General features: G+C 49.1%; 388 protein-coding genes, 4 tRNA genes and 4 pseudogenes (1 of these 396 running past the window's edge). 173 read left to right on the forward strand and 223 right to left on the reverse strand.

Annotated elements, in window-relative coordinates:
* The 12 genes and pseudogenes from DWY89_RS00365 to DWY89_RS00415 form a co-directional block, all read left to right on the forward strand.
* Positions 1-5,261, forward strand: the 3' portion of a protein-coding gene (locus tag DWY89_RS00365; protein ID WP_118524263.1) for a phage tail tape measure protein. Its footprint begins 649 nt before the window's first position; the window shows 5,261 of its 5,910 coding nt (coding positions 650-5,910); the start codon falls outside the window, past its left edge; its stop codon occupies positions 5,259-5,261.
* Between the two features lie 14 nt (positions 5,262-5,275).
* Positions 5,276-6,052, forward strand: a complete 777-nt coding sequence (locus DWY89_RS00370) for a hypothetical protein (protein ID WP_118524264.1) — start codon at positions 5,276-5,278, stop codon at positions 6,050-6,052.
* Positions 6,053-6,068: 16 nt separating this feature from the next.
* A complete protein-coding gene (locus tag DWY89_RS00375; protein ID WP_118524265.1) occupies positions 6,069-8,024 on the forward strand; it encodes a phage tail spike protein in 1,956 nt (651 codons plus the stop codon).
* Positions 8,024-8,692 carry a hypothetical protein gene (locus DWY89_RS00380; protein ID WP_118524266.1) on the forward strand — a complete coding sequence of 223 codons (669 nt, stop codon included), beginning with the start codon at positions 8,024-8,026 and terminating at the stop codon, positions 8,690-8,692. The genes DWY89_RS00375 and DWY89_RS00380 overlap by 1 nt, the downstream gene beginning before the upstream one ends.
* A 22-nt stretch (positions 8,693-8,714) precedes the next feature.
* Positions 8,715-12,014 carry an SGNH/GDSL hydrolase family protein gene (locus tag DWY89_RS00385; protein WP_118524267.1) on the forward strand — a complete coding sequence of 1,100 codons (3,300 nt, stop codon included), beginning with the start codon at positions 8,715-8,717 and terminating at the stop codon, positions 12,012-12,014.
* A gap of 130 nt (positions 12,015-12,144) precedes the next feature.
* Positions 12,145-12,558 (forward strand): phage holin family protein, encoded by a 414-nt coding sequence (locus tag DWY89_RS00390; RefSeq protein WP_118524268.1) that lies wholly within the window; start codon positions 12,145-12,147, stop codon positions 12,556-12,558.
* Between the two features lie 53 nt (positions 12,559-12,611).
* The gene (locus DWY89_RS14475; protein WP_118524269.1) at positions 12,612-13,316 is read left to right on the forward strand and encodes a LysM peptidoglycan-binding domain-containing protein; all 705 of its coding nucleotides are present in this window, start codon (positions 12,612-12,614) and stop codon (positions 13,314-13,316) included.
* 71 nt (positions 13,317-13,387) lie between these two features.
* Positions 13,388-13,939, forward strand: a pseudogene (locus DWY89_RS14770) (N-acetylmuramoyl-L-alanine amidase); the annotation flags it as partial.
* Positions 13,940-14,014: 75 nt separating this feature from the next.
* Positions 14,015-14,854 (forward strand): annotated as a pseudogene (locus DWY89_RS14775) (glucosaminidase domain-containing protein); the annotation flags it as partial.
* 170 nt (positions 14,855-15,024) lie between these two features.
* Positions 15,025-17,385: a recombinase family protein gene (locus DWY89_RS00405; protein ID WP_118524271.1), complete on the forward strand. Its 2,361-nt coding sequence runs from the start codon at positions 15,025-15,027 to the stop codon at positions 17,383-17,385.
* A gap of 34 nt (positions 17,386-17,419) precedes the next feature.
* Positions 17,420-19,720 (forward strand): recombinase family protein, encoded by a 2,301-nt coding sequence (locus DWY89_RS00410; RefSeq protein WP_118524272.1) that lies wholly within the window; start codon positions 17,420-17,422, stop codon positions 19,718-19,720.
* 216 nt (positions 19,721-19,936) lie between these two features.
* Entirely contained in the window at positions 19,937-20,332 is a 396-nt protein-coding gene (locus tag DWY89_RS00415) for a hypothetical protein (protein WP_118524273.1), read from the forward strand.
* A 234-nt stretch (positions 20,333-20,566) separates the two neighbouring features.
* On the opposite strand, the gene DWY89_RS00420 is transcribed toward DWY89_RS00415, so the two are convergent.
* A complete protein-coding gene (locus DWY89_RS00420) occupies positions 20,567-20,908 on the reverse strand; it encodes a helix-turn-helix transcriptional regulator (RefSeq protein WP_118524274.1) in 342 nt (113 codons plus the stop codon).
* Between the two features lie 249 nt (positions 20,909-21,157).
* Between DWY89_RS00420 and DWY89_RS00425 the strand changes: the two genes are divergently transcribed.
* From DWY89_RS00425 to DWY89_RS00450, 6 genes and pseudogenes are all read left to right on the forward strand, one after another.
* Entirely contained in the window at positions 21,158-22,138 is a 981-nt protein-coding gene (locus tag DWY89_RS00425; RefSeq protein ID WP_118524275.1) for an AAA family ATPase, read from the forward strand.
* A 10-nt stretch (positions 22,139-22,148) separates the two neighbouring features.
* Positions 22,149-23,990: a recombinase family protein gene (locus tag DWY89_RS00430; RefSeq protein WP_118524276.1), complete on the forward strand. Its 1,842-nt coding sequence runs from the start codon at positions 22,149-22,151 to the stop codon at positions 23,988-23,990.
* On the forward strand, positions 23,983-24,675 hold the full coding sequence (locus DWY89_RS00435; RefSeq protein ID WP_118524277.1) for a hypothetical protein: 693 nt from the start codon (positions 23,983-23,985) through the stop codon (positions 24,673-24,675). The genes DWY89_RS00430 and DWY89_RS00435 overlap by 8 nt, the downstream gene beginning before the upstream one ends.
* A gap of 56 nt (positions 24,676-24,731) precedes the next feature.
* Positions 24,732-25,208: a hypothetical protein gene (locus DWY89_RS00440; protein WP_118524278.1), complete on the forward strand. Its 477-nt coding sequence runs from the start codon at positions 24,732-24,734 to the stop codon at positions 25,206-25,208.
* 543 nt (positions 25,209-25,751) lie between these two features.
* Positions 25,752-25,889: pseudogene (locus DWY89_RS14480) on the forward strand (UDP-glucose 6-dehydrogenase); the annotation flags it as partial.
* A 7-nt stretch (positions 25,890-25,896) separates the two neighbouring features.
* Positions 25,897-26,154, forward strand: a complete 258-nt coding sequence (locus DWY89_RS00450) for a hypothetical protein (RefSeq protein WP_243022638.1) — start codon at positions 25,897-25,899, stop codon at positions 26,152-26,154.
* Between the two features lie 347 nt (positions 26,155-26,501).
* Here the strand turns inward: DWY89_RS00450 and upp are convergent, their stop codons facing one another.
* Positions 26,502-27,131: a uracil phosphoribosyltransferase gene (gene upp, locus DWY89_RS00455; protein ID WP_022358719.1), complete on the reverse strand. Its 630-nt coding sequence runs from the start codon at positions 27,129-27,131 to the stop codon at positions 26,502-26,504.
* A 579-nt stretch (positions 27,132-27,710) separates the two neighbouring features.
* On the opposite strand from upp, the gene DWY89_RS00460 reads away from it, so the two are divergent.
* Both DWY89_RS00460 and DWY89_RS00465 read left to right on the forward strand, forming a co-directional pair.
* Positions 27,711-28,424 (forward strand): IMP cyclohydrolase, encoded by a 714-nt coding sequence (locus DWY89_RS00460; protein ID WP_117795557.1) that lies wholly within the window; start codon positions 27,711-27,713, stop codon positions 28,422-28,424.
* A gap of 206 nt (positions 28,425-28,630) precedes the next feature.
* Positions 28,631-29,809, forward strand: coding sequence for a phosphoribosylaminoimidazolecarboxamide formyltransferase (locus tag DWY89_RS00465; protein ID WP_118524279.1), 1,179 nt, complete (start codon positions 28,631-28,633; stop codon positions 29,807-29,809).
* A 66-nt stretch (positions 29,810-29,875) separates the two neighbouring features.
* Here DWY89_RS00465 and DWY89_RS00470 read toward each other — a convergent pair whose 3' ends face one another.
* Positions 29,876-31,291: an alanine/glycine:cation symporter family protein gene (locus DWY89_RS00470; RefSeq protein WP_118524280.1), complete on the reverse strand. Its 1,416-nt coding sequence runs from the start codon at positions 31,289-31,291 to the stop codon at positions 29,876-29,878.
* A 128-nt stretch (positions 31,292-31,419) separates the two neighbouring features.
* Here DWY89_RS00470 and DWY89_RS00475 point away from each other — a divergent pair, with 128 nt between their 5' ends.
* From DWY89_RS00475 to serS, 34 genes are all read left to right on the forward strand, one after another.
* Entirely contained in the window at positions 31,420-31,653 is a 234-nt protein-coding gene (locus tag DWY89_RS00475; RefSeq protein WP_022358715.1) for a hypothetical protein, read from the forward strand.
* 323 nt (positions 31,654-31,976) lie between these two features.
* Complete coding sequence (gene cbiD / locus DWY89_RS00480) at positions 31,977-33,209, forward strand: cobalt-precorrin-5B (C(1))-methyltransferase CbiD (RefSeq protein WP_118523387.1); 1,233 nt, start codon at positions 31,977-31,979, stop codon at positions 33,207-33,209.
* Between the two features lie 23 nt (positions 33,210-33,232).
* The gene (cobM, locus tag DWY89_RS00485; protein ID WP_118523386.1) at positions 33,233-34,006 is read left to right on the forward strand and encodes a precorrin-4 C(11)-methyltransferase; all 774 of its coding nucleotides are present in this window, start codon (positions 33,233-33,235) and stop codon (positions 34,004-34,006) included.
* A 19-nt stretch (positions 34,007-34,025) separates the two neighbouring features.
* Positions 34,026-35,369, forward strand: a complete 1,344-nt coding sequence (locus tag DWY89_RS00490) for a cobalamin biosynthesis protein (RefSeq protein ID WP_118524281.1) — start codon at positions 34,026-34,028, stop codon at positions 35,367-35,369.
* Positions 35,370-35,398: 29 nt separating this feature from the next.
* The gene (cobJ, locus tag DWY89_RS00495; protein ID WP_118524356.1) at positions 35,399-36,082 is read left to right on the forward strand and encodes a precorrin-3B C(17)-methyltransferase; all 684 of its coding nucleotides are present in this window, start codon (positions 35,399-35,401) and stop codon (positions 36,080-36,082) included.
* Positions 36,075-39,146, forward strand: a complete 3,072-nt coding sequence (locus DWY89_RS00500) for a cobyrinate a,c-diamide synthase (protein ID WP_118524282.1) — start codon at positions 36,075-36,077, stop codon at positions 39,144-39,146. Before cobJ ends, DWY89_RS00500 begins: the two co-directional genes overlap by 8 nt.
* 39 nt (positions 39,147-39,185) lie before the next feature.
* A complete protein-coding gene (cbiT, locus tag DWY89_RS00505; RefSeq protein WP_117795550.1) occupies positions 39,186-39,752 on the forward strand; it encodes a precorrin-6Y C5,15-methyltransferase (decarboxylating) subunit CbiT in 567 nt (188 codons plus the stop codon).
* 5 nt (positions 39,753-39,757) lie between these two features.
* Positions 39,758-40,858 carry a tRNA-dihydrouridine synthase family protein gene (locus DWY89_RS00510; protein ID WP_118524357.1) on the forward strand — a complete coding sequence of 367 codons (1,101 nt, stop codon included), beginning with the start codon at positions 39,758-39,760 and terminating at the stop codon, positions 40,856-40,858.
* A gap of 166 nt (positions 40,859-41,024) precedes the next feature.
* Positions 41,025-42,698: a Na/Pi cotransporter family protein gene (locus tag DWY89_RS00515; RefSeq protein ID WP_106999976.1), complete on the forward strand. Its 1,674-nt coding sequence runs from the start codon at positions 41,025-41,027 to the stop codon at positions 42,696-42,698.
* Positions 42,698-43,426 carry a response regulator transcription factor gene (locus DWY89_RS00520; RefSeq protein ID WP_118524283.1) on the forward strand — a complete coding sequence of 243 codons (729 nt, stop codon included), beginning with the start codon at positions 42,698-42,700 and terminating at the stop codon, positions 43,424-43,426. Before DWY89_RS00515 ends, DWY89_RS00520 begins: the two co-directional genes overlap by 1 nt.
* A gap of 7 nt (positions 43,427-43,433) precedes the next feature.
* Positions 43,434-44,834: an ATP-binding protein gene (locus tag DWY89_RS00525; protein ID WP_106999974.1), complete on the forward strand. Its 1,401-nt coding sequence runs from the start codon at positions 43,434-43,436 to the stop codon at positions 44,832-44,834.
* A gap of 182 nt (positions 44,835-45,016) precedes the next feature.
* Complete coding sequence (locus tag DWY89_RS00530) at positions 45,017-46,039, forward strand: ABC transporter substrate-binding protein (protein ID WP_106999973.1); 1,023 nt, start codon at positions 45,017-45,019, stop codon at positions 46,037-46,039.
* A gap of 130 nt (positions 46,040-46,169) precedes the next feature.
* The gene (locus tag DWY89_RS00535) at positions 46,170-47,087 is read left to right on the forward strand and encodes an ABC transporter permease (RefSeq protein WP_117795544.1); all 918 of its coding nucleotides are present in this window, start codon (positions 46,170-46,172) and stop codon (positions 47,085-47,087) included.
* On the forward strand, positions 47,087-47,884 hold the full coding sequence (locus tag DWY89_RS00540; RefSeq protein ID WP_117795542.1) for an ABC transporter ATP-binding protein: 798 nt from the start codon (positions 47,087-47,089) through the stop codon (positions 47,882-47,884). Before DWY89_RS00535 ends, DWY89_RS00540 begins: the two co-directional genes overlap by 1 nt.
* Positions 47,885-48,263: 379 nt before the next feature.
* On the forward strand, positions 48,264-49,943 hold the full coding sequence (locus DWY89_RS00545) for a C40 family peptidase (protein WP_022358700.1): 1,680 nt from the start codon (positions 48,264-48,266) through the stop codon (positions 49,941-49,943).
* A gap of 15 nt (positions 49,944-49,958) precedes the next feature.
* Positions 49,959-51,638, forward strand: a complete 1,680-nt coding sequence (locus tag DWY89_RS00550; protein WP_118524284.1) for an SH3 domain-containing protein — start codon at positions 49,959-49,961, stop codon at positions 51,636-51,638.
* A 326-nt stretch (positions 51,639-51,964) separates the two neighbouring features.
* Positions 51,965-52,771, forward strand: coding sequence for an ATP-dependent Clp protease proteolytic subunit (locus DWY89_RS00555; RefSeq protein WP_118468813.1), 807 nt, complete (start codon positions 51,965-51,967; stop codon positions 52,769-52,771).
* A gap of 139 nt (positions 52,772-52,910) precedes the next feature.
* Positions 52,911-56,210, forward strand: coding sequence for a DNA translocase FtsK (locus DWY89_RS00560; RefSeq protein ID WP_243022640.1), 3,300 nt, complete (start codon positions 52,911-52,913; stop codon positions 56,208-56,210).
* Between the two features lie 42 nt (positions 56,211-56,252).
* On the forward strand, positions 56,253-57,716 hold the full coding sequence (locus DWY89_RS00565) for a UDP-N-acetylmuramoyl-L-alanyl-D-glutamate--2,6-diaminopimelate ligase (protein ID WP_118523381.1): 1,464 nt from the start codon (positions 56,253-56,255) through the stop codon (positions 57,714-57,716).
* Between the two features lie 18 nt (positions 57,717-57,734).
* Entirely contained in the window at positions 57,735-59,144 is a 1,410-nt protein-coding gene (gene murF, locus DWY89_RS00570; protein WP_118523380.1) for a UDP-N-acetylmuramoyl-tripeptide--D-alanyl-D-alanine ligase, read from the forward strand.
* 161 nt (positions 59,145-59,305) lie between these two features.
* Positions 59,306-61,522, forward strand: a complete 2,217-nt coding sequence (priA, locus tag DWY89_RS00575; RefSeq protein WP_182434460.1) for a primosomal protein N' — start codon at positions 59,306-59,308, stop codon at positions 61,520-61,522.
* Between the two features lie 18 nt (positions 61,523-61,540).
* Positions 61,541-62,014 (forward strand): peptide deformylase, encoded by a 474-nt coding sequence (def, locus tag DWY89_RS00580; RefSeq protein ID WP_118293195.1) that lies wholly within the window; start codon positions 61,541-61,543, stop codon positions 62,012-62,014.
* A 49-nt stretch (positions 62,015-62,063) separates the two neighbouring features.
* On the forward strand, positions 62,064-63,008 hold the full coding sequence (fmt, locus tag DWY89_RS00585; protein ID WP_118523378.1) for a methionyl-tRNA formyltransferase: 945 nt from the start codon (positions 62,064-62,066) through the stop codon (positions 63,006-63,008).
* A 65-nt stretch (positions 63,009-63,073) separates the two neighbouring features.
* Positions 63,074-63,784: a zinc metallopeptidase gene (locus DWY89_RS00590; protein WP_118468657.1), complete on the forward strand. Its 711-nt coding sequence runs from the start codon at positions 63,074-63,076 to the stop codon at positions 63,782-63,784.
* Positions 63,777-65,108: a 16S rRNA (cytosine(967)-C(5))-methyltransferase RsmB gene (rsmB, locus tag DWY89_RS00595; RefSeq protein ID WP_118523377.1), complete on the forward strand. Its 1,332-nt coding sequence runs from the start codon at positions 63,777-63,779 to the stop codon at positions 65,106-65,108. The genes DWY89_RS00590 and rsmB overlap by 8 nt, the downstream gene beginning before the upstream one ends.
* Before the next feature lie 71 nt (positions 65,109-65,179).
* Positions 65,180-66,244, forward strand: coding sequence for a 23S rRNA (adenine(2503)-C(2))-methyltransferase RlmN (rlmN, locus tag DWY89_RS00600; protein WP_022358690.1), 1,065 nt, complete (start codon positions 65,180-65,182; stop codon positions 66,242-66,244).
* Positions 66,241-66,987, forward strand: a complete 747-nt coding sequence (locus DWY89_RS00605; protein WP_118523376.1) for a Stp1/IreP family PP2C-type Ser/Thr phosphatase — start codon at positions 66,241-66,243, stop codon at positions 66,985-66,987. The genes rlmN and DWY89_RS00605 overlap by 4 nt, the downstream gene beginning before the upstream one ends.
* Positions 66,984-69,230, forward strand: coding sequence for a Stk1 family PASTA domain-containing Ser/Thr kinase (gene pknB, locus DWY89_RS00610; protein ID WP_118523375.1), 2,247 nt, complete (start codon positions 66,984-66,986; stop codon positions 69,228-69,230). The genes DWY89_RS00605 and pknB overlap by 4 nt, the downstream gene beginning before the upstream one ends.
* Positions 69,231-69,255: 25 nt before the next feature.
* Positions 69,256-70,149 (forward strand): ribosome small subunit-dependent GTPase A, encoded by an 894-nt coding sequence (gene rsgA / locus DWY89_RS00615; RefSeq protein WP_118293191.1) that lies wholly within the window; start codon positions 69,256-69,258, stop codon positions 70,147-70,149.
* Between the two features lie 23 nt (positions 70,150-70,172).
* Positions 70,173-70,838: a ribulose-phosphate 3-epimerase gene (rpe, locus tag DWY89_RS00620; RefSeq protein ID WP_118523374.1), complete on the forward strand. Its 666-nt coding sequence runs from the start codon at positions 70,173-70,175 to the stop codon at positions 70,836-70,838.
* A 5-nt stretch (positions 70,839-70,843) separates the two neighbouring features.
* Positions 70,844-71,494 carry a thiamine diphosphokinase gene (locus tag DWY89_RS00625; protein WP_107000407.1) on the forward strand — a complete coding sequence of 217 codons (651 nt, stop codon included), beginning with the start codon at positions 70,844-70,846 and terminating at the stop codon, positions 71,492-71,494.
* A 117-nt stretch (positions 71,495-71,611) separates the two neighbouring features.
* Complete coding sequence (locus DWY89_RS00630) at positions 71,612-72,214, forward strand: ECF transporter S component (RefSeq protein ID WP_022360276.1); 603 nt, start codon at positions 71,612-71,614, stop codon at positions 72,212-72,214.
* A gap of 461 nt (positions 72,215-72,675) precedes the next feature.
* The gene (locus DWY89_RS00635) at positions 72,676-73,512 is read left to right on the forward strand and encodes a pyridoxamine kinase (protein WP_118472671.1); all 837 of its coding nucleotides are present in this window, start codon (positions 72,676-72,678) and stop codon (positions 73,510-73,512) included.
* Between the two features lie 280 nt (positions 73,513-73,792).
* On the forward strand, positions 73,793-75,070 hold the full coding sequence (gene serS / locus DWY89_RS00640; RefSeq protein ID WP_022360274.1) for a serine--tRNA ligase: 1,278 nt from the start codon (positions 73,793-73,795) through the stop codon (positions 75,068-75,070).
* A gap of 109 nt (positions 75,071-75,179) precedes the next feature.
* On the opposite strand, the gene DWY89_RS00645 is transcribed toward serS, so the two are convergent.
* On the reverse strand, positions 75,180-76,922 hold the full coding sequence (locus DWY89_RS00645) for an NFACT RNA binding domain-containing protein (protein WP_118293189.1): 1,743 nt from the start codon (positions 76,920-76,922) through the stop codon (positions 75,180-75,182).
* Positions 76,923-77,066: 144 nt separating this feature from the next.
* Between DWY89_RS00645 and DWY89_RS00650 the strand changes: the two genes are divergently transcribed.
* From DWY89_RS00650 to DWY89_RS00690, 9 genes are all read left to right on the forward strand, one after another.
* Positions 77,067-77,945 (forward strand): YicC/YloC family endoribonuclease, encoded by an 879-nt coding sequence (locus DWY89_RS00650; RefSeq protein WP_118468641.1) that lies wholly within the window; start codon positions 77,067-77,069, stop codon positions 77,943-77,945.
* A 108-nt stretch (positions 77,946-78,053) separates the two neighbouring features.
* Positions 78,054-78,674, forward strand: coding sequence for a guanylate kinase (gene gmk, locus DWY89_RS00655; protein WP_022360271.1), 621 nt, complete (start codon positions 78,054-78,056; stop codon positions 78,672-78,674).
* A gap of 17 nt (positions 78,675-78,691) precedes the next feature.
* Positions 78,692-78,946, forward strand: coding sequence for a DNA-directed RNA polymerase subunit omega (gene rpoZ, locus DWY89_RS00660; protein ID WP_022360270.1), 255 nt, complete (start codon positions 78,692-78,694; stop codon positions 78,944-78,946).
* A gap of 274 nt (positions 78,947-79,220) precedes the next feature.
* On the forward strand, positions 79,221-80,564 hold the full coding sequence (gene rimO / locus DWY89_RS00665) for a 30S ribosomal protein S12 methylthiotransferase RimO (protein WP_118523373.1): 1,344 nt from the start codon (positions 79,221-79,223) through the stop codon (positions 80,562-80,564).
* Entirely contained in the window at positions 80,548-81,090 is a 543-nt protein-coding gene (pgsA, locus tag DWY89_RS00670; protein WP_117795511.1) for a CDP-diacylglycerol--glycerol-3-phosphate 3-phosphatidyltransferase, read from the forward strand. Before rimO ends, pgsA begins: the two co-directional genes overlap by 17 nt.
* Before the next feature lies 1 nt (position 81,091).
* Entirely contained in the window at positions 81,092-82,345 is a 1,254-nt protein-coding gene (locus DWY89_RS00675; RefSeq protein ID WP_106999954.1) for a competence/damage-inducible protein A, read from the forward strand.
* Positions 82,346-82,448: 103 nt separating this feature from the next.
* Complete coding sequence (locus DWY89_RS00680) at positions 82,449-82,787, forward strand: hypothetical protein (RefSeq protein WP_118524285.1); 339 nt, start codon at positions 82,449-82,451, stop codon at positions 82,785-82,787.
* 122 nt (positions 82,788-82,909) lie between these two features.
* The gene (locus DWY89_RS00685; protein ID WP_118524286.1) at positions 82,910-84,007 is read left to right on the forward strand and encodes a hypothetical protein; all 1,098 of its coding nucleotides are present in this window, start codon (positions 82,910-82,912) and stop codon (positions 84,005-84,007) included.
* Between the two features lies 1 nt (position 84,008).
* Positions 84,009-84,413 (forward strand): GerW family sporulation protein, encoded by a 405-nt coding sequence (locus DWY89_RS00690; RefSeq protein ID WP_022360264.1) that lies wholly within the window; start codon positions 84,009-84,011, stop codon positions 84,411-84,413.
* A gap of 268 nt (positions 84,414-84,681) precedes the next feature.
* Here DWY89_RS00690 and DWY89_RS00695 read toward each other — a convergent pair whose 3' ends face one another.
* Both DWY89_RS00695 and DWY89_RS00700 read right to left on the reverse strand, forming a co-directional pair.
* Entirely contained in the window at positions 84,682-85,749 is a 1,068-nt protein-coding gene (locus tag DWY89_RS00695; protein ID WP_118293186.1) for a HAMP domain-containing sensor histidine kinase, read from the reverse strand.
* Positions 85,746-86,423: a response regulator transcription factor gene (locus DWY89_RS00700; protein ID WP_022360261.1), complete on the reverse strand. Its 678-nt coding sequence runs from the start codon at positions 86,421-86,423 to the stop codon at positions 85,746-85,748. The genes DWY89_RS00695 and DWY89_RS00700 overlap by 4 nt, the downstream gene beginning before the upstream one ends.
* Positions 86,424-86,630: 207 nt before the next feature.
* Between DWY89_RS00700 and DWY89_RS00705 the strand changes: the two genes are divergently transcribed.
* From DWY89_RS00705 to DWY89_RS00760, 12 genes are all read left to right on the forward strand, one after another.
* Positions 86,631-87,923: an efflux RND transporter periplasmic adaptor subunit gene (locus DWY89_RS00705; RefSeq protein ID WP_243022642.1), complete on the forward strand. Its 1,293-nt coding sequence runs from the start codon at positions 86,631-86,633 to the stop codon at positions 87,921-87,923.
* Positions 87,924-87,942: 19 nt separating this feature from the next.
* A complete protein-coding gene (locus tag DWY89_RS00710; protein WP_118524287.1) occupies positions 87,943-90,951 on the forward strand; it encodes an efflux RND transporter permease subunit in 3,009 nt (1,002 codons plus the stop codon).
* Positions 90,952-91,037: 86 nt separating this feature from the next.
* Positions 91,038-92,228: a TolC family protein gene (locus tag DWY89_RS00715; protein WP_118524288.1), complete on the forward strand. Its 1,191-nt coding sequence runs from the start codon at positions 91,038-91,040 to the stop codon at positions 92,226-92,228.
* A gap of 14 nt (positions 92,229-92,242) precedes the next feature.
* Positions 92,243-93,619, forward strand: coding sequence for a TolC family protein (locus tag DWY89_RS00720; protein ID WP_118524289.1), 1,377 nt, complete (start codon positions 92,243-92,245; stop codon positions 93,617-93,619).
* A gap of 264 nt (positions 93,620-93,883) precedes the next feature.
* Positions 93,884-95,026: a nicotinate-nucleotide--dimethylbenzimidazole phosphoribosyltransferase gene (cobT, locus tag DWY89_RS00725; protein ID WP_118524290.1), complete on the forward strand. Its 1,143-nt coding sequence runs from the start codon at positions 93,884-93,886 to the stop codon at positions 95,024-95,026.
* A gap of 87 nt (positions 95,027-95,113) precedes the next feature.
* Complete coding sequence (locus DWY89_RS00730) at positions 95,114-95,731, forward strand: bifunctional adenosylcobinamide kinase/adenosylcobinamide-phosphate guanylyltransferase (RefSeq protein ID WP_118468622.1); 618 nt, start codon at positions 95,114-95,116, stop codon at positions 95,729-95,731.
* A 61-nt stretch (positions 95,732-95,792) separates the two neighbouring features.
* Entirely contained in the window at positions 95,793-96,578 is a 786-nt protein-coding gene (locus tag DWY89_RS00735) for an adenosylcobinamide-GDP ribazoletransferase (RefSeq protein WP_118523370.1), read from the forward strand.
* Positions 96,579-96,593: 15 nt separating this feature from the next.
* Positions 96,594-97,052 (forward strand): bifunctional adenosylcobinamide kinase/adenosylcobinamide-phosphate guanylyltransferase, encoded by a 459-nt coding sequence (locus tag DWY89_RS00740; protein ID WP_118523369.1) that lies wholly within the window; start codon positions 96,594-96,596, stop codon positions 97,050-97,052.
* Between the two features lie 23 nt (positions 97,053-97,075).
* Positions 97,076-98,092 carry an adenosylcobinamide-phosphate synthase CbiB gene (cbiB, locus tag DWY89_RS00745; RefSeq protein WP_243022644.1) on the forward strand — a complete coding sequence of 339 codons (1,017 nt, stop codon included), beginning with the start codon at positions 97,076-97,078 and terminating at the stop codon, positions 98,090-98,092.
* A 156-nt stretch (positions 98,093-98,248) separates the two neighbouring features.
* Positions 98,249-99,436, forward strand: coding sequence for an aminotransferase class I/II-fold pyridoxal phosphate-dependent enzyme (locus DWY89_RS00750; RefSeq protein ID WP_118523367.1), 1,188 nt, complete (start codon positions 98,249-98,251; stop codon positions 99,434-99,436).
* A 148-nt stretch (positions 99,437-99,584) separates the two neighbouring features.
* Positions 99,585-101,198: a cobyric acid synthase gene (locus DWY89_RS00755; RefSeq protein WP_106999939.1), complete on the forward strand. Its 1,614-nt coding sequence runs from the start codon at positions 99,585-99,587 to the stop codon at positions 101,196-101,198.
* Between the two features lie 16 nt (positions 101,199-101,214).
* The gene (locus DWY89_RS00760) at positions 101,215-101,850 is read left to right on the forward strand and encodes a precorrin-8X methylmutase (RefSeq protein WP_118523407.1); all 636 of its coding nucleotides are present in this window, start codon (positions 101,215-101,217) and stop codon (positions 101,848-101,850) included.
* A gap of 82 nt (positions 101,851-101,932) precedes the next feature.
* On the opposite strand, the gene DWY89_RS00765 is transcribed toward DWY89_RS00760, so the two are convergent.
* Positions 101,933-102,184 (reverse strand): hypothetical protein, encoded by a 252-nt coding sequence (locus DWY89_RS00765; protein WP_022359551.1) that lies wholly within the window; start codon positions 102,182-102,184, stop codon positions 101,933-101,935.
* Between the two features lie 207 nt (positions 102,185-102,391).
* Here DWY89_RS00765 and DWY89_RS00770 point away from each other — a divergent pair, with 207 nt between their 5' ends.
* Positions 102,392-103,558, forward strand: a complete 1,167-nt coding sequence (locus tag DWY89_RS00770; protein WP_118523366.1) for an alanyl-tRNA editing protein — start codon at positions 102,392-102,394, stop codon at positions 103,556-103,558.
* A gap of 202 nt (positions 103,559-103,760) precedes the next feature.
* Here DWY89_RS00770 and DWY89_RS00775 read toward each other — a convergent pair whose 3' ends face one another.
* Both DWY89_RS00775 and DWY89_RS00780 read right to left on the reverse strand, forming a co-directional pair.
* Complete coding sequence (locus DWY89_RS00775; protein ID WP_022359553.1) at positions 103,761-103,997, reverse strand: hypothetical protein; 237 nt, start codon at positions 103,995-103,997, stop codon at positions 103,761-103,763.
* Positions 103,998-104,182: 185 nt separating this feature from the next.
* The gene (locus tag DWY89_RS00780) at positions 104,183-104,440 is read right to left on the reverse strand and encodes a hypothetical protein (protein ID WP_118523365.1); all 258 of its coding nucleotides are present in this window, start codon (positions 104,438-104,440) and stop codon (positions 104,183-104,185) included.
* A 494-nt stretch (positions 104,441-104,934) separates the two neighbouring features.
* Here DWY89_RS00780 and DWY89_RS00785 point away from each other — a divergent pair, with 494 nt between their 5' ends.
* Entirely contained in the window at positions 104,935-105,417 is a 483-nt protein-coding gene (locus tag DWY89_RS00785; RefSeq protein ID WP_117795481.1) for a bifunctional precorrin-2 dehydrogenase/sirohydrochlorin ferrochelatase, read from the forward strand.
* A gap of 25 nt (positions 105,418-105,442) precedes the next feature.
* Positions 105,443-107,869 carry a hydroxymethylbilane synthase gene (gene hemC, locus DWY89_RS00790; RefSeq protein WP_118524291.1) on the forward strand — a complete coding sequence of 809 codons (2,427 nt, stop codon included), beginning with the start codon at positions 105,443-105,445 and terminating at the stop codon, positions 107,867-107,869.
* A gap of 108 nt (positions 107,870-107,977) precedes the next feature.
* Here the strand turns inward: hemC and DWY89_RS00795 are convergent, their stop codons facing one another.
* Positions 107,978-108,832, reverse strand: a complete 855-nt coding sequence (locus DWY89_RS00795; protein ID WP_117795479.1) for a PHP domain-containing protein — start codon at positions 108,830-108,832, stop codon at positions 107,978-107,980.
* Between the two features lie 331 nt (positions 108,833-109,163).
* Here DWY89_RS00795 and DWY89_RS00800 point away from each other — a divergent pair, with 331 nt between their 5' ends.
* The 4 genes from DWY89_RS00800 to DWY89_RS00815 all read left to right on the forward strand — a co-directional run bounded on the left by DWY89_RS00800 (position 109,164) and on the right by DWY89_RS00815 (position 117,604).
* Positions 109,164-110,966, forward strand: coding sequence for a VanW family protein (locus DWY89_RS00800; RefSeq protein ID WP_182434462.1), 1,803 nt, complete (start codon positions 109,164-109,166; stop codon positions 110,964-110,966).
* A 346-nt stretch (positions 110,967-111,312) separates the two neighbouring features.
* Entirely contained in the window at positions 111,313-114,849 is a 3,537-nt protein-coding gene (gene nifJ / locus DWY89_RS00805) for a pyruvate:ferredoxin (flavodoxin) oxidoreductase (RefSeq protein ID WP_106999935.1), read from the forward strand.
* A gap of 288 nt (positions 114,850-115,137) precedes the next feature.
* Positions 115,138-116,061 carry an alpha/beta hydrolase gene (locus DWY89_RS00810; protein WP_118523363.1) on the forward strand — a complete coding sequence of 308 codons (924 nt, stop codon included), beginning with the start codon at positions 115,138-115,140 and terminating at the stop codon, positions 116,059-116,061.
* A 145-nt stretch (positions 116,062-116,206) separates the two neighbouring features.
* The gene (locus tag DWY89_RS00815; RefSeq protein ID WP_118523362.1) at positions 116,207-117,604 is read left to right on the forward strand and encodes a nucleobase:cation symporter-2 family protein; all 1,398 of its coding nucleotides are present in this window, start codon (positions 116,207-116,209) and stop codon (positions 117,602-117,604) included.
* Positions 117,605-117,750: 146 nt separating this feature from the next.
* Here DWY89_RS00815 and DWY89_RS00820 read toward each other — a convergent pair whose 3' ends face one another.
* Entirely contained in the window at positions 117,751-118,875 is a 1,125-nt protein-coding gene (locus DWY89_RS00820; RefSeq protein WP_118524292.1) for an NTP transferase domain-containing protein, read from the reverse strand.
* Between the two features lie 147 nt (positions 118,876-119,022).
* Between DWY89_RS00820 and DWY89_RS00825 the strand changes: the two genes are divergently transcribed.
* The 7 genes from DWY89_RS00825 (at position 119,023) to codY (ending at position 129,336) form a co-directional block, all read left to right on the forward strand.
* Complete coding sequence (locus DWY89_RS00825) at positions 119,023-119,886, forward strand: FAD binding domain-containing protein (protein WP_118468606.1); 864 nt, start codon at positions 119,023-119,025, stop codon at positions 119,884-119,886.
* A 59-nt stretch (positions 119,887-119,945) separates the two neighbouring features.
* Complete coding sequence (locus tag DWY89_RS00830) at positions 119,946-120,422, forward strand: (2Fe-2S)-binding protein (RefSeq protein WP_107000403.1); 477 nt, start codon at positions 119,946-119,948, stop codon at positions 120,420-120,422.
* Positions 120,419-122,731, forward strand: coding sequence for a molybdopterin cofactor-binding domain-containing protein (locus DWY89_RS00835; protein WP_118468604.1), 2,313 nt, complete (start codon positions 120,419-120,421; stop codon positions 122,729-122,731). The genes DWY89_RS00830 and DWY89_RS00835 overlap by 4 nt, the downstream gene beginning before the upstream one ends.
* Positions 122,732-123,158: 427 nt before the next feature.
* Positions 123,159-124,802 carry a YifB family Mg chelatase-like AAA ATPase gene (locus DWY89_RS00840; protein ID WP_118524293.1) on the forward strand — a complete coding sequence of 548 codons (1,644 nt, stop codon included), beginning with the start codon at positions 123,159-123,161 and terminating at the stop codon, positions 124,800-124,802.
* Positions 124,803-125,080: 278 nt separating this feature from the next.
* Complete coding sequence (dprA, locus tag DWY89_RS00845; RefSeq protein ID WP_243022652.1) at positions 125,081-126,313, forward strand: DNA-processing protein DprA; 1,233 nt, start codon at positions 125,081-125,083, stop codon at positions 126,311-126,313.
* 9 nt (positions 126,314-126,322) lie between these two features.
* On the forward strand, positions 126,323-128,392 hold the full coding sequence (gene topA, locus DWY89_RS00850) for a type I DNA topoisomerase (protein ID WP_106999929.1): 2,070 nt from the start codon (positions 126,323-126,325) through the stop codon (positions 128,390-128,392).
* Positions 128,393-128,535: 143 nt separating this feature from the next.
* A complete protein-coding gene (codY, locus tag DWY89_RS00855) occupies positions 128,536-129,336 on the forward strand; it encodes a GTP-sensing pleiotropic transcriptional regulator CodY (protein ID WP_117795465.1) in 801 nt (266 codons plus the stop codon).
* Positions 129,337-130,115: 779 nt separating this feature from the next.
* On the opposite strand, the gene purF is transcribed toward codY, so the two are convergent.
* Both purF and DWY89_RS00865 read right to left on the reverse strand, forming a co-directional pair.
* Positions 130,116-131,540: an amidophosphoribosyltransferase gene (gene purF, locus DWY89_RS00860; RefSeq protein ID WP_118293519.1), complete on the reverse strand. Its 1,425-nt coding sequence runs from the start codon at positions 131,538-131,540 to the stop codon at positions 130,116-130,118.
* 174 nt (positions 131,541-131,714) lie between these two features.
* Entirely contained in the window at positions 131,715-133,814 is a 2,100-nt protein-coding gene (locus DWY89_RS00865) for a glutamine synthetase III (protein ID WP_118467731.1), read from the reverse strand.
* A gap of 909 nt (positions 133,815-134,723) precedes the next feature.
* Between DWY89_RS00865 and aspS the strand changes: the two genes are divergently transcribed.
* The 4 genes from aspS (at position 134,724) to gatB (ending at position 139,377) form a co-directional block, all read left to right on the forward strand.
* The gene (gene aspS, locus DWY89_RS00870) at positions 134,724-136,055 is read left to right on the forward strand and encodes an aspartate--tRNA(Asn) ligase (RefSeq protein WP_118523361.1); all 1,332 of its coding nucleotides are present in this window, start codon (positions 134,724-134,726) and stop codon (positions 136,053-136,055) included.
* Between the two features lie 73 nt (positions 136,056-136,128).
* Complete coding sequence (gene gatC / locus DWY89_RS00875; protein ID WP_106999925.1) at positions 136,129-136,422, forward strand: Asp-tRNA(Asn)/Glu-tRNA(Gln) amidotransferase subunit GatC; 294 nt, start codon at positions 136,129-136,131, stop codon at positions 136,420-136,422.
* A gap of 41 nt (positions 136,423-136,463) precedes the next feature.
* Positions 136,464-137,939, forward strand: coding sequence for an Asp-tRNA(Asn)/Glu-tRNA(Gln) amidotransferase subunit GatA (gene gatA / locus DWY89_RS00880; protein ID WP_118524294.1), 1,476 nt, complete (start codon positions 136,464-136,466; stop codon positions 137,937-137,939).
* Position 137,940: 1 nt separating this feature from the next.
* Positions 137,941-139,377: an Asp-tRNA(Asn)/Glu-tRNA(Gln) amidotransferase subunit GatB gene (gatB, locus tag DWY89_RS00885; protein WP_118523360.1), complete on the forward strand. Its 1,437-nt coding sequence runs from the start codon at positions 137,941-137,943 to the stop codon at positions 139,375-139,377.
* A 170-nt stretch (positions 139,378-139,547) separates the two neighbouring features.
* Here gatB and DWY89_RS00890 read toward each other — a convergent pair whose 3' ends face one another.
* Positions 139,548-140,627 carry a Xaa-Pro peptidase family protein gene (locus DWY89_RS00890; protein WP_118293514.1) on the reverse strand — a complete coding sequence of 360 codons (1,080 nt, stop codon included), beginning with the start codon at positions 140,625-140,627 and terminating at the stop codon, positions 139,548-139,550.
* Positions 140,628-140,845: 218 nt separating this feature from the next.
* Here DWY89_RS00890 and DWY89_RS00895 point away from each other — a divergent pair, with 218 nt between their 5' ends.
* The 13 genes from DWY89_RS00895 to pgeF all read left to right on the forward strand — a co-directional run bounded on the left by DWY89_RS00895 (position 140,846) and on the right by pgeF (position 150,349).
* Complete coding sequence (locus DWY89_RS00895; RefSeq protein WP_118523403.1) at positions 140,846-142,210, forward strand: MATE family efflux transporter; 1,365 nt, start codon at positions 140,846-140,848, stop codon at positions 142,208-142,210.
* 160 nt (positions 142,211-142,370) lie between these two features.
* Positions 142,371-142,712 (forward strand): YlxM family DNA-binding protein, encoded by a 342-nt coding sequence (ylxM, locus tag DWY89_RS00900; RefSeq protein ID WP_118482387.1) that lies wholly within the window; start codon positions 142,371-142,373, stop codon positions 142,710-142,712.
* Positions 142,713-142,727: 15 nt separating this feature from the next.
* Entirely contained in the window at positions 142,728-144,095 is a 1,368-nt protein-coding gene (gene ffh, locus DWY89_RS00905; RefSeq protein ID WP_118293513.1) for a signal recognition particle protein, read from the forward strand.
* An 81-nt stretch (positions 144,096-144,176) separates the two neighbouring features.
* Entirely contained in the window at positions 144,177-144,416 is a 240-nt protein-coding gene (gene rpsP / locus DWY89_RS00910) for a 30S ribosomal protein S16 (RefSeq protein ID WP_106999919.1), read from the forward strand.
* 32 nt (positions 144,417-144,448) lie between these two features.
* The gene (locus tag DWY89_RS00915; RefSeq protein ID WP_022360235.1) at positions 144,449-144,676 is read left to right on the forward strand and encodes a KH domain-containing protein; all 228 of its coding nucleotides are present in this window, start codon (positions 144,449-144,451) and stop codon (positions 144,674-144,676) included.
* A 112-nt stretch (positions 144,677-144,788) separates the two neighbouring features.
* Positions 144,789-145,301 (forward strand): ribosome maturation factor RimM, encoded by a 513-nt coding sequence (rimM, locus tag DWY89_RS00920; protein ID WP_118524295.1) that lies wholly within the window; start codon positions 144,789-144,791, stop codon positions 145,299-145,301.
* 65 nt (positions 145,302-145,366) lie between these two features.
* Positions 145,367-146,125, forward strand: coding sequence for a tRNA (guanosine(37)-N1)-methyltransferase TrmD (gene trmD, locus DWY89_RS00925; RefSeq protein WP_022360233.1), 759 nt, complete (start codon positions 145,367-145,369; stop codon positions 146,123-146,125).
* A gap of 154 nt (positions 146,126-146,279) precedes the next feature.
* Positions 146,280-146,627: a 50S ribosomal protein L19 gene (gene rplS, locus DWY89_RS00930; protein WP_022360232.1), complete on the forward strand. Its 348-nt coding sequence runs from the start codon at positions 146,280-146,282 to the stop codon at positions 146,625-146,627.
* A gap of 235 nt (positions 146,628-146,862) precedes the next feature.
* Positions 146,863-147,408: a signal peptidase I gene (gene lepB / locus DWY89_RS00935; protein WP_106999916.1), complete on the forward strand. Its 546-nt coding sequence runs from the start codon at positions 146,863-146,865 to the stop codon at positions 147,406-147,408.
* A gap of 24 nt (positions 147,409-147,432) precedes the next feature.
* Entirely contained in the window at positions 147,433-148,308 is an 876-nt protein-coding gene (ylqF, locus tag DWY89_RS00940) for a ribosome biogenesis GTPase YlqF (RefSeq protein WP_118523359.1), read from the forward strand.
* Positions 148,309-148,314: 6 nt separating this feature from the next.
* Entirely contained in the window at positions 148,315-148,986 is a 672-nt protein-coding gene (locus tag DWY89_RS00945) for a ribonuclease HII (RefSeq protein WP_118524296.1), read from the forward strand.
* Between the two features lie 15 nt (positions 148,987-149,001).
* A complete protein-coding gene (locus DWY89_RS00950) occupies positions 149,002-149,388 on the forward strand; it encodes a YraN family protein (RefSeq protein ID WP_118523357.1) in 387 nt (128 codons plus the stop codon).
* A 70-nt stretch (positions 149,389-149,458) separates the two neighbouring features.
* The gene (gene pgeF, locus DWY89_RS00955) at positions 149,459-150,349 is read left to right on the forward strand and encodes a peptidoglycan editing factor PgeF (RefSeq protein WP_118293508.1); all 891 of its coding nucleotides are present in this window, start codon (positions 149,459-149,461) and stop codon (positions 150,347-150,349) included.
* A 154-nt stretch (positions 150,350-150,503) separates the two neighbouring features.
* Here the strand turns inward: pgeF and DWY89_RS00960 are convergent, their stop codons facing one another.
* Positions 150,504-150,713, reverse strand: coding sequence for an alpha/beta-type small acid-soluble spore protein (locus tag DWY89_RS00960; protein WP_022358773.1), 210 nt, complete (start codon positions 150,711-150,713; stop codon positions 150,504-150,506).
* Between the two features lie 314 nt (positions 150,714-151,027).
* Between DWY89_RS00960 and rsmD the strand changes: the two genes are divergently transcribed.
* The 3 genes from rsmD to DWY89_RS00975 are packed head-to-tail and all read left to right on the forward strand — an operon-like array spanning position 151,028 to position 152,735.
* Positions 151,028-151,582 (forward strand): 16S rRNA (guanine(966)-N(2))-methyltransferase RsmD, encoded by a 555-nt coding sequence (gene rsmD, locus DWY89_RS00965; protein WP_022358774.1) that lies wholly within the window; start codon positions 151,028-151,030, stop codon positions 151,580-151,582.
* Positions 151,583-151,602: 20 nt separating this feature from the next.
* Positions 151,603-152,106, forward strand: coding sequence for a pantetheine-phosphate adenylyltransferase (coaD, locus tag DWY89_RS00970; RefSeq protein ID WP_022358775.1), 504 nt, complete (start codon positions 151,603-151,605; stop codon positions 152,104-152,106).
* Positions 152,107-152,117: 11 nt separating this feature from the next.
* A complete protein-coding gene (locus DWY89_RS00975) occupies positions 152,118-152,735 on the forward strand; it encodes a hypothetical protein (protein WP_022358776.1) in 618 nt (205 codons plus the stop codon).
* On the opposite strand, the gene DWY89_RS00980 is transcribed toward DWY89_RS00975, so the two are convergent.
* A complete protein-coding gene (locus DWY89_RS00980; RefSeq protein WP_243022654.1) occupies positions 152,701-153,699 on the reverse strand; it encodes a nucleoside recognition protein in 999 nt (332 codons plus the stop codon). The two genes, DWY89_RS00975 and DWY89_RS00980, sit on opposite strands and share 35 nt — an antisense overlap.
* Before the next feature lie 197 nt (positions 153,700-153,896).
* On the opposite strand from DWY89_RS00980, the gene DWY89_RS00985 reads away from it, so the two are divergent.
* The 34 genes from DWY89_RS00985 (at position 153,897) to fliB (ending at position 185,947) form a co-directional block, all read left to right on the forward strand.
* A complete protein-coding gene (locus DWY89_RS00985) occupies positions 153,897-155,423 on the forward strand; it encodes an RsmB/NOP family class I SAM-dependent RNA methyltransferase (RefSeq protein WP_118467713.1) in 1,527 nt (508 codons plus the stop codon).
* Complete coding sequence (locus DWY89_RS14780) at positions 155,423-156,892, forward strand: pseudouridine synthase (protein ID WP_118467711.1); 1,470 nt, start codon at positions 155,423-155,425, stop codon at positions 156,890-156,892. The genes DWY89_RS00985 and DWY89_RS14780 overlap by 1 nt, the downstream gene beginning before the upstream one ends.
* A gap of 1 nt (position 156,893) precedes the next feature.
* The gene (locus tag DWY89_RS00995; protein WP_227589510.1) at positions 156,894-158,936 is read left to right on the forward strand and encodes a YgiQ family radical SAM protein; all 2,043 of its coding nucleotides are present in this window, start codon (positions 156,894-156,896) and stop codon (positions 158,934-158,936) included.
* A 67-nt stretch (positions 158,937-159,003) separates the two neighbouring features.
* A complete protein-coding gene (locus DWY89_RS01000) occupies positions 159,004-159,768 on the forward strand; it encodes an SDR family NAD(P)-dependent oxidoreductase (protein ID WP_106999908.1) in 765 nt (254 codons plus the stop codon).
* A gap of 57 nt (positions 159,769-159,825) precedes the next feature.
* Positions 159,826-160,395, forward strand: coding sequence for an O-linked GlcNAc transferase-like protein (locus DWY89_RS01005; protein WP_118523355.1), 570 nt, complete (start codon positions 159,826-159,828; stop codon positions 160,393-160,395).
* Between the two features lie 18 nt (positions 160,396-160,413).
* Positions 160,414-161,412 (forward strand): RluA family pseudouridine synthase, encoded by a 999-nt coding sequence (locus DWY89_RS01010; RefSeq protein WP_118523354.1) that lies wholly within the window; start codon positions 160,414-160,416, stop codon positions 161,410-161,412.
* Between the two features lie 48 nt (positions 161,413-161,460).
* Positions 161,461-162,006 carry a Holliday junction resolvase RecU gene (locus DWY89_RS01015; protein ID WP_022358599.1) on the forward strand — a complete coding sequence of 182 codons (546 nt, stop codon included), beginning with the start codon at positions 161,461-161,463 and terminating at the stop codon, positions 162,004-162,006.
* Positions 162,003-163,283 carry a peptidase T gene (pepT, locus tag DWY89_RS01020; RefSeq protein ID WP_118472361.1) on the forward strand — a complete coding sequence of 427 codons (1,281 nt, stop codon included), beginning with the start codon at positions 162,003-162,005 and terminating at the stop codon, positions 163,281-163,283. Before DWY89_RS01015 ends, pepT begins: the two co-directional genes overlap by 4 nt.
* 157 nt (positions 163,284-163,440) lie before the next feature.
* Complete coding sequence (locus tag DWY89_RS01025) at positions 163,441-163,983, forward strand: hypothetical protein (RefSeq protein ID WP_118472360.1); 543 nt, start codon at positions 163,441-163,443, stop codon at positions 163,981-163,983.
* Positions 163,984-164,348: 365 nt separating this feature from the next.
* Positions 164,349-165,215, forward strand: a complete 867-nt coding sequence (locus DWY89_RS01030; RefSeq protein ID WP_118472359.1) for a transposase — start codon at positions 164,349-164,351, stop codon at positions 165,213-165,215.
* A 139-nt stretch (positions 165,216-165,354) separates the two neighbouring features.
* Entirely contained in the window at positions 165,355-165,663 is a 309-nt protein-coding gene (gene rplU / locus DWY89_RS01035) for a 50S ribosomal protein L21 (RefSeq protein WP_106999905.1), read from the forward strand.
* 5 nt (positions 165,664-165,668) lie between these two features.
* Positions 165,669-165,998 (forward strand): ribosomal-processing cysteine protease Prp, encoded by a 330-nt coding sequence (locus DWY89_RS01040; RefSeq protein WP_022359434.1) that lies wholly within the window; start codon positions 165,669-165,671, stop codon positions 165,996-165,998.
* A 3-nt stretch (positions 165,999-166,001) separates the two neighbouring features.
* Positions 166,002-166,292, forward strand: coding sequence for a 50S ribosomal protein L27 (gene rpmA, locus DWY89_RS01045; protein WP_022359433.1), 291 nt, complete (start codon positions 166,002-166,004; stop codon positions 166,290-166,292).
* Between the two features lie 59 nt (positions 166,293-166,351).
* Positions 166,352-167,644: a GTPase ObgE gene (gene obgE, locus DWY89_RS01050; protein WP_106999904.1), complete on the forward strand. Its 1,293-nt coding sequence runs from the start codon at positions 166,352-166,354 to the stop codon at positions 167,642-167,644.
* A gap of 215 nt (positions 167,645-167,859) precedes the next feature.
* The gene (gene yhbY / locus DWY89_RS01055) at positions 167,860-168,156 is read left to right on the forward strand and encodes a ribosome assembly RNA-binding protein YhbY (RefSeq protein WP_022359431.1); all 297 of its coding nucleotides are present in this window, start codon (positions 167,860-167,862) and stop codon (positions 168,154-168,156) included.
* A gap of 50 nt (positions 168,157-168,206) precedes the next feature.
* A complete protein-coding gene (gene nadD, locus DWY89_RS01060) occupies positions 168,207-168,833 on the forward strand; it encodes a nicotinate-nucleotide adenylyltransferase (RefSeq protein WP_107000399.1) in 627 nt (208 codons plus the stop codon).
* Positions 168,833-169,414, forward strand: coding sequence for a bis(5'-nucleosyl)-tetraphosphatase (symmetrical) YqeK (yqeK, locus tag DWY89_RS01065; RefSeq protein ID WP_022359429.1), 582 nt, complete (start codon positions 168,833-168,835; stop codon positions 169,412-169,414). The genes nadD and yqeK overlap by 1 nt, the downstream gene beginning before the upstream one ends.
* 27 nt (positions 169,415-169,441) lie before the next feature.
* Entirely contained in the window at positions 169,442-169,810 is a 369-nt protein-coding gene (gene rsfS, locus DWY89_RS01070) for a ribosome silencing factor (RefSeq protein WP_106999903.1), read from the forward strand.
* Between the two features lie 449 nt (positions 169,811-170,259).
* Positions 170,260-170,577 carry a helix-turn-helix transcriptional regulator gene (locus tag DWY89_RS01080; RefSeq protein WP_106999901.1) on the forward strand — a complete coding sequence of 106 codons (318 nt, stop codon included), beginning with the start codon at positions 170,260-170,262 and terminating at the stop codon, positions 170,575-170,577.
* A gap of 21 nt (positions 170,578-170,598) precedes the next feature.
* Complete coding sequence (locus DWY89_RS01085) at positions 170,599-171,252, forward strand: hypothetical protein (protein WP_106999900.1); 654 nt, start codon at positions 170,599-170,601, stop codon at positions 171,250-171,252.
* A gap of 47 nt (positions 171,253-171,299) precedes the next feature.
* Complete coding sequence (locus tag DWY89_RS01090; protein ID WP_106999899.1) at positions 171,300-171,815, forward strand: hypothetical protein; 516 nt, start codon at positions 171,300-171,302, stop codon at positions 171,813-171,815.
* 531 nt (positions 171,816-172,346) lie between these two features.
* Positions 172,347-172,523 (forward strand): hypothetical protein, encoded by a 177-nt coding sequence (locus tag DWY89_RS14280; RefSeq protein WP_181357143.1) that lies wholly within the window; start codon positions 172,347-172,349, stop codon positions 172,521-172,523.
* 456 nt (positions 172,524-172,979) lie between these two features.
* Positions 172,980-174,293: a hypothetical protein gene (locus DWY89_RS01095; RefSeq protein ID WP_106999898.1), complete on the forward strand. Its 1,314-nt coding sequence runs from the start codon at positions 172,980-172,982 to the stop codon at positions 174,291-174,293.
* A gap of 1 nt (position 174,294) precedes the next feature.
* Positions 174,295-175,107, forward strand: a complete 813-nt coding sequence (locus tag DWY89_RS01100; RefSeq protein ID WP_106999897.1) for a DeoR/GlpR family DNA-binding transcription regulator — start codon at positions 174,295-174,297, stop codon at positions 175,105-175,107.
* 4 nt (positions 175,108-175,111) lie between these two features.
* Complete coding sequence (locus tag DWY89_RS01105; RefSeq protein WP_107000398.1) at positions 175,112-175,723, forward strand: class II aldolase/adducin family protein; 612 nt, start codon at positions 175,112-175,114, stop codon at positions 175,721-175,723.
* 1 nt (position 175,724) lies between these two features.
* Positions 175,725-176,558: a purine-nucleoside phosphorylase gene (locus tag DWY89_RS01110; protein WP_106999896.1), complete on the forward strand. Its 834-nt coding sequence runs from the start codon at positions 175,725-175,727 to the stop codon at positions 176,556-176,558.
* Positions 176,559-176,589: 31 nt separating this feature from the next.
* Positions 176,590-177,663, forward strand: a complete 1,074-nt coding sequence (gene mtnA, locus DWY89_RS01115) for an S-methyl-5-thioribose-1-phosphate isomerase (RefSeq protein WP_233430147.1) — start codon at positions 176,590-176,592, stop codon at positions 177,661-177,663.
* A gap of 13 nt (positions 177,664-177,676) precedes the next feature.
* Positions 177,677-178,849, forward strand: coding sequence for a BMP family ABC transporter substrate-binding protein (locus tag DWY89_RS01120; RefSeq protein WP_117795415.1), 1,173 nt, complete (start codon positions 177,677-177,679; stop codon positions 178,847-178,849).
* Between the two features lie 32 nt (positions 178,850-178,881).
* On the forward strand, positions 178,882-180,423 hold the full coding sequence (locus DWY89_RS01125; RefSeq protein WP_117795413.1) for an ABC transporter ATP-binding protein: 1,542 nt from the start codon (positions 178,882-178,884) through the stop codon (positions 180,421-180,423).
* Positions 180,410-181,558, forward strand: a complete 1,149-nt coding sequence (locus DWY89_RS01130; protein WP_117795411.1) for an ABC transporter permease — start codon at positions 180,410-180,412, stop codon at positions 181,556-181,558. The genes DWY89_RS01125 and DWY89_RS01130 overlap by 14 nt, the downstream gene beginning before the upstream one ends.
* Positions 181,558-182,517 (forward strand): ABC transporter permease, encoded by a 960-nt coding sequence (locus DWY89_RS01135; RefSeq protein ID WP_106999892.1) that lies wholly within the window; start codon positions 181,558-181,560, stop codon positions 182,515-182,517. Before DWY89_RS01130 ends, DWY89_RS01135 begins: the two co-directional genes overlap by 1 nt.
* Positions 182,518-182,520: 3 nt before the next feature.
* Positions 182,521-183,795, forward strand: a complete 1,275-nt coding sequence (locus DWY89_RS01140) for an amidohydrolase (RefSeq protein WP_118472349.1) — start codon at positions 182,521-182,523, stop codon at positions 183,793-183,795.
* Between the two features lie 314 nt (positions 183,796-184,109).
* Positions 184,110-184,805 (forward strand): TMEM165/GDT1 family protein, encoded by a 696-nt coding sequence (locus tag DWY89_RS01145; protein ID WP_118467698.1) that lies wholly within the window; start codon positions 184,110-184,112, stop codon positions 184,803-184,805.
* The gene (gene fliB, locus DWY89_RS01150; protein ID WP_118472348.1) at positions 184,793-185,947 is read left to right on the forward strand and encodes a flagellin lysine-N-methylase; all 1,155 of its coding nucleotides are present in this window, start codon (positions 184,793-184,795) and stop codon (positions 185,945-185,947) included. The genes DWY89_RS01145 and fliB overlap by 13 nt, the downstream gene beginning before the upstream one ends.
* Before the next feature lie 186 nt (positions 185,948-186,133).
* On the opposite strand, the gene lexA is transcribed toward fliB, so the two are convergent.
* On the reverse strand, positions 186,134-186,751 hold the full coding sequence (gene lexA / locus DWY89_RS01155; protein WP_022359416.1) for a transcriptional repressor LexA: 618 nt from the start codon (positions 186,749-186,751) through the stop codon (positions 186,134-186,136).
* Positions 186,752-186,933: 182 nt separating this feature from the next.
* Entirely contained in the window at positions 186,934-187,848 is a 915-nt protein-coding gene (locus DWY89_RS01160) for a hypothetical protein (RefSeq protein WP_118472347.1), read from the reverse strand.
* A gap of 977 nt (positions 187,849-188,825) precedes the next feature.
* Between DWY89_RS01160 and DWY89_RS01165 the strand changes: the two genes are divergently transcribed.
* Both DWY89_RS01165 and DWY89_RS01170 read left to right on the forward strand, forming a co-directional pair.
* The gene (locus tag DWY89_RS01165; RefSeq protein WP_242995699.1) at positions 188,826-189,128 is read left to right on the forward strand and encodes a LysM peptidoglycan-binding domain-containing protein; all 303 of its coding nucleotides are present in this window, start codon (positions 188,826-188,828) and stop codon (positions 189,126-189,128) included.
* A 183-nt stretch (positions 189,129-189,311) separates the two neighbouring features.
* Complete coding sequence (locus DWY89_RS01170; protein WP_117795401.1) at positions 189,312-191,561, forward strand: alpha-galactosidase; 2,250 nt, start codon at positions 189,312-189,314, stop codon at positions 191,559-191,561.
* Between the two features lie 206 nt (positions 191,562-191,767).
* Here DWY89_RS01170 and DWY89_RS01175 read toward each other — a convergent pair whose 3' ends face one another.
* The 4 genes from DWY89_RS01175 to cobI are packed head-to-tail and all read right to left on the reverse strand — an operon-like array spanning position 191,768 to position 194,608.
* Positions 191,768-192,319, reverse strand: coding sequence for a hypothetical protein (locus DWY89_RS01175; protein ID WP_117795399.1), 552 nt, complete (start codon positions 192,317-192,319; stop codon positions 191,768-191,770).
* A 24-nt stretch (positions 192,320-192,343) separates the two neighbouring features.
* A complete protein-coding gene (locus DWY89_RS01180; protein ID WP_243022655.1) occupies positions 192,344-193,087 on the reverse strand; it encodes an ABC transporter permease in 744 nt (247 codons plus the stop codon).
* Complete coding sequence (locus DWY89_RS01185; RefSeq protein ID WP_117795395.1) at positions 193,078-193,920, reverse strand: ABC transporter ATP-binding protein; 843 nt, start codon at positions 193,918-193,920, stop codon at positions 193,078-193,080. Before DWY89_RS01185 ends, DWY89_RS01180 begins: the two co-directional genes overlap by 10 nt.
* Positions 193,913-194,608: a precorrin-2 C(20)-methyltransferase gene (gene cobI, locus DWY89_RS01190; RefSeq protein ID WP_329750926.1), complete on the reverse strand. Its 696-nt coding sequence runs from the start codon at positions 194,606-194,608 to the stop codon at positions 193,913-193,915. Before cobI ends, DWY89_RS01185 begins: the two co-directional genes overlap by 8 nt.
* 673 nt (positions 194,609-195,281) lie before the next feature.
* Between cobI and DWY89_RS01200 the strand changes: the two genes are divergently transcribed.
* From DWY89_RS01200 to DWY89_RS01210, 3 genes are read left to right on the forward strand one after another with little or no spacing between them, the layout of a single operon-like run.
* Positions 195,282-196,082, forward strand: coding sequence for a PfkB family carbohydrate kinase (locus DWY89_RS01200; protein WP_118491397.1), 801 nt, complete (start codon positions 195,282-195,284; stop codon positions 196,080-196,082).
* A gap of 33 nt (positions 196,083-196,115) precedes the next feature.
* Positions 196,116-196,982 carry an amidohydrolase family protein gene (locus DWY89_RS01205; RefSeq protein ID WP_106999877.1) on the forward strand — a complete coding sequence of 289 codons (867 nt, stop codon included), beginning with the start codon at positions 196,116-196,118 and terminating at the stop codon, positions 196,980-196,982.
* Positions 196,972-197,403, forward strand: a complete 432-nt coding sequence (locus tag DWY89_RS01210) for a secondary thiamine-phosphate synthase enzyme YjbQ (protein WP_106999876.1) — start codon at positions 196,972-196,974, stop codon at positions 197,401-197,403. The genes DWY89_RS01205 and DWY89_RS01210 overlap by 11 nt, the downstream gene beginning before the upstream one ends.
* A gap of 366 nt (positions 197,404-197,769) precedes the next feature.
* Here the strand turns inward: DWY89_RS01210 and DWY89_RS01215 are convergent, their stop codons facing one another.
* Positions 197,770-197,952, reverse strand: coding sequence for a helix-turn-helix domain-containing protein (locus tag DWY89_RS01215; protein ID WP_333491415.1), 183 nt, complete (start codon positions 197,950-197,952; stop codon positions 197,770-197,772).
* On the opposite strand from DWY89_RS01215, the pseudogene DWY89_RS01220 reads away from it, so the two are divergent.
* The 7 genes and pseudogenes from DWY89_RS01220 to DWY89_RS01260 all read left to right on the forward strand — a co-directional run.
* Positions 197,940-198,050: pseudogene (locus tag DWY89_RS01220) on the forward strand (AraC family transcriptional regulator); the annotation flags it as partial. The gene DWY89_RS01215 and the pseudogene DWY89_RS01220 overlap by 13 nt on opposite strands.
* 132 nt (positions 198,051-198,182) lie before the next feature.
* Positions 198,183-198,320, forward strand: a complete 138-nt coding sequence (locus tag DWY89_RS14285; RefSeq protein ID WP_181357141.1) for a hypothetical protein — start codon at positions 198,183-198,185, stop codon at positions 198,318-198,320.
* Positions 198,321-198,590: 270 nt separating this feature from the next.
* Positions 198,591-199,193 (forward strand): Type 1 glutamine amidotransferase-like domain-containing protein, encoded by a 603-nt coding sequence (locus DWY89_RS01230; RefSeq protein ID WP_007888235.1) that lies wholly within the window; start codon positions 198,591-198,593, stop codon positions 199,191-199,193.
* Between the two features lie 288 nt (positions 199,194-199,481).
* The gene (locus DWY89_RS01240; RefSeq protein ID WP_118523348.1) at positions 199,482-199,853 is read left to right on the forward strand and encodes a DUF2500 domain-containing protein; all 372 of its coding nucleotides are present in this window, start codon (positions 199,482-199,484) and stop codon (positions 199,851-199,853) included.
* A 548-nt stretch (positions 199,854-200,401) separates the two neighbouring features.
* Positions 200,402-200,677 (forward strand): Ada metal-binding domain-containing protein, encoded by a 276-nt coding sequence (locus DWY89_RS01250; RefSeq protein ID WP_233430145.1) that lies wholly within the window; start codon positions 200,402-200,404, stop codon positions 200,675-200,677.
* 175 nt (positions 200,678-200,852) lie between these two features.
* The gene (locus DWY89_RS01255) at positions 200,853-201,140 is read left to right on the forward strand and encodes a DUF4491 family protein (RefSeq protein WP_110436407.1); all 288 of its coding nucleotides are present in this window, start codon (positions 200,853-200,855) and stop codon (positions 201,138-201,140) included.
* Between the two features lie 277 nt (positions 201,141-201,417).
* Positions 201,418-201,780, forward strand: coding sequence for a helix-turn-helix transcriptional regulator (locus tag DWY89_RS01260; RefSeq protein WP_118523346.1), 363 nt, complete (start codon positions 201,418-201,420; stop codon positions 201,778-201,780).
* Positions 201,781-202,042: 262 nt separating this feature from the next.
* On the opposite strand, the gene DWY89_RS01265 is transcribed toward DWY89_RS01260, so the two are convergent.
* The 65 genes from DWY89_RS01265 to DWY89_RS01585 all read right to left on the reverse strand — a co-directional run bounded on the left by DWY89_RS01265 (position 202,043) and on the right by DWY89_RS01585 (position 275,577).
* Positions 202,043-203,098 (reverse strand): tyrosine-type recombinase/integrase, encoded by a 1,056-nt coding sequence (locus tag DWY89_RS01265; RefSeq protein ID WP_117795383.1) that lies wholly within the window; start codon positions 203,096-203,098, stop codon positions 202,043-202,045.
* A 1-nt stretch (position 203,099) separates the two neighbouring features.
* Entirely contained in the window at positions 203,100-203,939 is an 840-nt protein-coding gene (locus DWY89_RS01270; RefSeq protein WP_117795381.1) for a tRNA 2-thiocytidine biosynthesis TtcA family protein, read from the reverse strand.
* A 333-nt stretch (positions 203,940-204,272) separates the two neighbouring features.
* Positions 204,273-206,129 (reverse strand): NlpC/P60 family protein, encoded by a 1,857-nt coding sequence (locus DWY89_RS01275; protein WP_118524298.1) that lies wholly within the window; start codon positions 206,127-206,129, stop codon positions 204,273-204,275.
* 144 nt (positions 206,130-206,273) lie between these two features.
* A complete protein-coding gene (locus DWY89_RS01280) occupies positions 206,274-206,921 on the reverse strand; it encodes a cytidylate kinase-like family protein (RefSeq protein ID WP_022358645.1) in 648 nt (215 codons plus the stop codon).
* Positions 206,922-207,082: 161 nt separating this feature from the next.
* Entirely contained in the window at positions 207,083-208,006 is a 924-nt protein-coding gene (locus tag DWY89_RS01285; protein WP_106999864.1) for an RluA family pseudouridine synthase, read from the reverse strand.
* Positions 208,003-208,527, reverse strand: a complete 525-nt coding sequence (gene lspA, locus DWY89_RS01290; protein WP_106999863.1) for a signal peptidase II — start codon at positions 208,525-208,527, stop codon at positions 208,003-208,005. The genes DWY89_RS01285 and lspA overlap by 4 nt, the downstream gene beginning before the upstream one ends.
* 22 nt (positions 208,528-208,549) lie before the next feature.
* Complete coding sequence (gene aroB / locus DWY89_RS01295) at positions 208,550-209,659, reverse strand: 3-dehydroquinate synthase (RefSeq protein WP_118523343.1); 1,110 nt, start codon at positions 209,657-209,659, stop codon at positions 208,550-208,552.
* A gap of 21 nt (positions 209,660-209,680) precedes the next feature.
* Positions 209,681-210,439, reverse strand: coding sequence for a YlmH/Sll1252 family protein (locus DWY89_RS01300; RefSeq protein WP_022358649.1), 759 nt, complete (start codon positions 210,437-210,439; stop codon positions 209,681-209,683).
* A 149-nt stretch (positions 210,440-210,588) separates the two neighbouring features.
* Positions 210,589-211,098, reverse strand: coding sequence for a cell division protein SepF (locus tag DWY89_RS01305; protein WP_022358650.1), 510 nt, complete (start codon positions 211,096-211,098; stop codon positions 210,589-210,591).
* A 4-nt stretch (positions 211,099-211,102) separates the two neighbouring features.
* Positions 211,103-211,801, reverse strand: coding sequence for a YggS family pyridoxal phosphate-dependent enzyme (locus DWY89_RS01310; protein ID WP_106999861.1), 699 nt, complete (start codon positions 211,799-211,801; stop codon positions 211,103-211,105).
* Positions 211,802-211,842: 41 nt separating this feature from the next.
* Positions 211,843-213,246, reverse strand: a complete 1,404-nt coding sequence (locus DWY89_RS01315) for an HlyD family efflux transporter periplasmic adaptor subunit (protein WP_106999860.1) — start codon at positions 213,244-213,246, stop codon at positions 211,843-211,845.
* Positions 213,247-213,435: 189 nt separating this feature from the next.
* Positions 213,436-213,999 carry a cupin domain-containing protein gene (locus DWY89_RS01320; RefSeq protein ID WP_106999859.1) on the reverse strand — a complete coding sequence of 188 codons (564 nt, stop codon included), beginning with the start codon at positions 213,997-213,999 and terminating at the stop codon, positions 213,436-213,438.
* 45 nt (positions 214,000-214,044) lie between these two features.
* A complete protein-coding gene (locus DWY89_RS01325) occupies positions 214,045-215,226 on the reverse strand; it encodes a MalY/PatB family protein (protein WP_117795364.1) in 1,182 nt (393 codons plus the stop codon).
* 332 nt (positions 215,227-215,558) lie between these two features.
* Positions 215,559-216,533, reverse strand: coding sequence for an oligopeptide/dipeptide ABC transporter ATP-binding protein (locus DWY89_RS01330; protein ID WP_106999857.1), 975 nt, complete (start codon positions 216,531-216,533; stop codon positions 215,559-215,561).
* Entirely contained in the window at positions 216,517-217,608 is a 1,092-nt protein-coding gene (locus DWY89_RS01335) for an ABC transporter ATP-binding protein (RefSeq protein WP_022358656.1), read from the reverse strand. Before DWY89_RS01335 ends, DWY89_RS01330 begins: the two co-directional genes overlap by 17 nt.
* 13 nt (positions 217,609-217,621) lie before the next feature.
* A complete protein-coding gene (locus DWY89_RS01340; protein ID WP_233430143.1) occupies positions 217,622-218,632 on the reverse strand; it encodes an ABC transporter permease in 1,011 nt (336 codons plus the stop codon).
* A gap of 8 nt (positions 218,633-218,640) precedes the next feature.
* A complete protein-coding gene (locus DWY89_RS01345; protein WP_022358658.1) occupies positions 218,641-219,561 on the reverse strand; it encodes an ABC transporter permease in 921 nt (306 codons plus the stop codon).
* Positions 219,562-219,755: 194 nt separating this feature from the next.
* Positions 219,756-221,417: a peptide ABC transporter substrate-binding protein gene (locus DWY89_RS01350; RefSeq protein WP_106999856.1), complete on the reverse strand. Its 1,662-nt coding sequence runs from the start codon at positions 221,415-221,417 to the stop codon at positions 219,756-219,758.
* A 24-nt stretch (positions 221,418-221,441) separates the two neighbouring features.
* Positions 221,442-222,503 (reverse strand): Xaa-Pro peptidase family protein, encoded by a 1,062-nt coding sequence (locus tag DWY89_RS01355; RefSeq protein WP_106999855.1) that lies wholly within the window; start codon positions 222,501-222,503, stop codon positions 221,442-221,444.
* 2 nt (positions 222,504-222,505) lie between these two features.
* Entirely contained in the window at positions 222,506-223,747 is a 1,242-nt protein-coding gene (locus DWY89_RS01360; protein ID WP_106999854.1) for an aminopeptidase P N-terminal domain-containing protein, read from the reverse strand.
* A gap of 409 nt (positions 223,748-224,156) precedes the next feature.
* The gene (locus DWY89_RS01365; protein WP_022359521.1) at positions 224,157-224,576 is read right to left on the reverse strand and encodes a hypothetical protein; all 420 of its coding nucleotides are present in this window, start codon (positions 224,574-224,576) and stop codon (positions 224,157-224,159) included.
* A gap of 87 nt (positions 224,577-224,663) precedes the next feature.
* A complete protein-coding gene (locus DWY89_RS01370; RefSeq protein ID WP_181986192.1) occupies positions 224,664-225,641 on the reverse strand; it encodes a serine hydrolase in 978 nt (325 codons plus the stop codon).
* A complete protein-coding gene (locus DWY89_RS01375; RefSeq protein WP_022359519.1) occupies positions 225,638-226,033 on the reverse strand; it encodes a methylglyoxal synthase in 396 nt (131 codons plus the stop codon). Before DWY89_RS01375 ends, DWY89_RS01370 begins: the two co-directional genes overlap by 4 nt.
* A gap of 82 nt (positions 226,034-226,115) precedes the next feature.
* Positions 226,116-227,192: an FtsW/RodA/SpoVE family cell cycle protein gene (locus DWY89_RS01380; protein WP_338108838.1), complete on the reverse strand. Its 1,077-nt coding sequence runs from the start codon at positions 227,190-227,192 to the stop codon at positions 226,116-226,118.
* Between the two features lie 28 nt (positions 227,193-227,220).
* Positions 227,221-227,520 (reverse strand): cell division topological specificity factor MinE, encoded by a 300-nt coding sequence (gene minE, locus DWY89_RS01385; RefSeq protein WP_243022656.1) that lies wholly within the window; start codon positions 227,518-227,520, stop codon positions 227,221-227,223.
* An 11-nt stretch (positions 227,521-227,531) separates the two neighbouring features.
* A complete protein-coding gene (gene minD / locus DWY89_RS01390; RefSeq protein WP_022359515.1) occupies positions 227,532-228,323 on the reverse strand; it encodes a septum site-determining protein MinD in 792 nt (263 codons plus the stop codon).
* Between the two features lie 84 nt (positions 228,324-228,407).
* Positions 228,408-229,073 carry a septum site-determining protein MinC gene (locus DWY89_RS01395; protein WP_118522581.1) on the reverse strand — a complete coding sequence of 222 codons (666 nt, stop codon included), beginning with the start codon at positions 229,071-229,073 and terminating at the stop codon, positions 228,408-228,410.
* Between the two features lie 14 nt (positions 229,074-229,087).
* Positions 229,088-231,988, reverse strand: a complete 2,901-nt coding sequence (locus DWY89_RS01400) for a penicillin-binding transpeptidase domain-containing protein (RefSeq protein WP_118524299.1) — start codon at positions 231,986-231,988, stop codon at positions 229,088-229,090.
* Positions 231,981-232,499, reverse strand: coding sequence for a rod shape-determining protein MreD (gene mreD / locus DWY89_RS01405; RefSeq protein ID WP_022359512.1), 519 nt, complete (start codon positions 232,497-232,499; stop codon positions 231,981-231,983). The genes DWY89_RS01400 and mreD overlap by 8 nt, the downstream gene beginning before the upstream one ends.
* Positions 232,480-233,334, reverse strand: coding sequence for a rod shape-determining protein MreC (mreC, locus tag DWY89_RS01410; protein ID WP_106999850.1), 855 nt, complete (start codon positions 233,332-233,334; stop codon positions 232,480-232,482). The genes mreD and mreC overlap by 20 nt, the downstream gene beginning before the upstream one ends.
* The gene (gene radC / locus DWY89_RS01415; RefSeq protein WP_118467658.1) at positions 233,331-234,077 is read right to left on the reverse strand and encodes a DNA repair protein RadC; all 747 of its coding nucleotides are present in this window, start codon (positions 234,075-234,077) and stop codon (positions 233,331-233,333) included. The genes mreC and radC overlap by 4 nt, the downstream gene beginning before the upstream one ends.
* A 67-nt stretch (positions 234,078-234,144) precedes the next feature.
* Entirely contained in the window at positions 234,145-234,399 is a 255-nt protein-coding gene (locus DWY89_RS01420; RefSeq protein WP_106999848.1) for a DUF4321 domain-containing protein, read from the reverse strand.
* A 135-nt stretch (positions 234,400-234,534) separates the two neighbouring features.
* Entirely contained in the window at positions 234,535-235,833 is a 1,299-nt protein-coding gene (locus tag DWY89_RS01425; RefSeq protein ID WP_118523341.1) for a methionine gamma-lyase family protein, read from the reverse strand.
* 241 nt (positions 235,834-236,074) lie between these two features.
* On the reverse strand, positions 236,075-237,058 hold the full coding sequence (gene miaA / locus DWY89_RS01430; protein ID WP_118467655.1) for a tRNA (adenosine(37)-N6)-dimethylallyltransferase MiaA: 984 nt from the start codon (positions 237,056-237,058) through the stop codon (positions 236,075-236,077).
* Positions 237,059-237,082: 24 nt separating this feature from the next.
* The gene (gene mutL / locus DWY89_RS01435) at positions 237,083-239,179 is read right to left on the reverse strand and encodes a DNA mismatch repair endonuclease MutL (RefSeq protein WP_118467653.1); all 2,097 of its coding nucleotides are present in this window, start codon (positions 239,177-239,179) and stop codon (positions 237,083-237,085) included.
* A gap of 32 nt (positions 239,180-239,211) precedes the next feature.
* Positions 239,212-241,854, reverse strand: a complete 2,643-nt coding sequence (gene mutS / locus DWY89_RS01440) for a DNA mismatch repair protein MutS (protein WP_106999844.1) — start codon at positions 241,852-241,854, stop codon at positions 239,212-239,214.
* Between the two features lie 102 nt (positions 241,855-241,956).
* Positions 241,957-243,234: a L,D-transpeptidase family protein gene (locus tag DWY89_RS01445; RefSeq protein WP_118467651.1), complete on the reverse strand. Its 1,278-nt coding sequence runs from the start codon at positions 243,232-243,234 to the stop codon at positions 241,957-241,959.
* A gap of 13 nt (positions 243,235-243,247) precedes the next feature.
* On the reverse strand, positions 243,248-244,615 hold the full coding sequence (gene miaB, locus DWY89_RS01450) for a tRNA (N6-isopentenyl adenosine(37)-C2)-methylthiotransferase MiaB (protein WP_333491416.1): 1,368 nt from the start codon (positions 244,613-244,615) through the stop codon (positions 243,248-243,250).
* A 355-nt stretch (positions 244,616-244,970) separates the two neighbouring features.
* Positions 244,971-245,549: a 5-formyltetrahydrofolate cyclo-ligase gene (locus DWY89_RS01455; protein ID WP_117795338.1), complete on the reverse strand. Its 579-nt coding sequence runs from the start codon at positions 245,547-245,549 to the stop codon at positions 244,971-244,973.
* 16 nt (positions 245,550-245,565) lie between these two features.
* On the reverse strand, positions 245,566-245,793 hold the full coding sequence (locus tag DWY89_RS01460; protein ID WP_022359502.1) for a DUF896 domain-containing protein: 228 nt from the start codon (positions 245,791-245,793) through the stop codon (positions 245,566-245,568).
* A gap of 90 nt (positions 245,794-245,883) precedes the next feature.
* Entirely contained in the window at positions 245,884-247,524 is a 1,641-nt protein-coding gene (locus tag DWY89_RS01465) for an FAD-dependent protein (protein WP_118467647.1), read from the reverse strand.
* Entirely contained in the window at positions 247,521-248,765 is a 1,245-nt protein-coding gene (locus tag DWY89_RS01470) for an NAD(P)/FAD-dependent oxidoreductase (protein WP_118467645.1), read from the reverse strand. Before DWY89_RS01470 ends, DWY89_RS01465 begins: the two co-directional genes overlap by 4 nt.
* Positions 248,766-248,849: 84 nt before the next feature.
* Positions 248,850-249,227, reverse strand: a complete 378-nt coding sequence (locus DWY89_RS01475; protein WP_117795332.1) for a hypothetical protein — start codon at positions 249,225-249,227, stop codon at positions 248,850-248,852.
* A gap of 75 nt (positions 249,228-249,302) precedes the next feature.
* On the reverse strand, positions 249,303-251,114 hold the full coding sequence (locus DWY89_RS01480; RefSeq protein ID WP_227589503.1) for a polysaccharide biosynthesis protein: 1,812 nt from the start codon (positions 251,112-251,114) through the stop codon (positions 249,303-249,305).
* Positions 251,095-252,219, reverse strand: coding sequence for a DUF3048 domain-containing protein (locus DWY89_RS01485; protein WP_118467643.1), 1,125 nt, complete (start codon positions 252,217-252,219; stop codon positions 251,095-251,097). Before DWY89_RS01485 ends, DWY89_RS01480 begins: the two co-directional genes overlap by 20 nt.
* Before the next feature lie 82 nt (positions 252,220-252,301).
* Positions 252,302-252,799: an rRNA maturation RNase YbeY gene (gene ybeY, locus DWY89_RS01490; protein WP_118467641.1), complete on the reverse strand. Its 498-nt coding sequence runs from the start codon at positions 252,797-252,799 to the stop codon at positions 252,302-252,304.
* Positions 252,796-253,830 (reverse strand): PhoH family protein, encoded by a 1,035-nt coding sequence (locus tag DWY89_RS01495; protein WP_227589501.1) that lies wholly within the window; start codon positions 253,828-253,830, stop codon positions 252,796-252,798. The genes ybeY and DWY89_RS01495 overlap by 4 nt, the downstream gene beginning before the upstream one ends.
* Positions 253,805-255,094: a sporulation protein YqfD gene (locus DWY89_RS01500; protein WP_182426623.1), complete on the reverse strand. Its 1,290-nt coding sequence runs from the start codon at positions 255,092-255,094 to the stop codon at positions 253,805-253,807. Before DWY89_RS01500 ends, DWY89_RS01495 begins: the two co-directional genes overlap by 26 nt.
* A gap of 9 nt (positions 255,095-255,103) precedes the next feature.
* The gene (locus tag DWY89_RS01505; protein ID WP_106999834.1) at positions 255,104-255,376 is read right to left on the reverse strand and encodes a YabP/YqfC family sporulation protein; all 273 of its coding nucleotides are present in this window, start codon (positions 255,374-255,376) and stop codon (positions 255,104-255,106) included.
* A 65-nt stretch (positions 255,377-255,441) separates the two neighbouring features.
* Entirely contained in the window at positions 255,442-257,316 is a 1,875-nt protein-coding gene (locus DWY89_RS01510) for a DUF6020 family protein (protein ID WP_118467637.1), read from the reverse strand.
* A gap of 97 nt (positions 257,317-257,413) precedes the next feature.
* Positions 257,414-257,590, reverse strand: coding sequence for a 30S ribosomal protein S21 (rpsU, locus tag DWY89_RS01515; protein ID WP_003504099.1), 177 nt, complete (start codon positions 257,588-257,590; stop codon positions 257,414-257,416).
* Positions 257,591-257,727: 137 nt separating this feature from the next.
* Positions 257,728-260,337, reverse strand: coding sequence for an alanine--tRNA ligase (alaS, locus tag DWY89_RS01520; RefSeq protein WP_227589512.1), 2,610 nt, complete (start codon positions 260,335-260,337; stop codon positions 257,728-257,730).
* A 203-nt stretch (positions 260,338-260,540) separates the two neighbouring features.
* On the reverse strand, positions 260,541-261,383 hold the full coding sequence (locus DWY89_RS01525; protein ID WP_118523336.1) for a lysozyme inhibitor LprI family protein: 843 nt from the start codon (positions 261,381-261,383) through the stop codon (positions 260,541-260,543).
* 252 nt (positions 261,384-261,635) lie between these two features.
* Positions 261,636-262,109: a ribonuclease HI gene (gene rnhA / locus DWY89_RS01530; protein WP_022359619.1), complete on the reverse strand. Its 474-nt coding sequence runs from the start codon at positions 262,107-262,109 to the stop codon at positions 261,636-261,638.
* Positions 262,110-262,142: 33 nt separating this feature from the next.
* Positions 262,143-263,750 (reverse strand): MBL fold metallo-hydrolase, encoded by a 1,608-nt coding sequence (locus tag DWY89_RS01535; protein WP_106999831.1) that lies wholly within the window; start codon positions 263,748-263,750, stop codon positions 262,143-262,145.
* 208 nt (positions 263,751-263,958) lie between these two features.
* Entirely contained in the window at positions 263,959-265,434 is a 1,476-nt protein-coding gene (gene spoIVA, locus DWY89_RS01540) for a stage IV sporulation protein A (protein ID WP_106999830.1), read from the reverse strand.
* Positions 265,435-265,528: 94 nt separating this feature from the next.
* Positions 265,529-266,239, reverse strand: coding sequence for an ABC transporter ATP-binding protein (locus DWY89_RS01545; RefSeq protein ID WP_022359704.1), 711 nt, complete (start codon positions 266,237-266,239; stop codon positions 265,529-265,531).
* Positions 266,240-266,252: 13 nt separating this feature from the next.
* Entirely contained in the window at positions 266,253-267,011 is a 759-nt protein-coding gene (locus DWY89_RS01550) for an ABC transporter ATP-binding protein (RefSeq protein WP_022359705.1), read from the reverse strand.
* Between the two features lie 3 nt (positions 267,012-267,014).
* Positions 267,015-268,079 carry a branched-chain amino acid ABC transporter permease gene (locus DWY89_RS01555; protein WP_118523335.1) on the reverse strand — a complete coding sequence of 355 codons (1,065 nt, stop codon included), beginning with the start codon at positions 268,077-268,079 and terminating at the stop codon, positions 267,015-267,017.
* Positions 268,080-268,191: 112 nt separating this feature from the next.
* A complete protein-coding gene (locus DWY89_RS01560; protein ID WP_117795313.1) occupies positions 268,192-269,073 on the reverse strand; it encodes a branched-chain amino acid ABC transporter permease in 882 nt (293 codons plus the stop codon).
* A 290-nt stretch (positions 269,074-269,363) separates the two neighbouring features.
* Positions 269,364-270,557 carry an ABC transporter substrate-binding protein gene (locus tag DWY89_RS01565; protein WP_118467631.1) on the reverse strand — a complete coding sequence of 398 codons (1,194 nt, stop codon included), beginning with the start codon at positions 270,555-270,557 and terminating at the stop codon, positions 269,364-269,366.
* 322 nt (positions 270,558-270,879) lie between these two features.
* Positions 270,880-271,890, reverse strand: coding sequence for an NAD(P)H-dependent glycerol-3-phosphate dehydrogenase (locus tag DWY89_RS01570; RefSeq protein ID WP_118467629.1), 1,011 nt, complete (start codon positions 271,888-271,890; stop codon positions 270,880-270,882).
* A gap of 37 nt (positions 271,891-271,927) precedes the next feature.
* The gene (gene plsY / locus DWY89_RS01575; RefSeq protein WP_022359710.1) at positions 271,928-272,560 is read right to left on the reverse strand and encodes a glycerol-3-phosphate 1-O-acyltransferase PlsY; all 633 of its coding nucleotides are present in this window, start codon (positions 272,558-272,560) and stop codon (positions 271,928-271,930) included.
* The gene (gene der, locus DWY89_RS01580) at positions 272,560-273,891 is read right to left on the reverse strand and encodes a ribosome biogenesis GTPase Der (protein WP_118293679.1); all 1,332 of its coding nucleotides are present in this window, start codon (positions 273,889-273,891) and stop codon (positions 272,560-272,562) included. Before der ends, plsY begins: the two co-directional genes overlap by 1 nt.
* 231 nt (positions 273,892-274,122) lie before the next feature.
* Positions 274,123-275,577: a DUF512 domain-containing protein gene (locus DWY89_RS01585; RefSeq protein WP_118467626.1), complete on the reverse strand. Its 1,455-nt coding sequence runs from the start codon at positions 275,575-275,577 to the stop codon at positions 274,123-274,125.
* A 279-nt stretch (positions 275,578-275,856) separates the two neighbouring features.
* Between DWY89_RS01585 and DWY89_RS01590 the strand changes: the two genes are divergently transcribed.
* A complete protein-coding gene (locus tag DWY89_RS01590; protein WP_022359714.1) occupies positions 275,857-277,044 on the forward strand; it encodes a ribose-phosphate pyrophosphokinase in 1,188 nt (395 codons plus the stop codon).
* A 136-nt stretch (positions 277,045-277,180) separates the two neighbouring features.
* Here DWY89_RS01590 and recG read toward each other — a convergent pair whose 3' ends face one another.
* The 3 genes from recG to DWY89_RS01605 all read right to left on the reverse strand — a co-directional run bounded on the left by recG (position 277,181) and on the right by DWY89_RS01605 (position 281,583).
* The gene (gene recG / locus DWY89_RS01595; protein WP_118524300.1) at positions 277,181-279,238 is read right to left on the reverse strand and encodes an ATP-dependent DNA helicase RecG; all 2,058 of its coding nucleotides are present in this window, start codon (positions 279,236-279,238) and stop codon (positions 277,181-277,183) included.
* A 278-nt stretch (positions 279,239-279,516) separates the two neighbouring features.
* Positions 279,517-281,211, reverse strand: a complete 1,695-nt coding sequence (locus tag DWY89_RS01600) for a DAK2 domain-containing protein (protein ID WP_118491344.1) — start codon at positions 281,209-281,211, stop codon at positions 279,517-279,519.
* 15 nt (positions 281,212-281,226) lie between these two features.
* Positions 281,227-281,583, reverse strand: coding sequence for an Asp23/Gls24 family envelope stress response protein (locus tag DWY89_RS01605; RefSeq protein WP_022359718.1), 357 nt, complete (start codon positions 281,581-281,583; stop codon positions 281,227-281,229).
* A gap of 619 nt (positions 281,584-282,202) precedes the next feature.
* Between DWY89_RS01605 and rpmB the strand changes: the two genes are divergently transcribed.
* The gene (gene rpmB, locus DWY89_RS01610) at positions 282,203-282,388 is read left to right on the forward strand and encodes a 50S ribosomal protein L28 (RefSeq protein WP_003504147.1); all 186 of its coding nucleotides are present in this window, start codon (positions 282,203-282,205) and stop codon (positions 282,386-282,388) included.
* A gap of 136 nt (positions 282,389-282,524) precedes the next feature.
* Here rpmB and DWY89_RS01615 read toward each other — a convergent pair whose 3' ends face one another.
* The 12 genes from DWY89_RS01615 to pyrH form a co-directional block, all read right to left on the reverse strand.
* Positions 282,525-283,976 (reverse strand): DNA/RNA helicase domain-containing protein, encoded by a 1,452-nt coding sequence (locus DWY89_RS01615; RefSeq protein ID WP_118524108.1) that lies wholly within the window; start codon positions 283,974-283,976, stop codon positions 282,525-282,527.
* Positions 283,977-284,107: 131 nt separating this feature from the next.
* On the reverse strand, positions 284,108-284,668 hold the full coding sequence (locus DWY89_RS01620; RefSeq protein ID WP_118524107.1) for a DNA-3-methyladenine glycosylase I: 561 nt from the start codon (positions 284,666-284,668) through the stop codon (positions 284,108-284,110).
* Positions 284,669-284,684: 16 nt separating this feature from the next.
* Entirely contained in the window at positions 284,685-286,247 is a 1,563-nt protein-coding gene (cls, locus tag DWY89_RS01625; protein WP_022360469.1) for a cardiolipin synthase, read from the reverse strand.
* 241 nt (positions 286,248-286,488) lie between these two features.
* On the reverse strand, positions 286,489-287,763 hold the full coding sequence (locus tag DWY89_RS01630; protein ID WP_117795288.1) for an aminotransferase class I/II-fold pyridoxal phosphate-dependent enzyme: 1,275 nt from the start codon (positions 287,761-287,763) through the stop codon (positions 286,489-286,491).
* A gap of 72 nt (positions 287,764-287,835) precedes the next feature.
* Complete coding sequence (locus DWY89_RS01635; protein WP_118472297.1) at positions 287,836-292,362, reverse strand: PolC-type DNA polymerase III; 4,527 nt, start codon at positions 292,360-292,362, stop codon at positions 287,836-287,838.
* Between the two features lie 4 nt (positions 292,363-292,366).
* Positions 292,367-293,443, reverse strand: a complete 1,077-nt coding sequence (gene ispG, locus DWY89_RS01640; protein WP_118524301.1) for a flavodoxin-dependent (E)-4-hydroxy-3-methylbut-2-enyl-diphosphate synthase — start codon at positions 293,441-293,443, stop codon at positions 292,367-292,369.
* A gap of 228 nt (positions 293,444-293,671) precedes the next feature.
* Complete coding sequence (gene rseP / locus DWY89_RS01645) at positions 293,672-294,799, reverse strand: RIP metalloprotease RseP (RefSeq protein ID WP_118522369.1); 1,128 nt, start codon at positions 294,797-294,799, stop codon at positions 293,672-293,674.
* A 1-nt stretch (position 294,800) separates the two neighbouring features.
* A complete protein-coding gene (locus DWY89_RS01650; protein ID WP_118467607.1) occupies positions 294,801-295,943 on the reverse strand; it encodes a 1-deoxy-D-xylulose-5-phosphate reductoisomerase in 1,143 nt (380 codons plus the stop codon).
* 42 nt (positions 295,944-295,985) lie between these two features.
* Complete coding sequence (locus DWY89_RS01655) at positions 295,986-296,786, reverse strand: phosphatidate cytidylyltransferase (RefSeq protein ID WP_106999776.1); 801 nt, start codon at positions 296,784-296,786, stop codon at positions 295,986-295,988.
* A 12-nt stretch (positions 296,787-296,798) separates the two neighbouring features.
* Positions 296,799-297,524: an isoprenyl transferase gene (locus DWY89_RS01660; protein ID WP_117795278.1), complete on the reverse strand. Its 726-nt coding sequence runs from the start codon at positions 297,522-297,524 to the stop codon at positions 296,799-296,801.
* A 125-nt stretch (positions 297,525-297,649) separates the two neighbouring features.
* Positions 297,650-298,204: a ribosome recycling factor gene (gene frr, locus DWY89_RS01665; protein ID WP_022360460.1), complete on the reverse strand. Its 555-nt coding sequence runs from the start codon at positions 298,202-298,204 to the stop codon at positions 297,650-297,652.
* Between the two features lie 13 nt (positions 298,205-298,217).
* Complete coding sequence (gene pyrH / locus DWY89_RS01670; protein WP_106999774.1) at positions 298,218-298,919, reverse strand: UMP kinase; 702 nt, start codon at positions 298,917-298,919, stop codon at positions 298,218-298,220.
* A gap of 529 nt (positions 298,920-299,448) precedes the next feature.
* Here pyrH and DWY89_RS01680 point away from each other — a divergent pair.
* Complete coding sequence (locus DWY89_RS01680; RefSeq protein WP_022360458.1) at positions 299,449-299,742, forward strand: helix-turn-helix transcriptional regulator; 294 nt, start codon at positions 299,449-299,451, stop codon at positions 299,740-299,742.
* 128 nt (positions 299,743-299,870) lie between these two features.
* On the opposite strand, the gene DWY89_RS01685 is transcribed toward DWY89_RS01680, so the two are convergent.
* From DWY89_RS01685 to pta, 15 genes are all read right to left on the reverse strand, one after another.
* Positions 299,871-301,124, reverse strand: coding sequence for a chloride channel protein (locus DWY89_RS01685; protein ID WP_118524106.1), 1,254 nt, complete (start codon positions 301,122-301,124; stop codon positions 299,871-299,873).
* A gap of 48 nt (positions 301,125-301,172) precedes the next feature.
* Positions 301,173-302,450, reverse strand: a complete 1,278-nt coding sequence (gene ilvA / locus DWY89_RS01690; protein WP_118524360.1) for a threonine ammonia-lyase — start codon at positions 302,448-302,450, stop codon at positions 301,173-301,175.
* A 168-nt stretch (positions 302,451-302,618) separates the two neighbouring features.
* Positions 302,619-303,569 (reverse strand): signal recognition particle-docking protein FtsY, encoded by a 951-nt coding sequence (gene ftsY / locus DWY89_RS01695; protein WP_118524105.1) that lies wholly within the window; start codon positions 303,567-303,569, stop codon positions 302,619-302,621.
* Between the two features lie 40 nt (positions 303,570-303,609).
* Complete coding sequence (gene smc, locus DWY89_RS01700; RefSeq protein ID WP_118524104.1) at positions 303,610-307,191, reverse strand: chromosome segregation protein SMC; 3,582 nt, start codon at positions 307,189-307,191, stop codon at positions 303,610-303,612.
* 2 nt (positions 307,192-307,193) lie between these two features.
* Positions 307,194-307,886 (reverse strand): ribonuclease III, encoded by a 693-nt coding sequence (gene rnc, locus DWY89_RS01705; protein WP_107000387.1) that lies wholly within the window; start codon positions 307,884-307,886, stop codon positions 307,194-307,196.
* A 185-nt stretch (positions 307,887-308,071) separates the two neighbouring features.
* Positions 308,072-308,302: an acyl carrier protein gene (gene acpP, locus DWY89_RS01710; RefSeq protein ID WP_022360452.1), complete on the reverse strand. Its 231-nt coding sequence runs from the start codon at positions 308,300-308,302 to the stop codon at positions 308,072-308,074.
* 101 nt (positions 308,303-308,403) lie between these two features.
* Entirely contained in the window at positions 308,404-309,393 is a 990-nt protein-coding gene (plsX, locus tag DWY89_RS01715) for a phosphate acyltransferase PlsX (RefSeq protein ID WP_106999768.1), read from the reverse strand.
* 176 nt (positions 309,394-309,569) lie between these two features.
* Entirely contained in the window at positions 309,570-310,436 is an 867-nt protein-coding gene (locus DWY89_RS01720; RefSeq protein ID WP_106999767.1) for a patatin family protein, read from the reverse strand.
* Between the two features lie 326 nt (positions 310,437-310,762).
* Complete coding sequence (locus tag DWY89_RS01725; RefSeq protein ID WP_106999766.1) at positions 310,763-311,377, reverse strand: cytidylate kinase-like family protein; 615 nt, start codon at positions 311,375-311,377, stop codon at positions 310,763-310,765.
* Between the two features lie 12 nt (positions 311,378-311,389).
* Positions 311,390-312,742, reverse strand: coding sequence for an SLC13 family permease (locus DWY89_RS01730; protein WP_118524103.1), 1,353 nt, complete (start codon positions 312,740-312,742; stop codon positions 311,390-311,392).
* Between the two features lie 409 nt (positions 312,743-313,151).
* A complete protein-coding gene (locus tag DWY89_RS01735; RefSeq protein ID WP_118524102.1) occupies positions 313,152-314,153 on the reverse strand; it encodes a hypothetical protein in 1,002 nt (333 codons plus the stop codon).
* A 786-nt stretch (positions 314,154-314,939) separates the two neighbouring features.
* Positions 314,940-315,122, reverse strand: coding sequence for a 50S ribosomal protein L32 (rpmF, locus tag DWY89_RS01740; RefSeq protein ID WP_003499726.1), 183 nt, complete (start codon positions 315,120-315,122; stop codon positions 314,940-314,942).
* Between the two features lie 2 nt (positions 315,123-315,124).
* Positions 315,125-315,643: a DUF177 domain-containing protein gene (locus DWY89_RS01745; protein WP_022360443.1), complete on the reverse strand. Its 519-nt coding sequence runs from the start codon at positions 315,641-315,643 to the stop codon at positions 315,125-315,127.
* 98 nt (positions 315,644-315,741) lie between these two features.
* Positions 315,742-316,932: an acetate kinase gene (locus DWY89_RS01750; protein WP_022360442.1), complete on the reverse strand. Its 1,191-nt coding sequence runs from the start codon at positions 316,930-316,932 to the stop codon at positions 315,742-315,744.
* Between the two features lie 233 nt (positions 316,933-317,165).
* Positions 317,166-318,161, reverse strand: coding sequence for a phosphate acetyltransferase (gene pta, locus DWY89_RS01755; RefSeq protein WP_022360441.1), 996 nt, complete (start codon positions 318,159-318,161; stop codon positions 317,166-317,168).
* A 298-nt stretch (positions 318,162-318,459) separates the two neighbouring features.
* Between pta and DWY89_RS01760 the strand changes: the two genes are divergently transcribed.
* Positions 318,460-319,743, forward strand: coding sequence for a nucleotidyltransferase family protein (locus DWY89_RS01760; RefSeq protein ID WP_118524302.1), 1,284 nt, complete (start codon positions 318,460-318,462; stop codon positions 319,741-319,743).
* Between the two features lie 218 nt (positions 319,744-319,961).
* Positions 319,962-320,597 (forward strand): uridine kinase, encoded by a 636-nt coding sequence (gene udk, locus DWY89_RS01765; protein ID WP_243022658.1) that lies wholly within the window; start codon positions 319,962-319,964, stop codon positions 320,595-320,597.
* A gap of 223 nt (positions 320,598-320,820) precedes the next feature.
* Here udk and DWY89_RS01770 read toward each other — a convergent pair whose 3' ends face one another.
* From DWY89_RS01770 to yedE, 3 genes are read right to left on the reverse strand one after another with little or no spacing between them, the layout of a single operon-like run.
* Complete coding sequence (locus tag DWY89_RS01770) at positions 320,821-321,057, reverse strand: DUF3343 domain-containing protein (protein ID WP_118524304.1); 237 nt, start codon at positions 321,055-321,057, stop codon at positions 320,821-320,823.
* A 32-nt stretch (positions 321,058-321,089) separates the two neighbouring features.
* Entirely contained in the window at positions 321,090-321,311 is a 222-nt protein-coding gene (locus DWY89_RS01775) for a sulfurtransferase TusA family protein (protein ID WP_118481752.1), read from the reverse strand.
* A gap of 19 nt (positions 321,312-321,330) precedes the next feature.
* Complete coding sequence (gene yedE, locus DWY89_RS01780; protein WP_270224039.1) at positions 321,331-322,479, reverse strand: YedE family putative selenium transporter; 1,149 nt, start codon at positions 322,477-322,479, stop codon at positions 321,331-321,333.
* 341 nt (positions 322,480-322,820) lie between these two features.
* Between yedE and DWY89_RS01785 the strand changes: the two genes are divergently transcribed.
* Positions 322,821-323,714, forward strand: coding sequence for a selenium metabolism-associated LysR family transcriptional regulator (locus tag DWY89_RS01785; RefSeq protein WP_147353321.1), 894 nt, complete (start codon positions 322,821-322,823; stop codon positions 323,712-323,714).
* Between the two features lie 44 nt (positions 323,715-323,758).
* Here the strand turns inward: DWY89_RS01785 and DWY89_RS01790 are convergent, their stop codons facing one another.
* The 7 genes from DWY89_RS01790 to DWY89_RS01820 all read right to left on the reverse strand — a co-directional run bounded on the left by DWY89_RS01790 (position 323,759) and on the right by DWY89_RS01820 (position 331,568).
* Positions 323,759-325,171, reverse strand: a complete 1,413-nt coding sequence (locus tag DWY89_RS01790; RefSeq protein ID WP_243022660.1) for an SAM-dependent methyltransferase — start codon at positions 325,169-325,171, stop codon at positions 323,759-323,761.
* Between the two features lie 12 nt (positions 325,172-325,183).
* Positions 325,184-326,548, reverse strand: coding sequence for a PFL family protein (locus tag DWY89_RS01795; RefSeq protein ID WP_106999746.1), 1,365 nt, complete (start codon positions 326,546-326,548; stop codon positions 325,184-325,186).
* Positions 326,549-326,578: 30 nt separating this feature from the next.
* On the reverse strand, positions 326,579-326,851 hold the full coding sequence (locus tag DWY89_RS01800) for an ACT domain-containing protein (protein ID WP_022360436.1): 273 nt from the start codon (positions 326,849-326,851) through the stop codon (positions 326,579-326,581).
* Positions 326,852-327,112: 261 nt separating this feature from the next.
* Positions 327,113-327,910 carry an MBL fold metallo-hydrolase gene (locus DWY89_RS01805; RefSeq protein ID WP_022360435.1) on the reverse strand — a complete coding sequence of 266 codons (798 nt, stop codon included), beginning with the start codon at positions 327,908-327,910 and terminating at the stop codon, positions 327,113-327,115.
* Between the two features lie 7 nt (positions 327,911-327,917).
* Entirely contained in the window at positions 327,918-328,499 is a 582-nt protein-coding gene (coaE, locus tag DWY89_RS01810; RefSeq protein ID WP_118524129.1) for a dephospho-CoA kinase, read from the reverse strand.
* Positions 328,500-328,518: 19 nt separating this feature from the next.
* Positions 328,519-331,191 carry a DNA polymerase I gene (gene polA / locus DWY89_RS01815; protein ID WP_118524124.1) on the reverse strand — a complete coding sequence of 891 codons (2,673 nt, stop codon included), beginning with the start codon at positions 331,189-331,191 and terminating at the stop codon, positions 328,519-328,521.
* 38 nt (positions 331,192-331,229) lie between these two features.
* The gene (locus DWY89_RS01820; RefSeq protein ID WP_022360432.1) at positions 331,230-331,568 is read right to left on the reverse strand and encodes a zf-HC2 domain-containing protein; all 339 of its coding nucleotides are present in this window, start codon (positions 331,566-331,568) and stop codon (positions 331,230-331,232) included.
* Between the two features lie 207 nt (positions 331,569-331,775).
* On the opposite strand from DWY89_RS01820, the gene DWY89_RS01825 reads away from it, so the two are divergent.
* Positions 331,776-331,858, forward strand: a tRNA-Leu gene (locus DWY89_RS01825).
* Positions 331,859-332,009: 151 nt separating this feature from the next.
* Here the strand turns inward: DWY89_RS01825 and DWY89_RS01830 are convergent.
* The 45 genes from DWY89_RS01830 to DWY89_RS02060 form a co-directional block, all read right to left on the reverse strand.
* Entirely contained in the window at positions 332,010-332,858 is an 849-nt protein-coding gene (locus DWY89_RS01830) for a M15 family metallopeptidase (RefSeq protein ID WP_118524307.1), read from the reverse strand.
* A gap of 465 nt (positions 332,859-333,323) precedes the next feature.
* A complete protein-coding gene (locus tag DWY89_RS01840) occupies positions 333,324-333,614 on the reverse strand; it encodes a phage holin family protein (protein WP_118524308.1) in 291 nt (96 codons plus the stop codon).
* A 3-nt stretch (positions 333,615-333,617) separates the two neighbouring features.
* Positions 333,618-333,863, reverse strand: a complete 246-nt coding sequence (locus DWY89_RS01845; RefSeq protein WP_118491550.1) for a hypothetical protein — start codon at positions 333,861-333,863, stop codon at positions 333,618-333,620.
* 1 nt (position 333,864) lies between these two features.
* Complete coding sequence (locus tag DWY89_RS14705; protein ID WP_270224226.1) at positions 333,865-333,978, reverse strand: CD1375 family protein; 114 nt, start codon at positions 333,976-333,978, stop codon at positions 333,865-333,867.
* On the reverse strand, positions 333,978-334,355 hold the full coding sequence (locus DWY89_RS01850; RefSeq protein WP_118524309.1) for a hypothetical protein: 378 nt from the start codon (positions 334,353-334,355) through the stop codon (positions 333,978-333,980). Before DWY89_RS01850 ends, DWY89_RS14705 begins: the two co-directional genes overlap by 1 nt.
* A gap of 491 nt (positions 334,356-334,846) precedes the next feature.
* The gene (locus tag DWY89_RS01855) at positions 334,847-335,869 is read right to left on the reverse strand and encodes a tyrosine-type recombinase/integrase (protein ID WP_118524310.1); all 1,023 of its coding nucleotides are present in this window, start codon (positions 335,867-335,869) and stop codon (positions 334,847-334,849) included.
* Between the two features lie 1,175 nt (positions 335,870-337,044).
* On the reverse strand, positions 337,045-337,998 hold the full coding sequence (locus DWY89_RS01860) for a pyocin knob domain-containing protein (protein ID WP_118524311.1): 954 nt from the start codon (positions 337,996-337,998) through the stop codon (positions 337,045-337,047).
* A 2-nt stretch (positions 337,999-338,000) separates the two neighbouring features.
* Entirely contained in the window at positions 338,001-338,204 is a 204-nt protein-coding gene (locus tag DWY89_RS01865) for a hypothetical protein (RefSeq protein WP_118472278.1), read from the reverse strand.
* Positions 338,201-340,423 (reverse strand): phage tail spike protein, encoded by a 2,223-nt coding sequence (locus tag DWY89_RS01870; protein ID WP_118524312.1) that lies wholly within the window; start codon positions 340,421-340,423, stop codon positions 338,201-338,203. Before DWY89_RS01870 ends, DWY89_RS01865 begins: the two co-directional genes overlap by 4 nt.
* Positions 340,424-341,122, reverse strand: a complete 699-nt coding sequence (locus tag DWY89_RS01875; protein ID WP_118524313.1) for a mtfA protein — start codon at positions 341,120-341,122, stop codon at positions 340,424-340,426.
* Positions 341,119-343,674 carry a phage tail tape measure protein gene (locus DWY89_RS01880; RefSeq protein ID WP_243022662.1) on the reverse strand — a complete coding sequence of 852 codons (2,556 nt, stop codon included), beginning with the start codon at positions 343,672-343,674 and terminating at the stop codon, positions 341,119-341,121. The genes DWY89_RS01875 and DWY89_RS01880 overlap by 4 nt, the downstream gene beginning before the upstream one ends.
* 189 nt (positions 343,675-343,863) lie before the next feature.
* Positions 343,864-344,493 (reverse strand): Gp15 family bacteriophage protein, encoded by a 630-nt coding sequence (locus tag DWY89_RS01885; protein WP_118524314.1) that lies wholly within the window; start codon positions 344,491-344,493, stop codon positions 343,864-343,866.
* Positions 344,490-344,795, reverse strand: coding sequence for a hypothetical protein (locus DWY89_RS01890; protein ID WP_118524315.1), 306 nt, complete (start codon positions 344,793-344,795; stop codon positions 344,490-344,492). Before DWY89_RS01890 ends, DWY89_RS01885 begins: the two co-directional genes overlap by 4 nt.
* 11 nt (positions 344,796-344,806) lie before the next feature.
* Positions 344,807-345,313, reverse strand: coding sequence for a hypothetical protein (locus DWY89_RS01895; RefSeq protein WP_118524316.1), 507 nt, complete (start codon positions 345,311-345,313; stop codon positions 344,807-344,809).
* Positions 345,310-345,747 (reverse strand): hypothetical protein, encoded by a 438-nt coding sequence (locus tag DWY89_RS01900; protein ID WP_118472271.1) that lies wholly within the window; start codon positions 345,745-345,747, stop codon positions 345,310-345,312. Before DWY89_RS01900 ends, DWY89_RS01895 begins: the two co-directional genes overlap by 4 nt.
* Before the next feature lies 1 nt (position 345,748).
* Positions 345,749-346,183, reverse strand: coding sequence for a minor capsid protein (locus DWY89_RS01905; RefSeq protein ID WP_118524317.1), 435 nt, complete (start codon positions 346,181-346,183; stop codon positions 345,749-345,751).
* Positions 346,183-346,542 carry a DUF6751 family protein gene (locus DWY89_RS01910; RefSeq protein WP_118522340.1) on the reverse strand — a complete coding sequence of 120 codons (360 nt, stop codon included), beginning with the start codon at positions 346,540-346,542 and terminating at the stop codon, positions 346,183-346,185. Before DWY89_RS01910 ends, DWY89_RS01905 begins: the two co-directional genes overlap by 1 nt.
* Before the next feature lie 2 nt (positions 346,543-346,544).
* Positions 346,545-346,937: a hypothetical protein gene (locus DWY89_RS01915; protein ID WP_118524318.1), complete on the reverse strand. Its 393-nt coding sequence runs from the start codon at positions 346,935-346,937 to the stop codon at positions 346,545-346,547.
* A gap of 15 nt (positions 346,938-346,952) precedes the next feature.
* Positions 346,953-348,149 carry a phage major capsid protein gene (locus tag DWY89_RS01920; protein ID WP_118524319.1) on the reverse strand — a complete coding sequence of 399 codons (1,197 nt, stop codon included), beginning with the start codon at positions 348,147-348,149 and terminating at the stop codon, positions 346,953-346,955.
* A gap of 3 nt (positions 348,150-348,152) precedes the next feature.
* Positions 348,153-348,698, reverse strand: coding sequence for a phage scaffolding protein (locus tag DWY89_RS01925; protein WP_182434335.1), 546 nt, complete (start codon positions 348,696-348,698; stop codon positions 348,153-348,155).
* Positions 348,699-349,223: 525 nt separating this feature from the next.
* Positions 349,224-350,762 carry a phage minor capsid protein gene (locus DWY89_RS01940; RefSeq protein ID WP_118524321.1) on the reverse strand — a complete coding sequence of 513 codons (1,539 nt, stop codon included), beginning with the start codon at positions 350,760-350,762 and terminating at the stop codon, positions 349,224-349,226.
* The gene (locus DWY89_RS01945) at positions 350,759-352,126 is read right to left on the reverse strand and encodes a phage portal protein (RefSeq protein ID WP_118524322.1); all 1,368 of its coding nucleotides are present in this window, start codon (positions 352,124-352,126) and stop codon (positions 350,759-350,761) included. Before DWY89_RS01945 ends, DWY89_RS01940 begins: the two co-directional genes overlap by 4 nt.
* Before the next feature lie 6 nt (positions 352,127-352,132).
* Positions 352,133-353,506 carry a PBSX family phage terminase large subunit gene (locus DWY89_RS01950; protein ID WP_118524323.1) on the reverse strand — a complete coding sequence of 458 codons (1,374 nt, stop codon included), beginning with the start codon at positions 353,504-353,506 and terminating at the stop codon, positions 352,133-352,135.
* Positions 353,496-354,353: a terminase small subunit gene (locus DWY89_RS01955; RefSeq protein ID WP_118524324.1), complete on the reverse strand. Its 858-nt coding sequence runs from the start codon at positions 354,351-354,353 to the stop codon at positions 353,496-353,498. Before DWY89_RS01955 ends, DWY89_RS01950 begins: the two co-directional genes overlap by 11 nt.
* 230 nt (positions 354,354-354,583) lie before the next feature.
* Positions 354,584-354,656: transfer RNA gene (locus DWY89_RS01960), tRNA-Ile, on the reverse strand.
* A gap of 144 nt (positions 354,657-354,800) precedes the next feature.
* Positions 354,801-355,253, reverse strand: a complete 453-nt coding sequence (locus DWY89_RS01965; protein WP_182434464.1) for a hypothetical protein — start codon at positions 355,251-355,253, stop codon at positions 354,801-354,803.
* A 262-nt stretch (positions 355,254-355,515) separates the two neighbouring features.
* Positions 355,516-357,015, reverse strand: a complete 1,500-nt coding sequence (locus DWY89_RS01975) for a DNA cytosine methyltransferase (protein WP_118524326.1) — start codon at positions 357,013-357,015, stop codon at positions 355,516-355,518.
* Positions 357,016-357,030: 15 nt separating this feature from the next.
* Complete coding sequence (locus DWY89_RS01980) at positions 357,031-358,173, reverse strand: sarcolemmal membrane-associated protein (RefSeq protein ID WP_243022664.1); 1,143 nt, start codon at positions 358,171-358,173, stop codon at positions 357,031-357,033.
* A 367-nt stretch (positions 358,174-358,540) separates the two neighbouring features.
* On the reverse strand, positions 358,541-358,891 hold the full coding sequence (locus DWY89_RS01990) for a hypothetical protein (RefSeq protein ID WP_118522327.1): 351 nt from the start codon (positions 358,889-358,891) through the stop codon (positions 358,541-358,543).
* 8 nt (positions 358,892-358,899) lie between these two features.
* On the reverse strand, positions 358,900-359,304 hold the full coding sequence (locus DWY89_RS01995; RefSeq protein ID WP_118522326.1) for a hypothetical protein: 405 nt from the start codon (positions 359,302-359,304) through the stop codon (positions 358,900-358,902).
* Between the two features lie 15 nt (positions 359,305-359,319).
* Positions 359,320-359,838 carry a hypothetical protein gene (locus DWY89_RS02000; RefSeq protein ID WP_118524327.1) on the reverse strand — a complete coding sequence of 173 codons (519 nt, stop codon included), beginning with the start codon at positions 359,836-359,838 and terminating at the stop codon, positions 359,320-359,322.
* 16 nt (positions 359,839-359,854) lie between these two features.
* Complete coding sequence (locus DWY89_RS02005; RefSeq protein ID WP_118524328.1) at positions 359,855-360,583, reverse strand: DUF6291 domain-containing protein; 729 nt, start codon at positions 360,581-360,583, stop codon at positions 359,855-359,857.
* Positions 360,573-360,995, reverse strand: coding sequence for a hypothetical protein (locus tag DWY89_RS02010; protein WP_347474710.1), 423 nt, complete (start codon positions 360,993-360,995; stop codon positions 360,573-360,575). Before DWY89_RS02010 ends, DWY89_RS02005 begins: the two co-directional genes overlap by 11 nt.
* A 19-nt stretch (positions 360,996-361,014) precedes the next feature.
* Positions 361,015-361,395 carry a hypothetical protein gene (locus DWY89_RS02015; RefSeq protein ID WP_118524329.1) on the reverse strand — a complete coding sequence of 127 codons (381 nt, stop codon included), beginning with the start codon at positions 361,393-361,395 and terminating at the stop codon, positions 361,015-361,017.
* A gap of 148 nt (positions 361,396-361,543) precedes the next feature.
* A complete protein-coding gene (locus DWY89_RS02020; protein ID WP_118524330.1) occupies positions 361,544-361,831 on the reverse strand; it encodes a phosphoenolpyruvate carboxykinase in 288 nt (95 codons plus the stop codon).
* Positions 361,815-362,396 (reverse strand): hypothetical protein, encoded by a 582-nt coding sequence (locus DWY89_RS02025; protein WP_118524331.1) that lies wholly within the window; start codon positions 362,394-362,396, stop codon positions 361,815-361,817. Before DWY89_RS02025 ends, DWY89_RS02020 begins: the two co-directional genes overlap by 17 nt.
* A 2-nt stretch (positions 362,397-362,398) precedes the next feature.
* Complete coding sequence (locus DWY89_RS02030; protein ID WP_118524332.1) at positions 362,399-363,016, reverse strand: DUF1071 domain-containing protein; 618 nt, start codon at positions 363,014-363,016, stop codon at positions 362,399-362,401.
* The gene (locus DWY89_RS14290; protein WP_182430754.1) at positions 363,000-363,176 is read right to left on the reverse strand and encodes a hypothetical protein; all 177 of its coding nucleotides are present in this window, start codon (positions 363,174-363,176) and stop codon (positions 363,000-363,002) included. Before DWY89_RS14290 ends, DWY89_RS02030 begins: the two co-directional genes overlap by 17 nt.
* 32 nt (positions 363,177-363,208) lie before the next feature.
* Positions 363,209-363,529: a hypothetical protein gene (locus tag DWY89_RS02040; RefSeq protein ID WP_118524334.1), complete on the reverse strand. Its 321-nt coding sequence runs from the start codon at positions 363,527-363,529 to the stop codon at positions 363,209-363,211.
* Positions 363,501-363,800 (reverse strand): hypothetical protein, encoded by a 300-nt coding sequence (locus DWY89_RS02045; protein WP_118524335.1) that lies wholly within the window; start codon positions 363,798-363,800, stop codon positions 363,501-363,503. Before DWY89_RS02045 ends, DWY89_RS02040 begins: the two co-directional genes overlap by 29 nt.
* Positions 363,781-363,969, reverse strand: a complete 189-nt coding sequence (locus DWY89_RS14215; protein WP_147353323.1) for a hypothetical protein — start codon at positions 363,967-363,969, stop codon at positions 363,781-363,783. Before DWY89_RS14215 ends, DWY89_RS02045 begins: the two co-directional genes overlap by 20 nt.
* A gap of 10 nt (positions 363,970-363,979) precedes the next feature.
* The gene (locus DWY89_RS02050; protein WP_118524336.1) at positions 363,980-364,240 is read right to left on the reverse strand and encodes a hypothetical protein; all 261 of its coding nucleotides are present in this window, start codon (positions 364,238-364,240) and stop codon (positions 363,980-363,982) included.
* 13 nt (positions 364,241-364,253) lie between these two features.
* Positions 364,254-364,445, reverse strand: coding sequence for a hypothetical protein (locus tag DWY89_RS14295; RefSeq protein ID WP_118523740.1), 192 nt, complete (start codon positions 364,443-364,445; stop codon positions 364,254-364,256).
* Positions 364,446-364,528: 83 nt separating this feature from the next.
* On the reverse strand, positions 364,529-364,774 hold the full coding sequence (locus DWY89_RS02055) for a hypothetical protein (protein ID WP_118524337.1): 246 nt from the start codon (positions 364,772-364,774) through the stop codon (positions 364,529-364,531).
* Positions 364,775-364,841: 67 nt separating this feature from the next.
* Positions 364,842-365,345, reverse strand: a complete 504-nt coding sequence (locus tag DWY89_RS02060) for a helix-turn-helix transcriptional regulator (protein WP_118524338.1) — start codon at positions 365,343-365,345, stop codon at positions 364,842-364,844.
* Between the two features lie 132 nt (positions 365,346-365,477).
* Here DWY89_RS02060 and DWY89_RS02065 point away from each other — a divergent pair, with 132 nt between their 5' ends.
* On the forward strand, positions 365,478-366,401 hold the full coding sequence (locus DWY89_RS02065) for a hypothetical protein (RefSeq protein ID WP_118524339.1): 924 nt from the start codon (positions 365,478-365,480) through the stop codon (positions 366,399-366,401).
* 109 nt (positions 366,402-366,510) lie between these two features.
* Here the strand turns inward: DWY89_RS02065 and DWY89_RS02070 are convergent, their stop codons facing one another.
* On the reverse strand, positions 366,511-366,711 hold the full coding sequence (locus tag DWY89_RS02070) for a helix-turn-helix transcriptional regulator (RefSeq protein WP_347474711.1): 201 nt from the start codon (positions 366,709-366,711) through the stop codon (positions 366,511-366,513).
* Positions 366,712-366,910: 199 nt separating this feature from the next.
* On the opposite strand from DWY89_RS02070, the gene DWY89_RS02075 reads away from it, so the two are divergent.
* The 5 genes from DWY89_RS02075 to DWY89_RS02095 all read left to right on the forward strand — a co-directional run bounded on the left by DWY89_RS02075 (position 366,911) and on the right by DWY89_RS02095 (position 370,313).
* On the forward strand, positions 366,911-367,339 hold the full coding sequence (locus DWY89_RS02075) for a helix-turn-helix transcriptional regulator (protein WP_118524340.1): 429 nt from the start codon (positions 366,911-366,913) through the stop codon (positions 367,337-367,339).
* Between the two features lie 10 nt (positions 367,340-367,349).
* Complete coding sequence (locus tag DWY89_RS02080; RefSeq protein ID WP_243022667.1) at positions 367,350-367,784, forward strand: ImmA/IrrE family metallo-endopeptidase; 435 nt, start codon at positions 367,350-367,352, stop codon at positions 367,782-367,784.
* Between the two features lie 38 nt (positions 367,785-367,822).
* Positions 367,823-368,263, forward strand: coding sequence for a hypothetical protein (locus DWY89_RS02085; RefSeq protein WP_118524341.1), 441 nt, complete (start codon positions 367,823-367,825; stop codon positions 368,261-368,263).
* Between the two features lie 21 nt (positions 368,264-368,284).
* Positions 368,285-369,043 carry a DUF1829 domain-containing protein gene (locus DWY89_RS02090; protein WP_118524342.1) on the forward strand — a complete coding sequence of 253 codons (759 nt, stop codon included), beginning with the start codon at positions 368,285-368,287 and terminating at the stop codon, positions 369,041-369,043.
* 205 nt (positions 369,044-369,248) lie between these two features.
* Positions 369,249-370,313: a site-specific integrase gene (locus tag DWY89_RS02095; protein WP_118524343.1), complete on the forward strand. Its 1,065-nt coding sequence runs from the start codon at positions 369,249-369,251 to the stop codon at positions 370,311-370,313.
* 109 nt (positions 370,314-370,422) lie between these two features.
* On the opposite strand, the gene DWY89_RS02100 is transcribed toward DWY89_RS02095, so the two are convergent.
* The 15 genes from DWY89_RS02100 to DWY89_RS02170 all read right to left on the reverse strand — a co-directional run bounded on the left by DWY89_RS02100 (position 370,423) and on the right by DWY89_RS02170 (position 385,819).
* A complete protein-coding gene (locus tag DWY89_RS02100) occupies positions 370,423-370,620 on the reverse strand; it encodes a small, acid-soluble spore protein, alpha/beta type (RefSeq protein WP_117795244.1) in 198 nt (65 codons plus the stop codon).
* A 57-nt stretch (positions 370,621-370,677) separates the two neighbouring features.
* A complete protein-coding gene (locus DWY89_RS02105) occupies positions 370,678-370,938 on the reverse strand; it encodes a hypothetical protein (protein ID WP_117795242.1) in 261 nt (86 codons plus the stop codon).
* A 12-nt stretch (positions 370,939-370,950) separates the two neighbouring features.
* Positions 370,951-371,772 carry a DUF1700 domain-containing protein gene (locus DWY89_RS02110; RefSeq protein ID WP_118467560.1) on the reverse strand — a complete coding sequence of 274 codons (822 nt, stop codon included), beginning with the start codon at positions 371,770-371,772 and terminating at the stop codon, positions 370,951-370,953.
* Positions 371,773-371,785: 13 nt separating this feature from the next.
* The gene (locus DWY89_RS02115; RefSeq protein ID WP_022360428.1) at positions 371,786-372,100 is read right to left on the reverse strand and encodes a PadR family transcriptional regulator; all 315 of its coding nucleotides are present in this window, start codon (positions 372,098-372,100) and stop codon (positions 371,786-371,788) included.
* Between the two features lie 465 nt (positions 372,101-372,565).
* Positions 372,566-372,715 (reverse strand): hypothetical protein, encoded by a 150-nt coding sequence (locus DWY89_RS14785; RefSeq protein ID WP_182434468.1) that lies wholly within the window; start codon positions 372,713-372,715, stop codon positions 372,566-372,568.
* Positions 372,716-372,767: 52 nt separating this feature from the next.
* The gene (rpsA, locus tag DWY89_RS02125) at positions 372,768-373,850 is read right to left on the reverse strand and encodes a 30S ribosomal protein S1 (protein WP_118524344.1); all 1,083 of its coding nucleotides are present in this window, start codon (positions 373,848-373,850) and stop codon (positions 372,768-372,770) included.
* Positions 373,831-374,682, reverse strand: coding sequence for a 4-hydroxy-3-methylbut-2-enyl diphosphate reductase (gene ispH / locus DWY89_RS02130; protein ID WP_118523767.1), 852 nt, complete (start codon positions 374,680-374,682; stop codon positions 373,831-373,833). Before ispH ends, rpsA begins: the two co-directional genes overlap by 20 nt.
* A 300-nt stretch (positions 374,683-374,982) precedes the next feature.
* A complete protein-coding gene (locus DWY89_RS02135) occupies positions 374,983-375,969 on the reverse strand; it encodes a LysR family transcriptional regulator (RefSeq protein WP_118491219.1) in 987 nt (328 codons plus the stop codon).
* 518 nt (positions 375,970-376,487) lie between these two features.
* Entirely contained in the window at positions 376,488-377,504 is a 1,017-nt protein-coding gene (locus DWY89_RS02140) for an aminopeptidase (RefSeq protein ID WP_118524345.1), read from the reverse strand.
* Positions 377,505-378,019: 515 nt separating this feature from the next.
* Positions 378,020-379,036, reverse strand: coding sequence for an aminopeptidase (locus tag DWY89_RS02145; protein ID WP_118524346.1), 1,017 nt, complete (start codon positions 379,034-379,036; stop codon positions 378,020-378,022).
* A gap of 250 nt (positions 379,037-379,286) precedes the next feature.
* Positions 379,287-380,585, reverse strand: a complete 1,299-nt coding sequence (locus DWY89_RS02150; protein WP_118472905.1) for a dicarboxylate/amino acid:cation symporter — start codon at positions 380,583-380,585, stop codon at positions 379,287-379,289.
* A 368-nt stretch (positions 380,586-380,953) separates the two neighbouring features.
* Entirely contained in the window at positions 380,954-381,946 is a 993-nt protein-coding gene (locus DWY89_RS02155; protein ID WP_118472906.1) for an FAD-binding protein, read from the reverse strand.
* Positions 381,947-382,100: 154 nt separating this feature from the next.
* On the reverse strand, positions 382,101-383,504 hold the full coding sequence (gene pepV, locus DWY89_RS02160; RefSeq protein ID WP_118523755.1) for a dipeptidase PepV: 1,404 nt from the start codon (positions 383,502-383,504) through the stop codon (positions 382,101-382,103).
* Positions 383,505-383,536: 32 nt separating this feature from the next.
* Positions 383,537-383,986, reverse strand: a complete 450-nt coding sequence (locus DWY89_RS02165; protein WP_022360228.1) for a GatB/YqeY domain-containing protein — start codon at positions 383,984-383,986, stop codon at positions 383,537-383,539.
* Between the two features lie 243 nt (positions 383,987-384,229).
* Positions 384,230-385,819, reverse strand: coding sequence for a peptide chain release factor 3 (locus tag DWY89_RS02170; protein WP_106999734.1), 1,590 nt, complete (start codon positions 385,817-385,819; stop codon positions 384,230-384,232).
* Between the two features lie 309 nt (positions 385,820-386,128).
* On the opposite strand from DWY89_RS02170, the gene DWY89_RS02175 reads away from it, so the two are divergent.
* Positions 386,129-386,902 (forward strand): type III pantothenate kinase, encoded by a 774-nt coding sequence (locus tag DWY89_RS02175; RefSeq protein WP_106999733.1) that lies wholly within the window; start codon positions 386,129-386,131, stop codon positions 386,900-386,902.
* A gap of 119 nt (positions 386,903-387,021) precedes the next feature.
* On the opposite strand, the gene DWY89_RS02180 is transcribed toward DWY89_RS02175, so the two are convergent.
* Positions 387,022-387,810 carry an SseB family protein gene (locus DWY89_RS02180; RefSeq protein ID WP_106999732.1) on the reverse strand — a complete coding sequence of 263 codons (789 nt, stop codon included), beginning with the start codon at positions 387,808-387,810 and terminating at the stop codon, positions 387,022-387,024.
* A gap of 451 nt (positions 387,811-388,261) precedes the next feature.
* The gene (gene sigG / locus DWY89_RS02190; protein ID WP_106999731.1) at positions 388,262-389,038 is read right to left on the reverse strand and encodes an RNA polymerase sporulation sigma factor SigG; all 777 of its coding nucleotides are present in this window, start codon (positions 389,036-389,038) and stop codon (positions 388,262-388,264) included.
* Positions 389,039-389,280: 242 nt separating this feature from the next.
* Here sigG and DWY89_RS02195 point away from each other — a divergent pair, with 242 nt between their 5' ends.
* Positions 389,281-390,348, forward strand: a complete 1,068-nt coding sequence (locus tag DWY89_RS02195; RefSeq protein ID WP_022360223.1) for an acyltransferase family protein — start codon at positions 389,281-389,283, stop codon at positions 390,346-390,348.
* Here DWY89_RS02195 and sigE read toward each other — a convergent pair.
* The 25 genes from sigE to DWY89_RS02325 all read right to left on the reverse strand — a co-directional run bounded on the left by sigE (position 390,302) and on the right by DWY89_RS02325 (position 421,064).
* Complete coding sequence (gene sigE / locus DWY89_RS02200) at positions 390,302-391,060, reverse strand: RNA polymerase sporulation sigma factor SigE (protein WP_106999729.1); 759 nt, start codon at positions 391,058-391,060, stop codon at positions 390,302-390,304. The two genes, DWY89_RS02195 and sigE, sit on opposite strands and share 47 nt — an antisense overlap.
* A gap of 53 nt (positions 391,061-391,113) precedes the next feature.
* Positions 391,114-391,902 carry a sigma-E processing peptidase SpoIIGA gene (locus DWY89_RS02205; protein ID WP_182431329.1) on the reverse strand — a complete coding sequence of 263 codons (789 nt, stop codon included), beginning with the start codon at positions 391,900-391,902 and terminating at the stop codon, positions 391,114-391,116.
* 337 nt (positions 391,903-392,239) lie between these two features.
* Complete coding sequence (gene ftsZ, locus DWY89_RS02210) at positions 392,240-393,466, reverse strand: cell division protein FtsZ (RefSeq protein WP_022360220.1); 1,227 nt, start codon at positions 393,464-393,466, stop codon at positions 392,240-392,242.
* Between the two features lie 200 nt (positions 393,467-393,666).
* Complete coding sequence (locus tag DWY89_RS02215) at positions 393,667-394,440, reverse strand: cell division protein FtsQ (RefSeq protein ID WP_242995691.1); 774 nt, start codon at positions 394,438-394,440, stop codon at positions 393,667-393,669.
* Positions 394,412-395,695, reverse strand: a complete 1,284-nt coding sequence (gene murA, locus DWY89_RS02220) for a UDP-N-acetylglucosamine 1-carboxyvinyltransferase (RefSeq protein WP_118293738.1) — start codon at positions 395,693-395,695, stop codon at positions 394,412-394,414. Before murA ends, DWY89_RS02215 begins: the two co-directional genes overlap by 29 nt.
* 106 nt (positions 395,696-395,801) lie before the next feature.
* Complete coding sequence (locus DWY89_RS02225) at positions 395,802-396,956, reverse strand: putative peptidoglycan glycosyltransferase FtsW (RefSeq protein WP_117795227.1); 1,155 nt, start codon at positions 396,954-396,956, stop codon at positions 395,802-395,804.
* A gap of 170 nt (positions 396,957-397,126) precedes the next feature.
* Positions 397,127-398,476: a UDP-N-acetylmuramoyl-L-alanine--D-glutamate ligase gene (gene murD, locus DWY89_RS02230; protein WP_118523756.1), complete on the reverse strand. Its 1,350-nt coding sequence runs from the start codon at positions 398,474-398,476 to the stop codon at positions 397,127-397,129.
* A gap of 10 nt (positions 398,477-398,486) precedes the next feature.
* Positions 398,487-399,443 (reverse strand): phospho-N-acetylmuramoyl-pentapeptide-transferase, encoded by a 957-nt coding sequence (gene mraY / locus DWY89_RS02235; RefSeq protein WP_022360215.1) that lies wholly within the window; start codon positions 399,441-399,443, stop codon positions 398,487-398,489.
* A gap of 88 nt (positions 399,444-399,531) precedes the next feature.
* Entirely contained in the window at positions 399,532-401,313 is a 1,782-nt protein-coding gene (locus DWY89_RS02240) for a penicillin-binding transpeptidase domain-containing protein (RefSeq protein ID WP_118523757.1), read from the reverse strand.
* A 245-nt stretch (positions 401,314-401,558) separates the two neighbouring features.
* The gene (locus tag DWY89_RS02245) at positions 401,559-403,682 is read right to left on the reverse strand and encodes a penicillin-binding protein 2 (RefSeq protein ID WP_118523758.1); all 2,124 of its coding nucleotides are present in this window, start codon (positions 403,680-403,682) and stop codon (positions 401,559-401,561) included.
* A gap of 25 nt (positions 403,683-403,707) precedes the next feature.
* The gene (locus tag DWY89_RS02250; RefSeq protein WP_022360212.1) at positions 403,708-404,187 is read right to left on the reverse strand and encodes a hypothetical protein; all 480 of its coding nucleotides are present in this window, start codon (positions 404,185-404,187) and stop codon (positions 403,708-403,710) included.
* A 91-nt stretch (positions 404,188-404,278) separates the two neighbouring features.
* A complete protein-coding gene (gene rsmH, locus DWY89_RS02255; RefSeq protein ID WP_022360211.1) occupies positions 404,279-405,217 on the reverse strand; it encodes a 16S rRNA (cytosine(1402)-N(4))-methyltransferase RsmH in 939 nt (312 codons plus the stop codon).
* Positions 405,214-405,639, reverse strand: a complete 426-nt coding sequence (gene mraZ / locus DWY89_RS02260; protein ID WP_022360210.1) for a division/cell wall cluster transcriptional repressor MraZ — start codon at positions 405,637-405,639, stop codon at positions 405,214-405,216. The genes rsmH and mraZ overlap by 4 nt, the downstream gene beginning before the upstream one ends.
* Before the next feature lie 230 nt (positions 405,640-405,869).
* Positions 405,870-406,046 carry an aspartyl-phosphate phosphatase Spo0E family protein gene (locus tag DWY89_RS02265; protein WP_233430133.1) on the reverse strand — a complete coding sequence of 59 codons (177 nt, stop codon included), beginning with the start codon at positions 406,044-406,046 and terminating at the stop codon, positions 405,870-405,872.
* Positions 406,047-406,397: 351 nt separating this feature from the next.
* On the reverse strand, positions 406,398-407,549 hold the full coding sequence (locus tag DWY89_RS02270; RefSeq protein ID WP_022360208.1) for a sodium ion-translocating decarboxylase subunit beta: 1,152 nt from the start codon (positions 407,547-407,549) through the stop codon (positions 406,398-406,400).
* A 63-nt stretch (positions 407,550-407,612) separates the two neighbouring features.
* Positions 407,613-407,969 carry a biotin/lipoyl-containing protein gene (locus DWY89_RS02275; RefSeq protein ID WP_106999722.1) on the reverse strand — a complete coding sequence of 119 codons (357 nt, stop codon included), beginning with the start codon at positions 407,967-407,969 and terminating at the stop codon, positions 407,613-407,615.
* A 28-nt stretch (positions 407,970-407,997) separates the two neighbouring features.
* Positions 407,998-408,798, reverse strand: coding sequence for an OadG family transporter subunit (locus DWY89_RS02280; RefSeq protein ID WP_106999721.1), 801 nt, complete (start codon positions 408,796-408,798; stop codon positions 407,998-408,000).
* Between the two features lie 964 nt (positions 408,799-409,762).
* On the reverse strand, positions 409,763-411,361 hold the full coding sequence (locus DWY89_RS02290) for a GH25 family lysozyme (RefSeq protein ID WP_243022669.1): 1,599 nt from the start codon (positions 411,359-411,361) through the stop codon (positions 409,763-409,765).
* 415 nt (positions 411,362-411,776) lie between these two features.
* Positions 411,777-412,487: a Bax inhibitor-1/YccA family protein gene (locus tag DWY89_RS02295; protein ID WP_107000382.1), complete on the reverse strand. Its 711-nt coding sequence runs from the start codon at positions 412,485-412,487 to the stop codon at positions 411,777-411,779.
* A 199-nt stretch (positions 412,488-412,686) separates the two neighbouring features.
* On the reverse strand, positions 412,687-414,117 hold the full coding sequence (locus DWY89_RS02300; protein WP_118524347.1) for an MATE family efflux transporter: 1,431 nt from the start codon (positions 414,115-414,117) through the stop codon (positions 412,687-412,689).
* A gap of 123 nt (positions 414,118-414,240) precedes the next feature.
* Positions 414,241-415,518, reverse strand: a complete 1,278-nt coding sequence (locus DWY89_RS02305; protein ID WP_270224416.1) for a peptidoglycan-binding protein — start codon at positions 415,516-415,518, stop codon at positions 414,241-414,243.
* A 121-nt stretch (positions 415,519-415,639) separates the two neighbouring features.
* Positions 415,640-417,436: an aminopeptidase P family N-terminal domain-containing protein gene (locus DWY89_RS02310; RefSeq protein WP_118523760.1), complete on the reverse strand. Its 1,797-nt coding sequence runs from the start codon at positions 417,434-417,436 to the stop codon at positions 415,640-415,642.
* Between the two features lie 25 nt (positions 417,437-417,461).
* Entirely contained in the window at positions 417,462-418,883 is a 1,422-nt protein-coding gene (gene lpdA, locus DWY89_RS02315) for a dihydrolipoyl dehydrogenase (protein ID WP_117795214.1), read from the reverse strand.
* Between the two features lie 151 nt (positions 418,884-419,034).
* Positions 419,035-420,045, reverse strand: a complete 1,011-nt coding sequence (gene asnA / locus DWY89_RS02320; protein ID WP_022360200.1) for an aspartate--ammonia ligase — start codon at positions 420,043-420,045, stop codon at positions 419,035-419,037.
* A gap of 242 nt (positions 420,046-420,287) precedes the next feature.
* Complete coding sequence (locus DWY89_RS02325; RefSeq protein ID WP_022360199.1) at positions 420,288-421,064, reverse strand: HAD family hydrolase; 777 nt, start codon at positions 421,062-421,064, stop codon at positions 420,288-420,290.
* A gap of 332 nt (positions 421,065-421,396) precedes the next feature.
* Here DWY89_RS02325 and DWY89_RS02330 point away from each other — a divergent pair.
* Positions 421,397-421,470: transfer RNA gene (locus DWY89_RS02330), tRNA-Pro, on the forward strand.
* A gap of 113 nt (positions 421,471-421,583) precedes the next feature.
* On the opposite strand, the gene DWY89_RS02335 is transcribed toward DWY89_RS02330, so the two are convergent.
* The 4 genes from DWY89_RS02335 to trkA all read right to left on the reverse strand — a co-directional run bounded on the left by DWY89_RS02335 (position 421,584) and on the right by trkA (position 425,125).
* Positions 421,584-421,808, reverse strand: coding sequence for a hypothetical protein (locus DWY89_RS02335; RefSeq protein WP_118481733.1), 225 nt, complete (start codon positions 421,806-421,808; stop codon positions 421,584-421,586).
* 203 nt (positions 421,809-422,011) lie between these two features.
* On the reverse strand, positions 422,012-422,302 hold the full coding sequence (locus DWY89_RS02340; RefSeq protein ID WP_022359095.1) for a hypothetical protein: 291 nt from the start codon (positions 422,300-422,302) through the stop codon (positions 422,012-422,014).
* A 15-nt stretch (positions 422,303-422,317) separates the two neighbouring features.
* Positions 422,318-423,757, reverse strand: coding sequence for a TrkH family potassium uptake protein (locus DWY89_RS02345; protein WP_118523761.1), 1,440 nt, complete (start codon positions 423,755-423,757; stop codon positions 422,318-422,320).
* A 9-nt stretch (positions 423,758-423,766) separates the two neighbouring features.
* Positions 423,767-425,125 (reverse strand): Trk system potassium transporter TrkA, encoded by a 1,359-nt coding sequence (gene trkA / locus DWY89_RS02350; protein WP_022359093.1) that lies wholly within the window; start codon positions 425,123-425,125, stop codon positions 423,767-423,769.
* A 328-nt stretch (positions 425,126-425,453) separates the two neighbouring features.
* Between trkA and DWY89_RS02355 the strand changes: the two genes are divergently transcribed.
* Positions 425,454-425,524, forward strand: a tRNA-Gly gene (locus tag DWY89_RS02355).
* Between the two features lie 227 nt (positions 425,525-425,751).
* Here the strand turns inward: DWY89_RS02355 and DWY89_RS02360 are convergent.
* Positions 425,752-426,621 (reverse strand): M15 family metallopeptidase, encoded by an 870-nt coding sequence (locus tag DWY89_RS02360; protein WP_118523762.1) that lies wholly within the window; start codon positions 426,619-426,621, stop codon positions 425,752-425,754.
* A 472-nt stretch (positions 426,622-427,093) separates the two neighbouring features.
* On the reverse strand, positions 427,094-427,384 hold the full coding sequence (locus tag DWY89_RS02365; RefSeq protein ID WP_022359091.1) for a phage holin family protein: 291 nt from the start codon (positions 427,382-427,384) through the stop codon (positions 427,094-427,096).
* A 126-nt stretch (positions 427,385-427,510) separates the two neighbouring features.
* On the opposite strand from DWY89_RS02365, the gene DWY89_RS14305 reads away from it, so the two are divergent.
* Positions 427,511-427,723: a hypothetical protein gene (locus tag DWY89_RS14305; protein WP_182434470.1), complete on the forward strand. Its 213-nt coding sequence runs from the start codon at positions 427,511-427,513 to the stop codon at positions 427,721-427,723.
* 88 nt (positions 427,724-427,811) lie between these two features.
* Here the strand turns inward: DWY89_RS14305 and DWY89_RS14505 are convergent.
* Positions 427,812-429,056: IS200/IS605 family element transposase accessory protein TnpB (locus tag DWY89_RS14505; protein WP_147353324.1), on the reverse strand; the 1,245-nt coding region annotated here is incomplete at its 5' end.

Raw genomic sequence — 429,056 nt, forward strand, 5'->3', positions numbered from 1 at the left:
TGGCCGGATGGAAAACGGGGGATATGCTAGGCGGTATCGAGGGTATCATGAACCTCGCGGCGGCGTCCGGTGAAGACCTCGCCACGACTTCGGATATCGTCACGGATGCCCTCACAGCTTTTGGTTTGTCTGCTGCGGATTCCGGGCATTTTGCAGATATCCTTGCAGCCGCTTCCTCCAATGCGAATACCAACGTCAGCTTGATGGGCGAGACGTTCAAGTACTGTGCGCCTATCGCCGGTGCGTTTGGGTTCTCGGCAGAGGATACCGCAGAAGCCATCGGTCTGATGGCAAATAGTGGTATCAAGGCTTCGCAGGCTGGTACGTCCCTTCGTACCATCATGAACAACCTTTCCGGTGAAGTGACCTTTGCAGGCAAGAACATCGGTGAGGTTACGATTGCCACCAGCAATGCAGATGGCAGTATGAGGAGCCTGAACGATATCCTCGCAGACTGCCGTGTAGCATTCTCCGGCTTGACCGAATCTGAAAAAGCATCCAATGCAGAGGCACTGGTCGGCAAGAATGCGATGTCCGGTTTCCTTGCCCTGATGAATTCCAGCGAGACGGACATCAACAAACTGCGTGGTGCCATTGAAAACTGCGATGGCGCATCCGAGAGCATGGCAGAGACCATGCAGGACAATTTAAATGGTCAGCTCACCATCCTGAAATCTCAGCTGGAGGAGCTGGCTATTTCTTTTGGCGATATCCTGATGCCTACCATCCGCAAGATCGTATCTGCCGTGCAGCAGTTCGTGGACAAGCTCAACAGCATGGATGAAAGTACCAGGGAAACGATCATCAAGATCGGACTCCTGGCGGCATCCATTGGCCCGCTGCTCATTGTGCTTGGTAAGACCATATCGACCATCGGCACAGCGATGCGGGGTTTCAGTTCTCTTGCAAAGTGTGTCCGGCTTCTCATCACCCATGTGGGCAGTGCCAGCGGTGTGTTCAGCAAGCTGGGGGTGGTTCTGGGTGGTCTGTCCGGGCCGGTCGTAGCCGTGGTGGCGGTCATCGGTACGCTGGTGGCGGCTTTTATGAATCTCTGGAACACCAACGAGGAGTTCCGTACTGCCATTACCGGCATCTGGAACGACATCGTTTCCAAGGTGAAAGGCTTCTGCGACCAGCTGACACAGCGGATCAATGGGCTGGGCTTTGATTTTAAGGATGTCACTGAGGTACTGAAAGCTGTCTGGGATGGCTTCTGTCAGGTGCTTGCACCGCTGTTTGAGGGAGCATTCCAGAATATTTCGACCATCCTCGGTGTCGTTCTGGATACATTGCTTGGCCTGTTCGATGTCTTTTCCAATGTGTTCTCCGGCAACTGGAGCGGCGCATGGGAAGCGGCAAAGGGCATCTTCTCCAGTATCTGGGATGGCGTGAAGTCCATTTTCTCCACGACCCTTACTGCTCTGAAGAGTGCGCTGGATGTGTTCCTTGGTCTGTTCGGTACGGACTGGCAGACTGTCTGGGGCAGTATCAAGAACTTCTTCGAGACCGTGTGGAACGGAATCAGCAGCTTCTTCTCAAACACAGTTTCTGCTATCCAGAGTGTGGCGACGACTGTGTTCACTGCGGTTTCGAGCTTTTTTACGACTGTCCTTACGAGTATCCAGACGACCTTCAGCACCATCTGGACGGCCATTTCCACAGCAGTTTCGTCTGTGCTGAATACGATCAATACCACGGTGACAACTGTGTGGACGGCGATCTCGACCGCGATCTCTACGGTCATGAACACCATCAGCACGACGATCACTTCGGTGTGGAACGGCATCTACAACACCATGAAACCTTTGTTGGATGCGTTCCAATATCTGTTTGAGACCATCTGGCAGGCAATCCAGATCCTGATCGGCGCAGCACTGACCGCGATCCAGACGAAGATCACTTCCATCTGGAACGCCATCGTCGCCTTTGTGACTCCGATCCTGACTGGATTGCAGACGACTTTCTCTACGGTTTGGTCCGCAATCCAGACAGCCATCTCCACGGTGCTGACAGCAATCCAGACCGCAGTGACGACGGTATGGAATGCCATTGTATCGTTCTTGACTCCGCTGCTGACTGGCATTCAGACCCGGATGAGTACGGCATGGAATGCGATCAAGACGGTCATTTCGACTGTCCTTTCTGCGATCCAGTCTACGGTTTCTTCCATCTGGAGCGCCATCAGCAGCAAGATCTCCGGTGTGGTAAATGGTATCAAATCGGTGGTTTCTTCCGGCTGGAATGCCATGAAATCCACAGTATCGTCCCTCAGTAACAGCATCAAAAGTGCGGCGACCACAGCTTTTAACTCCATGAAATCCGGGATTTCCTCTACGATCTCCGGTATCAAGACCACCATCACGAACGGCTTTAACAGTGCAGTTTCCTTTATCAAGGGTCTGGCTGGACAGGCATTCTCGTGGGGCTCTGACATGATCGGCAACATTGTGTCCGGTATCCAGTCGAGGATTCAGGATGTGGCAAGTGCCGTATCGGGAGTGGCAGACCGTATCCGTTCCTTCCTGCACTTCTCTGTGCCGGATGAAGGACCTCTGGCAGATATGGAAAGCTGGATGCCGGATTTCATGCAGGGTCTGGCAAACGGTATCACGACCAACACCAGCCTTGTGACTGCGGCGGCGGAGAACCTGTCCACCACGCTGTCTACCTCCATCACCAACTCCATGAGGGGTGTGGAGCAGGCATACAGTAAGAGCTGGGCAGCCATTAGCCAGACGGTGAAAACCGGAACGGCAGGTGTAAGTGCCGCGATGAAATCTGCATGGAGTTCCATTACGACCAGTACTGCCAGCACATGGAACAGCATCAAGACCACCATCCAGACCAGCTTTGCGGCGGTGAAGACCAATGTGACCTCTGCGACAGCAGCAGTGAAAACGTCCATGACCAGTGCATGGAATGCAGTGAAGTCGCTGACAACGACCAGCTGGAACGGCATTAAAACGGTCATTACCACAGCGTGGAACGGGATCAAGTCCCTTACTACTTCTGCGACTGCTTCTGTAAAATCCTCCATGACAAGCGCATGGAATGCGGTGAAAACTCTGACGAACACCAGCTGGAATGGTATCAAGACGGTGATTACGACAGCGTGGAACAGTATCAAGTCTCTTACAACTTCCTCTGTATCCGCAGTTCGCAGTACGGTCACAAGCAGCTGGAACACACTGAAATCCACCACGACCTCTGCTTTCAATAGCATCAAGTCCACAGTGTCTTCGGCAATGTCCAGTCTGCGCAGCACGGTTTCTTCCGGTGTTGCAAGTATCAGGAGCAGCTTTAACTCGCTCGGTTCGATTGCTTCTTCGGCATACCGTTGGGGCGCAGATATCTGTTCCCAGATGGCGGCAGGTGTCCGGGCAGCAGCCGGTTCCGTGATCGCAGCGGCAGAAAATGTCGCAAGCAGGGTTAGAAGTCTGCTGCATTTCTCTGTGCCAGACGAAGGTCCTCTGTCCGATGCAGACACCTATATGCCGGACTTCATGAAACTGCTGGCGACCGGAATTAAGAAAAATGTCAAGAGCGTGGTCAAAGCCGTGAAAGGATTAGCCGGCTCCATGAGCGATAACCTCACGACACCGGTCGATTCTCTTGGAAACTGGATGGATTCTGTGGTCGGCAGTTTTGCCACCACGATCAAGAGAAGCCAGAGCGGTATCGGCAGTGCTGCAAGGGGTGTGGGAAGCGGTATCCAGTCCCAGCTGATGTCCGGGTTTTCCGGGCTGAAAACACAGTTCCAGGCAATCTGGACGGATTTGCAGGGAATCACCAAAGCAGCAGTCGGTGGCATGAGCGATGAGGTAAAGCAGGGTTTTGCGGATATGAAGGATTCCATTGGAGAGCTGAGTTCTCAGACCAGTTCCCTTGGAAATGGAATTCGCAGCCTTGGCGATACTTTCAACTCGGATTTTCTAAAGAGTCTGGGCAATGGCATCAGCAAGGTTGGTGACACGGTCAATACGGTCACCGGTCTTGTGGACAAGCTCGGTTCCATGAAGAACACCATCGGAAACCTCGGAAGTACGTTGCAGAACCTCGGCAATGTTCTTGGCTCCGAAAACGGAGGCGGTCTGCTGTCCAACATCGGCAGTTTCCTGTCGAAGATCGGCAGCGCAGATGGCGGTCAGATCGTGTCGAACTTTGGCAACCTGATCTCCGGGCTGACCTCCAAAATGGGCGGTCTGGGAGAGGGAATCTCCGGTATCATCTCGAAGCTGGGAAGCCTTGGCTCCAGCGGTGGGGGAATCCTGTCGAATCTGGGCGGGCTGCTTTCCGGTGTAGTGACGAAGATCGGCGGCTTAGGCGGCAGTCTTTCTGGGCTTCTGTCTGGTGTGGGTTCCACATTGGGCGGAATTGCTGGTTCTGCCGGCTCCGCAATCGCAGGACTGTTCGGCTCGGTTGGCACGGCCGTATCTGGTCTGGCGGCAGGTGCGGGTACGGCTCTTGCAGGCGTAGCAAGCTCCGCAGGTGGTTTCCTCGCATCCGCAGGCACAGCACTTGCTGGTCTGGCGGGTCCTGCAGGTATCGCAGTGGCGGCCGTTGGCGGCATCGGTCTTGGACTGACCGCTCTCTGGAAAAACTGCGATGGCTTCCGGGAAGGAGTCACGAATATCTGGAACAAGGTCACTTCGGTATTCTCGAATGGAGTAAATGCCATCAAGAACGGTATCTCCAATGCGGCTTCTGCCATCGGCAACGTGGCATCGTCCATCTGGGGCGGTATCAAGAACGTGGCTTCCTCGGCAGTCAGCTGGGGCAAGGATATCGTTGGCGGTATTGCAGGAGGCATCAAGAAGGGTGTGAGCTGGGTCGGCAGTGCGGTCAAGAGTGTGGCAAGCGGTATCCGTTCGTTCCTGCACTTCTCTGTGCCGGATGAAGGACCTCTGGCAGATGCGGACACCTATATGCCAGACTTTATGAAGCTGCTTTCCGGCGGCATCAAGAAAGGCGAGGGCGAACTAATCAGCCAGATCAAGTCGATGGCAGCAAAGGTGCAGCAGGGTATGGAGGGCATCAGTTCCTTCAGTCTGCCGGAACTGACCCTGCCGCACTTCGATGGCTCTGGCTGGAACTTCCCGCAGGCGGCTCTGGCCGGAGGCGGTACCACCCGGACGACCAACCTTGGTGGCGTATATATCACGGTCAACGGCTACAATGCCCGGAACGATGATGAACTCGCACAGACCGTTGCCGATAAGATCAACGGCATGATCCACGAGGATGATTCGGTCTTCAAGTAAAGGAGGAGATGCGTATGGGCTATAACACCCCAAAGCAGACAGTATCACAGTTTCAGCTCAAAGGCAGATATGCCAGACAGTATCTGTCCTTTGCCGGGAAGTCCAGCAAGGACTTCCTTTTATATTTGTCTGGCCCCGGTGTGTATGATTCCCCGGCTGCGGATGTGGAGAGCACCTCCGTACCCGGCAGGAACGGGGACATCATCACCGAGAATGCAAGGACAGGCAGGCGTAGGTATCAGAACGTGGATATCAAGTATAAGGCATTTTTCTTCAACGGTCTGCCTGCCAAGACCGCAGCGGTCAAGGCATGGCTGTTATCTCCGATCGGGTATCAGAAATTGCAGGACACCTACGACCCGGATTTCTTCCGGATGGCAGTCTGCAAGGACGCCCTGGAATTTGATGTGACAGCCCAGAAAGCCGCTGAGATGGAGCTGACATTCAACTGTAAGCCCCAGCGTTGGAGCGTGGATGGGCAGAGGGTGATCCGGCTGGATGGCAGGTCGACCTTAAAGAACCCCTTCGCTTTTCCGGCACAGCCTATCTTCAAGATCTACGGGGATTCTGGCGGCGAACTGTATGTGGGTGAGGAGAAGATCACCATCCACAGCATCAAGGACTACGTGCTGCTCAATTGTGAAACGCACAACGCTTACAACGCTTCCGGCTTCTGCAATGAGACCATCCTTTCGGATGATTTCCCGGAACTGCCGGAGGGAAAGACACAAATCGCATGGACAGGCGGCATCACGGCGGTGGAGGTGACTCCACGCTGGTGGACGCTGTAAGAGGGAGGTGCAGCCAGTGATCCCATGTTTATATGCATCAACAGAGATGAAGTTCAATCATAACGGTATTGGAAAGCTGGCAGATGCACAGTCTTGTACCGTAACGGAAAAGAGAAACGGAAGCTATGAACTGAAGCTGGTCTGTCCGGCAGATGGCATCCATGCAGAGATGCTGGAGGAGGGGAATATCATCCTTGCCAAGCCATCCGATACCATGCAGTCTCAGCCGTTCCGCATCTACAAGATCACGACCCCGATAGATGGCAAGCTGGAAGTGCAGGCACGGCATATTTCCTACCAGCTCAACTTTATCACGGTATCACCATTTTCAGTGACCGGATGTGGCGGGGCAATGCAGGGGCTGAAAAGCCATGCGGCTTCCGACTGTCCTTTCGATGTCTGGACAGATGTGGAAACCAGCGCGACTTTTACGCTGGGGGTTCCATCTTCCTTCCGAAACTGCCTCGGAGGTATGGCCGGATCAGTTCTGGACGTTTTTGGCGGTGAATTCGAGTGGGACCGGTATACGGTCAAGTTCCATAAGGCAAGAGGTGCTGACCATAACGTCCACATCATCTACGGTAAGAACCTGACGGATTTCAAGATGGAAAAATCCATCGAGAACACCATCACGGGTGTACATCCGTACTGGGTAGACAACGAAACGCAGGCGGTCATGGAACTGCCGGAGAAGGTAGTGCTGCAAAGCAAACGGTCAATTCCTTACCAGAAGGTCACCGTGCTGGACTGTACCAGCAATTTTCAGGAAAAGCCGAGCGAAGCGGCACTCCGGGAATACGCACAGAACTATATCGACACCACGGACTTAACGGAGCCGGAGATCGATATCAAGATCGACTTTTTACAACTCTGGAATACACCGGGGTATGAGGACATCGTGGAAGCAGAGCGTGTTTCCCTTTGCGATACGGTCCATGTGTTTATCTCAAAGCTGGGAATCGAAGTCAGTTCCAAAGTCACCGAAACCGAGTATGATGCGCTGCTGGAACGCTATAACAGCATCACGCTGTCAAACTCCACGGTCAGCAGCCGGAATTCTTCTCTGACCGGTTCGCTCAACAGCATCCGGAATACAGCGACGATTGCCTATGATACGGCAGTCCGTGCGGAAACGGCGGTGGGAGAGCAGGTCGGTGGGATCACAGCATCCATCATTTATGACGGTGCGCTTTTTGCTGCGCTGTTTGGCCTTCATTATAAAAATGAAACTGACAGTAAGGGAAATACGACCCGATATGCATTCAATGCGGCGACTTTGAAACAGTCAACGGTCGCATGGAAGAACAGCGCTGCCGGGTTGTTTGTATCCACGGATGGCGGTAAGACGTGGGGTTATGGCTGGGAGGCGGATGACACCGCAGTCAGGACAGCGATCCTGCTGGAACAGACCCTCAAAGAACTGGATGACCGCTATAAGAAAGCCACGGAGCTTTCTGAGGAGCTGCTGAAGGAACTGGATGAACGGTACAAAACAGCGGCTGCTATCTCCGCCGAACTTCAGAAAACACTCGACCAGCGGTACGAAACTGCCAAAAAGCTTTCCAAAGAGTTGTATGAGGAACTGGATAAGCGGTATGGCACCTTTACGAAAATCCCAGAAGATCTGCAGAAGGAGTTGGATGAGAGATACAGCGTGGCGAAGAAGCTGTCGGAAGATGTCGAAAAAGAACTGGATAAAAAGTACCAGCCGAGTATCCCGGTATCGGAAAACGCACCGAAGACCCCGGCGGCAGATACGCTCTGGGTCGATAAGAAAAATCTGCGGTTAAAGCTCTGGGATGGAGAACAGTGGCAGACCATCGGCTATGAGCCGGAACAGCCAACGGAACCGACCACACCGACGGAACCGGAAAAGCCGGAGCCGGAAAACCCGGACACCGAAGAAAAAGATAATGGGGGCAAAGAAGAAACAGATGACAAGAAGACCGATCAGGAAGGAGGGAGCGCGTAATGATCACAAGCATTTATCAGGAAGTGGAACTGTCGCTGACGGAGAATCTGATCCCGGTGACAGTTCCGGTCAAGCAGTATGACAACAGGGCACGGAAAGTCAGATGTGTCCTGTATAACAACTCGGTTCAGTATTCTGTACCACAGGACTGCATCGTTGCCTGTTCCGGTACCAGACCGGACGGCACGATCTTCCACTACACCAGCGAGACGGCATCCGACCTTGTGTTTGTTGAAAATGGGGCGGTCGTCTTTACAATCACGACCTTCATGACCGCACAGGCCGGGCGGTTTCCGCTGGATGTTGTTATGCTCAGCGCAGCAGGGGATGTCCTTGGGTCGTTCTCTCTCACATTGAAGGTGGAGCGGGCAGCCATCAACAACGGCAAGATCGCCACTTATACCTACGCTGGCGTGGTGGAAGCCATCCGCAAGGGACTGCTGGAAGTGTATATCACGGATGATGGCTATTTTGCCGTTGTGTCGGAGGATGGACTCGGCTTCAGTGACAAGTCGGAATCCAGCACCATCCAGAAATTCATCGAAAATCTTTTGAACTGTACGGTTACGGATGACGGTTATCTTGCCTTCACCACCGAGGATGGTCTGAAGCTCATCTTTTCAATGGATGGTGACGGACGCTTGATCGTAGAGTTTGCAAACGGCTGATGCAGCCGGGAAAGGGGAAAATATGTCGGAATATATCGGCAACCGAATCGTCCCTCGCCATGATGGTGTCTGGGACAAAGCAAAAGAATATGAACCTCTTACCATTGTGTATGAGGAATCCACAGGCGACAGCTATATGAGCCGGAAACCTGTGCCGGCCGGAACGCTTCTGTCACAGGAGGAATACTGGGCGATGTGTTCCCGGTTCTCGGAGCAGATGGCTCTGTACCGTCAGAATACGGCAGAAGAAGTGGAGCAGTTCCGCAAGGATACTGCGGCAGATGTAGAGCAGCTTCGTACAGATACTGCATCAGATGTGGCAGTCCTGCGCAAGATGACCGCACAGGATGTAGCGGATATCACTCAGAAAGTCGATGCAGCGAACAGTGCAGTTGCAGCCAGTAAGTCCGAGATGGATAAGACTGCAGAAACACTGAAAGCCCAGATCAATGCCAACGTCAAGGCATCTACGGACAAAAATGCCAACTATGCGCAGGAGCTGGTAGATGCCCGTGTGGATGATGAGGGAAAGACTTATCCCACAGTCGGTGACAATATCCGTGCAGTCGGCAGGGTGCGTTCCATGCAGAATATCATGAAGAACTGGGTGATTAAAAATGGTTTTGTAAACCAGAATGGAAATCTTTTAGCCTCAGAGGACTGGCGGGCGGCATATATGGTCCCTGTCAGTGGCGGGGCAATTCTGGTGGACGGTCCGTTCGGCTACATGAGTGGCCGGGATGACTATAATAACGTGGTCTGTTATGACATGGACCGTAAGTTCCTCGGTGGCTGTTTCCGGGCAGAGAGCGGCAAGGTCTATGACAACTATGTGATCACACTGCTTCCGAATACCCGTTTTATCTCTGTCACCACCAATGCGAAACTGCAGTCGAAACTCTCTGTGTATTTTTACGACAACATGCTCCCACTGAGATTGCTGTCAAATTATGCAACTGGTTGGCAGTGGATGAACGGCAGCGTGGATATCAGGTTCACGGGCAGCAAGGTGACAGTCACATTCCCGGAGGGGAAGGACGTATATGTCTGCCGCCGTACAAATGGTACACAGTATGAGCAGACGAAACTGGGGGCAGAGAACAGTACTTCGGTTGATTTTACTGCGAAAGGCTGGTGGGCAATCTATTACGATGGAATGGAAGTATCTGCTGATGAAACGGGAGAAAAGATTGAACTGCCGGTCATCAAAGTGGAAAACACGGTCGGTGACTGGGGCGGTTTGTTTACAAGGAACCGTTTTGTGTTTGCGATCCTTTATCAAGCAAATGTTGTATATGCGGCTCCTTCGAACAGCGGTACCGTCATCAACGGAATCGATTATGGAAATCCGGCGAAAGCGGCGTATAATTCGATGACCTGGCACAAGTACCGTTCAGCAAAGATGTTCCTCGCTACAGGCCAGTTTGCGATCGATATGGTCAACCGCACCATTCAGGTCACGAAACGTATCCTGGCGGTTGTCGATAACGGTGCTTACTACTGGATCAGTGCTAGTGAGGAGCCGGTACCGATGTTGGATAGTACGGAAGCAGAAAAGCATCACATGCTGATCCTTGCCTATGACTCGTCCATAGATCAGATCAATCTTTATAACACTGCACAGTTCCGGGCATTGGGAGTAAACGGCTACTATATCGCTGCATGGTATGAAAACCATTTCTGGTATCCGCACATGGGTTCCTCTTTCAGCATTGTGCTGGATGGCACGACTTATAAGGCCGGTGAGCTTTTCGATGAAGAACGGCGTGATTCCTATATCGAAAAGAAGTATGAGGACCGCTTCCAGCAGCTCCGCACGGATCTTGCCGGTAAGGATTCCCGCCATATGTATCTGGCAAGCGGCGGTATTACCATTGACCAGGATGGCGGTACGATCCAGGTCAGTACCAAGTGTCTGGGTGTTCCGGATACGTTCCACTATGAGTGGATCATGGCAGGCGATCCGGTAGAGATGGCATTTAACACACCCAGCTCGACATTTGGTATGCCGATGCGCATCCTCGCTTATGATGCCGGTACGAAAACCATCAATCTGTACGACACCAGCCTGTTCCGAAAGCTGGGTACGAATGGTTTCTATATTGCATCCTGGTATCAGAGCAAGCTGTATAATCCGCACATTCACCCGGATGTGAAGTTCATTGTGGGCGGTAAGGAATACAAAGCGGGTGATCTCTTCGCAGATAACGCGGCATCTTTCATCCCGAAGCGTATCACGGATTATGTGCAGAAAGCCATTACTCCGGCTGTAGAGGATGATATCGTGACTCCGTCCCACTGGGACTGCATGGAGGGTCGCCAGCTTTCCATCTTCTTTGACTGTCTTTCCCGCCACGATGGCAAGGAAAATCTGTATGTGCTCGCCAGAGGCACGAATGCACCGAGCCTGACCCGGAACGAGTATTGCATGAACTACACGCCGACGAAGGACAGCACGGATTTTGCACTGACCGTCCGCCGTCTGGATGAAGATGACTGCCATACGGTATCGTCCAAACCTGTGCAGGTCAGGGTCCACCATAAGCTGAAGGACAAGCTCACGAAGAATATCTGCATCTGTGGAGACTCTCTTGTGGACAATGGTTCTGTGGCAACGGAAGTGTACCGTCTGCTGGCAGAGGATAATGACTGCGTGATCCACCAACTGGGAACGAGAGGACCGTCTGGCGGCAAGCACGAAGGACGCGGCAGCTGGACATTTGCCCGGTATCTGGCAGACACGGATTACGCCGGCAAAACGAATGCGTTCTGGGACAAGATCAAAGGCCGTCTGGATTTCCAGAAATACTGCGAGACCAACGGCTACGAGGGTATCGACTACTTCCTGATCGCACTCGGCACCAATGACGTGTCACAGGGAACAACACTTTACCGCACGGAGGCAGAGGTGCAGAAGTTCGTGGATCAGGCAAAACAGTTCATTGATGCGCTGCTGGATAAGGAAACGGGCTTCCCGAACTGCAAGATCGGTATCGGCCTTTGCGGACCCGGCTCGGATTATTCTTATCAGTGCGGTTCCAGCATGGGTATCTTTCATATGAGCATCAACACGCTGAACCTTGCACTGATTAAGGCATTCGATGCTGGCAAGTACCGCAAAAACGTGACTTGTTTTGCCCACGGTCTTCGCACGGACCGCCGTCTGGCATTTCCGTATTCGGACAAGTCGGTGACGAACCGGTTCACGGAAACCAGCCGGACGCTGACCAACAGCATCCACCCGTCCGGAAGAGGCTATCAGGCATGGGCAGACGGCTATTACTGCCAGATCCGTGCATGGCTGACGGAGGACAGCAAATAAATTTCCACCGTCCCTGACAGACATACCTCCAAAATGTCTGTGAAACGGTGTTCATTATAGAAGGAGTATACACAAGGCGGCATCGACCGTCTATTTTTTATGCCCGGATTGGGCAGGAAAGGACAAGATTATGCAGAATGTGATCGACAAGATTGAATGGATGTTTGCAGGTCTGGGTGGTTTCCTGGGCTGGTTCTTCGGCGGGTTTGACGGCTTCCTGTATGCACTTGTAGTGTTCGTGGTCTGCGACTACTTCACCGGAGTGCTGGCGGCAGCGATCAAGCATGAGCTTTCTTCTGAAGTTGGCTTTAAGGGCATCGCCAAGAAGGTGTGTATCTTTGTACTGGTCGGCATTGCCAACATCATTGACACACAGATCCTTCAGAATGGGGCCGCCATCCGTACTGCAGTGGTGTTCTTCTATTTGGCGAATGAGGGCCTGAGCTGCCTCGAAAACGCAGCAGTCATTGGTCTTCCGGTGCCGGAGAAGCTCAAGGAGATGCTGGCACAGCTGAAGGAAGAAAAGGAGAATAAGGACGAGTAATCAGTGGGGAGAGGTGTAACAGCCTCTCCCTCAATTTTTAGGAGGTAAGCAATATGAGTAAGAAAGAGTATCCCGCAAAACTGACGACTGGTTATTACCGCGTGCGTGAAGTCTGGGAAGATGAGGCATCCCAGTTTGGCGCGTACCGTCTGTTGGCGAATGCAAAAGCCAAGTGCGATGAGAACCCCGGCAGCCGCGTGTTCGACAATGACGGCAACGTGATCTATCCGGAAGAGGCTGTCCCGGATACCGGCGCAGATGAGAGTGAAGAGAAAGCAGTCGTGGACGATATCCCGGAAGATAAGCCGGAAACCACACCCCCTGTGGAGGATACCCCGGCAGAGAAAGAAGCCGAAGACGAAGTGGATGAGAATGAGTTCCCGACTGCGGAGGAGCTTCCGGCGACCATTGCCTACGGCAAGCTCAAGACCCTCATGAACATCCGTAAAAAGCCGAGTCTGGAAGCGGAGGTCGTAGCGGTCTACAAGAAGAATGCCCTTGTGGAAGTCGTGCAGTTCTGTGATGGCTGGCTGAAGATCAAGTGTGCCGAAGCAGAGGCTGGTGTCGCATATGTCCTGAACAGTGCGGACACCTATGCGTTCACAGCTGGCAGGATCTATACCGTTGTTCCCGGTGATAATCTCTGGAAGATCGCGGAAAAGGAACTGGGAAGCGGCAGCCGCTGTGCAGATATCTGTGTGCTGAATGGTCTGACTTCCAATGCCATCCGGGTCGGCATGAAACTGCTGATCCCGTAACAACAGAATAACCACAGCGCGAGGTTCAGAGTGATCTGGGCCTCAATTTTTTTTAGCAGGAGGAAATCATTATGGGATATACCAATAGTCCACTCGTTGTTTATACAAAATTCTCCCCAAACCATTCCGGGCAGAGGACACACAGCATCGACCGTATCACACCGCATTGTGTGGTTGGTCAGCTTTCTGCGGAAAGCATCTGCGGCTGCTTCACCAGCACAAGCCGTCAGGCAAGCTGCAACTACGGCATCGGCACAGACGGCCGTGTGTCGCTTTGTGTCGAAGAAAAGAACCGCAGCTGGTGTTCGTCCAGCAATGCCAATGACCAGAGGGCGGTCACCATCGAATGCGCCAGCGACATGAATGAGCCGTATGCCATGAACAGTGCCGTATATGACTCTCTTGTCAAGCTCTGCATTGATATCTGCAAGCGTAACGGGAAGAAGAAGCTCCTGTGGCTGGGTGATAAAAATAAGACACTCAACTATGCTCCGGCGGCAGATGAAATGGTGCTGACCGTTCACCGCTGGTTTGCGAATAAAAGCTGCCCTGGAAACTGGCTGTATGCCCGCCTGGGTGATCTGGCCGCAAGGGTAACTGCAGCACTGGGCGGTTCATCCTCATCCGGCATGCAGGCTTCTTCGCTGAAAAATCTCTCGGAAGCAGAAGCAGTTGCAAAGATCGGTCCGCTGTTTACTGCGAACCAGAAAACCACGGGCATCCTTGCCTGCGTGTCGATGGCACAGTTCATTCTGGAATCCGGCTACGGTAAATCTGAGCTGGCACAGAATGCCAATAACTGCTTCGGTATGAAGACTTCGCTTTCCGGGAACAGCTGGAGCGGCAGTAGTTGGGATGGCAAGTCTGTCTATACCAAGAAAACACAGGAGCAGAATACCGATGGCAGTTATGTGACGATCACTGCTGACTTCCGCAAGTACGCTTGTGTGGAAGACTCTATTGCCGATCATGCGGCATATCTGCTCGGTGCGATGAGCGGCAGCAGGAAACGCTATGAGGGTCTGGCAGGCTGTACCGATTACAAGAAAGCGGCACAGATCATCAAGGCTGGTGGCTATGCTACCAGCCACACTTATGTGCAGAGCCTCTGCAGTATCATCGAGCGTTGGAACCTGACGCAGTATAATGCGACCTCCGGCAGCCATACCACCATTTCCGGCTGGTATCGTGTCCGTAAGAGCTGGCAGAATGCCGCTTCCCAGAAAGGTGCGTTCCACGACCTCACCTATGCAAAGCAGTGCGCGGATAAGAATCCTGGCTATTATGTTTTTGATCCGGCGGGTAAAGCCGTCTACCCGGAACCGAAGTCTTCAGTCCCGTATACTGTGCGTGTGTCCATTAAAGACCTCAACATCCGCAAGGGTCCAGGAACAAATTACGGTAAGACCGGTTATTACACCGGGAAAGGCGTGTTTACTATCGTGGCAGAATCTGCCGGTGCTGGCTCTGCGAAGGGCTGGGGCAAGCTGAAATCCGGTGCAGGGTGGATCGCACTTGACTTTGCGGCCCGTATCTAAAAACAGTCCCCGTCCTCCTTGGGCGGGGCATACATATGGTGCAGATAAGACAATAATCCACCAGATTATTCTCCGTCTTTCTGCATCGGAATTACTTGATAATATCACGAAACAGAGGGAATATGTGACTGCTCAAAGAGAAGAAAACGGGCAGGAAAGGAGCGAAAACTATGAGTACTGGTACGGATTTCCTTGCAAATCTGCAGAAAAAGACTGTGAAGAATACAGTACAGCAGAAACAGCAGAAGAGAGTAAATGCATCTGCTGTGGATGTCTCGGCTTTACTGGAAGCCGCTCTTGGGAAAAAGAAACCTGTGGAAGCTGTGGCAGATGTTCGTCAAAGTACGGATGCTGCCACAGCTTCTTTTTTAACACTGGCTGATACGCACCAAGGCAGGTCTACTCAACAAAAACCAAAAAACGCATCAGATAAAAAACAGACACCCCAAAAATCAAAAGACATCGTGGACGCCGGTATCACAGCTCTTATCCAGAAAGCTCTGGATGCCAAAAAGGTCATGGCAGAGCCGGACATTGCAGAACGGCTGCAGAGCAGTATGGAAAGTGAGTTTACGAAGCTCTTCACACCGGAAGAACCGCAGGATAACAAGTTCGTTTCGACGGCGACCTTCCGGGCTACCAAAAAGAAAGCCGGAACCCTTAATGTGGCAGCTTACATCCGCGTTTCTACGGACATGAGCGACCAGGAGAACTCCTATGAAACGCAGGAAAAATACTTTAACCAGCTGATTGAAAATAATCCGGCATGGAATGCAGTCGGTGTGTACTCCGATTACGGCATCTCCGGCACTTCCAAGGAAAAGAGAACCGGATTCCGCCGACTGATGCGTCATTGTAAGGACGGGAAGATCGACCGCATTGTGTGCAAGTCCATATCACGATTTGCCCGAAACACGGCTGACTTTATGAGTGCACTGGATGTCCTGCATGACTGCGGGGTAACGATTCTGTTCGAGAAAGAAAATCTGGATACGGCAGACCCGACCAGCGACTTCATCCTTACGACACTGGCAGCCATTGCACAGGAAGAAAGCCGCAGCATTTCCAGTAACATCCGGCTGGGGCAGAAGATGCGCTTTCCGAAGGGGGATGTTCCAAACAAGATCATGTACGGATACCGCTACAATGGGAAGATGGTTACCTCCGAGAGCGGATATGAGTATAAAGATATTGAGATCGTTGAGGAAGAAGCCAGGGTCGTCCGGCGCATTTTCCATGAAGTCGTGGAAGGGAAAGCCTATACGGAGATTGCGCGGGGACTGAACATGGACAAGATTCCGGCTCCTGTCACCGACGCAGTGAGAGTAAGAAAGAAAAAATCCAAGAAAGGGCAGTTAAACAGTGATCTGCTGGATGGATGGACAGGCGGGAATATCACGCGGATCGTCCGCGCCGAGCGGTACATGGGTGCAGTCCTTATCCAGAAGAAGTTCACATCGGATTATCTGACACATGAAGTACGGGACAACAAAGGCGAAGTTCCTCAGTATTTTGTCCGGAACCATCATCCGGCAATCGTTGACGAGGACCTGTTTGAAAAGGCACAGGAAGTCGTAAAAGTAAACAGCGATTTATATAACAGGACAAGATCCGGCAAGAAGCCGAGAGCGTTTTCCCAAAGACTAATCTGCGGGGAGTGCGGTCGCTTTTTCCATGTGACAAACGGAAATGGGAACTATCCCATCTGGCGGTGCCCGACGAGCAGCCGGACGACAGGAAAACGTATCTGCCATGCAGAAAAAGTATACGAGGAACAGATTGTCCGAGCCTTCCGTAAAGCAGTCCTGGAGAGGTTCCGGCTGACGCTTAAGCCCATCCATGACAACGTGGCTGTGGCAGACATCATGAGCGGACGGTTCAAAGAGCAGTATGACAACTTCACCCCGGAAGCAGATTCTTTTGTAAGCCAGATGCTTGCACGGCTGGAGAGCATTCAGAAGCTGGATTTTATGGAACGCGACCGTGCTTTTTATAAAAAACAGATTGCCGCAGCCCACACCAGTGTGGAAAGCACCAGTAAGAAGATCCGGCTCCTGAAAAGTCAGGTGGATGTGATGCAGACCCGTCTGGAACTTCTCGGTGACGAGATGATCGACCCTGCTTCTATTGAGGAGAAGAAAAAGCTCATTGAGAAACTGGAGCGTGATATTCAGAAGGACACGGACACTGAGCAGAAGCTGACCGAACAGCTCGACTATATGGAAGACTACTGGGAAGAACTGGAGGGCGACTATGAACGAAGGGAAAAGGCAATCGAGTGGATGAAGCAACTTCCGGCGGGGCGGGATGGTACGGTGGCCTTTCTAAATGGAGTGACCGAAGAACACTGCAAGGCCTTCCTCCTCTCCATCACGATCCATTCACCGCTGAAGTTTACGGTCCACTGGTTCGATGACACCAAGACCGAGGTAGAGATGGATTCCAATATTGAAGATTACCGCAATACCGCAAGCTATTATGACGGGCATACGATGCGCGACGGCAGCCAGCGGAAGAGGCATGTAAGATAAGACCAGTTGCAAGGCTGGAAGAAAGGAGCAGATTATGACAAGACAAAAAGTGGATGTGATCCCCGCCAGTGTGCGCTCGGTACAGAACGGCGGGCAGCTGAAAAGCCAGAGCAACATCCGTGTGGCGGCTTACTGCCGTGTTTCCACGGGAGATGAGAGTCAGCAGACTTCCTACACGACACAGAAAGCATTCTACAAAGACCTCATCACCCGGAAGCCCGGCTGGATTTTTGCCGGCATCTACGCGGATGAAGCAAAATCTGGTACGAACCGGGAACATCGAGAGGAATTCAACCGCATGATAAAAGATGCGATGGATGGAAAGCTGGACTACATCGTTACAAAGTCCATTTCCCGATTTGCACGAAACACTATTGACTCCCTGACCTGTACCCGTGAGCTTCGGCAGCTGAAGCCGCCCGTGGGTATCTATTTCGAGAAAGAGAACATCGACACACTGGATGCCAAAGGTGAGCTGATCCTTACGATTCTTTCTGCACTGGCACAGGATGAGAGCCGTTCCATTTCCGATAACATCCGATGGAGCATCCAGAAGAAGTTCCAGTCTGGTGTCCCGCATATCAATCTGAAACGGATGCTGGGATATGAGCTTGGGGCAAATAAGCAGTGGGTCATCGTGCCGGAGCAGGCAGAGATCATCCGGTACATTTTTGACCGCTTCGTGAAAGGCCAGACGGCGAATAAGATCGCACTGGAGCTGAACCAGATGGAAAAGTTCACGGTCAACGGAAAGAAATGGAGTGCCAGCTCGATCCTGATCGTCCTGCGGAATGAGAAGTATGTGGGCGACATCGAGATGCAGAAGACCATCACCAAAGACTTCCTTACCCACCGTTCAAGCATCAACAAGGGCGAAGCACCCCGCTACTATGTGAAGAACCATCATGTGGGTATCATCGACCGTGTGACTTGGGACAAAGTGCAGACCATGCTGTTCGAGAAGCCGAGGGCAGACATGACGAAAGGCCCCGGCAAGAAAAAGGTAAAGAGCATTAAGGGTTCTCCGTTTGGAAACCTGCGCTGCGGTGCGATCCTGGAGAATGGGCCGGATGCCGGAAAACCCTGCGGGGAAGGATTCTTCCGTACAACCTACACGGGTGTGGCAAATGGTTACAGCGATGAGCGGAGTCTTAAGGCGACTGGTGAGGATACCGGAGAGTATCTGGAAAAATACGCTTATTCGTATCCCGTTTGGCGGTGCAAGCGTAAGGTCGGGGAGCGGGACGGTGAGCCGCCGAAGAACGGTTCTCCCGACCAGAAAGCGTATTGCCGGAGCAAGAAAGGCTGCATGTCAGATGAGGAAAAGGAAGCTGCAAACAAGCGCTGCCCCTCAGAACGCTACCATGAGTGTGCGCTGGAGCAGAGTTTCATGGAACTGCTCTACAGCATGAAGCGTGATTTTGAACAACACGGAGATGCCTCCATGATCGTGACGATGTTTGACAATGCCTATGAGCAGGCTGTCCGGCTGGCGAATAACAACAGCATCTCGGTGCAGAGGATGGCAACGGTGGAAAATCAGATCAAGGAGATGGAAGAACGCCTGCAGGATGCCATCAGCCATCAGGTGGCGGCGCTTCGGGAAGCTGCACTGGAACAGAATGTGGAACTGAATGAAGCCCTTTCCAACGGGGAGGTGACTATTGACGACATCGACCTGGACATCCGAAGCGGACTGACACCAGGAAGCATCGGAGTAAGCTTCTATGGGACAGAAACGGAGGAAGGCTCGGAAGCCCAGATTTATACAGAGCTTGTGAACGACCTGCAGGAACGGCTGAAAACACTCCAACAGGAAAGGCAGACGATAGAGGAAGAACAGGGCGTGCTGGCGATCATGAAAAAGAACTTTGAATATTTCCTTGCCTGCCTGAAAGAACTGCCGGATACCAATGCAGGCGGAATGCCGTTAAGAGTCAACGGCCTGGATGTACAGGGAAGTCTTCTGAGAGATGTAGACGGCAAGCCCATCGAGGGCCGGGTGTCTGCCGTGACCAGGGGCAGGCTCAAGCTGACTCCTGAGCGGATCGCAGAAGCACCAGATATGCTCCACTTTGAAAAAGGCATCTACTGTGCTTTTGTTGAGAGCGGAGTACTGCAGGGGGATGTGGCAACCTATAAGACAAACTTCGGTGTGACACTGACCTCAAAGGGCAACCGCAGAACGCTTGACAGCTTCATGGGCTATAAGCGGAGTGACATGGACGGCAATGTGGTCTATGTGGACGCTCCTTATAAGGTGTACGGATTCAGCATTCAGTACCGCAGATACCTGACAACTGCAGCGAAGCGCGAGAGGGAAGAAGCGGTGTGATGGAAGGAGACAGGACCCTGCCGGGTGTGGCTTTTTGAGGCTGCATCTGGCAGGGCTTTTTTTGTTTTTAAGGTTTTATTGTGCTGCTATTTTGCCTGCTTTTTTGTCTTGGCTTTTTTACCCGTAAGGATTGCTATGTGCAGAATCCTGTTATATGTTGTGGGTGGCGAGAAATACACATACGACAGAAAATACACATAGCGAGGAGTGTTTGAAATGAATGAGGTAGCTGGGATGCTGGCAGAGAAATATGGCGCAACAGCTGATGAGATTGTGGCGGCCGGTGCTATGAAATTATATCTCCAGAGCATGGAGCCGGCAGAGGCACTGAGAAAGGTGAGGGCTGTGTATGAGCCAAAAGTGATCCGGCTTGACAGTGGCGAAGGCGTGCCAGTACAAAGCAATATTGATGGTGCAAAGTACGCTGCATTCATCGATGAGTCAGTGACATTTGCTAATCAGAAGATGAGAGAGCGTCGGGGTGCACTGGCAGAAATGGTTATGGAAAAGTTGAAAGCCGTGGATGGAAAATGCCTGATCGAGTGTGCCAGCGAGGAGTTCATAAGTTTTATCGAAGATGCTTATCGGTGTCTAAGGCGGGGAGAGAGATAATACAGGAATTTAAGAAGTCTGCAGTTGATGAGATAAAAGAACTGGATGAGAAAAGAAGTGCATAATTGAAACTTATCGGCCCACTGGCGTATTGTGTAGATTCCTACATGGTCCGCTGGTGGGCTTCTTTTTTTGTCCTTATCCGCATAAACCACAGACAGCACTTCGGCGTGTTCCAAAGTGCAGTTGTGGCTTATGCGGGCCTTTTTGTTATATGATCAACAAGTTATAAAATCAAACTCCTAAGCCGTATAAAATTGCTTTCATCTCCTTTACCATCCGGGTGAGAATCTCCTGTTCAATTGCATTACAGTCTAAAAGCAGACGGTGGATCTCGGAATTGGCAGTGGACGCGGAGTGCGTCAAACTGTCTACAAGAAGATCATCTGCTGAGACATTTAGTGCGTTGGCAATATCAACCAGTGTATCAAGACTGGGACGGTTAATGGCGGTTTCGATAACACTGATGTGTTTTCGGGTCATATTAAGCTGTTCACCGAGTGCCTCCTGTGTGATTCCGGTCTGTTTACGTGCGTTTGCGATACGTTTACCTAAAGATTCATAATCAATAGCCATGTATGTTCCTCCTTATGTGCACCCGCATAAGGCAGTTACGATTATCCCGCAGAGAAAAATACATAGCAACTTAATTACAGAAATTCTAAGGCCGCAAAGGGCTACACCTCTATCTGTTATGTGGTCTAAGGCTGTTTTGCTACTTGGTATGTAGCAAAATGCGAAACGTGCTACATGATAGGTAGCAGTCAAATCATCAATCAAACCTTATAATATAAATGTAGAAAAGACTGCGTACAGAAAGGGACGATGATGACGAACAAAGGAGAAAAAGGGATTCTTACATTATACAGTGATGTACAGGCGACTTCTGTTCGTTGGCTGTGGTATCCATTCATAGCAGTTGGAAAGATCACATTGCTGCAAGGTGACCCCGGTGATGGCAAATCCACAATGATGATGCACCTGATAGCCGAGCTGTCTAAGGGAGGAACCCTGCCAGATGGTAAAACCATCGGAATGCCGCAAAGGGCTATTTACCAGTGCTCAGAAGATGGCATTTCAGATACCATTAAGCCCCGGCTTGAAAAATGTGGGGCAGATTGCAGGAATGTGGCCTTCATAAATGAAGAAACATACAGCGGCCTGACACTGGATGATGAGCGCATCCGGCAGGCTATTATAGAATTCCGGCCGCGGCTGGTAGTTATTGATCCGATACAGGCATATCTTGGAAGTGATTCCGACCTCCAGATTGCAGGAAGAGCCAGAAGGCTGATGCAGCGCCTTGGCATGTGGGCATCTATGTATGACTGTGCCATTGTGCTGATCGGACACCTTAATAAAAAAGAAGGAACAAAGGGCCTTTACCGGAGCCTTGGCAGCATCGATGTTGTTGCAGCCGCCCGGAGTGTCCTGCAAGTAGAACGGGATGCGGAGAAGTCAGATATCCGCATTGTGCGGCAGATAAAAAACAGTCTGGCTCCGTCAGATGGTGAAATCAAATTCTCGATAACAGCGGAGCAGGGCTTCAAATGGCTGGAGTGTGAAATTAAGCCAGATCCATCAGCGGAGCCGGAAACACCAGTTTTTGAGTCAAAATCTGAGAAGGCGGCGTATCTGATCAAGAAGCTGCTTTCCGGGGGTGACATGAGATCTAGAGAAATCTATATGCGGATGAGCGATGAAGGTATCAGCCGCAGGACAGCAGAAAATACAAAGAAAGAACTCGGCATCCGGAGTTACCGGAAGATGCGACAGTGGTACTGGAGCATGAAGCCGGAGAAATGAGAGGAAGCAAATGATAAGCAGTGGAGCAGAAGCGGCAGACCGCAAGCAGAGAATCAGAGACAGATATAAAGGCGTGGATACTTCTGAGTTGGAAGTTATCCCGGCAAAAACTGTGGAGGGGCTTGGAGAAAGCACCTCTATCCGTCGTGTTGCCGCTTATGTCCGTGTTTCCACTGATAATGATGAACAGACTTCTTCGTATGAACTTCAGAAAAATTATTACACGGATTATATCAAGGCACAGCCGGGATGGGAATTCGTTGGAATCTATGATGATGAAGGCATCAGCGGTACATCATTGGAGCATCGCAAAGGAATGCAGCAGCTGATCGAGGACTGTAAGGCCGGAAAGATTGACCTGATCCTCACAAAGTCCATCGCCCGTTTCGCCAGAAACATTGTGGACTGTCTTTCCGTCATTGAAACACTGAAAAATCTTGACCCGCCCGTGGGTGTAAAATTTGAAGCGGACAACATCTACACACTGGACAGTAACGGGCGCATGATCCTGACGATTTTGGCATCCGTGGCAGAGGAAGAATCTCATTCCAAGTCTATCATTATGAATTGGTCCATTGACCGTAGGTTCAGCCGTGGACTGTTCCTTACGCCGGCCCTGCTCGGATATGACCAGGACGAGGATGGCAGCCTTGTGGTGAATCAGGACGAAGCACAGACGGTGAAGGTGATTTACTATCTGTACCTGAATGGATTTTCTTTCACCGAGATTGCAGAGCTACTGACAGATTATGGCCGGAAGACAAAACTGGGGAACACGGAGTGGAATCCCGGCACTCTTGCAGGAGTCATTGCTAATGAACGCCATTGTGGGGATGTATTGGCAAGGAAGACCTTTACACCGAATTTCCTGACGCATAAATCAAAGAAAAACAACAACGACCGGACGCAGTACCGGCAGAGAGATCATCATGAGGCAATCGTGTCCAGGGAAGTCTATAATGCGGCAAATCATCTGCGGGCATCCCGGAGTTATACAAAGAAAAATCGCCCGCTGCCAGTCCTGAGTGTGGTGGATGATGGAATCTTACGCGGATATGTGCCTTTTGATAAGGACTGGACAGGATTTTCAGCTGAAGAATACCGGGAAGCATCTGAAAGTGTGATTCGGGAGCCGGATGATTCTGTTGTGGGTGATGTGAAAAATCGGCTTAATTTGACAGGATATGAAGTTGTGCGGGCACAGTATTTTGCTACTTTACAGAATCCGGCTATGACGATCTCCAATGGCAAGCTGCGTTTTAATACAGCCTGCCTGAAAAAGTTTGAAGATGTAGAGTATGTAGAACTGCTCCTGAATTCGGTTGACCGCTGCATTGCAATCCGTCCGTGTGAAAAGAGCAATCCCAATGCGATCCGCTGGGGTCGGCTGAAAGAAGGACGCTGGTGTGCCAGCACACTTGGCTGCCGTGGCCTGGCAAAGACTCTTTTTGACATCATGGAGTGGGATGAAGACCTGCGTTATCGGTTCCGTGGGCAATTCGTGGAGGACGGCGATAATAAGCTGATGCTCTTTGAACTGGATGAGCCGGAGATGATCAAGGTTGAAGAAATCGTTCTGCCACCAAAGGAAAACACCGAGGATGCAGAGGGCGAAACGGTCAAAAAAACGATTTACATTTTCCCGCCAGAATGGGCAGGTACTTTTGGAAAGTCGATCACAAGCATTGCACAGGTCGGGATTTTACAGCAGGAGAATTACTCTGGAAACTGGGATGTACTCCGGCCGGCAGCAGAGATAGATGAAATGAATACTTTTACCGCAGATGGTCTGAACGCTCTGCTCCATGAAGCGGAAAAAATAATGGAAGGATGGACTGACACAGATGAATGAAAATACGAACGCCATGCCGCCAGAAGAGCAGGCAGAAAATGATAGAGACGCAAGAGCGGAAGAATTAGAAAGTACATTTTCCTATGACGGATACCAGGTCGTGCGGAAGGAGCTGTTTGCACATCTTCGTGACCCTGCGATCGTGATCCGCAAGGACAGCATCACATTTAACACGGCCTGCATCACTGGGCTAGAAGATGTGGTTTATGTACACGTCATGTTCAACAGTGATTTGAAGCGTATTGTTGTACGCGGCTGTGATGAAAATGACAAGGATGCCCTGCGTTGGTGCATTGCCAAGCCAGACAAGCGAAAAAGCCGGAAAATGACCTGCAAACCGTTTTCAGAACTGGTGTATAAGGAAATGGGCTGGGATACCGAATGCCGGTATAAGATGCTTGGGTACAGAATTTCGTTTGAAGGGGAAACTCTGTATGTTTTTGATCTGCTTGTTCCGGAGATCTTCCATGAAGGCCAGAAACGAAAAAATGGAACAGACCAGAAAAATGCGCAAGAGACAAAGCCTGCAAATACCAGAAAGGGATTTTACCCAGATGATATTGCGGGTACTTTTGGCGTACCTGTAGAAGAACATCTGAAAGAATCCGAAGTTAAGCAAATGGATGGCTATGTATCAGTGGGGATGCTGACGGGTAAGACCGTCCCCGACACCGGGCTTGATTAAAACGGCCACTAGGATTCCAAGGGGGAAGTGCGCCCATTTTTAAGGAGGGGAGAGTAGTGAACGAAAGAATATGGAACCAGCGGATGCTGGGTCTGACTTTTAATGTTGAGGATGGAAGGATCACAATCTTCCGCAGCACGTTGGAAGCATTAGGCTGGCCAACCCACTATCGCTTTCTGTACAACCGAGAGGCAAAACAGGTAGCTGTGCAGAACTGTACGGCTGAGGATGCAGGAGCTCATAAGACACCGAAGCTGACTGTGAGCAACAGCTGCGAGATCAAGTGCGTGGCGTTGGTGCGGATGATCTACCGGGACATGCGGTGGAACCGGAACAATACATATCGTCTGGAGGGGAAAAACGTCCCCAGACAGCAACTTGTGAGTTTCGATCTGGACATTCCGTTTTTGGTGGAAAACGGGAAAGCTCTGGACGAAAATCCAAGCCCCACAAAGCCCCTGTGTGGCGAAGAATTGTCCGCTGCGGAAAGTTCCTCGGCCTCGCCAATTAAACGCGACAGTGGGGCGCTGTGAGAGGTGTGTGGCGAAGTCGGCAAAAGGCAGCCAATCGGGTCAGAATCCAGGATGCTTGCAAGGTAGCAAGGTGGAAGGTGACCGGGTGGGCAGGAGACAGTGCGGACATGTCTACTCAACAAAACAGTGATTATAATCACTCCTGACAAGTCTACTCAACAAGTGAATAAAATCACTTTTGTACCTATGAACGATAAAAATAAGTGATTAAGCTCACTTATGGCTATTGGAAATAAGTGATTATGTTCACTTAGAAAAAGTGAGCTTTTTACGCCGCCCAGAGTTTTGGATGAGGCTATCATTTGGTAAAAATAAGTGATTATAATCACTGAAAATCATTACAAACTGAAATAAGTGAGCTTAATCACTTATAAAGAAAAAAGTGAATATTTCACGCTCTGATGTACTTTGAGGTCGTCGATTAGTCAATAATCGGCGGCTTCTTTTTTATGCCCGGAAAAGCGGGTATGTAGCGACATATGGCAATAAGTGAGCTTTATACGCCACCGTCGAGCAACTTCTCCGAACAAATTTGAGTGCAGAAACTATGACAGCAAGACCCAGCACTTTGATACGTCTGCGGTTGAAGCTGTAATCAAGTTGGTCATGGAGTATAACCCTAATGCCATTATGGTTATCAAGTCTACGATTCCTGTGGGTTATACGGCAAGTGTAAGAGAAGGTTGATGTGATCAATGTTATTACTGCTCCGGAGATAGAGATGCTGATTATTCATAGCGAAGGAGCTTATGAGCGATTTAAGCGTTCAGGAAAGAAACCGAGTGAATTCTGTAAACCAGATCTTCGTATGCATAATGTGAAATCGTATGATTTTGTAAAAGATTATTTTAGTAATCCACTGACATTAGTTAATGCAATAAAAGAGTACCGTAGAACCGCAAATATTCCTAAAGGTGAATATAGTTTATCAGATCTGTTAAAATAAAGATTTGCCCACTGGCGTACCGTGTAAATCCTACATAGTACGCTGGTGGGCTTCTTTTTTTGCCTCATCCCGCATGAACCACAGACAGCACCCCGGCATGCTCCGAAGTGCAGTTGTGGCTTATGCGGGTTTTGGTGTTATGTGGTCAACGGGTTACAAAATCATACTCCCAATCCGTATAAAATCGCTTTCAGTTCCTTTACCATTCGGGTGAGAATCTCCTGCTCAAGTGTGTTGCAGTCCAAAAGCAGACGGTGAATCTCGGAATCGGCAGTGGAAGCCGAGTGTGTCAGACTGTCTACGAGAAGGTCGTCTGCTGATATGCCGAGAAGGTTGGCAACTCTGATTTATTTCGTACCAAAAATCCGATCCCCTGCATCCCCCAGACCTGGGCAGATGTAAGCGTTTTCATTCAGGCAGCGATCGACATGACCGACATAGATCTGGACATCCGGATGTGCCTCATGCAGTCTCTTTAATCCTTCCGGAGCAGCGATGATTGCCATGAATTTGATGTTCTTTCCGCCGCGTGCTTTGATAAAGTCGATTGCCTCCACTGCGGAACCGCCGGTTGCCAGCATCGGGTCGGTGACAACGATGGTACGCAGTTCGATCGGGGTTGGCAGCTTGCAGTAGTATTCGTGCGGCTCATGGGTTGTCTCGTCGCGGTAGAGTCCGATGTGACCAACCTTTGCGGACGGAACGAGTGCCAGAATACCATTTACCATACCGAGACCGGCACGTAAAATCGGGACAACGGCAAGTTTTTTACCAGCCAGCATCGGAGTGCTGCAGGTTTCGATCGGAGTTTCTACTTCCTGATCTTCCAGCGGAAGATCGCGAAGCGCTTCATAGCCCATCAGCATCGCAATCTCATCGGTCAGGGAACGGAATTCGTTGGTTCCGGTGTTCTTGTTGCGGAGGAGCGAGATCTTGTGCTGAATCAACGGGTGATCGAGAATTGTTACATTTTTCATATTCATAACCTGCCTTTTCTTGAATTTTGATGATGAACGTTTTTTCGTAACGGTGCATAGCGCAGACCGCTTGCTAATTTTGTGCTATCTTCATGCCGTCATTTCCCAAAATCTATATACATATGTGAAATGTATCGCCCTGATGGCATATTTTCTTTAATTATACACCGAATTGTACAGATTGAACAGTCTGTTTTATGATGTATTTTGTTAAAAAGCATCGGTAAAGTTACTGTTCCGGGGTAGGCACTTTTGGAACTGAAAGTGCCGTAAGAAAACGTGGTGGCAGCAGGAATTTGCCGTATTTAAATGCGAAGCCACGGCAAATTCCGTTACTGGGCACGTATGCGTGAACAGTAACTCGGTAAAAGAGCGGTTTGTCATGAAGTAGTGCAGAGCATTTGTAAAAGAATGCAGGTGCTTTTATATGTTTATTAGAATAAAAAATAATACCAGTATTATATATAAGTAATACTTCTGAAAACAAATCAATAAATCTAACTGGAAATGAGAATAGAATGTGGTAAAATATAAAGTAGTGAATTATTGCACAACAATGAAGGAGGAAGCTTTGCCATTATGAAGACTGTATCGATAGCAGAGGAACTGAAAAACAATTCTTATCCGGGACGCGGAATTATCATTGGACGGACGCCGGACGGAAAGAAGGCGGTTACGGCATACTTTATCATGGGAAGAAGCGAGAACAGCCGCAACCGTGTGTTTGTAGAAGAAGGTGAGGGCATCCGCACACAGGCATTTGATCCGGCGAAGCTGGAAGATCCGAGTCTGATTATCTATGCACCGGTCCGTGTGCTGGGAAATAAAACGATCGTGACCAACGGCGATCAGACTGATACGATTTATGAGGGAATGGATCGCCAGATGACCTTTGAGCAGTCCCTCAGAAGCCGCGAGTTTGAGCCGGATGCGCCGAACTACACACCTCGTATTTCCGGTATCCTGCATATCGAGGATGGCGGTTACAACTATGCGCTGTCGATTCTGAAATCCAACGACGGCAATCCGGATTCCTGCCATCGTTATACATATGCGTATGAGAAGCCGGTTGCAGGCGAGGGACATTTCATCCACACCTATATGCACGACGGCAATCCGCTTCCGAGCTTCGAGGGCGAGCCGAAAAAGATCGAGATTCCGGACAGCCTGGATGAGTTTGCAGCGACACTCTGGGAGAATCTGAACCCGGATAATAAGGTATCTCTGTTTGTGCGCTATATTGATATTGCGACCAGAGAGACACAGACGAAGATCATTAATAAAAATAAGTAGGAACAGACTGGAAAATAGTTAAAAAAAGTCAAAAACCGTCTGAAAATGAAAACAGGTCAGAGATAAACGCTCTGCGAGGATGCGCAGTGATTCTGTAAAGAATATGTCAGCTTCGCTGACCAGAATCACGCGCTAAGTCTCACGGACGTTCGACTTGAAACAGCATTTGAATCATGCGTTTAAATGGGTATACAGGAGGAATGAAGATGAACGAACTTGAGTTAAAATATGGATGCAACCCGAACCAGAAACCGTCCCGCATTTTTATGGCGGACGGCAGTGAGCTTCCAATCAAGGTACTTTGCGGCAAACCGGGATATATCAATTTCCTGGATGCGTTCAATGGCTGGCAGCTGGTAAGAGAACTGAAAGAGGCAACCGGGCTTCCGGCGGCAACTTCTTTTAAACATGTTTCCCCGGCAGGTGCAGCGGTAGGACTTCCGTTAGACGAGACGATGCGTAAGATTTACTGGGTCGATGATATGGGAGACTTATCTCCGCTTGCGTGTGCATATGCCAGAGCACGAGGTGCAGACCGCATGTCTTCCTTCGGCGATTTTATTTCTTTGTCGGATGTCTGCGATGCAGATACGGCGCGCATCATCAAGAGAGAAGTATCGGATGGCGTAATTGCTCCGGGATATACCAAGGAGGCGCTGGAGATTCTGGAATCAAAGAAAAATGGCAAGTACAATGTCATTGAAATCGATCCGGATTATGTACCGGCTCCGGTGGAGCGCAAACAGGTATTTGGCGTGACCTTTGAGCAGGGTAGAAATAATCTGACAATCAACCGTGAGCTGCTGGAGAATATCGTGACTGAGAATAAAGAGCTGCCGGATAACGCGAAGATCGACATGATCGTATCTTTGATTACCCTGAAATATACACAGTCCAACTCTGTCTGCTACGTGAAGGATGGACAGGCGATCGGTATCGGCGCAGGTCAGCAGTCCCGTGTACATTGTACCCGTCTGGCAGGTCAGAAAGCCGACAACTGGTATCTGCGCCAATCTCCGCAGGTGTTAAATCTTCAGTTTGTGGATGGAATCAAGCGTGCAGACCGCGACAATGCGATCGATGTTTATATCGGAGAAGAATATATGGATGTGCTGGAAGAGGGCGCATGGCAGAAAATTTTCAAGGTAAAACCGCCGGTATTTACCCGTGAGGAAAAACGCGCATGGCTGGACGGCATGAAGGGTGTAACCATTGGTTCTGATGCATTCTTCCCGTTTGGCGACAACATTGAGCGCGCGCACAAGAGCGGAGTTCAGTACATCGCACAGCCGGGCGGATCGGTTCGTGATGACAATGTAATCGAGGTTTGCAATAAATATGGCATTGTAATGGCATTTACGGGAATTCGTCTGTTCCATCATTAATGAAAAAGGGCGTGTGAAAAAACTCTCGTTTTTTTCACACGCCCTTTTTATTTCGAAATAAAGTGGCTATGATTTCTTATATTTTGCCTCATAATCCCGCAGGCTTACAAGCGCTTCTTTCGACATCGGAATCAGCGCGATCAGGTTGAAGACGGTCATCAGACCGACACCGACATCACCGAGATCCCAGACAAAGGTGTAGGCGGTCAGTCCGCCGACAAACATCATGATCAGGGCGAGAATCTTGTACGCCGTCTGGGCGGCCCAGGTGTCTCCGAAGAGGTAGCTCACATTGGAGCGGGCGTAGAAGAGGATGCCGATGAAGGTCGTGAAGCTGAACAGCCACAGGATTACGGCTATGAAAATGACGCCTAATTCCCCGAAATGCCAGCTCATCGCCGCCTGCAGCAGATCCATGCCCTCCAGACCGGAGATTTTATCAGCCGGGACCAGCAGCATGATCATGGCTGTACAGGTGCAGAGAAGCGTGTCGATGAAAACGCCCATCGCCTGCATCAGTCCGACCTTGGCAGGATGGGAGGTCTCTGCCGTCGCTGCCGCACACGGGGCGGAACCGCTTCCTGCTTCATTGGAGAAAAGTCCCCGTTTGACACCGTTCATCAATACGGCGCCGAAGCCGCCTGCGATTGCCTGGCGCAGACCGAGCGCTTCCTCAAAAACGCGGGCAAAAACGCCTGGAAGCTGGCGGAAGTTCACGATAATTAAAAACAGGGTCAGGATAATGTAAATGCCTGCCATGATTGGAACCAGCAGATCCAGAACCCTGACGGAGGCATTTTTCCGAAGAACGATGACTGCCGCAAGGAGAACTAAAAACAGGCATGAGTAGATCGGCGGGATGCCGAAAGCATTCTTAAAAGAAGAGGTCACGGAATTACTGATGACCTGGCTGATACCGCACCAGCAGATCAGACCGGAGAGCGCAAACAGTACGGAGAGAAGATTTTTCTTCGAAACCGGCGTTCCCTGTTTCTGGCGTTTGCTGTTGCTCCAGTCGTGAATGTAGTAAGCAGGACCGCCGCGGTAACCGCCGTAGAGCGGATCCGGCTGTTTGTGAAGCTGGGCTAAGGTCGCCTCGATGAAAGCGGTTGCCGAACCGAGCAGCGCGGTTACCCACATCCAGAACAACGCACCGGCGCCTCCGGCGGAGAGAGCGGCAACGATACCGACAAGATTTCCCATACCGACGCGGGTCGCAGTTGACACGATCAGTGCCTGGAGTGCGGAGAGAGAGCCGCCTTTGTGTCCGGTTTCGGCCTTTTCCAGCAGCGCGCGCAGCATATCCGGAAGCATTCGGATCTGCAGGAACCGCGTCCGGATAGTACAGAAGATACCGGTCGGGACGAGCAGAAGAACCAGAAGCGGCAGGTTGATGGTTGTTCCGCCAGGAAGCGGCAGATGAATCCAGTCACCCCAGAGGAAATAGTAGGTTTTTTCGATTAAATTGATAATTGTATTCATGTTTTCACCCCAAAATTTTATATAGTAAAGGTGCGCCCGCAGGTGCTTGACGATTGATTGAAAGATAGTTATAATGAGTGGCAGGGAGTTTTCAGACTCTCAGTATCATAAGGAAAAGGAGAATTCATATGCAGTACGCAATTGCACATTTAGATCCGAATGAGGACAATCCTTCCATGGAAGAGAATCCATGCATTAATGTTGATTTTGAAAACGAAGAGGAATCATGTCTGGAAGCTGCAACCATGATGATGGATGAAGGCTACAAGATGGTAACTCCATTTTTCATTGAGGATGGCGGCAAAGCGGGCACATACTCCTGGGAGTATGTCAATGCCCATCTGGTTGTCCGTACCAAATAATGTTTCACGTTGTTGTTTAAAACTGTATTGTTTTAAAGTGTGTGAGACTTAAAATGCCGGAAAGAGAAGATCTTTCCGGTTTTTTATATTTACATGTTAGCTGTCCTTGCACGTTTATAATAACTATTTCTTGAATATGTAATTAAATCTACTTATTTATATTCCGTATTGTACCGCACAGTTGAGGAAAGTGCAAGGGGAAAATGAGGGATTGTTACTGGAATTTTAAATAAAGATAAATAGTAATAAGTTGAAAGTCGGGTGTAAATCTCCTATAATGGACAGAAGAATCTTCAGGCAGAAAATGGCATACAGGGAGGCAGATGGAGACGGAAAAGAAACAGACAGATGAAAAAAAGGAACTTCGAACCGGATTTACGACCGGAACCTGCGCGGCGGCGTGTACGCGGGCGGCGGTGTTGTTTCTCTGCACAGGGGAAGCACCTGCGGCGGCAGAGACAGTGACACCTTCCGGCGTCCGGGCGATTCTGCCGATTGTCCGGGCAGAGCGGGAGGAAGATAGCGCAGTATGCGGTGTACAGAAGGACTCCGGTGACGATCCGGATGTGACGAATGGGACATTGGTTTGTGCACGGGCCGTTCTGGCTTGTCATGATAGCATAACTGAAAGCGGTTACACAGACCCGGCGTATCCGGGAATTGAGGTAACCGGCGGCGAGGGCATCGGCATGGTGATGCGGGACGGTCTTTCGTGTCCAGTGGGGCATTACGCGATCAACCCGGTACCGCGGACGGCTATTTTCCGGGAGGCGGCTCTGGCACGCCGGGAGGCGGGCATGCCGGAGTTACCTTTGCGGATTGAGATTTCTATCCCTTCCGGGCGGGAGCTGGCGGAGAAAACGTTTAACCCGCATCTGGGGATCATCGGTGGTATCTCGGTGCTTGGAACAACTGGGATTGTGAACCCGATGAGTGAGGCGGCATTGGTTGAGACGATCCGGCTGGATATCCGGGTGCACGCCCAGGAGGATGTTTCGCTGCTGGCAGTGGCGCCAGGCAATTATGGAGAACGATTTTTAAAAGAAGAAACCGGGCTTTCGATGGAAAATTTCATCAAGTGCAGTAATTTTATCGGGACCAGCTTTAAAATGCTTTCACAGGAAGGAATTCACCAGGCGCTTTTGGCAGGGCATGTTGGAAAACTGGTCAAAGTGGCAGGTGGTGTGATGAATACACATTCCCGGTATGGTGACAGACGGATGGAGATTTTGTCTGCATGCGCGCGGACCGTTGGATTTCCGGAGGCAGATGCCCTGCTGCCGATGAATACGACTGAGGAAGCGGCAGATTTCCTATATGAACATGGATATCTGAAACAGGTCATGGAGCAGGTAGCGAATCAGGTCAAAGCGGTATTGGAAGAAGAGAGCGGCGTTCAGACGGAGGTAATGCTATTTTCGAGCAATTATGGACTGATGGCGCGGACAGCTGGGGCGGATGCGTATGTGCGGGAGCTGCTGGAGATGGAGAGAGGCATGGAAGTAATGATAGATAGAATAATCGTAAATTACGAAAAGTTGAGATTCGAATATTAAATAAAAAAGGAGAAATCACATATATGGTATATTTCGTCGGAGCTGGTTCGGGAGCGCCAGATTTAATCACAGTGCGGGGAGCACGCCTTTTGAATCAGGCAGACCAGATTATTTACGCAGGTTCTCTGGTCAATCCAGAGCTTTTGGATTATAAAAAAGAATCAGCCGTTGTCTATGACAGTGCGAAAATGACGCTGGAAGAAGTGGTCGAAAAGATCCAAGAAGCGGAATCGACGGGTAAGATGACGGTGCGGCTTCACACGGGCGACCCCTGCGTGTATGGTGCGATCCGGGAACAGATGGACGAGCTGGACAAGTTAAATATCTCTTATAAGGTATGTCCGGGCGTCAGCTCTTTCTGCGGCGCGGCATCTGCATTGAATCTGGAATATACCTTGCCGGGCGTTTCGCAGAGCGTGATTATCACCCGGATGGCGGGGCGGACGCCGGTGCCGGAGCGGGAGAGCATCGCGTCGTTTGCAGCGCATCATGCGACTATGGTTATATTTTTAAGCACGGGAATGCTGAAGAAGCTTTCGGAAGAGCTGATAAAAGGCGGATATGAGGCGAACACGCCAGCGGCGATCGTGTACAAAGCGACCTGGCCGGATGAAAAGCGGGTTGTCTGCACGGTTGCCACGCTTGCAGAGGCGGCAGAGCAGGAAAATATCAAAAAAACAGCTCTGATTATCGTCGGGGATGTGACTGCCCAGGCAGGATACGAGCGCTCACGTTTATATGCGCCAGAATTCACAACTGAATTCCGTCAGGGGACGGATGGTTTTGTATATGAGTAATAGAAAGGGATTGTTATAAATGGAGCAGTTGAAACTTCGGGTCAGGAACGGTATCTGCATTTGCTTTACTGCACAGGGAAAAGAGACGGCGACGCGCCTGCTGGAGAAATTAAGCCAGCAGATGGAAGAGGCGTTTGACTTTTTAGATTATACAGGATCCGAACATTCGAAACCGCTGAAACAGGTGGTCAAGGAAGCATTTCAGGAGAAGGAAGCAATTTTGTTTGTCGGGGCGGCGGGGATTGCAGTCCGTTTGATTGCGCCGTGGGTGCAGGATAAGCTGAAAGATCCGGCGGTGCTGGTGATCGATGAGCAGGGGCGTTATGCGATCCCGATTTTGTCTGGACATGTGGGCGGATGCAATGAACTGGCAGAGGCAGCGGCGCAGATTCTGGGGGCAGAACCGGTAATTACGACGGCAACGGATCTGCGGCAGGCATTTGCAGTTGATGTATTTGCAGCGGAAAATGAGCTGGTAATCAGTGACCGGGAACTGGCGAAACAAATCTCTGCGGCGGAGCTGCGAGGTGAAAAAATTGGCTTTTTCAGTGATTATCCAGTAGATGGAATCGTTCCGGCAGAGATTACTCCGGGCGTATGGCAGAAGGAAAACATCTATGTGACGCTGAAACAGGGCGGATGCCCGAAAAATGCCCCAGCGTCTCTGGTGCGCCGGGATATGGTGATTGGGCTGCAGGAGAAGAAGGAACAGCGGGATGCAGCCAAAGCAGCGGCGGTAGTGGCAGTGGAAACCGGCGATTCGGCGAAGGCGGCTGAGATAGATATGTCTGTCGGAAAATCCGATATAGGATCGCTTGGGCAGAAAAGTGAGCAGAAGAAAGAGCAAAGTTATGAGCCGGAAAATGAATCAGGTACGCCGGAACTTCTGCGCCTGTATCCGCGAACGGTTGTTCTTGGAATGGGATGCCGCCGGGATTCGTCCCTGAATGCTGTCCGGGAGATGGCAAGAGTGGCACTTTCTCGGGCGATGATTGATAAAAGTGCGGTGCGGGCGATTGCAACGGTGGATCGGAAGAAAAATGAGATGGCATTTCTGGCGCTTGCGAAGGAGTGGGATGTGGAACTGTGGAGTTTTACCCCGGAAGAGCTGGAGAGTGCCGGTACGAAGTTTGCAGAATCGCCGTTTGTGCGGAAGACAGTAGGGGTAGGAAATGTTTGTGAGCGTGCAGCCGTCATGGGGGTGCGCCGGATTTACCGGGAACGGGAGATGGATGAGAAAAATCTGCCTGCGATCGATCTGAGAGTGCAGAAAATGGCGTTTAACGGTGTGACGGCAGCAGTAGCGGTTCCGGCATCGGAGCAAGTAAGGAGGCAGCAGTGGAAGAAAAAAAATTATACGTGATCGGAATTGGACCGGGGGCGAGAGAACAGATGACGGTCCGGGCAGACCGCATTTTGCGGGAAAGCCAGGTGATCATCGGTTATACGGTATACGTGGACCTGGTAAAAGAATTTTATCCACAGGCGGAATTTCTGACAACGCCGATGCGCCAGGAAAAGGAACGCTGTGAGATGGCATTAAAAGCGGCACAGGATGGTCGGAGAACAGCAATGATCTGCAGTGGGGACAGCGGCGTCTATGGCATGGCGGGGCTGGTGCTGCAGATGGCAGAGGCATACCCGGATGTGAACGTGGAAGTAATTCCAGGAGTGACGGCAGCGCTGGGAGGTGGAGCCATTCTTGGTGCACCGTTGGGACATGATTTTGCGGTGATCAGCCTGAGTGACCTTCTGACGCCGATGGAAGTGATCGAAAAAAGGCTGCGTGCAGCGGCGGAAGCGGATTTTATTATCTGCCTCTACAATCCATCCAGCCGGAAACGCCACGATTATCTGGAGCGTGCCTGCCGGATTCTTTTAGAGTATAAAAGTGGTGAGACTGCCTGCGGATATGTACAGAATATTGGCCGCGAGGGCGAGGCGGTGCACCTTCTGACACTGGCAGAACTGGAAAAGACGCAGGTGGATATGTTTACGACCGTATTTATTGGAAATAAGGAAACGCAGATGTTAAATGGATGTCTGGTGACACCGAGGGGATACCGCGATGTGTAAAATATGGATATTTGGAGGAACGACAGAAGGGCGCCTGCTGGCGGAATATTGCAGCCGGGAAAAGATTGAGGCGTGGGTCAGCGTGGCTTCGGAGTATGGAGAGGAGCTTTTGCAGGAGGAACTGATGGAGTCTGGGAATGCAGGGAATCCAGATTTGAACCATAATACTTGCCTTGCAAAGAAAAACTTGAAAACGGTTCAGGCATCCTCAGTGATAAAAGTCTTACGTGGACGGATGGATCGTTACCAGATGGAAGAATTTATCCGAAACCAGGGGATTCATCTTGTGATCGATGCAACACATCCGTATGCCAGACTTGTTTCAGAAGAAATCCAGGAAGCGTGCGGACGGATCGGTGTCCGCCTGGAACGGTGCCTGCGCGCAGAGGGCGAACAAAACAAAGCACGTGATTGGGTCGAGGTTGATTCCATTCAGGAGGCAGTGTCATTTCTTTCTTCTGTTTCCGGCGTGATTTTTGCCACAACCGGCAGTAAAGAACTGGAAGTCCTGTGCCAGATACCAGATTATCAAAAACGGGTGTATGCGAGAGTGCTTCCAACTTCGAATGTTTTGAAGAAATGTGAAAAATTGGGGATAACTGGCAGCCATCTGATTGCGATGCAGGGACCTTTTTCCACCGAAATGAATACGCTATTTCTCCGACAGACAAAAGCGGAGTGGCTATTGACGAAAGATTCCGGGCGTGCGGGCGGATTTCAGGAAAAGGTGGAAGCGGCGCGTGAAAATGGAACCAGAGTGGTTGTGATCCGCAGACCGGAGGAGGATGGCATTTCGCTGGAAGAGGCGATGGAGGTGCTGAAGAAGGCGGATGAGGGGAAGGTTGGAGAGTTAAAAACACATTTGATTCTGGCGGGAATTGGCATGGGACAGCCGTCCCAGATGACAGGGGAAGTCCTTCGGGCAATTCGAGAGAGTGACGCCTTGATTGGCGCGGGGCGTATGCTGGAATCCGCGGAGAGAGCGCTGCAGAATGATTTGCTGATTAGCAAGGAAGGAAAAGCTGAAAACAGACAGGAATCAGCGGCTGCGGTGGAAAAAGAAACGAAGTGCTATAAAGCATATCTTCCTGACGATGTGATACAGATTGTATCGAAGCACCCGGAATGGAAGCAGGCGGTCATCCTGTATTCGGGTGATACCGGCTTTTTCAGCGGGGCATCCAGGATGGCAGAGCGGCTGCGGGAAGCTGGTTATCCATTTACCGTCTATCCGGGTACATCCTGTGTCAGTTATCTGGCGGCACGCCTGGGGACGCACTGGGAAGATGCGGCGATTTATTCCGCACATGGAAGAGAATTGTCTGTCGATCGGGTGATGAAACGTCTGTGTGATCCAGAAGAACCGGCTAAGCGTGCGTTTATTCTCATGGGCGGCAAAAATGGAGCTGGACAGTTTTGTGAACGTCTGACACAGGCGGGATATGGAAATGTACAGGTGACGGTTGGTGAAAACTTATCGTACCCGGAAGAGCAGATCCGGAGCGGAACCGCGGAAGAAATGAAAAAATTGGAATTTGCGGATTTGAGCTTGATACTGCTGGAAGTCACGGATGAAATAAAGAATGTAAAGCAGCTGAAAAGGTTTGAACAAGAAGATAAACGTTTGCTTTCTGCAGATTCTGTCGGAGTATTTCCACGTATCATGCTTGCCGCCCCCAAAAGCGGCAGTGGAAAAACTCTTTTGACCTGCGGACTGCTTGAAATCCTTCGCCGCCGCGGTCTGAATCCGATCGCGTGCAAATGTGGACCGGACTATATCGATCCAATGTTTCACCGCTATGTGCTCGGCATTCCCGGGCGAAATCTCGATAGCTTTTTTCTGCCGGCGGAAAGCGTGCGGAAGGTTTTGGTGGATGCAGTGCGGGAAGAACAGGCGGGAATTGCAGTTTTAGAGGGTGTCATGGGCTATTATGACGGCTTGGGCGGAACAGAAACGTCCGCCAGCAGCTGGGAGATTGCAGAGATCACAGACACGCCGGCGATTCTGGTGCTGGACTGTAAGGGCGCATCCTTGTCGGCGGCAGCAATGGCATCTGGATTTTTACATTTCCGGAAAAAAAGCCATATTGCCGGAGTGATTTTGAACCGGGTTTCTTCGATGTATTATGAGCGGCTGGCAGCAGCCGTGGAAGAGGCGTCGGGGCTTCCGGTGCTTGGTTATCTGCCGGAATCCGAGGAATACCGCATGGAAAGCCGCCATCTGGGACTTTTTCTGCCGGGCGAGATCGATCGGCTGCGCGAGCGGATCGGGCGATTGGCAGATCAGATGGAAAAGTCGATCGCGGTGGAGCGGGTGCTGGAAGTGGCAGGGATGCTTCCATTGAGGATAGAAAACAAAGAGAAAGAAAAAGCAGAAAACGAATCAATGGAGGCGGAAAGTATAGCGAAATTCCCAGCATGTCAAGAGCAAAAAGTCACCTCGCGCGTCCGCATCGGTGTTGCCCGTGACGAGGCATTCTGCTTCTACTATCAGGAAAATTTCCGCCTTCTGGAACAGATGGGGGCGGAGCTGGTTTATTTCAGTCCACTGAGGGATAAAAAAATCCCGGACAGAGTGGATGGGCTTTTATTTGGCGGCGGTTATCCGGAGAATTATGCACGGGAGCTGGCAAAGAACGCGGCGATGCGTGAGAGTATCCGGCGGTCGATTGCGGCGGGAATGCCGTTTCTGGCGGAATGCGGTGGATTTTTATATTTACACCGTACTCTTGAAGGAAGCGATGGAAAACACTGGGAAATGGCTGGCGTTTATCCATTTGACGCTTACCGGACGAACCGCCTGCGCCGGTTTGGCTATGTGCGTCTGCTGACCTCATCCGGTCAGGAAATTCACGGGCATGAGTTCCATTACTGGGAGAGCGAAGATCCGGGCACCGACTGGGAAGCAGTCAAACCGACCGGAAACCGAAGCTGGCGCTGCATCCATGAAAAGGGAGGACAGATTGGCGGATTTCCGCATCTCTATTATGCATCCTGTCCAGATTTTTTGCGAAAATGGCTGGATGTATGTGCCAAAGGGAGTCAGAAAAAATATATCAATTGAGTGAATTTATATGAGAATCTAGAAAATGGGGAGTACCAAATGCGAGATGAATGGTTTATCCGGGGCAAGGTCCCGATGACGAAGAGTGAGGTGCGGACCGTGTCATTGTCCAAGCTGGAATTGTATGAGGACTGTGAGTTCTGGGACATTGGCGCGGGAACGGGTTCTGTCAGTGTGGAAGCGGCGGTAAGCTGTCCGGGGATTCATGTGTGTGCGTTTGAATATAAGGAAGAGGCGGTTGAACTGATCCGGGCAAATTGTGAGAAAGCCAGAACAGAGGCGGTCACGATCGTGCCGGGAAAGGCGCCGGAGACATTTGCACAGGTAAGTGTTCACCGACCGGATCGGGCATTTATCGGGGGAACAACCGGACAGATGCGCGAGATTCTGGATGAATTGTTCCGCTTGAACCCAGATATCCGGATTGTGATCAATCTGATTGCGCTGGAGTCCCTGACAGTGCTTATGAGTTACCTGAAAGAGCGCGGGATAGAGGCGGAGATTCTGTCCATGCAGATTGCAAAAGCGGAGAAGATTGGTTCCAGTCATTTGATGAAAGGGCAGAATCCGATCTATATCATATCACTGGGAGGAAATGAAGCGTGAAGAAAATGATTCAGCCAGAGGCATTAAAAGTGGGCGCGAATCGTATAAGCGCGAACGATGCAAGGAGTGTAAAATTAGATTTTGCACCAATGGAGGGAATCACGGGATACGTATTCCGGCAGGCGCATGCAGTCATTTATGGGGGCGTTGACCGGTATTACAGTCCGTTCATTGCACCAGGTTCCAGCCATAAGCTGACATCCAGGGAGAGGAACGATATTCTTCCAGAGCATAATCAGGGATTATGCCTGATCCCGCAGATTCTGACACATTCGGCGGAAGATTTTCTGTGGGTTTGCGAGGAACTGGCGGAGTATGGATATAGGACGGTTAATCTGAACCTGGGCTGTCCGTCGGGGACGGTGGTTACGAAGAAAAAGGGCGCGGGATTTTTAGCCGAGCCGGAAGATTTGAGCTTGTTTCTGGAGGAAGTTTGCAACGGATTGGAAAAAATCCACGCGTCGGATGGAAAGCCGGTGCGTTTGTCGATCAAAACCCGGATCGGCATGAAAGAAGCGTCTGAATTTCCACGCCTGCTTGCTATCTATAATCACTATCCGCTGGAAGAACTGATTGTACACCCGAGAGTGCGCGAGGACTATTATAAGGGGAAAATACGGATGGAGTCATTTGCGTATGCGCTGGAGCAGAGCCGCTGCCCGGTCAGCTATAATGGAAATCTTTTTTCGGCGGCGGATGCGTCTGCACTTATGAAAGAAATTGTAGGACAAGATGAAGCATCTGATAGCGGTAAAACGCAGAAAAAAATGAAATTAGCCGCACTGATGTTTGGGCGCGGTGCGGTTGCGAGCCCGTGGATTTTTGGAGAGGTGCGGAATCTGCCATCCTCGAATCATCTCCAATCTTTCCAGCAGTTCCACGATCGCCTCCTGACCGGTTATGCAGAAATCATGTCCGGCGACCGGAATACTTTGTTTAAAATGAAGGAACTCTGGTACTATTTCCAGTGCCATTTTCCGGGATGTGAAAAAGAATTGAAGAGGATTAAGAAGGCACAGAAGCTGTCTGACTACCGGGCTTCTGTTCAGGCGATGTTTGCGAGCGGGCGGTTTGTGGAAGATGGTTTTCGCAACCCGGCACCATAGGAGTGATACCGGGCTGTCCTGTAACCATCCTCTCATTCAGGCAGTACAGTGTTGCGAATATCAAATTTTACACAGATTTTACATTTCCTGCTGGTTATTTTTACATTTATTTGATATAGTGAAGACATACTATGTGTAAAGATCAAAAGATGATGGGAGAATATGTATGTCTATTAGTACTTTGGGAACACTCTTTCAGTTCATTGGAGGACTGGGAATGTTCCTGTATGGAATGGAGTCGATGGCGGATGGTCTGCAGAAGTTTGCGGGCAACCGTTTACAACGTGTGCTTGAGATCCTGACTTCGAACCGCTTGCTGGGCGTGCTGGTGGGCGCGGGTGTTACCGCGATCATTCAGAGTAGTTCCGCGACGACGGTTATGGTCGTTGGTTTCGTAAATGCCGGAATTATCAATCTTCTGCAGGCGACCGGCATCATCATGGGTGCCAACATTGGTACGACTGTGACGAGCTGGATTGTGTCGATGAGTGAGTGGGGCGAGGTGTTAAAGCCAGAGTTCTTTGCACCGGTTCTCTTCGGTATCGGCGCATTCATCACGATGTTTGCGAAGAGCCACAAGAAAAAAGAGGGTGCCGAAGTCCTGATCGGTTTTGCACTCCTGTTTATCGGTCTTTCTTTCATGTCCGGTTCGATTGAGCCGTACCGGGATGCGCCGATCTTCTCCGAGTCCTTCCGGGTACTGGGACAGAATCCACTTTTAGGTATTTTAGTCGGTCTGGCAGTTACCGCAATCATCCAGAGTAGTTCCGCGTCCGTCGGTATTTTACAGATGCTGGCGATCAACGGCATGGTAAACTGGCAGTCAGCAGTCTTTATTACATTGGGACAGAACATCGGTACCTGTGCGACCGCGCTGTTATCTTGTATCGGTACGACCCGTACGGCAAAGCGTGCGGCGGTCATTCACCTTCTGTTCAATGTGACGGGTGCAGTTGTATTTGGCGTCGCTTTATACATCGTGTTTATGATGAATCCGGAGCTTGCGATGACGCGTGCGGACAGTGTGGGAATTTCGATTTTCCATACGATATTTAACGTTGTCAACACCTGCATTATGTTCCCGTTTGCTGGTTTCCTGGTAAAGGCATCGGATGTGATTGTTCCGAAGCCGAAGGAGACAGAGAAAGAGTGGTCGGCAAACAGTGTCGAGACCGAGATGATCCGTCACTTAGACGACCGTATCCTCGAAACTCCGTCCTTTGCGATTGAGACGGCGTGCAACGAGGTTGTCAACATGGGCAAGGTAGCGGTTGCCAACTTAAAAATAGCGACAGCAGCCTTAGTAGATGCAGATGATAATTTTTGTGAACAGGTATTTGAAAATGAAGAGACGATCGACCGCATGGAGAAAATGCTGACCGAATATCTCTTAAAGATCAACAACCTCTCCTTGAATGATGAACAGCATCTTCTCGTTAAGAATATGTATTATACAATCGGTGATCTTGAACGTGTCGGTGACCACTGTGAAAACTTAGCAGAGCTTGCCAAGAAACGGATTGAGAATGTGAATATTGATTTCTCGGATCTGGCGCTGAAAGAGCTGCGGACGATTGCAGATGCAACGCTTAAATCGGTCGAGGCGTCCGTGGAGGCGCGTCAGGCGCATGACATGCAGAAGGTGCGTCAGACTGCCCGCTGGGAGGAAGAGGTTGACAGTATGGAAGAGGAGATGCGCGAGAACCATATGAACCGTCTTTCCAATGGAGACTGCAAGATTGAGGGCGGTGTTATCTTCCTGGATGCACTGGCAAATTATGAGAGAATCGCGGATCATGCCAAGAATGTAGCTGGCTACGTAAAGGAAGAGATGCAGTAATGAAATATCGGATATATGTGATTGAGGATGATGAAAATATCCGGAATCTGATCTGCGTGGCACTGGAAAACTTCGGTTACTGCGCCAGCGGATTTGAGACGGCAGAGGAAGCGCTTGACAGCCTCTCGGAGCTGCTCCGGAGAGGCAGGGAGGCGCAGCGGGAGTATCCGGCGATGTTTGTATTCGACTGGATGCTGCCGGGGATGGACGGCATGGCGGCGATCCGCAAAATCCGGGAGATGCCGGACTTTTCCGCAGCCCCGGTCCTGATGCTGACGGCAAAGGATCGTGAGATGGATATTGTACAGGGACTTGACAACGGTGCTGACGACTACATGACGAAACCGTTCGGTATTCTGGAGCTTTCGGCGCGCGTCAGAAACCTTTTAAAGCGGGTGGAACCTGCAAAAGAGGAGGTTTCCAGCCTGACGATCGGTGAAGTCAGCATCAACCGGGAGACGCGTGAGGTGATTGCCTGCGGCGACCGGACGGAGCTTACACTCAAGGAATTTGAACTTTTAACATATCTCATGGAACATATCAACCGGGTGGTGACGCGCGACGAGCTTCTCGATCATATCTGGGGCTATGACTATGATGGGGAGACGAGAACGCTGGACATGCACATCAAGACACTCCGGCAGAAGCTGCATGATGCCGGAGCTCAGATCAAGACAGTGCGCGGCGTGGGCTATCGGTTTTTAAAGGAAAAAGAAGCGGGAAAGTGATGAAACGATGCGAAAAGCGATTTTGACGAAATTTATTCATCTGTTATTCCTGGCGCTGGTTCTGAATACATTTATCGCTCTGGTGGTTACCAGCAGTGTATTGCTCAAACGGTCAAGGGAGGACATGCATTTTGCATTGGAATCCGTTGACCGTATGTTGGATTATACGGGAAATGTGGAAGAACAGCTGATGGATTTGAGCGACCTTACGGACGACAATAATAGCCGTTATACGCTGATCCGGATGGATGGCACGGTGGTGGCTGATACGGAAGTAGCGCAGGTGAATCAGATGGAAAATCATCTGGAGCGCAAGGAAGTGAAGGATGCGCTGGCGACGGGCTATGGATATTCGGTGCGGCGCTCCGGAACGTTAGGAATGCAGATGGCGTACGCGGCGATCCGTTCATCGGACGGCAAATACATACTGCGCCTTTCTGCCTGTTCAACCGGTTTGGGTGAATATATCCTGATGTTGATTCCGGCCGCTTTTTTGAGCTTTGGAATAGCTTTTTTTGCATCGGCAATGGAGGCGGAACGGTTTTCCCAGTCCATCACGCGTCCTTTGCAGGAAATTTCCAGTGAAATGGTGCGGATGGATGACGACTACACGCGTTTTCAGTTTGAAAAATGCCCGTATGAGGAGATCAATGTCATCGCGGACACGACGACGCGGATGTCCCGAAATATGAAGAAATATCTGGAGCGCATTGAGAAAGAAAAACAGATCCGGCAGGAGTTTTTCAGCAATGCATCGCATGAGCTGAAAACACCGATCACTTCGATCCGCGGTTACGTCGAGCTTTTGGAAAGCGGCATGGCACAGGATCCGGGCACGGCACGTGATTTTCTGGGACGCATAAAAAAAGAGGCAATGCGGATGACGAACCTGGTGGATGATATTTTGATGATCTCCCGTCTGGAATCGCGCGGTGCGAAAGCAGATATTGTGACGATCCGCACGGTGGAACTGCTGGAGGACAGCCTGTCTTCGATTGCCGCGCAGGCGGCGTCGCGCGGCATCACAGTCCATAAAGAGTGCGAGAATTTCACGATTCGTGCCGATCTGCGCCAGATGCAGGAGCTGTTTAACAATCTGTTGACAAACGCGGTCAAGTATAACAACGAGGGCGGCGAAATCTGGGTGCAGGTCAAGCACTGGGGCGCGGATATGATACTGACGGTCCGCGACACCGGCGTCGGCATCCCGGCGGAGAGCCAGAGCCGTATTTTTGAGCGGTTTTACCGGGTGGATAAAGGGCGCAGCCGCAAACAGGGCGGCACCGGGCTTGGTCTTTCGATCGTCAAGCATATCGTGAATTTTTATCATGGAAGCGTGAAGGTAGAGTCGGAAGTCGGAAAAGGTTCAACGTTTACGGTGAAACTGCAGATCGCGGAAGCAAAATAAAAAAGAGTCAACCTAAATTCCCTATAAAATAGCGGAATTTTAGGTTGACTCTTTTTGGAGTTTGTAGTATGATTGCTTTAAAGCGTAACAGTTCAGCTCTTTAAAGCGAAAAATAAATCATGGTTTGAAGCATAAGAGGAAAATCTGTTACATACGTTGAAAAGGTTCAGGAGGATGATATTATGAGAAAGACAAAGAAATTAGCAGCCCTGATGCTGGCTGGCGCAATGGCGGCATCCCTGGCAGCCTGCGGAGGACAGACAGCAAGTACGGACACGACAGCAGCGGAGTCCGCAGACGGAGAAGAAAGCAAAGAGGCAGAGCAGACAGCAGACGGCGAGACCTATAAGATTGGCGTATTACAGCTGACCCAGCATGTGGCACTGGATAAGACCAATGAGGGCTTCGTGGCAGCGCTGGACGATGCAGGCATCAAATATGAGATCGACCAGCAGAATGCAGCTGGCGAGCAGTCTGCATGCCAGACGATCGCAGAGAAACTGGTCAACGATAAAGATGATTTGATTTTTGCAATCGCAACCCCGGCAGCACAGGCAGTTGCAGGTGTGACGGATTCGATTCCGATTCTTGTAAGCGCCGTTACCGATCCGGCGGCTTCCGGTCTGGTAGAGAGCAACGAGGTTCCGGGCGGCAACGTATCGGGTACTTCTGATCTGACTCCGGTTAAAGAGCAGATTGATCTGATGCAGCAGATTATTCCAGATGTAAAAAAGGTCGGGCTTCTGTATTGCAGCGCGGAGGCAAACTCCGTTCTTCAGATTGACATGGCGAAAGAAGCACTTGATACAGCTGGTATTGAGTATGAAGATTACACCGTTTCCAATTCCAATGAGATTCCTACCGTTGTAGAATCTATGGTTGGCAATGTAGACTGTGTATACACACCAACCGACAACATGATCGCAGCTGGTATGGCAACCGTAACGATGGTAACAAATGAGAATAAACTTCCGGTTATCTGCGGCGAGAAAGGCATGGTAGATGCAGGCGGTCTTGCTACTTACGGTATTGATTACTACCAGTTAGGCTACATGACCGGTGAGCAGGCCGTTAAAATCCTGACTGAGGGCGCCGATATTTCTAAGATGCCGATCGGTTATCTGGACGCTTCCAAGTGCGAGCTGAGTGTCAATGAAGAGACAGCGCAGACGCTGGGAATCGATGTATCTGGACTTGAGAAATAAAGAGTACCAGAAAGACCTAAACTTCAAATGAGATGGACTGTCAGATCAGAAGCATAAAATAAATATGCCGATCTGGCAGTCTTTACAGTTAATCAGATGAAGAAAATACGAAACACGGGGAGGTAAAAGTTTGAGCGGTTTATTAGTATCCCTGCAGGGCGCGGTCGCACAGGGCGTTCTTTGGGGAATCATGGTATTGGGAGTTTACATTACATTCCGCCTGATGAATATCGCGGATATGACGGTAGACGGAAGTTTCGCGCTGGGTGCCTGCGTTTGTGCAGTCCTGGTAGTCAACAAAGGAGTAAATCCGGTGCTGGCACTTTTAGTTGCAGTGGCAGCCGGTGTCGTGGCTGGTGCGGTAACGGGTATTCTTCATACTGTATTTGAGATACCAGCGATTCTGGCAGGAATTCTGACCCAGATTTCCCTCTGGTCGATCAACCTCCGGATCATGGGAGGAAAGAGCAATCTGCCGCTTCTGAAAGTCAAGACACTTATCAGTGGTCTGGCTACTTCCTTCGGGATGACTCAGGCACAGGCATCGATGATCGTTGGAATTGTGCTGGCGGTGGCGGCTATTCTGTTTCTTTATTGGTTCTTCGGAACCGAGATCGGAAGTGCGATGCGTGCAACCGGTAACAACGAGGATATGGTGCGTGCGCTGGGCGTGGACACTCGTATGGCGAAGCTTTTATCCCTGATGGTTAGCAACGGCCTGGTCGCTCTCTCCGGCGCACTCGTCTGCCAGAGCCAGAAATATGGTGATGTTGGAAGTGGTACGGGTGCGATCGTCATTGGTCTGGCGGCGATCGTCATCGGCGAAGTCCTGATGGGACGATTGACCTCTTTTTATTGGAAACTGACCTCCGTGGTTGTCGGTTCGGTCATTTACTTTGTGATCCGTGCGGTTGTACTCCGCATGGGTATGGATGCAAACGACATGAAGCTGCTCTCTGCTGTCATTGTAGCACTGGCACTCTGTATTCCGGTAGCACTCGCTAAATATCGGCTGAGAAAAGATTATTCAGAAGGGGGCGAGGAGTAATGCTGACGATAACAAATGTAAAGAAAACTTTTAATAAAGGAACTGTTAATGAGAAAAAAGCCTTAAACGGTATCAACTTACACCTGGCACCGGGCGATTTCGTGACGATCATCGGCGGAAACGGTGCTGGAAAATCCACCATGTTAAATATGATCGCAGGCGTATATCCGATCGATTCTGGTAAAATCGAGATCGACGGTGTAAACATATCTAGGGAGCCAGAATACAAACGCGCTAAATATATCGGCAGAGTCTTCCAGGATCCGATGCGCGGCACCGCCGCCAATATGGAGATACAGGAAAACCTTGCCATGGCACTGCGCCGCGGCAAATCCAGAGGACTCGGCTGGGGCATCAAAAAGAATGAAAAGGACTTCTACCGTGAGGCATTGGCACAGCTCGATCTGGGGCTTCAGACCCGTATGACCAGCAAAGTGGGTTTACTCTCCGGCGGACAGCGCCAGGCGCTCACCCTTCTGATGGCAACTCTCCAGAAGCCAAAGCTCCTTCTCTTAGACGAACACACCGCCGCCCTCGATCCTAAAACAGCCCGCAAAGTCCTCGATCTTACCGAAAAGATCGTAGACGAACAAAATCTGACCGCGCTTATGGTTACCCATAACATGAAAGATGCGATTCAGATCGGCAACCGTCTGATTATGATGCACGAAGGTCGGATTATCTACGATGTAGCAGGGGAAGAGAAGAAGAATCTGCAGGTAGAAGACCTGTTAGAGAGATTTGAAAAGGTAAGCGGAGAAGAATTTGCGAATGACCGTATGATGCTTGCCAAATAAGCAGAGAGTATAAGATTTGAAGGTTTTTATCAAAATCATTAACCGATAACAGACAAAAAGTATACGGAATGAAAAGTGGGTCAACAAATTAAAAACCACGACTATAAGTGAGAAAGAATGCCCTCCGGCGGCGCGAGCGGTCGGAGGGCATTCTTTCTCACTTATAGTCGTGCATTCTCCTCTCCCATATTTCCAACTAATTCCACCTTTCACGACTTAACCATTTATCTACAACTTAACACTTCTGTAATAATTCATTTATAGAAAATTCATTTTTTCCTCCATATCCTTCCTTGGCAATTCCCTACGAATATGATAAAATAAAAATTACGTTTAAGATATTAAGTCATAATTTCAAGAAAAATCAGGAGCGATCCATATGTTAGAAGAAGAAAACAAAAAAGAAACGCAGGAGTCAGAACAGGTGCCAGCGGCGGAGCGGATTCAAGAGCCGGAAGCAGTTCAGAGTCAGGAATCAGAGCCAGCTCAGGATCAGACACCAAATCCGGTCCGGGAATCCGCGGGACATTCGCGCAGGCGCCAGGGCGAAGATAAGAGTCAGAATCTGCGCTTCGGAGTGATAGCAGCAGGGGTGGTGATTGCTCTTGCAGTTGCAGCATTTGCAGGCAAGTCCCTGCTCAGCCGTCAGGCGGGAGCCGGAACTGCAAAGAATGGGGCGGCGACAGCATCAGAGCTTTCGAAGGACGAGGCATCCGAAGAGTCCAGAGCGGAGGAGATCAAAGAGAAAGAAGCAGTGGTAGCTTCCTATAAAAATTTGGGTATCGTGCAGGTGTCCGGTTATCTGAATATGCGTGAGACGGCGAGCACGGACGGCAACATCATCGGCAAACTGATGGGCGACAGTGCGTGTGAGATCGTGGATGATTCAACCGAAGGCTGGTATCAGGTCGAATCTGGCGGTATTTCTGGTTATATCAGCTCAGAGTTTGTTCTGACCGGGGATGAGGCGAAGAAAAAAGCGTTGGAACTGGTTGAAAAGCGGGCGCTCATCACGGCAGATTCCCTGAACATCCGAAAAGAGCCGAACACGGAGTCTGAGGTTGTCGGTCAGGCATTGAAAAATGAGCGCTATGTGGTCGAGGGTGAGCCGGAGAATGGCTGGATTCAGATTTCGAGCGGTTATATTTCTACGGATTATGCGGAGATCAAATACGCACTCAATGAAGCGCGGAAGCTGGATATGCGTGCGATGGTGCTGAATTTATACAAAAATCTGGGTATTTCCAGTGTGGATAATTACTTGAATGTGCGCGATCAGCCAAGTGAGGATGGCAATATCATCGGTAAGATGACGAGCAAGTCTGCCGGAGAGATTCTGGAGACGAGCGAGGACGGCGGCTGGTATAAGATCCAGTCGGGTCCCGTCACTGGATATGTGAAGGCGGAGTATATCCTGACAGGAGATGCGGCGAAGCAGGAGGCGATGGAGGTTGCAGAACTGATGGCGATCGTTTCAACCGACCGCCTGAATGCCCGCACGGAGCCGAGCACGGATGCGCCGATCTGGACGCAGATCTCTAACAATGAGCGTTACGATGTTATAAGCCAGCAGGATGGCTGGGTCGAGATTGCGCTCGATACGACGAGTGCGTATGTGGCGACTGATTTCGTAGATGTGCGTTATGCATTGCCGGAGGCGATCCCATTTACCCCATTAAAAGAAAAGGAATCCTTGCGGACCCAGATTGTCAACTATGCGCTTCAGTTTGTCGGAAACCGTTATGTCTGGGGCGGTAATGACCCGCATTCGGGTGTGGACTGTTCTGGTTTTACAAAGTATGTATACAGCCATGTGGCGGGCGTGTCCCTGCCGCGGGTGTCCCGGGAACAGGCGCGGACGGGTACGAAGATTGATTCTTCGAAGATGCGTCCGGGCGATCTGATTTTCTATACGAATCGCAAGGGAACGGTCAACCATGTGGCGATGTACATTGGCAATGGTCAGATCGTCCATGCGGCGAGCCGGAGAAGCGGCATCAAGATTTCTACCTGGAATTACCGGAATCCGTACCGGATTGTCAATATGCTGGGAGACTGATAGGGAGAGGATAAGATGGAAGAGCAAAAGACAGAAGATTATAAAGAACGCCTGCATAAAGCACGTCAGAAACGAAACGGCAAGGATCCGATGCACTGGTTCATGGTCGGAGGATGTGCGGTCATCGTGGTGCTGATTGTGGTCATCATCGTGAAGCTGGCACAGGGCGGTACGTTCGGAGGTTCTGGAAACGCCCGGGTGGCATCGGCATCCGAGGCAGAGGTGCAGGAAACCGTGATCGGAGAGACGCTGCCGGAGGATGAGGAACAGGCAAAAGAGGACGAAGAAAAGAAAAATGTAGTCGAGTCCTACCAGAATCTGGGTATTGTGGATGTATCTGGTTATCTTAATATGCGTGAGAGCGCCAGTACAACCTCCGATGTCATCGGCAAACTGATGGGCGGCAGTGCGTGCGAGATTCTGGACGATTCCCAGGAAGGCTGGTATCAGATATCTTCCGGCGGTCTGGAGGGCTACATCAGTTCAGAATTTGTACAGACCGGCGAGGCGGCAAAAACAGAGGCATTTGAGCTGGTCAAGAAGATGGCGGTCATCACGACTGACAAGCTGAATATCCGGAGTGAGCCGAGTGAGGACGCGCAGGTGCTGGAACAGGCGCTGAAAAATGAGCGTTATTCCATTGTCAGCGAGCAGGACGGCTGGATTCAGATCAGCGGGGGCTATATTTCAGCGGATTATGTGGATGTGCGCTATGCGTTAAATGAAGCGCGTAAGCTGGATCTGCGGACGATGGTTCTCAATATGTATGACAATCTGGGTATTTCCAATGTCAATAACTACTTAAATATCCGCGTGGAGCCGAAGGAGGATGCGAAGATCATCGGTAAGATGACGAGCAAGTCCGGTGGTGAGATTCTGGAAACGACCGAGGATGGCGGCTGGTATAAGATCAAGTCCGGTCCGGTTACTGGCTATGTTAAATCCGAATTTATTCTGACTGGAGATGCGGCGAAGCAGGAGGCACTGCAGGTTGCACAGCTGATGGCGATCGTATCAACTGACCGTCTGAATGCCCGTACGGAGCCGAACACGGACGCGCCGATCTGGACGCAGATTTCCAACAGCGAGCGGTATTCGGTTATGAGCCAGCAGGATGGCTGGGTGCAGATTGCACTGGATGAGACGAGTGCCTATGTAGCGACTGAATTTGTCGATGTCCGGTATGCGTTAAATGAGGCGATCGAGTTTACACCGGTTGAGGAGACCCCGGAGCCTGAGACCAAGGCGGCGAGCAGCAAGGGAGGCTCTGGAAGCAAGAGTAGCAGTAACGGTGGTTCTGGCAGCCAGAAAGCATCTTCAAGCGGCTCCTCCAAGCGTGCGCAGATCGCAAACTACGCGACTCAGTTCCTTGGGAATCCGTATGTATGGGGCGGTACCAGCTTGACAAATGGTACGGATTGTTCTGGATTTACGATGTCGGTTATGGCACACTTCGGCGTCGGCCTGCCGCATCATTCGGGTTCCCAGGCGGGAGCAGGAAGAAGTATCAGTTCTTCCCAGATGCGTCCGGGTGATCTGATCTTCTACACAAACAGCGGTGGAACGATCAACCATGTAGCACTCTATATCGGCGGCGGGCGCGTGTGCCATGCATCGAATGCAAGGGATGGTATCAAGATTTCCACCTGGAATTACCGTACCCCGGCGAAGATCGTCAATGTACTGGGCGATTAATTCCATGGAAAGTCAATAAAAATTATTTGAAAGAGAGCAGGGAGAAAAGGCAGCTTTTCCCAGCTCTCTTTTTTCTGTTTCATAGGAAATTGTGTCCTATGAAATAAAAAACGCATCGCGGGGATGCGCACTCGCGCGAAGCAGAAACATGTCGCAAGTGACCGCGCGAGACGCCCGAATGTGCCAAGGTACATCCTTGTTTGTATAAAAAGCGGTTTCAGTGAATAAAGATAATAGGAAGACAGAATACTAAGAATGAATTAGGCAGTTGAGAAAAAACATTGAATCCGCGTGTAAGATGGAAAGAGCGCAGAAAAGAGGAAAATATGATTCGGGCAAATCGTGAAAACAGGGAATGGGAAAATGAAGCGTGGGACAAGCAGGCAGATAAGGTGGGAGAAAGTCGGGAACAGGCGCAGGAGGATCCGATTCAGAAGCGTGAAAATGGACAGACGGATATTACGGGAAAGAATGGCAATCACATTGAATTAATCTCGATCATCGGAGAGATAGAGGGACATGAAAATTTGTCCGGCAATACGAAAACGACGAAATATGAGCATATTCTGCCTAAGCTGGCGGAGATCGAGGAGAGCGGTGAGACGGAGGGAGTTTTAGTCCTGATTAACACGGTGGGCGGCGATGTAAGCTGTGGACTGGCACTGGCGGAGATGATTGCTTCGCTCAGCAAACCGACCGTTTCACTGGTCATCGGAGACAGCCATTCGATCGGTGTGCCGCTCGCAGTGGCGGTCGATCACTCTTTTATTGTCCCGACCGGGACGATGATGGTACATCCGGTACGGATGACGGGGATGGTGATCGGTGCCGTGCAGACGTATGATTATTTTGAAATGATTCAGGATCGTATTTTAAGCTTTGTGTCCGGACACAGTCAGATCTCCTATGAGCGCCTCCGGAGCCTGATGCTCAATACGGAGATGATGACAAAAGATCTGGGAACGGTCCTGGTTGGCGGGGAGGCGGTCCAGGAGGGACTGATCGATGAATGCGGCGGGATCCGGGAAGCGCTTGCATGGCTGAACCGGGCGATCGATGGGAAGAAACAAGAAATAGATGCACACGACCGGATGACGAAGACGGATTTTAGTGAAAATCTGAAAAGAAAGTAGAACATACGTGCGAAAATTTTAGGAAAGCGTTGCTTTTTTCCCTGAATTTGGGTATACTGAATGAGATAATAAGAATGTAAAATGAGAAAAGCAGTCTGCGGGAGGCTGTATTTTGTGAAACAGGAGGAACCGCAGATACATGGGAAATATTGGAGGCATGAGACAGGTGGCAGATACAAGCAGGAAAAGACAGAGTACAGAGCGTGCCGGGGAGACAGCTGGGACAGAGAAAAAAGCCGGGCGATCCAGAAAGTCCCCTGCGGCGAAGAAAGCGGAGGAGACGCTGAACGAGAAAAAGAGTAGGGGGAAGAAGAAAGCTTCGTCTGGAAAAGGCACCGCGAAAGGAACAGGAAGCCGAAGCCGCGCCAGCCAGGCGCCGGAGCTGGTGGAGAAAAGTGGTACAGGGGCATTTATGGGAACGGAAGTGGCGATTATTGTATCATTTGCAATATCGGTACTTTTGTTTTTGAGCAATTTCGGGCTTTGCGGCTTTGTCGGAAGTTTTCTGCGATCGACTCTGCTTGGCGTATTCGGCGTGATGGGGTATCTGGTGCCATTCCTTTTATTTATGGGGACTTGTTTTTATCTTTCAAACCGAGGCAACCAGAAAGCCGTAGCCAAGTTGGTGGCGGTTGGCGAGGTGCTTCTGGCATTTTGCGGACTTTCCCAGCTTCTCATGGGAGGCGGTCAGCATCTGGACTGGAATCTGGGCGATTATTACGCGCAGGCAGGCGGAGGCGGCTTTATCGGTGGCATTCTGATGCTGCTGTTGTGCGGAACAGTGGGAACGATCGGAGCAGTTCTGATTCTGCTGGTGCTTTTGGCACTCGGTGCTGTGTGCATTACGGAGCGTTCCCTGGTAAACTTCGTTAAACAGGGCAGCGGAAGGGCATATGAGTATGCGAAAGAAGATATGAGCCGCCGCCGTGAGATACATGAGGAGAAAAAGGAAGAAAAACGCCGTCTGCGGGAGGAGCAGCGGGTCCGTGGCGTTGATCTCGAGGGCGCCAAGCTGACCGAGCTGCCAGTGATGCGGAATTTCTTGGAAGGAGTCCCGGAGGGAACCGTGCTGGGACCGGAGGACGCACCGGAGGAATTCCGTGAGATGCATGGAAGGCAGGAAAACTTGCAGGATGAGGCCGCGGCTTATGATGATTGGACCGATGTTCCGGCAGAGGGAAAAAATCTGGCACAGGATTCCGGACAGGGAGTAGAGAAGGAGAATCCGGCAGATGTATTTCGCGGGCAGATATTCCACGGTGGCGGAGCGGTAGAACCAGAACCGATGGAGTATGAAGAAGAGCCGGTGGAATCGGAGCAGGATACATATGCATACGCTGGTTCAGAATCCCAGTTTCAGGAAGAATCGGGGCGCGAGACGGCGCGGGCAGTAAGGGAGACAGAATTTGCAAAGGAGCCCGCAGAGACAGAGGACAGTGCGAGCGACCAGCTGTTGAAACGCCTGTATGTACGCCGTGATACCCGGACGATAGAAGAATTTGCCGGCGGCGAGAGTCAGAAAGGTCCAGGCTATTATCCGGTAGAGACACGGGAGAGACCGGCTGCGGAGGCGACCCCCGGTTTGACCGCGGAAGAGACCTCTGGTTTGACCGCGGAGGAGGTTCATACAGATTTAGGACATCAGGATGTCTTTGAACCATCGGAAGACGAGTGGGAAACCGTTTCGATGGAAAATGAGAATGAAGGGAACGAGCCTATATCTGGGGAAACAGATTCCGAGCCAATCGATGGCTATTATAAGACGCTGGAATCGGAGCGGGGCGAGGCAAAGGGCAGTTTCTTTGTCCCGGAGGACTCCAAAACGGTCGTGACCGCATCCGGAAAGGTGATCGAGACGGATACAGAGGCGATACAGAAAAAACTGGAGCAGAGACGGGAAGAACGAAAAGCACTTCCAGTTGAGGAACTGACGGTTCCAGAGCAGATCGAGCGCAAGGAAGAGGAAGAAAAGAAGATCCAGAAAGAATACATATTCCCGCCATTGACACTTTTAAAACGCGGCACAGGACAGACCGATTTCTCGGATCAGGAGTACCGGGAGACAGCGATCAAGCTGCAGCAGACGCTCCAGAACTTCGGCGTGGGCGTGACGGTTACAAACATCAGCTGTGGACCGACGGTTACCCGCTATGAGCTTCACCCGGAGCAGGGTGTCAAGGTCAGCAAGATTGTAGCGCTGGCGGATGATATCAAGTTAAATCTGGCAGCGGCGGACATCCGTATCGAGGCACCGATTCCTGGCAAGGCGGCGGTCGGTATCGAGGTTCCGAACAAGGAGAACCATGTGGTTCTGCTGCGCGATCTGCTGGAGTCAGAGGCATTTAAGAAATATCCGTCCCGGCTGGCATTCGCGGTCGGAAAAGATATCGCAGGTCAGACGGTTGTCAGCGACATTGCGAAGATGCCGCATCTTCTGATCGCGGGTGCGACCGGATCGGGTAAATCAGTCTGCATCAATACGCTGATCATGAGTGTGATTTATAAAGCGAAGCCGAGCGAGGTCAAGCTCATCATGATCGACCCCAAGGTGGTTGAGTTAAGTGTATACAACGGTATTCCGCATCTTCTGATTCCGGTTGTGACCGACCCGAAAAAGGCGTCCGGCGCCCTCAACTGGGCGGTGGCAGAGATGACCGACCGTTACCAGAAGTTTGCAAAATACGGCGTGCGCGATCTTAAGGGTTTCAATGCCAAGGTTGAGTCGATTGCGGATATCGACGATCCGAAGAAACCGGAGAAACTGCCACAGATCATCATTATCGTGGATGAGCTTGCCGATCTGATGATGGTAGCGCCGGGCGAAGTAGAAGATTCGATCTGTCGTCTGGCACAGCTGGCGCGTGCAGCGGGCATTCATCTGGTGATTGCGACGCAGCGACCATCGGTCAATGTCATCACCGGTGTGATCAAGGCAAATATTCCGTCGAGAATTGCTTTTTCCGTCTCTTCCGGAGTGGATTCCCGTACCATTATTGATATGAACGGCGCGGAGAAACTGCTCGGAAAGGGCGATATGCTGTTCTATCCGTCGGGCTATCAGAAACCGCAGCGTGTACAGGGCGCGTTTGTGTCCGACAATGAGGTTTCGGATGTGGTCGGATTTTTGAAACAGGAGGGGCTGACCGCAGAGTACAGCGCTGAGGTTGAGTCCAAGATCCGTTCGACGGCGATGGATGCGGGCTTTGGCGGCGGTGAGCGCGATGCCTATTTTGTACAGGCAGGTAAATTTATTATTGAGAAAGACAAAGCATCCATCGGCATGCTGCAGCGTATGTTTAAGATTGGCTTCAACCGTGCCGCGCGTATCATGGATCAGCTTGCAGATGCAGGCGTGGTCGGTGAGGAAGAAGGCACGAAGCCGCGTAAGGTGCTGATGAGCATGGAGCAGTTTGAAAACATGATGGAAGAAGGATATTAAAAAGCGGAATCATTATAAAATATCAAAATCAGGAGGTATCCTATGAAGCTTAAAAGCTGGCTGAAAGAATTGCCGTATACATTATTGCAGGGCAGCCTGGAGACGGAGGTTGACGAGGTGGTCTACGATTCAAGAAAGGCGGCGCCGGGGACGGTGTTTGTGTGTATGCGCGGGGCAAACGTCGATTCGCATACCTTTATCCCGGATGTGGTTGAAAAGGGCGCGCCGGTTCTGGTGGTCGAGCATCCGGTTGAAGCGCCTGAGAACGTGACGGTCATTCAAGTGGAGAATGGACGGAACGCGCTATCGCTTCTTTCGGCGGCACGTTTTGATTATCCGGCGCGGAAGATGACGGCGATCGGTGTGACCGGCACGAAGGGAAAGACGACTACCACTTATATGATCAAGGCGATTCTGGAGGCAGCCGGACAGAAGACGGGTCTCATCGGAACGAACGGCGCTGTGATCGGTGAGAATCATTATCCGACCAAAAATACGACGCCGGAATCCTACATTTTACAAGAATATTTTGCAAAAATGGTGGAAGCGGGCTGCCGTTACATCGTGATGGAGGTTTCTTCCCAAAGCTACCTGATGCACCGGGTAGACGGACTTTTCTTTGATTATGGAATTTTCCTGAATATTTCCAATGATCATATTGGCCCGAATGAACATGCAAGTTTTGAAGAATATCTTTACTACAAAAAGCAGCTTTTGAAAAACTGCCGGACAGCGCTCGTCAACCGCGATGATCCGCACTTTGATGCGATCGTAGAAGGGGCGACAGCAGAGATCCTGACCTTTTCATTGGAACAGGCGGCTGATTTTACAGCGGATGACATTCACTATGTACGCGAACATGATTTCGTGGGCGTCGAATTTCAGACGCATGGACGATATGAGCACGATCTGCGCGTCGGCATTCCGGGCAAATTTAACGTGGACAATGCGCTGGCGGCAGCGGGCGTGTGCAGCTTCTTTGATCTGCCGAAGGAGAAAGTCTGCCATGCGCTGGAACATATCCAGGTCGATGGACGGATGGAGATTGTATATAAATCAGCAAAGTGCACCGTGATCGTTGACTACGCCCACAATGCGGTCAGCATGGAAAGTCTTCTTCTGACGCTGCGCGACTACAAGCCGAAGCGTCTCGTCTGCGTCTTCGGATGCGGCGGCAACCGGGCGCGGGATCGCCGGTACTCGATGGGAGAGATTGGCGGAAAGCTGGCAGATCTGTCGATCATCACGGCGGATAATTCCCGCTTTGAGAAAGTGGAAGATATTCTGGCAGATATCAAGGTCGGACTTGCAAAAACCGATGGCAAATACGTTGAAATCCCGGATCGCCGCGAAGCGATTGAGTACAGCTTGTCCCATGCGGAAGATGGCGATATCATCGCGATCATCGGAAAAGGGCATGAGGATTATCAGGAGATCGAGGGCGTGCGCTATCATTTCCTTGACCGGGAAGTAGTGCAGGAGACGGTGAAGAAGCTGCATATGTAATCAATTTGGAGGCAAAATATGGACCATATTACAGTCAGACATATCGTGGAAGCAGTGTCGGGAACACTGCTCTGCGGAGATGCAGATACGGAGTTAAAACACATCAGCATTGATTCCCGGAGTATGCGCGGGGCGGATCTGTTTGTTCCGCTGATCGGGGAGAAATCAGACGCGCATCGTTTCCTGGTTCAGGCGATGGACAATGGGGCGGCAGCCGCACTGACTTCGGAGCATGAGGCGGCACCGGAGGGCTTTCACGGCGCGCTGATCCAGGTGAAAGATACGAAACTGGCATTGCAGACGATCGGACGCTGCCTGCGGGCACGCCTTTCTATCCCGTTAGTTGGTATCACCGGCAGCGTGGGAAAGACGACGACGCGCGAAATGGTGGCGGCGGCGCTTTCAGCGAAATATAAGACATTCAAGACACCGGCAAACCACAACAGCCAGATCGGTGTGCCGCTCACGATCTCGGAGATTTCTGATAATGATGAGATCGGCGTGCTGGAACTGGGAATGAGTGAGCCGGGCGAGATGGCGGTGATCGCGGAGATTGCGGCGGTGGATTCGGCAGTCATGACGAATATCGGTGTGACGCATATTGAGAATCTGGGCTCTCGCGAGAATATCTTAAAAGAAAAGCTGCATATCCAGGACGGTATGAAGGCAGGCGGAATCCTGTTTGTAAATGGAGATAATGATATGCTTTCCACCGTGCATGCAAAAGCAGGCTGCCATACCGTCCGTTATGGACTTGGAGCAGATAACGACTACCGCGCCGAGGATCTTTCATATCCGGATGGATTTCCGTCCTTTACGATGGTACACGGCGAGGTGCGCGTCCCGGTGAAGCTGACTGTTATGGGCGAGCACAATGTCATGAATGCGCTGGCTGCCCTGGCGGTTGCGGATGCCTACGGTGTGCCGCTTGCCGATGCAGCGGAAAAGCTGCTTGAATTTGGCGGGTTCAAGAACCGTCAGCAGATTTATCATAAAAATGGTTATACGATCGTGGACGATACCTACAATGCAAGCCCGGATTCGATGAAAGCGGCGATAGGTGTGCTTTCTTCCCTGCCGGCAGGACGCAGAATTGCGGTTCTGGCAGATATGAAGGAACTGGGAGAGAATACGATTCAGTTCCACCGTGAAGTTGGTGCGTTTCTGGCGGAAAAACCGGTCGATATCCTGGTTGTATATGGCGAACTGGCGCAGGCGATCGCCGAGGGAGCAAAGAAAGTCAAACCGGATCTGCATGTCGTTTCGTTTGAAGAGGACGAAAAAGAAGATATGCTTGACTGGCTGGATGCACAGATCGGTGAGGGAGATGCAGTCCTGTTCAAGGGTTCCAACAGTATGAAGCTGGGGGAGACGGCAGCGAGGTTTATCTCAGTCGAGAAGACTCCCACCTCTTCAGGTGGTAAGTAATAGCAAGTTTGTCTCAGTGGGAGTCCATTCTCCGACTGAGATAAACGCTCCGCGAGGATGCATAGTGATTCTGTAGAGAATATGTCAGCTTCGCTGACCAGAATCACGCGCCAAGTCTCACGGACGTTCGACTTGAATTAGAAATAGAAAGAGAAGGAATCATGGCGTATCAATACGCGGATATTATTATAGATATATCCCATGAGAAGGTGGATCGCCCGTTTCAGTACCGGATTCCGACGCATCTGGCGGAGGAGATTACGGCGGGAACGTGCGTGACGGTACCGTTTGGAAAGGGTAATTCACTTCGGACTGGATATGTGGTGGGAATGGAAAATACGGCGGAGTATGACCCATCCCGCATCAAGGAGATAGCTGGGATCGCACCGGGCAGTATGTCGGTGCAATCTCAGCTTATCCGTCTGGCGTGGTGGATGCGGGAACGTTATGGCGCGACGATGAACCAGACGCTCAAAACCGTACTTCCCGTCAAGGAAAAGATAAAACCGCGCGAGAAAAAGACGCTGCATTGTCTTTTAAACCAGGAAGAGCTGGAAGCGGCAATCCTGGCGGCACAGAAGCGGCATTATAAGGCGCGGGTGCGGCTCCTTGAGGCATTCCGGGACAATCTGGATATTCCGATGGAATTTGCCCGACGGGAGCTTGACCTGACCCTGGCGGCGATCCGCCCGATGGAGGAACAGGGACAGCTTTCAGTGAAAGTTTCCCGTGAGGAACGCGGGTTAAACCATGCAAAACTGCCGCGTCCAGCCGGACAGACCGTGCATCTCAATGAAGAGCAGCAGGCGGCGGTTGACCGTTTCTGTGAGGATTATGAGACGGGGAAACGTGAAACGTATCTGATTCACGGCGTTACGGGAAGTGGAAAGACCGAAGTCTACATGGAGCTGATGGCGCGTGTCCTGCGAGATGGAAAGCAGGTGATTCTGCTGATCCCGGAAATTTCGCTGACATATCAGACGGTGATGCGGTTTTACCGGCGATTTGGCGATCAGATCGCGATTCTGAATTCCCGTCTCTCTGCGGGAGAACGCTATGATCAGTGGGAACGGGCGGCGCGGGGCGAGGTTTCCGTGATGATCGGACCGCGGTCGGCGCTGTTTGCCCCATTTTCCAATCTGGGACTGATTCTGATCGACGAGGAACATGAGGGCGCCTATAAGAGCGAGACGATGCCGCGCTATCATGCAAGGGAAGTAGCGGCGGAGCGCGCCCGGCTTTCCGGGGCTTCGCTGGTCTTGGGCTCAGCGACTCCTTCTCTGGAATCGTATCTGCGGGCGCAGAATGGCGAATATGTGCTTCTGCCCCTGCATCACCGGGCAGTGGCGGGAAGTATCCTGCCGAAGGTACAGATCGCTGATATGCGTGCGGAGATGCAGGCAGGCAATAAATCGGTGTTCAGCCGGTCATTGGATGCAATGTTGACAGAGAGACTCGCACGTGGCGAGCAGGCGATGCTTTTTATGAACCGGCGCGGCTATTCCAATTTTGTTTCCTGTCGTTCCTGCGGAAAGGCGGTGACCTGTCCGCATTGTGATGTTTCCCTGACACTACACGGGAAGAACCGTCTGGTCTGTCATTACTGCGGCTATACGATTCCGCTGATGAAGCAGTGTCCGTCCTGCGGATCACCGTATATTGCCGGGTTTGGGGCCGGAACGCAGAAGATGGAAGAATTTACGAAAATTCGGTTTCCGGATGCGAGGATCCTGCGGATGGATGCGGATACAACGGCAAAAAAAGGCGGACATGAAGCGATTCTGGAGGCATTTGCAAATCGTGAGGCAGATATCCTGATCGGCACGCAGATGATTGTAAAAGGGCATGATTTTCCGGGAGTGACGCTGGTCGGAATCCTGGCGGCGGATCTTTCCTTAAATACGCCGGATTACCGCAGCGCGGAGCGGACGTTCCAGCTTCTGACGCAGGCGGCTGGCAGAGCGGGGCGCGCCGGGAAGCCCGGCGATGTGGTTATCCAGACGTACCGGCCGGAACACTATGCCGTGCAGGCGGCAGCGGCGCAGAATTATGAGCTGTTTTACAGCCATGAGATCAATTACCGGAGGCTGCTTCATTATCCCCCAGTCTGCCAGATGGCTGCGGTTTATTTTGCCTGCGGCGATGAGGTGGTGCTGGATGAATGTGCGGAAATGGCGGCGCGGCGGCTGCGCGAAAGTGCTGAGTGTATCGGTCCGGTTCCGGCACCGGTATACAAAGTTAATGACATCTACAGAAAAATTTTATATATAAAGTGTGAAAAATGTGCTATACTGGATCAAATCAGGGGTCAGATTGAAACCCTGGCTGCCGCAGATACAAAATGGCAGGCGGTCCAGATTCAATACGATATATCATAGAGAGGAAGAGTGTATAAAATGGCAATCCGGTCAATTAGAACTATTGGCGATGAGGTACTGAAAAAAGAGTGTAAGGCAGTGACGGAGGTAACCGATCACACACTTGAACTGATAGAGGATATGTTTGACACGATGTATTCAGCCGGCGGCGTAGGTCTGGCAGCACCGCAGGTCGGTATCCGCAAACAGATCGTAGTAATCGACGTGGAGGACGGCAACCAGTATGTCCTGATCAATCCGGTCATCGAGGAAATGTCCGGCAGCCAGACTGGTCAGGAAGGCTGCTTAAGCGTTCCGGGCAAGGCTGGTATGGTAACTCGTCCGAGCCACGTAAAGGTACGCGCGCTGAACGAAAAAATGGAAGAGTTTGTCCTGGAAGCAGATGATTTCCTGGCACGTGCGATCTGCCATGAGTGCGATCATCTGCACGGACATCTGTATGTGGAGTTGGTAGAAGGTCCGTTAGAGGATGTAACGGCAGAGGAAGAATAAAGCACATTGGCAGAATGAGAGAGAAACAAGAGTGGGGTGACAGGCAGATATGAAGATCGTATTTATGGGAACACCGGATTTTGCGGTTCCGACACTGGAAGCGCTCTATCAGAGCCGGCATGAAGTAGCGGCGGTGGTGACACAGCCAGATAAGCCGAAGGGACGCGGCAAGGCGATGGCAATGCCGCCTGTCAAGGAAAAAGCGCTGGAATATGGAATCCCGGTGTATCAGCCGGTGCGCGTCCGCAAGGATGAGGCATTTTTTGAGGAATTGACGAAGATTCAGCCGGATGTGATCGTCGTGATTGCATTTGGCCAGATTCTGCCGGAGCGGATTCTGAACCTGCCGAAATACGGCTGTATCAACATCCATGCGTCGCTTCTGCCAAAATACCGTGGGGCAGCCCCGATCCAGTGGGCGGTCATCAATGGCGATGAGGTCAGCGGTGTGACGACGATGCAGATGGATGTCGGTCTGGACACCGGAGATATCCTGGATACCGTGGAAGTACGCCTGGATCCGAAAGAGACAGGCGGCAGCCTGTTTGACCGCTTGAGCCTTGCGGGAGGAAAGCTGATTCTCTCCACGCTTGAGAAAGCGGAGGCGGGAATCCTGCATCCGGTTAAACAAGATGAGGCAGTGGCAACCCATGTGACAATGCTCGATAAGTCGATGGGGCAGATTGACTGGTCGATGGATGCGGCAGTGATTGAGCGCCTGATCCGCGGCTTAAATCCATGGCCGAGCGCTTATACAAAATTTGAAGGAAAAACCCTGAAAATCTGGTCGGCGGATGTCGAGGAAGATGCGGCGGGAAGGCCGTCACCGGAGACATTCGGACAGGTGGTACGTGTCGGTAAAGATGCATTCTCTGTCCAGACCGGCAAAGGGCTTCTCACGATTCGGGAACTTCAGCTGGAAGGCAAGAAGCGGATGGATACGGCGGCATTTTTACGCGGATATCCGGTGGAAACGGGAGTAAAGCTCGGATAAAATAATGCTTCAGCAGGAACTGAACTGCTACAGGCAGCCAGGCGTTTGAAAGGAGTTGGAGTGATATGTACGGATACGGATATTACAGTATGTTTGATCCGACGATGATTCTGGTATTAATTGGTGTATTTCTGTCATTAGGGGCATCTGCGAAGGTAAAAAGCACCTACGCGCGGTTTTCAAGAGTCCGGAGCATGACCGGCATGACGGGAGCCGAGGCGGCGAGACAGCTTTTAAATTCACAGGGCATTTATGATGTCCAGATCCGCCAGGTGGCAGGCAGCCTGACCGACCACTATGATCCGCGGACCAAGACCGTGAATTTATCTGAGAGTGTATATGGTTCTACTTCAGTCGCGGCGATCGGTGTTGCGGCGCATGAGTGCGGACATGCGATGCAGGATGCATCTGAGTATGTTCCGCTGCGCCTGCGCGGTTCAATGGTGCCGGTGGTCAACATCGGCGCACAGCTTTCCTGGCCTATGATCCTGATTGGTGTCCTGGTCGGCGGCATGGGATCTCCGATCGTTTCACTTGGAATTCTTTTATTTTCCTTGTCGGTGCTGTTCCAGCTGGTGACGCTTCCGGTTGAGTTCAATGCATCCGCGCGTGCGGTACGTCTGCTTGATTCAACAGGGATTCTTCGCGGGGAAGAAGTTGGATATACCAAACAGGTGCTTGGTGCGGCGGCACTGACGTATGTGGCAGCGGCGGCTGGTTCGATTTTACAGCTTCTGCGTCTGATTATATTATTTGGAGGACGACGCGATGACTGATGGAACTGCGCTGCGTGAAATAGCGGCAGAAATTTTGACCGAGATTCTGGAAAAGGGACAGTATACACATCTGGCCCTTTTTCAGGCTCTTTCTAAATATCAGTATCTGGAAAAATCAGATCGCTCGTTTTTAAAACGGATTGTGGACGGGACGGTGGAGTATAAAATCCAGATTGATTATATTATCAACGCATATTCCAAAACAAAAGTTCATAAGATGAAACCGTTTATCCGCACACTTCTGCGGATGAGCGTGTACCAGATTTATTATATGGACCGTGTACCGGATTCGGCGGCGTGCAATGAGGCGGTGCGCCTTGCGAAAAAACGTGGATTTTCCGGACTTTCCGGCTTTGTAAATGGTGTGCTGCGTTCTGTGGCGCGTGGAAAAGGCAAACTGACCTTCCCGGATGATTCAGTGCGGTATTCAATGCCGGACTGGATTTTATCTCTCTGGAAGGAAAACTATGGGGCAGAGACGACCCGCAGGATGGCACAGGCTGGTCTGGAGAAACGTCCGTTTATGGTACGGTTTGCCGAGAACCGTGCAGGGAAAGAAGAGATTCTTGCCTCCCTGTCCGCCCAGGGTGTGACGGCAGAGGAGACAGCGGCGGGAAGCGGCGTTTACCGTCTGACGGGAGTGGACTATCCAGAGAGTCTGGATGCGTTCCGCGAAGGACTAATCCGGATTCAGGATCTGAGTTCGTCGCTGGCTGGTGATGCGGCGGGTATCAAAGAGGGTGATTTTGTACTCGATGTCTGTGGGGCACCGGGTGGAAAAGGGCTTCATGCGGCAGATCTGCTGCACGGAACTGGACAGGTTGAGATCCGGGATGTGAGTGATTACAAGGTATCTTTGATCAAGGAAAATATTGCCCGCAGCGGCTGTACAAACGTCTCTGCCTGCGCCTGGAATGCGTGTGAATTCGATGCTTCGATGGAGCAGAAAGCGGATGTGGTCATTGCCGATTTGCCGTGTTCAGGACTTGGCATTATCGGACGCAAGCCGGATATCAAATACAACGCTTCAATGGACGGAATCCGGGACTTGGCTGCATTGCAGCGGCAGATGCTGTCGGTGGTCTGGCAGTACGTGAAGCCGGGTGGAGTGCTGGTTTACAGCACCTGCACGGTCAACCGTCTGGAAAATGATGAAAACCGGGCATGGTTTTTAAACGAATATCCATTTGAGCCGGTTGATATCAGTGGTCGTCTGGGGATTGATTTTCAGGAAGACAGCCTGAAAGAGGGATACATCCAGCTCTATCCGGGCGTTCATCCGTGTGATGGATTTTTCATCTCTGTGATGAAAAGAAAAGGATAACTGGACGGAACAGTGTATGAATACAGGAAAGACTCCGAGAGTGCATATAGGAGAGAGGGAGGCAGTCCGATATGGAAAAGCAGGATATAAAATCAATGACGCAGGAGGAACTGCGTGCCTTTTTGGTGAGTCTGGGCGAAAAACCATTCCGGACCGCCCAGATCTATCAGTGGATGCATGAAAAACTGGCATCTTCCTTTGACGATATGACAAACCTTTCCAAGGTACTCCGGCAGAAGCTGCAGGACGCGTGCGAGTATGTATCACTGGAAAAGGTACGGGTGCAGATTTCGCAGATCGATGGAACCCGCAAGTACCTGTTCCGCCTCGCGGACGGCAATGTCATCGAGAGTGTCCTGATGCGTTATAAGCATGGAAATTCCGTTTGTATTTCCTCGCAGGTGGGGTGTCGGATGGGCTGCCGTTTCTGTGCTTCGACCCTGGACGGCCTGGAACGGAACCTGCGCCCGTCGGAGATGCTGGACCAGATTTATCAGATTCAGCGCGATACAGGCGAACGCGTTTCCAACGTGGTTGTGATGGGATCGGGTGAACCGCTGGACAATTACGATAACCTGATCCGCTTTATCCATCTTTTGACGGAGGAAGGCGGACTGCATATCAGTCAGCGGAATGTGACGGTTTCCACCTGTGGGCTGGTTCCGAAGATCCGGGAGCTGGCAGATCAGGGACTGACCATCACGCTGGCACTTTCTCTGCATGCGCCGAATGACGAGGTGCGGAAGAGCTTGATGCCGATCGCGCGTACATATGCGTTAAAGGATGTATTGGCGGCCTGTCATTACTATTTTGAAAAAACGGGACGCCGCATGACGTTTGAGTACAGTCTGGTGCAGGGAGTCAACGACAATCTGGACGAGGCGCGCGAGCTGGCGGCGCTGATTCAGGATCAGCACGGGCATGTGAATCTGATTCCGGTCAATCCGATCAAGGAGCGCTCTTATGTACAGTCGGGACGGAAAGCGATCGAAGCATTTAAGGGATGTCTGGAATCCAAGGGAATCAATGTGACAATCCGGCGCGAGATGGGGCGCGACATAGACGGTGCCTGCGGACAGCTCCGGAAGAGCTATATGGATAAAGAGCAGGAGAAAGAAGGTGCGGCAGTCAAATGAAAGCATACGCACTGACGGATATCGGAAAAACGCGTAAGGTCAATCAGGATGCTCAGTTTGCCAGCACGGAGCCGGTGGGAGAACTTTCCAACCTGTTTGTCGTGGCGGACGGAATGGGCGGTCATCAGGCGGGAGATTTTGCTTCGCGCTATCTGATCGAGCATATGCCGGAATATATCAAAGAGAGTGGTGAGAATGAGCCGGTCGCGGCGCTTCGAAAGGGGATCGAGGCAGTCAATCAGGAACTTTATATCCTTTCCTGTGAGCGCGAGGAGCTTGCCGGCATGGGAACAACGCTGGTAGCGGCTTCAATTCAGGGAAATACACTCTATGTGGCAAACGTGGGGGACAGCCGTCTCTACCGGATTGAGCGCTCCGGCATTCATCAGATTACCCGGGATCATTCCTACGTGGAGGCGATGGTCTCGCTGGGACAGATGAGCCGCGGCAGCCGGGAATATGAGACGAAGAAAAATATCATTACCCGCGCAGTCGGGATCGGTGGGCATGTGGAGCCGGATTTCTTTGAGGTTTCACTGAACCCGGGCGATTACGTACTGCTGTGTTCGGACGGGTTAACCAATATGGTGGATAATTCAGCAATTTACCGGATGGTGCTTCTGCCGGGAACCCTGGACACCAAGGCAAGGGCGCTCACGGCGCTCGCAAACCAGAACGGCGGGAAAGATAATATCGCGATCATATTGATTGACCCGCAGATCAAGGAGGTGAGAGAATCATGATGCTGAAACCGGGAACTTATCTGCAGGATCGCTATGAGATCCTCTCACTGATTGGCACGGGCGGCATGTCAGAGGTGTATCAGGCAAAATGCCACACTCTGAACCGTCTGGTGGCGATCAAGGTTTTAAAGGATGAGTACAGCCAGGATGCGAATTTCGTCAGCAAATTCAAGATGGAGGCGCAGGCGGCGGCAGGGCTTTCCCATCCAAATATTGTGAGTGTTTATGACGTTGTGGATGAGGGCAGTCTTCATTATATCGTCATGGAACTCATCGAGGGAATCACGCTGAAAAGCTACATTCTCAAGAAAGGTCATCTGGGCGTCAAAGAAACGATTGGAATTGCCATCCAGGTAGCGCAGGGGCTGGCAGCGGCACATGACCAGCATATTGTGCACCGGGACATCAAACCGCAGAATATGATTATCTCGCGTGACGGCAAGGTGAAGGTGGCGGATTTCGGTATTGCCAGAGCTGTATCGTCCCAGACGATTGGGGTCAATGCGGTCGGTTCCGTGCATTATATCTCGCCGGAGCAGGCAAAAGGAAATTATAGTGACGGACGAAGCGATCTGTATTCACTGGGAATCACGATGTATGAGATGCTAACAGGAAAACTTCCGTTTGACGGGGATACCCCGGTTTCAGTGGCACTGGCACATCTGGAAGAACCGGTGCAGCCGCCGAGCCGCATCAACCCGGAGGTGTCGGCAAGCCTGGACCGCATTATTTTAAAATGTACCCAGAAAAAGCCGGAACGCCGTTACCAGAATGCGTATGAGCTGATCGCGGATCTGCGCCATGCGCTGGTGGATCCAAACGATGATTTTCTGAAAAAAGAACCGGAATTTGATGAAAATTCCCCGACAGTCGTGCGCGGGGCCGAGGAACTGAACCGCCAGATGGATGCACAGAGAAATCGAAATCTGGAACAAACGATGGAACATCCGGCAGTGAGTGAAAAGACCGGACCGGTTCCGACAGAAAATGAACGTGGTGAGGTAGTCTGGAAAGAGCCGGAACAGCCGGAGAAAGAGATAGAAGGTTGGCAGGAAGAAGAGACGGATGTCTATGAGGAAGAAACCTCAAGGCGCCCGGACCGTAGACGGAAGGGACGCCGTATAGAAGAAGACAGCGAGGATGTCAATCCGCAGATGGAGCGCCTGCTTACGATGATTGGAATCGGTGCAGCCGTATTGATTGTGGTGGTTGTGATTGTCATTGCTGCGAAGTTGACAGGCATCTTTAATCTGGGATCTGGTAGTCAGAAGCATCCGAAGACGACCGTTGAAGCTTCTTCGGAGGCGTCTGAGAGCGAGAGTCTGGAATCAACGGAGTGCAGGGTTCCGTCACTGGACGGCATGACGGAGGATGGGGCGAAGACAGCATTGGAAAAGCAGTCGTTGAAAATCCGTTATGAATATGCAAAGTCGGAAACCTCTGAAAAAGGGAAGGTCATCGGTCAGAGTATTGCCAGCGGCACGGTTGTCTCGAAACAGACGGAAGTTATCGTCACGATCGGAGAAGGCAATGAGGCAATAGATTTGACGAAACTTGGACTGGAAGAGATGTCCGGCGAGGATGCGGAGACGCTTCTGGCAGAAGAAAATAAACTGACCGTAGTAGTGCAGAAAGAGAGCAGCGATACGGTTGCCTCCGGTATAGTGATCCGATACAGTCCGTCCAGCGTGGATCCGGGCGGCACGGTGACGCTGTATGTCAGCACAGGTCCGAACGTACCGACGGTACCGATGCCGAGGATTACAGGGCTTTCAGAGGAAAATGCAAAAGTTGTTCTGGAAGCGGTCGGATTAGGGCTTGGCGAGCGCAAGGAAGCGAAGAGTTCAGAAGTGGCAAAGGGCAAGATCATCAGTCAGGATGTCCTGGAGAAAACAGATACACCGGAGGGAAGTGCCATTGGCTATACAGTCAGTCTGGGAAAAGGAACCCGCTATGTGGCGGCGATCAACGATGAATTTCAGATGAGTGAACTGTTTGGACCAAGTTCCGGAGATACGCATATCCGCGTCAGTATTGTGATGAAGCAGACGATTGCCGGCAATACTGTGACTAAGACGGTCATGGAACCGAGGGAGATCGGCGGGAATATCACACTTCCGATTCATTATAATATCGAGGGAGCGGACGGTGTGCAGACAGGCGAGCTGCAGATCCTCGATCTGACGAACGATAGGGTTCTAAAAACGTATCAGCTTGAATTTGTGGAAGTTTCAGATAATTAATAAGAGGTAGTTGTAAGGTACAGGTATGCAGGGAAAGATAATTAAAGGGATCGGCGGTTTCTATTATGTACACGACGGTATTGGAAAGGTATATGAATGCCGGGCAAAGGGGATTTTCCGAAATCGCGGCATCAAGCCGCTGGTAGGCGATGACGTGGAGATCAGTGTTCTCGATGAGGAGAAGGCGACAGGCAATCTCGACGAGATCCTTCCTCGTAAAAACCGTCTGATCCGCCCGGCGGTTTCAAATGTTGATCAGGCGGTGGTGGTTTTTGCCATCACCGATCCGATGCCAAATTTAAACCTTCTCGACCGCTTCCTCGTAATGATGGAACGGCAGGAAGTTCCGGTCAGCATCTGTTTCAACAAGATCGATCTGGTCGATGCAGCCGAGCAGGAGAAGCTGCGTGCGATCTATGAACCGGCGGGCTATCCGGTGCATTTTATCAGCACCTACGAAAAATCAGGGCTGGAGGAGTTTCATCGGTTGATCATTGGGAAAACAACGGTCTTAGCAGGACCTTCGGGTGTCGGAAAATCGTCGATCACAAACTTTATCCAGCCGGAGGCACAGATGGAGACTGGCGGTATCAGTGAGAAGATCCGCCGGGGCAAACATACGACGCGCCATTCAGAACTGTTTTTCGTGGAAGAGAGCACCTATATGATGGATACGCCGGGATTCAGTTCTCTCTATATCGAGGATCTGGAGCCGGAGGCGCTCAAGGACTTTTTCCCGGAATTTGAGCCATATGAGGATGAATGCCGTTTCTTGGGCTGTGTCCACATTGGCGAGCGCGAATGCGGCGTCAAGACGGCGGTGCAGGAGCATAAGATCGGGCAGAGCCGGTATAACAATTACCGTTTGATGTATCAGGAATTAAAAGAGAAAAAGAAATACGGCAGAAGCAGCCGTTGACAAGAAATTGGGAGGAAAGAACCATGATTATATTATCACCTTCGATTCTGGGGGCAGATTTTACGAAGCTGGGAGAGCAGGTCGCTGAGGTGGACAAGGCAGGCGCGCAGTACATCCATCTGGATGTGATGGATGGCGCGTTTGTGCCGAGTATCTCCTTTGGAATGCCGGTAATTAAGAGCCTGCGCCCGGTGACGGATCGTGTGTTTGACGTACACATGATGGTGGAAGAACCGGGACGTTATGTAGAGGATATCAAAAAAGCGGGGGCGGATCTGATCTGTGTGCATCAGGAAGCCTGTCTTCATCTGGACTGCACGATCGCGCAGATCCGTGAGGCAGGGCTGCAAACAGGTGTAGCGTTAAATCCGGCGACCCCGGTCGAGACACTGGATGTTATTTTGCCGGAGGTGGACATGGTTCTTCTGATGACGGTCAACCCGGGATTTGGCGGTCAGAAATTTATTCCATATACGGTAGAAAAAATCAAGAAGCTGCGCGCAATGTGCAGCGAGAGGGGACTTTCCACCCGCATTGAGGTGGACGGAGGAATCACGCCGGACAATGTGCGGACGGTATTGGAGGCAGGAGCCGATGTGATCGTGGCGGGAAGCGCCGTATTTAAGGGAAACCCGGCTGGGAATGTAAAAACATTTTTAAATATTTTTCAGGAATTTGAACAGGGATGATGAAGATGAAGCGTTGTTTGATTGTGACAGGCGGAACGATTGATATTGCGTTTGCGAAAGATTTTCTCTCACAGCGCTCGTATGACTATGTAATTGCGGCAGATGCGGGGCTGGAGGTTCTGCGCCCGCTGCATATTTCTCCGAATGCGGTGGTCGGCGATCTGGACACGGTGGATAAAAAGGTTCTGGAAGAATATCAGAACCAGCCGGACATCGAATTTGAGATCCATAAACCGGAGAAGGATGAGACGGATACGGAGCTGGCGCTTTTGACGGCGGCGCGCCAGGGCTGTGAGGCAGTTGATATCCTGGGGGCGCTGGGCGGCCGTATGGATCACGCCATCGGCAATATCCAGCTGATGTATCAGTTTTTCTGCCAGGGAATGGAAGTGAATATTTATGATGCCCGCAACCGCCTGTATCTTCTGGGCGGGCATAAGGTATTTCACCGGGAAGAGGTGTATGGAAAATACATTTCGTTCCTGCCGATGACCGAGACTGTCGAGGGACTGACGCTGCGGGGATTTAAATACCCGCTCCAGCGGCGGACGATCGGGCTGGGGACGAGTCTCTGCATCAGCAATGAACTCAAACGGGAAGAGGGCATTCTGGAGCTGGAGAGAGGTGTCCTTTTGTGCGTGGAGGCACATGATTAATCAGGATAAAAAAGTGGCAAGTTATAACTGACCTGCTTAAAATGATAAAAACTGTATGTTTTTCAGGGGACAAGATTGTGCTATGATGAGTCCAATAACAAGGGAGGATGAAACATCATGGCAAACAAATCAAATCAGGCTTACAAGATCGCGATGGTCGGTCTGCTGGCAGCTCTCTCCTATGTCGTATTTACATACGGACAGGTGAAGATCACACTTCCGGGCGGCGATGCAACTTCCATTCATCTGGGAAATGCAGTCTGTGTCATCGGGGCACTCTTAGTCGGCGGCTTTTACGGCGGTTTGGGAGGTGCTATCGGCATGACGATAGGTGACCTTCTCGATCCGGTTTATATTGTATATGCACCGAAGACATTTATCTGCAAACTCTGCATCGGACTGATCGCCGGATTCGTAGCACATCGTCTGGGCAAGATTGACCGGAGCACCGATAAGAACCACATCCTTGGTTTTACGATTGCAGCAGCGGTGGCAGGTCTTTTATTCAACGTCATTGCAGATCCGCTGATCGGATATTATTATAAACTCTGGATCATTGGTAAACCGGCGGCAGAGCTCACACTTGCATGGAATATCGCAGCGACTTCGATCAATGCGGTGACATCTACGATTGCGTCTGTTGTTATATATATGGCAGTTCGTCCGGCACTCCGCAAGGCAGGTTTTCTGGATGCATTGTCTGTAGAAGCGAGAGCATAAGGCAATTTATCTCAGTCGAGAAGAATTAAAATGAAATACATACAGGAGACTGTGGTTGGGCAGAATGGGAAAAACATCTGTCCGGGCGCAGTCTCCTTGTTGCGTCATTGGAGTGTGCGGCTTATGAAACACAAATGTATAGATACACGCTTGTAGAAACCAGAATCATGCTGCAGGCAGTCGTATCTGCCGCGAGAATATGTTAGATTATAAAGTTGCTTAAAATGATGTTGGGGTCAAAAGACGTTTTGACCCCTCTGATACCAGATTGCTCCGCACTATATGCTCCCGCAATCTTCGAAAACATTCGTAATTCGCTCATTTTTCTTTGAAAAATGGCTACTTACTCATGTTTTTGGCGGGTTCCAAGGTCAAAAATTCTCCTGCAAGCAAGCTTGCGTCGAACTTCTGACCTTTTGACCCTGGTATCTTAAAATTAAGAAAATGAGGAAAAATTATACATGGAAGGAATTCAGAAGAAAATAGCGGTTTTAAATGACCTGTCAGGCTACGGGCGCTGTTCGCTGACGGCGGCGATGCCGGTTATCAGCGCCCTCAAGGTACAGTGCTGTCCGGTGGTGACGGCGGTGCTGTCCAATCACGCGGGATATCCGGAATGCTATATGGATGATTATACCGATCGGATGGAGGCATACCTGGAGCCGTGGCGGAAGATGGGATTTGAGATGGACGGAATCATGACTGGATTCTTAGGTTCTGCCAGACAGGCGTCGATCGTGGCAGATTTTATCCGGGATTTCAAACGGGAAAATACGCAGGTTTTGGTAGATCCGACGATGGGCGACCACGGACATCTCTACAGCGTCTGTGACGAGGATCTGATCGAGGCGATGCGGGAGCTGATGCAGTATGCGGACGTTGTCACGCCAAATCTGACGGAAGCCTGTGCCCTGACGGACACGCTGTATCAGGAAAATGGATGGAGTAAGCGCAAGCTCTCAGATCTGACCTGGAAGCTTCACCTTTTGGGCGCGCGGTCAGTCATTTTGACGGGCGTGGTCAAGGGCAAACAGATCCTCAACGTGATCCATGAGCGCGGCAAGGAGCCGGTCTTTCATGCAACTAAATTTGTGGCGGGCAATTACCACGGAACCGGGGATGTCTTTGCAGCAGTCATCGGTGCCAGCATGGTGCGAGGTGTGCCGATGGAGGAAGCCGTCAGACGGGCGGCAGCTTTTACAAAAAAATGTGTGGAAAAGACAGAAGAACTTGGTGCCCCGGAGCAGGACGGACTGTGCCTGGAGGCGTGTCTGTCCTATTTGACGAAGTTGAGTTAAATATAATGGGGCAGTCTATCCTGTTTTGTATAAAGAAGAACAGAGGTTACAGTTCACGGGTAGGCACTTTTGGAACCGAAAGTGCCGTAAGAAAACGTGGTGGCAGCAGGAATTTGCCGTATTTAAATGCGAAGCCACGGCAAATTCCGCTACTGTTCACGTATGCGTGAACAGTAACGAACAGAGGAACTCTTGAAACAGGGCTTTTCATTCGTACAAAGTTGTAGTATAATTATAACTAGTTTTCGTGCAGTTAATTGCATAACAGTAGGAGGAAGATATGTTAGATCTTAAATTCGTCAGAGAAAATCCTGACATTGTAAAGCAGAATATTAAAAATAAGTTCCAGGACAAGAAAATTCCGCTGGTAGATGAGGTAATTGAGCTGGATGCCAAGAACCGTGCAGCGAAGAAGGAAGCAGATGATCTGCGTGCAAACAAGAACAAGATTGCAAAACAGATCGGCGCTCTGATGGGTCAGGGAAAGAAAGAGGAAGCAGAAGAGCTGAAGAAACAGGTAGCAGAGCAGTCTGCCCGCCTGTCTGAGCTGGAAGAGCAGGAGAAGGATCTTGGCGAGCGCATCTTAAAGATTATGATGACCATCCCGAACATCATTGATCCGAGTGTTCCGATCGGTAAAGACGACAGCGAGAACGTAGAGATCGAGCGCTTCGGCGAGCCGGTTGTACCGGATTTCGAGATCCCGTACCACACCGAGATTATGGAGAAATTTAACGGCATCGATCTGGACAGTGCCAGAAAGGTAGCTGGAAATGGTTTCTATTACCTGATGGGCGATATCGCAAGACTTCATTCTGCTGTTATCGCATATGCAAGAGATTTCATGATTGACCGTGGATTTACCTACTGTATCCCGCCGTTCATGATCCGCAGCAATGTTGTAACCGGCGTTATGAGTTTCGATGAGATGGATGCGATGATGTACAAGATCGAGGGCGAGGATCTTTACCTGATCGGTACCAGCGAGCACTCTATGATCGGTAAATTCATTGATACCGTAGTTCCGGAGGAAGAGCTTCCGAAGACACTGACCAGCTATTCTCCGTGTTTCCGTAAAGAGAAGGGCGCTCACGGCATCGAGGAGAGAGGCGTATACCGCATCCACCAGTTTGAGAAACAGGAAATGATCGTAGTCTGCAAACCGGAAGACAGCAAGATGTGGTATGACAAACTGTGGAAGAACACCGTGGACCTGTTCCGTTCCATGGATATTCCGGTTCGTACTCTGGAGTGCTGCTCCGGAGACCTGGCTGATCTGAAAGTAAAATCCGTTGATGTAGAGGCATGGTCCCCGCGTCAGAAGAAATATTTCGAGGTTGGAAGCTGCTCCAACTTAGGTGATGCACAGGCAAGACGTCTGAAGATCCGTGTCAACGGCAAAGACGGCAAATACTTTGCACACACCTTGAACAACACTGTAGTAGCTCCGCCGCGTATGCTGATCGCATTCTTAGAGAACAACCTGCAGGCAGACGGTTCTGTCCGCATTCCGGAGGTTCTGCGTCCGTATATGGGTGGTAAGAGCGAGATTCGCTAAGTTCATTTGAGTCCAGTAAAAAAACGCCATGGGTTGTGTGCCTGTGGCGTTTTTTACTGGACTCATTGTGAATTGCAGAAATATAGACATTGTCTTTTTTCAGGCAGCATTATGATGGCAGTTCTTCCAGCTGATTCGACGGCGTCGCCATCATCGAATAATTCGTATGATAAATCACAAATCCCGGAGCAGCGCCCGCTACTTTTTTGACCTGCTTTTTCTGTACATAATCGATCTCAACTTTTTCATTTTCCCGTCCCTTGGAATAGTAGGCAGCCAGCCCGGCGGCTTCCTCGAAGGTGCGGTCCGGAAGCTCTTTTCCTTCGGATTTCACAATGACATGGGAACCCGGAATTCCTTTTGCGTGGAACCACCAGTCATTTCCAGTCGCGATCTTGAAGGTCAGCTCCTCATTCTGGTAGTTGTTTTTGCCGACGTAGATATGGAATCCGTCGGAGGAAAGGTAGTGGAATGGGCGGCTTGTGATTTTTACTTTCTTTCCAGCCGGACCGTGCTTTTTGATGAAGCCATATTCCGTCAGCTCCTGCTTGATCTGGGTCAGATCTTCCTCCTTTAAGGCAATATCGAGGGAGGTACTGATGGATTCGAGGTGCTCGATCTCCTGCTTCGTCTCCTCAATGAGCTGGCTCTGAGCCTCGAAAGTACGTTTGAGTTTTCCATATTTGTCAAAATACTTCTGCGAATTTTCGCGGGCGGTCAGCTGCGGGTCAAGCGGGATCTTGACCTCTTTTCCTGTGTAGTAGTTCGTGCAGACAAGTTCTTTTTCGCCGCCGGTCAGCTCATAACCGTAGGTGTTTAACAGCTCGCCGTAGAGCTTGTATTTATCCCGTTTTTCGGTGTCCTTTAACTGTTTCTGCTGCAAATCGTATTTTTTATAATTGCGCTCCAGGGCAGTCTGGACGATCCGGCGCAGATCCGAGGATTTCTGGCGGATTCGTGTGATGACGTTCTTGGACGCATAGTAGGTCTCCAGCACTTTACTGATCGAATCAAAGTGTTCGACCTGATATTCCGGCGGGAACGAGGTCAATGGGAGAGCGGCAAATTCCATTGGCTCATCTTCACGGTATACGATGCAGGGCGAGAACTGTCCATTTTTGATGGATTCCATTGCCAGTTCCAGCGTGTGACCGAGGTGCGTGCGCTCCAGCTCATTCAGTTCCGATGCGGGGCGGTCGGCATCAATCGATGCCTCATAGCAGAATTCTTCTGCCATGACCGGGCTGATACCGGTGAAATTCGTGTAAATGGCTTTTCCTGCCGGTGCCGGTGACTGTGCCAGAATGGCGGCGAAATCATCGGCAGATGCAGTCAGCGGATCCTGCTTTGCGACCGTCTGCGGGAGGAAATATTGCCGTCCCGGCAGAACCTCGCGCACGGAGCTGACCTGCACGGAGATATGTTTGATACTGTCGAGGATCGTGCCGTCAGGGCTGCAGAAAATGATATTGCTGTATTTCCCCATCAGTTCGACGATAAGCAGCTTGCGGCAGAGGTCACCCATCTCGTCCAGATGTTCGATCTCAAAATGAATACAGCGTTCCAGACCCGGCTGGCTGACCGACACGATGCGTCCGCTTCCGATGTGCTTGCGAAGCAGCATGCAGAAATTCGGGGCAGTCATCGGTCCCTGCTTGTTGGTATCCGTCAGATATGCCAGCGGAAGACTTGCGTTGACCGAGAGAAGAAGTCGTTTCGTCTCCCGGAAGTTCTTTATGGTAAAAAGAAGTTCATCGCGCTCGGTCTGCGTGATCTTTGCGATCTTGCCGCCGGTAAGCGCGTCACTAAACTCCTTAACCAGGTTTGCGATTACAATTCCGTCAAATGCCATGGTTTTGGTGCTCCTTTATTTGTGTAGTATCTACTATTATAATGAAAGAAGACACGAAAAACAATCACTTTTAAATTCGGTTGACGCTTGCGGCGATTTGCATTATAATACCATTATCTATGGATGAAAGAGAGAGGCGTCACTATGCTTAAAAGTATGACTGGATTTGGCCGATGCGAGATGGCAACGGATGAATATAAGATTTCTGTGGAGATGAAGGCGGTAAACCACCGTTACCTGGATCTCAGCATTAAGATGCCGAAGAAATTTAATTACTTTGAGGCGGCGATTCGCGCGCAGCTCAAGAAATACATTCAGCGGGGAAAGGTAGATGTCTTTATTTCCTATGAAGATTATACGGATGAGAAGATGTCCTTAAAGTACAATCGTTCCCTGGCCGGCGAGTATATGGATTATTTCCGTCAGATGGCGGACGAGCTTGGAATTCCGAATGACGCAACGGTGATGCGTCTTGCACGGTGTCCGGAGGTCTTTACGATGGAGCAGGCGCCGGAGGACGAGGAGCATATGTGGCAGATTCTCGAAAAGGCGATCGGCGAGGCGGCAGAGAAATTTGTCGAGACACGCACACGCGAGGGTGAGAATCTGAAACAGGATCTGCTTGGCAAGCTGGACTATATGGTAACGCTGGTCGATCAGATTGAAGAACGTTCCCCGAAGATCGTGGAAGAATACCGGGCGAAACTGGAAGATAAGGTGAAAGAGCTTCTGGAAGGAAGCAGCGTCGATGAAGGCCGGATTGCGGCAGAGGTTGTGATTTTTGCAGATAAGATCTGCACCGATGAGGAGACGGTCCGCCTGAGAAGCCACATTGAGGCGACCCGCAAGGAGCTGACGGCGGGCGGAAGCGTCGGACGTAAGCTGGATTTCATTGCACAGGAGATGAACCGCGAGGCGAATACGATTCTTTCCAAGGCAAACGATCTGGAGGTTTCCGATTGTGCGATTGCACTCAAGACAGAGATCGAGAAAGTCAGAGAGCAGATTCAGAATATTGAATAGCCGATCATGCTGGAAGAGGTATTCACGGAAGGCTGCCGTTGGCGGTGAAAATACGGAGAATATGAAATATTGTAATAATAGATAGAATTTAGAAAGCAGGCGAAATATATGGATAATCAGGGAGTACTGGCAGTTATATCCGGATTTTCAGGGGCAGGCAAGGGAACATTGATGCGTGCATTGCTGGAGCGGTATGACAATTATGCCCTTTCCATCTCCGCGACCACCCGCGCACCGCGCGAGGGCGAGGTTGATGGAAGAGAGTATTTCTTTAAGACCCGGGAAGAGTTCGAACAGATGATCGAACACGATGAGCTGGTCGAATACGCCCAGTATGTCGGAAACTATTACGGCACACCGAAGGAGTATGTGTTTTCCAACCTGAAAGCGGGCAAGGATGTCCTTTTGGAGATTGAGATTCAGGGTGCCCTGAAAATCAAGAAGAAATTCCCGGAGGCAGTTCTCATTTTTGTCACGCCGCCGAGTGCCGGGGAGCTTAGAAACCGGCTGGCAGGTCGTGGAACCGAGACACCTGAGAAGATTGCCGCACGGCTTTCGAGAGCAGCGGAGGAGTCCAAGCAGATGGATGACTACGATTTCATTCTGGTGAATGATGAGGTAGACCGCTGTGTAGAAGAAATGCACGCACTGATTCAGGCGATGCATGCCAGAACAGAAAATCACAAGACTTTGATTGAAAAAATAAAAGAAGAGATGAAGCAATTCTGAAAGGAGAAAGATGTATTATGATGCTGCGTCCGTCATATCTTGACTTAATTAATGTTGTAAACAAAGAGGCTGAGCCGGGGAAAGAACCGCTGATTCAGAGCCGTTACTCCATCGTAATTGCGACTGCAAAGCGTGCAAGACAGCTGATCGCCGGTGATGAGGCACTGGTCATTGAGAATGGAAGAAAACCGCTTTCGATCGCGATCGACGAGCTGTACCATTCTAAGGTTAAAATTGTAGCAGAGAACGATTCCCCGGAGGAAGAGGTCTAAAAGGTGACAGAAGACCGTCCCGTGTTCATTATGTACATGGAGATGGTCTTTTCTTAGATATAGAGTAACTGTTCAGTAGGTCTGCGCATCTACTGCGCTGACCGTACGAAAACATGGGCCAGCAGGCAAAAATCCCATTGCCGTAGGCAATTTTTAATGGATTTTTGCGCGTGACTGTGAAGGTACTGAACAGTTACGATATAGAATTTTTGTGACGGTTCAAATCGATTATGGTTACAGAAATTTTTTAAATATGGTATTAGGAGAGAATTGAATGAAATTACTTTGTATATCCCTTGGCTGCGATAAAAACCTGGTTGATGCAGAGCGTATGCTGGGTTCGCTGAGCCAGGACGGGTACACGTTTACCGATGACGAGCAGGAGGCAGATGTCATTCTGGTCAATACCTGCTGCTTTATCAACGATGCCAAGGAGGAGAGTGTCAACACCATCTTAGAGATGGCAGAGTACAAAAAGAGCGGAACCTGCAAGGCGCTCTTAGTCAGCGGCTGTATGGCACAGCGTTACAAGGAAGAGATCCTGCAGGAGGTGCCGGAGGTGGACGGTATTCTCGGTACGACCAGCTATGATGAGGTCAGCAAGGTGCTGGCGGAGGCGCTGAAGGGTAAGAGGGTATCTGATTTCCACGATTTGTCCGAACTTCCGGAGACGAAGATGCGGAGCAAACGTCTGGTGACGACCGGCGGACATTATGCTTTTTTAAAGATTTCCGAGGGCTGTAACAAACGGTGTACCTATTGTATTATCCCGTCCCTGCGTGGACCGTACCGCAGTGTGCCGATGGAGCAGCTTCTCGCAGAGGCAAAGGAGCTTGCGGATCAGGGTGTGAAGGAACTGATTCTTGTCGCACAGGAGACGACGCTTTACGGCGTGGATTTGTATGGAGAGAAGACCCTGCCGAAACTTTTACATGAACTGGCACAGATCGATGGAATCGAATGGATCCGTATCCAGTACTGTTATCCGGAGGAGATCACCGAGGAGTTGATTCAGGCGATCAAGACGGAAGAAAAAGTCTGTCATTACCTGGATATTCCGATCCAGCACGCGAGCGATGCCGTTCTCAAGCGGATGGGACGCCGCACGAATCAGGCGGAGCTTCGGGAGCGGATCGCGCATCTGCGGGAAGAGATCCCAGATATTGCACTCCGCACGACCTTAATTTCCGGTTTCCCGGGTGAGACACAGGAGGATCATGAGGAACTGATGCGGTTCGTCGATGAGATGGAATTTGACCGCTTGGGCGTGTTTGCATACTCTGCAGAAGAGGACACACCGGCAGCCGGATATCCGGATCAGGTACCGCAGGAGGTCAAGGAAGACCGCCGCGACGAGATCATGGAGCTGCAGCAGGAGATTGCCTTTGAGAAAGCCGAGGATATGAAAGACCGTGTGCTTGAGGTTATGATCGAGGGAAAAGTGGCAGACGAGAATGCTTTCGTGGGACGTACCTATAAGGACGCGCCGAACGTAGATGGTTTGATTTTTGTCAATGCGGATGTTCCGCTGATGTCCGGCGATTTCTGCCGTGTCCGCGTAACGGGAGCACTCGAATATGATTTGATAGGAGAGTTGGCTGATGAATTTACCGAATAAGCTTACGACGCTTCGCGTCATCATGATTCCGTTTTTTGTGTTTTTCCTTCTCTGGCAGAATGGTGAAAACTATACCTTCCGTATGATTGCACTGGCACTGTTTATCATAGCCAGCCTGACCGATCTTCTGGATGGAAAGATTGCCAGAAAGTACAATCTGGTTACGAACTTTGGAAAATTTATGGATCCGCTCGCGGACAAGCTTCTAGTGTGCTCGGCGCTCATCTGCCTGATTGAGCTGAATGCGCTTCCAGCCTGGATGGTTATCATCATCATCAGCCGGGAGTTTATCATCAGCGGATTCCGTCTGATCGCCTCGGACAACGGAGTTGTCATCGCCGCCAGCTATTGGGGCAAATTTAAGACGACGTTTCAGATGGTATCGGTGGTGTTGTTGATTCTGGATATTCCGGCGCTTGCGTTTGTCACGACGATCTGTGTCTGGATCGCGCTGGTGCTGACGATTGTGTCACTTGTTGATTATATTTACAAGAATCATAAAATACTGACAGAAGGGAGTATCTGATATGATAGTCGAACTGATCTCGGTAGGAACAGAGCTGCTGCTTGGCAATATCGTCAATACCAATGCGCAGTATTTATCGGAAACGTGTGCAAAGCTGGGGCTTAACGTCTATTACCAGACGACGGTAGGGGACAACCGGGAGCGCATGACAGAAGTCTTCCGGACGGCGCTCTCAAGAGCCGATCTCGTTATCATCGGCGGCGGTCTGGGACCGACGGAGGATGATATCACGAAGGATGTCTGCGCGGAGCTGATGGGAATGCCGTTAGTCGAGGATCCGGAGGTGCGGGCACATCTGGAGGACTGGTACCGGCAGCGCAAGCGCACCGATATTCCGGATAGCAACTGGCGTCAGGCGCTGGTGCCGGAGGGCGCGGTGGTATTTTCCAACACAAACGGCACAGCTCCGGGACTTGCCCTGGAGAAAAACGGTAAGACCGCGATTCTTCTTCCGGGACCGCCGAACGAACTGTATCCGATGGTGGAAGATCAGGTTTGTGCTTATATTCAGAAACGATCTGACTGTGTGATCTATTCCCAGATGCTCAAAATCTGCGGATACGGGGAGAGCAAGGTGGAGGAAATGCTTCTCGACCTCATCGACCAGCAGACGAACCCGACGATTGCGACCTATGCAAAGACGAAAGAAGTACATCTGCGCGTGACCGCGAGAGCCGAGAGCGAAGACGCGGCAAAACAGCTGTTAAAACCGGTTATCAAAGAGATCAAGAAACGGTTCGGTAATGCGGTTTACACGACGGATGAGCATGAGAATCTGGAGGATGTCGTTGTCCGCCTCTTAAAGAAATACGACCTGACTGTGACAACCGCAGAGTCCTGCACAGGCGGTCTGATCGCCGGACGCATCGTCAACGTGCCGGGGGCTTCAGAGGTCTTTAACGAGGGATACGTGACGTATTCCAACAAGGCAAAGAAAAAGATCCTGGGCGTCAGTAAGGCGACCCTGAAAAAATACGGCGCGGTCAGCGAACAGACGGCGCGTGAGATGGCTGCAGGCGGTGTATTTACGACGGATGCGGATGCCTGTATCGCTGTGACCGGCATCGCCGGACCGGACGGCGGAACCGAGGAGAAACCGGTGGGACTCGTCTATATCGCATGTTATATGAAGGATAAAGTCAAAGTAGAGGAATACCATTTCCGCGGAAATCGCGAGAAGGTGCGTGAGCAGACGGTGATTCAGGCGCTGGATCTGCTGAGACGGTCGATTATTAAGAATTATAAAAAAGATTGATCATGTAAAGGAGGGAGAGCTGACAGGCGGGGAGAAATAGCCGGAAATGTGCTGTTTTTAGAGCGCCATGGATCGGGCTCTCCTTTTTTAGGAGGCGGGGACGATGATTTGGTATAAATATCTGTATCTGGGAGAAACTGCTAAAAAGCATCGTTTTTCGATTCTACAGAAACTCCGCCTCGGAAAGGTACAGCCGGGCGTTCACGTGATCACGCCTGCCTCAGGCGGACACAACCTGCTTGATATCCTGCCTGCCTATGTGCTCCGGCAGAATTATTACCGGGAGCAGGCGGATCTGCTGATCGTAGGGGTCGGCGCGGGCTACCAGGATGCCGTGGAGACGGTGGGGCGGATTGTGGATGAGACGTACCGCGAGACGGGTGGATTTGATGTGAAGACGTATCTGAGAGAGAAGGAAGACAGGCTGAGGAAAAAGAGGTAAGTATTTTGCAGCCTTTGATGAAGTTTTTTTGGACTGAAAATGTCTTTTGACCCCAACATCATATGATACAGAGCTGATACATGAATTTGTCAATGAAAGAATAAGAAGTGGGAGGGGATGGATTGCTGCATATTTTGTTCATAATCTTGAAAATACTCGGAATCCTGCTTCTTGTCATTCTGGGACTGTTGTTTCTGTGCCTGCTGGCGGTTTTATTTGTCCCGATTCGATACCGGGGGAACGGAAGCTACCACAGTATCAAGGATTTTGGCGTGCATCTGCATATCCATTGGCTGCTTCATGCGGTGTCGCTGCGGATTGCTTATGAAAATGGGCTTCGATATGCGGTTAAGTTGTTTGGATTCCGGATTTTCGGGAGTGAGAGTGAAGAGAAAGATACGGAATCTGGGCGTGTGCGGGAAGGCACGCAGGCAGCGGATTCGGATGAGCTGGAATTTGTAAATGCGCAGGAGAAAACAGAGGATGATGATTTAGACACCGGTGAACTGATTTTGCGGGCGGAAGCAGCATCGGAGAAGACAGACGCCGCGATCGAGAAAGCGGAGGAAACTGCCAGGCTGCTGGAGGAGGCGGTGAAGAGACGGAGTGCGCAGAGGGAGGCGGAAATGTCTCAAGCTGTGAAGAATGCAGATGCATTTCCAGATGTGAAGGAGGCGGGAGTGTCCGAGGCAGAAGGAGAAACGCATCGGGCAAAGAATGAATTAAAATCAAATCCCAGCCAGGAAAAGCGTGAATCGTTCCTTCATAGAATCATTAGCTGGTTCAAACAAAAATGGAGCGCCCTGCGGCAATCCCTCTCAAAGCTGCTTACCCGAATCAACAACCTGGAGCACAAACGCCAATCCGTCCTTGCATTTATAGAAAATGAAGAAAATCAGAAGTCATTTCGCCTGATCAAACGCCAGCTCATGCGAGTTCTGCGGCATATATTTCCCAGAAAGCTGTCCGGGCAGTTTACGTTTGGCGTGGAGGATCCTTATTTGATGGGACAAATTTTGAGTGTGGCGGCTTTTTTGTATCCAGTTTACGGAAAGAAGATTGATTTGACTCCGGTCATGGATGCAAATGCGCTGGACGGGGAGCTTTCGTTCCGGGGCAGAGTCCAGATTGGCGTGCTGGCATTGATGGCGCTTCGGATCTGGATGGATAAGAATGTACGGACACAGGTTTATAAATATAGAAACCGAGGAGGAAGATAATATGGCAGACAATCAGTTTGCATCGACAATCGGTGCATTATTTCAGGGTATGGATGAGTTCGTCACGACGAAGACAGTCGTGGGAGAGCCGGTGACAGTTGGCGATGCGATTATACTTCCACTCGTGGATGTAACCTGCGGCATGGCGGCGGGCGCGTTTGGTCAGTCGGCGAAAGAGAAGAATGCGGGCGGCATGAGCGCTAAGATGACGCCGAGCGCGGTGCTGGTCATTCAGAATGGCATGACGAAGGTGGTCAATATCAAGCATCAGGATGCATTGACCAAGGTTCTCGACATGGCACCGGATCTCGTCAATAAATTTGTCGGCGGAAGCACCGGACCGATCGATGCGGAGACGATGCAGACAGCTGAGAAAATGGCGGGCGAGATGGAAGAGAAGAAATAAAGAAATTAAAATCAAAACGCTTCATAGAATGATCATAGCACACGATCGAATGCCAAATGTCTCTGGCAATGATCGCCTGCTATTTAACTTCTTTTGAAAACAGACATTTCAGAGAGGTATCATTCTATGAAGCGTTTATTTGGTTTAGTTCTTTTTTCAATGGGATTTGGCATGACCCTGGTGCTCATTTTCCCAAAGAATTTTCTATGGGTCAGCATCGCCATTTCTCTGATGATTGTCGGGTACAATATGTTTTGCCGATGAGATTCTATGCTTTTTCAAGCGGCAGAATCACTGTAAAGCAGCTACCCTCGTCCACCTGGCTGGATACCTCGATGGTACCGTGCATCAGGTCGATGATCCGTTTCGTGATGGAAAGTCCCAGCCCGTTGCCCTTTTCATTGGGATCAGAGTTCCTGCTGTAAAATTTTTCAAAGATCCGTTTCATCGTGGCGTCATCCATGCCGACGCCGGTATCGCGGATGGAGACACGCACCTTATCTCCTGTGATAACGAGTTTGGCAGAAAGCATACCGCCAGCCGGGGTGAATTTGATGGCATTTTGCAGGAGATTGATCCAGACCTGCTGCAGCATCTCACAGTTGCCGTGAAACTTGCACGCCGTCAAATCAATGTCGAGATTCAGATGCTTTTTCTCCCAGAGCGGTTCCAGCAGAAGAATCGCCTGCCGGATTTGTTCGTCGAGGCTGAACGTCGTGCGGCCAGTCACGATCTCCTGCTTTTCCAGGCGGGAAAGCAGAAGAATGTTGCCGGTCATCGTGGTGAGCTGGCGCGTGCTGTCGATGATGATGCGCGTGTATTCATTCCGGTCCGCTTCTGAGAGAGATGGATCCTGCAGCAATGTCGCATAGCCCTCGATGGCGGCGAGCGGTGTCTTGAACTCATGGGAAACCGTGGTCACGAAATCATTTCGCAGCGATTCGATGCTGTTTAACTCCTGCACCATACGGTTAAAATTGTCGGTTAGTTCACAGATCGCCTGCAAAGACTTCGAATTTGGTACATGAACAGAAAAGTCTCCGTCTGCTACCTGCTTAGCGGCAAGGCTTATGGAACCGATCGGGCAGAGGATTTTCGACCAGAGGAACAGCGACAGCGCGATACTGAACGCAAGGCTGCTCAAAAATGACATCAGACGCGGAAAATTCGGACCGAAAATCCGAAAAACTTCGTGTTTATCTGTTCCGCTTGTGAGCAGCGAGACAAAATATCCAGTCAGCATCGGTATCAACGAGGACACCAGGAAGAAAAAGACCAGGAGGGTCAGCCAGTAGAGTGGAATCTGGAAATATTTGGTAAAGTTCTTGCTGATCATGCTTCTGTTTTCACCGCCTTATAGCCGAGACCCCGCACGGTCATGATGATAAAATCATCGCAGTTTTTAAACCGTTCGCGCAGCCGGTTGACATGCACATCGACCGTCCGTTCGTCGGTTGTCGAGTCAAGCCCCCAGATTTCGTCCATGAGCTGCTGCCTCGTGAAAATCTTATTTGGATAAGAAAGTAATTTATATAGAAGATAAAATTCTTTCTGCGGCAGAAGTGTCTCCTGCCCGTTGACCGTGACCGTCAGTGCATCGTAGTCGAGAATCGTATTTTGGCAGACAATCCGATGCTCCGTCGCGATCTTGGCGCGTTTGAGCAGGGCGCCAACCCGCAGAACCATCTCATTGACATCGATTGGCTTCACCATGTAGTCATCCGTGCCTGCCTGAAAGCCGCGCTGCTTGTCTTCGAAGCGCTCTTTGGCGGTGATAATCAGGATCGGCATCGTAAATCCACTCGTCCGCAGGTGATCAATCAGTTCATATCCGTCCATTCCGGACATCATAATATCCGAAATAATGAGATCTACATATTCAGAATCTAAAAGAGATAATGCTTTTTCGCCGCTTTCTGCCGGAAGCGCCAGATAACCATTGTTGGTGAGTACCGTGCAGAACAGGGAACGCAGTTTCGCATCATCTTCTACCACGAGAATGTGAAACATATCCGTAAAACCTCCCTATAATTTAATTAAAAAGATGTAATATCATAAGTACTCATAGTATACCACATAAGTTTAAACTGATTGTGAACGGTGCAACACATTTTTTTCACGGTTCGTTTACATTCAGTTTATATGTAGTTGAAACTCGTTTAAAAATGGGATGTTATACTAGGGACAATTAGGAAAAACCAGAAAGGAATATGCGAAATGAGTAAACAATCTTCTCTGATGGAAGCGGCAAAGCAGAATAAAAAGAAAACAGCCATCATCGCGGTGGTGGTGGTGCTCGTACTTGCGGCACTTTTTATGCGTTTCAAGGGTGGCAGCAAAGGAGGTTCAGGCGGCGGTCCGGGCGGTCCAGGCGGTATGCAGGACACGCAGATGGACAATGTGGCGACGGTTGCGGCTGAGAATCCAAAGAGCGGAACGATTGAGCGGACAACCAGCACATCCGGTACTGTCGAGGCATCGGACGTTGTCTATGTCTATGCGAAGGCATCCGGCGATGTGACGGGTGTCAACGTCAGCGTCGGTGATATGGTGACAGCGGGTCAGCTTCTCTGTACGATCAATACCGAACAGGTTGAGACGGCGAAAAATGCGATGGACTCCGCCTCTGTTAACCTGACCGAGGCACAGAGCAATTTAAGCCGTATGCAGCTTCTTTATCAGGGAGGAGATATTTCTGATCAGGAATGGGAGCAGTATCAGAACCAGGCGAAGACGGCACAGTTAAATTATGAATCGGCAAAATTAAACTACGATCGCCAGGTGGAATACAGTTCCGTGACCGCACCGATCTCCGGCAAGATTGAGACGATGGATATTGATGTATATGATCATGTCAACCAGCAGGCGCAGCTCTGCGTTATCTCCGGTGAGGGAGATAAACGGGTATCGTTCTTCGTATCCGAGCGTGTTATGAGCAACTTAAACCAGGGCGACGCGATGACGATTGTAAAAGATGGAACGACTTATGATGGTGTGATTACCGATGTCAGCAGCATGGCGGACGAGAGCAACGGTCTGTTTAAGATAAAGGCAGAGCTGCCGGAGGCGAACAGCCTTTCAACGGGAAGTACTGTCAAGGTAACAGTAACTTCTGAGCGTGCAGAGAATGTCATGACCGTGCCGGTAGATGCAATCTACTATGATAACGGCGTTGGAAATGTCTATGTTTACCAGGATGGAACGGTACATAAAGTGGAAGTCGAAGTGGGGCTTTATAATACAGAGCTGGCGGAGATCAAGTCGGGGCTGACGGCAGATGATCTCGTCATCAGTACATGGAGTTCCCAGCTTTATGAGGGTTCAACTGTTAACTTAAAGGGTGAAGAAACAGATGCGGCAGCAGCGGATGAAGCTGGAAACCAGAAAGCCGATGCCCCGGCAGGCTCTGAAAATGGACAGAAAGCGGGCGCTCCGGCAGATGGCGGAAACGATCAGCCTGCGGGTGGTGCAGGTGCTCCGAACGATGCAAAAAATGGACAGAAACAGTAGGACAGGAGGAATGTAAGACATGGGAGTAACGAAATATATCCTGAAACATCCGGTTACTACTGTCATGGCTCTGTTGTGTCTGGTTGTATTCGGTATTTCATCGGTCTTTTCGGCAAAGCTGGAGCAGATGCCGGATATGGAGACGCCGATGCTGATTATCATGGCAAATTATTCAGGCGCAGGACCGGAGGATATCAGCGAGCTGGTAACCGAACCGATCGAGGATGCGATCGGCACGCTGGAGGGCGTGGACACGATTTCCTCCACATCGAGCGATGGACGTTCGATGGTCATGCTTCAGTACGATTACGGCACCGATATGGATGAGGCGTATGACAACTTAAAGCAGAAACTGGACAATATCCAGCGGGAGCTGCCGGATGATGTGGAACCGAGCGTTATGTCGATGAACTCCAATCAAGGAGACAGCATGATGCTTTCGATTGCACATAAAACGCAGACAAACCTCTACGATTATGTGGATCAGAAGATAGTACCTGAATTAGAGCGAATTTCTTCAATTGCAAACATTGAGACGCGAGGTGGTTCTTCTAAGTACGTCAGCATTGAATTACAGTCTGAAAAAATGGATCAGTACAATCTGACCATGCAGGATGTTGCGAGTGCGATCAGCGATGCGAACGTGGCATCCCCGTCGGGTGAGGCAGATGCCGGAAACCTGGAGCTTTCCGTTACTACCTCCTTAAAAACAGAACAGGTAAATGAGCTGCGGGATATTCCAATCAAGACGTCGGCAGGACAGATTATTTCTCTGTCGGATGTGGCAAATGTGTATGAGGCAACGAAAGACCGGGGCGGCATTTCCCGTTACAACGGTCAGGAGACGATCTCCATTTCGATTCAGAAGCAGCAGGACAGCACAGATATGGAAGTGTCCTCGGCTGTCAAAGAGAAAGTTGAAGAATTGATGGCAGATGATTCGGATCTGACGATCACGGTTGCAAATGATACATCTGACACGATTCTTGATTCCTTAAAAGACGTAGCAGAGACAATGGTTCTGGCGGTTATCATCTCCATGTTCATCATTTTCCTGTTCTTTGGCGATTATAAGGCGTCCCTGATCGTCGGAAGCTCGATTCCGACTTCGATTTTGATGTCCTTGATTGCGATCACGATGGCAGGATTTTCGTTGAATGTTATCACGATGAGTGCGCTGGTACTCGGCGTCGGCATGATGGTCGATAACTCGATCGTTGTACTGGAGAGCTGTTTCCGTGCAACGGCGGAGCAGGAAGACAAGGGGGCGCTTGGCTATTTTTCAGCAGCGCTTCACGGAACCGGCATTGTCATCAACTCGATCATCGGTTCGACGATCACGACCTGTGTCGTATTCCTGCCGCTGGCATTCTTAAACGGTATGACCGGACAGATGTTCAAGCCGCTGGGATTCACGATCGTGTTCTGTATGTCGGCGTCCCTGCTTTCTGCGATGACGGTGGTTCCGCTGTGTTATCTGTTCTATAAACCGAGCGAGGCGAAGCGCGCCCTGATGGGACGTCCGATTGAACGTTTACAGAAATGGTACCGCGGCATCATGGACCGTCTGTTAAACCACAAGGCGATGGTTATGGGATTTTCGGTTCTGGTACTTGTACTGACGGTAATTCTGGCGAGCGGAATGCAGACGGAGCTGATGACATCGGATGATACCGGTACGGTCAGCGTCAGCATAGAGACGCGTCCGGGGCTGAAACAGGAAAAGATCGAGGAGGCACTGGCAGAAGCGGAGGCGATTGTTTCCGCGAGCGACCAGGTTGATTCGTACATGCTGCGTTACAACGGAGACAGCGGCGAGATCAGTGCCTATCTGAAAGATGACCGTACCATGAAAACAGACGATGTAGCCGATCAGTGGCAGAAAGAGATGGATAACATTGCAAACTGTACGATCGACGTATCGGCATCGACTTCCATGAGCTTCATGGGAAGACAGCGCGGCTATGAAGTGATTCTTCACGGCACGCAGTATGATGAATTAAAAGAAGTTAGTGATAAGATTGTCAAGGAAATGACAGCAAGAACGGATGTCATCAACATCCATTCCAGTATTGAGAATAATGCACCGATCATTACCCTGAAGATTGATCCAGTCATGGCAAAGGCGTATGGACTCACGGCTTCCAGTATCGGAACGACGATCAACCAGATGTTGAGTGGTATCGACGCGACGACACTTAAAATTGACGGCGAGGACATTACGGTAACGGTTGAGTATCCGGAGGGCGAGTACGAGACAGTTGATAACATAAAAGATATTATTTTGACGGGAACAAACGGACAGAAGGTGGCGCTGACCGATGTGGCAAATGTCGTATTTGAGGACAGCCCGGCTTCGATTTCCAGAACCGACGGTGCATATGAGATCACAATCTCAGCCGATTACACCGGTGATAATGTACAGCAGCAAATCAACAGTGAGGTAATTACTCCGAACTTAAGCGGTACAATCAGCATTGGGCAGAACAGCCGTGACCGTATGATGAAGAGTGAGTTCAGCTCCCTGTACCGCGCGATTGCGATTGCAGTCTTCCTGGTATTCGTTGTCATGGCGGCACAGTTTGAGTCTGTGAAGTTTTCCATCATGGTTATGACGACCATTCCGTTCAGTTTGGTTGGTTCCTTCGGATTACTGAAGCTGACCGGCGTCAGCATCAGTATGACGTCCCTGCTTGGCTTCCTGATTCTGGTCGGAACTGTTGTAAATAACGGTATTCTCTACGTGGATACGGTCAACCAGTATCGCTCCACGATGGATCTGCGGACAGCGCTCATCGAGGCAGGTGCGACCCGTATCCGACCGATTCTGATGACAAGTATGACAACCATCCTCGCGATGATCCCGATGGCACTGGCAATCGGAAGCAGCGGTTCCACAACACAGGGTCTGGCGATCGTAGATATCGGCGGTCTGAGCGTAGGTGTGATTGTCGCGCTCTTCATGGTCCCAGTATATTACGCACTGCTGAGCCGGAAACCGAAGGAAGAGATACCGGATGTGGATTAGATATAGGTTAATTGAAAAAATATTGTAGGAAATAAAATATTTGCTGCGGAAATTAAAATCAGATAGATCGGAATGGAGTGACATACATGAATCAAAATAGAAGATTATGCCTGACCCGCCGGATTGCCTCTGGCGTGGCAGCCTGCTCACTGGGAGTATTCCTGGCGGCAGGTGTGCCGGTTCAGGCATTGGCAGCCAGCCCGCAATTTGCATATTCCACAGAAAAATGGGCTTCGCTGCAGGATGATAAGCTCGAATTTGACGAGATTGCTGATCGGATCCATGAGTACAACAGCACAGTGGAGAAGAACCGGATCGAGTACAAGGATTATCAAGGCAAAGACAGCAATGAGATCGCGCAGGAATATTATGACGCGGCAGATGAGATCGAGAGCCGTATCGAGTACCCGGATTCAGATGATGCGAATTATGGTTCCACACTGGCAGCAGCACAGCGAAGCGAGGCTTCCGCGACCCAGATGCGCGAGCAGGGCGATAATAACGTCGATGATGCGAATGTCAAGGCGTGGGGTTACTCGCAGACCGAAAAATCACTGGTACAGCAGGCGCAGAACCTGATGATCCAGTACTGGAATGCCCAGGAAAACTTAAAGAGTGTGCAGAACCAGGTGTCCAAGGCAGAAAAAGACTATGAGACAGCGAACTTAAAGCTCTCATCCGGAAATGGGACACAGACGGATGTGCTGGATGCCAAGGAGACTCTTTTAAAGGCGCAGGCGTCTATCACCACGGCGGAAAGCAGTATTGCATCGACGAAGGAATCCCTGTGTCAGATGCTTGGATGGAAATACGGCGCATCAGTAGAAATCTGTGCATTGCCGGATCCGCAGGAACAGATGAGTGCATCGATCAACCTCGAAGAGGACATTGCGAAAGCGCAGGAGAATAACTATCAGTTAAAGATTCTGGCGCGTCAGGTCAGCAATGCGATGACGAGTACTCTCAAAGAGCAGTATCAGACGACTCTGACCAGCGGGAAGGAGGCAGTCAAGTCGAATGTCCAGTCGGCTTATCAAAATCTGAAGCTGTCTGAGGCACAGTATGAACAGGCAAAACGCAGCTTTGAATTAGAAGAAAAGACTAAACACACCAACGACCGCAAACTGGCAGCCGGACTCATCAGCCAGAATGCATACCAGAGCGCGACCTATTCCTATGAATCGGCATCCGTGGCAAGAGAGACAGCAGCCATGTCGCTTCTTCAGGCGCAGCTCGCCTACCAGTGGGCGGTTGACGGTCTGGCGTCCACGCAGTAGAAAGGGGTAGGCGGATGATGCGAAATCTGAAAGGAAAATGGATGAACGCGGAAGCTGGGACAGAGCAAAAGATGCGCAAGGGGCAAGAAAGAGACCGAAGCGGTGCAAGTGCTTTGGATGTGCATCTGGACGGTCATAATGTGAAACGAATCGGAAAAAGCAGATTGAGTCGTTCGATCGGAATTGCCCTGGCGGCTTGTATTCTTGTATCGAGCCCGGCGCAGGCGGCGAAAACGCCTTTGATTTCCGGCACTGAAAGTGATTCAGACAGCGAGGCAGATGGTCCGGCGCTGGAAGATGGCACCATAACCGAAAACAGCGCAGACAACACGATCGCCAGCCAGTCCGGCTCCTATACGGAGGAACAGCTCGCGGATTCTGTGATAGAGTACGGGGAACTGGAGGCGCTGGTGCGGCGCGGCAATGGAACGGCTGTCAGCGCCGATTACAGTTATCAGGACAGCCTTGCCGTCTACCAGGAAGCCTACGATGCGATGATTTCCGGTGCCCGGGATATGAACTATAAAGCAGATGAGCTCGAAGATGCGGGCGGAGATGAGGCACTGATCGGCACCTATGAGCGAAATGCACAAACGCTGTCGATGGCAGCGAAGCAGTATAAAAAGTCGCTCACTTCCTTAAATTCGGCGTCAAGCCGTGCGTCCAGAAACCGGACGGTCTGGCAGGTCGTAAAGACCGCACAGATGCAGTGGGGCACCTGCCGGCAGCTTCAGGACGAGGTGGAGGCGGCTGCCAAGACGGCAGAGAACTATCAGGCGCAGGCAGATCGCAAAGAGCGGGAACTGGCAGCGGGGCTTTGCACGGAGACGGATCTGCTGCAGGCTCAGAAAAACCTGTTAAGCGCCCAGACAGCATTACAATCCACGACCGATCAGGCAAATAAGGCGCTGCGCCAGCTTGCCATTCTTCTTGGAAGGAGCGGAGAATCTCTCACACTGGGAGAGATTCCTATCGTATCGGCAGCAGAATTAGCGTCCATGAATTTGGATGCGGACCGCGCGGCAGCTGTCGTTGCAAGTTCCAGTGTCAAATCAGCCAGACGATCCTCCGCAACCGGAGATGCGGCGCGCAAGCTGCGCCACCAGCAAATCGAGGAAGCCGAGAGCGCTGCAAGCGCCTCAGCGGATGAGCAGTACGCTGAGATAGCGGCATTAAGCCTAGAACGCGACGCAGCGCAGGCAGCCTGCCAGTCCGCTGAAAAAACATACGGCGCCACCCAGATTAAGTATCAGTCCGGTGCGATTAATAAAGCAACGTATTTACAGGGTGAGGCGTCTTATCTGCAGAAAAAAGCAGAACTAGAGACTGCCGAGATTTCCCTGCGGACGGCATATGATGCGTATGAGTGGATGTTGAAAGGAGTTGCGTGAGGATCAAGTGATTGCGCTTCCTGAGATTATATGTTTTGTATGGATATGTGAAATAGAATTTTATAAGATGGGTTTAAAAAAGACGGCACTGCCCGGGTGGGTGGTGTCGTTTTCGGTGTGAGAACAAATTTGTATTTGCGTATTGTTCCGGTCGATGGTACAATCATAGGCGGAATTTTGAACCGGTAAACGATAGACTGAAAGGGTACGCCCGTTCACGAACCCATGGAAAAGGGCGGAAACGAAAACGGGAGGAACATATAGATGCAGCAGGAGAATATGGAGACATTGGAATCGCTGGAAGATTTTCGGCATTTTTCGGAAAAAGAGCTGGAAATACGATTTGCTCAGCTTAAGAAACAGATTGTGCCAGCAGATGAAACAATCCGGGAGCAGGCAGAAAAACATTGGGGGCGGGTGGCAAAACCACTTGGAAGCCTGGGAGTCCTGGAGGAGGATATTGTGCGGGCGGCGGCAGCACAGGGCGGGAAAGTGCCTGATTTCTCCAAGCGTGCACTGTTGATTTTTTGCGCGGATAATGGGGTGGTTGAAGAAGGGGTATCACAGACCGGGCAGGAGGTTACAGCGGCAGTTGTTTCGAATATGACACGCGGGAGAAGCTGCTCCTGCCTGATGGCAGAAAAGGCAGAAACGGACGTGTTTCCGATCGATATAGGAATCGCCTGTGAGGTGGAACATCAGGGGAAGCTTCATCCCCTGACAGAACGGAAAATCCGGCGCGGGACTTCCAATTTTACGAAAGAAGCAGCGATGACGCGCCAGGAGGTGCTGACAGCCGTTTTGACGGGAATTGACGCAGTGCGTGTTCTGAAGGATCGGGAGTACCGCCTGTTTACAGTGGGTGAAATGGGAATCGGCAATACGACGACCAGCAGTGCGGTCGCATCGGTCCTGCTGCGAAAAGAACCAGAACTTGTCACAGGATGTGGGGCAGGTTTAGATTTGGCTGGACTGAAACGGAAAACGAAGGCAATCCGGCGTGGAATCGATCTGCATCAGCCGGATCCCATGGATGGCATGGATGTATTGCAAAAAGTAGGCGGGTTTGATCTGGCGGCGATGGCAGGTGCCTTTTTAGGCGGAGCTATCTATCATGTTCCGGTTGTGATTGACGGGGTTATAGCGGCGGCAGCGGCGGCAGCGGCTGGAAGAATTGCACCGGCAGCGACGGACTATATGCTGGCAGCTCACGTGTCGGCGGAACCGGCATCTATCTGGCTGCTTGATTTGATAGGGGTGACACCGGCTATCCGGGCGGGGCTTCGGCTGGGGGAAGGCACGGGTGCGCTGGCACTGTTTCCACTGCTGGATATGGCACTGTCCATTTATCGGGATATGGATACGTTTGCGGAGATGGAAATAGAGGAATATAAGCCGCTGGTGTGATGAGATATACGGATTAAAACATTTTTTGCGTATGTTTTTAAAGCATGGAAACTGCTGCAATTCGGTGAAAAAGAGGATAAATGAACGATGTTATATATAGTTACAGGCGGCAGTGGCAGCGGCAAGTCTGAATATGCCGAACAGACTGCCGTGCAGTGCCGGAACAGGACCGGCGGAACACTCTGGTATCTGGCAACGATGCGGATTTGGGACGATGAAGGCAGAAAACGGGTGGAACGACACCGGCGGATGCGCGCGGCAAAAGGATTTGAGACGATTGAGAGGTATACAGGGCTGGAAACATTAGAATTAAGAGAGACATTCGAAGAATTAAATCCGGCTGGTTTGGATGCTGAACAGGAAACAGATAGTTTGAAGTACTGGGAGTCCCGCCGAGTGGCACAAAAACAAGTCCTTCTCCTTGAGTGTATGTCCAACCTTGTCCTCAATGAATTTTACGATCAGGAAAATGGCGCAGAAGAGCGGATCCTGCAGGGAATAAAACACTTGCAAAAACAGTGCGGGGATCTTATCATTGTAACGAATGAGATCTTTTCGGACGGTGTGACGTATGAACCGGAATCAGAGCGGTATATAGAGCTTCTGGGGCGGATCAACCGGGAACTTGGGCAGATGGCGGATTCAGTGACGGAAGTGGTGTATGGGATTCCGCTTGCGGTATCTGCGTTTGTCGTCGAAAACTGAGAAAAGAACAAAATGTTAGTATATGGTGATCGAGACAGAGTAGAGTCAGGGGGATCGAAGATTGAATCTGATAGGAAGTTTTGTCATTGCATTTTCCATGTATTCACGCATTCCGATGCCGCGCATGGACTGGACGGAAGAGCGGATGCGCTATGCGCTTTGTTTTTTTCCGCTGATCGGGGCGGTGATCGGGGCGGTAGAGATAGCCACGTTTGCGCTCTGTGAAATTTTGGGTGCTGGAGTTCTGTTCCGGACCTGCCTGTTGACGGCGGTTCCACTATTGATTACTGGTGGAATCCATATGGACGGGTATCTCGATGTGACGGATGCGCGCCATTCCTACGGCGAGCGGGAAAAAAAGCTGGCGATTTTAAAAGATCCACATACGGGGGCGTTTGCGATCATCGGTCTGGGGCTGTACCTGCTTCTCTATGCGGGGGCAGTTTCTGAGCTTGTGGGAGCAGATGTGTGGCTGCTGCCGGGGGCGCTTATGCTGGAACGCGCCTGCAGCGGCTATTCGGTGGTGGCATTTCCAAAGGCGAAAAAGGACGGGCTTGCCGCTGAATTTTCCAGAAGTGCCGAGACGAAGGTTGTTCGCGTGAGTATGGCAGTTTTAGCAGTGTTGGCGATCAGCTGGATGATTTACTGGGGACATCTGCGCGGCGCTCTGGCAGCCTTAACAGTACTTGCGACTTTCGTTTGTTATTATCGTTTTTCCATGCGGGAATTTGGCGGCATCAACGGCGATCTGGCAGGGCATTTTCTGCAGAGCTGCGAGCGGAATGTGGTGCTGGTGCTGGCGGCGATGCGGCTGGCAGGTACGTGCCTGCGGTTTTTGAATTTTTAAGCGAGGAAAAGCAGAATGATTTTTATAATTGGCGGCAGGGAACAAGGAAAGACAGCGTATGCGATGAAATTGTGGGAAAAACGTACTTTGGAACGGAGGAAAACAAAAGACTTATCCACTGTTCTGAATCGATCGAAAAATCCAGAAGCGTGTAGAGTTACGGCACGCATCGCGGATGGGAGATTAGAAACGGACGAACAGACGATCATGCAGGCGGATCTGATCACGCATTTTGAACTGTTTGTGAGGCGTGAGATGGAAGCCGGGCGCGATCCATACGTGTTTGCAGAACGCCTGATGCAGGAAAATCAGGATGCATTCGTGACGGCGGATGAAATCGGCTGCGGCATTGTGCCGATGGAAGCATTTGAGCGCGATTATCGGGAGACAGACGGGCGCATTTGCCAGCGGATCGCCGCATATTCGGAGGAAGTGCACCGGGTTATCTGCGGTCTGGGAATGCGGATCAAATAAAAGAATAGTTGGGAGTAGACAAAATGACAGCAATCAGTAAAGTATTGACAGGAATGATAGAAGGTAGAATGGTCGGATATCACTTAGCTGCGATTCTGGCAGGTTATCTTCTGGATCTGTGCCTGGGTGATCCGCATTCGATGCCGCATCCGGTTCGGGCGATCGGAAATCTGATTGTGTGGCTGGAAAAATATTTGCGTCCAGCTGGAAAAAAGCATGCAACGGAACGGGGGGAACGCCGCGCGGGCGTTCTTTTTGTGTGTCTGGTGCTGCTTGTGACAGGCAGTGTGGCAGGCGCAATCCTCTGGATTTCCCATCGGGGCGGCATCTGGATTCAGACAGTAGTCGAGGCGGTCATGACTTACTATCTGCTGGCGGCGCGCTCCCTGCGGGATGAGAGCATGGCGGTCTGCCGGAAGCTGGAGGCGGGAGATACCGAGGGAGCCCGCTATGCAGTGTCGATGATTGTCGGGCGCGATACGAAACCTCTTTCAGAGGCGGGGATCGCACGGGCGGCAGTTGAGACGGTAGCGGAAAATGCGTCGGATGGAGTGATTGCGCCTTTGTTTTATCTGGCGATCGGAGGTCCGCTTCTTGGCTGGCTGTACAAGGCAGTCAACACGATGGATTCGATGGTCGGATATAAAAATGACAGGTATCTGCATTTTGGACGCGCGGCAGCAAAGCTGGACGATCTGGTAAACCTGATTCCGTCGCGTCTGGCAGCGCTTTTATTGATAGTATCTGCATACCTTTTACGATATGACGGGAAGAATGCTTACCGTATCTGGCGGCGTGATCGCCGGAACCACAAAAGCCCCAATTCCGCGCAGACCGAGTCAGCATGCGCCGGCGCGCTGGGCTTGCGACTGGCGGGCGATGCCTGGTATTTCGGCAAGTTAGTTCCGAAGCCATATATCGGTGATGAGATACACCCGATTGAACCGCAGGACATCCGCCGTGTCAACCGCCTGATGTATGGAGCGGCGGGAATCATGGGACTTCTGGCACTGGTGATGCGGGCCGTGATTTTGTTTTGATAAGGGGATTTTAACAAAGAAGAATATAAAAAAGGCAAAAAATCCAAATAATGAAACAATCAAACAGATAAAAATATCAAAAACAGAACGAACGAAGGAAAGAGTAACCAGATAAAGAATACACAAAAAAGAGGGAACGACAGGGAGGAAGCATCTATGCCATACACGCACGGCGGCGATATTTACGGTGATGCAGCCGTAGAGTTAGATTTTTCAGTCAATACAAATCGTCTTGGAATGCCGCAGGCTGTCCGTGATGCTGTGATGGCATCGGCGGCTGCTTGGGAACAATATCCGGATGCTTTATGCCGGAAGCTGCGGCGTGCAGCGGCTGCTTTTTATGAGGCAGACGGCACGCCGATTCCGGAGGACTGGCTCGTGTTTGGAAACGGTGCTTCGGATATTTTATATGCAGTTGTCTCAGCGATTCGGCCCAAACAGGCGATTTTGCTGGCACCGGGATTTTCGGAGTATGAGCAGGCGCTTCGGATGTGCGGCTGCGAGATCCGGTGGCTTCATTTAAAGGAAGAAAATGGATTTTCCCTGGAGAGTGCGAGGGAAGAATTGTATGCCATGCTTTTCGATGGCTCCGGGGATGCATCGAAGATAGATTCGGTCCCAACTTTATCCTCTAAACATGAAAACGTCTGGGAAAAAATTTTGATTCTCGGAAATCCCAATAACCCGACAGGGCGCGCCATTTCAGCCACCGAGCTGGAAAGGTTGGCACAGGTCTGCCGGGAAACACATACCTGGCTTATGCTGGACGAGTGTTTTCAGTGGTTTTTGGATACACGGAGAGAAGGTTCGTTTGTTGGAAATTTGTTAAATGGTGTTGGAGATCACGTTATCCTCTTAAATGCCCTGACCAAAATCTGCTCAATGGCAGGCCTTCGCCTGGGCTATGGCATCATCCCCAATGCCGGACTCCGGGAACGCCTCGAGAAGTTCCGCCAGCCGTGGAGTGTCTCGGCTCCGGCACAGGCGGGCGGGGTGGCGGCATTTGCGGTACTGGCGGATCATTCAGAAGGAAATCTGCTGGAATGGACGGTTAAATCTTTGCAGACGGAACGTCCGCGGCTGGCGGAAAAACTGGAAGAACTGGGATTTATCGTTTATCCGTCCCAGACAAATTATCTGTTGTTCCGTTCGCCGGATGAGGATTCGCGCGATTACAAACAGGGATGTTTAGAGCATGGCATTTTGATTCGCGCCTGTGAGAATTTTGAAGGGCTGAACCGTCATTATTACCGGGTGGCGGTGCGGAACCGGGGAGAAAATGAAAGGTTGATAAATATTTTGAAAGAGGTACAATCTGAAGAAAAACACAATGTGAATTTGTAATATAAAACGAACCCATAAAATAGCCTCTGTCATTTGAAAGGACAAATGGCAGAAAAATAGTTTCGGTTAAGCACAAAATAGCTTCGAATTAAATAGCTTTGAGCAACCATTATTTGGTAAGACACTCAAAAATAAGGAGGATTTCACCGTGGCAAAAGCAATCATGATACAGGGAACGATGTCCAATGCGGGAAAAAGCCTGCTGGCGGCGGGACTCTGCCGGATTTTCAAGCAGGACGGCTACCGCGTGGCGCCGTTTAAATCGCAGAATATGGCGCTGAACTCCTATATTACCAGCGAGGGATTGGAAATGGGACGCGCACAGGTAGTGCAGGCGCAGGCGGCGGGCTGTGAGCCATCGGTGGACATGAATCCGATTCTCTTAAAGCCATCCAGCGATGTCGGTTCTCAGGTGATCGTGCGCGGTGTCCCGATCGGCACAATGCCCGCGAAGGAATATTTCAAGTATAAAAAGCAGCTAATCCCGGAAATCAAGAAAGCGTTTCAGCACTTGTCCGAACAGTACGATATCATCGTGATCGAGGGCGCCGGCAGCCCGGCGGAGATCAACTTAAAATCGGATGATATCGTGAACATGGGAATGGCGCGCATGGCGGGTGCGCCGGTACTGCTTGCCGGGGACATCGACCGGGGCGGCGTGTTTGCACAGCTCTATGGAACGGTAGCGCTTCTGGAACCGGATGAACAGGCGATGGTTAAGGGGCTTATCATCAACAAATTCCGCGGCGATAAGACGATCCTGGATCCAGGTGTTGAGATGATCGAGAAATTATGCAAGATTCCGGTGGTCGGCGTCGTTCCGTACATGGATGTGGATATCGAGGACGAGGATAGCTTAAGCAGCCGCCTTTCATCCACAGGGCGGAATAATACCCTTAAACAGGAAAACGAGTCATCTGAAAAACATGTAGAGGCATGGATCGACATTGCAGCCATCCGCTTTCCGCGTTTATCCAATTTCACTGACCTGAACGTCTTTGACCCGATCCCCGGCGTTTCGGTGCGTTATGTGAGCCGTCTGTCTGAGCTGGGACGACCGGATCTGATTGTTCTTCCGGGAACGAAGAATACGATCGAGGATCTGCTCTGGATGCGGCAGAATGGTCTGGAAGCGGCAGTTTTAAAGAAAGCAGCCGGAGGAACGCCGATCTGGGGCATCTGCGGCGGCTATCAGATGATGGGACAGACGCTGTCAGATCAGGAAGGAACCGAGGCGGGTGTGCCTGGGCGTACGATCTCCGGTATGGGACTTCTGCCGTTACAGACACAGTTTCAGGAAGAAAAGACCAGGACGCAGGTCAAGGGATGTTTCGGGACGGTCAGCGGTATCTTTTCCGGGCTTTCGGGGATGGAGGCGGAAGGATATGAAATACATATGGGAGAGACATCATCGGTCGGCGGTGATATTGTTAAGAACGTGATCAAGGAGCAGGAAAAAGCCGTAAATCATAGTTTATTGAAACTCAGGGAAGAACAGGCGGGAAACCACACTGAAAAACAGGATGGCTGCTGCCGGGACAACCTTTACGGCACTTACGTCCACGGCATTTTTGACAAGGCAGAGGTGGCGGAGACGATTGTCTGTGCGCTGATGAAAGAAAAAGGAATGGAGCCGGAAGTCGGCGGATTATCGTTTGATTATGAGAAATACCGGGAAGAGCAGTACAACCGGCTGGCAGACACGATGCGGAAGTACTTGGATATGGAAGCAATTTACCGGATTCTGGAAGAGGGAGTGTAGATAGATGGATGAGAAAATGAAAGAACTCAGTCAGGTATTGCCGTCGGAGATCGAGACGAGAAGTTTTGAGATTATCACCGAGGAGCTGGGGGAGCGGACATTTCCGGAGAAAGAAGCACCAATTGTGAAACGCGTGATTCACACGACAGCCGACTTTGAGTACGCAGATTCGCTTGTATTTTCACCGGGCGCAGTCGATAAGGCGTTGGAAGCCCTGAAAAATGGGGCGTGCATCGTGACTGATACGAATATGGGAAAATCCGGTATCAACAAGCGCGCGCTTGCGTCGCTGGGCGGCGAGGTCTACTGTTTTATGGCGGACGAGGATGTCGCGAAGAAAGCGGCAGCGTCCGGGACCACCCGTGCGGTTGCCAGCATGGACAAGGCGGCAGAAATGGGAAAAGACTGTATTTTTGCAGTTGGGAATGCACCGACCGCGCTGGTGCGTCTGTACGAGTTGATTCAGGAGGGAAAAATCCATCCGAAGCTCATCATCGGCGTGCCGGTCGGCTTTGTCAATGTCGTGCCGTCCAAGGAATTGATTATATCCTTGCCGGACACTCCTTATATTGTGGCAAGAGGCAGAAAGGGCGGCAGCAATGTAGCCGCCGCGATCTGCAATGCATTGATTTATCAGTTGACGCGCAAATAAGATGTGATGGTGTTAAATCTGCGGTATTAAAATGTACATGGATGCATTCTCAAAAGATATGCTGGATATGGGCGGATGTTTATCAGCAGCCAAAGCCACCGCCGCCACAGCAGCAGCACAGAAGCAGGATCCAGATCAGGCAGTCGCAGTTGTTACCGCCGCATCCGTGATCAAAGCATCCGCCGCCACATCCGCCGCAGCACAGCAGAATCAGAATCAGGAAGAGACAGTTGTTGTTGCCGAAACCGCCGCATCCACAGCCACAATTACAGCCGCAGCTTCCTCCGTTGTTATCACATCCGCAACCGCAGTTGGTAGCCGCTAAATCACTCATGGTTATGTCCTCCGAGATTTTCTATACACTTCATCATATGAGGGGCAGCTTGCCACAGTTTCCATAAATCAGGAAAATTAGGACGGAAATATTTTACTATAAATTTTTTGTTGAAATAATCGAGATAACCGGGCGGATCGACATGGATGTTTATCCATAACGATTTGTCACAGAACATTGTACAACGAAATGAAAAGAGGAATGAAAATGGAACCGTTATATTATCAGACACCGTATGTAAAAGAATTTGATGCCATCGTCACTGCCTGCCGTCCGGCAAAGCACGGATTTGAGGTGGAACTTTCCCAGACCGGATTTTACCCGGAGGGCGGCGGACAGCCGTCGGACACCGGACGGATCGGGGAAGTGCATGTGACACATGTGGAGGAGAAACATGGCGTGGTTGTTCATGAGACGGACGCGCCGCTGGAGGTGGGAAGCACCGTTCACGCGGCCATCGACTGGGAACAGCGTTTTTCCAACATGCAGCAACATACGGGAGAACATATCATATCGGGGCTGATTCATGCCGCATACGGATATGATAATGTCGGATTTCATATGGGACACGATGAAGTGACGGTCGATCTGAATGGTCCGCTTAACTGGGAACAGTTAAAGGAAATCGAGAAGAAGGCAAATGCGGTTGTATGGGCAAATCTTCCGGTACAGGTGACATATCCGGGTGAGGAGGAATTGAAAACCATCGATTACCGCAGCAAGAAAGAGCTGACCGGTCAGGTCCGCATCGTAGAGATTCCGGGGGCGGATATCTGTGCCTGCTGCGGCACACACGTGGATTACACGGGAGAGATCGGCGTGATCAAGGTGCTTTCCCTGATGAATTACAAGGGCGGCGTGCGTTTCTCCATGCTCTGTGGTGACCGTGCGCTGGAGAATTTTGAGGCGAAGACGGAGCAGATGCAGACGATCTCTAACCTGCTTTCTGCAAAACCGGAGAAGGCGGCGGAGGCGGTCAGCCATCTGAAAGAGGAGAGCGGGCGCAAGGACGGTGAGATCAACCGCCTCTGGCAGCGCATTCTCACCATGCAGGCAGACGTCTATCCGCAGGGGCAGAAAGCGCTGGCTGTATTTGAGCAGGGCATGACGCCAGTTCTGGTGCGTCAGTTTGCAAATCTGCTATTGGAACAGGAAAAAGGAGAGACCGTGCTGGTGTGCTCTGGCGATGACGCGTCAGGTTATAACTACACAGCCGGAAGCCTCGGCCGTGATATGCGTGCATTCGGAAAAGAATTAAACGCCCGTCTGCAGGGACGCGGCGGCGGGAGCACCCAGATGGTGCAGGGAACATTCCGGGCGTCGCGGGAAGAAATTGAAAAAGTCTTTCAAGAGCTGGCGCGGATAGAAGCGTAGCTGTTTAGAAGGTTTGCGTGTTTACTGCGTGAAGTATGAGAAACGGTTTGACTTAGATTCATAAAACGGAAAAAAGCTTTCTGTGCAGCAGAGCCAATCTGCCATGCAGCCAGAAAGCTTTTTTATACAGTTTCTATCGCATCATTCAAACATTTTTTTATACAACGGCAACATACATACCGTGTACACCTCAGAAGAGAGCTTACTCTCCCTGATACATAAATTTAATCAGTCGGTCTAAGTCCTCTTTCTCATAAGCGACCAGCTCCAGCTCTTTGATATAGCCATTGGAAAAAATATTTGCCATCGACAGATACTGGGACAGCTTGGATTTCAGGTTGATGCGGTCGCCCTCCGGGGAAACCAGCTCGACGGTTCCTTTGCAGGAATCAATTACTTTAAAAAATGTGTTTACATCGGAAATGTTCTGGATTTTCATATTTAGCCCTCCTTCATGGATTGGCACACAACCCTGTGTGCAGTTTATAATTTCGTCAATCTTTTAACAATGATAATTATAACAGACCTCTATAAAGGGCGCAATGCTCACATTTTCCAAAAAAATCCTTAAAAAAATATCCCTGTATGTCAAAAATACAGGGATGTCCAAGAAAAGATTGTCTATTAATTGTCAAAATCAATATGAAACGTGTCGTTATTTGCGGTAATATGAACATAGGAGAGATTGAAGGACTCATCCAGAATGTCTACCTTGTATTCAAATACGACGCCATTGTCTTTTTTGGAGAGAAACAGGTAGGTTCCATTTTCTTTTTCTTCCATCTGATCGCAGATGTCGTTGTAGATATCCTCGCCGTTTACCTCGCCCGGATAGCCGGAAGCTTTGATCTTGTTTTCGATTGCTTTGTAAAATTCTTCCATCGTTGTAACTCCTTTATTGGTATTAGTCAATCTTTTTATACTCATTGTATTGAATTTAAATGTGTTATAAGTATACAAAATCTGCATCGTTCTGGCAAGACAAAACAAGGATTACTTTTTACGTATGCGGGTATTAATAAAAGAGGGTTACTGTACACGCATACGTAAAAAGTAACGGAATTTGCCGTGGCTTCGCATTTAAATACGGCAAATTCCTGCTGCCACCACGTTTTCTTACGGCACTTTCGGTTCCAAAAGTGCCTACCCGTGAACAGAAACAAAAGAGGTTCTAAAATGAAAAATAGGTCTGCCTCATGCTTGATTTATAAAACGTGAAACCTTATAATAATACGGAAATACGGTTTTGAAGAGATGAACTCAATTCCGGTGGCATAGAAACAAACGAAGTAACTGTTCAGTAGGTCTGCGGATTTATTGCGCGTGACTGTGAAGGCACTGAACAGTTACCAAACGAAAATAGTGGGAGAAGAGAAATGTCCTATTTTCCGATTTTTATAGATATGACAGATCGGCAGGTGCTGGTTGTGGGAGCTGGAAGTGTGGCATCGAGGCGGGTCGGCGTGCTGGAAAAATTTGGCGCAGCGATCACGGTGATTGCACCGAACACTTCGGAAGAGATACGGAAGCTGGCGGATTCACGGAAAATCCGTCTGATTGAACAAACCTATGAGGAAGTTCGCGATACGATCTGGCAGGAAAAAAACTTTTTTATGGCGCTGGCAGCGACCGGGCAGACGGGGACGGATGCACGGATCAAGGAGGATGCGTCGAGCCATTCCGTCTGGTTTAATATGGCTTCCGATAAAAGTCAGTCAGAGTTTTATTTCCCGGCGATCGCCCAGGGCAGAGAACTGACAGCCGGATTGATTTCTGGCGGAGCGGATCCGGGATTGACGCATCGTGTGGCAAAAGAAGTACGCCGCGTGCTGGCGGAAGCAGAGGTAGAAGATACTTAATATATTTTATAGAGGAGATTAAAAATTGGCAGATAAAAATAGGATCCGCGTAGGCAGCCGCGACAGTGCGCTGGCAGTTATTCAGTCAAAGATGGCGATCGCAGCGATGCAGAATGTCTGTTCGGAGACAGGATTTGAATTGATCACGATGAAAACAACGGGAGACAAGGTGCTTGACCGTCCGCTTGATGCGGTTGGCGGCAGGGGATTGTTTGTAAAAGAGCTGGATCAGGCGCTTTATGAAGGACGGTGCGAGCTGACAGTTCATTCCTTAAAAGATATGCCGCTCTGTCCGCCAGAGGAGCTGCCGGTGCTGGCGCTTTTAGAGCGCGAAGACTGCCGCGATGTGCTGGTTCTGCGCGAAGGCTTATCCGAGCTTCCGGCACACCCGGTAATCGGAACTTCCAGCCGCCGCCGCGTCCTACAGGGGCAGAGATTATTCCCGGATGCAGAATTTAAGGGGATCCGAGGCAACCTGAACACGCGTTTGCGAAAGCTCGATTCTGGCGAATATGATGCGCTGATTCTGGCAGCGGCGGGGCTGATTCGTCTGGGATTTGCAGATCGCATCAGCCGTTATTTTTCTGTGGAGGAAATGATCCCGTCAGCAGGACAGGGCATTCTGGCAATCCAGGGACGGCGTGACCGGGAGATCCCTTTTGTGAAAATGGTTCACTCTGAGGAGTCTGCGGTTTTAACCAGGGCAGAACAGGGCTTTGTCGCCACGCTTGGAGGCGGATGTTCGTCGCCGACGGCAGCTTCGGCGGTGCTTGAAAATGGAAAAATCAAGCTGAGAGGTCTTTATTATAAGGAAGAAACGGGAGAAGTCCGTATTGGTTCCATTGAGGGGGAGGCAGAGAAAGCAGCGGAGCTTGGAAGAAAATTGGCGGAACAGTTATCGGGAAAGCCTGCACTGTCTCCGCTGGGGAAAGTCTACCTTATCGGCTCGGGTCCTGGCGATGCAGGGCTTTTTACCCTGCGCGGCAGAGAACTTCTGGAGCAGGCGGATGCCGTCGTCTACGACGCTTTGGCAGGCGACGCGGTACTGGGCTGGATTCCGGAGCATACGCGGAAAATTGACGTTGGTAAACGGAGTGGACGCCATTCGAAGAAGCAGGAAGAAATCTTAGAAATTTTATTAGAGGAAGCGAAAAAGGGCGGAACGATCGTGCGCCTCAAGGGCGGGGATCCGTTCGTCTTTGGACGCGGCGGCGAAGAAGCTGAATTTTTAAAGAAACATCAGATCCCGTTTGAGGTGGTTCCAGGTATCAGCTCCAGCCTGGCAGTTCCGGCATATTTTGGCATCCCGGTGACGCACCGCGGATTGGCGGGATCGTTTCATGTGATTACCGGACATCGTATGGAGGGCATGCCGGCTCTGGATTTTGAGGCACTTGCTCGGGTCGGCGGCACCTTAATTTTTCTGATGAGTGTTGCGAATGCGCCGAGGATCTGTGAGGGGCTTCTGAATGCGGGAATGAAACCGGAGACGCCGGCGGCATTTCTGATGAACGGAACCCTTGCGTCCCAGAGAATGATCCGCGCAACCCTGCAGACACTTCCGGAAGAGGGTGTGCGTCAGGGCGTCAAGGCGCCTGCCATCCTTGTGATCGGGGAGGTCTGTGCGCTTGCTGATACGTGTGCATGGAGAGAAGAAAAGCCGTTGGCAGGAAAACGGATCGTGATTACCCGCCCGAAGGAGCGCAGCCAGAAGCTGGCGGAACATCTGCGCGATGCCGGAGCGGAGGTGCTGGAATTTCCGACGATTGAGTTAAAACCGGTCTGGAAAAAATCAGAAAAAGCGGATGCTGGCACAGCGGATAAAGAAAAACTGTATGAACTGGTTCGGAATCTGGAATCGTATCACTGGCTGGTGCTCACGAGTCCGGCAGGGGCGCAATATTTCTTTGAGCTTTTGAACCAGATGCAGAAAGATTTCAGGAGCCTTTCCCATCTGCGTTTTGCTGTGATCGGCGAGGGAACCGCGTCCGTCTGCCGGGAACACGGCATTTACCCAGATTATATTCCGGAGCGCTTTTATGCGGCGGATCTCGGAAAAGGGCTGGCAAAACAGGTGAAGCAGAACGAACGAGTATGCATCCTGCGCGCCAGACATGGTTCGCCGGAACTGACGCAGGCATTTGAAGCTGCCGGAATATCCTATATGGATGTGACACTTTACGATACGATCACGCCGGAGGAATCGCCGCTTGCAGCGCGCATCCGTGAACTCCTAAAAGAGGGCGCGATCGATGCGGTCACGTTTACGAGCGGATCGACGGTACAGGGATTCCTGGATATTTTACAGCCGGATAAGGAGACATTGAACGGATTTACAGCCGTCTGTATCGGAGAAAAGACAGAAAAAACCGCCAGCACGGCGGGAATGAAAGCCGTACTGGCGGAGTCCGTCTCGGAAGAAGGGATTGAGCAGGCGCTCTATCATATGTAAACATATAAACAGACGTCTGTTCAGCAGGTTCATGAAGAAGTTTTTATATAGATTGTAAATGCCTGAACATACGGAACCGATAGAAGCGTGAGCGGGTAAATCAGCATTTTAGCTGTTTTTCTGCTGTAACCGGGCTTTTATGTTGTCCAGCAGCAGTGCAGAAACCCGCAGACCGCCGTAGCCGCTTCCAAGATGGATATCTGGTTTGTTGGCACCGTGAAAATCGGAACCGCCGGTGGAGACCAGACCGAGACGGGAAGCTATTTCACGTAAATGAAGACTGTCGGATTGAGAGTGTGAGGAATAATAAACCTCGATGCCCATCATTCCGGCTTCTTTTAAATAGGAGAGAAGCTGCTCGGTCTTTTTCCAGCCAAGTTTATACTGGAGAGGATGTGCGAGCGCTGGTAAACCGCCAGCTACACGGATCAGGCGGATCGCTTCCTCCGGCTCAATCATCTGCTTCGGGCGGTAATATTTTTTGCCGTCCCCGAGGTATTTATCAAATGCCTGGCTGACCGAAGTGACACAGCCTTTTTCAAGCAGTGCGCGTGCAAAATGGGCACGGGTGATGACAGTGTGTTCATTTCCGTGAATTAAATCTTCATATTTAATGGGAAATCCATCTGCCTGAAATAAAGCGAGAAGCTCTTCATTGCGCCGGTTGCGGATCTCGCGGACCTGCCGCAGTGCAGATAAAAGTTCCGGGCAGTGCGGGTTCAGATAGAGCCCCAGAATATGGATTTCTTTTCCTTCATAAGGACTGGAAAATTCGGCACCGGGAATGACAGTCAGGGAGGTGTTCTCGGCTGCCTGCATGGCTTCCGCAACGCCGTCAACTGTATCATGATCCGTCAGTGCATAGGCGGTCAGACCGCATTGGAGCGCCAGCTTTGTCACTTCGGTGGGCGTGAGTGTTCCGTCCGAAGCAGTAGAATGAACGTGTAAATCAATTAACTGCATAGATGCAGACCTCCTTCTGCTGTAAGACTACCCGCATTAGATGGAAAAGTCAAGTATGCGGCAGATACCCGCTGCAGTTTGCCAGTGTGTAAACGGGAACAAAAATGATTGTTTACATCAGATATATTTGAAAGAAGAAGCGTTATACAAAAAACAGAGCGGCTGTGGAAATTTGTACCAGGAAAAGGTTGTGGGGATCAAAAAAATTTATAAGTTAATTTAAGAATTATGTTATTTTCTTTTCCTGGAATTGTGCTATACTGTAGCAGGGATATTTTCAAATAAACACATATAATAAAATTTCATGGAAAAGACGGACAGGTGATGGAAAATGAGTGAGTACAACAGAAATTCTTCAGGAGGAAGGAATTTTGAACATAGAGGATTGGAGGGCGGAACGCTGAGTTCGTACAGCAGTACCGGGCATCGTTCGTCGTCCGGAACATCCAGCCATACAAAAAGTACAGCTGCGCACACAAGCACGGGACGCCGGGATACTGCGATGAACCGGGCGGCAGCCGGTCGGAGTGGGCATACTTCCGGGCGTTATAAAAAGAAGAGAAGAAACCGTCTGGATATTACACAGATCCTTTTGATCGTGATCGGTGTCCTGGCGGTTATCCTGATAGCGGCGATTGCCTCCCGCGGGTGCGGTGGGGGCAGCGCGGCAGGCGGGGCGACCGAATCGGATGCCGTACAGGAGAGTACCGTGGCAGATGGAGCGGTGACCGTCAACGGCGTCAATATTTACGGAATGACGCAGGAGGAGGCGCGCAAGGCGATCCTTGATTCATTTGACTGGAAGATGAAGGTCAAATACGAGGACAAAGAGGCCGACGTCACCAATCTGATGGCGGATAAAGTTGATCAGCTTCTCGAGGAGATTTATGCAAGTGATCTGAAACCGGGTGAGACATATGAAGTCAACACGGAAAATATGATCGAGGATGCCAAGGCAGAGGCAGCACTGATTGCCGGAAACTGGAACATGGCAGCCAAGAGCGGCGGTATCTCCGGTTACAATAAGGAAACGGGCAAGTTTGAGTTCAGCGAGGGCACCAAGGGACTTGTCATCGATCAGGACAAGCTGGCACAGGCGATGGTCGATGCGATTGACAAGAAAGAGTTTGATGCCGTTCTGACCGCAGAGACGAAGGAAGTCGCAGCGGATTCGTCGGTACAGGATAAGTACAAGACAATGTCCACCTACACAACCACGACGACCTCCAACAGCAACCGAAACGAGAATATCCGTCTGGCGGTCGCAGCGTTAAACGGATCGATTGTCAAACCAGGACAGGAATTTTCCTTTAACAATACGACCGGTGCGAGAACCGAAGAAAAAGGCTACAAGCCGGCAACCGCATACTTAAATGGCGAGGTTGTCCAGGAGCCAGGCGGCGGCGTCTGCCAGGTATCTTCAACCTTATATAACGCGGTTGTATTTGCGGGGCTTAAAAGTACGGAGCGCCACGCACACAGCTACGAGCCGTCCTACGTTACACCGGGCGAGGATGCGGCAGTCAGCTACGGCGGACCGGACTTCAAGTTCGTCAACAACTCGGAATATCCGCTGGCTATCAAGGCAAGCTTCAGCGCATCGGATCGAAAACTGACGATCGCACTGTATGGAGTTCCGATTCTGAAAGAGGGTGTCAAGATTCGTATGTCTTCTGAGAAGACAAGCGAGATTGATCCGCCGTCTGCGGTTTATACCGAGGATGGTTCCTTGCAGCCGGGGCAGGAAGTGCAGACAAAGGCAGCGACTCCGGGCAGCCGCTGGTCCACGGATCTGGTTACCTATGAGAATGATAAAGAAGTGAGTCGTGAATTTTTTCACAATAGCAGCTATCGTGGAAAGGCAGCGCAAATCAAACGTAACAGTTCCGCTACTGTAGCGACCAACGCAACGGAGACAACGGCGGCAGCAGAGAGCACCGCAGCTGAGACAAATGCAGCTAATGAGAGCACAGCGGCACATGAGACAACCACAGCGGCACCGTCCAGCCCTGACGGCGAGACAAAAGCTCCGACCACGACAGCGGCGGCATCCAACGAAGGACCACAGGAGACAACTCCAGAGCCAGAGGAAACGAACCCGGTTGTGGAAGCAAATGGACCTGGAAGCAATTAAAATCAAGGCAAAACTAAGGTGAAATATAGAAAGTGCTGTAAGATAGATTGCAAAAATGAATGATAAAAGGGCATTCAAGCGGCATTTGAATGAAAAGCACCGCTGGATGGAGAGTCTTTCTTCATCTGGCGGCGCTTTTTTTCATATTTTATGGTTTTATCGACTATCTGAAAAAACAGTAGACAGCTTTTTTGTAATTGTTCGAAAAATAATACCGGATATAAATCAAATTTATTTGCATTTTGACGAGAATTTGTTATAATATTATCAGGTAAATTTCCAGGACAATCTATTTGGGGAGATTTATTACTGAATACATTCACTATCAATAGGAGGAATATTCATTATGGCAAGAAAGATGAAAACCATGGATGGAAACCACGCAGCAGCGCATGCTTCTTACGCATACACCGACGTGGCAGCTATCTATCCGATTACCCCTTCTTCTCCGATGGCTGAGGCTACCGATGAATGGGCAACAGACGGAAGAACCAATATTTTCGGCCACACAGTTCAGATTACAGAGATGCAGTCTGAGGCAGGTGCAGCAGGTGCAGTACACGGATCTCTGGCAGCAGGTGCGCTGACAACCACGTACACCGCTTCCCAGGGTCTGCTTCTGATGATCCCGAACTTATACAAAATTGCAGGTGAGCAGCTCCCGGGCGTATTTAATGTTTCTGCTCGTGCACTGGCCAGCCATGCGTTATCCATCTTTGGTGACCATTCTGATATTTATGCGTGCCGTCAGACAGGCTGCGCGATGCTGTGTGAATCCAGCGTACAGGAAGTTATGGATTTAACCCCGGTTGCACATCTGGCATCCATCAAGGGCAAGATTCCATTCATTAACTTCTTTGATGGTTTCCGTACATCCCATGAGATTCAGAAGATCGAGACCTGGGATTATGAAGATCTGAAAGATATGGCAGATATGGATGCAATCGATGCATTCCGTAAGAATGCACTGAACCCGAACCACCCGTGTCAGCGCGGTTCTGCTCAGAACCCGGATATCTTCTTCCAGGTAAGAGAGGCTTGCAACCCGTACTACGATGCACTTCCGGCGATTGTTCAGGAATACATGGACAAGGTCAATGAGAAGATTGGCACAGACTACAAGCTGTTCAACTACTATGGCGCTCCGGATGCAGAGCACGTTATCATCGCAATGGGTTCTGTCAACGATACCATCGAGGAGACGATCGATTACCTCGTAGCAGCTGGAAAGAAAGTCGGCGTTGTAAAGGTTCGCCTGTACCGTCCGTTCGTAGCCAGCGCACTGGTAGACGCTATTCCGGATACAGTTAAGCAGATTTCCGTATTAGACCGCACCAAAGAGCCAGGTTCCCTTGGCGAGCCGCTTTACCTTGATGTAGTAGCAGCATTAAAGGGTACAAAATTCGATCAGACTCCGATCTTCACAGGTCGTTACGGACTTGGTTCCAAGGATACTACACCGGCTCAGATCGTAGCTGTATATGAGAATACAACCAAGAAACAGTTCACCATCGGTATCGTAGATGATGTTACCAATCTCTCCCTGGAGCTTGGCGCACCGCTTGTTACCACTCCGGAAGGAACTGTAAACTGTAAATTCTGGGGTCTTGGTGCCGACGGTACTGTAGGTGCAAACAAGAACTCCATCAAGATCATCGGCGATAACACCGATATGTACGCACAGGCTTACTTCGATTATGACTCCAAGAAATCTGGTGGTGTTACAATGTCCCACCTTCGTTTCGGTCATAAACCGATCAAATCCACCTACCTGATCCACAAGGCAAACTTTGTTGCCTGTCACAATCCAGCTTACATCCGTAAGTACAACATGGTTCAGGAACTGGTTGACGGCGGTACATTCCTGTTAAACTGCCCGTGGAACATGGAAGAGCTGGAGCAGCACTTACCGGGACAGGTTAAGAAGTTCATCGCTGACCACAAGATTAAATTCTACACCATCGACGGTGTTAAACTGGGTATCGAGACCGGTATGGGTCCGACCCGTATCAATACCATCCTTCAGTCCGCATTCTTCAAGCTGGCAAATATTATTCCGGAGGAGAGAGCGATCGAACTGATGAAGGCTGCTGCAAAGGCAACCTACGGTCGTAAGGGCGAAGATGTTGTTAAGAAAAACTGGGCTGCTATCGATGCAGGCGCTCAGAACGTTGTAGAGATTCAGGTTCCGGAAAGCTGGAAGAACGGCGAGGACGAGGGACTTGAGATGACTCACGCAACCGAGGGAAGAGCAGACGTTGTTAAGTTTGTCAACACCGTTCAGGCTGCTGTCAATGCTCAGGAGGGTAACAACCTGCCGGTATCTGCATTTACCGATTATGTAGATGGTACAACTCCGTCTGGTTCCGCTGCATACGAGAAACGTGGTATCGCAGTCAATGTACCGGTTTGGAATCCGGACAACTGTATCCAGTGTAACTTCTGTTCTTATGTGTGCCCGCACGCAGTTATCCGCCCGATCGCGATGACCGAGGAAGAGGCTGCTGCCGCTCCGGAAGGAACAAAGACACTGCCGCTTACAGGTATGCCGCAGTACAAGTTCGTGATGACTATTTCTTCCCTGGATTGTACCGGATGTGGTTCCTGTGCAAATGTCTGCCCGGGCAAGAAGGGTGAGAAAGCACTTACGATGGTAAGTCTTGACAAGAATCTGGAGGCTCAGAAGGGTTATGACTACGGTCAGACACTTCCGATCAAACAGGATGTCATTGATAAATATAAAGAGACAACCGTTAAGGGAAGCCAGTTCAAACAGCCGTTACTTGAGTTCTCCGGCGCTTGTGCAGGATGCGGCGAGACTCCGTACGCAAAACTGATTACTCAGCTGTTCGGCGATCGTATGTACATTGCCAACGCAACTGGATGCTCCTCTATCTGGGGCAACTCTTCACCGTCCACACCTTACACCATGAACAAGGCTGGCAAGGGTCCGGCTTGGGACAACTCCCTGTTCGAGGACAACGCAGAGTTCGGTTATGGTATGCTTCTGGCTCAGAACGCAATCCGTGACGGCTTAAAGGGTAAGGTTGAGGCTGTGATGGCGGCAGAACAGGCGACCGATGAAGTGAAAGCAGCTTGCAAAGAGTGGCTGGATACTTACGGAATCGGTGCATTGAACGGCGCGGCTACCGACAAGCTGGTAGAGGCTCTGGACGGCATCGACTGCCCGAACTGCAAGGATATTGTGAAGAACAAAGACTTCCTCGCTAAGAAATCCCAGTGGGTATTCGGTGGCGACGGTTGGGCTTACGATATCGGTTTCGGCGGTGTTGACCACGTACTTGCTTCCGGCAAGGATATCAACATCATGGTATATGATACCGAGGTTTACTCCAACACAGGCGGACAGTCCTCTAAGGCAACTCCGACCGGTGCAGTTGCACAGTTTGCAGCAGGTGGTAAAGATGTGAAGAAGAAAGATCTTGCTTCCATCGCTATGAGCTACGGCTATGTATACGTTGCCCAGATCTCCATGGGTGCTGATTATGCTCAGACTGTTAAGGCAATCGCTGAGGCAGAGGCATATCCGGGTCCGTCCTTAGTCATTGCTTATGCTCCGTGTATCAACCACGGTATCAAGAAAGGTATGGACAAGGCTCAGACCGAGGAGAAACTGGCGGTAGAGTGCGGTTACTGGCACAACTTCCGTTACAATCCGGCTGCAGAGGACAAGAAGTTCACTCTGGACAGCAAGGCACCGACAGGTGACTACCAGGCATTCTTAAAGGGTGAGGTTCGTTACGCATCTCTGGCTCTGAAGAATCCGGATAGAGCCGGCGCGCTGGATGCAAAGAACGAGGAAGAGGCAAAGGCTAGATACCAGTACCTGAACAAGCTCGTTACTCTGTATACAAACAACTAATGAATCACTGATTCATGAATATATGACATACGATATATAAAACGTATGACTGCAGAAGCTCCGTCGAAAGATGGAGCTTTTGTTGTGTAATAGGGAATTCCCTATTACACAACAAGGCACATTCTTTTTTAGGGGGGAAAATTGTATAATAGAGTGTTTTTGTGGTATCCTGTATATGAAAAGGATCTGAAAATTATATGCTTCAATAAAACAGGAAAATAAAAAAATATTTCAGGCAATGTTGAGAGAGATAATTCGATATAGCATTTAGAAAGCGGGGAAATCAGGATGGCACAGGGCAAAGATTTTTATATTCCATTTCAGGATGGGAGCGGCAGAATCCATGGCATCTGCTGGGAGCCGGAGGAAACACCGTGGGCGGTCATTCAGGTGGCGCACGGTATGATCGAGCACATTGGCAGATACGAAGAATTTGCACAGGCGATGAACCGGGCGGGGATTGCGGTCATCGGGCACGATCATCCGGGACATGGACGGACAGCAAAACCAGGGGAATTGGGTGAGTTCGCGGAGAAAAATGGTGTCCGCCGCGTGAACGCTGCGATGGCGCAGGTGGCACGTTTTGCGAAACACAAGTTTCAGGGCATTCCGCATATTCTTCTGGGGCACAGCATGGGTTCGTTTTTTGGACGCCGTTTTATCACGCATTATGGAGAATGGCTGGACGGCGCAATTTGCATGGGAACCGGAAGCCAGCCGGAACCACTTTTGTGGCTGGGCGGAACCGTCGTGGCAGCGGCAGCGTGGCTGGAAGGAAGAAATGGACGAAATGAGCGGCTGCACCAGCTGGTTCTTGGAAGCTATAACCGCTATTTTGAAAAAGGAAAAACGGAACATCAATGGCTGTCGCGCGTGACGGAGGAGGATGAAAAATACGAGGCGGATCCATACTGCCAGTTTTTATTTACCGATGGGGCATTCGTCGATTTTTTCCAGGTCATGCTGGATTTGAAGCGGAAGAGAGGCTTTGATGGAATTCCGAAAAATCTGCCGATTCTGCTGATATCGGGAGAGGAGGACCCGGTCGGAGAAGGCGGACGCGGTGTGCGGCGCGCGATGGAAGATCTGCAAGAAACCGGATGTACCAATGTGGCGATGCAACTTTATCCGGGGGCAAGGCATGAACTGTTTCATGAGATCAACCGGGAAGAGGTATTTGGTGATATTGTGGACTGGGTAAGTAAATTATAAGTAATACTTATAACTTACTTAATGAAAAATAATATACAAATGAAAAAACAATCTTTACAGTTCATATGCTTTTTTTTATAATTGAGAATGTTTTGGAAACTGTGTAAAAAGGTAGTTTTAAATTGGGTACAGGGAGAGAAAATCTATGGAAAATGAAAAGAAATTTACGGGACCTGCCTATGAGTTTGAGGCGAAGATGCCGTTAAAACAGGCGATTCCGCTGGGACTGCAGCACGTGCTTGCGATGTTTGTCGGTAACCTGACACCACTTCTGATCATCACGGGTGCCTGTGGTATCACGGGCGGAAACGATCTGGCACAGCTGCAGATCGAGCTTCTGCAGAATGCGATGTTGGTGGCGGGACTGATCACGCTGCTGCAGTTATTTTCGGTTGGTCCGGTCGGCGGCAAGGTTCCGATTATCATGGGAACCAGCTCTGGTTTCATCGGTGTATTCAACAGCGTGGCGGCTACGATGGGCGGCGGTATTTTAGCGTACGGCGCCATTATGGGTGCTTCGATCATCGGCGGTCTGTTCGAGAGTGTGCTTGGATGCTTCTTAAAGCCGCTTCGCCGATTTTTCCCGTCGGTCGTAACAGGTACGGTCGTTCTTTCGATTGGTCTGTCATTGATCGGGGTCGGCGTCAATTCCTTCGGCGGCGGCAGCTCGGCGCAGGACTTTGGTTCCATGGAAAATATGCTGCTTGCTATTTTTGTCCTGATTGTGATTCTGGCAGTGAAGCACGGAACGAAGGGATATTTAAGTTCTTCCTCGATTCTGGTCGGAATTATTGCCGGTTATGCTGTAGCATTCATCATGGGTCTGGTGCTTCCGCACACGGGCATTGCAGCGGACGGAACCGAATATACCAAAGCATGGGTATTAAACTGGGATAAGGTAGCACAGGCAAGCTGGATCAGCATTCCGGCGATCGTCCCGGTTAAAATTGTCTTTGATATGCGCGCGATTTTGCCGGTTCTTATCATGTTTATTGTAACCGCTGTTGAGACGGTCGGAGATATTTCCGGTGTCGTTGAGGGCGGTATGGACCGTGAGGCGACCGATAAAGAGCTTTCCGGCGGCGTTATCTGCGATGGACTTGGTTCCAGTATTGCGGCGCTGTTCGGTGTTCTTCCGAACACTTCGTTCAGCCAGAACGTAGGTCTGGTTACGATGACAAAGGTAGTCAACCGCATGGCACTTGCAACCGGCGCGGTATTCCTGATTCTGTGCGGTCTGATTCCGAAGCTGGGTGCGATCGTTTCGATCATGCCGCAGTCGGTACTGGGAGGCGCAGCGGTTATGATGTTCTCTTCGATCGTAGTTAGCGGTATTCAGCTTATCACGAAAGAGAAGATGACTTCACGCAACCTGACCATCGTCTCTGTTGCACTGGGTGTTGGTTACGGCATGGGTGCACATGCAACCATCCTTTCCAAGATGCCGGAAGCAATTCAGCTTGTATTCGGCGGATCTGGTATCGTTCCGGCAGCTTTCATGGCGATTATCCTGAATGTGCTGCTGCCGAAGGAAGAGGCGTAAGAAATAGGAAGATTAGAAAAAGGTCATAGGTACATAAAAATATAAGATCCATATATAAAATATGGAATGTATGGCTGAAAGTGATACGTAGATTGATAAAAAGGGACTGGCATCATGCTGCATGTGTGATGTCAGTCCTTATAGTTTTATTCGATTGTTACCAGATTCTCCAGGCGTTTGAGCTCCTCCGGCGTGTCTACATCCATCAATTCCTCCGGTACTTCGGCAGTCACATACCGGACAACGTCCAGATGCTGGCGGAGAACATGGCTTCCGCCAGCTTTTTCCGGCAGATGGAGCAGTTCGTCAAAATATGCCCGGTCGAAGAGAATCGGGCTTCCGACGGTGGTTGAGACGGAAGGTTCGGGAGAAGCCGTCATTTGGACGCTGCAGAGCTGTACGATCGGTGATTTTTTTGCAATTCCTGAATTCTGAGGCAATTTTGATTCCAAAATAGAAAAATCAGAATCTGGGAAAACAGATTCAGCGTGACGTGGTGATATTCTGCATTCGAGATAGCGCCGGCATATCCGTTCCAGTGTCCGTGGACGCAGAAGCGGCTGATCGCCGAGTGCAAAGAGACATCCTGATAAATCCGGGTGCCTTTTTAACATGTGTGTAAGTCCCAGACAGAGCGCCTCGTTCCGATTGGGAAGTGTATGAATCAGCACCGGAATCCCCAGGGACTGACAGTAATCGTGAACCTCCCGGGAGCGCGTCACAACGAGACGATCGGCAAAGAGCGGAACAGAACCGGTCACATCCAGAACCGAGTGGATGAGCGGAGCACCGTGGAACGAAGCCATGAGCTTGTTCGAGCCGAAACGTTTTCCAAGACCGGAGGCCATGATGATGCAGGCGATACGGACCTCGTTTGAATTTTGCAAACAAGTGAAAGAGGGCGTTTGTGTTCCAGAAGAGAAAAAAATAGATTTCCGTCTGCAAAAAAATTCTTCATATAACTGTTGCCCACTCTCCGTACATGCATCCCGATATGCCTCATACTTAGCTAGAAACTCCCTCGCCTCCGCCGTCATCTGGCTGCCTCCGCCGCCTTTTCCGCCGGTGGTGCGGACGGTCAGTGGAAATCCAAGCGTGGCTTCGGCGGAGCGGATAATCCGAAGTGCTTTTGTATACGCCATATTCATGGACAGAGCGGCGGAGCGGAGCGAGCCGGTTTCATCGATGGCATGAAGAAGCTGACGAGGACCTTCGCCAAAGAAACGATGGTTTTCGTCATTGCAGAGGTAGGTACGGATGGATGGTTTCATAGTTTTGTCAAATCCTCCTAATCTTTTCTGGAAAAAGGGGCCTCGTTGTATTTTAAAAATAACAACGGAATTATACCATGTTTTATGCTATAATAAAAGATGGATAATTTTGTTATTTAAGAAATAGATGAAAAAGAGGAAAAACCTATGATGACGATTCGAGAATATAAACGGGTAGAAAGCCTGGAGGAAGCCTGGGAGCTGAATCAGAAAAAAGCGAACCGGGTGATAGGCGGTATGATCTGGCTGAAGATGAGCCGGGGCAATGTAGGAACCGCGATTGATATTTCAGGGCTGGGGCTGGATCAGATAGAGGAGACAGAGGATGCGTTTGAGATTGGCGCGATGGTTACCCTGCGCCAGCTGGAAGAACATCCGGGATTGGCGGCATACACAGACGGTGCCATGCGCGAGTCGGTGCGCCATATCGTCGGCGTGCAGCTTCGGAACCTGGCGACAGTCGGAGGCAGTATCTATGGCAGATTTGGATTTTCAGATGTCCTGACGATGTTCCTGGCGATGGACACCGAGGTGGAACTTTACAAAGCTGGACGGATGCCGTTGGTGGAATTTGCAAAACAGATCGGCGGCCGGGACATTTTAGTCAAATTAATTGTCCATAAAGACAAAGCCGTATATCACTACCAGTCTGTGCGGAATACACAGACTGATTTTCCAGTGCTGACCTGTGCGGCGGCGAAACGGGCGGATGGAGCATATCGTTTTAGCATCGGTGCGCGTCCGGGGCGTGCTGTGTTGTTCGAGGCATCAGCGGAGACAATACAGGCGCTTATAGAGGAAAAGCAAAAGGCTGAAACAAAAGCAGATGCGGATGCCGATACCAGAGAAAAGCAGGACAAGACGCAGACCGGGAAGAAAGCAGCCTGTCTTGCAAAGTGGATCTGTGATCAGGTTCGGACATCTTCAAATATGCGCGGCAGCGCTGAATACCGGAAACATTTAACCGGCGTTCTGATAAAGCGGGCGGTGCGTGTGCTGGAAGAGTGCTAAACGAAATAGGACAATAAAATGATCGTATAACAGTATGAATATTAGGAGATTCACATATGATGCAGATAACGATTACTCTAAATGGAACGAAGATTTCTCCGGAGATTGAGCCGGATACGCTTCTGATTGATCTGGTACGCAGTCAGGGCTGTTACAGTGTCAAGCGCGGCTGCGAGACGGCAAACTGCGGACTCTGTACCGTATTTCTGGATGAAAAACCAGTGCTTTCCTGTTCCGTGCTGGCGGCGCGGGCGGACGGTCACAGCGTGACGACGCTGGAAGGACTCCAGGAGGAGGCAAAAGAATTTGGCGCATTCATTGCCGATCAGGGAGCCGAACAGTGCGGCTTCTGTAATCCGGGCTTTATAATGAATGCGCTGGCGCTGTTCCGGGAAAAAGAGTTCCCGGAGGAGGATGAAATCCGCGAATATCTGGCAGGAAACCTGTGCCGCTGTTCCGGTTATGAAGGACAGCTTCGCGGCATTCTGGCATTTTTAGACTGGAAGAGAGAAAAACAGAAGGAGGCGGCAGAATGAGAGTAGTCAATACTTCTGTACGAAAAAAAGATGCGATGCAGCTGGTAACCGGACAGCCGGTTTACGTGGATGATCTGGCGCCGCAGGACTGCCTGATCGTCAAACTTCTGCGTTCCCCGTATGCGAATGCGATGGTAAAAACGATCAACACTGCGATCGCAATGAAAGTTCCGGGCATCGAGGCAATTTATACCTGGGAGGATGTGCCGCAGGATGCAAAGCGCTACACACAGGCGGGGCAGACATACCCGGAGGCGAGCCCGTATGACCGTCTCCTGATCGACCGCCATGTCCGTTTTCAGGGCGATATTGTGGCGATTGTAGCAGGAAAAGATGAAAAATGTGTCGATAAAGCACTCCGCCTGATCAAGGTACAGTACGAAGTCTTAGAGCCGGTTCTGGATTTCCATACGTCAAAGGACAACCCGATCCTGGTTCACCCAGAGGACAACTGGGAAAGTCTTGCTCCGGTCGGCGCAGACAACAAGCGTAACCTCTGCGCGCACGATGAGTGCGGCAACGGGGATGTCGAGGCGGTTTTAAAGGACTGCGACATCGTGATTGACCATGTATACCACACAAAGCCGTGCCAGCAGACGATGATGGAGACATTCCGTACCTATTGTTCGATCGATACCTACGGAAGATTAAATATTTTAAGTTCCACGCAGATCGTGTTTCACTGCCGCAGAATCGTGGCAAATGCGCTTCATATCCCGAAGTCGATGGTGCGCGTGAGCAAGCCGAGAATCGGCGGGGGTTTTGGTGCGAAGCAGACGGCGGTCTGTGAAGTCTATCCGGCATTCGTTACCTGGATGACGAAAAAACCGTCGAAGCTGATTTATAGCCGGATGGAGGCACAGACGGCGTCTTCGCCGCGCCATGAGATGGAGATGCATGTGCGTCTGGGCGCGATGAAGGACGGCACGATCCGCGGCATCGATCTTTACACATTGTCCAATACCGGTGCTTACGGCGAGCATGGACCGACAACCGTTGGACTGTCAGGACACAAATCGATCCCGTTGTATGGAAGTGTTGAAGCATTCCGCTTTATCAGCGATGTTGTCTATACGAATATCATGTCGGCAGGCGCGTACCGTGGCTATGGTGCGACACAGGGACTTTTCGCGATCGAGTCGGCGGTCAATGAGCTGGCAGACCAGATTCAGATGGATCGCTTTGAGATCCGCCTGAAAAACATGGTTAAAGAGGGCGATCTGATGCCAGCATATTATAATCAGGTTAATACAAGCTGCGCACTCGACCGTTGTGTAAAAAAAGTGCGTGAGATGATCGGCTGGGAAGACAAATATCCGGTGCGTGACATGGGCAATGGCAAGGTCCGCAGCGTCGGCATGGGTATGGCGATGCAGGGATCGGCAATCACGGCGATGGATGTCGGAAGTGCCCGTCTCAAAGTCAACGACGAAGGGTTCTATACATTGTCGCTCGGAGCGGCAGATATGGGAACCGGCTGTGACACGATTCTGGCGCAGATTGCGGCGGAAGTGCTGGAATGCCCAATCGACGCGATCACGGTGCTGGGCGCGGACACGGATTCATCCCCGTATGACTCAGGTTCTTATGCATCGAGTACGACCTATCTGACCGGAAAAGCGACCGAACGGTGTGCGCTGCGCCTGCGTGAGCAGATCTGTAAACTGGGTGCAGAGCTTCTGGGCGTCCCGGCGGATGCAGTGGAATTTGACGGAAAAGAGGTATTCACAACCGAAAAAGCCGGGGATGAGACGAAGAAGATCGCTCTGGCTGATATCGCAACGGCATCCATGTACGGGCATGAAATTCCGCTGGAGGTAACTGAGTCGAGAACCGCCCACATTTCCCCGCCTCCGTTTATGGCAGGTGCGGTTGAGCTTGAGATTGATATGGAGACAGGCGAAACCAGCGTTATTAATTATGCGGCAGCGGTAGACTGCGGTACACCGATCAATCCGAATCTGTCCCGCCTGCAGGTTGAGGGCGGTCTGATGCAGGGAATCGGCATGGCGCTGACGGAAAATATTACCCGCAATGCACAGGGTGGTGTGCGTGAAAATTCCCTGATGCAGTATAAGATTCCGACCCGGATTGACTATGGACATTTAAACGTTGAATTTGAGAGCAGTTATGAGCCATCTGGTCCGTTCGGAGCAAAGTCGATCGGCGAGATTGTTATCAACACGCCGCTTCCGGCGATTGCTGATGCGGTGTACAATGCAGTCGGAAAACGATTCTATGAGCTTCCGATCACGCCGGAGCAGATTGCACGCGCGGCGGCAGAGAAGCTGGGAGAAGATTTTATTTAAAGAGATAGATTAAAAACAAAAAGCTGCAGCAGAATGTTATATGTTAGCATTTTGCTGCAGCTTTTTGTTTTTGTGTGCGCACAATGTCAATTAATTAGTGTCATAGTTCTAAGCTGTTTTGGCTTGCATTCTGCCGCAGGTCTATATATAATGAAAGAGTGAATATCTATTTTAGGTCTGGTAAATCTGATTTCATGATTCAAATCTATTTATTTTAATTTCAAATCAAATTCAAGTAGAATCTCTTTTATCTCAGTTGAGAAGACCCCACCTCTTTTGGGTGATATCAATTTCAGAGAAGATAAGATTGTTATAATATATTTTTAATTCTAAAAATTCAAAATATCATTAAAAGTATCCAAATTTTAAGCCTGTATGATATGAAAAATACAAGGCAAGGTAAAAAATCAATAATAGGGGGAAATATATGTTCAGTAAAATAAACAGTTTCAGCACCCGCGGCATCGATGGCTACCGGATCACGGTGGAGGTTGATGTGAGCAACGGATTGCCGAGTTTTGTCATGGTGGGCTACCTGGCGGAGGAGGTGCGGGAGGCGCAGGAGCGCGTTCGGACCGCACTTCGGAATGCGGGGTTTTGCCTGCCGCCTAAGCGGATCACGGTCAATTTATCGCCAGCCGGGGTGCGGAAAGAGGGAACGGGGTGTGATCTGGCGATCGCGGCAGGAATTTTGAGGTGCTTGTGGGAACAGGGTGAAAAGGCAAAAATAAGAAAGACGGATGAAACCTGCCCGGAAATGGATGGGATGGAAGATGAGGAGAATAATTCTGCACCGGATTGGGACCAATGGGCGTTTATCGGTGAACTGGGTTTGGACGGCAGCATCAAGCCGTTGACCGGTGTTCTTTCGATGGTCTATGAAGCGCGCCGCTGCGGAATGAAACGGGTTTTTCTATCCGAAGAGAATGTACAGGAGGGACGGGCTGTGGATGGAATCGAGATCGTCGGAGTCCGGGATGTGAAAGCGCTGACGGCTTGCCTGCAGCATCCGGAACAGATTCACGGACAATGGTTCACACCAGATCTGTTTCAGGCGGGACAGGAAGAATTTGACGTCGATTTTGATGAGATCGTCGGACTTCCGCTGGTGCGGCAGGCAACCGAGGCGGCAGCAGCGGGGCGTCACAACATTCTCTATATCGGACCGGCTGGAACGGGAAAAACGATGGCAGCTCGGCGTATTCCGACAATTTTGCCGCCGCTTACGCTGGAGGAAAGCATTGAAGTTTCGAAGATATACAGTATCTGCGGTCTCCTGAAGCCAGACACACCGCTGGTTTTGCAGCGTCCGTTCCGCAGCCCGCATCACAGCACGACCGCCCAGGCGATGGCGGGCGGAGGACGAAATCCGAAGCCCGGGGAGATCTCACTCGCCAGTTATGGAACCCTCTTTTTAGATGAGTTAACGGAGTTTCAGCCAAAAATTTTGGATCTGCTGCGTCAGCCGATGGAGGAAGGAAGCATCACGGTTTCCCGTCTCAACCAGACGGTTGTATTTCCGGCAAAAACGATGATTGCGGCGGCGATGAATCCCTGCAAATGCGGTTTTTTCCCAGATTTGGGAAAATGCCGTTGTACTCCAACCCAGATCCGCCGGTATCTGAACCGCGTTTCGGGACCATTTTTAGATCGGATCGATATTGGGGTGGAAGTACCGCGGCAGGATTTGGGGATGATGGCTGCAGAGAAAAGTATAGATGAGGGGAGTTTTCCACAGACAGAGCAGAGAAATTCCTCCGCTGTCATGCGCGCCCGCGTCATGGAGGCGCGCGCTCGACAGGAAAAGAGGTTTGCAGACGAATCTATCTCCTACAACAGTCAGATGACCCGCCGCCAGATCGAAGAGTATTGCCGTCTATCCGGGGAAGATGCGGTATTTCTGGAGAAGGTCGAACGGCAGCAGGGAATCAGTGCCAGGGGACACGGAAAGATTTTAAAAGTAGCGCGCACACTTGCCGATCTGGATGGACAGGCGGAGATCGGGCGGACGCAGTTGGCGGAGGCGATTGGATTCCGGAGTTTTGAAAAAAAATATTGGGGGAATCTCTGAAAAGAAGCATGTCTAAAAGATCGAAAGAATAAAAAGTTTAACAAGGGTTGTAATTGTTATATCAGATGTGAGATGACTCCCACCTCTTCAGGTGGCGAGAAGCAAATTAGTATCAGTGGTGGGAGCCAATCCCCCATCTGATATAGCCTCCGGCAGGATTGCTTAAGATGCGCAAAAGAAGTATGTCATGCTTTGCATGACGCGCATCTCGCAGCAAGAATGCCGAGGCATTCTTGAAGGTAAAAGGCAGCCGATCTGACATATATAGGGGGAAAGATATGGAAATAGGAAAAGAAGAGAGCAATGTACAGAATGCTCAGCTTTCTATGCAGGAACTATATGGAAAAACACAGGAACCGCCGCATAAAAAAGTGCTTCTGACAGAAAATATGCAGTATTCCGACCGTGAGCGCATCCATGCCTACTGGTTATCGAGAGTGGATGGAATCGGCGCGGTGACGGCGGCTAAATTATATGAATCGTGCGGCAGTTTTGAGGGAATCTATGAGCGGGTTTTATATAATAGGAAGAAACTGGATCCGTTTATATGTTCCTTTCTCGGAAAAGCTGTGAAAAAGGGGCTGGAGGAAGCGGTTCTGCTCTTCAAACAGCGCGTGGAAGAATACGATAGGCTGGAGAAACAGGGGGTACGTTTCATTCTGTGCGGTGAGGCGGCATATCCGAAGCGCCTGATGCATATCTATGATAAACCGATGTGGCTGTTTGTGCGTGGAATGCTTCCAGAAGATGCGAAACCATCCGCGGCAGTCATCGGGGCGCGCAGCTGTACGCCGTATGGACGACAGGAGGCAGAGTATTTCGGTCGGATTCTGGCAGAAAATGGCGTGCAGGTAGTGAGCGGCATGGCGCTGGGGATCGATCAGGCGGGGCATAAGGGCGCGATGGATGGCGGTGGACTGACGTATGCCGTGATGGGCTGTGGGATTGACACCTGTTATCCGCCATCCGGCATCCGGCTGCATGCGCGCATCCGTGAACAAGGCGGCATATTGTCAGAATATGGACTGGGTGTACCGCCGACGGCATCCCATTTTCCAATCCGGAACCGGATCATCAGCGGACTTTCCGACCTGGTGCTGGTCGTGGAAGCACGAAAAAGAAGCGGCTCCCTGATTACGGCGGATCTGGCGCTGGAACAGGGAAAAGAGGTATTTGCGCTGCCGGGACGGCGCATCGATCCGCTCAGTGAGGGCTGCAACCGGCTGATTGCACAGGGAGCGGGGATCGTGACGAAACCGGAGGATGTGTTGGATTTCTTCCATATAAAATGTAAAAATTCTTGTAAAAAAACAATAAAATCAGTAAATGCACTTGCCAAGTCGGAAAAAATGGTGTATAGTTGCCTAGATTCACAACCGAAACATCTGGAAGCGGTCATGAAAAGCTGTGGGGTGACAGCAGGGGAATGCATGACTGCGCTTTTAAATCTGGAAATGCAGGGATTGATCCTGCAGCCAATGAATCAATATTACGTTAGGAAGATTGTATAGAGGTCTGTTATGGCAAAAAATCTGGTTATTGTAGAGTCTCCGGCGAAAGTCAAGACAATTAAAAAATTTTTGGGTTCCAACTATGAGGTGGACGCCTCCGGCGGTCATGTGCGCGACCTCCCTAAGAGCACTCTGGGAGTGGACGTAGAGCATGGATATGAGCCGAAGTATATCACCATCCGGGGAAAGGGCGATGTGTTGGCGCGTCTTCGGAAAGAGGTTAAAAAAGCGGATAAGATTTATCTCGCAACTGACCCGGACCGCGAGGGAGAGGCGATCTCCTGGCACCTGATGAAAGCATTAAAGCTGGATGAACAGAAAGATAAAAAGGTTTACCGTATCAGTTTCAATGAGATTACAAAAAACGCCGTCAAGGCATCTTTAAAAGAGCCGCGTGCCATCGATGAAAATCTGGTGGATGCACAGCAGGCGAGACGTATGCTTGACCGTATGGTGGGTTACCTCATCAGCCCGCTTCTCTGGGCGAAGGTCAAGAGAGGACTCAGCGCCGGTCGTGTGCAGTCGGTCGCGCTGCGTATGATCTGCGACCGTGAGGAAGAGATCAATGCGTTTATACCGGAAGAATACTGGACGCTGGATGCACAGCTCCACGTACATGGCTCCAGAAAGAAGCTGACCGCCCATTATTACGGCGATAAGGACGGCAGGAAGGCAATTCACAGCAAAGAGGAAGTGGAGGCGCTTATGAAGCGTCTGGAGGGCTGTGAGTACGAAGTGCGCGATGTGAAGCTGGGCGAACGCGTGAAGAAGGCGCCGATCCCGTTTACGACCAGTACGCTGCAGCAGGAGGCATCCAAGACGCTGAATTTCTCAACGCAGAAGACGATGCGCCTTGCCCAGCAGCTCTATGAGGGCGTGGATATCAAGGGACGCGGCACAATCGGTCTGATCACCTACCTGCGTACCGATTCCACCCGCATTGCGGCAGAGGCAGATGCGGCGGCGAGAAGCTATATCGGCGACCAGTTTGGGGCAAGTTACGTGTCCGAGGCGCCGGCGGCGGCAAAATCAGACGCCAAGATCCAGGACGCACACGAGGCGATCCGTCCGACCGACATTACACTGACGCCGGTACAGGTAAAAGAACAGCTTTCCAGAGATCAGTTCCGTCTGTACCAGCTTATCTGGAAGCGCTTCACGGCGAGCCGGATGCGCCCGGCGGTTTACGAGACAACCTCCGTCAAGGTAGCAGCCGGAGAGGAGCTTTTCACCCTGTCGGCGTCCAAAATCAAATTTGACGGCTTCATGTCCGTCTATTCACAGGACGAGGATAAGGAGACCGACGGCGTTCTGAACGAGTCGCTGGAAGCAGGCATGAAGCTGGATTTAAACCAGTTAGAACCGGCACAGCATTTTACACAGCCACCGGCACATTATACAGAGGCGTCGCTCGTCAAGGCGCTGGAAGAGCAGGGCATCGGACGGCCAAGTACCTATGCACCGACCATCACGACAATCATCGCGCGCCGCTATGTAGCGAAGGAAAATAAGAACCTCTATGTGACGGAGCTTGGCGAGGTAGTCAACCGGATGATGAAGAAGGCGTTCCCATCCATCGTCGATTTGCAGTTTACGGCAAATATGGAGTACCTGCTCGACAGCATCGGGGACGGCACGATCGGCTGGAAGACCGTTATCGAAAACTTTTATCCGGATCTTGACAAGGCGGTTAAAGAAGCGGAGAAGACGCTTGAGAGCGTCAAGATTGCTGACGAGGTGACGGATGTGATCTGTGACCAGTGCGGGCGCAACATGGTAATTAAGTATGGCCCGCACGGCAAATTCCTTGCCTGCCCGGGATTCCCAGACTGTAAAAACACGAAGCCGTACCTGGAAAAGATCGGCGTGAAGTGCCCGAAATGCGGTGGTGAGATTGTCATCCGTAAATCGAAAAAGGGCAGAAGATATTACGGCTGCGAAAATAACCCGGACTGTGATTTTATGACCTGGCAGAAACCGTCAAAAGAAATGTGTCCGAAATGTGGACATATTATGCTCGAAAAGGGAAATAAGCTTCTTTGTTCTAACGAAGCCTGCGGTTTTGTAAAAAACTCATAAAAACTCTTGAAATAGATATTAATTATTAAAAAAAATGAAAAATACAGAAAAACTCTTGCTATTATACGAAAATCGTGTTACAATTCTTACAGGTTAGGATCGAATTCTAATTTACGATAAAGGCAAAGGAGGTAACTGGTAAAATGAGCGTTCAATTACTGGACAAAACTAGAAAAATTAATAAGTTATTGCACAACAACCATTCTCATAAGGTTGTGTTCAATGACATTTGTGAAGTCCTCAGTGACATACTGGAATCCAATATTCTCGTAATCAGCAAGAAAGGTAAAGTACTCGGAGTTGCGATTCATGAGGGTGTGGATGAGATCGAAGAGTTGATCAAGGATCAGGTCGGCGGTTTTGTTGACCGTATGTTGAATGAACGCCTTTTAAGCGTTTTGTCAACGAAGGAAAATGTCAACCTTGCCACATTGGGATTCGCCGAGGAGAACGTGAAGAAGTATCAGGCGATCATCACGCCTATTGATATATCCGGTGAGAGACTGGGTACTCTGTTCATCTACAAATCAGATGCACAGTACGACATCGACGATATCATCCTGAGTGAGTACGGAACCACTGTTGTCGGACTTGAGATGATGCGTTCTGTCAACGAGGAGAATGCAGAGGAGACAAGAAAGATCCAGATCGTTAAATCAGCGATCAGCACCTTGTCCTTCTCCGAACTGGAAGCAATTACCCACATCTTCGATGAGCTGGAAGGCAACGAGGGCATTCTGGTAGCCAGCAAGATTGCAGACAGAGTCGGCATTACCCGTTCCGTTATCGTCAATGCACTTCGCAAGTTTGAGAGTGCAGGCGTTATTGAGTCCCGTTCGTCCGGTATGAAGGGAACCTACATTAAGGTTCTGAACGATGTTGTATTTGACGAGTTGAAAGCGTTAAAAGCGCAGAACTCGGCACGTACTCTTCAAAATAGCTAAAACGTGCAAAAAAATCGCCCAAAAGGGCAGAAAAAAAGAACCAAAACTTGGCAAGGAAAATAGACAAAACGCAGTTGAGGAAACTCAACTAAGGTGTGAGGGAAGAAAGAAGAACTCTGAAAAAAGGGTTCTTCTTTTTTTTATATTCAAAATCACATCTTCACGATTTTTGATAAAAAACTCGAATATATAGCCGAAAATCAGGATTTAAATCAAAAAAATCGAGAAAAAAATCGAAAACGAACTATTTTTCCACTTTTGAAAAAGAAAAAAGGAAAGAAAATCCGAAATATAGAACGGAATTTTTAAGGAAAAATAGGAAAACAGAAAAACGAAAACATGAAAAAAGAAAGGGGAGGAGAAAAAAAAGAAAAGAAGAAACCAGAAAAACGAAAATAAAGCTGTTTCTTCTATATATAATGCCTGTTGTTTTAGTATTTTTCATTGTACTTTACTCTAGGGCGATTTTTTCGCACGTTTTTGCTGTTTTTCGCAGGACGGGATGAAGAACAACCGTCCGTCATCCAATGTATAAAAACATATAAGACATTTTAAACAAAAACAAAAGTTTTGACAAAACGTGAAAAAGTGTGAGGGATAAAAAAGGACTCGGTGAGAGCCCTTTTTTATGTAATAGGGAATTCCTTGGAATTCCCTATTACACAAAAAGGCACTAACGTGCCAATGATGCGCACTCGCGCGAAGCAGAAACATGTCGCAAGCGACCGCGCTCAGCGCGAGAATGTGCCAAGGCACATTCTTTTTCATTTGCGAAATATTTATTCTAATGCATCCTTAATCTCCCCATCCGGCACATCCATCGGATAGTTTCCGGTGAAGCATGCCGTACAGAGCGGCAGTCCGCCTGCCATCTCCTCGAGATCTTCAACCGGCATATATCCAAGCGAATCCGCACCGATCTCCCGGCAGATTTCTTCGACGGAATGACTGCTGGCGATGAGCTGTTTATTGGAGGGGACATCGGTGCCGAAATAGCAGGGGAAGAGGAATGGCGGGGAGCTGACGCGCACATGAACCTCCTTCGCCCCGGCTTTTTTGAGCATGCGGATCAGGTTTTTCATCGTCGTACCGCGCACGATGGAGTCATCGACGAGGACAATGCGTTTTCCCCTGACAGCCGGTTCCAGAATATTAAGCTTGATCCGGACGCTATTTTCGCGTTCTTCCTGGGTCGGTTTGATGAAAGTTCTGCCGACATAGCTGTTTTTATGGAAAATAATCTCATATGGAATGCCGGATGCCTTCGCATATCCCATCGCGGCGGTCAGACCGGAATCCGGTACACCGGCGACGAGGTCGGCATCGGCAGGGAAGGAACGTGCGAGAGCAGCGCCGCCGCGCAGCCTAGCCTCATAGACGCTCACATCATCGATGTGGCTGTCGAGGCGGGCAAAATAGATGTATTCGAAAACGCAGTGCGCCCGTTTTTCCTGCTGCAGGCTTTTATCAGAAAAAACGCCGTCGCGGGTGATGGTCACGATCTCACCCGGTTCGATATCACGGATAAATTCGCCGCCGACCGAGGTGATGGCACAGCTTTCCGATGCCATGATCCAGACATTTCCCTTTTTGCCGAGGCAGAGAGGACGCAGACCAAATGGATCACGAACGCCGATCAGCTTGCGCGGGCTGGAGATAATCAGGGCATAAGCGCCACGTGTTTTTGCCGCGGTCCGTTTGATTGCCTCTTCAGCGGTCGGGGCAGCCAGACGTTCTCTGGCGATGTGGAATGCGATTACCTCTGAATCCATCGTCGTCTGGAAGATTGCGCCGGTTTCTTCAAGCTGGCGGCGCATCTCAAACGCATTTACCAGGTTTCCGTTGTGCGCCAGACAGAGTGTTCCCTTAAAATACTTAAGTACCAGTGGCTGTGTGTTTTCGATGGTAGAAGAACCGGTTGTGGAGTAGCGAACATGACCAACTCCCAGATTGCCGCCGAGGCGTTTTAACGTCTCCTCATGAAATACCTCATTGACAAGTCCCAGCCCTTTGTAGCAGTTGACAACGCCCTTTGGGCCGTTCGTGTCACAGACTGCGATGCCGCATGACTCCTGACCGCGGTGCTGGAGTGCGCTGAGTCCGTAGTACATATCTCTGGCAACATCGCCGCCCTCCAGGTCAAACATTCCAAATACGCCGCATTCCTCACGAAGTCCGGTTTCGTATGTGAGTGACTCCCTCATGATATAAACCTCCTTTGTATTCAAGATACCTGAATGATAAGAAAATAACAGGGATAAGAACCCAAAATTGACTGCAAAATATCAGTATAAAAGACAATATACCAATATTTTGCAGCCAAATCATAACACATTTTTCTCGATTTTTCAATCAAGTCATAATATTGACATGTCAGATTATACGGAGAACAGAAGTTCATCGTAAGTCGGATACGGCAGGAAGGAATCCGGAATCAGGGCTTCTGCGGTATCAACGCTGCTTCTCAAGTCATCCATCTTGGCAAGAATCGTATAGTGGAAATATGTAACCTTCTCGATATTATCTTCCATGGATTCTGCCGCTTTTTCAGCCTCTGCCAGTGCTTCGGTTTTCTCGGAAATCTCGGTGTAGAGACCGGACAGCTTCTCAAGCAGTTTGCTCTCGGCGCTGATCGGTGCGTTCGGCAGGATTGCCTTTGTCTTTGCGGCGGTTTCAGCCAGCTCCTTGCAGTAGGAGAGGACGGACGGCAGAAAGGTCTTCTTCATCATCGAAAGCATCGTCTTTGCCTCGATGTTGATGGTCTTGATGTAGTTCTCTTCCTTGATTTCGTAGCGGGAGAAGAGTTCCTCCTTGGTGTAGATGCCGTGTTTCAGGAACAGTTCTACGTTTTTCTCAGCAATCAGGCGCGGAAATGCCTCTGCGCAGCTCGGCAGGTCGAAGAGTCCGCGTTTGTGAGCTTCCTCTACCCATTCGCTGGTGTAACCGTTGCCGTTGAATACGATGTGGCGGTGATCACGCAGCACTTCCTTTAAGAGCAGATGGATTTCTGCCTCCAGAGCCTTGCCTGAAAGACCTTCCAGACGGTCTGCAAATTCGCCTAAAACTTCAGCTACGGCTGTATTGATGACAATGTTCGGTTCCGATACAGAGAGAGCGGAACCTGGCATACGGAACTCGAATTTATTGCCGGTAAAGGCAAACGGAGAAGTACGGTTGCGATCGGTTGTATCTTTGATAAAGTGCGGCAGAACCTTTGCGCCCGGCTTCATGGTCTGGACTTCTTTTGCCTCAGACTCGAGATCTTTTTCCACAATATCGAGAACTGCTTCCAGATCATCTCCGATAAACATAGACACGATAGCTGGCGGTGCCTCGTTACCGCCCAGACGGTGGTCATTTCCAGCAGTTGCAACTGATACGCGGAGCAGATCGCCGTAGACATCGACTGCCTTGATCGTTGCGAACAGGAAGAGAAGGAACTGTAAGTTCTTTGCCGGATCGCGATCCGGATCAAGAAGGTTTTCGCCGGTGTTGGTCGATAAAGACCAGTTGTTGTGTTTACCGCTTCCGTTGATGCCCTCAAATGGTTTCTCATGGAGCAGGCACACAAGGCCATGTTTCTCTGCCACACGTTTCATGATTTCCATAGTGAGCTGGTTGTTGTCAACTGCCACATTGGTAGTCGTGTAGATGGTGGCAAGTTCATGCTGCGCCGGAGCTACCTCGTTGTGTTTGGTTTTTGCCGGAATACCGAGCTTCCAGAGCTCTTCATCCAGTTCTTTCATGAAAGCGGAAACTCTCGGACGGAGAGCGCCGAAATAGTGGTCATCCATTTCCTGACCTTTCGGAGCTGGTGCGCCAAACAGAGTTCTTCCGCAGAGCTTCAAATCGCTTCTCTTATTAAACAGTTCTTTATCAACCAGGAAATACTCCTGTTCCGGACCAACGGTGGAGACAACGCGGGTCACATCTTCATTTCCGAAGAGCTTCAGGACACGCAGCGCCTCGCGGTTGATGGTTTCCATCGAACGCAAAAGGGGGGTTTTGGTATCAAGTGCTTCGCCGCTGTAGGAACAGAATGCGGTCGGAATGCAGAGTGTATCATCTTTAATAAATGCCGGGGAGGTTGGATCCCAGGCTGTATAACCTCTTGCCTCAAAGGTGGCACGAAGTCCGCCTGATGGGAAACTGGATGCATCCGGTTCGCCCTTTACCAGCTCTTTGCCGGAGAAATCCATGATAACTTCGCCATTGCCAACCGGGTTGATGAAACTGTCGTGCTTCTCAGCAGTGATGCCGGTCATCGGCTGGAACCAGTGTGTGAAGTGAGTTGCACCATTTTCAACTGCCCATTCCTTCATTGCAACTGCAACTGCATTTGCAATATCGAGATCCAGATGGCTGCCATTTTCAATCGTTTTGCGGAGTGCCTTATAAACATCTCGCGGCAATTTGCTTTTCATGACTTTGTCGTTGAATACAAGACTTCCATACAGTTCAGGGATGTTTTTTTTCATAACTCATGTCTCCTTTCAGGTTTTATGTCTGCGATTTTGTGATGATTAAATCTACGTAAGATGAATGTGCTCTGACACATTTTACATAAAGAAAAGGGCACCTCGATCATCTCGAAGCGCCCTTGCTTTTATGTGTAGTAGTATACACGAAAAATTCTGAATGTCAATACAATTTGCACACGAATTTTGAAAAAATGTTTCAAGGGAGAATATTGTACAAGATTTCTTCTATTTAAGTCGAACATCTGTGAGACTTGGCGCGTGATACTGGTCAGCGAAGCTGACATATTCCATACAGAATTACTGCGAGAAAAAAAATCAAAAAACCTCTTTACAAACTCAGAAAAATAGTTTATAGTTTGAACATAAAAAATTGAATCCAACGGGGTGGGCAAGGATGCCATGATAATCATGGTATTCGTGCCCACTTTTTTAAAAGGCAAAGATGGAGACTCTGTTTCGAAGAATCCGACAGAAAGACGCGGTCACCGGCTGAGAGCCGTGTCAGGAGGGAGCGGGACAATAGGGAACACTCCGGAGCCGGATGACTGAGAGCGACACTGGACACCCCGCCAGCCGCCGCGGGTAGGTCATCACGTGACTGCGCGTTAAGCAGCGAAAGAGTAAAAAGAAAAATAATCGTTTCTTTTTAAATGCGGGTGGTACCGCGGGAATATCCCGTCCCGGAATGATGTGAGTGAACGTCATTCCGGGACTTTTTTTGTAATAGGAAATTCCTTGGAATCCCCTATTACAAAAAAGGCACTAACGTGCCAATGATGCGCACTCGCGCGAAGATGTAGTTTGTCGCAAGCGACCGCGCTCGGCGCGAGAATGTGCCAAGGCACATTCTTTTTCATTATTCCCGTCCCGGACATATCAAAAAGCAGAGAAAGAGAGGAAACAGCGATGGAATTTATGACAGGTAAAAAGGAAAAAGAAGTGCTGGATCTGGCAGCCGTGTTTGCAGACGGTATGGATGGACGGGAAGTAAAGGTAAACGGCGCGATCATGAGTGTCCGCAACATGGGCGATATCGCATTTGTGATTCTCCGGAAACGTGACGGCGTGCTGCAGACTGTCTATGAAAAAGGTGTGACCGACGCAGATTTTACTGAATTAAGAGAAGAAACATTCGTAGAAGTTTCCGGTGTCCTCCGAAAAGAAGAGCGGGCGCCGAGAGGCATGGAACTTCGTTTAAAAAGTGTTCGGATCCTCTCGAAACCGGAAGAACCGATGCCGATTGCCGTATCAAAATGGAAAATGAGCGCATCCCTGGAAGCCAAACTGGATATGCGTTCTCTGACACTCCGCAACCTGCGGGAGCGCGCACGTTTCAGAATCCAGGAAGGAATCGCACGGGCATTCCGGGAGTACCTGCATGGAGAAGGATTTACGGAAATTCATTCCCCGAAGATCGGAGCAAAAGGAGCCGAGGGCGGAGCAAACGTCTTTAAACTCGATTATTTTCACCGCCCGGCGGTGTTAGCGCAGAGTCCGCAGTTTTACAAACAGATGATGGTCGGCGTGTTTGACCGTGTGATGGAGGTTGGTCCGGTGTTCCGTGCGGAGAAGCACAACACGAAACGTCATTTAAACGAATATACCGGACTGGATTTTGAGATGGGATATATCGATGATTTTACCGATATCATGGCGATGGAAACCGGATTTCTTCAGCATATGGTGGAAATTTTAAAGAAGGAATATTCCACGGAGCTGGAAATCCTTAAAGTCAAACTTCCGGAAGTAGAGAAGATTCCGGCAGTGACCTTTACCGAGGCGAAACGCCTTGCCTCCGAAAAATATGGAACCCAGATCAAAAACCCATACGATCTGGAGCCGGAGGAAGAACACCTGATTGGACGCTACTTTAAAGAAGAGTACGGCGCCGATTTCGTGTTTGTCACCCATTATCCATCCAAGAAGCGTCCATTCTATGCGATGGATGACCCGACAGACCCGAAAGTAACACTCAGCTTTGACCTTTTATTCCGTGGACTGGAAGTCACAACCGGCGGACAGCGTATCCACAGCTACACCGAGTTGATGGAGAAGATTGAAAAACGCGGTATGGATACCGAGGGAATGGAACAGTATTTAAGCACCTTCAAACACGGTATGCCGCCTCACGGCGGACTCGGTATCGGTCTGGAACGTATGACGATGCAGCTGCTTGAAGAGGAGAATGTCCGTGAGGTATCGCTCTTCCCGAGAGATATGAGCCGTCTGGTACCGTAACGTGACAGGACGCAATTTCCTATGAAACAAAGAGTTTGTCCATAACACATTATAATAGGAAGGAACAGAACTTATGGCAGTGAAAATAGACGATGAAATGATTGATTATGTTGGTATTTTAGCAAAGCTTTCCCTTTCCCCGGAGGAAAAAGAGGCAGCGAAAAGCGACATGAGCCGGATGCTTGAGTATATCGATATGCTGAATCAGCTTGATACTTCGGAGGTAGAACCGATGTCGCATGTCTTTGACATTCACAATGTGTTCCGCGAAGATGTCGTGGAAAATGGAGATGAATCAGATGCGATGCTTTCGAATGCACCGGAGCAGAAAGAAAAACAGTACAAGGTGCCTAGGACAGTGGAGTAAAAAGAAGTAGAGATACAGGCAGCAATATGGAGGAAATCAGGATGGGAATTTCAGAATTAACAGCGCTGGAGCTGGGAAAAGAAATTAAAGAAAAACGAATCTCCGTCCGGGAGGCGGTACAGGCATCTCTGGAACGGATTCATAAATATGAAGATATAGTTCATGCTTATGTAACGCTGACCGAGGAGGCAGCACTGACACAGGCGGATGAGATCCAGAAACAGATTGACGATGGCACCCTGACCGGACCGCTGGCGGGCGTTCCAATGGCGATCAAGGATAATATTTGTACAGAGGGAATTGAGACAACGTGCAGTTCCAAAATTTTAAGGGGATTTGTACCTCCGTACTCAGCGGAGGCAGCGCTGAACCTCAAAAAAGCCGGTACGATCCTGCTTGGCAAGACAAATATGGATGAATTTGCGATGGGAAGTACGACCGAGACATCCTGGTTTGGACCGACGAAAAACCCGTGGAATACAGAGCATGTACCGGGCGGATCTTCCGGTGGCTCGTGTGCGGCTGTCGCAGCGGGAGAGACCTTTTTTGCTCTTGGTTCAGATACGGGCGGTTCCATCCGCCAGCCAAGTTCCTTCTGCGGCGTGACCGGCATCAAACCGACCTATGGAACGGTTTCCCGGTATGGTCTGATCGCCTATGGTTCCTCGCTGGATCAGATTGGACCGATTGCGAAAGATACCGCAGACTGCGCGGCAATTCTGGAGACGATCGCTTCCTATGATAAAAAGGACAGCACCTCTGTCAAGCGGGAGGCGTACAATTTTACCGCTGCCCTGACCGGAGAGGTAAAAGGGATGAAGATCGGAATCCCGTCCGATTATCTGGGCGAAGGCCTCGATGAAGATGTAAAAAAAGCTGTTCTGGCGGCAGCCGATGCGTTAAAAGAACGCGGGGCAGAAGTGGAGTTTTTTGATTTAGGCATGGTTGAGTATGCGATCCCGGCATATTACGTCATTGCATCAGCGGAGGCAAGCTCCAACCTGTCCCGGTTTGACGGTGTGAAGTACGGTTACCGCACACCGGAATATGAAGATTTACATGAAATGTATAAAAAGAGCCGTTCCGAGGGCTTTGGACCAGAGGTAAAACGCCGTATCATGCTCGGTTCGTTCGTTTTGAGTTCCGGCTACTACGATGCATATTATCTGAAAGCACTCCGCACAAAAGCATTGATTAAACAGGCATTTGACAAGGCGTTTGAGAAATACGATGTCATTCTGGGACCGGCAGCGCCGTCCACGGCACCGCTGCTGGGCGACAGCCTTTCCGATCCGATGAAGATGTATCTGGGCGATATTTATACTGTTTCGGTCAACCTGGCAGGTCTTCCGGGCATTTCAGTTCCGTGCGGGCTGGATTCGAGAGGACTTCCGATCGGGCTTCAGATGATCGCAGACTGCTTCCAGGAAAAGAAGCTGTTTGGCGCGGCCTCTGCATACGAAAAGGCGAGAGGCGCGTGGAAGTTTCCAGTTATAACGGATAAGGAGGGCAGATAAGATGAAGAAAGAATATGAAATAGTCATCGGCTTGGAGGTACACGTAGAGCTGGCGACGAAAACCAAGATTTTCTGCGGCTGCTCCACCGAATTTGGAGCAAAACCAAATACTCATACCTGCCCGGTTTGTACCGGTATGCCGGGTTCTCTGCCGGTTTTAAATAAGAAGGTCGTTGAATACGCGATGTCTGTCGGCCTGGCGGCAAACTGCGGTATCAACCAGTTCTGTAAATTTGACCGGAAAAACTATTTTTATCCGGACAATCCGCAAAACTACCAGATTTCCCAGCTGTATCTCCCGATCTGCCACGACGGTTATATCCCGATCGATACGCCTGCCGGTGAAAAGAAAATTCGTATTCATGAAATTCACATGGAGGAAGATGCCGGAAAGCTGATCCACGACGAGTGGGAAGACTGCTCTCTGGTTGATTATAACCGAAGCGGCGTGCCGCTGATCGAGATCGTTTCTGAGCCGGATATGCGGAGTGCTGATGAGGTTATTGCCTACCTCGAACGCCTGCGCCTGCTGGTACAGTATCTGGGCGCATCCGATTGTAAGTTACAGGAAGGTTCGATGCGTGCCGATGTCAACTTATCGGTCCGTGAGGTGGGAAGTGAAACATTTGGTACGAGAACTGAGATGAAGAACTTGAACTCTTTCAAGGCGATTGCCCGTGCGATCGACGGCGAGCGCACCCGCCAGATTGAGCTGCTGGAAGAGGGCAGGAAAGTCATCCAGGAGACGAGACGCTGGGATGACAACAAGGAATACTCCTATGCGATGCGTTCCAAAGAGGATGCGAAAGATTACCGTTATTTCCCGGATCCGGATCTTCCGCCGGTCTGCATCAGCGATGAGTGGCTGGAATCTGTCCGCGCCGCCCTGCCGGAATTGCAGCCGGAAAAAATGGCACGTTACCAGAGCGAATATGGTCTGTCTGAATATGACAGCCGCATCCTGACTGAGTCTAAGAAAATGGCGGATGTGTTTGAAAAGACCACCACCCTCTGCCAGAAACCGAAGAAGGTGGCAAACTGGCTGATCGGCGAGGCAAGCCGCCTGCTCAAGGAAAAAGGAGAGGACGCTGAAAGCCTGTGGTTCTCCCCGATACATCTGGCACAGCTCACCGATCTGGTCGATGCCGGAACGATCAATAACAACACGGCCAAAGAAGTATTTACAGCTATTTTTGAGCAAGATGTCGATCCGTCCGCCTATGTCGATGCACACGGACTTGGCATGGTCAATGACGACAGTGCTCTGGAACAGGCAGTTTCCGATGTGCTCGCCGCAAACCCGAAGACGGTGGAAGAGTACAAGAGCGGAAAGACAAAGGTACTTGGTTTCCTGGTCGGTCAGGTGATGAAAGCGATGAAGGGCAAGGCAAATCCGGGTAAAGTGAATGAAATGATGACGGAGAAGCTGAACGCGTAAAAACGCCTTTTTATAAATGAAGATTATAATTAGCTTTTAAAGAAAACTAAAAAGAAACTGTCTACAGATGTTGGCTTTCTGGATGATTCGTGATTTGTAATCGGAATTACCAGAAATACCATCTGTAACAGTTCCTTTTTTATAATCGTGTTATAAATGATGCGATGTGATTACTCTACAATATCCAGCTCCTTGCTGAAGGAGTTTAGAATCTCGCATCCATCCTCAGTAATCAGCACCAGATCCTCGATTCTCACGCCAACTTCGCCTTCTACATAAATACCTGGTTCGATGGAGAAGATATTGCCAACCTCAGCGACCTTGGTGTTCGCAGAAGAAACATCGCCGTACTCATGTACTTCTAGACCGATGAAATGTCCCAGCCGATGGGTAAAGTTCGGACCATATCCGGCATCCTCGATGATCTGGCGGGCAGCTTTATCGACTTCGCAGAGCGGAACGCCCGGTTTCAGAATTGCTTCTGCGGCAGCATTTGCGCGGCGGACGGTCTCATAAATAGCGCGGTGCTTCTCAGACGGTACTTTTTTATAGAAGAAAGTACGTGTCATATCGGCACAATAGCCATCCTTCCTGCATCCAACATCAAACAGGACGGTGTCGCCCTCTTTCAGAACCGTGTTGTCCGGACCGTGGTGTCCAAGCGCGCAGTTTGCACCGAAGCCAACCAGTGGTTCAAAGGAATATCCGTCTGCACCGAGACTCTTATAAATATCTAACATCTTGGAAGCGATCTCTTCCTCAGTCACGCCCTCATGGATCAGACCTCGGAACTGTGCCATCGCCTTATCATTGATTGCGGAAACCGCACGCATTTTTTCACGTTCTTCGTCATCCTTGCACGCACGGACCTCATCGATGCAGATGGAGCTGACCTTGTAGGAGGAAGCGCCCGAATGATCGATGACCGGAATCAGGAAACGGGCAGCAAATGTTTTATCAATACCGAGCGGTTTGCCTGCCTCAACACAGTCGCACAGAGGAGTCAGGTAATCGTCTGTATCCGAGAAGCGAAATTTCTCTACGCCCAGATCTTCCGGAACGGTAAAGAGGTTATTGATAAAGATCTTATTCTTGCCGGACTGGTTAATGTAAAGTGCCAGCAGACGTTCACCCGGATCAATAAAACGACCCGTCAGATAATAGATCGCATAAGGATCGGAAATAATCATCTGCTCGAGTCCCTCTGTTTCCATTTTCTTCAAAACGTTCTCAAGTCGCTGTGTGTTCATCATGATGTCCTCCTTATAAGTAAAGTGGCTGTAACTGTGAAGATGCCAGACAGTTTACGCCGTAAATTATCTACCCTTATTATAAAACGCGCCGGGAAAAAGTCAACGATTAAAAGAACGCTTGAAAAGCGCATGGAAAGGGGGTAGAATAGTATCAACTGACCAGCCTTCGAAAAATGAAAGGACTTTTATTTTTAAGATACGAAAGGATGAAAAACATGGCGAAATCCTATGAAATGGATATGTGCAATGGTCCGATTCTCGGAAAGGTACTTACATACTCCATTCCGCTGATGCTTTCCGGTGTGCTTCAGCTTCTTTTCAATGCGGCAGATGTGATCGTGGTGGGGCGTTTTGCAGGCAGCCAGTCTCTGGCTGCAGTCGGCTCGACCAGTTCCCTTATTAATCTTCTCATTAACGTCTTTATCGGTCTGTCGATCGGTGCGAACGTCCTGGTGGCACGCTATTATGGCGCGAAGAATGACCGCGACATGAGCGAGACAATCCATACGGCGATCACGGTCAGCCTGATAAGCGGGCTGTTTCTAGTCTTTTTGGGTTTGTTTACCTCACGTTTCTGGTTGGAACTGATGGGGACGCCGGACGATGTCATCGATAAATCGACGATCTACATGCGGATTTATTTTGCCGGTATGCCGGCAACGATGGTGTATAACTTCGGAAGTGCGATCCTGCGCGCGATCGGCGATACGAAACGTCCGCTGTATTTCCTGACCGTGGCAGGTGTTATCAATGCAGCACTGAACATATTCTTTGTTACCCAGCTCCAGATGGACGTAGCGGGTGTCGCGCTGGCAACCGTGATTTCCCAGTGTATTTCCGCATTTCTGGTTATCCGCTGCCTGATGCATTCAGAGGGCGCGATGAAGCTGTCGCTTTCCAGGCTGGGAGTCAACCGGAGAAAACTTCTTCTTATTATAAAGGTAGGTCTTCCGGCTGGTATCCAGGGTGCCATTTTTGCGATCTCCAACGTACTGATTCAGTCGTCCGTCAATTCCTTCGGTTCGATCGCGATGGCAGGCAACACGGCATCGCAGAATATCGAGGGATTTGTGTATACCTCGATGAATGCGCTGTATCAGACCAATTTAAGCTTTACGAGCCAGAATATCGGAGCGGAGAAATATACGCGGATCAAAAAGATTCTTGCCACCTGCCAGGGTGTCGTTGTGACAGTAGGACTGGTGCTTGGATTTGCAGCATACCTCGGCGGTCCGTGGCTGTTGCAGGTATATTCAGAAGATGCCGACGTTATTTCCTATGGACTGCTCCGGATGTCGATCATCTGTACGACGTATTTCCTGTGCGGCGTGATGGATACGATGGTCGGAAGCATCCGCGGACTTGGGTATTCGATCCTGCCGACGTTAGTCTCACTGACCGGCGCCTGCGGACTGCGAGTGATTTGGATCTTTACCATATTCGCAGCGCAGCGGTCGCTGGCGATCCTGTATCTGTCGTACCCGATCTCCTGGGCGGTCACAGCGACGGCACATATGATCTGCTTCTGGCGGGCGGCGAAGAAACTGCCGAAGGAAGACGGTCATCCGGTGCGGGGATAGAATTTGAAACGATGTAATGCGATCATTAATCTGTTTGTTTTTGAAAGAAAACACAGACAGAGCAGCATAAAAAATAATTCGTTTGATAATCTGATTCGTGTAAAGAAAAAATACTTGACACCAATTAGATTATCGTGTATGATAACACAGGTGATGAGGAATGGAAAAAATTGTTGAACAGGGTCTTTTGTATGATTTCTACGGAGAACTCCTGACAAAGCATCAGCAAAGTGTATATGAGGATGTGGTATTTAACGATCTATCCCTCAGTGAGATTGCAGACGAACAGGGCATTACCCGTCAGGGTGTGCATGATCTGATCCGGCGCTGTGACCGTACACTTCTTGGTTATGAGGAAAAGCTTGGACTGATTGCCAAATTCCAGAAAACCAAGGAAAAAGTAACTGAGATTCATCGGTTGACGGAAGAATTCAGCCAGACACAGAATCAGGCGCTGATTGAGGCAATCGGGCGAATCTCAAACGAGATATTGGATTTATAATGCAGGAGGTTTTTGATGGCATTTGAAAGCTTGGCAGACAAACTGCAGAATGTGTTTAAAAACCTGACAGGCAAGGGACGACTCAGCGAGAGCGACGTAAAAGCCGGACTCAAAGAAGTCAAGATGGCCCTTCTGGAAGCGGATGTAAGCTTCAAGGTAGTAAAACAGTTTATCAATTCTGTACAGGAGCGGGCGATTGGAACCGATGTTTTAAATGGTCTGAATCCAGGACAGATGGTAATAAAGATTGTCAACGATGAGCTGGTCAAGCTGATGGGCTCCGAAATGACAGAGATTGCGTTAAAACCGGGCAATGAGATTACCGTCATCATGATGGCAGGTCTCCAGGGTGCTGGTAAGACGACCACAACGGCAAAGATTGCCGGAAAGCTCAAGGCAAAGGGAAGAAATCCATTGCTGGTAGCATGTGATGTCTACCGACCGGCGGCAATCGAACAGCTGCAGAAAAATGGTGAAAAACAGGGTGTTCCCGTATTTGCGATGGGAACGAACCACAAACCGGTCAATATCGCAAAGGCAGCGCTTGAGCACGCGGCGAAAAATGGCAACAATGTGGTTATCATCGATACAGCCGGCCGTCTCCACATCGATGAAGCGATGATGGATGAGCTGGTTGAGATCAAAGAGAATGTGGATGTTTATCAGACACTTCTCGTTGTAGATGCCATGACTGGTCAGGATGCAGTCAATGTAGCGAGCATGTTTAACGACAAAATCGGCATTGACGGTGTGGTTCTGACAAAGATGGATGGCGATACGCGAGGCGGTGCGGCTCTTTCTATCAAGGCGGTAACCGGAAAACCGATTCTCTATGTCGGTATGGGCGAGAAACTTTCCGATTTGGAACAGTTTTACCCGGACCGTATGGCTTCCCGGATCTTGGGCATGGGCGATGTTCTTTCCATTATCGACAAAGCATCTGCTGTGATCGACGAGGAGAAGGCAAAAGAACTCGGCCGAAAGATTAAGAAGGCAGAATTTGATTACAACGACTTCCTCGATCAGATGAACCAGATCAAGAAGATGGGCGGCATGGCTAGCATCATGAGCATGATGCCGGGCATGGGACAGCTTAAGGGTCTGGATTTAGATGAAAATGAGAAGACGATGGGGCGCGTAGAGGCGATCATCCTCTCGATGACAGCCGAAGAGCGGCGCAACCCGGATCTGATGAATCCGTCCCGCAAGAAACGAATCGCACAGGGCGCAGGCGTGGATATCGCAGAAGTCAACCGCCTGGTAAAACAGTTCGGAGATATGAAAAAGCTGATGAAACAGCTTCCGGGCATGGCAGGCGGCGGAAAACGCAAGGGTCTTGGCGGACTCGGCGGTATGCTTGGCAAGATGAAGCTGCCGTTTTAAACAAGTGTTAGTAGATGCAGTGTGCATTAGCTATATTTTATAATTCAAGGAAATAAGGAAAATTTCAGGAGGTAATTTAAAATGGTAAAGATGAGATTAAGAAGAATGGGTCAGAAGAAAGCTCCTTTCTATAGAATCGTTGTTGCAGATTCCAGATCCCCGAGAGATGGCAGATTCATCGAGGAGATCGGTATCTACGATCCGAACACAGAGCCGAGCACTCTGAAATTCGATGAGGAAGCTGCTAAGAAATGGTTAGCAACAGGCGCTCAGCCGACAGAGACTGTTGGTAAACTCTTAAAGATCGCTGGTATCCAGTAAATCAAGCATACTGACCTGTGAGGTGCAAAGGTATGAAAGAATTAGTAGAAGTTATCGCGAAAGCACTGGTTGAGAACCCGGACGAGGTAGTGGTTACAGAATCGGTCAAAGACGACGAGACTGTAATCGAGCTTTCCGTTGCACCGGCCGATATGGGTAAGGTAATTGGAAAACAGGGTCGTATCGCGAAAGCGATTCGCTCGGTTGTCAAGGCGGCTTCATCCAAGGAAGACAAGAAAGTTATTGTAGAGATTCAGTAATACAGACGAAGCTGAAAAGCCGGCTGCCTGAAAGGGTGTCCGGCTTTTTTATTTCATAGGAAATTGCGTCCTATGAAATAAAAAAATGTATTTTATACAGGAGGATTACAGAATGGTTGATTATCTGAGAGTTGGTGTAATTACATCCCCGCATGGCCTGCGCGGAGATGTGAAAGTATTTCCTACCACCGATGATGTGAATCGTTTTAAAAAATTAAAAAAAGCGTATATCGACACTGGAAAAGAAAAAATGCCGGTGACCGTGGAACAGGCGCGTTTTTTCAAAAATATGGTCATTCTTAAATTTAAAGAGATGAACCGGATTGAGGACTGCGAGCCGTTCCGTAATAAGGATATTCTGATTACCCGCGATCAGGCGGTGAAACTGAATCCGGATGAGAATTTCATTGCCGATCTGATAGGTCTGAAAGTGCTGACGGACGAGGGTGAGGAGTTCGGTACGGTGAAGGATATCCTTCAGACAGCGGCTAACGACGTGTACGTGATAGAAGGACCTGAGGGCAAAGAATACCTTTTCCCATCCATCAAGGAATGCATCCTGAATGTTGATCTGGAGGCTGGCACTGTAACGGTTCATATCATGGACGGTCTGCTGGATCTGTAAATGGAATGAAAATCCTAAAATGAAAGTACCGTTGTGAAAGTGCTGTATAAATATAGGAGAAACGGATGAATTTTCATATTCTGACCCTGTTTCCGGAGATGGTAATGGGGGGACTGAACACAAGTATTACGGGGCGTGCGATTGACAAAGGGCTGATCTCGGTTGAGGCGGTCAATATCCGCGATTACTCGAAGGACAAACACCATCATGTAGACGATGCGCCCTATGGCGGCGGCGCCGGTATGGTGATGCAGCCGGAACCGATTTACGATGCATATGAAGACCTGGCGGCGCGCACCGGAAAACGTCCGCGCGTGATCTATCTGACTCCGCAGGGGCAGGTTTTCAACCAGAAAATCGCGGAAGAACTGGCGAAAGAAGAGGATCTGGTGTTCCTCTGCGGGCATTATGAGGGGATCGATGAGCGCGCGTTAGAGCTGGTTGTGACCGACTATCTCTCGATCGGCGATTATGTCCTGACGGGCGGTGAGCTTCCGGCGATGGTTATGATCGACTGCATTTCCCGTCTGGTGCCTGGTGTGTTAAATAATGACGTATCCGCGGAATTTGAGTCATTTCACGACAATCTGCTGGAATATCCACAATACACCCGCCCGGTTGTATTTATGGATAAGGCGGTCCCGGACGTACTTCTGACCGGGCATCACAAAAATATCGAGACCTGGCGCCGTCAGAAATCGATCGAACGGACGCTGGAACGCCGCCCGGATCTTTTAAAAGATGCGGTTCTGGATAAGAAAGAGAAGAAATATCTGGAAGAGCTGATTCGTCAGAAAGAGGAAAAAGAAACCAAAAAACTCTAAAAAAGAGAGCAGAAAGTCCTTGCAAATCAAGGATTTCTATGATAAAATCATATTCTGTGAAATAAAGAGATGTTCCGCTGTTACAGGAAGCACGTTTTTACGGGATAAAAGATCGTATTAAGAACATCAAAGATTTTAAAGGAGGTTCACAAAGATGAACGAGATTATTAAGAACATTGAAGCAGCTCAGTTAAAGGAAACCGTTCCGAGTTTCAACGTAGGCGATACAGTACGTGTATCTGCTAAGATCAAAGAGGGAAACCGCGAGAGAATTCAGGTTTTCGAGGGAACTGTTATTAAGAGACAGAACGGCGGCGTTCGCGAGACTTTCACTGTTAGAAAGAGCTCCAACGGTGTTGGTGTAGAGAAGACCTGGCCGTTACATTCTCCGTCTGTAGAGAACGTTGAAGTAGTAAGAAGAGGTAAAGTAAGAAGAGCAAAACTGAACTACCTGAGATCCAGAATCGGCAAGGCAGCGAAGGTAAAAGAGTTAGTAAAATAATTTCTGAAGCGGATGGGGCTGCTGTACAGGTCAGCCTGCTGTGCATCCGGATATGCGGTTATGTGTGTCCGGCGCGGCGGGAGGAGCTGTGCAGCAGCTTTTTTTCGTGTAATAGGAAATTCCTTGTGATTCCCTATTATAAAAAAGAATGTGTCCTGGCACATTCTCGCGCCGAGCGCGGTCGCTTGCGACATGAGCGATGATTCATGGGGAACGGATAGAGAGGGAGTGACATATGGAGCTGAAAGAGGATAAAAACCGCATCCGTCTGGTGGTTGGATGGATCGTGGATATCGCGGTGGTAATTTCGATCGCGTGGTTCGCCGTGTTTGCGATGGGGACACAGATACGGGTGAGTGGTCAATCAATGGAACCGGTGTTGTCGCAGAACGAAAAGGTTCTGATGAACCGCCTGAGTTACCGCGTGATGCGCCCAAAGCGCTATGACATTATCGTATTTGAAAAAGAAACGGGAAATTACAATATAAAACGCGTCATTGGACTGCCAGGTGAGACGGTGCAGATCAAGGACGGTTATATTTACATTAATAATGAAAAATTAGACGCCCCGAACGACTTGGGTAAGGCGGCTCTGGCTGGACTGGCGGAATATCCGATTAGTCTGGATAAAAACGAATATTTTCTGCTGGGTGACAACCGCTCCGGCAGTGAGGACAGCCGCTTTTCCAATGTGGGAAATGTGAAGTTCCGGCAGATCAAAGGAAAGGTCTGGCTGCGGATCCAGCCGGTTAGCCGGTTTGGGTTGATTTCGTCGAGATAGGTTCTAAGAAAGGAAGAAAATTTCATGCAGATACAATGGTACCCTGGACATATGACAAAGGCAAAAAGAGCCATGAAGGAAGATATCAAGCTGATCGATCTGGTGATTGAGCTGGTGGATGCGCGCGTGCCGCTCGGCAGCCGCAACCCGGATATTGATGAGCTTGCGAAGGGAAAGGGACGGATTGTCCTTTTAAATAAGGCGGATCTGGCGGACGACGGCTGTACAGAGCGCTGGATCGCATGGTTTAAGGAGCAGGGCATCCATGCACTCCGGATCAACGCGCGCAGCGGCATGGGAATGAAGCAGATCCAGCCGCTGGTGCAGGAGGCATGCAAGGAGAAAATTGAGCGTGACCGCCGCCGCGGTATCAAAAACCGCCCGGTGCGGACGATGGTAGTCGGCATTCCGAATGTCGGAAAATCGACCTTTATCAATTCCTTTGCCGGAAAAGCCTGCGCCAAGACTGGAAATAAACCGGGTGTTACCAAGGGAAACCAGTGGATCCGCTTAAATAAGACACTGGAACTTCTCGATACGCCGGGAATCCTCTGGCCGAAATTTGAAGATCCGAATGTGGGACTGTGCCTTGCATTTATCGGCTCGATCAACGATGAGATTCTGGATAAGGAAGAGCTGGCAGCCGAGCTGATCAAAAATATGTCCGGACGTTACGGAAAGCGCCTGGAAGAGCGGTATGGTGTGACGCTGGTTGAGAATACGGCTGGGGACGGCAAAGATACAAAAAAAGCCTGGGAAATCCTGCGTGAAATCGCAAGGGCACGTTCCTGTCTTTTAAAGGGCAGCGAGCTGGATACGAAAAAAGCGGCTGGCTTCCTATTAGATGACTTCCGCAGCGGCAAACTGGGGCGCGTGACGCTGGAAGTGCCGGAGGTATAGGAAAACATGAGAAAACTAACAGGAGAAAAACTGGAAGCAGAACTGGCGCGTCTCGAAGGAATGCGCGCCTATGAACATCAGTACGAAAGTGCAGGGATCGTCTGTGGCATTGATGAGGCGGGCAGAGGTCCATTAGCCGGTCCGGTGGTGGCGGCGGTCGCGGTACTTCCAAAAGACTGTACGATTCTGCGGCTGAACGATTCCAAAAAATTGTCGGAAAAATGCCGGGAAGAATTGTTTCTGGAAATCAAAGAAAAGGCAGCTGCCTACGGAATTGGAATTGTAAGCCCGGAGATGATCGATTCCATCAATATTTTGCAGGCGACCTATGAGGCGATGCGTCAGGCAGTCGCACAGCTTCCGCAGGAGCCGGATATCTTTTTAAATGACGCGGTCATCATTCCGGGGATTTCGGAGGAAAAGCAGATTAAGATTATCAAGGGCGATGCAAAAAGTGTCTCGATCGCGGCAGCCAGTATCCTGGCAAAAGTGACGAGGGATCATATGATGATGGAGTACGATAAAATCTATCCGGAATACGGGTTTGCGAAGCATAAAGGATACGGAACTAAGATGCATAACGAGGCAATTTTAACCTATGGTCCATGCCCGATCCATCGGAGAACCTTTTTGAAGAAGCTGCTGGGCGAGGAAGCCGCGATGCAGGGAATGAAATAACAGAAAGGGAGCTGAATGGGAGAAAGAAACTTTCATCTTCATGGAAATTCATTCAACCGCCGTGCCATCGGAACTGAATATGAAACTCTGGCGTGTGAATATCTCATCCGGCACGGTTATCAGATTCTCTGCCGGAATTTCCGCTGTCGCCAGGGTGAAATTGATATTATCGCAAGAGATAGAGACTACCTGGTTTTTATCGAAGTCAAATACCGCCACGATGAACACGAAGGCGATCCGGCGGAGGCAGTGGATGCCCGCAAGCAGGCGCGGATTCTTCGTACCGCCCGGTATTATATGACGCGTTATCATATTTCCGAGGACACGCCGTGCCGGTTTGATGTGGTGGCGGTGCTTGGCAGTAACGTGAGATTAATTCGGGACGCGTTCTGGTGCGGATAATTACAAATGAAAGAATTCAAAAACTGCACAACGAGATTTGAGCAAGAGACAGAAAAAGGATGTGACAATCATGGCGCTTACCTATATACAAAAAACAGTTCATCCGACACCAATTACCCTTCATGAGTCAAACGGAGTGGCTTATTTTACCTTTCCGCTCTTAGAGCAGACCAGGATGGTGCGCCACGCATTTTCTACCCGGCTTGGCGGAGCGAGCAAGGGATATTTCAGTACGATGAACTTTTCGCTGACGCGCGGCGACAACCGGGACGATGTGCTTGAAAATTACCGGAAAATGGCGCGGATTCTGGGAACGGATGTGTCAAAGATGGTGCTCAGCCATCAGACACACACGACGAATATCCGTCTTGTTACGGAAGCGGACGCTGGAAAAGGAATCTGGCGGGAACGCGATTATGAAAACATCGACGGGCTTATCACAAACGTGCCGGGGCTGACGCTGGTTACATTTTTTGCGGACTGTGTACCATTATATTTTGTAGATCCGGTGCATCGTGCGATCGGACTGTCGCATTCCGGCTGGAAGGGAACCGTTCACCGGATGGGACAGAAAACGATCGAGGCGATGGGAGAGGCGTTCGGCACGAAGCCGGAGGATCTGCGCGTCTGCATCGGACCGAGCATCTGCCGGGACTGTTATGAGGTCAGTGAGGATGTGGCAGACGCATTTAAAGAAGAATTTGGAGCAGAAATCAGTCAGGATGATTCAACATCCTGTTATTCCTGGAATGGGAAATCGATTCTCATGAATAAGGGGAATGGCAAGTACCAGCTTGACCTCTGGGGCGCGAACCGCCTGGTGCTCCTGGATGCCGGAATTTTACCGGAGCATCTGGCTGTGACGAATGTATGTACGAAATGCAATCCGGATCTTTTATATTCACACCGCGTGATGGGAGATAAGAGGGGGAATCTGGCGGCATTTTTATCGCTAAAGTAAGTATACAATCTGTCTGTCAAACAAGTGAATGAATGTTTTGCAGAAAAGAACAGCAGCATGATTGAAAATCGGTCGTTCAAGTCCGGTTTTGTCAATCATGCTGCTGCCGTTTTTTCGCCGTTTCAGCGAAGATTCAGAAGAGCCCTACGATGCCTTATTTACCAGCCATCTTTTTTTCCTGTTCCTCAATCATCTTTTTGACCATATAGCCGCCGACGGAACCAGCCTGTGCGGAGGTCAGGTTACCATTGTAGCCCTCGCTTAACGGAACGCCAATCTCATTGGCAACCTCCATCTTAAAGCGGTTCATCGCTTCCTTGGCTTCCGGTACATTGGTTTTGTTCGTGTTGTTGGAACTAGACATAACAGACGCCTCCTTTTTTGCGTGTGCCCCTTCAAACTTTCGTTTGTCCGGGTGTCTCTTTTTGTTACATTCTCAGTATGCGGATCTTAAAAGTGAAATACACTAGAAGGTTTTGTGCAAATTGACATTTTGGGGCAAAACACCCACAATGTAGGGAAAAAAGTTAGTATTGATCCGATTTTATGCTTGTATATCAGTAAAACTCATACTATAATAGAACAGATGTAGTGTTAAAAAATACGCAAACTGTTTGGTGAATTTTACGGTTGCAGTTCAAAATACATTAATATTTCTAGTAAGATGGAGAAAAATCCATGCGGGTAATAGCAGGAAGTGCCAGAAGGCTTACTTTAAAGACGATCGAGGGAATGGATACGAGACCGACGACGGACCGTATCAAAGAAACTCTTTTTAATATGATTCAGAATGATATCTATGGATGCACATTTCTCGATTTATTCAGCGGAAGCGGGGCGATCGGGATCGAAGCTTTAAGCCGCGGGGCAAAAGAAGCTGTTTTTGTGGAGAAGAATCCGAAAGCGGCGGACTGCATCCGTGACAATCTGAAAGCGGCCCGCCTAGCTGATAAGGCGACGCTGTTAAACTGTGATATTTCGGATGCATTGAAACGGATAGAAAACCGGAAGAGTGCGTTTGATTTCATTTTTATGGATCCTCCGTACAACCATCTCTGGGAGAAAGAAGTGCTTACTTATCTGGCGCATTCGTCCCTGGCAGATGAACATACGATGATCATCACAGAGGCATCGAAAGAGACCGGGTGCAGCTACCTTTCAGAACTGGGATACCATCTCGAAAAAGAGAAGATATATAAGACGAATAAACATCTGTTTATCCGAAAAGCTTGAATACCAAAGGAGAAAAAAAGATGAAAACAGCCATTTATCCGGGCAGCTTTGATCCGGTGACGCTCGGACATTTTGATATTATAAAGCGATCCTCCGAAATTTTTGATCAGGTCATCGTGGGAGTTTTGTGTAATAACGCAAAATCTCCGTTGTTTTCTGTCGAAGAACGTGTTAAGATGTTAGAGGAAGTGACAAAAGACATTCCTAACGTGGAGGTGCAGTCGTTTGACGGACTTCTGGTCGATTTCATGCGCCAGAATCACGCAAAGGTCATCGTGCGTGGTCTGCGTGCGATCACGGATTTCGAATATGAGCTGCAGCTCGCGCAGATGAACCGGGTGATTGCACCCGAAATAGATACCCTGTTTCTGACAACGAACCTTAAATACGCGTATTTAAGTTCCAGTATGGCAAAAGAGGTTGCGATGTACGGCGGAGACATTTCCGAATTTCTCGATCCGGTCATTGCAAAACAAGTACAGGAGAAATATCAGGCGCTTCAGGAAGACAGGGAATGTAAGTAAGGAGAAAAGCTATGAGCAGAATTGAACAGATCATCACAGAAATTGAAGATTATATCGACAGCTGCAAGTTTCAGCCGCTGTCCAACACGAAGATTTTAGTAAATAAAGAAGAGATTGAAGAACTGCTCGTGGAACTGCGTCTTCGCATTCCGGAGGAGATCAAGAAATATCAGAAGATCATCAGCAATCAGGATGCGATTCTGCAGGAGGCACGTTCCCAGGCAGACGCGATGGTAGCCGAGGCGACCGCCCAGACCAATGAGCTGGTTAATGAGCATGAGATCATGCAGCGTGCATATGCAGAAGCAAACAGCATTATTGAGCAGGCAAATGCACAGGCACAGCAGATCGTGGACAACGCTGTCACAGAGGCAAACAATATCCGCCAGGGTTCCGTTCAGTACACGGACGACATGCTCCGCAGCCTGCAGACCATCATCAAGCATTCGATGGAGGGCGCGCAGAGCCGTTTCGAGTCTTACATGAGTTCGATGCAGTCCAGCTACGATGTCGTATCTTCCAACCGTAATGAGCTGGCTGGCAGTGTCGTGACCGAGCCGGAGGAGAACACAGGCGCCGAGGCAGCAGCGGCCGCTACACAGGCGGCATCCGGCGAAGCAGCAGAATAAAGAGAACGAACGAGAGACTGGCGTGAACCAGTTTCCACAGTACATAATGCCGGATGGAAAGTCCGGCATTTTTTTCTCTGTCTTTTCGGCTGTCCCGTATGACTGAATTTGTCTGGGCGATCCCGGATAACCCGCCGAACGCAGCACATGCCGCCATCGCGCCGGATTGAACCGGGATACTGAATATGGCACCAGAACGGGCGATCGCATCGATGCCGGTTGTCATTTCAGCCGTCCCGATCAGAACCAGACGCAGCGTGCCGGAACAGAAGGCGTCGGCAAAGGCAGCGAGGATCGAATACAGCATGATCAAACCGCCGATGCGGACCTGCAGTTCGATGCAGTCCATCAGGATGGTGTCGAAGGAAGCGGGAACGGAGACAGATGTGGATTTTGTGCGGGCAGGCTTGACAGAGCCGGTTTCTTTCGAAAAAAATCGGTTTTGAAGGGTAAAAGAAGTTACTTTATTATAAATGCATAGGAGACTTCCAACCAATAAAAGCGGCGTATATAGTGCCAGAACCAGATAGTTTGACGGAACTGCCGGGTTCAGCCTAGGTGCAGCATATCCGGCGATAAACATGGGGCTTGGCGAAGCGCTGATGGCGGTCAGAAGCCGTTTTTCATGTGCCGAAAGCAGCGATTTCCGGTTAAAATCGGCGGCAGTTTTCATTCCCATCGGGTAACCGCAGAGCAGCCCGGCAAGCAGGGCATAGCCGCTGTAGACAGACATCCCAAGATGTTTCAAAACCGGGTGAAATGGCGCTAGAAGCAGCCGGACGCCGCCGTGTTCAGCTAAAAGCTTTGAGAAGAGCATAAAGGGAAATAACGTCGGAAAGACCGTATTGAACCATAAAAGAAGTCCTTTTTGTGCCCCATCCGCAGAGAGACGCGGATGTGAGAGCAGAAGCGACAGGATAAGTGCTGGGAACAGGGCGGATAATATTTTTTTTATATATGGCATGGGAGCGCCTTTCTATCATTAAAAAGTAATATAAAGATAGATTATATATATGTAGACAGAAAATGGCTCATTCCTTTTGGAAGCCTGAAAACCGGCATACCGAACAACGAAAGAACGAATGAGCGCGAAAAAAAGTCTTTAGAATCACGCTTATAAATGGATATACAGAGCAATAGACAAAAACAGGAGGAAAACGATTGGATTACCGAGAACTGCCGGAAGAATTTCTTGAAAAAATGAAACAATTTCTGGGTGAGGAATACCCGGAGTATCTGGCTTCGTATGAGGAAGAGCCGCGTTCAGGGCTGCGCGTCAACACGGGCAGGCTGACACCGGAACAGTTTTTAGAGATGGCACAGACGGCGGACTGGAATTTGAAACCAGTGCCGTGGACGAAGAACGGTTTTTATTATCAGGGCGAACGCCCATCCAGGCATCCGTGGTACTACGCGGGACTCTACTATTTGCAGGAACCGAGTGCGATGTCACCGGCGGCATGGCTGCCGATCAAGCCGGGCGACCGGGTTCTGGATTTGTGCGCGGCACCGGGCGGTAAAAGTACGGAACTGGCGGCGAAATTAGCCGGTACAGGTGTCCTGTTTTCCAATGATATCAGCAATTCGCGCGCAAAAGCGCTTCTTAAAAATCTGGAAATGTTCGGAGCGGGAAATATCTGTGTAACGAGCGAGGCACCGGAAAAAATGGCTGGCATCCTGCCGGAGTTTTTTGATAAGATTCTGGTCGATGCGCCGTGCTCCGGCGAAGGTATGTTCCGCCGCGATCCGTCGATGGTAAAGAGCTGGAACGAAAAAGGTCCCGATTATTATGCGCCGCTGCAGCGCCAGATTCTCGACTGTGCCGTGCAGATGCTTGCGCCGGGCGGGAAACTGGTTTATTCGACCTGTACCTTTGACAGGGACGAGGACGAGGGAACGATCGAGTATATTCTGGAGAAATATCCGCAGATGGCGGTCGTGCCGCAGAAACCGGAATATGGCTTTGAGGGAAGCCGTGGCATTGAGGGCTGTCTGAGATTGTTTCCGCACCGTCTGGAGGGCGAAGGACATTTTGTTGCGCTGTTGGAGAAGCGGACGGAGAAACCAGACGCAAATGTCAAGAATTTGGAAAATGCCGGTGAGAAAGCATTGAGCGCTCCACTTTTGGTAGAGGAAATAGAAGCGCGGTTGTGCCGTGTGGCGGAAGATGGTAAGTCCAGACAGACGGCTTCCGGAAAAGCGAAAGGGAAAACATTTGGAAAGGGAAAAAACGTGGCGCAAAACCAGACCGCCGAGGATTTTTCCCCCCTGTTTGAGCTTCTGCGCCAGCTTCCGGTAAGAACCTGGAATTCGGAGCAATTCTACCGTGACAGCGAGCGCATCTATTACCTCCCGGCAGCGCTGGCAGGCGACAATACACGCTATTTTAAGCCACTCCGCTGTCTGCGTACCGGACTTCTGCTCGGAGAACTGAAAAAAGGGCGGTTTGAACCATCCCAGGCGCTGGCAATGAACCTGCGGATGCAGGAATTTGTAAATTACTTAAATTTTAATGCCTCGGATGAGCGCACGATCCGCTATTTAAAGGGCGAGACATTGACAGCCGCAGAGGAAGAGGCAGCAGATGGTCTTGTACTAATCTGTGTGGATGGATTTCCGCTTGGCTGGGCGCAGAAACGGGGCGGTCAGCTTAAAAATAAATACAATCCCGGATGGAGGTGGCAGTGATGGGACAAGGTAAAAGTATACGTTTAGACCGTTTCCTGGCAGAGATGAAGCAGGGAACACGCAGTCAGGTAAAAGAGATGATCCGCAAAGGGCGGGTTCTGGTCGATGGAACCGTCTGTCGCGAGTCTGACCGGAAAATATTCCCGGACAAAACCCGGGTTACACTGGATGGACAGCCGGTTGGCTGGGCAGACACGGAATATTATATGTTAAATAAACCGCAGGGCGTCGTTTCCGCAACGGAAGACGGGCGCTATCAGACTGTCATTGACCTTATTGATGAAGCAAAGCGAAAAGACCTCTTCCCGGTCGGACGCCTCGATATTGATACGGAAGGACTGCTTCTCATCACAAACGACGGTGCGCTGGCGCATGAGCTTCTGGCACCGAAAAAACACGTGGATAAGGTCTATTTTGCACGCGTAAAGGGAACACTGAAAGAAGGAATCGAAGCGCGCTTTCAGGCAGGACTGACGCTGAAGGATGGCACACCGGTACGGCCGGCAGAGCTTATGATCGAGAAAAAATGGAACGACGCAGGAGAAGACCTCTGCGAGGCGCGCCTGACCATCCATGAAGGAAAATTTCATCAGGTAAAGCGGATGTTTGAGGCAGAGGGCGGCGAAGTCATTTACCTGAAACGCCTTTCGATGGGACCGCTTGCCCTGGATGAGGCACTGGCGACGGGAGAGTACCGGGCGCTGACGGAAGATGAAATTAGAGCGTTAAAAGAAAGAACGCTAACCTCACAAAATTGTGTATCGAATGACGAAAATTTGTCAGACACCCAAAATAACACACCTCCTGAAATCAACTGGAACACAGTAGACGCCGTCCTCTTCGATCTTGACGGCACCCTGGTCGATTCCATGTGGATGTGGAAAGCGATCGATGTGGAATTTTTAAAGCGTTACGGCTATGACTGTCCGGAAGATCTTGAGAAGGTGATCGAGGGCATGAGCTTTTCCGAGACAGCAATCTATTTTAAAGATCGCTTCCAGCTGCCGATGACCCTGGATGAGATCAAGGCGATCTGGATTGAAATGTCGATCGATAAATACCGCCATGAGGTACCGCTTAAATCAGGTGTTGCGGAATTTCTTTCATTTTTAAAGAAAAAAGGAATCCGCATGGGAATTGCAACGAGCAATGCACAGGATATGGTAGCAGCCGTGCTGGATTCTCTGGATATCCGTTCCTATTTCGGTGTGGTGGCAACTGCCTGTGAGGTGGCAGCAGGAAAACCGGCGCCGGATATTTATCTGAAAGTAGCGGCGGATCTGGGCGTACAGCCGGAAAAATGTCTGGTATTTGAGGATGTCCCGGCGGGGATTCTGGCTGGAAAACGGGCTGGTATGCGCGTCGGCGCGGTCGAGGACGTATTTTCACTTTCCATGATCGAAGAAAAGAAAGAATTAGCTGATTTTTATATCCGGGACTACCGGGAACTGATACAGGGGGCAAGATAAAATGATACATGATTTTTTACCGATCTGCAGGGCGGATATGGACAAGCGCGGCTGGGAGAGCTGCGATTTTGTCTACGTGTGCGGGGATGCGTATGTCGATCACCCGTCGTTCGGCCACGCGATCATCAGTCGTATGCTTGAAGCGCACGGCTATAAAGTAGGCATCATCGCCCAGCCGGACTGGAAGAATCAGGAATCCATTCAGATTCTGGGCGAACCGCGTCTCGGATGGCTTGTGAGCGCCGGAAATATGGACTCGATGGTAAACCATTATTCGGTTTCGAAAAAGCGCCGCGCAAAGGATTCCTACACACCGGGCGGCGAGATGGGAAAACGTCCGGATTATGCGACGATCGTCTATTCCAACCTGATCCGCACCTGGTCGAAAAAGCCGATCATCCTCGGCGGTATCGAAGCCAGCCTGCGGCGTCTGGCACATTATGATTACTGGTCCGGAAAAATGAAACGGTCCATTCTGCTGGATTCCCAGGCAGATCTGATTTCCTACGGAATGGGCGAGCGCTCGATCGTGGAGATCGCAGATGCACTGGCCAGCGGCATCGAGGCAAAGGATATCACCTTCATCGAGGGAACTGTTTATAAGGCGGAAAACCTGGATTCTGTTTATGACGAAATCCGTCTGCCGTCTTACCGCGAGGTTTCCTCCGATAAAAAGACGTATGCGGAGAGCTTTTACACCCAGTACAGCAACACCGATCCATTTTCGGGAAAACGCCTCGTTGAGCCGTACAGCGACCGCCTCTATGTGGTCCAGAATCCGGCGGCGAAACCACTGACCCAGGAAGAGATGGACGATGTCTACGCACTTCCATACATGAGAACCTGGCATCCGTGTTACGATGCAGCGGGTGGTATTCCAGCGATCACGGAAGTAAAATTCAGCCTGATCAGCAACCGCGGATGCTTCGGCGGATGCAGCTTCTGTGCGCTGACCTTCCATCAGGGACGCATCGTGCAGACCCGCAGCCATGAATCAATTATTCAGGAAGCAGAACTTTTGACCCAGGACCCAGATTTCAAGGGGTACATCCACGATGTCGGCGGTCCGACCGCAAACTTCCGGCACCCGGCATGCGAAAAACAGATGACCTACGGTGCCTGTCCGCACAAACAGTGCCTGTTCCCGCAGCCGTGCAAAAACATGAATGCCGATCACAGCGACTATATTTCCCTGTTAAAGAAGCTGCGGGCGATTCCGAAGGTAAAAAAAGTTTTCATCCGTTCGGGTATCCGTTTCGATTATCTGCTGGCGGAGAAAAACCGGGCATTCTTGCGGGAGCTTTGTCAGTACCATGTCAGCGGACAGCTCAAGGTAGCGCCAGAACATATATCGGATAATGTATTAAAACGGATGGGAAAACCGGAGAATAAGGTTTACCGCCAGTTCATGAAGGAATATGCAGCGATGAATGACTCGCTGGGAATGAAGCAGTACCTCGTTCCGTACCTGATGTCCTCCCATCCGGGTTCCACGCTCAAGGAGGCGATCGAGCTGGCAGAATATCTGCGCGACCTCGGCTACATGCCGGAGCAGGTGCAGGATTTCTATCCGACGCCATCCACACTGTCTACGTGTATGTATTACACGGGATATGATCCGCGCACGATGGAAAAAGTGTACGTGCCGACCAACCCGCATGAGAAAGCGATGCAACGTGCGTTGATCCAGTACCGCAATCCGAAAAACTATGATCTGGTGCTGGAAGCACTCCGTCTGGCAGGCAGAACGGATCTGATCGGTTTTGATAAGAAATGCCTGATCCGTCCGCGGCAGATCAAAGGACGCGATTTCGCGGCTGGCGGATATAAAGGGGCGCATCATGGCAGCCAGACGGCAAAACCGGCTGCTGCCAATCGTGCAAAAGACACCAAACGACCGGCTGTGGGCAGTATGGCCGGGCACAAACAGACCGGCATAAATGGAAATGGACGAAATGCGGGGGGATTTGGCAGCGCTGGTGTTGGAAAGAGCGGTGGCAGCGGAAAGAAAAAAGCCATCCGGAACGTGCACAAGAAGAAATAAAACGTATGTACGCTCGGAATGCAGGAACGACTCCGAGCGTACATACTTGAGACGGGAGGAATTTCTCATGAAAATTGCGATAATTACAGGTGCCTCTTCCGGCATGGGGCGCGAGGCAGCCAGACAGCTGGCGGATCGCTTTTCGGGACTTCAGGAAGTCTGGCTGATTGCCCGCCGGATGGACCGGATGCAGGAGCTGGAACGGACGCTACCGATCCCGGCGCGGTGTTTCGCCATCGATCTGACGGATGCATCCCAGCGGGAGACGCTGGAAAACGAGCTGGCGGCGCGCAAGCCCAACGTAAAGCTTTTGGTAAACGCTTCCGGCTTTGGTAAAATCGGAACGGTCGGGAACCTGCCGCTTGACGATGAAACGGGAATGGTAGAGCTCAACTGCAAGGCGCTGTGCGCGGTCACGCATATGGTGCTTCCCTATATGAGCGAAAACAGCCGGATTCTCCAGTTCGCGTCAGCAGCCTCCTTTCTGCCGCAGCCGGGATTTGCCATCTATGCGGCAACCAAGGCATTTGTCTTAAGCTACAGCCGCGCCCTGCGGGAAGAACTCCGCCCGCGTAGAATCGGTGTGACGGCGGTCTGCCCCGGACCGGTCAAAACCGAGTTTTTCGACATTGCCGAGACAACCGGGGAGATTCCTCTTTATAAGCGTCTGGTGATGGCAGATCCGCACAAAGTTGTAAAACTTGCCATCCGCGACTGTATGGCGGGAAAAAGCGTGTCGGTTTACGGCGTATGGATGAAGGCATTCTTTGTGCTCTGCAAGGTAGTGCCGCATGAATGGATTCTGCGCGCGATGCAGGCGTTAAACCATTAAATCAGACAAAAAGCTAGTATCATTCAATAAAAACATGATAGAAAGGATTTTTACACCGTGAAAAAGATAAAAAAAGGCGATTATGGCTACCGCAATCATTTCAAGCGGAAACAGCTTTTTATCATCGCACTTCTGGCGTTATTTATCATCGCACAGCTGGTTGGGCGGTCTTTTACAGACAATGATTCCGTCAAAAAAATTCTGACGGTCATGGCGATCGTCACGGTACTTCCGGCGGCGAATCTCGCTTCCCCGCTGATTGCCATTTTCAAATACCATACACCGGAGCAGGCGTTTCATGAGGCATATATGCCGTATGAGGAAAAATTTGAAGTTCTCTATGATCTGGTTCTGACGACACCGGAAGATGTGATTCCGTCCGATGTGACCGTCGTTCACCCGACCGGCATCTATGTGTACTGCATCAATCCAAAGCTGAATGTAAAGCGCGCGGAGACGGGGTTAAACGAACTGCTAAAAGCCAACAAACTGGATCCGAACCTGAAAATCGTGACTTCCCGCAGCACCTTTGACAAGCGGATTCACAGCCTGAAACCGGCGTCAGAGTATGAGGACGATGGAACTGTAGAGTACGGTGTGCGCGTAATAAAAGGATTATCGATGTAAAAAAGGGAGGCGGCAGCCATGCGGATGCTGACAGTATCTAAAAATGAGGCGGGGCAGCGCCTGGACAAGCTGCTGGCAAAATATCTGAATCTGGCGGGAAAAAGCTTCATTTATAAAATGATGCGGAAGAAAAATATTACCCTGAACGGAAAAAAATGCGACGGTTCCGAACATCTGACCGAGGGCGATGAGATCAAGCTGTTTCTGGCAGAGGAGACGATCGAGAAGTTTTCGGAAGTGAAGATTCAGAAGGTTCAAAAGAAAAAGCTCGATATCGTCTACGAGGACGAACATATTTTACTGATCAATAAGCCATCTGGAATGCTGTCCCAGAAAGCGAAAGAGACGGATGAATCGTTGGTTGAATACCTGATCGACTATCTGCTGGATTCCGGCAAATTAAAGAAAGAGGACCTGGCGTGCTTCCGCCCGTCCGTCTGCAACCGCCTCGACCGCAACACAAGCGGCATCGTGGCAGCTGGACGTTCCCTGCCGGGACTGCAGATCATGTCCGAGGTCATCAAGGACCGGAGTCTGGGAAAATATTATGTCTGCGTCGTGCGGGGAATCGTAAAAGGCGAAGCCCGGATCGAGGGATGGCTGACGAAAAATGAAAAGACGAATCAGGTGTCGATCCGAAAAGAGGAGACCCCTGGAAGTCTGCCGATCCGGACTGCATACAGACCGCTGGTATCTGGAAATGGATATACCCTTCTGGAGGTTCATCTGATTACCGGACGATCCCACCAGATCCGCGCCCACCTGGCTTCCATCGGACACCCGATCGCCGGGGATCCAAAGTACGGCGATCCCCGGGTCAATGAGGAAGTGAAGAAACGCTTCGGCGTCCGTTCGCAGATGCTTCATGCGTGGCGGCTGGTAATGCCGGAAACGATCTCCGAGCCGCTTTCATATCTGGCGGGCAAAGAATTTACCGCGCCTATGCCAGCGGAGATGAAACAGATGGAAGAGATGATGAAATCAGCTCCAAAACGCCCAGCCAATCATCGCCCGTAAATTTTAAATTGTGCGAAAAATCAAAAAAATAAGTGGAGGAGCAACAACATGGGGACTTGGAACAGCCGGGGACTTCGTGGTTCAACCCTGGAGGATATGATAAACCACACAAACGATCTTTACCGTGAGAAAAAGCTGGCATTGATCCAGAAAATCCCGACGCCGATCACACCCGTCTCGATTGATAAAACCAGCCGCCATATCACGCTGGCGTATTTCGACCAGAAGAGTACCGTCGATTACATCGGCGCGATTCAGGGCGTCCCGGTCTGCTTTGATGCGAAAGAATGCGCGGCAGATACATTTCCACTGCAGAACGTCCATCCGCATCAGGTCGCATTTATGCGGGAATTTGAAGAGCAGGGCGGGATTGCTTTCTTAATTATATATTTTTCACAGAGGGATGAACTTTACTACCTGCCATTTTTCCATCTGGACGCATACTGGGAGCGGATGCAGCAGGGCGGACGGAAGAGTTTTACATATGAGGAAATGGATAAAACGTGGCGCATCAAAAGCCACCGGGATATATTAGTCCATTATCTGGAACCGCTGAGCCGGGATTTAGGAGAAAGAGAGGATGATTTTTCATGACAACAGCCGTAGAACGTTTTTTGAAATATGTATCATATGATACGCAGTCAGACGAGGCATATGACACCTGCCCGAGCACAAAAAAACAGCTTCTGTTAGCCAATGAGCTGAAACGCGAGCTGGAAGAAATGGGTGCATCCGATGTGCGGATGAGCGAGTACGGATACTTGTTTGCACGCATTCCGGATAATACAGGCAGTACCTCTGCTCACGGTGCATCCGGCGTTGGACAGAAAACCACCATCCCGGCACTTGGCTTCATTTCCCACATAGACACCGCGCCGTCCTTAACCGGAACAAACGTAAAGCCGCGCATCGTCCAGGCATATGACGGCAAAGATATCGTATTAAATGCAGAAAAACAAATTGTCATGAAAGTTTCAGAATTTCCGTTTTTAGCCGACTTAAAAGGTCAGGATCTGATCGTAACCGACGGAACCACGCTTCTGGGCGCCGACGATAAGGCAGGCGTGGCGGAGATCATGACGATGGCAGAATATTTCCTGAGCCACCCGGAGATCCCGCACGGCGAGATTTGCATTGGATTTACGCCGGACGAGGAGATCGGACGCGGCGCGGATCGTTTCGATGTGAAAGACTTCGGTGCAGCGGTTGCTTATACGGTAGACGGCGGTCCGATCGGCGAGATCGAATATGAAAATTTCAATGCCGCTTCCGGCAAAGTCCGGATTCAGGGAGCCAGCATCCATCCGGGAGATGCGAAGCTCAAGATGAAAAATGCCCTTCTCATCGGCATGGAATTTCAGAGCCTGCTGCCGGTCTTCGAAAATCCGATGTACACAGAAGGTTACGAGGGATTCTATCACCTGGATGAAATGAGCGGAAATGTAGAAGAGGCGCAGTTAAATTATATCATCCGCGATCACGACCATGAAAAATTTGAACAGAAAAAGAAATTTTTCGCCGAAGCCGCCGATTTTCTGAACCGCAAATACGGTAAGGGCACCGTGATCGCCGAAGTAACGGACAGCTACTACAACATGAAAGAAAAAATTGAGCCGTGCATGTACCTGATCGATACCGCCAAAGAGGCGATGGCAGCCTGCGGCATCGAGCCGGAGGTCGTTCCGATCCGCGGCGGCACCGACGGCGCCCGCCTCTCCTACATGGGGCTCCCGTGCCCGAATCTCTGCACCGGCGGATATAACTATCATGGAAAATATGAATTTATTCCGGTGGCGTCATTGGAGAAGACGTCCAGGGTTCTAGTGGAGATTGGGAAAAAGTTTGCTGTCATAAGAAGCAGTGTAGAGTGATTATGAAATAAAGACAATCCTTTAAACAGGCAAATTGCCCTTATATAATAGTGCAAATTGCCTGTTTACTTTCATGAACTGGTAAGTCAATATTAATTTTTCTGTTAAATGGAATCCATTTCATTATTTCTATTATAAAATTTATTATGGAAACAGGATGAGCTTCATACTGGATATTTTATATTTTTTAGACTTCTATGGAATCGGATATTTTTGTGCTAAAAAGCTAACGAAAAAAACGGATACAATTCCGCTTGATTTTTCGCTCTCAAACAAAGCATTTCTGTTTGGTCTGGGTGGTGCGTTTGCTGGGGTGTGTTTGAATCTATTTTTTAATCGGAATTTTCATGTAAACTTTTTCAGATGGCAGTCGTTTATGATTTGTTTTGGTGGATTCACTCTCATGTACCTTATTACCAGTCATACCAGTAAAAATAGAAGCGTCAGCGCAAATGAAACATTGTCACAAAAAGCGTTATCCAATATGCAGCCTATAAACAATGTATCCGCAGCAGAGGAAACGGAGCAGCCACTAACCAGAGCAGCGACAGAAATACCCATCAACCTGGAACATTTTTTTGTTGCAGACATTGATAACGAACTAGATTATGTTTTTTTAGATGAAATTTTATATCAATCATTTAATGGAACTGGCTTAAAGATAGTTGCTATTTTCCCCTTCCCCCGCTACCAGGTTTAAAATCTCCAAGTGTATACAAATATGTTTATGCATAATATGGTTTTGAAAAATATTTCCTTATTTTTGCACAAATATATAGAATCGCTTTTAGCTATATTGTATGTATCATTTCACATACAGGAAATACACCCGTTATATGTTTGTGCGTATTTACAGAATAAATAGTTGCAAAATTCGTACTTGCATATCCGAACCAGATGTGTTACATTTGACTCATCAAGCATATATATTTCTTTATCTGCAATTCAAGCAATCTTATATTCTAATTATTAATCTGAGAAATCTTATGCTTATCCAAATTGGCAATACGAAAGAGCAGGGGATTCTCAGAAAAGCCAGATTCTCCTGTCAGAAAGGGGAGAATTATGGGGAATTTAATGAGGGTGCGGAGAAATCACAAGGACACGCTGTTCCGGATGCTGTTCAGCACAAGGGAGAATCTGCTGAGTCTGTACAATGCAGTGAATCATTCGCATTATACAGATCCGAAAGAATTGGAGATTGTGACGCTGAAAAATGCTGTATATATGAATATGAAAAACGATCAGGCATTTTTGCTGGATATGCAGTTAAACTTATATGAACATCAATCGACATGGAATCCGAATATGCCACTGCGTTTTCTGTTCTATGTGGCAAAAGAGTACCAGATGCTGGTCCGGAACCAGACCTTGTACGCATCGGCATTGGTGGAATTGCCGACACCGCATTTTGTAGTATTCTACAATGGAGAAAAAGAGCGGGAGGCGGAGGGTCTGCTTAAATTGTCACATTCGTTCATGCAGAAGACAGAACATCCTGAGCTGGAATTGCTTGTGAAGGTTTTAAATATCAATCTGGATAAAAATCTGGAGATCCTGGGAACCTGCCGGTTGTTGAAAGAGTATATGCTGTTGGTTCATAAAATACGGCGGTATGCGATTGAATACAAAGATATCAATCAGGCAGCTGAAAAGGCTGTGACGGAATGTATTGATGAAAATATATTGGCAGAGTTTCTGAGGAAGAATCGAGCGGAGGCGATAGAGGTGTGTATTTTTGAGTATGACGAGAAGAGGGAAACGGAATTGATACGGAAGGCGGAGTTTGCAGAAGGGGAGAAGGTTGGTGAGGCTAAAATACTTTTAAACCTGATTGAAAAAGGCATACTAACAAAGGAACAAGCCCTTGAACAATTTGGTGGTACTTATGAGGACTTGGAAAAAGCAGCTTTATCCGTAACACTGGTTTGAAATTTTCTCCCAAATTCAAGAAAAAACCATTGACAGATCCATATTCCGATGCTAGAATATCTAAGTGTGCCGCACAGCGAGGCTAAAAGTGCGCAAGCCGCCATAGCTGGCGAGTAATGATAATAGGAGGTGCCATCAGATGTACGCGATTATTGCAACAGGTGGTAAGCAGTATAAGGTTGCCGAGGGCGATGTAATCAAAGTTGAGAGACTCGGTGCTGCTGCAGGTGAAGCTGTTACTTTCGATCAGGTTCTGGCTGTTAACAACGGTGAGATGAAGATCGGATGCCCGACTGTAGAGGGTGCTACTGTATCCGCAACAGTTGTTAAAGAAGGCAAAGGCAAAAAAGTTATCGTTTACAAGTATAAGAGAAAAACTGGCTACCATAAGAAAAATGGTCACAGACAGCTCTTTACAGAAGTTAAGATCGAAAAGATCAACGCTTAATTGAAATGATTCAAGTAGACGTATACTCCGATTCCAAAGGATGTACCACGGGAGTGGAAGTAAAGGGACATGCTGGATATGATGAGTACGGCAAAGATATTGTCTGTGCGGCTGTATCCGTTCTGACTGTCAATATGGCTAATTCGGTGGAAAAATTTACCGATGACGGTTTTAAGGGCAGTGTGGATGAAAAGACAGGTCAGTTTATTTTTCATTTTACCGGTACTGTAAGTGCGGAATCAAAACTCCTGATGGATTCGCTGATACTTGGACTTACCGATATCGCGGAGAGTTATGGAGATAAATACATTAAAATTCGATTCAGGGAGGTGTAACGCATGTTTAAAATGAACCTTCAGTTATTCGCTCATAAAAAAGGTGTTGGTTCCACAAAGAACGGTCGTGATTCTGAGTCTAAGAGACTTGGTGCGAAGAGAGCAGACGGACAGTTCGTATTAGCTGGCAACATTCTTTACAGACAGCGCGGAACCAAGATTCATCCAGGTGTGAACGTAGGACGCGGTGGAGATGATACATTATTCGCTATGGTTGACGGCGTCGTAAAGTTTGAAAGAAAGGGCAGAGACAAAAAGCAGGTTTCTGTTTACCCGAGAACAATTAACGAATAATTATAAAGAAGCTCCATACGGATTGTATGGAGCTTTTTTCAGATCAGAAGGAGGTATTTATGTTTGCCGACAGTGCAAAAATTTATATCAGATCCGGAAAAGGCGGCGACGGTCATGTCAGCTTCCGCCGGGAACTTTTCGTAGCTGCTGGCGGTCCGGACGGCGGCGATGGCGGTCGCGGCGGCGATGTCATTTTTGAAGTGGACGACGGACTGAATACCCTGACCGATTTCCGTCATGTCCGCAAATATGTGGCTGGCGACGGAGAGCAGGGCGGAAAGCGCCGCTGTCACGGAGCAGACGGCGAGGATCTGATTGTCAAGGTTCCGGAAGGAACCGTTATCAAGGATTTTGAATCCGGTAAGGTAATCGCGGATATGTCCGGCGAGAACCGCCGAGAAGTGATTTTAAAAGGTGGCAAGGGCGGTCTTGGAAATATGCACTTTGCGACCTCGACGATGCAGGTTCCGAAGTATGCACAGCCGGGACAGCCGGCACAGGAACTCTGGGTACAGCTGGAATTAAAGGTAATCGCAGATGTTGGTCTGGTTGGTTTCCCGAACGTCGGTAAATCGACCTTGCTTTCACGCGTTTCCAATGCACGTCCGAAGATTGCCAATTACCATTTCACGACGCTGAACCCGCATCTTGGCGTGGTTGATCTGCAGGATGGACAAGGCTTTGTCATGGCAGATATTCCGGGGCTCATCGAGGGTGCTTCCCAGGGAATCGGTCTGGGACATGATTTCCTGCGCCATATCGAGAGAACCAAGGTTCTCGTTCATGTTGTGGATGCGGCATCCGTCGAGGGACGTGATCCGGTTGAAGATATCCGTACCATCAATGCGGAGTTAAAAGCATATAATCCGTCGCTTTTAGAGCGTCCGCAGGTGATTGCTGCCAACAAGGTAGATTCGATTTACAATACTGGCGAAGAGGACTGGGAAGACCCGGTAGAGCGCTTAAAACGCGAATTTGAGCCGGAAGGCATCCAGGTATTTGCCATTTCTGCAGTTACCGGGCAGGGTGTAAAAGAGCTCCTTTACCATGTAAATGATCTGCTGAAAACGGTTGACCGCAAGCCAGTTATTTTCGAAAAAGAATTTGAATACCAGTATCAGGGCGAGAATCTTCCGTATACCGTGGAACGCAATGAAGATGGTATTTATGTGGTAGAAGGACCGAAGATCGAGAAGATGCTCGGTTACACAAACCTTGATTCTGAGAAGGGCTTCCAGTTCTTCCAGAAATTCTTAAAGGACAGCGGTATTCTGGCTGAGCTGGAAGAAGCTGGCATCGAAGAGGGCGATACAGTTCGTATGTATGGTCTTGAATTTGATTACTATAAATAATTGACATTTACGTAACTGTTCAGTACCTTCACAGTCACGCGCAAAAATCCATTAAAAATTGCCTACGGCAATGGGATTTTTGCCTGCTGGTCCATGTTTTCGTACGGTCAGCGCAGTAAATGCGCAGACCTACTGAATAGTTACACATTTACAATATTTCAAACTCAGAAATCCACACTGGATCTGAGTTTGAATTTTAACAGGAGATAGATTTTATGACAAGCAAACAGAGAGCTTATTTAAAAGGTCTCGCGATGACCATGGATCCGATCTTCCAGATCGGCAAATCCAGCCTGACGCCAGAACTGACCGCTGCTGTGGCAGAGGCGCTGGAGGCCCGCGAGTTAATTAAACTGAATATTCTGAAGAACTGCGTCGATGACGGCAATGAGCTGGCAGCCGTTCTGGCTGAGCGTACCCACGCACAGGTAGTACAGGTAATCGGCAAGAAAATTGTTCTTTATAAAGAGGCAAAGGACGAGAAAAAACGTAAGATCGTTCTGCCAAAATAAAGGGGCTGCATTCTGCGAATGAATCTCTGACAGAAAGGATACGGATGACGATGAAAAAGATCGGTATTATGGGGGGAACATTTGACCCGATCCATAATGGACATATCATGTTGGGAAGACAGGCGTATGAAGAATATGATCTTGACTGCATCTGGTATATGCCCTCCAGGATCCCGCCGCATAAAAAGGATCATACGATCACAGCGGCAAAGGACCGTTTGGCAATGACTGCAGCTGCGATCGCGCCGTATCCTTATTTTAAGCTGTCTGATTTTGAACTTCGCAGAATCGGCGGAAATACCTACACAGCAGACACGCTTCGCTTATTGAAAGAAGAATATCCGGATGTTGAATTTTTCTTTATCGCGGGCGCAGACTCAATTATGGACATTGAAAAATGGTATCATCCCGAATATGTTCTTCCAGCCGTCACATTTTTGGCGGCAGCAAGAGAGCATGAGGAGGCGGATCGTTCGCTGGATGAGCAGATTTCCTATTTAAACCAGAAATATCAGGCGCATATTCTGCGTCTTCACTGCCGTGAAATGGATGTCGCTTCGGCGGAGATCCGCGCGGCTTTCCGGGCAGGACACGCAGCAGACGTTCGTTCCCTGGTGCCGAAGGAAGTCTGTCAATATATCGAACAGCACGGCTTGTATCAGGAGGTAAATGTGTAATGGACGAAAGAATTACAGAGATACGGAAGCATTTGAAAAAGAAATTGAACCCGATGCGCTATGAACATACGCTGGGTGTTTCATACACATGCATGGCTCTGGCTATGCGTTACAGTGCCAATCTGGATCAGGCGGAGATGGCTGGACTTCTCCACGACTGTGCAAAGCGCTATGATGATGCGACTATCATCTGCAAATGCCAGGAGCATGGCATTGAACTGACTGAAGGTGAACTGCGGGCTCCGGCTGTGATTCATGCAAAATTAGGCGCATGGATGGCAGAACACAAGTATGGTATTACCGATCCAGAGGTCTTATCTGCAATCGCCTGCCATACGACCGGAAAACCGGCGATGTCCCTGTTAGACAAGATCCTGTACGTAGCCGATTACATCGAACCGCGCCGTGATAAGGCGCCAAATCTGCCGAAGCTCCGCCGTCTTGCATTTGAAGATCTGGACGAAGCGCTGTATCAGATTCTGGACAGCACCCGCAATTATTTAAAGGAAACGGGCACGGCAGAGGATGATACAACCGAACAGACCTGGGAATACTATCATGAACGTCATGTTCATCAATAGACACATTAACAGGATTTAAATAAAATAATGAGGAGGATAATCCCCGTGGAAGCAAAAGAACTGACCAAACTTGCCGTAAAGGCGCTGGAAGATAAAAAAGGCGAAGATATTCGCGTCATTGATATTCATGGAGTATCTGTACTGGCTGATTACTTTGTCATCGCAGACGGAAGCAACGCCAGCCAGGTAAAGGCAATGGCAGATAATGTAGAGGAAGAACTCGGCAAAGCCGGTCATGAGTGCCGTCAGATCGAGGGCTATCAGACTGCCGGATGGATCCTGATGGATTACGGCGATCTGATCGTACACATTTTCTCCCGCGATGACAGACTGTTTTATGATCTGGAGCGCATCTGGAGAGACGGAAAAGTAGTTGAGAATGTGGAGGAATTGTAATAGATTTTTGTTTCATTCCTTTTATATCACGAACAGAAAGGGAAAAACCTGCAAATGGTTTTTCCCTTTTATCGCGAATAAGAGAGAAAAACTTGAAATCTGTGTTTTCCCATCTATCGCGAACAAGGCTGATAAAGTGTTTTCCTTTCAACTCAAAACTTACTTTTTAAAAGCGCTCCATTTTGTAAATTTCAAAAATAGTGAAATAAAACGAGTTACAAGGTTGGAATACGCTAATTGCAACGAACGCAATTTGTTTATTGAGAAGTGTTGTATCAAAGCAATAAGTATATATATTGATATTTTTTTAAAAGATCATATAATAGTGGTAGGAAAAACCCTACATTCCCTACTGCTATAGTATGATTGGTACTGGTGGGTCTGTCCTTTCCGTGGTAGAATATTTACGTTATCAAGAAACACGGTCCTGAATCATGGAGGTGCAAAGTATGGAACCAATGTATTTGTCAATCCAGCCGGAAGAGACAGGGGAACGCATAAGAAGACTGCTTTTGGAACAAGGGTATACGATTCGGGAAATCCAGGGAGCTTTCGGGTTTGAAAATCCGCAGGCCATTTACAAATGGCTGTCCGGTAAATCGTTACCCAGCATCGACAACTTCATTATTTTAAGTAGATTATTGCATACTACGATTGAAGATATCCTCGTCATTGACGGGGATATTCCTCGTTTATGGGGAATTTTAAACCGATGGTTGAACGACATCCGTTGCCGTATGATTTACAATCGGATCAGAAACAAATGATAGAGGAGAGGACGGTGAAACATGGAATCGGAACATAAATTTATGTTAAATGATATTCTGCGAAAGAAACGGAAAAGTAAGATGCGCAAACCGGAATATCCTGTTTTTCTTACTTACGGACCGATTCACGTTTTCCCCTTGGGATGGATAAAACGTTGGAAAGAAGATATCATCTGCATCTGTCAGAGATTGCGTTACGGATACTGCTACCGTGATGCCTGGGCGATTGACCAGTGGTTTCTTGTTATCATCCCCAATATGCTCAACGATCTACGTATCAACGGTCATGGATATCCGGGATCTTTCACAGGAACCGAAGAAGAGAATGTGCGGAAATGGAACCGGATCCTGGAACATATGGAATTTCTGTTTCGGGAGGCAAACGAGGAAACCTGTCACCGGAAAAATCCATATGAAGAAGCACATGATCAGGCAAGAGAGGCTTTCACCCGGAAATACGGGATGTTTGGTGAAAAGCTGAAAACCGAAGAAGAAAAAGAGCAGGAAAAAGATAAAGGTTATTACTGTGTGCATACCATGTCCGATGTGCCGGAATACAAGGAGATATTGGACCAATGGTTTGCAGCGGAGAAGGAACTGGCAGCATACCGAGATCGGTGTATGAAAGAAGGAATGAAGCTTTTTACCAGATATCTCTGGGATCTGTGGGACTGAGATCATTTTTATTTATATTGATAAGAACATTGTGGGAGGCGAAAATCATGCAGAAAATTACATCGGCTTATGCAAATAAGATGCTGAGAAGCCTGGAAGAAGACAAGGCATTCTGGGTAAACAAGGAATCGACATCCAGTACTTACGTGGCTGCGGTCAACGAGGAACCAGTCGTTCCGGAATATGATTACATGACTGTTGCGAATACGATTGATGAGATTGACAGGAAGATCCTTACTATCAAGCACACATTGAATCTGACCAATGCCACCGCAAAAGTGCAGGTCGGCGCTCAGGAAATGAGCATTGACGGCATCCTAATCCGGATGGCGCAGCTCAACAAGAGAAAGACGGTGCTTGACGATATGCGCAAGAGACTTCCAAAAACGCGAGTCTATGGCAACTCCTTCGGTTCTTCTGGTTCGGCACCGGAGTATAAGTATATCAACTACGATCCGGAACTGATCCGGCAGGAATATGACCGCATCTCCAATACGATCATGGAAATGCAGATTGCACTGGATCGTTATAATCAGACGGTGCTGTTTGAGGTGGATATCTAAGTAGAATTTCCGTACAGGGCATACTTCTAACAAAAAATTACGAGTGGTTACGGTTCATTGTCATCGCTTATCGGTTATTTGTTATCGGGTTATGTGTTTCGGTTCATGGAGACGGCTTTGGAAAAGCATATCATGCAGATTTTCAAATCACCCTGTAAAAAACCTGTGAGGGATCACGGTGCCAAGGTACGGTTTTCAGGCACAACGGCTGCGGAAGCAATTCCGTAGCCATTTTTCATGGTAAGAAGGATTTCGGTCTGAAAGAGTTCAAAACCTAACTCAAAACTTACTTTTTAAAATCGCTCCATTTTGGAAATTTCAAAAATAGTGTACTGAAGTGGGTTATAAACACGGAATGGATTGGGTCACAAGAATTCCAAAACCGGAATTATGATAAAGCGCTTTATGATTTCAGGCAGGAACGTCTGAGCGAAAATTTGACTCAAAACGTTATCCGCAGAAACCGCTAATTGGAAATTCGAATTCGATGATGATATAGTTGGGCAGAAAAAATCGAAAGGAGATCAGACTATGGGAAGACTTTACAAAATCAACCAGCCGTGTCCCAAGTGCCATGAGGAACATAATTGGTGGCATATTCAGCTGACGGATGAGGAACAGGCGAAGATGGATGCGTATGTGGCAGCCAGTGAGGGAAAATCATCCTTGGAGTTACTTCTGGGCGAGCCGGGAATTGTTGTTACGTGAAAGCTTAAGTGTTGTTGCTACGGTCACGTATTTGAAGTGAAACAGTACATTATTCAAGGGTATATCAGCATATGAAGCATAAAACAGCTTGTTTCTAATAGTAAATTCCAGTTTTGAAGAACTTTGCAAAACTAACGTCCATAAAAATCATGATATTTTGATTTGCCAGAATTTACTTTTGCAAGTGATTAGCTAAATCAGAACTTAAACTTGCAAACTGGAAGCTCGGATTCCAATTCAGCTCTCCTAGAAAGATCCCTTCGATTTTTCGGGGGATCTTTTTGTGACATAGAAAACCTCATCCTATGGTGAAAAAACAAAACAAAAAACAGAAAAACAAAGAAAAAGAAAGATTAGTACTTGCTTTTCCTATAAAAGGTGCTTATAATGTATGTAAATAAATCAGCTGCTAGTTAGTAGCAAAACTAATAAATACATATAAGAGGAGAAGAAGAGATGAGAAAAAAACTTGCAGTAATGATGGCTGCTATGGCCGCAACCGCGATGGTAGGGGGCTGTGGTGCAAAGGATGCAGCACCGACCGGCGCAGAGACCAAACCGGCTGAGACTTCTGTTGCTCAGGAGACAGAAGCAGCTCAGGAAGAAACCAAAGAGGCTGATGCCCATGAGGCAGAATACCTGGCAGAGTTTTTCGATGTACAGATCAAAGAAGATCCGGACAGTGCTGCTTTTTCCGCTGACCTGAAAAAGGTAGCAGGAGATGAGGCACCGGCTGTCGAGGGGGACATGACCTGGTTTTCTGCTGTGAAAGCTGCTGTGGCTGCTGCTGATTATGAAGAGCTTGCTCTTAGCTATCCGGAAGATAAGATTAAAGATCGTCTTGAACAATATGGGGTAAAGATGGATGAGACGAATGAATATGCCAGATACGTTGCTGCTGCTCTGGATACCAGCCTCATCACTTCCGAAACTGCGAAAAAAGTCGTTGCAGAAGATGCCTTTACAGCTGAGGATGAAATCAGTCTTCTGATGGCAATTGCCAATGCAAATGGAGACGCAAGAAACTACCTTGGCATGTCAAATGATCCAGACATTTACGCGAAACTGGACCAGGCATGGAATTCCTTTATCTTATTTGATGACAGCAAACTGGCAGAGATCGGAAAAGAAGCTGTACAGAACAAGGTAACCACCGGATATGGATTAAAATCTGCTGCATACAGTGCCCGCTTTTTACCGGAACTGACCTTACAGTACGGTCATTCTGATATCAAACATGTACATCAGCTGATGGGGCTTCTGAACAGCGAGAATATCACAGCAAAGGTTCAGCTTGAGCCGAAGATTAGTATTTACCAGTATCTGCCGGAGTGGGGTCCGATCCCGGAGGCTACTCCAACCTACGAAGTAAAAGAATATGAAGATCTTGCACTGGTATATGCAGTAGAATATGACCTTGAGCTTGAGTTCGACAATCTTGAGGATATGAATCGTTTTGACGAAGTAATCAAGACGTACGCAAAGAAAAATGAAGGAAATGAAGAAGCAAAGGGCCTGATCTATGCATCCTGGTGGCAGCCGCTTTATTCTTCAACCAGAACAGATATGCCGGAGACTGATTATCATCAGATCTATGATTGCGTAATCACGAACGATACGTATTCCATTCATCCATTTACCTTACCGGAAGATAAAGATGAGGTTGTTGAAAAACTGACGGAAATCTCCGACGGCCTGGAAGTTGTACCGGTTGAACGCTTCTGCAATACCGCTTTCTATAATTACCTGGAAGGTGAGGACTATCAATAACATGCATGCAATCGAACGTGCAGAATACATCTTGTCCATGCTGGAGAAGAATAAAGTAGTCATGGTGACGGATCTGAGCCGTGAAATGGGAGTTACGGAAGAAACGGTTCGAAAGGATCTGGAAAAACTGGAAAAACAGGAGAAATTAAACCGTGTTCACGGAGGTGCCTACTTAAACGAAGGTTTTGGCAATGAAACTCCCATCTCGGTTCGCAGCAAGGTGATGCAGGAAGAGAAAAAGCTTCTTGCATCTCTCTGCATGCAATGGATCCACGAAAAGAGTTCCATTTTTCTGGATTGCAGTACCACGGCTCTTCATATTGCAAAGCAATTAGCGGATTTTCCCGGCAAGCTGACCGTCATGACCAATTCTCTGGCAGTGGCAAAGGAGATTGATGCGAATCCGCAGATTCGTCTTATTTTATTTGGCGGTGAGCTGAATCGCGATCGGGAAGCGTTTGAAGGACAGACCGTACTGGAACAGATGAAAACCTGCTTTATCAATTATGCATTTGTCAGCAGTGCCGGCTGCAGTCTGGAGGCAGGTATTACAGATTCCACCCGTGAAGAAGCAGATATCCGTCGTCAGGTATTAAAGCAGGCGAAACATAAGATCCTGGTGGTGGACAATACGAAGATCGGACGCAACGAGGTGTATGTGATCGGAGAGTTGGAGCAGCTCAGTCAGGTGGTTGTGGATCATTCCATCCGAAAAACCAATCCGGACCTATGGGAATGGTTCCAGGCACATCAGATCCCTGTCCTGGAAGGGAAAGCGGAAAGAAAATCAAAAACCAAAGGAGATGAGCGATAAGATTATGACAGATTTGAAGGAACTGAAACAAAATGTGCTGATGACAGCGAAAAAGGCCTATGATGAAAAGCTGATGGCCGGAACAAGCGGCAATATCAGTGCTTACTTTCGTGAGAAGCAGTGGATCGTAATTACTCCCAGCTCCTATGATTACAGTTTGATGGCGGAAGAGGATATCGTAGTGATTGATCTGGATGGCAATCTGGTCGAAGGAAGACACAAGCCATCTTCCGAGTGGAAAATGCATGCCGAGATTTACCGTCACCTGTCCCATGCTAATGCGGTGGTGCATACACATTCTCCTTATGCAAGCAGTTTTGCGGTAAACCATCAGGAAATTCCAGTTGTACTGATTGAAATGATTCCTTTCTTAAAAGGGAAACTGGAGGTAAGTCCTTATGCACAGCAGGGAAGTGCAGAGGTTGGTCTGAATGCAGTTCCAATCCTGGAACGGAAAAATGCCTGTCTGATGGCCAATCACGGTGTCGTGGCTATCGGCGGAACATTACCGGAAGCATATACAAACAGTGTTTATGTGGAGGATGCTGCAAAGATCTATCATCTTGCACTCTGTTCAGGACATCCGGTTGTGATCAAAGAATACGAGGAGGTCTGATATGACAAAGGCGTATGAACGATTATTAAAATGCTATCAGTGCTTTAAAGACAAAATTAATTTTAAGCCAGAGGTGGCACTGGTGCTGGGATCCGGACTCGGTGATTATGCAGATACCATTCGGGTAGAAGCTGTTTTGGATTATCATGATATTGAGGGTTTTCCTGTGTCCACAGTCAGCGGACATAAGGGCAGATTTGTCTTTGGATACGTAGGAGATGTCCCGGTCGTAATCATGCAGGGACGTGTCCACTACTATGAAGGATATTCCATGGAGGATGTAGTTCTTCCCACCCGTCTCATGAAGATGATGGGGGCCCGGGTCTTGTTTCTGACCAATGCTTCCGGCAGTGTGAATTATGATTACAAAGCCGGTGATTTTATGATGATCACCGACCAGATCAGTAATTTTGTACCGTCTCCTCTCATCGGACCCAATGAGGAGATGCTGGGAGAGCGTTTCAGCGATATGTCTGAGATTTACCGTAAGGACCTTTGTGAGATCATCCGGGGTGCTGCTGCAGACCTTCAGATTCCGCTTCAGGAGGGAACCTATATCCAGCTGTCCGGTCCGAATTTTGAAACTCCCCATGAAGTAAAAATGTGCCGGATACTTGGAGGAGATGCAGTAGGAATGAGCACCGCATGCGAGGCCATAGCTGCCAATCATATGGGCATGAAGGTCTGCGGTATTTCCTGCATTTCCAATCTGGGATGCGGAATGACTGATCAGCCTTTGAGTGCGGAGGAAGTGAAGGAAACAGCTGACCGTGTTGCACCGTTATTTAAACAGCTGATTACGGAATCCATAGTTCGAATCGGTAAAATGATCTGAGTGATGAATAAAAAACAAAGGAGATGATAAAGTGGACAATCAGTCAGAAGCAATCAAAAATGTGTACTTGCATGAAGACGGCAAAGCTGTGACCATCATTGATCAGACTAAGCTTCCAACGGTTACCGAATACCTGACCCTTGGAACGGCGAAGGATCTGTATGATGCCATTTTTGAATTGAAAGTCCGGGGAGCACCGGCAATCGGAATTTGTGCGGCATTTGGAATGTATGTTCTGGCCGGAACGATTGAAACCGGGGATTACGATGAGTTTTTAAAGAAATTCAGAGAGTATAAGGATTATCTGAACTCTTCCCGTCCAACGGCAGTGAACCTGAGCTGGGCATTAAACCGCATGGAGCAGGTAGTGACAAGCCACAGCGATGCTTCTGTACCAGAGATTCTTGGATATCTGAAGAAAGAGTGCATGGATATTCAGGAAGAGGACAGCCAGATGTGCAGAGCGATTTCTGAATATGGTTTAAGCCTTATTAAGGACGGAGACGGAATTCTGACACATTGCAATGCCGGACCCTTAGCCACCTCCCGCTATGGAACTGCCTTAGGACCTCTCTTCCTTGGAAAAGAGCAGGGCATGAATTTCCATGTATTTGCAGATGAGACAAGGCCGCTTCTTCAGGGAGCAAGACTTACCTCATATGAGTTAGATCAGGCAGGAATCGATGTAACATTGATTTGTGATAACATGGCCAGCATTGTAATGAAAAACGGCTGGATCCAGGCCTGCTTCGTAGGCTGTGATCGTATCGCTGCCAACGGTGATGCGGCCAATAAGATTGGAACCAGTGGTGTTGCAATCCTTGCAAAACATTACGGAATTCCGTTCTATGTATTAGGACCGAGTTCAACCATCGATCTTGACTGTGCAACTGGCGATGATATCCAGATCGAACTTCGAAGTCCGGAAGAGATCAAAAGCAAATTTTATGAAAAACCGATGGCACCGGAGGGTGTCAAATGTTATAATCCGGCATTTGATGTAACCGATCACACGCTGATCGCCGGAATTGTAACGGAAAAAGGAATCTGCAGACCACCGTATACGGAGAGTCTTGCAAATATGTTTGGCAAAAACAAAAAATAGGAGGAAAAGATTGATGAAAAAATTATTTGGTATTGTAGCAGGTGTAGCAGTATCCGCAGCGTTAATGACAGGATGCGGTGGAAACAATAATACAGCCGAGACAAAGGAAAATACGGCTGAAACAGCAGCAGCTTCTGCTGAGAACGCTGATGGAGATTTAAAGATCGCCATCGTGACCAGCCCATCCGGTGTAGATGACGGCTCCTTTAACCAGGATAACTACAACGGTATCCTGAAATTTATCGAGTCTCATCCGGGAGCAACCGTAACTCCGGTTCGTGAGGAGACCGGTGATCCGGCTGCAGTTATTCAGGCAGTTGCTGATATCGTTGCAGACTACAATGTGATCGTATGCCCGGGCTTCCAATTCTCCGGAATCGGAACCATCGCAACCGATAACCCAGATGTAGATTTTATCCTTGTAGATACGAATCCGACCGATTCTGAGGGTAATGACATCGAATGTGATAATATTTATGCAATGACTTTCAAGGAGCAGGAAGGAGGTTTCTTCGCGGGAATGGCAGCTGCACTGGAGTCTGAAAGCAAAAAGGTAGCTGTAGTAACCGGTATTGCATACCCAAGCAATGTAAACTATCAGTACGGTTTTGAGAGTGGTGTCAATTACGCAAATGAGAAATATGATACCGGTGTTGAGATCGTAGAGATCCCATCTTACGCAGGCGTTGACGTTACCAATAAAAATGTAGGTGGAAACTATGTTGGAAGCTTTGCAGATGAAGCAACCGGTAAAGTTGTTGGAAAAGCTCTCATCGATGAGGGCTGTGATATTCTGTTCGTAGCTGCAGGCGGTTCTGGAAACGGTGTATTTACTGCTGCTAAAGAAGCTGGCAATGTAAAAGTAGTAGGCTGTGACGTAGACCAGTATGATGATGGTGCTAACGGTTCTGATAACATTATTCTGACTTCTGTACTGAAAGTTATGAGCATGAACGTAGAGAAACAATTAAATGCTATCGCAGACGGAGGTTTCCAGGGAGCAAACGCTCTGTTAGGTGCAGATTCTGATTCTGTTGGTTATGTAACAGAGGAAGGACGTCAAAGCATGTCTGAGGATACCGTGAAGAAGATGGACGAAGCATATGAACTTGTAAAAGATGGAACTATCGTTCCGGCAGCAAACTTTAACGGAATTGAGCCGGAAGATTTCCCAGGATTGAAATAATACGTTCTGTACCAGAAAATGAGGAGGCTTAAATGTCGGAATATATCATTGAAATGAAGCACATCACAAAACGTTTCCCAGGTATCGTGGCAAACGATGATGTGACGCTTCAAATTAAAAAAGGTGAGATCTTCGCACTGCTTGGCGAAAACGGTGCCGGAAAATCAACTTTGATGAGCATGATATTTGGTATGTATGAACCGGATGAAGGTGAGATCTTCATCCGGGGTAAGAAAGAACAGATTCATTCTCCAAGCTACGCAACAAAACTCAATATTGGTATGGTCCATCAGCATTTTAAGCTGGTACAGAATTACACGATTACAGAAAACATTATTCTGGGTTTAAAGAAGAAAGACAAACTGTTTGGAATCCTTCCCTATGTTGATTTAAAAAAAGCAGATCAGGAGATCGAGGCGCTTTCTAAGAAGTACGGTCTGGAAGTCAATCCGATCGATGTGATCGAAAATACAAGTGTATCGACACAGCAGCGTGTCGAGATCCTGAAAATGCTGTACCGGGAAGCTGAAATTCTGATCTTTGATGAGCCGACAGCAGTGCTGACGCCTCAGGAGATTGAATCCCTGCTGACGATCATCCGCAACCTCAGAGATGATGGAAAAACCATCATCCTGATCACCCATAAGCTGGAGGAAATCAAAAAAATTGCAGATAGATGTGCGATTTTAAACAGAGGAAAGCTCATCGATGTTCTAGATGTCGCCACGACCTCTACAAAGCAGATGGCCAATTTGATGGTTGGACGGGAAGTTTCTTTTGAAGTAGAGAAATCAGAGCCTCATTACCGGGAGACTGTGTTAGAGGTAAAGAATCTCACTGTAAAAAATCAGGATCATTTTGAAGTAGTAAAAAATGTATCCTTTTCTGTCCACGGCGGAGAAGTATTTGCCATTGCCGGAGTATCCGGCAATGGTCAAATTGAGATTGCAGATGCGATTGCAGGAGTTGAGAAGGCAGCTTCAGGTAGTATTCTTCTGAATGGAGTCGATATCACCAATTACTCCATCCGCAAACGAACCCTGGAAGGAATCTCTTATATTCCGGAGGATCGGCAGAGCTGCGGCCTGGTCATGGATTTTACCCTGGAGGAAAATCTGGGACTGAAAAACTACTTCCGAGAACCATTTTCCCATAAAGGTGTACTGGATAAAGCAGAATTTTCCCAGTACGGAAATGAACTGATTGACCGGTATGACATCCGGAGCAGTCAGGGAAACAAGACCATTGTCCGCTCCATGAGCGGCGGTAATCAGCAGAAGGCCATCATTGGAAGAGAGATTGAACTTCAGTCTCCTCTGATGATCTTTGTGCAGCCAACCAGAGGTCTGGATATCGGAGCCATCGAAAATATCCATAAGCAGATTATCCGACAGAGAGATGCAGGAAAGGCAATCCTGCTGATTTCGTTAGAGCTGGATGAGATCATGAATTGTGCAGATACCATCGGAGTAATATATAATGGAGAAATCCAGAAAATAGCAGCTGCAAAAACGCTTACATCAAATGAAGTGGGAGAATTTATGATGGGGGTGCACCAAAATGCTGAAAATTAAACACAGATTGAAAAAGATGCTTGTCAGACTCCTGGGAAATGAAAAATACCAGGGTATCACCATTCCCATGTCGGCCATTTTCTTAAGCCTTCTGGCTGGAGCTGTGATCATTCTTTCGCTTGGCAAGAATCCTCTGTCGGCCTATGGTAACCTTCTTCAGGGGGCTGGATTCCTCCCGAAACCGAGTTATGCCGGATATAAGAATATGCTGACCGACTTCACCAGTTATATGAATGCCTGGACTCCGATGCTTTTTGCGTCTCTGGCAGTAGCAGTCGGTATGTGTGCCGGACTCTTTAATATCGGTGTCTCCGGTCAGATGCTTACCTCTGGTTTTATCACAACTCTGGTGATCGGATATAGTTCCCTTCCGGCAGCGGTGGCTAAGCCATGCGTACTGATTGTCGGAGCAGTCGTTGGTGCACTCATCGGTGCACTTATTGGCTGGTTAAAATACAAATTTAATATCAATGAAGTCGTATCTTCGATCATGATAAACTATACGGCCCAGTATGTGATCAGCTTTTTCATCAACACGTACTATATCAATCCGGTTTCCAGGCAGTCCCAGGCCGTCTCGAAAGCATCCCGCCTGACTCTGATGGACACACCCGTCGGAAACTTGAAAATGGATATTCCCTTAGGAATCCTTCTTGCAGTTCTGACTGCAGTCCTGGTGAAGTTCGTGTTAGATCGCACCGTATTTGGCTATGAACTCAAATGCGTGGGACTTGGAAGAAAAGCGGCCATGTATGCAGGTGTCAATGTTGGCAAAAGCATGATCATGGCGATGATGTTCTCCGGTGCATTAGGAGGCCTGGCAGGAGTGACGTACTACCTGGGGTATTTTGGTTCGATTCAGCCCCGCGTCCTTCCAAGCACCGGTTTTGATGCCATCGCAGTGGCACTTCTTGCAGGAAACCATCCCATCGGCATCATATTTTCATCTCTTCTGATCACAGTGATCAGCAAGGGCAGTACCTACATGAATTCAGCATCCGGTCTGGAATCAGAGATCGCATCCGTTATCACCGGATTGATCCTGCTGTTTTCCGCCTGCGGTGTATATATCCGTTACAAAGTGAATCGAATGAAACAAGAGTTAAATGAAGAGACAGAAAGGGGGATCAGCTGATGGAACGAATCCTGATTGATGGTTTATCCTTTGCGATCCCGCTGTTCGTAATGGCAATCGGAGGGATCTACAGCGAAAAGAGCGGCGTGACGAATCTGGCTTTGGAGGGATTGCAGGGAATGGGGGCATTTATAGGCGCCTTTGTGGCCGTTCTGGCTGCAGGCTATTTTGGAAGCAATTCCCAGGTTCCTTATTATCTCGCAATTGTATGTGCCATGGCAGGTGGAATGCTGTATTCGCTCTTATATGGACTGTTATGTATCCGTCTGAAGGCAAATCAGATCATTGGCGGAGTCGTGATCAATATCCTGGCTATGTCACTGACTGCATTTTTTACAAAACTTTTAAACCGCCTTGTGTTCGGTGCAGCTTCGGAAAAATTTGTTCTGGGTGTGTCTGCACGGTTTACAATTCCGCTGCTCTCCGGCATCCCAGTAATTGGAGCCGCATTTAAAGATGTCTATCCATTTGAGATCCTGATCCTTCTGATCGCAGTTGTTGCCTGGTATGTGCTGTATAAAACGCGTTATGGCATGAATCTTCGTGCCTGTGGAGATAATCCTCACGCAGTAGACGCAGCAGGAGAGAATGTTACCCGGATCCGTCTGATTGCAGTCCTTGTATCCGGTGCTCTGTCCGGTCTGGCTGGAATCAGCTTTGCTTATTCCATTTCAGCGAACTTTTCTTCCAACATCTATGTGGGATACGGATATCTGGCGATTGCAGCCATGATATTCGGAAACTGGAAGATCCTTCCTACACTTGGATCCTGCCTGCTGTTTGGTTTTGCCCGATCCGGAGGCTATTATCTTGTCCAGAAGATGCAGATGCCCAGCAGTTACTCGGATCTTGCCATGACGCTGCCTTATATCGTTACAATGCTGCTTTTGATTTTCTTCTCAAAATACAATCGTGCTCCTCGTGCACTTGGAGAGATTTACGACAAAGGAAAGAGGTAGAACATGAATATTCGTTTTTATAATGCCCAGATTCTTCCGATGAATGGAAATATGGATATCATCCACGGAGAGGTATGGGTCGAAGGGAACACTATTACATATGTAGGTCCTCATAAGGAATGCGGCAATGTGTGGGACCGTGAGATCGATGCAGAAAAAAATCTCATCATGCCGGGCTTTAAAAATGCACATACGCACACAGCCATGACGTTTCTTCGATCCTATGCGGATGATATGCCGCTGCAGGACTGGCTGACAAAGCAGATCTTCCCGATGGAAGCAAAATTACAGCCGGATGATATCTACTGGCTCTCCAAACTGGGAATCATGGAATACCTGACCAGCGGTATTACCTCCTGCTTTGATATGTATCTGAATACAGAAATGATGGCTAAAGCATCGGTAGAATGTGGATTCCGGAGTGTACTCGTCAGCGGAATCAATGATTTTTCCTCTTCATTGGAGGAAGTGGAGGCAGATTTTAATACCTACAACCAATATGATGAGCTGATCAGGTATTGTCTGGGATTTCATGCAGAATACACTTGTTCCGAAGAACTCTTAAAAAAGATTGCCGAGCTGTCACAGCGCTACAAGGCTCCTGTATTTGCTCATATGTCAGAAACAGAACGGGAAGTGGCAGAGTGTGTACAGCGCCATGGAACTACACCTGCAGCTTATCTGGATTCCCTGGGCTTATTTGAACATGGGGGCGGTGGATATCATTGCATTTGGTTTACCGATGAGGAAATAGAACTCTTCCGCAGGAAAGGACTGACAGCGGTAACCAATCCTGGATCCAACACAAAACTTGCAAGCGGCATCGCCAACACTACGGCATTTTTGAAACACGGAGTCAATATGGCCATCGGCACAGATGGACCAGCCAGCAACAACTGCCTGGATATGTTCCGGGAAATGTTTTTAGTGACGGGACTGGGAAAACTTCATGATCGGGATGCATCTGCAGTACCAGCAGAAGAAGTTCTGAAAATGGCAGTAACCGGCGGTGCAAAAGCAATGGGACTGACAGACTGCGACTGCCTTGCAGAAGGCAAAAAGGCGGATCTGATTATGATCGATCTGAACCAGCCGAATATGCAACCTATCAACAACCCGATGAAAAACCTGGTATACAGCGGAAGCAAACAGAATGTGAAGATGACCATGATCAACGGCAAGATCCTCTATGAAGACCAGAAATTCTTCATTGGGGTGGAGCCAAAGGAAGTTTACAAAAAGGCAAATGAGATCATAACCCGAATGAGACAATCGTAGGTAAAAGCGTTAAATTCCGTTGACAACACATTCTTTATTTGATACTATTTATCAAGTAAATTCAATATTCCATGAGGGAGTAGTTAGCGCGAAAGTGTGGTTTGTCAACATTCTGATTATAGCAACTGTATAATCTGGCAAATCTTAAATAATGAGACTCATGTATATCGATGGACGACAGTTTTTGTATCATGCATAGCTGTCAGTTGATATACATGAGTTTTTCTTTTGTGCATTGATGCAAAAAAGGGAGGACATCATAATCGACAGTGAGCGGTGAGGGAACATGCATTACATCTAGGAGGAAATGAAAAATGATGCTGTTTTTTAAAGTGTTTTTTACAGAATTTATCGCAGAGATGGGCGATAAAACCCAGCTTATGCTGATTGCTCTCACTTCAAAATATAAGTTGAGAGATATTATACTAGGAACTGCGGCGGCGATTCTTGTTCTGAATGGTCTTGCGGTTCTGGCGGGCGGACTTGTCAGTGAATTTATTCCTGACTGGCTTATTAAGATGATTGCAGCACTTGCATTTCTGTATTTCGCCGCATCGACTCTTGCCGGTGATGATGAAGAAGAAGAGGATGAGGGCGGTAAATCAAAGATTCAGTTCGCACCCTTAGCTGTTTTTTGTACATTTTTTGTGGCAGAACTGGGAGATAAGACTCAGCTTACAGCCATCACGTTCGGAGCCAATGAAGGCATGAAATCAGCCTTTGTTGTATGGATTGGGTGCTCTCTGGGACTTTTTGCAGCGGATATTCTCGGAATGCTGGTTGGATATCTTTTAAAGAGCAAAACTCCCGATGGGCTGCTGAATACACTGGCATTTGTTATTTTTTCCATATTTGGTGCTTTCACACTTCATCAGGGACTGAACATGATGAACGCAAGAGTCTGTCCGATTCCGGTATGGCCGGTATGGATTGCTGCGGCTGTTATTTTTACTGCCTTATGTGCCTGGATCTATATAAAAAGAAAGAAGGAAAATAAATGCGATATTTAAAACCACATTATTATGATAAATTTGTCTGTACAGCAGGAGATTGTCCGGATAGCTGCTGTGCCGGATGGCAGATCATGATTGATGAAACCTCTCTGGAGCGATATGGAAATGAAAAGAGCGAGTTCGGAACGCGATTACGCAATTCTATTGACTGGGATGAAGAATGTTTTTACCAGAACAATCGGCGCTGTGCATTTTTAAATGAAGAAAATCTCTGCGATCTTTATAAAGCACTGGGACCAGATTCTCTTTGTGATACCTGCCGGATGTACCCGAGACATACGGAAGAATACGAGGGACTTCGGGAATTGTCTCTTTCCCTGTCCTGTCCGGAGGCGGCTAGAATCATTCTTTCCTGTAAAGAACCGGTCCGTTTTCTGGAAGAAGAGGACGATTTGGAGGACGATTTTGAAGAATTCGATTTTATGATGTTTTCCCAGTTGGAAGATACAAGAGATGTTCTGTTTTCGATTTTACAGGATCGATCCCTTCCTCTGACACTCCGAATGTCGGCATCCGAACAGCTGACAGAACAATATCAGATCCGGGTGGAAGAGCAGAAGGAATATGAAATTGATGAACTTTTGCGAAACTGTGAAGCTCATCATCAGAGAAAAAAACTTCAGGAATTTGTATCAGAAAGTCTTGCTGAAAAAGGCATTGATGCAGCATCTCTCCATCGGTGGGCACGCCAGATAGAAGAATTGCAGGTACTACGCGGTCTGGAACGCCTGCGTCCGGAATGGGATGATGTGCTGGATGGTGCTGAAAAGTGGCTGTATCAGGGAAGTGAGGAAACCTATCATAAAATTTGCGAAGAATTTCATAAGGCATATGGAAGCTTAGGAAGTCACAAAGAAGAATGGGAAAATCTGGGCGAGCAGCTTTTAATGTTTTTTGTCTATACCTATTTTTGCGGGGCTGTCTACGACGATATGGTCTGTTCCAAGATGGAACTGGCATTGTTCTCTGTCCGCTGGATACAGGAATTTCTGATGGTCCGATGGCTGGAAAATGGAAAGAAACTTTCCATGGAGGATGTGGAAGAAATCTCCTGGAGATATGCCCGGGAAGTAGAACATTCCGATGATAACTTAAATGCACTGGAAGACTGGCTTTTTGAGCGGTATGCGCCGGTTTAATCACCGAAAGAAGCATATTGCAAAAATGAATCATACGAACAAAAAAGCTCTATTCTATAAAATTGAGCGTACCGTATCTCCGGACGTCAACGAATAGCATAGAGCTTTTGAGTTAAATTTTGCCACATAATGCTTCTGTCATTTTCATGATAATAAGCAAAAGGTAAGCGTCAGTAAATCAAGAGGTTACCGCATAAGGCGCAGCAGACCGATTACTTTGCCAAGAATCTGTACTTTATCCACAATAATCGGATCCATGGTTGCATTCTCCGGCTGGAGACGATAGTGACCGTTCTCCTTGAAGAAACGCTTAACGGTAGCTGAATCATCGATGAGTGCAACCACGATCTCGCCATTCTCTGCGACACTGGTCTGTTCCACGATAACACGATCTCCGTCATAGATGCCCACATCGATCATACTATTGCCGCGAACCTTCAGCATAAAAGTTTCGCTGTTCGGAAGCAGTTCTGCCGGAATTGGGAAATAGTTCTCCACATTCTCATCAGCCAGAATCGGCGCACCGGCTGCTACAGTACCGATAAGGGGTACATTCACCAGTTCACGGCGGGACAGGTTAAAGGTGTCATCAACGATCTCGATGGCTCTCGGTTTCGTCGGATCCCGGTGAATATATCCGTTCTTCTCAAGCTGTTCCAGATGAGAGTGGACAGAAGAGGTAGACTTAAGCTGTACCTTTTCACAAATTTCACGTACCGTCGGCGGATAACCTTTCTTTAAAATGCATGCTTTAATAAATTCCAAGATCTCTTTCTGTTTATCTGTAATACGTCCCTGTGCCATATAGATTCCTCCTGTCGATGAAGTATATAAAATGTTTTTAATATCGGATATACAGTGATTCTGGCAGGATACAAGTCGAACGCCCACCTGATGGGACCAGCAGCTGAATCACTGAAAGGTTTGGCCTATAGTAAGCCCTTATTATATTATATATAGTAACATATGTTCGGGCAAAATGCAAACTATTGTTCGTCTTTATCAATGTTTTCTTTTTTAAGCTGTTCTCTTGCCTGCTCAAGCAGCACTTCCAGACGGGCATTTTCTTTGTCCGCCTGACGAAGGAGTTCCTGCATTTCCCGTTCTTTTTTGAATAGTGCGCGCTCCATCGTAAGCTCCGCCTGGGCTTTGCATTGCTGAAGACCCATATCAGCATCTGCTTTTTGTTTTGATAATTCCTGGGTAAGCTCTGTGAGTTTCTGCTGTAGTTCTTTATTTTCAGTTTCAAGTGCCAGAATCCGATCGGATGCATGCTGATAGGACTCTGACTTTACCTCCTGTTCCTTCTGAGAGTGAGAGAGAGCAAGTACAGTATCATGAAGCTCCTGTTTGCATTGCAAAAGCTCATTCTTAAGCATTTCTTCTGATTCTTTTGAATGTTCATTTTTCTTCAGCTGATTTTGTGCCTCTTCTAGTTTCTCCTTCAGCATCTGGTTGATCTGTTCCTGGTCAGCAGCACCTTTTCTGAGCGATTCTAGCTGTTCGGTGAGTGCCTGTTCCTGCTTGGTCAGCAAAGCGGACTCCGCATCCATTTTTTTCTTTTCTGCTTGAAGTTGTTCCACTTTTTTCTGTAACTCTGTGAGGCGCAGTTCTTTTCTCTGGAGTTCAGAAGAGAACTCCTCCCGTGCTCTGGCTTCTGCATTCTGGTTCAATTCCAAGCTATACAGATATGCGGAGGTAATGGACTTAACCATGGTTTCAAACTCCTCAATCTCGACGCTTCTCCCTGGAATTGAGGATTTGGCTTGATTTAACTCAAACACCTGCATCACATGATCAAAGCCCTGGGCCTGGTTCATTCCTTTTTGTTCGCAAAATGCACGGAAAGCATCCGCTGTATCGGAATCGATTCGAAAGTTTGCCTGTTTAATTTCTCCCATATTCTATATTCTCCAATCTATTTTTTTGTAACTGTTTATGCAACTATTCAGTAGGTCTGCGCATTTACTGCGCTGACCGTACGAAAACATGGGTCAGCAGGCAAAAATCCCATTGCCGTAGGTAATTTTTAATGGATTTTTGCGTGTGACTGTGAAGGTACTGAACAATTACCTGTTTGTTTAATACCCTGACATTCTTGCTGCGAGGTGGTAACTGTTCATACTCATGTAGACAGTTACGCGATATAATACTCTGCTTATCAAACTGATTTCAAAGAAGTGCTTTGCAAAGATCATGCGCCAAGTCTTATAACGTTCGATTTAAACTGAAATTTCAAATTGCGTCATACTTTATTTTATGTATATAGATTATCATGAAACCACAAGAGCGTCAATCTGATTCCGTGATATGTTATATATATGTTATACATGATTATTGTTATACATAGATTATGGTTTCAGTAGTAAAAATAGGAATGAAACTATCAACTATTCGTGAAAGGATGCTTTCGCGAATAGTTTTATCGACTTTTATGGACATATTTGCCAGAAATAGCAGCGCAGTTTTGTGCAATATGTATGATTCCCTATAAAAATCTATATACCTAAAGTATTTAGATTTTTATAGGAAGCAGGTGTCTGCTGCTTACGAGCAAAGCCGCGTTTTCTTACGGCACTTTTGAAACCGAAAGTACCGTAAGAAAAGGTGGTGGCAATAGAAATTTGCCGTATTTAAATGCGAAGCCACGGCAAATTTCGTTACTGGGCACGTATGCGGGAACAGTAGCAAACTGCGAACAAATGTTTGTTTTTTCTTTCAAAACCATTGACAAACATTTGTTCGTGTCGTATAATGTAACCATACAGAACAAATGTTCCTGACATTTTTATAATATTCAAATCTCTTCTCATTCTTTAAGAACAGATTTGAATACAAAAAGACGATTCCAACAAAACACGAGAGGAGAAGATTGCAAATGTATACGTTGAAAAAAGGTGTTATGGTTTTAGCTGTTGTTTTCATCATGCTGCTTTCGGGCTTTTTTGGACGGAGTCTGATGTATGTGATGGCTGAGGAAGAAGCAAATACTAGACCGGAAAAGTACTATACCAGTATTCATCTGAAAGATGGAGATACGCTCTGGAGCATTGCTCAGACATATTGTGCAGATTCGGAGGAGTCAGTTGAGGAGTATGTACGGGAGCTGCGCCAGATGAACAGTCTTTCGGATGACCATATTGACGCAGGGCATTACCTGACCATTCGTTATTATAAATAAATCGTTACCGTTCACATACACGTACACACAACCGATAACAGAGACAAAATCAAATTTATAGAATTTTCCATATTCCTGTCCGTAGTCTGTTCATTTAATCTATTTTCTGGTAGAATAAAGTTTAGCAAGCAGTCTATATCTGATTAAATGACAAGCGACAGATGAACAGGAGGAAATAAGGATATGAGTATTGTATATCACGAATCATCGAAGATATTTCATTTATATAACCAGACCATCAGCTATATCATGATGGTTCTTCCAAACGGACATATGGGACAGCTGTATTATGGGAAAAAGATTCGTGACAAGGAAGATTTCTCATACCTTCTTGAATTAGCTCCCAGAGACATGGCATCTTATCTCTATGAAAACGATCGCACCTTTTCACTTGGACATATTAAGCTGGAGTACGGTACTTACGGAAGCGGTGATTACCGGCATCCGGCAGTAGAGATTCTCCAGAATGATGGAAGTACCTATTCAGATTTTCAATTTACTGGATATCAGGTTACATCCGGAAAGCCAAAACTGCCGGGACTTCCCGCTACTTATACTGAACAGGACGGGGAAGCTGAAACTCTTATTATTACGTTAAAAGATACCCATACTAATCTGGAGCTGCATCTTTTATATACAATATTTGTCGAGGGCGGTGTCATTGCCCGAAGTGCTTCTATTTCCAATCAGGGAGACATTTCTGTACAGGTTCAGACCGCGATGAGTCTTTGCCTGGATCTTCCTGACCACGATTATGAGTGGATGCAGTTTTCTGGGGCATGGGCGAGAGAGCGCGCACTCCACACACGCAGGCTTGAGTATGGCATTCAGGCGATTGACAGCACCCGGGGACATTCTTCCCATGAGCAGAATCCGTTCATTATTTTAAAACGCCCTTCGGCTGACGAATTTCAGGGAGAAGCCATTGGCTGCAGCTTGATTTACAGCGGTAATTTTCTGGCTCAGGCAGAAGTGGAGTCACATGGAACCACCCGTCTTATGATAGGAATTAATCCGTTTGGCTTTAGCTGGGAGCTGAACCCTGGTGAAACCTTCCAGACTCCGGAGGCAGTGCTTGTTTACTCCTCTCAGGGACTTAACGACATGAGCCAGACTTTACACCGGCTGTACCGGCGCCGACTGGCAAGGGGGTACTGGCGTGATCGCGAGCGCCCAATCCTGATCAATAACTGGGAGGCAACTTACTTCAATTTTACCGAAGAAAAACTTCTACAGCTGGCTTCCAGAGCGCAGAAATGCGGCATAGAGCTGTTTGTTTTAGATGACGGCTGGTTTGGTGCCAGAAGCAGCTCAAAAGCCGGACTGGGCGACTGGGAGGCAAACCGTGACCGTCTGCCAAACGGTCTTTCCGGACTGGCACAGAAGATAGAAGCGCTCGGCATGAAGTTTGGTCTCTGGATCGAACCGGAGATGGTAAATGCCGATTCCGATTTATTCCGCACGCATCCTGATTGGATCCTCCAGGTTCCAGGGCGAACGCCTTGTCACGGACGTTACCAGTATGTATTGGATTTTTCCCGGCAGGAGATCCTTGATTACATCTATGAAAAGATTGCATCGATTCTGGAAAGCGCCTCCATTTCCTATATCAAGTGGGATATGAACCGGAGCCTCAGTGATGTATGGAGCAGAGGCGTTTCCGCCAGACAGCAGGGAGAAGTATTTCACCGCTACATTCTGGGTGTTTATCAGATGTATGAACGGCTGACAACACGTTTCCCGGACATTCTGTTCGAATCATGTGCCAGCGGTGGAGCGCGTTTTGATGCAGGTATGCTGTATTACGCACCGCAAGGCTGGATCAGCGATGATACAGATGCGATTGAACGTCTGCGGATTCAATACGGTACTTCCTATGGTTATCCGATTAGCTCGATGGGCTCTCATGTATCTGCTTCTCCAAACCATCAGCTTCATCGTCAGACGCCGCTTTGGACACGTGCCAATACCGCGTTCTTCGGAACTTTCGGCTATGAACTGGATCTGACACAGCTCGGAGAAGATGAGCTATCTGAATTAAAAATTCAGACAGCCTTTATGAAACAGCACCGGTCCCTGATTCAGTATGGTACTTTTTACAGACTTTCCAGTCCGTTTGAAAACAATATCACTGCCTGGATGGTAGTCAGTGAAGACCGCACAGAAGCCCTGGTCGGCTGGTATCGGACACTGAATGTCGCCAATGGTCCGTTTACGCGGCTGTATTTACAGGGACTGGAAGAATCCGTTCTTTACAATGTCACGGAATATACAGAAGGACACGAAAGTGCCGTAAGCACCCACTATGGCGACGAACTGATGAATTTAGGACTGATTACCAGTGACGCCTCTTCCGGACAGTATATGGATGGTAGAAGAGAGAGCTGCGACTTTGATTCTCGCCTGTTTTATCTACAAAAGCCGGCTGAATAATAAAATAAAAGCATTGAAAGGGGATTCTTCCGAATCTAATTTTCTAAAGAAGAATCCCTGTAACTGTTCAGTAGGTCTGCACATTTACTGCGCTGACCGTACAAAAACATAGGTCAGCAGGCAAAAATCCCATTGCCGTAGGCAATTTTTAATGGATTTTTGCGCGTGACTGTGAAGGTACTGACCAGTTACGAAACCCTTTTAATTTAAGTCCGGCGTTTCCCCGTATAATCCCGCTTCCGGCGTTCATTTATGATATGATTTAGAATCCCGCCACCGATAATAATAACGGCTGCCATCATCATCACACGTTTCGCTCCTTCCTGCGGAAGTGTACTCTTAGACGCAATCGACGCGGTATTGAATTGAAGAGTATATTCGATTTCATGAGGCGTTCCCATCGCCAGTGTATCCGCCCTGACTATAAGTTCTTTTGTTAGATCCAAAACAGGGATCGTAAAATGAGAGTTTGCGTCCTTGGCACTTTCATTCTCGTATTTTCTATTATCTACCACCATGTAATCATAATTGGAACTGCTCCATGTGACGGATATGTATGCCGTTCCATCTGTCACCGTCAGAAGAGCAGGACTCTGGATCGAAGCTTTTCCGCTGCCTCCGGTCATCGTTACCTCGATGGCATATTCACCATCCTCCAGGGAAGGCGGCGTTCCAGCAGCCGCCTGCGACGTCAATGCCCACCGGCTGTTAAATAAGATACAAATAATTCCCAGAAGAATGAAACCTATTTTTTTCATAGATAGAAACTCCTTACCCCGTGTTTATAAATTCTTTTTCTTATACAGAAACCAGGACGCAGCAACCGAAAAACACGCCAGATACAGAAGCAGGATTCCAATCGTCGTATAAGAAAATGCCTCATGATTGGCGATGCTGCGAAGCGCCGCACTGGTCTGCGATAAGGGCAGATATTCAATCACCTGGCGCAGACCATCTGGCATACTCTGGGCCGAAAAGAATGTATTACACAGATATGCCATCGGCATAATCACATAATTCGAAAAACGCGGTACATCGGCATGGTTTTTGGCATAAAAGGATACCACAACTCCAATTGTGGAAAACACAGAGCCGTTCAAAAACATCAGAAGAAACGACCAGCCGTTAAAACAGAGCCCCGTTCCGATCGGCAAAACCAGAAGAATAATCACGGCTCCCGCATATAATCCCCGGAGGCTTCCGCCGATGATCTGTCCCGCGATGAACTGCCACAGCGGGGTAGGAGAGATGATGACCTGGTCAAATGCCTTTTCGTATAATCTCTGGACGTTTAAGTTCTGGGCGATAGCATTGAAACTGCCGTTCATGGTCGTTAAGGCAACTACACCCGGAATCAGAAAGTTCAGATACGATTGTCCGTGCGACATGGTCTGGATTCCAAGACCAAACACCAGAATATATAAAAGAGGGGCAATCATGGCAGCAAGCGTGATTTTATAAAAATCCCGCCGGAATTCTACCCATTTTTCCCATAACACAGTAAGGATACCCATTGTTACCGGCATTCCAGCTGCTGCCCGATTGTCTCCAGAAATACATCTTCCAATGTCGTACTGCGAAGCGCTGTTTCCTGTTCTGACGCGGACAAATACTGAATTGCCTCCTCCTTTCCATGAAAATAGTGTGATTTCAGCCCATCTGGTAAAGTCTCATCGACCGCATACCGCCCCAGCGTCTCTATCATATGCCCCGGAGCATCTGTTTCCTCCAGACGTCCACCGCACATAAAGCCGACACGGTCACAAAGCGTTTCTGCTTCCTCCATATAATGCGTTGTCAGAAGAATGGTAAGCTTTTGCTGATTCAGCTTTTTCAGAAGATTCCACATCTGACGGCGGGCAAATGCATCCATCCCTGCAGTCGGTTCATCCAGAAAAAGGATTTCCGGTTCCGTTAAAAGTGCCCGGCAGACCATCAGCTTCCGCTTCATGCCTCCGGAAAGCTTTCGGACGGTTCTCTTCCGATAATCGATCAACCCGCAGAATTCCAGCAATTCCTCTGACCGCTCCCGAATCTTTTTGATCGGCATATAATAAAGACGTCCCTGATATTCCATAATCTCGTTCATCGTCATATCCTGACGCATCGAGTATTCCTGCGTAACGACACTGAGTTTTTGTTTCAGCTGATTTTTCTGACGTGTCAGCAGCTCTCCGTTGATCCAGATTTCACCCGAAGTCGGAAGCAGGAGAGTGGAGAGCATTCCGATGGTGGTCGTTTTTCCGGCACCATTCGGTCCCAAAAGCCCAAAGAACTCTCCTGTCTCAATTTTCAGGTTCAGATCCTCGACCGCTAGAAAATGATCGTATTTTTTTGTAAGATGCTTTAATTCAATCATGGTTCCCTTCCTTCACGACAATAATCGAATAATAACTTGCCCGATCTGGAATTTCATCGATTTTATGATAAATATGCTCCTCTGGCATACCACAATTTTCGATCATGGTACCTGTCATATGCTTTTCTTTCAGGGTCGCCTTGACAAGCGGCATCTTGGAAGCTGCTTTCATCAGAACCTTGGTACCTGGAAGTTCCAGCGCCGCCTCAATATCATAAGTGGACGGAATAATATGAAGCTGTTCTGAGCGGTCAACAAGACTGTCCTGAAGCTTGGCGCTGACCGCGCAGAAGGACGGAATGCCATTGATGATTTCAGTTGCATAACCATGTGCTTTTACAACCCGATGGATATAAATATAGGTACTGTAAATCGTTGGATCTCCGAGCGTGAGGCAGGCAACATCCTTCCCCTGTTCCAGCTGCTCTATAATCTGATTCGAGGCAGCCTGGTATGCTGCATTTAAAACAGCTTTATCTTTTGTCATCGGAGTAGTGAGGTTTAAGCATTCCTTTTCATCCAGATTTTCCACGATCCCGCTGGCAATTTTATAGGAAACTGCATTTTCCTTTCCATCCGCCGGTACCGCAATCACCGGGCACTTCTGAATCGTGTCAACTGCCAGATACGTCATGAGCCGCGGATCGCCCGGACCTACTCCTATGCCATATAAGGTTCCTTTTATCATAAACATTTCCTTTCTGTGAAAACTGTGAGAAATTGTAACTGTTCAACTTTTAAAATTTTTGTACGATGCCTTTTTTGCTTTTTTTATAAAGTACGAAATTAGCCTTTTTCATCGAAAAATTTAAAAGTAAAAAATTTTGTACTTTATAGTTAGTGGTTAATAAAAGGCTTAGATACAAGGATTATAGCATAAAGTACAAAAATTTCAAAATGTACTTTATTTCAGAATGTACTTTATTTCGAAACAGAATAAAGTACATTTTCAAATCGCTTCATTTGAAAAAGGAATGATGCAGACATGTTGAGCGCAGGCTCAATGTGGCTGCATTTTTTTCTTGTTTTTTTATAAAATCCTATTGACAAAATGATTCAGAAACACTAATATGATAATATAACATTATATAATGATATATAATCAATCGATTGAAGAGGAATTCGACTAAAGGAGCTAAGAAAATGAAGGTAATAGGGATTGGGGACAATGTATGTGATAAGTACATCCATTTAAAAACCATGTTTCCTGGGGGGGGCAGGCGCTGAATTTTGCAGCGTATGCCGGAATGCTTGGAGCAGATGCCGCATATTATTTTAATCCGTTTGAATATGATAAGAAAAATGTACGGAATTTAAAAATGTATATGCAGTGACGAAGATAAACAGAGGGAGGAGCAGTTATGCGGTTTGCAGCGGTAGGATTCACCTGTATTGATGTATACAAAAACTTAAATATCAGTTACCCGACAGGCAATGGAATCGATCTGATGTTTAATCTGATGGATTTGGTTCCCGAGCTTGTGCCGTCCGTGGTGACGGCGATTGGAGATGATGCCTATGGACAGTCTATGCTGGAAGCGTGTCAGAAAAGGAAGGTAGATACCGGACATGTTACCATTGTTCCCGGGGGACAGACGGCAGTGATAGAGATGCTGTTAAATGGCAGAGACCGGGTGCATCACAGGGCGGAAAAAGGAGTCATGATTCCATATCAGCCAACGGGAGAGGATATGGATTTTATCCGGACACAGGATTACATTCATACCGATCTTTCGTGGAATGTGACAGGATTGCTGAAGGACATGAGAAGCAAGGGAACGAAGATCTATTTTGATTTTTCTAAGCGGTATCGGCATGAGGATGTTCCGACCATTCTAAAAAATATCAATTATGGTATTTTTTCATTTGAAGAGGAAACCGAGGAGGTAAGAGAGCTTTTGCGGATGGGCTGTTCTATGGGAGCCGAGGTGCTGCTTGCCACGTTTGGGGAAGGAGGCTCTCTGGCTTTTGACGGAACAGAGTTTTATCGACAGCCGTGCATACCGGCACCGAAGCTGGTGAATACCGTAGGCGCGGGAGATTCCTATGGCGCCGGCTTTATGAGCGGAGTTCTTCGGGGCAGAAGCATACCGGAATGTATGCTTTCCGGCGCGAAAAAGGCTGCTGAGATTGTCAGTATATTTGAACCTTATCATGTGTAAAGGAAGCTTTGGAGAGAAAGGAGTTGTCGTTTCGTGATTATTGATGTACATGTACACCCGGTGTTATTTGGGCCGATCTGTACAGATTCGGACAGGGTAAATTTCAGAAAGAAGGCGTTTGGCCTGTACAAATCATCTCCTGTGCCCATGGAGCAGGTCATGGCCGTGATGGATCATGCCGGAGTGGATCGGGCGGTAATTCTTGCGGAAGATTATTCTGCATCGATGGGACAGCCGATTGTGTCAAACGAAGAAGTAAAGAGGATCGTAGAATTGTTTCCGGAACGCTTTATCGGCTTTGCCAGTGTCGATCCGCGAGAGGAATGTGCGGCAGAAAAACTGAAGGACGCGTTTGAAAAGCTGAATTTGATGGGTCTGAAGCTGAATTTATCCCATTTAAATATGTATCCGGATGACAGACGGTTAAAACCGTTATTAGATCTGTGCACAAAGTATGACAAGTCGGTGCTGTTTCACAGCGGCTTCAGCTGGGAACCGGATTCCCCGTCAAAATATACACGTCCGATTTTGTTTGAAGATATCGCCGTGGAATATCCGACGCTTCGGTTCTGCCTGTCGCATCTGGGATGGCCCTGGGTGGATGAGCTGTGCATGCTGTTGTTAAAGTATCCCAATGTTTATACAGATACGGCGACGGTATTTATGGACAGCCCCAAAAACTATTATGAACAGATTTTCTTGAAAAATATGGCTCCGGGATGGCTGCAGAATAATCTGATGGATAAGGTGATGTATGGATCCAACCTCCCCAGATTTCGCCAGGTCAGAACAAAGGACGGTCTGGAAAAACTAAATCTTCGTCCAGATGTGCTGAAAAAAATCCTGGGAGAGAATGCGGAAGTGTTTCTGGGAATGAAAGGAAGAGGCTATGATTATTAAATCTTATACGCATGAAATTGCCAGCAGACAGGAATTTGAAATGGTAAAAATCACAGATCAGGTGCAAAAGGACGTGGCTGCCAGCGGAATCACAGCGGGAGTTGTTTTTGTCATATCCATGCACACGACTACGGCGATTATGATAAATGAAAGCCTTCCCTGTGTGGAAAAGGACATTGAACTGACGCTGGAACGGTTGATACCAACAGACGGAGATTACGTGCATACCCATATGCTCCCAAGCTATGGAACCTGCAGCGGAAATGCCCCGGGACATTTGAAGTCAATGCTTTGCGGAAATCATTGTGTGCTTCCGGTAATAGATGGAAAAACAGCGGGCGGAAGTGCCCAGGATATTTATTTTGTGGAGTTCGATGGACTGAAGATAAGAAAATATACGGTTCAGATCATGGGAGAATAACCTGATTTTTCCTGTAACAGAGAATAGCGCCTTGCTTTGCCAAAGTGAGGCGCTATTCTTCTGTATCGAATTCGATGCCAGTGTGTGCACACGATTATAAGTGCTCACCAAAGCAACGGATTCTTTATCAAAAACGAAACATGGATGCTTGTACTTTCTGTAAAGGTTTGCGAAGAAAGGAACGGCATTATATTTGACTAAGAGAAGGTCACTTTACATCCCTCAAAATGGGTAAAGTGACCTTTTTATATTATCTTTTATTTAAGGGGAATCATGTATTAGAAGCAACTTGTGATAAGAAAACTAGGAATGTAACATTTTTAATCCTCTTTTTAAATAAATTGGATTCTTATAATATTATGGTTTTCAAAACTTATTTCTTATCTTTTGGTATTCTCTAGGTGAATATCCTTTTAGCTTGTGGAAGAGTCGGCTGAAATAAAGCTGGTTATCATATCCGACCATCTTAGAAATCTCATTGATGGAATAAGTTGTTGTTTCAAGTAAAATCTGAGCATTGGTGATTCGGATTCCTACTGGATAGTGGATTTGAAAGTCAAAGAACGTTTAACCGAACATTTAAAGAAAGATACAAAATATCGCCGAGTGACTATCGGAGTAAATGCGTGAAAGATATGTTGTTATAAACGGTTCTATTAATGGAAAAGAGCTTTCTGTATCCACAAAGAAAAATCCGGAACGGAAGTTTCAGACGGAAACCCATACCGTTATAGGAAAAGCAGCCGGAGACTTCCAGAACCAACAGAAGATCCAGAAAAATGATCGTGAACAGAGGCTGGCAGGAATCTACTACAACCGAGGAAGAAATGCAGGCTGTAAACCGGAACATCAATGAGCAGAAAACGCAGACCATCGAGACGCTGCGGCAAACCATTAAGGAATGGGACATTTCATGAAGAATTGGAGAAACTGTTTCCAGAATTAAAATAGACACATATAATTGAACCGGCCTTTCATACATTGAGAGGGCATTCTTAATCAAAACATAAGGGAAATCCGTATAGAAATCAATGAAGATACAAAGGAAACAATGCAGGAGAAGATTAAACGGATGCCGGTTACAGAAGCAAGCCGAATGGCAGTGTACTAAAATTTGGTGGATGTAACTGAAGAAAAAATATGATATAATGTGAGTAACAAGTCGGGATTTATAAAGGAGAATATTGATGAAACTATTTTTATGTTCGCACTTTTCAAGTGTAGGAAGTCTGATAAAGGAAGAAATTGAAAATAAGAAAGTCGCATTTATTCCAACAGCTTCACTGCGTGAAGGCTACACCGGTTATGTCGGCTCGGCTCGAAAATTATTCAAAAAGTTGGGAGCAATCGTAACTGAAATTGATATTTCAACGGAGGCTTATTCAACGATACAGTCTGTTTTTGAAGAAGCAGATGTGATATATTTTACCGGCGGAAATTCTTTCTTTCTTATGGACCAGCTCCGTAAAACGGGAACTGATGGACTGCTGAAAAAGGAATTGGCAAATGGAAAATTGATGATCGGCGAGTCGGCAGGCGCAATTATATGCGCTCCAAGCATCCAATATATCGAGCAAATGGATGAAAAGCCGGAGGACTACTCACAAGAAGATGATGCAGGGATTGATTTGATTGATTTCTATGTTCTTCCGCATTATCTTACAGCACCATTTAAGAAAGTTACCGAGAAAATAATGACTGAGTTTTCGGATTTGAATCTATGCCCAATTAACAACCGTCAGGGAATTGTAATTGATGGTGAAGATTCAAAGGTTATTTGCAAAGACTAATTTGAAAATTCCAGTTTGCCGATGCTAAAAGGTTAAAACAGAATATCGCGGAGACGATGGACTATACGATTTATTAAAATATATTATCTATGCGAGTTTCTACATAATTGTGATTAAAACGGGTATGGATTTCTATGGGTATAAGCGCTTTCCGAAACTATACGAATCGTATTCTGCACCGTGGTATACAGAAGCATTACTGTATATCGCTGCCTCGCTTTTCGTGATTGTCGTATGTTTTGTGCTCAGAGTAATCATTGGACGAAAGATGAAGAAGAGGTGAGCTATATGTTTATGCTGTTTGAGTTTATGTTTCCGATTATCTTCGTAATGGTTTTTGGCATGATCATCTTCCAGTTTGTGACAGGAATCGGAACATGGCATAAAAACAATCAGTCACCGCGTTTATCGGTGAGTGCAACCATTGTCTCAAAGCGTGAAAATATCACACATCATGGCCATGCAAATGCGGGTGACCTGTCTGGAACTCATGGCTACCATTCGACTTCAAGTACCAGCTACTATGTCACGTTTCAGGTAGAGAGCGGTGACCGGATGGAACTGTCGGTTTCTGGCAGAGAATATGGAATGCTGGCGGAAGGCGACATTGGGAAACTTACGTTTCAGGGAACGAGATATCTGTCATTTGAGCGCGTGTGATTCTGGAGGTGATAGTGTGAAAGAAAGTAGACGAGGAGGTGATTTTAAGAAAAAGTTTATGTCAATTCAAGTTAACGAATCCAGAATTAATGTCGCGATGGTCTTCTAATAATGAAGAACCAATGTCACATTATTTAAATAATTCATGTTACCGAGCACTCTGGAAATGCCCTGATTGTGGTGGCGAATATATAAGTTCTATTCGAGATATGGCAACGGGAAACGTGGATTGTGTGTATTGTTCAATGAAAGAAGTTCTTCCGGGTGTTAATTCCTTTGCCGTATTGCATCCAGATTTAATGAATGAGTGGAACCATTTGGATAACTATTTGTTATGTGATCCTGATCAGATTTTGGATAATTGCATAACACCTGTTTGTTGGACATGCCCAGTGTGTGCACACGATTATAAGTGCTCACCAAAGCAACGGATTCTTTATCAAAAACGAAACATGGATGCTTGTACTTTCTGTAAAGGTTTTCGAAGAAAGGAACGGCATTATATTTGACTAAGAGAAGGTCACTTTACATCCCTCAAAATGGGTAAAGTGACCTTTAACATCAATTATGCGACGGGTGACAGCTCGGCTTCTGGAACAAACAAGACGGCAGAAACAGAGCAGGCCACACAGGCTGTTACGCAGGCAGCTTCTCAGCAGACCAGCACGGAATCCTATATCCTCAATACCAATACAAAGAAATTTCATCGGCCGTCCTGTTCATCGGTCAAACAGATGAAGGAGAGCAATAAAAAATCCTCATCAGAGAGTAGGGATGCGCTGATTGCTGCAGGTTATGATCCGTGTAAAAAATGCAATCCGTAAAAATGTGTCAGATATTTAAAAAATATGGAAGAGGAAGGTTGTAGTTCTATATTGCAATACTTCTTCTTTGCGCATATTGGATATGCTGTTGAGGGCGACTGTTGCACGCAGAAGATAAGTTGCGCCGGTCTGCGATAATGTGCTGTTTGTATAAGGAAAAGGACAAGGAGTTATGATGAATTTTAGTGGGATATTGATTGGTGTGCTTACCTTTTTTCTGATTGGATTGTTCCATCCTATTGTTATATATGCGGAGTATTACTTTGGAAGCCGCTGTTGGCCGGTATTTTTGCTGGTGGGCATTTTGTGTATGATTCTATCCGTAAGAATGCAGGAAATACTTTGGTCGGTTTCCCTGGGTGTTTTGGGCGTCAGTTGCTTTTGGAGCATTAAGGAACTGAAAGAACAGGAAAAAAGAGTGGCAAAAGGATGGTTCCCGAAGCGGAAGGTGGATAAGCACTAAAGAAGAAAGCGGGGAGATGAGAAGATGGCGGTATGGAGATTACAGGTGAATACTGGAGGAGCGAACGTTGCGGATTATTGCTTGCAAAACCATGTTGCAGCACTTTGGGCTGGCAAGGTACTTGCTATGGAACGTTTACGAAATGAGAGATAGAGCGTATGAAAATAATCTATACGTTGTCAACGCACCATAGCGTTTACTATACGTTCTATTTTTTGCCTTTTTAAGAAAAGTGATTAAAAAACTATTGACAATTTGTTACTGGGAGAGATAGAGAGTGCGTTTTGATGAACTTTTTGAAATGAGAAAACTGACAGGAATAAAATTAAAGGACTACATCAGTGGCAATGGATTCTCTAAGGTATCGTTCTGCAAAAAGACAGAAATTTCTCGACCTACTTTAGATAAAATTTTAAATGGCGAGACAGATAGTAAAAGCTCATTCGATAAGCATTTGAATAAAATTTTTACCAGTTTGGGCATTGGCCCGGATACTTTGATGGAATTTTCAACGAAAACGCAAAGCGTAGATGCGATGTACTCGCAAAAGGCTCTGATAAATTATCAAATGAATGATAAGGCAAAGATGGAGTATGATCTGTTGCAGGATATTTTAAACCTTTGCAGTGTTTATTATTAGAGGCAGAAGGCTATGAGTGAACAAACTACAGCAGCCAACTTAGACGAAGTTATTGAGACACAGATGAAGCAGAGTGAGAGTGCTTGAACTAGGAAAACCGATGGCATAGACTATAAGCAGTCGAGGTCATCGGTTTTTACTTGGCAAATATGAATTTTAAACTTTATTTTAGCAAAATACTATTTTCACTTTACACGGAAATAAAGTACGAAATTAGCCTTTTTTACCTAAAAATTTTTTTTACTTTTTGCCTTTTTGCCCTTTACTCTATTTCTCTCAGCTGCACCTTATTCCTTGCGCTTCGCCGCCGTTCATCCTCCAGCGCCGCATAATGCTTCTTCGTCGTATTGACATCACTGTGTCCCAAAACATCTGCGACGAGGTAAATATCGCCGGTTTCACGGTACAGATTCGTGCCGTAGGTGCTGCGGAGTTTATGTGGCGTGATCTTTTTTAGCGGTGTGACGAGCTGTGCGTATTTTTTGACCATTTTTTCCACGCTGCGTACGTTAATGCGCTTACGCTGCATGGAGAGGAAGAGTGCTTCTTCGCTGCCTTCCTCTGGGACAATATGTTCACGCTCGCTGAGATAGTCCTGAAGCGCATATTCTACCTCGGCACCAAAATATACGATGACTTCCTTTCCGCCTTTTCGATGAATCCTAAGACCACCGTTTCGGAAATCAACATCGTTGATATTCAGTCCGACACATTCTGATACACGAAGCCCCGTACCAAGCAGAAGCGTCATCATCGCCAGATCTCGCAGCTTGGTCTTTGCATGGTAGGCTTTCTGTTTTTCGGTCAGACATTCGCCATCCTCAACCTCATCCAGGAAACGCGCCACCTCGTCAACATCGAGGCGTATAATTTCTTTTTCATGAATCTTGGGAAGCTGCAGAAGAGAAGCGGGATTATTCTGAATCCGCTCGGTCCGGTAAAAATAGTTGTAAAAGCTTTTGACCGTCGATACTTTCCGCATGATACCCCGCTCTGTATTCATCAGATCCTCACGTTTTTCGGTCGAATAACATTTCAGATACTCCATATATTCTTCCAGATCCATCAATTTGATTTCATCCAGAAGAGAGAGCGGCAAATCGCGCAGCTTCTTTGATTTAAGCTCTGGATTTGCTTGTTTCAGGAAATCAAAAAATGTCTTTAAATCATAGGCATACGCAAGCCGGGTGCGCGCTGATGTACGAGGTTCAATGCCGCGGAAGAAATCGGTACAGAACGGTGGCAGCTCTTTCAGAATGCCTCGGATTCGTTTTGTGTTTTCGATGTCTTCCTGTTCGTGGTAGGAGAGTGCAGCCATATCACAATTCCTCCTTTGGTGATGATGAAAGGTCCGAATGTATCAAATTTTTCAGGTGTTGATCGGTCCGTTCCGGCCATCCGGGATTGTTTCCATCAATAATCGCATGGAAAAAGCGATCCTTTACCCCCGGTGAATCATGGTTGAGTTTCCTTGTTAATTGTTTCACATACTCGCGTTTTGTTTTTCCATCTACGGGACATGGATTTTTACAGACTGGAAGATGATATTTGTTTTTAAATCCGATCACATCGGCTTCCTGGACATACATCAGCGGGCGGATCAGCGTCAATCCCGTTTTGTCCAAATGGGTTTTCGGCGAGAAGGAATAGAAACGCCCCTCATAAATCAAGGATAAAAGCATGGTTTCGATCAGATCGTCACGGTGATGTGCATAGGCGATTTTATTACAGCCAAGTTTCAGAGCTGCTTCATTTAAAGCGCCTTTTCGCATCTTGGCACAGAGCGCACATGGATTGGATTCCTGACGGGTTTCAAAGAGAATCTTGCCGATTTCCGTCGGAACGACCGTGTAGGGCACGTTTAATTCATCACAAAGCTCCTGAACCGGTTTTAAATCAAATGCAGCCGCATCCGATGAAAGCGTCGGCGACAACCGGTTCGAAACCTCCGGAGAAAGTGCCTGAAAGCCCAGATCAACTGTAATAGCACAAAGTTCAAATGGTTCCGGGTAAAACCGACGAAGCCCCTGTAAAGCATATAAAAGTGTTAGGCTGTCTTTACCGCCAGAAATACCGATAGCTATTTTATCGCCGGATTGAATCAGACGATAGTCATCAACCGCCTGGCGGGTTAAACTTAGAAGACGTTGAAGTTTCATGAGAACATCCTTTCAAATATAACGAATGAATAGTTTAGCAAATAGATTAAGTGCATACACATATTTACATTTCAAACTATTCGATAAAGTAGGCTTTCACGAATAGTTTTATCTATCTTCCTATCATACCATGTTTCCCTTTATTTGTAAATAAATCATTTTATGAATTATTCAATATCGTATTTCAGCATAAAAACAAACCTAAACACAAAATGGATGGATGCCGCCTTTGCCATTTACCAGCAAACACTCCAGCAAAAAACAAAGGCAACATCCATCCAGCTCAAAATCCCTTATGACTAATTCATATTCATTTTATTCTTTATTCACTTCTTAATCCAAAAACGCCCGGTAATACGGCCAGACCGTATGGACCTTTCCGACCGTTACATTGCTTGCACTGCCGGATTCATGTACGCCCAGTATGGTTCCGTCTGCGTTCCAGCCTAAAAACATTACAACGTGCGAATTACCGCCAAGCTGGACAAGCAAGTCGCCCGGCTGAAGCTCTGCGCTGTTGATCGCCCGTCCTGTCCGCACAATCTCGTAGGTGCTGGCGGCACCCATTCTATTGCCAAGCGCGGTCCAGTATACCCAGTTGACCCATCCAGAACAGTCAAGCCCTGACAAAATCCGTCCCTTGTAATCCGGGCTTGTCACGCTGGCAAAATGATTGCCGGAAAGTCCTGCTGTACTCGGTTTTCCTCCATAATAATATGGAATCTTGCCAACGGAATTGAGCGCGCATGTGATAACGGCACGCCGCTCCGGTGATAAATCCTCTGGAAGTAAATCCAGGTAAGACGCAATTTCTGCCGGTGTCAGCGGATTCCCGAGTGCAAACTCTGAACTGGCAAGCCCGTACATTTCCTGCCAATCCTGAGCAGCGAGTGTCTGGGCGGCTGTCTGTTTTTCTTCCGTCCAACCCTGCCAATTCCCGACAGTCTGATTTCCCGTTCCATCGAGCGCAAACAGATTATGCTTCTCTTTCAGACCGGTTGTCTTAACGGTAATGGTCAGATCAACGTGTCCCGGGCAATATTTTCCGTTTTCATTTAATGTAACTGCCGCAGCGCTCTCCGCACTGAACGTCGCCTCTGACGGGGACGCAGCCGCTTTTGATTCGGCTGCCTGCTCCTGTGTGGAAGCCCCCGGTCCCTGTGCCGGTTTGACATAATTATTTGCTGTGGATGCCGCCTCGCTCTCCGTTAACGGCTCCTCTGCCGCTGTCTGACCGTCTCCTGCGCCCTGGGCATCTAAAGCCTCCGAGGATGCCTCTCCTGCTGCACTGCCGCTCTCCACATCGTCATCTGCTGTTTCCTCTGTCGCCGGCTCGTCCGGCAGTTCTGTACAGCCCTCACAGTAATACACATTGCTAATGCTCACGTGGTACTGGTGGGAACTGGTCCAGAGCTGATTGATATAGGTATTGAACAGGTCTGTATTTTTCCAGTCCAGGCTATATGTATATACGTTTGCCATGGACAAAATATCGGTCGCATTGGATGCGAGGGACGTCGGCTTTCCGTCTCCGTCGCATATCTGGAAACGGATATTTTTCCAAGTTGGAACTACCCAGCTCGCCGGATCCTGCGCGTTATGCTCTGGATTGGAGGGATCATAGCTGCCGAGTACCTGTGCAGCTGGCAGCCCCATTTTCTGGGAAGTCGTAAGCGGTGTCGTCTGGATCCACCCGTAGATCTCCGATATCCACTGTGCATCCCGCGTTCCAAGCGCTTCGTACATCTTCGCGCCCCAGGTATCTTCTGTCCCCATACTCCGGAATCGTTTTGCAAGTTTATACCATGGAAGAGACTCAAATGCCGCCAATGGATCAGACAGATCAACAGCGCTCTCTTCCGTCCGGAGCGCCATCAGGTTATACTCCGTTTCCGACGGAACATATTCTTCTGAGTCTGCCCCCAGACCATTTAAAAATCGGGATGCCATGTGAATCGGGTGTACCATTTTCTTCATCAGACGGTCGCAGAAGGATTCGTCTGTATCATTTTGTGTCTCCTGGTCTAAAATTCCATCTGCAATCACAACTTTATCAGCAGGCACATCGACTGATAAATCCACCTCCGGGCGCACTGCTTCGGCAATCCCGCACAATAAAATACCCGATGCCGCCATGAGCGCCGTTCGGATTATATAAGAATGTCTTTCTTTCATCATCATTTTCTTCATGTATCTACATTCAAAATCTTAAGTAACTATTTTGTTTTTATACCCCAACGCAATCTCATCTTCAAAACATCCAGGCGCAAAAAACCGATGCGTCCTTTCTGATTCTTCACCAGAAATTCAAACACACCGGTTTTAATTATACTTTTATGCGTTCTCGTTTATCTTAAGAAATTCTTGTTTCTTTTTGGCGAATTCCTTAATAATTTCTACGGCACCGTCGATGCCTACGACACTGCTGTTGATGCAGAGGTTATAGCTCTTGGAGCTGCCCCAGCGTTTGCTGGAATAATAGTTATAATAACCAGAACGCTGCTTATCGGTCTTGATCATCACATCTTTTGCCTTATCGCGGGTAATATTGTGACGTTTCATCAATTCCTGAATCTTCACTTCCTCATCTGCACAGATGAAAACAGACACTACGTTCGGATAATCTGCCAGCGCATAGTCCGCACACCGTCCTACAATGACACAGGATTCTTCATCTGCCAGTTTCTTGATCGTGTCAAACTGTGCCAGGAAAATCTTGTGGTTGATCGGCATATCCATATAAGCCGATGTATTATAACCCATCGAATAGGTGTCCATTACCAGTGAATATAAGAAGCTGTTGGTTGGTTTCTCATCATGCGTCTTAAAAAGCTCTTCACAGAGACCGCTGTTCTTCGCTGCCAGTGCAAGAAGCTCTTTATCATAGCACTTGATTCCCAATGATTCCGCCAGTTTTCGTCCAATCGCTCTTCCGGAGCTGCCGCATTCGCGACCGATTGTAATTACTAAATTTTTTTTCATGTCTCCCTCAACTCCTTTCAAGTTCTGCCTTTATTATAACACAAGCTATCTGAAAAGTCATCATTTTTTCGGAATAAAAGGTATTTCTTAGCGACACAGAAATAAACTATCTGAAAAGAATGTGTATACGAATTAGAACGATCTTACTATTCACGTTACTTTTACTTTCCAGCTTTTTTCCGCAGCTTCTCCAGCAGTTCTTCAAAATACGCTGGCAGCGGCGCAGAAAACTCCACATACTCTCCGGTCCGCGGATGGATAAAGCCTAAGACTCCCGCATGCAGGGTCTGTCCTTCCAGTGAAAATGGCTGCCGCGCCGGACCGTACACCTCATCGCCCAGAAGCGGATGACCGATGCTTGCCATATGGACGCGGATCTGGTGTGTGCGTCCCGTCTCCAGGCGGCACTCGATAAATGTATACGCCCCGAAGCGTTCCAGTACGCGGTAATGCGTGATCGCATCGCGCCCCTGTTTGGAGTGGATGCTCATTTTCTTGCGATCCGTCGGATGACGCCCGATCGGTGCATGGACAGTGCCCTCATCCTCGCGCAGATTGCCAAATACGATGGCATAATACACGCGGGTGATCGAATGCACCTTGAGCTGTTCTGCAAGTGAATTATGGGCGAAATCATTCTTGCACACCACCAGCACACCGGTCGTGTTCATATCGATCCGATGGACGATCCCAGGGCGCATGACTCCGTTGATGCCGGAGAGCTGATCCTTGCAATGGTATATCAGCGCATTGACCAGAGTCCCCGTATAATGCCCTGCCGCCGGATGGACAACCATCCCCTTCGGCTTATTGACTAAAATTATATCCGAATCTTCATACAAAATGTCCAACGGGATATTTTCCGCCTCGATCGCCGCCTCCTGCGGTTTTGGAACTTCAAAGGCGATAGTTTCCCCGCCATTTACCTTGAAACTGCTTTTAACCGCTTTTCCATCTGCTGTCACGCTGCTCTCTTTCAGAAGTTTCTGCAAAAAGGAACGGGACAGATCCGGGCAGGCGTCCGCCAGAAATTTATCGATGCGGGTTCCAGCCGCCTCTTCTGGAACCAGATATTCCTGCATCATCGCCCCGACTCCTTTTTCGCACCTTTAAAAGAAAGAAATTCCAGTTCCTCATCCGAATAGAAGAAGAAAAACAGAAGGATCAGCGAGAAAGTCGCGATCACCACATAGCAGTCTGCCACATTAAAAATCGGGAAATCAATCAGCTTAAAATACAGGAAATCCACCACATATTTCTGTGTCAGACGGTCGATCATATTGCCAACTGCGCCTGATACGAGCAGAAACAAGCTGCACATCAGCGGCAGATACCGTTTCCCTGCCGGCATCCGGTAAACCGCCCACAACACTGCCAGAATGACTGCCGCTGCAATCAGGAAGAAGAATCCCTGCCGTCCCTGCAGCATTCCAAAAGCAGCGCCGCGGTTTTCAGAATAATAAAATTCAAACACACCCTTAATGAGCACAAATGGCTTCTGCCCTTTCAGATGGACAACTGCCAGATGTTTTGTAAACTGATCCAGTCCGATGCTGACTCCCAGCCCGATAAAAAAGATAAAGAACTGTCGTAATTTCGTGTTCATGCACCTGATTCCTTTCCTGCTATTATACCAGCACCTGATCGAGTGCCTGTTTCATCTCGTCCTCGGTTACTGTGCGATCCACGTAGGCGTTGCCGATGGAATGAATGAGAATAAATTTGATGATGCCAGAATCCATCTTCTTGTCGTTCTTGGACGCTGCCACAATCGCATCTTTCTCAAGCCCGGATACCTGCGTACCGATATGGAATTCTCCCAGTGCTTCTTTGAAGCGGTTTGTTTCCTCCGGTTTGATCATGCCGCGGTTTTCCGACAGCTTCATCGCTGCCAGCGCGCCGAGTGCCACGCATTCACCGTGCAGAAGTTCAAAGTTTTTCAGCTTCTCGATCGCGTGTCCCAGCGTATGACCAAAGTTTAAGAGCATACGGTCGCCTTTTTCGGTCGGATCCTTCTCTACCACAGCACGCTTGATCTCATTGCTCCAGGTCACTGTCTTGCGGAGTGCCTCCGGCTTTCTCGCCCAGATATCTGCCGCATTTTCAAGCAGCCACTCATAATATGCCGCATCCTTGATCAGACCATGTTTGATAACCTCGCCCATACCGGCGGAAAACTGGTTGTCCGGAAGCGTCTGAAGCGTATTGATATTGGTAAATACCAGCTTCGGCATATGAAACGCGCCAACCATATTTTTGTACGCGTCAAAATCAACGCCCGTCTTGCCGCCAATGCTGCTGTCCACCTGGGAAAGAAGCGTCGTCGGAATCTGCATGAAGGCAACGCCGCGCAGATAAGTCGCCGCCGCGAATCCGCAGAGATCGCCCACAACTCCGCCGCCGAGTGCTGCCAGCATATCGTTGCGGTCAAAATGGTTCAAAATCAAGGTCTCATATAAATCCCGGACGGTGTCGAGGTTTTTGTGCTCCTCGCCCGCCGGAAATACGAACGAAATTACCGTCTTGCAGCACGGCGCCAGAAGTTCTTTTACCTCATTCAGATATAATTTTTCTACGTTCGAATCCGTCACGATGCAGAGACGGCGGTTTGAAATGGAGAGTTTTTCGATTTCACCCGGAAGTGCCGAAAAATCTTCGGTCATCACAATATCATAGATCGGCTTCTCGTCCAGGTGAACGGTTACGCGATTCATTTTCTCATTCTTTACAGCTGTCATTTGTTTTCAGTCCTTTCTTTTTTACACATATTTATCCGCATAAACATACAGACGTCCCTTTTTCGACAATCCCCCGCTCCCGGCAAAGCGGAATTTTCCCATGCCGCGCACAGATACAATCTCGCCCTCTTTAAGCTGCACCGCCGGGGAAGTCACCTGTTTCCCGTCAATAAACACCTTTTCACCCTCAATGAGCGGCAGTATCTTCGTGCGGGAGGATGAAAATACCATCGCGATCACACTGTCAAGACGCGGTGATGCAACGCTTCCACTCACGCGCTCCATCTTCGGTGTGATCGGCTCCGTCGCGTCCGCCCTGCGGCAGATCACAGAGGTGTGGCGCACCATCGTGAGTTCCTGGCAGAGATAATCCGCCATCTTTTCCTGGCAGAAGACGCAGCAGCCATTTTCCTTCATCAGAATATCCCCGATGCAGCTGCGCTCAATCCCCAGGTTCATGAGCGCCCCGAGATAATCCCGGTGCGTCAGCGCCTCACTGTAACGCAGGTTTGCCGGAATGACCTCCAACACGGCAATCGGAAGTCCAAACTCCTCATCGTCATACGAAGCCAGAAAACAAAGAAGTTTGCGCTCTGCGCCCTCAAAGCCACCCGTCAGGCAAGTCCGCACCGGCGGCAGCGTCTTCTCGATCGAGTGAAAGATCGTCTGTTCATTTAACGACAAAAAGCCGGTACTTGTCTGTATATCGCGCTGATAACAGAGTCCGGCCAGTTCTATCATTCTCTTTTTTAAAAGCTGTTCTTCTTTTTCCTGCAGCATCGCGTGTTTCTACTCCTGTTCGAAAGTGCTTATATAAAGTGTGCTCCTGCTCAGAGAGCCTGTATACAATCAGAAATCACACAAATTTCCGATTGTATAATAAATACTCCCAGGTTCAGATATATAGCGAACCTGGGAGTATATCAGTATCAGAAGTGGAGATTCATCCCGGAAACATTCATGGAACCGTCTGCTAAGAGTTCGGGAAAGTCGCCGGACAGCTCAACCGATGACGGTGTCGCAATAAAAATGTAATTGGAAATCTTCTGGAGATTTCCATCCATCGAATAGGTCGCGCCACAGGTAAAATCAATGATACGCTGTGCAACCTCCATGTGGATTCCTTCCATATTTAAAACAACAGCTTTTCCAGCCAGCAGGTAATCGCAAATCTCTCTCGTATCCTCCATGGAAGTAGGTTTGATCAGAGATACTTCCATGCTGCGGCGCATCTGCACTACCTTATTGTTAGAGGAACGTGGCAGAAAACGCGGCTTAGATTCCTCCTCGTGGCGGTAATCATCCATCTCTTCGTCCCTCTTGCCGAAAGAACGCTTCTTAATCACCGGTTTTTCTTCTTCGTAATCTTCCTCATCGAAGTAATCGTCATCATTCTCTGTGAGACGCATTGTATCCATTAATTTGTTCAGAATACTCATAACCCTATTTCTCTCCTATCTTTGCCCTGGTTCCAAAAATGCCCGTACCGACTCTTACCATAGTTGCACCTTCTTCAATCGCTGTCTGATAGTCTCCGGTCATTCCCATCGAAAGGACATTCATAGTAACATTATCAATGTTTTTCCGTTTCATGTCAACATATAATTCATATAATTTTTTAAAAACACCACGATTTTCTTCCGAATTCTCTACAAATGGTGCAATCGTCATAAGTCCCTGTATATGGACATGCGGGTACTTTGCAATTTCGCGTGCCGCTTCCTCGACTTCTTCCGGGGCAAAACCAAATTTGGACTCTTCTCCGGCGACATTGACCTCCAGAAGAATAGAAACGTCCAGATCACGTTTGACCGCTTCTTTTTCGATCTGCTCTGCCAGTCCCACCGTATCGACGGAGTGAATCAGAACTGCCTTGTCAATTACCTGACGGACTTTATTTTTCTGTAAATGTCCAATCATATGCCAGCGGATATCAGACGGCAGCTGCGGTTCCTTCTCCAGAATCTCCTGCACTTTGTTTTCGCCGAAATCTCTGGCGCCGGCATCATATGCTTCTTGAAGCATCGGCACCGGCTTTGTCTTACTGACCGCGATCAGCGTGACATCCTCCACCTTCCGTCCGCTCCGCTCGCAGGCGTTCCGTATATTCTGACGTACTTCTTCTAACTGTTCCTGAACCATATGTGATACACCTTCCTTATCTCTATATTTTGGAAATATCATTACTGATATACGATCTGGCCATCCGATACGGTACTGGCATCCAACACGATATGGTCATAAACCGATAATCCATATTTGGTTCCTTTTTCTACAATGTAATATTCACCGCTATTTGCAAGTTCTTTCACCTGCTTGAACACCGCGTATCCCTTATTAATATTGTAAGCACCTGTCAGCTTTGCCGTCGGTCCTACCTGGAAGCGCTCGTTTGAATCCGGCTTCACCAGATAATCGCCGCTCTTTAACAGCCCATCGTCGCTCTTCTCGACATAATAATACTCATCAGTCGAGCTGTAAATCTCCGGCGTGACAAATTCAATCGACGCCTTTCCGCCTTCGCCGTAAACTTCTTTATTGAAGCCAGCCTCATCTTCAGTAGCGTTGCCGCCCGTTGTCATATAATCAACTGGAATGGTATAAAATTCCTTCTCCATCACCGATGATACCGGAATTTTAAGTCCCTGCGTTTCCTCGCTGGAGATCTCGAAGTTCATAAAACGCTCGGATTCAAACTGGATCATGTAACGGTCCAGATCCAGGCGTCCATACAGATTGCCATCGGAACCGGTAAACATCGAATAATTTCCCCGGAATTTCATATCACTTCCCAACGGCTCGATCGTCAGTGTATCTTGATCGGCAAACTGCTCTTTATCCTTGTCATCCATCTGAAACACGATACTCCAGTTCTCCGATGTGATGATCTTGTACACCGGCGTGCCCGCCTCGATCAGTTCCCCAGCTCGTCCCACCTGCCGCGTATATTGACTCCGGTCAAACGAATCCGCCGTCACCTCCTCCGGCGCGACCCCCTCAAAAGAATCGGTCACATAGGAAATAATACCCGGCTGGGGCGCCGATATCTGTTTGTAATTGATACCCTGTGCCTGAAGCTGTGCATCCATATCGCCCAGCGCATTGAAATTCATATACTCTGCAACCGAAGCCTGCAAAGAATATTTGGCGTCGTAGACGCTTTCAAAGCGCTGATCGTTGTAGGATAAACAGAACGAACTGAGTTGTTTCTTCAAATCAGCCAGATTTTCTGCTGACAGGGACACCCCAGAGGACTGATTTTCTTCCAAAAATTTCCCCAGCTCGCCGGTCTCATCTAGCGAATAGACGCGCGCCCCAGCGCCTGCCCGCTTTCCCTCGCGCACATAATAGTTGACGTACCCGGTCTGCGGTGCATTTTCCACTGTCTCATCCCGAAACAGGATTCCGTTGTATTCTTTATTATTTACAATACTTCCCTCGACGACCTCATAAAACTGGACGTGATCCCGCCTGAGATATGTATAGACACTGAAAGAAAGATAGACGAAAATCATGGCAAAAATGATCATGCCTACATTGATATTCAATGGCTTTCTGTAGCGTACAATTTTCTTGTTTTTGGCCATGCAGCTCTATCCTCCCTTTTCCCGATGTACTTCTCTGGCAGCTGTTTCTGCAGTTTCACAGTTACCAGACAAAAATCCACGCAAATTTGTCTACGGCCATGGACTTTTGCAATATTCTGTATAGCCCAACGTACAGCCTTTATTATACGAGTGAATTGTCCAAATTTCAAGATCAATTCATCCCGTCAATTATACAGAATCATCCATAATCTGCAAATGCCAGAAGGAGCGGCAGGGAGTATCGCCCGCATTCCGCATCGTGTGATAGAGATTCGGCTTGATATAGATCGAATCGCCCGGTCCTAAGAGATAAACCGTTCCATCCAGATTGACCTCCATCTTGCCTTCCAGAACGACTCCGACCTCCGCGTATGGATGCAGCCCCCAGGACGGCGGTGTATCTTTTGTCTCTGGATCATAGGTTGAAAACTCATAAATACCGCGTTTCTTTCCAAAATCCAGACGGCGGATTTGAAGCTTGTACTCATCATATTCATATAACTGCTGCTCCTCCTGGCGGATCAGGGTTCTCTCCTCGCCGGAAGGACTGAGCAGATCCCGGATCGAAATACCAAGCGCCACGCAGATGCGCTGCAAATTGTTCAGCGTCGGGCTTGCCTGGTTCCGCTCTAGATTGCTCAGATATCCCACTGACAGATCGGTAAACTGGGACAGCTTCTGGATCGTGATAGATTTACTCTTGCGAATCTCCTTGATCCGCTGTCCAATATTCTCCACTTCTTCAAATTCCATGCAATCCCTCCGAACGTTTTATTTTTACGGTTCTGCTATTATTCATTATGCGTTCCGTTTTTTCCATGCCGCCTCGATCTGATCGAGCGCCTGTGCAATCACACTGCGCGAACTGCCCAGATTAAAGCGCATAAATCCAGATCCCTGTTCACCCGAATGCGTGCCCGGATCCAGCCATACCTTCGCTTCATTCGAGAAGAATGCCATCAATTCATCATCCGTCATCCCCAGTTCACGGCAATCCAGCCATGCCAGATACGTTCCCTCCGGTTCTACCAGTTGAATCTGCGGCACACGGTTTTTACAGAAATCGCGCACCAGTGCCAGATTGCCAGCCAGATAGCCGATAAGCTGATCCAGCCATTCCCCGCCGCCTTCATACGCTGCACGGCAGGCGAACAATCCCAGACGGTTCATATTTTCCTGACCAACATCCAGCAGCTCCGACCGGAATTTACGCCGCATCTCCGGATCCGGGATAAAGAGGTTTGATGTCGCCATGCCAGCCAGATTGAAGGTCTTGCTCGGCGCTGTACACATCATCGAATGAAGGCATGCTTCCTCTGAAATCGACGCATACGGAGTCTGCTCATGCCCCTGCCATACAAAATCGCCATGGATCTCGTCGCTGATCACGTATACATGGTGGCGCAGGCAGATGTCAGCCAGTGCGGTCAGCTCTTCCCTCGTCCAGACACGGCCAACCGGATTGTGCGGATTGCATAAAATCATCAGTTTGACATGCTCATCCAGCACCTTCTGCTCCAACTCTTCCAGATCCATCTCATAATGCCCATCTTTTAAAACCAGCGGATTCTCCACCAGCGTCCGCTTATTGCGGAGGATCGCCCGGCTGAATGGATGGTAGACCGGCGGCTGGATCAACACCGCATCGCCCTCCTGGGTAAAAGCCCGCACTGCGATCGAGAGTGCAAACACGATACCTGGCGTGCAGGTCATCCACTCCGGCTGCAGAGTCAGATGATGGCGTTTCTGATACCACGCTGCCACCGCATCAAAGTACGACTCATCTGCCCGGCTGTAACCGAAAATCCCGTGATCTACTGCCTTTTTCAGCGCTTCAACCACGCTGTCCGGCGATCGAAAATCCATATCCGCCACCCAGAGCGGCAGAATATCATCCGCTTTCCCATTTTCTTTCTTAAAATCATGCTTGATCGACCAAGTATGGGTCCGATCGATCGGTGTATCAAAATCGTACTGCATAGAAAATCCACCTTTCTGTTATATATCGTTAAAATTTTCCAAATTCAGCCATAATTTTAAAAAAATTCTAACTAATATTTTACACCAGTCGGCGATCAATGTCTACAATTACTCCCTCAATTAGCCAAAAAACTAAGAAGCTGACGAGGACAGGGCGGTCTGGCTTTCAGCTTGTCAAATTGTACGCATTTTGAGCACAGATGTCCGAATGAGGCAGATGTAAGTCCGCATCAGGCGAGCATCTGTAGCGAAAGCAAGCGAACAATGATAAGTCTGAGAAGCCAGGCTGTCCTGTCCCCGTCAGCTTCGACGCCTTCACGAATCTATTTAATTTACTTTACCATATGACAAGCCACAAAATGCCCCGGCATCACTTCCCGGAGTTCCGGCAGCTTCGCCCGGCACTCCTCCGTCGCATACGGACATCTCTCGGCAAAACGGCAGCAGTCCTTCGGGTTGATCGGGCTTGGAATCTCGCCCTTAACCATGATACGCTTCTTCTCACGCACCAGCCTCGGATCCGCAACCGGAATCGAGGACAGAAGCACCTGCGTGTACGGATGCAGCGGATGTGCATACAGCTCTTCGGAATCGGCAAATTCAACCATCGTTCCCAGATACATAACGATAACACGGTCGGAAATGTATTTGACGACGCTCAAGTCATGTGCGATGAAGAGATAGGTCAGTCCCATTTCTTCCTGCAGTTCCTTTAACATATTTAAAACCTGCGCCTGGATTGAAACATCCAGTGCGGAGATTGGCTCGTCGCAGATCACAAACTCCGGTTCGACCGCTAATGCCCTGGCAATACCAATTCTCTGCTTCTGACCGCCGGAAAACTCATGCGGGAAACGGGACATATGGTCGCGGTTCAGACCGACGCGCTTCAGGATCGCCTCTACCTTCTGATCCACATCCTTGTCCGTCGCCAGTCCATGCAGTTTCATGCCGGAACCGATGATATCCTTGACCGTCATACGCGGGTTCAGGGAGGAATGTGGATTCTGGAAGATCATCTGCACATTCTTGCGGAATGCTTTTTCCTCTTCACGGGTGTATTTAAAAATATCTTTTCCTTTATAGGTGATCGTGCCTGCTGCCGGCTCATAGAGCTTTACCAGGCACCGTCCCGTCGTGGACTTGCCACATCCGCTCTCACCTACCAGTCCCAACGTTTCCCCTTTATAAATCGTAAAATGCACGTGATCAACTGCTTTCAGCACTTTTCCCCTGCCGACGTTGAAATACTGGCAGAGATCCGTGACCTGGAACAGGGGTGTGCTCCTATCAATTCGTTTTGCCATGGTGTCCCCTCCGTTTCTCTTCCGGCAGAGCCGCAACATTTTCCTCTTCTTCCTGTTTCTGCGCCTCAGTCAGCCCTTTCATGATATCCACCTTCGGCGCATATTCATGCTGCAGCCAGCACGCACAGGTATGTTCGTCTGAAAGCCTGTGAAATTCCGGCTGTTCTTCATAACAGACCTTCATCGCAAACTCACAGCGCGCTGCAAACGGGCATCCTTTCGGCGGTGCAAACAGATCCGGCGGAGTTCCATCGATCGGCACCAGCTTCTGATTCTTGGAGGTATCCAGCGTAGCGATTGATTTGATGAGACCTGCCGTGTACGGATGTGCCGTCTCATAGAAGATCTCATCAACCGTTCCTTTTTCAGCCACCTTGCCGCCATACATAACAAGCACGCGGTCGCACATCTTGGCGATAACTCCGAGATCGTGGGTAATCAGGATAATCGAGGTGTTCATCTTATCGCGCAGTTCCTTCAGAAGATCCAGGATCTGTGCCTCGATCGTTACGTCCAGCGAGGTCGTCGGCTCATCCGCGATGATGATGCTCGGCTTGCCGACCAGCGCGATCGCGATCATGACACGCTGCTTCATACCGCCGGACAACTCATGCGGATACTGTTTATAACGACGCTCCGGCTCATTAATGCCGACCAGACGCAGGATCTCCAGCGCCCGTTCCCTGACTTCTGCCCGGGTCATCCCCTTCCGTCCGACAAAAACCTCCTCGATCTGTTTTCCAACCGTCATGGTCGGGTTTAACGAGGTCATCGGATCCTGAAAGATAAATCCAATCTCCACACCGCGGATTTTCCGCATCTCGCGGTCTGTCTTGGTGATGATCTCCTCGCCTTTATACTTGATCGAACCGCCCTCAAAAAATCCCGGCGGCTCCGGGTTGAGCTTTAAAATGCACTGGGAGGTAACGCTCTTGCCGCATCCGCTCTCGCCTACAATTCCAAGAATCTCGCCTTCGCGTACATTAAAACTGACATCCCGGACGGATTTTACCACGCCGCCGTATGTATGGAACGAGAAGGTCAGATTCTTGATTTCCAATATATTTTTAGCCATTGTCTCCTACCTCCTATTCCGTTCCTCTCAGTCTCGGATCAAATGCATCCCGCAGACCATTTCCGAGCTGGTTGAGCGCCAGTACAGTTGTACAGATAAAGAATGCCGGCACGTACAGCATATGCGGCGCTGCCGTCATCATACGGGTTCCCTCTTTTGCCAGAACGCCCCAGCTTGCCTGCGGCGGGGAAATGCCGAGACCGATATAACTCAAGAACGCCTCCTGGAAGATGGCGCTCGGGATTGCCATTGTCAGGTTTGTGATCAGAAGACCCATGATATTCGGGATGATCTCACGCACGATGATTGTGAACGCCGACTCGCCCATGACGCGGGCTGCCAGTACAAAATCCTGCTCTTTCAAGCGGTATACTTCGCCTCTGGTAAAACGGCAGGTTCCCGTCCATCCAACAATAACCATTGCAATGATTAAGCTTTTAACGCCGGAACCTAATACTACCATAACCAAAATACAGACGATCAGGGATGGAATACCATAAATAACATCGATGATACGCATGACGATCATATCAAACTTGCCGCCATAATAGCCGCAGAAACCGCCCAGCACTGTACCAATTACAGTATTTAAAAGGGCTGCCAGAAGACCGATCGTCAAAGAAACACGCGCGCCCATCCAGACACGTACCCAGAGGTCACGCCCCAGAGAGTCGGTTCCCAGCCAATGAGCTGCTGAAATCCCCTTGCTCATCGAGTAGGCATCCTGCTGGTCAAATCCGTAGTGGCTGAACATCGGTGCAAAGATCGCTAACAGTCCATATGCAATCAACAGAATCAGACTGAAATATGCCGCCTTATTTGTCCGGATTCGTCTCCACGCCTCCTGCCAGAAGGTCAGGCTTGGTCGGGAGATCGATTCCATTTTTTCAATATTTTTACCTACCATCTCAAACTTGTCGAGGGTAATCGCGCGTCCATCTGTCAAGTTTTCGGATGTACCCGCTGCTGCGCCGGAATTCTCAGAAGGCAGCACATTTCCATCTTTCATTTTCATCTCACCCATACTGCCACCTACTTTCCACCGATCCGCACTCTCGGATCGATCACGCCATACAGAATATCAACTACCATGTTGCAGAATACCAGGAATGTGCCGTAAAACGCCGTCATGCCAAGGATCAGGGAGTAATCGTTGTTCTGCACACTCTCAACATAATATTTACCCATGCCGGGGATAGCAAACAGGGACTCAATAACAAATGTACCGGTCAGAACGGCTGCTACCGTCGGACCAAGGATTGTGACAACCGGCATGATCGCGTTCCGGATCTGATGCTTCCAGGTCACACGGAACTTCGAAATACCCTTCGAGCGCGCTGTCTTGATATAATCCTGCTGGACTACCTCCAGCATACTCGCACGCATGATACGCGAGACGGATGCCATCGTGTAGAATCCCAGTCCGATCGACGGCAGGATCGTGTACGAAAAGCCCTTGTACTGCGCGATCGGGAACAGTCCCCATTTGACTGCAAAGAAATGCTGCAGCAGTGCGCCCATGATAAAATCCGGGACACTTGTACCAAATACAGCTACAATCACAAAGATTAAATCAATTTTATTGCCACGGTTTAATGCAGAAATAATACCAAATACAAGACCAAAGGAAATCGCAAAACATAATGCGCGGATACCAAGGTCTGCCGAATACGGAAATGCGCCTGCTAACAGGTCATTGACGGTACGGCTCGGATATTTGGTAGAAAAACCGAAATTTCCATGAATCAGATTATTCAGATATGTCAGATACTGCTGGAGTAAAGGTTTATCGAATCCGTAGTAGGCACTTAAATTGGCCTTTGCGGTTGCTGACATTTTCGGATCATTGAACGGTCCGCCCGGCATCAGCCTTGCCAGGAAAAATACAACGGATACGAGAACAAACACAGTCACAATGGATATTCCCACCCGCTTCAGTATATATTTTTTCATAGGTTCACGCTCCTTTAACTACGGGAACATCCCAAATCCGGTTGTTCCGGCCGCCGGTTACGGCTCATTCATCCGCCAGGTAGCCACCGGATATGTACTGCGCTTCAGAAATCCAGCCGCTTTGCCGGATCCTGAAGCGCAGGTGCTTCAATCATCTTCTAAGGTTTTTCAATATGTTTTGGATAGATGATGGATTAGTTTGTGATGTCCACATACATATAGTCATAGTTCAGTCCAACAAAGTATGCGCCCAGATTCTGTACACGGTCAGATACCATATACGGAACCTCTCTTAACTGAAGCGCTACCAGTGCGCCGTCTTCCAGGAGTGTCTTCTCTGCATTGAACAGATTGTCCATACGCTCTTTACCGGAAGTTGTCTTGGAAGCGTCGATGTACTTATCGTATTCATCACTGTGGTAATTTAAGTAGTTGTAGCCGGAGGTGCTGTACCAGAGCTCCAGGTAGCTGTACGGGTCAGAGTAATCCGGTGCCCAGCCGCTCATGATGATATCGTACTCATCACTGTCCGGAACCAGGAGTGCGTTTTTCGTTGCGTACGGAACCATGTTGATATCTACGTTGATACCCAGGTTGTTCTTCCACTGGTTTGCAACAACCTCTGCCTCTTTCTTCGCTGTGTCAGAATCGGATACAACCAGTTTCAGGGAAATATCAGAAGCACTGGAAAGACCTAATTCAGATAATGCCGTATCCAGATACTCTTTTGCCTTATCCATATCACCCTGAAGTGGGAATGCCTCTAACGGATACTCGGTGCCGTACTCACCGTCCACGCCGCGAACCTGCGGAAGCACATATCTCTGGTTAGCCTGATATAAGCCATTGTGGGTCAGAAGAATGTATTCTTCACGGTTGACTGCGTAGTTCATCGCCAGACGCAGGTTCTTGTTTGCCAGATATTTATTCCGGTGATTCAGTGCCGCATAATCGTCTGCGCCGTTGTAGTAGGACTGTGTCTTGCCCTCATACTGCGCTGCCAGCTCGGTTGGAACCTCTGCCAGATCCAGCTCGCCTGCATCGAACATCGAAACAGCGGTAGTCTGATCGGCTACGGTCAGAATCTCAACGCCGTCCAGACTGATCTTTTCATTGTCATAGTAATCTGGATTCTTCGTCAGTTCTACCTTGCCGTTACTGTATTCACTTACAACGAACGGTCCATTGTAAACCTGTTTATCGGCACTTCCGCCGAACTCATTGCCATATTTCTCAACCAGGTCTTCACGTACCGGCATGAATGCACTCATGCTTGTCATGCTGACAAAGTAATCAGCCGGATTCTCAAGCGTAATCTCCAGGGTAAAGTCATCCAGTGCCTTGACTCCCAGTTCATCCACCGGAAGTTCACCCTCACTGACCTTGGCACCGTTCTTTAAAACAGCACCCAGATAGCTGGCAGGGCAGGCTGCTGCCGGATCGCAGAGACGCTTCATACCGTACTCATAATCCTTAGCCGTAACAGTCTGTCCATCACTCCACTTTGTATCCTGACGGAGTTTGAAAGTATATACGAGACCATCATCGCTGACTTCATAGCTCTCAGCGGTTGCCGGCTGAAGCTCGCCCTGTACGTTGCGGTACAGACCATCATAGATATGATAGGAGACGGTCGCGTCTGCTACCGAGTTTGTCTTATCAGGGTCAATCGTCGCGATATCCGCCGTGTTGGAATAACGGAAAATCTTTTCGCCCGCTGCTGCGCTCTGGGAACTGTCACTTCCCGATTCAGCTGCCTTCGTATCATCCACCGAAGCGCTCGGAGTGGAACAGCCCGCTACACTCGCTGCCATCAGTGCAGCTAATCCCAGTGCAAGTAGTTTGTTTTTTCTCATAATATTCCTCCTTGTCCTTTTTTATTAAAGCTCAATCAGTTCCTTTGTGGCGCTGATCAGGTTTTCATTGCCTGTCTCCGTGATGAGAAGCTGATCTTCAATGCGGATACCGCCCCATCCTGGAATATAGATACCCGGTTCCACGGTCATGACATTATTGGCATGCACGATATTTTTAGAAACAGGGCTCATAAATGGAATCTCATGGACAAACATGCCGACGCCGTGTCCGATTCCTGTGTAGTGATATGGAAAATACTCGGTCCCCTCGATGATCTTCGTGGATTCATAATATGCATCCGATGCCGAAACCCCATCTTTTAAGAATCCTTCCACCGCAGCGACCATCTGCTGCTCAATCTTGTATACTTCCTTCTGCTTCGGCGTTGCGCGTCCGACTACCAGGGTACGCGTCATATCAGATAAATAACCATGATACTGGCATCCATAATCCATCAGGACCAGATCGCCGTATTCAATCGCCTTCTGGGACGGAATTCCATGAAGCAGGGATGTTCTCGCACCGGAGATGAGGATATTGCCGTATGGCTGTGTATCCGCGCCCTCCAGAACCATATAGAGGCTTAAACGCGCCGCCAGCTCTTTCTCGGTAATGCCGACCCGGATATCCTTCTGGATCTTTTCATATGCCCTTGAAGCAATATCACAGGAGATACGCAGGCACTCAATCTCTTCCGGCCTCTTGATGGAGCGGAACTCCTCGATGATGCCGTCCGCCGGTACCAGCTCTGCTTTTACCTCCGACTGGAGGTTCTGGTACTGTTCAACGGTCAGGTGGGCTGCTTCAAAGCCGATCGTCTTTGCCCCAACCTTTTCCGCCGCGTAGGCAAGTGCCTTTCCGATGGAACCGTAGGTGTCTCTCCAGTTCAAAATTGTGTAATCCGGGCACTCATAGGAAACCTGCTCGGTGTAGCGCGGATCTGTCAGAAAGAATTTTTCCTGCTCCGTGATAAAAAGCCAGGAATCTTCGCCGGTATAATGGCTGACATACTTTACATTGACCGGGCGGCTGATGAACATGCCATCCAGGTGCTCTTTCTGCATATACGCAAGTAACTGTTCCATGCTTACTCTCCTCCCATCACTGATTCTATTTCCTCTATCGTTCTGGGGATGGATGCTGTCAGATTCTCACAGCTATCCTCCGTTACCAGGCAGTTATCCTCGAGGCGGAAGCCGATGCCCCATTCCTCGCAGTAGATGCCGATATCCACGCAGAAAACCATACCCGGCTCTACGATATCGACATCGACCAGATCATGTGTGTCCCAGCCAACATGGTGGGCGCCGCCGTGCCAGATATATCTGCCGACATCCTCATACCGGTCACATAAGCCGATCGCTTTGAGCTGTTCGAAATTGTATTCCCTCGCCAGCCGGTCCACGTCTGCCATCTTCATTCCCGGCCGGATGATAGAGAACATGTGCTGCGAAGTCCGGTATGCACATGTGTAAAGAAGTCGCTGCCGTTCGGAAAACTTTCCGTTGCACGGCCAACCGCGCGATACATCATTGAAGAGGTGGTCGTACTGGGCGCCTACGTCGTTGAGAATCATATCGCCGTCCTTCGCCTGCCCTGTGTACTCATAATAGTGAATACAGAAATTATTGGCTCCCGCGGAAATGATACTCGGAAATGCCGGTTCAAGGCATCCGTGCTGCGCCAGTGCGTAGTCGAATTCGGCTTTATACTGGTATTCGTACATTCCCGGCTTTGATGCCTTCATCATCGCCAGAATGCCGTCCCTTGTAATCTTGACTGCCTCCCGCATCGCCTCGATCTCACACGGCTGCTTGATGGTGCGCTGGCGGCGTATCTGACGGGAAATATCCGTGAGTGTGGCTGCCGGGTACCACTTTCTAAGTTTCCGTGCCATCCGGATACTCTCGGTATCTGCATCCTCCGGATCGTGCCGATACAGATCCATCGCAATCCGCTCAAACCGTCCGCTCCGCATCAGAAGTTTCAGACGGTTTTCCCACTCGCCGCTCGATGCGATCTGCGCGGCCCCGGATCGCGCCCTGGCCTCCTCCGGTGTGAACCGTTTCCCGGTCCACCGCTCGGCCAGCATATCCGGCGGAAGTATGTAAAGTGTTTCCTGTACCTCTTCTCCGTCCTTCTCTGCCATCAGGACTGTGTGTTCCTGCCCGATGCCGGTCAGATAGAGAAAACTCCGATCGGCATAAAACGGATAATTTTCATCGGCTGTTTTTCGGATGGAAGAACCGGAAAACAGGAGAAGCAGGGTGTGATCCGGAAGGCTGTCATACAGCCGCTGTCGGTTCCCTTGGTAAAATTCTGCATTCATAGTATTTTCCTTCCTGTCTTTTAAATGATTTCCGTATACTTTTGTATCTATCTCACAAATAGATGTATCGTAATCTTTTGTCTCCCGACATGTGTCATTATACCGTATAAATCAAAATTTTACAATTATTTTTCAGTATATTTTGTAATTTTTTCATTTAATGCAAAATTTCATATATATGATAGGAAATCCTTTCAATTTTGAAAAGAATGTAAAAGCATATCTATTTTTTCCCAAAGGTGGTACCTGCAAAAGAAGCATTTCAATGAAAATGTGGAAAGATGGTTTTGAGCCCAAACTAGAAAATTAGAAAAAAAGAGACCATCCAATTCTCCTTTTTCAGATGAATCGGACAGTCTCCTGTCTCCGCCCTGCGCTGACAGCTGCGGTTTCGTTCATTTTGAATCTCTTATAAAGATACTACAACACTTTCTTTCGCGCACTCTGGAAGATCGGCTGCATTCATGGATATGCTTAAAACGAATTTTACATGATATTTCTCACTGATGGTCTCCAGCGTCTTGTAGGTCTCTTCAATATCCGCTCCCTCGAGGCAGGCAAGTTTCAGGAAGCTGTCAAGATACATCTGCTCCAGATCATGATCCTGGCAGATAATACCACAAATAAATCCGATAAATCCATCGCTGGTATCAATCGGATATTCCTGTACATTGATAAGGCGAATCTGGTTATTCAACTCATACATATGTTTGGAACTCTTATCCAGATAGACAACGGAACCCTTGGCTTCTTTGACAGCCGTGTTCGCCATATCGAGTAAATATTTAGTTTTTCCTTTTCCCTTTGCTCCTGCGATGATCTGAACCATAACAATCTCCTCCTTGAGTTTATTTAAGTTGTATGTAAAATCTTTTATTGTATAAATAATTATAGTATAAATTTATAAATATTGCAATCACTTATTTGAAATTTTAGTCAAAATTTCCGTCATATTGTCATAAAGTGACGGACGATTTGCAGATTTTAGCACAACCGATATATATTCCTTGCCATCGTCCCCATCGCTCGCCATAATCAGGCAGTAGCCAGCCGCCTGTGTGGTACCGGTTTTGCCGCCTAAGACAGTCACTCCCTCCGGTGCCTCGCGGTCTCCCTTCAGATACCAGTTGCCAACCTTCCAGACCTGCTGTTTTGCGGCTCCATTTGCATCGGTATAATCAGCTGTATAAGACTGCGCGTTAATGATCTCACAAAACAGCGGCAGTTTAAGCGCCTCGTTGAAAATCAGATAAAGATCATATGCCGTTGTATAGTGGTCGGTGCTGTGCAGACCATTTGCATTGACAAAATGCGTGTGGGTCGCACCGAGTTCCTTCGCTTTCGCATTCATCTTCTCCACAAACGCATCCGTGCTTCCGGCGATATGATCCGCAATCGCATTGGCTGCATCGTTGCCGGACGGAATCATCAGTCCGTATAAGAGCTGCTCCAGCGTAAAGGTATCGCCCGGCTTGATGCCTGCCATCGAAGCGCCTGCCTCGTGGATCACGACATCGTCATTTGCCGTCACCGCATCGGAAAGATTGCCTTCCTCGATCGCGATGATCGCCGTCATTACCTTCGTGATGCTCGCCGGGTACATCTGGTCATAGATGTTCTTACCATATATAACGCTGGAGTCGGTCACATCAAACAATGCGCCCGCCTGCGCCGTCACCGCATCATCTGGAGCAATATCGCCGTCTGCAGATTCCGGTACGCAGAGAGAAGAGGCAAAAAAGGGCGCCAGCCCGGCACCTGCCGCTGGCGTCATCTGCGCTTCCCGTTCTTGAAATGAATATGCCTGTTCCAGACCGCGGGCACCACAGCCGGTCAGCATGCTAATACCGCAAAGCATCAGTGCGCCCGCAAGTCCGATTGTCTGTTTTCTCATTTGTACATCTCCCGCCATTCCATATCGCCGCGGTCAAGCGCCTTGACGAGAAGCTCTGCCGTCGCCAGGTTTGTCGCCATCGGGATATTGTGAATATCACAGAGGCGGACAACATCATTAACATCTGGCTCATGCGGCTTCGGCGCCAACGGATCGCGCAGGAAAATCAGCAGATCGATCTGATTGTGTTCGATCTGTGCGCCGAGCTGCTGGGAACCTCCCAGATGACCCGGCAGATATTTATGGAGGGTCAGATTCGTAACCTCCTCAATCAGGCGGCCTGTCGTTCCTGTCGCATAGAGTTCATGCTTGCTCAGGATGCCGCGATATGCGATACAGAAGTTCTGCATCAGTTTTTTCTTCGCATCATGTGCGATTAACCCGATATACATCTATACCTGCCTCCTTAATGATTCCTATTTTTCATAACCATAAAATTCAATTTCCATGCAGCTTCACAGTCCATGCATGTACTTACTGAACGGTTACGTTATTTCGTTGCAATCCAACATTGAGAACAACTCCCATTCCGATAAACATACTGAGCAGCGAACTAAGTCCGGAGCTTATGAAAGGAAGCGGAAGACCCGTGTTCGGGAAGATTCCCGTGGCTACCGCAATGTTGGCAAAACTCTGGAACGCCAGAAGCGCCGCCATGCCCGATGCAATCAGACGTCCAGCTGTGTCTTTTGCGCGCGCCGCAATCCAAAGGCACTCATACACCAGCAGCGCATAGAGGGCAATGACCGCCACTCCGCCGACAAACCCAAGTTCCTCTCCGATAACAGCGAAGATAAAGTCCGTCTGTTCCTCCGAGAGGAAATTTCCATTCTTGACGGAGCTTAATGTGTTGTTAAAAAGCCCCTTGCCGCGCAGCTGTCCGGAGCCGATCGCCATCATGGAGTTATCCTGCTGACGGTTCAGATCCGTAAATTCACTGCTGCTGTGGAAAATCTTTCCCATGATACGCTGTGCCTGGTATTTCTGGAGAAACGGGATGAATCCCTGCAGCGACAGATAGATAAGCGCCGCAAATCCAGGTACCCCGACCGCCACCGCACCGGCAATCCATTTGTAACTGATACCGGCTACATAAACCATGCACAGAATCATGAAGCAGATGACGATGGTGGTGGAAAGGTTCGGCTGTAAATATACCATGCCGACCGGAAGGACACAGATAAGCGCCGTCATCCCCAATGTCTTTGGCTCATTGATTTTATCCCGGTTTCTGGAAAGAAAATTCGCCAGGATGAGGATCAGACCGATCTTTACAAACTCGGACGGCTGGATCTGAATTCCGCCGATCCGCAGCCAGCGGGTCGCGCCCTTGGTGGTACGTCCAAACAAAAGAACTGCCGCCAGCATTCCGGCACAGACCACATAGATAAGCGTGGTAAATCGGAAATACTGATGGTAATCAATCAAAGACAGAACCAGACAGATAATCAGGGATACAACCACTCCGATAATCTGTTTTATCACAGAGGAACGGTCCTGATTGCTGGCGCTCCCGACAACCAAAATGCCGAGAACACTCAGCAGAATCATATAAATGAGGGCTCGAAAGTTGTAATTTCTAAATTGGTAATCGAATATCATGCTGTAAATGGCTCCTTAAAGTAAGAACCGGCACCGACGCACAGACCGCCGGGAATACCTCCGCCGGCTGTTCTGAGGATGTCCTCAGAATTCGGAGTGTCACATCCCCCGGATCAATCTCCAGATAACGTGACACGCTCCTCAGGAAATCTGCGCGAATCAGATCCAGAAGTTCCGGCGAACAGCCCGCCCGATCGGCAATCAGAAGGTGTTTTAAACGCTTTCTGGCTATCTCGCCGGAATTCTTTTTCGTAAACAGTTCTGCAATCAGAATCATAGCGTCCCCTCCTATGCACGTTTGAGGAAGCCGGATATCCGGGACCAGAAGCCCGGAGACGCATCAAGCTGTATAAATGGTACCGATTCTCCAAGTATTCGTTTGCATATGTTTAAATATGCCTGCCCGGCATATCCATTCATGCCGACCAGCGGTTCGCCCTGATTCGTGGATATAACGATATCCTCATCGTCCGGGACTGTGCCAATCACAGGGACAGACAGAATATCCATCACATCATCCACCGACATCATATCGCCCCGGCGCACCATATCGCTCCGGATCCGGTTGATGATCAGGTCCATACGCCCGACCCCGGATGCTTCTAAAAGTCCGATGATCCGGTCAGCATCCCTTATCGCGGATACCTCCGGTGTCGTGACAATCAGCGCCCGGTCCGCCCCGGCGATCGCATTGCGAAAGCCCTGCTCAATCCCGGCGGGACAGTCAAGCAGTATGTAATCAAACTCTTCTCTTAAGTCTTCTACTAATTTTATCATCTGCCCCGGACTCACGGACGACTTGTCCCGCGTCTGGGCGGAAGGTAATAAGAACAGGTCAGGATATCTTTTGTCTCGAATCAGCGCCTGCTTCATCCGGCAGTTTCCCTCGATCACATCGACCAGATTGTAGATAATCCGGTTTTCCAGTCCCATGACGACATCCAGGTTTCTCAGACCGATATCGGTGTCGATGAGAACCACCCGTTTGCCGAGCATGGCAAGCCCGGTGCCGACGTTCGCTGAGGTTGTCGTTTTGCCGACGCCTCCTTTTCCGGAAGTAATAACGATAACTTCGCTCATAGGAACATCCTCCTGTATTCTGTTTTACCATTTTATTCTACTCTAAAAAGTAGAATAATTCCAGTCTTAAATCCATTAAATACGCTAAATAAAATGAAAATAATCTAAAAAACTTTTTTTGACCGATTCTACGTCAATGTTTCCATCGGATACCGATGCAATCATCGGTCCGCGCCCCATCTTTTTACCCTGGCTGCGCGTTTTGGCTGTCAGATCAGCAATCCGAAGGTGCATCGGCGACATCTCCAGCGCGGTGATCACCGCGTCCTCACTTCCCGCCGCCCCAGCATGGGCGGAACCCGCCAGCGTGCCGAGGACGACGATATTGCCCCGTGCGCTGACACGCGCGCCGCGCTCCACATCCCCGATGATCACGATGCTCGCATCGGATTCCAGCAGGTCGCCCCGGGATAAATTACCCTTATAGAATTGTCCCGTCCGGGCAGTCAGCTCCATCAGCCGCTCGGTCAGCGCCTTTTCACAGCGGGCGATGCGGTTAGCGTCAGTATCCAGCAGACAGAGAATCTCTATCTGGGAATTGGCGGTAATCGCATCCGTCACCTGCAGTTCCTCGATTGGGGTCAGTTCTCTCCCCTCCAGGGTCAGCGTCATCTGGGCGGATCCCCAGAATTTTTCACTTTCTTTAAACTTTTTCCCTACATCCTCCAGTAACTGTTCAAAGGGGGTGTCCGGATTCAGAATTACCGTCATACCGGACTTACATCCCTTTATTACTACGGAACTTTTCATAGTTCCATCACCTCTTAATCTCCATTGATTCGTTCATTGGACGCATCCAATGCTCCTGAATTCAGGATATCATCCAGACTCGCATAGCCATAGAAGTAACGATATACGTGTTTTGCCACCATCGCCGCATTCGAAGAAGAATATCCATTCGGGATACTGACCGTCACCGAAATTTCCGGATTCTCATACGGTGCAAACGAAATAAAGAACGCGTGGTTACCCCGTTTCTGGGACTCCTGCGCCGTACCGGTCTTACCGGCCACGTGTACGTCCAGACCATCAAACACACGCTTGGTCGAACTGTTGGTAACTACCTGGCGCATACCTTGTTGGACTGCATCCCAGGTGCTTGTCTGGAAATCAAGGGTTGACGCCACAGCCGGCGAATAATCCTTGACCAGATTACCCTGGGAATCCGTCTCCTTATCAATCAAGCTCAGATCATAGACCGTGCCGCGGTTGGCAAGCGCCGTCACATAGCGGGCAAGCTGCACGCTCGCAAACTGGTGCGTACCCTGTCCCATACTGGAACGCTCCGGATCGGTATCACTGATAGACGGCGTCGCCTCCGAGATTTCAATGCCCGAAGTCCGGTCCAAACCGAACATGGTCGCGTATTTTTTCAGCGTCTCCAGACCTTTCTCCGGTTTGTAGCTTCCATCTGCCTCTGTGGACAGGCGGTGCGCCACCTCCGAGAAGAAATAGTTACAGGAATTTTCGATGCCTCCCACGACATTTAACGGTCCGTGGAAGCCCGGATATTTCCAGCATCGGATCGGATTGCTGACTTCCTCATAAATACCGGTACAGTTAATCATATCAGAAAGCGAGATTGCCCCCTCTTCCAGACCTGCAATCGCCGTGATCGGCTTGAAGGTGGAGCCTGGTGCTTTCAGTGTCTGCGTCGCATTGTTTCGCAGCGGCAGCGACTGATCGGCATTTAGCTGGGCAAAATAGGTGCTGTCCGAAATCCGGTTGTTGTCATAGCTTGGATAAGATACCAGTGCCAGCACCTCGCCAGTCTTCGCGCTCGTCACGACACAGCTCGCCGTACACGGGTCAAGTGCCAGCTGCGCCGGTGTGATCTCAATATTGCGGATCTTATTCATCAGGAACTGGTACGCATATTCTTCCCCGCTGACACGCAGCAGGTTGACCTCATTCTCATCGTATGCAAGCACATTCTGGGAATAGAGCGCCATACAGAGCTCGCGCCCAGTCACAACATTGTTATTGATTAAATACTGATAAATCAGTTTCTCGAATGCCGGATCCTGTTCCAGATCGCGGAAACAGTCGTCCAGCAGTGCCGTGAAGACATCGTCCGCATTCGAATACCGGCTCTGGATGTCCAGCTTCGTCGTATCGATCCAGTTGTTGGCAATTCCATAATATAAGTATTCCCGCAGACTGATCGTACCGTTCTTCCACGCCTGATACATGTCACTGGACGTATCAATCGCATCACGCTGGACAATCGCCTTGTTGCTGGAAGAAAGATACGAATAGATATACTGCATATATGCCTGCATTTCCTCTGACAGCGCGTTCATCGGCGTTGCATTTTCAGACTGCAGTTCGCCCCGCAGTTCCTGTTCAATCCGCACGCGTGAGCTCTCGTACTTCTGATAAATCTGCTGTTCCACATCGGATGCCTCTTCGGAAGCAAAATTGTCAATCGAGAGGACGTTGTTGTTGATCAGCTGGAAGTATGCCTTCTTGATCGGTATCTTAATACTGGAAGAATCGATATAAGCGATATCTTTCTCATCCTGGTTGACAATCGTCTTTAACAAGACGCCCGCCAGCTGCTTCTCCAGAATGTGGTAAATACCCTTCTGAAGGTTCAGATCGAGGGTCAGCCAGATATCGTTGCCTGCCACTGGTGCGACTTCCCCGGTCACGCTTAGGATTCTTCCGACGTTATCTACATATGCCGTCTGGGAACCTTTCTTACCCTTTAATTCCAGTTCCATCGAGGATTCGATGCCGGTACGGCCTACTACATCATTTAACTCATAGTCATCGTTGACCGCCTTTAACTCCTCCAGACGTTCGCTCGTTACTTTTCCCGTATATCCAATGATCGGCGCAAAGTAGAGGCTTTCATTGTACACACGGATCGTCGATTCCTGTATATTGACGCCCACCAGATCGGCTGCGTGCTCTAAAATGTCTGCAACGGTCTCATCGCTGATATCCGTCGCGATCGTTGTCGATTCGTACTTCTGGAACGCGGTAAAACGCATCGTGTAGCGGATGCCGACGATCTGCAGCGCCACCTCATCCGAAACATCGATCGGATTGCCGTCTTTGTCAAGCGGGCGCCCGTCCCGGTTCTTATCGTCACCGAGTGTCAGGTGGTACTCCTTTTTCATCCGCTCCAGCAGATCTGGCGCTGAAATGTCGGACGGGTATTTTCCATCTGAATCGTCCATCTCATCCACATTTTTAAGACCATAATAATCACGCAGGAATCGCTTGCGTCCGGACTGTGTCTCGGAGGTATACACGACATTTCCATCGTGATCGAGCGTAAGCTCTAAACTGGTCTGTGCGCTCTCACCGTGTTTATTCAAGATCGATACCAGATCGTAGAGCATCGTGTTCCACTGTGCATCCGTCTTGTACGCACCGGTATCCTGTATGGTAACGTCGTATGCCAGTTCGTTGTACGCCAGCACATTGCCGTTCCGATCGTAGATATTACCCCGCGTGCTGGCAGTCTTTATGACTTTTTCCGTCATCGCTGTATATGCATCCTGATACTCTTCGCCCTTGATGATCTGCAGGTTGAACAACCGCATCACCAATGCGGACGACATCAGGCAGAACACAACCGCCAGGACAAAAAGCCGGGAGGTAATCACTTTTTTGAACCATTCTCGCAGATATTCTTTCAGGTCATCAAACAATGTTCGAATCTCTCCTTTGTTCCCATTCTTTCAGTTTCCGGTTGATAAAAAGGAAAAACCGGTATACGACAAGCGTCGTAACCGTGGTAAATATGATCTCCGGGATAATGATGGAGACCAGATAATGCCCAAAATTCAGACGATTCCGTATCAGGAACCGGAATACATAGATGTACAGGTTATAGATTAAATCACTTGCCAGGCTCAAAAGCAGCGGCAGCGTGATGTAGTCTTCATAATAATACTTGTTGCAGATTCCACTGACATACCCCAGATTGATGAAAAACAGTGTATAAAAGCCAAATGGTCCACTGTAAAACAGATCCATAAAAAGACCTGCCACCAGCCCGTAGAACATCCCCCGCTCGCGCCCCTCAATGAAGCTGCACACAAACACCACAATCAGCAGCAGGTTCGGAGCCGAAGATAAGAAGGCGATCTGTGGGAACACGCAGATCTGGATCGTGAATGCCAGAATCAGCATGACAAGGTTAATCAGCAGCTTCCGCATTATTGTCGCCTCCATCCCCATTTTTCAGCTGGGTGATTACCAGTACCTCCTGCAGGTTATCAAAATCTGCAACCGGAATGATTGTACCGGATTTGGTTACGTTGTTGGCATCGGTCGTCAGCCCGGAGGCATAACCGATGAGAATGCCCGGCAGGAAAATATCACTGATATTGGAGGTCACGATCTTGTCGCCCTCCTGGATATCTGCCTCTTTCTTGATATGGTCAAGTCCCAGCCGTCCATCCTGGTAAAGCGTCAGGTTGCCGGATACATTACAGGTATCGCCGGTCCGCAAGGACATGCCGCTGACGTTGCTGTCATCATCGATGATCGCGCGGACAGTTGCATAGTTTGCCCCGACATCGGTTACAATACCGACCAGTCCGCCGCCTGCCATGACGTTCATATCTTCCTGGATGCCATCGTCCGCTCCCTTGTCGATCCGGAATACCTGAAACCAGTTTCCAGAGTCCTTTGCAATGACACGGGCGGCTATTTTTTTATACTGCATATATTCCTGATCAAGCTGATACAGCTCTCTGAGACGGTCTAACTCGTAAAGCTCCGACTGCAAGCGGTTGTTCTCTTCCACCATCTGATCCAGACGCATCTGGAGATTTTTGTTCTCCTCCTGCGCCTCCCGCAGGGAGGAAAAATTTTCAAGCGCATTGTAGAGACCTGTGCCGATCGCGTTGACGCCTGACTGCAGCGGTACCAGAACAAAACCGACACCCGTCCGAAGCGGCATCAGAAAGCTTGATTTGATAGACGTTGCTGTAATCAGCACAAGACAGAAGGCTGACATACCTGCCAGAATATACTTGCTGTTTTTCATAATGATAGTATTCCCCGTTCTTTGAAACTAAAATAGGCTTGTTCGCCGATAATCACATGATCCAAAAGCCGGATTCCCAGCATAGCGCCCGCCTCCTGAATCCGGACGGTCGTCCGCCGATCCTCCGCACTGGGGGTAGGATCCCCGCTCGGATGATTATGTACTAAAACGATGCTGGCTGCATGATAGCGCAGCGCCTCGATAAATATCTCCCTCGGAGACGCCGGAGAGTGATTGAAGGTTCCCCGAAACAACAGGATATCCCGAATCAGCCTCTGCTTCGTATTGAGGATCATCAGGTGCATTTCTTCCTGCTCTTTGTGACGCATTTCTTCCATATAGAAAGCAGCGATCGCCTCCGGCGCCGTAAACGCAGGCGCTTCCGAAAGCGTCAGAGTGCGCCAGATCCGCTGTGACAGCTCTCCCACACACAAAAGTTCGATTCCCTTGACCCTGCCGATTCCTTTCTGCTCCATCAGTTCTGGAAGAGTCAGATGCAAAAGTCCTAAAATTCCCGGCGGCTGCGCCTGCGCCAGAATCCGGGTTGCCAGGGAAAGTGCCGACTCCTGCCGGTTTCCGGTCCGGATAAGGATCGCTAAAAGCTCGGCGTCTGTCAGTGCCCCAACTCCCTCCCGCTCACATTTTTCGTAGGGGCGGTCTTTTTCAGGGATATCTTTCATGGTAAGACGCCATCCACCGATCGGTTCAGAACTTTTTACTGGTTTCTCTGTTTCTTTTTTCATTGATTGTCCTCCTGCGTGCCTCTCCTCTGCATACAGAAAGCCATTCCCGCCTGGAGGGATTCTTTGATTAAATCAGACGATATGCGATCAGTGCAATGACAACGCCGATGATGCTCGCCATCGTCACCCGGATTGACAGACCAAACGTGATAACCAGGATTCCTAAATCAAGAACAACCGGGTCCATCAGACCGAAGGATTGTCCGTAATTCAGCCACGACAGTCCCCTGACGCCGGATGCCATATTTCCGATAAATCCACCTAACACAATCCCTGTCATCAGGAGCAGCAGAAGAATCCAGAAATTTTTTGCTCGATTCATGATACCGAATACCGTCCCTTTCTATAATCTTTATTATCTTAGCACAAACTGCCGGAATGTGTATAGACAGTCCGGCAGATTTTTTTTTAAAGTTTTCTTAAAATTAATTACAAAATCATTCAAAAAACGTCATTTCTAGTCGATTTTGAGCTGCTCAGGTTTTACTATGCCTGCATCCAGAAGCTTCTGCAGGGACATTAAAATGCCTAACTTCGCATGGTACCAGGTCAGTCCGCCCTGGAAGAAGACGCTGTACGGCGGTTTGATCGGACCATCCGCGGAAAGTTCTATCGAGGAACCCTGGATAAAGGCACCTGCTGCCATAATAACCTGGGAATCATACCCCGGCATATCCCACGGTTCCGGCGATACATAGCTGTCAACCGGCGCCGCCGCCTGAATGCCCTGGCAGAACGCAATAACACCCTCCGGTTTTCCAAACGTGATCGCCTGAATGATATCATAGCGCGGCTCCGTGCTGTTCGGAACCACATCAAAGCCCAGGCTCTCATAGACATTTGCCGCAAAGATAGCTCCCTTTAATGCGCCGGATACAACGGTCGGTGCCAGGAAAAGTCCCTGGAAGAAGGACTGGTTGACGCCAAGACTCGCGCCGACCTCCCGTCCGAGTCCCGGAGAACCAAGGCGGTACGCTGCATTTTCGATGCACTGTCTGGTTCCGGCGATATAGCCGCCGATCGGCGCCAGTCCGCCGCCCGGGTTTTTGATCAGGGAACCGACTACCATGTCCGCACCGAGATCGCTCGGTTCGATCCGCTCAACGAATTCGCCATAGCAGTTGTCTACCATACAGATCACTTCCGGTTTGATGGATTTAACAAATGCAATCAGTTCACCGATCTGCTCTGCCGAGAGGGTTGGACGGGATGCGTATCCCTTGGAACGCTGGATGGTTACCAGTTTTGTTTTCTCGTTGATCGCCACGCGGATGCCGTCGTAATCGAAGGTTCCGTCCGGCAGCAGGTCAACCTGACGGTATGAAATGCCGTACTCCCGCAGGGAACCGTTGGACTCGCGGATGCCGATCACTTCCTCCAGAGTATCATACGGTTTTCCCACCGGCGAAAGCAGTTCGTCGCCCGGGCGCAGGTTTCCGGCTAATGCCGTGTAGAGCGCGTGCGTTCCGCACACGATCTGCGGGCGCACCAGCGCGTCCTCAGTGTGGAATACATCCGCATATACCTGTTCCAGCGTCTCACGTCCAAGGTCGTTGTAACCATATCCGGTTGTACCGGAAAAATGAATATCGCTGACGCGGTTTTTCTGCATCGCAGCGATTACCTTTAACTGATTGTACTCTGCATTGCCATCGATCTCTGTGAAACGGTCTTCCAGAGCCGCTTCGATTCTGGCTCCATATTCAAGCACTTCTTTCGAAATGCCGAGGTCGCCATACATTTTCTCTAACTCCATGGTGGTTCCTTTCCTGTTGTCGGTTATTCGTAACTGTTCAGTACCTTCACAGTCACGCGCAAAAATCCATTAAAAATTGCCTACGGCAATGGGATTTTTGCCTTCTGACCCATGTTTTCGTACGGTCAGCGTAGTAAATGCGCAGACCTACTGAACAGTTACGGTTATTCTATAATTCTTTTTTTGTTTCTTTAACTTTTCTTGATTTTTACAACTTATAATTTAGAGTGTTCCATCCATCTTATGAATCACTCTCCATAATACCCGCTTCCGCCGCTAATTCCTGCAGAATATGTTCCAGCACGCGTTCCCGGTCATTATCAAATTCCGGCAAATATAAGAAACGCACGTCGCGTTCCCGCCGGAACCAGGTAAGCTGACGTTTCGCAAAATGGCGCGTATCGCGTTTCAGGATATTGACCGCTGTCTCCAACGACATTTCGCCATTTAAATATGCCAGAATTTCTTTATATCCAAGTCCCTGCATCGCCACTGAATCACGCCTGCAGCCCATCGCCTGAAGCTGCCTCACTTCCTCGACCAGTCCCTCTTCCATCATCTCATCGATCCGCTTCTCGATCCGCTCATAGAGAACCGTCCGATCGGTATTTAATACATAATAGAAGAAATGGTACGGTGAAATCTTTGCCCGCTCCGCCTCATTGTGGGCAGAAATCTTCTCGCCCGTCTGCTCATAATATTCCAGCGCGCGGATCACACGTTTTACATTGTTTGCGTGGATCGCCTCCGCCGATTCTGGATCGACCGCCCGCAGGCGCTCATGCAGAACTTCCGCCCCCTGTTCGGCTGCCAGGCGTTCCATCTCCTCCCGAAACTGCATATTTTCGTCGATCTGGGTGAAATCAATATCATTGAGCAGTGCCTGAATATAAAAGCCGGTTCCACCTGCCACGATCGGAATTTTTCCGCGGCTGTAAATATCTTCCGCCGCCGCGCGGGCAAGCGCCTGAAACCGCACGACATTGAAATCCTCAGTCGGCTCTAAAATATCGATCAGATGGTGCGGCACACCGTCCATCTCCTCCAGGCGTATCTTTGCCGTACCGATATCCATGTGGCGGTACACCTGCATCGAATCCGCGCTGATGATCTCGCCGCCGATCCGCCTGGCAAGCTGAATGGACAGCGCCGTTTTTCCGACTGCTGTCGGTCCGGTCAGGACAATCAGGGGCTTTTTTTCAGCCGCTTGTTCCAGATTTCCCATAAGACTTTCTCTCCTTTTAATGGGTTATACAATCCGTTTGAATTTCTTCTCCAACTCATATTTGCTCATCGATATGATCGTTGGGCGTCCATGTGGGCACGCATACGGATTTTTGAGTTCCAGAAGCTCATCGATCAGCTTGTCCGCTTCGGCAAATGATAATGTGTGATTGCCCTTGACCGCCGCCTTACACGACATCGTCGCCACACGCTCATTGATGAGATCCGGGGTTCCGCTTCCATTGCCCTCCGCCAGATCGTCGATCATCTCCATCAGAAGCTCGCGTTTTGCGACGGAAAAGAGGTTCGCCGGAACGGCACGCACCGCGTACTCCTTGCCGCCAAACGGCTCAATCTCAAATCCGATCGAGGTAAAATGTTCCATATACTGCTCTAATTTGAGCTGCTCACTGCTGTTGAGACTCAAAATGATCGGCGGATCGATCATCTGGGAGGTGTACTCCCTCTTTTGAAGGGATGCCATCGTCCTCTCATAGAGGATTTTCTCATGCGCCGCATGCTGATCAATGATGTACAGATTATCATGATACTCCACCAGCCAGTATGTGTCAAACAGCTGTCCAATCAGGCGGTGGTTCGCACGCGCCGGTTTGGTCAGGAGTTTATCTTCAAACAGATCCATCTGACGGGGCTTTTCAGATGGGGCGGACTGGGTCGATCCCGTTGAAACAGATGCAGGAGATGCAGTTTGCCCCGCTGAAGCTGAGATGGATTCGCTGGAAGGCGCTGACGTGGCCGGCTCTGGCAGATCTGACTCTGTATTGATTGAAACATTTTCAACTCTGCCGGTTGTGTCGGTTCTTCCAAACACTTTATCGAACCGCCCCGTTCCTGACACAGCCACATTTGATCCGCTGCCGGTTTCAGCCCCATATCCCGGCACATCTTCCGAGACCGACATCCTTTCTGCCTGCGACGCCCCCAGACGTTTCGTCTCAAACGGTTCCGGATGTTCCTCACGGATACGGACTGGTTTTAAGGACGGACGGCTGCCCTGGCTGCTTTCCATCTTTCTGGTTGGAAGCTCCGGCAGCACTCCCTTTTCCAGCCCCGGAATCTTCTGCTCTTTCTCTGCATTCTTCTCATTCTCCAGCGAAACCGCCGGAATCAGTTCCCGGTTAGCGAGTGCCATCGCGATCGTATGGTAGACCGTCCGGTAGATCTGTTCGCCGTCCCTGAAACGGATCTCCATCTTCGCCGGATGGACGTTGACGTCAATATACGACGGATCGATCGTAAATTGCAGCATCGTAAATGGATACTTGTGCTGCATCATGAACGGTTTATATGCGTCCTCAATCGCCTTTCCGATGATACTGCTCTTGATATAGCGTCCGTTGATGAAATAATTTTCATACGTGCGGTTGCCGCGCGCGATCAGCGGCTTACCGATGAAGCCGCCTACCCGGATCGGATCAGCTCCGGCATCCACTTCAATCAGGTTTGCCGTGATCTCGCGTCCAAAGACCGCATAAATTATATCTTTTAAGTTATGATTTCCAGAGGTATGGAGACGGCTCTGGTTGTTATTGATGAAACGGATGGAGATTTCCGGATGCGACAGGGCAATCTTTTCGACTAAATCTGCCACATGGGACCCTTCTGTCGCCGGCGTCTTTAAAAACTTCCGGCGTACCGGTGTATTGTAGAACAGATCTCTGGCGATAAAGGTCGTACCTTCCGGCGCACCGACCTCCTCCAGTCCCAGTTCCTCGCCGCCCTCGATGCGGTAACGGGAACCGCTGATCGAATCGTTTGTTTTCGTGATCAGTTCCACCTTCGCCACCGACGCGATCGACGCCAGCGCCTCGCCGCGGAACCCTAACGATGCCACCTGAAACAAATCCGACGCCGTCCGGATCTTGCTGGTCGCATGGCGCTTAAATGCCAGTGGGATCTCCTCGCGCACAATGCCGCTTCCGTTATCCGTCACCCGGATCGTCTGCAGACCGCCGCCCTGAATCTCCACCGTGATCGCCGTCGCCTTCGAATCGATCGCATTCTCCAAAAGCTCCTTGACAACCGACGCCGGCCGTTCAATGACCTCGCCGGCTGCAATCTGATTGATTGTATTGGAATCCAAGACCTGAATCGCAGCCATCTATCTCCTCCACATCCTTCCTAAACTCTTTTTTACTGGTGCATCCACCGGTTTTTCAGCTTCGCCTGCAGCTTATCTAATGTATTGAGCGCATCCAGCGGAGACATCCGGTTTACTTCCAGTTCCATGATCTCCTTGATGATATCGTCCTCATTGACCGTGTCAAAGATCGACATCTGCTGCAGATCTACCTCGTCCGGTTTTGCCACCTTTTTGCGCGTCTGGGTTCCCGGACCATTTTCTGCAATCTCCTTCGCACGCGCTGTAATGTCGGCATCGCTCAACTCTTCCACCAGTTCTTTTGCCCGATCGATGACCGGAGCCGGAACGCCTGCAAGCTTCGCCACCTGGATGCCGTAGCTCTTATCGGCGCCACCCTTCACGATTTTACGCAGGAAGACGATATCGTCGCCCTGTTCCTTGACCGCAATACAGTAGTTGTTGACACCGCTTAAGGTTCCTTCCAGCTCTGTCAGTTCATGGTAATGTGTCGCAAACAGCGTCTTAGCACCCAGAATCTTCGTATTACTAATATACTCCACAACCGCCCAGGCGATCGAAAGGCCGTCGAAAGTACTCGTACCGCGCCCGATCTCATCGAGAATCAGAAGGCTGTTTTTCGTCGCATTCCGCAGGATATTCGCAACCTCGGTCATCTCCACCATGAAGGTACTCTGACCGGATGCCAGATCATCCGAAGCGCCCACACGGGTAAAAATACGGTCGCAGAGACCGATATCCGCCTCATCCGCCGGGACGAAGCTTCCGATCTGCGCCATCAGCGTGATCAGCGCCGTCTGACGCATATAAGTTGACTTACCAGCCATGTTCGGACCGGTAATGATCGAAATCCGGTTCTTTCCGTTGTCTAAATATGTGTCATTGGCGACAAACATCTCGCCGCCCATCATGCGCTCTACGACCGGATGACGTCCGTTTTTGATGCGGATGATGCCCTTTTCGTTGATATGAGGTTTCACGTAATTGTAACGCGTCGCCACCACCGACAGAGACGCCAGCACATCCGTCATCGCGATCGCACGGGCGGTACTCTGAATCCGGTTTACCTCGCCCGCGATCTGGTCGCGCACCTGGCAGAACAGATCATATTCTAGAGAAACCAGCTTGTCCTCGGCGCCGAGAATGATATCTTCCAGCTCTTTCAGCCGGTCGGTCGTATAGCGCTCTGCGTTTGTCAGGGTCTGTTTACGGATGAAATAATCCGGCACCAGATCCTTAAAGGAATTAGTCACCTCAAAATAGTAGCCAAATACCTTATTGAACTTGACTTTCAGGTTTTTGATGCCTGTCTTTTCGCGCTCGCTCTGCTCTAACTGTGCCAGCCAGTCTTTTCCTTCTGTCTTTGCATGACGCAGACGGTCTGCTTCCTCATGGTAGCCTTCCTTGATGATGCCGCCCTCGCGCACCGTGATCGGCGGCTCTTCCACGATCGCCTTGTCAATCAGTTCCTTCAAATCTGCCAGCGGATCCAGAGCGGCTTCCAGGTTTTTAAGCAGCTCGCCTGAAAACTCCTTCAAAATCTGTTTGATATACGGAAGCATCGCCAGTGAATTACCAAACGCGATGAGATCGCGCGGATTTGCCGTCCGGTAACTGATGCGTCCGATCAGACGTTCGAGATCGTAGATCGGATTCAGATATTCGCACAGCTCCTCGCGGCTGATATAGTTCATGTTCAGCTCTTCGATCGCATTCTGGCGGCGCAGGATCTCCTCCCGGCTGATGAGCGGCTGCTCCACAAGTGTCCGCAGCATACGGGCGCCCATCGCCGTTTTCGTCTTATCAAGCACCCAGAGAAGTGTGCCCCGCTTCTGCTTTTCCCGGAGCGTCTCAGTAAGCTCCAGGTTCCGGCGCGTGGACGTATCCAGCATCATAAACTGTCCGGTCGTATAGACAGTCAGGCGCGTCAGGTGTTCCAGTGTATTTTTCTGCGTCTCATACAGATACTGCAGGACAGCGCCCGCCGCAATCGCGCCCGTCTCATAGTCCGCCAGTCCCAACGCTTCCAGGTGCTCTACATGAAAATGTTCCCGCAGGATTCTCCGGCAGGAATCATCAGAAAAGAACCGATTTTCAAGTGCTGAGATCACGGCATTTAACCGTACTTTCAAGTCCTCTAAATCGATTCCTGACATGTAAAAAGCCTCGTTGCAGATAAGCTCCGACGGCGAAAATTTATAAATTTCATCTAACAGACTGCGCTCGTTGCGAACCTCCGTCACAAGATAGTCGCCCGTGCTGACATCAACCGTCGAAACGCCGAATACACCGTCTATGTATACAATTCCCATCAGGTAATTGTTTTTTGATTCCTCCAGAACCTGTGAATTTGTCAGGGTTCCCGGCGTCACCACCCGGATTACCTCCCGCTTCACAAGTCCCTTTGCCTGTTTCGGATCCTCCATCTGCTCTGCGATGGCGACCTTATAGCCCTTCTGGACGAGACGGCTCAAATAACCCTCTACGGCATGATAAGGAACGCCGCACATAGGCGCGCGTTCCTCCAGTCCGCAGTCTTTTCCAGTCAGGGTAAGTTCCAGTTCTTTCGAAACAGTCTGGGCATCCTCAAAAAACATCTCATAGAAATCGCCAAGACGATAAAACAGAATACAGTCCGGATACTGTTTTTTCGTCTCCAGATAATGAGTCATCATTGGTGAAAGTGCCACAATTTACCTCTCTTCATCGCGATCCGCCCGTTTTCCGGCACTTCACTCATCTGAATGCCAGACCGGACAGACCGCTGTCGTTTTATTTTAGTTGAATTTCGGATCCGTCGGATCCCAGGTCTGCTGATCGGAGATCGGTACCAGCTCCGGCTTATCAAATGGAGATGCTACATTGGCATCCTCGTATACCTGTACAGTCGTTCCCAGATGGCAGTTATCATATACCCACTTGGAGTTTCTACAGTTCAGGCGTACACAGCCTAAAGAACGGGAAACACCCAGACCATTATAGCCGACGGTCAGAAGGTTATTCTCATTCGGGGTTGCGTATGTAATCGAATGGAACAGGAATCCCTGTGTGATACGGGTTGCATACTGGGTGTAAGTATCATTTACCATCAGTCTCCAGCGATATTTCTCCGGTGTCTTGAAAGTTCCAATCGGCGTATCATCACCGACGGAGGTCAGCATCGCTTTCACCGGAATAATATATCCGTTATTGCCGTCTTTTGCATAAACCGTCAGGCAGTTCAGTGTCTTATTTACCTTCAGGAGATAATCGGACTGCTTGCCAATCAGGCTGTCTACATCCTGAACCAGACGACCGCAGGAGTCAAAGTAGAACTTGTAACCATCGATATACTGCCAGCCGGTCTTTGCGTAGCCATTTTCAAAATAATAACGTACAAAGTCATCGGAAAGCCAGCCGTTATATACGCTTCCGTCCTCATTGAACATAACCGTTGCATTTTCTGCTACGCTCAGTCTGCTGGAAGCAGCTGATTTGTAGCGCGGTGCTGCACTCTGCGGACCTGCGCTTCCCTTCGGAACTAATACGACTTCAATAGAAAGGATCTTCTCGCCGATATCCACGGTACCAGCCACTTCGCCGTTCTTCGCATATCCCATCTTGCCCTGACCACTGGATGTAACGCTATAGTAAACATCGTACATCTTCTCAGCCTGACCGGAAAGCTGAATCTGGATCGCCTCTACCCAGCTTCCGGAGCCAACCAAGCCGGTCTGGATGCCGTCATGATACCACCACAGATAACCGCCTGTGTTGGTATATGCACGGTAGGATACGCCGCCGATCCCCTCAAAGTTTTTCAAATCCATCGCAAATGCAGAAATATCGCCTTCCGCATTATACAGATAATTGACGCCGACATGAAGTGCCGTGTCCTCATCCTGCTGCCCGGTTCCCTGGTTGAACTGCTCTGCCGATGTTGACGAACCGGTGTTTGGCATACCGACTGTACCGTTTGCAATGTCATCTGCCGGTCCTGCGTATGCGACAGAAGCACTTCCTGCCAGCATACAGGCTGACAGCAGAACCGTCAATCCTTTATAATGCTTTTTCATGAATTCATCCTCCTTAATCTACCAGGGATCCCATATAGTAAAAGCCCTTGGATTCCTCCAGATATACTTTAACAATTTTACCGATCAGCTCTTTTCCACCTGGGAAATGAACGATTGTGTTATTGGACATACGTCCGGTTACCAGTCCCTCTACATGGCTGTCCGGTTCCTCCACCAGAACCTCCTGCACTGTATGGACATCTCTTCCACAGACCTGTGCGGAGATCGCCTGTACCTCTGCAAGCAGACGGTCGAAACGTTCTTTGACAACTTCTTCTGGAACCTGATTTTCCATCGCTGCCGCCGGAGTTCCGGTGCGCTTCGAATAAATAAAGGTAAATGCGCTGTCGTAGCGGACTTTCCGCACAACCTCCAGTGTCTCCTTGAAATCTTCCTCCGTCTCTCCCGGAAATCCAACGATGATATCCGTCGTCAGGGAAATATCCGGTACCGCCTTGCGGATGCGCTCTGCCAGTTCCAGATACTGCTCCTTCGTGTAATGGCGGTTCATCTTCTTTAGGATCTCGCTGCTGCCCGACTGAAGCGGCAGATGCAGATGGCGGCAGATCTTCTTGGAAGATGCCATCACTTCGATCAGCTCATCCGACAGATCCTTAGGATGGGAGGTCATGAAACGGATCCGTTTAAGCCCCTCAATCCGCTCTACCCGGCGCAGAAGTTCTGCAAAGGTAATTGGAGATTCCAGGTTCTTTCCGTAGGAATTGACATTCTGCCCTAACAGCATGATCTCCACGACGCCGTTCTTAACCAGCTCTTCAATCTCACGGATGATGTCCTCCGGCGCACGGCTGCGCTCGCGTCCGCGCACATACGGGACGATGCAATAGCTGCAGAAATTGTTGCAGCCAAACATGATATTAACGCCAGACTTAAATGTATATTTGCGCTCCGACGGCAGATCCTCAACGATCTTATCAGTTCCTTTCCAGATATCGATGACCATCTTCCCCGTCTCAAAGCGCTGTTCCAGCAGCTCTGCCAGTTTATATACATTGTGCGTACCGAAAATCAAGTCTACAAAGCGGTAGCTCTTCTTTAATTTCTCTACAACCTCCGGCTCCTGCATCATGCAGCCGCAAAGTGCGATCATCATGTGCGGATTCTTTTTCTTGAGGCTGTGAAGATACCCTAAACGTCCATACACGCGCAGGTTCGCATTTTCACGGACTGTACATGTATTGTAGAGGACGAAATCCGATTCCTCACTGGTTCCTTCCACAAATCCTGCTTCCAGCAGAATACCGAGAAGCTTTTCTGAATCGTGTGCATTCATCTGACACCCGAACGTCGAGATAAAGCAGGTCAGCGGACGCCCCAGTTTGTCCGAAATCTCCTGTACCTTCTGGCGGCAGAGTGCCATATAATACTGCTGGCGATCCGGTTCCTGCTGCGGTATACCGCCCACCGGAATCTGACATTTGTCAGACACAAACACGCCTGCTGCGGATTCGGACGAATCGTTTGTATGTAAATCCATAAATTGTATTGCTCCTTACTATTCTTTCATTATCCTAATAATCCTAATATTTCATACATTAGATAATATTACTATATGGCGCTCATTTTCGCAAGTCCCATTCCTGCCAGAATCCTTTCCAGTTTCTTACAAAATATTCCGGTTCATGTATCTGGAAGCAAAAACAGAGTTTACCACACGGCTGCTCTGTTCCTGTATGCCTTTGATATGTTTCTGCTTCACGCGAGTGCGCCAGACATTACAAAACTTTAATTGTCTGCTCCGGTGTCACAATATATGCCATTTTTTTATCGTGCTTTTCGGTTTCAAATGCCGGAAACAACTGGAATCCATAGCAGAGTCCCACCGCCATATGGTCCGGTTCTGCCGCAAAAAAGCGGTCATAATACCCCGCCCCATAACCGATGCGGTTTCCGTCCTTGGAAAACCCCACGCCAGGCGTGATCACCAGCGCTTTCGGCGCATCTGCCTCCTGACATCCGTCCGCCGGTTCCGGGATGCCATATGCCCCCGCCACAAGCTGGCTCCGATCTGTGACATAGAAAAAACGCATCTCACGCCCAAACACCCGCGGCAGCGCTACCCGGCAGCCGCGCTTTAACAGCTCGTCAATCAAATATTCCGTACTTGCCTCACCGCGCACACTCGTATAGGCATACACTGCCGTCCCGGCTGATGGAAAGAGGGGGTGGAGACGTTCTAACAACGCCTCATCCCATCGTTGTTTTTCTTCTGGCAGCAAAGTCCGGCGTTTTTGAAGGACATACGCGCGAATCTCCTGTTTTGATATCTGCGATCCAGATGAATGAATAACCATCTCTTCTACCCTTCAATTAATTCTTCGTATCCGTAACGCCGCCGTATTTCTTACCCAGATCCGTAATAGAACCGTCTTTCTCTTTAATCAGTATCGAATTTAACTGTCCTCGCATATTTCCACGGATTGACTCAATGTACTCCTTCCGAAGCGCTGCCTGCTCTTTTTTCTCTTCTTCGGTCAATCCAACTGCCTGGCTCTTATGATATAACGTATTAATACGGTCAATTCTTTCCTGTTTCATCTATCATTTCTCCTCTTATAATGCTTGTTTCTTCGCAGCTACAGGCAGACATCCTTACTATAAAGCCTAAAGCCGCTGAACCATTCTCTCTCACAATTTAATTTTGGGGATAGCATACTTCGCGATAATTGCCTCTGCCGTCTTCATCCCATCCATCGCCGCCGAGGTAATGCCACCCGCATATCCAGCGCCTTCGCCGCATGGGTAGATGCCCGCGATCGTGCTGCTCTCCATCGTCGCGTGGTCACGCGGAATCCGCAGCGGCGAGGAGGTCCGGCTCTCTACTCCGGCAAAAACCGCATCCTCGCGGTCAAAGCCATGAATCACATGTCCAAAATGTTCCATTCCCTCTAACATCGCTGCCGAAAGCGCTTCCGGCAGCACCTCCCGCAGATTTCCAAATGCAAACTGTCCTTCAAACTGTGGTGTCACTGCTCCAAATCCCGTTGAACTCCGGTTTTCCCGGAAATCTCCATAAAGCTGTACCGGGATTTTTCCGCCGCCGCAGCGGTATGCCGCTTCCTCCAGCTGACGCTGGAACGTTACGCCGCCAAGTGTGCCCGGCTGTGGAAAATCCTCCGGTGTAACGGTCACAATCAGGGCGCTGTTTGCGTTTGCACCGGCACGATCGTGGTTGCTCATGCCGTTGATTGCCAGCCGTCCCGGCTCTGAGGATGCATCCACAACAAAGCCGCCCGGACACATACAGAACGAATACACGCCCCTGCCTCCGGAGGTCTGTGCCGTCAGCTTATAGCTGGCAGCCCCCAGATTCCCGGCTTCTTCCCGTCCGTACTGGCTTAAGTTGATCTGCGTCTGTGGGTGCTGGATCCGCAGTCCCACCGCAAATGCCTTTGCCTGCATGTCGAGCGGTTTCTCTGCCAGCATCGCAAAGGTATCGCGGGCGCTATGCCCGATCGCCAGCACCAGTGCCGATGCCGGAATCTCCTCCACCGTCCGTCCTGCCTCCGACGTGCCTTTACGGGCACTGACGCGGATGGAACACAAATGACCATTCTGTGTCTCAAAGTCCTCCAGACGGCAGCCAAACCGTACCTCACCGCCCAGACTCTCTATCTCACTTCGAATATTCTTTACCACCGTCCGCAGAACATCCGTTCCAACGTGCGGCTTGTTCACATAGGTAATCGTCGGATCCGCGCCCGCCTGCGCCAAGATTTTCAGCACTTCCTTATTCCGCCCAGATGGATCCTTGACCAGCGTATTCAGCTTTCCATCTGAAAACGTACCGGCACCGCCCTCGCCGAACTGCACATTGCACTCCGGATCCAGCGTTCCATCTGTCCAATAGCGTGCAACCGCCTTTGCACGGCTGTCCGCATCCAGCCCCCGTTCCAGAATAAGAGGGCGATATCCGGCACGCGCCAACATCAGACCACAAAACATACCTGCCGGACCAAAGCCCACGATTACCGGTCGTTCCCGAAGCGGCTCTATTCCCGGATCGGGCAGGCGGTACGCCTCTTCCTTTCGGATCTGCACATTTACACTGCGCGCACGTTTGACAATCGCCGCCTCTTTCCCTGCCACTGCAACATCTAATGCATATAAATAGTACAGATCTGGCTTTTTGCGCGCATCCAGAGACTGGCGCACCAGCTCCACCGACTGTATCTGATCTGCCGATACTCCCATCATTTTGGCAGTTTTCTTGCGAAGATCTGCCTCACTGTGGCTGACCGGCAGTTTTACCTGATTTACTCGTATCATTTATCTGACTCCCTTCCAGCACATTTTCCAGCTGCTGCACCGCTGCTCCACGCCCACTGGAGATTATAACCGCCGCAGATGCCATCGACATCCAGAATCTCCCCGGCAAAATATAATCCTTTTACCTTCTTCGATTCCATCGTCTGTGCGTCAACCTCCCGCACATCGACGCCGCCGCAGCAGATCTGTGCCTGTTCAAAGGAATTTGTACCGTTCACGCTGACCTCAAACCGGCAGAGCAGATCCCCCAGCGTCTGAATCTGTGCCTCTGTCAGGCTGCCAACCGTCCGATCTGGCCGGATTCCTGCCTGTTTTAAAAACAGAGCTGCCAGTTTTTTATGTATCCAGCCGGAAAAAAAGTCCTCCACCTGCCGTTCTTTCAGGCGCTCACTCCGCTCTTTTAATATCCGGCGTGTCTCCGTTTCCGGGCATTCCGGATAAAAATTGAGTACCGCCCGTACATCCTGTCCCTCATCGAGCGCGCGCGCCGCAAAGCGGCTGACCTGGAAAACCGGAATCCCCGAAATACCATAATCCGTAAGCTGCACCTCGCCCTTGTCCTCCGCCAGCTTTCTGCCATCGCTGTAGAGTATCACAGAGGCATCCGCGCGTACTCCGGCGAGCTGTTTAAAGAACTTTTCCGGGCAACGAAGCTGAACCAATGCCGGAAGCGGCTTGATGATATGGTGTCCCAGCCGTTTCGCCAGCTTATATCCGCTTCCATCCGAACCTGTACCCGGTGCCGCCTTGCTGCCGCACGCCAGAATCAGCGTCTCGCCCGAAAAGCTCCCCTGGGACGTCTTCACTTCAAACCGGTGTTTCGCATCTTCGCGCGGCGTGATCGAGAAAACTTCACATTCCGTCACCACCTGAACCGACTCCCACGCAAGTCCCAGACGGAGTGCATCTAAAACAGCGCTTGCCTGCCCGGAATATGGATACAGATATCCGTCCCGTTCCCGCGTCAAAACGCCGAGATCCTCAAAATATTCCAGTGTCATCGGAAGCGTAAACGCCCCAAGCGCCTTCCATGGAAAATCCGGCTGACCACTGCGGTAGCAGAACGGCTCCTGCAAACGGTTTGAAAGGTTACAGCGTCCATTGCCGGTAGACAGGATCTTCTTGCCGACCCGGTCTTTATGTTCCAGCAGAACCACCTGTGCGCCCTCCCTGGCAGCAAAAATGGCAGCCGTCATTCCGGCTGCTCCTGCTCCCACTATGATTACTTTATTCTGACTCATCCCTATTTCCCTTCCTGACCGTTTGCTTCGTACCGTTCATACGCGGACTTTATTCTTTGTTTTTTGACTGTATTATAATCACATCTAACTGCTGAAAGACTCCAGATAGTGAAACACATCCGTCATTGTGTCGAACCAGACTCCTTCCAGCAGTTTTTCCTGTTCTTCCACGGAAAATTCTGAGAGCGGCATATGGGTCTGGAAACAGACTTCGCCGCTTGCTCCGTCAAAGATAAGCAGCATCCCATCCTCCGCCGTCAGACAATAGCCGGATTGTTTCTCCGCCACTTCCGGTTCCGGGTTCAGAACCGCATTATTCTCCGGCATCCGCTCTGACTCATACACGCGCCCCGGTACCGGTTCCGCCCGCCTTGGACGATACCACCAGAGCCCTGCCGCCAGAAGCAGAAGCATTGCAAAACAAAAAAGCGCCGCAAACAGTATTCCCTGATATTTTCTCATAATAAGGATACCTCCTGTTGTGTATCCTTATTATTCACTTTTTTCTAAATTTTAATCATAACTAAATTTCTAACCCTACATCAGATGCAGCTTCCGGCAGATGCGTGTGAGTTTCCGTCCCATCGGCATCGAATACATCTCATCTTCCTCGATACAGTGCAGCTTGATAAGAAGCACGCCATATACCGCGACCGCCACAAGCACCGCCAGCAGCGTTCCCAGCACATTGCTGTGGATCACCAGCGTAACCCCACGGTACACGCCATATGCCGCCGCGCCCATAAATGCTGCGCTGATCGCCGGCAGCAGGAAGGTCTTGACCATCTCCTGGCGGTAACCGAGTGTATTGCGGATCGCGATCGCATTTAAAATGCACATAAAGAGCGCAAATAAAATACTTGCAAATACCATACTGTAGATACCCATATTGAAGATCATCAGCATAATATACAGCGCAATCACGTGTAATGCCAACGAAATCAGGGCGTTCCGCACCGGAACATTCATCCGGTTAAGTCCCTGTAAGATTGCATTGGTAACCGTTGAAAGCGACAGGAAGATAACGGCTGAAGCGCCAATCATCATCATACGGATCGCTTCCGCATTGTTTCCGCCCCGGAATAACAGGTTATTGACCGGTGCTGAAAGTACCGTCAGCCCCACCGCCGACGGAATCGCAATCAGCATAGCAAACCGGATCGCAAGGGCTGTCTTCTCAATCGCCGCCTTTCGATCCTTACGCGCTATTGCACCGGACAGCGAAGGAATCAGCGACGAGGACAGTGAGTTCGCCATCGCAAGCGGGACGTGTACCAGCAGCATATATTTGTTGTTGTAGATACCCCAGAGGGCTAAAAACTCTTTGCCGCGTCCCAGCGACTCCATGCCGTGCGCCATGATACCGTTGTCAATAACCGAGTTAATATTGTAAACACCCGAGCTTACAATAACCGGAATAACGGTAAAGAAGAAGATTCTCGAAATCTGACGGTAGGAATCCACACTACCGCTCCGATCCTTGGCAATCCGCCGTTTTGCCGTCGGACGGTAGAGTAAAAACAATACCAGCACAAATAACAGGGCTGCAAACGCACCGCTTCCTGTACCGATCGTACCGCCAGCCGCACCAAATGCCTGTGCATATCCATCTTTCCCATATACTTTCGCCGTATCCAGTCCCACCTTGAAAAGGACGCTGGCTGCCACCACACTGATAATCGCGTTGACCACCTGCTCCAGGATCTGGGAGATCGCCGTCGGAATCATCGTTCCATGTCCCTGGAAATAACCGCGCAAGACGCCCAGATACGCCATGATCCAGATTGTTGGCGCAAGTGTGCGGAGTGCATACACGCAGAACGGCGTGTTAAACAAGGTCGTCGCAAAAAAGCCTGCAAAATTCCAGGTAATAAAGCATGCCAGACCACCTACGACCGTCGCATAGACAAGCGCCGCCCGCAGAACACGGTTCATATTGCGGTACTGCCCTTTCGCAAGGCGGGCCGCTACCATCTTCGACACCGCCAGAGGCAGACTGTACGATGAAAGGATCAGCATGATATTATATACGTTGAATGCCGTCGAATAATATCCCATGCCCTCATCGCCGATGATATTCGTCATCGGGACGCGGTACAGAATACCGATCAGACGCACAATGATACCGGCAACTGCCAGGATCGTACCCTGAATGACAAAATTTTCTTTCCTCACCGGAACCGCTTCCGGCTTCCGGCTGCTTCCTGACCGGTTACGGCTTCTGCCCGCACTTTCCCGGCTGCCTCCAGCTGCTTCTTCTCTACGTCCTGCCGTGCGCTGCCGGCTGATTATCTCTCTTTCTGTCTCTTCCCGCATTCCGGGTTTTCTTCTACTCCGTCTGTTCTCCATAGAATTCCGCCTTATCCATACGGTCATTCGGAAGGATGCAGACCCAGGTCTTGCCCGGATTCAGCTTGATTTCCTGACCGTCCATATCGTAATACTTTGTGACGCCGTAAGCGCCGTCTTTTTCCCAACGAATCAGAATGCCGTGTCCATTTGTAAAATAATACCCCATCGCCGGTGTATAGACATCAATATTCAGATATTCCGTCGGTTTATAATATTTCCACAAACAGTATTGGAAAATAATATTTTTAACCGCTATCTGTCCGGCATCTCCCATATGCGGACCGCCATACTGATACCGGTAGTACAGCCCGTCCTCCGGGTGATACTCAAACCAGGGATTGCTTAACTGATAACCTGGCACTACTTTGGCCGCTGCGATACCATCCTCAAAGCACACCGGCGCACTCTCCGGCGCAAAAGTATAATGCCCCTCATAGCTCTCCGGGTACGCATCCGCATAACCGCTCGCCTCGATCGCCTGGCGCAGCTTTGGTCCCGATGCATAGGCATTGTGCGGGGTCTTCCGATCCTTGGTCCGGAAATACGCAGATGCCCCATTGCCTTTGATTCCATCTAAATGTTCCATCTGCTCCAGATACGGAAGTGCAAACGTATTCTGCCCATAATGTGCATAGACCGCCTCAAATTCCCTTGCAAAAAAAGTATAGTATGGGCGGCAGCTCCGGACGGAACCGATCCGGTCCAGATCGTCATAGTCCTCTATCAGTGCCATATAGCGGTTCATGCTGCCTTCCACCGGTGCCTCATAGACCACTCCGGCATGGTTGATGCCATACTGCGGAAGCGCCGCCTTGTCATTGCTCATCATGATTGCAAGCGGACGGCGGTTCGCCTTTGCGACATCCGTCCATTCCCCGGTCAGATAACTCTGTATCTTCCCGTCTTTTTCGCAACGTCCCTCCGGCTCTGCTTCTGGCTGCGTTTCGGCCTCCGTCTCTGTATTTAAGGACAGCTCGCGCGTCTCCTCCTGTGTCTCTGCTGCCGTTACCGATATTTCTTTGTGAGCCGAACAGCCTGACAGCCAGCAGACTGCCGTCAGAGTCAGTGCCAGTGCCCTTATTTTCCAACTGCTTTTTTTCATTCCGTACTTCCCCCATCACATCCCCATGTGCCTCATTTCCCAAATGGGGACTCCCCTTCCCCTCCGGTTCTTTTTCCTGCTTTTAGCGCGTATACCCCTTGCCAGCCAGGATTTCCTCCTGTTTTTTCTCCATCACAAGGCGTTCGTCATCTTCCATATGATCGTAACCGCACAGGTGCAGCATACTGTGTGCCACCAGGAACGCCAGCTCGCGCTCCTTAGAATGACCGTATTTCTCCGCCTGCTCGTCAACCTTGTCGATCGAGATCACGATATCGCCCAGAAGAAGTTCGCCCGTCTCCGGGTTAAAATAGTCCTCTGACTGCTCTTCCAACCGTTCAAAATCGGACGGCACATCGTAATCCCCCATCGGAAAAGAGAGGACGTCGGTTGCCCGGTCGATTCCTCGGAATTCCTTATTAATACGATGAATCTCCTCATCATTTGTCAGGACTACATTGACCTCCGCCTCATACGGGCATTTTTCATAATCGAGCGCCGCAACCACGATCTCCTCGATGATCGGACGGTAATCTACCTTCCACTCCCGCTCTGCTTCATATTCGATCTGGATTGTCATCTGTTCTTTCTTCCTCCATCTTTCCGGTCACGCGTCCCGGAACTATTTCTCCGGAAACCGCGGGACGCATCCGCATCTTTTTTCTCATACGCATCGTATGCCTCTACGATCTTCTGTACCAGCGGATGGCGGACTACGTCGCCACTGGTCAGATAGCAGAAACCGATATCGTCAATTTTCTTGAGTACATGAATCGCCGTATCCAGTCCGGACGTAGCTCCGGCAGGCAGATCCTTTTGCGACTGGTCGCCCGTCACGATCACCTTGGAACCAAAACCGATACGTGTCAGGAACATCTTCATCTGTGCCGGGGTCGTATTCTGCGCCTCATCGAGAATGATGAACGCATTGTCCAAGGTGCGACCACGCATGTACGCAAGCGGCGCCACCTCAATCAAGCCCTTCTCAGAATTATGCAGGTAACTTTCTGCCCCCATAATCTGATACAGCGCATCGTAAAGCGGACGCAGGTACGGATCGATCTTGCTCTGCAGATCGCCCGGCAGAAAACCCAGTTTTTCCCCCGCCTCGATCGCCGGACGCGTCAGGATGATCCGGCTTACCTCGCCACTCTTAAATGCCTGTATCGCCATCGACATCGCCAGATACGTTTTTCCGGTACCCGCCGGACCGATGCCAAATACAATCATCTTCTTGCGGATCAGGTCCACGTACTGTTTCTGTCCCATCGTCTTCGGTTTGACCGGCTTGCCCGTGATCGTCCGGCAGATGATATCCTTATCGATCTCGAGAATCTGATCGTCCTTCTCCGTGAAGGACAGCGACAGGGCGTAATCAACATTCTGCTCGGTAACGGTATTGCCGCGCCTGGAAAGCTCTAACAGATTGTTGAACACACTCTTCGCCTGCCGGATCGTCTGCTCCGGACCGATGATTTTCAGCGCGCCGTCGCGTGTGATCATCGTCACGTGCAGCGTCCGCTCAATCTTTTTCAGATACGCGTCAAACTGTCCGCATACATTCCGCTCATGTTCCATCGGAATATCAATCATTGTCTCTATTATGCTCATTCCTTTGCTGTTCTCCTTGTGTCACAACTTGAATCGGCTCCTCCGTCTGAAGCCGTACCTCAAAATGGCAGACTCCGCCATTTATTAGTATTCTACCATCACTTGCCATAATATGTACACCTTTTTCGATCAATTTTTCTTCCGTCTCCTTTTGAAATGCCGCTGACAGCGCCGCAAGCTCTGGTTCTGTATACCTTTTTTCGCAGACAGACGTCTCCCGGTACTCACTCCACCCGACAGAAAGCGGCAGATAAAAATCAAGCGGGAGCCGCAATTTCCGGTACTCCGTCCGGATCGTCCAGGCAGGTTTCATCCGCCTGCTTCGTCTGAAAAATCCCCACCGCTCCGCTATATCGAATGTATGTTCTATCATATCATAAAATTCTGGAATTTTCCAGTAAAATGTGTGTGTTCCTGCTTCCAAAGCAATTCCGTATCGTTTCTTTCCCGTTTCCGTCCGCATTTCCCTCCAGAGCGGAAGCTCCTTTCTCCCGACCCGCTCCCGGATCCCATATATATCCGCATCCGCCCGCACCCGGTAAGAGGAAATTTCTTCGCCTCCATCATCTGTGATCGGCACCGTTCCCGACACCAGAAGCTGCCCCTTTTCCACCGTATCTCCCGCCTGCACAAGCGGGATTCCGCTCCGGACGACTACCGACGTGATCCGCGCGTCTGATGCCGCCGCCAGATCGCACGCCTCGCCGGACTCCACTTTCTGACGGACCGGAACCTCGCTCTCCCGCAGGCGGATGAAAAGGCGCGTCCCATGCAGGCGCACCGACACCCAGGTGATATCTTCAAATGACTCCCGCAGTTCTTCCTCCAGCCTCGCACAGGAAATCCGCTTCTTGGGAATTCCCTCTTCAATCTGCAGCGTCTGGAGGTAATGATTCAGCTCACTTTCGGTATAACGCCGGTTTCCACTCCAGTCGATCTCCCAGACAAATTGTGCCAGAAACAATAATAACAGAAAAAAAAGGACGAAGCTGACCGCCCACCCTTTCCGTTTCCGGTTCCGCCAGAGAAACACCGGCAGTCCACGCTTTTCAACGATATGCAGACGGACTCCCGCTTTTCTTGCCAGTGGCGCACACCGCTTAAAATCGCGGATTTCCATATAAAACAGCAGATTTTCCTGCTCTTTTTTTACCTGCCAGACATTTAAACCTGCCAGTGTACAAAGATTCAGGAATCTCTCCGGGGAGGTGCCGCGCATGTTAAGCCGCACTATCCCATGTAGAAGGTGCCTTACCTTCGCCATACTCATTCCTCACAGCACCCCAAATTCGACAGACACAATCTGCCCCGTGACCCGCAGATTGTCGCGGTCATAATACTCAATCGAAAGCCCTTTCCCCTTGATAGTAAGCCGGATGTTCTTTCCCGTCAGCCGCAGCATTTCGTCGGAAAAAAAGAGAATGCTCCTGTAATTTTCTACCACAGCCGCCCGACTGCCGGTAAAATACAGAAGCATCTCTCCGAGAACGACGTCCTCCGGCAGATGAAGTGCCGAAACGATCGCTTTTTTCTGTCTGCCAAACAAGCGCCTACCGCCTATTTCATTGTTATTATCTAATATATGTAGGAAAGCAGAAACTATGCCGTTTACTATTTTCCCGTCAACCCCACTATCATTTCCAGCATCCGCGGCACACAGTAAATCAACGGCAATGCATACCGCAGGGAAACCACCGGTCCCAGCAGAAGTGTTCCCCAGCAGCCGAGCAGAAGCATCAGCGGAATGATCTCATACGCCCGGTGCTTCCAGACTGCAAATCCTGCCGCAAACAGCATCAGCCAGAACGGAAATGCCTGATTGAGAAGCACCGACAGCACCGGAACCGACTGGAATGCGGGTGTCAGTGTTGCCTCCCTCAACCAGTCCGAAAGCGCCTGAAAATGGCTGTTACGCGTGATATGCAGGATATTTAAATTACCTTCCAGGTATGCCCCATCGTATAAAATATAGCTGATCCAGTACTGGCTGTCTCCCATATACCAGTACCCCCAGTTCCCCATCAGAAATGAATCCAGATAAATACCCGGATGGCGCTTCCCGATTTCCGCCCAGGTACGAACGAAGCGTCCTATATCTGCCTGCATCACTTCTGTATGGAATCCATTTTTCACTGGATCCGCATTGACACGGACATACTCACTGAGCGCCTGCGGGTCAATCAGCGTCTCGATATATTCCTTTTCCTCCGGCGTCAATTTCTCCGGAACTTCATGATACATGCGCGCCAGCTGCTGCATCGGCACGCACAGCATCTCCCTCGCATCGCCCTTTCCCACGCCGAACGCCGTTGGAATCGGGCCGGATAAAACATACCATAAAGCTGCCACCAGCAGAGATGCCATAATAAACCTGTTTTTGCAATACACTTTTTTTCGTAGAAACAGGCAGGCTGCCAAGACAAAAAACAGGAAGACATAGATTCCCTGATTCCGGAACAGGCACATAAAAAGCACACTCACAAAAAAGAGTAGCCAATCCCCCGTCTTTCCCACTTTTTTCTGAGAACCTGTTTCGTTCAGATTTTTCTCTTTATCCAGCTCTCTTTCTTTATCCAAATCTTCTTTCTTCTGGCACATTCCCCGCCAAAAATGCTCCGGATCCTCAACTAGACAACACGCTGTATCAAATGACAGCAAGAAAAATGCGCCAAAGAGCACATCTTTCGTCGTGACAAAGGAAAAGACCGTCAGATACGGATTCAGAATCCAGAACATCCACGAAGCAACGCAGAGCCATCGCGGTGCCCGCCGCGCTTTCATCCGGCACAGACACAGGGAAAAGACCGCACTCATAAAAAACGACTGCGACAGCGCATACAGCGCCATCCCTGCCTGATAGGTATGGAACAGACGCCCCGCAATCTTCATGCAGAGTCCCAGATATAGCGTGTGAATTAATGGATGGTGGGTTGTCAGCGGCAGTTTTCCATAAAACTGAAGGAGCTGCGCGGACGCATCGTAAGAATAAATGCCCGGATAAACCGCCAGAAAAACCGGAAGATAGACGCACCAGGAGAGAAACATCCATTTCAGCCATGTCCCCAAATCCAAATTTTTCGCTGCGCGCTGTTTCGATTCCCGTCCCTGGCTTTCCACATCGCGGCTGCTTCCCTGGTCTTCGCAGTCTTTCTCCCTCCGTGCTTGCGTCCGTTTCTGGTAACTGTTCACAGGCAGGAATTTTCCGAACTGAAAATCCCGTATCTCAGGCCAGCCACGCCCCAAAGCATCCAGTCCCACACAAATCGCCCAGACCATCACCGTCATACACACCACCCAGCCCGCCAACTGTCCCAAAAACTGACCCGCCGTCCGGTAAATCAGCTCATTGCGGCTGTAACGGATTCCCAGAAGAATCATTAGCCCCATCAAAATACCCAGCACAAGGCTGACTGCTGCCAGGCGCCGATCCGCAATATATTGTTTCAATCCCTTTCCCCGTCTCTCATTTTCCTGCTTCTCTCTCATGCCCCTCACTCCATCATCCGCCACATCGCATTTCTTCTCTTTCTCCTATTGCACAAAAAAGTCCTGGTTCATATGAAAACCAGGACTTTTGCGTTACTTAATTGTATTTGCGTTTTCTAGCAGCTTCGGATTTCTTTTTACGACGAACGCTCGGTTTCTCGTAATGCTCTCTTTTCCGAATCTCCTGCTGGATACCAGCCTTAGCACAGTTTCTTTTGAATCTGCGTAAAGCGCTGTCCAGACTCTCGTTATCTTTAACGATTACATTTGACATAGCTCACACCTAACCTCCCTCCAGTTGTGTAATAAGTGCATATTAATACAACTGTATGGGTATTTTTTTAGCACTAAAAAGATTATATCATAAAAAAATGATACGTCAACAACATTTTACATTTTTTTATGATTTTTTTATTTTACTTGCTCTGCTACTACTTCTGCCGCTTTTTCAAGGGCTGCTGCAATACCAGACGGATTCTTTCCGCCAGCCTGTGCCATGTTCGGACGGCCACCGCCGCCGCCGCCGACAAGACCTGCGATTGCTTTGATTAAGTTTCCAGCATGTGCACCCTTCTTCATCGCACCGTCAGTTACAGAAGCCATCAGGCTTACCTTGCCATCCAGAGTAGATGCAATCAGGACAACGCCGTCGCCCAGCTTCTCTTTCAGCTGATCGCCCAGATTACGCAGACCGTTCATGTCTACATCCTTAACCTCAACTGCCAGCAGCTTCACGCCGTTTACATCCTGTACCTGGTTCATAACATCGCCCAGAGAGTCGTTCGCCAGCTTACTTTTTAACTTCTCGTTCTCTGCGTGCAGAGTCTTGATCTCCTCTAACATGGACTCAATCTTGCTGCTCAGTGCCGCCGGAGTGGTCTTTGCCAGTTTCGCCGCCTCATGCAGCTCATTCTCTACCTCTTTGTAGTGGTTCATCAAACCGGTGGAGGTCAGCGCCTCGATACGGCGGACGCCTGCTGCAATACCAGCCTCAGAGAGAATCTTGAAGGATGCAATTGTGCCTGTGTTGGATACGTGTGTACCGCCGCAAAGCTCGGTGGAGAAATCCCCCATCTTGACAACACGGACTTTCTCGCCGTACTTCTCGCCAAACAGTGCCATCGCGCCCGTCTTCTTTGCCTCATCCAAGGACATAACATCGGTTACAACCGGCAGGGATGCTGCAATCTCATCATTTACAATCTTTTCAACCTTCTCTATCTCCTCTGGAGTCATCGCAGAGAAATGAGTAAAGTCGAAACGCAGACGGTCACGGGTTACCAGGGAACCAGCCTGCTCTACATGGCTACCAAGTACGGTACGCAGCGCTTTATGAAGCAGATGGGTTGCGGAATGGTTGCGGGAAGTCAGTTCACGGTTTTCCTTGTCAACCGACATGGTTACTTTTTCTCCCACCTCGAACATACCCTTTACTACAACACCGACATGACCGATCTTGCCACCCTGTAAATGAATGGTATCTTTTACTTCAAACACAGAGCCGTCCGGAGCGGTAATCTGACCGAAGTCACCCTCCTGACCACCCATGGTTCCGTAGAACGGGGTTTCCTTGGTGATAATTGTACCAGTCTGACCGTCAGTCAGTGCCTCTACAATCTCATCCTCGGTCGTCAGAACGGAAATCTCGGATTCCGCTGTCAGACGATCATAGCCGATAAACTCAGTTGTAATAGCCGGATCGATGGACTGATATACCGTAACATCCGCGCCCATATAGTTAGTCGTCTTTCTCGCCGCTCTCGCCTGTTCTTTCTGGCGTTTCATCGCTGCGTTGAAGCCGTCCTCATCGATACCGAGACTCTTCTCCTCGAGAATCTCACGGGTTAAATCGATCGGGAATCCATACGTATCGTAGAGCTTGAATGCGTTGTCGCCGGACAGCACTTTTTCGCCCTTCTTGTTCATATCCTCTTCCATATCAGCAAGGATCGCAAGACCCTGATCAATGGTCCTGTTGAACTTATCCTCTTCCTCAGAAAGAACCTTGAAAATCATCGCGCTCTTCTCTTCCAGTTCCGGATAACCATCCTTGGAAAGGTCGATAACGGTGCGGGACAGAGCTGCTAAGAACTCACCCTCGATGCCAAGTTTTTTGCCATGGCGTGCTGCACGGCGCAGAAGGCGGCGCAGAACATATCCGCGTCCCTCGTTGGATGGCATAATGCCATCGGAAATCATGAAGGTGCAGGACTTGATATGATCCGCTACAATACGCAGAGAAATATCGGTCTCATGATCTTTCTGATATTCGGTATGTGCCAGCTCGCAGACACGGTCTAACAGAGCTTTGTTGGTATCAACCGTAAACAGGGAATCTACATCCTGTACGATCACTGCCAGACGCTCTAGACCCATTCCGGTATCAATGTTCTTGTGCTCCAGCTCGGTGTAGTTGCCGTGACCGTCGTTGTTAAACTGGGAGAATACATTGTTCCATACCTCCATGTAACGGTCACACTCGCAGCCTACCGTACATCCCGGTTTGCCGCAGCCGTATTTCTCACCGCGGTCATAGTAGATCTCAGAACACGGACCGCACGGACCAGCGCCATGCTCCCAGAAGTTATCCTCTCTGCCAAAGCGGAAAATACGCTCTGCCGGAATACCCATCTCTTTGTTCCAGATATCAAATGCCTCGTCATCGCTCTCGAACACAGACGGATAGAGGCGATCCGGATCAAGTCCGACAACCTCGGTTAAAAATTCCCAGGACCAGTGAATCGCTTCCTCTTTGAAATAATCACCGAAGGAGAAGTTGCCAAGCATCTCAAAAAAGGTACCATGACGGGCAGTCTTACCGATATTCTCGATATCGCCGGTACGAATACATTTCTGACAGGTACATACTCTTGTTCTCGGCGGAATCTCCTGACCCGTAAAATATGGCTTTAACGGAGCCATACCAGAGTTGATAAGCAGAAGGCTGTTATCATTATGCGGAACCAGAGAGAAACTCTTCATTGCCAGATGTCCCTTGCTCTCAAAAAAGTCTAAGAACATCTTTCTAAGTTCGTTCACACCGTATTTTTTCACGTTGCTTCCTCCTATAGTTACTTCTATTTAAGTAAAATTTTCCTCATTCTTTATATCCTATCATAGGAATTTACATTTCGCAAGAGGTTTATCGGTACAAAAAGTGTGCAAAAATGGGACCCTTACCGCAATTCTATATGCCGCAAAAGTCCCTTTTTCTAATTTTTTCACTACTCTGCCGGAAGATACGATTCATACAAATCCAAAAGCTCATACGCCCGATCCCGCGTCGAATTTGCCAGCGACGCCGTGTACTCGACATTTTCCATCGTGCCGCCCTTGTAGCGCTCCGCCGCCTGTTTCGCCGCCGTATCACGTTCCCGAATCCATCTGCGTTCCCGACCACGCAGCGTGTCTGTCTCCTCGTCTGGAAGCACCGCCATGATTGCCTGATAAATCTGATTTAATTCGGCATCCCAGAGCCGGTACTCATACGCGACCGCCTCCCGCATCGCGTCGGTTGTATTCGCACTTCCCGAATTTTCCAGGTTTTGAATCGTATTCTCGATCTCGCCCAGCCGGTTCCGGTAATCTTCCGCTGTCCGGTCCGAGCCTGCACCTGTCCCGGAGGACGCGCCTCGCGCAGGAGATACAATTCCATTTTCAACCGGGGACACAACCGCCCCTGTATTCACAGAATAATCCGACTCATCGCCCGCGCTCTGCTTCTCTGCCGCCTTAGCAACCGCCCGATTATCTGCACGTTTTTCCTTTTGTTCACCTAAAGACTGGACAGAAACATCTCCTTCCGCCTGCATACAGGCTCTATCTTCTGTCCCCACGCTTTCCGCATGCGTCATTTTTTTAGAAGATGGCTCCGGCGCATCCTCCGCCAGACCATTTTCCGCTGCTTCCGCCGCAAATGGTTCCGCCTCATACATCGCCTCCGGTCCGACCGTCAGGCTTCTCTCACTTCCCGCCTGCTCCCGGATATAACGCCGCGTTGCCGCCGTCGTCACAATCCCCAGCACCAGAATCAGACCGAGGGCAGCGATCATTCCTTTATTTTTCAAATTACTCTCAACCGCCTCTGCTATTCCTGTTCACTTGATAATTTTAAAATAGCACATTTAAGACGGTTTGAAAATAGATGATCGAAAGATGTAAACATATCGTAAGGGTTGTTATAGTAACTGCTCACAGGTAGGAATTTTCTGAACTGAAAATTCCGTACAATACAGTTCCGAATGCAGATTTTGCCGATTTAGAATGCGAAGCATCGGCAAAATCCTGTTACTGGGCACACATGTGTGAGCTGTAACGAGCTATACCCCCGGATCCACCATCAGCTCGTCCCCATCCGCCGCCGAAGTAGCCAAAAAGTCACATCTCTCATTCTCCGGATGCCCATTATGCCCCTTCACCCAGAAAAACGAAATCTGATGGGGTTCCTTGGCAGCGAGCAGGCGCTTCCATAGATCTACATTCTTAACCTCCTCATTTTTGCCGCGTTTCCAGCCCTTTTTGATCCAACCCTCGATCCAGTGCTGGTTAAAAGCGTTGACGAGATACTGGGAATCTGAATAGAGTTCGATCTCGCAGGGGCGGTTGAGCGCCTCGAGACCGGCGATGGCTGCCATCAGCTCCATACGGTTGTTCGTAGTTCGTTTGTAGCCGCCGGAAATCTCTTTCGTGTGCAGTTTTCCTGCCGGATCTACATAGTGAATGACGGTTCCAAATCCGCCCGGACCATCTGGATTGCCGCGGGCGGCGCCGTCTGTGTATATAGTTACTTTCAAGTCAGAAATCTCCTTTATGTCTATTATTGAAGCTTAGCGGTCCCACTTATCGCAGAGCGAGTTGATCTGGTCGGCAAAACGTGCTAAATCTTTGTTCGCCCCGCCCTCGTTATGCATAACAACACGGCGCAGGCGGTCGCAGGCTGCCAGCAGGCGGGCAAATACACCAGCCGCTTTCTTCGTTGCTTCGTTCACTGCCGGTTTCTGAATCGGAATACCCTTCGTAACAGTCACGAAGCATCCCTCTTTCAGGTCGTAGGAACTGCCGGAGAACGGAGCCATCGCATTGATGCCGTAAGTTTCCTTGACCGTCTCTGCAAATGCATCGCACACTGTGTCATCGCCGTGTACCACGAAGACCTGGGACGGTTTTTCCATAAAACTGCCAACCCACTCCAAAAGCCCGGTCTCGTCCGCATGGCCGCTGATGCCCTCGATCTTCTCGATCCGTGCTTTGACCTCGATCGACTCACCGAACAGCTTCACTTCCTCGCGTCCCTCAATAATGCTGCGTCCCAGTGTGCCGACTGCCTGATAGCCAGCAAACAAAATCGTACACTCCGGTCTCCAGAGGTTGTGTTTCAGATGATGGCGGATACGGCCCGCATCACACATGCCGGCTGCCGAGATGATAACCTTCGGTTCCTCGTTGAAGTTGATTGCAACGGAATCGCTGCTGGTGATCGAGAGATGCAGACCCGGGAAAGAAATCGGATTGATGCCCTTTTTTACCAGCTCCTTCGTCTCTTCATTGTAGCAATCCATCATATTGTCCTTGAACACGCCGGTCGCTTCCACCGCCATCGGGCTGTCTAAGTAAACCGGAAATACGCCGTGCCCGGTTACAAGGTTCTTCTCCTTGATAATACGGATGTAATTCAACACTTCCTGCGTTCTGCCGACCGCAAATGCCGGGATCACGACATTGCCGCCCTTATCCAGCGTCTCCTGAATCACGCGGGCAAATTCTTCCACGTGATCGCCTGTATTCTTGTGGAACCGACCGCCGTAAGTACTCTCCATGACAACATAATCCGCCTGACGGATGTACTGCGGGCTGCGGATGAGCGGCTTGTTTTTGTTACCGATATCACCTGAAAATACAATCTTCTTGGAACAATCGTCTTCCTTCATCCAGATCTCGATCGAAGCCGAACCAAGCAGATGTCCCACATCGACAAACCGAATCTCCAGATTGTCATTCAGACGGATAATCTCATTGTAATTGCAGGGGACAAAGTGATGCAGTACCCCTTCTGCATCGTTCATCGTGTAAATCGGTGTCACCTCCGGTTTTCCGGCACGCATGGCTTTCCGGTTTTTCCACTCCGCTTCTGACTCCTGGATATGGGCGCAATCTTTCAGCATGATATCACACAGATCGCAGGTCGCGCGCGTCGCCATAATCTGTCCGCGGAATCCCCTCGCATAGATAAGTGGAAGCAATCCCACATGATCGATATGGGCGTGCGTCACCAACACATAGTCCACATCCGAATACGGAATCGGAAGTTCTGCATTTTCATACTTGTTGATCCCCTGTTCCATACCGCAGTCAATCAGAATATTCAGTCCGCTTGCCTCCAGGAAATGACAGCTGCCTGTAACCTCATGATCCGCACCGATAAATGTAAGCCTCATAAAATCAGCCCCCTGTTCTGTCGTTTATGTTTCCGCATACCCCTTGCGGAAAATGTTTTTGCTATTAGCTTCATTATAACTGATTTCTGACAATTTTGCAATTTCCCCGATAAAGTTTCGATAAAATTTTCATAAAATCACCTTATCTGTCCCACATTCCCATTCCAGACAACGCACCATTTTCCCAACAAGAGCCAGACCTATTCTATTATATAATAATACAGATCATCCCCCCATTGCTGTCATTGATGATTTTCTGCAGCGTATCCTGCAGCTTCACCTGGCAGTCCTCAGTGAGCTGGGAGATCTTGGCCTGAATCCCGTCATCGACGATCTGGGCGATTGATTTTCCAAAAATATTGGTTTCCCAGATGCCTTCCTCACCTTTTCCAGCATTCTCCCGGATGTATCGGATCAAATCCTCTGCCTGCTGTTCATTTCCCACAATCGGCGCGATCTCAGTCTCAATCTGCGCCTTGATGAGATTGATGGACGGCGCCTGCGCTTTCATTTTGACTCCATATTTATTGCCGTGGCGCACCACCTGCGGCTCATCGAGGACGATCTCCCCGCGTTCCGGCGTGACAACCCCATAGCCCTTCTTGCGCGCCTGCGTGAGCGCCACGGATGCCTTTTCATACTCGCTCTGCATCGACGCCAACCGCTTCAAGGTCTGCATCAGCTGGTACTCGCCCTCGATCGGCATTCCCACATACTCGCTGAGGATCTGATAATAATGCCCGTCGTCCAGCTCGACCACCGCCTGAACGCTGCCATCATCCATTTTCATTGATACAATCCGGATCCGGCGGATCGCTTCCCCGGTTTCCTCCGGCAGCGCCAACGCCACATCGCGCATATGTACCGTCCGATCCATCATCCCCCGGACTGCCTGTATGACCTCCGATTTAAGCCAATGGCTGTTTGGCAGAATCTCCAGCCATTTCGGAATCGAAAAATCGATCTCCGTGACCGGGAATTCCAGAAGCACCTGCCCCAGAATCTCCCGGATATCCTCGGCGCGCAGCTGTTCACAGTTGACTGGGAGCACCTGCACCTCGTATTTTTCGGTCATCCGGGCTGCCAGCGCCCGCGTCTCCTCCGAATACGGTTTCTGCGAGTTTAAAAGCACCAGAAACGGCTTTCCCAGTTTTTTCAGTTCCTGCACGGTCTTCTCTTCCGCCGGAACATAATTCTCCCGTTTCAACTCCCCGAAACTGCCGTCCGCCGTAACCACAAGCCCGATCGTCGAATGATCCGTGATGACCTTGCGCGTTCCCAGCTCGGCTGCCGCTGTAAATGGGATCTCCTCCTCATACCACGGCGTCCGCACCATGCGTTCTTTCTCGTTTTCAATATGACCGGCAGCGCCCTCCACCATGAAACCGACGCAGTCGATCAGGCGGACCCGCACCTCCACACCGTCCCCAAGCGAGAGCTTTGCCGCCTCTTTAGGGATAAATTTCGGTTCCGTTGTCATGATCGTTTTCCCCGCCGAAGACTGGGGAAGTTCATCCCGGGCACGCTCGCGGGCATGGACATCTTCCAGCCCCGGAAGGACGAGAAGTTCCATAAAGCGCTTAATAAAGGTCGATTTCCCTGTCCGAACCGGACCAACCACCCCAATATAGATCTCGCCGCCGGTTCGCGCCTGGATATCGCTGTATACATTAAAATGATCCATAAAAATACCCCCTTGGTCTGCTGATACAATGTATTCAGACCATAAGGGGGTTATGAATATTCCCATTTGGAAAGCTCCGGCTCACAGAACATTTTTATTCGCTCAGATAAGCCTTCTTCACTCTCTCATTATTCATCAGTTCTTTCGCATCACCGCTCAGAACGATATTGCCCGTCTCAAGCACATATGCTTTATTGGAAATGGAGAGCGCTTTTTTCGCATTCTGCTCGACCAGAAGAACGGTCACTCCGTCCTTGTTGATTTCCTGGATAATATCGAAAATCTCATTAACATAGAGTGGGGACAGACCCATCGACGGCTCGTCGAGGACGATCAGGCGCGGGTGGCTCATGAGGGCGCGTCCCATCGCAAGCATCTGCTGCTCGCCGCCGGACAAAGTTCCGGCAAGCTGGTTCTTGCGCTCTTTCAGACGCGGGAAACGCTTGTAAATCATTTCGATCGTATCTTCAATTTCCTTCTTGTCATTTCTCGTATACGCACCCATTTTCAGGTTCTGGAGAACCGTCAGGGAAGCGAACACACGGCGCCCCTCCGGCACGTGGGCGATTCCCATTGATACCAGCTTATAGCCCGGTACATGGGTAATATCCGTTCCCTCAAATGTGATATTGCCTGCCTTGGACGGCAGCAGACCCGTGATCGTGTGAAGCGTCGTCGTCTTTCCGGCTCCGTTGGCACCGATCAGCGCTACCACATCGCCCTGTTCTACCTCAAAGGAAATTCCCTTGAGTGCCTGTATCACACCATAATATACCTGTAAATCTTTTACTTCCAGCATTGACATACGAAACTTCCCCCTATTCTCCCAGATATGCTTTGATAACTTCTGGATTGCTGAGTACTTCGCTGGTCGGTCCCTCTGCCAGCATATGACCGAAGTTTAAGACCGTCAGGCGCTCGCAGATACCGGAGACCAGCTTCATATCATGCTCAATGAGAAGTACGGTCATATCAAAATGATCGCGCACGAAACGGATCGTCTTCATCAGCTCTGCCGTCTCATTCGGGTTCATGCCGGCTGCCGGCTCGTCAAGAAGCAGAAGCTTCGGCTCGGTCGCCAGCGCTCTGGCGATCTCCAGCTTTCTCTGCTTGCCGTATGGGAGGTTCGATGCCTTATAATCAAACTCTTTGTCGAGGTCAAACACCTTCAAAAGCTCCATCGCGCGCTCATCCATCTCTTTCTCAACCTTGTAATAGGACGGAAGACGCAGAATGCCGCTCAGCGTAGAATATTTATGATGGTTGTGAAGACCAACCTTTACATTGTCAAGCACGCTCAGCTCCTTGAACAGACGGATATTCTGGAAGGTTCTCGCGATGCCTGCCTGATTGATCTGGATTGCCTTGTGACCGGTAATGTCCTTTCCATCCAGCAGAATCCGTCCGCCATCCGGCTTGTACACGCCCGTCAAAAGGTTGAAAATAGTCGTTTTACCAGCGCCGTTCGGTCCAATCAGGCCGTAGAGCTGTCCTTTTTCTATCGTGATGCTGAAATCATCGACCGCTTTCAGACCGCCAAAAGAAATACTTAAATTTTTTACATCCAGCATTGCCATGATTTACGCCTCCCCTTCTGTCTTCTTTTTCCGGAATGATGAAAAGATGCGCCCGCGGACCTCGATCGCCTTCGGACTGGAGGTCAAAAGCATCATTACAATCAGGACGACCGCGTAAATCAGCATACGGTAATTATTGAGGCTTCGAAGCATCTCCGGAAGCAGGGTTAAGATAACCGCCGCGATCATGGAACCACGGATATTTCCGATGCCGCCCAGAACCACAAATACAAGGATCATAATGGACATATTATAACCGAAGCTTTTCGGGGTCGCTGCCAGCGTCGCCAGGTTGTGTGCGTACAGAACGCCTGCCACACCGGCTAAGGAAGCAGAGATGGTAAATGCCATCAGTTTGTATTTCGTGATATTGATACCCACAGACTCTGCCGCAATACGGTTGTCGCGGATCGCCATGATCGCACGGCCTGTCCGGGAATTGATGATATTCAATACAATAAACAGGGTCAGGAGTACCAGGATAATGCCGATCGTAAAGGTCGCCGTCTTCGGTGTACCTGTGATACCCTGTGCACCCTTGATGATCACCTGACCGTCCGCTGCCAGCTTTAAGGAAGCTACATCTTTCATGGAAACGTGGATTCCGTTTCCGTCGATGCCGACGTACAGAACATTGATAATATTTTTAACGATCTCACCGAATGCCAGCGTTACAATCGCCAGATAGTCTCCTTTCAGACGCAGAACCGGAATACCGATGAGGATACCAAATACCGCTGCTACCGCCGCACCGACAAAGAGCGCCAGAATGAAGCGTACCTGGTTGCTTGCGATCAGATTTTTCATGGCATGATTAAAAAATGCACCTGAAAACGCACCCGCACACATGAATCCGGCATGACCCAGGCTCAGCTCACCGAGGATACCAACCGTGAGGTTTAAGGAAACCGCCAAAATCGTATAGGTACAAAGTGGAACCAGAATACCCCTTAAAAGACTGTTTACATGGCCGCCTGCCATCATAATCTGAATCAGAATGTAACAGCCGATTACAATCGCATATGTGATCGCATTCTGAATCCGAATTTTATTTTTATATGCATTCATTTTAAACACCTGCACTTTCTCTTGCTTATTGCAGTTCATGCACCATCTTGTTTTCACACGGCACTTTCCGTTTCAAAAGTCCCCGGCATGAACCATCGTATAATTTTCTCTATTATACTTTCTCCGTCATCTTCTTGCCGAGAATACCGGTCGGGCGGACCAGAAGCACGATAATCAGGACAGAGAATACGATCGCGTCAGAAAGCTGGGAGGAAATATACGCCTTGGCAAGGTTTTCAATGATACCAAGCAGGATACCGCCGATAAATGCGCCCGGGATCGAACCGATACCGCCAAATACCGCTGCCACGAATGCCTTGATACCCGGCATGGAACCGGTGTACGGAGACAGGGACGGGTACGCCGAGCAGAGCAGCACGCCTGCTACTGCCGCCAGAGCGGAACCAATCGCAAAGGTTACGGAGATCGTGCGGTTTACATTGATACCCATCAAGGTTGCCGCACCGCGATCCTCAGAAACCGCCAGCATCGCCTGTCCCATTTTCGTCTTATTGATAAATGCCATCAGGGCAGCCATAATCACGATACAGCTTAAAATCGTCACGATCGTGACACTGGAGATCGAAAGCTTGCCGCCAGCCAGCTTTAATGCCGGTACAGTAATAACTGATGTAAACTGTCTCGCATTGGAACCAAAAATCAGAAGCGCCACGTTCTGGAGCAGATAACTGACACCGATCGCGGTGATCAGAACTGCCAGCGGGGACGCGTCACGCAACGGTCTGTATGCAACTCGCTCGATGGTAACGCCCAGCACTGTACACACAACCACCGAAGCCAGAATACCCACAACCGGAGAACCGCCCATCGTTGTGACAATCGTAAACACTGTGAAACCGCCTACCATGATGATATCGCCGTGTGCGAAGTTCAGCATACGCGCGATGCCATAAACCATGGTGTAGCCCAGTGCAATGATCGCATAGACACTTCCCAGACTGATGCCATTGATTAAATAAGAAAGAAAACTCATATGTATACACCTACCTCTTTGTTTCTACGTTTTCGCATTTCCCTGTACACGCATTTCGCTGCACATGTTTACCTGTGACCGAATTTAGCAGAACAAACATGACCGTCTCGCAGTCCGCAGAAAGCAAACACCCAGTCGTCGTCGCAGGCAAGCATGTGCAGTGAACCGTTTTAAAAAGAAAGCTGTTACTAAATGCCCGGCAGCCATCTGTGCCGCCGGACATCCAGTAACAGTCCCATCAGAGCTACATACATATAGCCGCAACGGTTCTGAAGTTTTTAAATTTTTAATTACTGCATCATCTCATATTTGCCGTCTTTGATCTCTACAGCTTTCGGCGCTTTCTGCGGCTCGCCTTCTGCCGTCCAGTGCATCTCTGTACCGGTCAGACCATCGATCTGGATCTCAGTCATAGCTGTTTTCAGTGCATCGCAGATATCGGAAGTGCTCATATCCGGTGTGATCTCTGCCTTCTCTGCAGCTGCCTTAATTGCATATACGCCGTCGTAAGCATCTGCTGCGAACTGAAGCGGGTCGATGCCGTAAGCATCACGATAAGCAGTTACGAAGTCCTGGCTGGACTCCTCGTCTACGGAGAACGGAGTCAGAAGCATCAGACCTTCTGCTAAGGACTTATCAAAGCCATCAACGCTCAGGATACCGTCCATACCATCACAGCCGAAGAACTGCGGGTGGAAATCTTTATCGTTTGCCTGTTTCAGGATAACAGATGCCTCCTGATAGTAGATCGGCAGGAATACCAGATCAGCGCCGGACTCTTTTGCTTTATCAAGCTGTACGGAGAAATCGGTATTGTTATCAGATGTAAATGCCTCACTGGCTACTACCTCCAGACCCTGATTCGGAGCCTCTGCTACGAAGGACTCGCGGATACCATCGGAGTATTCGCTGGAGCTGTCGTAGATGATAGCGATCTTAGTTGCCAGTTTGTGCTCGCCGATGTACTGAGCGGATGCACGTCCCTGATCCGGGTCAGAATAGCATACGCGGAATGCGTTGTCGCCGGAAATACTCTCAACAGCAGATCCGGACGGAGTCAGCTGGAACAGGTTATCTGCTGTTGTCTCTGCTACAACTGCGATACACGGCTTGGAAGTAACGGTGCCAAGAAGCATCTGCATGTTCCAGTCTTTTAAGGTATTATATGCGTTGATCGCCTTCTCCGGATCATTCTCATCATCCTGGAAGTTGAACGCTACCTGGTAACCATTGATACCGCCAGCCTCGTTGATCTCATTGATTGCCAGCTCAGTACCATTCTTTACAGCCTCGCCGTAAGCGCCAGCCGCACCGGTGATCGGTCCGATGCCGCCGATTTTAAATACTTCGCCGTCAGCTCCCTCTGCGCCCTGTGCGTCTTCTGCTGCTGATTCAGAAGTGCTCGCATTTCCAGAGCCACCGCAAGCGGTCATAGACATCGCCATCATGGCTGCAAGTCCAAGACTAACTACTCTTTTTTTCATAATATTCTCCTCCAATTCTATGCTGCAATGGAATACAACAACTATTTGAATGAGGCAATTATAAATTTTACCCCTCTAATTGTCAATACAAAAACCACTTAAAAAAGAGGGAATTTAGCGGATTTTCGTTTTTTTTCGCTAAATTCTCTCTTTTCCAGATCTCGTAGTTATATTAAGTATTCTTACAGGTTATAGCAAACACTTTTATAAGCTTTTGTCCACCTGACGTGGACACCTGCATTTTCCAGAAAAACATAGTAGATCTCATTGCTATTTTCCCGAATTTAATCACTCAAATTCAGAAAAACGGCTACCGCCTGAATTATCCTTCCCACGGAAGATCGCTCGATTCGATCCGCGGATCGCGCATCATCAGATCCGCCAGCGCCTCTTTCGGAGATTTTCCGTCAAACAGCACCTGATTGACCTGGGAAACGATCGGCATATCGCAGCCGTATTTCTGCGCCAGCAGAAGACCGGCTTTCGCAGAATAAACGCCCTCGACAACCATCTGCACTTCCTTCATCGCCTCATCCATCGTATATCCCTTTCCAATCAGGATCCCCGCCCGGCGGTTGCGGCTGTGCATGCTCGCACAGGTTACGATCAAATCACCGATGCCGGATAATCCGTAGAAGGTCTGCTGTTTTCCGCCCATTGCAATACCCAGACGGGCAATCTCCGCAATTCCGCGGGTGATCAGCGCCGCCTTTGTGTTATCGCCGCATCCCAACCCATCCGCGGTACCGGCTGCCAGCGCAATGACATTTTTAAGAGCCGCGCCAATTTCCACGCCCAGCATATCCGGGCTGGTGTAAACACGGAACACCGGGCTCATAAACACACTCTGCATGAACTCGGCAGTCTTTTTGCGGTGCGCCGCTGCCACACAGGTGGTCGGCAATCCCCGGCTCACCTCCTCGGCATGGCTCGGTCCGGAAAGGACGGCTACCTCCGCCAGCGGAAGTTCCTCCTCGATGACCTGTGACATCGTCATAAGACTCTGCTCCTCGATTCCTTTCGCTACATCCACAACAATCTGACCGTAACGCAGGTATTCCTTCATCTTCGCCGCCGTACTGCGGACATAGACGGACGGAACCGCCATAATCAGCATATCCTTCTCCGCCATCGCGGTGCGCAGATCCGCTGTCATCTGGATCTGATCCGGAAGTACAACCTCCGGCAGATTTTTGTGCCGTCTGGTGCGGCTCATTTCCTGGATCTCTGTATCAAATGCGGACCAGATTGTCACATCGTGTCCATTATTGTTCAGAAGCACCGCCAGGGCTGTGCCCCAGGTTCCGGCTCCGATAATTCCTACTGCTGCCATCCTGATACCTCCCGACCTGCTTTTCTCTCTTCTTCTCTCATGATTTCTTCGCGCCCAGTTTATTTTCTGTGCCGGACAACAGACGCCCAATATTGCTCCGATGGCGCCAGATCGCCATGCACATCAGAATCGCGCCCAGTGCATAGAACTGGATGCGGTTCGGCGTGCTTACCCGGTAGGAACCCATGCTCTCAAAGATCACAAGCTCTGCAAAAAAGGTGATCGACACAAGAATCGAACCAAGCGATACATAGCGGGTCAGGAACACCGTCACGGAGAAAATCACGAAACAGGTCAGCGTAATCCGCAGATCCATCGCTGTCATGATGCCCGCCATGCAGGCAATTCCCTTGCCGCCCTTGAATTTCAGGTAAAACGGGAAATTGTGACCGAGTGTGACTCCCAGACCCGCATACAACGCAAGAAGATCCACGTCCGCATTTCCCTTAAACAGCAGACGGCAGACTGCCATTGCAAACACCGCCTTGAAAAAGTCCCCTAAAAATACGATCGCGCCCGCTTTCTTTCCCATCACACGCAGGACGTTCGTAGAACCGGCATTTCCGCTGCCGTACTGGCGGATATCCATATGATTCGCCTTTCCATACAGATAGCCGGACTGGATCAGACCAAAGATATAGCCAATCACAATACAGATGAGACGTTCCATTATTGATCCTTCCCCTTTCTCTCGCGGATCAGGAATTTTAAGGAAGTTCCCTTGAATCCGAATGCGTCACGGATCTTGTTCTCGAGATACCGTGTATATGAGAAATGCATCAGTTCCTTATCATTGACAAACACAACGAATGTCGGCGGTTTGACCGCTACCTGTGTCATATAGTAGAGCTTTAAACGCTTGCCCTTGTCAGACGGCGGCTGCTGCAGTGCCACTGCCTCTGCCAGGATCTCATTGAGAACGCCGGTTGCAATACGCAGTGTCTGATTTTCGCGCACCATGTCGATCATCTCAAACAGCTTATTCATACGCTGTCCGGTCAGTGCGGATACGAACACGAACTCCGCATACGGAATAAAGGACAGAACGGTCTTAATCTTATTGGTGTACTCATAAATAGTCTTATCGGTCTTATCGATCGCATCCCATTTATTTACCACGATGATAATACCTTTTCCACGCTCATGGGCGATACCGGCAATCTTTGCATCCTGCTCGGTTACTCCCTCTTTCGCGTCGATGACCATCAGAACCACATCCGCTCTCTCAACCGCCGTTACGGTACGGATGATGCTGTAGCGCTCCAGCTCCTCCTTGATCTTGCTCTTGCGGCGCAGACCTGCCGTATCGATAAAGACATACTCGGTACCGTTGCGGACAATCTCTGTATCGACTGCATCGCGGGTCGTACCGGCGATATCCGATACGATGACGCGGTTCTCGCCCAGAAGCTTATTTATAATAGAAGATTTACCTACGTTTGGTTTTCCGACAATCGCCACTCTCGGACGGTCATCCTCTTCCTCGTCGCCGCTTCCCTCCGGGAAATGTGCCACGACTGCATCCAGCAGATCGCCCAATCCCAGACGAGAGGCTGCCGAGATCGCTACCGGATCACCGATACCGAGGTTGTAGAACTCATAGACGTCATTGCCAAATTTCGCCGGATTGTCTACTTTATTGACCGCCAGAACAACCGGTTTTCTCGATTTACGCAGCATATCCGCCACCTTGGAATCCGAATCGGTCATGCCCTGACGCACATCTACGATAAACAGGATCACATCCGCCGTCGCGATCGCGATCTCCGCCTGCTCACGCATCTGGGACAGGATAATATCCTTCGTATCCGGCTCGATACCGCCAGTATCGATCAGAGTAAAAGAATGGTCTAACCAGGTACAGTCCGCGTAAATACGGTCACGCGTTACACCTGGAGTATCTTTTACAATCGAAATCATATCGCCCGCAAGGACGTTGAAAAGGGTGGATTTTCCCACGTTTGGACGTCCAACGACCGCCACCACCGGTTTCTTTTTCATATTTATGCCTCCATTTATTTTCATGCTCCGCAACTGGTTTGTAAATCCACAACTGCTATTTTTATTGTCCAGTTACTTGTTTCATTCATTGTGATGCATTTCACATCCAGACGCTTTCTTTCTGTGTGTCCGAAAGCACGTTTTCCACTGTATTTCCAGCCATCACGTTTCTTTCTCATCCTCCAGATCTAAGTCTTCCTCTTCAAAACAAACGACTTCGTCCGGGGCATCCTAATCCAGGTCTTCCGGCTCATATGCGTACACCTGTACGCCATCCAGATCTTCTTCCTGCCAGTTATCATCCATCTGAGCGGCAAATTCCTCCGGATCCGGCTCATACTCGCCATGCCTGGAGCTTTCCTCCTTCACAGGAGCCAGAATTGCTTCCACAAAATCACGTCCGCTTGATTTTACAATATCCACCGGAACTTGTAAAGCATTTTGTACATCCGTGCGGGTCAGATCATCCAGAAATGTCTCCTCGCCACTTCGGAACATGGCGCTTGGAAGCAGCAGGCGGCTGCCAAGCGGCTGTTCCTTTAACTGTGCAATCAGATCCTTTGCCGTGATCAGCCCCGCCACCGTGATCCGCTCACCAAAGAAGTCATTGCGGATCGCATATACATGTACCTTTTTCCCCGGGAACTGGCGGCACACGCGCTCTACATACTGCTCAATATACGGGGCAGCCAGCCGTCCCGTTGCAATCGAAATCTCCTCCGGACACACCTCGCCAGCCTCGCCCGGATGCAGCTGCTCCAGAGCCTCGGCTATCTCCTCCTCCATCAGGCGAATCATGCCGACCCCATTTTCCAGCTGGATATAGCCATCATAGCGATCCGCTTCCGGAAGCGGGCGCCCGGCGCCCATGTAAAACTCATCGCTGGCGTGAATGAAGTGAATACCGTGTTCCGCATAGATCTTCTTCTGCCATTTCTCTATCAAATCAATGGTATCGCCCAACTGCTCCGGTGTAAACGGCTCAAGCGGATACAGACCATCGCGGTACTTCGAGAGACCGACCGGCACGACCGAAACACTCTGCATCGCCGGAATGTATTTCGTCAGATCACGGATCGAACGGTCTAACTCCGCCCCGTCATTGACGCCCCGGCATAAAACGATCTGACCATTCATCGGGATATCCGCCTCATACAGGCGGTCGATTTTCTGGAGTGCCTCACCGGCAAAACGGTTATGAAGCATCTTGCAGCGCAGCTCCGGATTTGTCGTCTGCACTGAAATATTGATCGGCGCCAGCTTAAACCGGATAATCCGCTCAATATCCTTATCCTTCATATTCGTCAGCGTGATATAGTTGCCCTGCAGGAACGAAAGTCTGGAATCATCGTCCTTAAAATACAGTGTCTCACGCATGCCTGGCGGCATCTGGTCGATGAAACAGAAGATGCACTTATTCCTGCAGGAACGATAATCGCTCATCAGACCATTTTCAAAGGTAATCCCCAGATCCTGATACTCATTTACGATATCCAGTTCCCACTCCTCGCCGTTCTTCTTGCGGACCAGCAGCGTGATCTCCTCGCTGTTTATCTTATATTCATAATCAAAAATATCCTCTATCTCATCTCCATCGATCGTCAAAAGGACGTCCCCCGGCTCCAGCTCCATTTCCTCCGCAATCGAGCCCGGATCGACCGATTTTATCAGATGACCTTTTTTCATTTATAAAATCCTCATTTCAAATATTTTTAAACCCTAAGAATCCAGTATTATATTAACAGTAATCAGCTTTTTTGTAAAGTTGTGCTTCCGATTCGCAGATGTGGATTTTTGGGGAAGCACGCCAAATATTTGATTTTTTTTGTAATTTTCTCATTTGCTATTGACGTTTCTTATCATAAAATGGTATAAAGTAGTTGTATTATGTCCTGCAAATGGCAGACAAACTTGTACGCTCTGCCCGCATGCATCGAAGGACCTACACTGTTTGGAGGTATAATCATGTCGAATGACTACGTGTTTAATGACACGCTTCCGGTTGCGCCGCTTAAAATTGCCGCACTGGAGAGCTGCCGGGATCTGGCTGAGAAAGTCAACTCCCACATTATCAATTTCCGCCGCAACGATATTGAAGTCCTGAAAAAACGTCAGGAAAATTTACAGTACCGCGGCTATGATGCTGATTCCTACATGCTTGACTGCGCGTGCCCGCGTTTCGGAAGCGGTGAAGCAAAAGGCATCGTCAATGAGTCTGTCCGTGGTACCGATATTTACGCCATGGTCGATGTAACCAACTACAGCCTGACCTACAAAATGAGCGGATTTACCAATCATATGTCCCCGGACGACCATTATCAGGATTTAAAACGTATCATCGGCGCATCCATTGCTACCGCACATCGTGTCAATGTTATCATGCCGTTCTTATATGAAGGACGCCAGCACAAGCGCAGCGGTCGTGAATCCCTTGACTGCGCGATGATGCTCGAAGAACTGATTCAGATGGGCGTAAGCAACATCATTACCTTCGATGCACATGACCCGCGTGTACAGAACTCCATTCCGTTAAGCGGTTTTGATAATTTCATGCCGACCTACCAGTTTATCAAGGCATTACTGAACCATGACAAAACCTTAAAGATCGACAAGGACAACCTAATGGTTATCAGCCCGGACGAGGGCGCTATGTCCCGCGCCGTATATCTGGCAAACAACCTGGGTGTTGACATGGGTATGTTCTACAAACGCCGCGATTACTCCCGTGTTGTCAATGGACGTAACCCGATCGTTGCCCATGAGTTCTTAGGTTCTTCCGTTGAAGGAAAGACCGTTCTCATCATCGATGACATGATCTCCTCCGGCGAGAGCATGCTGGACACCTGCCGCGCCCTCAAAGAGCGCAAGGCAAAACGCGTCGTTGTATGCGCTACCTTCGGTCTGTTCACCAACGGACTTGAGAAATTCGACGAATTTTTCGCAAAAGGTTACCTCGACTGCGTCGTAACCACCAACTTAAACTACCACACGCCGGAACTTCTTAAACGTGACTGGTATGTAGAAGCTGATATGAGCAAGTTTATCGCTGCAATCATCAACTCCCTGAACCATAACGTATCTCTGGAGAACGCACTGACACCGACGGCGAAGATCCAGAAGCTGATTAAGCGGTATAACGAGGGACAGATGTAATGAGAATTGACGGCTGATAAACGGCTGGAAATTTCAAAAAACTCCTGCATACACAGATGAATGTTCATTCTGTGTATGCAGGAGCTTTTTCTAATTAATCTACTCAAACCGCGATTTGCAATTCAATCCATCCCCATCACAAATTCACCTTCTCCCATCCTCTCTCTAAATACCCATTCATCTTCCGTTTCAGCTCCTGATTCTCCTCCGCCTCCAACAGCGGATCTTTATCCATTAATCTCTTCACTTCATCCGAAACTGCCTTCAATATATCTGCATCTGCAAATATATCTGCTAAATGGAATTCGAGATCACCGCTCTGGCGGACGCCAAATAGGTCGCCGGGACCGCGCAGTTTTAAGTCTTCGGAGGCGATGTAGAAGCCGTCATTTGACTTATTGAGAATATCCAGCCGCTTTCCGGCGTCTTCCTCGCCGGAGGCGTTGACCATGATGCAGTAGGACTGATCTTTTCCTCGACCGACACGGCCGCGGAGCTGATGGAGCTGCGCCAGACCGAAACGCTCGGCATTTTCGATCATCATAACGGTAGCATTCGGGACATTGATTCCGACCTCGATGACCGTGGTGGATACCAGCACATGAATCTCATTTGCCGCAAATGCTTCCATGATCGCATTTTTTTCTTTTCCCTTCATCTTTCCGTGCAGATATTCCACCCGGATCGACGGGGACAGGGCGCGGCGCAGCTCTTCGGTATAATCGATGACGTTCTCTGCCTCCAGCATCTCGCTCGGCTCGACCATCGGGCAGATGACGTATGCCTGACGGCCGGCGCGGACTTCATTTTCGATGAAACGGTAGGCATTCGGGCGAAATTCACGGTTCACGACACAGTTCTTGATCTGCTGCCGGTTTGCCGGAAGTTCATCGATGATGGAAATATCAAGATCCCCATATAAAATAATCGCCAGCGTCCGCGGGATCGGCGTCGCACTCATGACAAGCACATGCGGCTCGCCGCCTTTTTTGCTCAGCATTTCCCGCTGTACCACTCCAAAACGGTGCTGTTCATCCGTGATTACCAATGCCAGATTGTCGTACACCACTTTTTCCTGAATCAGCGCGTGGGTTCCAATCACGATATCTGCCTCATGATTTTCAATCGACTCTCTGGCATGCCGTTTTTCCTTCGCTGTCATCGAACCGGTCAGAAGCACCGGACGATATGTGATTCCCAGCGACGCAAACAATTCGGTCATCGACTCGTAATGCTGGCGCGCCAGTACCTCTGTCGGCACCATCAGCGCCCCCTGATATCCATTTGCCGCCGCCTGCAGCAACGCCAGAATCGCCACAATCGTCTTACCCGAACCAACGTCGCCCTGAATCAATCGGGTCATGATATGCCCGCCGGACAAATCGGCGTACACCTCCCGGATTACCTTTTTCTGTGCCCCGGTCAGAGCATATGGGAGGCGCTCTTCCACCGACGCCATTTCCCCAGAAAACGTAAATGGATATGCGCTCTTTTTATCTTCTTTTTTGTCTTTGAGCAGGCGCACCGACATCAGGAACATGAAAAATTCATCAAACACAAGACGTTTCCGGGAAAACATCAGTTCTTCCCGGTTTGCCGGAAAATGGATGTGCTCCAGCGCATAGTTGATTTCCGCCAATCCGTACTTTTCCCGCAGACCAGCCGGCAGATATTCCCGTTCCATCTGGCGCATCGTGAGGGCTTCCGTGACTGCCTTTGCGATCGTCTTATTGCCAAGTCCCTTCGTCTGTCCGTAAACCGGCTGCATAGACGACACGACTTTCGCATACTGTTCCGGGCGGTAGATCTCCGGCTGCTCCATCGTAAGTCTTCCCCGTTTTTTTACCACACGACCACGGAAAATAAAGCGTTCCCCCGCCTTGAGCGTCCCGCGCAGATAGGGCATATTGTACCATGCCAGCGCCAGTGTGCCTCCGCTGTCCCGCAATCCAGCCGTCGTAACCTGCAGGCGCGCTCCATACCGCACCACATCCGCCGTTTTTGCCAGGATTCCGCCGACTGCCGCGATCGTATCTTCCTTCAGTTCCGCGATCGGCTGCGGTTCCTTAAACTCGTCATAAGCACGCGGATAATAATGGAGCAGTTCTTCCACCGTTTCCACGCCTATTTTTTGAAATAGCTTTGCCGTCTTTTCACCGATGCCCTTGACAGCGGTTATATTCTGCTGTTCCATTTATCTCCTCCTGCTTTTCAGAATATTCTCCGGAAAATCAGCCACGCGGACAGTTACCGGACAAAAAATCCGGGAATACATTGGAATGAAAGAGAGGCAGGACGCAGGGATCTCTCCCCTGACCTGCCTCATTTCATACTTATGAATTATTTTGTTTTATACGTCAAATGTTTTATCTGCGCTATCACATAGAAAATTCATTTTCTCGTTATCTGCATTTTCTCAGCCAATAGTGCAGATTCATTTAACGCATTTCAATCACTTTAAACGACCTAAATCTACTCTACCGAAATCATATAATAGTAAATCGGCTGCCCGCCATTCTGGCATTCAAATTCGCAGGATGTAAATTCTTTGCGGGCTTTCTCACAGAATGCCTCTGCGTCCTCTTCCGTGACATCCTCACCATAATAGATCGTCACAAGCTCAGACTCATCATCTACCATCTTACGAAGTGACTCCATCGCGGTCTCCTCGATATTCTTGCCAACTGCCAGCATGCCGCTGTCGCCGATCCCCATGATATCGCCCTCTGCGATCTCCATACCATCGATCGATGTATTGCGGACTGCGTAGGTAATCTGACCGGTCTTAACGTGGCTCATCTCCTCGGTCATCTGTTCCATATTTTCTTCCGCCGTCAGATCCGGAGCAAAATTAATCAGCGCCGTGATACCCTGCGGAACCGTCTTGGACGGAACTACATATACCTTGGTATCTTCTGACAGGCTCTTTGCCTGCTCTGCCGCCAGAATAATATTTTTATTGTTCGGCAGAATGTAAACTGTCTCGGCATGGACTTTTTCGATTGCTTCCAGCATATCCTCCGTACTCGGATTCATCGTTTGTCCGCCCTCGATGATATAGTCAGCGCCGATACCCTTGAAAATCTCAGAAAGACCTTCTCCGACCGATACGGCGATAAATCCATATTTCTTGCGTGGTTCTTCCTTCTTCTCTTTGGCTTCCTCTTCTGCCTTCTGCTGTGCCGCCAGACGTTCGGAATCTTTGATCAGTTTCTCCTGATGTTCCTCACGCATATTGTCAATCTTGATGCGGGACAGGGAACCGTAGGTCAGTGCTTTCTGAATCGCCAGACCTGGATCGTTTGTATGAACGTGAATCTTGACAATATCATCATCTGCCACAACTACCAGGGAGTCGCCGATCGTGCTCAGATAATCTTTCAGTTCCTGCTCTGTCGTCTCATCCGCCGGTTTTTCTGCATTGATAATAAATTCCGTACAATAACCAAAACGGATATCCGCTGCCTGCGTGCTTCCGGCGCCTGTTGCTGTTTTTGCCGCTCCATTTCCCGATACAGACGGAGTAACTGCCGCGTCGATATCCACGACTTTTCCTTTTAAGCCCTCAATACAGCCCTTGATAACCTGAATCAGACCCTGTCCGCCAGAATCCACTACACCTGCCTCTTTCAAAACCGGAAGCATCTCCGGTGTCTGGCTTAAAACATATTCGCCGTACTCCAATACTTTCTCTGAAAATTCAAGTACGTCCTCGGTCTGCGGTGCCAGTTCTGCCGCTTTATCCGCCATTCCCTTGGCAACAGTCAGAATCGTACCTTCCTTCGGCTTCATAACTGCCTTATAAGCTGTCTCCGTCGCACGGTTAAATGCGTCTGAGAGAACACTCGTCGTAATGACATCTACCGTCTTAATCTCTTTCGTAAATCCGCGGAAGAGCTGTGAAAGGATAACGCCGGAATTGCCTCGTGCGCCACGCAGGGAACCGGAGGAAATCGCCCTCGCCAGCGCCTCCATCGTCGGATTTTCAACGGCTGCCACTTCTCTGGCGGCTGACAGAATCGTCATCGTCATGTTCGTACCGGTATCTCCATCTGGAACAGGAAATACGTTCAGCTCATTGATCCATTCCTTGTTGGCCTCCAGGCCCTTTGCTCCAGCCAGAAATGCATTCTTTAACATCCCGGCATCTATATAATTCATGCCCACAGGGTTTGTTCCTCCTTAATCTATCACTCTTACGCCTTCAACATAAATGCTGATTTTCTCAACCTTCATGCCAGTAAACTCTTCTACTTTATATTTTACACTCTCGATCAGGTTGTCCGCAACGGTAGAGATGCTGACCCCGTATGCCACGATTACGTGGAAATCGATGCTGAGTGCATTGTCCTTGATGGCTACGTTGATGCCGTGTGTCAGGCTTTCTCTTTTAAGCAGTCTTACCAGACCATCTTTCATACTGACAGCCGCCATGCCAACGATACCGAAGCATTCTACTGCTGTCGTTCCGGCGTACATTGCAATTACTTCCGGATCGATCTGGATCGAACCCATTTTATTGTCGATGCGTCCTTTCATATTGACAGCCTCCGTTTCTTTACTTGTTTTTGTTTGATTCGAATTTTATGCCATGATTTTTTACGGGCTGGACATGCGGAGCCGGGGCGGCTCCTGTGTCGGCGCGTGGGATGGATACTTCACGGGCTGGACATGCGGAGCCGGGGCGGCTCCTGTGTCGACGCGTGGGATGAGTACTTCACGGGCTGGACATGCGGAGCCGGGACGGCTCCTGTGTCGACGCGTGGGATGAGTACTTCACGGGCTGGACATGCGGAGCCGAGACGGCTCCTGTGTCGGCGCGTGGGATGAAATATATGCGTCTCTCTACCCCGTCATGCAGCTCGATTCCGCTTCGCTCCATCTCGCTCACGGGCTTCGCCCTATGGATAAAAATGTCTGAAATACGGCTTATGTGCAAGCACAACACCGTTTTTCAGCCTTTTTTATCCGCATGACTCATGGCTTACGCGTATATTATACACCACCCACGTTAAAAAGGAAATAGAAAATAGACATCTGTCGAAAACTTTTTTTATTTTTTTTGGTTTTTCACTTGCATATTTTCCTATTTTCTGCTATTATACCTTTGTTATGGATTTTAATAGGAAGTCCAATGATCGGTTAAGGAGGTGCTACGATGGCTAAGTGTGCAATCTGCGAGAAAGCTGCTCATTTTGGTAATGCAGTGAGTCATTCACATAGAAGATCTAACAAAATGTGGAAAGCTAACGTTAAGTCTGTTAAGGTTAAAACTAATGGCGGAGCTCAGAAGATGTATGTATGTACTTCTTGCTTAAGATCCGGTTTAGTTGAAAGAGCCTAAATCGAGTTTAACTGGCCTCAGGTGTCTGCCTGAGGCTTTTTTCTTGTCCTTAGCATAATGAACGACAAAAAATGTTGGAAATATGCTTTTTGAGCACATTCCAACATTTTATATAAAACCTTTCCTTCAAAACACCTTAAAACAAGTTCAGCAGCGTTCCATACAGCTTCTCATTTCCCATCACCACCAGCGCCAGTTCTTCTTTTGCCTCGCTGAGCTGATAAAAAAGATGTCTCACATCGCGCTCTGTCGAGCGCAGATATCCCATTTCATCATAATAATAGCGCCCATCCAGCCGATGCACCATGCGATCGACTTCTCGCGTATGGCGAGATTGTATTTCTACGGCAGAATCGGATTGCTTTTCCAGTTTTTCCTGCCAATCGGATTTCTGGCACTCATATCCCTGACGGATGTAATCATTCCGCAAATTAGCTGCTTCTGACTCATCATTGGCATAAACCACCGCGACATGGGGATAGCGCCGCATTCCGCGTCCGTGCGGCAGGTGCATCATATTTTGTATAAAATAGGAAAGTTCTGCATTCGCACGGATCCGATTCGTCAGATGGAATGTCTGGATTCCCGGCTGCTCCCCCAAGAGCTTTATTGCACCCAGCTCCAATTCTTCCGGCGAAATCATATCCTCACAGTTACTGGAAAAAATAACCGGACGCGTTTTGCCGATCTCCAGCAAAATTTCCAATGTATTGGGCGACAGAAGGTGTGCCTCATCTACTAAGATCGCGCTGTATGCTTCAATCCTGATTTCCGCTCCCGTTTGAACACTATCCTCCGCCAGGTACTCCACCCGCCGCAGCCGCTCATGCAGCACCTTCCACTCTTTTCCCGCTTCACCGCAGTGGATCATGCACACCCGCTCCCGCCCGGAGAGTTTCATCGCAATATCATATAAAAGCAGCGTTTTTCCCGTCCCCGGAAGCCCGGTAAACCAGAAATATCCCGTCCGGTCTGCCCGGATTTTCTTTAAAATCTGGCGTTCAATATCCCTCTGCTGGTATGTCAGGAAATATTCTTTCTTTAAGAACCGTCCCGGCTCTGTGAGCGGCGAAATCAGGTACAGCTCCGCCTGAAACAAGTCTTCGATATCGCCTAGATAATCAGCACTCTCCTGTTGCAAATCCCGGCAGAGCTGTTCCCAGTCCGCCTCCACAATGCGGTCATGATTCGTCAGACGCACCAGGCGGTTTTGGCTGCTAATATAAGTGTACGAACGAATCGGCTTTCCCAGCGCCGCCAGATAATACCGGTTTTGTATGAGCTGCTTGCGGATCGCCTCATCCGACACCTGTCCGCTCTTTAATTCAAGGTTTAAAATTTGTTCTTCCTTGATCTGAAGCAGATCAAACTCTTTCCCCAGTCTCGGAATCTGAAACGAATAGAAAAAACGCAGTGCGTACACCGCCTGCATATGTCTCTCCAACTCCGAAACAAGCGCTTTCATGCTGTCCAGCTCCCATTCCCGTATTTTCAGAAACACATCCCGCCCCGAAAGCTGTCGTTCCAGCTTTTGAAGGTATTCCGTATTCTGATTTCGGGTAATCGTGTAAATAGAGATTGCTTTCATACCTGTACCGCCTGCGTTCCTTTTCGCCCTTTCCAAACTTTATAGATCCTTCTTTTTGCCGCAACACTCCATGAGCGCCGCCAGCACAACCGCCAGCACGCCCTTTTCCCTGCACCTGCCATCTTGTTATTTTACACCTTATATCCCAGAAAGCATCCATCCTCATGCGACTCAATCCGCCCGACCGCCTGCAGATACGAATAAATAATCACCGTCCCGGCAAACTTCATCCCACGCTTTTTGAGATCTGCCGACACTGCATCTGAGAGCGGCGAGCTGACCTTGCCTGTCTCATGAATCACCGCATCTCCTGTCCAGTGAGTCAGATACGCGTCAAAACTCCCATATTCATTCTGAATTTCCCGGAATATCCGTGCATTCGTGACAGCGGCATGAATTTTCAGCCGGTTATGTACAATTCCCGGGGCGGTCCGGAGTGCTTCCTCCTTCGCCTCGTCGTAACCGCACACCTTGTCCAGGTCAAATTCATCGAACGCGGCGCGGAATGCCTCCCGCTTATTGAGAATGCACTCCCACGAAAGCCCTGCCTGAAAGCATTCAAGGATCAGCATTTCAAAGAGCTTCGCATCATCCCGAACCAGCTTTCCCCACTCCTCGTCGTGGTAACGGATATACAATTCATTCTTTGGATTCGCCCAGCGGCAGCGGTGTTTTCCATCGTGCCATTCCATGTTTTTCTCCCTTCGCCTACATAAGCGGCGCCAGAATCCGCAGTGCCTTCCCCGCAAACCGCCGGATAAACGGATACTTCCGGCAGTTTTCCAGAGTGATCCGCTCGCTCTTTGCAAGTGTTTTCTGGAAATCTTCTTCCACATCCATCACAACCGCATTGCGGAAGAAATAGGACGCGCACTCAAAATGCAGATACAGGCTTCTGAAATCAAGGTTGATCGTTCCGACCACCGCCTTCTCATCGTCGCTCGTAAACATCTTCGCGTGGATAAAGCCCGGCGTGTATTCATAGATCTGGACACCAGCCCGCAGAAGCTCCGCGTAATAGCTGCGAGCCAGCAGGTACGCATATAACTTATCCGGTATATGCGGCATGATAATAATGACCTCCACGCCGCGCTTTGCCGCAAACTTGAGCGCCGCCAGCGTCGTATCATCGAGAATCAGATACGGGGTCGTGATGTGCACATACCGGCGTGAACGCCCTAAAATATCGAGGTACACCGACTCGCCGACATTTTCCCCGTCGAGCGGGCTGTCCGCATACGGCATCACAAAGCCGCCATAGTCCATGCCCTCCGGCATATGAAATGTCTCCGGACACAGAAAACGGCGATATTCTTCCGCATCCCGTTCCGTCACATCCCAGAGCTGCAAAAACATCATTGTAAAACTGTCTACAGCTTTTCCCTTGAGCATGACCGCCGTGTCCTTCCAATGTCCGAAGCGCACCCGCTGGTTGATATACTCATCTGCCAGGTTCACGCCCCCGGTAAACGCGGTATGACCATCGATCACACAGATTTTCCGGTGATCGCGGTTATTCTGGTAACTCGAGAGAGCCGGACGCACCGGCGCAAAAATCTTACACTGGATACCTTTCTCCTGCATCGCTTTCTCATAGCCGTGCGGCAACGTGAAGAGATTTCCCATGCCGTCATACATAAACCGGACTTCCACGCCCTCGGCGACCTTCGTCTCTAACACCTGTAAAATCGCATCCCACATCACTCCGTGTTCTACGATAAAATATTCCATAAATATAAAATGTTCCGCTTTTTTGAGTTCTTCCAATAATACTGGAAACATATCATCTCCCAGTGGGAAATAGCGTACCCCCGTATTTTCATACGCCGGGAAACGTCCGTACTGGTTCATATAGCGGACGAGATTGCCGCCGCTGGCGCTGATGCTCTCATAGTGTGCCAGCACCTCCGGATCCTGTAAAAGGTACGGACGAAGTTTTGTCCCAACCTCCTCGATCCGCCGGTTAATGCGGCGCGTGCCCGGCTGCAGCGTCAAAAACAGATAAAACAGCGTTCCAAACACCGGAAATATCAATATCGGCACTACCCAGGACAACTTGATCGTGCTGTTTCCCTCATCGCTGATAATATAGATCAAAACCAGCGCACTGAGCATCGCAGATCCACCGTACATATAGATCAGGTACTCTCTAAACCAGTCAAACCCGGCAAAGAGCACAAGAATCTGTATCAGCAGAAACAGCGTTCCCAGCGTGGTACGCCCGAAAATCAGACGCAGCAGTTTTTTCAATTTTTTAAGTATTTTCTCCATTTTCTACCAGTCCATTTCTCTGCCTCATTCATCAGGCACCTGCCGTATCATTGAAAACTACAGTGCCATCTCTCATAGTATGGCAGATTTTTGCAAATAAAACAAGAGGTCAGCCGGAGACTGACACAGATTTATGTGTCATCCCGACTGACCTGTCGTTGTAAGCGCTCATTTTAACAACCGCATTGAAACATCTCACGGATACCCGGCATAAAGCTGTTATATCGCCATTCTTGGCATTTTAATCCTCCAGCGCCTGACGGATATCCTCGATGATATCATCCACATTCTCAATTCCGACACTCAAACGGATCAGGCTTGGATCAACGCCTGCCTCCCTGAGTTGCTCATCGGAGAGCTGACGGTGAGTATGGCTTGCCGGATGCAGAACGCAGGTTCTCGCATCGGCAACATGGGTTACGATGGCTGCCAGTTTCAGCTTATCCATGAACTCGCCAGCTGCCTGACGACCGCCCTTTAAGCCGAAAGAAATAACGCCGCATGTACCGTTCGGCATATATTTCTGCGCCAGTGCATGGTATTTATCATTTTCAAGTCCCGGATAATTCACCCAGGCCACATCTTCACGGCTCTGTAAATACTCGGCGACCTTCTGTGCATTCTCACAGTGGCGCGGCACACGCAGATGCAGTGTCTCCAGACCGATATTCAATAAGAAGGAATTCTGCGGGGACGGGATGGAACCGAGATCACGCATTACCTGTGCGGTTGCCTTGGTGATATAAGCCGCCTTACCGAATTTCTTCGTGTAAATAATGCCGTGGTAAGACTCATCCGGCGTCGTCAGACCCGGGAATTTGTCTGCATGTGCCTCCCAGTCAAAGTTGCCACTGTCCACGATGCAGCCGCCGACGGTCATCGCATGTCCATCCATATATTTTGTAGTAGAATGCGTTACAATATCTGCGCCCCACTCGAACGGACGGCAGTTGATCGGAGTTGCAAACGTATTATCTACAATAAATGGAATACCATTTCTGTGTGCAATCCGGGCAAATTTTTCCAGATCCAGCACTACCAGAGCCGGGTTTGCAATCGACTCACCGAAGATACACTTTGTGTTCGGGCGGATCGCCTTCTCGATCTCCTCTTCCGGCGCATCCGGGTCAACTAACGTAACATCGACGCCCATTTTTTTCATCGTAACGACAAACAGGTTTGATGTGCCGCCGTATACGGTTGCCGAGCAGACCAGATGATCGCCCGCGCCGCAGATATTAAATACCGCATAAAAGTTTGCCGCCTGTCCGGAGGATGTCAGCATTGCTGCCGCGCCGCCCTCCAGCTCACGGATCTTATCTGCGACTGCATCATTGGTCGGGTTTGCCAGACGGGTATAAAAATATCCGTTTTCCTCCAGATCGAAGAGTCTTCCCATCTGCTCACTGGTTGAATACTTAAAGGTCGTGCTCTGGTAGATCGGCAGAATTCTCGGCTCGCCATTTTTCGGCTGCCATCCGCCCTGGATGCACGTTGTTTCCATTGAACGTTTCATTTTTCTTCTCCTTCATATGTTTATTTTTAAATAATTATATAGTAATTGAGCCCATTTTTTAGTACGGCTCTTTTACATCACCATATCAAACAGCGAAAGCTGATTGCTCTCCGGCAGCCCCGTCAGAATTCCCAGCTCTGCCATCAGATCGCACACCGTCTTCGTAACCTTGGTACGGTTGATAAAGTCCTCTTTCGACAAGAACTTTCCGTCCTCCGCCGCAAAAACAATCGCGTCTGCCGCTTTCTCGCCCAGTCCGTCGATACTGCTTAACGACGGCATCAGCTTTCCGTCTATAATCTGGAAATTGCGGGCTTTTGCCCGGTAAATATCGATGGGCATGAACTCAAATCCGCGCGCGTACATTTCCTGTACGATACGCATATCGCGCAGCGTGTCCTGCTCTTTCTTGGAAAGAGAATCCGACCGGCTCTTGTATTCCGCCAGATGGTACTCCAGCTTATCGCGCCCCTGGCACATCAGCTTGTAGGTAAATCCACTCGCACGGATGCTGAAATATGCCGCATAGTACGCCAGCGGGTAAAATACCTTACAGTACGCCACACGCCATGCCATCATAACGTAAGCCGCCGCGTGCGCCTTCGGGAACATATACTTGATTTTCAGGCAGGAATCAATATACCACTGCGGCACATCGTGAGCTTTCATCTCCTCGATCCACTCCGGTTTCAGTCCTTTTCCTTTTCGGACAGACTCCATGATAGTGAAGGAGAGTCCCTCTTCGAGTCCTTTCTGAATCAGATAAATCATAATATCGTCTCGACAACAAATCGCCGTCTGAATCGTCGCCTGTCCGCTCAGGATAAGGTCTTTCGCGTTTCCTAACCATACATCCGTACCGTGGGACAGACCGGAAATCCGCACCAAATCCGAAAAATATTTCGGTTTGGCATCGATCAACATCTGCATCGCGAAGTCTGTACCAAACTCCGGAATGCCAAGCGCCCCGAGCTTACAGCCGCCGAGATCCTCCGGCGTGACACCGAGCGCCTCCGTGTTCTGGAAGAGACTCATGACCTCCTTCGAATCCAGTGGAATATCCTTAACCGGGTCGAGTCCCGTCAAATCCTGCAGCATACGAATCATGGTCGGATCATCGTGTCCGAGAATATCGAGTTTCAACAAGTTGTGGTCGATCGAGTGGTAATCGAAATGCGTCGTGACGGTACGTGTCGTCATATCGTCCGCCGGGTGCTGCACCGGTGTAAACGTGTCAATCTCCTCTCCGAGGGGCAATACGATGATACCGCCCGGATGCTGTCCGGTGGTACGCCGCACGCCGACGCAGCCGGACACGATGCGCTCAATCTCGCACCGACGCTTACGGATTCCTTTATCCTCATAATAATGCGCCACAAAACCATACGCTGTCTTATCCGCCAACGTACCGATCGTCCCCGCACGGAAGGTCTGTCCTTTTCCGAAGATGACCTCCGTATAGCTGTGCGCCCGGCTCTGGTACTCGCCGGAGAAGTTTAAGTCTATATCCGGCTCCTTATCGCCCTTGAATCCCAGGAACGTCTCAAACGGGATGTCGAACCCGTCTTTTTTCAACGGTTTTCCGCACTTTGGACATATCTTATCCGGCATATCGCAGCCCGCCATACCCGAAAACTTCTTTACGTCTTCGGAATCAAAATCGTAATAATGGCAGTTCGGGCAGTAATAATGCGGGCTCAGCGGATTTACCTCCGTGATACCAGACATCGTCGCCGCCAGCGAGGAACCAACGGATCCTCGCGAACCAACCAGATATCCATCCTCATTCGACTTCCAAACCAGCTTCTGCGCGATGATATACATAACGGCGAATCCATTGGAAATGATCGAGTGAAGTTCACGCTCCAACCGATCGACTACCACCTTCGGCAACTTATCGCCGTACATATCATGCGCGTGGTTATAACAGATGGTACGCAGCGTATCATCCGAATTCGGAATAACCGGCGGACACTTGTCCGGGCGTACCGGGGAAATGCGCTCGCACATCGCCGCGATCTTGCGCGTGTTTGTGATAACGATCTCCTCCGCCTTATCGCTGCCTAAATATTCAAATTCCCCCAGCATTTCCTCGGTGGTCCGCAGATACAGTGGTGCCTGATCGTCTGCATCCTTAAAGCCCTTGCTCGCCATGATGATACGGCGGTAGACCTCATCCTCCGGATCGAGAAAATGTACGTCGCAGGTCGCGCAGACCAGCTTGTTCCACTGTTCGCCAAGTTCAATCACTTTGCGGTTCAGATCCTGCAGATCCTCCCAGGTGTTGACTGAACTTTTCTCATCCCGCAGCATAAATGCGTTGTTTCCAAGCGGCTGCACTTCCAGATAATCGTAGAAATTCGCTATTTTTCCCAGTTCCTCCTCCGGAACCCCGCGCAGGATCGCCTGAAACAGCTCGCCCGCCTCGCACGCCGATCCAAGAATCAGCCCCTCGCGGTGGCTCGCCAGCAGACTCTTTGGAATCCGCGGACGTTTTGCAAAATACGTCAGGTTTGACTGGGAAATCAGCCGGTACAGGTTGATTCGCCCGACATCATTCTTCGCCAGAATAATAATATGGTAGGTCGGCATCTTCCGGATCATTTCCGGTGTCATTTTGCTGAGTTCGTTGAGCTGCGTCAGGTTTTCGATATCACGAGCCTTTAACATCTCGATGAACTTGACAAAAATCTCTGCCGTCGCCCCCGCATCATCGACCGCCCGGTGATGGTTTTCGAGGGAAATTTTAAGCTCTTTCGCTACCGTGTCGAGCTTGAAGCGGTTCAGGTTCGGCAGCAGGACACGCGCCAGCGAAACCGTATCGAGAACGGTCGGCTGGAATGTGAGTCCCTGCCGTCTCGCATTTTCTTTGATGAAACTGATATCAAACGACGCGTTGTGCGCGACCATGACCGCACCCTCGCAGAATGCCAGAAACTCCGGCAGAACCTCTTCGATCGTCGGCGCGCTGATTACCATGCCGTCGTTGATGCTTGTCAGCTGTTCAATGTCATAGGGGATTGGCACTTCCGGGTTGACAAATGTGCTGAATTTGTCCACAATCTTTCCATCCGTCACACGCACCGCGCCGATCTCGATGATGCGGTTCTTGATCGGGCTGAAACCGGTCGTCTCGATATCGAATACAACGCAGGTGTGGTCTAACGTCTGTCCTTTCTCATTCTCCGCCAGCTCCTTCATATCATCGACGAGATAGCCCTCAACACCATAGAGGATCTTGAAGTTTTCGCCCTTATCGACCGCATGGTTCGCATCCGGAAATGCCTGCACACAGCCGTGGTCGGTGACAGCGATCGCGTCCATGCCCCACTGTTTGGCACGTTTGATGATATCCTTGACCTCGGAAACACCGTCCATATCGCTCATCTTTGTGTGACAGTGAAGCTCCACGCGCTTGACCGGACTGTTGTCCATCCGCTTGCTGGTGAAATCTTCGCATTTCTTGATGCCGGAAACCGAACCGATCGTCAGCTCGCCGTCAAATTTATCAATGTTGGCAACACCCTTGATGCGGACAAACTGTCCCGCCTTGGTCGCCATCTTCAAATCATCCAGCGTATCTTCCCGTGCAAAGATCTTGACGCCGATTGTATCTGTAAAATCCGTTACCGAAAACATAAACAATGTGTTGCCGCTGCGAAGCTCCCTTAGCTCGCAGGTCAGGATCTTTCCGCGGATGACAACCTGCCCAACCTCGCCTTCCAGCTCCTCGATCGGGCTCGCCTCCTCATCGAAATCGCGCCCAAACAGCACATCCGGATTGTCGGATTTCTTCATATAGCCCGAACGGCGGTACTCGCCGCCCTTGCTAGATCCAGCATTTGCGCTGCCTGCCTGGTTTCTGCCTCCTGCCGGATTCCCTCCGGCTTTCAGCTTACCAACCGGTTTTAAAACAGTCTTTCCCTCGTCAAATGGCAGATCGACACCGCCAGAGGCAGGTTCTGCCCCCGACGGTTCCATATACGCCTCATTGGCACCTGCTGCCCCGGCAGCCGCGCCGCTTCCGCCTGCCGAGCCACTCTCGCCTGCCGCCTGCGGCTTCATGTAGATGATCTCCGGCTCAGTATTCTTCTTCTCAACCGGACGGTAGGAAGTCTTCACAACCATTGGCACATTGCAGCGCTCGGTGAAGATTTTCTCCAGAATCCGCACCAGTTCCTGTGCCTTATCGCGCACGATCATCGTGTCCTCCAGCGACAGCTTCAGGTATCCTTCTTCTTCAAAATCCATCTCCGCCTTACGGAACATATTATAAAGAAGGATACTGTAATTTTTCAGCTCCATCAAAATACTGTCCCGGTACACATTCATGAGTTTTTCCGGCGTGTACTGGCTGGACAGATGGTATTTCTCCAAAATCTTGATCGTCACCCGTTTGCCCGGAAACAACTGCTCCTTGATGCCTTTTTCCAGATCGTAGATACTCTGCTTGTGCATCAGGCGCGGGCTGTCGATGTAGACGCGGATCACGCTCCGGTCACGGTTCGTCGAGATCTTCTCGATCCCGACCATTTCAAGCAGTCCCCGCACATTTTCCGCAATATGTAAATCTGGAAATACCTCCAGAAATGTTTTCATTCTATCATTCCTTTGCTTTTTTCTCTTCCACCATCCGGTCAAGCTCCGCTTTGAGCGCCGGTAAAAGTTCACTCTCCGGCAGTTTTTTCACAATCTCGCCCTTGCGTATCAGAAGTCCTTCGCCGATACCGCCGGCTACACCGAGATCGGCTTCCTTCGCCTCGCCCGGTCCGTTGACCACGCAGCCCATGACGGCAACCTTGATATCCAGCGGATATCCCTGTACCAGCGTCTCCACCTGGTTTGCCAGACCGATGAGGTCGATCTGCGTGCGTCCGCAGGTCGGACATGAAACAACTTCCACGCCACCCCGACGAAGTCCCAGCGTCTTCAAAATCAGCTTTGCCGACTTGATCTCCTCCAGCGGGCTGCCTGTCAGGGACACGCGGATCGTATCACCGATTCCCTGACTCAAAATCAGTCCCAGACCGACCGCTGACTTGATATTGCCCGCAATCACAGTTCCCGCCTCTGTGATACCGACATGCAGCGGATAATGAGTCTTTTTTGCAATTAGTTCATGTGCTTTTACACACATCATAACATCCGAAGATTTGATGCTGATGACCAGATTATCATAACCCATCTGCTCAATCAGGGCAACCTTATCCAGCGCACTCTCAACGAGTCCTTCCGCTGTCACGCCGCCATATTTCTCTACCAATGACTTTTCCAAAGAACCGCTGTTGACGCCGACACGAATCGGCACGCCATACTCTTTTGCCTTGTCAACCACCGCCTGGATCCGCTCTCTGGAACCGATATTTCCCGGATTGATACGGATTTTGTCCGCGCCGCACTCGATCGCCGCGATCGCGAGACGATAGTCAAAATGAATATCCGCCACCAATGGAATATGTATCTGGCGTTTAATCTCCGTCAGGGCAGCAGCCGCCTCCATTGTCGGCACTGCCACACGGATAATATCGCAGCCCGCGTGCTCCAGCGCCAGAATCTGCTCGACGGTCGCCTCCACATCCTCTGTTTTCGTATTACACATCGACTGGATCAGAATCGGATTGCCGCCGCCGATCTGTCGTTTTCCAATCTGCACCACTTTCGTCTCGTCCCGGTATCCCATATCGTTCCTCCCAAACCGTTCTTCTCCGACACAAAATTTCCGGCCTCTTTCGAGCAAATCTTTCATGCCTTTGAATCAAATGAATTAGTAACTGTTCAGTACCTTCACAGTCACGCGCAAAAATCCATCAAAAATTGCCTACGGCAATGGGATTTTTGCCTGCTGGTCCATGTTTTCGTACGGTCAGCGCAGTAAATGCGCAGACCTACTGAACAGTTACATGAATTATTACAATAAATTTCTAATATCATTAAACAATACAAATAACATCAGCGTCATCAACGCCGCCATGCCCACCATATGGACCATGCCCTCTTTTTCCGGATCAACCGGCTTGCCGCGCAGCATCTCCAGAATGATAAATACAAGCCGTCCGCCGTCCAGCGCCGGAATCGGAAGCAGATTCATGACACCCAGATTGGCGCTGAGTAGAATACACATATTGGCCAGATTGACAAGCACAATCATAAGTCCGTAGCTCTGGCTCTCCTTGACCGTCGTGCCGATCATCGACACAATCCGCACCGGACCCGCGATATCGTTCGAGCTGACCTGCCGCTTCAGAATCATGCCAAGGCTGCTGAACGTCACACGGATCCAATAGCGCACTTCATAGAAGCTATACTGCGCCGTCTGAATCACGGACGCCGGTTTCCGGTAAACGCCGCCGCTGATTCCAATAAGATAGCGTCCCGCCTCCTCGGAATAGCGCGGAACCATCTGCGTCGTGTAGGATTTCCCATCCCGCACATACTCCACCGTGACACTCTTTCCCGGATGAAACTGCAGATACGTCTGCACATCGCGGTACAGATAGGTGCGCGTACCATTTAAGCGCTCGATCGTATCGCCCGCCTGCAGCCCCGCCTCCTGTGCCGGATAGCCGTCCTCAACACTGACAACCGACGCCGGATCAAATCCCACACAGCTGATCACGAAAAAGGCGCAAAACCACGCCAGAATGAAGTTGAATACAGGTCCTGCCACCACGACTTTAAAACGTGTCCAGGCAGAAACCGCATTAAAATAAGTCCCCGTTGCGCCCGAAGGCAGCAGGAGCCGATCCGTTTTTCCATCTGTCAGACTCTGGTTCTGATCGCAGGAACTCCCTTTTTCCGTCTCACCCGGCGCATCATACCCTTCATCTTCCCCCAGCATCATACAAGAACCGCCAAACGGAAGCAGCTTCAGCGAGTACCGCGTCCCGCCTTTCACAAAACTGAAAAGTCTAGGACCCATGCCGAGCGAAAACTCAACGACGCAGATTCCGCCCCGTTTTGCCAATAAAAAATGTCCAAATTCATGAAACAGCACGATCAGGCTGAATACAATCAGCGCCGCCAGCAAACTTACCAATCTACCACCTGCTCTCTATAAAATCATAGGTTTCCTGTTCTGCTGCCAGAATCTCTTCGACCGTCGGATTCTCTTTCACGGTGTGGTGTTCCATCGCCGCCTCAATCATATCAGTGATGGTCAGATATCCGATCTCGCGATCGAGGAATTTCTGGACTGCCCGCTCATTTGCCGCGTTGAACACGGTCGGAAGCGTGCCGCCGCGCCGTCCGGCTTTGTATGCCAGGGAAAGTCCGTGGAAATTCTCAAAATCCGGCGCTTCAAAGGTAATCTGTGCCAGCTTTGCAAAATCCAGCCGGTCGCCCGCCAGGAAGCGGCGTTCTGGATAATACAGCGCATACTGGATCGGAAGTTTCATATCCGGCGTGCCGAGCTGCGCTATTACCGCGCCGTCCTCGTACTCTACCATTGAATGAATCACACTCTGCGGCTGCACAACCACCTGCACCTGATCCATCTCCACGCCAAAGAGCCATCTCGCCTCCATAACTTCCAGACCTTTGTTTACCATCGTGGAACTGTCGATCGTGATCTTGCGCCCCATCGTCCAGTTCGGATGTTTCAGCGCATCTTCGACCTGCACACTCTTCATCTGCTCTCTCGTCCATCCGCGGAACGGTCCGCCGGACGCTGTCAGGAGAATCTTGTGGATCTTATTTCCCGTCTCACCGTTCAAACTCTGGAAAATCGCGCTGTGCTCGCTGTCCACCGGCAGAATGCGGACATGCTTCTCCTTTGCCAGCGACATAATGATATGCCCGGCCGTTACCAGGGTCTCTTTGTTTGCAAGTGCAATATCTTTTCCAGCATTCATCGCTGCGATCGTCGGGCGGATACCGATCATTCCGACCACCGCTGTCACCACAATCTCCGCCCCCAGCTCCGTTGCCACTGCGAGAAGTCCATCCATGCCGCTCTCGACACGGATATCCAGATCCCGCACACGGTCTTTCAGTTCTTTTGCTTTTTCCTCGTTCCAGACCGCCGCGATCTTCGGAGAAAACTCCCGGATCTGTTTCTCCAGAAGATCAATATTGCTTCCAGCCGCCAGAGCCGTTACTTCTATATCTTTATTCGCCCGGACCACTTCCAATGTCTGTGTTCCGATCGATCCGGTTGATCCAAGTATCGCAATTTTTTTCATTTCTTATTCTCCTGTTTCTGTATTTTCATACATGCTTTCGTTTTATCGTAAAAACGTCAGTGCAAAATAAATCGCCGGTGCCGTAAAAATCATGCTGTCGAACCGATCCAGCACGCCGCCGTGTCCCGGAATCAGGTTTCCGTAATCCTTGACATTGTGGTTCCGCTTGATCGCCGACGCCGCCAGATCCCCGATCTGGGAAATGACCGCCGCAATCGCACACGCCACCGCGCATGCCACCATCGGATTGCTGACTTCGTCCATCTTCGCACCGAAGAAATACGCATAAATGCAGCCTAACAGAGCCGATCCGACCACACCGCCGACGGCGCCCTCGATCGATTTTTTCGGGCTTAAAACCGGTGCCAGACGGTGTTTTCCAAGGAGCATTCCCGCGCAGTATGCGCAGGTGTCACAGCCCCAGGAGCTTAAAAAGATCAGCCAGACAAGGTATTTTCCGTCCGCCATTGCCCGCACCTGATACAGGTAGGAAAGCATAATTCCCAGATAAAAAATGCCGAAAAATGCTACTGTAATCTGCTCGGTCCCATATTTCGGAAACGTAAACACGTAAATGCTCATCAGCACCATCAGGGCTGCAATCGCAAGCAGCGTCACATAATGCTGCCCTTCAAACCACACCAGCCCATAATATCCCAGACACGCCAGATACCCGGCGATGCCCGGCGCTTTTTTCTCAATCCCCATAACCCGGTAAAGCTCAAACATACCGATCAGGGAGATCGCGGCGGTCACACAGTACAGAAGGACACCGCCCTTTGTAACCAGTAAAATCGCGAGTGCTACAAGCACAATCCCGCTTATCAGCCTCGTTCTGAACATGGCAACTCCTCCTTATGCCTTGACTCCGCCAAAGCGTCTGTCTCTTTGATTGAACTGCTCAATTGCCTTTATAAGCTCGTCGCGGTTGAAATCCGGCCACAGGCAGTCCGTGATATAAATCTCACTGTAGGCAAGCTGCCACAGCAGATAATTGGACAGGCGGATCTCGCCGCTGGTGCGGATCAGAAGATCCGGGTCCGGGATGCCCGCCGTATCTAAATAGGACGCAACGGTCTGCTCTGTCACGTTCTCCGGCACCAGCTTTCCGTCCTGACAGTCCATCATCATATGGCGCACCGCGCGCGTGATCTCATCTCTGCCGCCGTAGTTGACTGCGATCACAAAGGTCATGCCCGTGTTTGCCGCCGTCTCGTCTTCCAGGCGGTTGATGCCCTCGATGATATCGCTGTCAAAGCGCGTGCGGTCGCCGATCATTTTGACTCTTACATTATTTTTCTTGGCAATCTTTAAAAGCCGTTTCAGATAAAAACGGAAGAGCTGCATCAGCGCCCCTACTTCTTCAGCAGAACGCTTCCAGTTTTCCGTTGAAAAACCATATACCGTCAGATAACGGATTCCCAGTCTCGCTGCATCCTCAACCGTCTGTTCAACCGTCACACACCCCTGTTTATGACCTACGGTTCTCGGAAGACCTCTCTTCTTCGCCCATCTGCCGTTGCCATCCAGAATGAGGGCGACATGCTGCGGAATTACCAGGTTTTCGATGTCCCTTTCCATCCAGTTTTCCTCCATAATATTCCCTTAATAGCCAGAAAACAGGACCAGCCGGCCATCCGCATCTGCAATGCCGGCCAGCCCTGCTTGAGGCAGCCTGATTTTTACATTTAAACTCTATTGTATTTTTATACAGTCATGATCTCAGCTGTTTTTTCTTCTACTGCTTTATCAACCTTTGCGATCATCTTGTCAGTCAGCTTCTGGATCTGATCCTCGCCATCTGCCAGCTCATCCTCGGTGATCTCGCCGCCTTTTTCCAGCTTCTTTAACAGGTCGTTTGCATCACGGCGGATATTGCGGACTGCAACCTTCGCGCCCTCGCCCTTTTTCTTAACATCCTTTGCCAGATCTTTACGGCGTTCCTCAGTAAGCTCCGGGAAAATCAGGCGGACTGCACTTCCATCGTTGTTCGGGTTGATACCCAGATCGGAAGTCAGGATCGCTTTCTCGATGTCCTTAATGAGCTTCTTCTCCCACGGCTGGATCAGAATCATACGCGGCTCCGGTACAGAGATATTTGCCACCTGCTGTAACGGGGTCGGTGCACCGTAGTAATCTACTTTGATTTTGTCCAGTACATGCGGGTTCGCACGTCCAGCACGAATGGATGTATACTCATTCAGCAGTGCGTCATAGGACTTATTCATCTTCTCTTCGTAAACTTTTAATCTCTCCTGCATAAAATCCTCCTAGTTATGCGGTAACCACTGTACCGTTAATTTTTCCGCGCATTGCATTTACAATTCCGTCTTTTTCATTCAGGCTGAATACTGCCATCGGAACGTGATTTTCCATACACATGATGGAAGCTGTGAGGTCTACGACCGCCAGCTGCTTGTCGATCACCTCCTGAATCGTGATCGTATCATACTTCTTTGCATCCGGGTTGATCTTCGGATCGCTGTCATAGACGCCGTCGATCGCCTTAGCTAGAAGAATGCAGTCTGCATCCATCTCAATCGCACGCAGCGCTACACCGGTATCAGTTGAGAAATACGGATGACCTGTACCGCCTGCAAAAAATACAACCATACCCTTTGAGAAATATTTATTGGCTCTGTCCTTTGAAAACAGCTTCGTCATGGAGCCGCACTCAAATGGTGTCAGAATCTGTGTCATCATGCCTTCGCTCCGGAAGATCTCCGACACGTAAATACAGTTCATGACCGTTGCCAGCATTCCGATCTGATCCGCCTTGGTCCGATCGATTGCATTGCTCTGGCGGCCTCTCCAGAAGTTTCCGCCGCCGATCACGATACCTACTTCGATTCCGTCATCGACCGCCGTCTTAACCTGTCTGGCTACTTCCTTGACCGTTGCTTCATCAAACCCGGTTTTCTTGTCGCCTGCCAGCGCTTCTCCGCTCAGCTTCAGTAATACCCGCTTTAATTCCATAATTCGGTTCTCCCTGTCTATATGTACGTTCTGATGTACATTTTATCTGTGATGACCGTAAAAAGCCGCGTCACCTTATCAAAGATATTCTACCACAAAAAATCCGAATGTGCGATAGAATTTTCGTAAATCCTGTGCATCCTTTCATCCTTTTCCCAAAACGCCTTTCTGTATACGGATTCTTCGCCCTGTTTTTCATTTTTTTCTCAAATTTTAGTGCCCGTTTTACTTCTTTTTCTATTTCACCTTTTCCCGCCGCTCTCATTCTGCCCCCAGCTTCTCATTATTTATCTGCACTTATCCTCTGCAATCTTTTTCTGTGCATTATTTAACAGCCTTCCTAGGTGCAACCCATGTATGTGCATTATTTTATTGGATATGCATTTTATAACATTGCAAATTTGAATCATTATATTGTTTGATAAAAATCAATTTCCAGCTACAATAGTTATATCAGTTGTAATTATTTATTATCTCTGAAATAACAATAACGCATGATTCTTTCGGATCGGGGAGGCACTTGAAAAATATGACAGCAATCGATCAAAAACAAATTAACAAGCAGCAGACAAACCGTTATGAAAAATATTACCGTCAGATAGGTCTCAACATCGCTTATTACCGCAAACTCCGCGGCATGAGCCAGATGGCTTTAGCAGAGGCGACCGATTTAAGCCGGACTCATATATCCAACATCGAGGCACCGAACATGAAAACGAGTCTTTCCTTAGAGAGTCTCTTTGATATTGCAGGTGTTCTGCAGGTTGCACCGCGCGCCCTGCTCGATTTCCGTGATGAGAAACCGCAGGATTTTCATGAATAAATCATGATAGAGCACGTAGATTCATGAATTTCTTTAAAGCATGACATTTTAGGGTTCCAAAGATAAATTGGAACCCTTTTTGTGGTATTCAAAAGTAAAAAATCAAAATTATGGTGAGCATTTTCCACCTATTTATTCGTCTTCCGGTTAATAAACTCCGTCCTCGTCTTCGAGTAGATAAATTTCTGACTCGCATACAGGCTGTAATAACCAGAGAAACTAAAGCTGACTGCAATCACCAGCACGAAAAACGGCATCGCCCCATAGCCAAAAAGCTCAAAGCCCAGCAGAAGCGTTGAGATCGGGCAGTTTGTGACTCCCACGAAGAGTCCCAGCATACCGCAGGCGGTCATAAGACCGACTGGCTGTCCAAAGAGAAATGCAAAGAAACTGCCAAACGCCGCGCCGATCGTCAGGGTCGGCACGATCTCGCCTCCCTTGAAGCCTGCCTCCAGCGTAACCGTCGTAAAGAGAATTTTCATCAGGAAATCCCATGGAAGTCCCTCGCCCTCGAAACATTTTTCAATCAGGGAGACGCCGCTTCCGTTGTAGCGGGTCGAACCGGTCAGAAGCGTCAAAACAATCACAATCGCCGCGCCGGATAGAATCCGCCAGACCGGCGATGGAAGATATTTTTTGTAGAGATGTTCCGTTGTGTGAAGCGTGATGCAGAAAAGCTCCGACACCAGCGCGCAGCCAGCCGCCAGACCGACAGCCACGATCGCTGTTTCAATACTCCACGCAGGAACCGCACCAATCGCAAACTGCTCCGGCATCAGTCCCCAGAACCTCGCCAGCGCCGCCGCCGTAAAGGCAGAAAAGACACATGGAACCAGCGCTGCATAGTACATAACGCCGATGCTGATAACCTCCATCGAAAAGATCGCCGCCGCCATCGGTGTGCCAAACAAGGCGGCAAACACACCGCTCATGCCGCACATGACCGCAATTTTCTTATCTTTCTCATCAAATTTCAGCCATTTTCCGATCTGGGTTCCGATGCTTCCTCCCATCTGCAGCGCCGCGCCCTCCCGTCCGGCAGAACCGCCGCCCAGGTGCGTCAGAAGTGTTCCTGCAAAGACTGCCGGGGCAGTCGCAAAACTGATCTCTGTGTTCGAATAGATCGATTCGATCACCATATTTGTGCCCCGGTTATTACTCTCTCCCAGCACATGGTAAACACCCAGAACCAGAAGACCGGTAAGCGGCAGCAGAAAGACCATCCACGGGTGGCTTTGAAAGAATGCCGACACCCATAGGACACATTTTCCAAATGCCGTGCCGATGCAGCCGCTCACAATTCCAATCACAATCGCGCCTTCCACCCATTTTATAAAATAGGAAATATTTTTTAACACCGGCTCATATTTCTCCCGCTTCATTTCAACTCTCCCCTGTCTGCTCTATCCACACTGCTTTTCATTTCCATCTTAGACATCATAGATATTTTTGGATTTTACCAGCTTCGGACGGTAGCCTGCTTCCTTGAGTGCTTCCACTATCTTATTCTTGTGATCCGTACCAAACGCCTCAACGGTGATCCGCAGCTCCACTGCTGCGTTGCGGTTGATGCTGACAAACTGGTTGTGCTCCAGTTTGATGACATTGCCCTGCTCCGCTGCCATCAGATTTGCAACCTTTGCAAGCTCTCCTGGCTTATCCGGCAGCAGTACCGATACGGTAAATACGCGGTCTCTCTGGATCAGACCATGCTGTACGATGGATGCCATTGTGATCACGTCCATGTTGCCGCCGCTCAGGATGGATACGACTTTTTTCTTCTTCACATTCAGGTGTTTCAGAGCCGCCACGGTCAGAAGACCGGAATTCTCAACGATCATCTTGTGGTTTTCTACCATATCAAGAAATGCCACAATCAGCTCGGAGTCCTCGATGGTGATGATATCATCCACGTTGATCTGGATGTACGGGAACAGCAGATCGCCCGGGCGTTTAACGGCAGTACCATCCGCGATTGTGTTGACGTTCGGGAGAGTCACTACCTTTCCTGCTTTCAGGGATTCCTGCATACAGTTTGCGCCTGCCGGTTCTACACCAATCACTTTGATCTTCGGATTCAGCAGTTTTGCCAGCGTTGCAACACCGGTACAGAGTCCACCGCCGCCAATCGGAACCAGAATATAATCAACGGTCGGAAGCTCTTTGATGATCTCCATGGCGATGGTTCCCTGACCGGTGGCTACGTCCAGATCGTTGAAGGGATGGATAAAGGTATATCCGTGCTCCGCTGCCAGCTCATTTGCATATGCCAGCGCCTCGTCGAATACATCGCCGTGAAGAACCACCTCTGCGCCATAGCTTCTGGTACGATTTACCTTCATGAGCGGTGTGGTCGTCGGCATAACAACCGTTGCCTTGCAGCCAGCCAGTTTTGCCGCGTATGCAACGCCCTGTGCATGGTTTCCAGCCGATGCGGTGATCAGGCCGCGCTGTTTCTCCTCATCGCTCAGGGTGCTGATCTTATAAAATGCACCTCTTACCTTGTAAGCGCCTGTATACTGCATATTTTCCGGTTTTAAATATACTTTATTGCCGGTCAGATTCGAAAAATATTCACTGTAAACCAGTTTTGTCTCGGAAATAACCTTGCTGACAACCTCGGTTGCTTCCTCGAATTTATCCAGTGTCAGTCCCTGCGGCTCAGCCTGTACTGCCTCTGCTGCCTCTTCCTTTATTGTCTCACTCATTGTCTCTTTCCTCCATTTATCTGTGCCTCTCAGAATGCGCCCTGCTTTTGCCGATTCTCTGACCAGACAGTCTGCCGGGTGCGTCCTGTCTATCTGAATCTGCGGCTTAAGCAGATTTGTTCTCCGCCAAACCAGTTTCAGCCGCGGCATGTTCAGCTATTTTTAGCTTTATTCATTCTCTGTCAATGCTTCATTTCTCTTAAACAGTGCATTAACGAAATCATTCGCATCGAATTTCTGTAAATCGTCAATCTTCTCGCCGATTCCGACATATTTAACCGGAATACCAAGCTCGGACTGGATCGCAACCGCGATACCGCCCTTTGCCGTGCCATCCAGCTTCGTCAGGATGATGCCGGTGATATCCGCCACCTCCATAAACTGTTTTGCCTGTGCAAGCGCGTTCTGACCGGTCGTTCCGTCAAGGACAACCAATGTCTCACGGTAGGCGTCCGGATATTCTTTGTCGATGATCCGGTTGATCTTCTTTAACTCTTCCATCAGGTTTTTCTTATTGTGCAGACGACCTGCCGTGTCGCAGATCAGCACATCGGCATTTCTTGATTTTGCCGCCGCGATCGCATCGTAGATAACAGCTGCCGGATCAGAACCTTCCTGCTGGGCGATCAGCTCAACGCCCGCGCGACCTGCCCACTCCGTCAGCTGCTCAATCGCTGCCGCACGGAATGTATCCGCCGCCGCCAGAATAACCTTCTTGCCCTGATCCTTTAACTGACCTGCCAGCTTGCCGACCGAGGTCGTCTTGCCGACGCCGTTGACGCCGATCACCAGCACAACCGACTTGCGGTTCTCAAATTCGTAAGCATTTTCGCCCAGATCCATCTGTTCTTTGATGCTGGCAATCAGAAGATCCTTGCACTCTGCCGGATCCTTGATGTGGTTTTCTTTTACCTTTTTCCGGAGATCCTCGACGATCGCCATCGTCGTCTGGATACCTAGATCGCCCATGATAAGCGTTTCTTCGATCTCCTCGTAGAAATCATCATCGATCGCGGAAAAACCGCTGAATACGGAATCAATTCCGCTTACGATGGAATCTCTCGTCTTCGTCAGCCCTTCTACCAGACGGCTGAAAAAACCCTTTTTCTTCTCTCCCATGCCTGCGCCTCCCTTTCTATTTCTGCTCTCTTTTTTGCAATTATACTTCTGCTTTTTTCTCTTCCCGCTCCATCTGCGCCTCAATCAGGCTGACCGATACCAGCGTGGACACTCCTTTTTCCTGCATCGTGATACCGTACAGGCGGTCTGCCGACACCATCGTGCCTCTTCGGTGGGTGATGACGATAAACTGCGTGTAGCATGTCAGCTTATGCAGGTACCCGGCAAACCGGTCTACGTTGGAATCGTCGAGTGCCGCCTCGATCTCATCAAGCAGGCAGAATGGCGACGGTTTTAAGTTCTGAATTGCAAAAAGCAGCGCGATCGCCGTCAATGCTTTCTCCCCACCGGAGAGCTGCATCATATTCTGTAGCTTTTTGCCCGGCGGCTGTGAAATGATCTGGATGCCTGCCTCCAGGATATCTTCCTCCTGCGACAGCTCCAGCGTACCTGTTCCGCCTCCGAATAATTCCTTAAATACTTTATCAAATTCGCGGCGAATCTCGCCAAATTTTTCCCGGAACTGACGCCGCATTCCTTCATCCAGCTCCTCGATAATTTTTTCAAGCGCCGCCTGTGCCGCTACCAGATCTTCATGCTGGTTTTTCATAAACTCGTAGCGGCCGGATATCTCCTTGTAGTCCTCGATGGCGTTGACATTGACATTCCCAAGAGCGCGGATCTCCATCTTCTTCTCATTGATCGACCGCTTCATTTCCGGAATCGAGGTCAACGCTTCCTTCCGCAGCTCTTCCGCACGCGAATACGTGAGCTCATACTCACTCCACATATAATCGACCTGCGACTCCAGGCGCTCATTCAGGCGTTCTCTCTGGTTCTGGAGACGGAAGTTCTCGCGTTCCAAAAGCTGGAAACGTTCATTCAGCTCTTCCTTTTTATCAAAGAAAGTTTTCTGCCGCCCCGACTTTTCTTCCTTCTCACGCTGCTTGTTCTGGATTGCCAGTTCCATCTGTGTCCGCTTGTCCCCAGATGCCTGTATCTCGGCTTCCAGCGCTGCAATCTCGCGCTCTCTGGCAGCGATCGTCTCGCTGCTGTCCGCGTGACCGCCGGAAAGCTTCTCTTTCTCTACCCTGAGACGTTCCTGCTCCTGCAATACGCGGCGCAGATTTTCCTCGATAAACGCGCCCTTCTGCTCCGCCTGGAAATGCCCAAGCTGTATCTCCGAAAGGGCTGCCGCCGCTTCCCCACGCTGCCTTTTCGCCGTCTCAAGACCTGTCTGCTGCTCTTCCACATACTGGTTCTTCTCACTGCTTAGCGTCTCAAGCTTCGTCTCTTCGGTCTCCAGCTCCCGCAGCGCTCCGCGCAGATTGCCGACCTGCAGTTCGAGTTCCTGATTTTCCGAAGACAGGTCCTGAGAGGAATCTGCAATCTCCTGCCGTCTCGCCTCTAACTGGCAGATCGTCAGTTCCAACGTATTCTGCTGGATCTGCATCTGCTGGCGCCTCTCCTGGATGGATGCCAATGTTCTCTTCGCTTCCGTCAGCCTGCGCCCCGTCTCTGCCAGCTCCCTCTGTACCGCTTCCACCTGTTCCAATGCCTTTTTGCAGGCAGCTTCCAGTTCTTCGATCTCACGGCGGCGTCCCAGCAGATTGCTGCTGTTCTTGAATGCACCACCGGTCATCGAACCGCCAGGGCTTAAAAGCTCGCCGTCCAGCGTCACGATCCGGAGAGAATACCGGTATTTCTTTGCCAGCGCAATCGCATGATCGATCTGATCCACCACGACCACGCGTCCCAGCAGATAGGACACCAGCCCGCTGTATTTCTCATCCGCAGAGACCAGTTCGCTTGCCAGTCCAAGAACACCCATTTCTTTCAGCGCCCCCGGCTGTCCAAAACTCTGGCGGCGTTCCATGCTGGTCAGCGGCAGAAACGTTGCACGGCCATACCGGTTCTTTTTCAGATGTTCAATCAGGCGTTTCGCCGTCTCCTCGGAATCCGTCACAATGTTCTGGATGCTGCCGCCAAGTGCCGTCTCGATCGCCGTCTCATATTTCTTCGTCGTGCTGATCAAATCCGCCACAACGCCATGAATACCCGGAACGCAGTTCCTGACTTCCATCACGCGGCGGATACTGCCGCCGTAGCCCTCGTAGCGCTCCGCCAGATTCCGCATCGATTCCAGCTTTGTCCGGTTCGTGTGGTAATCCTGCTGAAGGCTCGAAAGTTTCTGGTTCAGGCGGCGTTCCTGTTCTTCCTCCGTGCGCGTCTGCTCCTGCAGCTCTTTTTCCTGCGCCGAAAACGCTTCCAGACATTCCCGCACCTTCCCTAATTTGGCTTCTTCTTCTTTTTTCTGCTCTTCCTGAACCGACTCATCGCTCTTGAATTTCAAAAGCTTCTGCGTCACTTCCGCCCGGCGCACATCCGCCTGCTCCAGCATCGTCTCATAGCGCTGACGGCGGGCGGCAAGTTCCGCTTTCTGGTTCAGAGCGTCCATGATCTCGGTTTTTGCTGTCTCGATCAAAGTTTCCGTCCGGCTGACCGCCTCGTCCATCGAACGGACTGCTGCCTCCGCTTCCTGCTGTTTTGCCTCGATCATCTGCACCGATGCATTTAGTGCCTGTTTTTCAGACTCATATTCCGCCTGTTCTTCCTCTTTCTGATGCATTTCGCCGTCGATCGACGCCATCCGGCTGCGGATATGTTCTTCGTTCATCTGCTCCGTCCGGATCTGCTCTCTGAGAACCCCGATCCGTCCGGTCTTCTCCTGGCGTTCCAGATCTTCCCGGCTGCACGCCTCACGATCCGCGGCAATCGCCGCATCCAGCGCATCCAGCTCGGTTCCGAGCAATTCGTACTCCGATTTCAGTGTCTCCGATTCCGCCCGCACACTCTCCTGATCGCCGGTCAGAATCATCTCCTTCTGCTCCACTTCCCGGATCTGGCGCTTCAATTCCTCCGATTCTGCCAAAAACAGGTTGGCGTCCAGACAGCGCAACTCTTCCCGCAGACGCAGATACTCCTTCGCCTCCTCCGACTGCCGTTCCAGTGGTCCTACCTGTTTTTCCAGCTCGGACAAAATATCCGTCACGCGGATCAGGTTCTGCTTTTCATCTTCCAGCTTCTTCTGTGCGATCGCCTTGCGCCGCTTGAATTTCACGATTCCAGCCGCCTCGTCAAACAGCTCGCGCCGTTCCTCCGGTCGCCCGCTTAAAATCTGATCAATCTGTCCCTGTCCGATGATGGAATATCCCTCTTTACCGATACCCGTATCATAAAAGAGCTCGTTGATATCTTTTAGACGGCAGCTCGTTCCATTAATCTTATATTCACTCTCACCAGAACGGTAAAGACGTCTTGAAACCGTGACTTCGTCGTACTCAATCGGAAGTTTGTGATCGGCATTATCCAGTGTGATCGCCACGTAGGCAAATCCCTGCGGTTTTCGAAGCTCCGTACCAGCAAAAATAACGTCCTGCATCGTGCCGCCGCGCAGCTGCCTGCTTCTCTGCTCACCGAGCACCCAGCGCACTGCATCGGCGACATTGCTCTTGCCGCTGCCGTTCGGTCCGACGATGCCCGTGATTCCGTTGTGGAACTCAAACAGAATTTTATTGGCAAATGACTTAAAACCCTGTATTTCAATACTCTTTAAATACATACCTACTCCTGCGGTTTTCTGATAGTGAGGATCCCACGGTACGCCGCACGCTGTTCCGCTGATTTTTTCGTCCGTCCGATGCCACGGCCGATCTCCTGACCGTCCAGCATCGCGGACACTTCGAAGCTCTTGTTGTGATCCGGTCCTTCTTCTTTCAGAAGAACGTATGTAAGTGTCTCGTCTGTGTGTCCCTGCACAATCTCCTGCAAGATAGTCTTGCTATCATAAAAGAGCTTTTTGTGTTCCATATCGTTGAGAATAAATCGATGAATAAACTCTTTTGCATTAGCAAAACCACCGTCCAGATAAATCGCACCGATCAGTGCCTCCATCGCATCCGACACCACCGAATCGCGCCCCCGTCCGCCGGTCGCATCCTCGCCTTTTCCAAGCAGCAAAAATCCACCCAGATCGATCTCCTGTGCGCAGAATGCAAGCGTCGGCTCGCAGACCAGACTCGCACGTGTCTTTGTCATATCGCCCTCCGGCATCTCCGGAAACGTGCGGAACAGAAAATCACTCGATACCACTTCCAGCACCGCGTCGCCTAAAAATTCAAGACGCTCGTTGCATCCCAGTTTTCCAAGATGGTGCTCATTGGCATACGAACTGTGTATCATCGCGTGTTCCAGAAGCTTCTTGTCCTGAAACGAATAGCCAATCCGTTTTTCCAATTTATTTAATGTATACTCCATATATTTCTCTCTTTCCAGCCTGTCCTGCTGCTGACTGATTCCGGCAATCATTGCTATTTGTGTCTGTGAGCCAGAGTCAAACATCCGTTCTTTTTGGAAAGGAGCTGTCGCGATCCTGCCCTTCGGCAGCCCGCCCAGCCCCTTTGCCTGACAGACTTCTCTATAACTTTTTAACAAACATTGAATTAGTTCAGTGCGTTCTTGATCTGCTCTACTGCATCGCCCACAGATACAATCTTTTCTGCCTCCTCAGTCGGAATTTCGATATCAAACTCCTCCTCGATTCCCATGATAATCTGAAAAATATCCAGAGAATCAGCGCCCAGATCATCCACAAACGTCGTATTTAACGTAATTTCATCCGCTTCTACATTCAGTACCTCCGCGATAATGTTCTGTAATTTTTCAAATTCCATAATTTTCTTCCTTTCTATGAACTTATTTTAAAATATTTAGAATTCTAGATTGATTAAAAACATATCGTTTTTTCGCTACATTTTATAATTTCACGAAAGTTTCACAGACTTTCCTTGATCTTTTCATTAATCGCCTGCTCTTTAAAGGTCACACACTGAAGAATCGAATTGCACACCTCGATGCGCTTGGAATTTCCGTGCGTCTTGACAACCAGCCCCTTCAATCCCAGAAGCGGTGCGCCGCCGTACTGGCTCGCATCGAATGCTTTGAGCGTCGTCTTTAACGCCGGTTTTACAAGCAATGCGCCGATCTTTGAGCGCAGGCTCGTCATCATGCCCTGTTTTACCATGGAAATCAGGGTTGCACCGACACCTTCATAGAGTTTCAGGATGACATTTCCGACAAATGCCTCGGAAACGATGACATCCGCGCCGCCGTGCGGAATCTCGCGTGCCTCGATGCTGCCGATGAAATTGATGTCCTTACATTCTTTTAAGAGCGGGAATGTCTCTTTCACCAGAGCATTGCCCTTCTCTTCCTCCGCACCGATGTTGACGATCGCCACACGCGGATTCTTGATTCCAACCACGTGTTCCATGTAGATGGATCCCATCTTTGCAAACTGTACCAGATGGGACGGTCTTGCATCGACATTGGCGCCGCAGTCGATCAGCAGGGACACGCCCTTTTCTGTCGGAATCAATGGAGCCAGTGGCGGACGTTCAACGCCCTTGATTCTGCCGACGATCACCTGTCCGCCGACCAGAATCGCGCCGGAGCTGCCCGCGGAACAGAATGCATCCGCCTCACCCCTGCGGACCATATTCATGCCGACCACGATGGACGAATCTTTCTTCGTGCGGATCGCATTGACCGGCGGTTCCTCCGTCTCGATGACCTCAGTCGCATTGACAACCTCGATCTGTTCTTTCTTATATGTATGCTTTTTTAATTCTTCTGATACGACTTCTTCCTTGCCGATCAGGAAAATCTGAATATCTTCCCTCGACTGGGCTGCCATCACGGCACCTGCCACGATCTCACCCGGTGCGTTGTCGCCCCCCATGGCATCTACTGCTATCTTAACCATTGCGTGTTCTCCTTCTATCATTTATAACGATACACATACCAAACCTGTCTTCCGCCACTGCGGCATATGTGGTCCGAACGAATCGCTCTTTCATCGTCACGCTGCAGCTGTCCCGCTTTTTATTGTCCACAGCCACATTACATCAATCTTTACTATACTAGAGATCAATCTATAAATCAATAAGATTTGAACCAATTTTCCATTGCATGCATCTGATTGGCAGCATCCTTCCTGCCGATATCATACGTCTCCTGCAATTTTTCAACACTATGTTCGGTTCTGCCGATTGGAAGCGCCACGCTCGGACGGATAACAAAAATTTTCCCCTCTTGTTCGAGGCGATCGATCCATTCCACCGTCTTATTATAGAAATAATAGCGGCTGCGAAGCGCCCTCACGAACGCCGGATATTTGTGATATGCCGCCTCCGGCAGCCAGAAATTGCCCGGTTTCTTGCGGTAGCCCGCCGGACGGGTCAGCACAACGACGCATTTTTTATACCCCATCTTAGCGAAGGCACGCAACGGAATGCTGTCCGTGCAGCCGCCGTCCAAAAGCTTCATTCCACCAACCTCGACCATATGGGACACATACGGAAGGGATGCCGTCGCACGGAAATATTCGACATCTTTGAACATATCTTTGATCTCCAGATACTCTGCTTTCCCTGTCTCCACATTGCTGCATGCAACATAAAACCGTGTATTTCCCCGGTCAAATGCCTCGTAATCATACGGATCCAGCCGTTCCGGTATATCATGGAAGCAGAACTGCTCATCCACCAGATTTCCCGTCCGCAGCCAGTTTTTAAAGCTCATAAAACGCTTGTCATTGCAGTATTTTTTATAATAGCGGATGCTCCGCTCCTTCTGCCCCGACACAAACGAAGCCCCATGCACTGCCCCCGCCGAGACGCCGATCACGCCGTCAAATGAAATATCATGATCCAAAAACACATCCAGGACGCCCGCTGTGTAAATACCGCGCATCCCGCCGCCCTCCAGAACGAGACCGGTCTTTTTTTCTTTTTTTAACTCTGTCATATATCATCAAACTCCTATTAAATATCTTATATACTATAAAACAAGATCAAACAGATAGCAAATACGATTTTTCTATCTAATTCCATATTTTTTAGTATAACGTTACTGTTCACGCATACGTGCCCAGTAACGGAATTTGCCGTGGCTTCGCATTTAAATACGGCAAATTCCTGCTGGCACCACGTTTTCTTACGGCACTTTCGGTTCCAAAAGTGCCCACCCGGAAACAGTAACAGTATAACACCTCGGCAGAAAAAGGGAAAGGGGGACGTGCGCCGCCTATGCACACGTTCCCCTTTCTCTTTTCCTTCGATATCTCTATTATTTTATTTCTGCATCGCGTCCATCCGCGCCTGCACATACTCCTCCAGCATCTTCGTCGTTCCCTCAATTCCCAGCCGGCTGCTGTTGATCGAAAGGTCATAATTTCTGGAATCTCCCCAGCGTCCGCGGCTGTAACAGTTGTGGTAGGATTTCCGCCTCCAGTCCTTCGTCTTTACCAGACGTTTCGCCTCGTCCTCTGAAAGTCCGTGCAGCTGCTCGATTCTCTTCACCCGTGTTTCCTCATCGCCCAGCACAAAGATCGTGATCAGTCCGTCATATTCCTTTAAAACCGTCTCCGCACACCGTCCAACTACCACAAACGATTTCCCTGAATCGGCCTTGTCTTTCAGGTAACTGAACTGCATCTGCGCCAGATTGTTCTCCAGAGAGCTTGAAAATCCGCTGACATTGCGCGCCAGAAAACGGTTTAGCGGCTTCTCGTCGTATTTTTCCAGCACACGCGGATCCACACCCTTTTCCTTGGCAATACTGTCCAGCATCCTATGATCATAAATCGGAAGTTCAAAATGCTCTGCCAGCGCTTCCGCTATCTTGTGTCCGCCGCTGCCAAACTGTCTGCTGACCGAGATGATCACTCTGTTTTTCCTCTCCTCCATATAAAAGCCCCCTTAAAAGTATCTCACATATATACAAACCATGGAAATCAGGATTACCAGCACCGTCGCCGGAGCTGCATACCGGCAATATTTCCCCCAGCCGATAAAATGTCCGTTTTTCGCTGCCACTGAGATACCAACTACGTTTGCCGAGGCTCCGATCGGAGTTCCGCAGCCGCCAATATCCGTACCCATCGAAAGCGCCCACGCCAGAACCGAGAGATCCATGCCGCCTGCCTGCGCCAGACTCCGGATAACCGGGATCATCGTCGCCGCAAATGGGATATTGTCCACAAATGCACTCGCAAGCGCCGACAGCCACAGCACAATCGCTACTACCCATTTTACATTATTTCCACTGACTGCGTCAATGATCCCTGCTAAAGAATTTAGGACGCCCGTCTGCTCCATGCCGCCGACCACGACAAAAAGACCAATGAAGAATAGCAGCGTCTTATAGTCAAGCTTCTTAATCATGCTGAGCGCCTCACCGCCGGATGCCAGCAGCGAAAAAGCACCGATAAATACGCCAATCGTCGCAACTGTCAGTCCCGTCTGTGCATGCGTCACCAGCATTACGATCGCCGCCGCAAAGATCACCACGCTGACCGCAAACCGTTTCCGATCCGTGATCGCCTCCTGTGGGGATGGATATGTAACCGCTTCGTCATGCTTTTCACTCGCCTTTAATTCTTTCCTAAAGGAAAAATAGAAAAACAGTACGACAAAAATCAGCGAAACACCCGCCATCATACCTGTATTTAAAATAAAATCTTTAAATGAATATCCGAGCGAGGTTCCGGTGATGATATTCGGCGGATCGCCGCACATCGTCGCAGAGCCGCCCAGATTCGAACAGAAGATCTCTGAAATGATCATCGGAATCGGATCAAAATGCAGAAGATGCGCCAGCTCTACCGTGACCGCTGCCAAAAAAAGAATAACGGTAATACTGTCGATAAACATCGCCAGAAACGCCGACATCAGCATAAATGAAATAAAAATCGGGATCGTCTTATAATGTACCGCCTTGGCGATTGTCAGGCACAGCCACCGGAAAAATCCCGCGCGCTCCATGCCCTCCACCATCAGCATCATACCGGCAATAAAAAGAATCGTCGCCCAGTTGATGCCGCTCGAGGACTCTGCCGCCGCCTCGGTCTGAAACCAGAAGTTCGGAACCATGAAGCTGTGCAGGCTCAGCGTCTCCGCCGCTGCCGCCTCACTGTGCATACAGACGCCAAACACCAGCACCAGCGTCAGAAGCCCGCATCCGAGCGATACGATATGCCTCTCAATGTGATCCCAGATGATAAGTCCAAACATTACAATAAAAATAATCACAGCCAAAATTTGTGCTGCCATCTTTGTGCCCCTCCTTTGTCAGTCCTTTTTCTGCCATCCTCCATACTGGCTTAGAACCCCTTGCAGTCTCTTCTCAGACCGCCCCTTCCCCTAGATTGTTAAAAAATAGGCAGTCATGAGATACCACCTCTATCTTACTACTTATTTCACAATATGCAAGTATACTTTTTGTTATTTTTTTCATTCCATCAGAAATAACTGTCACCTTATCTTTCAGCACTCTTTTCATGTATGTGTTTTCATTCTGCCCATCGTTCTGTTTGCAAATATTCTCTTAATTTTTCTCTGTTTTTAAATGCAAAAGAGACAGACCGCATATTCCGTGCAATCTGCCTCTTCTCACATCTATTTTACAATTCTGTCTTCATCTTCCCTGACGGATTTTCATCAAAATTGTTTCTTAAAAATTTTACAGAAGCGCCCCATCTTCCCCGACCTGCTTGCCGTCCGGCGTCGTCGTATTAACTAACATCGCGCCGTTTACATCCAGATAATACCATTTTCCATTCCAGAACACCCAGGTATTCGTCTTGCAATATGCATTTTCATCGAAGAAATACCACACACCGCCGATCTGCTGCCAGTTATTGGTCACATAGCTTCCATCGGAATTGCGGTACTTATAGCCAAGTGCATCCTGTTCCCACGCACCGGCTGCTGGACCGCTGCCTGCTTCCTTGAAGACAAGCGTCTTCTGAATTTCCTGCGCCTGCTCCGCCGTGATTGTGAAGGAATCCGATGTCTGCCATTCGCCGTGCCGTGAATCGCTGTAAACCGCGCGCACATCAAACGTGTAGGTTCCCGCCTGCGTAAGATAACGTCCAAGATTGTATTTCGTTTCTTTTCCCGGTTTTACCGTACTTAAAAATTTCTCATCCCGGTAAACGCGCAGCTCATAGTATTTCGCATCCTCACTGCTGTTCCACTCTGCAACGCCATCCATCTGATCCCACTCTGCCTCATCTACATCCAGGCTGTAATCACTGGAGGTTCCTTTTAAAGCTTTCAGGGTGATCACGACCCGGAGCTCCTCATCGCCCTTGCGCTTGATGGAAGTAACCGTCGCACTGTCACCGCTCAGGGTTACATTCTTTTTCGCATAACCGGATTTAAAATAATAATCATCGTCCGCCTCCAGAGTAACCTCCAGCTTTGGCTTATCCTTGTCCACCCATTTACCGGACGGCTCGTTGATCACATCAACATTGGAAATATCGCAATCACCGAAATCGAGCGAAACATCCACATCTGAACTCTCATCACCGACATGGATCGAGGACGAAACATTTAAGCCGATCGAGCCAACCGGGCTGCGGTCCTCCGTATCCTTCGACGCAAATGCCTGAAATGGGATCGCCGCCAGAAGCGCGGCGGCTGTGACGGTCAAAAGTAAATATTTTCCCTTTTTCATATGTAAAACCTCCTAACGTGATATTTATAAAACATTATCCCTCTTTTTTTCTTCTCTATATTAACAAAAAATAGCGGCATTGTACACCTTTTTGCATACAACACCGCCATCTACATAGTATCTCAGTTACTGTACACGCATACGTGTCCAGTAACTGAATTTGCCGTGGCTTCGCATTTAAATACGGCAAATTCCTGCTGCCACCACGTTTTCTTACGGCACTTTCGGTTCCAAAAGTGCCTACCCATGAACCAATGTCAGTAAGTTAAGCTTTAGCGTTAAATCCCCTATAGGAGTCTAACATATTTTTAAATTGATACTTGACAAAAATGTCAAAATATGCGACCGCTCTCGCTATTGATCTTTTTCAGAAGTAGCGAGAGCGGCCCCTGTAATTAGAAATATATTTTCATTTACAGGAGGCACATATATGACTTTCGCTAGTAAAAGTTAAATAACAAATAACAGTACATAAAATACTTTGTTAAATAACATTCTTATAGGGATAGTTGAGCTTAATGCTCTTCTATCCCCATTTTTTACATTTTTACTAATAAAAATCACAGATTTGATAATATTCACGAAATATAAAAAATGGAGAGATTGTTGCAAATTAATAATCTCTCCTGTTTTTGACCACATTTTATAAGCCATAAGTTATAGTTGCTAAAATCTACCCAAAAACACCTGTTAAACACCCTCTTGAAATGGGCTAAAAATGGGCTAAAATGCGAAAAATGGGTTAAGCAAAAATCGCTTAACCCCTTATTTTTCAATACTTGTAGCTTAGTCTTCTACTTTAACGATTTCTTTCTTGTTGTAGCTTCCGCAAGCTTTGCACACTCTGTGAGGCATCATCAGAGCACCGCACTTGCTGCACTTTACTAAGTTCGGAGCACTCATTTTCCAGTTAGCTCTGCGGCTGTCTCTTCTTGCTTTGGAAGATTTGTTCTTAGGACAGATAGACATGGTTACACCTCCTTAAATTCATTGAATATCTCCTGGATAACCGACATCCTTGGATCGAGCGACCTAGTGTCACAGGTACAAGTCCGAAGATTAAGATTTGTACCACATCTATTGCAAATCCCCTTGCAGTCTTCTCTGCACAGGACTTTCATAGGCAAGCTCAGTAGCAGTTCGTTGCAAACCAACTGGTCTACATCCAGATTGTACCCCTTCATAAAGGGTTCATCATCTAAACTCTCCTCCTGACCGTCCTGCACCTCAAACTCTCGTCCAAAATCCAGTTCGCAGTCGAAAGATACTGGCTCCAGACAACGCGCACAGTGACCTCCCACCGTCAGCGTCGCATGACCACTCATCGTATACTTATGCCGTGTCTTAGCCGTCAGTTCCAGTTCAAAAGGCTCAGCCTTCTCAATCTGAAACGTCTCTCCGTCAAAATCAACAGAGTCCAGCGCAGTCTCGACTGTATAGACTTTCTTTCTACCCTCGCAGTTAAAAAGTTCCGATAAATGAATCAGCATACTAATCTCCTAATACGCACTTTGATATTATACAAAGGTCGAGCGCGTTTGTCAATGATTAATTTTACATATTTTTGCAAATTTTAATTCATATTTAATTATTTTACCAGTGCAAGAGTCTCGCGGGCGATAGCCAGCTCTTCGTTGGTCGGAACCAGGAGAACCTGAACCTTGGAGTCGTCAGCAGAGATGATTCTCTCCTCACCTCTTACGTTGTTCTTCTCCTCATCCAGTTTAACGCCTAAGTAGGTCAGGCTGCTGCAAACATCTTTTCTCATCTTGATGTTGTTCTCGCCGATACCAGCGGTAAATGCGATTGCATCTACACCGTTCATAGCTGCTGCGTATGCACCGATATATTTGATTACGCGGTAATCGAATACGTCCAGGGCCAGCTGTGCTCTCTTGTTGCCAGTCTCAGCTGCTGCTTCCAGATCACGACCATCGCTGGATACGCCGGAGATACCGAGCATACCGGATTTCTTATTCAGGACTTCGTTCATCTCATCCAGGGACAGACCTTCTTTTTTACCTACGAAATCAATGATAGCCGGATCGAGGTCACCAGAACGTGTACCCATAACCAGACCTTCCAGTGGGGTCAGACCCATGCTGGTGTCTACGGATTTGCCGCAGTTTACAGCGGAGATGCTGGCACCGTTACCCAGGTGGCAAACGATGATCTTCATCTGATCATACGGTTTTCCAACGATCTCAGCGGTTCTCTTAGATACGTAGCTGTGGGAAGTACCGTGGAAGCCGTAACGTCTAACTTTGTATTTCTCATAGTATTCATACGGAATACCGTAGGTGTAAGCAACATCCGGCATGGTCTGATGAAAAGCGGTATCAAATACAGCTACCATCGGTACGCCTGGCATAAGTTCCTGGCAGGCACGGATACCGATCAGGTTTGCCGGGTTGTGAAGCGGTGCCAGATCGTTGCACTCTTCGATCGCTTTCATGGACTCGTCGTTGATTAAGCAGGAAGAAGTAAATTTCTCGCCGCCGTGTACGACACGATGTCCAACTGCACCTACCTCAGACAGGCTCTTAATAACGCCGCTCTTCTCGTTAGTCAGGGCTGCCAGAACTGCGTTGATAGCCTCTGTATGGGTCGGCATAGCGATCTCAGATTTCTCTTTTTCACCGCCCTCCGGCTGGTAAGTCAGCATACCGTCGATGCCGATTCTCTCGCAAAGACCCTTAGCCAGAACGCCCTCTGTCTCAGAGTTGATTAACTGATACTTTAAGGAAGAACTTCCGCAGTTAATAACTAAAATATTCATGGTAATAGATTCCTTTCTTTATAACATCACAATTCAGCCGCAGGTATTCTCTCTATATGCGGTTCACACGGAAGCATCTGCAAAAACGTCTGCACTGCCCTGTTGTGAACTGCAGGATTATGTATGAATACCGGGCTGAACTGTAATTATCACTTTTAATTCTTAATTAAACGGATTTAAGATTCTCTGACGCGGTGCCAGTTCTCCATCCATTTGATTCCAATTAATATTAATTATGCCTGCTGAGCCTGTACAGCTGTGATAGCTACTACGCCTACGATATCGTCTGCGAAGCATCCTCTGGACAGATCGTTTACCGGCATGGACAGACCCTGAAGAACCGGACCATAAGCGCCAGCTTTTGCAAGTCTCTGAACCAGTTTGTAACCAATGTTGCCTGCTTCCAGGGACGGGAATACTAAGGTGTTAGCATGTCCAGCTACGGAGCTGCCCGGTGCCTTAGCCTCGCCTACAGACGGAACCAGTGCTGCATCAAGCTGAAGCTCGCCATCCAGTTTCAGTTCCGGGAACTTCTCATGAGCGATCTTAACTGCATCTGCTACCTTGGTAACATCATCATGTTTAGCGGAACCCATAGAAGAATAGGACAGCATAGCTACCTTCGGCTCTGCGCCAACCAGCATCTTGAAGCTCTCTGCGGACAGACCAGCGATCTCAGCCAGCTTGTTGGAATCGAAGTCAGTGTTTACTGCACAGTCAGCGAATACGAACAGACCGTTCTCACCGAACTCGCAATCCGGAACTTCCATCAGGAAGAAGCCAGATACAGAGCTGATACCCGGTTTGGTCTTCAGAAGCTGCAGAGCCGGACGAATGGTGTTGCCGGTAGAATGGCATGCACCAGATACAGCGCCGTCAGCATCGCCGCACTTGCACATCAGGCAAGCATAGTACATATAGTCTTTCTCCATCTGCTCTTTTGCGACTTCCGGAGTAACACCTTTTTTGCCTCTTAATTCAACGAACTTGTCGATGTATTTCTGCTTATTCGGATCATTGTACGGGTCAACGATGGTGGCACCGGAAATGTCGAAGCCTTTGCCGTTTTTCTCAATCTCTTCCGGAGTACCGATGATGATCAGATTTGCGATACCCTCTTTCAGAATTTTCTCAGCTGCCTCGTATGTTCTCTTGTCCATTGACTCTGGAAGAACGATGGTTTTCTTGTCTGCTTTTGCTCTTTCCTTAATCTTGTCAATAAATGCCATGGTTATAAAACCCCTTTCATAAGTGTGTGTCTATTACTGCTAACATTATATACCAGTTGTTTATTGTATACAAGAGCGATTTTCAAATTTTTGATTAATTAAATTTTTAACAAGATGCACTATAATTTTTCCTTTACGCTCCCGCACTTCCACTATATAATGTAAATGAAGCAGAAAATGGCTGCTATTTTTTACAGATTTTTCTGCCGCAACAGCAACAGTCTTTTATTTTTATTTCTATTATAAATAGGCTGCTACAAAATTCCTCGCAAAAATGCAAAAAACAGGATTGAAATTTATGAAAATCGTTGGTTTAATTACCGAATATAACCCGTTCCATGCCGGACATCTGTATCATATGCAGCAGGCAAGGGAACTGACCGGCGCGGACTACTGTGTCGTCCTGATGAGCGGCAGCTTCGTCCAGCGCGGCGAACCCGCCATCTTTGATAAGTACCGTCGTACAAAAGCCGCTCTTCTCGCCGGTGCCGACCTGGTACTTGAGATGCCGGTCGCTTTTTCTACCGCCTCGGCGCATGAATTTGCCGCCTATGGAGTCGCGCTTCTGTCGGCGATCGGTGTGGATGCCGTTGTGTTCGGCAGTGAATGCGGGCAGATTGAAATCCTTAAGCAGGCTGCTTATGCGCTGAATCATGAATCGGCGGAATTTCAGGAACGGCTGCGGAAAGGGTTGAAGGCGGGACTGACTTATCCGCAGGCACGGGCGAAGGCTCTGGGAGAAACACAGGCGGGCGGGACAAGAGTTGAAAATGTGGAAGATTTTCACACAAATACAGATGTGTCGAACTCTCATATATGGTCTTCCATTTTAAACTCCCCTAATAATATCCTTGGGATTGAATATCTGCGGGCGGCGGAAGATCTGCACAGCCCGATGGAATTTTATACGATTTCGCGGGAGGGAAGCGGGTATCATGAAGATACACTGGCAGATGCTAACTTTCCATCGGCTTCGGCAATTCGCGGGATAATTCGAAACTCACTTTCAAAAGACAAAGATTTGCTCGATATTCTGGCATCTCACTTGCCAGCCGTAACACATCCCGCATATACAGGTGCGGTTCCAGTTTTTGTGGATGATTTTTCAGAGCTTTTGAATGCTGCTGTTTTACAGCTGCAGGCGACATTTTCTATCGCAGATCTCTCCCCGGAGCTTGCCGCCCGCCTTGCAAAACCACCTTACTTTCCTCTCTCTTTTGAAGAACGGATTCAGGCATTAAAGACGCGCCAGCTTACCTACACGCGTGTCAGCCGTGCGCTTCTGCATCTGGTACTCGGTATGCGCGAGGAAGATATTTCCCGGTGGAAGGACGAGGGCTATGCACTCTATGCACGGATTCTCGGTTTTCGCAGGCAGAGCAGCCCTCTGCTCTCCTGTCTGCATAAAAAAAGCAGCATCCCCCTCATCACTAAAATGGCAGATGCCGCCCAGAACCTCTCCCCGTCGGCGCTCGCGCTGCTGGATCAAGAGGTGTACGCCTCGCATTTATACCAGACGGTGCGGATGAAGCGCAGCGGCGTATTTCAAAATGAATATACAGAAGGACTGGTTTTTGTATAAAAATGAACCAGTTTTCAAGTCGAACGTCCGTGAGACTTGGCGCGTGATTCTGGTCAGCGAAGCTGACATATTCCATACAGAATCACTGCGCATCCCCGCGGAGCGTTTATCTCAGTCGGAGACCCACCTCCCACTGAGACAAATTTGCTATTACTCGCCACCTAAAGAGGTGGGACTCTTCTCGACTGAGATAAAACTTACAAATGGAGGAAACCACAGTGAATAGAAAATCACCTATTATCATCGGAATTGCCGGAGGAACTGGTTCAGGAAAATCCACTTTTACAAACCGTCTGAAAGACGCATTTGGTGATCAGGTGACCGTGCTTTACCACGACAACTACTACCGCGCCCACGACGATATGCCATTTGAACAGCGCAAAAAGCTGAACTACGACCACCCGGATGCATTTGAGACGGAGCTGCTTCTTGAGCATCTCAACAAACTGAAAAACTGGGAGGCAATCGACTGTCCAACCTACAACTACGCCAACCACAACCGCGCCGAAGCAACCATTCACATCGAGCCGCGCCCGGTTATCCTGTTGGAGGGCATTCTCGTTCTCTATGACGAAGCACTCCGCAATCTGCTCGACATCCGCATTTTCGTCGATGCCGACGCCGACGAGCGCATCCTCCTCCGAATCTTACGTGACACGAAAGAGCGCGGACGCGATATCGAAAACATCATCGATCAATACCTGACCACCGTCAAACCGATGCATGCCCTCTTTGTAGAACCGACCCGCGCCTATGCGGATGTGGTTACCAACAGCGGGCGGAATGAGGTTGCATTCTCGCTGGTGCGCGGGGAGATTGCACGGCTGCTGGATGAGGCGAAGGCGAGAGAATAATATTTCAAAATATTGGGATCATCGAGGTCACAAATGAGGTCATCGAGGTCATGATTTGATTTCTGACCTCAATGACCTCATTCTGACCTCGATTTACACACCAAAAAGCAGCGGTATCACACTGTCAGCGCTCCATTCTTTTTTGAATGTCTCGCTGCTGCCGATACCGCCGCTTTTTCCTATATACTTTTTCTATGATATCTGCTCTAACATAACATTTTGTTTAATTCATCATCACACAGCTCTGCTCGATCTCAATCTGGCTCTCCGCAATCACTCCTTGAAACTGTTCATATTCCGCCGGTTCCATCCGCCAGGCAATTCCACAGCCTGCTGAGAGTTCGCGTGGGACAGGCACCAGGCGCCCTCTGATTCCCTGTTCCCGGCAGAATGCCTCCATCTCCATCGCCGCAGCCGTCGTGTGAAAGGTAAAAATCCGATATTCCCGTTTCTGCCTCATCATTTCCACCTATTTAATATTCCAGAGCAGCATCACGCTTCAAAGGTAATGGTGAAACAGCCGTTTTCCAGCACCTTGGTGTGCCCCTCTTTTCCATGATACTCCAACGTGCGCTCAATATTCGTCCGGGTGTGTGCCTCATCGCCAAGCACACGGATCTGTTTTCCCGGATGTTCATCCATCGCATCCATCACCATCAAAACCGGTTCCGGACAGGAGAGTCCCCGCACATCTACCTCAACAAAATCTGACATTTTCCGTTTCCTCTTTTCTTTATTTCTTTCTACGTTTCATATTTGCCGCTGCAATCACGAATAACAGGGCAATACATACAATTACGGCAATTTTGCCCGGCATCGCCGGACCACCCAAAACGGCTGCCTCTGTCTCGGTTGCCGCTTTTGCTGCCGCACCAACCAGGTTAAAATTGTGTGCAAGTGCCGCCCCTAACAGCATTCCCAGAAAGGTTACCGCACTGTCCGAGGAGCCCTGCCCTGCCAGAATGATCTGACGCAGCGGGCATCCGCCAGCCAGAACGGCTGCAAATCCAACGGCATACATACCCAGAATATTCCAGAGATGCTGGGAGTGCGCGATCGGCTGACCGGAAAAGCTCAAATGGAAATTGCCAGTTGCAAGGTTAAAAATCAGCATGACTGCAAACAGTGCACCGATAATGCTGAGCAGATCAAAGTTTTTCATCAGAATCACATCACGGATGCTACCTGCAAAACACATACGGCTCTTCTGTGCCAATGCACCAATCAGGAGAGCCGCAACCAGGGAAATCAGAACCGGTGCGTGCTTGCTTCCCGGTCCTTCCGTGCTGGCTGCGTATACGCCTGTTACTGCTCCAATGATAAAAAGCGCCAGAAGGAGCACCGGAAGCACATATCCGCTTGATTTCTGCGTCTCATACGCTCTGCCCAGCGAAAATCCCTTTTTCAGGAAGAACGAACCAGTTGCAATACCGCCTGCAAATCCAACCAGCGCTACATACGCATTCAGGTCACCGGCTGCCATACGCAGAACCATACGCAGCGGACACCCTAAGAATACCAGCGCGCCAATTACCATGATCGCACCCAGAACAAAGCGGATCATCGGTGAAGAACCTGCTGTCGCCCTATACTCGTTCGTCACCAGTGAGATTGCAAATGCTCCCACTGCAAATCCTACAATCTCCGGACGGAAATACTGAACCGGTGCTGCTGAGTGAAGTTTCAGCGCGCCCGCCGTATCACGTACGAAGCACGCAATACAGATCGCCATATTGGCCGGATTTCCAAAATACGCCAGCAATGCTGCCAGCACACCCACAAGCGCGCCTGCCACTGCCAGCTTCCATGTCTTGTCAAATACTTTCATACCTGCCTCCTTTTTTATTTCATGTACTCTTAAAGTTTTTCTCACCCTCGTCATTGTGGGTGATTTCACGCACCACACTCGCATTTCATCAATACATATCAGAAATTTGAGTGCATCTGGCAAAAAAATCATCTCACAAAATCAAACAAGAAAAATTTCAAGCGCGTACATTTCATGGATCTATCCATACTTTCCGCAGACAAGTATAACATCCTGTATTTTTATGGTAAAATCGTTTATATTGATATTTGCTATAAACTTATTGATATTTTCAATAAATAAAGCTACACTCTTCTTTAGAGATTGTTTTCACCTGTCTACTATTCATTTTAATTTTGGATTTTATCACAGAATCATTAAAAATTGATTTTATCTATAGAAAGGATTTTAAATATATGGACATCCGCCAATTAGAAGCTTTCGTGTACACCGTCAAATATCAGAGTTTTTCGCTTGCCGCCCAGAAGCTGTACATCTCACAGCCGACTGTCAGCGCCCACATCCGCAGTCTGGAGGAGGAATTTCACACCCAGCTTTTAAAGCGCACCACCAAATCGCTCTCCCTGACTCCTGCCGGGACAAAATTATATTCCTATGCCACGGAGATTCTGACCCTGCAGCAGAAAGCAATCGTGGAACTCGCCAACGAGACGAAACCGCAGCTTCGGATCGGCGCATCCTCCGTTCCGTCCCTTTATTTTCTGCCGGAACTTTTAAGCGCTTATCACGCAGTTCATCCTGATATCCGTGTCTATGCCTCCTGCTCAGACAGCCTGGACGTTGTACATAAGGTGGATGACGGCATCTGCGACATCGGTCTGGTCGGAACTACTACCTCGGACACCTCCTGCGAATTTCTCCCCTTTGCCTCCGATGAGCTTGTGATCGCTGCCCCCGCCACACCGCATTATCAGGCTTACCAGTCTATTCCATCACCGCTGGATGCCCTCTTAAAAGAACCGTTTCTGCTCCGGGAAGATAATTCCGGCACAAAACAGGAAACCCTTTATTTCCTGAAAAATAAAGGGCTTTCACTCGATGATTTAAATGTTATTGCCGTGATGGACGATGCCGCCGCCCTCAAGCAATGTATCATGCTGGGAATGGGCATCTCCATTCTCTCAAAAGCAACTGTGCAGGCAGACGCACGGCAGGGGAAACTGCTTCTCTTTCCGCTTGGGGAAGCTGCCTTTCTCCGGAAACTCTATCTGGTGTATTCACCGGTTAAGTATATGGCGGAGGAAGGCGGGGTGTTTTTGGAATTTGCGAAGAGGTTTTATCAGCTATAACTGTCCAGCATTATCAACCCCCATAAAAGTGCTTTCTAAATTTCCTACGCCTCTTCCCCCACCAACAACCCATACAACGTCGGCTTCACATGCAATTCCTTCATCATTGTCTCTAATGCCGCCCCGTCTGCTTTCTTGCCCTGGCGGATCGCACGGATCATGATGTTTTTCGGTGTGTGTTCCATGTCGATGAATTCGAGAATCTGCGTCCGGTAGCCGGACATTTCGAGGAGCTGCCCACGGATTCCGTCGGTCAGAAGCGCCGACATACGTTCTTTCAGAAGGCCGTACTGTAAAACCGGCGACAGAAGGTCGTTCTGAATCTGCTTGTTAATCTCATGCTGACAGCATGGAACGGAAAGAATGACTTTTGCGCCCCATTTGACCGCTTTTGCCAGCGCATAATCGGTCGCTGTATCACAGGCGTGCAGCGTCACGACCATATCGACCTGATCGACGCCCTCATATCCGGCGATGTCGCCGTGCAGGAAGGTCAGGTTCTCAAATCCAAACTTCTTGCTCAGGCGGTTGCAAAGCGCAATGACATCTTTTTTCAAATCCAGACCGATGACACGGATCGAATATTTTTTCAGTACATGCAGATAGTAATACATCGCAAACGTCAGATATGATTTCCCGCATCCGAAATCAATGATCGTATTCGTCCGGTTCGGATCGAGATTCGGAAGTACATCCTCAATAAATTCCAGGAAACGGTTGATCTGGCGAAATTTGTCGTAGCGGGATTTCACAACTTTGCCTTCTGCCGTCATGACACCGAGATCTACCAGAAATGGGACTGGGACGCCTTCCTGAAGGACGTATTTTTTAGTACGGTTATGGGATAACGAAGCCAGACGTTCTGAAAACGCTGCGGCATCCATGCCAGCCGACAGTCCTGTTCCGGCATTTTTCTGCTGTTTCGCATTGCTCTGCAGTTTACCATTTCCCTGTATTTTAGCACTTCTCTGCATCTTTCTGTTTTCGTGACTTGACTGACTCTGACCCGATTTTTCGAGCGAATTTTCTTTCACATCTGCATGGCTCTTCGCCGGCATCTGCTTTCCAGCTTTCTGCACATCACCTGCTGCCACCGATACTGTCCGATTCTCTGCCCTTTTAACCCCCACCTTCTTCTCTTTGATCGTCACTGTCCCCTTCTTACTGATCAGAATATTGACAATCCCGTGAAGCGACGCGATCTCCGCATTGCGGTAACGGTTTTCCAGTTCTCCGAGCAGGTACTCGGCGGTCTTTTCTGCGTTCTGATTTTTCTGAAATGCCTGTTTTTCCGTAAATTCTTCCGTCTGAAAAGCAAGCGCCCCCCGCAGAAGCAGAGGACGCACGGTTAATTTCAGATAGGATTCACGGGTTCTCGGGTTGCTGAAAATGATTCGCTCCAGATCGGCATCGAGATACCGCAGAAGCACCTCTCTCAGTTCCTGTGATTTATCCATATGAAACTCCTATTAGTTCTTAAAGCTGTGTACTGGTGCCGGGATACGTCCGGTACGTTTGACAAAGTTGTCGCAGGAGAAACGGTTGACCGGAATGATCGGCGCATAGCCAAGCAGACCGCCGAACTCTGCCGTATCGCCCACTGTTTTTCCGATGACCGGAATCAGGCGGACTGCCGTTGTCTTCTGGTTGATCATGCCGATTGCCGCCTCGTCCGCGATGATACCGGCGATCGTGGTCGCTTTCGTATCGCCTGGGATCGCAATCATATCAAGACCTACAGAGCAGACACAGGTCATTGCTTCCAGCTTCTCAATCGTAAGCGCACCCTCAGAAACTGCATCGATCATGCCCTGATCCTCGCTGACCGGAATAAACGCACCACTGAGTCCGCCAACATAGGAGGACGCCATGATGCCGCCCTTCTTAACCTGATCATTTAACATTGCCAGCGCTGCTGTTGTACCCGGGGCACCGCTGCGCTCTAAGCCGATCTCTTCCAGAATCTCCGCCACACTGTCTCCGACTGCCGGAGTCGGTGCCAGCGACAGATCAATGATGCCAAACGGAACGCCCAGACGTTTGGACGCCTCCTGTGCTACCAGCTGTCCAACACGGGTGATCTTGAACGCCGTCTTCTTGATCGTCTCACACAGCACCTCAAAGTTCTCGCCACGTACCTTTTCCAGAGCCGTCTTTACAACTCCCGGACCGCTGACGCCGACGTTGATGATCGCATCCGCCTCAGTCACGCCATGGAATGCACCTGCCATGAACGGGTTATCATCCGGCGCGTTGCAGAATACAACCAGCTTCGCACAGCCGAGGGAATCATTGTCCTTCGTTGCCTCTGCGGTTGCCACAACCATCTCGCCCATCAGACGGACCGCATCCATGTTAAGACCTGTCTTGGTAGAACCGACATTGATGGAGCTGCACACACGGTCGGTGCAGGCAAGTGCCTGCGGGATCGAGCGGATCAGAAGCTCTTCCGCCGGTGTCATTCCCTTGGAAACCAATGCGGAATAGCCTCCGATAAAGTTGACGCCCACTTCTTTCGCTGCCTTATCAAGTGTTTTCGCAATCTCTACAAAATCCTCGCTCTTCTTGCAGGCACTTCCACCTACCAGCGCGATCGGAGTAACCGAGATACGTTTATTGACGATCGGAACCCCAAATTCACGTCCGATGGCATCGCCGGTCGATACAAGATCTTTCGCATAAGTTGTAATCTTATTGTAGATCTTCTCATTCATCTTCGCCAGATCACTGTCCACACAGTCTAAGAGGCTGATACCCATCGTGATCGTCCGCACATCCAGTTTTTCATGCGCGATCATGTTATTAGTTTCCAGAACTTCCTGCATGTTAATCATTGGTTTTACGTCCTTTCTGAAAATATTTGCTTAGATTCTGTGCATACTGGTAAAAATCTCTTCTCTCTGACAGAGAATCTTTACGCCGATCTCCTGTCCCAGCTTGTCCAGCTCATGCGCCATATCATCAAAGGATGTCTTGGAACCGGAAATATCCACGATCATCATCATATTGAAATATTCCTGCAGGATCGTCTGCGTGATGTCAAGAATGTTCATGTTGTGGTCAGCCAGATAATTACACGTTTTTGCAACGATACCGACGCGGTCCTGTCCAACGATAGTAATAATAATCTTACTCATAGCTTTCATCCTCCTGTGTGCTCTCCGTCCTATGGCGGAAATGTTTTTATGACTTACTAATTTCTATAAAAACTCAACTGCCATCCGGCTGCTGACTTTTACACCTAAAATGATATTCCGTTACTGGACACGTATGCGTGTACAGTAACGATATTTCTGTCAACCCCACACGTTTGTCCATGTCTCCAAGCCATAACCCCAAATATATCTTCTGGCTTGTTTTCAGACTTTGTATAACCAATTTTAATACTTTTACGTCTTCTACACCGTCACAATCTGCGACACTGCATCGCGTTTTGCCACTGTGATCGGGAAATCATTCGCCTTATACGGCGTATCTCCCTCTGTGATCTCCAGACGCACCGTCTCATATGCCAGCTCTTCGTAATTATTTTCCTTACTCAGATGCCCCAGGAAAATATGCTTCAAATTGTCATGCAGAATGGAACTTAAAAGCCGCCCCGCATTTTCATTGGAAAGGTGTCCGTAATCGCCTAAGATACGACGCTTCAGGTAATACGGATACGGTCCTGCCTCCAGCATTTTGACATCGTGGTTGGCTTCCAGCAAAATCGCATCCAGCCCCTGCAGATGGTCAATGATGTACTGGGAATAATGCCCCATATCCGTCGCCACCGCCACCGATCTTTTTTCATTCTGAACCCGGTAGGCAACAGGATTCGCTGCATCATGGTCGATCCGGAACGGTTTGACTTCCAGATCTCCTACCATAAAATCAACATCCGGCGTAATCGGGTGCATCAGATCTTCCGGAATCTCGCCAAGACTCTTGGAATCCTGAATTTCCTCTAATGTCTCTTTTGTGCTGTAAATAGGTGTGCCATATTTGCGCGCCAACACGCCGAGCCCTTTGATATGGTCGGAATGTTCATGCGTGATGAGAATTCCATCCAGTTCCCGCGCATTCAGCCCCAGGTCATTTAACCCCATCTCAATACGCTTGTTGCTGATCCCCGCATCCACCAGAACGTGGGTGTTGTCGCTTCCTATATAAATACAATTCCCGCTGCTGCCGCTGGCAATACTAACCATCCGCATATGTATCCTAATCCTCTTTTCCTAAAAATGACGCTATCTGCTTCCGAATATCCTCAATCCCACCGTTGTTGTCCAGCACACGCGTCGCAAAACTCCGGTAATCGTCCTCGGATGCCTGATTTGCCATGATGCTCCGGCATTTTTCCTCGCTGTAGCCGCGGCTTGCCATCAGACGCTTGATGCGGTTCTCCACCGATGTGTATACATACCAGATTTCATCAAACATCGCATTGTGGTCGTCATCATAGAGAGCTGCCTCCACAACGATGATCTCCTTGTCGGAATGGTTGATCGCATAGCGGATCTCCTCCCACGCCATCGGGTGGATGATGGCGTTCATCGTCTCCACCGCCTCTTTATTCTGGAAAATAAGCGCCGCCAGCTTTTTGCGGTCAATGCTGCCGTCCTTATTTAAAAAGGAATCACCCAGCGCCTCTACCACATGCTGATAGCCTTTCTTACCCGGCTCCATGAGCTGGTGAGCCACTTCATCTGCCTTAATAATTTCCGCGTCAAATTCCTCCTGCAGCACACGCAGGATCTCACTCTTACCGGAACCAACGCCTCCGGTAATACTGATTATCTTCATGTTTATCTGTACCTTTCCATTATTTCGTTTCAAACCACGAATTTCCCATCTTCATATCGATTTCCAGCTCCACCTGCAGCTGCGCCGCACGTTTCATCTCCGTCGCCAGAATCGACTGCACCTGTTCCAGCTCTTCTTTCCAGGTTTCAATCAGGAGTTCATCGTGCACTTGGAGGACAATGCGGGAACGCAGTCCTTCGCGGCGCAGGCGTTGATCGACGCGGATCATCGCAATCTTGATAATGTCGGCTGCAGTTCCCTGAATCGGGGAATTCATCGCCACACGCTCACCGAACGAACGCTGCATAAAATTGCCGGATTTCAGCTCCGGAATCGGTCTCACACGCCCATACATAGTCTTGACCTCGCCGTATTTCCTGCCCGTTTTTACCAGACCATCGAGGAAACGTTTGACATCCGGGTAGGTTTCAAAGTAACGCTCAATGTACTCGGTCGCTTCCTTGCGGGAAATACCGAGATCTTCGCCCAGCCCAAACGCGCTGATACCATATACGATACCGAAATTGACTGCTTTTGCATTGCGGCGAAGCTGCGGTGTCACTTCCTCAAGCGGCACATGGAATACCTGCGACGCCGTGATCGCGTGGATGTCCTCCGCCTGCCGGTATGCCTGGATGAGGTTCTTGTCATTCGACATATGCGCCAGCACACGCAGCTCAATCTGGGAATAATCAGCGTCAACCAGCACACAGCCCTCGCGTGGTACAAACAGCTTCCGGATCTCGCGTCCCAGCTCCATACGCACCGGAATGTTCTGCAGGTTCGGCTCTGTACTGCTGATACGTCCTGTCGCTGTGATCGTCTGGTTAAAGGTTCCGTGGATTCGTCCGTCCTCCCGGATAAATGCACCCAGCCCGTCCGCATAGGTCGATTTGAGTTTCGCCACCTGGCGATAGTCTAATACTTTCCGCACAACCGGATACTCCGGCGCCAGTTTTTCCAGCACATCCGCCGCCGTCGAATAGCCGGTCTTCGTCTTTTTGCCGCCCGGCAGGGACATTTTTTCAAATAAAACCTCACCCAGCTGCTTCGGGGAATTAATATTAAATTCACAGCCCGTCTCGGCGTAAATCTCCTGCTCCAGTTTCTCTACCTGCGTCTGGAGGCGTTCGCCGTAGGCTTTCAATTCCTCCCGGCGCACCTGAATACCTTCCTCTTCCATATGGTAGAGGCTGTAAATAACCGGCATCTCTATCTCATAAAAGAGATGCAGCATTCCATGTCTTCGAAGCTGCCCCAGCAGGATTTCCCGCGATTTCCACGCCGTATATGCCATGTAGCAGACACAATTCAACGCTTTCTCCGGCATTGTCTCAAATGCATCCGACAGCGCCGTTTTTCCAAGCAAATCGACCTGTGACGGCACGGTCATATCCAGGTAATCACGCGCCAGGTCATCATATCCATAGGTATCCTTGAGCGGATTTAACAGATACGCCGCCACGCCTGCGTCCATAACCGCACGGTTTCCTTCTGCATTCCGGATGCCGTCCACGATCCGGCGGCTATGATTTTTAAGAAATGGAAGCTGGATCTTGAGATCCAGAACCGTCACAGACGGAACCACCTCCATCAGGCGTTCCAGCTCCTCCGCCAGATACTGTCCGGTCAGAAATCCAACTGCCGGGATCGCATAGATCGATGTCCCGTCCAGGCAGAGTGCCAGTGCCACAACCTCTTCTTTTTCAATCACCAGCTGCGCTCCGATCTCCTCCGCGCGCTGTGCACGGTCAAAAATCACCTGTGCCTCGCCAAAATCATTTACCAAACGGAAAGATTTTTCCATTTCTGATGACGCAAAGGCGTCCTCACCAAATTTCTGCAGAATGGACTTAAATTCCAGCTGCTTCATATACTGATATGCCTCCGGCGTGTAAAGCGAATCCAGCTTCGCCTCCTCCAGCGAAAAACCAATCTCGCAATTGATGCGGATCGTTGCCAGATCCTTGCTCATCTGCGCCATGTCATAATGCTCCCGAAGCGCTTTCTGTGCGCGCGGCGGCTTTACCTCATCAATGTGTGCATACGCATTCTCAATGCTTCCGTAGGTGGTAATCAGGCTGGTTGCCGTCTTTTCACCGATCGATGGCACGCCCGGAATATTATCCGAAGTATCGCCCATCAGCGCCTTTACATCAATAAATTCGATCGGCGTCACCTGATACTCCGCCTTCACATCCTCCGGGTAATAGTCGCGTATCTCCGTCGTACCTTTCGAAGTACGCGGCATCCGAATCTTAATGTGCGTATCTGCAAGCTGCAGCAGGTCACGATCTCCTGATACGATAGAAACCTCCACGCCCTCCGCCGCACAGCGTTTCGCGATCGTTCCCAGAATATCGTCTGCCTCATACCCCGCCTTGGTAAGAATCGGCACGCCCATCGCTGTCAGCACTTCCTTCATCACCGGAACCTGCTCATGCAGCTCCTGCGGCATCGGTTTTCTCGTTCCCTTGTATGCCGCATACATTTTGTGACGGAATGTCGGCTCTTTCAAGTCAAATGCCACTGCCAGATAGTCTGCCCCCTCATCTTCGATCACCCGGAACATGATATTTAAAAATCCGTACACTGCATTGGTGTGGAGTCCCTTCGAATTTGTCAACTCCGGCACCCCGTAAAATGCCCGGTTGAGTATACTATGACCATCTATCAGCACTAATTTGCCCATCTGTTTCCGTCTCCTGTTCTATCACTTGTTGCTTTTTTCTATGGTGCCAGCCAAATCCTGACCTGCAGCATCACCGTCACCAATACCGCCATCACGCCCAGCGTATTGACCGCATACTCCATTTTCCGGAAGCGCCACATCCGGCGCACACGGGCATATGACTCAGCGATCCGCTTCTGCAGTGCGCCCATGATATCAAAAGTACCCGATCCGGTGTCCAGCTGTTTCAGTCCGACATCCACCATAAAATAAATTTCCAATTCTTCCTGACAGTTGCGGCAATGTTCCAGATGCTCCAGAAACGCTTCCAGCTCATCCCCGCTCAGTTTATCCTGGATATACGGCGTCACAAGACGCTCCGCTTCCCGACAGGTCACAGACGCCACCTCCTTTTCCAGTCTGTCATTCCATATGAATTATCATTCACGCATGACGCGTTCATAAACCCATTTGAACCTAATCATACCTTATTTTAATGAAACACGCAAGCCCCTGCGAATGCTTCGCTTCTTAATTTCAAAACAAACAAAAAAACAGTTGCAATCTGTCTCCAATTTTGGTAAGATAAAAAGCGTCGATAGACAGCCGGCTTGTCGGAATGGCAGACGAGGTGGACTCAAAATCCATTGGTGGCAACACCGTGCGGGTTCAAGTCCCGCAGCCGGCAGATTTGAAAGCCCTTGAAAATATTGGATTTTTCCTTTATTTTCAAGGGCTTTCGGTGTTTTAGAGGTAAAACATGTAAATGTAAAAACAGGCTTTTTAAAGGTATTATGCAACACGAATGCAACACGAAAAAGGACTATTTTTACATCACTTCACACATTCTGGATATGACCGTCCTCTGCTATCCGGTCAGCCGTAATCATCCAGCCGTCAGAATCAAACGCATACGCCTGTCCGTCAATCTGGCAGACTGCATCGTGCCGGTAGGTGTAACCGCTCAGTAGATACCACCAGCTCCCATCCTGTAAAAGCCAGCCCTCAAGGTATTTGCCGGATATCCAGCCGTCGGCAGTCTGGATCCACGGTGCGCCGTCGGCAAAGCATTTATTAATTGGCTGCACACGCTGATCCTTGGTGTAGCGCTTGCCTGTGTCTATACCTTTTGGAGTTGTTCGGATGATAAGTGAGGACGCAGTGACTCTCAACCCGCGTATGCCGCTCTTAATTTCTTTAAGATCGGTGAGCACCGTTTTTGACTGTTCTGGTACCGTGCTGTTCTCCGCCGCCCAGGTCTTTTTAAACGCCTCAAATGTCCCATATTTCTGTTTCAAAATCCCAGTACCGCTGCCCCAATCCGGCAAATATACGTGCGGCTTGTCTACGATGCTTTTCCAATCGCCACCCCATCCAAGCCCCAGCTTTTTGGCAAGCTCTCCGACTTTCTTAAAATAATCTCCTGATTCATTATAGGCGCCTTTTCCATCTGCCCGGTAGAAATCCACTGCAATGCCCCATTGGTGCTGGCTGCTATAGCTGCTGCCCCTGGCATTCGTGACAATACTGCCTGGCTGAGTCCTGCCCTGTGCGTACAGTGCATCCTGCTCGGTCACGCTCCGAAACGATTCTCCGATCTTGATCGGCAGTCCGGCATTCGCGCATTCGCTTGTAAGCTGTGCGATAAGTTTCTGGAGGCGCGGGTGGCATAACGTGATATCTCTCATGGTTTTGTCCTCTTTTCTTTAATAATATGAAAAAATATGAAATTTTGTCTTCCGAGGTATCTTGCAAAGAATTTTCGCATATGCTATAATGCCAATAGGCTAAGAGAAATAATTGCATCCAAGTTATGCAAAACGAAAACCCCAAGGAGTCGCAATCCTTGGGGTTTTCTATTCCATTCTTGCATGGTGGCTTATACCATAGGCTGGTTACCGACTACTTATTTCTATCCAGCCATTTGCAAATGAGATGGCTAATCACACCTGCCGCGATAGAAATAATAAGAGAAATAACTGCATCTTCCAAGCTATGCACCTCCTTTCCGTACCGGTATAGGAGGCGGTAACTTTGACATTATAGCATAGAAATCTTTTTCATTCTATCGATATTCGCTGATTTTCCCCGTTTGTTTCGCGATGGAAGCCATAACCCGGACTGCCGGCGGGAGATAGTTGGATCACCTCCTCCTATTCTTCTTTATTTGATTGTTTTAAAAGCTGATTTACGTAAGTGGATAATCCGGCTACAAGAACGCCCTGCGTCAGTGCCGTAAACACAGCCAGAGCAATATCCTGACCATTGGAACACCCGCAGGTGGCGAAGACATAGATCGCGCAAATCAGCACGCCGATACCGCCATTTATTAATGGGATATACTTGTCTTTTACCGTTTCGCTCTGTTTCAGCCACATTCCAATAAAATACAGCACGAGCGCCACCACCAGTAATTCCGGTTTTACATAATCTTTTATCTGCATACCTTAACCCTCCTTTCCATTTTCCAGATCCGCAATCCGATGATTCGCAACTTTGATCTGCTCTTCCATTACTGCCTGGTTCTCTTCTAATTTATATGTACGCTCAATCACCGTGTTGTGCTTTTCCACCTTTTTCTCGAGCTGCTGAATGCGATAGGTGGTCAGCTGCGCTGATGCAATCACACCAACAAAGGCTCCCAGGATACCACCGGCGGACGCTATCAGGGCTACTATAATCTCTGTATTCATCTTATTCCTCCGGATGTTCTTTTAACCATTTTTCTGCTGCTGCGCGCCAATAGAGCGGCACCTCTTCCAGTGTCATTTTCCCGCTTCTGATTCTTTTCCCATAAAACGCACCCATTACTCTACACCTTCTTTCTCTGCCAGTTCGCTGGTGGCTGCCCCCAGGTCACTGATCGCCTCGTCCTGCACTGTCTGTCCCTCTTCCAGAGCATCCAAGCGTTTCTCTGTGTCGGTTTTCATGCGGAAGGAAAACGTGGTCTGTATGCCGTCAGATACTTCCTGTGAGGTTTCAAATTCAAGAACCAAGTCCGTATATGTCCCGACAGTCATTCCAGCATCATTCTGGAATTTTACTTCTGCCAGATTTTCCGGAGTCAGTGTTTTCCAAGCCACCAGCATAGCATCCTTGCTGTCAAACTTGGCTGTCACCGCTGACAGGGATGCGCCCGTCTGCAGTTCGATTGTTGTGTTGTCTTTGAGAATCATTTTGTCCATGTTCTTTTCCCTCTCTTTCTTTTTTTGATATATAAATAAAGAGCCTTTCGGCTCAGTATTTTCAAATTCAGTTATTCTTTTAAATAGCGAGGCCTTATTTACCAATGCTCTTCATACTGTCAGTGCCAACGACAGTAACGGCATAAAAAATGACATGTATGCTAATTGGAATACTTTTAAAACTGGTGTAGCTGCACTTCTGTACCGAAATTCTGCCGAGGCATGGATCGGACTTATCAATAAATACGATAATGCTAAAGGAAGCGTTTTACTGATCAACTCCTGGGGTTCAATTAAAGTTTACCGACACTATGGAACCGTTTTAACTGACATATATGTGGCATCTTGAAATCGTAATTTAACCGTGAAAATCTTACCCATCTTCCGGCTCAAAATGCTGCCTGATCTCCTCTTCTCTCCGCTCTCCTATTTTTATGTACAACAAAAAAGCCGCCATTTCTGCCGACTCAAAAAACTACTCCTCTCCTCTTCTATGCTGCGTATTTACGATACGACTCTCTCACGTTATCCTGCTTGATATTGCAGTAAATTAATGTGGTCTCTATCTTTGTGTGTCCCATCAGCACCATGACCTCCTCGATCCGCATTCCTCGATTCAAGAGATCTGTCGCAAAGGTTCGGCGAAATCGATGCGGATGCACATTTCCGACCCCTGCCTTTTTCCCTAAAGATTTCACAAGATATTGTACTCCCGCCACTGTCATGCGGCTATACGGCTTCTTCGCAGATACAAAAAGCGGTTTCTGCGCCAGTTCTTCCATTGTCAGCCCCTCTTTTGCCATTCTCCACCTTAGATATCGGTAGAGATGAAAGCAAGCTACATCTGAGACATATAATCTCCTCTCCTTTCGTCCCTTACCCATAACTTTGAACTCCTGTTTGTATAAATCTATGTCTCCCACATTTAAACTGCATAGCTCGGACACACGCACTCCCGTCGCATACAAAAACTCTATCAGCGCTCTATCCCGCGGACGCTCACAGGCGATCCGGAGAGCTTCCAGCTCCTGTGCCGAAAAGGCTTTTTTGATTGTGCTTTCGATCCGGAGTGATTCAATCCGCGCCACAGGATTATCTTTCACAAGGTTTTCTTTTTGTAGAAAGGTCCAGAAGCTATTTAGATACCGCATCCGCCCCTGCAGAGTGACCATGCTGATTTTATTCCGCTCCCGGAGCATTCCGAAATACCACCTCAGATCCATCGTGGTGATGTCCTCAATGTTCTTCCGGAGTGCATTCCGGCAGTTGGTAACCTCCCGGATGTACTGCGCCAGCGTATTGTCCTGGCGCCCAGACACCTTTTTAGACGCCACAAACAAACGCATCTTTACGGTATCGCTGTCTGTGCCCGTTGCCTGGAGCTCATTCTTCTCTTCTACTACTCTCACATCGTGGAAATTGATGTACAGGACATTCTGCAGCTTGTCCAGCTGCTCTTCATCCAGGCAACTACTCATTGCGTTTACCACATTCATTAATAACTCTTCTATCATATAAAATCTCTCCTTCCGATACTTTTAAGGTAACAAAAAAGAGAGATTCTGTAAAATTTTCTCAATGAAATTACGATTTCATGTTACTACACTGGGAGAATGATATAGCATCCAGCTAATGTTGTGGATGCAGAGTTACGATTTCTTGGTAGCTATCCTATTTTTAAATACGTAACAGCTTTTAAAGCCAAGTTATTAAATGTCTGTGAACTACCTTTGAACAAGATCCTAAACATTACGGTTCCGGTATTCGAATAAAATGAAGCCTGAATTGTACTTTTCCAATAGGGATCATCCGTAAATGTGTTTGCCACCGCAGTTCCATATACGCGACCATTGCCTGTTAAGATAAGTATGTCGTATACTGCAGATTCAAAAGCTAAACTTACCATATTTGCGCCGATTAAACTATTGTGCTGATATTTATATTCCGTATTTATTGCGCTTGGAATTATATTTATCCATAGCGTTTTAGGTGTGGCATTGTTCCAGCGGGCAGAGGCCTCGCTATTTCACTTAATTTTAATCGCCCATATTTCGTATTGAATCGTGATAGGCGAATCAGCCCAGCAGAAAAAATATAAAGTGGTTTCCTTGGAAAACCCCATAGTAAAGGTATTATTACATGAACGATATTCAGTCGCATTATTACGTGCTGTGGTTGTGGGAATGTTTAAGGCTTTTTCATATAAAGGTAGTTCTTGTTCGAAGGTATCTATTCTCGTATCAAGATATATGCTGTTTAAGCATTGTACATCAGAGCGCTGCCCTATGATGTATGCGCCAGCAGGAAGCGTTATTGATTTTGTTCCTCGATTCCATGAATTTATGACAGAAACATTATATGTTTCCAGTGAGCTCCAATACTGTTTTCCTAGGTCGCTATTTCATGATAATTTGAAATTCATACTTTTTCCAAACTGCTGCATCCGCATTGTAATTCTGAATGGCACGCCTATTACCAATATAATGTGTATATTCTTGAGAAAGATATGCGCCTGGATAACCGGTTGACCAATAAACCACGAGTGTGAAAGCTTCGGTAAATGGACAGTTTTTTAAAGTTACTGCAGTAGCGTTACTGGTGCAACAATAGTATCCTGGGGTCTTGATAGTGTGCATATCAGTTCCGTTTTGTATTATAGTTCCACTATTCCGGGGCCACAGCTCGCTATTTAACTTGCTACAAGTCTATTCCAGGATTCCCAAGTGGTCGGGGTGTAGTTTATGTTTCTTCGAAAATAAATAGCTTTATCACCCCAATCGGTCGAAATGGCAAATTGCGTGATCCAAGCGGTCGAACTATTTCCAAGGTTGTTGGATGTGTTAAAGGTTATTATGATCCAATAGCCCTCAAACGGAAGATTTAAACCTGTTTTGCCTGTTTTGTAGATTCCACTCGCCAACATGTAATTAACATTAGCGTGATATTGATATCTCGATTGAAAAGCAGCGCAAAAGCTATTTTCGCTACCACTTGCTATAAGGTGACTGGAGGCCTCGCTATTTAACTGAGCAACCGCATTCTCTGCCGCCACCAGCCTTTTATCCAGCGCCGCGCCCTGCGTTCCCGCCAGAACGGTGGAGGCATCCGTTGCCAGAAGGTTATTTACAATCTTATTTTTGTTGATAAGCTCATTCATTACCTTGTTGGCAATCGCGTCAATCAGCGCCTGCGCGGTACTTTCCCCCAAGGCACTCACTACCAAACCGTATGTATCGGTGGCCTTGACTTTCGCAGCCGTTCCGTCAAAATCGCCCAAACCCTGAGCAATCTTTTTTGCTTCCGCTGCCGATGCTGCCGCTTGTGTCTTTGAATTATCCGCTGCCGCTGCGCTACTTGCCGCCGCTTTCTTCGAGGTATCCGCTGCTGTTGCACTTCCGGCCGCCTCACTCGCTTTGCTTGTGGCAGTTTCGATTGCCGACTGGATATCATCAACCGCTTTCTGTGCATTCTGCGATGCGCTGGAAGCATCCTTGGACGCCTGATTAACATTCTGCACCGTATCGTTCACAGTTCCTTGTATCTTCTCAAATGCCGCCACATTTGCCGCCCTGACATCCTTGCCGTAAGCCGCATCTTTCCAGGCTTTAATCTCTCCGCTTAAATCAATGTTATTAACCGCCATCTTTAGCCCTCCAATCCATCTACAAGCTCCTGTGCGTAGGATGTTACCGCAGCCACACTCTTAAGGACTGCCTTATCCACGATGATGCGATCCAAACGGATATTGTCCTTTACAATCACGCCATCATCATTGATCTCGCTGTAAACGATGCTTGCTCTTGTCCCAACTGCCGTATCAAAAATTGTAATTGCTGTTACTTTTTTCATTTCGTCAATCCCTCCATGTATTCCTGATAGTATCTTGCACCATCTTTACCATATGTCTCTTTTTCTTTCTTTTCTCTCCGGTGAAATGCGTCCATTCGCTCCTGCTCAAGCCCTGCCTGTTTTGCTTTAATCTCCCAACCAAACAAACCTCCAGCCGGACCTTTAACCACAAAATAATCAGAAGCCCTTTCCGTGACATAAAACGGAGCATCTGAATAACCTTGAACGAACACCTGGTATTCTCCGAAGATGGTTTGCACAAACACCGGATCGATCCAAATGTAGCACAAACCATCGTCTCCAATCTGACCACTTCCAATATCACCAAACATTGGAGAAGCCATCTCATAAGCAGATAGGCTGATGTTTCCGTAATCAGGGGTTTGTACTGTTCTGTGTTTCTTTCCAGTAACATTTAAATCACCTCCAAAGGTACCATCGCCTTTTGTATATATTTCGTCTGAGTTAACATGGGCAGCTGTTTCGCCGTTCTCAGAAATATAAAATTCAGTGGGATCCTGCTCACTATAGTTTCCATTTAAATCTTCCCCGAGCCCTTCAAATGCATACATTGATATCTCTGTAATCTGTACGCTGTAATCTTTCTTATTATCCATAACTCGAATTGCAGTCCATCTATCAATCGCATCATAAGCTATGTTAAAATCAGTCGTTACCATATTTCCGAACACCTTAAGGCTTTGATTATCAAGGAGACAAACAGTTTCGCCAGTTGAATCAAGTACATTCATAATACCATTCGCATCGTCCTTGCCTCCAAGAGTCAGCGTCCCGCCCTTAATCCGGTCCGCATACATTGTTCCAGATGTAATAAAATCCGCAATCAGATTTCCGTCGATGGTCCAGGCATTCCGATATACTCCATTGTATCCGCTGGTGGAAAATCCAATGCCGTTCTTATTGAGCCGGATCACGTTCTTGGCATTGGCTTTCGTCGGCGCGTCCAAAATTAGAATTTCCTCTGGCTGACCGTTCTCTGAGCGTCCAATTACCACATAACCGCCGAGCCCACCGCTGATGAGCTGCGTTGCATTATTAATCTTCTGGTCGATGCCTTTTGTCGCCGCCTGTCCCACCTGCTCCACTTTCGCAGATAATTCCTTTTGGGATTTCGCCATGCTGCCAGATAACGTAGCAATCGTGCCGCCCAGAGAAACTGTGTCTTTTCCTGGCTCCTGCAGGTTTCGCGTACGTTCTTCCAGGATATACATAACATCCACACCGTGAGGACGGGATATAACCTTTGTCCAGTACCCAGTTTTCAAACGCTTGATATCGACATTCACGTTCGCCAGATCCACCGCCGTCAGCTTTAAAACATCACTCAAATAGATGGACTGCTCCAGATACGCCCGCGCCTTTTTGATGAGGTTTTCCGGCAGTGTGACATCCTCCCATTTGTGCTGACGGAAGATCCAGCCGTACCGCTGCACCGCATCCTCATCGTAAATAAAATCTTTGCCGCCATTCACGGATGTAATATCGACTGTTTTGGTGGTACTCTCTCCGCTGGAGGAGGTATCTTCCAGGTCTGCGCCGGTCGGAATCAGCGCAGTAAAAAGCTCCGTGGCATCCTGCGTCTTGCTGTAATCTGCCAGATTGACGCCGTACCGGATAACCTGATCGTTTGTCCCGCCGCCATCCGTCAGATAGTCCAGATAGCGCTTTCCAGCTTCGCACCGGGTCCTGAGATATCCGCCGTGGGTCTTTACCAGCTTATCCCGCAGGCAGTCCAGAGAGCACGAATAATCAGAGTTGCTACGGTTAATATAGTTGTTGCTATCTACCACATTGACGCGCCCCAGAAGATACTGTTTACGTGCCTCTACCTGTTCATTGTGAACCTTCAACACCTGAGTCATAAACTCCACAATACTACCCTGGAACTCAAATGGCCGGATGATGCTGTCGCAGAGGTATGCGAGATCTGATTCGCAAGTGATTTGATGTGTCCGGTTAAACTCTTCTTCGGTCGTCATGCTCCGCCCTCGGAAGACCTCCATTCCGTCCTCATAAACAAATAATTCGGAAGACAGCGGCAGAATCTTGTCATAATACGGATGCTTCGGCGTAATCTTAAATTTAAGATACCCCGGAGAGTTGCCGGCATATTCTTTCAGCGTTGGATTCTCCAGCCGGAGAACCTGGTTCAAAAGCGGATATTCCTTTCCATCCGTAACCACTGTAACTTTATACATCTACAGTACACCTCCTCTGAAATCAATCGACACGGTGCCGGTGCCAGTAAATTTCATAACGTTTGTTCCGGATCCCAGGATGATGTCATAGTTTTTATTGACTCCTTCTGTCAGCTCAAACGTCTTACCGCCTACCTCTACCGTCATGGCCGCACTGCAGGTGATCTCCGGAACTATCGGCATATCAGATCCGGTCACATCAACCGACAGGGAACCGGAGATTGATATGCCACTATATCCTCTGACTATGCCGTTCTCGAATGAAAACGGATCCCACAGCCAATTTTCCGCCGCTGTGTACCGTTCCATTTTAAATGGCTGCACATCGCCAGTAATCACAAAATCCGCCAGCACATCATTGCTTTTTGTCGTCTGCAATGAAAAACGCCCCTCATAGTAATAGTTCGGATCGTCTGGCAGAACGCACTTGATAACCTTTCCGTGCAACGTCTTGGCGATTTTACTGCTTAAATCATGCCATTCCGTGTAATCGTCAAACAGGGAAAAATTCAAGGTCAGCGTTCGGTTTTTATAACAAATCTGACCGTTTACCTCAGACAGATCCAGGAGCCCGTTCGCTCCTGGAATATCTACCTGATCCGTCTTAGCTTCGGGGAAGGAAATATTTATCGATTCCAATTTCAGCCCCCAGTCTGTAAAGGTTTTTATATCTGCCATCTGCACATCTGGATAAATCATCGTTCACTCTCCTTCCGCGCTCGTTCAATCTCGGTATCCACTGTAGGCGCTACAAGTGTGCCTACTTTTTCTCCATCCATTGTCACATCTCCGGTTATGCTGCCTTTTTCGAGGACAACCACTGTGCTTCCTTGTCCGCCGCCCGGCGTTGGTGCCGGCGGTACCTGATTCCCTGCTACCACAGTTCCGGATCTCTGTAATGCAATTCCCTGCATACTCTCCACCGCCCTCTGAGCAGAGCCAGCCGACGTTTTTTCCAGATTTGGTGTTTCTGCCACGATGCCGCTCTCAAATCCGGCGATCATGTTCTTACCGATAACGTCCCGCATCAGCTTCGATGGGGAATGAATACCAAGGAAATCCTTTGCCGCGTCAAACGCTTTCTTCGCTGCATTCTTCGCCGCCTCTGCCAGCTTTCCAACCGAACCCGTGATTCCGGCTGTAATGCCTGTGATGATATTCTTTCCGATATTGCCCCACGACTGCCCTGTGAATCCCTTGACGATGCTCTGAGCGCCATTTTTCGCAAGACCTAAGAGTTTGGACGGCAGCGATGTGAGAGCACTCACAATGCCACTCAGGATGCTGGTAGCCGCTCCTTTAATCGCTCCGAGCATCCCTTTTAGGCCACTTGAAATTCCTTCACCTGCCTTTTTGGCAATTTCAAGAAGCTTTTGCGGTAAACTCTGTATTGCTCCAACAATTGCTTTAACTATCTCTACGGCAGCTGAGGCAATCGCACCTACCATTGATATAATGCCATTTCTCAGCAACGTAATAATATATATTCCAGAATTAACCCAGTTAAATGCCTGCAAGGTACTTACGATCGCCTGGATAATTTGCGGCAAGGCTGCAATAAGATCCGGAATTGCCTGAATCAGTCCTTTTCCAAGAACCACTATCAACTGTACACCGGCCATTAACAGCTTTGGTGCGTTGTCATTGATGATTCCGGCAATGTTTATGATGATCTGCGGAACATACTGAAGCATCGCGGGCAACCCGTCCATCAGCCCCTGTGCCAGCTTTAATATCAAATCAATGCCGCCATCAACCAGTTTTCCGGCGTTGGAACGTAAGTTTTCGGTAAAGCCCTCTACCAGCGGAAGCCCCTGTTCGATAATCGATGGAAGATTCTCAGCAAATGCACTCGCCATCTGACCGGCAGCGTCGATCATTCCCATGACGCCGCCTGTTTTGAAGCCTTCTGTCAGGTTTGATACTGCATCAATGCCAAGCTTTGTCATATCCGTCAGCGGACCTTTGACAGACTCATAAATCTCCAATGCAAGGCTTTCTGCTGTTGAGCCTAGGATTGTAAGCTGACCGCCCAGATTATTCTGCATGGTTTCTGCCATATTAGCGGCAGCACCGCTACAGTTATTGATAGAATCTGTCAGTTTTTGATAATCCCCGTCCGATGCGTTGACAATCGCCAGAAGACCAGACATTCCATCTGTTTCGCCAAGCGTAGCCGCCATATTGACCTTCTCGGCCTCAGACAATCCACTAAAGCCAGATCTTAGGTCGTCCATAATCTCGTGGAGCGACTTCATGTTTCCATCACTGTCTATGACAGATACACCGAGCTGATCCATTGCCGTCTGGACTTCCTTGGTTGGCTTTGCCATACGTGTCAGAATGGTTCGCAGGGATGTACCTGCCTGGCTCGCTTTGATTCCGGAATTTGCCATCAGTCCGACCGCCGTTGCAACATCCTCCGCCGAATATCCCATTGCGCCGGCGACTGGCGCCACGTACTTGAACGTCTCGCCCATCATGCCGACGTTGGTGTTTGCATTGGAGGATGCCTGTGCCAGGACATCCGCAAAATGCGTGGAGTCCTGTGCCGACAAGCCGAACGCGGTAAGTGCGTCAGTAACGATATCAGATGTGGTTGCCAAGTCCTCGCCGGATGCTGCAGCAAGGTTCATGATACCCTCGATACCGTTCAGCATATCGCCGGTTTTCCATCCAGCCATTGCCATGTACTGCATCGCTTCGGCGGACTCGGTAGCGCTGAACTTCGTCTTTGCGCCCATCTCCTTAGCTTTATCCGTCAAGGCTGCCAGGTCTTCGCCGGATGCGCCGGAAATAGCCTGCACTTTCGACATTCCGGATTCGAAATTCATGCCGATGTCCAGGACAGCTCCCGCAGCATTCTTAGCCTGGGAGACCACTTCTGTCAGCATATTTCCGAGAAGAACTGAAAAAGCATTGCTCCAAGTTTCGCTAACTCTCCTCGAATTTTTTTCGTGAGAGTCTCCTATATCCTCTGCATCATCCTCTAGCTTTTTTTTGCTTTTTTCGCTGTAAACCCCCATGTCTGAATAGGCTTTTTTGTACGAATTTGGAATGTTATATCCTTGCTTTTGATACTCTTCCGCTATCTTTTTCGCATCTGCTTTTAATTCATTGACGCTTTTTCCACTCTCTTTTGCAAGTTCTTCAAAAGTCTTTTTTGCCGACTTCTCTGTCTCTTGCAGTCCTTTTTTTATCCCGCTGCCGTCCAGCTCTGTGCCAATCTTTACAGTTCCATCATAAGCCATTTATTCCACCTCACTTTTCAGTGAGAGAAATCATCGGCTCATAATGGCTCTACTTGATTTGCTCTCCATTCTTTATCTTAATTTCAAATTCTTTTCCACAATTCCGCCCTTTACATGGGACGGTTACTCCATGACACTCTGATTTTTCGGTAAAAAAAATAAGCATGGAGTAGCCGCAATAAGGGCACTTTACCCGTTTCGGCATTCTTCCATCCTTCTTTTCACATACGCCCGCATATCTGCGTTACGCTTTGCCAGTCTCAACCGGCTATCCATCGTTGCCTGCGGCTCTTCCAGGGAATAAAGTGTCCGCATCTGCTTGATATACGCTTTTTGCTCTTTTCCCATTCCTTTGGTATCACAGGTCCGCCAGTACATGACCTTCGCCATCCGGGTGTTTTCGTCCAGTGCCTCAAACATCGCCAGGAACTCCCACCAATGCAGGGAGTCGTTCGGCGTCTGCCTGAGATTGATGCCGTACTGCTGCCGGAATGCCGCATAAATCAGCGGGGCATCCTTTAAAAAGCAATATCCCCGCCGCGCCGTCCGACGTTTGGAACCGCCACCTTTCCGCGCTGGTTCTCCGCCTCGATGGAACCACAGCATATAATCTACCGCAGCATCCAGATCCGGCGGGATATTTCGAACGTAGAACAGATTCAGCGCATTAAGCATCTTCTGTTCATCGCTAATATCCTGCCGGAACATTTCTATTTCTGCTGCCATCATCGTCCGATAACCAAAGGCCACATCATACACCACTCCACCAATGGTTGCCTTACTGGGAAGCCTGTCAAAAGTTACAGACCATTTCATCATTTGATTTTATCCATCGAAAAGCCGAGCGCCTCTTCTTTCTGCTTTGCAATCTCGCAAAGCATCTCGATGTAGACACTTTTTGCTTCTTCCACATCGTCGCAGTCTTCGAGGACATCCTCTCCGGTAACTTCTTTCACAAAATTGCGGAACATTTCGATAGTGCCTGACATGACTTCTGTGAGTTTCCCCTTGCGGTTGATTTTCTTCTCGCTTTCAGCCATGTGGTCAAGGGCTTTTTCCATTGTCGCCGCATCCTTTAAACGGGTAATCCTAAAATCTACTTCTCTACCTCTGATCTGCATCTTTCATCCTCCTATTCTGCCGAATACGTATACTCTTCCGGTTCTGCCCCAATCTTCTGCAGGTTGACATCGATGGACGATGATTCTCCCGCATTGCCGCCACCCTCTGAATTGACGATGACGGACACCTGACCTTTCTCACCTTTACCATTGAGCATACAGAAGTACACATAATTCGTTACCGCTGCGTTACCTTTCGCATATTTCATCGCATGGGACAGCATGAAATCCTGCGCCGGATCGCCAATATAACGATCACCGGATACCGCAAAGGATCTTGCTGTTCCAGTCTTCTGGGTAGATTTTCCGGCACGGATATAGGTTTTTTCTGACGTTACCGGGTTAAGATTCGCATCCAGACCCTCGACCCCCATCTGCACAACCTCATAATTTTTTACTTCTGTAGCTGCTTCTGCCGACGGCCTGGTATCAATCGCCAGTACCCAGTCATCTGCCGTTACCCAGCCTTCATAAGATGCGTTTGGTGTAACGCCTGCCATTAATTCACTGATTTTCATCGCTTGTCTCCTTTCTCAAAATAGACAATCCGGCACTGTACCATGTACCGCGCCATTCCTTCCTTTACATTGACGCCCGCCAGATTTGGCATATTCTGGAGCGTCTCCATCTTCTTTATCTGGCAACTATTCGGAAATTCCGGATAGTTCCGCTTTTTATTCTGCTCTTCCAGCCAATCCATGAAAGCCTGGGCGAAATTCATCGCCGTGAGGTTCAGATCGTCCGTATCGGTCGAATACGGCTGCACAATTATAATCGAGAAACCATATTCTTTTTCAGACCCCCAAAGATACTTTTTAAGCAGCTTATCCGAATAGTTTGTTACCAGCGAAATGCCGCTGTAATCATCCGAATAGTTAAATTCCAGGTACTGACCCGCTAGCTCCTCGGCTTTTGGTTGGAAGAACGCCGTCACTGCATCATGCTTTGTCATGTCACTTACCTCCGAAATAGTTTTCCAGTGCCCGCACCAGATCGCCCTTGCGCGCCCTCATCATAGCCTTGTCCCATTCGGATGTAGCCTGCGGATGGCGGAAATGGCTGTATTTCAGCTTCTTTCCGGTGGGGGACTTGTGTGGTGGGGAATAATATCCCATCACAGTGCCGCCGTCCATCAATGGATAGTTCGGACCGTATGCCACGCCCTTGTATTGGTAATGAGCATATGGCGATTGATACTCAATCACACCAGTGTCTCCCTCTACATGGACGCTGACATTCTGGGCAAGTGCCAGGCTGTCAGCCGGAACATACGGATCCATCAGCCGTTTTGCCTCGTTGGCGAGAAACAAAAGGCCATCATTGCCCCTTGTTTTCTCTTTGGCAATCTGATCCGATGTTTTATTCCATTTGATTTCGACATCCATCATCAGCCCCCCAGTCTGTAGTGTTTCGCCATCCGATAGGCGGTGTTGTCTGAATATGCGCTGACAAGAAACGCATTCGGCTTATTCCGGCGCAGGACTTCCGCCGCCGTGTTAGGGCTTTTTCCAGTGATCTCGTCCGCACATTCGCCTAACACTACTACATCCCCCGGAGACGCCGAAAAATCGCTTCCGGCCGCTTCCAGGGGAATACGTACTGTGTAGGTGTTCGTCTGCGATGCTTCAGTATCATTCTGCACCACGGTGATCCCAGACTTCCAAAAACATTGCTCGAACACACTCTTGCTCCACGCCGTTCCAACCTTCCGGAAGACTGTAATTATCTGATTGTAATTCGGGTTCATTCTCACACCCCCCGATAAAGCAGTGGCGTATTTCCCAGATACCGGCAGATGATCTCCCGGCACTTTTTCCATTTCCCCTCTTCGGTGTAAATCGACCGTGACAGGTCAATCGTGCCGGATTCTCCGTCGTTGGAATACGATGTCAACGGACCGCCAAAATCAGATGTGCTCTGTGAAGCCTTGTCTGCCCGATAGAGCAGTTCTGTCAGCTCACAGGTGCAATCTTTCACATCATCCGTCAAAAGGCTGTCATTCGCCTTAATTCGGTCGAATGTATAGCTGTCTACGATCCGCTCCGCCTGCTTTTCCCAGAACAGGAAATCCGCATCCGGCACCGCAGGGGAACGCCCCTGCAGATAACCAGAAATGTAATAGTCCCGCGTTGCATAAGCCATTGCATCAGCTCCTTCCTAGGCCTGCGCTACCAGAGTGATCGCCTTGTTTACGGCAGAAGCATCAACCGTGAACGGCTCCGTTACCGGAACAAAGCCTTTCTTCGTGATCTTTGCCACATAGGTGCCTTTTCTCAGGTTAAACTCCGCTTTACCAGCCGAATTCGTCTTAAGGATTGCACCATCTACGTTGATACGGACATCCTCATAGGTCGTCGGGCTGGACTCTTTGCCATCCGTTACCGTAAAGGTTACCTTCTGGGTAACAGCCGGAGTGCCCGGCTCCAGATAAGCAAATGTGCAGCCGGTACGATCCTCATTGAGGCGGGTTGCCGGATTCGGGAGCGCCCAGCCCATGCGGAATACTACACGAAGCGCAATCATATCCTGCTGTGCCAGGTTATAAACGATATCCTTCGTATTCGGATCCTGGATGACGCCCTCTGTCAGCAGTTTTACGGTAATATCCTGGCGAATCGCGTAAACAGCCTTGGAGAAATCGCCGACAACCAGCTGTGCGATATCCGGCATGAAGGAACCGTTCTCCGGGAACTGGATCGGTACGCCATCCAGCGCATACTTGCTGGAATCCTGCATATTATGTGTGAAAATCGGCTGCTTGTTTGAATCACGCAGTCCTCTCAGCTTGGACTTGAACGTCATCGGGGCGATTGCTCCGGTTACCGCATAGCCATCATCCTCAACTTTAGAGAATACACCGCCCTCTCCGAGTGTCAGATCGTAGTAGTCCTTACCGGAAGATGGGGAAACATTGTTCCCAGCCTGGCGCGCCAGGGTGATGATATCTGCCTGCCACTCTCTCGGTCTGTTATCGCCAAAGATAATTGCCGCATCGACTCTCTGACCGATTGCCTCATTGACTCTTGGGGTAATCTCGCCCAGAATATCAATCTCGGCATCATCAAATACAGACTCCGGGATCGGCACGATAACCGCCAGCTCTGCCGCAGTCAGATATACATTATCCCATGCCTGCATAGAAGTCTGCTTCATTCCGGTGTCGCCATCCACCCAGTATGCGGTCGGAAGGAAGTCCAGAACGCGGATACGGGTCTGCTTGGATGTCATGTTTGGAAGCTTGCGCGCCATCCCCATGAATGCGGACTGTTTCGGTGCATCCTGGAAAATGGTAGATACAATCTGCTCACGGATTAAAGCTTCAACTGCTGATCTATCTGTGATATTTACTGCCATATTTTACTCTCCTTTTCCGAACAGGTTTCTCAGTGCTTCGTTCGCCTGTTCTCTCTTTGTCTGTGCATCGTTATTGATGCCTGATGTGCTGCTTACCACTCTCGGAACCGGCGCAGAACTGCCAAATAGGTAATCATTATCCTTTTTAACCGCTGCCAGAGCCGCGTCAATGTCCTGTGTCTGATTCTTCGATGCCTTTAAGCCATCCACATCCAGAAGCGCCATGATCGCGCGCTCGTTCTTGCCGGATGCCTTCCGGATCGCCTCCTTGACCGCCGCATCAAACGCATAATCAGATTTGATTTTCTCGATCTCCGCATCCTTGCCCTTCATCTGCTCGGATAATTCATTGATTTTGGTCTGGAGTCCCGCTGCATCGATGCCCTCCATTGCTTTCAGGGATGCCTGTGCGGTCGCAAGCTGGTTTTTGTAACCATCCCTCTCCGCCGTCAGGGAGTTCACCTGCTTTCCAGCCTCCGCCATGATGTAATCAATCTGTTCCTGCGTCAGTCCTTTTTCCTTGAGTGTCTCAGTCTTAAAAATTGCCATGCTGCTTCCTTTCTCGGCTTTTTGCGATGGGTAGCCGTCCATCTTAAAAGTAGGCTTTTACGGCAGCCACGCCAAAAGGGTATAAAAATAACACGCATTTCTGCGTGCTGATAACTGATTTTGGTTATAAAAATACCACCTATCTGCTGACGGGTGGTATTTAATCGTCCCTATGGTTCGGACATTGCAAGCATATTTTTTTATAATCTGGAGTTTCTAACACCTTCTCGGGAATTGTCCATTCTGGTGCCAGCCCTTCCACATTCATGTGGATGTCATAGCATATTCCTTCATCAATTTCCGTATCCATTAACGGACAGCTAAGTTTTTTTATTGCCATATCATTCTGCCACCACAAATCAATAACCATGCCACTTGCAATTCTTACATATTGTTTCCCAGTCGGATTTTTTCTTAAATCTTAACGGGACAGTTTCTTTCTTTATGATCCCATCTACCGCATCTGAGTTTTCAATACAATCAATATTTTCTATTTCTACATCCACCAATGGACATAATACAACATCAGGCGCCTCCATGCTTTAACACCTCCATCGCTGCCTCAGCAGCATCATCGTATTGCTCTCTCTTAAACGCTGTTCTGATAGAATTGTTCTCGTTATTAACAAAAGCCGCACCTTTATCACTGTAATAATTCGTAAATGCTCCATTCCATTTTGTTGTCGAAAACAACGCATTCTGAATATAACTTTTAGCTTCTAATTCCGTCACGCCGTGGTTTCTTTCTTTGTTTACATGAGCATCATCAAACGACAGCTTACTAACATCCGGAATGCTTGGATTCAATGTGATTTCTCCCCTCATTCCGGCTTGCTTTATACCTGCCTTTATTTTATCATTTTTCTCCGACTCTTCAAGCCTTTTCTGTTCTGTCTTTGTCGGTGTAAACCGTCCGCGCAGACCATCTTGTGTGATCCGCTGCTTCTGCTCCGGCAGATGCATTGCCTTTGAAAAATCCGCGTATTTCTGCAACTGTCCCTGATACTTGGCTTTCTTGAGGATAACATCCTTTTCATCTGCACTGCCCGCCTGCAACAGCTTTACCTGCTGCTGAGTCGCCCGCATATTCCGTTCCATCTTACGCTGTTCCTGTAACGCCTCATAAGTGGTGTAAGACTTGCCGTAGTAATCTTTCGGAGTGTTTTCCTCGTCTAGCATCTCTTGCAGCTGATCGTCGGTGTATGTCCGCGTGGACACGCCAGGGATAAACGGACTGTAATCATGATAGCAGTTTGCTCCATGCAATCCAGTCACTGTACCGAGTCCGCAAACGCTCTGAAGCTGCTCCATCGTCCAGACACGCCCTTGCCAGGGCTGATGCGACGGACGGGCGCCCACATGATAGGACACCTCATAAGTGTTTGTCCCGAGGTCTGCTGCCACCTGTTCGTTTATATTACCCTGCACCTGTCGAAATCCTGTTAAAACCGCTCTCCTGGCTGCTACATCCACGCGGCTGTGAACACCGGAATCATAATCAATCCACCGAAGTCCTGAGTTCGTCATGCGGCTCACGGTACGCTTGAGGACAGTCCCATAGTCAAACCCGCCAGACTGTATATCCAGAACAGCATTATCCAGCGTGGAGCGGTAGAACGTCATGAGCGGCGATGCCTGTATGCGTCCATCAGGTCCGCGAATCGCGAAGCCCATTGAACCGGCGATATTCTTATATTCTCCCGAAAGCTGAGACTTGACCGCTTCGGTCAGCCGGATGAGTGGCGTGTTCTCTTCGAACGGCAGCATCTTGACGCCGGATGCTTTGTAGGCTCTGGAGTGCTGATAATACTGCTCATACACTTCATCTGAAAAAATGTGTTCCATTTCCTCGTCACTCTTCTGCAGTGTTTCCTGCACCCAGTCTTTTATTTCTGATTCTGCCTTCCCTAGTTCCTCCAACCTCCGGATCTGCCAGTCAGACGAAGCGGTCGAAAAGCCTGCGTCTTTGATTCGCCTGGCAACATCCGACATGATCCGGATCTCCAATTCTGAAAACAGATTTCCAGTTTTCAGCGCCAGTTTTTCAAGTTCTCCCTGCGTCACTCAATCACTTCCCCTGTGCTGCTGATTTCACTGATTGCAGCTTTGGCTTCCTCTTCGGTTTCTCCGTACCACTTCATTCGGTACTCATACAGAGCCATCGCACCCATCGCCACATCGGCGCGATCGTTGTCGCGCTCGGCCTTGGCGTCAACTACGATGGAATCATCCCACTGGAAGGACAGATGATAGTCTCCGGCAGGGCACAGATGGTAGATGTCGCACCAGAATGCCATCGCGTCAACCAAATCTGTCAGCGCTTTCTGCAAAGCTCTCTGGCAATCCGAAATAAAATCATAAGATCGCTGCTTGCTGGCTTTGATTTCCTCTGCCGTCTTGTCCGTGTTGTTTGGATCTGACAAAGTGCCGTAAGCCAGGTTGCACCGGAACTCAATCAGGCGCATCTGTTGATTCCAGCCATTGTAGTACGCTGTGTCGCGGATAGCCGGAGAAAAGACATCCAGAAGCGGCTTGTCCTGCGCGCCAGCGGCATATTCGACGCCCCTGTACAGACGTTCCTTGCCGCCCGGATACTCATAGCTGTTTGTATCTGGATTGTATTTAAGCAAGCTCTGAGCGATATGTACCGCCGTCTCCTTGCTGTCATACTCCCAGTTGATCTGTGAATACCGGCGATCCGCATCCTCTATCTGTTTGATCGCCCGCGAATACACCGACACGCCCAGAGGACTGCCGGAATCTCTGCTATTTCCAAGCGGTACGGAAAAATATCCTATCGGAAGTTTCTTAATCCCAGAAAACTGCATTTCTTCTGCCAGTTCCGCCCATCTGGGCACCGTGCCGACCGGGACTTCCGTCCCCAGTGTTCCCTCCGTCCGTGCTATAAAGACACGGTTTTTAATTGAGAGGCTATCCCCACTCATACTATACAGTTCAATACGGCTGTAAATCTCATTGCCCTTCCGGAACTGATCTAGAAATGCGCAGCGCGTCATTTTTTCGGAGTCGTAATCCAGCGGAAAAAACATGTCTGCCTGGATATACTGGATCGCGATGGTTCCGTCAGGTGTGATGTACGGTTTAAACACCATACTGCCTTTCGCGAACGCATATTCTGTCTGTACTCGGAGTTTTCCAAGCGCCTGCTGATAAACCGCATCCATGCATTCAGCCCTTGGACTTCCCTCCACCTTGCTCTGCAGCTCCAGCGTAGTAAGTCTTGCAATCTCTCCCGCTATCGTCGCCGGAATGTTGGCATTGTCTGTGTTATGCAGCCAGGGAGCCTTTTCTTCGTACATCCGGGACCACAATTCAATTAAGGCACTGCTCCGTCCGGACATGGCAAAATCAATCTGCTCATTTCCGAGGACTTTCCGCAATGCCTCATACATTTTCGTATAATTCATTTTTCATCACCCATATTTAATAAGCTGGCTGATCCGCCGCTCCAACGTGTACTCGAAACTATCCAGTGAGTCGATATCACTGGTACCATCATCCAACCGGACATTCTTTGTCAGTTCCTTCGGATCCCACACTGCTGTGCACAGCGCATTTACCAGACTGTCACACTCTCCCTCAACATACTGAAAGCGCCCCTGCGCCATCAGAATAAGCACCGCGTTGATACGGTCATTGATGGGAGCTTTTAGGGCATTCTCAACCCTTATCCATCCGAGACCATTACGCCGGAGACTGCTCCGGATGCCGGCGATTAATGTCTGCTCTGCGCTATCCGCATACACCGTCGTGACATATCCGTACTTGTCAAGGACCCGCCGGACAAAGTTGCAAAACATATCCCCCAGCATCTGAGGATCTATCTCTATCTGGTTGCCTGACTCATCCTTGCATCGAATCCACTCAGACGCAAGAGCGATCACGTTATGATATCCCCGCGTGATTGCGGTAGCCGTGAACGAATGCCCCGACCCGCTGCCGCCGAAGTCGATACCAAGATTGATCTCCATGAGGTCCGTTGGCTTGCCCCGAATCCCGAACGTGCTGGAACCTGTGCTGATAGCATCCGCAAAACGGCGGTAAATCAGACCCGTTGCCACCACGCGCATCCCCTTGATATCCCGAAGATACCAAATCGAATTAATATCGTATCGGCTCTCAATCTCATGCAGACGTTCCGGCGTGATGTTGATGTTATCGTAGATGGTGCAATGCATGTAGTTGTATCCACCAGGGAACTCCCCCGCTTCCTGCTGCTTCTGGTAGCGGTCAATGTACTCTGAGTAGATGGCAGCACGCGGGTTATCCGGGTTTAAGTCCCAAAAGACCTTTAAGCGTTTCGCCGCCAGCTGACGGTTAAACGCCTCCTTGATGGTTTTATCATGATGCAGGTTAATCTCTGTGGCAATCCACATTCCGTAAGAGTTGCCTCGGATCTTCTTGTAGCTGTCTTCCTTGCCGCCACCTGCGAAGATAACTATCTTCTGTTGCCAGCGCGTCGATGGTCCCTTGACAAATAAAGCCTCATTGTCTTTGTATTTGCCCCAGTGGCATTGACCGCGGAAAATCCACTCCAACCCCAGACCATTACAGTCCCCGATGTTCAGCTTGGCGTTTCCGACCGTCGATCCGGTTGCCAGGTGGATTCGATCTGGAGTCGTTTTCAGCTCATGCGCGAACGCGAATATGTTGTCCACCGTTTTACCGGCACGAACAGCGCCCTCCGCCACATTGTAGGAACATTCATGGCACTTCCGGATATACTCCTTATGCTTTTCCGAGAACTTAAATTCTATGGTTTTCTTCTTAACCGTCTTACTTGCCATAAATCTCGCCCTCTATCTCATCCAGATCCTCTATCTCTTGCCCCTGTCCGGTTATCTTATCGGTCTGGGCTTTCAGGTGTTCCATCCGGATCCGCTGTTCGTCAGTGGCTAAGTCCATATGAGCCGCCAGCCATTCCAGCGCTTTCATGCGGTCAGCCAGCTTTACGCTCGCTCCATCTTTACCCTGCTTAACTTCGGCAATGATGCTGCCGTCCACATCGCAGGACTCCCGGAAGCGAACTGTATTGATGACTTTGGTAACTGGTACCTTCTGCCCTGTTTTCTCATCCGTTATCATAACTGGTCCGAACGCTCCCATAACCTGAACCTTTTCCCGCCCGAACTCGACATAATCGGTAATGTCCGCGAATGCGATATCCATGTACTTCTGGAAGATATCAGACTCATCCAGAAGCTCACGGTTAAGGCGCGCCTGCTTTAAGCGCTGGATTTCGGCTCTAACTCCATCTTTCGCCAACAATCTATATCCGACAGATGCCGCCGTTGCATAATCACAACCGTACGCTTTCTGGTAGGCTTTTGTAGTGTTGAAGCATCGAACGTAATACAAGCAAAAAAGCCGTTGCTTGTCATTCAAGTCAGGGTTTTCTATAACCTGTCCCACTTCCTCTGCAACCGCTTTCTTTACTCTTTCCGATCGTTCGTTCTTCTTTTTCGAACGCTCGCTTTTCTTTCCCGAACGTTCGCCATCCCATCCATAGGTGTGTTTCCACCTGCGGACGGTTCCTTCTGGTACTCCAAGCTGCGCCGATATCTCAACCAGCTTCTTACCCTGCTGATATAATGTTTTCGCCTGTTCTACTCTGGCATCCGGCGCTCTGGCCATGCACCACCACCTCTCATTTCTCTAAGTTTTATATAACCAAATACGATCCCACCGGCACCATACAAGACAGCCGACTGCTGCCTTCTCGCAGGAGGTGAACTGGTGCCGTGCGCGCCGTATGATAATAGGCAGAAGAAAAGCACCCATCTTGCGACAGGTGCCATCTCGAAAGGATATTTTATTATGTCTAACACAAGTAGACCGGCATGCTGCCCGCTCAACATGCCAAATCGGAACGGAAGGACTTGAACCTTCGCCCCACCGGATATAAGCCGGCCACTCTACCAACTGAGCTACGTTCCAGGGGGTTCCCCGCCGGGACCATCTTCCAGCGGGGTTGAAGTACATACGGAGGATTTTTCCGTCATCGTGAACCGTCCACATTCGCCGTCACACGAATGCTTAATACCATACTACTACTTTTATAGCGAACACGACCGAACATTTTTATTTTTCTTCAAAAAATCGGGAATTTCTCATCCGGCATCCATCTTCCGTATATTTAACCCGACGTTTTGGAAACATCCGGTTCAGTCGATAGGCTACTTGAATCCATGTCAATCCCTCCAGATAATAGAAGCGGAACATAATTCTCAAATCAGGCTTTTTAATCGCCTCTATGTACTCCTCTGCCTTTGTCGTTAATTCCAGAAGCTCCGCTTCCTTGGCTGTCAAAAGTTTCCGGTAACGTTCCGCCGCCCGCTTCTTTCTATACAGCATCGGATCTGGAAAACCATTGACCTTGATCGGGCCTATCGTTAAATCCGCCCTGCTCCCTTTTACGGTGTCCGCCACAATCGGCGGGTTTTCCAGGAACTTATCCAGCTCCCGGATGCGTCTTCTAATATCTTTTATCTCTTCCATAAGCTCACAGTACTGTATCAGGACTTCTTTGTCCAACGGTGCCACCTCCCTTTATTGGCTTAGCTATCTTTCTCCTGTCTTTCATATCTGCATTCCAGTTTTCTACCGCCCGGAGTAAGGCGTCGAACCTTGTTTCGATCCTTGTGTACTCCGGCGATATAATAACCGCTAATCAAACACATATAATCAACGTCTCCATACCGATTGTTTTTCGGATATGCTACGCAGTTTTTGCAGTTGGCACAACATTCAGCCTCAGGTTTTGCTTTGTCCAACGGTACCACCTCCCTCTATTTTCCTACGCGAACCTTAACTGCCCGCCCGCATCCTCGCCCAGACGATCCGCCCGGCAGTTCGGCAGCCGCTTCGCAACGCATAACTCTTTCAGATTCGCCCGCACCAGTGCCATAGGTATCGGCGGACACACAGCATTTCCACAGCGTCGCACCTGCTCCGCTCTCGGATAAGGCTTCCCGTCGCAATCCCGGTCGATGATGTAGTCGTCCGGGAATCCCTGGCAACCGTACAGCTCTTTCGGTTCCAGCATCCGCATTCCGATATCCACAATCTGATATTCAGTGCCATATATGGTTACCAGCCCGAAACGATCCTGCGCTGTGATAGTATCAAGCGGTGCTTTTATGTCCTGCCCAGTACCGACACCGTAATACTTCGTCAAAAACGCCCGCACCTCTCCAAAATGCCCCGGGGAGGTCGTCACTGTATGTAATGGCTCCCTTATATCTTGTCCGATACCGCTCTTATAGAATTTGCTGATAAACGATGTAACAAGACCGTATCTGTTCGAACCATCTACCGTCATAAGCGGATCTTCTATTCCTTGACCACGCGTTTCATTTTGCGTCGTTTCCGAATGGTACTGAATCAGTATCGGTGCCACTACTCCAAAACCATGCTTTCCCGTAATTGTCGGCATTGGCTGCCGGATATCCACCGGTTTACGTTCGCCGCCGTGATTGCACTGGATCAAGAACGGCTCCGGGTTATCCAGAATGAATTTCTTGATTCCACGGGCAATGCGATCCATTGTCTTCTTCGCCAGCGGACGCACCGCCCGGATTCCGTACTTTTCTTTAATTTCTTCAGTGCTATCGAAGATGCTCGGACATGGGAGTGAAAAATCCAGCTGTGTATACGCCCCCACATAAGGTTTCAGCAAGCCAGCTTTTACCTCCGGGCTGTCTGCCGGTCCGTGGGTATGTCGCGCCCATGCGATCGGCTTGCCATCGCATCGCGCAATCAGGAAAAACCGCTTCCGCATGGTAGGAGCTCCATAATCTGCCGCCACCAGCTCCCGGAACTGCACTTCGTATCCCAAATCAGTAAGCTGCTGGATAAATTTATGAAACGTTTTTCCCTGCTTTGCCTTGATCGGATGCTTCCGACGCCCCAGCGGTCCCCACGTCTTAAACTCTTCGACATTCTCCAACATTATCACGCGTGGACGTACCAGACCTGCCCAGCGGCAGGCAACCCACGCCAGACCGCGAATAAACTTGTCCTTTGGCTTCCCGCCCTTTGCTTTGCTGAAATGCTTACAATCTGGAGAAAACCACGCCAGCGCCACCGGATGCCCGCCACATACTTTGACCGGATCTACCTGCCACACATCCTCGCAGTAATGCTTCGTGTACGGGTGATTTGCCTTATGCATCTTGATCGCCTCTGGATCATGATTGATCGCGATATCTACACAGTACCCTGTCGCTTCTTCGATGCCGGTGCTTGCCCCGCCGCCCCCAGCAAAGTTATCTACTATCAATTCTCCGTTAATCATCGTTGTTCCGTCTCCTCACTTCATAAAATCCGCCATACTCATTTGAACAGGTTGATTTTTCTCTTCTACCGCCCGCTTCTGTCTGATTTCTTCCAGCTCTTCCAGACGTTCCGGCTTCAGCCATTTGTCAGCTCGCATTTGGTCTACGGTCTGTAAATTCTCATATCCAAAGGCGATCAGTTTCCTTTCCAATCTCTCGATTTTCTTTTCCTGCGCCTGCTGCCGCTGCTCTTTCTTCCTCGTTTGCTCGGACTTTTGCAAATCTGATTCGTGGTATACAGTGATTCCATTCTGGATATCCTGTAAATCCTGCATCAAATCCCGTGCTTCCGTCCTGGCTGCCCGGACATTGAGGACTTCTGCTTTTAGGCTCTTATCTATCAAGCGATAGAAGGCGTTATTCATTTCCCACTTCTCCAAGATCTCATCCCGTTGCACTTTTATGTACGCCCGGCAGATATCTAGGCTGACAGGCTTATCAAATACCTTCAATCCTTTTGTGATGGTCGCCCACTCTTCGCCGTCAAACAAGGATAGCTGCTCTCCTTCGCGTCGCCTGCCACTTTTTTTCAGGTCGTAATATACATTGCCTTTTTTCTTGTCCAGTTCTTTGCCAAGTATCGGACAAAAGCCATAGTTTCTTTCGCACCAGTGCGTGCACCGTTCAGGTCTATAGTTGATATGCCATTCTCTTGCGCGTTCGTTATAATATGCATGATTTCTGCACACCCGCCCATGATGTTTTTCGACCAGCTCCTTATATTTTCTTTTTTCTTCTTCCAGACGCTCGTCGTTCTTTTTCTCAACACTGGCGTTGTAACTATAATCATCCTTTGTTCGATGGCATACGCACCAGCACTGTATACACAGTCCGCCGCCTTGCGTTCCATACAACTTTGGATCGTTTTGTGGACAATCTGGCTTGTCATACGGACATCTTATAACAGGGTTATCGTTTTCATAGCACCAGTCAATTCCAGCCGTTGACATGTTTCCAATCACATTTCTGCCCTTTACATACAAGCCGCAACCTGTTTTGTAGACAAAATTATCACTATATCCACGGACATATTCAAAACCCCCATAAATGTTCTCCAGTGGGCTTTTACCATAACATCCACCGGGCAGCCTAACCTTGTCTGTCGGGAAATTGTCCACGGTGTATCCTGCTGCCAGAAGGGCTTGTGTCAAAAGATTGTACTCCGCCACTTTTCCACCTTCTTTAAATCCCTTGGCAAGGACGCATCCCGAAAAAGTTTTCCATTTGCTCCCGCAGCTCCCCCGGCGTCTTGTCATATTCTTTTGCGATGCACTTTTCGCAACATGGGTATTTGTACGCCAGTGTCTTGGATATTCTGGCATCCCAGCTATTCAGGCGCGCACCACAGCTATTACACTCTTTATCTAGCCACTTAACCCTCTTCATCTGCTATGTACTCCTCGCACGCATCTTCATCCCCCGCCGGATGCCAGTCGCAAAACTCATCATACCAGCAGTTCCAGCACGCTCTATTGCATTTTTCGCTCATACTTCCCCCTTGCTTATTAACTCATTGATTTCATGCCCCTTCGGCTTCCAAAGATGCAGGCAGTTCTCCACAGCATTGACATATTCACTCTTTTTCGGATGGATCTGATAGGCTTCTTCCTCATCTTCGAAAAAGACGTCTTTCAGCACGCACATATCGTCCCAAGTGGGAACTCTGAACTTTTTCTTCGGAGACACGGATACATGCTCCATTCCGTCCTCGTTTTCACTCCATATCACACTGCACGTCCCACAATCAGGAAGTTTGATCCATGCGCTATGAACCGGAAATACGATGGTGTGCCCCCAAATCCGCTCGCTGTTTAATATATCTTCGATTTTTTTCATTCTATGACCTACCTTCCTGCAACTTTTTCCGCGATCACATCACACGCAGCATCAAAGCCTTTCGAGAACTCATCCGATGCATCGCAACCGCCCATCTCTTTCACTTCCTCGAGGATTTCATCGCGGATCCGGGCTCTCTCCTTATTCAGCACTATCTCATCCATGCGCTGTTTAAAACGTCGGTTTTTCGCGTCAATCTGCCGCCAGTCAGTTTCCAGTTTTAATTCTCCGGCGCAGTGCTGCACATCTGTAAATTCCGCCGTCAGATTCATTTTTGCCTCTTCTAGTGTCACAGGCGTCGGATTTTCCGCTCTTAACACCCGCGCCAGCTTAAGCGCCGCCTGTGCCAGCTCCGCTGCTTCTTCTGCCATCTGCTCCAGCATGGCAGGCGTACCGATTTTCTCAATCATCATCGTTCTGACCTCCTTTTACCGCCAGTCTGGCTCGACTCCGCGGTCAAACATTACCAAATCCGCGTATGTAATACTGTGCCCGCCAGTAACCCGCACCAGATGCCGGTGCTTGCTGATCACTTTCACCTTGCGGTGCAATGTCAGCGATTTCTCGATCGTGTCCGACACCTGGACTGTGACCGTATCGCCTACCTGCACCCGCTCTCTCATCTTGTCGATGTCGCTCGCCCAGATTCCGCCCGCGGCATCTGGGCTTTTCTTTTTAGCCTGGCATTCTGGTTCTGTCGATACTTCTGCCTTGTCCTGACTTTCTGTCTGTACTTCCAGCACTGGTGCCAGAAAATAGACTGCTTTAATTCCACGCAGTCCGCCGCCCTCCCGGTAGACCTGCCCGAGCTCACACATTCTCTCCAGCGCCGTTCTTGTTCTCGATTTATCCTCATCGATCGCAGCTGCAATCTCCTGGAGCAGCATCTTTTTGCCACCAGTGAGTGCCTTACGGATAAGCGCATACCGTTCATCCATGCTTTTCATCGTCCTCTAACTCCCTTCATCCCGTACCGGGTTTCACAGTGCTTCCAGCCTCGCCCTGCGCCGCTGCACCCACCATGCCCCACACCATCGCATCGTAGTCGTAACCATGTTCTTCCAGGTTGTGAAAGCGGTTCTTCTTGGCGACTTCGGCGGCCCCATCCTGCCTCTGCGGATTCTTTTCTCTCCTGTCCCAATTTCTAACCGCTGCTTTCCAGTCCTTCATGCGATTCTTACCGACCATCCAGCCGTTACTGGTGTAAAAGTCAATAAAGCATACTGCATCCACGTTCGTATAACCCATTTCCCGGCAATATTCACTCACATTCTCCAGGGTGGGAGGCGCGAAGCGCTTTTCTTTTACACCCTCTAGGGTGTTTTCTTTTAAATCATTATCATACTCATTATCATTATCAGCTTTTTTTGCTTTTTCAGAAAAGCATTTGCTTTTTTTGCTTTCCTCAGAAACCATTTGCTTTTTATCAGAAGCATTTGCTTTTGGTCTGCCACCCTTTTTACCACCTTCGGATCTGGCAGCACACACTTCTTCATAGCGCTTATTGTCTTCTTCGAGCTTCTGTTTGATAATCTCGAATACGAATGCAATAGCAGGATCCTCCGGTACTACGTCCGGATTCTTCTGAAAGGCATAGATAGCTTTGATGAGTTCGCCAGCCTGCTCATTATTCATTTTTTCAATGGCTGCTCCCCAGCTCTCATACATTACAAAACTTTTTTTATCTGCCATCTAAGCCCATCTCCTTTCCTGCCTGCCAGTCCCTGTAGTAGCAGATCCACGCATCCAGCAGCAGGGTCACAATGCCGCCCCGAATGCATGGCTTTAAATCGTCAAAAACATCATCCGAATAAATCTTGCGGAAGTTCTCCATCCACATGGATACCTTCCAGGATTCCCGGTTCCTGCGATGCATCACGACCGGAATCTCGCCCGCCCTGGCGTCCCTGGAGGACTGTTGCAGCGCTTTCCGAAGTCTCAGGTTTTCCACCCGCTTGACCTCGATATGTACGTCCGGCAGTCCGATCACATCCGCATCGCCAGAAGTCCCGCAATACTGCTGACCCCGGCGGCAATTATATCCATAATCCCGCAGGATGCCAGCAAGCTCACGCTCTCCGCGTTTTCCTTTTTCTCTCTGCATCTTCCCCATCCTGTCCTGCTTATCCTCCATCTCTGAACATGCTGAGCTGTCCATATACGCCTTTAGGCTCTCTCCGGCCCATTCCGATAAATTTAAGTGCTCCTGCCTGCGATGCATGAATCGCTTGTACTCGACGTTCCTGCCGCTCATGCCACCGTTTTGTGTCCGCGCGCCCTGAATCCGTTTCTTCTGGAAGATAATAACCTTTTCCATCATCGCGATTCAAAACTGCATAATCAGCCCGCAAAACTTCTATTCCATCCCGAAGCATTCGATCATCACATCTAAGGCGCTTACACAGCTCCTTGCGCGTCTGCGCATTTTTATGTCCTACTCCCAGCACGTTGTATAAAGCACTGGTAAACCGCTCCATCTGCGGCGTCACTTTCTTCTTCGCCAACTTGCTTCCTCCTTCCGGAGCGGGAGGGTCGGTCTCCCTCCCGGTAAACCAATGGCATCCTGTAAAGGTTGGTAATATATAACACGGTAAGGCGTGCCAGGATGCTGTCTACGGGTTGCTATGTACAAGCCCTGCGGCTGTTGTACCGTTATAAATAACTCTTGCCAAACTCGGCAATAAACTGCTGTCTGCTGCCGATGTGAGCCTCATAATACTCCTGTGCCTGACGTTTCAGACTCTCATCGAACTCTTGGTTCATGTGGACACTGTACGGCGTCATGTTATGCCAGTCTGGGTGGAGCGGAACGATAAAGCCATATGCCTCCGATCTGCTCCGGTTGGCTCCATTAAAAACATGATGGATTGCTACGTTGCTACTTCCAGTGATGATGCAGTGCCCCAGATCAGCCGTCAAAACACTATGTAGTCTTTTCATCTTTTCTCCTGTTCTGCTCATACAGCTGTTTCATACGCTCCAGTTCTTCCGGCGTTGCCGTCTCAATACCAAGCTGCTTGCATTCGCTTATCAGGCCGTCCAAGAGATGCGCCATTTCAGCACTATCATACCGGCTGGAACCTTTTAGCATAACGTAGGTTCGATAATTTATTCCGTCTGTTCCTTCGATCACCTGCGACGTTGGCTTCAGATGAAACATTTCTCGCTCCATTACATCATTTTCAGCTTCGTCTGTATCGGGAATCCTCACATAGTAACGGGAGCCTCCTACTATTTCCACTTGGCCGTAATCCCGTAACATTGTATTATGGGCCCGAGGTTTTGAGATTTTACGGTCTTCCGCTAATTTCGATAGAAGCACCCAGTAATACGCATTCGCATCCAAGCTCCGTTTGTCGCGCCATTGTTTAACCGTGATCCGCAATACTTTGTCCTTGATTTCGTCGATGGATGCCGCCACATCTGACTCAAATTCGAATGTCAGCCGCAGCCGCCCAGTCTTCCAATCCCTTGACACATCTATTAAAGTTCCTTTGCTCTCCACATTTAATCATCTCCGTACTTTGCCTTCAAAGCATTCAGCATGGTTCCTGCTTCATTTCCTGTAAGACTATCCCATGCACGATTATTAGATGCAAGCCAATACTCCATATCTACCTTATGCTTTTTACCTAAATTCTTAAGGGTCTGTATCTGCGCTTTGCTTGCTAAAGGCTCGCCCCCGGGAATAACATTGTCAAATGGCTTCTGTTCCTCTTTGAGCCACAAATCAAAACCAAGTCCAGTGTGAATTGCCACACACTTCACAAACGAACGCGTCATGCTATTCCAGACACGCTGTTGATTCATGCTGTTGTCCTTTACAGGATTGCTTCCGTTCATGACCGGTGACTGCATGATGTATTCCTTGCCATCAATTACAACTCTGATGCGAGTTTCGTAGCAACGATTTCTAATTCCGCTCTTATCTTCAAATTCAAGATCAGTATAATAAAGGCTTCCGCCTGTTTTGGGGTTTGGAATTGGTTCAAAATAAACCTCTTCTGCTCCGTATTCGCGCAGAATGTCAATGCACTTCGCCCAATTTAAATATTTAATTCCTTCTCGTTCCATGCAATATCGAGATATGTCCACTTTTCTGAGTTCACTATATGGTTTCAGCATGATCTTCCTCCTTAATCCAGTTGCCAGAGAAGAAGAACTCAACAAAGAGTTCTTTATCTTCCTGCGGCAGTTCATCCAGATGATTCTTCGCGTATTCGAACGCCTCTGCATCGTTCACTGTCTTTCCGGCTTCTGGCGTAAACATCATTCCTTTATACATTCTTCTGTCTTCCTCCAACAGCGCCACAGCAGTCACATCTTTCCAGCATCCTGTAACTCCTTTTTCTTGTTCGCAAGCTCTTTCAGCAGTCGCTCCATATCTCCAGCCTGGTCGAGGAGGGCTTGAGCACTCCAACGTCCTTCCGCGCCGCGTGTAAAGCTCCATCCATTTTGATACACGATAACATCTACGTCTGCTACGTGACCCGAAAACGAAAAGAACGCCGTAGGCTTGCGTCCAGTAAGCTCCTGACTTCTTACCTGTGTGGTATTGATCTCCAACACCATCTCCAGCGCCTCATGAATCTTCTTCCGGCGCATCTTCTCAATTTTCTTTGCCAGTCTCTTCTTCATCAGAATCCTCCTCCCGTGCTACTTCCGCAGCTGTGTGAAATGCCGTATGGAAATCTGCATACGCTTTCTCCAGCTCTTCTCCCGAAAAATACGCTTTCAGAAACGCCACTGCCATTCCTGCCAGGGCTCCCGGAAGAATTGAACGTTTAACATCACCGATGATAAACGCCTCTGAATTACCGATTGCATCATACTGGATCGTGGTACCAAGGATCATATCCCACTCCAGCTCCATCGACGCCCTTTTACCTTTAATTGTTGCTTTTACCATTGCATCCTCCCGAATCTCTTGATATAATCAAGCTGTTAATATTTTTATTGATTTGACCGTTCAGCTCTGCCAAGCTGGCGGTCTTTTTCTTTGGTCTCCCATAACCGGTGTACCGGCTGGCGTTTACCATCGCCCCGGCGCGGTTGGTTCCGTTGGTTCTCCTGCTCATCGTTCGCTCCCTACTCCGTGTGTCCCAGCTCATCCGCCGATTTCTGCCGCGCTTCTTCATACGTAAGAAGTGTGTTAATCAGGATACGAACAGCACCTTCGTTCTGCTCTCGATTCAAAATGAATTCGAAGGCCTCTATCCAATCAACAGAAATCGTCTCATCAAAATCTGGATATCTTTTTAAAATTTCTTCCTTGAGTACCGGATACAACGCTTTTAATCTTTCTATCTGACCTCCCGAAATCGGAATACAAACTACTGCCGTCTCCATGTCTATCCCTCCTTTAGAACATCCCCGCCGCCTGTGCAATCGCCACCATCGCCCCGGTCGCCACCGCTGCAATCGCCAGACCGGTAAAGGCTAATCGCCAAGCAAACTGCAGATCTGCCTGTGCTCTACTCAGTTCCTCGCCCAGCACCTCAATGATCCGCTGGTTCTGACTTCTCAGTTCCATGCATTTCAGTTCTCTTCTCATTACGCTTCCTCGCTTTCTTCTTATAATCTTTGCACGGGTATTCCCGATCGGATTCCATACACCGCCAGCAACTCCGGCAGGTCTTACACGACTTTTCTTTCATTTTCATATTTTGCAATCACATTATTGCGAATCTCCAGAAGCCGCAGCACATACGCCCCAGACACCTTCCACGGCGCAGATTTAAGATTATGGAGCGTTGACAGCGATACTCCCAGCTCACCAGCAAGTTTTTCATTTGTCCAACTGGTTCGAATCTTAATTTCGTTTATCCAATCCGCCGTGCAATAGCTCCATGATGGCTTTTTCTTAAATGCAGTTCTTTTCATCCCTCTCACCTCCCCTTCTGCATCGGAATACGCCCCTACAAACTCATCTGAGCATTAGCATCCCGAATCAATCTGGTTCTATCGGTAAATCATCCGTCACACGCTTTTTGAAATTCTTCTGAATTTCTGCCGTTGATACTGGAACCCCTACAAGCTGTACAAAATGCCTTTCTCGCCCACTGGTGTATGCAACATGGCACTCCTTGATTTTTTTGTCATATATCATGAACGCCATCCGCTTACTGGTAGCTCTCTGGTAAAGTTTAAGACCCGGACTAGAGTCCGACCAAACCACATAAAGGCATTCTTTTCCGCCACCCTCCAACTCCGCATCCAGAAGCCAGTCCACTGATCTGTTTAAGACCTTTGACAGCTTTTCCAAATCATCCAAATCGATCCGGATCTTTACGTTTTCAATTCCCACCAGCCGATGGGGTTTGATTCCTGACTGCTCTGCCAGCTTCTTCTGGGTCCATCCCATTTCTGCTCTGGCTTTAACAATGTTATTTGCAATGTCGCAATAAAAATCAAAGCCAATACGTTCCAGAATATCGCTCTCAATAAAACGCATTTCTTTTCCTCCCTTCTAGGCTCGCTCTCCTTTATTGGAATACGCCTTTTTGATTGCCGCTCCCTTCTTTTTGTCTTATACTGTATTTACAAGCTCCCGCCAGAGCCGAGTACAATAAGAAAGGAATTTTACATGAAGCAAAACAACGATTTTTATGACTCTCTTTCTCAAATTAATAAACAAATAGATCTTTTAAAGTCCATTTCCCAGACACTAGCTGCTGGCCTTTACGATCAGCAGCAGGATCTTGTTCTCGCTGCTCTTAACCTTACAACTTTGGAAAATACCAAATTCAGTCACGAACTCAGTCGTTCATTTACCAACGCATTACCAGCTTCTGTCAGTTCATCATGCGCCCTGCTCAATTCGTGGTACAACGCGACAGACATAGAACTTACAAAAGTACTCCCTGCTTCCGCTGTTGATATTGCTCGAAAAATAACTTCTTTTTCTGCGCTTCAAGCCGATTTTTCGCCATCATCGTTGGGCTTGGAAGCTATTAACGCAGCAGTCAATTCAATACGAATACTGCCAAACTACATTGAATTTCCCGCTGAACTTATACCTGATGATTTTGATTATGATAAAAAACAAATTTCACCAGTTCAGCCCAAATCTGTAATCAAATTACCAACTGAACGAGCACAATTTTTAATCGGTAGCATTCTAATACCTCTAATGCTTTGGTTTGCCTCATATTTCCAAAACCAATCGCCCTCCACCTGGCAAGAGCAACACCACCAAGAGAAAATGGAAGACACCGCTAAACTCATTCAGCAAAATGATGAAGTGATCGAAAACCAGCGCAAACAATACGAGGCGAGTTTAAAAATCATCGAGCTTTTAGAGGCTATCTATTCTGATTCAAATACCTCTCCAGCAGATGCTTCTCCCTTTCAAGCAGCTGATTCATTGCTTCAGCGTGACGATTCTCATTCCTCAGATGATCACTCAAACGATCCCCAAGCTGAATCGTATCCCGGCTCTGCTGAACCAAAGCCTTCCAAATCTTCTGGTTCATCTGCCACATCTGAAACACTGTCAGAATCTGAATAATTGCTAATAAAAGGATCCACGTTCTCCACGGATGTGGATTCTTCTTTTTACTGGCGTCCTGTTCTTTCTCCATCCCTCTCACCTCCCTACTCCAACAGATCTTCGATCGCTATTCTGCTTCCGCGAAATACTCCACCGGAACGTCGAAGTATTTTGCAAGAATCAGAAGCTTGTCGAACTTCGGCGCATAGTTTCCATTCTTCCAATTAGAAAGTGTTGCCGTCGAAATTCCAGTATCTGCTGCGACTCTATAGTCTGTTATATTTCTCTTGTCTCGCAGCTCTGCATATTTTTTATACAAAATAGACACCTCCTTCTTTAAAATCTATTGACTTTAGCTAAGGTTTCTTATATAATCAAAGTACCATCTAAGTTATTTAAGAAACCAAAGCCTATGTCATTGTTTGTAGCTTAGATTTCTTAGCTACATTCATACAATAGCATAGTTATCTTAGCTTGTCAATATTTTTAGCTAATTTTTCTAAGCTATTCAGGCGGAAAGGAATATAATGTATGAGATTTTTGAACAGCTACTTTCCAAGTATGGAGTAACCGCCTATAAAGTAGCTAAGGAAACTGGTATTACTACTGCAACGCTGTCTAATTGGAAACAAGGAAAATACACTCCCAAGCAGGATAAGCTACAGAAAATTGCTGATTATTTCGGCGTGTCTTTAGAGTATCTGATGACCGGAAAAGAAGAGGTTGTAAAAGAAAAAGCCCCAGAGCTTACCGCCCGGGACGAAAGAGATATAAAGAAAGACCTCGACTCCCTACGCGAGAAACTGGCCAACAAGGAATCTGGCCCGGCGGCATATGATGGGCAGGATATTCCGGAAGAAGACATCGATCTGTTTTTGGGACAGGTGGATCTTATGCTCCGCCGAGTAAAAATAAAGAACAAAGAGAAATACAATCCCAATAAGAATAAAAAGTAGGTGATCTGGGTTGAATGACTATGTCAGAAAAAGAGCCTTAGCTTATAGAAGAAAATTTAATACTTCTGATCCGTTTGAATTGGCCGACGCTCTTGGCATCGAAGTCATGACCTGCGACATTGGTTCCCGGCTCGGCTGCTATATGTATCTGAAACGGTCAAAGTGCATCTGGATCAGTGAATCTCTCGAAGGCAATGAGCGAATGTTTGTTATGGCTCATGAGTTGGGGCATGCAATTCTGCACCCGAAAGAAAACTGCTATTTTTTAAGGACTCACACCTTGCTGAATACAAAATTAGAAGTCGAAGCAAATAAATTTGCTGTGGAATTTTTAATTCCGGACGAAATATTAACAGAATATCTTAAATACAAAGAATGCTCCATCGAGCAGGTATCCAGATTATTGGGGTATCAAAAAAAATTAATTGAACTACGATTAAAATAGCTTTGGCATTTTAATAAAAACATGTTAAGGAGAAAAACATGGAACCTTTAACCACAGAAGAGGCAACTCGCCTTATAAAGCTTACCAAACAATCTCTTATCGACATTTTATCCTCTCCAGACCCTGGTGCCAATGTTGAATTTGATGCCAGCCACGAAGATACTGGTGATTTATTTACTGTTAAAATTTATAGAGGAAAAATAAATAAAAACAAATATAATTATGGTGCCAGAATTTCAAAAAATGGTATAATATTGTTGGAATTACATATAAATGCAGGTAATATACATGTGAATCCTAACGGTCAAAAAATCACAGGATCGCATTGGCACTATTACACACAAGAGAACGGAATTAAAAATGCATTTCCAGCAGATGATCTGGACTCTAATGATTTTGTTAAAAATACATTATTGTTCCTTGAAGAATTTCACATTGTGAAGACTCCTACCATTAATCATCAAATTGATTTATTTTAACAGCAGAAAGGAGTGTATATTATGGATATTCAAAAATGTATTAATGATTATGCCGATTGGCTAAAAAGCGAAATTACCTTTACCAAAATGGGAGAATATTTTGAAATTACCACTCCTTTCTTGGACTCGTACAACGATTACTTTCAAATATATGTTCGCCAAGACGGGGAAAATGTTTATTTTTCAGATGATGGTCAAACATTAAATAGCCTTGCAATGAGTGGTTTTCAGCTAACACCTAATAGAAAAGTACAGCTCAAAAATATTCTGTCTCAATATGGAATTAAGCTTAAACAAAATGAATTAATTGCAGTTGCGCCTATGCATGATTTTCCACAAGCAAAACATATGTTTGTGCAGGCAATGATTCGTGTTAGTGATTTATATATGACTTCGAGAACTAAAGTTTCCTCGCTGTTTCTTGATGATATTCAGGAATTTTTTCATCAAAACCATATTTATTGTACAGAAGATGTTCAATTTAGGGGAAAATCAGGATTTTTTCATAATTATGATTTTGTTTTACAACGAACCCAATTCAAACCAGAGCGCTTGTGTATGGCAATTAACAATCCAACAAAGTCTACCATTGGAAATGCATTATTTTCATGGAATGATACCAAAAGCACCAGAAAAAAAGATAGCCAATTAATCGTTCTGCTTAATGACAATAATAACTTCAACAAAAATATTACTGACGCTCTAACAAACTATGACGTAAAGTCGATCTTGTGGAGCGAGCGGAGCAGTCGTTCTAGCCTAGACTTATTATCTGCATAAATTTTTATTTTTTTACTTTGCAATCTTTTACGTTATATAAATAGCAAAACCGCCCGGTATTGGCGTACCGAACGGCTTCACATAGATTTTCTCTTACAGGTTGCCCTGAAAGATATAATCAAATTCGACACTTGAATTATATCATTCTTCCGGGCGCCCTGCAAGGGGTGTATTTCCTATACCCACCAAGGAGGATGATATCATTATGGCAAAACGCAAAAATTCACTCCCATCCGGGAACTTTCGTGTTCTGGCTTTAGATTACACAGATCCGGATGGTAAACGTCATTATAAGTCCTTTACCGCGCGGACCAAGAAAGAGGCGCGGATGCTTGCAGACGAATGGAAATTATCAAAGAAAAGGAACCGCGCCGAAAATATATCCGTTCGTGTCGCTGTCCAGCGATACAAGGACATGAAAGCAGCCGTCCTTTCCCCGTCTACCCTACGCGGCTATGCAGGACTCTTGCGGACGCACTTCCAGGGCGATTTCGGCAGCACACGCCTTAATGAATTGAACAGCCAGATTGTACAGATCTGGATATCTGATTTATCGAAAAGGCTTAGCCCTAAGACCGTCCGAAATGCCTATGCGCTTCTGACAGCGGCTCTCGATATGTTTGCCCCCGACCTTTCCATCCGCGTACAGCTTCCCGCCCGGAAGCACCCGGAGCTATATTGTCCGAACGACACAGATATTCAACGCCTCCTGGCTGAATCTGCTGGAACCGATCTGGAAATAGCCATTCTTCTGGCTGCATTTGGTCCGCTTCGCCGTGGCGAAATCTGTGCTTTGACTTCCCGTGATATTAAAGGGAACACCATAACTGTCAGCAAAAGCATTGTGCGCAGCGAGGACAATGAGTGGATAACCAAGTCACCCAAAACCTACGGCAGCTATCGAACTATACAAATGCCAGAATTCTTTTTTAAACATATACGCGGTAAAAAAGGGGCACTGTGTAACCTGAACCCCGATCAGCTCACGCGAGAATTCGAACGGGTTCTGGATCTCTGCCAGCTCCCCCACTTCCGCTTTCATGACCTGCGGCATTACTCCGCGTCCATCATGCATGCGATCGGAGTTCCGGATCAATACATTATGCAGCGAGGCGGTTGGTCCTCTGACAATGTGATGAAATCCGTCTACCGGAATGTCATTGATTTGGAGGCAGAAAAGCAGAGTCAGCTGATCCTTGAACATTTCCAAAAAGTTGCAAACGTAAAATCATGCAACACGAAATGCAACACGATGCCTGAAAAGCATTGATATTAAAGGCTTCTTCGCGGGTTCAAGTCCCGCAGCCGGCAGATTTGAAACCCCTTGAAAATATTGGATTTTTCCTTTATTTTCAAGGGGTTTCGGTGTTTTAAGGGAATTATCCGTCTTTCTTATCCTGCTTCATTTCCCGCCTTTTCTTCGTCATCAGACCGCCAATCCGCCCGCTCTCCTTGGCAGTCAGGCTTCTCCAGCCATACTGTCGTACCTTGTCCGCCAATCCAACTTCTTCCGCCACCTCATATTTCAGCCGCTCTGCCGGGGTCATTTTCTCAAAATCCACCTTATTTTCATCCATAAAAAAACATACTCCTTTCCATCTTGTGTACTCAGAGTATGTCCATTTTCTGGAAATCTATTCGTATTGTCTTTCTCCGTTCAGCTGCTCTTTTACCTCATCCGACTCATCAAGCTCTTCCGGCAGCTGCTCCGTATCATCCCATATTTCCTCAGAATCACCCCAATTATATTTATCCTGAAAATTTTTTTCCTGATCGATCAGAAAATCCAGTCCGGCAGCTGCGCCTCCGATGGCAGCCCCGATCGATGTCACGCCGATTCCACCCACAAAGAGGACAGCGCCTATGATTGCCATTTTTTTCATCCATTTTTTCATTTTCCTATCCTCCTACGCCCTGGCTGACAGATAACCTGCCGCCTGACGGCAAAGCTGAATGATTCCCTTGACTGCCCACGGCAGAAATACACCGTAAAACAGGATACAGCCGCATATCAGAAGCAGACAGCTGCCCTCTGCCGCGATACCCAATCCGATGAACATCAGTCCCATCGCAAAATGTTCAAACAGACTCGCCGTACCCAGAACAAACAGCATAATTCCGCCAACAAACACCAGCACCGTCATCAGTCCCAGCACCACCAGTATCGCTGCCAGTGCGACTGCCAGCCCAAAAACACTTCCCACAGTTCCCGTTACCAGCGAAAAGATAAATGGAAGAACTGCAAGCACTACCAGAACTGCCACAACCATTCCAATCTTGGAACCGGTTATTTTTTCTTTTAAGCAATGCAGCATCTCGCTCAGACGGCTTCTTTGATTCTCATTGGATGCCGCATTTTCTCCCGTTTCCTCATCCCGAAATTCCCGGAATGGGGCATCCTCGGTTCCAGCCTGAAATCCTGCTTCTTTTTCTCGTTCTCCCTGTTCTGCCCCACCGCTTCTGGATAAAGTCGTCCGCTTTTCTTCAAACCGGCTGTCATTGTACCCCCGGTCTGTAAATTCGCCGCCACTCCATTCACTCTGCAGCTCCATCCGGATTACCTCGGCAATATGCTCCGGACTCTGAAATTCTGCAAGTACCTCTTCTTCCTTCTCCGGTCCCGCTTCCTCCAGATAATCGCGGTAATAGTCAATCGCATCCCGTTTTTCTTCTTCCGGAATATCCTGCAAGAGCGCTTCCAGCCTCTCTAAAAATGCTTCTTTTTTCATGATCTGCCTCTCCTTATCCCTCTTTCAGTATCTCTGAAATTTTTCCTGCATACACGTTCCACTCACCCCGGTAAAGATTCAGCTGAATCCGTCCCGCCTCCGTTATTTTGTAATACCGTCGGTTTCTGCCGTCGATCGCCCGGTCATATGTTTCCAGGCAGTCATCCTTCTGAAGCCGCCGCAACACCGGATAAAGCGTAGACTCCGATATTTCGATTGCCTGACGGACATCCTGCGTGATCTTATACCCATATGTTCCTTCTGCAGATTTTGATACAACTGAAAGGACGATCGCATCCAGAAGCGCAGCTCCTGTATTAAAAACCATCTTATCCCTCCTAAGATTCACTAATTCAAAATATAATATTTTTTCTTGTTTAATATTATATGTTATATAATATTGTATCTAAATTATATATCAGTGTACCTTCTTTGTCAATATTTTTCCAAATATCCTTATGACTCACTCCAATCCATCTTTCTGCTCCCACAACCCTTCACCACGCCGTATCCCGCTCCTCATCACGCAAAAAACAGACCGTACAACCTATGTTCCATCACATACGCCATACTGCCTGTTTTCATTTTTATCTTATTCAAGTCGAACATCCGTGAGACTTGGCGCGTGATTCTGGTCAGCAAAGCTGACATATTCCTATCAGAATCACTGCGCATCCTCGCGGAGCGTTTATCTCAGTTGGAGACCCAACTCCCACTGAGACAAATTTGCTATTACTCACTACCTGAAGAGGCGGGAGTCTTCTCAACTGAGATAAAATCACCAAATAGCTTTCTACAGCACCAGAAACAGCCAGCTCTTTCTTCCAATCCCAGAAATACCCATCTGCATTCCGATCAAGAATACCATGCCCCACGCCATCACAAAAACGGCTGCCACCTCCACATTCTTCCTGTGGAAATGACAGCCTGATGATTCTTTCATCCTCCGTCTGACGCACTATCTGCCCGATGAGAAACTAGCGTCAACCGTTTGATTAGTTTTCTTCTGCTTCCTGATTCTCAAGAGTTTTCATGCTCAGGCTGATCTTGCGGTCTGCCTCGTTGAAGTCAACTACCTTAGCAGTGATAACCTGTCCTACGCTCAGTACGTCGGATGGTTTGTCAACATGCTCTCTGGAAATCTGGGATACGTGAAGAAGTGCATCTACACCTGGCTCCAGCTCAACGAATGCGCCGAAATCAGTCATACGTGCTACCTTGCCTTCTACTACGTTGCCTACAGCATATTTCTCAGCTGCGTTTGCCCACGGATTGCTCTCCGGGAACTTTAAGCTCAGAGCGATCTTCTCGCCGTTGATATCTTTGATCAGAGCTTTTACTTTATCGCCTACTTTGAAAACCTTCTTCGGGTTCTCAACTCTGCCCCAGGACATCTCAGAGATGTGAAGCAGACCGTCAGCGCCGCCAAGGTCGATAAATGCACCGAAATCAGTTACATTCTTAACAACACCTTCTACGGTCTGACCAACAGCGATCTTCTCGAATAATTCTTTCTGCATAGCAGCTTTCTTCTCAAGCAGGATCTGCTTGCGGTCGCCGATGATACGGCTTCTTCTTCCGCTCGGATTGAACTCGGTAACTACGAACTCAATCTCCTGACCTGCGTACTTGGATAAGTCTTTATCATAAGTATCAGAAACCATGCTTGCCGGAATGAATACACGGGTTCCCTCAACCTCTACTACGAGGCCTTTCTCCATAACCTGTGTAACTTTCTCTTTCAGAACTTCCTTGTTCTCGAAAGCTTCTTTCAGACGTTTCAGACCCTTATCAGCAGCCAGTCTCTTGTAAGATAAAGCAGCCATGCCCTCTCCGTCGTTTACTTTCAGAACTTTTGCTTCCAGTTCGTCGCCGACCTGAACTTTGGTTCTAAGATCTACGCCCGGCTCATTGGTGAATTCGCTTCTTGTGATGATGCCTTCGGATTTGCTTCCAGCGATGCTGAGAATGATTTCGTCTTCCTTGACACCGATAACCTGACCGGTAACAGCCTCTCCTGTACGTAATCTCTTGAATGATGATTCTTCAAACATTTGTTCAAAACTTAATTCTGACATTAGTATGAACCTCCTCGATAATTTGATTTGGGGTCGATGCCCCGGCTGTAATACCTACGCTGCGCACAGTACCTGTTATCTCAGGCTTGAAATCTTCCAGTGTCTGAATGTAGTAAGTGTGTTTACATTCCCTGCGGCAAATCTCATACAACTTTTGTGTGTTAGAACTGTTTCGTCCTCCGATAACAATCATAACATCCACCTGTGAAGCTATCTGCCTCGCCTCAACCTGTCTCTCCTGTGTTGCATTGCAAATCGTATTTAAAACAAGTATATCATAATACGTTTTTGAAATTTTTTCAACTAAATCTTGAAATTTATTGTAGTTAAATGTCGTCTGCGCCACGATACAGAGCTTTTCATCCGGTCTGAGTGCCAGATTTTCAAATTCCTCCAGTGACTCGACTGCCAGAGTATACTCATTTCCCCAGCCTTTGATACCCTCGACCTCCGGGTGGTGCTCATTTCCCACGATAATCACGCGGCGTCCGGCTTCGCACTGTTCCCGGACAATCTTGTGGATCTTTTTGACAAATGGACAGGTCGCGTCCACAAGCTCCAGTCCCTGGCGTTCCAGGAGTTCATAGATCTCCCTGCCTACGCCGTGGGAACGGATGACGACCACGCCTTCTTTCAGGGCTTCCAGTTCCTCCTTCGAATTGATGACCTGTACGCCCTTCTCTTCCAGATCCTGCACCACCTCTTCATTGTGGATGATGGGACCGTAGGTATAGATCTGCTTCTTCCACGTCGCTATCTGATCATATACCTTCTCGACTGCCCGCTTCACGCCAAAGCAGAAGCCAGCCGTCTTCGCAACTGTGATTTCCATGTTCCTGCCCGCCATTCCTCCTATTCCTCATCGTCTTGGATAAATAAATCCCCTCTGTCTCCTTCATAAAATCCACCTTTGCTCCTGTCTCTCATAGCATCCCGCGAATTCTCCAGAATAGAAATTCTTCCGCCTTTAATCGGCAACTCATTTACCCTCATTATTACAGTTTATCATACTTTAGACTGCTGGTAAAGTCTAAATCGACGTAAAATTATATAAAATTTACACGATTAACTGATTTTGCAACCGCATTTCGGAATTTACGCCGCATTCAGTCCCTGTCTTCGGAAATTGCCGTTACTCCTTTTGCCTCCCGGCAACCGGATCGGTGTCCGGATCATCCGACCGGATGCCTGCCAGACGCATAAACTCACGCATCGCCGCCGTCACATAACGCCCCCGCTTGACCGAAAATGTGATCTCCCGCTCAGACAGCGGGTCGTCCAGCTTATAATAGACCAGCCTCGGGTCCTCCGGACGCCACTGTACAATATCAGAACGCACAAACATCGCTCCAACCCCGTTGGAGACGATATTTAAAGAAGTCAGCACCTGATCCACCATCATCACAGTTTTCATCGTAAAACCGCTGTTGCGGCATATTTTCGCGCCTCGTTTATACATATCATTGCCCGGTTTCATCGTGATAAACGGCACATCCTTAAATTCCTTTAACGGAACCGCCTCCACCTCCGGTTTTAAAAAGGACTTGGACAGAATCTCCTGCCTGGACAGTCGGTATGGCTGCAGCTTCCGGTTAACCGGAAAACTTTCCGGAACTGCCAGAATCAGATTTTCCTTCCGGAATAAATACCGTTTGATCGAAGTATCGTCCTTCTCCATCGCCGTCTCCAACACCAGATCCAGCGACTCATTTTCCAACCCTGCTTTCAGCTCCCGCGTATTTCCTTCTGTTAGGTCAATCGTAACCTGCGGATATTTTGTCTGAAAACGGGCAATCAGATCCGGATACACAAACGAGCAGAAATAAGATGCACCGCCGAGCGCCAGCGTGCCGCCCTGAAGCCCCGCAATATCTTGAAAATACCGTTCCAGATTCCGTTCCAGAAAAAGAATCTTTTCAACGGTACGGATGTAATACGCGCCCTCCTTCGTCACCGTCAGCGGAATCGTACTGCGATCAAAAATCGGCGCTCCCATCTCTTTCTCTGCCTTCCGCACCATGTTGCTGAGTGCTGGCTGGCTGATAAAAAGCTTCTTCGCCGCTTTGGAAAAACTCTTTTCTTTGTAAACCTCATACACGTACTTCATTTCATTCAGCATTTGTCAATTCCCCCTGTCCATTTTCCATCCTGCTTTGCTTAAATGATGTTACGATTCTTGCACCCATGACCCGTAACGAATTCTGCCATGGTTCTGCACTTAAATATGGCTGATCCACTTTCCCATATCTCTATGCTAAAATCTGCTATAAACGAATATAACCGCCATATCTAACAGTTATTTTTTATTGTTATTATTTTATCATAAGATTTCTATATCTGTAAACAAATAAACTGTATTTTCCGTCCGTTTTCAGGCAGAATCCAGCTTATTTTACAAAACTTCCAGGTGCGTGAATCAGCACTCAAAAGAAGCTGCGAACGCCTGCGCTCTACACATCTAAGGCAGCTAACCTGCGTCCACAGCTTCCATTTTTAATATGGAGGTTTATTCAATTCCTAAGCTTTTACAAATTCCTGATGTTTTATATTGCGGCTGCTCAAGGGGAAATCGCAGCCGCAATTCATGCAGTCTTTCATTGACAATTCGTTCTTGATATTTCTTAATATGCAGCCATATTATTTATCACCCAGGCATACAACCTTGCCGTCTTTTACGATCAGAACCTCTTCCGGTGTTCCCTCGTCGAAGATAACGGTCGGATTGTACTGTACCATGTCGATATGTACGGTCGAGCGTGCCGGCTGTCCATAGTAGAAGCCGTTGCCCATTGCGATGTGGCAGGTTCCTCTTGCCTTCTTCTCTTCCTCGAAGTCTCCGTTGAACATACAAGCCGGGTTCAGACCAAGTCCGATCTCTGCGATGTTGTCGGAATCTTTGACTTCTGCAATCTGACGACGGATCTCTTTGCAGATCTTCGGGTCGCCGCCGACTACTTCTACGATACGGCCTTTCTCAATCTTTAACTCAACCGGTGTGGTCGGGCAGCCGTAGTAGCAGATAGGTCCATCAATTACCAGTTTTCCGTGGGTTGTATCGATAACCGGTCCTAAGGAAACTTCGCCGTCAGACCACGCCATTGCATCGCCCGGATTTCTCGCGATACCGCACTCGATGATCGGCTCCATCTGATTCATTTCCATGTACAGGTCGGTACCAGCCGGTGTGGTGATGTGAGCCATCTTATGACCTCTCCAGATTGCCTGCAGCTTCTCGCCGTCTGCATAAACTGCTTCATAATCTGCCAGTGCGCCGCCTCTTGTGAAGTTATCGATGCTTCTTAAGCAGATGGAAACCTCACGGAGTTTCTTCTGGTTGATGAGCTCTTTTAAGTGGTTATTGTAAATCGCTGCACCGGATGCAGTAGTCATGCCGACAAATACATCGCAGGCATCCATACCAAGTTCCAGGGATTTCGGGAAGATGGTTGCTTTGTCTTTTCCACGAATCGGCATCATGTATACGCCGTACTCAGCGCCACAGTTTAAAGCGGCTGCTGCCATCGCCTGGATCATTCTCTCATCGGTCTGCGGGTCTACTACGATTAAAACTTCCTCGCCCGGTTTTACAGCCATCAGGTTGCCAAGAAGATACTGTGCGCGTTCCATACATTCGATAATTCTGTTATCACTCATAGTTCATTCTCCTCACTTTTTATTATTCGACAGTTTCTGCATCCAGCCGATTTAAGCTATCTGCCTGTCATTGTTCTCTGTTTCATAGCTGTTTATTTAGTTTTTCTGTTCCTCATGAGGTTTGACTATATACTATCAAACCCGCACACACTTATAAACAAATATACCCATTTGCGAATATGTTATAAATATTTCGTGATAAGGGGTTTACCATCCTGCTGGAAGCATTCCCAGTGCGCTGAAAATTGCGTAGAATAAGGTACTGCCGTACAGCAGGACGATAATCGCCTGCATCGGCTTGCTTACCATCCAGCCGCAGTTCCATACCAGCTCAATGTCACCTGTTTTTCTTGCTCGGGAGGCAGTGCTTCACATCCAAATCAGACTTAAAAACACCAAGAATCCCCGTTCAGCCGATACACTGGCTGAACGGGGATTCCTGGCGTCATACAAAACAGTAAGGTATATTTATATGGTTATAATTGGGGTGAACTGTCTAGTTGGATGCAATAGTTTTATTTGTCGCCCAAACAAACAACCTTGCCGTCTTTTACAATCAGAACCTCTTCTGGTGTTCCCTCGTCGAAGATAACGGTCGGATTATACTGTACCATGTCGATATGTACGGTCGAGCGTGCCGGCTGTCCATAGTAGAAGCCGTTGCCCATTGCGATGTGGCAGGTTCCTCTTGCCTTCTTCTCTTCCTCGAAGTCTCCGTTGAACATACAAGCCGGGTTAAGTCCAAGTCCGATCTCTGCGATGTTATCGGAATCTTTAACTTCTGCGATCTGACGGCGGATTTCTTTACAAATCTTCGGATCGCCGCCAACTACCTCTACGATACGTCCTTTTTCGATTCTTAACTCAACCGGTGTGGTCGGGCATCCATAGTAGCAGATAGGTCCATCAATCACCAGTTTGCCGTGGGTTGTATCAATAACCGGTCCTAAGGAAACTTCGCCATCGGACCAAGCCATTGCATCGCCCGGATTTCTTGCGATACCACACTCGATGATCGGCTCCATCTGGTTCATTTCCATGTAAAGGTCTGTACCTGCCGGTGTGGTGATGTGAGCCATCTTATGACCTCTCCAGATTGCCTGCAGCTTCTCGCCGTCTGCATAAACTGCTTCATAATCTGCCAGTGCGCCGCCTCTTGTGAAGTTATCGATGCTTCTTAAGCAGATGGAAACCTCACGGAGTTTCTTCTGGTTGATGAGCTCTTTTAAGTGGTTATTGTAAATCGCTGCACCGGATGCAGTAGTCATGCCGACAAATACATCGCAGGCATCCATACCAAGTTCCAGGGATTTCGGGAAGATGGTTGCTTTGTCTTTTCCACGAATCGGCATCATGTATACGCCGTACTCAGCGCCGCAGTTTAAAGCGGCTGCTGCCATCGCCTGGGTCATTCTCTCGTCGGTTTGAGGGTCAACGACAATCAAAACTTCCTCGCCCGGTTTAACAGCCATCAGGTTGCCAAGAAGATACTGTGCACGTTCCATACATTCGATAATTCTGTTATCACTCATAGTTTTAATCTCCTTTTCTTGTTTTGTCTGGTTTCCTTAAATTTTTGCACCTTTGCAAGTGGGAATTATTTCTGTTTTTTTCCTTTTTATCCGGAAAACGTGGACTTTTCAGAACCGGGTGTTCCATATTCCATCTTTGATTCACGTTCTGCACAAATTTGTCGTTTCCCCGCTTTCCGGGTTCCATACATAACTACTGCCCAGATATATTTCACATTTCATACGAATCCGGGATGTCTCTTTCTAAAACTCAAGCTGCCTTTTTGGCTTCTCCCTGATTGAAAATCTCGTGATCCAGTTCGCCCTCCATCTGAGAAATGCAGACAGATGCTACCAGGTCGCCTACAGAGTTAGTAGATGTGTGAATCTGGTCGATGATACGATAGATTCCAGCTACCAGTGCGTATGCATCCAGCGGAAGTCCCATCTGCGTCATCAAGGTTAAGCTGATAACCAGACCAATCTGCGGAGTTGCTGCACAGCCAACGCTTAAGAAGGTTGCCTGTACAACCAGCATAATCTGCTGCTGAATACTTAACTCTACGCCGTACAGCTGTGCGGCAAAGAGAACAACGATACCAAAGTATGCACACGTTCCGTTCATCTGAGCGGTACATCCAAGTGGAAGTACGAAACTCGCAATATCTCTCGGAACGCCCATCTTCTTCGGTGCTACTTCCATTGATACCGGAAGAGCTGCTGAAGAAGTACAGGTACTAAATGCGATCATCCAAGGTTCAAACGCTTTGCGCCAGAACTTCATCGGATTTACCTTTCCAATCACGATAAGGAAAATGCTGTATCCAACAGTACTCATGATAATGCAGGCAAGATAATCAGTTAAGATGAATTTCAGAACCGGTCCGAAGATGGCAACGCCATATTTTGCAAGTGCTACAGTCATCAAACTGAATACGCCGTAAGGGATGATTCCAAGAATCATGTCGATAACCTTAAACATCGTCCGTGAACAAAGGCTGATGATGTCACATAACTGCTGTGCTTCCTTGCCAATGCTGATGATGGCAAATCCAAGAAACAGGGAAAAGACGATAATCTGCATCATCTCGCCGCTTGTCAGTGCCTGAAATGGGTTGGACGGAATTAAGTCGAGCAGTGTCTGGTAGATACCCGGAAGTTCTTTCACCTCCATTGCTGTCTCTGCCGTTCCCAGCTGCAAGCCACGTCCCGGTTTGATGATATTGGCAAGTATCAGACCGATGGTTGCTGAAATACCGCCAGTTGCTAAAAACCAGATGATGGTTTTAACGCCGATGCTTCGAAGTTTCTTGATATCGCCCAGCGAAAGTGCCGCGTCGATGATACAGAAGAACACCAGCGGGACGACAATCATCTTGATCAACTTGATAAACAAATCTCCAATGAACTGGAAGAACGGAAGGACATATCCGTTAATGATCTCATTCTCCACGCCGCCCATAAAATTTAAGACGTAACCAAACGCGATACCTGCAAACAATGCAATGAATATTTTCACGTACAACGGAGTTCCTTTTTTCTCCGCCCCATTTTTAGTTTTCTCCACCATGTAATACCCCCTTATGTAATGGTTTTTTATTTCTCGTGTTCCTCATGAGGTTTGACTACATAGTATCAAAAAGCCAGATTATTATAAACAAATATATCGAATTGCGAATAAGTTATAATAATTCAGTGATACAGAGTTAGTTCTGACTTACTTTTTTATATATTGTCTCCACAATAAAAATAATTTTATTTTTGCAAATCAGTTCCGTGCTGTTTTCTGTAAAATACTAAAAGCGGGTAAAAGTTTTTTTGCTTTTACCCGCTTCTTGCTTGAACCTTCTTCTTAAAGGTTCCTATTTAATTTCTATTTATTTCGTCTGCATCATCTGATTTTTTAGAAATGGCATTACATATGAACCAGCTTAGCTTTTACTGGTTATCCGAAACATAAACCGCTGCTTCTGTTCCTGCAGTCGAACCAAACACAACCGCCTCGGTCAACTCATTGCCGGAGAGCACACCTTCACCGTCTACTGCCGCTGACAGGATCGGACCTGCTGCATAAAGACCATTGATCAGCTCGCCGCTATCTTTGTTTAGCTGTTCCGCATTGTTGCTGACAACCAAGGCAGCTGCCTTTCCATCTGCCTCATATACCTGAGATTCCTCAAAAACCGGAATCAGGGAGACATCGGTCGCTACCAGTGCCAGGCAGTCAATCTCCTGATCCTTGCCGTCCACCGTCACAGTGATGCGGTCAAGCGCACCTTCTTCATCGTAAGCGACGCTCTTTAATTCTGCCTTATATTCAACCGGAATCTTCAGCTCTTCGACTTTTTTAAGCAGCGCTTCCTGTGCAAGCTCGTTCAGATTTCCCTCTTTTGCCGGGAAACTGCGGGCCACCGAGGAACCTGCCTCCTGTGCCAGATCGCCATACTCCATTCCCAGTGTGTCGGCAAGCCAGTCTTTCGCCTCTTCGCTGTTCTCCGATACATATGCCGCCATATCCGAATTGTTCGTATTATTTCCTGCCGTCATAATATCGGACAGATAAATCTCAAAATCATCCGTAAGATTCGCCTGGAACTGCTCATCCGTATCGGCTGCATTAACATACGGTGCCATCTCCGTCATATCTGCCGCCAGCTCTTCGCCCGGTGCCAGAATCAGGATCTTCGACGGATCCATGCCCTCGGCTGCCGCCTGAACCGCCGCGATCAGTCCGGCGCTGTCTCCACCTGCGATGACAAGCTGTGCATCCGATGCTTCTGCCTCTCCGGTCGCTTCGGTTGCTTCCTCGCTTGCCGCTGCACTCTCTGTTGTATCTGCCTTACTGCCGCATCCCGCCAGTGCCGCTGTTCCCAGAACCGCTGCCGCCGTCAGAATCCCTGCCTTTTTAACTGTATGGAATGATTTTTTCATAATCGTTCTCTCCTTTCCCTCTCGCCGGAGTTCCTGCAGCTGTCTTCAAACATGCACAGTACCTCTCGGTTGTGGATTTCAGTCTAACATAGAACCTGCGGCGAATCAATTAAGGTTTCTTTAATTCTTACGGAGGAAAAAACGAAATTTTCTGTTACTTACACAAATCCGCAATCACCTGTGCAAAAATCTTCGCGCTTGCCACCAGATCACTCACATAGGCAAATTCATCCGCCCCATGCATACGGTTGTCCACGCCCGGCATCGACGCGCCAAATGCAACGCCGTTTTTCAGGTCATGCACATATGTGCCGCCGCCGGTGTAGTTGCACTCGCCCTTGTTGCCGGTATAAAGCTCATAAGCATTCAGAAGTGTTCTGACAAACTCGGAATTGCCGTCTACAAAATGCGGTTCTCGCAGCTGCGGGGACTCTAACTTCATGCCGTGGGACGCAAGTTTTGCCTCCACCGGTTTCAACAGGTTGTCATCATTGCCGCCGATCGGGAAACGTCCGTCAAAGTACGCTTCCATCCGTGTCTCCGTCATCGTAAGCATCGTGAATGCCAGAGACAGCGCTCCGGATCCTTCTGCCTGCATCGCCACGCCAAGCGCCTTGCCCTCGGTATCATTCCACGGGAAGCACTCAGTCAGGCTGTGAATCAGCTTCGTCTGTCCGCAGGATGCAAATGGCAGGCGATCCAGAAGCAGAAGCAGGGATGCCAGCGCATTTTTGCCTTCCTCTGGTGTCGAGGCGTGTGCGCCCTCACCGACTGCGGTGATCACGATCGCATCTTCCTCTGCCTGAAGCTCAAACTGTACGCCGGTCTCCTTCGTCACACCCTCTGCCACCGGACACACCTCTTCCTCGGTCAATCCTGCAATGGTCGCATGCGCCTTGCCCGGAACAACATTGATTTTGATGCCAGCCTCAATGGACAGGATCCGCTCTTTCTCCGTCGATACCTCAAAAGAAGCTGTCACATGCCCCGGGAAACGTCCTTTTTCGATATTGATAACCGGGAACGAAGCATCCGGGGAAAATGTCATCGGTGCTTCCTTCTCCACTTTATAATAATGTTCAATATCGCTGCTGCCGCACTCCTCATCTGTTCCCAGAATCAGGCGGACATTTTTTGTCACCGGGATTCCCAGTTCTTTGACCGCACGCATCGCATACAGGGCTGCTATCGCCGGTCCCTTGTCATCCGCCGTGCCGCGTCCGTACAGTTTGCCGTCTTTTACAATCGGTTCAAACGGCTGTGTCACAGTCCAGCCCTCGCCTGCCGGGACAACATCCAGGTGTGCCAGAATATCCAGCTGGTGTTCACCGTCGTTTAAATCGGCGGTTCCTACATAATTATCGTAATTGTTGATGGAAAATCCATACTCTTCCGCCATTTTGAGTGCCTGTGCCAGTGCCCGGCTCGGACCTTCTCCGAACGGATCGCCCTCCTGGTATGCCGAACGCTCGCTGTTGATGCTGCACAGCGTGCAGATGTCATCTAACATCTCCTGCTTGTGCGCCTCGATATACTGCTCTATTTTCTTTTTATACATAAATCTTCCGCCTCGTTCTTTTCCTTCGGTTATTATTTGGACAGAATTCCAGCCAGTACCTGGTTCACTACCTTTCCGTCTGCCTTGCCCTTTACCTTCGGCATCAAGGTTTTCATGATTTTGCCCTTGTCAGACGGTGCCGGATTTTCAATGCCAAGCTCTGCCAGAACACTTTTGATCACCTCTGCGATCTGCTCTTCGGTCAGATCCTCCGGTGCAAATTCCTGATAAACTGCCAGACGTGCCTGTGCCTCCTCGCGGATATCCGCACGATCTGCCGGAGCCAGTTCCAGAGTCTCCTTCGTCTGCTTGATCTCTTTCTTTACAACTGCGTCCGCCTCTTCCTCAGTCAGCGGAGAACGCTTGTCGATCTCCGCATTTTTCAGTGCGGATAACAGCATGGATAAGGAATCTTTTCTTGCTTTGTCTTTTGCTTTCATGGCTTCTACCATGGCTGCACGTACTACATCTACTCTGCTCATATGAAATGTCTCCTTTTCTTTTTTTATGGTCTCGCCATGCCCAGATGGGACGATGGGGACTCTCTCTTGTTTCACCATGCCCAGTGGTGCGATAGGGACTCTCTCTTGTTTTACCATGCCCAGAGGTGCAAAACCTGCGGTTTCGCACCCCTGTCCGGCTGCGCCGTATAGCAGAAATCCCCCTTTCAGCGCCTGAAAAATAAATTTTCCATTCGCTGAAACGGTGCTTTCCGCTACATGGCTTTAGTTACGCCCAAACTCGCTTAACTTAAGCTTCGGATTCCGCTCTTCCACCATTCCCACACTCCAGCTGTTGACAAACAGAAGCAGTGGATTGTCTTTGAGGTCTTTGATCCGCTTCATATCCGAAGTTCCCTGAATCTTGGCAACATCGATTTCGTCAGCGTTTTCTACCCAGCGGATGTACTCGTATGGAAGCTTTTCCAGCTTGACTTCTACATTGTACTCATTTTCCAGACGGTAGGTCAGTACCTCGAACTGGAGGACGCCGACTACGCCGACGATGATCTCTTCCATACCTGTGTTGAACTCCTGGAAGATCTGGATCGCACCTTCCTGGGCGATCTGGCTGATGCCCTTGATGAACTGCTTGCGCTTCATCGTGTCCATCTGGCGCACGCGTGCAAAATGTTCCGGTGCGAACGTAGGAATGCCTTCAAATTCTACCTTTTCACCTGTACAGAGTGTATCACCGATCGAGAAAATACCCGGATCGAATACACCGATGATATCGCCCGCATATGCCTCCTCGACGATCTTTCGATCCTGCGCCATCATCTGCTGTGGCTGGGAGAGACGGATCTTGCGTCCGCCCTGCACATGCGTTACTTCCATGCCTGCCTCAAATTTGCCGGAACAGATACGCATAAATGCGATACGGTCGCGGTGCGCCTTGTTCATATTTGCCTGAATCTTGAAGACAAACGCGCTGAAATTCGGAGAGAACGGATCCACCATGCCGGTTGTCGTATTTCTCGGCAGCGGCGAGGTTGTCATTTTCAGGAAATGCTCCAGGAATGTCTCTACACCAAAGTTTGTCAGCGCCGAACCAAAGAATACCGGGGATAAATTTCCTCGGCTGACACGCTCCATATCCAGCTCATCGCATGCGCCGTCCAGAAGCTCGATATCATCCATCAGCTGCCGATGGTAGTCTGGACCGATGATGGAGTTAACCTCATCGCCCTCTAACGAGAACTCCTGAGATGCGACCTCCTTCTGTCCGCCCATTGCTGCTGTGAAAGTTGTGATCTTCTTTGTGGCACGGTCATACACGCCCTTAAAATTCTTACCGCAGCCGATCGGCCAGTTGACCGGACAGGTACGGATACCGAGCACGCTCTCGATCTCATCCATCAACTCAAACGGATCGCGCGCCTCGCGGTCCATCTTGTTGATAAAGGTAAAAATCGGGATGTGGCGCATAACGCAAACCTTGAAAAGCTTGATCGTCTGCGCCTCGACACCCTTAGAACCATCGATGACCATGACCGCCGAATCGGCTGCCATCAGAGTACGGTAGGTATCCTCCGAGAAATCCTGATGTCCCGGTGTATCCAGGATATTGATGCAAAATCCCTCATAATTAAACTGTAATACGGAAGAGGTAACCGAAATACCTCTCTCCTTCTCTATCTCCATCCAGTCAGAAACCGCGTGCTTGGCCGCTTTTCTTCCCTTGACCGTACCAGCCAGGTTGATCGCGCCTCCGTAGAGAAGAAACTTCTCCGTCAGGGTTGTCTTACCAGCATCCGGGTGGGAAATAATGGCGAATGTACGCCGTTTTTTGATCTGCTCCGCTATATTTTCCAAAAAAATCTTCCTCCAAACTTACTACCATTCTTCAACTTTGTCTAAACGTATTTATTCTATATTATTTTAAACGAATACGCAAGTCCAAGTTACGGTTCACTCACGCGCGATCGGTAACAGATCTTAAAAACATTTTTCATCTTCTTCTTGATCCTTTTCTTTAAAAAACATATAATCATACTATTAACGTGGATATATAATAAATAGTAACAGTTGAACATATGAAACCGTTGCGATAACTATACAATCAACATTTTATAAGAGATGTTGATTATTGTAGAGATGCAGGAGATATAAAGGAGTTATTTTATGATTCTAGCTATCGACGTTGGAAACACCAACATTATTATCGGCGTGATCGACGCAAAAAAAACGTATTTTGTAGAACGCATCACGACCACCATCGGAAAACCGAATCTGGAATATGCCGTGGCGCTGAAAAGTATTCTTGAAATTTACCATATCGCCCCAGATCAGCTTGATGGTGCGATCGTCTCCTCGGTCGTTCCGCCGCTTAACCGGACGATTCTTGCCGCCATCCGTAAAATAACGGGACTAAACGCAATGCTGGTCGGTTCCGGCATGAAAACCGGCTTAAACATCCTGATGGACAACCCGAAATCCGTCGGCAGCGATATGATCGTAAACGCAGTCGGTGCCCTTGCAGAGCATGAACCGCCAATCATCATCATCGAAATGGGAACCGCTACGACCATGTCTGTCATCGACAAAAACGGACGCTATGTCGGCGGCGCGATCCTGCCGGGACTTCGCGTTTCCCTCGACAGCATGAGCGCCAGCACTGCCCAGCTGCCGCGCATCAGCCTCGATACGCCGCGCCGTGTCATTGGCAAAAATACCATAGACTGCATGAGAAGCGGCGTCATATTTGGCAATGCCGCGATGATCGACGGTATGCTGGATCGCATCGAGGAAGAACTCGGAGAGAAAACTTCCATCATCGCCACCGGCGGCATCTCCAAGATTGTCCTGCCGCTCTGTTCGCATACGATCACGTATGATGGGGCGCTGTTGATGAAGGGATTACTACATTTATATGAAAAAAACAGAAGAACCGAATAATCAAAAAGGCTGTCTCTCGGCAGATGTATCTATATGATACATTCTGATGGGAGACAGCCTTTTTATCACAGTTTATTATGCTGACATCTATTCATTACCGGTCACGGTCACAGCAGCATTTATTTTACAACCTTCAGCTTCATATTCTCTTTCTCAATCCGATCCAGCTTCTCGCCGTCCAGACGGAGTGCAAATCCAAACGGATTTACCACGATTCCATTCACGTAATCCAGATATTTTTTCAGATCGCGGAAGCGGACTTCCATTGCTCCAAACTGATGTTTACGGTCAAATTTGCCAAATTCTACTAAATCCGTAAATGCCGGGTAATAGCGTACACCCTTTCCGGTGGTCAGAACCGGTACTGCCGTCGTCTTCTGCGGGTCAGCAACCGGAACCAGCAGACGCGCACCGTAAAGCTCTTTGCACATCAGATCCTGCATCTGTGGGAATGCCTGGTGCTGTACCAGTGCCTGATAGAACTGATTTGCAGAACGGACCAGGGACGGGTTCATCACGATCTCGGATGTATCCTTTGGTTTCTCGATGATGCTGAACAGCGACATGGACATATGATTTTCCTGTCCCTTGTCGATCACAACTGCCTCAAAACCGCTGCGGTAGAGGTCGTTGAAAAAGGAAATACGCTGTAATGGGCGGATCTCCAGTACCTTCGTCTCTACACCGACCATCTCCAGCCCTTTCACGAACTCATCTGCATACTCGCGGCTGGTGTAAAGGAAAGCAGCCGCCTTGCCGTTCTCTGCACCCAGGAAGAAGTTTTTCGTCGCATGGACAGTCACAACAAACAGTCCCGGCTCTCTCTGAAGCAGCTCCAGAACCTCTCCCATCACTTTTTTATCTGCTTTATCCTGATGTTCTTTCATCAGCTTACGTAATTTCTCCATTTGAATTCCTCCGGCTCTTTTTAATGTACTCTCGGAATCTTTCTGTGCTTGATTTTGTGAGATGATTTTTTGTCAGCTGTGCCCAAATTTCTGAGGCGTACGCGGTGCGTACGTTGATGAAATTCGGGTACGGCTGGCGGAAAATCAGCCACAAAAGCGAGTGCAGAAAAGACTCCGAGAGTACATTTTATCATGCGCGAGGCTCAATCCGCCTGCGCCTGTCTTTTCTACTCTGTCTGCTGTCCATGACTGCCTGAGTGTCGCATCGCCAAGCTGCCTTTATCACTATATCAGATGGAATACTCCGCTCAACCCCAGTTCAGATAACAGTCATCTGCTTGATTTTCAGATTCTTTTTGCAGACTATATCTCCTATATTTTAACACAGAGCCGCCAAACAATCAATCAGAAGAATCTCACACAATCCCTATAACACAATCCCTATCAACATTCAGCTCAAATAATGCTTCATGCTTTTTAACGCACTCTTCTCCAGCCGTGACACCTGCGCCTGCGAAATATGGATTTCTTCGGCAACCTCTGTCTGGGTCTTTCCCTCAAAAAAGCGCATATCAATAATGCGGCGTTCCCGGTCCGGCAGGCGCTGCATCGCCTCCCCCAGCGACAGATCCTCGACCCAATGTTCCTCTGAATTTTTCTTGTCACTGAGCTGATCCATCACGTAGAGCGGATCGCCGCCGTCCGTATAGACCGGTTCGTACAGGCTGACCGGGCTCTGGATAGCATCGAGCGCATACGCAATCTCCTCTTTGCTGACTCCCAATTCTTTGGCAATCTCGCAGAGTGTCGGCTCCTTTGACTGCTTTTTCAGCAGATTTTCACGGGTATAGATCGCTTTGTATGCCGTATCGCGGAGCGACCGGCTGACCCGGATTGAATTGTTATCCCTCAAATACCGTTTCACCTCCCCCAGGATCATCGGAACCGCATACGTCGAAAAACGGACATTCTGGGTAATATCAAAATTATCAATCGCCTTGATGAGGCCGATACAGCCAATCTGGAACAGATCGTCCACATTTTCCCGGCTGCCCGAAAAGCGCTGTATTACACTGAGCACCAGCCGCAGATTCCCCTTGATATACTGTTCTCTTGCCTCCCGATCGCCCTTTAGAATCCGGCGAAACAGTTCTTCTTTCTCCTCATTACTTAAAAGAGGCAGCTTGGATGTATTGACCCCGCAGATTTCCACTTTATAGACCGGCATTTCCATTCCCTCCGTATGATGGACGATCAACGCAAACGGTTGAATCGTTTTGATTTTTGTTTTGTCACCTATACATTAGAATGGACAATTCAAAGCTCATTTATACCCGGACAAATGAGAACCGTTTTCACTCATTCCAATTTCTTGCCTTTTCTGCCGTTCCATAGTAAAATATATTTTCAGGGGTTTTACGATCAATATTATTTATAGAAAATAGAATTCAACCACAAGGAGATCCATTCATGAACACACAAAAAAAAGCCCGTTCCCTCTACTGGGATATCGTAAAGGGATGGGGCATTATTGCGATCGTGCTGGGGCATACCGGATATTTCGCCGGTGCGTTCGTCTATCTGTTCCACCTGGCGCTGTTTTTCTTTATCACAGGCTATTTTTATAATGAAACGAAATACGGGGATACGCCGTTTCTCTACTTCGGCTCCCGTCTCGCCGGTGCATGGCCCAGGTATATGTTCTACACGCTGTTTTTTGTCCTGCTCCACAACTTTTTTGTGACGCACAGGCTCTATGCGGGACAGGAACTTTACAACCATACCAGAATGCTTACGGCATGGATGAGCAGTCTTTCCTTCAACTCACCGGAACAGGTTCAGGGTGCCCTCTGGTTTCTGCCGGTCTGGCTGGTGTCCTCCGGACTCTTTGCCGGATGCGTCTGGTTTGGACGCGCAGCTGCCCGCTTTACCCGGAAAGATAATGTCAAGCTTCCTGTATGTGCATTTGCATGCATCCTGATTGGCCTTGCCGGTGTCTTCTTAAATATGAGAAGCTGCCCGCTCCCTTACAATCTGCAGGCGGCGCTGCTCGTTGTTCCGGTCTATCTCATCGCCTGGCTGATGCAGCAGTTTTTCTCCAATTTCCGCCACTATACGGTCTGGTACGGCTGCCTGATAAGCGCCCTGCTTCTGCACCTGACAAACACAAAGCTTCACATTTTCATCGATCTGGCAAGCATGCACATTCCGGGCGTCTTATTTTATCCGATCTCCATCATTGGAATTTACTTCGTTCTTTCGCTCTCCGACCTGTCCGAGCGCATCAGACCGCTGGCAAAGGTCCTTGCCTTTTTAGGACGCCATTCCTTTGACATTATGGCGATTCATTTCACGCTGTTCAAGCTGATCGATTTTGCCTATGCCCGCTTCATTTTGAAGGAAATACCGGAAACGCTCTCCAACTTCCCGGTCTCCTTCCGCTATGAAATGGGTCCGTTTTACATCCTGATCGGTCTGTTTCTTCCAGCACTTATCGGCTGGTGTATAGACCGCATTGCTGCGAAATTTCTTTCTTGAGGCGTTTCATAATCTTCTTTTCCAGCCTCGATATGTATGACTGCGAGATACCCAGAAGGTCGGCAACCTCCTTCTGGGTCATTTCATCTTCCTGCTCTCTCCCCAGACCAAAGCGCAGCTTCACGATTTTCTGTTCCCGCGGATTCAGGCGGTCGATCGCCGCATTCAACAGTTTCCGCTCTGTCTCATCCTCCAGATCCCGGTAAATAATATCCTCATCCGTTCCCAAAATATCCGACAGAAGCAATTCATTTCCATCCCAGTCCACATTCAACGGCTCATCGATCGAAACCTCGAGCTTCGTCTTATTATTTCTCCGGAGATACATCAGAATCTCATTTTCAATACAACGGGATGCATAGGTCGCCAGCTTAATATTTTTATCCACGTCAAACGTGTTGATCGCCTTGATGAGACCGATCGTCCCGATCGAAATCAGATCTTCCACGCCCACGCTGGTGTTGTCAAACTTTCTTGCTATGTAGACCACCAGGCGCAGGTTGTGTTCGATCAGCGCCGAACGCGCCTCTTTATCCTCACTGGTTCCAAATTTTCTTAAAACCTCCGCCTCCCGCACACTGTCAAACGGTGCCGGAAGGATATCGGTTCCCCCGATATAATGAACTTCCCCGTCCCGGTGCATCAGAAATGACCGGAACGACGGCATCATTTTTAAACGAAACTGACCTGGAACTGAAACTTTTATAAACATACGCTTTCCCCCTTATGTTGTTCGCTATGGTTCGATTGTCTGCATGGTTTTCTTCACAACCAATATTTTTCATTGAGCAGCATCTGATACTCGCCCTTCTGCGACAGCGCCTCCTGTGAAATGGCAATCCACGGCTTCTCAATCACCCGCATACCGCCCTGACCGGACACTTCCATCCGCTCCGCCTGATATGCCGGAATCACGCCGCCGCCCTTTCCGACACTCCGAAATGGGATGTATTGGACACCGTCCTCCCAGGAAAAAAATCTCTCTGCCGCACACGCATCCAGCACCTGCACCGGACGCCCCGAAAGCGGCATCGTCAGATGGTTGCCTGTGTCGAGAATCGCCTGCACATGCCGCTCCCTGCCTTTGTTAAAAAGCGTTACCGCGTACTGGTGTTCCAGCTTCATACACCGCTGCATACCAAACCGCCACACCGCAGATGGAATCAGAAAACTGCCCCCCGCGGTAAACAGCCAGAACAGAAGATTCGCCCGTATTCCAAGCGGCTGAACCAGTTCCATGCAGCCAGCCGCCAGCATAGATGCTATGTAAAGCCCGATCGCAGCTTCTGCCGCCTCCGACTTCCTACGGATGGAAAATGCCGTCCATGCCATCAGCACGCTCATCGTGGCGCTTAGGAGCATCCGCCCGGCATATCCCAGCGGAACCGGAGCTAACACCATTCCTAACGCATACACGGCTCCCAGAAGACTCCCTGCCAACCGCCCATACCGGCGTTCCGGCAGACGCAGGCAATTCTTCACCACCGACAGAAGCAGGAAATCCGCTGCCAGATTTTGCAGCAGGATGACATCCGCATACACACGATAGGTCACTGTCTCTTCCCACCTTTCTGTCCGACACGGGATATTATAAGAAAAAAGTTCCGCAAAATTTGTCAAACCGAGGGTGCAAAACGCCTGTTTTGATCGCCAAAAATCGGGGGAAAAACGTAAAATTTGAATAGATTCGACATAAGTCGAAGGTCTGAATCGACGATAAAAAAGAATGTGCCTTTTTGTGTAATAGGGGATTCCAAGGAATTTCCTATTACACAAAAAAACACGCATCAGAAATTTTTACTTCTAATGCGTGTCTCTTCCAAAAACAACTGCTTCTGTATATATTTTGTATTTTTGCTAAAGCAAGAGCAGTTCATCTCTCACTCTTATATTATTTCTTATTTCTCAGAAAATCCGGAATATTGATCTGTGTTTCCTGGCGCATCGGGCGGAACGGCTGTGCCGGTGCCGACTGCGGTGCTTCCTTCGGAGCGACTGGCTGTGCCGGTGCTGCTGCAGATGGTGCACGGAAGGTCGGTGCCTTGTAGGTCGGCTGCGCTGCCGCTGCAGTCTGTGCTGCCGGCTGAGCGTATGTATTGCCAGTCGTCTTTGCCTTGAACGGAGTCTTGAACTCAGTCATCGCTTTTGCGACCGGTGTGTTCACACCGTGGGAATCCAGTCCAGTCGCAATAACAGTGATCGTCGCCTCATCCTGTGCATTCTCATCGTACATCGCACCGAAGATGATATTGGCATCGTCGCCTGCAAGCTCCTGTACATAGCTGGCTGCGTCATTTGCCTCGATCAGGCTGATATCGCCGGAAATATTGATGATAACGTGGCTTGCACCCTCGATGGTTGTCTCAAGCAGCGGGCTGGATACAGCCTGCTTAACAGCCTCAAGTGCTTTGTCATCACCCTTCGCATGACCGATACCGATATGAGCGATACCCTTGTCCACCATAACGGTCTGAACATCTGCAAAGTCAAGATTGATAAGACCCGGAACATTGATCAGGTCGGTAATACCCTGTACTGCCTGCTGAAGAACCTCATCTGCTTTCTTCAGTGCATCCGGCATCGTGGTACGGCGGTCTACGATCTCAAGAAGTTTATCATTCGGGATAACGATCAGAGTATCGACAGCTGCTTTCAGTTTTTCGATACCATTGAGCGCATTGCTCATACGGGTCTTTGCCTCGAAACGGAACGGCTTTGTGACAACGCCGACCGTCAGGATGCCCATATCTTTTGCGATACGTGCAATAACCGGAGCTGCACCTGTACCGGTACCGCCGCCCATACCTGCGGTAACGAATACCATATCTGCACCCTTGAGAGCCTGTGCCAGCTCTTCCTGGCTTTCCTCAGCTGCTTTCTCACCGATCTCCGGCTTTGCGCCTGCACCAAGTCCCTTGGTCAGCTTCTCACCAATCTGCATAGCTGTGGACGCCTTGCAGAACTGCAGTGCCTGCTTATCTGTATTGATACCGATAAATTCTACACCGGCAATATCTTCATCGATCATACGGTTGACAGCGTTGTTACCGGCTCCGCCGACACCTACTACTATAATTCTGGCAGAGTTCTCTGCTTCATTTATCTTTATCTCTAACAAGATACTTCCTCCTTCATTTTCCCATCTGTTCCGGTTTTATCATCTTTATACTAAAATTAGGGTCTTTTAAATCTAGCCTACCTAATACTATATTTGATTTTCAGCAAAAAATCAATCGTTTCTTTTATAAATTTTCAATAAACCAGTCACAATGTTACTGTTCACACATACGTGCCAGTAACGGATTATGCCGATTCTTCCTAGTTTTTATCAAACCGGTACATCGGATTTGCATTCGATTCATCGTAGCTGTCCAGATAGAGGGTTCCGGACAGATCCGGATAATCCCGCAGAATATCCGTCAGCTCCGAAAGTTTCCCGTTCATCTCACTGTTGCTTCCCAGCTCAACCTTCAAGCTCCTGATTTGAAGCGTCGCTTCCTTTTCCTTATTAAAACGGATCTCGTCCACCGCAACCTCGTTGACCGACAGTACCTGCGTCAGGTTCAGAATCTCGTTGAAAACGCTGATATCCTCGACCGGCAGCGGCTGATGCAGCACGATATGTCCAAAGGAAAGTCCGGCAATCTTCGGCACACCCGGCAATGTCTCGCTTGTGCTCTCCACAATGATGCCGTCCTTGTCAAAATACATCCGGCTGTTCATGTAGGAAACGTAACCAACCACACTCTTCTCGTAGACGATCACCTCCACGTCCGACGGGCTGCGGAACACCAGCTTGTAATCCTGCACGAACGGAATTGACTTGTGCGGCCGGAAGCGGTACTGCATATAGCAGAACACCGGATTCCGGCTCAGCCGCGAATCGAAAATAGACGCCTCTATCTGCTCTGCCGTATATTGCCGGTTTCCACTGACATGGATTGTATTAATCTGAAGCAGCGACAGACCGACAAAAAACGCGGCTGCCACAAGAAGTGCTGCCGCCGTGATCCAGATATGTTTTTTTCCACGGCGGCGCCATACCTTTTCCTCTGTCTTTTTTTCAATCTGTATCTTCTCTATCTCCATCATCCTCCCGGCGCCGGATCTCTGCTCCTAATGCCCGCAAGTCCCGGCAAATATCTTCATATCCCCGCTCAATATGTTCACATTCTGATACTCTGGTCCATCCGTCCGCCCCCAGGGCTGCCACCGTCAGGGCTGCGCCGCCCCGCAGATCGCGGGCACGCACCAAAGCTCCCCGCAAGGTTTCCACTCCGTCAATCCGGGCAATGTTCCCGCTACATTCGATGTTCGCCCCCATTTTTTGAAGCTCCGCCGCTGTGCCAAACCGGTTTTCAAATACCGTCTCCCGCAGCATACTGGTTCCATCTGCCCGTGACAGCGCCGCCATCAAAAACGGCTGCAGATCGGTCGGAAACGCCGGATACGGTCCGGTTTTCACCGATACCGCCCGCAGGCGCTGTCCGCTGTGTACATATATAAGTTCCGGTTCCTGATAAAGCGAAACGCCCATATGCTCCAGCACCCCGGTCAATGCACGCAGCTCCTGTGTCTGCACGCCGTCCACGATCACCTCACCGCTGCAGGACGCAGCGGCAAGAAGATAGGTCCCGGCTACGATCCGGTCGCCGCCGATCACAAACCGGCTGTCATGAAGCGGCAATCCGCCTTCTATGATCAGCGCATCCGTCCCGATCCCCCGGATCGATGCCCCCATACCATTTAGGAAATGGCACAGCTGTCCAATCTCCGGTTCCCGCGCGCATCCCCGCAGAACCGTCCGCCCCACCGCTGCCACAGCGGCAAACAGGGCATTTTCCACCGCGCCGACACTCGGGAACGGAAAAATAATCTCTGCCCCGCGAAGTCCCGTTGTCTGTGCATGCAGGAAGCCGTCCGACTCCGGTTCCTGTATTTCCGCGCCCAGCGCACGGAGTGCCCGCAAATGCCAGTCGATTGGACGTTTTCCGATCATACATCCGCCGGGGCTGTAGACACCCGCCTCGCAAAAGCGTCCCAGGAGCGCTCCCAAAAGCATAATGGACGAGCGCATTTTCCCCATCGCTTTCTGCTCGATCCGCCAGCCATTCATCTTCGAAGTATCGATTTCCAGACGGTTTCCGTGCAACGCACACCGGCATCCCAGAGAATCAAGAATCCCCATCATACAGAACACATCCTGTATTCTGGGGACATTTTCAAGCACGGTAATTCCGCGGTTTAACACTGACGCCGCCATCATCGGCAAAACTGCATTTTTCGACCCCTGCACCGTGAGTCCGCCCTGAATCCGGCACGGTCCGTGAATCTCGATGAAAGCCAAACAATCCCCTCCCACCGGCATCTATGTATTATTATATGCCAACGAGAGAAAATGGTTCTCATTTTCTACATTTCCCGAAGTAAATATGTAACTCCGCCAAATATTCCTACTGCTCCAGCTTAATTTGGTTCGAGACGCTTAACACCATCCCCATCTCCAGCATCAGGAACATGACGGACGTACCTCCGTAACTGATAAACGGCAGCGTAACACCCGTGTTCGGGATCGTATTCGTAACAACCGCGATATTTAAGATAACCTGAATCGCGATGTGTGCCATCACGCCGATCACGATCATCGCACCCATCAGATCCGGTGCATTTCCAGCAATTACCATGAAGCGGTAAATCATAAACATGAAAATCAGAATGACCGAAATCGCGCCAAACAGACCTAATTCCTCACAGATAATCGAAAAAATCATATCATTCTGCGCCTCCGGCACGAAACCGAGCTTCTGGAGACTCTCGCCCAGTCCCTTTCCAAACAGACCGCCGGAACCGATCGCATACAGACCCTGGAGCACCTGATAACCGCCGGAACGTGCATACTGCACCGGGTTGACCCAGACATTGATTCGTCCCAGCTGATAATCCTTCAGGATATGGAGCTTTACCAGCAAATGCCCTATATAGGGGGCGACCGCCAGAAGTCCAACGCCGCCTCCGATGCAGAGAAAAAACGGCCATTTGATCTTGCACGCCACAAACAGCATCACAAACACGATGCCGCAGATGATGATACCAGAACTTAAGTTGTTCGCCGTAACTAAAAGTGCCAGCGGCGCCGACAGCGCCACGATAAATCCGACTGCCCGCAGCTGGTTGATCCGCACGCCCAGATTGGCAATCAGAACCGCCAGAAGCAGAATCAGGGAAATCTTGACAATCTCGGTCGGCTGGAACTGGAGCGGTCCTAGGCGCAGCCAGCGCTTCTTACCATGCGATGCCACGCCCAGAGGTGTAAAACGCGTCAGAAGCAGCGTCACGTATGAAACGATATATCCCAGCATCGCAAACCGCGCAAACCAGTGATAATCTATCTTGGAGACGATATACATCGCAACAAAGCTGACACCCGCGATGCCCGCCTGACGAAGCATAAAATATCCCGGATTGCCGTAATCAAGCTGCGCCTTATAGGAGCTCGCGCTGTAAATCATGATCAGTCCGAATACCGTCAGGAAAATGATGGTAAACAGCAGACTGTAATCATAAAACCGATGTGGTTTTTTCTTTTTAATTTTTCCCGGTTCCGGCATACTTCCACTCCCCTGCTTTTTGTTGTTACAGTTTCGAAATTCTGCCTGTAAACGGCAGTTTTTCCTTCAAATCAGGGCTGCCGCAGACAAATGCCGGCTGCGACAGCCCCAATGTATTAGCCAATACCGAATTGCTGCGTGCTTTGCACTTCGCAATTCTCAAAAACAAATTACAAATTTCTCACAAACTCTTTGAATTTGCGTCCGCGCTCTTCAAAGTTCTTGAACTGCCCCCAGCTTGCACATGCCGGTGAAAGCAGGACGTTATCGCCCGGATTTGCGTAGGATGCACATACCTGTACAGCCTCCTGCAGATCTTCCGCGTACATGATATCATTGAAGCCGTGGCGTTTTGCACACTCGGCAATCTTGTCGCGGGTCTGGCCGATCAGCACCAGATAGCGTACCTTTCCGTCAAAGCTCTCGATCCACTCGTCAAACTCGGAATGCTTATCATATCCGCCTGCGATTAATAAGGTCGGTCCCGGCATCGCCTTGATCGCCTGCATCGCTGCATCCGGGTTGGTTCCCTTGGAATCGTTGTAGTATTTGACACCAAAACGCTCGGTTACGAACTCAATGCGGTGTTCAACTGCCTTGAATTCCTTGATCACCTTCTGGATCTTCTCCAGCGGAACGCCCATGTTCATACTGATAGCAACCGCTGCCATAACATTTTCATGGTTATGACGGCCAAGTAGCTTCAGATCGTGGATATTGACAATCACGGTCTCTTTCTCGCCGTCGTTGTATACAATCTCATCCTCTTTCAGGTAGAAACCTTGTTTCAGGGTACGCAGACTGGAAAAATATACCACCTTGATGTCTTTTAAAGTCTCACCAAATTCACGCAGTACCGGATCCTCATAGTTCAGGACGCAGACATCGCCCTCTTTCTGGTTCTTGGTAATGCTCTCTTTCGTCTCGATGTAGCATTCCATCGTCTTATGACGATCCAGATGATCCGGGGTAATATTTAAAATAGCGCTTACATTCGGGTGGAAATCAGTCATGGTCTCCAGCATGAAGCTCGATACCTCTGCGACAGTTACGGTCTCATCCGTTGTCTCCAATGCGTGGAATGCAAACGGCTCACCGATATTTCCAACTACAAATACGCTGTCATAGAATGACTTCATGATCTCGCCGGTCAGGGAAGTCGTCGTTGTCTTTCCGTTCGTGCCGGTAATGGCTGCCATACGTCCTTTTGCACAGTGATATGCAAGCTGCATCTCGCCCCAGATCGGAATACCGGTTTCACGAATCATCTCTACAAACGGTGCATCGGTCGGGATGCCCGGGCTTAAAATTGCCAGCTCCACGCCTAACAAATCCGTCTTTTTCAGCTCTCCGAGGACGAACGTGATCGTCGCGCCTTCGTCAAATTTCTTTTTCAGCTCCTCTGGATCCAGTTTTTCATTGCCATCGTAAAGCACTACCTCCCCGCCTTTTGAGAGAAGGAGCTTTGCAGCTGCAATACCGCTGATACCTGTTCCTGCTACTAATACTTTCTGACTCATAATCTTCCTCCTATAATCCTAAGTATGCTATAAGGCAAAGGATTGCCGTAATAATCGAAAATACGCCTACGACTCTGGTCTCAGACCATCCGCAGAGCTCGAAATGGTGATGGATCGGCGCCATCTTGAAAAAACGCTTTCCGCCCGTCTTCTTAAAATAGGTTACCTGAATAATAACAGATAATACTTCCACCAGATAAATCAGACCCACGATCGCGATAAAGATCGGCATCTGCATCATAAAGGCACTGGAAGCGACAAAACCGCCGAGTGCCAGTGAACCGGTATCGCCCATGAACACACGCGCCGGATAAACATTGAACAGAAGAAAGCCCAGAAGACTTCCAACTACTGCGCCGGTAATCGGGCTAATGCCGCTGTTCTCCCCGATCGCCACGATCGTAAAGAACGTTGCTACCAGAATCGTCACACTGGTGCACAGGCCGTCCAGACCATCTGTGAAGTTCACGCCATTGTCAGTTCCCAGAATGATGAAGAACAGTGCCGGTACAAACAGCCAGACCGGAAGCTGTAAATACTTGCCGGTAAATGGAATCAGCATCCCTGTTCCGATGTCCGGTGAGGTTACAATATAATAGGCAAAAATACCTGTGATCACAAACTGTCCGATCAGCTTCTGGATCGGATTTAAGCCCTCCGAACGTTTCATCACGATCTTGATGTAATCGTCCAGAAATCCAACCACGCCGAATCCAACAGTCATAAACAGCACCGGAATGATCTTCGGATAATCCCGGATATAGAGCAGAGACGTAATGATGATGCTGGAAAGAATTACCAGACCGCCCATCGTCGGGGTTCCCTGCTTTTTCAGATGCGTCTGCGGTCCGTCATCGCGCACCTGCTGTCCGAATTTCAACCTGTGGAGAAACGGTATCACGATCGGGCACAGCACTGCGCTGACCACAAATGCGATGATAACCGCCAGTATTGTTTCATTTACCATGTCACACCTCTAACTTATCTTCCTATGTATACAGAGATAGTTCCTCAAATTATACACTTCAATAGTATACGTCTTTTTAGGGGAATAATCAACCTCTTTTCTCCACCCCCAGATACGGCAAAATGACCTCAAACAGATCGCGGATCACCGGGGCGGCAATCGTCCCGCCATAGTAGATTCCTTCCGGTTCATCGATGGTGATAAGCGCGATCACCTGCGGATCGTCCGCCGGTGCAAACCCTAAAAATGAGGAAATATATTTTTTCCGGCTCCTTGGAAGTTTCTCCGAGGTTGCCGTCTTTCCGCCGATCCGGTAGCCCTCGATCCGGGCGTTTTTTCCACTCCCCTCCGCCACCACCTGTTCCAGAATATAACGCAGCGTCTCACTCGTCTGCTCCGATAGGATTCTCTCCCCTTTTGGATAGGTAAACACGTGGACTGCCTGACCATCTGCCCGCACGGCACGGATCCCGATGTGCGGTGTGATGCGCGTGCCTCCGTTGATCAGGGAGGATGCCGTTGTAATGAGCTGGATCGGCGTGATCTGAAACGACTGCCCAAAAGAGACGGTCGCCAGCTCCACCGGTCCGATCTGATCCGGCTGGTGCATGATCGTCCCCGCCTCACCCGGCAGATCAATCCCAGTCTTTCCCAGCAGACCAAACTGCTTAAAATACTGATAGTACCGCTCCGGTCCCAGCCGCTGTCCGACATCGATCAGAACAGGATTGCAGGAATTCATCATTCCCTGTAAAAACGTCTCCCCGCCGTGTCCGCCCACCTTGTGACACCGAATCTTCCGATCTTCCACGATCCGGAATCCCGGGCAGGAAAACTGATCAGTCAGGTTGACCACGCCCGCCTCCAGTCCCGCAGCGGCAGTCACGATTTTGAATGTAGACCCCGGTTCGTATGTATCATTTAAACAGGGATTGCGCCACATCTGATTGAGGAGAGCTTGTTTATTTTGCGCTGATGCTGCGTGTGACTGCACTTCATTCTTCCAGGATATGTCTTCTTCTGTTTCTGAATCTTCGTTTTTTCCATCTGTCACCAGCTCAAACGGCTCATTCAATGAAAACTCCGGTGCATTTACCATTGCATAGATTTCCCCGTTCTTCGGGTTCATCACGATGATCGAGACGCGGTTCGCATTCTTTTTCTGCATCGTCTGGTACGCCGCCTGTTCCGCGTACATCTGGATATTGACATCCAGACTCGCCTGCAGATCCCGCCCTGCCTCCGGCTCGATGCGATCCTCCGCCTCATTTTCCAGCTCGATCCCCGCCGCGTCCGTGAGCGTCAGGATCTTGCCATCCGTGCCCTTTAAATACTTCTCATACTGTACTTCCAGACCGATGATCCCTTGATTATCTCCCCCGGTGAATCCCAGCACTTTCGATGCCAGACGTCCATATGGATAATATCGTTTATAGTCCTCATCCACCTTGACTCCCTCCAGGCGCATTGCCCGGATCGCATCGCCCCGCGTTTTCTCTACATTGGACTGGATCACCTCCCTGGAAGATCGCTTTTCCGTCTTTTTCCGCATCTCCGCCTCCGGAAGTCCCAGTTCTTCGCTTAAAACCCGAATAACTGTCTCCGGATCTTTTACCTGATTATGAATCACTGAGATAGTACATACAGTCCGGTTATCAGCGATCACCGTTCCGTTCCGGTCAAGGATCCGCCCGCGCGGCGCTTTGATACTGCGCTCCCGCTGATGCAGCTCCTCCGCCATCTGGCTGTAATAATCCGCTTTATACAGCATGAGGAAGAACAGTCTCCCCGCCAATCCTGCCATGCACAGGCAGATGGCGGCGCACAAAAAGACAGTTCTTCCTCTGTGATGCGTCCGGTTCCGATTCATACTGCTTCCTGTCTGATCTCATTGCTACAGTATATCATAAGAACCGTTTCTTTATTCTGTATTTTCGTTACTGTTCACACACGTGTGCCCAGCAACGGGATTTTGCCGATGCTACGCATTCCAAATCGGCAAAATCTGCTGCCAGAACTGTATCGTACGAATTTTTCAGTTCAGAAAATTCCTACCTGTGAACAGTTACGTATTTTCCACACAAGATAGATAGCTCTTGCCGACAGGCACAATTCTTAATCTCCCGCTGCCTGCGCTTCCTGGGAAGCTGCCGTTTCTCCGGCATTATCCGCTGTTCCGGTGTCTCTGCCCGTTCCAGCCGTTTCACCGTTTCCAACCGCCGCCGATTCATCCTGCACATTTCCCATCGTATCCGGATAGCTGTACTCGTCTCCGGAATCGATAAATTCCTCATCGTAGTTCGCCCAGCCGCCCTCCGGAGCCGGAGTCGTCTCTGCCGGTGTTTCAGCTGCATTCGGATCCTCGGTTGCTGTGCCGCTTATAATGCCCTCTTCCTGGCTGGAAAGATTGGTCTCGAGATCCTGTGCCGCGCCGCCTGCCGGGAATACATTCTTATATGGAAGGACTTCCGCCATGATCTTGCTGAAAATCTCGCTGGCAAAAGTCGAATGTGCCTGCTGCTCGCCCGGCAGATGCGGAGTATCTACTACCACATAGCAGAGCACCTGCGGATTGTATGCCGGTGCATATCCGATAAAGGAAACCAGATAATTCTTCTCCGCACGCGGCTGCTTCTGCGCCGTACCTGTCTTACCAGCCACTTCGTAACCGGCAACTGCCGCCGCGCCCGCGGTACCGCCATCACCTGATACTGTCTGGTAAAGCGCATTATTAATGAAGTTCGAGGTCGATTCCGAAACCGTCTCTCGCACCAGATTTGGGGAAACGGATTTGACAACGGATCCTTCGTCGTTCAGAATCTCTTTTACCACATGTGGCTCATAATAGGAACCGCCGTTGATTAAGGACGCATATCCGGCTGCCATCTGCACCATCGTACAGTTATAGTTCTGTCCAAATGCGTTGGTCGCCAGAGAAGCCGGATCCATATTGGATGCCTGATAAATCAGACCTGACGCCTCGCCCGGAAGGTCGATGCCCGTCTTCTCGCCAAATCCGAAAATCTTCTGATACTGGACAAACTTCTCTTTTCCCTCCAGTGATACAATACGCATCATAACGACGTTGCAGGATTTCATCAATCCCTGTGTGATCGTCAGCGGTCCGTGACCGGCTCGGGCAACACACCGGATATCCCAGTCTCCGAAATGCAGTTTTCCGCCGCACTCAAAGACCTCGTTTCCGGAAATCGCGCCTTCATCGATCGCCCCGGCTACCGTAAATGCTTTCTGTGGAGAACCCGGCTCATAGGAGTCGCTCACGCAGAAGTTTCTCCACATTTTATACCACGCCTCGGACTTCGCCTTTTCATCCATCGCCTGGATTTCCTCATCCGTATAGTAGGTGCTTAAATTGTACGGATCATTCAGATTGTAACGGGTCGTCGTATCCATCGCCAGGATCTCACCGCTGTTCGGATCCATGACGATCGCCGCCGCCAGATTACTTCCAATGCCCGCCTGCCACTCATCCAGATATTTCTGGACAATCTTCTGGATGTTGACGTCGATCGTCAACTCCAGCGTCTTTCCGTTCTGCGCCGGTTTTACCGTTCGCTCGACGTTCGAATCGCCGTTTAAATAACCATACTCACGACCGCTCACACCGTTCAGGATATCATTATAATACTGTTCAACACCGCCGGATGCATTGCCATCCTTGAGGGCAAAACCAACCACATTGCATGCCAGCTCATTGTACGGATACGTTCTCTTATATTCTTCCTCGAACCATACGCCCGTGATACGCTGGTTGCCGCCTTCCTCCGTCGGCAGCGCCCGGTATTCCTTGTTCTTGTCCTTCTCATAAGTCTCAAACTTCTCTTTGTCTTCCGCTGGAAGCTGTTTCGCATAGATCACATACTGGCTGTCTTTTTTCTCCTCGATCATCGCCTGCAGCTCGTTCCGCTTGTAACCGAAGCACTCCACCAGCGCGTCCAGCGTGGCATCGAGATACTGGTAGTTCTCCTCCGTATCCAGAATCTGCTTCGGATCGACGACCAAATTGTAAACCTTCTCGCTAATCGCCAGATACGTCCCGTTCCGGTCGATAATATTGCCGCGCTTGTAGGGAATCGTGCGGCTCTCATAGTCCTGATGGCTCAGGACTATCTGATTGTACGACTCGCCCTTACTTTTTACCAGATTATAAAGCACCAGCACCAATGCAAACAAAGCCAGCATAATTACCAGGACGGTAATTGCCAGCTTTTCCTGCATATATTTCCGAAAGGTCTGTCTGCCGTTAGTGTTTTGGGATGTCCTCATACTGTCTTACATACTCGCTTTCCGTCTTGTCATATAAAAGAATCTGATCCTTATTTGCATATACCATGCCGAGCTCTTCGGTCGCCACTTTATATACATGATCCAGATCCACATACGTGTCAATCCGGGTCTGAAGTGCATCATTCTCGGACTTCAGGTTCTCCAGTTTCAGCTCCAGATCCTCAATGTGGTTGATACGGGTCGTGATCGACGCCTGCTTATGCAGATAATTCATACATAAAACCAGCGTGATCAGCGCAGCGATGGTCAGCGCCAGCACATACGGTCCGTTCATGTAAAGCGCCTTTTCCTGGTTGCGGCGCACGGCGTGTTTATGCCGGTACTCCTCTCTCTCATCTCTTTCTGGTCTTATCTCCACGGTTCTCTGAACTTTTCGCACGGTATTACCGTCCACATACGTGGAGGCCGATACATGTTGTCTCCTTCTGACAGACATAACGTTCCCTCCCTGCTCTTTCGCTTTTTCTCTCTTTTATCTCCCCCGCACCTGAAACGATCTCTGTTCTGAGGTGCAGTTATGCTTTTGTTTATGATTTTTCAAATACCCGGAGCTTTGCGCTCTTGGAACGCGGGTTTTCTTCCATCTCCTGATCGGTCGGAAGAATCGGTTTTCTTGTAATCACCCGGCCGCGGCTTTTGCGTCCACAGACACAGACTGGAAAATCCGGCGGGCAGATGCATGGATTTTCATTCGTCCGGAAACGGTTCTTTACGATTCTATCTTCCAGGGAATGGAACGTAATGATCGAAAGCCGTCCGCCCGGTGCCAGGCGTTCAATCATCGTATCGATCGAATCTTCCAGCACATCCAGTTCCCGGTTTAACTCGATCCGGATCGCCTGAAACGTACGCTTTGCCGGATGACCGCCGGTCGCCCGGACCTTTGCCGGAATCGATGCCCGGATGATCTCCGTCAGCTCGCCTGTCGTCTCAATCTCTTTTTTCTGTCGTGCCTGTACGATGTGTTTTGCAATATTCTTCGCAAACCGATCCTCACCGTAGTCCCGGATGATCCGGTACAGTTCCATCTCACTGTAGGTATTGACGATGTCCTTCGCGGTCTGCTCATTTCTCTGATCCATCCGCATATCCAGCGGCGCATCGTCCTCGCGATAGGTAAATCCCCGTTCCGCTGTGTCAAGCTGGAAAGAAGAAACACCCAGATCCAGATAAATTCCATCCACCTGCGGAATCTCCAGCTCATCTAACACCTGTGCAATCCGCTCATAATTGCTCCGCACAACGGTTATCTTATCTCCAAAGGGAGCCAGACGTTCTGACGCAGCCGCAATCGCGTCCGCATCCTGATCAATCCCGATCAAGCGTCCGCCGTCTCCCAGCCGTGCCGCCACCTCGCTCGCGTGACCGCCGCCTCCCAGTGTCCCATCCACATAGATACCCTGGGGCTTTACACAGAGACTGTCAACCGTCTCATTTAATAATACTGATTTGTGATTAAATATCATATGCCAAGGCCTTCCATATTTTCTGCAATCTCTTCCATGTCATCATAGACATTCTTCTCCGCCCAGGTCGCCTTGTTCCAGATCTCGATCCGGCTTCCGACGCCGACCAGGACAACCTCCTTCTCGAGTCCTGCAAAATCCCGCAGAACCGAAGGAAGCAGGATTCGTCCCTGACGATCCACCTCACACGCCGAGGCACCTGCCAGAAAGAAACGGGAGAATTTTCTGGCATTCTGATTGGTAAGTGGGAGTGCCTGTAACTTCTCTTCGAACTTTTTCCACTCGGTGTTATCGTACACAAAAAGACAGCCATCCAACCCCTTTGTCACCACAAATTCGTCTCCAAGCTGTTCCCTGAACTTCGACGGAACGATCAAACGTCCCTTCGCATCGATTGTATGATTGTATTCTCCCATGAACATATCAATCACCCGTCATCCGATGTGTACCACTTTTGTGTCCCGAAAATCCATTTCGTTCCACTTTTCACCACTTTCTACCACTTGTTATGTTTATTTTAGTACATGCCCATCAAAATGGCAAGGTCTAAATCGAAAAAAAATCAGAAAACTCAGGCACCGGTTCTTTTTCCGAACACATGTACCTGAGTTTTCTGTACTTATCTATATTTGTTTCTATTTCCACTCTTATTTTATAGCGCCGTCTCCAGCCCTCTTTCAGTCTCTGTCTCCAGCCCGATATACTGATTTAAGAGTTTGTCAAGCTCCACACTGTAGTGATAAATTGTGTCATATGCTGCCTTTGTGTCAATATTTTGATTCAGCTGCTGTCTTGCCCGTTCAATCTTTTGAACTAATTCTTCTCTCATATCCGCCATCCTATGCATTCTCCTTTTCTATTCTCTAGTGCCATTCCTCCTTACTTCACTGTCATTTTACGTCTTCCACCAGCAAAAAGCAAACTATTTCGACCGATTAAATTCGACAAAAAACGACGTTTGTTACTGTTCACACACGTGTGCCCAGCAACCGGATTTTGCCGATGCTACGCATTCCAAATCGGCAAAATCTGCTGCCGGAACTGTATCGTACGGAATTTTCAGTTCAGAAAATTCCTACCTGTGAACAGTTACCGACGTTTGCATATAACAATAGGGCAGGATCCCGAAGAATCCCACCCTACTATATAAATACATTATTCAGAATAAATCTGCTCGATCCTATTTCACGCCAAAAATAGCCATGAATGTACCTGCTGCTACGGCAGTACCGATAACACCAGCTACGTTCGGTCCCATTGCGTGCATCAGAAGGAAGTTGCTCGGATCTGCCTCAGAACCAACCTTCTGGGATACACGTGCCGCCATCGGAACTGCAGATACACCTGCGGAACCGATCAGCGGGTTTACCTTACCATGAGTTACCTTGCACATAATCTTACCGAAGATAACACCTGCTGCAGTACCCAGAGCGAATGCAATCAGACCCAGAACTACGATCTTGATGGTATCCAGGTTTAAGAAAGCCTCTGCACTGGTAGTAGCACCTACGGAAGTACCCAGGAAGATAACGACGATGTACATCAGGGCGTTGGAAGCAGTCTCTGTCAGCTGCTTAACAACACCAGACTCACGGAACAGGTTACCAAGCATAAGCATACCAACCAGCGGAGCAGTTGTCGGCAGAATCATGCAGACAACGATTGTAACAACAACCGGGAACAGAATCTTCTCCAGTTTGGATACCGGACGAAGCTGCTCCATACGGATCTCTCTCTCCTCTTTGGTGGTAAGGAGTTTCATGATCGGCGGCTGGATAATCGGAACCAGAGCCATGTAGGAGTAAGCTGCTACGGCAATCGGTCCCATCAGACCTGTCTGACCAAGTTTACCTGCCAGGAAGATAGAGGTCGGGCCGTCTGCACCACCGATGATGGAGATAGCAGCCGCAGCCTTATCGTTGAATCCCATGAAGATAGCCATGAAGTAAGCGCCGTAGATACCGAACTGAGCAGCTGCACCGAGCAGGAAGCTCTTCGGGTTAGCGATCAGCGGACCGAAGTCTGTCATCGCACCGACACCCATGAAGATGAGGGATGGTAAGATACTCCACTCATCCAGTAAATAAAAGTAATGTAAAAGTCCACCAACTCCGTTCGATGAGTCTTCAATCGATCTCATAATATCCGGATAGATATTTACAAGCAGCATACCAAAGGAAATAGGAAGAAGCAGTAACGGCTCGAATCCTTTTCCGATTGCCAGATACAGGAAAATCAGCGCTACGAAAATCATAACGATGTTTCCAAATGTCAGGTTTAAGAATGCTGTCTGCTGAAGAAGATTGGACAATGTAGTTGTTATATATTCCATATTAATTCCTCCAAACGGAATAACATATCCCGTATTTTTTCAGCCAGTTTTATAAAAATTAGATTAGTTTAATGTAGCAAGAACTGCGCCCGGTTCTACCATATCGCCTACTGCAACATTAACACTGGCAACGGTACCGTCCTGAGGAGCTACGATCTCGTTCTCCATCTTCATAGCTTCCAGAAGCAGGATAACCTGACCACGTTTTACAGCTGTGCCAGCTGCTGCCTTAATACCAAGGATCTTACCTGGCATCGGGGATGTGATGGTTACGCCGCCTGCTGCCGGTGCTGCTGCTGGAGCCGGAGCTGCTGCCGGTGCTGGAGCTGCTGCTGGAGCCGGAGCTGCTGCGCCTGCAAATCCTTCTTCTACGGTTACCTGATATGCTGTACCATTTACGGTGATAGTATAATTCTTCATTTTAAATTCCTCCAGATTTTATCGATGATTATTTACGTGTAATGGAGCGGATATTTACGCTGTCTGCCGGTACGCCGGTTGCTGCTGCGATCGCTGCAGTGATAACTGCTACCAGTTCTCCATCGTTTGCCGCATTGCCTGCTGCTGGTGCTGCGGTACGTGCCGGCGCTGCTGCCGGTGCTGCAGTCTGTACAGGTGCCGGTGCTGCTGCCGGTGCCTCTGCTCCTGCTTTTTTAGCCTTTACATTTGCCTCAATCTCGTTAACCTTCTTGAAGCTGCTGATAATTAAACTGATGAAGATCAGTACCAGGAATACGGTACCCATACCCATCAGGGTATTTAATGCTGCCTTCTCCATCTTCTCACCGAAGCTGTAGTTTACAACAAAGGATAACTCGGTCGGTACCAGAGAAGTACCGCCGTAGCTGCTTACGCTCTCCTCAGCGGTCAGGGAGAAAGTCAAGTCTCTCTTCTCAAAGGAAGCCTGAACAACTGCTGTGTAGCTGTCATCATCGGCGCGCTCTACGGTCACGCTCTGAATCTCACCCATCTTGCCTAAATCGTCCTTAGAACTGGTCCAAGAAGAAATTGCAGACTCAATGACTGTGTTTTTCTGCTTCTCAGCCTGTTTCAGCTGTGCTGCCAGATCTTCGTCACTGTAGCTGGCGAACTGCTCCAGATAGCTCTTAGCGCCATCGCTCATGGTCTGCTCGATCTCCGGAGAAATCGGCTCTACCGCTTCTTCAGAAGCGCTACCACAGGCGGACAGAGCGAAAAAGCAGACTGCCATGCAAAGTACAAGCAGCATTCTTTTCATATTCTGTTTCATAAATGTGTCACCTCGTAATTAGATCGTTCCATGCTTTGACGGACGTCCCTCTTTCTTCGTGAATCATATCCTGACAGCATCCATGTTTCTTTCATGGCGCCATCCGTGATACTTCCCACCTATCTGTGTTTGCAGGTGTTTTTGCAAAATTTCCAGAGCTTGTCATCCACTCCGGGAATTCTCCATCTGACACGCTGCGGCAGCAGAGGATTGTACAATCTCCTCTGCATACATAAATGGCATGCACTTCCGTCTATGCGAATCCGACTTTAATAGCCATGCATACATAAACATCTGTACCACTGACTTGTTATTCGATTCTCACATAAGCGCTGTCCGGTGCCTGACTGATGACAAACACTGCCCTCATCCCTGTTTCCGGAAATGATTCCGGCAGCCAGCCGCACTGACATCCCTTTTTTAGCACTACAACTCCGCCGACGGTTCTGATTATATAATCATTATACAATATGTAAAAACACGCTGCTTCCATGCAGTACTAAATCCGGAATCTGCATTCTCCGACCTTTCCCTGCCTGCGTCTTAGCGCAGCTGCCTGCCTGCGAACCACTGCTTTCACAGTTTCCTGCTGACAAACGCCCCCGCTTTCGCACTACTTCTGTGCCCGCCATCCCGATTCCGCGCTTCTGCCGATATAACGCATACCGAGGCTCTTCCTAATTTGCAGCCAGAAGAGCCTCGCATCTTTCGTCAAATCCGCACCGGAACAGCCGCAGCTTATCTTGCACATACAGTTGATATAGCAGTTTGAAACGTCATGTTATGCCAGATTACTTATGCTGGTTTCCTCCATCCCATAAGCAAGTCCATTTTTTTGCCTGTTTAACATTGTATAATGAGGTCGGCAAAAAAGCAAGTTATTTCCGTTCGAATTTGTTTACTTTTTCATTTTTTTAACTGAATCAGCTCCAATATCTGGGTACTGGTTCAAATCATATTTATATTATACCCCTGCCGGACCGGACGGCTGCACCGGTGACTGGCTTCCGGTTATCGGAGTCTGTCCGTCCGTCGAACCGCCATTTCCCGCCGCATTCTCCTCCGGCAGAACTACCGTGCAGCTTCCGTCTGCCGCTGCCTGCCAGGTATTTCCATCCATCTCGAACGTAATACCTGCGTACATCGCGCCGCTGGCATCCAGGTAATATTTCTTACCGCCAAGATCCAGCCAGCCGGTCTGCATCACGCCGGACTCGTTCATGTAATACCACTTTCCGCCGACTGCCTGCCAGCCCGTCGTCATGGCGCCGGAGCCGTCAAAGTAATACCAGCTTCCGCCCAGGTTCTGCCAGCCCGCCTGCATCGCGCCGGATGCGTTCAGATAATATTTCTTGCCGCCCGTCTCCAGCCAGCCGGTCTGCATCAGACCATTGTCCGCCATGAAATACCAGCTCCCATCAACCGCACGCCAGCCCGTCGCCTGCTCGCCTGATGCATCAAAATAACGCCAGCCGCCGTCCAGTGTCTTCCAGCCGGTAATCATATGACCGTCCGCCTCCAGATAATACTTTTTACCCGAAAGCTCCAGCCAGCCCGTGGATGGATTGCCCGACGCATTCATATAGTACCAGTTCTGTCCATCGTTGATCCATGCCGATTTCTGCATCACATGGTTCTGATAATAGTAACGGTTCCCCGCAATTGTCCGCCAGGTATTGCCCGGAATGATCTGCGTGTAATCTTTATACAGGTAATCAATATCCACATTGCCATTTACACCTTTGACCGAACCGGTGTTGGACGCCTGCCACATCGAAGTCCTCGAATATGTATATTTCTGCTGATATTTTGCCACCCACATATCATACGAAATCTTCGACATATCGATCTTATTGGCAATCCAGTATTCATTTGCATAGACCATCGGATAATAGCCTGCATCCTGAATACGCTTACAGAACGCGTTGATCACATCGCTGACCTGGGACGGTGTCAGGGTTCCCAGCGTATTGACATCCTCGGCGTCAAAGACAACCGGGAAGGAGAGCGGATAATCCTTGATGAGATTCAGGACAAAATCCGCCTCCTGCTGCGCCATCTCGACCGAAGTCGCATACGAATAAATGTACGCGCCCAGCCGCAGTCCTGCCTGGCTCGCATTTGCCGCATTCATGGCAAAAAACGGATCCACATTACCGCGGAACCGGGTGGCCAGCATCGCAAACTGTACATTATCCGACGCCACCTGGCTCCAGTTTACATTCTGCTGCCAGTAAGACACATCCACACCGCGCGCAATCGCACCGATCCCCTCATTCTCCGTCACCCGGTACACGCCAAGCCCTGATGTGACCGCGCTCACACTTCCATTGGAAACTGAATTTGAACCGCCAAAGCTGCCTGTACTTCCTGAATTGGAACCGCCCGAGCCTCCGCCCGGTCCCACATTCGAGGATGACGATGTAAGAGAAGAATCTCCCGCCGGTCCTGCCAGCGCCGTCATCGGCTGAAAACACAGCGCTGCTGCCAGCATGCCAGCCGCCGCCTGTGAAAGCACACGCGCGCGCCCCATCCTTTTTTTGTTCACTCTATTCCGATTCATGCCAAAAAACCTCCTTGATTATCCTTTTATCCCTGTTGTCTGTTCACCATTTATATACATTTCCCCGCCTAATCCGGCGGGGGCATATGCGAAACAAATATGGTTCATCCACACACTGTGTAACCAACAGCAGAACATTTCCTATTATAACCTAGTTTAACAGATACTCCCCATCCACTTCAATAGAGAAACTTTAAATAAAATCTGTCAAATTTATTACAGAATGCTTCCCTTTCTGCTAAAAGAATGAAGCCGTCCATGCCAAAAACAGGATTTTCAAGCAGAAAAACACAATAATGCCGGAACAAAGCTTTCCCCCGTTCCGGCATTTCATTTTTGCATATTCAGTTTTCCGCAAAATTCCACTTTTCTTTATTCCTGCAAAGGAACTTCTGTTCTCCTGAAAGATTTTTTCCTATTTCCGATTCCGGTTCATCAGGCGGATAATGTACAGAAACAGGTTGATAAAATCGAGATACAGCTGCAGCGCTGAGAATACCGATGCTTTCTGAAGCAGCTCCGGATCCGCGGAGAAAATCTGGTAATTATCCCGGATCTTGGTTGTATCATAAGCGGTAAAGCCTAAGAATACCACGATACCGGCATAGCAGAGCACTGTCTCAAAGCTGCCTAGATTTAAAAACATTGAAAGCAGACCAAAGAGAATCAGAAACAGCAGTCCGCCAACGAGCAGTGGACGGATTCCGCTCAAGTCCAGCTTGAAGATCAGGCTGACGCCCGCCATCATTCCGAAGAACAGCGCGGTCGCCGCAAATACAAACACCATCTCCACAACACCGAAGATCAGGAAATACATCGAGAAAACAACGCCGTTTAAAGCTGCATAGAATAGAAACAGCCCTCTCGCCGCTCCCACCGATAACTTGTGAATCCGGGCACTCAGCCAGATCACCGTCAAAAGCTCCAGTCCCGTCAATGCGAGGGTCGCATACGGAACCTGAAATACATACAAAATCGCTCCCGTCACGTATCCGGCTAATGCGATGCCAAATGTCACAAGAAGCCCTGCAAACATCCATAAATATGTCTTCGCCACATACTGTCCCAGTGTCTCATGGCGTTCCCCCGCCATCTGCCAGGACTCATTCATTGGTTCATAGCCCATAATTCTGCCTCTCTTTCTGACCAGCGGCAAGTGCCTCTGCCCTCTGTTTCGAATCTCCGTTTTATCTGCCGCTTGCGCGGCATCCATCCAGGAAGAAACACTGTCACCTATCTTTTGTAACGTAAGAATATCACACTTTCTGAAAAAAATCCAGTACCACCCCGTTTTGTCAATCATTTTCGAAACCATTTATAACTGTTTACAGGTTATGAAGCTCCCGCCTCTTTTTCTTCCACGGAAGCGGCACATTCCATTTTTTCAGCGCACTGAAAAAATAATAATAAATATTAAAGAGAACCGTTGTGATCGTCCAGGTCAGCGGATAGCTGAATACCACTGTCAGGATATCCGGGCGGATCGGAACAGCGATCAGGATCCAGACAACCCGCAGGACGCACACGCCCAGCGCCGTCATAATCATCGGAATCCAGCAGTCTCCCACACCGCGCAGTGCGCCGGAATAAATCTCAATACAGAGGTATGTCACAAATGCCGGCACCAGGAAGTGAAGAATCTTCATGCCGATCGCGATTACCTCCGCATCCGTTGTGAACAACAGATAAATATAGCCGCCCGTCAGATACAGGATCGTGCTCAGCCCCACCGTGATAATACAGGAAATTCCCAGGCAGACGTACACGCTGCGTTTCACACGGTCCAGCCGCCCCGCGCCGTAATTTTGTCCGACAAAGGTCGTGATGGAGATCCCAAGCGCATTAATGATCATCCAGTAAGTGCTGTCGATCTTTCCATATGCAGCCCACGCCGCCACCGTGTCTGTTCCCAGTGCATTGACGCTGCTCTGGATCACGAGGTTGGAAAAGGAATACATAACCGACTGGAGTCCAGCCGGAAACCCAATCCGTATGATCCGCACCAGAATCACCGGTGTGATCCGCGTTTTCCGGATCTCAAACCGGTACGAGCCATCCGCACGCATCAGCGTTCCCAATACCAGACACGCGCTGACCACCTGGGAAAGGATCGTCGCCACCGCCGCACCACGCACGCCCATCCGAAGTCCTACAACAAACAACAGATCGAGCGCAATGTTCGTAAAACAGCTGACCACAAGGAAATAGAACGGTCTTTTGGAATCACCGATCGCCCGCAGGATTCCGGCACCCATATTATATAAGAGGTTCGCCGTGATTCCGACAAAATAAATGTGCAGATACCCGCTTGCATTGTCCATGATATCCTCCGGCGTCCCCATCAGGCGAAGCGCCGTGTCAGAAAAAAGGAGTCCGCCAACCGTCATGAGGATACCGCACAGCAGCGAAAAGGCAATCGCCGTGTGGACTGCCTCGCTGACCCGCTGACCGCGTCCTGCCCCGTAAAACTGGGCGATGATAACTGTCGCACCCGAAGAAAGTCCTACAAAAAAGCCAACCAGCAGGTTCGTAAGCATCGATGTGCTTCCGCCGACCGCCGCCAGCGCTTCCTTTCCGACAAAACGGCCTACTACCACCGCATCTGCCGTATTATAGAGCTGCTGAAAAAAAGTTCCAAATAAAATAGGGAAGAAAAATAGCAGAAGCTGTTTCCAGATCACTCCCTCTGTGATCGCATTTGCCCGGCCAGTCCCCCCGGTTTGTCTGACTCCCTCTTCCCGTCTGGTATCTTTCATCCAATCCACCCCCTCTTATGTTCTTTGTCTCTGTTTCCTGTATGCATCCTGCTCACAGATATTTCACCTATATGAATTCATATGTCTTTTCGTTATTCTTCTCCCGCAAATCCCATTTCCAACTCAATTCAGCTCTGCAATCCGCGAGATCCCCACATAGATATGAGAAATCTTGTACCAGGTAGCAAAATCGACCACGCCCGTCTGCGGAAGTCCAAACACCGACTGGAACGCCCGTACGGACGCCTCCGTTCCGGATCCGTAGATCCCGTCCGGCGTAACCCGCGGGATCGCTGTATACACAGTCGCCACCGCGTCAAGCTGCTGCTGCAGCTGCCGCACCTTATCGCCGCTGGACCCCACCTTAAGCGGTTCCCCCGGATAGGAGATCGGGATTCCTGATATCTGTTCCGCAGTGTTGATGTAAATACTATTTCCATAGAAGCGCCGCAATATCTCGATCGCGCTGTATCCCTGTTCTCCCAGACTGCACGAACCCCACTGGGTCATCCAGCCCGGGCAGGACACCCGCCGCCCGTCGCAGTACTGTGTCAGAATCGGCTGCCTCACACCGGGGCGGGACAGATAGTTGTCAAAAATGTCATCCACCACCTCTGAGATCGGCTCAAAAATATCGCGCCCGTAAATCCATTTGTGATCGAATGCCGTTGAGGATGTAATCGTAAAATCGTAGCCCTGGTTCCGATACCACTCCGTATACACCCGGTTCAACGTAAACGACATGATCGCCAGCACATTGGCGACGATCGTGCTGCGCGGCCAGGTCGCGTAGATCTCGCTCGACGCCACGTTTTTGATATAATCCCGGTATGACACATAGTAATCTTTTGCGGAGGCATTGGTCGGTACGCCGTCATGCACGACGATCGTCTGCGGTACCACCACGCGGCTCAGCACGATCTCGCCGCTCTCCTGCACCGGTTTTACCTCATCTTCGGCAATCTTGGGCGGATAGGAACCATATAAGGTATGGTCCGGAATCTGGATATTCTCCTCCGCTCCGGTCTGAGCCGGAAGCGGAATCATCCGGATCGGCTGGACTGCCAGCACGCCCGCCAGCACCTCCGTTCCTTTTACCTTCACCGGCTCATAGCCCTCTGCCCTCACTTCCACCGTATAATCCGCATACGGCTTTTCCCGGTTCTGTTCTTCCAGTGAAAGCAACGCAGGAGGCGCCGCTACCGCAATCTCCTCCGTCTGCCCGGATAAATTGGTTCTAAGCACTTCCTGCGTCTGTCCTGAATTGCCATAGCTGACCGAAACCTCTGCTCCCTCAATCGGGAAATTGTTTTCACGGTTTACCACATCGATCCTCAGATAGCCGTCCTGCATTCCAGTTGTCTCACAGATTCGAACACGGTCGAACAAATGATAGTGCATACACGCAGCCTCACATTTATTTTACATGGTCATTTACAGTTTATATCCGGCATCTTTTATCTATGCCGGTTTTTAACCGCTTTTTAATGTTTTACTGCCGTATCTTCCTTGTTCTCCTCCTCTAAATCGCTCGCGTCGCCTCTGTCAGCCATGCTTTCTCTTCCTCCGTCATATACGGAGACAGCTTCTTAAACACGCCCTTGTGGTACGCGTTCAAAAGCTCGCGGTCACGCCCTTCCATCAGCGATACATCGATCGTGTCCAGATCAATCGGAACCCAGGTCAGATTTTCAAATTTCATGAACTGACCAAATTCATTCTTCACATCTTTCACACAGAGCATCAGATTCTCCGTCCGGATGCCAAATTTTCCTTCCAGATAAAGACCCGGCTCATCAGAGGTAACCATGCCTTCCTCCAGAACCGCATTTTCAGCGGGCGATGTGAGCAGCCTCCATCGGATGGAATTCGGGCGCTCATGCACACAGCCCAGATAGCCGACACCATGCCCTGTTCCATGGTTGAAATCCAGGCCGTTTCTCCACAGGAGTTCGCGCGCAATATAGTCCAGGTTGATACCGCGGCAGCCATACATAAACTTCGCATCCAGCAGACGCAGCATCGAGCACGCCACCAGCGTACAGCAGCGTTTTTCTTCCTGCGTGATCGGTCCGACCGCGATGGTACGCGTCACATCCGTCGTTCCCTCATAATACTGTCCGCCGGAATCGACCAGATACAGCCCCTTCTTCGGCACACTGCTCTTCTCTGTCTCAGACGCCGTATAGTGGCACATCGCCGCGTTCGGTCCCCACGCAGAGATCGTCGTAAAGCTCATATCCAGGCAGTTTTTTTGTTCCAGGCGCAGCTTATCCAGATATTCCCCGGCGGTCCACTCATCCAGTCCTTTTTCACCTGCATGTTCCTTCATCCAGCGCAGGAAACGGGTCAATACCAGACCATCCTGCACATGCACGCGGCGCATATTTTCCTGTTCCACTGGATTTTTGACTGCTTTTGCCGCTGCCGTCGGGTTCATCGCCTCGATCACTTTCACACTCGCATCCAGGCACCGGAACAGACGGTAATTGATCTTCGACTTTTCCAATAATACACGCTCATAGCGGAATGCGGATGCAATCTGGTATACCGCCTCATATGGCATGATCCGAACGCCCAGTCCATGCAGATAGGCACGTACTTCCTCGTTCAGCGTCTTCTCATGAATAAAGAGGAATAATTCCTGTTTTGTCACAATCAAGTAGGACAATACAACCGGCGTATGTACAATGTCATCACCCCGGATATTTAAAAGCCACGCGATATCATCAAGACTCGTCAGCAGATGCACCGTCGCCTGACGCTTTTTCATCTCCCCGCGCAGATCTGCAATCTTTTCCTCCGCCGGTTTTCCCGCATACTTCTCTTCCAGAATCCAGACCGGGTTCATCGGAAGCGCCGGGCGGTCGTCCCAGATGCTTCCAACCAGATCCTCACCCTCCGAAATGCGTACCTTTTTCCCGGACAGTGCTTTCGCAATGCGCTCGCCCTCTGCCGTATCGACCACCCTGCCGTCAAAACCCAGAACACCCTGTTCCGGCATATGTTTTTTCAAAAATTCCAGCGTCGTCGGCACGCCCTCCTGACCGGAGCGGTAAAGTTCCACCCCGCTGCCGGAAAGCTCTGCTGCCGCCTGCACAAAATATCTGCCATCCGTCCAGAGACCTGCTTCCTCCATCGTAATGACCGCCGTTCCCGCCGAACCGGTAAAGCCTGTCATATATTTCCGGCATTTGAAATACCCGCTCACATATTCCGAGCCGTGGAAATCCGATGTTGGAATCAGATATGCGTCCATTCCACGCTCCGCCATCTTCTCGCGAAGCTGTTCAATTTTCGCCCGAACCTCACGTCCCATTTTTCTGCCTCCTGTTGTTTCTCTATTATCCATTTTTCAACGCATCTTTGATCGCCTCCGTGATCGCCTCACTGTACGTCGGATGCGCGCGCATCGCCGTCGAGAGCTGATATGCCGTAAGACCGTTGGCGATCGCCGTTGCCATCTCTCCGATCATGTCCGTCGCACGCGCACACATGATCTGCGCCCCGATCAGCGTGTTGGTATACGCCTCAAAAATCAGTCGCACAAAACCGCGGCTGTTTCTCGCCAGAAGCGCTTTTCCATTTTCCGTCATATATGCCACACCGCACTTGATCTTCATATTATAAAGGCGGGCGTCATTTTCCGTAAATCCAACCGCCGCAATCTCCGGCTCCGTATAAATACAGGTCGGCACAACCGGAAGCACGACATACATACCGTTCGGCACGACCGAAAGCTGCATCCGGTGTCCGCGTCCCGCCAGGTTTTCGACCAGATAAGCCGCATGGGACGCTGCCACATGGGCAAGACGTTTCCGCGCCACGGTATCGCCGATCGCATAGACATTTTCCTGCGTCGTGCGGTAAGTTCCCTTGATGAGCGGACGCCCATTTTCCAGCTGTACCTGACAATCGTCCGCCAGAACCTTCGACATATTCGGGCGTCTGCCGACTGCCACCAGCACGCGGTCCGCCGGGCTTTCCTTCCAGCCACGCTCACAACGGTAATTGACCGACACCGTGTCGTTACCGCGATCCTTGATCTCCATGACCTGTACATTGCAGTGGACTTCAATACCCTTAGAACGCAGATTTGCTTCCATCTGCTCGGAAATCATCGGATCCATCGACTCCAGCAGACGATTTGCCTGCTCCAAAAGCGTCACGCGGGAACCGAGCGCCGCGAAGATCGTCGCGATCTCCACACCGATGACACCGCCGCCGATGACCGTCAGACAGTCAAAATTCCAGTCATCCATCCGCAGAATATCACGGCTTGTCATAACCTGCGGCAGATCAATTCCTGGGATATCCGGAATCACAGGGCTGGAACCGGTTGCCAGAATCACATTTTTTCCTTTCAGCGTCAATGCGCCTTTGGAGGTCGTCACACGCACCACATTATCCGCATGCAGGCGCGCATCGCCGTGAATCATCTCCACCTCCGCTTTTTCTAACATTCCCTGAATCATTGAGCGGAATGATTCCACGGACTCATTTTTATAAATCTGCATCTGCCGCCAGTCAAAGCTGACCTTCTCCGCCACGATACCAAACCGGAATGCTTTCAACATATCCCGGTAGACTGCCGTCGCCTGCAGAAGCGCCTTGGCAGGAATACAGCCGGTATTGACGCATGAGCCGCCCAGCGCTTTTTTCTCGATCAGGACTGCATCCATCCCCATCGCCGCCGCACGCAGCGCTGCCGTATATCCCGCCGGTCCCGCACCGATAATAATTAAATCATAGATATGATCCGCCATATAAATATCCTATCCTCTCATTCTATGGGCTTCCCATTACATAAAAAGAATGTGCCTTTTTGTGTAATAGGGAATTCTAATGAATTTCTTATTACACAAAAAACTGCCGCAGAAAATCACTTTCCCGGGCAGCTTTTCATCAATTTTATTTTTACAGCAGATGAATGTTGTGAGCCTCTGCCTCTGCGCGCACACCGTCCGGCCAGATCGACGCCTGCACCTCTCCGATATGTGCTTTCCGCAGGAAGAACATACAGATACGGGACTGACCGATACCGCCGCCGACTGTATACGGAAGCTCTCCCTCCAGAACTGCTTTCTGGAATGGCAGCTCCGCGCGTTCCTCACATCCCGCCTTTACCAGCTGCTCTTTCAGGGAATCCTCATCAACACGGATACCCATGGAAGAAAGCTCCAGTCCGATATCCAGAACTGGATAATATACCAGAATATCGCCGTTTAATTTCCAGTCATCATAGTCCGGAGCACGACCATCGTGCTTCTCACCGGATTTCATCTTGTCACCAATCTGCTCGATAAATACCGCACCGTGCAGCTTCGCAATCTTGTACTCGCGCTCCTTCGGTGTGCAATCCGGATACATATCTTCCAGTTCCTGGGTCGTCACAAATGTGATATTTTCCGGAAGATAACGTCCAATGTACTCATACTCATATGCCATATAGTCCTCGGTCACTTTCAGTGCCTTGTAAACCGAACGGACAATGGATTCCAGTGTCTCACGGGTACGATCTTTTTTACTGATGATCTTCTCCCAGTCCCACTGATCCACATAAATGGAATGGATGTTGTCTGTATCCTCATCACGACGGATCGCGCTCATGTCGGTGTAAAGGCCTTCACCTTCCTGAAATCCGTACTCTTTTAATGCCTGACGTTTCCATTTGGCGAGAGAATGTACAATCTCAGCCTTCCGATCTTTCTGCTCCAGAATTCCAAAGGATACCGGGCGCTCTACGCCGTTTAAGTTATCGTTCAGACCAGATTCCGGCAGTACAAAAAGCGGTGCGGACACACGGGTCAGATTGAGCTGTTTTGCCAGTTCTCTCTGAAAAAAGTCCTTGATTTCCTTGATAGCAACCTGTGTTTCTCTCAAATCCAATACCGGTTTATAACCAGCCGGAGTAATTAAATGTTCCATCTGTTACATCCTCTCTTTTTTCCCGGTGCGTGTCCGGTTCCCTGCCGCACTGCCGATTTCTGCAGCCGCAGTTCATCCTTTTAGTCAAAGCTTGCAGGCACGCGCCTTTTAAGTCATTTCTTGTTATTGTACTGCATGGAATTTCTACTCAAAGAAACTCACCTGTGGACAATAACCGTTTGGTAGCTATTATATCATTTATATAGGAAAATGGGAACAGGTAAAATAGGAAAATAACTTCTTTAAAATAAATGAAGGTGTTCGCACGCTTTATAAATTCCATCTTCCCCGATCGGTGCCGTCACGTAATCGGCTACTTTTTTAAGCGCATCCACTGCATTTCCCATCGCCACGCCGATGCCGGCTTCCTGCACAACCTCAATATCATTCATGCTGTCGCCAAATGCCACTGTATCGGAGAGATCTTCTTTTTCTCCAAAATACACCGCCAGCCTGCGGAGTCCGTCCGCCTTGGAATTGCCTTTCTCGACCACATCCGCGCCATGTCCGCTCGCAAACATCGGCAATTTCAGGGTCGGAAATTCCCGTTCCATCTCCTTCACCTGTTCACGGCTGCCGACAAACGCCAGTGTCCGGACCGGCATCGTGAGCATCTTCCACGGATCCTGGAACTGCCGCCCGCAGCTTCCCCAGAAGCGGATATCATTAGCCGCAATGATCTCCGGATGGATATAGTAATCTTCATCCCCCACCGTCATGCCGATTCCGAATCCCTTTTCATCGCAGAAACTCAGCACCCGGCGCAGGAGTTCCGGATCAAAGATGTGCTCAAACAGCAGCTTATCTCCCACTGTGATCTTCGTCCCGTTCATATGTACAATCGCATCCGGACGGACGATGTCCCGGTACGATGTACTGTAATAATTATCCATATCGCGCCCCGTTGCCAGCACAATCTTGTACTTCGGGCGCAGCTTTTCAATCGCCTCCAGCGCACTCGGTGTGATCTGATCCGTCCGGTGGTCTAAAAGGGTCATGTCGAGGTCAAAACTTATCATGATGTTCTCCTTGGGGTTGGTTACTACAAAAGGTCACAGCCGAAGACTCTGCTATGACCTTTTCTTTTAATTATCCACGTTTTCATCATACCATTTTTCAAATTTGGAGTCAATATTGGGAAAATATTCATTCTATTGATCCATTCCATTGATTCGTAAAATTCCACTCAACCATCAAAATTACATCAAAAAACAAACATCCGGCAGCGAAAATTTAGAAGTCATAGTTGATTTTTGATGTAATTTTGATATAATGATACGCATATAATACTTCAACAAATGGCGGTATATGTCAGCTGAAAATTTGGCAAAGTGCAGCTATGATTTATTTTCGGGGTATGGCGTAGCTTGGTAGCGCGCTCGGCTGGGGGCCGAGAGGTCGCAGGTTCAAATCCTGTTGCCCCGATTTTTAGCATATTCTTAGCGTTCTTAATAAATGAAAAGAAGAAAGCCGGGCAGCTCTCACCGCCCGGCTTTCTTTCCCTCAGTTCACACCTCGTGCAAATTAAATCGCCCTCTCTAGTTTCCGCAGCCACAGCCACCATTATTGCCGCAGCCACAGCCAGACTGGCTGTCTCTTCCGGCATCATAGCCATCCCGGTAGCCGACTGCATAACCATCATTGAAACCTCTCCGATAGGAATTTCTTCCGTTATTTCCACAGCTATTCCAGCCCCATCCATTATTTCCACAGCCGCCGCATCCTCCGCAGTGTCCACAACCATTACCCCAAGACCAACACATATGATAATCTCCTTTTCATTTTTCATTGATAATATATCATATGCCTGTCAACGCAAAGTGTGTCCCACTTCCCCGGAAGCCACACCGTCAGCCGTTTCAAACATCTGTCCCAAAACCAGTCAAGTCATCCATCAGCCATTTTCTCTGCATCATGGCAGCAAAAATGGGCGCATGCCAGACACATCACGTCCACTTTTATCTACTTACACCCGGAAGTTCCGGCTCTTAAACACATACACATGTGCGAACAGTGTTACCAGCACAACTGCCGCCAGCACCAGATCGCCCGTACCGCCGCCCAGATGAAACGCCATGCCAAACAGCGACAGCGTATCAATCGCAAACAGCCACTTTTCAACCGCATACACCTTTTTCAGGTTATATTTCTTCGGATCGATCGAATCCGATATAAAAATCAGGAAATCTTTGCCGCAGAACAAATCAATTGTCTCTGCCAGTCCCAGACACCCCGTTAAAAAGAACAGTATATCCATCCGCATTCTCCTTCCCTAGAACCGCTTCCAGGTTTCCCTTGAAAACAGCAGAAGTACCGGGAAAATCTCCAGACGTCCTGCCAGCATATCAAAAATCAGAACCACTTTTGAGAAATTACTGAAAAACCCAAAGTTTCCGGTCGGTCCGACCAGTGCCAGACCCGGTCCGATATTATTAAACGTAGCCGCAACCGCCGTAAAATTCGTCACCAGATCGTATTCATCCAGAGAAATCAATAGAACAGATACCGCAAAAATGAGCACATACGCAACCATAAACACATTCGTCGAGCGCACAACCTCATGCTCTACGATCTTTCCATCCATTTTGATCTTCTCCACTACACTCGGATGCAGGTACTGCTTCAGTTCCTTTTTTACCGATTTAAGCAGAATCAAGACGCGCGACACCTTGATACCGCCGCCTGTACTGCCCGCGCAGGCGCCGATAAACATCAAAAGTACCATAATCGTTCTTGAAAGCTGCGGCCATTTATCAAAATCCACCGTGGCGTAACCGGTCGTCGTGATAACCGAACCGACCTGGAATGCCGCATCCTGGAATGCCTGCAGTGCATTGCCGCAGAGTGATACCGTATTGACTGTAATGATGCCAACCGCCGATGCAATGATTAGAAAATATGCCCGCACCTCCTGCATTTTAAAGGCCTGTCCTATTTTTCGCATCAGCAGGAAGAAGTAAAAGTTAAAATTCACTCCGAACAGAATCATAAACACTGTCACGACATTTTTCTGAAATGCCGTGTAGCTCGCCAGACTATCATTCCGGATTGCAAAACCACCCGTACCTGCTGTTCCGACCGTGATCGTGATCGCGTCGAAAATCGGCATTTTCCCAAGAATCAGAATCACAGCCTCGAGGATCGTCATTCCCAGATAAATCTGGTATAACAGCTTCGCCGTCATCTGAACCTTCGGAACGAGACGGCTCACGATGGGTCCTGGGCTCTCCGCCTTCATCAAATTCATATGGGAACCGCCCACCATCGGCAGGACACTCAGAAGGAATACCAGAACGCCCATACCGCCGATCCAGTGCGTAAAACTCCGCCAGAATAATAAGCATTTCGGCAGCTGCTCCACATTGCTCAGAATACTTGCACCGGTCGTCGTAAAGCCCGATACCGTCTCAAACAGGGCGTCGATCGGATTCGGAATATAGCCGCTTAATACAAACGGCACTGCTCCCATCACACTGAGTAAAACCCAGCTTAGAGAAACCGCCACAAAGCTCTCCGCCACATAAAAGATCTGATTTTTCGGTTTCCGGTGTACCAAAAGCATACCAACCATCAGGCATACTGCCATCGTTGCCAGAAAGCACCATACCTCCGACTCACGGTAAATCAGTGCCACTGCCGTCGGAAGCGCCATAAAAGCCGCCTCAAAATTCAGGATCCAGCCTATGATATAAAATACAATCGAATAATTCATCTATGCCGCCTACTTTCTCAGGATGTCACGGATATCCCGCAGACCTTTCTGACTCGTCAGGACAATCACTGTATCGCCCTGCTGGATGCAGTCCTGTCCACGCGCGATCTTGATATTGCCGCCGCGGTTGATACATCCGATCAGCAGGTTGCTCTTGAGATTCAAATTCATCAGCGGAATGCCCGTCACTTCCGACTCCTCGCGGATCACAAACTCCAGCGCCTCCGCCCGACCGTCGAGAATATGGTACAACGTCTCCACATTGCTGCCGATCGTATTCTGCATCGCGCGCACATACTGTAAAATGTAGTCCGCCGTGATGTATTTCGGATAAATCAGACTTCCCAGGTCCAGCTTGCTGATCAGCTCGTCAAAGGCAATCCGGTTAACCTTCGTCACCAGCTTCGCGCTGGAATTTTCCTTCGCATACAGCGCAAGGAAAACATTTTCCTCATCCATATTCGTCAGGGTGACAAATGCCTCCGCCGTCATCAGCCCCTCTTCCAGAAGAAGCTGCCGATCCGTTCCGTCGCCGTTGAGGATCAACGCATCGTCCAGAAGCTCTGTCAGAACCTCGCAGCGCGCTTTATCTTTCTCCACAATTTTAACCCGGATCTTCATCGCCGCCAAAAGTTTCGCCAGATAATAAGCAATCGTACCGCCTCCGACAATCATCGTATTTCTGACCTGGTTTGTCTGGATGCCGATCTTGCGGAAAAATTCTGCCGAATTTGCCGGGGAGGCGATAATCGACACCATATCCCCGTTTTTAATCACAAATTTACCATCCGGGATCGCCACCTCATCGCCGCGCTCAACACCGCCTATCAGGACATCGCAGCGGAATTGGCTGTCAATATCCATGACCGAAAGCCCGTCCAGCTTAAACTCCGGTTTTACCTTAAATTTCAGAAGCTCTACCTTTCCCTTAGCAAATGGATCGATCTTGATCGCTGACGGGAAGCGCAGAATTCTCGAAATCTCCGTCGCCGCCGCATATTCCGGGTTGATAATCATGGAAATTCCCAGCTGCTGCTTGATAAAGGTAAGCTCGTTGCTGTAAATCGGATTCCGCACACGCGCAATCGTGTGGCAATGCCCCACTTTTCTCGCAATCAGGCAGCAGAGAAGGTTCATCTCATCCGACCCTGTCACGGCAATCAGCATGTCCGCCGTCTGCACACCTGCCTCGATCTGCATGGAAATGCTGGCACCATTTCCCACCAGCTTGATCGCATCGATATCATCTGACACCCGCTGCATTCGCTCCGCAGACGTATCGATCATCACCACATTGTAATCCTCCCGGACAAGCTGCTCCGCCAGCGTCGTACCAACCTTGCCGCATCCGATAATGATTATATCCATAGTTTCCTCCGTTATTTTCTGTTTATCCGCCATACCGATACAGAAAATCTCTATTTTATATACAAAATAAAAAATGTGCCTTAACACTTTCCTATGACGGAAAAAGGGTGCCTGAAAACCGCGCCCTAATCCATACGGAATTATTATAACACCTTCTGCGAGTTTTTGAAATATAAATTGTGTTAAGAGGGCATTTTGTGGGCGTTTTGAATATATTTGTCTCTTTCGATCCCAAAAGTGCCTACCCGTGTACAGTAACTTTCCTCCCTTTTTGGCAAGATAAATTTCTTGACTTTTTCAGAAAAAACAGTATACTTAATATATATTTGCAGATATGGTTCATCGGTAGAACGCTAGCTTCCCAAGCTGGAAAGGCGGGTTCGATTCCCGTTATCTGCTTTTTTGATGGATGCGGAAACCCTTGTAAATGCTGGATTTTTCCTTTATTTACAAGGGTTTCTGGTGTTTTTGGAGCATCTACCACGAAAGCATATTTCAGTATAAAGAACCCCTTTTTCTGGGGAAATATCACACGAAATATCACACGAAAAAAGGGCTGTTTTTCCTTTATTTTCAAGGAATGACAGCCCCTTATTATGCGCTTATATTGTGTTTTTCATCATATTTTATCGTATATGTCCGTCCTCTGCTATCCGATCTGCGGTAATCATCCAGCCATCCGAATCAAACGCATACGCCTGCCCGTCAATCTGGCAGACTGCATCGTGCCGGTAGGTGTACCCACTCAGCAGATACCACCAGCGCCCGTCCTGGCACACCCAGCCAGTAAGATACTTGCCAGACACCCAGCCGTCCGCAGTCTGGATCCACGGATCGCCGTCGGCAAAGCATTTATTAATTGGCTGCACACGCTGATCCTTGGTGTAGCGCTTGCCAGAGTCAGAACCTGCCGGAGCTGTCCGGATGATGAGCGAGGATGCAGTGACGCTCAAGCCGTGTGCGCCGCTCTTGATGTCCTTGAGATCCGCCGCTCCGGCATCGCTGTCGGCTTTGACTGGCGCTACATCCATTTTAGGCCAGGTCTTTTTAAACGCCTCAAAGGTGCCGTAACGCTGTTTAAGAATGTTGGTGGCGCTGCCCCAGTCCGGCAGATACAGATGTGGCTTGTCTGCGATGCTACGCCAGTCTCCGCCCCAGGCAAGTCCTAAAGCTTTTGCCAGCTCTGCGGCCTTTTTAAACATACCTGTGCTGTCATTGTAGGCATCGTCTGACATGCTGCTATCGCCGTCCACATCCATCTTAAGATAAAAATCAAAGGCAATCCCCCACTGATGCTGACTGCTATAGCTACTGCCTTTGGCATTGGTTACAATGTTGCCAGGCTTGGTACGTCCTTGCGCGTACAGAGCGTCCTGCTCCGCCACCGTCCGCAGTGTCTCTCCGATGGCTATTGTGATACCCTCGGTCGCACAGGCTTTGATCCAGGCGGACGCAATGCGCTGGAGACGCGGATGGCATAATGTGATATCTCTCATAGATTTGTCCTCTTTTCTTTATGATATGAAAAAATATGAAATTTTGTTTTCCGGGGTATCTTGCAAAGAATTTTCGCATATGCTATAATGCCGATAGGCTAAGAGATAGTAGTTATCCATCACAGGCAACGACAAAACCCCCAAGGATCGCGACTCCTTGGGGGTTTTTATTCCTAATTTCACGACGGGAAGGCTTAAACCCGCAGGCTAGTTACCGACTATTTGTGACCGTCTAACCATTTGCAGATGAGATGGCTAATCACACCCGCCACGACAGAAACAATAAGAGATAATCGTATTTCCACCGCAGACACCTCCTTCCTGACACCAGTTTCGGAGGCGGTAACTCTGACATTATAGCATATAAATTTCTTTCACTCTATCGGCTTTCGTCGATTTTCCCCTATTGTTGCGATGCCGCAACGGCAGCCACGCCCCGAACTGCCGCGGGAGATAGTCGGATCGCCTCCTTCTACTCTTCTTTTCCTGACTGCTTAAAAATCTGGTTTACATACGTAGACAATCCCGCCACAAGGACGCCCTGTGTAAGTGCCGTGAAAACTGCCAGCGCGATATCCTGACCACTGCCGCAGGCACAGGTGGCGAACACATAGATGGCACAAATCGCAACGCCAATCAGCCCATTAATGAGTGGGATGTATTTGTCTTTCACTGTCTCACTCTGCTTCAGCCACATCCCAATAAAGTACAGCACTACTGCTACCACAAGTAATTCCGGCTTTACATAATCTTTAATCTGCATACCTTATCCCTCCATCTGCTTTTCCAAATCTGCGATCCGATGGTTTGCCACCCGGATCTGTTTCTGCATCACTGCCTCGGTCTCCTCTAATTTATATGTACGCTCAATTACTGTATGAAAGCAATTATGAATGATGAAGTCATGGAACGACTGATTGATACGCTGATGGAGTTGCAGAAGAAAGAAAGCACCGATCTGCCTCTTTTGAAAAAGCAGCTTGCAGAAACGGAAAAAGGTATTAACAATATGCTCAACGCCAGTGAACCTCACATGGCTAAAGTCACGTGCTTCTCGGCCGTTTTAAACGGCAAGACTAAATATTGGCGGATACGCCAGTAACTTAGAATTCGTGCGGATACGCACTTTTTCCACGCCGGATACGGCTGGTTTCCATATTACAGGTAGTCCGCTGTATATCTGCCTGCGTTTATGCTGCTTTTAAGTTGTTTACTTCTACATAAAGCTTTCTTAAATCTGCATAAACACATGAGGTTCTACGCTTCACTGCAGGTACTTTTGCCTCCAGTGAAGACCTTCCCGTTTCCGGCAAGGGTTTTAAAAGTTCCCGTATAAAATATCTCGCTCCGATATTATAAGTTGCTGACAAATCACAGTTATACTGCTTTCCTGTCTGGAAGATACATAGGCTATGGTTCTCCGGATTTCTTACTACCGCTCCACTTCCGTCACAGGCCAGCCTGCTGGTGTTCCGTGCACTAACTCTGGACACACGAATCCTGTTCCGATGTGCCTGATGTTCACATAGCTTCTGAATATCCCGCTTTCTCCATAAATGAAGCTTTTGTTTCTTTTTTCCGGATATTTTTCCCTGCATTTCCAGATACTCAAACACAATTACACCTGCCTGATACTCTGCGGCATATTTCGTGATCTCCGCAGCTATTTTGCGGGACAGCTCCATATTCAGCCTTTTTGCATAATCCCATCGGCTTTGGACCTGTCTGGAGGAATGTTCCCTCTGAAAACGGCGGATTCTGCCAAGCACATGATACAAATGGTCTTTATCACTGGAGAAATTTATAAATTTACGTCCCAGGATAGTGCCATCTGCACGCATGATGCTGCAGACCGCATCCGTATTGATTCCTAAATCAACGCTGCATATCACCTGCTCTTTTACATCTGTTTTTGATAAGCTTACTTCCTCTGTGTATGAAAACCGAAGGAAATATTTATGATGTTTCCTTTCCAAAGTAGGGGCAGATGCCTTTTTACCACTCCATTTTTTTCGCAGATATTCCATATCGGTATGAAGTAATTTTACTTGAAACCACTTCCACTCCCGCCCATCAAACAGCTTTAAATGTGCCGCATCTTCTCCCGGTTCTGCTTCCTTATACATGACATCCCGATAAAATACCGGCATCGCATGATTCTCACAGACCAGCTTCGGTTTTCCTCTCAGTTCTCCCTTTTCCCACAAACTAAGGCGTGTCTGATAGGAGGACACGGCTCCAAGTGCGTGTTGAATCGCCGCTCTTCTCAGATAAGATGGCATCTTAGGGAAATGACGGTCAAACAGAAATCTGGCATGATTCTTTTTTGTCTCATGTACCAGATGTTCCGCTTCATTAAAGCGTTTTTGTGGATTTCTGATTTCTGAAAGTTCTTCCCAGGTCTCTGCATACACCGGAATCAGATAGGAAACTGC

It is taken from the genome of Clostridium sp. AF27-5AA, from assembly GCF_003478415.1.
Lineage (GTDB): Bacteria > Bacillota > Clostridia > Lachnospirales > Lachnospiraceae > Otoolea > Otoolea fessa.

Coding starts and splice junctions, on each gene's coding strand:
- DWY89_RS00370 (WP_118524264.1), top strand. CDS start 5,276: ATGGGCTATAACACCCCAAAGCAGACAGTATCACAGTTTCAGCTCAAA.
- DWY89_RS00380 (WP_118524266.1), top strand. CDS start 8,024: ATGATCACAAGCATTTATCAGGAAGTGGAACTGTCGCTGACGGAGAAT.
- DWY89_RS00385 (WP_118524267.1), top strand. CDS start 8,715: ATGTCGGAATATATCGGCAACCGAATCGTCCCTCGCCATGATGGTGTC.
- DWY89_RS00390 (WP_118524268.1), top strand. CDS start 12,145: ATGCAGAATGTGATCGACAAGATTGAATGGATGTTTGCAGGTCTGGGT.
- DWY89_RS14475 (WP_118524269.1), top strand. CDS start 12,612: ATGAGTAAGAAAGAGTATCCCGCAAAACTGACGACTGGTTATTACCGC.
- DWY89_RS00405 (WP_118524271.1), top strand. CDS start 15,025: ATGAGTACTGGTACGGATTTCCTTGCAAATCTGCAGAAAAAGACTGTG.
- DWY89_RS00410 (WP_118524272.1), top strand. CDS start 17,420: ATGACAAGACAAAAAGTGGATGTGATCCCCGCCAGTGTGCGCTCGGTA.
- DWY89_RS00415 (WP_118524273.1), top strand. CDS start 19,937: ATGAATGAGGTAGCTGGGATGCTGGCAGAGAAATATGGCGCAACAGCT.
- DWY89_RS00420 (WP_118524274.1), bottom strand. CDS start 20,908: ATGGCTATTGATTATGAATCTTTAGGTAAACGTATCGCAAACGCACGT.
- DWY89_RS00425 (WP_118524275.1), top strand. CDS start 21,158: ATGATGACGAACAAAGGAGAAAAAGGGATTCTTACATTATACAGTGAT.
- DWY89_RS00430 (WP_118524276.1), top strand. CDS start 22,149: ATGATAAGCAGTGGAGCAGAAGCGGCAGACCGCAAGCAGAGAATCAGA.
- DWY89_RS00435 (WP_118524277.1), top strand. CDS start 23,983: ATGAATGAAAATACGAACGCCATGCCGCCAGAAGAGCAGGCAGAAAAT.
- upp (WP_022358719.1), bottom strand. CDS start 27,131: ATGAAAAATGTAACAATTCTCGATCACCCGTTGATTCAGCACAAGATC.
- DWY89_RS00460 (WP_117795557.1), top strand. CDS start 27,711: ATGAAGACTGTATCGATAGCAGAGGAACTGAAAAACAATTCTTATCCG.
- DWY89_RS00465 (WP_118524279.1), top strand. CDS start 28,631: ATGAACGAACTTGAGTTAAAATATGGATGCAACCCGAACCAGAAACCG.
- DWY89_RS00470 (WP_118524280.1), bottom strand. CDS start 31,291: ATGAATACAATTATCAATTTAATCGAAAAAACCTACTATTTCCTCTGG.
- DWY89_RS00475 (WP_022358715.1), top strand. CDS start 31,420: ATGCAGTACGCAATTGCACATTTAGATCCGAATGAGGACAATCCTTCC.
- cbiD (WP_118523387.1), top strand. CDS start 31,977: ATGGAGACGGAAAAGAAACAGACAGATGAAAAAAAGGAACTTCGAACC.
- cobM (WP_118523386.1), top strand. CDS start 33,233: ATGGTATATTTCGTCGGAGCTGGTTCGGGAGCGCCAGATTTAATCACA.
- DWY89_RS00490 (WP_118524281.1), top strand. CDS start 34,026: ATGGAGCAGTTGAAACTTCGGGTCAGGAACGGTATCTGCATTTGCTTT.
- cobJ (WP_118524356.1), top strand. CDS start 35,399: ATGACGGTCCGGGCAGACCGCATTTTGCGGGAAAGCCAGGTGATCATC.
- DWY89_RS00500 (WP_118524282.1), top strand. CDS start 36,075: ATGTGTAAAATATGGATATTTGGAGGAACGACAGAAGGGCGCCTGCTG.
- cbiT (WP_117795550.1), top strand. CDS start 39,186: ATGCGAGATGAATGGTTTATCCGGGGCAAGGTCCCGATGACGAAGAGT.
- DWY89_RS00510 (WP_118524357.1), top strand. CDS start 39,758: ATGATTCAGCCAGAGGCATTAAAAGTGGGCGCGAATCGTATAAGCGCG.
- DWY89_RS00515 (WP_106999976.1), top strand. CDS start 41,025: ATGTCTATTAGTACTTTGGGAACACTCTTTCAGTTCATTGGAGGACTG.
- DWY89_RS00520 (WP_118524283.1), top strand. CDS start 42,698: ATGAAATATCGGATATATGTGATTGAGGATGATGAAAATATCCGGAAT.
- DWY89_RS00525 (WP_106999974.1), top strand. CDS start 43,434: ATGCGAAAAGCGATTTTGACGAAATTTATTCATCTGTTATTCCTGGCG.
- DWY89_RS00530 (WP_106999973.1), top strand. CDS start 45,017: ATGAGAAAGACAAAGAAATTAGCAGCCCTGATGCTGGCTGGCGCAATG.
- DWY89_RS00540 (WP_117795542.1), top strand. CDS start 47,087: ATGCTGACGATAACAAATGTAAAGAAAACTTTTAATAAAGGAACTGTT.
- DWY89_RS00545 (WP_022358700.1), top strand. CDS start 48,264: ATGTTAGAAGAAGAAAACAAAAAAGAAACGCAGGAGTCAGAACAGGTG.
- DWY89_RS00550 (WP_118524284.1), top strand. CDS start 49,959: ATGGAAGAGCAAAAGACAGAAGATTATAAAGAACGCCTGCATAAAGCA.
- DWY89_RS00555 (WP_118468813.1), top strand. CDS start 51,965: ATGATTCGGGCAAATCGTGAAAACAGGGAATGGGAAAATGAAGCGTGG.
- DWY89_RS00560 (WP_243022640.1), top strand. CDS start 52,911: ATGGGAAATATTGGAGGCATGAGACAGGTGGCAGATACAAGCAGGAAA.
- DWY89_RS00565 (WP_118523381.1), top strand. CDS start 56,253: ATGAAGCTTAAAAGCTGGCTGAAAGAATTGCCGTATACATTATTGCAG.
- murF (WP_118523380.1), top strand. CDS start 57,735: ATGGACCATATTACAGTCAGACATATCGTGGAAGCAGTGTCGGGAACA.
- priA (WP_182434460.1), top strand. CDS start 59,306: ATGGCGTATCAATACGCGGATATTATTATAGATATATCCCATGAGAAG.
- def (WP_118293195.1), top strand. CDS start 61,541: ATGGCAATCCGGTCAATTAGAACTATTGGCGATGAGGTACTGAAAAAA.
- fmt (WP_118523378.1), top strand. CDS start 62,064: ATGAAGATCGTATTTATGGGAACACCGGATTTTGCGGTTCCGACACTG.
- DWY89_RS00590 (WP_118468657.1), top strand. CDS start 63,074: ATGTACGGATACGGATATTACAGTATGTTTGATCCGACGATGATTCTG.
- rsmB (WP_118523377.1), top strand. CDS start 63,777: ATGACTGATGGAACTGCGCTGCGTGAAATAGCGGCAGAAATTTTGACC.
- rlmN (WP_022358690.1), top strand. CDS start 65,180: ATGGAAAAGCAGGATATAAAATCAATGACGCAGGAGGAACTGCGTGCC.
- DWY89_RS00605 (WP_118523376.1), top strand. CDS start 66,241: ATGAAAGCATACGCACTGACGGATATCGGAAAAACGCGTAAGGTCAAT.
- pknB (WP_118523375.1), top strand. CDS start 66,984: ATGATGCTGAAACCGGGAACTTATCTGCAGGATCGCTATGAGATCCTC.
- rsgA (WP_118293191.1), top strand. CDS start 69,256: ATGCAGGGAAAGATAATTAAAGGGATCGGCGGTTTCTATTATGTACAC.
- rpe (WP_118523374.1), top strand. CDS start 70,173: ATGATTATATTATCACCTTCGATTCTGGGGGCAGATTTTACGAAGCTG.
- DWY89_RS00625 (WP_107000407.1), top strand. CDS start 70,844: ATGAAGCGTTGTTTGATTGTGACAGGCGGAACGATTGATATTGCGTTT.
- DWY89_RS00630 (WP_022360276.1), top strand. CDS start 71,612: ATGGCAAACAAATCAAATCAGGCTTACAAGATCGCGATGGTCGGTCTG.
- DWY89_RS00635 (WP_118472671.1), top strand. CDS start 72,676: ATGGAAGGAATTCAGAAGAAAATAGCGGTTTTAAATGACCTGTCAGGC.
- serS (WP_022360274.1), top strand. CDS start 73,793: ATGTTAGATCTTAAATTCGTCAGAGAAAATCCTGACATTGTAAAGCAG.
- DWY89_RS00645 (WP_118293189.1), bottom strand. CDS start 76,922: ATGGCATTTGACGGAATTGTAATCGCAAACCTGGTTAAGGAGTTTAGT.
- DWY89_RS00650 (WP_118468641.1), top strand. CDS start 77,067: ATGCTTAAAAGTATGACTGGATTTGGCCGATGCGAGATGGCAACGGAT.
- gmk (WP_022360271.1), top strand. CDS start 78,054: ATGGATAATCAGGGAGTACTGGCAGTTATATCCGGATTTTCAGGGGCA.
- rpoZ (WP_022360270.1), top strand. CDS start 78,692: ATGATGCTGCGTCCGTCATATCTTGACTTAATTAATGTTGTAAACAAA.
- rimO (WP_118523373.1), top strand. CDS start 79,221: ATGAAATTACTTTGTATATCCCTTGGCTGCGATAAAAACCTGGTTGAT.
- pgsA (WP_117795511.1), top strand. CDS start 80,548: ATGAATTTACCGAATAAGCTTACGACGCTTCGCGTCATCATGATTCCG.
- DWY89_RS00675 (WP_106999954.1), top strand. CDS start 81,092: ATGATAGTCGAACTGATCTCGGTAGGAACAGAGCTGCTGCTTGGCAAT.
- DWY89_RS00680 (WP_118524285.1), top strand. CDS start 82,449: ATGATTTGGTATAAATATCTGTATCTGGGAGAAACTGCTAAAAAGCAT.
- DWY89_RS00690 (WP_022360264.1), top strand. CDS start 84,009: ATGGCAGACAATCAGTTTGCATCGACAATCGGTGCATTATTTCAGGGT.
- DWY89_RS00695 (WP_118293186.1), bottom strand. CDS start 85,749: ATGATCAGCAAGAACTTTACCAAATATTTCCAGATTCCACTCTACTGG.
- DWY89_RS00700 (WP_022360261.1), bottom strand. CDS start 86,423: ATGTTTCACATTCTCGTGGTAGAAGATGATGCGAAACTGCGTTCCCTG.
- DWY89_RS00705 (WP_243022642.1), top strand. CDS start 86,631: ATGAGTAAACAATCTTCTCTGATGGAAGCGGCAAAGCAGAATAAAAAG.
- DWY89_RS00710 (WP_118524287.1), top strand. CDS start 87,943: ATGGGAGTAACGAAATATATCCTGAAACATCCGGTTACTACTGTCATG.
- DWY89_RS00715 (WP_118524288.1), top strand. CDS start 91,038: ATGAATCAAAATAGAAGATTATGCCTGACCCGCCGGATTGCCTCTGGC.
- DWY89_RS00720 (WP_118524289.1), top strand. CDS start 92,243: ATGATGCGAAATCTGAAAGGAAAATGGATGAACGCGGAAGCTGGGACA.
- cobT (WP_118524290.1), top strand. CDS start 93,884: ATGCAGCAGGAGAATATGGAGACATTGGAATCGCTGGAAGATTTTCGG.
- DWY89_RS00730 (WP_118468622.1), top strand. CDS start 95,114: ATGTTATATATAGTTACAGGCGGCAGTGGCAGCGGCAAGTCTGAATAT.
- DWY89_RS00740 (WP_118523369.1), top strand. CDS start 96,594: ATGATTTTTATAATTGGCGGCAGGGAACAAGGAAAGACAGCGTATGCG.
- cbiB (WP_243022644.1), top strand. CDS start 97,076: ATGACAGCAATCAGTAAAGTATTGACAGGAATGATAGAAGGTAGAATG.
- DWY89_RS00750 (WP_118523367.1), top strand. CDS start 98,249: ATGCCATACACGCACGGCGGCGATATTTACGGTGATGCAGCCGTAGAG.
- DWY89_RS00760 (WP_118523407.1), top strand. CDS start 101,215: ATGAAAGAACTCAGTCAGGTATTGCCGTCGGAGATCGAGACGAGAAGT.
- DWY89_RS00765 (WP_022359551.1), bottom strand. CDS start 102,184: ATGAGTGATTTAGCGGCTACCAACTGCGGTTGCGGATGTGATAACAAC.
- DWY89_RS00770 (WP_118523366.1), top strand. CDS start 102,392: ATGGAACCGTTATATTATCAGACACCGTATGTAAAAGAATTTGATGCC.
- DWY89_RS00775 (WP_022359553.1), bottom strand. CDS start 103,997: ATGAAAATCCAGAACATTTCCGATGTAAACACATTTTTTAAAGTAATT.
- DWY89_RS00780 (WP_118523365.1), bottom strand. CDS start 104,440: ATGGAAGAATTTTACAAAGCAATCGAAAACAAGATCAAAGCTTCCGGC.
- DWY89_RS00785 (WP_117795481.1), top strand. CDS start 104,935: ATGTCCTATTTTCCGATTTTTATAGATATGACAGATCGGCAGGTGCTG.
- DWY89_RS00795 (WP_117795479.1), bottom strand. CDS start 108,832: ATGCAGTTAATTGATTTACACGTTCATTCTACTGCTTCGGACGGAACA.
- DWY89_RS00800 (WP_182434462.1), top strand. CDS start 109,164: ATGAGTGAGTACAACAGAAATTCTTCAGGAGGAAGGAATTTTGAACAT.
- nifJ (WP_106999935.1), top strand. CDS start 111,313: ATGGCAAGAAAGATGAAAACCATGGATGGAAACCACGCAGCAGCGCAT.
- DWY89_RS00810 (WP_118523363.1), top strand. CDS start 115,138: ATGGCACAGGGCAAAGATTTTTATATTCCATTTCAGGATGGGAGCGGC.
- DWY89_RS00815 (WP_118523362.1), top strand. CDS start 116,207: ATGGAAAATGAAAAGAAATTTACGGGACCTGCCTATGAGTTTGAGGCG.
- DWY89_RS00820 (WP_118524292.1), bottom strand. CDS start 118,875: ATGAAACCATCCATCCGTACCTACCTCTGCAATGACGAAAACCATCGT.
- DWY89_RS00825 (WP_118468606.1), top strand. CDS start 119,023: ATGATGACGATTCGAGAATATAAACGGGTAGAAAGCCTGGAGGAAGCC.
- DWY89_RS00830 (WP_107000403.1), top strand. CDS start 119,946: ATGCAGATAACGATTACTCTAAATGGAACGAAGATTTCTCCGGAGATT.
- DWY89_RS00835 (WP_118468604.1), top strand. CDS start 120,419: ATGAGAGTAGTCAATACTTCTGTACGAAAAAAAGATGCGATGCAGCTG.
- DWY89_RS00840 (WP_118524293.1), top strand. CDS start 123,159: ATGTTCAGTAAAATAAACAGTTTCAGCACCCGCGGCATCGATGGCTAC.
- dprA (WP_243022652.1), top strand. CDS start 125,081: ATGGAAATAGGAAAAGAAGAGAGCAATGTACAGAATGCTCAGCTTTCT.
- topA (WP_106999929.1), top strand. CDS start 126,323: ATGGCAAAAAATCTGGTTATTGTAGAGTCTCCGGCGAAAGTCAAGACA.
- codY (WP_117795465.1), top strand. CDS start 128,536: ATGAGCGTTCAATTACTGGACAAAACTAGAAAAATTAATAAGTTATTG.
- purF (WP_118293519.1), bottom strand. CDS start 131,540: ATGAGGGAGTCACTCACATACGAAACCGGACTTCGTGAGGAATGCGGC.
- DWY89_RS00865 (WP_118467731.1), bottom strand. CDS start 133,814: ATGAAAAAAAACATCCCTGAACTGTATGGAAGTCTTGTATTCAACGAC.
- aspS (WP_118523361.1), top strand. CDS start 134,724: ATGGAATTTATGACAGGTAAAAAGGAAAAAGAAGTGCTGGATCTGGCA.
- gatC (WP_106999925.1), top strand. CDS start 136,129: ATGGCAGTGAAAATAGACGATGAAATGATTGATTATGTTGGTATTTTA.
- gatA (WP_118524294.1), top strand. CDS start 136,464: ATGGGAATTTCAGAATTAACAGCGCTGGAGCTGGGAAAAGAAATTAAA.
- gatB (WP_118523360.1), top strand. CDS start 137,941: ATGAAGAAAGAATATGAAATAGTCATCGGCTTGGAGGTACACGTAGAG.
- DWY89_RS00890 (WP_118293514.1), bottom strand. CDS start 140,627: ATGAACACACAGCGACTTGAGAACGTTTTGAAGAAAATGGAAACAGAG.
- DWY89_RS00895 (WP_118523403.1), top strand. CDS start 140,846: ATGGCGAAATCCTATGAAATGGATATGTGCAATGGTCCGATTCTCGGA.
- ylxM (WP_118482387.1), top strand. CDS start 142,371: ATGGAAAAAATTGTTGAACAGGGTCTTTTGTATGATTTCTACGGAGAA.
- ffh (WP_118293513.1), top strand. CDS start 142,728: ATGGCATTTGAAAGCTTGGCAGACAAACTGCAGAATGTGTTTAAAAAC.
- rpsP (WP_106999919.1), top strand. CDS start 144,177: ATGGTAAAGATGAGATTAAGAAGAATGGGTCAGAAGAAAGCTCCTTTC.
- DWY89_RS00915 (WP_022360235.1), top strand. CDS start 144,449: ATGAAAGAATTAGTAGAAGTTATCGCGAAAGCACTGGTTGAGAACCCG.
- rimM (WP_118524295.1), top strand. CDS start 144,789: ATGGTTGATTATCTGAGAGTTGGTGTAATTACATCCCCGCATGGCCTG.
- trmD (WP_022360233.1), top strand. CDS start 145,367: ATGAATTTTCATATTCTGACCCTGTTTCCGGAGATGGTAATGGGGGGA.
- rplS (WP_022360232.1), top strand. CDS start 146,280: ATGAACGAGATTATTAAGAACATTGAAGCAGCTCAGTTAAAGGAAACC.
- lepB (WP_106999916.1), top strand. CDS start 146,863: ATGGAGCTGAAAGAGGATAAAAACCGCATCCGTCTGGTGGTTGGATGG.
- ylqF (WP_118523359.1), top strand. CDS start 147,433: ATGCAGATACAATGGTACCCTGGACATATGACAAAGGCAAAAAGAGCC.
- DWY89_RS00945 (WP_118524296.1), top strand. CDS start 148,315: ATGAGAAAACTAACAGGAGAAAAACTGGAAGCAGAACTGGCGCGTCTC.
- DWY89_RS00950 (WP_118523357.1), top strand. CDS start 149,002: ATGGGAGAAAGAAACTTTCATCTTCATGGAAATTCATTCAACCGCCGT.
- pgeF (WP_118293508.1), top strand. CDS start 149,459: ATGGCGCTTACCTATATACAAAAAACAGTTCATCCGACACCAATTACC.
- DWY89_RS00960 (WP_022358773.1), bottom strand. CDS start 150,713: ATGTCTAGTTCCAACAACACGAACAAAACCAATGTACCGGAAGCCAAG.
- rsmD (WP_022358774.1), top strand. CDS start 151,028: ATGCGGGTAATAGCAGGAAGTGCCAGAAGGCTTACTTTAAAGACGATC.
- coaD (WP_022358775.1), top strand. CDS start 151,603: ATGAAAACAGCCATTTATCCGGGCAGCTTTGATCCGGTGACGCTCGGA.
- DWY89_RS00975 (WP_022358776.1), top strand. CDS start 152,118: ATGAGCAGAATTGAACAGATCATCACAGAAATTGAAGATTATATCGAC.
- DWY89_RS00980 (WP_243022654.1), bottom strand. CDS start 153,699: ATGCCATATATAAAAAAAATATTATCCGCCCTGTTCCCAGCACTTATC.
- DWY89_RS14780 (WP_118467711.1), top strand. CDS start 155,423: ATGGGACAAGGTAAAAGTATACGTTTAGACCGTTTCCTGGCAGAGATG.
- DWY89_RS00995 (WP_227589510.1), top strand. CDS start 156,894: ATGATACATGATTTTTTACCGATCTGCAGGGCGGATATGGACAAGCGC.
- DWY89_RS01000 (WP_106999908.1), top strand. CDS start 159,004: ATGAAAATTGCGATAATTACAGGTGCCTCTTCCGGCATGGGGCGCGAG.
- DWY89_RS01010 (WP_118523354.1), top strand. CDS start 160,414: ATGCGGATGCTGACAGTATCTAAAAATGAGGCGGGGCAGCGCCTGGAC.
- DWY89_RS01015 (WP_022358599.1), top strand. CDS start 161,461: ATGGGGACTTGGAACAGCCGGGGACTTCGTGGTTCAACCCTGGAGGAT.
- pepT (WP_118472361.1), top strand. CDS start 162,003: ATGACAACAGCCGTAGAACGTTTTTTGAAATATGTATCATATGATACG.
- DWY89_RS01025 (WP_118472360.1), top strand. CDS start 163,441: ATGAGCTTCATACTGGATATTTTATATTTTTTAGACTTCTATGGAATC.
- DWY89_RS01030 (WP_118472359.1), top strand. CDS start 164,349: ATGGGGAATTTAATGAGGGTGCGGAGAAATCACAAGGACACGCTGTTC.
- rplU (WP_106999905.1), top strand. CDS start 165,355: ATGTACGCGATTATTGCAACAGGTGGTAAGCAGTATAAGGTTGCCGAG.
- DWY89_RS01040 (WP_022359434.1), top strand. CDS start 165,669: ATGATTCAAGTAGACGTATACTCCGATTCCAAAGGATGTACCACGGGA.
- rpmA (WP_022359433.1), top strand. CDS start 166,002: ATGTTTAAAATGAACCTTCAGTTATTCGCTCATAAAAAAGGTGTTGGT.
- obgE (WP_106999904.1), top strand. CDS start 166,352: ATGTTTGCCGACAGTGCAAAAATTTATATCAGATCCGGAAAAGGCGGC.
- yhbY (WP_022359431.1), top strand. CDS start 167,860: ATGACAAGCAAACAGAGAGCTTATTTAAAAGGTCTCGCGATGACCATG.
- nadD (WP_107000399.1), top strand. CDS start 168,207: ATGAAAAAGATCGGTATTATGGGGGGAACATTTGACCCGATCCATAAT.
- yqeK (WP_022359429.1), top strand. CDS start 168,833: ATGGACGAAAGAATTACAGAGATACGGAAGCATTTGAAAAAGAAATTG.
- rsfS (WP_106999903.1), top strand. CDS start 169,442: ATGAGGAGGATAATCCCCGTGGAAGCAAAAGAACTGACCAAACTTGCC.
- DWY89_RS01080 (WP_106999901.1), top strand. CDS start 170,260: ATGGAACCAATGTATTTGTCAATCCAGCCGGAAGAGACAGGGGAACGC.
- DWY89_RS01085 (WP_106999900.1), top strand. CDS start 170,599: ATGGAATCGGAACATAAATTTATGTTAAATGATATTCTGCGAAAGAAA.
- DWY89_RS01090 (WP_106999899.1), top strand. CDS start 171,300: ATGCAGAAAATTACATCGGCTTATGCAAATAAGATGCTGAGAAGCCTG.
- DWY89_RS14280 (WP_181357143.1), top strand. CDS start 172,347: ATGGGAAGACTTTACAAAATCAACCAGCCGTGTCCCAAGTGCCATGAG.
- DWY89_RS01095 (WP_106999898.1), top strand. CDS start 172,980: ATGAGAAAAAAACTTGCAGTAATGATGGCTGCTATGGCCGCAACCGCG.
- DWY89_RS01100 (WP_106999897.1), top strand. CDS start 174,295: ATGCATGCAATCGAACGTGCAGAATACATCTTGTCCATGCTGGAGAAG.
- DWY89_RS01105 (WP_107000398.1), top strand. CDS start 175,112: ATGACAGATTTGAAGGAACTGAAACAAAATGTGCTGATGACAGCGAAA.
- DWY89_RS01110 (WP_106999896.1), top strand. CDS start 175,725: ATGACAAAGGCGTATGAACGATTATTAAAATGCTATCAGTGCTTTAAA.
- DWY89_RS01120 (WP_117795415.1), top strand. CDS start 177,677: ATGAAAAAATTATTTGGTATTGTAGCAGGTGTAGCAGTATCCGCAGCG.
- DWY89_RS01125 (WP_117795413.1), top strand. CDS start 178,882: ATGTCGGAATATATCATTGAAATGAAGCACATCACAAAACGTTTCCCA.
- DWY89_RS01130 (WP_117795411.1), top strand. CDS start 180,410: ATGCTGAAAATTAAACACAGATTGAAAAAGATGCTTGTCAGACTCCTG.
- DWY89_RS01135 (WP_106999892.1), top strand. CDS start 181,558: ATGGAACGAATCCTGATTGATGGTTTATCCTTTGCGATCCCGCTGTTC.
- DWY89_RS01140 (WP_118472349.1), top strand. CDS start 182,521: ATGAATATTCGTTTTTATAATGCCCAGATTCTTCCGATGAATGGAAAT.
- DWY89_RS01145 (WP_118467698.1), top strand. CDS start 184,110: ATGATGCTGTTTTTTAAAGTGTTTTTTACAGAATTTATCGCAGAGATG.
- fliB (WP_118472348.1), top strand. CDS start 184,793: ATGCGATATTTAAAACCACATTATTATGATAAATTTGTCTGTACAGCA.
- lexA (WP_022359416.1), bottom strand. CDS start 186,751: ATGGCACAGGGACGTATTACAGATAAACAGAAAGAGATCTTGGAATTT.
- DWY89_RS01160 (WP_118472347.1), bottom strand. CDS start 187,848: ATGGGAGAAATTAAACAGGCAAACTTTCGAATCGATTCCGATACAGCG.
- DWY89_RS01165 (WP_242995699.1), top strand. CDS start 188,826: ATGTATACGTTGAAAAAAGGTGTTATGGTTTTAGCTGTTGTTTTCATC.
- DWY89_RS01170 (WP_117795401.1), top strand. CDS start 189,312: ATGAGTATTGTATATCACGAATCATCGAAGATATTTCATTTATATAAC.
- DWY89_RS01175 (WP_117795399.1), bottom strand. CDS start 192,319: ATGAAAAAAATAGGTTTCATTCTTCTGGGAATTATTTGTATCTTATTT.
- DWY89_RS01180 (WP_243022655.1), bottom strand. CDS start 193,087: ATGCCGGTAACAATGGGTATCCTTACTGTGTTATGGGAAAAATGGGTA.
- DWY89_RS01185 (WP_117795395.1), bottom strand. CDS start 193,920: ATGATTGAATTAAAGCATCTTACAAAAAAATACGATCATTTTCTAGCG.
- cobI (WP_329750926.1), bottom strand. CDS start 194,608: ATGATAAAAGGAACCTTATATGGCATAGGAGTAGGTCCGGGCGATCCG.
- DWY89_RS01200 (WP_118491397.1), top strand. CDS start 195,282: ATGCGGTTTGCAGCGGTAGGATTCACCTGTATTGATGTATACAAAAAC.
- DWY89_RS01210 (WP_106999876.1), top strand. CDS start 196,972: ATGATTATTAAATCTTATACGCATGAAATTGCCAGCAGACAGGAATTT.
- DWY89_RS14285 (WP_181357141.1), top strand. CDS start 198,183: ATGATCGTGAACAGAGGCTGGCAGGAATCTACTACAACCGAGGAAGAA.
- DWY89_RS01230 (WP_007888235.1), top strand. CDS start 198,591: ATGAAACTATTTTTATGTTCGCACTTTTCAAGTGTAGGAAGTCTGATA.
- DWY89_RS01240 (WP_118523348.1), top strand. CDS start 199,482: ATGTTTATGCTGTTTGAGTTTATGTTTCCGATTATCTTCGTAATGGTT.
- DWY89_RS01255 (WP_110436407.1), top strand. CDS start 200,853: ATGAATTTTAGTGGGATATTGATTGGTGTGCTTACCTTTTTTCTGATT.
- DWY89_RS01265 (WP_117795383.1), bottom strand. CDS start 203,098: ATGGCTGCACTCTCCTACCACGAACAGGAAGACATCGAAAACACAAAA.
- DWY89_RS01270 (WP_117795381.1), bottom strand. CDS start 203,939: ATGAAACTTCAACGTCTTCTAAGTTTAACCCGCCAGGCGGTTGATGAC.
- DWY89_RS01275 (WP_118524298.1), bottom strand. CDS start 206,129: ATGAAGAAAATGATGATGAAAGAAAGACATTCTTATATAATCCGAACG.
- DWY89_RS01280 (WP_022358645.1), bottom strand. CDS start 206,921: ATGAAAAAAAATTTAGTAATTACAATCGGTCGCGAATGCGGCAGCTCC.
- DWY89_RS01285 (WP_106999864.1), bottom strand. CDS start 208,006: ATGATGCAGGAATATCTGGTTCCAGAAGAGGCGGCTGGAACCCGCATC.
- lspA (WP_106999863.1), bottom strand. CDS start 208,527: ATGAACACGAAATTACGACAGTTCTTTATCTTTTTTATCGGGCTGGGA.
- aroB (WP_118523343.1), bottom strand. CDS start 209,659: ATGACAGCTGTAAAGAATGAGAAAATGAATCGCGTAACCGTTCACCTG.
- DWY89_RS01300 (WP_022358649.1), bottom strand. CDS start 210,439: ATGCTGCAGGAAAAAGAAGAACAGCTTTTAAAAAAGAGAATGATAGAA.
- DWY89_RS01305 (WP_022358650.1), bottom strand. CDS start 211,098: ATGAGTATTCTGAACAAATTAATGGATACAATGCGTCTCACAGAGAAT.
- DWY89_RS01310 (WP_106999861.1), bottom strand. CDS start 211,801: ATGGTTCAGGAACAGTTAGAAGAAGTACGTCAGAATATACGGAACGCC.
- DWY89_RS01315 (WP_106999860.1), bottom strand. CDS start 213,246: ATGGCCAAAAACAAGAAAATTGTACGCTACAGAAAGCCATTGAATATC.
- DWY89_RS01320 (WP_106999859.1), bottom strand. CDS start 213,999: ATGGAATTTGAAGAAGTGGAGAATATTGGACAGCGGATCAAGGAGATT.
- DWY89_RS01325 (WP_117795364.1), bottom strand. CDS start 215,226: ATGCAGTACGATTTTGATACACCGATCGATCGGACCCATACTTGGTCG.
- DWY89_RS01330 (WP_106999857.1), bottom strand. CDS start 216,533: ATGGCAAAACGAATTGATAGGAGCACACCCCTGTTCCAGGTCACGGAT.
- DWY89_RS01335 (WP_022358656.1), bottom strand. CDS start 217,608: ATGGCTAAAAATATATTGGAAATCAAGAATCTGACCTTCTCGTTCCAT.
- DWY89_RS01340 (WP_233430143.1), bottom strand. CDS start 218,632: ATGGGTGAGATGAAAATGAAAGATGGAAATGTGCTGCCTTCTGAGAAT.
- DWY89_RS01345 (WP_022358658.1), bottom strand. CDS start 219,561: ATGAAAAAATATATACTGAAGCGGGTGGGAATATCCATTGTGACTGTG.
- DWY89_RS01350 (WP_106999856.1), bottom strand. CDS start 221,417: ATGAGAAAAAACAAACTACTTGCACTGGGATTAGCTGCACTGATGGCA.
- DWY89_RS01355 (WP_106999855.1), bottom strand. CDS start 222,503: ATGGAACAGTTACTTGCGTATATGCAGAAAGAGCACCTGGATGGCATG.
- DWY89_RS01360 (WP_106999854.1), bottom strand. CDS start 223,747: ATGAATGCAGAATTTTACCAAGGGAACCGACAGCGGCTGTATGACAGC.
- DWY89_RS01365 (WP_022359521.1), bottom strand. CDS start 224,576: ATGGTTCAGATCATCGCAGGAGCAAAGGGAAAAGGAAAAACTAAATAT.
- DWY89_RS01370 (WP_181986192.1), bottom strand. CDS start 225,641: ATGAGAAAACAGACAATCGGACTTGCGGGCGCACTGATGCTTTGCGGT.
- DWY89_RS01375 (WP_022359519.1), bottom strand. CDS start 226,033: ATGTATATCGGGTTAATCGCACATGATGCGAAGAAAAAACTGATGCAG.
- DWY89_RS01380 (WP_338108838.1), bottom strand. CDS start 227,192: ATGATTCTGCTGAGTGTTCTCGGCATTTTGGTTGTCGGGAGCGCCAGC.
- minE (WP_243022656.1), bottom strand. CDS start 227,520: ATGATTCTGATTGCAGAACTGTTTACGAAAAAGAATTCCGGCGAGATA.
- minD (WP_022359515.1), bottom strand. CDS start 228,323: ATGAGCGAAGTTATCGTTATTACTTCCGGAAAAGGAGGCGTCGGCAAA.
- DWY89_RS01395 (WP_118522581.1), bottom strand. CDS start 229,073: ATGAAAAGTTCCGTAGTAATAAAGGGATGTAAGTCCGGTATGACGGTA.
- mreD (WP_022359512.1), bottom strand. CDS start 232,499: ATGCGGAAGCTGCTGATTAACCTTGTCATGCTGATTCTGGCATTCACG.
- mreC (WP_106999850.1), bottom strand. CDS start 233,334: ATGAAAAACAGCAAGTATATTCTGGCAGGTATGTCAGCCTTCTGTCTT.
- radC (WP_118467658.1), bottom strand. CDS start 234,077: ATGAAAAAAGAAACAGAGAAACCAGTAAAAAGTTCTGAACCGATCGGT.
- DWY89_RS01420 (WP_106999848.1), bottom strand. CDS start 234,399: ATGAATCGAGCAAAAAATTTCTGGATTCTTCTGCTGCTCCTGATGACA.
- DWY89_RS01425 (WP_118523341.1), bottom strand. CDS start 235,833: ATGGAGTTAGAGAAAATGTATGGCGACCTCGGCATTTCGAAAGAAGTG.
- miaA (WP_118467655.1), bottom strand. CDS start 237,058: ATGGGAAATCTGGAACAAGCGGCTGAAAAAAAGCCCCTGATTGTCCTG.
- mutL (WP_118467653.1), bottom strand. CDS start 239,179: ATGGCTGCGATTCAGGTCTTGGATTCCAATACAATCAATCAGATTGCA.
- mutS (WP_106999844.1), bottom strand. CDS start 241,854: ATGATGACTCATTATCTGGAGACGAAAAAACAGTATCCGGACTGTATT.
- DWY89_RS01445 (WP_118467651.1), bottom strand. CDS start 243,234: ATGAAAAAGCATTATAAAGGATTGACGGTTCTGCTGTCAGCCTGTATG.
- miaB (WP_333491416.1), bottom strand. CDS start 244,615: ATGGCACTCTGCCGCCAGAAGGTACAGGAGATTTCGGACAAACTGGGG.
- DWY89_RS01455 (WP_117795338.1), bottom strand. CDS start 245,549: ATGGTTATTCATTCATCTGGATCGCAGATATCAAAACAGGAGATTCGC.
- DWY89_RS01460 (WP_022359502.1), bottom strand. CDS start 245,793: ATGAAACAGGAAAGAATTGACCGTATTAATACGTTATATCATAAGAGC.
- DWY89_RS01465 (WP_118467647.1), bottom strand. CDS start 247,524: ATGATACGAGTAAATCAGGTAAAACTGCCGGTCAGCCACAGTGAGGCA.
- DWY89_RS01470 (WP_118467645.1), bottom strand. CDS start 248,765: ATGAGTCAGAATAAAGTAATCATAGTGGGAGCAGGAGCAGCCGGAATG.
- DWY89_RS01475 (WP_117795332.1), bottom strand. CDS start 249,227: ATGAGAAAATATCAGGGAATACTGTTTGCGGCGCTTTTTTGTTTTGCA.
- DWY89_RS01480 (WP_227589503.1), bottom strand. CDS start 251,114: ATGGAGAACAGACGGAGTAGAAGAAAACCCGGAATGCGGGAAGAGACA.
- DWY89_RS01485 (WP_118467643.1), bottom strand. CDS start 252,219: ATGAAAAAAAGCAGTTGGAAAATAAGGGCACTGGCACTGACTCTGACG.
- ybeY (WP_118467641.1), bottom strand. CDS start 252,799: ATGACAATCCAGATCGAATATGAAGCAGAGCGGGAGTGGAAGGTAGAT.
- DWY89_RS01495 (WP_227589501.1), bottom strand. CDS start 253,830: ATGAGCATAATAGAGACAATGATTGATATTCCGATGGAACATGAGCGG.
- DWY89_RS01500 (WP_182426623.1), bottom strand. CDS start 255,094: ATGGCGAAGGTAAGGCACCTTCTACATGGGATAGTGCGGCTTAACATG.
- DWY89_RS01510 (WP_118467637.1), bottom strand. CDS start 257,316: ATGAGAGAGAAGCAGGAAAATGAGAGACGGGGAAAGGGATTGAAACAA.
- rpsU (WP_003504099.1), bottom strand. CDS start 257,590: ATGTCAAATGTAATCGTTAAAGATAACGAGAGTCTGGACAGCGCTTTA.
- alaS (WP_227589512.1), bottom strand. CDS start 260,337: ATGTTCTTAGACTTTTTTGAGAGCAAGGGACATCTGGCAATGAAGAGT.
- DWY89_RS01535 (WP_106999831.1), bottom strand. CDS start 263,750: ATGAGGCTTACATTTATCGGTGCGGATCATGAGGTTACAGGCAGCTGT.
- spoIVA (WP_106999830.1), bottom strand. CDS start 265,434: ATGGATCATTTTAATGTATACAGCGATATCCAGGCGCGAACCGGCGGC.
- DWY89_RS01545 (WP_022359704.1), bottom strand. CDS start 266,239: ATGTCAATGCTGGAAGTAAAAGATTTACAGGTATATTATGGTGTGATA.
- DWY89_RS01550 (WP_022359705.1), bottom strand. CDS start 267,011: ATGGCAATGCTGGATGTAAAAAATTTAAGTATTTCTTTTGGCGGTCTG.
- DWY89_RS01555 (WP_118523335.1), bottom strand. CDS start 268,079: ATGAATGCATATAAAAATAAAATTCGGATTCAGAATGCGATCACATAT.
- DWY89_RS01560 (WP_117795313.1), bottom strand. CDS start 269,073: ATGAGTTTTCTTTCTTATTTAATCAATGGCATCAGTCTGGGAAGTGTC.
- DWY89_RS01565 (WP_118467631.1), bottom strand. CDS start 270,557: ATGAAAAAAAGAGTAGTTAGTCTTGGACTTGCAGCCATGATGGCGATG.
- DWY89_RS01570 (WP_118467629.1), bottom strand. CDS start 271,890: ATGGCAGCAGTAGGAATTATCGGAGCCGGAACCTGGGGCACAGCCCTG.
- plsY (WP_022359710.1), bottom strand. CDS start 272,560: ATGGAACGTCTCATCTGTATTGTGATTGGCTATATCTTTGGTCTGATC.
- der (WP_118293679.1), bottom strand. CDS start 273,891: ATGAAAAAGAAACCGGTGGTGGCGGTCGTTGGACGTCCAAACGTGGGA.
- DWY89_RS01585 (WP_118467626.1), bottom strand. CDS start 275,577: ATGAAAAAAGGTCATCTGATAAAATCGGTCGATCCGGGCTCGATTGCG.
- DWY89_RS01590 (WP_022359714.1), top strand. CDS start 275,857: ATGTCGAATGACTACGTGTTTAATGACACGCTTCCGGTTGCGCCGCTT.
- recG (WP_118524300.1), bottom strand. CDS start 279,238: ATGGAACAGCAGAATATAACCGCTGTCAAGGGCATCGGTGAAAAGACG.
- DWY89_RS01605 (WP_022359718.1), bottom strand. CDS start 281,583: ATGAAAGGACGCATCGACAATAAAATGGGTTCGATCCAGATCGATCCG.
- rpmB (WP_003504147.1), top strand. CDS start 282,203: ATGGCTAAGTGTGCAATCTGCGAGAAAGCTGCTCATTTTGGTAATGCA.
- DWY89_RS01615 (WP_118524108.1), bottom strand. CDS start 283,976: ATGAAAGCAATCTCTATTTACACGATTACCCGAAATCAGAATACGGAA.
- DWY89_RS01620 (WP_118524107.1), bottom strand. CDS start 284,668: ATGGAATGGCACGATGGAAAACACCGCTGCCGCTGGGCGAATCCAAAG.
- cls (WP_022360469.1), bottom strand. CDS start 286,247: ATGGAGAAAATACTTAAAAAATTGAAAAAACTGCTGCGTCTGATTTTC.
- DWY89_RS01630 (WP_117795288.1), bottom strand. CDS start 287,763: ATGAAACGTTCAATGGAAACAACGTGCATCCAGGGCGGATGGCAGCCG.
- DWY89_RS01635 (WP_118472297.1), bottom strand. CDS start 292,362: ATGAAAACATTTCTGGAGGTATTTCCAGATTTACATATTGCGGAAAAT.
- ispG (WP_118524301.1), bottom strand. CDS start 293,443: ATGGGATACCGGGACGAGACGAAAGTGGTGCAGATTGGAAAACGACAG.
- DWY89_RS01650 (WP_118467607.1), bottom strand. CDS start 295,943: ATGAAAAAAATTGCGATACTTGGATCAACCGGATCGATCGGAACACAG.
- DWY89_RS01655 (WP_106999776.1), bottom strand. CDS start 296,786: ATGTTCAGAACGAGGCTGATAAGCGGGATTGTGCTTGTAGCACTCGCG.
- DWY89_RS01660 (WP_117795278.1), bottom strand. CDS start 297,524: ATGGAAAGGGACATCGAAAACCTGGTAATTCCGCAGCATGTCGCCCTC.
- frr (WP_022360460.1), bottom strand. CDS start 298,204: ATGCAGGAGAGATTAAAAGTTTACGAAGAGAAGATGAATAAGTCCTAT.
- pyrH (WP_106999774.1), bottom strand. CDS start 298,919: ATGGAATTAAAGCGGGTATTACTGAAGCTGAGCGGAGAAGCGCTGGCA.
- DWY89_RS01680 (WP_022360458.1), top strand. CDS start 299,449: ATGACAGCAATCGATCAAAAACAAATTAACAAGCAGCAGACAAACCGT.
- DWY89_RS01685 (WP_118524106.1), bottom strand. CDS start 301,124: ATGAAGCGGGAGAAATATGAGCCGGTGTTAAAAAATATTTCCTATTTT.
- ilvA (WP_118524360.1), bottom strand. CDS start 302,450: ATGAGTGAGACAATAAAGGAAGAGGCAGCAGAGGCAGTACAGGCTGAG.
- ftsY (WP_118524105.1), bottom strand. CDS start 303,569: ATGGGAGAGAAGAAAAAGGGTTTTTTCAGCCGTCTGGTAGAAGGGCTG.
- smc (WP_118524104.1), bottom strand. CDS start 307,191: ATGTATTTAAAGAGTATTGAAATACAGGGTTTTAAGTCATTTGCCAAT.
- rnc (WP_107000387.1), bottom strand. CDS start 307,886: ATGGAGTATACATTAAATAAATTGGAAAAACGGATTGGCTATTCGTTT.
- acpP (WP_022360452.1), bottom strand. CDS start 308,302: ATGGAATTTGAAAAATTACAGAACATTATCGCGGAGGTACTGAATGTA.
- plsX (WP_106999768.1), bottom strand. CDS start 309,393: ATGGTTAAGATAGCAGTAGATGCCATGGGGGGCGACAACGCACCGGGT.
- DWY89_RS01720 (WP_106999767.1), bottom strand. CDS start 310,436: ATGACAGAGTTAAAAAAAGAAAAAAAGACCGGTCTCGTTCTGGAGGGC.
- DWY89_RS01725 (WP_106999766.1), bottom strand. CDS start 311,377: ATGGAGGAGAGGAAAAACAGAGTGATCATCTCGGTCAGCAGACAGTTT.
- DWY89_RS01730 (WP_118524103.1), bottom strand. CDS start 312,742: ATGGCAGCACAAATTTTGGCTGTGATTATTTTTATTGTAATGTTTGGA.
- DWY89_RS01735 (WP_118524102.1), bottom strand. CDS start 314,153: ATGAAAAAGGGAAAATATTTACTTTTGACCGTCACAGCCGCCGCGCTT.
- rpmF (WP_003499726.1), bottom strand. CDS start 315,122: ATGTCTATCTGTCCTAAGAACAAATCTTCCAAAGCAAGAAGAGACAGC.
- DWY89_RS01745 (WP_022360443.1), bottom strand. CDS start 315,643: ATGCTGATTCATTTATCGGAACTTTTTAACTGCGAGGGTAGAAAGAAA.
- DWY89_RS01750 (WP_022360442.1), bottom strand. CDS start 316,932: ATGAATATTTTAGTTATTAACTGCGGAAGTTCTTCCTTAAAGTATCAG.
- pta (WP_022360441.1), bottom strand. CDS start 318,161: ATGGCATTTATTGACAAGATTAAGGAAAGAGCAAAAGCAGACAAGAAA.
- DWY89_RS01760 (WP_118524302.1), top strand. CDS start 318,460: ATGAAAATCGTTGGTTTAATTACCGAATATAACCCGTTCCATGCCGGA.
- DWY89_RS01770 (WP_118524304.1), bottom strand. CDS start 321,057: ATGAGGCAGAAACGGGAATATCGGATTTTTACCTTTCACACGACGGCT.
- DWY89_RS01775 (WP_118481752.1), bottom strand. CDS start 321,311: ATGTCAGATTTTGTTGAGGTAGATGTGCGGGGACTCTCCTGTCCGGAA.
- yedE (WP_270224039.1), bottom strand. CDS start 322,479: ATGACGAGGGTGAGAAAAACTTTAAGAGTACATGAAATAAAAAAGGAG.
- DWY89_RS01785 (WP_147353321.1), top strand. CDS start 322,821: ATGGACATCCGCCAATTAGAAGCTTTCGTGTACACCGTCAAATATCAG.
- DWY89_RS01790 (WP_243022660.1), bottom strand. CDS start 325,171: ATGGATAAATCACAGGAACTGAGAGAGGTGCTTCTGCGGTATCTCGAT.
- DWY89_RS01795 (WP_106999746.1), bottom strand. CDS start 326,548: ATGATTAACATGCAGGAAGTTCTGGAAACTAATAACATGATCGCGCAT.
- DWY89_RS01800 (WP_022360436.1), bottom strand. CDS start 326,851: ATGAGTAAGATTATTATTACTATCGTTGGACAGGACCGCGTCGGTATC.
- DWY89_RS01805 (WP_022360435.1), bottom strand. CDS start 327,910: ATGCGGATGGTTAGTATTGCCAGCGGCAGCAGCGGGAATTGTATTTAT.
- coaE (WP_118524129.1), bottom strand. CDS start 328,499: ATGAAGATAATCAGTATTACCGGAGGCGTTGGTTCCGGTAAGAGTGAG.
- polA (WP_118524124.1), bottom strand. CDS start 331,191: ATGGGCAAATTAGTGCTGATAGATGGTCATAGTATACTCAACCGGGCA.
- DWY89_RS01830 (WP_118524307.1), bottom strand. CDS start 332,858: ATGAGAGATATCACGTTATGCCACCCGCGCCTCCAGAAACTTATCGCA.
- DWY89_RS01840 (WP_118524308.1), bottom strand. CDS start 333,614: ATGCAGATAAAAGATTATGTAAAACCGGAATTACTGGTGGTGGCGCTC.
- DWY89_RS01845 (WP_118491550.1), bottom strand. CDS start 333,863: ATGAATACAGAGATTATAGTAGCCCTGATAGCGTCCGCCGGTGGTATC.
- DWY89_RS14705 (WP_270224226.1), bottom strand. CDS start 333,978: ATGGGTGCGTTTTATGGGAAAAGAATCAGAAGCGGGAAAATGACACTG.
- DWY89_RS01850 (WP_118524309.1), bottom strand. CDS start 334,355: ATGGACAAAATGATTCTCAAAGACAACACAACAATCGAACTGCAGACG.
- DWY89_RS01855 (WP_118524310.1), bottom strand. CDS start 335,869: ATGATAGAAGAGTTATTAATGAATGTGGTAAACGCAATGAGTAGTTGC.
- DWY89_RS01860 (WP_118524311.1), bottom strand. CDS start 337,998: ATGGCGGTTAATAACATTGATTTAAGCGGAGAGATTAAAGCCTGGAAA.
- DWY89_RS01865 (WP_118472278.1), bottom strand. CDS start 338,204: ATGAAAAAAGTAACAGCAATTACAATTTTTGATACGGCAGTTGGGACA.
- DWY89_RS01870 (WP_118524312.1), bottom strand. CDS start 340,423: ATGTATAAAGTTACAGTGGTTACGGATGGAAAGGAATATCCGCTTTTG.
- DWY89_RS01875 (WP_118524313.1), bottom strand. CDS start 341,122: ATGATTTATCCAGATGTGCAGATGGCAGATATAAAAACCTTTACAGAC.
- DWY89_RS01880 (WP_243022662.1), bottom strand. CDS start 343,674: ATGGCTTATGATGGAACTGTAAAGATTGGCACAGAGCTGGACGGCAGC.
- DWY89_RS01885 (WP_118524314.1), bottom strand. CDS start 344,493: ATGATGAAATGGTCTGTAACTTTTGACAGGCTTCCCAGTAAGGCAACC.
- DWY89_RS01890 (WP_118524315.1), bottom strand. CDS start 344,795: ATGCAGATCAGAGGTAGAGAAGTAGATTTTAGGATTACCCGTTTAAAG.
- DWY89_RS01895 (WP_118524316.1), bottom strand. CDS start 345,313: ATGAAAATCAGTGAATTAATGGCAGGCGTTACACCAAACGCATCTTAT.
- DWY89_RS01900 (WP_118472271.1), bottom strand. CDS start 345,747: ATGACAAAGCATGATGCAGTGACGGCGTTCTTCCAACCAAAAGCCGAG.
- DWY89_RS01905 (WP_118524317.1), bottom strand. CDS start 346,183: ATGATGGATGTCGAAATCAAATGGAATAAAACATCGGATCAGATTGCC.
- DWY89_RS01910 (WP_118522340.1), bottom strand. CDS start 346,542: ATGAACCCGAATTACAATCAGATAATTACAGTCTTCCGGAAGGTTGGA.
- DWY89_RS01915 (WP_118524318.1), bottom strand. CDS start 346,937: ATGGCTTATGCAACGCGGGACTATTACATTTCTGGTTATCTGCAGGGG.
- DWY89_RS01920 (WP_118524319.1), bottom strand. CDS start 348,149: ATGGCAGTAAATATCACAGATAGATCAGCAGTTGAAGCTTTAATCCGT.
- DWY89_RS01925 (WP_182434335.1), bottom strand. CDS start 348,698: ATGGCAATTTTTAAGACTGAGACACTCAAGGAAAAAGGACTGACGCAG.
- DWY89_RS01945 (WP_118524322.1), bottom strand. CDS start 352,126: ATGAATTATACGAAAATGTATGAGGCATTGCGGAAAGTCCTCGGAAAT.
- DWY89_RS01950 (WP_118524323.1), bottom strand. CDS start 353,506: ATGGCAAGTAAGACGGTTAAGAAGAAAACCATAGAATTTAAGTTCTCG.
- DWY89_RS01955 (WP_118524324.1), bottom strand. CDS start 354,353: ATGGCCAGAGCGCCGGATGCCAGAGTAGAACAGGCGAAAACATTATAT.
- DWY89_RS01975 (WP_118524326.1), bottom strand. CDS start 357,015: ATGATTAACGGAGAATTGATAGTAGATAACTTTGCTGGGGGCGGCGGG.
- DWY89_RS01990 (WP_118522327.1), bottom strand. CDS start 358,891: ATGAAAAAAATCGAAGATATATTAAACAGCGAGCGGATTTGGGGGCAC.
- DWY89_RS01995 (WP_118522326.1), bottom strand. CDS start 359,304: ATGATGATTGAGAAAATCGGTACGCCTGCCATGCTGGAGCAGATGGCA.
- DWY89_RS02000 (WP_118524327.1), bottom strand. CDS start 359,838: ATGAAAAGCATGGATGAACGGTATGCGCTTATCCGTAAGGCACTCACT.
- DWY89_RS02005 (WP_118524328.1), bottom strand. CDS start 360,583: ATGGCAGATAAAAAAAGTTTTGTAATGTATGAGAGCTGGGGAGCAGCC.
- DWY89_RS02010 (WP_347474710.1), bottom strand. CDS start 360,995: ATGCAGAGAGAAAAAGGAAAACGCGGAGAGCGTGAGCTTGCTGGCATC.
- DWY89_RS02020 (WP_118524330.1), bottom strand. CDS start 361,831: ATGAAAAGACTACATAGTGTTTTGACGGCTGATCTGGGGCACTGCATC.
- DWY89_RS02030 (WP_118524332.1), bottom strand. CDS start 363,016: ATGCTGAAACCATATAGTGAACTCAGAAAAGTGGACATATCTCGATAT.
- DWY89_RS14290 (WP_182430754.1), bottom strand. CDS start 363,176: ATGTATAAAGGAATGATGTTTACGCCAGAAGCCGGAAAGACAGTGAAC.
- DWY89_RS02040 (WP_118524334.1), bottom strand. CDS start 363,529: ATGAAGAAGAGACTGGCAAAGAAAATTGAGAAGATGCGCCGGAAGAAG.
- DWY89_RS02045 (WP_118524335.1), bottom strand. CDS start 363,800: ATGGTAAAAGCAACAATTAAAGGTAAAAGGGCGTCGATGGAGCTGGAG.
- DWY89_RS14215 (WP_147353323.1), bottom strand. CDS start 363,969: ATGAGCAGGAGAACCAACGGAACCAACCGCGCCGGGGCGATGGTAAAC.
- DWY89_RS02050 (WP_118524336.1), bottom strand. CDS start 364,240: ATGGAGACGGCAGTAGTTTGTATTCCGATTTCGGGAGGTCAGATAGAA.
- DWY89_RS14295 (WP_118523740.1), bottom strand. CDS start 364,445: ATGAGAAGAGAACTGAAATGCATGGAACTGAGAAGTCAGAACCAGCGG.
- DWY89_RS02055 (WP_118524337.1), bottom strand. CDS start 364,774: ATGAAAAGAACTGCATTTAAGAAAAAGCCATCATGGAGCTATTGCACG.
- DWY89_RS02060 (WP_118524338.1), bottom strand. CDS start 365,345: ATGCGTTTTATTGAGAGCGATATTCTGGAACGTATTGGCTTTGATTTT.
- DWY89_RS02065 (WP_118524339.1), top strand. CDS start 365,478: ATGAAGCAAAACAACGATTTTTATGACTCTCTTTCTCAAATTAATAAA.
- DWY89_RS02075 (WP_118524340.1), top strand. CDS start 366,911: ATGTATGAGATTTTTGAACAGCTACTTTCCAAGTATGGAGTAACCGCC.
- DWY89_RS02085 (WP_118524341.1), top strand. CDS start 367,823: ATGGAACCTTTAACCACAGAAGAGGCAACTCGCCTTATAAAGCTTACC.
- DWY89_RS02090 (WP_118524342.1), top strand. CDS start 368,285: ATGGATATTCAAAAATGTATTAATGATTATGCCGATTGGCTAAAAAGC.
- DWY89_RS02095 (WP_118524343.1), top strand. CDS start 369,249: ATGGCAAAACGCAAAAATTCACTCCCATCCGGGAACTTTCGTGTTCTG.
- DWY89_RS02100 (WP_117795244.1), bottom strand. CDS start 370,620: ATGGATGAAAATAAGGTGGATTTTGAGAAAATGACCCCGGCAGAGCGG.
- DWY89_RS02105 (WP_117795242.1), bottom strand. CDS start 370,938: ATGAAAAAATGGATGAAAAAAATGGCAATCATAGGCGCTGTCCTCTTT.
- DWY89_RS02110 (WP_118467560.1), bottom strand. CDS start 371,772: ATGAAAAAAGAAGCATTTTTAGAGAGGCTGGAAGCGCTCTTGCAGGAT.
- DWY89_RS02115 (WP_022360428.1), bottom strand. CDS start 372,100: ATGGTTTTTAATACAGGAGCTGCGCTTCTGGATGCGATCGTCCTTTCA.
- DWY89_RS14785 (WP_182434468.1), bottom strand. CDS start 372,715: ATGAAAGAATCATCAGGCTGTCATTTCCACAGGAAGAATGTGGAGGTG.
- rpsA (WP_118524344.1), bottom strand. CDS start 373,850: ATGTCAGAATTAAGTTTTGAACAAATGTTTGAAGAATCATCATTCAAG.
- ispH (WP_118523767.1), bottom strand. CDS start 374,682: ATGGAAATCACAGTTGCGAAGACGGCTGGCTTCTGCTTTGGCGTGAAG.
- DWY89_RS02135 (WP_118491219.1), bottom strand. CDS start 375,969: ATGCTGAATGAAATGAAGTACGTGTATGAGGTTTACAAAGAAAAGAGT.
- DWY89_RS02140 (WP_118524345.1), bottom strand. CDS start 377,504: ATGAGTGATAACAGAATTATCGAATGTATGGAACGCGCACAGTATCTT.
- DWY89_RS02145 (WP_118524346.1), bottom strand. CDS start 379,036: ATGAGTGATAACAGAATTATCGAATGTATGGAACGTGCACAGTATCTT.
- DWY89_RS02150 (WP_118472905.1), bottom strand. CDS start 380,585: ATGGTGGAGAAAACTAAAAATGGGGCGGAGAAAAAAGGAACTCCGTTG.
- DWY89_RS02155 (WP_118472906.1), bottom strand. CDS start 381,946: ATGAAAAAATCATTCCATACAGTTAAAAAGGCAGGGATTCTGACGGCG.
- pepV (WP_118523755.1), bottom strand. CDS start 383,504: ATGTATAAAAAGAAAATAGAGCAGTATATCGAGGCGCACAAGCAGGAG.
- DWY89_RS02165 (WP_022360228.1), bottom strand. CDS start 383,986: ATGAGCAGAGTAGATGTAGTACGTGCAGCCATGGTAGAAGCCATGAAA.
- DWY89_RS02175 (WP_106999733.1), top strand. CDS start 386,129: ATGATTCTAGCTATCGACGTTGGAAACACCAACATTATTATCGGCGTG.
- DWY89_RS02180 (WP_106999732.1), bottom strand. CDS start 387,810: ATGGAGAAATTACGTAAGCTGATGAAAGAACATCAGGATAAAGCAGAT.
- sigG (WP_106999731.1), bottom strand. CDS start 389,038: ATGCCGGTCTATAAAGTGGAAATCTGCGGGGTCAATACATCCAAGCTG.
- DWY89_RS02195 (WP_022360223.1), top strand. CDS start 389,281: ATGAACACACAAAAAAAAGCCCGTTCCCTCTACTGGGATATCGTAAAG.
- sigE (WP_106999729.1), bottom strand. CDS start 391,060: ATGTTTATAAAAGTTTCAGTTCCAGGTCAGTTTCGTTTAAAAATGATG.
- DWY89_RS02215 (WP_242995691.1), bottom strand. CDS start 394,440: ATGATGGAGATAGAGAAGATACAGATTGAAAAAAAGACAGAGGAAAAG.
- DWY89_RS02225 (WP_117795227.1), bottom strand. CDS start 396,956: ATGCCGGAACCGGGAAAAATTAAAAAGAAAAAACCACATCGGTTTTAT.
- murD (WP_118523756.1), bottom strand. CDS start 398,476: ATGAGTCAGAAAGTATTAGTAGCAGGAACAGGTATCAGCGGTATTGCA.
- mraY (WP_022360215.1), bottom strand. CDS start 399,443: ATGGTAAATGAAACAATACTGGCGGTTATCATCGCATTTGTGGTCAGC.
- DWY89_RS02240 (WP_118523757.1), bottom strand. CDS start 401,313: ATGAATCGGAACCGGACGCATCACAGAGGAAGAACTGTCTTTTTGTGC.
- DWY89_RS02245 (WP_118523758.1), bottom strand. CDS start 403,682: ATGCAGGAAAAGCTGGCAATTACCGTCCTGGTAATTATGCTGGCTTTG.
- DWY89_RS02250 (WP_022360212.1), bottom strand. CDS start 404,187: ATGTCTGTCAGAAGGAGACAACATGTATCGGCCTCCACGTATGTGGAC.
- rsmH (WP_022360211.1), bottom strand. CDS start 405,217: ATGATATTTAATCACAAATCAGTATTATTAAATGAGACGGTTGACAGT.
- mraZ (WP_022360210.1), bottom strand. CDS start 405,639: ATGTTCATGGGAGAATACAATCATACAATCGATGCGAAGGGACGTTTG.
- DWY89_RS02265 (WP_233430133.1), bottom strand. CDS start 406,046: ATGAGAGAAGAATTAGTTCAAAAGATTGAACGGGCAAGACAGCAGCTG.
- DWY89_RS02270 (WP_022360208.1), bottom strand. CDS start 407,549: ATGGAATATATAACAACTACATTGTCCAATCTTCTTCAGCAGACAGCA.
- DWY89_RS02275 (WP_106999722.1), bottom strand. CDS start 407,969: ATGAAGAATTATACTATCACCGTAAATGGTACAGCATATCAGGTAACC.
- DWY89_RS02280 (WP_106999721.1), bottom strand. CDS start 408,798: ATGAAACAGAATATGAAAAGAATGCTGCTTGTACTTTGCATGGCAGTC.
- DWY89_RS02290 (WP_243022669.1), bottom strand. CDS start 411,361: ATGAATCGGAATAGAGTGAACAAAAAAAGGATGGGGCGCGCGCGTGTG.
- DWY89_RS02295 (WP_107000382.1), bottom strand. CDS start 412,487: ATGGGCTATGAACCAATGAATGAGTCCTGGCAGATGGCGGGGGAACGC.
- DWY89_RS02300 (WP_118524347.1), bottom strand. CDS start 414,117: ATGAAAGATACCAGACGGGAAGAGGGAGTCAGACAAACCGGGGGGACT.
- DWY89_RS02305 (WP_270224416.1), bottom strand. CDS start 415,518: ATGCACTATCATTTGTTCGACCGTGTTCGAATCTGTGAGACAACTGGA.
- DWY89_RS02310 (WP_118523760.1), bottom strand. CDS start 417,436: ATGGGACGTGAGGTTCGGGCGAAAATTGAACAGCTTCGCGAGAAGATG.
- lpdA (WP_117795214.1), bottom strand. CDS start 418,883: ATGGCGGATCATATCTATGATTTAATTATTATCGGTGCGGGACCGGCG.
- asnA (WP_022360200.1), bottom strand. CDS start 420,045: ATGGAACATTTAATTACTCCGGCTGGTTATAAACCGGTATTGGATTTG.
- DWY89_RS02325 (WP_022360199.1), bottom strand. CDS start 421,064: ATGATAAGTTTTGACCTCGACATGACCCTTTTAGACCACCGGACGGAT.
- DWY89_RS02335 (WP_118481733.1), bottom strand. CDS start 421,808: ATGTGTTGGTCTTGGGGTAATGGTTGTGGACACTGCGGAGGATGCGGC.
- DWY89_RS02340 (WP_022359095.1), bottom strand. CDS start 422,302: ATGGATATACTGTTCTTTTTAACGGGGTGTCTGGGACTGGCAGAGACA.
- DWY89_RS02345 (WP_118523761.1), bottom strand. CDS start 423,757: ATGAATTATTCGATTGTATTTTATATCATAGGCTGGATCCTGAATTTT.
- trkA (WP_022359093.1), bottom strand. CDS start 425,125: ATGGATATAATCATTATCGGATGCGGCAAGGTTGGTACGACGCTGGCG.
- DWY89_RS02360 (WP_118523762.1), bottom strand. CDS start 426,621: ATGAGAGATATCACATTATGCCATCCGCGTCTCCAGCGCATTGCGTCC.
- DWY89_RS02365 (WP_022359091.1), bottom strand. CDS start 427,384: ATGCAGATTAAAGATTATGTAAAGCCGGAATTACTTGTGGTAGCAGTA.
- DWY89_RS14305 (WP_182434470.1), top strand. CDS start 427,511: ATGAATGATGAAGTCATGGAACGACTGATTGATACGCTGATGGAGTTG.